Below are 397,925 nucleotides of genomic sequence, written 5' to 3' on the forward strand. Positions count from 1 at the left end.
TCAGACCGCTTCGCCCGACCGTCCGGCGTCTCGACATACATAATGCCGGTTTCCTGCACCAGATTTGGCTTATTCGGCGACTTGGAGAATACGCCATCCCATAGCAGCCTGTCATTAAGCCACCAGGAATGCACCGTCGTATAATCCACCGCCTCCTCGTAGAAGAAGGGCGATGGACGCTGAGCGCCCAGCGCTTCATCCTGACCTACTGTTACCATATGCTCCGGACAAATATCCTTAATGGAAGCGTACAACTGTCTTGCCCAGCGATTATGCATCTCCATGGAGAACAGCACATAGTCCAGCCATCGGCCGCCCTTCTTGGCCTGATGCATATCCTGCACGTCAAAGTTGATCTCCTCCGGCTCCGGCGGCAGCGCAGCCTCGAAGCTTGGAAGCTGGCCAGGCGTCATATTCCACCGCTCCTGCAGCTTCTCGATGCTGCCATGCCTCTCGCGCAGCCACTCGATGAAAGCCTCCTTCTCGAAGCGATCCCGCGAGGAGCGGGGACCGTCCGAGAATATGCGCGGAGGATCGAACATGGACGGTTCGTTGATGAGATCCCAATCGACCCCTGTGGTACTCTTATGCCGGCTGACAATAGAGCGGATAAACCGCTTCTGCGCCTCCACGCTTCGGGGGTCGAGATAAGGATTAAGCCCCTCCCATGTCTCCGGCGTGAAGGAGAAGAAGGTGAAGGTCACCTGAAGACCATGCCGCTTCGCCGTCAACAGGAAGGCGTCAATGGCGCGCAGCGCTGCTTCAGAGGCATGCCCGTCCACCTCCATAATATGGCGATAGGCGGTCCAAATGCCTGTGCGTATCCAGTTAATGCCTGCTCTCCGCATCTGCGCCATATCCCTGTCCCATACGGATACGTTAGGCAACGACAGAAATTTGCGGGCAACATCGCTTGTCATATAAGTCATGCCCACTACCGGCATCGGACGGCCATCACGCTGGAAATAGTCCCTACCTGCCGTAACATTGGACCCTTCAGCAAGCAGCCCCTCGTCCCTGCACCAGAAGCCTTGGCGCAGCCCGCGCTGTTCGCCGCTTCGAGTTACAGCGACCGCGCTGATTCGGTAGTAACCCGCCTCCAGGGCGATGGGAATAGGCATTCTTACCATATTGAGCTCGCTTCCGGCATCCATCACGACAGTGTGCTCCCACAAGGTATCACTCTGGCCCTTCTGGCCGATCTTCCAGATCGCAATGGTCACCTGCCACTGATCCACAGTCCCAGGATCAGTCTTGCTCAGGCGCTGTGCCTGGAGCGTCAGCTGCGGGCGCTCGCCCGGCTCGTAGCTGGCATAATCCGGCTTCAGCCACCACTCCGTCACACCGTCTGCCACAAAGCGGCTCCACTCTGCAAGAGCCTCTGCGCCACCGCCCTGCCAGAACGAGGCCTTGAGCGGCTGGCCAATGAACAGCCAGCGCGCGCCGGCGAATTCACCCAGTACCCGCTCCCACAAGACAACCGGCGCAGACCGCTCTCTGCCGTCTACGCTAGTTCCCTTGAGAAGGGGATAAATCCGGGCGTCCATGGGACCTGCCGAGCCCATCTGATGGGGCAGATCGCTGCTTTTTGTCACATGCGGCACCAGATTCCATGTCGGTTCCCCGGCATGGAATAACCCTTCCCTGCCGGCCAGCAGCGGGATCGCGTCTGAAGCGACAAGAGAATACCCCTCGCCTGCAACGACGCGCAGAGCCTCGTGAATGCCAAGCTCCTGATGATAAGCGGTTTGCTCCGCCTCTGTCTGCCAGACGCCGTCTTCATCCCGGCGTACGGGATGCTTGAACGGTGCGCCGCCCGCTGACAGCAGCCCGCCTCCCCGTCTCAGGAAGGACAGGAGGTCACCCCATGCAGCCTTAGGGAAATACGGAGCGTGCAGATTGACCAAGGCGCCCTGCTGGGACGCCTGAAGCGCAGCCGCCAGCTCTTCCGCTCCAACAATCGTACCTGTCCCGGCCAATTGATGCAGCGAAGCCTCTGGAGGTGCGTCGCCGCTATATGGGAAGGATGGGTCATAGAAGTAGAGAATACTCATAGCAGATTATCCTTCATTGCTTTATAGACAAGCTGTGAGAACAGGCTGTTCGACCATGCGAACCAGCTGCGCGTGAACTGGGATGGATCATCTGCGTTGAAGCCCTCGTGCATATAACCCGTATCGGCATCGGTCGCTTCCAGCAAGGACAGCATCTCCAGCTTCTCCTCCGTCGTCTCGGCGGTCAGGCCCTGCATGGACAGCGCCATATGCCACACATACCCGTCCGGCGTATGAGGACTGCCAATACCGCGAGCAGCCTTGCCTTCAAAGTAAAAAGGGTTCTCCTTGCTCAGCGCGAACCTTCTCGTATTGCGGTAGATGGGATCATCCGCGGATACATAGCCAAGATAAGGAATCGACAGCAGTCCAGGCGTGCCGGCGTCGTCCATGAGACAATAATTGCCGAAGCCGTCTGTTTCGTACGCATAGATGGGACCAAATTCCGGATGGCGATAGATGCCATAGAGTTGAATGCCATGGTTAACCTCTTCCTCCAGCTCCTTCAGCTCAGTCAGCAGCGCCATATCGCGGAAGATCCACTCCGCGAACTCCTGCATCTGGCGCAGCGACACTACAGCGAACATATTGGCAGGAATATTGTAGTGGAAGTCGCAAGCGTCGTCGCTGGAGCGGAAGCCGGACCAGATCATGCCGGTATAGTTGACCGGCATCCCCATGCCGCTGTTCCGCATAGAATCCGTCGCAATGCCGTTATTGCGCGTGAAGCGGTACGGAGACAGCTCTCCATGGCGCTGCTCTGTCTTCCATAGGTCTAGAATGGTGCGCAGCATCGACTTAAACCCGCTGTCGAAGATATCCGTCAGTCCTGTTGCCTTCCAGTACGTATAGGCCAGCCGGATCGTGAAGCAAGCGGAATCCAGCTCGAACTTGCGCTCCCAAACCCACGGTCCCATATCTGTAACGTCTGTGGTGTTCCAATGCCAGTCGTTGGCGGATTCGTTGAACGCATTGGCATAAGGATCTATGGCTATATATTGCACATGGCGCTTAATCAGACCGCCAATGATGCGCTGAAGCTCCGGATCTCTCTCCGCCAAAGGCACATAATGAATGACCTGCTCCACGGAGTCTCGCAGCCAGCACGCCGGGATATCGCCCGTAATGACGAAGGTCGTGCCGTCGTCCAGCAGCTTTGTGGTTGTCTCCAGCGTATTGGGGAAGCAATTGAGGAATTGATTCAACAGCTTCGGCCGGTGGGCAAGCTTCTCGCGAGCCTCCTCCAGCACGGCCTGAACCGCTTCTGGCAGCGGCAAATGCGGCATCTGAATTTTTGGTAATCGGAATTGTTCCATATCTACGTATACCTCCAGTTGTTCATGTTCGCTCTGTTGGCGGTTATCCCGCAGGCTCTTATTCCTTCACCGCGCCAATCGTCAAGCCTTGAATAAAATAGCGCTGGAAGAACGGATAGGCGAATACAATGGGCCCCGTCGCCAGCACAACCATAGCCATGCGGGACGTATCCTGCGGCATGTCCTGCAGAACGCCCATGTTGATGTTTGTGTTCTGCGAATTCTGCAGAATGAATTGCATACTGTTCTCGATCCGCATCAGCATGGACTGCAGCGGCACCAGATTGGGATCATCGATATATAGCAAGGCATTAAACCAGTCATTCCAATAGCCAAGTGTATTGAACAAAGCAATGGTAGCAATGCCTGGGAGCGACAGCGGAAGCACCAGGCGGAAGAATATGCCGAACTCGCCTGCTCCGTCTATTTTGCCTGATTCGATAATGGCTCCAGGGACCATCGTTGCGAAGAAGGTACGCATAATCATAATGTAGAACGCATTGACGAGCAGCGGCATGACAAGAGCCCATACCGAATTTTTTAGCCCCAAGAGCTGTGTTGCAACAATGTAGGTCGGCACTAGGCCGCCGTTGAACAGCATCGTGAAAAACGCGTAGAACGCAAAAACATTACGGTATTTGAACGACCTGCGAGAGATCGCGTAGGCGAACAGCGTCGTCATAACGAGGCTGAGCAGCGTGCCGACAACCGTCACAAAAATCGTAACGCCATAGGAGCGCAACAGCTGGTCGCCCGTCTCGAACACATATCGATAAGCCTCCAGGCTCAGCTTCTCCGGGAACACACTGTACCCATTCAGCGCCAGCGTGCTTTCGTCCGTGAAGGAAATGATGGTCACGAACAGGAAGGGGAAGACGCATAGGAAGGCGACAATGGCGGCAATGACGTTGAACACAATGTTCCATCCGGAGGACAGCCTCTGGAAATCGCGGGATTGCTTATTTGTTTTGATCACGTGGATGGCTCCTCTCCTTCTAGAATAATGCGTTGTCCTTGTCATATCGTCTGACAATGTAATTGGACGTAATGACGAGTATGAAGCCGATGAGCGACTGATATAGGCCTGCAGCGGTGCTCATTCCAATCTCGCCCGTTGCTTTAAGGCCGCGATAGACATATGTGTCGATAACGTTCGTCACGGAATAGAGCGGTCCGGAGTCGCGAGGCACCTGATAGAACAACCCGAAGTCGGCATAGAATATTTTACCAATTGCCAGCAGGGTAAGAATAATAATTAGCGGCTTCAGCATCGGCAAGGTAACGTTCCGGATTTGCTGCCACTTGTTCGCGCCGTCGATCATCGCCGCTTCATACAGGGAGCGGTCAATACCCATAATGGCAGCCAGGTAGACGACGCTGTTGTAGCCAACGGCCTTCCACAGGAATACAACCACGATAATAACCGGCCACCAGGTTGGATCGGTATACCAGTTAATGGGATCGATCCCGAAGTTCGCCAGCACACGGTTCAGTACACCGCGGTCAAGGCTCAGGAAGCTGAATACAAAATAACCGACGATGATCCACGACAGGAAATACGGGAGGAACATGCCCGTTTGATAAATTTTGGCCAGCCGCTTGTTCGCTATTTCAGACAATACGATAGCCAGCGCCACGGACAATATGAGTCCCAGAATAATAAAAAATGCGTTGTAGAGCACGGTATTCCTCGTAATGAGATACGCGTCGTTGGTGCTGAACAGGAACTTAAAGTTGGAGAGACCTACCCAGTCGCTGTTCACGATACTGGCCCAGAAGCCGTCGCGGCTCACCCGGTATTGCTTGAAGGCAATGACAAGACCCGCCATGGGCAGGTACGAAAAAAAGAGAAACCAGAGCGACGCCGGCAGCACCATCAGCAGCATGGCCTTGTTGCGATTCAAATCCTTGAAGAACCGTCCGATAGCTCCCATGTTCATTCACTCCTAATCTATTTGGATTTTGGTTCATAAAATAGGCATACACTGGCCATACAGAAGAAGGACGAATGATGACCATCCGTCCCTCCCTCCTCTGAACTTCGGATTATTGAGCTGCTTTCCACTCGTCAATCTGACGCTGAATCTCAGCCATGACCTTATCCAAACCGGCTGCTTTGAATTTCTCAATCGCTTTAGGCAGATGCTCATCCGGATTTACCGTTCCCGTCAGCAGCGCAGCCCAGTACTCTTCTTTCACATTGCTGACCGCAGCTAGCTCAGCAGTGACAGCTGTGGGATCGAAGTTAAAGCCAAGCAGCGGAGCTTCCGTGCCGTTCTGGTTGAAGGACTTGAATTCCTCCCATTTGTTGTCTGGGTCGGATGGGTTCAGATACGTCAGCATGACATTGCCAAGCGAGAAGGTTGGCATATCATAGTTTTTGGACTCCTCCAGGTTCTCCATACGGTTATCACCTGTTACCTTGTAGTGCACGCCTTCAATGCCGGAATCCACCATATTGCGAAGGACAGGGTCCGTATTCAGCAGGTTCAGGAATTCCATAGCCTTCTCCGGATGCTCGGAGTTAGCGGAGATCGCCTGCATGGAGCCCATGACCGACCAGTTGTAGATCAGCGATTCACTCTGAGGAGTGGATACAACGGGATAGCCGTAGCTTTGGGACCAAAGATTGTCTGCGAACGGCTGAGTTGTTGCTTTGTCAGCGAACCATTTGCCCGTTGTCTGGAGATCCGTTAACGAATCCAGAGTAGAGGCTTCTGTCGGGACATAACCAGCCTTGTAATATTTGTGCATAGTCGCCAGCGCTTGCTGCATCTCAGGCATCTCCAGCACGTTGACTACCTTGTAGTCTGTCGTATCCAGACTTACTGCAAACGGCATATTCTCGATAATGAAGTCATATGGAACGTAAGGCTTGTAGGTTTTGTCTACTGCAAGCGGTGTAACGCCCGGCTCATTTTCCTTAATGGTCTGCAGCAATGGCTCCAGGCTCTCCAGGCTGTAGATGCCGTCCAGGCTCAGGCCGTGTTTGTCCAGCAGCCCTTGGTTGAAGCGCCAAACCTCCTGTGCAGGAAGCTCTTTGTTGGCAGGAATGCCGTAGTTTTTGCCATCGACCTTGGAGCCCTCCAGGAAGGCTGGGTCCAGCGTTTCCTTGATGCCTTGGCCGTGCGAGTCGAGCAGCTCGCCGATTTCCAGGAATGCGCCCTTCCGCGCGTTCTGAACATAATCGAATGCCCACGAGGACGTAAACATAATGTCCATCGGCTCACCGGACGCTGTCATCACCTGAAGCTTCTGCGTGTAATCGCCCCAGTCAATCATATTCATCTGAACCGTCACGCCGATTTTTTCCTTCGTGTAGGCGCTGACTTCCTCCATCACGCGGTTAACATCCTTCTGAGGAGTGCCAATCGTATACCAGATCAGCTCAACCGGCTCCTCGCCGCCGTTATTGCTTTCATTGCTTTCAGAATTGCCGCATGCGCTTACGATTAACGATACCGCAAGAATCAGCGCTGCAATCGGCATAAAGCCTTTTTTCTTTTTCCCCATTTTCTTTTTCCTCCCTCATTTTGTTCGAGTTCGTTCAGCCGCTTGGCCTACCTTTACAGTACCGTATGAAAACAGTTACAAATAGGCGACTTATTAAACCTATCGTCTCCAAACTAAACCTGAATACTCACGCGTGGACCGCTTTGACCCTTTTGCCACAAAAAAAGCCCCAAACCATCAGGTCTGGAGCAAGCTTTTATAATCTGTAGGCGACACTCCTACATACTTTTTGAACTGCTTGTAGAAGTAGCCCATCTCCCAGTAGCCCACCATTCTGGCAATTTCATTCACCTTCAGGCCAGGCTCCGCCAGCAGCTCCTTCGCCTTCTGGATCCGGAACCGATTCACATATTCCGAGAATGTCTCGCCGGCCTCCCGTTGGAACAAACGCCCCAGATAGACGGGATGTATATTGAACTGCGCGCTCAAGGATTTCAGCGACAGCTCCTCCGCGCAGTTCTCGTGAATTCTGGCCAAAATTTGACCGATGACTGGGCTTTTGGTATCGCTGACAAGCGACTCCACGGCAGCCTTGGCCACCTCCTCCACAAGCGCCGTCACATCAGCCAAGGTGTCTGCATCCATTACTCGGCGAGCGGCATCCTCCGGGATCAGCTCCGGCACGGGCGTTTTCTTAATGGCGCCCAGCTCCAGCTTCAGATGAAGCATCAGCTCCAGCGCTGCGTTCTGAAGCCGTGCAGGCGTCATCCCTGGAGCTTCGGCCAGCCTGCTCAAGTCGCTGTGAATGCGTGTCAGCAAGGCTTCCTTCTCCTTCGCTGCAAGCAGCCTCGCATAATCGCTCCAATCCATGGAGGGCAGAGGAGTACCGTCTGCCGAGGTTGAGGGACTGGCAAGCTTGCCGAAGTCCAGCACCTCCAGCTGGGGATGAATAAAGGCGTATTCCATCGCCTTCTTCGCTTCGTCATAGCTTCGTCCCGCTTCCTCTTCTCCAAGCGCGACGCTGCCAAGGGAAATCGTTATTCCTTCAACGGACAAAGCTTCCGTCAGATGCTGCAGCAGGCGGCGTCCTTCCCGTTCGGCATCCCCCTGTCGCTCAGGGAACATCACGATGCCCAGCGCCCCCTCCTTATCGCGGAATGGAATACCGAGGCCATGCCGCTCCGCCTGCCGGAGCAGCTCGCTGCGAAGCTGCTCCTCTCCCGTGCCGGCTTTAAGCATGACAACGAGCATAAATTCCTTATCCAGGTCCATGCCCAGCATCTCCGCCCGCTCATGGAGCTCGCCCGGTGCAATATCGCCTGCAAGCCAGCGATTGACGATATTATCCCGCAAGACATCCATATCCTCCGCCTGCCAATCCCCTCTGTCTCGGCCCCGTGCGTCAAGCTTCTCAATAATGCCCTCCAGCGTAGACTTCAGCTCCGCGAGATTGATGGGCTTCAGCAGATAGTTTTCGATTCCCAGTCGCAGCCCTTGCTTCAAATAGTCGAAGTCGTTGAACCCGCTGAGAATGACGACGTGCAGATGGGGATACAGCCTCCTCGCCTCTTGAATCAGGTCAAGACCGTTCATGGCAGGCATGGAAATATCGGTGATTAAGATGTGGACCGGAGCCAGCCGCAGCTGCTCCAGCGCGCGCACGCCATTTTCAGCTGTCCCCACAATCTCCAGCTCATAGCTGGACCAGTCGAGAGCATCGCGCAGCCCCTCCAATATAAACGGTTCATCATCCGCCAGGAATACTTTATACATGCAGCCCCTGCTCTCCCTTCTTGACTGGAAATTCTAATGTCACGCAGACGCCCCCTTCCGGACGATTCAACACCTGCAGTCCGCCCTCATTGCCATAAATCAGCCGCAGCCGTTCATGCACGCTCCGCAAGCCGAAGGAGGATGCTCCCTCCTCCTGCCCGTTACGATCCCCCGTCGCATCGAGGGCTTGCAGCCTATCGGCTGGAATGCCTGTTCCGTTATCGCGAATCTCGATACGCACAAGCTCACCATCCTTGGCGCCCTCGATTTCAATGCGATTGTCCCGATCATCCTGACGCAGTCCGTGCACAATATAATTTTCGATAATGGGCTGCAGCAGCAGCTTCATCGTCTCTACCCCGCCTGTACCGGGCTTCAGACGAATCTCATACGCAAACTTGTCCTTGTAGCGTATGCGGAACAGCTCCAGATACAGACGGCACATCTCGATCTCGTCCTTCAGCGTATACACCGGCTTATCGCGGACAACGTTGCGGAACAAGGCTGACAGGCTGTAGATCATCTCCGCTACATCGTCAGCTCCCTGTGACAGGGCGCGCATCCGAATAACCTCCAAGGTGTTGTACAGGAAATGCGGATTCACGCGTGCTTGAAGCGCCGCATATTCCGTTCGCTTCTCTCTAATTTCCGCCTTATAGACACGATCAATATAACGCGTCAGCTCGTCGAGCATCTCGTTGAAGCTGCGTCCGATCTGTCCCAGCTCATCATCCTTGTCATCCGGAATGCGAGGCGTCAGCTCTCCCTGCTCCACCTTGCGCATGAAACGAATAATGTTGCTCGTTCGTTTGGCATAGTTCATGACCAGCGCTCCTGGAATAATGACGACACAAATAATACTAACCGCAGCAGCCGCAATAATCGCGAGCCGGTAGCCCTCGTACGCCGCCGCCACCTCCGCCTTGGGCGCTATTCCTACAACCGTATAGCCAGCCTGGCTATTCGTCAGCTTATTGATATAGGCGGTCTCTCTCAGACGCTCCTCGGCATCCAGCGATTCCAGTATATCCGCATGGGGATGCCGTTCACCGTTATATTGACCCGTGGAATCATACAACACAAAGCCATCGGCCGACAGCACCAATATGGCGCCCATGCCTTCCTCGGCAATCCGTCTGACAGCACGGTCGATCCCATCAGTCCGGAAGAAGGCGATCATCTGGCCGACATTCTTGTAGGTATCCTGATCGTTAATCGGCTCCCGGAAGGAGATGAGCCCGCTTCCTTGCTGACGCTTGCCCAGCGCCTTCAGGAGCCAGGCATTAGGCGTGCCAACAGGCTGCAAATTGAGTGCCATTGCGTCGGGGATATAGGAGTGGCCTGCGTGAGTGCCAATCAGCTTGGATTGTCCGTTCTGATTATAGGCGTACAGGAACTGCCTCTCCGCGCTGTACAGGAGCACATGCTCCGCGCTGGGATGATCCTCTATCCAATTATCGAAGTAGGACAAGGCGTTCACCCCAAGGCCGCTCTCTTGATAGAAGCTGTCCAGCTTCAGCCGAATATAATCGTCAAAGGAGTGCTGAAGCAGATAGGAGGTATGGTCTGCCAGAACGCGATTGCGGTACAGATTGCTCACCGCCGCTTGCACATCTTCATGGATGCTGGCCATCTCCTCGCCAACGGCATCAATGGTTTGTTTCTGCTTGTCGAGCACATCCTCCACGATTGTGCTGGCCAGGTAGGTATAAACAGCGAGGGCCAGCGTCACAATCAGGACGACGGCGATGGCCGCGAACAGCAGGATCCACTTGGCGAACAAGCTATTGCGAATGCGATTGCGATAAAAGCTTACAAGCATATATGTTCTCTCCTTGATGTAGCCGATCCCATGATTGTTTTCATCTTAGCATATCTCGAACTGTCTGTCGCAACACAGACGAAAGAGCGGTACAGGTGAGCTCCTGTACCGCCTCTTGATCGTTATTGTACCGCTGAAGCTGCAGGGGGATCGATGTCGTGACTGCTCCTAGCCGCCTCTCCTGTCGCCTCCTGCGCTCCCTTCCTTTCGAATCGTACATTATCGATATAGATTTGATGCGGAGAGACGCCATCCTCCGGCATTTTACCCAATAGCAGCTTGAGGCTTGCGGCATCATCCTGCGTCATTGTGAAGTCGAAGCTATAGGTCTGAACATAATCCTCCAGCCGCACTCTTTCATTCAAGTATCGGAAGTAGCTGCTATTCTCCACAGATAAATCAACGGAACGCGGCGTTGTCGCTCTGGCAGTGAACGAAACGGTATACGTTATCCCCTTCTTGAGTGTCACCGCATTCTGGAACAGGACAATATCCCAAGGGTTAAGGCCAGGATGATGGATCGCAGCTGCGGCTGCTCCATTCTCTGCTGTTACAACGGCACTGGAGGGCCCGTCATAGACACCCTGCACATGAGTGAACCAGCCCGCCATCCCGTTGTCGAAGCCGCCGTTAACGGCTAGAAAAGCCTGGGTACGGGCATCCTTCAGCTCCACACGTACATTGTCAACCATAACGGTATGTGATCCCAGCGGGGCTGCATTCTGCAGCTTGCCCAGGAGCAGCTTGAAGGATGCTGTTACATCCGCGTTCACCGGCAGCTCGTAGCTGAAGCTCCTCCAATCCGTCGTCAGCTGCTCTCGATTCGATAACAGGCGAGCCCCTGGAATGTCAATAACAATTTCTGTTTCCCGATCAATGGAGGACTTTGCGTCCAATGTCACGATATAGGTCCCATTCCTTCTCAGGGGGAAGTCGGTCTGCATCAGCATGACATCCCACGGATTATTCCCCACACTGGATATGCTGCCAACTGCAGCACCGTTCTCCACGCTGAATCGTGTTACGGAATCCCAGCCGTCGTATCGTCCCTGCACATGCTCGCTCCAGCGGTTCATGCCGTTAGAGAAGTCGCCGTTCTTAAGCGGGAACTGCTCCTCAAGCGGCAGGCCTACATTGTTGTCGGTCAGTCGAGTGAGGACGACATCATCGATGTAGACATCTCCGCTGCCGCTGCCGAGAAGGAAGGCGAGCTGACTCGATTTGCCCTCTCCTCCTTCCATCCAGAAGCTAAGCTCATACGCCTCCATAGCTGTGCTCAGCGCAACTGTCTGAGAAGACGCATAGACGGAGCCATCCGGCTTCTGCAATTGAGCGGCAATGGTTCTGCTCAGAGAGGCTCTAGCCTTGAACGTCAGCTTATATTCATTGCCGTCAATCAAGGTTAGTCCCTTCTGCACTAGCGCAACGTCCTCTGCGCGGGCTCCTGGCTCCGGAAGAGAAACCATCAGCTCACGGGCAGCCGCATCCACGGATGCATGCGCCTCCGCAGCTCCTTGTTTTACAAGCTGCCAATAGGTGAGACGGTCCATCCGGCCCAGCTCAAAGCTTCCATTGTAAATATGATTGCCATTCTCCAGAGGCTCCTTCTCCCCATTTTCGGCATAGGGATCAGGCGCGGTTGTCTCTTCCAGGCGCACATTGCCAATCCATACCGGCGAAGTGCCAACACCCATGTTGAACTCAAGACGCGCCAGTTGATCGGTATCGCTCGTCATCTGGAATGTCATCGAGTAGCTGCTCACCGTGCCAGTCAGCTTTGTCTCCAGACTGTCGGAGTAGACGGACCAGCCTCTGCTTGCTCCGCCGCCCAGCTTCACCGCCATGGTCCGATTCGCATCCGACTTGGCGTCGAAGCTTAACTGATACCATCGACCCTTGCCCAGGGTCACATTCTGAATGAGCTGTACGGCATGAGCCGCATTGCCTCCGGAGGTGATGTTCACCTTCGCGAATCGATCGCCAGCAAGCGTATCGACGCTGACCGCCCCGGCTCCTCCGAATGTATCCACCGTTACAAAATTCCAATAGCGGGTGTTCAATGAATCCCCTGATGTTGTTACATTGGTGAAGGCTTCCTCATAGCCAGCATCATATACAAAATTCCCCGCGATGGGCTCTTTGTAGGAGGATGGATAAGGCTCTGCCTCTATAACCGGCTCCACAGGTGTCCGATAAGGACGGCCGTCCAGCTCATACACGCGCACATAGTCGACTTGCATCTCGGCAGGCATATCAGAAGCAGCCGGGACTCTGCCCCCATCATAATTGCCGCCGACAGCCAGATTCAGAATCATGTAGAAGGGCTTGTCGAACGGAGCAGGGTAGGCATATTTGGCAGGCTCTCCCGCTCCCCAGCTATCCCAGCTATTGATGGTTTGATACAGCTTGCCGTCTACATACCAGCGGAGCTCGCCTGGCTCCCATTCCAGTCCGTATACATGGAAGCCTGTAATATCCTCCTCGCCCTCGAAGTGATATTCGGCTCCGGTTGATTTGTTATTGGGCCAGTTGCGACCATAGTGGATGGTGCCTCCCACTTCCTTCAGCAGCCGGCCGCGCGCCTCCATAATGTCAATCTCCCCTGAGGCTGCCCATCCGCCGTATTCCTTGTCCTGCGGCATCATCCAGAATGCGGGCCACAAGCCCTCGCCGGCAGGCAGCTTCATCCGGGCTTCAAATTTCCCATAGGCCTGCGAGAAGGTTGGCTCCGTGAACAATCGCCCGGACGTATATGGCTTGCCTTCATAGGACTCTTGCTTGGCAGTAATAGTCAGCAAGCCATTGTTGACCGAAATATTATCCTGCCTGTAATATTGCTGCTCATTATTGCCCCAGCCATCCAGACCATATTGCGAGCCTGTTCCAAGCTGGTAGCCCCATTTGTCCAGATCAATGCCGTTTGTGTCGAGATTGCTTCCACTGCGATCGAATTCATCGCGCCACACGATTCTCCAATCCGCTTCCTGCGGAACGTCCGTTGGCACAGGGCTGGCTGACGGGCTGCTTGTCGGAGAAGCGGTTGGCGTCGGTGCAGGAGTGCTTATCGGCGTGCTGACGGAAGATGTAGGTTTTGGACTCGGCACCTTTACTTCTGCACCAGCCTTGTTCGTCAGCTCGCCAATCCTGCCGCTTGACTGCAGCGTACTGCCCTTGGCTTCTTCTCGGAACGTAAGCTGTTGAACGGAAGCTCCCTCCTCTACCTCGATATAGGCCCCGCTCTCTACATTCATCTGTGCAACTGCTGTCTGCCCTTCCAGTACAACTCGCACCGGGCCTGCTTGTCTGGATACGATGATGGATTCGACATTGGAATCCTGGATATGAATACTATTGGCGCCACCCCCATCGATATGAAGATTGCCGCGAATAGCCGAACCGGAGATCGTCACATCCCCTTCGCCAACACCCTCCGTCACATAAACATTTCCTTTAACCTCGGCTCCTTGGAGGGTAACCTGGTCAGTGCGAATGACAACATGGCCATTCGTTTCGATGTTTTTGTAGATGCCGGCCGTGGAATACACCTCTCCAGACAAGGTATAAAGCAGGGCAACGGCTTCTGCTCGAGTGACTGTGCGCTTCGGTCTGAATGTTCCGTCCGAATATCCCTTAATCACACCATCCGCTGTCAGCCTGGCAATGGAGGCTGCTGCATAAGTGTCGATGTCCCGGCTGTCTGTGAACACTGCCAAGCTTGCCTGAAGCTTCTCTTGATCGGGCAGCTCCAGCTTAAAGGCTGCTGCCAGCAGCTTCGCGGCATCCTGTCTGCTTACGGGGGAGGCTGGCCTGAAGGTGCCATCGGGGTAACCCGTTATGACACCGGCAGCGGCTGCGCCAGCTACATCCTCAGCATACCATTCGTCGCCGAATACATCCGCGAAGACGGGGTCGACGCTCCCTTTATAGTGGAATACGCTGCTCAGCAGCCTTGCGAACTGCGCTCGTGTGACCGGAGCATCTGGGCGAAGGGTGCCATCCGGATAACCGGACAGCAGTCCCTGGTCCTCCCACTCCTTCATTGCCGAAAACCCCCAATGCTTCTCCTCCAGCACCGTTTGCTCCTTTGCTTGCGCGCTGTGTGCCTGGCTCGTCGGCAGCATCGTGACAGCCATGGCCGCCACAAGCAGCAAGGATAATCCCTTTTTCCTCATTGTAGCTTGCTCCTTCCTCCAAATAAGGTTTCGTACACTTATTACTCTCGATATGTAATCGCTTACATTGACATGAGAAAAGCAGCCCGCCGCTAAGAGTTCAATGGTGACACTTCAGATGGCAGGCTGCTCATGATGAGTTAGTCTTGGTCTATTGCCTTGTTCGTGCAGAGCTTGTTGTAGATCTTATTTGGCTTTGTCGTACCACTCGTTAACTTCCTTCGTAATTTGCTCCCCGCCGGATTTCATCCAGTTGTCGACCATCGTGTCGAAGGAGTCGAGCGGTTGCTGGCCATATACAATCTTGCTGTACGTTTCGTTCAACAGCTTGTTCAGCAGCTCGTTTTTGCTTTGCATCGTTTCAGTCAGAGGTCCCATATAGTAGTTCTTCATACGGATGTCCTTCTGATCCACCACAACCTTCATGGCTTCAATGTTCTCAATCTTACGGCCATTAAATTCTTGCTTCTCGTATGGCGTCTCCGGCTCTGCGCCGCTCGCAAGCTTCACATGCGTGTCGGCATACAGGGTCGGAATACGCGCGCCCTCGTAAGTCAGGGAGTAGAAGAGCGGAGGAGCCGCTTTATCCTTCAGACCCGGGAACAGCTCCGGATACTTCGCGATATCCGTTGTCACGGTTCCATCTTGCAGTACAGCGTAGTCGTAGCCTTCCGCGAAGCCGTTCGCAAATTCGCTGTCCGGCTGCGGGTTCGCCGTATTCTCGAAGAACCAGTTGTAGTAATGAAGCACCGCCTCCGGATGCTTGGCGTCCTTGTTAATGAAGAGGTAGCCGTTGGACGGAGGATTGCCGCCTGCCGAGCCGATCTTGCCATCATTGCCACCAGGAACCGGGTAAGCTTTGAAGCTTGCGCCTGGCACATTGGATACCAGATCCGGGAACGGCCATGCCGGCAGCCAGTTCGGGCCGAACATAATGCCCGCTTCGCCCTTCGTGAACAGTTCGGAGCCGCCAACCTCATCGAACAGCGCCGCGTCCTCCGAGATGTAGCCTTTGTCCATCCATTCCTTCAGCTTGGCTAGCGCTTCCTTGGCTGCAGGATTCACCGAGCCGTGCTCCAGCTTGCCCTCTGCGTTCAGATTCCATTGGCCCGGCATCGTGCCGTGAGCGCCGAATACAAAGCCGATGTCAGTCATCCAGTTGTTGAAGCCGTTCTTGAACGCAGTCGCAAGTCCAATCGTGTCCGCCGCGCCGTTGCCGTCTGGATCCTTATTCACGAAGGCGTCCATTACAGCCTCCAGCTCGGCAATATTCGTAGGCGCCTGCAAGCCCAGCTTGTCGAGCCAGTCTTGTCTAATCCACATGACGTGATCGCCGTTGTAAGCGTAATCGAGGATCGGCAGGGCCATCTTCTCGCCATCGCGAGTAATCGGGAGCCAGATGGAAGAATCTAATGCAAGACCTTCCTTATACGTGTCATTGGCGTATTGTTCAACCAAATCCCCTACAGGCATGAATTGATCGGAGTCAATCAGCATGTTCACCGTTTCCAGATCGCCGCGGTAAGCGACAACATCCGGCATTTGCTCACCCGAGGAGAGCATGAGGCGAAGCTTTGTTTTGTAAGCGTCATTCGTATTGGTGACAACCCAGTTATATTTGATCTCAATGCCAAGGCGTTCCTTGATCATGCGAGTAAGCACGTTATTCTCAATGCTTTCGCCCTCTTTGAAGATGGCCGCATTGTCATTCAGACCCCATACTGTTGTCAGCGTAATCGGAGTTGTGTATTTACCGTTTACAAAGCCTTCGTCACCGCTGGAGCTTGCGCCATTCGTGCTCGCATTGCTGCTAGGAGCCGATGTGTTGTTGCCGTTATTGCCGCCGGAGCATGCCGCGATCGTAACCGCAAAGGATAAGGTCAGCAGCAGAGACAGCCACTTTTTCATTTCTAAATACCCCCTGTAAGTTAAATAATGTTATACATAACGAATTATGTTATTCGTTACTACTTCATCTTACTTGGTCCTCTTATCGCTTTGAAAGACCACTTTTTTGTGTTTGATGCCATTTTGTCGCCTATTCCTTCACCGCGCCAAGAATGATGCCTTTGACGAAATACCGTTGCAGGAACGGATACACCAGCAGAATGGGCAGCGTCCCAATAAAGATCTGAGCCGCCTTTACCGTACGCTGGGAGATGTTCTTCAGCTCGTTAACGTCGGGATTAATTTTGTTGAAATCCTGCTGAACAATAACCGTTTGCAGGAAGGTGGATAACGGATATTTGCGATAATCGGTAATATACAACAATCCGTCAAACCAGGAGTTCCAGTGCATTACCATTGTGAACAACGAGATGGTTGCGATTGCAGGCATGGATACCGGCAAATAAATGCTGACGAGCGTGCGGAACTGCCCGGCGCCGTCGATCAGCGAAGCCTCCTCCAGCTCCTTCGGCACGGCGCGGAAGAAGTTCATCATAAGCACCATATTGAAGACGTTAATCGCAAGCGGCAGCACGAGCGCCCATATGGAATTCATTAAGTCCAGATTGCGGATCAGCATATAAGAAGGTACAATGCCTCCGCTGAACAGCATCGTGAACAGGAAGTACCACATATAGATGGATCGGCTGCGGAAGCCCGCGTTATCCTTGGACAACGCATAGCCTGCCAGCGTCATAAGTCCCATGCCCACGGCTGTGCCCAGCAGGGTGCGCTCAATACCAACCAGCAGCGCATTATGAAAGTTATCGTTGTTTAGCGTCTTCGTATAGGCCTCGAAGTTGAAGCCAATGGGGACAAGTCCAACAAGATTGGAGTTAGCCGGCGCGCTGGCGCTGAAGCTGACCGCGAGAATATGAATCAGCGGCAGCACGCAGGTTAAGCAGATCAGACCTAGCAGCACATAGTTGATGGTCGAAAATATTTTGTAGCCTGTCGTTTTATAATACATCTGTTCCCACCCTTTTTCTCATCCGTCTCTGGCGTGACCTTAAAATATGCGATAGCCGGCGTATTTGTAGGCAAGTCTATAAGCAAATACGATCATAATAAGACCGATCACGGATTTGAACAGCCCTACTGCCGTACCGAAGCTGTACTGCCCATTCAGAATCGCCGTCCGATACACGAACGTATCGATAATATCGCCTTTGTCGTACACAAGAGAGTTGTAGAGATTAAAGATCTGATCGAAGCCTCCGTTTAGTATGTTGCCGAGCGACAGTGTGCCGACTACAACCGCAATTGGAATCATGGCTGGAATGGTAATATGAATCGTCTGCTTCCAGCGATTGGCCCCATCCACCTCCGCCGCTTCGTACAAGGAGGGGTTGACGCCCGCAAGCGCGGCCAGGAATACGATCGTGTTGAAGCCGAAGTTTTGCCAAATATCGCTGACAACTACCGTGAATCGGAACCAATCGCCGTCTGTCAGCCATGGAATTGAGGTCATGCCCAGCGACATCAGCGTTGTATTCACAATGCCCTTGCTTCCCAGCATATCGGTCAGAATCGCTCCGAGTATGACCCAGGAAATAAAGTGGGGCAAGTACACCAGCGTCTGTACAACACGCTTGAAGAACACTCTTCTGATCTCATTCAGCAGAATCGCAAAAACAAAGGGCACGATCAAGCCAAACACAATCTTCAAGCCCGATATGATTAACGTGTTCCAGATAACCTCCTTGCTATCCGGATATTCGAACATAAATCGGAAATGCTCCAGGCCGATAAATTCGGAATGAAACAGGCCATGCTTTGGCTTAAAATCCTGGAATGCCATCACAAGGCCGCCCATCGGCACATAGGCGAATATAAACGTAACAATCGCTGCCGGAAGCAGCATGAGATGCAAGGGCCAAGTACGACTCCACTTCTCTCTCATCCGCTCTGGCTTTTTTTTCATCTCTGGTTGCTGCGGCTGGTTGATCACACTCTCCACCGTGTGTCTGCCCCCTTTCGAAAATTGGAGTTGTCTTTTAACCTCTCCCTGTATCATAATCTTATCAGCACTCTCCCCTGTGCTTATAGACCACGATTTTTGGAAGCATGCCACTTTTTTTGTTTCCTGTGCTCCAACATTGCGCCAAAGGTGAGGTAAAGGATGCGACTAAGAGAAAATACATTTGCCAAAATTATGACTCTGATAGTTTTGTTATTAATTCCCATTATTTTATTGTACACACTATCCATAAGAACAAGCATTCAGGTCATCAAGGACGAGATGCGCTCGCTTAAGCAGAAGGACATTACGTATCTAGCCAGTGAAATCGACAGAAGCGTTACCACGTTATCCTCACTTGGCTTTCTTCTCAGCGAGGATATTCATATTCAGCAGCTGCAGACGCTTCACCTTATTGAAAGCGCTTATGATCGCAACGACGAGCGGCTGCGCATCATGGAGAGGCTGCGCCTTCTCAACGTGTCCCAGAGATGGGATACGCAATACAGCATACTAGCGCCGGAGAATGAGGAGTTTGTATCCACGAACAAATATCTCTCCTATGATCTAGAGCGTGTCCAAGCATCGCTGGCGCCGAATTGGCGTTATTTGGAGATGACAACTCAAAATATGAAGCAGCAGCGCTTTGTCCGTCATATCGTGAAGCCCCGCAGCAAGCTGACAGATCTGAAGAACGCGGGTATCATTGTCGAAATATCGTTTCCGGAGGAGCATATTATCAAGGACCTGGATGCCTTCAAGCAAACAGGCAAAGGCGATCCTTTCCTAATGGACGCCAATGGCAGCACGATTCGGAACAAAAGCTCCAACGACGGCATGATTGCCTTAATTGGCGGCCTTATACAAGCCAACGAGCTGCATCCTGCCGCCAGCAACCAAATCGTCAAGCTGGAAGGCAGCGATTATCTGATTACATTCGCTTATATTGGAACGCTGAATTGGTATTTGGTGGATTACGTGCCCATTGAGGAAGTGCTGCAGCCTATCGTGAAAAGCCAGATGCTGTTCTACGGCTCCGTAGCGCTGCTCCTCATCATGAGCCTTCTCGCGGGGTACCTGCTCTACCGCAATGTGCAGCGCCCCATCGGTCTGCTGATCCGCAACGTCAAGCGGCTGCAGGAAGGGAATTATTCGGCTCGGATTAATGTTAATCCGAAGAACGAGTTCAGCTACCTGTTCGAGCGGTTCAACGACATGGCCGCGGAAATCGAGAGGCTGATCGGCAAGGTGTACGTGGAGGAGCTCAGGCGCCGCGAGGCCAACGTCAAGCAGCTGCAGTCCCAGATCAACCCGCATTTCCTGTACAACTGCTTTGCGCTGATTCGCAGCCTGGCGAGGCTCGACAAGAAGGAATCTGTTATGACGATGAGCCTGCACCTGTCCAAATATTATCGTTATACAACAAGGGTAGAGAAGCTGACGGCTACACTGAAGGAAGAGCTCCAGCTGCTGGAGAGCTATCTGGAAATCCAACGCTTCCATATTCAGCATTTGAATTATCGCATACAGGTGCCGGAGACCATGCTAACGTTGGAAATTCCGCGTTTGCTGCTTCAGCCGATCGTCGAAAATGCTGTTCTGCACGGCATTGAGCGGTTCGACGGCGACGGGGTCATTGCCATTACGGGAGCTCAATCGGGTGGCTGGAACACCCTTCTTGTGGAAGACAACGGTGTCGGCATGACGGACGAAGCACTCCAAAAGCTGGAGCGCGATCTGCTGAATATGCCTGACGACAACACGGGCTGCGCGCTATGGAATATTCGGCAGCGCATGCTGTTCCAGTTCGGACCGAACGCCTCCATACAATTCAAGCTTCGCCCGGAGGGCGGCGTAAGCGTGCGACTGGAATGGCCGGACCAAGCTGCAGAGCATTAAGAAGCGTAACGAACTTGACCTAGACTTAGACTTAGAGAGGCTGATTATCTATGTATCAATTGTTAATTGTGGACGACCAGCCGGATCTGGTGACGGATCTGGCGACCAACCTGCCTTGGCGCAGCATCGGAATCGGTGAAGTGCATCAAGCAGGCTCCGGAGCGGAAGCGCTGGACATTATGCGTTCAACGCCGATCGACGTCGTGATATCCGACATCCGAATGCCGGGCATATCTGGTTTGGATCTGATCGAGACGATCCGGAGAACATGGAGCCATGTGCGTTGCATACTGCTCTCCGGCTACAACGATTTCGAATATGCGCAGCGTGCGCTGAAGAGCCAGGCAACCGACTATCTGCTGAAGCCTGTTGAGGACGAGGAGCTGCTGACTGCCGTGGGGCGGGCGATCGAGGAGCTGGAGAGCCGATGGCGGGAGGTGAGCTCCCATCAAAGCGCAATGGCCTCCATTCGGGAGAATTATCCCATTCTGCGTTCCCATCTTCTCTTGTCTCTGCTGCAGGGCGAAGTAATCGCCCGCGTCCAGCTGGAAGAGAAGCTGGCCATGGTGGAGCTGCCCTTTGCTTACGAAAGTCCATACTGTATGATGCTGCTTCGTATGGAAGACTACTTCTACGAGCAGAATGAACGCGATGCTTCGCTGCTGGAATTTGCGGTATGCAATATGGCGGAGGAAATATTCGCGGAGGAGCATCAGCTGTGGTACGCGAAGGACAGCTTCGGCTACCATGTATTTCTTATTTTCCAGAAGCGGGCTGGCTCCCAGTCTCTTCGCATGGAGTCGATTGAACAGAGGGCTGCGCATCTGCAGCATTACGTCAAGCTTTATTTGAAAGGGACTATATCGCTGGTGCTGGGCGGTCAAAGCACTTTCACCGAGGGGCTGTCCCGGCATTACGAGACGCTGCTTGGCAGCTTTCGCCAGCGCATTGGGGTCGAGCGCGATTTCCTGCTTACGCTGAACGAACAGTCGCAAACTAGTGAGGGAGAAGCCCATTCATTGTCCCACCTGTACCAGCCGCCGCAAATGAGCCACCTGCTGGAAGCCGGACAATGGGAGGCGGCGGAGCAGAAGCTGGAGCAAATCATAGAGGAGCTTGAAGGGAAGCGCGGAGACTCCTATGAGCATATATTGGAAGCCTACTTCGCACTTGTCAGCGCGCTCAGCTATGCCATTCACAAAAACAAGCTGTGGCTGGCGGATTGTCTGGGGGTAGAATACAACCACCTGATGAGCGGCCCCCACTTCCATACGATTGCCCAGCTGAAGTCATGGGTCGAGGATGCAATCAAAAGCTATAGAGGATGTATGGAGGGCCGCGTTCAGGACTCTCGTACGGGGCTTATTCAGAAGGTGCAGGAGTATGCCGCCGGCCGCTTGGCCGACGCCTCCCTGCAGACGATCGCGGATCATGTCTATCTGAACCCCTCCTATCTCTCCAAGGTATACAAGCTGGAGACGGGAGAAGGCATTAGCGAATATTTGTCCCGTCTGAAGATGGAAGCCGCCGCGCATCTGCTTCGTTCATCCTCTCAGAAGATTTATGAGATTGCTGCCGGGGTCGGCTACCAGAAAACCAGTTATTTCATCAAGGTGTTCAAGGACCGATATGGCATGACGCCTCAGGAGTTCCGGGACAAATAATGCGGGCTGGCCGAATAGATCACTACGCCCTCCATGGACAAGCTGGCTCGCACCTTGCCCTCCTGTTCCAGATAGAAGAGGTGAGCTAATGTCTCAGACATGGCAAACCTTAAATTGTGCGGATTCGTGCGCAGCCTCGTCCCGAACAGCGTCTCGCATAAAGCGAATGCGGTTCGGGGCTCCTCTGCGAGCAGGTCTGTCATCCCCTGCAGCCTTCTGGCATGATGGCTTTGCAGCTCGACAATCCGCTCCCGAAAGCCGTTGAACGGATCCCTGTGCCCAGGCAGCGCATAGTCGACGTCATATCGCTTCAGTTCCTCCAGGCTTTGGAGGAAATCCGCCAGCGGGTTCGGCTCCTCGCCGGGAACGGCGCTGACATTCGGCGTAATATGCGGCAGCACCTGATCGCCGCATATCATCCATCTAATGTCGCGCTGGTAGAGGCAAACCGCGCCATAGGCGTGGCCAGGAGCGGCGATCAGCTCCCAGCTCCGCCCGCCCAGCAACATTGTGCCACCCGGCTCCATATACCGGACCTCAGGCTGCGGCGACACAAGCGCATGAAAGCTGTCCAGATTAGCCGCAATGGCATCCATCTCTTCCTGCGGCATGCCATGAGCCGAATATAATTCGCGAAGATCATTCCGGAACCGGCTCTCCGCACCCCATAGCCTTACAGCGTAAGCATGAGACCGTCTCGTTATCCACACAGGCGCCCCGCTTTTCTCCTGCACATAGCCCGCCAGTCCATAATGATCGGGGTGCTGATGAGTCAGAACGACACGCCGAATATCGCTCCAAGCAAGCCCATTCTGCGCCAGCACCTCCTCCCACAGCGCTTTTGCTTCCTCCGTGCCTAAGCCGGGATCGATGATCGTATAGCCATTCTCCTCCGGTATCACATAGCTGTTGACCCACTTGAGGGAGAACGGAAGCGGCACCTTCACCTGCAGCCAATTATGGCTTAATGTTATGCACTCGTTCATCCTATCACCCTTTTTTGATTAGCCTGCTGGTCGAACGGAGAGCCGATATATCCGCTGCTCCAATGCCGAACATGGCGGCACGCAGCTCGAACTCAATCCGTTCAAACTGCTCCAGCAGCTGTTCCACGGACAATGCGGCATCTGCGACGGCCGCTCTTGGAAGCAGTGTTCGTCCGAAGCCCGCAAGCTCCGCGCCAAGCGCAAGAGCCTTGGCAGCGTCAACCCCGTTCTTCAGACCGCCGCTTGCAAGAACAGACAGCTGAGGCAATCTTGCTCGAATGGCAGCAACGCTGGCCGCCGTCGGTATCCCCCAGTCCATAAAGGCTTCCGCCGCCTCGCGCTGAATGGGGTTGTGCGTACGGTATCTCTCCACCTGGCTCCATGACGTTCCGCCGGCACCTGCCGCATCGATAAACGATACTCCCGCCTCGCTCAGTCTCATAGCGGTCTCGCCGTCGATCCCCCAGCCAACCTCCTTCACTCCTACCGGCACAGAGAGGCTGGCGCATACCTCCTCCACTCGCTTCAGCAAGCCGGCGAAGTTCGTATCGCCTTCCGGCTGGAATACCTCCTGCATCCCGTTCAGGTGCAGCACCAGCGCATTGGCCTCTGCCAGATCGACAGCCCTCCTGCAGGCGTCCGGACCAAAGCCGTAATTCAGCTGAACCGCGCCGATATTGGCAATAACGGGTATGGTCGGCGCCTCCTTCCTGATGCGGAAGGTTGCGGCAAGCTCCTCATGCTCAATCGCCGCACGCATGGAGCCCAGTCCCAGAACCCAGCCCCTCTCCTCAGCCGCGGTGCCGAGCCGACGATTAATGGCTCCGGCTTCGTCTGTGCCGCCCGTCATCGAGCTGACGAGCAGAGGAGTGCGTACGGATAGCCCGAGCCATTCCGTATCCAGTCGAATATCCCGGAACGACAGCTCCGGTAGCGCGTTGTGGACGAAACGGTACTCCTCGAAGCCCGTGGACACATCCCTGCCGCTCACGTTCTCCTCCAAGCAGATCCGAATATGCTCGCCTTTGCGCTTGGCTGTTTCCCCTATATGTTCAAGCTGTTCGCTCATTTGTGTGACCTCCTGCTCCCCGTCCCAGAACGGTTGCTCCTTAACGAAACAAGCATAACATAATTTACCGCAAAATGCTCTTGTACGCATGGCGGCCAGACAAAAGCAGCATGCTATGAAGGACAACCATTTTATGATTGTAATATTCATTAATATGATTTTATCAATCAAAAATATTGTGTAATTCGACGTAATCAAGTACACTTAATGCATAGGAATGAACATCTTATCGTAGCAATCGATTCCGATTATCCGCCAATAGGGCAACCAGGAGGAAGCTTATGGAACTCAAAATATTTGATACATCAGATCAGCTTGATCAATACGCCGCAGAGCTGTTCACCAAGCTCATTAACGAAAAACCTAAAGCCGTGCTGGGTCTCGCCACAGGATCGACACCGATCGGCATCTATGACAAAATAGTAGATAACTACAATCTCAACAAATTGAGCTTCAGCGGCGTCACGACCTATAATCTTGACGAATATGTCGGCCTGACGCCTGACAACGATCAAAGCTACGCCTACTATATGAACCGCCATCTGTTCTCTCGCGTCGATATTCCAGCCAGCCAGACACATTTGCCAAATGGCATGGCCCCGGATCCCCAAGCGGAATGCGCCCGTTATGACGCCCTGCTGAACGAGCATCCCGCGGATATCCAATTGCTCGGCCTCGGCCATAACGGCCACATCGGCTTCAACGAGCCGGATGGCGAGCTGTCTGCCGGCACTCATGTCGTCAAGCTCAAGGAGGAGACGCGCGAGGCGAATGCCCGCTTCTTCGCTTCCATGGATGAGGTGCCGACAGAAGCCTATACGATGGGAGTAGGCTCCATATTGAAGGCGAATACGATTCTGCTGGTTGTGCGCGGCTCCGACAAAGCGAGTATCGTCAAGGAGGCGTTGACGGGACCTGTGACAACTCAGATTCCCGCATCGCTGCTGCAGACCCATCCGCGTGTCATCGTATTGCTTGATCGGGAAGCGGGAAGGATGCTGGATTAGATGACAGAGCAGGCTACGGCCACATGGACGATTCATAACGTGAATATCGTGCTGGAGGATCGAGTGATCCAGGGCAGCGTAACCGTGTCGAACGGCCGCATTGACAGCATTCTGGAGGATAGCGGGGAGCCCGCCGCTGACCCGCAGGCGAAGGAAGGCTGGCTGGACGGCAACGGAGGCTGGCTGCTGCCGGGATTTATCGACCTTCATGTACATGGCGGCTTCGGCGGGGACTTTATGTATGCGAACCGTGAAAGCTACGACCGAATAACAGGCTTCCATGCCTCCCAAGGCACAACAGCTATGCTGGCTACGACGATGACAGCTTCACGGGAAGCCATAGAAGCCGTGCTGGAGGCCGTCTCCGCTTATCAGCGGGATGGCATGCCTTACGCGCAATTGCTTGGCGTTCATCTGGAGGGTCCGTTCATTAGCGAGAAGTGGCCTGGCGCTCAAAATCCTGACTTTATTCGTGATCCCCAGCTGGAATGGCTGAAGAGCTGGCATAAGCAATATCCCGGGCTTCTCCGCTTGCTGACGCTTGCTCCAGAGAAGAACGGCTCCATCGAGACCATTCAATGGCTGAAGGAGCAAGGCATAATAGCGGCTGCCGGCCATACAGACGCCCTGTATGAGGATATGCGGGCTGCCGCGGACGCTGGGCTGACCCATGCCGTTCACACGTACAATGCGATGCGCGGGCTGCACCACAGAGAGCCTGGCACACTAGGCGCTGTCTTGACGGACGACCGGATCTACGCAGAGATCATTGCCGACGGCGAGCATGTGCATCCGGCAGCCATTGCGCTCCTGCTGGCGGCCAAGCCGCAGGACCGGGTCCTCATTATAACGGACGCTATAGAGGCGGCCGGTATGCCGGATGGCGAATATGAGCTGGGCGGACTCGCCGTTGTCGTGAAGAATGGCACAGCGAGACTTCGCGAGGGCAACGCGCTGGCAGGCAGCAGCCTGACTATGATTCGCGCAATTCGATACCTGCTTGCGAACACAGGACTGTCGATCGTAGACGTCAGCCGAATGGCCAGCGGCAATCCGGCAAGAGCGCTGGGCGTGATGGAGCATCGCGGCTCAATCGCTGTCGGCAAGGCTGCCGATCTTGTCCTGACGGATACGGAGCTCCAAGTGGAGCGCACCTGGTCAGGCGGAAGAAGCATTTTTAGCCGCTCATAGGCTATAGAGATAACTTATACTTTCTTATAATTGAACAAGAACCTCCCTTGCAGATGCAAGGGAGGTTCTTGTTCGTCATGTACAACGCACTGCTTACTCATTCGCAGCTTCTTAATCCGTAACAAACACCGATACATTGTGATGGTCCAGCTCCTCCGCGAGCTCACCCGACAATACGGAATCCGTAATGACAGCCTTGAGCTCAGACAGAGCAGCTATAGAAAACAAGGAGGTTCGATTCAGCTTGGTATGATCAAAAACCGCATACGTCTCATGCGAGCGCTTGATCAGCGCTTTGGCGATTTGCGCCTCTTGCTCGGAATAGCTGGATATGCCGCCCGTAGCCGAGATCCCGTCCACGCCGATGAACATCTTGCCGATATGGAGCTGCGCAACCATTCCTTCGCCCAGCGGACCGCAAAGCTCAAAGCTGTTGTGGCGCATAATGCCGCCCGTAACGACAACCTGAATCTGGCTGCCTGCCAGCTCCATGGCTATATTAACCGCGTTGGTGACGACGGTAATGCCCTTACGGGATTTCAGCAGCTTCGCCAGCAGAAAGTTGGTGGTGCCCCCGGACAGCCCGATGACATCTCCTTCGTGAATGAGCGTCGCCGCAAGCTGGGCGATTCTCTCCTTCTCCAGAATGGACAGGCCTTCTCTCTCGGCAAAGTGCAGCTCGCGCATCGTGCTCATTCCGTCATACATGGCGCCGCCTATCGTTCGAATAACGGGATAGACGCCCTCCATCTGCTCCAGATCCCTGCGCGCAGTCGCCTCAGAGCAGCCGAAGCGCTCTACCATCTCCGATATTGTAATTCGTCCCTGCTGCTTCAGCAGCTGCATAATCGCTTCCCGCCGGCGCTGTCCTTTGGACCCGCTCCCGTCGTTCATTAGCGCTCCACCCACGCTTTGGCCGACATGCGCTGCTCGACAACTTCCCAGTCTGGGAGAGCTTCCCAATCTCCACGCATCTGCACGACCAGCGAGCCGTTAATGCTGGCGAGGCGAACCGCCTCCACAGGCGTCATCCCCTTCATAATCCCCGCCAAGAAGCCTGCTCCAAAGCCGTCTCCAGCGCCCACCGTATCGACAACCTGCTCTGCAGGATAGAACGGCACGGACGTCTCCTGATCCCCGTCCAGAACAACCGTGGCGTCTCCCATACCCTTGACAACCGTAACCGCCTTAAGCTCGTTCAGGCGGCTCTTGACCGTCTCGTAATCATCGGTATCGTACAGCAGCTTCAGCTCGTCCCAGCCCGGCAGGAAATAGTCCGCGTCGGCTGCCAATGGAAGCAGCGTCTCCCGCGCTTCCTCGATCGACCATAGCTTCAGGCGAAGATTGGGATCGAAGCTGATCTTTACGCCGGCTTCCTTGGCAATGTCCATAGCGCGGCGGACTGTTCTCCGTCCATCCTCGCTGATGGCGCAGGTAATGCCCGTTACATGCAGGAGCTTCGCCCCTCTTATGTAATCCTCATCAAGCTCCTCCGCCTTCATGCGGCTTGCGGCCGAGCCCTTGCGGAAATAATGTACGGCGAGTCTGCCCGCCACATGCTCGCGGAACATCATGCCCGTAGGCGCTTCGCCGCTAAGCTTGACGCGCGATACGTCTACGCCCTCTCCTCGCAGCGCTTTCAAGATCAGCTTGCCGAATGGATCATTGCCAAGCGCGCCGAACCAGCCGACCGAGACGCCAAGTCTGGCAAGGCCTATGGCCACATTGCTTTCGGCTCCGCCGAAGCTTTGCTCCAGCTTGGATGCCCGTTCGATCGCTTTGTGCTCCTCCGGCATAAACAGAGCCATCGTCTCTCCGAACGTTATAATATGAGGTGATACGTCACGCACAACTTCGTCCCCCTAATATGATCTCTTATACTTCTACCTTATAAATAGGATTTACCATCAAATAAATAACCACCACAAACAGCACCATAATGATCATGCTCATGATCTTCGCTTTGTTAATGTGCGCCGTTGCGCTTTGTCCCGCTTCAATCGACTGGACGACCAGCTTGAGCGGCTTCGTCATAATGCCGCCCAGCGCGGCAATACCCAGGAACAGCAGCGTCACGATAATCATCCATACAACCGCATATTCGCCTTGCGCCATCAAGTAGCCGCCAGTCAGCAGCTGCACCACAAGAAAGTATTGCGCGATCCGGTTCGCAGACAGCAAGCCCTTGGCCAGCCCTGCCTGTCCCGTCCCGTCAGCCTTGCTGGCTCCAGCGAGCATAATGGGCAGCACAATATAGAATCCCATCCCCGCAGCTCCTAGCACGTGCAACAATAGCATAGCTTCAAACATCGTTAAATTCCTCCCGTTTACAAATGCCATATGGTTACTATATTCAGTAGTTTATCAGAAACCGAGCTATTTTCAAATGAACAAAAAAGGAACAAGCTTCCGCGCACCCGTGCTTAGGCAATCAGCCCTGCATGCCATGCTTGGCCATAACGCCATGAATGGCAAAATAAGACACCTCGGAGGGCAGCTCGTCCTTAATGGGCCGAAGCTTCTCCGCGCCCACCTTCTCAATGGCCGCAAGGATGAGCGCCTCTTGACCGCTTGGAATGATTCGGTCCCAATCCACCTCGTTGCCTTCTCCTGCGGCCCGGATAATATGCCCTTCGACCGTCACCTGGCCAACTCCTCTGTGACTGGCAATCTCCGCCGGCTCCATGCCTTGTTGAAAGAGCTCCAGCGACTGCAAGTGGCTGGGCAGCTCCGACTGCTCTGCGCCCAGCTTCGTGGAGGAAGGTGGTGCTGGCTTGGGGACAGAAGCGGAGTAGCCGCCCCCAGTGCCTCTGTCATCCTGGGACGCATGCTCCGACACAATAGCGGCAATGGTCTCTCCGTATTTCTGCGCCTTCGCGGTTCCGATTCCCTTCACGGACAGGAGCTCGTCCACCGTAACCGGCTTCGCATTCGCAATATCTCTTAACGTCGCATCGAAAAAAATCATAAACGGCGGCACGCCTTCCGCCGCCGCAGCCTCTCTCCGCCATAGCTTCAGCGCTTCGAACAGCGGAGAAGCATGAGACGCCGCCTCGCTTCCCGACTGTCTGACGGCGGCTCTTACTCGCTGGGATATGGCCGTCTTCCCTTCAAGGACAGGCAGCGCGTTAGCTGTCAGCGATACGGTTGGATATTGACCTTCGCTCAGGCGCATGTACCCTTCCGCCACGAGCCAATACAGCCAGTCGGCAATTTCCTTTTCCGGCAAATTCCGCATCAGACCGTAGGTAGAGAGCCGGTCCAGCCCAAATTCAAGCAGGCGCTTGTCTCTGGAGCCCTTAAGCACCTTAGCAACCATTGTCACGCCGAATCTGCCCTTCATGCGACCTACGCACGACAGGGCCATCTTGGCTTCCTGCGTACGGTCCACGGCTTCGCTTTTGTCCAGACAGCTGCTGCATTTGCCGCAGGCCGCCACATCGGATTCGCCAAAATAATCGACGATGAATTGCTGCAGGCATCGCTGGGTCCGGCTGTAGTTCATCATCATATGCAGCTTGGACATGCCAATGGACTTGCGCTCAGCATCACCGGCCCCTTGCTCAATCAGAAACCGCTGCACCTGCATATCAGCCGGCTCGAAGAGCAGCACGCAGTCGCTCTCCTCTCCATCGCGGCCAGCCCTGCCCGCCTCCTGGTAATACGACTCCAGATCCCCGGGCATCTGCCAATGCAGGACGAATCGAACATTCGGTTTATCGATCCCCATGCCGAAGGCATTGGTGGCGACCATGACCCGGATATGGTCGAAGCGGAATTTCTCCTGGGTCTCCGCCCGCTCCGTGTCCGATAAGCCGCCATGATATTTGCCCGCCTCGATGCCCATCTGCTGCAGCATCCCGCATACCTGCTCGACCTCCTTGCGAGTCGCCGCGTACACGATACCGGACTGCTGCTCTCTCTCCTTCAGGAATCGCTGCAGGAACCTCTTTTTGTCCACTCCGCTCACAACGGCTAACGAAAGATTGGGACGGGCAAACCCCGTCACAAAGCGGCGCGGCTCGTTCAGCTTCAGCATGGCCTCAATGTCGTCGGCCACCTCCTCCGTCGCTGTCGCTGTAAAGGCCGCCACCAGCGGCCGGTTCGGCATTCTGCCGATCCAGCCTGCCAGCTGGCGGTAGCTCGGCCGGAAATCATGTCCCCATTGCGATACGCAGTGAGCCTCGTCTATCGCAATTAGCGGAATATGCAGCTGCTCTGACAACGACTGGAACATGGGGGCGTCAAGCCGCTCAGGCGCTATATACAGCAGCTTGTATTCGCCTTGCATCGCCCCGCGAAGCACCTCGCGATATTCTCCCGCGCTAAGCGAGCTGTTCAGGAAGGCGGCGGACACGCCTACACGCCTCAGGCTGTCCACCTGATCCTTCATAAGCGAGATGAGCGGGGATATGACCAGCGTCGTGCCCGGCAGCAGCAGCGCCGGAATTTGATAGCATATCGACTTGCCGCCGCCAGTGGGCAGAATAGCAAGCGTATCATGTCCTTCCACGATGCCCTCGATAATAGCCTCCTGGCCTTTGCGGAAGGAATCGTATCCGTATATCTCCTTCAGCAGCCGTCTAGCTTTCTCCATATGGGGAGCTGCCTCCTTTGTATGAGAAAGGACCCTGGCAGTATGTCTGTCAGGGTCCTCCTGTCTATCTATCTACTATAAAATATAGTCGTCAGACCGGCATTAGCTGCCAGCTGTTACGACTTGGATAACGTTGCGCACGGACTGTGCCGACTTGTCGAGTGCCGCTTGCTCATCGGCTGTCAGCTCCAGCTCGATTACCTTCTCGATGCCGTCTCCGCCGATAATGGCAGGGACGCCCATAAACAGATGCTCGTAACCGTATTCGCCTTCCAAATAAGCGATGACTGGCAGTATTCTCTTCTTGTCCTTCAGCACCGCCTCGGTCATCTGAACCAGAGAAGCTGCCGGAGCGTAATAAGCGCTGCCGTTGCCCAACAGGTTGACGATTTCGCCGCCGCCAACTCTGGCGCGCTGCACGATCGCTTCGATGCGGTCAGCTGGAATCAGCTTCTCGACCGGAATGCCCGCTACATTGGAATACCGTACGAGCGGCACCATATCATCCCCATGGCCGCCCAGCACAAACCCTCGAACATCCTCTACCGATACGTTCAGCTCCTGCGCGATAAAGGTGCAGTAGCGTGCCGTATCCAATACGCCGGATTGGCCGATGACACGATGTTTCGGGAAGCCTAGCGCCTGGAAAGCGACATAGGTCATGGCGTCTACCGGATTGCTCAGAATGATGACATAAGCGTCCGGACTGGTTGCTTTGATGCTCTCGCAGACGGAGCGAACAATTCCCGCGTTGGTGTTCACCAGATCATCCCGGCTCATGCCCGGCTTTCTGGCAACCCCGGCTGTAATGATGACAACGTCAGAAGCCCTGGTGTCCTCGTAGCTCGATGTGCCGGTTATTCGGGCATCCACGCCCATCACTGGAGTCGCCTCCAGCATATCAAGCGCTTTACCTTTTGTGGGATTCTCCAGCGGCGCAATATCGACAAGCACAATGTCGCCAAGCTCCTTCTGAGCCAGCATCAGCGCCGTAGTCGCCCCGGTAAAGCCCGCCCCAACAACCGTAATCTTCTTACGCGTAATAGCCATCCCAATTGCCTCCCATCGATTCATTGATTCAATCGCGATGAAGCCAATCCTTCCGCCATGCCTACACGTCCGTGTTTTCTCCGTTCTTTATGCCCATGTTTTTTCACCTAAAATCTAAGAAGCCACGCTCCTCTGTTACTCCGACGTTCTTCAGGCGGGTGTCCAGAGGGGCGCAGCCCCTTGGGGCCCTCCCTTGGAAGGGAGGATTTGGGTGGGTTCGAATAAAGGATGTTCAAAAAGCCCACTTTTGATCACGAAGCTTCACAGGAAGCCGTCTCGACATCGAATATCGAATTCAGCCGGAAAAAGCGTATGCTTACGAAGTGTGTTTCCTCCGGAAACACTGGAGGTGCTCACGTAGCTTCCACTACGCTCCGCTCCTCACTTCCTAGCTTCATCCGATCTTCTCGGTGCTGAAAACTGACCTTTTTGAACTCGCATTTCTAACTGTATGTGGGTACTACATGTTTTTAATGATTTCGTCAGCGAACGCCGAGCACTTCACTTCTGTTGCGCCTTCCATCAGACGGGCGAAGTCGTACGTTACTGTTTTGTTGTTGATCGATGCTTCCATACCTTTGTAGATCAGGTCAGCCGCTTCTTGCCAGCCCAGGTGCTCCAGCATCATTACGCCGGACAGGATCACGGAGCCAGGATTTACAACGTCTTTGTCCGCATACTTCGGCGCAGTGCCGTGAGTGGCTTCGAAGATCGCGTGGCCAGTCAGGTAGTTAATGTTAGCGCCTGGAGCAATGCCGATGCCGCCTACTTGCGCAGCCAGAGCGTCGGACAGGTAGTCGCCGTTCAGGTTCAGCGTAGCGATAACGTCAAAGTCAGTTGGACGAGTCAGAACCTGCTGCAGCGCGATATCCGCAATTGCGTCCTTCACGATGATTTTGCCAGCAGCTTCAGCTTCAGCCTGAGCTTTGTTCGCAGCGTCCACGCCTTCTGCTTCTTTGATGCGGTCATATTGACCCCAAGTGAACGTTTGCTCCGCAAATTCCTGCTCAGCCACTTCGTAGCCCCAGTTTTTGAACGCGCCTTCTGTAAATTTCATGATGTTGCCTTTGTGTACCAGTGTAACCGATTTTCTGCCGTGCTTGATCGCGTATTCGATCGCAGCGCGAGCCAGACGCTTCGAGCCCTCGGAGGATACTGGCTTGATGCCGATACCAGACGTTTCAGGGAAACGAATCTTTTTAACGCCCATCTCGTTCTGCAGGAACTCGATAACCTTCTTCACTTCCGCGGAGCCTTCCGCGTATTCGATGCCGGCATAGATGTCTTCCGTGTTCTCGCGGAAGATAACCATGTTCACAAGCTCAGGGCGTTTAACCGGGGAAGGCACGCCGTCGAAGTAACGAACAGGACGCAGGCAAGTGTACAGATCCAGCTCTTGGCGAAGTGCAACGTTCAGGGAACGGATGCCGCCGCCGATAGGCGTAGTCAGTGGGCCTTTGATCGCAACGATATATTCGCGGATAGCAGTCAGCGTATCGTTAGGCAGCCACTCGCCGTAAGCGTTGAACGCCTTTTCGCCGGCGAACACTTCATACCAAGCGATTTTTTTGGTGCCGTTGTAAGCTTTCTCAACAGCCGCATCAAGCACGCGTACGGATGCGCGCCAGATGTCGCGACCTGTTCCGTCGCCCTCGATGAAAGGAATGATCGGGTTGTTAGGTACTTGCAGCACCCCGTTGTCGATTGTAATTTGCTCGCCTTCTGTTGGAAGCGCGTATTTTTCGAATTGTGCCATGATAAATCCTCCTAAAGTTTTTTGTAGTGCAGCGTTTAGCTGCATGAGAAAAACTGCTTCGTAAGCGTTACTTTTTGTAGTGCAGCGTTCAGCTGCATGAGAAAAACTGCTTCGTAAGCGTTACTTTTTTGTAGTTGCAACGACTAGTTGCAAAAAAAAAACTGCTTCGTAAGCGTTGCACGCGACACCGATTCTATGTATCGCCGGACAGGGAAAGGAGAACAAGCTCGTCACTTGCCCTCTCCGTCATGCCTTGCAGTTGTTGTTAGCGTTGCTCGATTGGAATGTACTTGGCGTTTGCCGGACCTACATAATCCGCACGAGGGCGAATCAGGCGGTTGTCCTGGTATTGCTCCAGGATATGAGCGCTCCAGCCGGATACGCGGCTGATCGCGAAGATCGGCGTGAACAGGTCACGCGGAATTTCCAGAGCTGTGTACACCGAAGCGGAGTAGAAATCGACGTTCGGCTTGAGGCCCTTCTGGCCCGTTACAAGCTCCTCGATTTTCACCGACATCTCGTACAGCTCCATGTTGCCTGTCAGCTTGCCCAGCTCGCGGGACATCTTCTGAAGATGCTTCGCGCGAGGGTCGCCGTTTTTGTAGACGCGGTGGCCGAAGCCCATAATTTTCACTTTGTTCGCCAGCGCGTTGCTGATATAGCTCTCGACATTGGCGGAGGAGCCAATCTCCTCAAGCATCACCATAACGGCTTCGTTGGCGCCGCCATGCAGCGGGCCCTTGAGGGCACCGATTGCAGAGGTTACGCCGGAATAAATATCGGACAGCGTCGCTACCGTTACGCGAGCAGCGAACGTGGAAGCGTTCAGCTCGTGGTCCGCGTGCAGCACCAGCGCTTGGTCCAGCGCTTTCACCGCGACATCGGCAGGCTCTTTGCCCGTCAGCATATACAAGAAATTGTAGGCGATGGATACGCCTTTCTTCGGAGCTACCGGCTCTTTGCCTTCACGGATACGCGCGAAAGCAGCGATAACCGTTGGCAGCTGCGCTTGCAGCTTAATCGCTTTCAGCTGATTCGCTTCAGCAGTCATCTCGTTAGCCGACTCGTCGTACAAAGCCAGGCTGGATACTGCCGTACGGAGAGCCGCCATGGAATTTGTGCCTTTTGGATACAGCTTGATGCCGTCAAGCACTTGCTGCGGAACCTCAGCGTACTGATCCAGCTGCTTCTGAAGCCCGTCCAGCTCGGAACGATTAGGTAGCTTGCCGTACCACAGCAGATATGCAACTTCTTCGAAGGAAGCGTGCTCTGCAAGATCGTCAATGTTAATGCCGCGGTATGTCAAGACACCGTCGATGATAGAGCTGATGGAAGACGTAGCCGCAACAATTCCTTCCAGACCTTTAGTTGCTGTCATCGTTCTCTCTCCTTTATACTCGAAATAGTTCATGGATTGCTAATGGAAACGTTTTTGTAGCACTGTCTTTAATCATAAATGATTTTCCCAATGAAGCCAACAAATTCGGACATAAAAATGCTTTATCGGCATCATTGATTATTTGAATCGCTTATGTACGGCAAGCCTTATTCCCCCCTGAGAAATCGGCTAGCCCGACAGCTAATTATTCCACGCATATTGAGCGATTATACTTCGATTCAGAGCCATGATTATGGTAAAATGACGGGAAGACTACCGGCATCCACGGATCGCCGCACGGAGGTAACACATGACTGGACAACGCATAGGCATTATTGACATAGGCTCTAACTCCGTCAGGCTCGTCGTGTACGAAAGAACCGAGAACGGAGCCCATCGCGTAGTCGATGCCAGCAAGCGCTCCGCCAGGCTAAGCGGTCAAATTGACGACAGCGGCGCGCTTGCTGAGGGCGCCTTGGCGGAGCTCATAGACACATTGCGGCATTTCATGCGCATCTGCTCTCACCACGGTATTGTGCAGATCCGCGCGGTCGCGACGGCGGCCATCCGCAATGCGACGAACCGCGATGACATCCTGCAGCGGATCAAGGGAGACACCGGGCTTGTCATCGAGCTGCTATCCGGCACAGAAGAAGCCTCCTTCGGCTTCCTCGGCATGATTAACTCGCTGAACGTCACGGAAGGCTTCCTGATCGATATCGGCGGCGGCAGCACGGAGCTGTCCCTCTTCCGCGATCGCGAGCTCATACATTCCGTTTCGTTCCCGTTCGGCTGCGTCAGCCTGAACAAGAAATTTGATTCCCGAGAGCAGCTGTCGGACGACGCTCTGCGAGCAATTGAGAACATCGTGGCGGAAGCCGTTCGCTCCCATGCCTGGATCCGGGAAGCGCCAGGCCTGCCGCTAGTGGGAGTGGGCGGAACGGTCCGGGCGCTGGGCAAGGTGCATCAAGGCGTGCACCAGTATCCGTTCGCTCAGGCCCATAATTATGAAATCACGGAGGCCAGCGTCGACGAGCTGTTCCAGACGCTTCGCAGGCAGCCGCTGGACCGCAGACGCAAGACGCCGGGCTTGTCCAAGGACCGAGCGGACGTCATCGTCCCCGGCATCGCCGTTCTCCGCGCCATATACCGCACCGTACGAGCGAGCCATTATCTCGTATGCGGCGCAGGCCTGAGGGATGGGCTGTTCCATGCTACGCGGTTTCCGAACCGGCCGAAGCTGGACGATCCGCTTGCCTTCAGCCTCAAAAACATTGGCGCCTTGCATACGGAAGCGCCCCGCCAGCACGTCATGCAGGTGAACCGGCTCGCTCTGGAAATATTCGACGATCTGCAGCCCGTTCATCGGTTCGATGAACGCGCGAGAACGCTCCTGGACTGCGCCTCGCAGCTGCACCGTATTGGGGCCTCGATCGAATATTACGATTATGCCCGGCATACCTTCTATCTGATCCTCCACTCCCATTTGAACGGGCTGACGCATAAGGAGATCATATTGACGGCGTGCATCGCGTCCTTCAAGAGCAAAAGCAAGGTGAAAAATCAGCTTGCCGAATTCCGCACTCTTGTCAGCGACAACGATATCGAGCTGATCTGCAAGCTTGGACTGCTTCTGCAGCTGGCGGCGTCTCTGGACCGGAGCGAGACGCAGGCCATTGGCCAGCTGACCGTCCGCACCACCGAAACGCAGATGCTGATTCGTCCGCTTCAAACAAGAGGCTCCCTGGCGGTAGAGCGCAGGGAGCTCGAAGAAATTGCGCCCGATTTCAAGAAGCAGTGGGAGCTTGAGCCTGTGCTGCTATAGCTGCTTCCAACGGGGCACACATATCGTTAGGCATGGCCTTTCCACAGCTGGATCTTCTTCGCCTCGAACTGGCTGCGGAAGGGCGTTTCACTGCGGCTCGCAACCCGCTCATACAAGCCGCTGGGCTTCAGCTCGCGAGCCTTCACGTCATCCTCCAGATTCAGACGAAGCATATTGATCAGGATCATGCGCAGCCCCGGATCGAAGACCGGACACATCAGCTCAATCCGCTTCATCAGATTGCGCGTCATCCAGTCCGCGCTGGACAGATATACCTCTTCGTCTCCTCCGTTATAGAAGTACATCACTCTCGCATGCTCCAGATATCGGTCGACTATGCTGTAGACCTTAATATTCTCGCTGCGTCCCGGCACGCCCGGTCTCAGGCAGCAGACGCCTCTGACGATCAGATCAATCTTGACGCCCGACTGGGAAGCCTCATACAGCTTGTCGATCATGTCCTGATTGGACAATGAATTCATCTTCGCGATGATATGGGCCGTCCTGCCGGCAAGCGCATTCTCTCGTTCGCGATCGATCAATCGGAACAGCTTCTCCCGAAGGTCGGTCGGCGCCACGCCGAACGCTTTCCATTCATAGGGAGATGAATAGCCCGTCACCTCGTTAAATAATGCCGAGGCGTCGCCGCCGATAACGGGATGCGACGTGAACAAGCCGATATCCGTATACAACGTTGCCGTGTTGTCGTTGTAATTGCCTGTGCCCACATGAACGTACCGGCGCAGAGTGCCTTGCTCTCTTCTGACAACAAGCAATATCTTCGCGTGCGTCTTCAGACCAACCAGACCATAGACGACATGACAGCCCGCCTTCTCCAGCTGTCTCGCCCAGGCGATGTTACGCTCCTCGTCGAATCGAGCCTTCAGCTCTACAACAACCGTCACCTGCTTGCCGGCCTCCGCCGCCTTCGCAAGCGCCTGAACAAGCGCGGATTGACCGCTTACCCGGTACAGCGTCATTTTGATAGCGAGCACATCGGGATCGTAGGCGGCCTGCAGCACAAAGTCATTCACCGCATCAAAGGACTCATAAGGATGATACATCAGAACGTCTCTTTGCCTAATAACCTCGAACATGTCGTCACTGTCGTCGAATTCTCTCGGATATACCGGCTCCATCTTCTCATAGCGCAAATTGTCGTAGCCTGGCAGACTCCCGACAAACCGCATCAGAAAGCTGAGATCCAGAGGCCCGTCGATCTCGAACAAGTTGTCCTCAATTTCGAGCTCCTCGCGAAGCGTCTCCAGCGCAAAGGGATGCATCCCCTTGGCTACCTCCAGCCGGACCGGAATGCCCCATCTCCGTCTGCGAAGCTCTTTCTCGATCTCCTCCAGCAAATCCTCCGCGCCTTCTTCATTCAGCGTCAAGTCTGCGTTGCGGGTCAATCGGAAGGGATTAACCGCGAACGGTGTATAGCCATTAAATAATGTATCAATAAATTGCTCAATCACATCTTCCAGCAGCACAAACTCCTGCTTCTTGCTGTTTATTCGTCCCTGCACGGGCACGAACCGGGATAAAATCGAAGGGACCTGCACAATGGCGAACAGCGGCTCCTCTTCCTCAATAGCCTCATCGCGCTTCAGCAGCACCGCAAGGTACAGCTCCTTCGTATGGACGAGCGGGAATGGACGGCTCTGGTCCACCGCCATTGGCGTCAGCACCGGAAACACAATTTCGTGAAAATAATCCGAAATCGCCTTCTTCTGAGTGAGGTTCAGCTCTTCAACGGTACGAATGCAGATGCCTTCCTTGGCGAGGCATCTCACTACATCACGGTAGGAGCGGTACTGCTCGAACACCATGCCAGTCGCTCTTTTGATCAAACGTTTCCATAATCCCGCAGGCGTATAGCCGGTAAAATCCGTTTTGGTCAGGCCTGCCCGCATCTGATCCTGAATGCCCGCTACGCGAACGCTCATAAATTCATCCATGTTGCTTGATACGATGGACAAAAACTTTGCCCGTTCAAGCAGCGGATTCCGAGCATCCTGCGCTTCCTCAAGCACTCTGCGATTGAATTCAATCCAGCTTAAATCTCGATTCACATAAGGGGACAAGTACTTGGTCATTGGGGGTGCTCCTCCTACAGGGTAACGGGTCGTCCTTATTATGACAGCTTACTATTATTGCCATATTAACGAAATGTAAACACTGAGTAAATTTGTCTAAAATCGGCGAATGGTGAAGCTGCCATTTCTTATCCGTTTCTCAAGCCACTGTAACACCATATGTCGAAAAAAAGGGCGTGTGATGGGCAGCAGCAGCAGCAGGCCCAATATATCGCTGAAAAAACCCGGGGTCAGCAGCAGCAGGCCCCCCGCAAATACGATAACGCCGTCAATGATCGCTCTTCCAGGCATTTGGCCCGATTGAAGCTGAAGCTGCGCCTCCCGCCAAACTTTCCGGCCTTCGGCCCGGGCGAAATATGCGCCAAGCGCGCCCATCGCCACAATAATAAAAAACGTATTCCAGCCTCCAAGCCAATCTCCGATCTGGAGAATGCTCCACAGCTCAACGACAGGCACAATCAGAAACGCTGCCAGTAACCACTTATACATCCTATTCCTCCCTCCTCGTTCCACATGTCTGGAATTCCAAAGCGCCCGTCATCCCTCTCCGCATAGCACGGCATACAGCTCCGGCATGACCTTGTTCAGCCTGGCCGGCTGCCAGTCTGTATTCACCCACACATGCCGAGTACCGCCTTCCACCAAGGGCTCTCCCGGCAGGTCCTCGCCGAAGGCCACCTCTGTCTCCGCTGGAAGCTCCGTCACTCTTCTGACCTGTGACTGGAACGCGATTCGGAGCGGCGAACAGGACTCTATTCTTGTGCATACCACAACCAGATCGTCATACCTGGCGGGCGCGATATACTTGCAAGCCAGATCCACCACGGGAAGCAGCAAGCCCTTGCTTTCGATCGTTTTATAGTCATAGCCCGCTGCCCTTATCCATTCTGTACGTCCAATTTCGAACCACGTTACATAATTGCCATGAAAGACGACACCCATCTGATCCGTTTCCTGATATCTGACCCGAAGCGGATGCAGCCGCCAAGCTCCGTTCACCGTCATGCTACGCCTCCGCCTCCTTCTCTATTCGGTGAAATGGAATAAAAAGCGACGGTGACAATCACCATCGCTTTCCATTGTTAAGCCATCTGCTTATATATTAAAAAACTTTCGATTGTCCGGAGTAGATGAAGCCTGTCTCCGCATAAATCGTAACTTCCATGCCATCCTTCAGCTTGTCCGTCGCACCGGATACGCCAAGGATTACCGGAATGCTAAGGTTCAGGCCGCATACAGCCGCATGGCTCGTAATGCCGCCTTGCTCCGTAATGACCGCTCCCGCCTTCTCGAATGCAGGCATATATTCCCTGTCCGTCGATACAGCGACCAGAATGTCGCCTTGCTCCAGCTTAGCGATGGCTTCCTCCGGATTAAGGGCAACAACCAGCTTGCCTGTTACCGTCTGGCTGCCAATGCCTTGGCCCTTAGCGAGCAGCTCGCCAATATGGTGAATCTTGATCAGGTTAGTTGTGCCTGCTCGTCCCACCGGAACGCCAGCCGTGATAACGATTGTATCGCCAAGCGTAAGCAGGCCTGTGCTCATCGCGCCTTTGACGGCAATCTCGAACATCTCGTCTGTCGTATCCGCGTCAGTGCCTTGTACCGGGAATACGCCCCAGCCCAGCGCCAGGCGCTTCATAACCTTTGGATCCGTGGTTACGGCAATAATTGGAGCCTTCGGACGGTACTTAGACACCATACGCGCAGTGAAGCCGCTTTGAGTGGACGTCACGATCGCCTTCGCATTCAGATCCAGAGCGGAGTTCGCAACCGATTGGCTGACCGCTTCCGTAACGGAGGTCTGCTGGGCGTTGGCCTGCTTTGTGAAAATTTCACGATATTCCAGGGCGCTTTCGGCACGCTGAGCGATGCGGGACATCGTCTGCACGGATTCCACCGGGTATTTGCCGGCAGCCGTCTCACCGGAAAGCATGATCGCGTCAGTGCCGTCGAAGATCGCATTCGCCACGTCGCTCGCTTCCGCGCGAGTCGGACGAGGGTTGCGCTGCATGGAATCAAGCATTTGCGTAGCCGTAATAACCGGCTTGCCTGCACGATTACATTTCTTGATCATCATCTTCTGAACAAGCGGAACCTCTTCCGCTGGAATTTCCACGCCCAGGTCGCCGCGGGCAACCATGAGGCCGTCGGACACCTCCAGGATCTCATCCAGATTGTCTACGCCCTCCTGATTCTCGATCTTGGAGATAATCTGGATATGGCTGGCGTTATGCTTCTCCAGCAGCTCGCGAATTTCGAGAACGTCGCTCGCCTTGCGAACGAACGATGCCGCGATAAAGTCGACGCCTTGCTGAATGCCGAACACGATGTCGTTGGCATCCTTCTCCGTAATGCCAGGCAAAGAAATTTTGACTCCGGGCACATTGACGCCCTTCTTGCTTTTGATTGGACCGCTGTTGACGATGCGGCAGTGAATTTCCGTTCCTTCGATCGCTTCAACTGTCAATCCAATCAAGCCGTCGTCGATCAGGACGGTGGAGCCAACAGTCAGATCGTTAGGCAGATTGCTGTACGTGACTGGAATGCGCGTGCGGTCGCCCAGGATTTCTTCTGTGGTGAGCGTAATCGCGTCGCCTTGCACCAGCTCGATCGGCTCTTCCTTCAGCTTGCCAAGACGAATCTCTGGTCCCTTGGTATCGAGCAGAATCGCTACGGACGTGCCGAGCTCGGCGTTAGCCAGCCCGATATTCTTAATCCGGTTGCCGTGCTCCTCGAAATCTCCGTGGGAGAAGTTCAGACGTGCTACGTTCATTCCGGCCTGGATCAACTTCTTTGTGTTCTCCAGTGATTCGCTGGAAGGGCCGATTGTACAGACGATCTTTGTTTTGCGCATGATCAATATTCCTCCGTTTATTGCCTGAAATGTCTTCATTCATACTTATTTGAGAAAACCTGCAGCCTGTTGTCTTGCAAGCAAGGACGCAAAGGCAGGTCTTGTCGCCTGGTGAAACACGTCTTGTGACAGTCCTACAAGGAATGCAGCGTTGGCGCAGCCTCTTGGCCTTGGCTCTCCGCTTCAGCCGGGAGCGCACTGCCCTCTCCGTTCTCTGCCGCTTCGGCTTCGGCCATCTGGAAATAGCCGACCTTGCGGAACTTGCTATAGCGGTCTTCAATGAGCTGCTGGGGACTTAGCCCCTTCAGTTCCTGAAGATGCTTCCACAAGCCGTCCTTGATCTTCTCCGCTTGGAATTCCAGATCCCGATGCGCGCCGCCTTGCGGCTCCTCGATGATCTCCTCGATAATGCCGAATTCCAGCAGATCCTTCGCTGTAATCTTCATCGCCTCCGCAGCCTGATCGGCGCGGGAAGCGTCCTTCCACAGGATGGAGGCCGCGCCATTCGGAGAGATAGCCGAATAGATCGCATTCTCCAGCATAAGCACGCGGTTGCCAACGCCAAGCGCAAGCGCTCCGCCGCTGCCCCCTTCACCGATAACCACACAAATGATCGGCACGCCGAATGCGGCCATCTCCCTCAGGTTTCGCGCAATCGCTTCGGATTGTCCGCGCTCCTCGGCTGTATTGCCGGGATAGGCGCCCTTCGTGTCGATAAAGGTAATGATCGGCCGGCCAAACTTGTTGGCCTGCTGCATAAGCCGCAGCGCCTTGCGGAACCCCTCAGGGTGAGGGCTTCCGAAGAAGCGCGCGATATTGTCGCGCGTGTCCTTCCCGCGCTGATGGCCGATAACCGTCACCGGCACGCCATTCAGCTTGGCAAGTCCGCCTACAATAGCCAGATCGTCGGCGAACAGCCGATCGCCGTGAAGCTCCATAAAGTCCGTGAAGATCGTGCCTATGAAATCCAGCGACGTTGGACGCTGATGGTGACGGGCAAGATGCATCTTCTGGGCGGCAGTGAGCTCGTTGTAGAGCTCCTCCTCCAGCTGCCTGCAGCGCTCCTCCAGCCGGAGGATCTCCTCGGAGAAGTCGATGCCCTTGCCGACGCTCAGGCTTTTCAATTCCTTGATTTTCTGCCGAAGCTCAATAATGGGCTTCTCGAAAGGCAATTCATTCCCCATGGAGCTCATCCTCCTTCACGGCATGCATGTCCAGCAGCTTCGTGAGTGTAGCCTTCATATCCTTGCGGTGCACAACTTTGTCAAGCTGGCCATGCTGAAGGTTGAACTCCGCCGTCTGGAAGTTATCCGGAAGCTTCTGGCGAATCGTCTGCTCGATAACAATTCGGCCGGCGAACCCGATCAGTGCGCCAGGCTCGGCCAAATTGTAGTCGCCAAGACTCGCGAAGCTGGCGGATACGCCGCCTGTAGTAGGATCCGTGAATACGGATATGTACAAGCCGCCGGCACCCTGGAACTTTGCAAGCGCCGCGCTGGTCTTGGCCATCTGCATCAGGCTGAGAATGCTCTCCTGCATACGGGCGCCGCTGGAGGTGGAGAAGATAATCAGCGGAAGCTTCTTCTCATGAGCCGCCTCAATCGCTCTCGTAATCTTCTCTCCCGCGACAGAGCCCATGCTGCCCGTGAAGAAGTCGAAGCTCATGACCGCGACAACAACAGGGAAGCCTCCAATTCTGCCTTCGCCGGTCACGACGGAATCGCGAAGATTGGACTTCGCCTTCTGCCCCTCCAGCTTGCTGGCGTAGCCTGGGAAGTTCAACGGGTCGACGGACTCCATCGTAGCGTCGTACTCATGCAAATGCCCGTCATCAAGCGTCATCCCGATCCGTTCCCATGCGCTCAGCCGGTAATGATGCCCGCATGACGAGCATACCTTCAGGTTTTTCTCCAGCTCTTTGGAGTACTGAATGGTGCCGCACTTGGAGCACTTATTCATCAAGCCTTCGGGAATATCTCGCTTAGGGCGCTCCGAAGGGATGGTTGCATATTTTTTCTTCGAAAATAAGTCCTTAATTTGCACGTATGTGACACCTCTCAAGGCGCAATAGTGAATAGACGGCCGTCACGGACGGATGATGGAGTTGAATACTTCCTGCACTTCTTCCAACTCGCCTGACGGAACCAGAATTTCATATTGCTGTTTGGACAGATTGACGGGCCGGATCTTAACGAAAAAGCCTTCTTCAGTAAGCCGTTTCTTGATGTTCTCTGCCATTTTTGCTGTTGGTGCGATATAGATGACCGTCCACATCCTGGTACCTCCTGAAAAACCGCTTAAGCAAAGTGAACTCGCGCCGCGCAACATAAGCCGCTATGTATGAACCGATGCAGCGAATCCTCGCAGCCCGGTCCCTTGCCTAACGGGTACTCCCGCCAAAAGGCCATATGATGCAATATGATAACACAGCTAAGGCAATTCGGGCAAATGATATTGGATCGCCTTGGGGTCTCCATGCGCGATCCGGGCAGAAGCGGCGGCCGCCAGCCCCGCCACCAGATCGTCAAGAAAAACATGAATTTTTTCGCCCTTCACATTCAGCTGTCGAATAATGCCGGGCTTCATCTTGTCCAGATAGCCGAAGCTGGTAAGCCCGATCATGCCGTAGACGTTCGTTATGCCCAGCGCAAGCGTCTCGTCCACGCCGTACAAGGATTCATCACTCTCCATAATCGCCTGCAGCGGCTCCGGCAGCAGCTTCCTCTCCGCCAGCTCGTCTAACGCGATTCCCGTATACAGCACGTATTGCACTTCCCGCTTCTCCAGCACAGCCCGTACGCTGTCCCTGCACGCCTCCATCTCAAGATCCGCATTGTAAGGCCGCTGCAGGCTGTAGACGATTTCTGCGACATCCTCTATGGTTACGCCTCGCTTCTCCAGCCATTTCTCTATTCCGTTCACGGGCATCCTTCCTCTCGTGGGCTGCTTGTATCTCTATGCATATGCTCGTACAAGCCAATATGTGCATGGAATACTGTAATACCCGCGATCACACCGCTATTTCACAACAGCTGTCCCCGCTCCCAGCAGCCCCTCGATGCCCTGCCGCAGCGCCTCTGATCCATTCACACGATGACTGTCGCTCAGCGCAATCAGCTTGTTCTCCCGTTCATAGAACAGCACCGTATCAAGCGGCCCCGGCTGCGACAGCAGCAGACTCTTGAGCCGGCTGAGCACCTCCGGCTGCTCCTTGTCGGCCCTGATCTTGACGAACATGCGGCCTCTGGGCGGCACGCCGTCACGCGAAGCGGCAGGAGCCCGTTCAGGGGGCCGGGAAGCCTGCCTCGGGGGCGCTGCTCGATCCGCCCCGCCCTGCGGCGGCCTGCTGTAGGCTGTTCGGCTTCGTGCGCTTTGCCGCAGGCGCTTGACCTGGGCGGCCAAGGCTTCATCCGTCCCCTCAACCGGAACAGCATCCTCCACGAGCAGCTTGTAATCCTCGTCGCCATGCTGAACGGTGGCCTGGATGACAACAAGAGCATCCTTCTGGAGCCTTGCCTGCACCCTCTTCCAGACATTCGGGAAGACAACGGCTTCGACGCGCATGACGCGATCCTCCACCTCAAGGAAGGCCATCGCGTTGCCCTTCTTGTTCGTAAAAGGCTTCAGCCCCGCTATCATCACGCCGGCAACGGCAGCCGCCCCTTCCTCCGCGTCGCCCAGGTCAACCAGCCGGTCAAGTCCCAGCTGATCCAGCTGGTCTGCCGCCGCGTCGAGGGGATGGCCGGACAAATACATGCCGAGCAGCTCCCGCTCGAACTCCAGCTTCTGAGTCGTAGTGAACGGGCGAATGTCCGGCAGCTCGACATCCCAGTTCTGAACCTCCTCGAAGCCGAACATCTCGATCTGCAGCTCCTCCTTCTCCTTGCGCCATTTCACCGCGGCCTCAACCGTCTCCTCCAGGACGGCGAGCAGCTGCGCGCGATGGCCCGGCAAGGAGTCGAACGCTCCCGCCTGGATCAGCGATTCCAGCACCCGCTTGTTCACAACGCGGAGATCGACGCGCTTGCACAAGTCGAGCAGGCTCTCGTAGGGTCCTTGCTCCCGCTCCCGCAATATAGCGTCAATCGCCTGTGTGCCGACGTTCTTCACGGAGGCGAGCCCGAAGCGAACGGCACCCTCCACGGGGGTGAACGACACGCTGCTGCCGTTAATGTCCGGCGGCAGCACCTCGATGCCCATTCTGCGGCATTCATCGGCGTATTCCGCCGTCTTGCGCATATTGCCCGTTACGGAAGCCAGCATGGAGGCCATAAACGGAACGGGATAATGCGCCTTCAGCCAAGCCGTCTGGAACGCCAGCACGCCGTATGCCGCGGCATGCGCGCGCGGGAAGCCGTAATCGGCGAATCGAACGATCATATCGTAGACGCGGTTCGCCTCCGCTTCGCTGTAGCCCTGAGAGAGGCTCCCCCTGACGAAGTGCGCGCGCTCCTCGTCCAGCACCTCGCGCTTCTTCTTGGATACCGCCCTGCGCAGAAGATCGGCCTCGCCAAGAGAGAACCCCGCCATCAAGGAGGCGATCTGCATAATCTGCTCCTGGTAGACAATGATCCCATAGGTATCCTTCAGAATCGGCTCCAGCGATGGATGAGGATATTCCACGGCAAGCACGCCGTGCTTGCCCCCGATATATTTTGGAATAAATTCCATCGGCCCGGGGCGGTACAACGCCAGAACAGATACGATGTCCTCGAAGGTCGAAGGCTTCATCTCGCGGAGCACACGCCTGACGCCCGCCGACTCCAGCTGGAATATGCCGGTTGTCTCGCCTCTTCCCAGCATTGCGTACGTCTCGGAATCGGAATCGCTGACGCCGCGGAAATCGATGGCCTCGCCCGTCAGCTCCTTCACCCAAGCGATGGACCGCTCCAGTATAGAGAGTGTACGCAAGCCAAGGAAGTCCATCTTCAGCAGACCGACCGCCTCCAAGCTTTCCATGGCGTATTGCGTCAGCGGTATGGCTTCGCTCCCTCCCTGCAGCGGCACATAATGCGTAAGCGGCTCTTGCGAGATGACGACGCCCGCCGCATGAGTGGAGGCATGGCGCGGCATACCCTCCACCTTCAAGGCCATCTTCAGCATGGCGTCGGTCTTCGGCTGGCGCTCGCATGCCTCGCGCAGCTCGCCGCTTACCCGCAGCGCCTCCTCCAGCGTAATGCCGAGCTGGTTCGGAATGAGCTTGGCGGCGCGGTCCACCTCCTGGAAGGGCACATTCAGCGCTCTGCCTACATCTCTGACGGCAGCCTTCGCCGCCATCGTCCCGAAGGTGATAATCTGTGCGACATGCTCTTCGCCGTACTTGGCCGATACATACGCGATCACCTCGTCCCGTCGCTCGTCGTTGAAATCGATATCGATATCGGGCATCGACACGCGCTCCGGATTAAGGAAGCGCTCGAAGAGGAGCTTGTACTTCAGCGGATCGACATCTGTAATCCTCAGCGTATAAGCGACGAGGCTGCCTGCCGAGGAGCCCCTGCCAGGACCTGTCCGAATGCCCCGATCGTGGGCGAATGAAATGAAATCCCATACAATCAGGAAATAATCGCTGAACCCCATGCTTTCGATGACGGACAGCTCATAAGCGAGACGCTCCTCCGCGCGCGTACGGAAGCCGGCGTCCTCCCGCCATTCCGGGAGCGCCGCATATCTCTTCTGCAGGCCGTCCCGGCACAGCTCAGCTAGATATTGAGCGGAGCTTGCGCCTTGCGGCACGGGCCGGAATACCGGCAGCGCGGCGCGTCCCAGCGTCAGCTCCAGCTCGCATTTGTCCGCAATTTCGACCGTATTGGCGATCGCCTCCGGGGCATGGCGGAACAAAGCGGCCATCTCTTCCCCGCTTTTCAGATACAGCTGATCCGTGCTCATCCGCAGCCGATCCCCGTCCTCAACCGTTTTCCCCGTTCCGATACAGATGAGCACATCCTGCACCGCCGCGTCCTCCGGACGCAAATAATGTACATCATTGGTTGCGGCAAGCTTGATGCCGGTGCTGCCAGCCAGCTCAATCATGGCAGCGGACACCTTCTTCTGCTCCAGCATGCCATGGTCCTGCAGCTCCAGATAGAAATCGTCGCCGAATATGGCCCGATAGCGCAGCGCGGCTGCGAGGGCTTGATCGGGACGATCATACAGAAGATGCTGCGACACCTCGCCCTTCAGGCAGGAGCTTAGGCAGATCAAGCCTTCGGCGTGGGCGGCGAGCGATTCCATATCGATTCGCGGCTTGTAGTGATGCCCCTCCAGATGGCCGATGGAGACCAGCTTCATGAGATTGCGGTAGCCTGTCAGGCTTTTGGCCAGCAGGATCAGGTGATAGGTTGGATTGTCCTTGCGGGAGCCCTTCTCGAACCGGGAGCCCGCTGTCAAATAGAGCTCGCAGCCGATAATCGGCTTGATGCCCTGCGCCTGGCAAGCTCGATAGAACGGAATCGCGCCATACATGACGCCGTGATCCGTCAGCGCCAACGCGTTCATGCCCAGCTCTGCGGCTCTCGCTGCCAAATCCTTAATGCGAGCCGCTCCGTCCAGAAGACTGTATTCACTATGGGCATGCAAGTGAACGAATGGAATTGCTGGTCTGGCTGCAGCGTTCATGTCCTACACTCCCTTCCCTCGCTATCGTTACGGTCAAATGTAAAGTTAACGCTATTTTATCATAATCGGGAGGGACACGCCCATAGAATGGTACAAAGCGCTGGGGGGAACGAAGGTGGAGACAAGCGGGATGACTTATTTTTTGTCCAAGGCGGGTATGGATTTTTTTATCGCGTTCGGGGTCGTGATCGGGGGCTCCATGCTGGCGGGCATCGGCTCCGTGTTTATGCTCATGCCGCCGGCTACAGCTATGCTGGATACGGCGCTGCGGCTGAAGATATGGGCGATCGTGGCCGCCATCGGCGGCTCCATTGATCCCGTCAAGGTCATCGAAAGCAATCTGATGGTGGGGCAGCTGTCGCCGGTCGCGCAGCAGATCTGCTTCATCCTGTTCGCATTTCTCGGCGCCCACATGGGAACCGAGCTTGTCCGGCTAGTGACCAAGGGGGCGCTGTAGCCCATGAGAGTGCCTCCATTCGAGCGTTATGCCCGCGGCATGCAAGCCTTCGGCGTTTTTCTGCTGGGGATGATCGTTGGCGCAATTGCCCTTCATACCTTGTTCGTTGCGCAGTTTCAGGCGCTCTATGAGACTCAGCAGGATCTGGAGGCCAAGCTGGAGGAATACGAGCAGGATCTGGACAAGCTGAACACCTACAGGAACGAGCATACCGTTATCAAGTCCATCCAGCTTCGCTTCGGGAGCGACGACGAGAAGCGCGCGCTGCTGGACAAGGCGACCGAGGACGAGCTGATCAAGCGGCTGAAGGCGGATCTGGGCGCTTTTATCGGGAGAAGCATCTACGAGATCGACTCCGATGCCAAGCTTGCCAGGAAGCTGCTTGGCACGAAGGTGTATACGGACGTGTACGGCAAAGATTATGCCGTGCAATTAAGAACGGTGCTGCTGGCGGAATACAAGCTTCAAATTTGGATGTCTGCGGAGCAGGTCGCCAAGCGCCCCACTTCGTAGCACGGAAACACAAATATCTGTTACAATAGAGGGCGATTCCCACATAGACAAGCAACAGGACCGTATCCCGGACGGGAACGGCCCTTATCGCACTCGAAGGAGCTGTATTAACAAGATGGATCAATTGCTGCAATACGTGCTGTACCCGGCGATCTTGATTACGCTGGCACTCTCCGTTTTCTTCAGCTTCCGGTCGCGGCGAGCGGCTGGCATGCGTGCCAAAGGCATGCATACGGCCAGGTTGAACATTAGCATGGGCTTCCTGCTCATCTTCATTGCGCTCGTCCAGCTGTTCCTGTCCGAGGACTCTACGCTGCGCATCGTAATCGGAGGCATCTTCATCGCGATCGGCGTATTCAATCTGTTCGCCGGACTCCGCAATCTGAGCGTCTACCGCTCCATGAAGCAAACGTCGGAGGGCTAGCAGGACGCCCCGCCGCTAGACGCGACGCCTCTAATAAGGATCGATCATTTGGGCTGTCAGCATCGCTTTCGCTGCAAGCCCCTGACGATCCAGCACCTCAATCTCCAGCTTCGAGAACTTCCGGCTGAGCTCCAGCGGCCTTGGCTTAATGGTAATTTCGCTGTCGATCTGCACCGGCCTCACGTAATAAGACGTCATACTCTCCAGCAGGAAGTCCCTTTTGCCCGTTTCACGAATGAGCCTTCTGGCCGCCTGTGCCATAAGCGTCGACAGCAGTCCCTCCGACGCCATGCCCAGCGCTCCCGACATCTGCGGCGTAATAGAACCCTTGTAGCTGATACCCGCGTCGTCGGGCGCCTTCTCCTCCGACTGCATGAAGCCCGTCCACATGAGATCCTCGAACGTCTCGCCGGATTCCGGCTGCTTGCCGGCGAAGCGCATGGCGTCCAGCACCTCCTGGCGGGTGACAACGCCAAGCAGCTTGCGATGGCGGTCGACGATGGGCAGCAGGTCAATCCCTTCTGCCGCCATTGTGTGTGCGGCGGAGGTAACCGTTATGTTTGGTGCGGCCGTAATGGGCTGCCTCGTCATCACCTTCTCGACGGCCATCTCAGGCGTTAAACCTACGGCATCCTTCGCTGTCATCATTCCGACGACCCGACCCCGCTCATCTACAACCGGGAATCGGGAATAGCCCGTTTCAACGGATAGTCTTGCGAAATCAGCCACCGTTGCGCCGCTCCTCAGCACATCCGCTGGACGGCTAAACGTGACGATATCCTCGATCAGCATGATTTTGCGCTTGATCAGCCGGTCGTACATCGCCCTGTTAATCATGGATGCAACCGTAAACGTATCATGCCTGGACGATAGAATAGGCAGCGACAGCTCATCCGCCAGCTGAATAACCTCAAGACTGGGCTCGAAGCCGCCGGTAATGAGCACACCCGCGCCTTGCTCCAGCGCGCAGCGATGCGCGGATACCCGGTTGCCTACAATAAGCAGGCTGCCCTCATCGATATAGCGCAGCATGGCGTCGAGCTCCATCGCTCCAATAACAAATTTATGCAAGGATTTGTCCAGGCCCTCGACACCGCCGAACAGCCGTCCGTCCACGATCTGGGCCACCTCGCCGAACGTCAGCTGATCAATCGCACCCCTTCGCTTGCGGTCGATCCGCACGGTCCCGATCCGCTCCTTCGTGCTGACCAGACCGGAGGCCTCCGCCTCCTTGAATGCCTTGTAGACGGTTCCTTCACTTACGCCAAGCGACTTCGCAATCGCTCGCACCGAAATTTTGGTCCCGATCTTGAGGCTTTGGATATGCTGCAGAATCTGCTCATGCTTCGTGCCACTCTCATTATCCTGGCTGTGATTGGACGCCAACCTGCTCCTCCTCCTTCTCTATATGTACAGTATAGAGCAAGGCCGTACTTTCCGGAAATCATTATAGAGCAAGGCCGTACTTTCCGGAAATCATTTCCCCCATTGCACTGACTACCAATGATATTCGACCGACTCTATCTTCAGCTCGGCATCCACGGCCTCACCGCTTCTCCCTATGAGCTTCTGCTTCCTGAGCAGCTGCGTAAGTGTGCCAGGGTTGATGCCTGTCTCAGCTCCGCGTACAATAAACTGCTGCCAGTCGTAGTCGATCGGCACTCGGTATTTGACCTTGTGAATCGGATATTCCACAATAACAATTTGTTGCCGGGGAATCGCTTCGTAAACACTCGAGAACAACAAAAATCCGCTTTCGCTGAATGGCCGCTCGATTGGTTCTGTCTCCAGCTGCAAGAAGTATTCTACCGTCTGCGACCGTACATTGACCGTGCAGTTGAACGAGCCGCTGGCTATCGCTCTCTTCACATGCCGATGCGAGAAGCGGTAAGTGAAGGATACCGTAACCTTAACATGGCAATAATAGGATCTAACATTGCGATAAAACTCGAATTCTTCTACCATTTCCCCTCACTCACCTCCTCCCACTTTACCCATTCCACTAGTCTATCACAATTGCATATTTATGTAATTATAATCATGAACACCCTTTTTCGTCAATGACTATAGTCACTATTTTATAACGTTTCTATATAACGTTGTTGCTATAGCGGGAACACTCTATCTTTAGGCTGAGGTGAAAAAATGAGCGACATCGTACAAAGAGTAGGCGAAAATATCCGCATTCTGCGCAAAGCCAAGGGGCTGAGCCAGGAGCAGCTGGCGCTCCGGTCGGATATTAACGCTTCTTATATGGGGCAGATCGAGCGAGGAGATAAAAATCCGACCATCGACGTGCTGGGCAAGGTCGCCGCCGCTCTGAACACCCCTCTTGAGGAGCTCGTGAACCTGCGCGACCTTTCGCCTGTGGACGACAAGGCCAAGGACGACGGGGAGGCAACGCGGTACGCGGAGAAAATCGCTATCCAGCTGCAAGGCTTGAACGTCAGGGAGCAGGAAGCCGTCTACAAATTGGTCAAGCAATTTGTGCAATTTAAGGAATTGCAATAAGAAATCCACTATTGAAGCCTCTCGGTGATGAGCAACCACGCTTATATAGTCAGGATATATCGCCTTAACGAAAATCTAATGTGGCAATTAAAACTTGCTAGAGATGCCTGCCAGACGTACGGAGTCCTGCAAGCTGCATGCGGTAATTGCCAGACTTTATACGCTGGAGCAATCGGAGCTTGCCACTACAGGGGCAGGATACTGGATACTGGATACTTGAGAAGTAATATACTTTTTTACGAGGTAGATAAAAGGGGAGTCAGCCGAAGTGCCACTTTGAACGATATTTCGTTCAAGTTCGGCACTTGGGGCACGCTACTGCGTCACTTTGAACGATATTTCGTTCAAGTTCAGCGCTCGGGGTACGCTACTGCGTCACTTTGAACGATATTTCGTTCAAGTAAAACTCCAACGACTTCTCTAACGGAATTGTCTCAAAATCTAGACTGCGTGGGAATACATCTTCTTGTTTGACGCTTACTTTTGAGATATGATGAGGCCGGGGATACATGGACATGTGCGGCGGGTCGAAACTGCTGTTTCGTTGAATCCAAGAAGTGACGGAAAAAGAACTACCGAGGATTCCAGCGCATTCTGCTTCGAGACCTGACGACGGTAAGTCTACTGATCGGTTGACTTTCGCACGCCCACAATCTACTTAAGAAGGCGGCTACAGGCCAAAAACCAAAAATAGCGGTGCAGGATAGCCCCTCAAGCACAGCTATTTTTCACTTTGATACATTTTCATTGGCTGTCTATTGTGTAATTGTGTCTGATAACCTACTTTTGGGACAGCCTCTTTGGAGAAATAGTTACATCATTCATGCAAGATTTTTTTTGCGACTTCTCGGCAGTCTTCAATAGAATTTGTGAACTCTTTACCGAATGAATATTTAAAAATTTTATAAATCACTTCTGCAATGTAATCCACTGAATCACTAACAGATATTTCCTTCGAAATTTTTTTACACTCTTCTTGATATTCATCATTTAATAAAGGATAAATCTCTACTGGATTCCAATCATTTATTATTTCCAGGATTTTTCTATTCATAATATTTCCTCACTTTAGACCCAAATAAGGATTTAGAAAGTGCCTTGTTTGCATCATCATACTTTTTCTTAGGAATAACAGTAACAGGAGTCCAATCTTAAGCAACAACAGCTGCTCCGTTTTTAGTGAAGAATAAGTGTTTGCTACCTTCAGCCATTTTTTAGTCACTCCCCGTTCTCCCATTCTTTCAAGACCATGAACAGAAACCTTTGACCAATCTATTTTAGTTCCTGGATGTTTTCCAATCATGACGCTGCCACATATCCAATCCCCTCTTGATAACAGCCTTCTTCTTCTTTTGTCCAAAATTCCAAAAATTTCACTTCATTAAAGTCAGTTCTGATTGGTTCATAAAGCCCCATTTTTTCAGGGAGATAACCATATTTCTTAAGAAGATTAAGAATTTCCAGGCCTTTTTGCATTAACGGCTTTAAAATTGTAGTGTGATTACGAAATTAATATTGAATACACTTATTTTACAGTCTTTATTTTCAATAAATCCACTCCAGAAACATTATTCTTACCAAAAAGATCTTTCATTGATTCAGAAATAAAGGTTGATAGCTCATGATCTTTCACTTTAAAAACATCATAACTTTCGATATTTTCCTCATTTAATGCAAACTTTATTACTGAAAGTATTGTTTCTCCATCTATTTTCATTTCACTTACCGTGGATTGATTTATATTCAAAGCATCGACTACTGTCAGTATATTGGCAACAAAGTAGTCCTCTATAATTTTATTTGAATTTTTTTCAATAATACTTGTGCATAAGAATTGAATGTCAGTAACTGATCTCTCAAATATTTTTTTCACTTTTTTTGACACTAACACCCATCCAAGATTATTTGCAATAAAGTCTGTGAGTATATTCCCCTCATTCTCATCAAAATAAAATAAAAATTCAGGTTCTGATCTAATTAATTCCCCTGACATCGGATCATAAACATCGAAATTAAAATTTTCATCTGAATAGCACATCACGTGATTTTCACAATGCTCGAATTCAGTCAACAACTTATAGTACATGAAAATCAACTCCAGTGCTTTTTGGACAACATATCAAGATTTTCTTTGGATACGTTTAGTGTTGATTATTTCCAGTTTCCAAGTGTAAAATTGTCATTGATCTGTTCAATTAGCAACGTATCATTCCAAGTTCCCCATGGAGAGTACTGTACCTCCACATCATCTAAAACTTCCACAGTTTTCCGCATCCAAATTTTATAATCGACAATGTGCCAATAAAGAGTTTTACCTTCATCGTCAGTAATTGGCTCCCTGAATTTAGTAGGTAATTTGAAATGACTGGGTAATTCTGCATTCCAAACAAGTGTTACAATACCAAGCCTTTTAGCAGCTGCTAGTGGGAAGTGAATGAAAAAAGCTTCCTTTTGATTGTTTATTACATCCTCATTAGGATATGAATCCTCTTGATATACGCCAGGCAAGATTCGAATCAATTCGCCGATGATTTCATGTTTGTATACGTACTGAAAAAAAAGCTACACCATCATTAACTGCTATGCTGAATATTTGCCCTATTTGTAATTTGCTCATAACTTCTCCTTCAAGCAATTTGTTTTATTTTTGCATTTTGGCATAAAGGATATGAATCGATGAAGTCGGATAAAGAGCTCTCCATAGCTTTACTGTCCCTTCAAGAACTCGTGTGCCACAACCATCGTAATTAAAGGTAAACTGTTTCTAGATTTCAGCTCCATCAGATTTGAAAGACTGCCGTGCATTTCAAACCAACCAAGCGGTTGTCTTCGTTTTCTTGAAATGTTGATCTTTAAGAACTGGCTTTAACCGCTCAATTAATTCGTCTTTGGATATTTTATTCAATTCATGTCGGACCCCTTTGAAAGTCAATTGTATGAGCATTGTGACATCTAGAGGTTCAAATTAGGCAAAAAAAAATTCCAGTTGACTCTTCCCCATCTCCAGTCAAATACTTTGTTGTTCAACCCAGCGCGTGAGGGACTGCTTTCAACTATCGTTATCAATGTCTCCTTATTTAATAAGTTAGATTCAATTATTTGCAAAATGTCCTAGCTGCTCGCCATCTCGTCAATTTCATTCTGGAGTTAATGGGTACGCGGGCAAGCGCAACCGGAAACGGAATTATCCTCATTTTTTTGCTGCAGCCCAAGCAGAAGAACCTGCCTCCGGCGAGCGGAAGCAGGTTCTTGCTCTTATGCGCGAGCGCCATGCCCTATTGCCGACCGCGAACGATCCGCTTCGCCTTCTCGCCTCCGGCCAGTCTTCGCTCCAGACTGCGCTCTAGGTTCAGCCTCTTCGCGCGCTTGATGCGCGCAAGCTCCCGCCGTTTCTCTTCGCTGACGAACAGCAGCATATTGACGTTAGCCGCAACAATGACCGCCGCGAAGCCCAGCCAGGAATACCAGAACAGGCGGAAATAGGCTCCGGCTCCGCCTTCCTCAAGCCGCATCAGCGCATAGAATACCATGCCCAGAGCTGCCATCAAATAGAGCAAATGCTTCCCCCTTGCCGTCCACCAGCTTGTTTTTGCCATCCAACCTTCTCCTCCTCGCTAAGCCTTGTCCTTCTCTCTATTCAATCTATGAAAGGCGAGTGTCCGCTATGCCAACGGGGGGCTTGCCGAATACAATCACAAACACCTATAGGCATTCATATAATACATTATTTCGTGCATACACCCGACCGCAGGACCTCCTCTTGTTTCGGAAGGAGAATTAAAAGAAATGCTCAAAACGAAAGTAGCCGTACAGGTCATCAGCGCAGATAAGCTGCCGGAGGATACGATCATGTTAGGCGAGAGCTATATCCGATATTGGAAAATACCCCGGGGCCAGCATGTGCGGCTGAAATTCGGCGCATTCCGCCAGTCTGTCAAAATTATACCCGTCGCCAAATTGTTGGGCATGCGAATCAGCCAGTCGCTTGCGGCTAAGATGGGTCTGCCGCATAGCGGAGCCGATCGTCTTCACCTGCGCCTTCACTATAAGCCGGGAACGGGCGTGCTGGCGTTCGGACCTCTGATCGGCGTGCTGGTCAGCCGGGATTTCCCCATGACGCCGGATAAGCCTTTTGGCAACATTACCATGTTCTGCAAGGAGCTGTCTGAGGCTTGCAAAGCGCAGGGAGCCCATGTCTTCTTCTTCACGCCGAATCACATCAGCGCGGATACCAGCTGCGTGCAGGGCTGGATTCACGCGGGAGGCTGGAAGCAGACGACGCTGCCGGCACCCGATGTCGTCAACAATCGTCTAACCACCCGCAAGCTGGAGAACAGCGAGCCGGTTCAGCGCTTCATAAGGGAAACCAAGCAAGCCTATTCCACGATTGTCTTCAACGAAAAGTTTCTGGACAAGACGGAGGTTTTCGACGCGCTGAAGTCCGATGACAGCCTGACCCGGTACCTGCCGGAGTCGCATTCGCTCCGCAGCTACGCCACCCTTCGCACAATGTGCGGGCGATATGCCAGCGTCTTCCTCAAGCCCGTGCGAGGCAGCCTTGGCAAAGGTATTATACGGGTGTCGCGCTTGGAGGGCGAAAGCTACCAGGCGCTGCACGCGACGCCCGCCGGCACACGCAAGACGACCTATGCCAATCTTGCCAAGCTGTACGCGTCGATCTCGGTGAAGATGAAGTCCGTCCGCTACCAAATTCAGCAGGGCTTGCATCTGATCGAAATTCAGAAGCGCCCCGTAGACTTTCGCGCCCTTGTACAGAAAAACGCCAGCGGTAATTGGGTGATCACCTCCATCGTTGCACGTACCGCGGGCAGCCAGCACTTTGTGTCCAACTTGGCCAAGGGCGGCACGCTCAGCACGGTCAGCGCCGCCGTCGCCAAAAGCAATCTCAGCTCCAGCGTGAGCCGAGCCGATACCCCTGGACGGCTGCGCAACGCGGCACTGCAGATTGCGAAGGGCATCGATCAGCATATCCCGGCGCATTTCGGAGAGCTCGGCATCGACCTCGCACTGGATACAAGCGGCAAGGTGTGGCTGCTTGAGGTGAACTCCAAGCCGTCCAAAAACGACAACACACCGCTGACTGAAGGCAAGATACGGCCGTCTGTCCGCATGATGATCCAATACGCCCGCTTCCTGGCGGGCTTCTAAAAGGAGGCTCGCGCCGATGAAGCCGTCCACCCCGCTTGTCTTCGGCATTCTCGCTTCAAGCCATGGGAAGCCAAGTGACGCCGTTTGGCTTCCGGAGCCGCGGCTTTGCCGCGAGCTCAGCTTAGCCTCGGTCGCAGCCGGCGTAGAGACGTATGTGTTCTCCGCCGCTGATTACAAGCCAGGGGCAAGCTCGATTCTTGGCTTGCAATACGTTGGCGGTGAATGGGTGCGCCGGCTCGTCCCGCTGCCCGATATTGTATACGACCGCAGCTTCTACAGAAGCGCGGAAGCGCGCAGAGCCGCGGCTCACGCGCTGGCGAAGCTGAAGGAGCAGCGCCGCTTCCAGCTGCTGAACAGCAAGCTCCCCGGCAAGCTGAGCGTCCATCATGCTCTCGCCGGGGACGCGGCGCTGGCTCCCTATCTGCCGCGAACAGTCCTCTATTCGGAACGCGGACTGAGGGAGCTTCTCCATGCCGCCGGTGGAGATGGGCTTGTGCTCAAGCCCGCTGCCGGCATGCAAGGCCGCGGCATTGTGCGGATAATGCTCGGAGCTTGCGATGACAAGCCCGTGGCGAACGGTCGGACGAGGAGCAATCGTCCATTCCAGCAGACCTTTGCGGGAACAGCGGAGCTGACCCATTGGCTGCGGCGATTCATGGGACGATCGGCATACCTGGTGCAGCCCTGTCTCCGGCTTCGCGACGGCTTCCATCGTCCATTCGACATTCGAGTGCTGATGCAGAAGGATGGCAGCGGGGAATGGAAGCTGACAGGCATGGCGGCCAGAAGAGGCGGCGAGGAATCCCTCACCTCCAATTTGCATGGCGGCGGCGAAGCGCTTCCAGCCCACACCCTCCTGACCGAGAACTTTGGCAAGCTCGAAGCCGAACGTTTAAGGAAGGAAATCCATACAATAAGTGGGCATACAGCGAAACGACTGGAGACCAGCTTCGGCAGATTCGGCGAGCTTGCCTTTGACTGCGGCATCGAGCCATCTGGCAAGCTATGGCTGCTGGAAGCCAACTCCAAGCCTGGCCGGGACGCGTTCCGCCAGATCGGAGATGAGACCGCTCAGAGACTGTCGATTCAACGTCCGCTTCGCTACGCCCGTTATATCATGCACCGTGCAGCGCCAACCTTTGTATCCGCTGAATTCGCATATGACCTCGTACAGCCCGAGCGCCCGGTTGCTATAACCGCAGGGCAGAGGTCCTCAAACGTTCAGGAGGTTCATCGATGAGTTTGACAACTTGTAACGTCCACTTCTCCCAGCAGTCCGATAAAGTGGTTTATTTGTCCCGTTCGTTATACAAGCAATTCAAGCTGGCCGGCCAAAAATCGGTTCGCCTCAAGCTGGGCAATGTCGCCATTACGGCTCCAGTAAAGCTGCTGCGGCGAGCCGGCAATCATCTGTATTTGTCCGCTGGCGTCCGCAATATCATCAAGGTTCCAAAGTCAGGCCTCGTGCATCTGATGAGCACTGGCGAGAACGAGATCCAGCTGGGCCCACTCGTTGGCATTCTGACCGACAACATCCATTCGACAGAAAGCTACCCCTTCGGCTCCCGTTCAGGCTTCATCAAGGAAATCATTCGTACTGGGGCTCGCAAAGCCTATATTTTCGGATTTACGCCAAGCGATATCAATTGGCAGCAAGAGACGGTCAACGGCTATTTCCTCAACCCCCAGGGTGGATGGTACCGCAAGATCGTGCCGCTTCCCGACGTTGTCTACAATCGCCTGCCCAACCGGAAGGCGGAGACGATGCCCTATATCAGCTCCGTCAGGGAACGGTTCGTCAAGCGCAAGATTCCGCTGTTCAACTGGAGCTTCCTGAACAAGGCGGATGTCTACAAGCTGCTCGACAACGACCCCGAGGCGCTTGCCCATCTCCCGGAATCCGTCTCCAATCCGCCAGCAGCCAAGATCAAGGAGATGCTGGAGAAATATCAGTTTGTTTACTTCAAGCCGGGGGGCGGCAGCCTGGGCGTCGGCATCTATAGACTGACGTATCATCCCGTCCGGGGATATTTTGTCAGGTACCGCAGAGGCTCCCAGAATGTGCTGGTTCGTTATTCAAGCTTCAACTCCATGATGAGAATGCTTCAGGCAAGGCTAGGCAGCCGTATCAGCCAATACGTTGCCCAGCAGGGTATCCGCTTGGTCGAGATCGACAAGTGCCAGCTCGACTTCCGCTTCCACATGCACAAGAACGGCCACAACCAATGGGTGCCTGCCGGGATCGGAGCCAAGAAGGCAGGACGCGGCAGCGTAACGACACATGTCAAGAACGGCGGCTCGCTCATGACGCCGGACCAGGCGCTGGGCCGAACGTTCGGCAGTGACGCGCACGCCATTCTGGAGAAAGCGAAGCGGGTAGCCGTGAAGCTGTCCGAGGCGATCGAGCGCAACTACCCTCATCGGCTGGGCGAGCTTGGACTTGACATCGGTATCGATAAATCCGGCGACGTATGGATGTTCGAAGCGAACGCCAAACCCGGACGCTCCATCTTCAAGCATCCCGCTCTGCGTTCGGAAGGGAAGGCTTCCGTCTCTTATCTATTCGATCATTGTCTGTATTTGAGCCGGTTCCAGGGAGGAAACGCTCAATGAATGAGCCTGTTCAAGAAATTAAGCAGCTCAAGGAGCCGACGAAGAAGCCAACCATTCTCGCCATACTCACAACCGACGATCCGAACGGCGACTTTCGCGGCAACCGCCATAACTTTGCCGATCTGATTCGCACCGGTCAATCCATGGGCTTTCTAGTGTATGTGCTAACCGCAGGCAACTTGCTGTTCCGCCGCAAAATGCTGCGCGGGTACGTGTACCACACAGAATCAAAAAAGTGGCAGAAGCAGCTCATGCCATTTCCAGATATTATTTATAACCGCATTCCGCACCGCGAGGACGAGATGCAGCCATTCGTCAGGCAGAAGATTCAAGCCTGTCGCAAGCATACACGCGTCATGCTGTTTAATCCGTCCTTCTTCAATAAATGGGACCTGTTCGAATGGCTGCGCAGATCAAGAACGACTCAGCCTTATATCCCCACAACCAGACGGCTGATGAGCGTCAGCAGCCTGGGCAGGCTGATCCGCAAGCATCCGTACCTCTACTTGAAGCCCGTCAGCGGCAAGGCCGGCAAAGGCATCATGACCGTACGGCTGCATGGCGGCAAAAGCTTGCCGTATCGCTTGAAGATTCAAGAGAACCGGAGCAGCTCCACCTATAATTGCTCCACGCTGGAGAAGCTGTGGGCGCGCATTCAGAAGGAAAGCGGCGGCGAAGCCTATATTGCCCAGCAGGGCATTCCGCTGGCCTCCTATAACGAGAGACGGTTCGATCTGCGCGCGCTTGTGCAGAAGAACCGGAGAGGGCTCTGGGAACTGACAGGTCTGGGGGCCAGAATGGCCGGAGCGTCCAGCATTACGACCCATGTGCCTCGCGGAGGCAAGATCGAGGATCCCGAGAAGCTGCTTACGTATTCCTTCGGCGCCGAGCAGGCTCATAAGCTGCTGCAGAAAACCTCGTCGGCTGTGCTGCTGATCGCCAAGCAGATTGAACGAGCCTCGCGCCAGCGGCTAGGTGAAATGTCGATGGATCTTGGCGTAGACGATAACGGGAATATATGGTTCTTCGAAGCCAACTCCAAGCCTATGAAATTCGATGAACCGCATATCCGCCAGAAATCGCTGGAGCGAATATTCCATTATGGGTCGTATCTCGCCCGCAAAAAAAAGAAAAAAGCAGGAGGCGTCTGACATGGAGCTGCTGCGGCTGACACCTGATAGTTGGATAAAAGAGAAGCGAAGACTGCTCGGATTTATTATTCGGTTCGGAGAGAAGCGCATTACGATCGCCGCTCTCCACGCGCTTCGCAGCCTGGACCCCGCCTGGCTGACGCCGGATGAGGACGGACTTTCCAAAGCGGTTGTCATCGTCGCCAAGCAGCACGGTCGGGTTGCGGGAATCGGCTTCGCCGCGGACGGGGGGGACGGGGGCTGCCTCCTCGTCGTCCACCCCTCCGCGCGCAGGAGCGGCGCTGGGAGCCGGCTGATGAGGGCGATGATGCACGCGCTGGGGCATCTGGCCTGCCATGTTGCGGCCGATAATATTCCTAGCATGGCGCTTTGCTTCGCCTTGGGTATGAAAGCCGTGTCGATTCACAAGGGGCCCACCGGCAAATCGACGCTTCGGTTCGAAGGAGGATTACAGCATGACACAGCCCGTCCTGGGCATATTGACGCTATATCTCAATGACGCCGGTGTTCTTGAGGAGAGAGACTACTACCGCAAGATGACGGTCGAGGGCCGCAAGCTTGGCCTACACATCATCGTCTTCACGCCTCAGGATGTGCATGACAAAACCAATCTCGTCCGCGCCCAATATTACGATCCCGAATCCAAGCTTTGGCGCCGCAAGTGGACCAAATTCCCCGATATGATCTTCGACCGCTGCCGCATCCAGCGCTCTGCAAGATTCAATCAGCTGCTCAAATTCAGGAGCAAATACGCGGGACGCGTATTCCTGAACCGTCCGCTTCGCAACAAATGGGCGATCCACTCCATCTTGTCGAAGGACAGCCGATTCAAAGTGTATTTGCCCAAAACCCGCTATCTCGACAGCCTTCAGGACGTGCATGATATGCTCAAGGCCCACACCCTGCTCTACCTCAAGCCCATTAATGGCACAGGCGGGCGCGGTATTCTACGCATCGAACGAACCAAAAGCGGTATGCTGCTCGTGCAGGGCAGGGACCCCAATCGCCGAATCGTAGAGCCCGTCCGGATGAATGCGTCGCGGCTGAACGGCTACCTGGCGGACTGGAACCTGAAGGATTCGCAATACATCGTGCAGCAGGGCATTCAGCTCAAGCTTGCAAGCGGGCGCGTGCACGATTATCGGCTGCTCGTCCAGAAGGACGGAACGGGCGAGTGGACCGTCACCGGCTGCGCCGGCCGTATCGGCGCATTCGGCAGCATTACGGCCAATCTTCATGGCGGCGGCAAAGCGGTCAAGATGGATCAGCTGCTGCGGGTATGGATCAAGGATGAGGAGCGTATCGCACGCGTCAAGGAGGAGGTCGAGCGGTTCGGCATCGGCGTAGCCCAATATTTGGAGCTGTGCTATGACGCTTTGTGCGAGCTCGCAATCGACATCGCCATTGACCGGAACGGCCGAATCTGGATGATAGAGGTGAATCCGAAGCCGGCCCGGGAAGTGTTCATTCGCGCGGGAGAGAAGGACGTCTACCACAAGGCGATCGTGAAGCCGCTGGAATACGCGTTATGGAAGTACAAACGGATCAAGCTGGCCAAAAACAAACGATCTGAAGAGGAAGAACAGACCGGGCGATAATACCGCCCGGTCTGTTCGTTCTACATATGTCTTCGTTCTGAGCGCCTAAACACGAGGCAGCAGCTCGCGGAAGTCGGCAATCCTCTCGTCCGCATCCTCCAGCTCGGAGGCTCGGCCATACTTGGCGTAAGCGCAGCCGATTGTCCGAAGTCCATTGCCTCGCCCCGCCTCCACATCGGAGGAGCGGTCTCCCACCATCCATACGGTGTGACCGGCCAGCTCATGATCGGCAAGCAGCCGGGCCACCAGCTCCACCTTGCTGGAGGTGCGGTATTGTCCCGCGCTGTAGATGCCGTCGAACAGGTCTGCGATGCCCTGATGCTCCGCGACACCCTTGACGTATGCCTCAAGGCCATTGCTGGCCACATACAGCCTGGCCCCGTCCTCCTTCAGCTTGCGCAGCGTATCCGCCACATGGGGATACAGCCGTCCTTCCCCCGCAGCGAGGCCCTCCAGCTCATACTGGAGCAGAAGCTCGTCGGCTCTCTTGCGGGCTTCCATGCTGGCATCCGGCATCACCTTCCGCCACAGATCATCCAGCAGCATCCCGAGACAGCCAAGGAGACGCTCAACAGGAGGCGTGTCCTGCATGTACAGCCCTTCCTCCCTCAGCGTCCGGAACACTCTCTGGTGCACGGACACAAGCAGCGTATCCGTCTCGAACAGCGTGCCGTCCATATCGAATATTAGCGCATCTGGGCGCCGTTCCGTTGTCATGATAACGCCATCCCTTCCCGAATATGCTCCCATCATAACGAAAGCCCCACTCGTCCCGCAACTATGAATCGGAGGATTCAAATGCGGACAACAGGTATATACATGTAATAAGACACTTATAGGTAAAGCTAAAGAATAGAAAGCAGGTGGTTGTATGAATCATGTATATCGTATCCTCAATACGCTGGGTCTCGCGCTTGTGCTTGTGATGAACGGGCTGGCGAACTCCCTTCCGCTGAACGGCCAGACGACGGGCGAGCTGTCGGCCAAATATCCCGTAATGATAACGCCCGCTCCATACGCCTTCTCGATCTGGCTCTTGATCTATGCTCTGCTGACGCTGTTCGTCATCTATCAATGGCTGCCCTCGCAGTGGAACAATCCCGTCATTCGGGCTGTTAATCCATGGTTTGTGATTAGCTGCCTGCTCAACGCATCCTGGATCGTGCTCTGGCATTACGAATATATCGCCGCCAGCGTGTTCGTCATGTTCGCTCTGCTGCTCACACTTATTGCGATTTATCTGGGAGTCAGAAATCCCTCGCTCCAGCCAAGCGCCCGCGACAAGCTGCTGGTGCGCCTGCCCTTCTCCATCTATCTAGGCTGGATCAGCGTCGCCTCCATTGTCAACGTCGCAGTTGCCCTATATGATGCCGGATGGCAAGGCTTCGGCTTGTCCGAGACGACATGGACGCTAATCATGATCGGCTTCGCCATTGCTCTTGCCATGCATATGGCCATCAAGTACCGGGACGTCGCGTTTGTGCTCACTATTCTGTGGGCCTTGATCGCAATTGCCGTTGCCAACTATTGATTATATAAAGCGGTTATGGCAAACTGTTGGTTGCAAGCTTCAACAGCTGCCGCGCCGCGCTTCAGTGAATCGGTACCGCAGCCGTTGATGCATTGGTCTCAAGTCGAGAAAGGACGTGACGGTTCGGTAATGATATGGCTGCTACGTGCCATGACGGAGCTCAGCTCCCGCAAATGGATTTCCCGCATGACCGGCAGGTTCGCACAATCCGGCCCCAGCCGGCACATGATCCCGCGCTTCGCCAAGCTGTACGGTATCGCTATAGATGAAGCGGAGAAGCACCCCCATGAGTACAGGAGCTTAAATGAATTTTTTACCAGAAGATTAAAACCAGGCATGCGCACGATTGACTCCGGAGCGTCGTCGGTGGCCAGCCCCGTGGACGCTGTTATTACGGGAATTGGGGAGATCAGCTCAGGAACGCTGCTGAATGTCAAAGGCCAGGATTATACGCTTGAAGAGCTGCTAGGGGGCTCGCCCAGGGGTGAGGTCTACAAGCACGGATTTTATATGGTATTGTACTTAAGTCCAACGGATTATCATCGCATCCACACTCCTGTCACCGGACATGTCGTAGAGCGCAAGCATTGGCCAGGCAAGGTATACCCTGTCAACGAGTTCGGCCTTCGGCATATGAAGCGCGTGCTTAGCCGGAATGAGCGCCTGATTACATACATCCGGCATAAAAGCGGCGAAGCGGCGGTCGTCAAGGTTGGCGCCATGAACGTCAGCAGCATTCAATATGTGCTTCCGCTGCGGGAGCATGTGAATAAGGGTGACGAGCTTGCGTATTTCGAGTTCGGCTCCACCGTTGTGCTGCTGCTGGAGAACCGCACCTTTGCGCCTAGACCCGACTTGCGCCTCGGCTCCAGAGTACGAATGGGCGAGTCGCTTGGCGAGCTGATTGGGCAATCCCAGCACTAGCGAAAAAAAAAGACTGTCCGAGCTCATCCCCGACGCGGGACGACATTTCGGCCAGTCTTTTTGGCGTATGCTAACGTATTTCGGACGGGCTTCTTCCCGTATATTGCTTGAACTGCCGGCTGAAAAAAAATATATCCCGGTAGCCGAGCGCGTCAGCCACCTCCGTTACGTTCATTCCCGCATGCATCAGCAGATGCTGCGCTCGCTCGATTCGGGTTCGGATCATATAGGTCTGAACGGACATCCCGATCAGCTCCTTGAACTTCATGGAGAAATAACGGGGCGAGAGCTGCGCTCGCGTAGCCAGATCCTCAACGCGATGGGCGATGCCTGGATTTTGCCGAATAAAGTTGGCAATCTCATGGATCGCTTCCGTCAGCTGATTGCTGCCCTTTCGCTCCACCGGCGTCTGATTATCCGCGCGCAGCAGCTGAATCAGCAGCGCCTTCAGCACAAGCCGCGCCTCTTCCTCCGCCGCATAGGTCTGCACCAGGAACAGACGGACGTATCTGGACAGCATATATTCGAAATCAACGGTATCGTCCAGCTGTCTGTATCGATCCGGCACCTGCTCAACGGCTTCGTCCACGCCAAAATGAATATACGTCAGCACAAGCGGCTTCTGCGGATTATGGGTGGCGCTTGTGTAGTCGCCGGGGCGGAACAGAAAGCAGCTGCCCTTGCCTACCTGATAATGAACACCGTTCACCTCAACCTCTCCTTCGCCGCTCCATACGTAGAACAGATCGAAGTTGGCCATGGGCTTCTCCCGCCTGGCCCATCTCCAGCCCGGCTCGCATACAATCTTGGCGAAAGCGGGCAGCAGAATGAAGGAATTCGGCGATACATGAAGCATATTAACGCCCCCCCTTGCAACATGCGGCAGCGTTCGTCATATGCTGACAAAGCCGCTGTTCTCATCTTATAATAGCGCCAGTCCGCAAGCAACAGGGATTGTCCGCATATCAGCAACAATTGACCAAAAAAAATTCTCATACGAGAATGGTTTGCAGGGGCTAGAAATGATATAATATCACGAACATATGCCGTATTTTAAAGAAATGATTTTCGGAAGGATGGAATGAAGTCCATGAACCCACTAGCACAACAGTTAAACGAGACGTTGCAGAAGGAGAGCCCTAACGTCTACGCCATGTTGTCTAACCTTGGCAAAGCGATTTATTTCCCCAAAGAAGGCATTCTAAGTCAATCCGCTGAAGCGAAGACCAAAGCGAACAAATATAACGCGACTATCGGCATTGCTACCGAAGGCGGAGGGCCGATGCATCTGAAGCTTATTCAAGATACGCTGAGCGCCTATGAGCCCAAGGATCTGTACGAATACGCGCCTCCCGGCGGCAAGCCGGAGCTTCGGACCGCATGGCGCTCCAAGATGGTGAAGGACAATCCGTCGCTGGAAGGCCTCCCATTCGGCAATCCCATCGTGACGAACGCGCTCACGCACGGCCTCAGCATCGTGGCCGACCTGTTCGCGGATGTCGGGGACGCCATCGTCATTCCGGACAAAAACTGGGAGAACTACGAGCTGACCTTCGGCATCCGCCGCGGAGCCGTTATCGTGGAATACCCGCTGTACAATGAGCATACCCGCTTCAACAGCGCGGGACTGCGGGAAGCGCTGCTCGCCCAGAAGGACAAGGGCAAAGCGATCGTGGTGCTCAACTTCCCGAATAACCCGACGGGCTATACGCCTGACGCGCATGAAGGCGAGGAGATTGTCTCCGCGATCCGCGATGCGGCAGAAGCGGGCGTGAACATTGTAGCGGTGACGGACGATGCTTACTTCGGTCTCTTCTTCGAGGATTCGCTGCAGGAATCCTTATTCTCGAAGCTTGCGACTCTGCATCCGCGTGTGCTCGCGGTCAAGGTGGACGGCGCAACCAAAGAGGAATACGTATGGGGCTTCCGCGTAGGCTTTATCACTTATGCTTCTCCATCACAAGCAACGCTGGCGGCGCTGGAGCAGAAGACGCTTGGCATCATCCGCTCGACGATTTCCAGCGGTCCGCATCCGTCGCAGACCTTCGTTCTGCACGCGCTGCAATCGCCCCAGTTCGACGCTCAGAAGGCGGAGAAGTTCGATATTATGAAGGGCCGCGCAAGCCGCGTCAAGGAGCTTCTTGACAGCGGTCGTTATGGAGATGACCTTCCCTATTACCCGTTCAACTCCGGGTACTTCATGTGCCTGAAGCTGACGAAGGTGTCCGCAGAGTCCGTTCGCCGGCATCTGCTGGACCAATACGGAATCGGCACAATCGCCCTTGGTGAAACCGATCTTCGTGTCGCTTTCTCCTGTATCGAAGAGGATAACCTGGAAGAGCTGTTCGACACTATCCACAAAGCCGTCACAGAGGTAGCGGCCCCATAATACAGCAACCGCCCCGGACTGTTTAACACAGTCCGGGGCGGTTCTATTGTTCAGTCCTCGTCCGCCTCGGCGCGAAGCTTCCTCCGAAGGCGGCCTGGACGGATTAAGACGTATGCGAAGGCGCCCACAAGAGCGGCAAACGGCGCCGCATAGTCGCCTCCGGCAAGCAGCGGCGCCGCTGTCGGCAGCCAGAGCAGCAGCGCCCCCGCCAGGAGCGCCGATCGGTCGACGAGGAGCAGCTGCTCCACCTGCTGCTCCTCCGGGAGCGGATACACATGCTGCCATACCGAGTGGCGGTGGACGCCGCGCAGCCCGCTAAGCTGCAGGCCATATACAAGCAGCGCAAGCAGATACACCAGCGCCGCGCCCCAGCCGCTCCAGCCCCCCGCATCGGCAGCCATGTAGCACACGAGCCCTCCCAATAGCAGAATGCGGACCAATATGCCTCCCAGCTCAGATCGAACAAGCGATGCCCCGTACAAATAGACAAACGTCCGGTCATGCCTAAAGGAAATCCGAGGGAGCACCCAATCCAGATATGGCCTGCGAGCCACTGCCGCTGACATGGCGGGCACATCAATAAACATGCCAAAAAACGTATAATACCGGCGCCTGGTTACGGCTTCCTCACGAATGAGACGCTCCCAATTCAAGCGGTGCTTGCTGGGCAATTTGCACACAAGCCAGGCCACTAGCGCGCACAGCAGCGTGAAGGCGGCAGCCTGCCACCAAAGGGCTGTTAACCAGCCCGCTGCAGCCAGCGCAGTCAGCGCCCAGCGCAGCACTCCCGCCATGCGCCTGGCTCCGTCCCAGGCCATTCGTCGCTCCTCCCAAGAGGCGGCCATGTTGCCCAGCTTGACCAGGAGCAGCGCCGCTGCCAGAAGCCATGCCGGCACAAGCGCCTCGCCCTGCAAGTAGATAGGCATATAGAGCAGGAATACAGCCGCCGCTATCCAACCCGAAGCCACCAACGCCGCTCGATGAGAGAGCTTCAGGTATGCGCCCATATCCGCCTCCCGCGGCATAAGATAGACGATATCGGCAGGTGCCGCATAGGTTCTGAGCGGGCTCCAAGCGAGCAGAGGCGTCAGCGCCAGCACTCCTGCCAGCGCAATGGGAAAGTCCGGCGGCAAATCGCGAATAAGCCGGAAATAGCCGAGAGCCGCGGCGATAAAAACGAGGGACAGGAATGACGGGAAGCCGCTTTGCCCCATATAGCGCACATAGGGCAGCGCCTCCTTGCGGAACGCTCTGGCCCGAGACGCCCGCAGAGCCGCAAGCTCGTTGCCCTCCGCCATCATTGCTCGCCACCGGCCACAAGTCGATAGAACGCATCCTCCAGCGTGCCGCCTCCCTGGCTTAGCCCAGCCGCCTTACGTATCGCATCCAGATCGCCTTGCGCCGCAATCCTTCCTTGATGAATTACAATAAAGCGGTCGCAATAGGTCTCTACGGTGGACAAGATATGGGAGCTCATCAGAATGGCGGCTCCCCCCTTCTTCACCGCAACCAGCTGCTCCAGCAGCGACCGTATGCCCAGCGGGTCCAGCCCCAGGAAAGGCTCGTCGATAATGTACAGCCGCGGCGATGCCAGCAGAGCGCTCATAATCATAACCTTCTGCTTCATGCCTTTGGACAGATGCGACGCGAACGCCTTGCGCTTCGGCGTCATCTGGTATTGCTCCAGCAGCCTGGCCGCCTCAAGCTGGAACCGCTCCTCCGGCACCTGATAGGCCATTGCGCTCAGCCGAAGATGTTCTTCTACGGTCAGCTCGTCGAACAAGAGGGGCGTCTCCGGCACATAGGCGAACGATGAGCGGTATTGCTGCGGCGCTTCTTCTAACGTGACGCCCGCCACCTTCACCTCCCCTTGATGCGGATGCATGAGGCCTAATATATGCTTAATCGTTGTGCTTTTGCCCGCTCCGTTCAAGCCGATCAGTCCCACCATCTCGCCCGCGCGCAGCTCGAAATCGATATCGTGCAGCACAGACCTGCGAGGCGTATAACCGCCTGTTAATCCAGTAACATTTAGAATCGTATCCATTCCAATTCCCCTCTTACTGCCAATATGTACCTGCTATTCTTTCAGCATACCGAATCCGGCGCGCAATTTCAAAAAAAAGAGGCACTCCCCGCCATAACAGCAGGGAATGCCTCTTTCTGCAGAGCATAAGCTTATTTAATCGTAATCGTCTTCACGATGTTGTTCTCGCCTTTCACTTCCACCAGCTGATTCGTCGTCAGCTTCGATACGTCGCCAACGATTTGGGCGTTAGCGTCCACATTATAGATCAGCACAGTTGTCTGGCCATTCACTTCCTTGGTAATGGAGATCGTAGAAAGCTTCGCCTGCGAATTGAACGTCATGGTGTTCACCGTGCCCGTCTCGGCAAATGCGAGTTGAACCGGCGCCTTCTCCGTCACCTCGATGAAGACCACCTTGTTCTGATAGGTGCGAAGGAACAGCTTGTCGCCGGCCTGCAGCTCGCTGACGGAAGCCTTTTTGCCATCTCGGAAAATAAATACAGTCGGATCAATCGCCAGCGTCAGCTCTGTGCTGTCGCTCTTCACTACAGTCAACTGGCCGTTGGCCGGAGCCGCCTTCAGCGAGCCGGCAATAGCCTGCGCGTCGTGGTCCGGCATCTCGTTGTCCGTTCGGTCGAGCAGCGCCGCAAGCTCAGCGCGTGTTACCGGCTGGTTCGGTCGGAACGTTTTGTTGCCATGCTTGTCCTCATAGCCTGTAATAATGCCCTTCTGAAGCGCCAGAGCTACGTAGCCGACGGAGCCGGCAGGAATTTGGTTTGCGTCCTTGAAGTCCAGCTTCGTATTGTTCAGAGCTTTCGCTTCGCCTTCCAGCTTCAGAGCCTTAATCAACAGAATAGTGGACCACAGCCGTGTCGCATTCTGCTCCGGCTTAATTTCCGTCTCCGTCTCGGCGAACAGATCGTTTTCCAGCGCTACCGCAACATAGCCAACCGCCCATGGATATTTTTTCTCCAGCTTGTCAACGTCCTTGAACTGAAGCTCCGTGCTCATCTCGGCAGCCGACTCCGCCTGCGCGCGCAGTCCCATCAAGCGTACTGCCGCAGTCAGCGTCTCGATACGGGAGATGTTCTGCTTCGGCTTGAAGGTGCCGTCCTCATAACCAGTGAACACGCCTTTGGCCGCCAGGCGCATGATGTATTCCAGCGCCCACTCCAGCTGCGCTTCATCCTTGAAGTTCCATCTCACTTTGATTTTGCTGTCATCATCATCGTCGTCGTCATCATCGTCATCGTCGCGATCCCGATCGTTATCATGCCAGCCATTGCCCTTTTTATAATCATTGCCATGATCCTTGCCTCTTCCATCCGCGAATGCGGAAGCCGCTCCAGTCGTAAGCATAATCATTGCCATTGCCGTTATTGCTGTTTTTTTCCACATGTTCGATTTCATAAAAAAGCCACTCTCCTTTAATACGATTTACGGAATATGCTCCGCTTGTTGCCTTCGCCCATAGCTTTCGGGACGTGAGGCTCGTTTAAAGGGGGTGGCTCATCAAAATTTTAATTTAATTTTCAGTTTGGCCCGACTGGCGCTTCTCCTTCAGCCATTTTGGAGCGCCTTTATCCTTTATGCTCTTGGCCGTCTTGGATTTCGCTTTTGCCGACTGCGGCTTGTCCGTCTTGCCGGGACGGGTGGCTGGCTTGGCTGCGGATGGCTTCGCATGAGTTGGCTTCGAGGAGGCTGACCTGGCAGTAGCGGGCCTCGCAGTGATTGGCTTGGCATCAGCCGCCTTGCCCCGCGACTCTTCGCCCTTCACGCTCCGCTGAGACGAGCGGAACCCCGTCTCCGCAGGCTTAACTTCCGCATCAACGCCCGGTGAAGCCGCAGTCTTCGGCGCGGCAGCATCCGTTCTCGGACGAGGACTGCTCTGCTTCGCCTGCTCCTTGGCCAGTCGCTCCAGCTTCGGACGCGTCGCCTCACGGAGCTCCTCCTCCGACAGCAGCTCCCCTCGGTACATCGCTCGCTCCTCCAGCTCGATGCCAAGCTGCTTGCGGAACTTGTCCATAATAAAAATTTCATGCGGCGTAACGATCGTAATGACAACTCCGCTCCGTCCCATTCGGCCCGTACGGCCGGCGCGGTGCACGTAATGATCCGCGTCTACGGCGGGATCAAGCTGAAGCACCAGCGGCAAGCCTTCGATATCCAGTCCGCGGGCAGCAACATCCGTCGCGAGGAGAAGCTGGCAGCGGCCGTCACGGAAGCGCTCCAGCGTCGCCGCTCTGCGCTGCTTGTCGGCGTCTCCATACAGCATTTCAACCGTAAAGCCCTCGTAGGACAGCTTGGATTCCCAGTTGGCAATTTCGTTCGTATCGTTCAGGAACAGCAGAGCGGACTTCGGCTTCAGCAGCCGGATCAGTCTTCTGGCTGTATCCGTCTTATCCCGTTTGTCGCTAATAATATAATAGTTCTCCACGGTCTGGGAGACTCGGTGCTCCGGCGTCAATTGCACACGTGTCGCCGATTTCATCCAGCGCCCCTCAAATCTAGCCATTTGCTCCGGATAGGTAGCGGAGAAGAACGCCATCTGGCGCTCCTTGCCCAGCGCGAACAGCACTGCCTCCAGGTCCTTGGTGGAGCCCAGCTGGAACACCTGATCCGCTTCGTCGATAACGACTTGCCGCACCTCATTCAGCTTCAGCTTGCGCAGCTTCAGCAGCTCGTGCAGCCGGCCCGGTGTGCCAATGACGAGCTGCGGCCGAAGCTTCATCTTCTCGACCTGCCGCTTCAAGGCTGCTCCGCCGATCAGCTGCTGAACGCGAACGCCAAGCGGCTCGGCATAGGTCTGCGCCACTCGTACAATCTGCATCGCCAGCTCCTGCGTCGGCGATATGATAACTGCCTGAATCGCTCCCGACTGGGTGTCGATTCTCTGCAGGAGCGGCAGCAGGAAGGCGAGCGTCTTGCCCGTGCCCGTCTGCGACCGCGCCGTTACGTCATGCCCTTCCAGCAGCGCCGGGATCGTCTCCGCCTGTACGCCTGTAGGCTGCTTAATGCCATTCTGAAGCAGCGCCTCGATTAATCTCTCCTCGATTCCGAGCTCGCTCCATGTTTTGTTGCTCATCGAATTCCCTCTCTTATCTCAAGCCTATTTTCGATTAAATAATCCTCCAAACATCCGGTCCGCGACTCTCGGGAACAAGCCGTACAGCTTAATGCCGACGGATGCCGCTCTTGGCAAATCCAGCTCCTGCGTCCTGCGCTCCATCACCCGCACAATCGCTCTGGCGACGTAATGGGGCTTCATCATAAACCAGCTGACGTTCTTCACATAGGAGCCGGACGGATCCGCAATGGCAAAAAACTCCGTGTCAATCGGTCCCGGATTGATGGACGATACATGAATGCCAAGCGGCTTCAGCTCCATCCGAAGCGAATTCGTAAAGCCAAGCACCGCATGCTTAGTCGCCGTGTAGCTGGTCGACTTGGCGGAGCCAATCTTGCCGGCCATGGATGCGACATTCACAATATGGCCTTCTCCCTGCTGCTCCATATACGGCAGCACCGCCTTCGTGCATCGAACAATGCCCATATAATTCGTATTCATCATGGCTTCGTAGCTCTCAACCGGCATCTTCGCAATCGACTCGAATTGCCCATATCCTGCATTATTGAGCAAAATATCAATTCGTCCATACCGCTTCACAACCTGCTCTACCGTCTGCTGAACCTGCTCCATATCGGTCACGTCCATAACGTAATAGGCGCACTCACCACGGATAGAGTCCGCCTGCTTCTTAAGCCGCTCCTCATTACGTCCGGTTAGAACGGGCACCGCGCCTCGCTCAGCCAGGAGCGACGCTGCAATGGCGCCGATTCCGCTGGAAGCACCGGATATGAATACAACCTTCCCTTTCAGCATCCCACATCACCCACTATTAAGTGTACTTCATCCCTCGCCTCATAAGCAAAAAAAGCTCCTCCCGGGAGCTTCTTTCGTTTATGAGGCGATCAATACCTGAATATCCAGCTCGCCGATTCCTTCCATAATGAGCGGAATCGTCAGCGCTTGGGATGCATTGAACCCCGCTGACTGAGCGGATTGAATCAGCTTCGGAGGCGTAATGTCTACGCGAACCCCCTGATTGAACAGAATCGTGCTGGCGTTGCCGCTGATCATGTTGCCAAGCTCGGAAATCGCGCTTCGGCCAATCTCGTCGATTTCTGTAATTACATAGCCGCCCATCATCGCGGAAACCATCTTGAGCGCAACCTGTTCGCTAAGTCCGAATACAATATCACCATTCATTTGGCCGTTGAGTCCGATTTGAATCCAAATATAGTTCTCAACAAACTTAATGTCCTTGATCCCCAGTTGTCCAGTAGCAGGCCGAATCTGTACGACTTGCTCGATCACGATTTTTGCTGATTCAAGAAACGGATTTATATATTCTGCCTTCATAAAGAGGATGCGCTCCTTTTTTCGACAAAATTCGCAATTTGTCTGTTTGCAACTATTATACTTGAATTCATAGGACAAGTATACTATTAAAGTCATATATATGACTTTGGACCTATGTGTCATTAAAACCCAGCCTTTGCTTAAACTGCTTTTTCTTGCTTTTTCCTGCGATAGCTCATCCGCATAAGCCGCAGCCTCTCGTACAATTGCTCCACCTGGCGATCGGTCCCCGCCTGCGGATCTTCCCCATATACGTGAGTCAGGACTGGCTTCAGGTAGCGATCGCCCATTGTCGACATCGCCTGCCAAATTTGGTCACGCTCGCTCTCCGGCACATGGCTGAGCTCCCGCTCCAGCAGTCCCTCGATATCGTAGCCCTCCTGCTCCAGCTGCTCGATGCGAAGCAGCAGCTCTCTGCGCGACAGCGACAGCTCCTTCTGCAGCTGGTCCAGCCCGCCCGCTTGCTGCATAATAAGCAATATTTGCTTCTTCTCCTGCTGGCGATCCATCATGCCCTTATATTTGTTCTCCTTCTGCTTATACAGCCAAGTCGTATATTGCTCGCCATCCAGCGCGCCAGCCACCCAGTCCAGCGGGAAATCGGTAGTCCTCTCCGCCCCGGACGTGATCTTCAGCACCGACTCGCCGTATGCCGCCAGCTTCGCCTTGCCCCAGCCCGGAATTTGAGAGAGCTCGTCCTGCGTTCGCGGGACAAATGCGCTAATCATCCAAAGCATACGATTCGTCGCCACCAAATAAGCGGATTTCTTCTCCTCCGCCGCCGCCTTGCGCCGCCAATCTCTAAGCTGCTGGAATAGCTCTTCATTGGCGTTAAGCTCCCCATAGCATTGCAGCATCGTCACAAAGCCGCCCGAGCCGTTTCGCTCGCTGTCCAGCATGCCATCCACAATTGGCGAATATCCCAGTCCCATCATTCTGGCGATTCCATAACGGAAAGCCGTCATCATCTCCTCCCACGAAGTGCCCTGGAACCAGCGGTCCTGCTCGCTGCCGTCCCGTTCCTCCAGCCAATCAACGCCCCATACGCCGTGCTCCTCGCTGATGGTCAACTGAGCGCTGACAACGGAGCCATCCTCCCCTTGCTTCTCGAACGTGTTCAGAAATACGATTTGCATACTTTCACTCACCCTTCATCGGTTACGAATGACCCCCCAAACGCAAAAAAAGCACCTCTTCCGCCGCAGCAGAAGAGGTGCTTCCTCATGTCCGTTCCTTCATTCGATTGCTTCCATGCTACCATATTGCGGGACAGGTTTCAATCCTTTAATATATAATGCATCCCAATATATGATTCGGAGGTTCATACGACTATGCAGCTGCCTAACTACGACTTTATGTCGGATTCCACAGAGGACACGTCGACAAGATTTACAACCTTCATTACGCCAAGCCTGGCTCGGTTCGACCTCGCCATCACCACGACCAACCGATTTTACGGCAAGAAGCTTGTAACAGACCTGCAATCCGGCAAGACGGCCATTATCGGGCCCGACGATCTGGAGGAGGAGGGATATCTGGAGCATACGTTCAAGCTGACGGAGGAAGAAGCAGGAGAGCTTGCTCAATTTCTTTATTTTGTGGTAGGAACAGTGAATTTTACAGACTGATGCGGGCAACCCTATGGTGGCAGCCTACTACATGAACAGGAGGAGCTTGCCCATGGACCGGTATGAGTCAGAGGATCGGGATAGCTATATGGATGTATCGACAGTAGAATCTCAGCGTAACGATCTTGCTCTCGAGGAATTTCCCGAAGGCCCTTACGGCGCAACGCTGCTTAGCGAATCGCTCGGCAAGAGCTCGCCTTGGCGAATGAATCGGAAAGCCTCCGAGCGCTTCGGCTATGAGAATCGTACGCTTCATCGCGGAATCGGACGGGATTATCCCGGAGAAGACGATTACGCGAACACCTCGGTTCCGGACGTGCAGGACGAACCTTAATCCGTTAATCCATTCACCCGTACAGAACGCCCTTGGCGATCCGCGGCAATCATCCATTGCCGGATCGCACAAGGGCGTTCTTTGGTTCCATGGCCTATGCGATAATTCTGTCCCTTAGCCTTAGGCCGGATTCAGCTCCAGCTCATCCTCTTCCCCGCGATTGAACGACTCTCGGTCGAATTCACCCTCCGAATTCGCCACGAGCAGCGCCGTAACCGTCGTGCCTGTCGCGTTCACAGCTGTACGTCCCATGTCGATAATGGATTCTACCGCCACGACCAGAGCAATACCTTCGAGCGGCAGTCCGATTGCCGTAAGCACCACCGTCGTCGAGATCGACGCAGGTCCCGGAACACCCGCCACGCCAATCGACGATATGACGCTAACCAGTACAATCAGCACATAATCCGTCATGCTTAACGAGATGCCGAACACCTCCGCCACGAACACGGATACAACCGCCGGCCACACGCCGCCGCAGCCGTTGAAGTTCATCGAAGCGCCCAGAGGCGCCACGAAGCTCGCGATTTTGGGAGAGATGCGCAGGCGCTTCGTAATCACCTCCAGATTAATAGGCAGCGTGGCGAACGAGCTGCGCGTGGTGAATGCGACGGCAACCGTCGGATAAGCCTTCTTGAAGAAGGTGATGGGATTCACCTTGGCTACGAAGGATACCAGCCCGCCGAATACAAGCACGAAATGCAGCAGCAATGCGATATAGGATACCGCAATAAGCATCGCAAGCGGCTCCAGCGTCTCCCACCCGTACCTGGCAGCCATAACCGCGATTAGCGCATAGACGCCATACGGCGTAAATCGCAGGACGTATTTGACAACCTGGTGCATAATCTCTGTAGCTGAGCCGATAAATGCCTTGAATGGAGCCACCGCCTCCGGCTTCTTGCTCCCCACCTTAACAACAGCGATGGCAATAAACAACGCGAAGATAAGAATGGGAACGACCTTGCCCTGCGCTGCGTCATTAATGGGGTTGGACGGCATCTGGTCCAGAATAACCTGGAAGAAGGTTGGGATTTCCCTTGCCTCAAAGCCCTCCGGCGGCGAAGCCTGGAAGCCTGCTCCTGGATTGATTGCGACCGCCACGAGCAAGCCGATAATAGCGGCAATGCCGGTTGTGCCCAGGAACCAGCCGATCGTCTTCACGCTTAGCTTGCGAAGATAGCTCATATTCGTTATCGAGATGATGCTGTTGATAACCAGCACGAATACAAGCGGAATGACGATCATCCGGATGAAGTTGATATAGATGGAGCCGATCGTGCCGACGCCTTCTGTAGCCAGCTCTAGATTATTGAAGAGCAGACCGGCCCCCAGACCAAGACCAAGAGCAAGCAGCACGCGCGTTCCGAAGCCCACCCGCCTCCGCGCGAGATAATACAGCAAGCCAAGCAATACGGCCGAGATCAGCAGCGAGATGCCGTTGGTCTCCAGCGCGGTTAACAAATTATTTTCCATAACGTCGAGATCACTCCTTCTTATGTTCATTCCTTATCTTAACCAAAGCGCCACAGAATGAAAAAGAGATTTCCTCAGGTGGAAATCTCCAATAAACTGGCAACAAGTATGAAAAATAATATCAATCCAGCGGCAGGTAGTCAATCCTTTTGTGTCATTCTTTACTTAGAGTATCTGTATCTTCATAAAAAGTGGCATTACAGCGCCATCGGCAGCTTGCCTCCAAGCAAGCTTCGGAACAAGCCGTCGTCCTCCTCTGACAATTCGTTGAACTCCCCTGATTGTACGACTCTACCGTTATCCATTACAATGACTTGATCCGCATTCTGAATCGTCGTATAGCGGTGTGCGATCACGATAATAGTCAGCTTGCCCTTAAGCTTGTCTAGAGCATTTTGGATTTTGGCTTCGTTCAGGGAATCCAGCGCACTAGTTGCTTCATCCAGAATAAGAAGAGCAGGGCGTCTGAGAATCGCTCTTGCCAGCACGAGACGCTGTCGTTCCCCCCCAGATAATAAGACGCCGCGATCACCGATTATCGTATCCAGCCCTTGTGGCAGCTTCCTAACGAACTCAGCGGCTGATGAAAACTCCATCGCTTCCCATAGTTGCTCCTCCGTAGCCTCTGGATCAATAGTCATAAGATTCTCCCGAATCGTAGCATGGCAGAGGAACGAATCCTGGGGAACATAACTGATTGAGCGCCTCAGCCGTACCCAATCCTCATGAGTGACAGGCTTTTGATCGACCAGCACTTGACCAGACTCTGGCTGGATCAGTCCAAGCATCACATCCACCAGTGTGCTCTTCCCTGCGCCGGATCGTCCAATAATAGCTGTCATCCCATTCACAGGAATATCAATCTGAATATTTCGAAGCGTCATTTCCTGATTCTGGTCATATCGGAAGCAGACATTCCGCAAAGACAATGAATGATCAATCTTTAGTCTATCTGTCTGATTATCCCGCAGGATGCTCTCAGCAAGCGCAGGCTCAGACTGCGCCATACACTCCTGCTGCAACTCCATTAAAGCCTTGAAGGCCGGAATACTCGAAGCCAGCATTTCCATATTGGACTGTATACCGGTAAAACGGGGCCATAAACGAGCAAACAATAACGTTATAAGCAGCAGCTCTCCCCCATGGGTGCGGAACAAGATCGTTGTCGCAAAGATAAATAATGCAATTAATACAGCAGAAGCTATCTTGTAATAGAGCTGGGATTGAGTCCTCACTCTAGTGATTTCATATCTCTCGCGCTCAGCTTGAACAGACCATTCCTGAAGCCATCTGTACCGAGCGTTCTCCAGCGAGTTGCTCTTAATATCCTTCATCCCGTTAAAGTGATCAGTAATGCCAGCCATGTAGCTCTGGCCAAGCTCGACAGATACAGCACCGAGCTGCTTGGATTTGCGAATATAGCTTCGAGATAGGATTGCAATAACAAGGCCGCAGCCAAGTACGAATAAAGTCAGACTTAAGGACAGCCACAAGGCAAGCCCGATCTGAATCAGTGTAAATACCGCCGAAGCGATCAGCTGTAAGAATAGGAACGAACCATTCGTCACTCGGGCCAGCTCACCCGTCAAAGCATTAATTAAATCCGACTTTCTCTGCCGAATAAAAAAGCCCCAGTTCGTCTGAAGCAGCAGTCTATAAGTCTCCAATCTGAGATGATTAATATAACCTGTATGGATTCGAACTTCCCGCAGGGACAAGTTCCTATGAATCAAGCTTTGGAGTGTAACGAGCAGTACATAGATGACAAGTATGACAGCGAGACTCTGAACCACTGGCCATTCCTGCAGGAAGGACAACCGTTCAAGACCGGGAATCCCCATATCTTGGACTTGTACGATTCCGATAACGCTGAGTAGAGGAAGCAACAGGAAAACTCCGACGCCATCCAGCAGTCCAACGAGCAGCATTCCAAATAAATTGACATATAGAATCTTGCCTGAATAACGATGCAGCTTGCGTGCGAAATACAGTAATTGACTCATAGTACCATCACTTTCCGGTGCTCCGTATTCAATCGGGCAAATGTCCCCGTCACCGTAAATCTCGCCATTTCTTCGGCTCCAGTAATATACCATGGACCGCTTCGCAGCCATGCATGAGCAATCAATTTACCTTCCTCGTTCTTGGCCGTCCCCAAATACAACGTGCTTTCGATCCCGCGACGCTCCAGCATCTTCATACCGGCCAGCGCTCTGACCAAGCATTTGCTCTCCCACAGCGTATATTTGCTCATTATGTTTATTGCATAATGGATCCGCACCAGCTCGCTCCGAGGGAGCTCTTCTCCTGAGAAGCTGGATTGCTGCATAGCGCTGCCTAAGCTTGCAGCAATTACTGCGAATGGCGTGTGCAGCATCCGATACCGGGCCCACCCCATATATACTGCCGCCTCCAGCATCATGCGAATGGTTTTACTGTCCCACGTTAGCACCAGCTTGGCTCTACGCCAAAGCTCAACCCTTCTCTTCACGATCATACGCCGAACTGAACTAATCGTTCTTCAGACAAGTGAGCCAGGTAACCGAATACTTGTGCTTCACAGATGGAGCGCTCTACGTCATATTCGTCGAGAAGCGTATTCACGATGAATCCAATTGGCTCAGGACGTTCGATTAAATCCCAAATCCGGCCTCCAATGGTGCCAAGGTTGTAATACTTGCCATTCTGAATACTTAGAAGAACACGTTCGCCATTCATATCGCTGCCGATATTGTTATCATTACGTACGACAACCAGCTCCAGCGACAAGGATTGTTTCGTGGACGGTGATATGACTTCGTGATTAACGATCATATGCTATTCCTCCGCAGCTATTGTATTAAGAATGAGGTCAGCCAGCTCTTGAGCTGTGAATACTGCTTCTGATCTTCTAAGCTGATAAATCATCATGCTTGATGCCAGCATTGCCGTGCGTTCGAAATGCCATCTCATCATATTCATTCTTTCGATCAACTGGTAACGGTATGTATGCTGCAGCAGCAACGGCAATCGTTGCAGCTTACTCACAGGAGCGACTGAGATTAACGCTTCTTGTGTCTGCACCTTCGTCAGTTCGAACACCCCGGCCAGCGGCAATGGAGCGTCATGGAAGCTATCGGTAATGGGGATACAATATTTGTCCTCTCTCCCGTATATGGAACGTAAGGCTTCATGACTTCGTCCGAAGGCGGTCAAACTGTTCTGCCAGAGCTTCTGCTGAGGGTACGAAGGATACACATACGGGCGGGATTGCTCTTCATCCATCCTTACCGCGATTACATCATCACTTAATATCCTGAACCCACGCTCAATAAACACGGAAGCCAGCGTAGATTTACCCGCTCCAGAATGACCCACGATCGCATATGCTTTGCCGTTAATCGCAATCGCGCTGCCATGGAGAGGATAAATTAAGCGTTGTAGAAGAATGATACCGAAGCATGTGCCAAGTACATAGAGTCGGATTAAATCCTCATCCGCACCGGAATAAGGCGATACGATTATTCTATTGCCGTCCTGTATGCGGAACACGCCAGCATCTGGCAGCTTAACAGTAATAGTCGAACCGTCGGCCAAAAAATCGTATGGCTGCGCATCAAAGCCATTTTTCAAAAAACGATCCATCCGAATCTGAACATCACACAGCCTATTCGATTCTAACGATGGCGTTAATTCTGGCAGCGGAATATCGCTTTCAATCGATAGTCCAAACGCGAAATATTGCAGCTTAACTTGCGTACTAATCAAATCATTCACCTCGACTGAGCATACTTGTGACGGATCAGCAGAGTATTTTGCAATTCATGCGCAATACTCTGCTCAACCGCGTCAGCACCATAATTAGCTAGTAAAGCGAGGGTCGTTGCTATACTGACCCGGAACGTATGCTTCATCTGTCAAAGGGCCGGTTCTTGTCGAAGCCTCTGTCATTTGAACGGACAGAACTTCCAATTCTGGCTTGCTCCACTCTTTTTTCATCGTCATTGTCATTGTCACCTCCTTTCAAGCGTTTTTCTGCAGAAATCGATAAACAATGAGCGCATACATCGCGGAACGCAGATTGTTGCCGATCGCGTCGTCAGGTTTGACTCCGCCCCGCAGCCTAATTAACAACGATTCCAGCAGCTTGCCATCAATGAGACTAAGCAATCGACGATCTCGGCTCATCTGCTCCAGCTCCGAATAGAATGAATTCCAGCTCGGTGTAATCCGATGAAGCCAATCCACACCTTGAGCGCCGCGCACTCGTTCATTCAGCCTGATCTCATCTGGCAGGATGTTCGCTGTTGCCCGGCGAACCATCGCTCTGGACATTCCGTCACGAACATATTGTTCTTCGGGAAGCGACAGGCAGAATTGAATGACGCGCCAATCATTGGTGGGATCCCTCTTCCACACGTTGTGCTTGTAAGAGAGCTTCGAGGCAAGCGTATTGCTGGCATTCCAGTGAAACAACTCTTGGAAGTGATTATGCCTGTTCCGGTATACATCCCCATCGGCGAACCAGCCCGATTGGTCTATGCCATGCTCCCGCAATTTCTCATATACTCGCTTCCGCTTCGCAAATTCAGGGTTGATCAACCGCTCAGTGGTCTGATGGCTATAGGCAGTAAACCGCTTGAGCAGAGGAAAGGCTTCATTACTGACCGCGCGCAATAGAAATCCTCTTCCAGAGCCTATCGCATAGCTGTGCAGCCTCAACTCTCGCATAAGCTTGAACCATCTCATTCTTTTCAACAATTGGGCATAGTAAGGAACGGCATCCCCCCAGGAAATCGTTAGATTGCCTCTTCCTCCGTTGAGCAGAATACCGATATCCCTCTTCTGAGCCTCTTCGTAGATGCCCTTAAGCCAGAACGAATTGCTAAAGAACTTATAGGGCATCTCCATAATGCTCAGCATCTCATCGATATCGGAATAAGAATCCTTGCCCCTGAAGTCCAGATAGTGTGCTTCCATCCCGCCTACATGCTGAACGGTTTTCTCGATAAATGGCCGCTCATTCGGCATAATTCTTGAGGACGTGAAGTCCTTAAAATCATTGACAGGCACATAGCTGAAGGTTTGAAGAGGTAATGCCTTCTCCCGCAAGCTTCTTAGCGCAAAGCCAACAATTGCTCCAGAATCCAACCCTCCGCTGAGTTGAGCGCCTATTCCTCTATGCGTTCGCAGCCTAGCATTAACCGCCTGCTGGAACACCTCTTGGAACGCCTCAACATACTCCTCATCGGAACGAAGCTTCAATCGCTTATCGCTCTGCTCCAACTTGCAGTACTGGGTAAGCTGGAGGCTGTCATCCTTAAGAACGAAGTAATGAGAGGGGGGCACTTGCTTGATTCGATCATACACCGTTTCATGTGCATCAACGGCATCCACCATAGATGAGATCGCAAGAAATTCAGCGAGCCATTCTTCATTTAATGTACAGCCTATATCCGAAAGCTGCAGAAGCGGCTTAATCAAGGAGCTGAACGCGAATTGTCCCTCCATCCAGCAGTAATACAATGTGCGACCGCCCGAGAAATCACGAGCCCCGTACCAGAGCCGCTCCCTGCGATTCCAGATGACGAAGGCGAAATCGCCGATTAATCGTGATGCAGTATGTACGCCCCACTTTCCATAACACATGAGTATTAACTCATGATCACTGATTGCCGTCCGTAGTCGTCTATCCACATCGAGCAACTCGAATAGCTCTTCTCTGTTATCAATAATCGCATCTGCTACGATAACTGCATCTTGTTCCTCATCATGAAGAGGATGAAGTGCGTTGACGGATTCCGGAGTAATCCATTGGGTGTGCCCGCATAGGTAGGCATGATCATCCTGCCAGGCCAACACATGATCCGCAGGCAAATCCGCCAACGCATTCATAAGTCTACTGCCCTGCTGCTTCAGATAATCGATCCCTCTGGCTGAATATAACCCCGTGATTATGCTCATATTGCCCTCCGTCAGTTCGCAACGTTCTTTCAATCCTGCTTATTGATCGAACAAGTAGTTCTTTATAAAGAACACACTCTCATAATAATCTCTAATTTAGGCACTGTCAATTGATTTTTTCGTCATAATTCCTTATAAAACAAGAAAAGCGTTGTTCGTTATTAAAAACGATTCCATTCCTATTTATTGCTTTTGCATTTCCCCGTTTTTCGATATAATAGATGAAAACCATGCATCCAGCAGTAACGGAGGAGTCATCTATGATCGGACAACGTATACAGATGCTTCGCAAGAGTAAAGGCTTATCCTTAACCGAGTTGTCCCAGCGTGCTGGAGTCGCCAAATCGTATCTAAGCTCGATTGAACGCGGACTCCAGCAAAATCCTTCTATTCAGTTTCTTGAGAAAATAGGTGAGGTGCTTCATGTACCTGTCGAGGAATTTGTGAATAGCGACCAATCCGAGCGAGTCACAGCAGGCCTTGATCGGGATTGGGAGGAGTTAGTACGCGAAGCGATGGCTTCTGGCGTAAGTAAGGAACAATTCAAGGAGTTCCTGGAATTTAATAAGTGGAAATTTAACCGCGAGTAGCGCTGTATGATTTATACAGCGCTCTCCTGTATAATGGCTTGCCCTTCCTCTTGAAGGATACGCAGTACCTTGCTCACTTCCGTTGTCGTGAGTCCTTTCGCGCGTGCGCACAACATAAGCTCCACCCACTCCGCGTCCAATTCCTGCAGGTTGTCCGATTCCACTCGATTCATCCCGTATATCCCCCATTTCGTCGGGGCCGGTTGCACCACTGACTCCATGCGTTTAAGGTGCCCAGATATAAAACGCATTTCAACGTCTCCCTTATCCATTTTTGTCCCACAACATGTATAGTATCCTATCTCCTTTGCATATGCTGTCGATTTATGCACCCAAATTTTGAGATATTCATTCTCAATTTGTCGAATCTACTAAATTTGAAGTAATTTAAGCATTTTCAATATCATTCTTCTTGTAAACAGCTTTGTGTAGTTCCATTTCCCTAACTCATATAACGCCGAGCTGTCCGATTGTCTAATAAAACGAACAACGTCTTGGTCGATGAATGCAGCGACGGCCTCGTCATTCACACATTCACAAACCTCTGGTTGAACGCAATATTGCTGTATGGCCACCAGCTTCTCTTCTCTAGATAGCTTACTCAAGAAAAGATAATGAATACAGGTCATTAACGTGTTGAGAAGCATCACCCGAGCACCAGTCTGATGCTTAGCTTGCTCTTGTTCGTAATAGGTGGCGATTACTTCCTTCTGGATCTGATATCCCCGAACCGCATCCTGGAACAAACAAGGCATGTACCGGCTGGTCATTCCTCCAATCCGGTAATAATAGAGACAGTCTGGGATCAGATAAACCGATTTTGCATGAAGGAACAACTCCAGATTATAGTAGAGATCATCACCAAAAAAACAGATACGTGAGGAATAAGTGCCATTATGCTGGAGCAACTCTCGCCGATACAGCTTGCCATGGAACTGGACTGGGAACGGATGGCCGTGCAGGAAGGCGGGCACGAGCTCGCTGCGAATCTGCTCAGCACTGAATAACTTCTCTTCTTGGCAATATGGACTTGGGTTACTCTTGCGAATAAGACCGCCGCCCCCCGTCACCCTCGTCATATCACCTACGACGATATCCGCTCCAGATCTGACAGCCCTGTCATAAAGCCGCCCTAGAGCATGTCGTGCCATCCAATCATCCGCATCGACCCATGCCACAAAAGGGGAACAAGAATGCTCAATCCCCCTCTTGCGAGCTACCGTACTTCCCGCTTGTTGCTGGCTAATCACCTGTATTCGCTCGTCCTGCGCAGCATACGACTTGCACAGCTCAAGACTACCGTCAGATGAACCGTCATCGATCAGCAGCAGGCTCCAATCCGAGAACGACTGATCAAGTATAGACCTAATGCATCGGCGGAGCTTGCGGCCGGGATTATGGACTGGTACTATAACGCTTATCTGGCTCATGGCAGCAACTCCATTCAAAGTCTCTTACGAATGTTGAGCCACAGGCACAGGTACCTTGTAGCCTCTCGGATTCATCGACTGCCAGCGCCAGGTATCACGGCACATCTCATCAATCCCTCTCTCTGCTCGCCAATTGAGCTCCACAGCCGCCTTGGACGTATCGGCATAACAGATTGCAATATCACCCGGCCTCCGTGCTGTCATTCGGTAAGGCACCTGTCTGCCTGAAGCCACCTGGAATGCTGAGATCATCTCGAGCACGCTATAACCGCGACCGGTTCCGAGATTATACGTATGAACCCCTCTGACGTCTGTGAGCTTCACAAGCGCCTTCAGATGGCCTAAGGCGAGATCGACGACATGAATATAGTCCCTCACTCCCGTGCCATCTATCGTATCATAATCATGACCGAATACAGACACCTCAGCAAGTCTGCCTACAGCTACTTGCGAAATATAGGGAACAAGGTTGTTCGGAATGCCGTTCGGATCTTCTCCGATTCGGCCGCTCTCATGAGCGCCAACCGGATTGAAGTAGCGCAAAATGCCTAAGCTCCACTCCGGATTCGCGGCAGCCAGATCGCTGAGCATTTGCTCAATCATTTGCTTGGTACGTCCATATGGATTAACGGCACCTATTGGAGCGTTCTCATCGATGGGAACTTGCTCCGGCAAGCCGTACACCGTCGCAGAAGAGCTGAACAGCAAACGGCGTACGCCGTTCTGCTCCATGACCTCGCACAGCGTTGTCGTGCTCATCAGGTTCGTATGGTAATATTTCAGCGGATTCTGCACTGATTCCCCAACGGCCTTCAGCCCTGCAAAATGAATAACTGCCTGGATCTGATGCTCCTTGAATACATGATCAAGCGAATCACGATCTGCCACGTCAATGAAGTACGATGGAAAGCTCTTGTTCGTTATTTCGGACACACGCTTCAACGCCTCCGGATGACTGTTCGATAAATTGTCCACCACGACAATGTCGAAGCCCGCATTCAGCAATTCCACACATGTGTGACTGCCTATGTACCCAGCACCGCCCGTAACGAGAATAGCCATTACAATCCCTCCACTACCTTTAATAAGAACAATAAAGATTAATAATGTTCTTTTTAAAGAACATTATAGCAGAGGATTGGTTTTTTGTCTCTAATAACGAACAATAAATGGGCAGTCGTTTATTCTTGACTATTTATGTTGACATACACATCGCAATTGAAGCAGTAGGGACTAGGTTACTGCACTTACATATATATTTGAAATGTCATACCTTATAGAAGGTTGATATTAATAGAATAAGAGGTGAACAGAGAATGGCGACCAATCCAAATGGGTATATCACCTTGAACGGCCAGCAGATTCAGATATTCGATGATAGTCAGTTACGTTCAGCTATTGAACAAATCTATGATCCGGCAACAAACAAAATTAAAGTCGATGCGTTGCCAGAAGCGTTGAGCACAACTCCCGGACCAGCAGGACCTGCGGGTCCAGCGGGGCAGCCAGGTCCACAAGGACCGGCAGGAGCACAGGGTCCTTCAGGACCGGCTGGACCGGCCGGGCCTCAAGGTCCAGCCGGACCGCAAGGCCCCAAAGGCGAGACTGGTCCACAAGGACCTGCTGGACCAATAGGACCACAAGGGCCAGCTGGTTCAGGCAGCGTTACATCTAGCCAAATATATACAATCGAATTGTCCCGTTGGGGAATCCGAGCAGGCTTGCCGAACAAGCCTTACTCCGATGCTGACTTTCAAATGGCCAATTCCAATGTGCTCGGAATAAACAACGCGATGAACTGGGCTGTGGAGAACGGATATTCCTATATCATTCTGCCCAAAGGGCAATATGCTGTGTGTTATCCAAATTCTATCCTTATTAAGTACGATTATCTTACTTTTGATTTTAAAGGCTCAACATTAAAAGTTATTTACGATTCAAATAGGAAATCTCCGTTTGATCCACGTTCAAATGTAACGGACTATTATAACTTTCCCGCCTCTTCCTCCAATCAAGGGATATGCATTTCCCTTCAAGCAACTAAGAACTCTCATGTAAAAAATTTGATCTTGATTGGTGATAAGGCAGATAGATCCTTCATAAACCCTGAAGAAGCAAGAGTCGAATGGACGTATGGCATTCAAATAACGAACGGGTCCCAATATTGTTCTGTATCACATTGCAGTATTAGCAGCTTTATGGGAGATGCTATAACAGTAAGTAATTTTGGGTATTTCGATTTTGCTGAGTTCGCATTAGGACTCTCCCCCAATGATGTTGATTCCACTACAGGCGCACTTACTTCTTCTACAGGAAAAACTCTAGTTTCTCAACTTATAAATTTACCTACTACGCGTTACGATCATTTTCTCGTAGCGGGCGCTGGCTATAACCGCCTTACTGCCCTAGTTCAAACGGAAATAGATGTCATCTTCTATAGCAAAGACAATACCTTATTAACTCGTTATTCTAATAAGAAGATTTATACGCCAATATCGATTCCAGAGAATGCAGCCAAATTTCGGTTACTATTTCGCAGCGAAACAAATACGAGCAAAAATATGCAGATTACGTTGAAATACGGTCTTACTCCACATCACAATACAATAGAATACAATGAATTATTTAACATGCACCGCGGCGGGATTTCCCTTGGAGGCAACTATAACGTCGTCCATAATAATGTAATTCATAATGGAACCGGCTTACTTGATCTCAAACCTTTATTTCCCGACTCTACTCGATATGGAATTAACCAGGAAGATTCTTATGGAGACCGGACAATTATACGAGATAACCTCCTTTATAACGTTCATCATGGTATACTATTGGGCTGCTGGTCAGCTGAAATTGCGAATAATTTGTTTTACAATTTAACAGGCATTTCAATTAATTTATATGTTGTTCATTCCGTTCATGTTCGGCAAAATTATATATTTCGCTGCCCAACAGGTATTGGTTTTATGACAAATAACCTGCTCGGTGCACATGTATATATTGATAGCAATACTTTCGTGAATGTCTCTAGCCAGTCCATGAATGGAGTGGGGTATGAGACTTCTTTCGAAAACAATACCATAATCGATATCACCTCCTTTTACATGCAGGATGACGTGAAGCAGGCATGTCGCGACAATTACTTTTATTGGACAGATCTTTATAACGGAATTCCGGTTATAACGGCAAATCGTTTGGACTTCTGCCAATTCATTAGTTTTAAAGCACAACGAGATGTTATTCTAAGAGTTTATGAGCATAAAGACTGCATATATCAGAGTATAAACTTAAGGTTAGAAACAAGAAATCAACAAACAAAAATGGAAACCGTCTCTCTAAAGGATTGTACTTTTAAACAATGTGTTTTTATGAACAATTTGTATTTAATGAAGCAGCGTACCGTAATGGCGGAATCATGTTTATTTGATGATACGATTATTAGACTTGTTAATATCAATACACTGGATCAGTCAGCAATTATTCGTATTTTAAATAGCACACTTTTATCAACTAGTCTTCAATATCTTATTCAGAATGAATCGAATACAGGGTATGGCTGGGTAGAAGTCGCCAATAGCAGAATTGAGCTTAATAATAGCTCATTTAGTTATTTCCTTCATAACATTCACTTAGTTGCAAACACAGTCAGCCTGTTCTTAAAAAATAATCAGATAGTGTTTACAGGCACCAAACCGCTGAACCTCCTTAACTTCTACGAGCAAAGTCGAAAATTAGCAATTAAAAATTTCGTAAACGCTCGCAATCGTTATATCAACATCCAATTGCCAGCAGGTGAGGCTGGACGATATCTAGATTACGATCCTGCTAAAGAAGGACTTGCTCCGCCCGATAGTGGCTACTGGTTTAGAGGCGATACCTACGGCAACGCTGCACCTGTCGCTGGCAGCTTTGCAGGCTGGATATGTACCTCAACAGGATTCGCCAATGCAACGCCATGGAAAGCGTCTACAGCCATACGATTTGGAGATCAGATAAATGTTGGCGGAAGAGTGTTCGAGGCCAGAACTTCCGGAACAACCGGAACTACCCAGCCGCCGTGGCCAACAACATCTGCAGCAACTATTGTTGATAATGGGGTCACTTGGCAGGAATCTGGCAATGCAGCACAGTTTAGGCCGTATGGTCCCATTAGCTAGCGATAATGGAAAAGGCTGCCACTCATCATGTTTCGAGTGCAGCCTTTTTTCCCCTTTTGTTAACTTTCATCCATAGCTTATGAATAAGCCCTAAAGCAATTCGGAATAGGTATTGGAACTCCGCAGTCCGATGGAATATGACAGCAATTATGATATTAGGCAGCAGAATACCGATCAATAACTTGCCTAACAGAGGTAGAATTCCAGAACCAGGAAGCCAAATACATATCACATGAATAATGACTAATACTCCAAGACCGACTGCTCCATAAAGCAAGTATTGTTGAAAATACCGATAAAGAGGCAGCTTGAAAACTTTCCTAAAAACAAGATACGGCGAGACCCAGAAAGGTACGGCAAGAGTGCTAAACAAAGTGCCCAGAAAGACGCCTCCTATCCCGTACTGCTTAACCAATAAAATGGATAGCACTAGGTTGATGGCTGCTTCCACTAGTGGGGCAAATCGATCCTCATGGAAAATACCGGCTGTGGACTTTACCATGTTAACCGACCGTCGCATTCCCGTTACATAAAAGTTAACTAATAAGATCATCAGAACCACATTGCTGAGCAGAAAGGTAGAGCCTAGCCATACTAAAATAAGATGATCCAACACCGCATATAGAATCGAAACGAAGAGAATATAAACCCAAAAATTAAAAAACATCGTAGTGCGAAACACCTCATACACACGATCTTTACTTTCTTTAGCAATTAAATTACCAAGGCTGTGCAATACATTATCAAATATTTGATTAATGAAAGTTCGACATATATTTATAAACATGTAGTAGTTAGAATATATACCTACTGCTACAACGCTGACAAAACTGGCAATAATCAAATTATCCGAGCCGAATACAATATAACTTGCTACATGATGCATAATGGCCGCTTTTATGTTCCGAACGATCGTTGCTTTGGTCTCCGTATCCAGCTTCTGAATATTGTTCTCTCGCAGGAAAGGATACATTCGATCAACTTTATAGGCCAGATACATGGAAGTAGCTATTGTTGTAAGCACTTCGATCAGTAAATATAATATGAAGTTCTCGGTAAGATAAAGAATGCCGACCTTAATACAGGTGCTGATTATTGTTGATATGGAGTAGGTGATGGTATGAATATACGATTTTTGATGAACATTTAACATCGATATTTTGTACGTGAACAAATAGGATACAGCAGCATTCAACACAAATATAAGATAGATTGTCGTAACATGTTCAACGTTCGTCTCTCCTGTAATGGAAGGTAGAAAGGGCAGCAAGGTCAAGCCTAACAGCAGAACAACAACGGCAATAATCCGAAATGAATTCCGATATAACCGCATGAGGGATTTAACCTTCTCCTGATCACCGTCAGCAACAGGCTTGTACAAGGCATATATAATACTTGTTCCAATACCTGCTTCGGCTAAAGCAAGCATGCCCAGAATATTCGTGAATAGGCCATTTATGCCGAGATACTCTACTCCAAGAATAGCAATAAAAACAGTCCTCGACACAAAGCTAAGCAGCGTAATAAGCATTTGGCTGCCTATACCTGTAGTAACGTTAATAATGGAATGTTTAACTCTCATATCATGCTCTCTCTTTCAAAGACTAGATTGACTTAGACAATAAAACCTGATTTCTCTGTGAGCTTGGTAATCATCTCTTCCTTCTTCTCAGCAGATAAATTTTGAGTAAGTAAATATGAGTAATCGAATGTTGGAGAATCTAGCATTTGAAGCAATAGCTTTTCTGTATAGTCTTTTGTATTACTTATTTGTGTTGCAGGGTTACCTGCAACGATTGAACCAGGTGATACGGATTTTGTAACTATGCTGCCAGCTGCTACAATAGCGCCTTTTCCTACCGTAACACCAGGCATAATTATAGCTCTAGCTCCAATGAATACATCATTATCCAAGATTACCCTTCCTATCTTTGTATGGCCTACCGCAAATTTACTACTTGCATCATGAGCTAGTATATAAGCCTCAGGAGCTATAGTCACCCGATGTCCTATTTCGATTAACCAACAATGAGAATAATCAAATATGACACCAGGTTGTATAGAGCATCCTTCTCCAACTTTCATGCCCAACTTGATGTAATCATCTAGCCACTTTTCCTCTAACAGCCACTTCCTGAATCTTGCCCGAATGAAGCTCCACATCTTCCTTCCCATTTCGCGACACCTCATGCTTTCTATTTGCGTTTGCCAGCCGAATGGCAAATCCCTGCGTGAATGGCAATATGCTGAAATGCATAGAGTAGACACCTAAATCCTTGGTATCCCCTTGGGAGAAATCAACCGCTCCGTTGCGACGCGTCACTTTGAGCAGATAATCCTTTGCTTTTTGTACGCCTTCCCTGCAGACTTTATGCAGTTCAGGAATATTCGATGCCTGCTCAAGAAACCAGGCAAGCGTTGCCGTTGTAGATGAATCGGCTCTGGATTCGTAACGGCTGACTGACCAGGTCCAATAGCCAGAAGGATGCTGGTACTGTATAACCGTCTTCGAAAACTTACGCACCATAGTTTCCAAGGTGTGCTTATATTCATGATGATCAGGCAACTCCATCCAAGAATCAATCAGCCCTATTGCATACCATCCAAGACCTCTTCCCCACCCGTACAGACCCGCTGGAGCACCTGTGTCGATATGATACGCATGTCCTGGCAGGTAGAGCTTCTCAAGCATGCCAAACTTTTCGTATTGCTCAAGCTGTTTAACAGCCAGTGCGACACATTCCTTCTTGCCGAACCTCAGTCCATATCGAATCAGAAAAGGACAAATAAATCCGATTGTATCCACATATCGATAATGCTCCATATGCTTACGATAAGCTACCGTTCCATCCTTGCCAATATGAGATTGAATCAGGCTCCAAACCTCGTCAAGCGCTGGTTTATAACGTGATTCTTCAATGACAGGCAGCTTCATAAGGCTGAAGGCCAGAATACCCACATCAATGAACTGCGGTTTTTGTTTCCAAGCGCCATTTGTATGAAAGTGCTTTTGCATGTACTTTTGAATTTCATTGACCATAGATGGGTTGTCATTATATCTCAGATATTCAGACAGCCCTAACAGCAGTGCCGCTTCCTGCCAGTGCTGTATTGCGTTTCTCTTATAATTACCCCTAAGCATATCAATGACGACCAGTCTGGATTGATCGGTTAACTTAATTGTAGGAGTATGATTCAACCATTTGATTCCCGCTACCGTAATGGCCTCGTTCCACTCCAGCGTTTGATGGAATCTGCCGATTCGAATACGGCCGAACCACTCCCGGGAAACCAATCCTATATCAATAGCCACTACGCTAAGCATCGCAATTATTAATAAACCTGCTATCCAGATCAGCATCTCGTTCCCCCCGTAATTAAGCCAATAGCTCGTACAGCTTCTCTATTTCCTGCTCTGTTCCGAGAGGCTCCTCTTGAAGTGCGTTCATACATTTCAATCTCAGAGAGTGATCCAGAACGAATCTCTCAATCCCGGCCGATATGCCTTCAGCATTCATCTCTACCACTAGCCCGTTAATCTCGTGGAAAATTTGGTCCGCAGCTGTACTAAAGTTAGTGACTACAATAGGCTTGCCTAATATTTTAGCCTCATCAACGGCTATTGATTTCCCTTCAAAGCGTGATGGTTGCACATAGATGTCCGCTTGTCTCACGTAAGGATAGGGGTTTTCCTTTATCCCTAATAGAATAAAACGATCCTTTAAACCAAACTGTTCAATCATACTTTCCAGCCGCGAACGTTCCTCCCCTTCTCCAATTACGTACCATGCAATATCCATTCCTTTGTTCAATAAGTCTCTACAAGCTGGAATTGCCATGTCAAAGCCCTTCTGTGGGGTTAATCTGCCGACTGATATGATTGCAATCCGGGGACGATTCGGAAGCGTAGGACTTGTTTGGAGGGATAATTCTGTAATGGTTGAGGGTGATACAATATTGTGCATAATTTTTACTTTGTCAAGGTATTCTGGAAATGTTCTCTCCAATACGATCCCACATTCCTTGGAGACGGTCATCAAATAGTTCAGTTTATCAAAATGCTTCCGATCCAATTGTTGATCCATGCCTAATTGAACATAATCATTATGTATAAACCCCAATTTCAGTCGAGAATTCACTTTATCAATACAGAAATAAACGGGATTTTTCTCCAGATAGCCTATCGCTGCATCATAGCTTTCGGTAAGCTTAGGCATGCCATACCCCAAATATCTCCATACCCTCTGTTCTCGCCTCGCAGCGTTTTTCTCAAGCCGGCTAATTAGCCCTGCTCCTATTCTAGCAATCGCTATTCCAATTTTCTTTTCTCTGAGGCACTCCAACAAAGCATTCATAATTGGCATGTCGAAGTAACGATATACCTTTGGCGCTTCTAATAGGTTAACTTGTTGAGGGATCTGATCATAGAAAATCCCCCCTCTCTCAAATAGTAGGAGGTCCACTTCATAACGGGAATAATCAATGGTCTGGAGAAGAGAGATTAGTGCTTTCTCGGCTCCCCCGCAGTGCAAATGATTCATTACAAAAAGCAACTTCTTCATCCTTACATTTCCCCTAACCAATTAATTGGTAAAGTTTATTAATTTCCGATTCAGTTCCAAACTCCATAGTTGACAAGTGTTCTCTAAAACGCTCTCTGAGCTGATGATTTTCTATTATTTTGCCGATTGCTCCAGCCACTTCTGATGGCGTCATATTTGCAATGATGCCTTCTATTCCATCCGCAATGTGATCCTGAGCTGTGCTAAAGTTCGTGATTACGATAGGCTTATTTAATATCTTGGCTTCATCAATCGCTATCGATTTCCCTTCAAAGCGGGAGGTTTGAACATAAATATCTGCCTGCTGCAGATAAGGATAAGGATTTGATTTAAGGCCTAATAAGTGAAAGCAATGATTAATCTCCAGCTCATTTATTTGCTTTTGCAATTTGTCCCGGTCTTCACCTTCGCCAATGATGTGCCACTGAACTTTAAAGCCTCTGTCCACCAATTCTTTACAAGCAGAGATGGCTAACTCAAAGTTTTTGTCTGAGTGTAATCTACCGATAGATAGAATCATAATCTCATCGGTCTTTCTATTATAAATATCATGCTTCTCTAAGCTCGCCATTTCTCGGATCAAAAATGGCGAAACAATATTATGAATAATTTGCACTTTTGATGTTTGCTCTGGGAAGCGCACCTTCAGGACATTCGCACACTCGTCTGAAACCGTTACAATATGATCCAGCTGTTGAAAATACTTGCGATCATATTCAGGATCCATTCCCATTTTGTCATAATCTGTATGAACCCATCCTATTTTCTTTTTTGCTGTGACCTTATCGATACAGAAATAGATAGATGTCTTCTCTAAGTAACCAATAGCAACATCATAGGTTTCAGGAATTGGATCAATTGAAGGTGCAAGATAACGCCAGCTTGCTTGCTCACTCCTCGCAACATTCTGATAGGAACGGTTACTTATTGCATACAATAAGCGATTCAAGGCAAGAACAGGCTTTCCTTCCGCAATAAAACTCCCAATAGATACGGGCAATAGGTTACTGAACATCACATAATGAGGGGGAAGGGGCAGTACATTTACTTGCTGAGGAAGAAGTTCATAGAACAGCCCCCTGTGACTGAATAAGAATAAATCCACGTTATACTTCTCATAATCGATATGAGAAAGCAGATTAATAAGACTTCTCTCCCCGCCCCCGGCAGACAAGCTTGGCATCACGAACAACAAGTTTTTCCTCATAGTCACCTCAACCCAACTCTTTAATGTACTGGGCCGCTTGGCGTGACATGGATTGAATAGATGGTATTACTTCACGTAAGCGTTGGCGAATGCTGTCTTCCTCGCTTACCATTTCACGGAATGCACTCAGCATCACCTTGGAATCAGATAATTGATTGATATCCAGTACCAGCTTCACTTCACCGAACAAGTCTTTGGCAATGCCTTTGGATTTGACGCTGTATCCTAGTACCATCGTTGGCACACAGTTGGAATATGCGGCAATCGTTGCATGCGTCCTCGCTCCGATGAAGAATCGCATTCTTGCAATATAGCCTTTATATTGTGTAGCCGTGAGATTGTCGGGCAGCAATAGGACTCTGCCGGTATGTCGGAATGTATCAAATAATTCTTTCAAGGTTTCATAATCGTTATTGCCATGATCGATAACATGTGGTGTCATCGCGATTGTCATATCCGTTGAATCGATAATATATTGAATAAGGCGAATGACCGCTAATTTTGAATCAGGATTTTTTTTCCACACAAGAGGACTATAGTTCAGACCAATTGTATTCCCTTCCTGCCATCCTTCTGGAAGAGGCAACTCTTCCTTCTCCATTGTGAAAGCGGGGTCAGCCACTAACTTAACATTATTAAGTCCTTTTCTAACCAACATGTCATAAGTCAGAGTCTCGCGAGTTAAGATGAGATTGAAGCTCCGCAAATCTTCCAGCTTCTGCTCCGACATATCCTCCTCGCCAATGGAGCAGCCCCACAGCACCAGCTTCTTACCTTTCGCCTTCACTCTGCGATCAATCTCATACCAGCCCGGCTGCTCGCCGTAACAATAGTTGTCTCCTCCGATGGACAAGCATACGTCCACATCATCAATATGTTTAATAATGTTCTGATGAATACGCCCTAATGCATAAGATTCATCGCGGAACAGCTTAACTCGCAGAGAGGAAATGAACCAATCCATGGAGAAACGATGGATTGGCATAGCTGAGCCATCGTAGATAGCATCCAGTAGAGGAATTACTTTATCCGTCTCTGGCTTCCCAGAGGCTAAGTATACTTGGGTTTCTTCTATTTTCTCTTTTAAGAGTGAGGCAGAAGAACGTACGATAGCCTCACATCCTCGATTCAAACTGCCATCATGGGCGAACATTAATATTTTCATGCCGTAATCCTCCGATTCATTCTATTTCTTAATCTACTGTAGCCTGTTACCAGATAGAGACCCCACACAATCCTGTACTGAATAAACAGCAAAATAGTTTTGTCATAATGGCTACGGCTCGATCTATGCTCCTTCATATAATACGGCAATGCTCGTTGAACCTCTGGATGATTAACCATTCTCTTGACATAACATAATCTCGTTTCCCTATCCAATCCATTGCTGGGGTCCAAGTAGATATGGATATTAGACATGACGCTATGTATCAACTTATGACTCTTCAGCCTATCAATCTCTTCTCTGCTTAAGAGCTCGGAATAGATGGAGGGGGGTTCGAGTCTATATACCTCTAGAGATCGTGCGAAGTAGTCCTTGCCTGACGCGTTGCGGGTTGCACTCCCTATTGCTTCACAATAAAGATATCCGCTGTAATCCAGGTACTGGATGCGCTGCGCAAGGCTCAAAAACTGCATATTAAACATCCCGTCTTCACCCAGTGCGACACCTTGAGGGAAATTGATATTATTTTCAAATAGTAATGAGCTGCGGTAGAGCTTATTACATACCGAATTCAGCTCCTCCGTTTTTAAGAATAAAGGCAAGACAGTATGGAGAATGTCCTCTCTGTTAAGATCTACTCCTGTTGGCAGTGGTGACTTGGTTATAACAAGATTACCCTCAAGCTCACTAAGCAAATGAGACCATACCGCATCACAGTCTCGCTCAGAGGCTGTCTGGTACAATCTCTCATACATGTCCCGCTCCACATAATCGTCTGCATCAACAAAGCCAATATATTCTCCAATAGCCAAGCGGAGCCCCGAATTTCTAGCTATACTTACACCCTGATTAGGCTGAGTGATAAGCTTGATACGGTGATCTATCCGTTGATACTTCTGAACAATAGTTGCACTATGATCAAGGGAGCCGTCATTTACAAATATGAACTCACAATCCGGAAGAGTTTGAGCGATCAGTGACTCAATACATCTGGGCAAATACGTTGCAGCATTGTAGACCGGTATAATTACACTCACTTTGATCACGACGCATACGTCCTTCCGTCTGAGCCTAAGAGCCTATATAGCTTCTTGAGCTCATCTTGATTGTGAAAGGGCCGGCTGCCGCAATATCTCTCCAATTGTCGCCTGATGTCTTCATTGATATAGAGCGTTTCAATCCCGGCAGCAATGCCTTCAATCGACAGCTCTGCAATATAGCCATCAACTCTGTGCTGGACTTGGCTGGCAGCCGTCGTATAGTTCGTAATCATGACAGGTTTCCCTAAAATTTGCGCTTCAGTGACGGTAACCGCCTTACCCTCATAGCGGGAGGGCTGCACGTAAAGATCACATGCCTTCATAAATGGATATGGATTCGTTTGTTTGCCAAGCAGCACGAATTGCGACTGCAAGCCGTTCTCCGCAATCAATCTTCGAATCTCTGTCTCGTCGCCTCCATAGCCCACCACATACCATACCATCTCATCATATCCTCGCTCCTTCAGGAGCTTCATAGCATGAACAGCTTGATCAATGCCTTTGGCATGCGACAATCTAGCGACTGTTAGCAACTTGAATCGATTGTCCTTTAGCATAGGATTATCTCCATCAGTGATCGCAGCTTGTGCTTGAATGCTCTCTGGAGATAGTATATTTTCAATAACCAGCACACGGTCTGCTAGAGCTCCATACTTGGCGAGGAATGAGTCTCTGCATGCATCTGACACAGCAATAATGGTATCGAATGACTCCCACATACGAAGGTCCATCGGCACATCCGTTTCCACCGTAGAATAATCCGTATGGATCCAAGCTATTTTACGCTTTGCCGTTACTTTCTCTGCGACCAGGTAATGAGGCCACAAATAACTGATTGCGACGTCATATTCGTGTTCGATCTTGGGGAGAAAGGGCAACGCATATTTCCACATCAGCTGCTGTTGTATATATCCCGTTTCGAGGACTCCTCTCTGCCTACCATAGACGATTGAAGCCAGCTTGGAGAGCAATCTGATTATTCCCATGGCATAAAATCCTCGCCTAATCACCTCTCTAATCGAATAGCGGAAGGTAGCATACTCCGGCACTTCTTGAAGCAAGCGGGCACGCTTAGGCAGTAAGGATAAGAAATCCCCTTGTTGACGGTAAAGTAAGAGATCTACCGAATAATTGTTGTAATCGAACTCATTCAGCATACCTGCCAGACTTCTTTCAACGCCCCCTACCTCCATATCGAAGGAGGCAATAAATAACTTTTTCATTCCGATCTCCCTTATAAGTCTGCTTTCAAGCAGGAATTCTTTTAGTTTTGCGCCACGCCCATAACAACGGCCTAAGCGGAAAATAAAGAAAATGAAGCCGTTTGGGAAGCGGAAGCGTCTTAGCATCCTCCGGATAGGGATAGAGGAAGCTGGCAATATGCTGCAGCTTCTGCCGTTTCGACATCAGGGCGAACAGATACTGGCGATGATAACGCTCGACATCCTTCGGCAATGGCGGCGAATGAAGATTAACCATTCTCTGGATGTAGAACATTGTGTCTTCGGCAAGCCATTCCGCCTTTCTCGAAGCCAGGAGCGGACGCATCTCCTCCTTGAGTGGAGCGGCCAGCAGCTTCGCCGCTAGGAACAAGGCCTGCCCTCCGATATTGTGGTAGTGATGCTTCTTCAGCAGCTGCGTGAGCCTAGTCCAGTCTATCCGCTGATTCATCAGCTTCTTAATATCGAGAAGCCAGCGAAGTCTGGACCAGCCGTGCCTAGCACCATGGGAGACCAGGAACATAAACAAATCCTCTCTGCCCAAGTAGTAGATGGGACGGCTGATCAGTGAGCTCTTGCGTTTGCGGCTCCACAGCTCATCGAAGGTTGGCTCCTTGGATGGCGCGGGATTAAGCCGCCAATGCACCTCCACTTTGATACCCTTGGCGGGATGATGGAACGTGATATGATGATGCCGCCACTTCCAATCATTGAGTACAGTCGCAATATATTCATCCTTCATATAGCCTAGGCTGACAAGCAGCTCCTCCGCCTTGTTCAGCTGCTCCATGGGAACAAGCAGATCCAGATCACAGGAGGTGCGCAGAGAAACATCGCCGTACAGGTCGGCTGCAATAACCGGTCCCTTCAGGAATAAAGCCCGAATATCCTCATTCGCGAAACGGCTCGACAGCTGCTCCATCTCTCCGCTTAATGCCAGCATCTGCAGCGTATTCCGATAATAGTCCCTCTGGAACATCCCGGACACAAACAATGGGATATGTGGGGTCTTCAGCTCCTGGAGCTTGAGATGAATGGTTGGGAACACACGATGATGTCTCGTCAAGTCGATAAAAGTATGCCAGTCAATCTCTTGCAGTAATTCCCATTGCTCGAAGGTGAGCTCCGCTCCATCCTCCATCTCCAGCATGGCAAGCATCAGGCGCAGTTCCTGCGAGAATTCTCCAATATGGAAGCTTACATCACTCATGACGATCTCCTTTATTCGCATTAGCAAATAACGAACAAAAATGATTTTTCGTTCTATAAAACGAACACAACTCAAGAGTATCATCCCGATTTTGTTCTGTCAAGACTGTATGCTAGAATAGAAGCTGTTCCTTATTCCGAACAGAGGGGGCCACACGAGGTTGAAATCAATTATTGTATTCGGAGCAGGCGGCCATGCCAAGTGCTTAATCGATACGGTGGAGAAGCAAGGCGAATACCAAATTGTTGGACTACTGGACGGAGGCAAGCCGGCAGGCTCTCATGTATATGGATATGAAATATTAGGCAGTGAGCAGTGGCTGGCTGAGCATGCGGCGCATGTAGAAGGAATGATCATTGCGATCGGCGATAACTGGCTAAGAGGCAGAATAGCGGAGAAGATACAAGCCATTGCTCCGCGAATTCCCTTCATTAGCGCCATACATCCTGCCGCCTGCATAGCAAGAGGAGCCCGCATAGGCGCAGGCTCCGTCATCATGGCGAATGCCGTATTAGGCAGTGACGCCCTAATCGGTGAACACGGCATCCTCTATCCCGGCGCTTCTATCGATCACGACAGCCAGGTTGGCCAGTTCGTCAGCTGGGCTCCAAGGGCGGTGTGCGGCGGTAACGTAACGGTTGGCGACTTTTCCGCTATTGCAATCGGCGCTTCCCTCATACACGGAATTACGATTGGCGAGCATTCTGTCATTGGAGCCGGCTCTGTCGTGATTCGCTCCATTCCCTCCCGCACGGTAGCATTCGGCGCGCCTGCCAAGGCAATTAGGTCGAGGATACCCGGCGAACGCTACTTGTAGGACGGAATCAAGCTCCGTTTATGATACGATCAGGGATTGCGGCGAGTAGGCAGCAGCATCTATGACCGATTGAATAACCTCAATCACCCTTTGCTGATCTTCCACCTTCAGCGCTGAACCCGATGGCAGACATAGTCCTCTGTGGAACAAGTCCTCGCATACTGCTCTGCCATCGAGCGAATGCGAATAGAACTTGGTGCCTTGGAACAGAGGCTGCAGATGCAGCGGCTTCCATAACGGCCTGGCTTCTATGTTAGCCAGCTCCAGCTCTATAAGCAGACTGTCGCGCAGCTGTTCAGCCTCAGCACATTGGATCGTCAAGGCCGTCAGCCAACGATTCGAGCTTGTTCCTGGAAGCTCTGGCATGAACGCAAGCTCTGCGTAACCGCCCAGGGTCTCCTCATAACGGCGGAATACGCTCCTTCTTGCCGCTACTCTCTCATTTAATACCTCCAACTGCGCTCTGCCAACACCTGCCAGCAGATTGCTCATCCGATAATTGTAGCCCATTTGGCTATGCTGATAATGTCTGGCATTATCTCTGCCCTGCGTCGCCAGAAATCTTGCTCTGCCAAGAGCTTCTGTATCATCGGATATAAGCATGCCTCCACCGGAGGTCGTAATGATCTTGTTGCCATTAAAGGAGAAAATTCCGAATTGCCCGAAGGTGCCGCTCTGCCGCCCCCGATAGGTAGAGCCGAGAGATTCTGCGGCATCCTCAATGAGTGGAACACCATATTGGTTACAGACCGCCATTATTTCCTCCATGTCAGCCATTCCGCCATACAGATGTACAACAAGAACAGCCTTTGGCAGCGAATGAGCAGCGGCTGCTTCAGCTAGCGCACGTCGCAGCGCTAGTGGCGACATATTCCAAGTGCCAGGCTCAGAATCAATGAAGACGGGGTCCGCGCCCAGATAGCGAATAGGATTGGCTGTCGCAACAAAGGTGAAGCTTTGGCAGAATACCGTGTCTCCTTCACCCACACCCAGAAGCTGCAGCGCCAGATGAATGGCTGCCGTTCCAGAGCTCACCGCTGCTGCGCCCTTTGCCCCTGTATAAGCCGCAAGCTCACTTTCAAAGGCGTCTACATGCGGTCCAACCGGAGCGATCCAATTACTGTGGAATGCCTCATTCAGATAGTGCTGCTCGTTGCCGCTCATGTGAGGCGGGGATAAATAGATTTTGTGCAATTGGGCTTGTTGTGCAGTCGCTTGTTGTGCAGTCATTACGAACCAACCCCTTCCTGGTTGCGGGCCGAACCTTCGAACACGGGCATTGTTAGATGTGCTCCGTTGCTTACACCGTCCGAGGTGACCACTTTTTTAATCGTCATAAACAATATTTTCAAATCCAACAGGAAGCTTTGATTCTCCACATACCAGACGTCCCTCAGGAATCGATCCTCCCAGGACACGGCATTCCTGCCATTAACCTGCGCCCAGCCCGTGATGCCGGGTCTTACCTGATGCCGCTTCGCTTGCTCTTCTGTGTAGAGCCGCAGATAATCCATTAATAGAGGACGAGGGCCGACAAGACTAATATCGCCTCGAATGACATTGAACAGCTGTGGAAGCTCATCGAGACTGGTCTTGCGAAGCCACATACCGAAGGGAGTAAGCCGAAGCTGATCAGACAGCAGCTCCCCGCTTGCGTCGCGCTCATCGGTCATCGTACGGAATTTGTACAAGTAGAAGGGGACCCCATGAAGGCCAGGCCTCTGCTGCTTGAAGAGAACGGGAGTTCCCAGCTTAAGACTCACCAGGAGATACACAATGATGATAATCGGAGATGTCAGAATAAGCAGAAGTAATGCGACAGTTACATCAAACAAACGTTTCAGCATAATTTCCTCTCCCATATCCTCTATTTATCTATAAATGGCTTAAGAATGTGGTGCAAGCAGCTTGCGCATGGTGGCAATCACCTTCGGTCCAACGACTCTGCTGGCCGCTCTCTTCACATTGCTTTTCATTCGCACATGCAGAGGCAGCCACGACTGGGCAAAGTGATGGATCGTATAGCTTTCGCTCGTAATATAATTGCCGCCGTTAATGTAATCGTATGGACTAAAATATTGCCTTGGATAAAACATGACCCCGCTGCTGAGCATCTGCTGCTGGCCATTTAATACAAGCCCCTCGCTCTCGCACAATCGGGATATCACGGCCGTATTGGTTGTTGTATCATATGTGCCATCCAGCCTCTTGAATGCCCGGCCCTCGTAATCCTTCAACAGCATAGCGATCCATGGATGCTGGGGCATCGCTCCCATCGTCCCGGATTGAAGAAACTGTTCGTCCTCGAACCCTGTGAATGCCTCATGCTGCAGCAAAGGATTTAACGATCTCAGCACCTCTACATCGGTATCCATATAGATTCCACCGTGATGATACAACGCATGAAGCCTGACATAATCGCTGACGAAAGCAAATTTGCGCGCTGCATAGGCCTCGCTGACATACCTGCTGCAGCTAATATCGAAGTTATCCTCGTTCCATTCCATGAGCTCATAATCCGGCAGATGCCTGCTCCAGCTCTTGATGCAATTCACCATCAGCTTCGGCTTCTCTCCCCTGCCGAACCAGCAATAGTGGATGATCCTTGGAATCTTATCCTGCGACATCCATGCTCTCCCCCTCAATACATGTCATGCTTAGAATGGCCATTTGATGTAATCGCTGCTGTAGCGAATATCTAAAATAATGACGTTTTCGTAAAAGAAATATAGAAAGTAAAAGCAAATAAATATTAAGTAAACAAATCGCTGATCCTTTTCCCGAAATAACTTCACAATCCAGCCCATGAGAACAAGCTGATAAAGAGTAAAATAAATGCCCAGTCTTGCAAAAATCCAATTTTGTGTTGAAATGATCATAATAATGGCTCCGACTATCGATAGATTTACAAATACATCGCTTTGTGGGAATATCGCCTGCAGTTTCACTCGTCCCAAATAAGCGATTAGAATGGGGAGTGCATAGATGAGTACACGTAAAATATTTGCTCCGCCTTCTTGAAAGTTCTGGTATTCAGCATATTGTGTGTTCTCAATAACGCTGAAAAGCATCGTAGAGAAGTAATTGAATCCCACAACTATTAATATAGAAATGCCTAACAGTATGGTTGATGTTAAGGTCCATGCTTTCCGCCGTACCATAAAATAAATAGGTAGCAATATAAGTGCACTTTGATGGAAGAAAGAAGCGAAAATAACGACTGGAAAATATATTTTCCACTTACCTTCGACTAGCGCTTTTGTTGCTGCAAATACTATGGCAGCTGCTAAATATTGACGAATTCCGTTCATGGATACAATGAATGCGCCTGTCGTAATATATGCGAATAAGCTTAACTCTACCAACCTAGAGTATTGATAGAACACAATAATAATCAGTAAGTTGGTAAGAAATGCAGTTATGAAGATCATGATTTGAGGATCATCACTCACTTGCTTCAACAGCATCTGGAACAAATTAAATCCAATATCGTCCTTCTGCAGAACTGCTGCCCAAGAAAAATCGTCTACAACATAACTATGCATATATAGATAGGTGTCTCCGATGTTATTCCGCAAACCTGCCACAAGGACCAGACACAATGCCGCAAACGCAATATATATTTTGTTAGGAATTATCGGAAGTGGACCTCTCTCCGTTGCAATTGAAAAATATCTTGCCAATGCAGCATTCATAAAAACAACCAAAAGGGTGAACCATATCATCTCCATCATTAAAGTCCTTTCCATCAAGTCCTCTTAGTTATCCGGACTTCATGACGGTATTTCTCTTGGTACGATTAATGTAAATATATAACAAGAGGCCAAGCGGCAATGCTGCCAATGTCGTCCATTTCCGAGGTGACTCCTGGATGAGTCTGCGGTTGCGAAGCATCAAGCTGCTTGAAACGTAATGAATAGCTTCACGATAACGTTCTTTAAAGGTAGGAGCGTATTTCATGGCTGTCTTCCGGAAGAAGGAGAAACCTCTTGGATTACGAAGGTATTGCTTGACAATATTGAGACTCGATCCGTCTTCCCTGTACTCTACGTGACACAACACTTCGTTCATAAGCAATAACGGGTATTGCTGATCAATTAATATGTATTTGTACGACAGAGGACAATATTTCTCTCCGTCATATACAGGATAGGGGGGACAACCACTAGTAAGCTCTGTACGGTAGACCAGCTTTTTGTCTCCTGTTACTCGATGCTTGGCATACAGATCCGTCAGGGTCGAGCTCATTACGCCGCCAGGAAGCTGTGTACCGATAATACGGCCATCAGGAGCAGCATCCAGCCCCACAATGCCGGCATATTGACTACTTCCGTGAGCCTGCCAGAAAGAAATGATCTTTTCAACTGCCTCATCTGCCATATAGTCGTCGGAATCGATACAAACATTCAGTTCAGTGTTAATCCGTTCGTATGCCGTGTTATGTGCGCCATGCATGCCTTGGTTATTTTGGTATATATATTCAATGGCGAAGTCAGCTTCCGCGATCCAAGCTCGTACCATTTCTTCTGTTCCATCACTTGAGCCATCATCAATAATCAGCCATTTAAAGGATTTGCAACTCTGCCTCTTCAAGCTTTCATAACATAGATGAAGCGTATAAGCGCGATTGAACGTAGGTGTAAATACCGTTAGTACTGGTTTATTTGGGTTCATCATTCAATCCCTCAATTCGACGTAGCTATTGCAATGCGTTCGGAATAAAAATGTCCTAGCCATTCTGCCATTGCAGCAGAATCATAGCCATGCTCTCGCAGAAGCTGGCTCGTATCTGCATGCTCATAGGAAACGCCTAGAATAGCCCTGCTCCAGTACTTAGGGGGTTGTTGTAAGGATACAAACGATACTCTGCCCGTTATATCCGCTTCTCTCGTAATCGTGTCCGACACGACACATCTTAAGCCTGCAGCTTGCGCTTCAATGAGAACGACAGGCAAGCCCTCAAACAATGAAGGAAATAAGAATAAATCCATTCCCTGAAGCAAACGCGATATGTCAGCTCTCACACCCAGGAATCGAATGGAGTCCGATAATCCCATTTCATCTGCTTGCTTCTCGATCGAGGCTCGCAAGTAACCATCACCGGCAAGCACCAACAAAGCATCCTCTTTATCCTGCTTCAAGGAATGAAATACCTGCAGCAAGAACTTATGATTTTTCTGCTCGTTAAACCTGCCAATATGTCCAACTACAAGCCTATCCCCCGCTTCAAGCTCCGCTCTCACTTCGGTTCTTACAGCAGGATTGAATGCAAACTCTTCGGTATTCACAGCATTCTGAAGGACAATCACTTCCCTGCTGTTCTCTCGCTTTCTGCCAAATAACCATTCTCCCGCTCTCGCTGAGCATGCGAAATAATCGCTGGGATTATCCTTAATCGCGAGTCTAGCGTAAATACGGAAGGGAAATTTGTAATCCAGCTTTAAGTCACTGAGATGGCTATGTATAATTCTGCAGGGAACACCTGCTTTTTTTGCAGCCCTAAGCACGAAACCGCTGTTCTCATTCATGTGTGAATGCACAACCCGATAATCACGGCGCTCCTCAAAGAAACGATCCAACATCCTAAAGTAACGCCGATAATTGCCAGGCCGTATATTCGGCATTCGATAAATACGTCCGCCCAGCGATTCGATTTCTTTGTCATAGTGCCCTTCTTCTTGCCGGTGCACAAGGAAATCAAACTGAAAGCCGTTTTTGTTCATTTGCCGATAATAGTTCATTAGCATCGTCTCGAGTCCGCCGCGATTCATGATAGTCACGACCTGCAGGATACGAATAGATTCCACTTCGATTCCTCCTAATCGATTTGGTACGCATCATGTCTATTACCATGAGCAGAAGGTATACAGGCCATGCAAGCCGCCACTTTGCAGCGGTATAGAACAGCCTCCAAACCGATGTACAATTTCGAATTTCAAACTTGGCAAGTGCATCGCCGAATACACGTTGGGATAAAAGCTGCTTAATCTGCGACACTTTACCGAAAACGGAAGCCGGATTAGACGTGCTGACAATATTTAATCCAAGCCCCAACACGTTAAGTGCAATCCGGTTATTGAGTGCCTGCCTATACTCCACAGAACGTCCTTTCGCAAAAAGTTCCATACACTGATATAAGGTTTGAAACTGTTGATCCAGCAGCGGTTTATAGCAAGTCGTAATGGATTCTGTATTAGCTCGCCAGTAATGATATAGTGGACGATTCAAAAATATAAAGGATTCCGCATGTGAAAAAGCTTCTATATTAAACAAGGTATCTTCATTGCTGCCGATTTCCTTCAAATCAATGAAAGAACACCCCGCCTTTCGAATTAGGCTTCTCTTGTACAGCTTCGACCAGACGGTCCCCCATGCGTCCAACTGCTCCGGAGACGCAACCTCGACACCAAGTGGCCCGATCAGCCTTCGCGTCAACTGCCACTGAACCTCTTCGCCATGGTAGATGCTTTTGTCTGGCAGCGAGTAGTGCTTCGGCTTCGTATGCGTGCCGAATTCTCTTGTATAAGCACACATGACGATGTCGATATCCTGGTCAAGGGCAGCATCCAGCATCTGTTCATACATTGTGCTCGATACCCAGTCATCAGGATCCACGAATCCGATATACTGTCCGGTGCAATAGGATAAGCCAAGGTTGCGAGCACCAGACACTCCCTGATTGTCGCTGTCTATTATTTTTAACCGCGAGTCCCTCTCCGAATAGCTCTCCAGCACCTTCAAGCTCCCATCCGTTGACCCATCATTCACCGCGATGATCTCGATATCGCGGAACGTTTGGTGAAGCAGGCTGTCCAGGCATCTTGGGAGATATGCCTCCATGTTAAATATAGGAACGACTATACTGATAGCTGGGCTCATCCTTAACCTCCATCAAAGGCTTATACAGCTCTCTCAATTCCTCCTGCACGCGCTCGAGCGAGTAGCCCTTCACCCGCTCCAGGGCGGAAGCGCCCATGCGGGCGCGCGTCTCGCGGAAGCGGTGGAGCAGCAGCAGGCGGCTGGCGAAGGAATCGACGTCGCCCGGCTCCACGAGGAAGCCGGTGGCGCCCTCGGCGATGAGCTCCTCGTGGCCGCGGTTGCGCGTCGCGACGACCGGCAGGCCGCTGGCCATCGCCTCCATAATGTTGAGCGGCAGCCCTTCGCGCAGGCTTGCCGAGACGGAGACGTCGCACATCGGGATCAGCTCCTTCAGATCATCCCGATAGCCCAGGAAATCAATCTGCGACTCGACACCAAGCTGGATCGCCAGCTCGCGGCACTGCTCCTGCAGTGATCCACGGCCCGCCAGCAGCAGCTTCGCCTCCGGCATCTTGTCCTTCAGCTTCGCCAATGCCCGAATGAGCAGCTCGTGATTTTTGTTGGCGTTGAATTCAGCCGCATAAATCATCAGGAACTGCTGAGCCGTATAGTTGAACGCGCTCCGCGCCTTCCGTTTCTCTTCAGCGGACAATGGAGCGAACAGCTCCGTGCGTACCCCTACTCCATGCACATGGTGAACCGCTCCGGCGCGGAATCCGCCTGCGATCGCGCGGCGGTAATCCTCGCCGTTAATAGTTATGAGACTATCGGTGACGCCGGCCAGCAGCTTCTCGACGGGATAATACATCAGCCAGTTGGCCAACGGCGCTCCCTTGTAGAAGTGGAAGCCATGCGCGGTGTAGATAACCTTTGTGCCCAGCCTTCTTGCGCCCCTCGCCGCAAGCCTGGCCAGCACGCCGCCCATTGGGGTGTGGCAGTGCACGATGTTATATTGCTCCTCCCGGATGATCGCCTTCAGCATCCGATACGCCTTCACATTGTCCGCTCTGATCGGACTTCTCTGTATGGGCAGATTGAATTTGCGATCCACGTAAGGAAGCTCCAGCTCCCCGTGAGCCGCGACGTGAACCTCCCACCCCTGCTTTCTGAACCATTCCATAACCGGCAGGTGGAACGCCTTGAAATGATAGTCGACGGTTGCGCAGAACAGGATTTTACGCTTCATGGCCGACATTTTCCCTTTGCAGCATTCGGGTCAAATATTCCAGCAGCTCGAATCGAAGATCGTCCCGCTGCAGGGCGAATTCGATCGTCGTCTGGATGAAGCCCATCTTCTCGCCCACATCGTACCGCTTGCCGTCGAACTCGTACGCGAATACAGCGCGGGAAAGGTTCAACGTCGCGATTGCGTCCGTCAATTGAATCTCGCCTCCGGAGCCCGGCTGCTGGCTGCCCAGAATATCGAATATTTCCGGCGTCAGAATGTAGCGGCCCATAATGGCCATATTGGACGGCGCTTCATCAAGGCTGGGCTTCTCCACCAGCGTGTTGATCCGGTGGAACGACGGCTCCATAATCATGCCGTCCACGATGCCGTAGCGCGACACCGCTTCCTCCGCTACCCGCTGAACGCCAATGATGGATGATCCATATTGCGCGTATTTGTCGATCATCTGCTTCAGGCAAGGCTTCTCTGCGGCAATAATGTCATCGCCAAGCAGAACGGCGAACGGCTCGTCGCCGATAAATTTCCTGGCGCACCAGATCGCATGGCCCAGTCCGCGCGGCTCCTTCTGTCGAATGTAGTGGATGTCGACCATATCCGACGACTTCCGCACCTCCTGAAGCAGCTCGAACTTGCTCTTCGAGGCGAGAACATGCTCCAGCTCCATCGAATTGTCGAAGTGATCCTCAATCGCCCGCTTGCCCTTGCCCGTCACGATAATAATATCCTCGATGCCGGATTCAATGGCTTCTTCCACTATGTATTGGATGGTAGGCTTGTCGACGATGGGCAGCATCTCCTTCGGCATCGCCTTGGTTGCCGGCAGAAACCTTGTGCCGAGTCCCGCTGCTGGAATAATCGCTTTTCTTACCTTCATGCTCATCCGCTCCTTTTCTTTATCCCGTAACCATCGACAGCTCCGGTCTTGCGCTAGGCACAATATGGTTGCCAAGATCCAGCAGCCTAACCTTAAGCTCCGCTTGATTCATGCCGGGGAAATCCGCGATTAACGCCTCGATCTCCTCGTAGAAGATGGAGGAGGCTTTGCCGATGTAGATTTTTGGATATACCTGCTTCTCCGTCACCTCGTCGGCCTTGAGCATCTCCTCGAACAGCTTCTCTCCGGGACGAATGCCCGTATATTCAATGCCAATCTCATCCACGCTATATCCCGACATGCGGATCACATTTTGCGCCAGCTCCGTAATGTTGACGGGTTCACCCATATCCAGCACGAATATCTCTCCGCCCCTGGCGAGCGCGCCGGCTTGAATTACCAGTCTGGAAGCCTCCGGAATCGTCATAAAATAGCGCACCATCTCGGGATGGGTAACCGTTACAGGGCCGCCCTTGGCAATCTGCTTCTTGAACAGCGGGATGACGCTCCCTCTGCTCCCCAGCACGTTGCCGAACCGTACCGCAACAAACTTGGTATGGCTGCTAACCCGGTCCATATGCTGGATAACCATCTCGGCGATCCGCTTCGTTGCGCCCATGACGCTGGTGGGATTGACCGCTTTGTCTGTCGAGATCATGACGAAGGTTTCGACACGGCTTTTGCTCGCCGCTCGTGCCGCGTTCAGCGTGCCCAGCACGTTGTTCTTGAACGCCTCCTCCGGGTTGCGCTCCATAAGCGGCACATGCTTGTGCGCCGCAGCGTGGTAAACAACATGCGGCCGATGCTGCAGCATAACCGCCATCATTTTATCCGCATCCTGAAGATCCGCAATTTCCGTAAAAAATTTAATATTGGAGTCGCGGAACGTTTCCTTCAGCTCCATCTCAATAGCATAGATGCTGTTCTCGCCATGCCCCAGGAGCACCAGCTTCTCCGGCAGAAAGCGCGAAATTTGGCGGCATACCTCCGAGCCGATCGACCCTCCTGCCCCCGTCACCAGCACCACCTTCTGCGTGACATATTCCGAGATGCTCTCAATATCCAGCTCCACAGGCTCCCGCCCCAGCAAATCCTCGACCTGCACATCGCGGAACTGCGTAACGGAGATTCTGCCCGTCGCCAAATCCTCCAGCATAGGAATAATTTGCGTCTTGGCGTTCGTGCGGGCACATTCCGTATAGATGCCGTATAAGCCTTTTTTACTAAGGGAAGGAATGGCAATGACAATATTGTCGATGTCCAGCTCGCGCGTAATGCGGACGATATCGGCTACGCGGCCCGCTACCGGAATGCCCATAATGTCCAGCATTTGCTTGGCGTGATCATCATCGATGAACGCGACGGGATACAGCTCCGTATCGGAGTTGCTCATCAGCTGTCTCGCCAGCATGATGCCAGCCGAACCCGCCCCGACAATCAACGTCCGCTTGCGCTTGCCGCTGTATCTGCTGAACCTGCCTCTCACAACGCGCCAGCACAGCCGGCTTCCACCAATCAACAAAATGTGCAGCATGCAGGTCACAACAAGCAGCTTCAGCTCCGCCTTGCCCATAATGGCCCATTGCGATAGTCCCGCCAGCAGGAAGGACAAGCCGACAGCCTTCGCGATAATAAGCAGCTCGCCGACACTGGCGTATTCCCACGCTTTTTTGTACAGCTTGAAATAGAGGAAGAAGCCATGATGGAGGAGCAGCAGCGCTGCCGCAAGGACATAGAACGATACGCTGTCTCCTGGTGAAGCCCCCAGCAGCCAGCTGCCTGCGGTAATAGCGGTTAATACAATGGCCGAATCCAGCATCGCGAGAAGTGCAAGCCTGCTTCGGTAAGTCATACAATCTCATCCTTTCTCCTGATACGCCTTGCGTTGTGCTTTATAAAGAACGTTTTGGCCGAAAAAAAGACGTTATCCGATGAGCCATCATCTAACGTTCTTTTTGTTCAGAATAGCGCCTATAATGTTCGCTCCCGCAAAGGATAACGCTTGCTTCGCCTCCAGAGCCTTGCTTTGAGACGTCTTGCCGCAGCGAAGCAGCAGGACGACGCCGTCACATTTGTTCACGAGCGCATTCGTGTCAGGTGCCGTCAGAACGGCCGGACAATCGAAGACGATACGGTCATATCTGGCATACAGCATGGACAGAAGCTCCTTCATCGTGTGGGAATCCAGCATGTCTGCGGAATTGGCGTGCGATACGCCGCTTGTGAGCAGGTCCAGGCCTTCCACCTCGGTCGTTTGCGCTGCATCCTCGAATTCCAGCTGGCGAGTCAGCACATTCGACAAGCCGGGCGAGACTGGCGAATGAAAGACCTTGTGCAGCGTCGGCTGACGGAAGTTGGCGTCGATCAGCAGCACGCGGTCTCCCCGCTGCGCCATGCTGACGGCCAAGTTAACGGCAGCGGTCGATTTGCCATCGCCTGGCGCGGGGGAAGTCACGATAAGCGAGCGAATGGACTTTCCGTCCGATGCGTATTGAATGTTGTTGCGAATCGTCCTGTATTGCTCCGCAATTCGATGCGATGGATTGATGTATGCGATCAAGCTTCGGTTTACGATCTTTTTGGCTACTTTCGCCTTCTCACGAACCAATCGTCTCACTCCTCATTAAGCCTGGTTTGATCTTCTTCGCCGGCGCCGCAGTATGCCTGTTCCTGATCCGAGATACCTGACCCAGCATATTCAAGCCCAGCAGCGCTTCGACCTCATGCTCCGTCCGAATGGAGTCATCCAGTGATTCCAGCAGAAACGCCAGACTGAAGCTTAAGATCAATCCCACAATAAACGCGACATACACGATGGTGTTGCTCTTGACGTTAATGGGATACGGCTCCGGCTCCGCGGCCGTCAGCAGCCTGATGCCGCCCACCCCAAGCGTCTCGGCGGCGACGTTCTTATAGACATCTACGATAGCATTGGCAATCTGCGCGGCTCGCTCCGGATCGGAATCCAGAACCGAAATAACGGTAATCAAGGACCCTTCTACACTATCTACCCGCACCTGGGAGCGCAGCTGGCCAGGCGATGCGTTCAGCTCCAGCCTCTGAATAACCTGGTCGAGCACGATCGGCTCCCGCACCAGCGCTCTGACCGTCGTCATCATATCGTTGGAGGCTGCGATAATCACTCGCGAGGAGGAAGCGTAGATATCCGGCTCAGACTGCGAATTGTATAGGAGGCCCAGCCCTGTAAATAAGCCGGTAATGCCAACAATGAGCCACAGCTTGCTGCGCAGTGTATGAAACAATTGGCGCAAATCAATTTCCTTGTTTTTGGTTAAAGCTTCTTTCCTGCTCATTTCCATGCAAACACCCGCTAACTTGTTAGTTATTAAGAACACTAACACAAGTGTAGTTCTTTATATAGAACATGTCAATACAATTTCATCAGCTTTTTTGTAAAGAGTCAGTTATCAATGTGCAAAATAATAATGTTCGGCCTCTGTTGATTGCGTTCATCTCGCCACTTGTTGGACCGCACCAGCTCCTTGAGCGCCCGGAAATCCCCTTTGCTCATGCCTTCGTCCACCGCGTTGCGAATAATCGAATGCCATTCCTCGTCCAGCACCTCATCCACTCTCACCTTCGGCGAAAGCTCTTCTCCTAACAAATATTCTATATTCGTATCCAGATGAAACGCGATTTTCGCCAGCACCTGAAGGGATGGGTTGTTCTGAACATTGCGTTCGATATAGCTGAGATAAGATTTCGATACGCCAGCCAGGTCCGCCAGCTTCGTAATGGAGTAGCCCTTGTATTCTCTTAATTGTTTGATCCGTTCCCCAATCATAATATTCTCCTTACACCAGATTAGATCCGTCGGCTGATCAGTCGGGTAACAATATAACGGACAATAACTTTATTGTAGTTCTTTAAAGAGAACAGGTCAATACTAAGAACGGCGGCTTGTCATGAAAAAACGTTCATAAATCATTCGTTATAGTGAACAAGGGGCTATTGCACCCGGCAACAGCCCCTTTCCACCCCCATACGTATTAATCGTTCACTATAGTGATTGGATATTCACAGCCCGCGCTGGCGTGAAACCGGATGCCGCCCTCCACTTCCTCGGCTTCGACTCCATCGACCCGCAGCACTCCGCTGCCCGAGAAGCGCACAACGCAAGCGCCGTCTTGCGACGCGGCAATACGAGCCTCACTGAGACTGCCCGCTTTCCAGAACACATCCACCCTGTAGCCGCCCCTCGCGCGCAAACCTCGTACGCTTCCGGAGGGCCATGCCGAAGGCAATGCAGGCAGCAGATCAAGCCCGCCCCTATGGCTCTGCAGCAGCATCTCCGCGATGCCCGCAGCGCCGCCGAAGTTGCCGTCAATCTGGAACGGCGGATGATCGTCGAACAAATTGGGATATGTCGAGCGAGACAGCAGCGTTTGGAGGAAGCGGTACGCAGACTCTCCATCGCCCAGCCTTGCGTACAGGTTAATGAGCCAAGCGCAGCTCCAGCCCGTATGGCCGCCGCCCTGCTTGATCCGCGCCTCCAGCGACCTGCGGGCCGCTTCGGCCAGCTCCGGCGTCTCCTGCGGCGTAATCGCCTGGCCTGGATACAGGCCGTACAGATGCGACACATGGCGATGCCCAGGCTCGGCCTCGGCGAAGTCTACGCTCCACTCCCGCAGTCTGCCGTCCGGCCCAATGCCGGGATCAATGAGACGGCTCATCGCTTCCGCGACCTGCTGCTTCCACTCCGAATCAACGCCCAACAGACCAGCAGCCTGTATACAATGACCGAACAGCTCTCTAATCATTGCCATATCCATCGCCGAGCCGGCAGATACGCTGCAGGCTTCCCCTTCAGCCGTTAGAAATTTATTCTCCGGCGATGTCGAAGGAGACGTCACTAGCTTGCCATCCGGCGTCTCCACGAGAAAGTCCAGACAGAACTGGGCGGCACCCTTGAGCAGCGGATAAGCCATATCCCTTAGAAATGCCTCATTCATCGTGAACGCGTAATGCTCCCATAGATGCCGGCTTAGCCACACGCCGCCCATGGGCCAGAACGCCCAGCTCGCATCCCCGGCGCTTGGTCCCGACATTCGCCACAGATCGACATTGTGATGCGCCGTCCAGCCATCGCAGCCATAATGAATACGGGCCGTTCTTGCTCCATGCTGGCTGAGCTCCCGGATCAGGTCGAACAACGGCTCATGGCATTCGCTTAAATTCGCGACCTCTGCATGCCAATAGTTCATTTCGGTATTAATATTGGTCGTATAGTTGCTGTTCCATGGGGGCTGCATATGCGGATTCCATATCCCTTGCAAGTGGGCCGGCTGCGTACCGGGTCTTGAGCTGCCCATGAGCAAGTAGCGTCCATATTGAAAATATAAGGCCTCCAGCTGCGGATCGCTCCCGCCGGCTTGGTAGGCGGCAAGCCGAGCATCCGTCGGCTGGGCAGAGAGCTCCCTATCGCCAAGCTCCAGCTCAACTCGGCCGAACAGCCGGGCATGCTCCGCTATATGCCGCTCCCGCAGCTCCATGTAAGAGAAGGCTGACGCCGCCGCAAGCGCTGCAGCGCATGCGGCTCGAACCGCCCCCTGACCGCCGCCCGGCATAATGTCATAACCTTCGAAGTCGGTAGCAGCCGCCAGCAGCACCGTTACGGCCGACGCTCCGGATAAGATGACGCGGTCCGATTCCCGGCGAAGGGCTCCGCCCTCCGGCCTTAAGCGCAGCATTGTCCCGAACGTCAGACCGCGGTCCTCCTCGTACAAGATCGATTGGGGATGATCTCCGCGGTAATTGTCGGCGATATGGCTTGGCGCGCTGCCCAGCATGATCAGATCCCCCCCTGCTTCGTCACCGTTCGCGCTGTACAGCTGATGACGAAGCTGCGAGTCGAGCGTAATCGACAGATGAGGCAGCAGACCACCCTCCGCTTCATAACGGACAGCGATGACCTGATCAACGGCGCTTGCGAATACCTCCCGTGTAATGGATACATCTCTTCTATTATAAATAACCGATGCCACACCGGTATGGAGGTCCAATGCCCGCACGAAAGCGCCGGCGTTATCCGCTCCCAGCTCCTCTACCAGCAGATCCCCAAGCGGCTGATACGATTCCGTATTCCGCCCCAGCATACCGGCATTAACGACCCCCTCGGCTTCCGCGTATTTGCCCTGCTGGATCAGCTCCCGCGATTTCTGCAAGTAACGCAGCGCGTTATAATTAGGCGTGTCACGCGGAAAGCCCGACCACAGCGTGTCCTCGTTCAGCGCGATTCGCTCCAGCCGATCGCCTCCGTATACCATGCCGCCCAGCCGTCCATTACCCACGGGCAATGCTTCCTCCCACCGTCCGGCGGGCTGCTTGTACCACAGCTTCCATTCCATGCCGTTCATTGCGAATCAGCTCCCCTCAACTGAAGAGAAGGCCCGGACAGTAGTCGGGGCCTCTCATTCATATTATTTAACCTCTTTGCCTGTGAAGAGCGCTACGCGAGCTTTAACAAGCTCTGTATATTCCGCTTCCATTTCTTTCGCGCCGGCTTTGTCCAGCTCAGCCAGGAAGTCGTCATAAACTTTGTCGAAGTTTTCCGGCTTCGTCAGGACAGCTTCCGGAATACGCTTGCGGATAATGTCCTGCGTTTTCTGGAACGTAACCTGGTAGTCGCCATCCGTTGGAACCGGCATGTTGTACAGCGCGCCCCAATCCTTGGCAGGAAGCTCAGCTTCAGATGGGAACAGGTCCTTCCAGGTAGTTGCGTTATAAGCGGCAAGCGTTTCTTTCTCCGCTTCTGTATAGCCGGCAACGATCTGCTCAGGGAAGTTCGTTGTGTAATAGTTGCCTGTGGAATCCTTCACGCCGTCGCCGTAATGAGCGCTGAAGGTCCGGTATTGGCCGATGCCTGTTTCCTTGGCAAAGTTGGAAGCGTCATTTACCTTGCGGTCTTGGATTTCTGCCGGGATGACACGCTGGCCATTCGCATCTACCGTGTAATGCTTGCCTTCAATACCCCAGTTGCGAAGCACTTGGCCCTCTTCGGAAGCAAGCCAGTCCAGGAATTTAATCAAACGAACGGGATCTTTGGCAGCCGTTGTAATCGCGATGCCATAGCCGTCAACGCCAGCCGGCTGGAACGATTTGTCCTGATACTCTTCTGTCAATGTGACCGGGAAGTGAGCGTACGTGTACTCGTCTTTGCCAGCGGACTTGAGTGCATTCTCCGCGTCTTGGTAGCCCCACTCCTGATCGATCAGCCCCAGCACGCGTCCACTTGCGATTTTTGCCTTGTATTGGTCATCCTTCTGCACGAAGGTGTCCTTATCCAGAAGGCCTTCATTATACATTTTGTTCAGCCAGCGGAAGTATTCCTTCTCCTTTGGACGTTTGTAGTGAAGCATCGCTTCATACGTCTCAGGATTCACGTAATATTCGCCGTCGTCAGGCGCGCCAGTCGCAAGGAACGCAGGGTTCGTTACGCTGATCATAATTCTCCAGTCATCCGCGTTCAACGTCAAGGGAATCGTTGGCTGTCCATCGGTTTCGGGATACTTCGCCACATATTGCTTCAGCACGTTCTCGAAATCTTCAACCGTACGCACTTCCGGATAGCCCAGCTCCTTCAGCACGCGCTGCTGAATTTCGAAGCCGCCGCCAGCGTCGAAATATTGCTGATCAACGCCCATGTTAGTCACAATTTGATAGATAGACTGGTCATCATTGCTGTATTTGAGACGATTCATGTTTTCGCTGAAAATTTTCTTGATGTTCGGAGCATGCTCCTCGATAAGCGGAGCAAGGTCGATAATCAGGCCCGCGTCCACCAGGCTGCTCAGGCTGCCTTTGGCGAAGATGAAGTCAGGCACGTCGCCGCTTGCCGCCATCAGAGCCAGCTTGTTTTCGCCGCCGCCTGCGCCTACATCATATTCGGCTTCAATCGTAACGCCTGTTTTTTCCGTAATGTATTGCCCCACTTCGTCCCGCATATTGTTCCAGTTCGGGCTTGCGTCAGCGCCGAAGAATGTGAACGTAACCGGGCTTGTGTCTGTACCCGTCTGCTCATTGCCGCTGTTGCTTCCTGTGCTGTTTTCTGGCGCATTGTTATTGTTGCCGCAGCCGCCAATCAGCACCGTCGTAGCAAGCAGCAATGTAGCCAGCGTTTTAGGATTTCTCCACTTCATTTGTCTTTCCCCCTCAACAGAATAATAAGCTTTATTGTATAACAGGAATTACCTGCCAATACCGGGATCAATAATGCGAATGACTTCCAACAAGCTTGGAGTAAGGGCTTACATTCTTTGTTGAAAAAGAAATGCCAGTGCTCCTGTTCTTTGCCTTTGCAGCGGAGCCTGCTTGCTCCGCTGGGCAAAGGGACGTTCCATGCTGTTACAGGTTTGAATTAAGCCTTCACCGCGCCCAGCGTCATGCCGGAGATAAAGTATCTTTGCAGGAAAGGATAGATGAACAGAATCGGCAGCGTGACAACAATGGTAATCGCCATCTTGATGGATTCAGGCGACACCTGCGCCATCTGGTTCGCCATGTCGTTGGCATTGATCATACGAGCGCCTTGATTCGTGCTCTGTAGCACCTTCATCAATTCAAATTGCAGGGTTGTCAATTCCGGATGTCGACCGTTGTAGAGATACGTGTCAAACCATGCATTCCATTGCCCGACGGCCAGGAACAACGCAATCGTTGCAAGCACCGGCTTACATAGTGGCAGAATGACTCGGTAGAAGATTGTAAAGTCATTAGCGCCGTCCAGCTTGGCGGATTCCTGCAGCGCATACGGCAAGTTATCGATAAAGGATCGGATAACGAAGACGTTAAAGGCGCTGACGAGTCCCGGTAAAATATAAATCCAGAACGTGCCGATTAGATCCAGATGACGCATCAGCATATAAGTGGGCACCAGCCCGCCGGAGAAGTACATCGTCAAGGCAAGAAAGGTAGAAAACATCTTGCGCGACTTGAAATCCGGGCGGCTTAGCACATAAGCCAGCATGGATGCGCTCAGCAAGCCGAGCAGCGTACCCGACACGGTGCGCAGCACCGAAATCTTGAAGCCTTGAAGCAGACCCGTGTAGCTAAAGATTGTTGCGTAGTTCTCCCAGGTTAGCTCTCGCGGCCATATATAAATGCCGCCTCGCACCGTATCCTGGGAATCATTCAGCGATATAGCCAGCACGTTCAGGAAGGGATACAACGTGACGCACATGATCAGCAGCATGACGATCACATTGACGATGTCGAAAACCTTCTCGGACTTGGTTGCGTTAAATGCTTTTCCTGCCATATGGTTCCCCTCCCTACATAATGCTTTCTTTGGTTAGCTTCTTCATAATGCCATTGGCTGTAAGCAGCAGGAAGATACTGATGACCGAGGTGAATATACTGATTGCCGTACCGTAGGAGAAGCGCCCGATGCCTATACCATAGTTCAGCGCATACAAGTCCAGTACTTCCGAGTAGTCGGTAACCAGTGAATTGCTAAGCTGGAATTGCTTCTCAAAGCCAATCCCGATCAAGTGGCCGATCGACATGATCAGCAGAACCGAAATGGTTGTGCGAATGCCTGGCAGCGTAATATTCCACATCTGCCTGAAGCGGCCCGCGCCGTCCACTCTTGCGGCCTCGTACAGCTCCTTGTCAATGCCTGCTATGGCGGCGAGATATATAATCGCGTTCCAGCCGGTTTCCTTCCAGACGTCCGACGCCGTGACGATGCCCCAGAACCACTCGCCCTTGGCCATAAATTGAATCGGCTCGTTAATGATGCCTAGCCCCACCAGCAGCTCATTCACGATACCGCCTTCAATTGAAAGCATCTTCGTAATAATGCCCGCAACGACGACCCATGATACAAAGTGGGGCAAATAAGAAACCGTTTGCACCGTCCGTTTAAAAAACTTGCCCCGCAGCTCGTTCAAGAAAATCGCAAACGCGATTGGCACCACGAAGCCGGCGATAATGCCCATAAAGCTCATGGCCAGCGTGTTCCTGAGCACAAGATAGAAGCGCTCATCCTGGAACAAGTCAATAAAGTTATCCAAGCCTACCCATTTCTGATCCGTAAATGACTTGGCAGGCTTGTAGTTCTGGAAGGCCATAATCCAGCCCGCTACCGGCAGGTAATTGAAGACGAACAGCCAAATAATAAATGGCAGCGACATCAAATAGAGATACTTTTGCTGCACGACTGTCTTCCAGGCTCCTCTATCCCGTTTTTTCGGCGGTGTCGGGTCAACGCTTTTATGGTTGTTATGATTTGTTGGCAGCGTTTCCATCGATCCAATCCCCCTCTGCTCTATAGCTATATGATAAATCAGAGCGATCGACTGAAATACCCAACATATTTTGCACAAAACCATATAAAAATTAGTCATGGCATCACAAATTTATCGATTTTAGCGTAAATGAAAACGTCGTCCCTTGTCCGTATTCGCTTGCGATCCGAAGTCCGTGCGCTTCTCCGTACGTCATGACCAGACGCTGATGCACATTGCGCAGCCCAATTCGGCTGCGGCTGCTCTCATCCGGACTGGACAAGGTAGCCAGCACCTCCTCCAGCCGTTCCGGCTGCATGCCAAGCCCGTTATCCCGTACGGTGACAAGCACCTCGTCTCCACTCCTGCTAATGACAAGCTCCACCTTGACGCCCTGCTCCTTGCCTTCTACGCCGTGCACAACCGCATTTTCAATAAGCGGCTGGATAATGAGAGGCGGCACCAGCACGTCCGAGGCCCCTGGATCAACAGACAGCTCATATTGCAGCCGGTCCTCGTATCGGAACTTTTGAATATCCAGGTAGGAGCGCACCATCTCGACTTCCTCCGACAGCGGTATATGCTCGCGGCCCACCTCCAGATTTTTGCGCATCAGCTTGGCCAGGAGGCGGACAACCTTGGCGATTTCACGCTCCCCCTTGAGCACCGCGTTCATCCGAATCGACTCCAGCGCGTTGAACAGAAAATGGGGATTAATCTGGCTTGCCATCATCTTCAGCTTGATCTCTCTTTGCGCAAGCTCCAGAGAGCTCATCTGCTCCGTCTTCTCCACAACCTGCTGAAGGAGTGTTCGGATGCTCTCCACCATGTAGTTGAATTGACGGGACAGCTGGCCGATCTCGTCATTGCCGTCGATGCTGGAGACAACGTTCAAATCGCCAAGGGCCAGCCTGTTGAGATGTCGGCTTAGACGGAGCAGCCGGTTGGTCGTCAGCAGCGACACCGTGTAGACGAAGAACATCGCAATGAGCAGGACAAGCAGAATAAGACTTAATCCAATTACACTTACCGTATTGGCATCCTTCACGATGGATTGGGTGCTGAACAAGGACACCACTCGAAGGCTGCTGGCGCTGAGCTCCGGGGTTAATTCATCGATAATCATATAGGAGGGCTCACCCTTGATGTCGACCTTGTGGCTGCCAGAGGGCATGTCGCTCAGATTGACGCCATAATCCAGCTCGCTGAGCGTCCTGCCGACCAGTGACGTATTCTGGGCCGCCACCACATAACCCCGTTCATCTGCAATAAGCGTCTCGAACGGCTCTTGGGCAAGTATGCCATTCAGCTCCGACTGATTCAGCGAAACGACCAGCACACCGGAGGATTGGCGATCAGGGAACGGCACCTGGCGAATTAAGCTGAGCATGCGAATCGGGATATTTTCTTTATCGTCAATGAAATACCAGTTCACGCTTTTGGAGGCCTTGGCCTTCTGGTACCAATACCTGCTCTTGATCTCCTCGTCCACAGGAATCAGCTCCAGATTATTGATGAGCGTCGGATTCTCATAATAGAAGCGAATGCCGCCAATTTCGCGGTACAGCTTGAAGAACGTCTTGAAGCCGTCGTAGGAGCGGTAAGCCTTGGTCAGCTCGAGAACGCTTTCATATCTTGTTGTCGCCATTGCTTCCATCGTTTTGTCCAGCAGCAGCGTGTCCGTAACATCTAGCGGTATGCGCAGCATATTGTCGAGCTGCGACTTGATTTTGTCCACGTTGTTCGTCGCCTGCTGGATTGCCCGGTCCATGGCCTGCTCCCGGAAGTAGCCCACAACAACTCCCCCGACCATCATAACGGGAATAAGAACAATCAGAATGTAGGAAGCAATCAACTTGTGCTTCAGCTTCAGGTTATTTGTCATGCGAATCCAACTATGTAACATGGCAGCCCGACCTCTCATGCGAAAATGGAATATCCCCTCTTATCGCAAGAGGGGATATCGTGTCAATATAGCTACATCTTAATGGATACAGGCTGCCGGTATCAACTTCGCTGCGGACTACAACGAGATCACAAGCTCCGTTGAGCCGGAGAAGGCTTCCACCTCTACGAGGCCCTCCTCCGTCAGCTTGCCGCCCTGCGCGCCCGACGCCTGGCCCATGCCATGCAGCGATACGCGGAACGGCTTGCCTGCTCCTTCCGCCCTCACAATAACACGTGAGCCTTCCCGTACGGCTGTAACCGTCAGCTCCGTCTCGCCCTTCACATTCCGGACCGTACGCAGCGCTGGCTGGCCTTCCGCCAGCTGGTACAACGCAAGCTCTACGCCGCTGGCAAAGTCGTAATCTGGACGGTTGTCCACCGCTCCGCGAGGCAATATCGTGTTGGGACGAACGAACAGCGGCAGGCTGAAGAAGTCATAGCTTTCCTGCTTCCACTTGCCGCCCTCCACCGTCTCTCCCGTCAAGAGATGGGTCCAGGCGCCTTCCGGCAAGTAATAGGTCACTTCTCCACGCTCGCTGAATACAGGAGCAACAAGCAGCGAGTCGCCCAGCATATATTGACGGTCGAGCATCTCGGCGCCCGGATCCTGCGGGAATTCAAGGAACATCGCGCGCATCGTCGGAACACCCTTCTGCGTCGCATAGACGGCCGTGTCGAACAGGTACGGCATTAGGGAGCATTTCAGCTTCGTGTAGAAGCGTGTCACATCAACAGCTTCATCGTCATAAGCCCATGGCACGCGGTACGAGCTGCTGCCGTGCAGGCGGCTATGGCTGGACAGAAGGCCGAAGGCCAGCCAGCGCTTGAATACATGCGATGGCGCTGTATTCTCGAAGCCGCCGATGTCATGGCTCCAGAAGCCGAAGCCCGACAAGCCAAGCGACAAGCCGCCGCGAAGGCTCTCCGCCATCGACTCGTAATCGGCGTAGCAGTCGCCGCCCCAGTGAACCGGGAATTTCTGCCCCCCAACGGTAGCCGAACGCGCGAACAGCGCCGCCTCGTTCCTGCCCAGCTTCTCCTCAAGCACCTCGAATACAACCTTGTTGTACAGCTGCGTATAATAGTTGTGCATCTTCACCGGATTGGAGCCGTCGTGATAGACGACATCCGTCGGAATTCTTTCGCCGAAATCCGTTTTGAAGCTGTCGACGCCCATATCCACCAGCTCGCGAAGATAGCCTGCGAACCATTCGCATGCCTCCGGGTTGGTGAAGTCGACCAGTGCCATGCCTGGCTGCCACAGATTCCATTGCCATACGTCGCCATTAGGCTTCTTCACCAAATATCCGTTGCGCTTGCCCTCCTCGAACAGACGGGAGCGCTGTCCGATATAGGGATTGATCCAGACGCAAATCTTCAGCCCCTTCTCCTTCAGACGCTTCAGCATGCCGACAGGGTCCGGGAATACGCGCTCATCCCATTTGAAGTCCGTCCAGTGGAACTCGCGCATCCAGAAGCAATCGAAGTGGAATACGTGCAGGGGCAGATCTCGCTCCGCCATGCCGTCCACGAAGGAGTTCACTGTCGCCTCGTCGTAATTCGTTGTGAAGGACGTCGTCAGCCACAAGCCGAACGTCCATGCAGGCGGAAGCGCAGGCTTGCCAGTCAGCGCAGTATATTTATCCAGTACAGCCTTCGGCTCCGGTCCGTCAATGACAAAGTATTCAATCGTTTCGCCAGGAACGCTGAACTGCACCTTCTTCACCTTCTCCGAAGCAACCTCGAAGGATACGCCCGTAGGGTCGTTAACGAATACACCGTAGCCTTTGTTCGTCACGTAGAACGGTATGTTCTTGTAGGCTTGCTCCGAGCTTGTGCCGCCGTCCTTGTTCCAGATATCTACGACCTGGCCGTTTTTCACGAAGGAAGTAAACCGTTCGCCAAGGCCATATACCCACTCGCCAACGGTCAGATCCAGCTCCTCGCGCATAAATACCTCGCCCGCAGGATCCGTCACATGAGCCATCGACTTGAAGCCGCTGCCTGTGATGCGCTGCTCGCCGCGGAAGAAGTCAACCGTCCATTGCGCACCCTTGGAGACGCGAACGCTCAGATCGCCGCTTCTCAGCTCCGCATATGCTTCATTCTGTGTAATAACCGCGTGGCCGGCGGAGGTTGACAGCTCGAAGGCTGGACCATGATCCACCGTGCCTGCGAAGTGAGTCAGCTTCACGCCGATTACGCCAGGCATCGGAGAATGAAGCTGCACGGTAAGCAGGGTTGTATTGATCATATTGCCGCGTCCTTGAATTGGCGTCGTAGACACCGCTACGTTCAGCGTGCCGTCCTGCTCCCACATCTCATGAGCCTGAACGGCCATTGAGAGCGAATACCCTTCTCTAATCATCCAGTTGCCATCCGTAAATTTCATAAGCTATGCAACCGCCTTCCCATTATTTTGGTCACTATTCAAACCTTGATTACTTGCATTATACTGATAATATTGATACCAAACTAACATTATCCGATGTATTTATAACACGATCTTGATGAGGTGATGAGATTGGAGACCAGTGCAAGGCATTTGCTCAAGGAAAGCCGCACGCATGGCGATGAGCAGCATCCATTCGGCATGTATTGGCTGAATTACGGGCCCGGCGAGCATGTCATCGACTGCCATTGGCATGAGGAAGCGGAAATTTTCTACTGCATGCAGGGTGAAACCCTGTTCCAGGTCGATACCGACTACTTCCTCGTGCGCGCGGGGGAAGCCGTATTTGTGGATGGAGGCGATATACACGCCGCTCATGCCCACGGACGGGACGGCTGCTCGTTTTTCTCGCTGGTCTTCGACACCAATCTGCTTGCGAGCGCCAATTATGACGCCGTTCAAGAGAAGCTTGTCTTGCCGCTGGTGGAGCGGCGCGGCACCTTCCCGAGACATATAGCCGGAAGAGAGCCTTATGAATCCCAGCTGCTCCAGCACATTGCCGCTATGATGGAGAGCTGCAGGCAGCAGCCGGAAGGCTTCGAAGGCGCCGTCAAAGGCCGGCTGTATCTGATGCTGGCCGATCTTGCGGCCAGCGGCAAGCGAAGCAGCCGTATGGACAGCAGTCGAAGCGAGTCCTCCAAGATTGAACGGCTCAAGGCCGTCATCGCATATATCCAGCACAATTACGAGCGTCAGCTTCGATTATCCGAGCTGGCAGCCCTTATTCCCATGAGCGAGGGCCACTTCTCCCGCTTCTTCAAGTCTATGACCCGCCAAAGTCCGATGGATTACATCAACTCCTATCGGATTAGACAGGCGGCGGAGCTGCTGCGGGAGCAGGAACGCAAAATATCGGATATCGCGATGGAGGTCGGCTATGACAACATCAGCTATTTTATCCGGGTATTCCGCAAGGTCATGCACTGCTCCCCATCGGACTTCCGCAAGCGTCTGCCATCGCACGATCAGTGAATGCGGAGCCAGCTGATTGCCGTCTCGCCCTTCATGCTTACGTACACATCATGGCGCCCTGTTAGGGCTATCGCCTCTGCGGTAACCGTCGTCCATGCCTGGCGGCCGCCTGTTGGCGTTACCTTGCAAGTGAAGACTGGCGGACCGTCCGGCTGCTTCAAGGCTACGATCAGCTCGCCGCCCTGGATATGGCCGGACACTCTCGCCTCCAGACGCTTGGCTCCTTCCCCTTCTCCGAATTCCACGTCACGGAACACGATCCAGCCGCTGTCGCCCTTCAGCCGGACACTCTCGCCGCCCTCGCGGCATTCATCCACGAACACACCGGCATAGTCATCATAATTTACAGCTCTAACGGGCTCCCGAAGCGATCTAGGCGGTATAAGCTCGCCGTCGACCTGCAGCGTTTCCTCTAACAGAATCATGCTTGAGGACGAGCCGAGCATGAGTGTATAAGCTCCGCTTTCGACGCAATAACGATCCCGAGTCACATCCCAGATAGCAAGCTGGGATGCCTTCAGCGTGAGCTCCACCACCGCCTCGGCGCCCGCGGCAAGCTCTATTCGCTTAAAGCCGAGCAAAGTCTTGATGGGACGGGCAACTCGGGACGCGTTAGCCTTCACATAGAGCTGCGGAACCTCTCCGCCAGCCATAGCGCCGGTATTCCGAATCGTCACGGATACCGTCACCGAATCGCCTGCGCCGATCCGGCTTTGGCTGAGAGTCAGCCCTTCATAAGCGAAGGATGTATAGCTCAGTCCGTGGCCGAACGGATACAGCGCCTCACCGTCGAAATACTGATACGTCCGCTTGCCTTTTATAATGTCGTAATCCATCAGCTCCGGCAGCTGCCCGGCCGATTTGTACCAGGTCATGTTCAATCGCCCGGCGGGGCTGTAATCGCCGAACAGGGCATCCGCTATAGCATGGCCAAGCTCTTGGCCAGCATGGGAGGTGTACACAATCGCCGGCACATGCTCGTTCTCCCAGTTAACGGCGAAGGGATAACCGCCCACTATAACGACCACTGTATTGGGGTTTGCTTCATATACAGCGCGAATGAGCGCATGCTGCTCCGGCGGCAGCGTGATGTCGGGGCGGTCGACCGTCTCCTTGCCGTTAATGAACGGGCTGTTGCCTACGAGGACGATTGCCGTCTCCGCCGACCGAGCAGCATTGACCGCTGCCCCGATGCCGCTCTCAACAGTCTCGATGACCAGCTGAGCTGCGCTTGTCTCCGGCAGCTCATGCGGCACAACAAGCTGCTGACCACTGTTAAGCGCTACCGGCTTGCCTTCCCATGACCGCAACTCTACGCTGCCGTCCGCCAGCTCGGCGAACGCAAACGCCTCCTTCACGAACCAGCCGCGCGCTTCGTCGGATAAGGCGCGAAGCCCCGTGTCGCTTTCAGTCACATATTTCCCGCTGGCGACATCCCGAAGCGTGACGCTTCCCCAGCCCCAGTCGTTGCGCTCGAACAGCGATGCCTGGGCGGCGTCCATTGTGTCCGCCAGAAGCGCGGCGTCCTCCGATGCCGAAACGCGCACATATTGTCCCGTCGCAGCGGAACGAATACGGATCAGGTCCAGCCCCGAATGGAATGCCGCTCGGCCTCCCTCCAGCTTCTCCTTCACGCCCTGCAGAGGAGTTACGCGATACGGAGGCGTTCCGCTGTACCAATCCGTATAAGCAAAGTCCGCCAGCGGACCAACAACGGCAACGGAGCCGCTTTTGCCGCTAAGCGGCAGCAAGCCGTTGTTCTTGAGCAGAACAACGCCTTCGCGCGCTGCCCGCAGCGACAGAGCCGCATGCTCAGGCGCGCACAGCTTGGATTCCGGGACATCGCTGTAGGGGTTCCGCTCTGCGGGATCCCATTCGCCAAGCCGGATCCGAACCCGGAACGTATTGCGAAGCGCACGATCCAGATCCGCTTCCGCCAGCAGTCCTTGCTCCAAGGCGTCTCTTATCGCGCGTAAGGAGATGTCCTGATCATCGGTGATGCTGTCAATGCCGGCTTTAATAGAGCCAGCCACAGCTTCCGCGTAGGAATCCACATAATGATGATCCATGACGGTGCCAAGCACGTCTCCAGCATCTCCGACTACGAATCCGTCCATGCCCCATTCGTCCTTCACGATTCGCTGAACCTCTTGATTCAGATTGCACGGTATGCCGTTAACCCCGTTGTATGCTGTCATCATCGAGCCCGCTTTTCCTTCGCGGAACGGCATCTCGAACGCTTTCAAATAATATTCCCGCTGGTTTCTGGGATCAATGCTGACAGAAGCGCTGCCGCGATCGACCTCGTTGTTGTTGCCGTAGAAGTGCTTCAGCGTTGCGACCGACTTGTAATAGAACGGATGCTCGCCCTGCATGCCCTTGACCAGCTCAGTGGACAATCTTCCCGTTAGATACGGGTCCTCGCCATAGGCCTCCTCCGTTCTACCCCAGCGCGGATCGCGCTCCAGATCGACCGTCGGCGCCCAGATCGTCAAGCCGTTTATCTCGCGGTTGCGCTGATAATAGACGCGAGCCTCCTCGGCGATCACCGAGCCGATCTCACGCATCAGCTCCGGATTCCAGGTGCAAGCAAGCCCCGTATTCTGCGGGAATACGGTCGCCTCGCCCAGCCAGGCCACACCGTGAGCGCCCTCTGTTCCATGCTTATATTTCTGAATGCCAAGCCGAGGAATATCGGCCTGATATTGGCACATTAATTGAATTTTCTCGTCCAGCGTCAATCTCCCGATCAGATCGCTGACCCGCTCCTCAAGCGGCAAATCCGGGTTTTGAAATGGATGGTTCATCTCCCGCTCCCCCTGTCTATTTTTCCAAGATGATGCTTTCTGTTAGGCCCTACCTTATCATACTGTGTACTGGAAGCGCTTAAACACATACATAATTAGCCCTCTTTTCATATAAAAATCTGACAAAAAAGCGCGCGGCTTCTTAGAAGAAACCTCGCGCTTTCACTTTGTTAAGCATGGCTTGCCGTCTTGCGGTAGGCGGATGGCGATGTGCCTACATACTTCCTGAATTTGGTGTGAAAATAATCAACGTTCGTATAGCCGACCTTCTCCGCGACCTGATACACCTTCATACCTTCCTCCAGCAGCGTCTTGGCGTTTTCAATCCGGACCTTGTCCAGATACGTATTGAAATATTCGCCGGTCACGTTCTTGAACAGCTTGCCCAGATAAGCGCTGTTGTAGTTGAAGATGCCAGACAGCGTCTCCAGCTTCAGATTGTCGCTGAAATTGCGATGGATCAAATCCAGCATCATCTTCACCTCGCGGTGATTGCCGCCTTCGCCCAGCTGATTCATCATCTGCTCCAGGAAATGGCCCGCCTTCTCATAGACGCCCTTAACCGTATGCACCTTGTAAATTTCCGCGATATAATCCGCATACTCTTCGCTGCGGCTCTGCAGCTGAGGCGATTGCTTAAGCCCCTTGCCCAGAGTCGAGGTAAGCAGCTCCACGAAGCGGCGCTTCAGCTCCCCTTCATTCAGACCTTGGGCGATGAGGCTCTGGCCTGTCTGGCGAAGCAGCTGGAGCATCGTTTCCTTATTGCCTACCTCAAGCGCATAATAGAGCTGCTCCTTGCACAATTCTGCGTTTTTATGATCATCCGCTGCAGCCTGCTCCAGCGCCTTCTCGAGCTCCGGGCACAGAAGCTGGCCGTTACCGATAAAAAAATGCTTTCTGCTCAAGCTCCTTGCCGCCCCATAGGACTCCGCAATTTCCCCAAGCGTATGCACCTTCGGCCCCAGTGAAGCGGAGAACTCGATGTCCCATCGCTGCAGCTCGCGCTGAAGCTCCCGGTAGACCTCATCCTTCTCCACGCTCAGTATCGGCTCCTTCAGCAGTACGCCAATCTTGGCCTGATTACTGAATACGAAGCCCCGACCAGACTGCTCGAACATTTCCGCCAGCAGCCGCTGAAGCCCCTTCTGCGCGTCTATGTCCAGCTCCTCGCCCTCCTCCTTAGGCAGAAGCGTCAGCAATAGCACCTGGTAGCTGCTCCATAACAGCCCAAGCTGCTCCGCTTCCCTCTCCAGGCCTGAGCGGTCCTCTGCTGTTCCATTCAGCAGCGTGCGAATGAAGGTTTCCCTGCTCCATTCGCTGGTTGCCCGCTGCCAGCGCTCCGCGGCGCGATCCCGATCGATCTGCTCCTTGATCTTGGTCAGGTAGTCGATCAGCTCATCCTCGTCCACCGGCTTCATCAAATAGCCGTCCACACGGTGCGCCATCGCTTTCTTGGCGTAATCGAAATCCGCGTAGCCGCTTAAGATAAGCATATGCAGCCTTTCGTCGAGCGCGCGGAGCTGCCCTGCCAGCTGCAAGCCATCCATTCCGGGCATGCGAATGTCCGCGATGACCAGCTCGGGCCGGATCGTTTTATATTTGTCCAGCGCCTCGTTACCGTTCGCTGCCGTATCCATTACGGTGAATCCGTAAGAAGGCCAATCAATCACAGCGCGCAAGCCTTCCCTCTGCTTCGGCTCGTCGTCGACAATTAGCACTTTAATCATACTGATTCCTCCCGCTTACTATAAGCTAAAATATGCGCATATGAAGCGATTTCAAGCTATTATACTGAAATGAACCGCTTTCAAGCAAACATTATCTTGTTCATTTATTGCACTATTTTGATGCAACTAACGCCTATTCGTTTTCAAAGCAGCCTATGCTCATACAAAAACGGCAATCCGTCACCCAACCGCAGCGAGGATTGCCATTGCTTGCACCATCTACTATTTAGGAGCCCGTTCAAATCGGAACCAGCCAAAGTCAAAGCAGCTGCCCGGCAGGAAGAGGAAGGTTGCCTTCTGCTCCCCGGTTACCCGCTCCAGCTGGAATGTCCGTTCCTCGTACGCGTTCGATTGTCCGAACTCCACCAGCTGGCTGGACTCGCCATCAGGGCCGGCAAATCGGATTTGAATGGTATTTTTATCAATAGGCGATCTGCCGCATATGACCAGCTTAGAGGCACCATCACTTTCAAAATCCAAATACTGAAATTCCAGCGAGACATTGTTCCCGACGCTCCTCAGCAACAGTAAACGTGTCGCCATAGATTCGGTCGCACGATGCGGCGGCATTCCGTTGGAAGGCGCGATTCTGCCTTTCAAACGCAAAGCCCTTCAAATGCACCTTCTGGCGCAGCACAAAGCAGATGGATGTTATCCCCCTCAGCCGTTTGGCCAAGCGATACGTCTCCTCCTGGTATACATTCCATCTCGAGGGCTTCTGATACACAACATCGGCGACCATACTGCTGCCCTCCTCGTCCGGCATCCCTTCCCATATCTGCAGCGAATAAGGCTCGTCCGACAAGGCGAAGATCGGTATCGTTATTGTATCGGAGCCGTACGGACCGAAGTCGATATCGCGGTATCCGACCTGCGTCTCGCCGTCCCTGCTGGTCGCTACGCCGCGCTCGTTGCCGTTGCCGATCTCTCCCTTGCCATAATCGTATAATCCGGCCGATATGAAGCCATAGGGATCCTTGTAGGCGGTCCCCAGCCCCGATGCCTGAAATTCCAGCTGCGAGATAAGCTTTGTCTTCTCCGTTCCGTTCCGGCTTGTGCAGCGGAGGCGGAAGGAGCCGTCGCCAATTGCCGTAACCTTGGCGGCAAGACCGTTCGCTTCGACCTTTGCTAGATTGGAATCGATACCCTCGTCCGTTACAACCCGCCATTCCACATCGCGATAGGATGTGTTGGCCGGCCATAGCCTCGCCTCCACAGTCAGCTCTCTTATGGTCTCGTCGAACCTCTGGCCCTGGCGGCTTATCAATTCAATTTTGCGCAGCGGCATCTCCTCCGCGTGTCCCGTTAAAAGCGGCAGCGCAGCATGCACAGCGTCCGCGGATACCCCCGCCTGCACATGCAAGGCTTGACGGGAGAGAAAAGTTGCCGTAACGGAGGACATCCCCTCCGAGTGGACCGTCACGCCGATTGTGCCGGGCTGAAGCGTCGATCCGATAATGGCCATGAGCTTACCGCTGAATAGACGCCTGCTTACTCCTTTGTATGGATCATAGTCCGTGCTGTCGCCATTGTCCAGACCAAGAAGCCGCCCTGGACCCGACACCTCTACACGAACGCGGTTGTTGGCGTTGTCAACGGAATTGCCCTCCCTGTCCAGCATGCCAATTTCGACAAAAAGCAAATCTTGCCCGTCGGCAGCCAGCTCCTCCTTGTCCGCGAGCAGACAGATTGAAGCTGCGTCGCCGAAGGAGCATCTGGCATCCGTTGCAATGACAACGCCGTTCTCGTCGTAAGCGATCGCACGCAGCTCTCCAGCTCTGTAAGGCACCTTCCACCAGCCAACAATTTGTGTGCCATGCTTATGATGGGTGTGGAACACTCCCTCGCTGCTGCCATTCACAAGCAGCTCCACCTTAGGCGCATTGGAGCAGACGCGGACGTCGATCAGTTGACCGTCATTGAAATCCCAATAAGGGAAAATATGCACCATGGGCGCTTCCCGATAATCGGTCCATGCCGATTGATAGATGTAATAGGAATCCTTCGGGAAGGTAGCGGTATCGATTTGGCCGAAATAGCTGTTCTTCGTATGATAGGGAGTCGGCTCTCCGATATAGTCGAAGCCCGTCCATAGAAATTGGCCCAGGGAGAACGATGTGTCCCGCTCCGCAATAATGCAGGCTTCCGCGGATTTCGCGCCCCAGCTGGTGGAGCTGTTGCCAAGCGCCGAGCACTGCTCGTCGTCGTCAGCGAGAATAGACTTGTCGAAAGGAAAATGATAAACGCCGCGGCTCTGCACGACGGAAGCCGTCTCGCTGCCGTAGATGATCCAGTCGGGATGCTCCTCGTGATGCCGGCGATAATATTTCTCCGCATAGTTATAGCCTGCCAGCTTGACGATATCCGCGCACTTCCTCGCGTTCTCCCATGGCATATAATTGGAGCCAATCGTCGGCCTTGCGTTTTCCTTCATATCGAACTCCCGAACATACCCGGCCAGCAGGCGAGTCAGCTCCTGGCCTCGCTCGTCAGCATGTGTGTCGTAGATTTTATTACCAATGCTCCACATCAGCAAGCTTGGATGATTGCGGTCGCGCAGCACCCAGCTTCTTGCGTCGCGGTATGCCCAATCCGCGAAAAACCTTGCAAAATCATAAGGCGTCTTCGGACGCTCCCACATGTCGTACAATTCGGAGACAACGAACAGCCCCATCTCATCCGCCAGCTCCATCAGCTCCGGCGCAGGCACATTATGCGCCGTGCGGATCGCGTTAACGCCCATCCTCTTCAGGATATCGAATCTTCTTCGCAGCGCCTGCTTGTTGAACGCGGCTCCAAGCGAGCCGAGGTCGTGATGCTCGCAGACCCCGTTCAGCTTCATGCGTACTCCGTTCACTCGAAGTCCGAGCTCGGGATTCATATCGATGAAGCGGAAGCCGATATGCTGCGTAATCGTCTCCAAGAGCGCGCCTTTGGAGCCGGCTGCGCTCAGCGTCGTCACAAGCTGATATAAGCTTGGAGAAGCCGGACTCCAGAGCTGTGGAGCGTGCACCGTCAGCGTCTGAATGTCGCGTTGGTGGGGGCTTTCGCCTCTGTCGACCCTCTGCTCGCTCTTCGCGACCGGCTGACCATTGTACAGGATGCGATGCTCCAGGATCGCTCCCATCTCGGCTCTCACATCCGTCTCGACCTCAACACTCCAGGCCTCATCCCGCTGCTGGATGGAGACGTATATGCCGTCTGTCTCGATATAGTGGCTGCCTCTAGTCTTCAGCCAGACATTGCGATAAATGCCCGCTCCCGAATACCAGCGGCTGTTCGGACTTTGATACGTGACTTTGACAAGTATTTCGTTCTCGCCCTGAACAAGGGCGTCTGTGATGTCGTGCTCGAAGGAGGTATAGCCATTCTTCCACTCGCCGACAAAGCCTCCGTTCACATACACCGCCGAATCCATATATACCCCGTCAAAATAGAGCAGCAGCCTCTGCCCTTCCATCTCCGGATTCAGGACAAAAGATTTACAATACCAGCCGATGCCGTTTTCGTACAACGCCGTCGTCTGATAGATCAGCCAATCATGCGGCAGATCGACCGGCTTGAAGCTGAGGCCGCCGCTATCCAAGGTGTCCAACCCGCTCTTGGCGAACTTCCATCCATCATTAAATAACGTCTTCGTATTCATCGGGCTTGCCCCCTTCTAAACACTTCCATGTATAACCTCTATAGTAGCACGTAATATGACCCGCAAGAAAAAAATAAAAAAGCCGCTCATCCGATACATAATCGGATAAGCGGCTTCTCTCGCTTCAAGCCGGGCGATCGATACGGCCCAGCGCTTCGTCTGTAATGCGCCGGATATCAACCGTGGATACAATTTCATCATTCACCATGTCCGGCAAAATATGATTCAAAAAGTAGCGAACGCAATGCAAATCGATATGATTGATTTTGATGAGCGCATCGCGGTACATTTTGATAAATTCCTTCTCCGTATTGCCCCGCCGGAGCTCGGCGAACGCCTCGTACACCTGGTCCAGCTTATCGGCGACCTCCAGAATAAGCCCCTCTACGGAATCGTCCTTGCCCTCCCGAAGCTGGTTATGGAAGATGGACTTGAACTCGTCCGGTATATGCTCCTCGATGAAGTTGTATACCATACCCTCTTCAACCTGCTGGATCAGCTTCCGCAATTCGGGGGACGAATGCTTGACTGGCGTCTTGATATCGCCGATGAAGATTTCCCCGTAGTCATGGCTGCTCGTAATTTCATACAGCTTCTTCCAATCAATCGTGACGCCGTTTCGTTCCTCAATATCGGCCAGCGTCTTGGCATACTGCACGACCTTCCATGAATGGGCGGCAACGCTATGCTCTTCAAATTTGAATTTGCCGGGACAGCGAATGATCCGTTCCAATTCATTTAAAGAGCGAAAGTAATAATGAATACCCATGAACCATTCCTCCTCCGTTCTCCGGTGCAGGAATAGCATACGACACAATTGTAAAGTTCAATTGAAAGAATTGATAAGCTTACGTTAAAACTTTAGCTGATCAAAGAGACCAGGCTTCTGAACTCCAGCTCCTCGAACTTGCTGAGCACCATTTCCCGTTCGTAGCACCAGCCGCAAGCTGCGAGCTCCGCCGCAAGGGGAGCATCTCTGCGGATGGTGGCCAGGTCGCGGGACAAATGCAGCATGTCCAGATCCGCTTCGATCTTTGCGCGAATCGTCTTGGAGACCGCATCGAGGTTCGCCAGCAATCCTTCAATGGAGCCATGCTCCAGAATGAGCTTCAGCGCTGTTTTTTCGCCGATGCCCTTCACGCCGGGATAGTTGTCGCTTGTATCGCCCATCAGCCCTTTGAGGTCGATAATTTGCAGAGGCGTAAGCTGACGCTCCTCCAGAAGGACAGCCGGCGTATACACCATATAGTTGCCGATGCCTTTTTTCATAATGGCTACAGACACCCGGTCATCCACAAGCTGCAGCATATCATGGTCTCCCGTTACGATCACGATGTCAGCCTGATCCTTGAACATCATGGACAGCGTACCGATACAATCATCCGCTTCGTAGCCCTCGATGCCGAGATTAGGCACATTGAAGCTGGCGACAACCTCCTTCACCAGCTCGAACTGCGGTATAAGATCCTCCGGCGCATCGGGACGATTCGACTTGTACCCGTCGTATTGCTCCGTCCGGAATGTCTTGCTTCCCATATCCCAGCAGCATATCACATGCGTTGGATCAAATTTGCTAATGGCATCCATGAAATACCGGACAAAACCATGCACCGCGTTGACGGGCACTCCCGCGCTTGTCCTTCTGATGCTGCCTGTGAACGAGGTTGCAAAGTATGCCCGGAACAATATAGCCATTCCGTCCACTAATAACAGCCTTTGTTGGCTCATTGTGCTGATCCGCCCCCTTCTATCTTTGCGCTCATTATATCACATGCTCGCCTCTGATGAAGCGTCCAATTCGTGCCGCCGCTTCCAGCAGCCTCTCCTCCGATTCCACAAGCGCGATGCGCACGTAGCCCTCTCCCTCTTGGCCAAAGGCTTCGCCAGGCACAACAACAACACCTGTCGCCTTGAGCATTTCCTGGGAAATGGTTCTCGAGGTCCATGGCGTCCCTAAGTCCCAGGACATGGACGGCAGCTTCGCCCATACGAACATCGTGGCGGCTGGCATATCCACAGCCCACCCCTCCGATCGCAGCGCATGCACAAAGCTGTTGCGCCGACGCTCGTACAGGGCTCCAGCTTTGACGTAAGCTGGATTCGACATCGCCTACTGCAAAGCGACGACAGCCGCCTCCTGCACGGGATCAAAAGCGCCATAATCAATATTCGCCTTAAGCTCTCTGAGCGCGCCTACCGCCTCAGCGTTGCCGACCAGGAAGCCGAGGCGGCAGCCCGCCATGTTGAAGCTCTTCGACATGGAATGGAACTCCACGGCCTGCGCCATGGCTCCCGGCACCTGCAAGACGCTGGGCGGCTCCATGCCGTCAAAGCCCATTTCGGAATAGGCCAGATCGTGTACAACCAGCACTCCATGCTCCCGCGCCTTATTCACCAGCTCCTCGAAAAAGCTGAGGCTGGCAACCGCGGACAGCGGATTGTTGGGATAATTGAGCAAAATAAATTTGGCCCGCTTCCAGGCCTCATCGGTGATCGCGTCCAGGTCGGGCATGAAGCCCTTGTCCGCCCGCAGCGGCATCGAAATCGGCTCCACACCAGCCAGCGCAAGCGAGGCGGCGTATATCGGATACCCGGGATCCGGAAGCAACGCCGCATCGCCGGGATCACACAAAGCCATAGCCAGATGAGCTAGTCCGTCCTGTGAACCAAGCAGCGTGAGAATTTCACTTTCTGGATCAGCATCAACCCCGAACCGATGCTTCATCCAGGCAGCGGCTGCTTCCTTAAACGGCATGCCGGCTTTGGTAGCGGGATAGGCGTACATATCCGTCCGCAGCGCGGCGTCGGCTAGCGCTCGCCGAACCGCCTCCGACGGCGGCTGATCCGGGCTTCCAATGCCGAGATCAATCATATCGGTGCCATTGGCGGCAGCTGCCCGCTTCCAGGCCGCCACCTCCGAGAAGATGGAGGAGCCGAGCTGCGACAGCCTGTGTGATCTCCACGTTTTACCCGATGGCTCATCCTCGCAGAAGCCTTTATTCCCTCTGTTATTCATGACCGCCCCATTGCTGCTCGAACAGCTCCTCCTTGTACCCAACCGTAACCTTCTTGCCGTCAGTAACGATTGGACGCTTAATCAGCATGCCATGCTGTGACAGCAAATCCAGCTTCTCCTCCTCCGACATGGCAGGCAGCTTGTCCTTCAGTCCCAGCTCGCGATAGACCTCGCCAGACGTGTTGAACAGCTTTTTAATATCCATACCGCTGATCGCAAGCAGCTCCTTCAGCTCCTTTGCAGAAGGCGTATCGTTAACGATATCCCTCGTGGTCACCTCATTGCCTTTGGCCTTCAGCGATTTCACCGCCGCTCTGCATGTACTGCATTTCGGATATTCAATAATGGTCACTTTATTCCCCATAATAGCTCCCAATAACCCCTTTCTATGCTCCAGCTTCCAGCGAAGCTGGAGGCTGGCGCCTGACTGCGCATGTCGATTAAACTTGCGAAAGCAGCTGCTCCAGATGAGCAAGCTCCGCAGGAAGCGCCGCCGTCCACTCCATTCTAACCCTCAGCATAGGATGCGTTAGACCCAGCGTCTCCGCATGGAGCGCCTGGCGCCCGACGGCTGACTCCCATTCCGCCACGCCATTCTCGCCGGGACCATACAACTTGTCGCCGATGAGCGGACAGCCAACGTGCTTCATATGAACGCGGATCTGATGCGTTCGCCCCGTCTCAAGCTTCAGCCTGACAGAAGACGCAGCTAGCCCGCTGTCGCCCTTGTAGCTTCTCATTACCTCATACCGTGTAAGGGAAGGATAACCTTCCGGAGTGACCACGCGCAGATGCGGCTGCTCCTTGTCGCGGTCAATCGGCTCGTCCACAACGCCCGATTGCTCGGGAGGGACACCATATACATAAGCGCGATACAGCTTCGTCATTTCGCCCGCTTGCAGCTGCTCGGACAGCTGCTGGTGCACGTAGCCCGTTTTGGCTATGGCGACCAGCCCCGACGTTTCTTCATCGAGTCTGTGGATGGGCCTGAATCGGACCTTCTCCCCCTTGTCCAGCCAATGCCTGACCACGCCGTTCGCCAGCGTGCCGGTATAATGGCCATGCGTCGGATGCACGATCATGCCTGCCGGCTTGTTCACGATCAGCAGGTACTCATCCTCATACACAATATCCAGCGGTATGGGCTGAGGGAGAATGTCGTCGGACTGCTCCCGCTCCATCCGAAGCCGAATGATGTCGCCGGCCGCCACTTTGGCATTCGTGTAGACTCGCTGCTCGTTAACGGTCAGTCCATGCTCCGTCAGCTTGACCTGAGAGAGCAGCTTCCTTGATACGCCGAGCCTGCGCTCCAGCACCTTCCGGACTTCCTTGCCCGCGTCTTCGGCAGCCACTTTCACGACAAGCGGCGCGTAATACTGTTCGTTGATGTCCAATTCCGCCGCCACCTTACGATTGCTTTTTCCGCTTGCGGAACACTTCCGCGCTTCTAACATATTCCGTATCCGGCACGTTCAGCTTTGCGTTGGCGACACGAGCCGCCGCAAAGAAGAAATCAGACAGCCGATTGATATAGATCAGCACCTCTTCGTTAATGGCATGCTGCCGCGAGAGGGTGACGATCCGGCGTTCCGCCCTGCGGCATACGGTACGGCATACATGCAGCGCCGATGACACAGCGCTCCCTCCGGGCAGAATGAAGCGTGTAACCTCAGGCGCTTCCTCTATGTACCGATCAATCCATCCTTCCAGCCGCGCGGACGGTTCTCCATCCATCTTGTAAGGCGTGCCTTCCTTCGCATACGCCAGATCGGAGCCGCAGTCGAACAGCTCCTGCTGGATGTCTACGAGCCAGCCTGCCAGCTCCTCCAGCCCCTTATGCTTCGCCGCTTCAGCCTGCGCGACGCCGACGAAGCAGTTCAGCTCGTCGATCGTTCCATACGCCTCCACTCTCGCGTCATCCTTGCTCACTCTCCCGCCAATTAACGAGGTTTCGCCCTTGTCGCCTGTTTTGGTATATAGTCGCATATGTCTCCTCCTTCATCTTATGATCCGCATAGCACAACAGCAGGCAGGAATCGATCCCGGCCTGCTGCTGTTCAACTTAGCCTTGCTTCAATTTGTAGACGAACTGTCCAATTCTCTCCAGCGCCTCAGTCAGCTGAGTGACGGAGGTCGCATAAGAGCAGCGAAGATGCCCTTCGCCGCCAAGGCCGAATACATCGCCAGGAACGGCGGCGACACCGCCCTCCTCCAGCAGACGCTGGGCGAACTGCTCGCTCGTCAGCCCAGTCGATGCAATCGACGGGAACGCGTAGAACGCTCCTTGCGGCTCATGGCATTCCAGCCCGATATCCCGGAAGCCCTTCACCACGAGACGTCGTCTCTGGTTGTAGGACTCCACCATCCTGTCCTTCTCCTCCAGACCATTCTGCAGCGCTTCAAGAGCAGCGTATTGTGCCATGATCGGTGCGCACATCACGGTGTACTGGTGAATTTTGAGCATTGCTCCGATCAGATCGGTATGGCCGCATGCATAGCCCATACGCCAGCCTGTCATTGCGAACGCCTTGGAGAAGCCGCTGACGAGAATGGTGCGATCCTTCATCCCCGGCATTGCGGCAAAGCTGACATGCTTGGAGCCATAAGTCAGCTCCGCGTAGATTTCATCGGAAATGACGATCAGATCGTTCTCCTCGACGACCTTCGCAATAGGCAGCCAATCCTCGTAGGTCATAGTGCCGCCTGTCGGATTGCTTGGATAACAGAGGATAAGCACCTTGGACTTCGGTGTAATCGCTGCCTTAAGCTGGTCGGCCCGCAGCTTGAAGTTATCCGCCGCGAACGTCTCGATTCCTACCGCCACGCCTCCGCTAAGTGAAGTAATGGGGGAGTACGAGATATAACAAGGCTCCGGAATAAGAATTTCATCTCCCGGAGTAATGAGTGCCCGAAGCGCCAGGTCGATAGCTTCGCTGCCGCCGACCGTGACGATAATCTCATTCGCGGGATTGTATTCCACCTCGAATGAATCGTTCAGATATTGCCCGATAGCCCCGCGCAGCTCCGGCATTCCTGCGTTGGACGTATATTGTGTCTTGCCCGTCTCCAGCGCGTAGACAGCCGCTTCCCTCACATGCCACGGCGTTACGAAGTCAGGCTCCCCGACGCCTAATGTAATGATGTCCTTGCGGGAGCTGACCAAATCAAAAAACCGACGGATTCCCGACGGTTTGATGCCTCGAACGAGAGGAGACAAGTAGTCGGCCATCGATTCTCGCCGCACAGGGACGGATTGTTCCGAATCCTCTTTGATCATCGCCATCACCCTTTATTACGGCGATACCATCAGCCGATGGTCACCTTCATGCTCCTCGAAGATGATGCCGTCCTGTTTGTATTTTTTCAATATAAAAAACGTCTTCGTCGACAATACCGCATCGATCGGAGAAAGCTTATTGGATACGAACGAGGCCACTTCCTTCAGGTTCTTGCCCTCGATCTCCACCAGCAAATCGTATGCTCCGGACATGAGGTACACCGACTTCACTTCCGGGTACAGGTAGATGCGCTCCGCAATCCCCTCGAAGCCGCGTCCGCGCTCAGGTGTAATCTGAACCTCGATCAAGGCCGTCACCTTCTCATCGTCCACCTTGCTCCAGTTCACAACTGTCGCGTATTTCACGATGACATGGTCCTGCTCCATCGCGGCAATCGCTTGCTTCACTGCCTCTACCGGTTCGTCCAGCATGGTCGCGATCAGCTCCGCGTCCCTGCGGGCGTCTTCCTTCAGCAGCTCCAAAACCTTCAACTGTAGTTCGTTCATGCGAAAACTCCTTCCAGCTCGCCTGCGGTTATAAAGGCTATTTTACAACGAATCAACCCGCTCTGCAAAGAGAATTTGAAACCTCTTCTTAACGACTTTCAGGAGCAAGTTTAATTTTCTTACATGGTTTTCACATATTCACAGCATGTATTTAACAATTCCTTGCTACAGTTAGGACAAACAGCCTATCCAAAAGGAGCCACAATGATGACATCCACGCCGATAATCACCTATACGCCCCGATTTTGCGATAACGAAACGATCGCCAACAAGCTTATTTTCCAGGTTCGCACCGGACAGCTTACGCCAGACGATATGGACGGTCTGCAGGACCGCTGCCGGACAGAGCTGCACGAGCTTCGCCAGGAGCTGAACACACTGCTTGGCGAGCTTCGCGCTTGGCTTGCTCCCAAGCAGCTCCCTCACGAGAACGTGGAACAAGCCTCCGCCGCCTAGGGCACCAGGCTAATAGAGCCATGCCTAGCCGTTACACGGCCGCTGCAGGAGCGCGCACCGCCTCAGCGCCGGCGGCCTGAGCCGAAGCTTCAAGCTTCCCTTCCCGCTCAAGCACACGCAGGAACGCACCTGCCACTGCCGGGTCGAATTGCGTGCCGCTATGCCTGCGAAGCTCCTCTGCTGCCGTCTCAATCGCAAGCTTCGCTCGATAAGAACGGTTCGTGGTCATGGCATCAAATGCGTCCGCCGCCGCCAGTATGCGCGCTCCAAGAGGAATGGCTTCACCCTTCAGTCCATGGGGGTATCCACGCCCATCGAACCTCTCATGATGATGGCGCACCATATCCGTTATGCCAAGCTCCGACAGCCTTGCTATATTTTTAATAATGTCGTAGCCGGCTTCCGGATGCTGCTTCATGATGGCGTATTCTTCCTCCGTTAGACGCGACTCCTTACCCAGAATGGCCTCCGGTGTGCCGATCTTGCCGATATCGTGAATGAGTCCTGCAAGATACACCGCCTCAGCCTGCTGCTCCGAGTGCCCCAGCTCCAGCGAGATGGACTTGCCGTACTCCGCTACATTGCGGGAATGGAACGCCGTGTAGGGATCTCGAGTATCAATGCTCTTCGCAAAGGAAAGCATTGTATCCATGAACAGCTCCTCATATTGCTCCTTCTGTTGGAAATGACGGCGCGACACCGTAACGATACGCCGGGTAATAAGCATCAGCGCAAAAAAAGCTCCCACCGGCAGCACCGTCATCCACATCCAGCCGCACACCGCAGCAATGAGCCCGGACAGCGCCGCAGCCCCGGCAAGAAATGCCGTTACCGGCATTCGCATCAATCCTATGTAAATCGCCGGGATAGCGAACAGCGCAAGCAAATAAGGGTTAGGGATGAATACATTCACAGCTACGCTTGCTGCCGCAATAGCGATATAACCTGACCAGAACATGGTATAGTGCAGGGGCGACACCGGACAAAACTTAGTCCCTTCCGAAGTCGTACAATTACGCAAAGCTTCCTTGCCGGATATTTCCACTCCGTTCACCTGCCATTCTATGACTTAAGACTCATTATAAAAGATTTTCCCGCAATAGCAACATTATCCTTTGGACAAGCCAAATGAGAAAAAGACCCCGAAGGGTCTTAATCAGGCATGCTGGCAGCCTTACATATACATTGGCTGCTGATGGCCCTGCTGGTTCTGATTGCCATTCATCATGGCGCCATGCGGCATCATGCCGCCCAGCTTCTGCTGCAGCTGCTGCTGCGTCTTCTGTGCAGTCTGCTGGTAATGCTGCGCCTGCTTGTCCAGCTCTTGGCGAAGAGCCGGGGACGCCGCGTTGTACATATTGCTTTGCTGCATCGCTTGGAACAGCTGTCCTTGCGCTCTCAGCGTGTTGTCCAGCAGCTTGGTGAACAGTTGCCGAATGTCGGGACATGTTGACTCTGTTGCGGCCGTTGCATATTCGCGAACAACGCGTTTTAGATCTGCAAGCACGGTTGACGCCAAATCCTCTTCATTCATGAGATGCTGCGGTTGTTGAGCTTGTTGGTGCTGCATCGTAATTCCTCCTTCAGTTGTTATTGGGGCTGTGTAGGCGCAATTTGCTGATGGTGCTGAATAGCATGCATAAGCGAATCATAATGCTGCTGATGCTGCTGGATCATTTGGGTGCAGCAGTCGCGAATCGCAGGCGATGTTGCTATGGACACAACAGCAGCGCATTGCTTCATGAGCAAATCCTCGTTGGACATGGAATCGGCAATATACTCCAGCTCTTTGGCCGTCATAGGCTGAATCATCGGTTTTCCCTCCTGTACATGAATAGATGCTTTTTAGTGCCTTTTGTATTATGATCCGAAATTTGTTTTTTATGAGCCGCTTCCCGATAATTCGAATTTCCCGGAATCGCTCAGCGCCATCTTTACCTTTACTTCTAGCTGACTGGACTCAGGCTTCCATTCCGTATCCTTTACCTTCTGCTTCCAATATCCATTATGGTATCGGTACAAATGATGCTCCAATCCAAACAGATCCAGCTTGCGGCTTACGCCATACCTGTAGGTCGATTCGATCTCTTGGGTAACGTCACTTTGGATGCTGCTCTCGATCTCCAGCTTGCTCATTTCTCCGTCCATCTCGGCGACATAGCCTTGAATTTGGAGCGTCAGCTCGAATCGCTCCGGCTTCTCGAGGCTTGCGGCGCGCAGCTTCAGATGAGATTGAGTAATCACAATCGTTGCGGAAGTCCCGTTTCGCTCAGCTGTCATGAACACACGCTCGAAGGATTGGCTTGCCCATCTAATCCCCCTTATTTCCTCTTCCGGCGCATATCCCTTGTAGTCATAATCATGCACCACATATACGCCGCCAATAAGCTGTGTATTCATGGGCTTCTTGCCATGCCTCCAATAGGCTTCGCTTGCCGTCATGGCAGGCAGCATGGCGCATTCTGCCGGCTCCTTCAGCTGCCGCACGAAGCTTTGCATCGTTTGGGCTTTAATGAATGTGTAGTCCTCCTCATGGGGGCTCGGCAAATACATCAAGCTGTTCAAGGGCGATTGAAAAAAGAAGCTTTCTGTATTAAACAGCTCCTCAAACGGCACCTTGGTGCCGTAAATAAACGTTGTGTATCTGGAAGCTCTATGACGGTTAAGACCGTCTAATATATCCGTAAGCTGGCTCATCGCCCTCTCCTGAACAACAATCGTTTTGAGATGCTCCAAGTTCAAAGTTAAGTAGCTGCTTCGGCTTAAAGCATGGACAGCCATCAGCACCGAATTGCCCGTGGCCTTGCCTATCCATACCTGATTGCCGTCCCCTGGCGGAGAGTCCGTCTTGGCAATAGACGAGAAATTGAGCATTTGCGCATAAATGGTATATTGGCCGTCCTTGTAATCAATGCCGATAGCCGAGACATAGCTTACATCCTGCAGGTTGACCTCGTCCCAGCAGCCTGGCATAAGCAAGACAATCAGTACCAAGCCGATCCAGGCCATCCACCTCCGCCGCGAGATCATGTTTTTTTCCTTCTTGAAGAGGAGGTATCGGCAAACTTCCATGGCAGCTGGATCAACGCGGCCAACCCCTTATAACGGAAGGGTGCCAGCGGCGTCAAATAAGATTGGCCAAACGACTCCAGCGTACAGATATACAGCAGCAGGCCGAACAAGCCGACAAAAAAACCGAACATGCCAAACATGGAGGCAAGTATCAGAATGACGATTCGCATCAGTGTGACAGAGCCTGCAAGCGATTGGTTAACCAGCGTGAAGGTGGATACGGCTGCTACGGCTGCTACGACGAGCATGGTAGGAGAGGTCATGCCAGCTCGAATTGCAGCATCCCCAATGATTAGCCCGCCCACCACGGATACCGTCTGGCCTACGGGCCGCGGCAGCCGAACACCCGCTTCTCGGAACACCTCGAACAAGGTCAGCATCAGGAACATTTCCATCGTGGCGGACATAGGCAGTCCAATCCGAGCCATCGTAACGGTTGCCAATAAGGTGAATGGAATTTGATCCGTATTGTAGGAGGACAACGCAATCCAGAAGCCCGGCAGCAGCAGCGCCAGTATAAGCCCCAGCAGTCGGAGCAGCCTCTCCAGAGTAACGAAATAAAAAGGCAGATGCGCGTCCTCCGGAGATTTGATGAGCAGCATTAAATTGCCGGGACCGATCAGTGAAGCCGGCGTACCATCGACAATGATCGCGAATCTCCCCTTCATAAGTGATTGGACGACAAAATCAGGTCTGCCTATGTAATCCAGCAGCGGGAACAAGGCAAGCGGCCTGTCGGACAGCAGCTCCTCCAGCTCGCCTGCTCCGTTCAATGATGGAATATCGATGAGCCGCAGACGTCTTCTGGCTTCATCCACCAAGCCTTCCGGCGTATAATTCGGCATATGAAGCAGCGCGATCTCCGTCTGGGATTCCCTTCCCAGCTTCATATATTCGATATGCAGGTTCGGCGTCCGCAGCCGCTTGCGGATCAGCGCTACGTTGGTAGATAGCTGTTCGACGAAGCCGTCTCTCGGGCCCTTGACCGACAGCTCCATCGTTGATTCCTCGAGACTTCTGGACGGCTGATTCGAAATGTTGTATTCATAGAAGCTGTTGTCGTCGGAGAACGTGATGATCACACTCCCGGCGAACAGCCTGGCGAATAAATGAGCGGACTGCTCTGATTCCAGCCTCATAAACGCCTTCCGAGGATGATCAACGAAAGTCGTGGATGGCTTGTCAGAAGGATATGGCCAGTTCTCCAGCAAGGGGAGCAGGCTCATATGGTACAGCTTGCTGTCAATTAAGCCGTCGCAATAAAACAACCTTGCCCGCAGCCCCTCGCTGCCGCCCACCGCAATCGTATGCTCAAATACATCCTCGCATGGCTCCAATTGCCGACGAAACGCTTCTGGATCCAGGATTTCATCATGCAGGCTGCTCTTCAGCGCCTCCTGGTCGATGTTGTGGCTGTCCATCATGATCCCCCCTCTTCCTCAAGAAGCTTGCCGCATACAGCAGCAGCACAAGGCTTATTGTAAGAATGCCATACCACTTATAGACGTGGAATATAACATTGGTATACAGGATCATATGATGAATACCAAGGTAGGCTAGACCTGCGAGACCTATGCCAAGCAGCATGTAGCCTATCCATGGTCTCTTCATTCGCTTGATCGAGCTGTATTCCACAATCAGATAAAGAGCCAGGGATATTCGAATCAAGGCGCCGGAGAGCCATTGATAGATGGCAAAAAAATCAACATGCTCAAAATATTTGCCGATCGAGACCAGCCTCCACTGCGCAAAAGCCGGATATCTCATCTTCTCCGCCTCCACAGGACCAAATTCTGAGATGGCCCCCATGACGGGACCTACAGCCAGCAGAGTCAGAAACAGCACAAGAAGGATCAGATGCTTTCGCTTGTAGGAGCCTGTCACATGATGCTGGAACAGCAGCACATAAACAAATTCACTGAACGACGTCAAGCCATATACCACAGCTTGCATAACAGGCGCCGGTCCATTCTCCAGGATAGGAAGCAGGTACAAATAATCCTTGTGCGGAATATTGGCTGCCATAACGAATAGCCCCAGACCGGAAACAATGAGAAGGAGAATACAGCTCAGATACGCGATGGAGCGCAGCCCCTTATGTGCCGCGTACAGGCATAGGGTTAAAAAAACAACGCTGATAATAACCGTTGGCGTTCTAGGCAAATAAGTAGTGCCAGCCCAGGAGGAGCTGATGATGAGCGTCTCCGAACACGCCCAAATAAGCAGAATCATGAAATAAATCATGATGATTCGCACAACCCATGGAGGAAGATGCTCCTTCAGCCACACATCGAACCTCTTGCGCTTCAGCTTGCTCAGGAGCGATGTGAAGGGAACCAGAAGCCACGGCAGGATGATAAGAAGTGAGATGGGCACAACCATCCAGGCGTCTCGTTTGGCGCTGTCCAGCAATAGGGGGCCTAACAGAACATGATTGATGAGGCCAACCGACAATGCGATCATCGCTATTGAAGGGAAAATTCCGAATTTTTTGATTGAAGACATAACAGGCATTCACTTCCTTCCAACCAAAGGTTGCCCAGAAATGAATGCCTGAATGCATAATAGAGGAAATAGAGAATGGCTTGTGGTTTGTGGAAAATAATTAAAAGATGTCCATGCTCAAATACCGCTCTCCGGTATCTGGAGCGATGCAAAGCACGCGTCTGCCAGGGCCCAGCCGTCTCGCGACCAGCATGGCCGCCCATACCGACGCTCCGGAGGACGGACCAAGCAGCAGGCCTTCTTCCCTTGCCAGCCTTCGCATCGTGCCCAGCGCGTCATCATCGCTAACCCGTATAATTTCGTCATAGACCGACGTATTCAGGATCGCGGGCACGAAGCCTGGACTAGTGCCAACCAGCTTATGAGGACCTGGCTTGCCGCCGGACAGAACAGGAGAGCCCTCCGGCTCTACGACGGCGATATGAATGCCGGGCAGCAGCTCCTTCAGCGTCTCGCCGGTGCCTGTTACCGTGCCGCCGGTGCCTGCCGTAGCGATAAACGCGTCAAGCCTGCCATCTGTTTGGTCCATGATTTCGAGCGCCGTGGTCCGGCGATGAATATCCGGATTGGCTGCATTCTCGAATTGATTCGGGATGAAGCTGCCCGGCTTCTGCGCCCGAAGCTCCTCTGCCTTGCGAATGGCGCCCGGCATACGTTCAGCAGCCGGCGTCAGCACCACCTCAGCGCCATAAGCCTTCAGCAGCTTGATCCGCTCCGAGGACATATTGTCCGGCATGACAAGAATCAGTCTGTAGCCCTTGGCTGCGGCATTCATGGCCAGACCAATGCCGGTATTGCCGCTTGTCGGCTCGATAATGGTATCTCCAGGACGAATCAGCCCGTTACGCTCCGCCGTATCGATCAGGGAGAAGGCGGCTCGGTCTTTGACGCTGCCGCTTGGATTGAACCTCTCCAGCTTAACGCACACGTCCGCGGCGCCCGGCTCCGCCATTCTGTTGAGTTGAACGACCGGCGTCGCGCCGATCAGCTCCGAAATAATGGATGCTACTTTTCCCATAATGACTACCTGCTTCCGTACTTACTTTTGCTACGCTAACATGTGCTGCTGCATCGGCTCCGACTACAGCTTCGCCATGCGGCGCCTCGTCCCTTAGGAAGGAACGCATGAACCACCAGCCCGCGATCGGGACAACCCCGACTCCCAGCATAAGCCAAGTAATCGCGAGCGGAGAGTCCGTGCGGGGCAGCACAATCAAATATGCGATCAAACCAATGATTCTTCCCGTTGTGAGCGCTGCCTCGCGCAGCACGATAAATTCTTCCCTGTTCCTTGCGCTTTCCTGGGACTGGCCGATCACATCGAATACGCGAGTGGTCATTGGAATAATATACAGCGGGATAAACAGGGACGTCCCGATACCGAACAACAGCAAGGTCAAATACGACACCTGCCAGAACAACGGCAATATGACAGCCGCAATCATAATAACGCCAGCCAGCATGGCCCATCGCCGCTTCATCTTGGCCATCAGCTTGCCCACCAGCCAGAAGCTGACCAGGGATACCAGCGATACAATAAGCGAATAGGTGCCAAGCCTGCTCTCATCACGGGTTGCCACATAGACCAGCAAGCCGACGAGGAACATAAATACACCCTCGCGAATACCTTGAGCTGCAATAGCAGGAAACAGCTTTCTCCATGGATTGCCTGGCTCCATCAGCTTGCGGAAGCCCATCATCCAGTGATACCTGCCTTCTCCGTGGCGCTTCTTGAGCCAGAAGCTCAGAATGACGCTGACCGAATAGATGGCAAGCGACAAGCCGAAGATGAAGCGATACCCTCTCTCCCCTTGCATGGAGGTAATGAGCAGGCCGGATATCCAGGGCGCCAATATGCCGGCGCCCGCGCCGAGCAGGCCCGCCCAGCCATTGTATCGGTCTCTAGTGTCGGGCTCCGTCACCTCGAAATAAACGACGTTAAACGCAAGCCAGAAAAAGCCCGATGCCAGGCCGTTCAGAATGCCGAGCGGCACAGACCATCGAATCGCTCCTTCGCCAAGCAGCAGCACCATACAATAGAAGAGGCCGGACAAGGCAATGCCAAGACGCAGGCTGTGCATCTTGTTGAACTCCTTCACCCACTTGCCTGCAAACCAGAAGGTTAATCCGCCCACCAGGTAATGAGCAAAGGTAAACCAGCCAATAAGCGAATACGAGCCGCTTGCCTTCCACAGATAGACGGGCAGGAACGTGCCGGACAAGGCGCTTGCAATGCCGAACAGCGCTTGAACAATCAACAGCAGAACCGCTTGCTTCTCCAATGCTTTTGCCACAACGAAACCTCCTTCGCGCCATACAGCTAAGCAGCTGCGCTAGAAACATTCGTTTTGTAACATACCCTGAAGAAGCATCGCCGATGCCCGTCCAAATATGGAAGGCAGCCTCCCGAGCTGGCCGCTGCCGTGATGGATTAGGAGCGCTCCGCCAGGCGGTTCAGCATTTCCTCCCGATCGTTCAAGCTAAGGAACGAGGACGTATGATAGCAGGCCGGACATACATACCATACGATTCGGAACGGATTAGGCACAATCGGAATACCGATCGCCTTCGATTCTGTTGGACGGAAGCCGGAATCGATCGTCTGCAAGCCGGCATCCAGCATATATTCCCTGCACGCCGGACATTCCGGCGCTTCCAGCTGCTCATCCAATATGCGTTGTATGACGCCTTCTGCCGCAAGTCTGCTGCGGCTGCCGCCCCGGAAGCCTTCTTCCTCCGAATAACGCTCGTCCTGCTCCTCATCCTCATCGAGCCAGTCCTCATCATCCTCCGAAGCATCCTGGTGTTGGGATGCGGATGAATCATCATCGCCTTCATCCCCATTCATACCGATCTGGAGGGAGCGATAACCTCCAAGCTCATTCTCGCAATGCGGGCAATGCGTCTCCGGCCCAATCTCCTCGTCCCATATAATTTCCGTTAAGCACCATTGGCAAATTTGCTTATCCTGCCCTTGTTCTGTTGACTCCGTTGGCCCCATAATCCTTATCTCTCCCTTATCCTTTGAGTTCCACTAATTCAACATTAAATAAATAATACCGCTCACAAAAAAAAGCACGGCGCACACAAGCAGCGTGACCCACAAATATTTCATATCCTTCAGAGTCCTCCAGCATTAGATAATAACAGTCGCTCCGATCACGTAGGACAACGCCACAGAGATAACCATCGCGATGAAGCCCACCGCTCGATTATCTCTTGCGATTTCCTCGTCAATACGGAATACAGGCGTCAGAAATTCAAACAGGAAATAAGCGATCAGCAGGATGACGAAGCCATAAGCTCCCCAGAGCAGGCTCTGGTAGATGGAGTCATTAGCTTCAATGGAAAAGCGGAAAATATTGCAAATGCCAAAAATTTTGCCGCCGGTAGCCATCGCAACGGACAAATTCCCTTTCTTAATCTCATCCCAGCACTTGTATTTGGTCACCAGCTCGAACACTGACAGAAACACAATCAGCGACAGCACCGTCACCGATACAAAAACCAAAGACGCGGCATAAGGATTGTCAAGCAGTCTGTCGATATCCGCTTCCATAGGATCCTCTCCCCACCGTTCGTTATTTCAATTCCGCTACGGTCACGCCGATGCCGCCTTCATTGTAGTCGCCGTTGCGGAAGCTCTTGACATGAGAATGCTTGCGCAAATATTGCTGTATGCCCGTACGAAGCACGCCTGTGCCTTTGCCATGAATAATGTAGACCTGGCCGAAGCCAGACAGGAACGATTCGTCCAGGAACCGGTCCACCTCCATGATGGCCTCCTCCAGATTTTCTCCGCGCAGGTCCAGCTCCATTCGAACATTGTCGTCGCGTGTTCGCTTCAGACTGGATGAGGCCTTTGGCTGTGGTGGCGCCTTCTCTTGAGGCTTCGCTTTCACCAGCTCCATATCGTCCAGGCTTACCTTCATCTTCAGAATGCCAAGCTGCACGGTCGCGTCGGAGCTGTGCATATCCACTACAATGCCTTTCTGATTCAGGCTGTAGACGATAACCTCGTCGCCAGGTCCAATCTTCTGCGGCTTCGCCGATCCCGCGCTTGGCTTCGATTTCTTCGGTCCTTTGGCTGCGGGCTCAGCCTCATCAAGCTTGCGCCTGGCTTCGATCAGCTTATGCTCCTTCACCGAAGCGCCTTCCTCCATCGCAAGCTTGCGCAGCTCCGCAATGATTTCCTCCGCTTCACGCTTCGCCTTGGCTACGGCTTGCCGCGCTTCCTCGTGCGCCTTCTCCAGCAGCTTTTCCTTCTGCTCCTCGAACCTCAGACGCTCCGCCTCGTGCTTTGCCCGAAGACGCTCCATCTCCAGTCGCAGCGTCTCCGCGCTCTGCCTCTCCGATTCCGCAGTCAGACGATTCTCTTCCAGAGAAGCGATCATGCTCTCCACACGCTGATCCTCTTCGCTGACTTCGCCCCGCGCCGTATCGATGATGGAGCGCTGCAGCCCAAGCCGCTCCGCAATGGCGAACGCGTTGCTCCGCCCAGGCACACCAACGAGCAGCCGGTAGGTTGGGCTTAACGTCGCGATATCAAATTCCATGCTGGCGTTAATGACGCCCTTCCGGTTGTAAGCGTACGCTTTGAGCTCGCTGTAATGCGTCGTTGCCACGATGCGGCTGCCGCGTGCGTGAATGTGCTCCAGAATCGCAATCGCCAGGGCAGAGCCCTCCGCGGGGTCCGTTCCGGCGCCAAGCTCGTCTAGCAGCACCAGACTTTTGGAAGTCATGGCATTCAGAATCCGGATAATATTGGTCAGATGGCTGGAGAAGGTGCTCAAGCTCTGTTCAATGCTCTGCTCATCCCCGATGTCTGCATAGATGGCGTCGAACACGCACAGCTGGCTGCCTTCCTCGGCAGGCACGAACAGCCCGGACATCGCCATCAGGCTGAGTAGGCCAATCGTCTTGAGGGACACCGTTTTGCCCCCTGTATTGGGTCCTGTCACGATGATCGCCGTGAACTGGTTGCCCAGCTCCACATCCAGCGGCACCACCTGATCCTTGTCGATAAGGGGATGTCTGCCTCGCTTCAGCTTCAGGAAGCCCCTGTCGTTCATGCGCGGCTGAGTCGCCTTCATCTCGTGCGCCAGTCTGGCTTTGGCGAACGCAAAGTCAAGCTGCGCCAGCAAATCCTGGTTGACGAGCAGCTCATCCACATGCTCCGAGGCCAGAGCGGTCAGCTTCTGCAATATTTTTTCGATTTCGCGCTGCTCCGCCGCTTTGGTCTCCCGCAGCTTATTGTTCATCGCTACAATGGCTTCCGGTTCGATAAACAATGTCGCGCCGGAGCCGGACTGATCATGCACCAATCCGCCGAAGCTTCCGCGGTACTCCTGCTTGACCGGGATGACGTAGCGGTCATTGCGCAGCGTGATGATGGCATCCTGCAGCATCTTCTGCACAGAGCTGGAGCGGATCATGGACTCCAGCTTTTCGCGGATGCGAGATTCCCCGGTGCGCAGCTCGCGGCGGATAGAGGCAAGCTCCGTACTCGCGCTGTCCATAACCTCCGCTTGCTCATCTATACAGCCGAAGATGGCATCCTCCAGCTCCTTCCTCTCGCCAATGCCTTCCGCAAGTGCGCTGAGCATTGGAATAGGATGATCCTCATGTATAAGCTCGATATGCTTCTTGATTCGCCGTCCGCCGCGCGAGCTGAAGGCAATCTCAAGAAGCTCCGCCGGATTAAGCGTGCCCCCAATTCGGGCGCGATGCAGCGGCGCACGAATATCGGCAATGCCGCCGAACGGCGCGCTGCCCTTGAGACGATCCGCTGCATAAGCCTCGTCTGTCGCCTGCAGCAGCAGCTTCACATCCTCCAGCCCCGTTACGGGCCGGAGCTCCTCCGCTCTGGCTTTGCCGAGCGTTGTGCTGGCGTGTCCGATCAATCTATTGATAATTTTAGGATATTCAAGCGTAGTCAATATTTTGGCGTCCAACAAATAACACTCCTCTCGCCTTTCTATTATATCCGAACCTTGAACCCGATGCACGAGGCGAGAACGCCTATAGCCGATCTGGCACCTGCATACATATTTTTTGCATGAGGGGCAACACTAATTCCGAATCAGCCCAGACTATCTTCACCTGATCCAGCTGGCATACCAATAAGATTAGGAGGAATTTGGCATATGACTTTTCTAGGACATGTTATTCGATTTATTGTAGCGGCGCTCGTGCTGATGCTCGTTGGCTTTATTGTTCCGCAATTCAGTATAGGGGGCTTCTGGAGCGCGGTGTTCCTTGCTCTTGTCATCTCTGCTCTTGCTTGGATTGTTGAAGGCATATTCGGCAAGCGTGTTACGCCGTTTGGACGCGGGATTGTCGGTTTTCTGGCCAGCGCAGCCGTGATCTGGATTGCGCAATTTATCGTCGGCGATGTCACCGTCACGTGGCTGGGAGCCATTCTGGCGGCGCTTGCGATCGGGATTATCGACCTGTTTATTCCGGTCAGCACCCCATATGAAGCCGGCAGACGGAACGGCGGGCATCACGACCGCTAACGGCAAGCTTGTATGGGACCGAGCAACTGACGAACAGCCCTCCTCTGTCCACTGCGGGCAGACGAGGGTTTTTTACTCCGATTTCGGTTGCCCGTTCGATATTCATTCAACATTTTGTCAAACTGTTGTCACGATGGGTTAGACTGTGTTTGTCTTTTTTCGGTTATGATGAGAATATAGTCAACAGAAGGGGGATACCGTTATGAACAAATGGATCGCTTACATCGCTGTGCTCGCGCTGACAGTCATGCTTGCAGCCGCTTGCGGCTCTAACAGTGTCAATACGACAACTACAGCTGCCGAAGACCTGGGGCCGCCAACCTCCGAGGTGGTCATTACGGCCAAGAACTGGGAGTTTGACCAGAGTGAATATACGATCAAAGCAGGCGAAACGGTCGGCTTGAAGCTGAACTCCGTGGACGGCGTGCATGGCGTCAGTATATTAAAAACGAATTACCGCATTGGCAACAACGAAACCGTGCCCGTCAAATTCGACAAACCTGGCACGTATAACATCATTTGCTCCATACCTTGCGGCAATGGACATGCACTTATGAAAGCAAAGCTCGTTGTGCAATAATAATACGAATCGAAGCCTCATCCCAGCGGACGAGGCTTCTTCGTTATGGCTAACCCTATATATCTGATGAATGGAGGAACGCACATGGCAGCACTTGAAGGACGAGTAGCGATAATCAGCGGCGGCGGCAGCGGCCTTGGCCGCGCTTGCGCTATTGCATTTGCCGAAGCCGGAGCTGAGGTCGTGCTGCTGGGCAGAAGGCTGGAGCGGCTGGAGCAGACGGCGGCCGTTGTCAGCGAACAGACCGGGCGGGAGTCTATGTTCATTCAAGCGGATGTTACGCAGGAGCGCCAAGTGGCCGACGCCGTAGCAGCCGCGCTAGCCGAGCATGGCCGTATCGACATCCTTCTGAATAATGCTGCCATTCTGGAGCCAGGCTCCGTCATGGAGCTTAGCGCCGAGGAATGGCAGAAGCAAATCGCCACCAATTTGACCGGTCCCTTCCTGCTAACCAAAGCGGTGCTGCCCAGCATGAGAAAACAGCAGTACGGCCGCATTATCAATATTACGTCTAGCTTGTCCCATAACGGCGCAGGAGGGTTCGCGGCTTACAGCGCGGCCAAGGCTGGCCTTGAATCCCTGACCCGCACCGTAGCGGATGAGGAGCATGAACATGGCATCCTCGTCAATCTCTACAATCCCGGCAGCCTCCGCAGCGAGATGCACGCTACCGGCAAGGACCCTGCAGTCGTCACACCGGATATTGTCAGGCTCGCAAGCCTGTCCCATGGCGGTCCGACGGGCACGATCCACTCCTATGGCTAGCAGCTAGAACGCGATTTACACACTGGCTGCAAGCAAAGGAACCAGCCGCTACTTGGCTGGTTCCTTTGCTTGCATTTCAATACTGCTGCTCCAAACCACGCTTCCAAGCACATTTAGACGTTTCTGGCACGTCTATTTGCTCCAAACCACGCTTCCGCACACATTTAGACGTTCCTGGCACGTCTATTTGCTCCAAACCACGCTACCGAGCACATTTAGACGTTTCTGGCACGTCTATTTGCTCCAAACCACGCTTCCGCACACATTTAAACGTTTCTGGCACGTCTATTTGCTTCAAACCACGCTACCGAGCACATTTAGACGTTTCTGGCACGTCTATTTGCTCCAAACCACGCTTCCGCACTCATTTAGACGTTTCTGGCACGTCTATTTGCTCCAAACCACGCTTCCGCACACATTTAGACGTTCCTGGCACGTCTATTTGCTTCAAACCACGCTACCGAGCACATTTAGACGTTTCTGGCACGTCTATTTGCACCAAGAGGTGAGCTACTAGCTGCTAGTTCAGCTCTGTTCAATCAGCTCGATCCACTCATTAAACTCCGTCTGCAGCTTGGAGTATTCAATCTTCAGCTTGCGATGCTCCTCGGAGAGCGCGTCGTGCTGAGCGGATAGACGCTCTACGCCCATCGCTGCCTCGTCGCGTTCGCGCTGGAGCTCGGCCAGCTGCTCCTCCCAATCGCCCTGCACGTCTGTAGCGGCAGCCGCTTCACTCATAGCAAGCTCCATCCGTTCCCGAAGAGCCTCCTCGTTCGATTCCAGCTCCTCCTTCAGGCGTCTCATACTGGAAGCTTCTTCCTCTAGCTTCGCCAGCTGCTCCTGGACATCCTCCAGCCGACGGCTGAGCGCTTCCGCTCGATCATTAGCTTCCTCCAGCATACCGCTGGCAATCCGTTCTCTTGCGGCGGTCAGCTCAAGCTGCTCGATCAGCTCCCCTTGCTTCGCACGTTCCTGCTCCACCTGTTGTGCCAGCTCCACAAGCTTCGCTTGTTCCCGCTCCACCTGCTGCGCTAGCTCTCCTTGCTTCGTGCGTTCCCGCTCTAACTGCTGCGTCAGCTCCCCTTGCTTCGCGCGTTCCTGCTCCACCTGCTGAGTCAGCTCCTGAGCGGTGACTTTCCACTCCGCGATCTTAGCTTCCGTCTCCTCATCCGCCAGCTGCAGCAGCTCGGCTTGTTCTTGCAGCTCTCGCCTTGCCGCCTCCAGCTTCTCATGGGCATCGCTTGCTGCGCGTTGAAGCTGTTCAATGCGCGCCTGCCATTCCCGCTCTACTGCTTCCTGCAGCGCCAGCTGCTCCAGACGTTCCCGCAGCTCCTCCTGGGATTGCTGCAGCTGCTCCCTCAGCGCCTGCTCCGCCGACAAGGACACCTCCAGCTTCTCATACAGCTCCAGCTCATCAGCCTTTATTTGCTCCAGCTTCGCGCTCAGCTCCTCTGCCTCAACGCCAAGCTTGGCGGCTGCTGCGCTTTGCTCCTGCGCGTGTGCCCGCGCTTGCTCCAGCTCCTCCAACAGCTCGCGCTCTCTGCCGCTAAGCAACTCCAGCCGCTCCTTCAGCCGCTGCTCGGCTTCAGATTGCGCCGCAAGCTTCGATCGGAGCTCTTCCTCCGCCAGTTGGCTCAGCTCTGACATTTCGTGCAGATCCTGCTCGGCCTTCCGGAGCTTCTCCGACCATTCCCGCTCCGCCTGAGCCCCAGCTTCCAGCTGATTGCGCAGCTCGCGAGCTTCATCCTCCTGCTGCTGGAGCTGCCGTTTCAGCTCGCCCTGTGCCGATTCCGCAAGCTCAAGCTTGGCAGACAGCTCTGTACGAAGCTCCGTATTCGCAGCCTCCATACCAGCCAGCCGCTCACGGAGCTCGCCGTCCGCCTGCTGGAGCAGCTCCAGCAGCTCCTGGGCCTCGCGCGCAGAAGACTCCTGCCGCTCCAGCTGCTCACGCAGTGCCCGCTCATTCGCCTCGCGCTCCGCCAGCTGCAATTTCCACTGCTGCTCGGCGGCCTTCTGCTGCTCCAGCAGCTCCGTCAGCTCCAGCTCCTTGAACGCCAGCTGATCAAGCTGCTCCGTGTAGCTTCTCTCCGCTTCTTCGGCAAGCGCAACACGCTCGGCTAAAGTGCGCTCTGCCTCCTGCTGGCGCTGAGACCAGCGGCCCCGTTCCTCAGCGAACTGCTCCGCCTGCTCGGCGGCATCGTTCAGCTGCTCTTGATAGGCCTGCGCTTCCTGCTGCAGCTGAGCCACGGACGTTCGCAGCGACTCCTCCTGTTCCAACGCCTGCGCAATTTGATCATCGGCTATAGCCAGCCGGTTCTCGAACGACTCCTTCTCAGATGCAGCAGCCCGCTTCTGCTCCTCCAGCTGTGCGAGAAGCGAGCGGCGCTCCTTGTCCCACTCCTCCGCCTCGGACCTGCCGGACTGCTCCAGCAGCTCCAGTTCCCGCTTCAGCTGTTCTTCCCGCTCCAATGAAGCAAGCTCCAGCTCCGATCGTGCTGCCGTTTTCTCCTCCTGCCATGCTTGCTCCCGGGCATGCCACTTCTCCTGCCATACCCGCTCTCGCTGCTCCCATCTGGCTTGCCATTCGCTCTCCAGCGTGCTCCTGGCTTCGTCCATCTCGCTTGCCAGCTTCTCAACCGCTTCCTTCTGCTGGGCTGCGTGCTCCTCCTGCAAGGCTTCCTTGCCTGCAGCATATTCCGCAGCCAGACCTTCAAGCTCGGCAGCATGCTCCGCCACCAGCTGCTCCATCTCTGCCATGTAGTGCAGAGAAAGCTTCTCCTTCTCTTCCGAGATGGCGGCGTTAAATCGCTTACGCTCCTCCTCCGCATGGGACGCCAGCTGATCACGCTCGAATTCCAGTGCCTTGATAGCGGCGTCATGCTGCTCCACCAGCTCCGCAATGGCCTTGTCCCGCTCCTGCTCCAGCTTGGCCAGCTCCGTCTCCAGCCGGCTCTTGAGCTGGATAAGCTCCGTCTTCTTCTCCTCCGTCAGCTGGTCTCTCAGGCGCGCCAGCTCCTGCTCATGCTCCGCCTGAGCCTGCAGCAGCCCTTGCTCAGCGGCTTTCACCTTGTCCTCTGCAGCTCCCAGCAGCGATGAATAATGTCCATCCGCCTGAGCCAGTCTCTCCTTCAGCTGCTTGTCGGCGCGCTCGCGAAGCTCGTTCAGGCTGTTCTCCGCCTCCAGCTTCGTCTGCTGCAGCTTCTCCGTCAGCTCATCATAACGGCGCTTCTCCGCCTCCAGCTGCTGCTTTACCTCAATCGCGCGCGCCTCTTCCTCCTGCAGGCGGGCTAGATCCCGGCGAAGACGGAACACATCCTCCGTCGTCTGCATCGCGCACAGCACGGCCAGCTTCTGATTGTCCAGCCTGGGATTTGACTTGGCGAGCTTCTTCATGCTTTCATCTATCGAGCTGGCTACGCGCCTCATATAATCGATATTGGAATGACCTTTAATTTTATATTGAATGCCATATATATCAACGGTTACAACGGTTTGCTCGTTATCCATGCTGGTCATATCCTCCAATCGTCCAAATCGCGGCCGTCTCATGGGGTTGTATAGCTTCTTTACACAAAAAAAACCGCATCGACGTTCGCTAGGAACTAATTCGATGCGGCTCCTTTTGTTTCCTGCCTACTTGCGCAATTCCGCGCCAAAAGATTGTTCGAATTTCTGTACGACTTGCCCGTGTACAGCCGTAACCTCTTCGTCGGTCAGCGTGCGCTCCGCATGACGGTATACGAGGGAGATTGCGACGCTCTTTTTGTCCGCTCCCAGACGCTCGCCCGTATACACATCGAATACGCGAACCGATTCCAGCAGCTCTCCGGCAGTCGCCCATGCAGCGTCTGTCAGGCTTCCCGCGGCAACTGCCGCATCAACCACAACGGCGATGTCACGCTCCATAGCGGGATATTTCGGCAGCGCCTTGTAAGCAATGTCACTGCTGGCTGCTTCGTAGAGCGCGTTCAGCTCCAGCTCCACCAGATAGGTGTCGGCCATATCCCATTCCACCTGCAGCGCCGGATGAAGCTGGCCCACATAGCCGATCACAACCTCGCCTGCTGGCGTATGAAGCGTTACCGATGCCGTTCTTCCAGGGTGAAAATGCTCCGGCTGCGCCGCCGCGTATGAGATGCTGCCGGACAAGCCCAGCGTCTCAGCGATTGTCTCCACAATACCCTTGGCATCATAGAAATCATAAGCCTCCGCCTTCGTATTCCACGAGGCCGCCGTCTTGTTGCCCGTCAGCAGCGCAGCGAAGCGATGCTTCTCCTGCGGAAGGCGCGTCAGCTGCTCCTCATCGGTATGGAAGACGCTGCCGATCTCGAACAGCGCGGCAGACTCGTTCTTGCGATTGCGATTGTAGACGGCCGTCTCCGTCAGCTGCGCAATCAGCGTCGTCCGGAGCACGCTCCGCTCCTCGCTCATCGGCATCGCAAGCCGAACCGCCTTCGCCTCGCTCGTCAGAGCCGGGAACAGCGATGTCCTGGCCGGGCTCGTGAAGGAATAGCATATCACTTCATGCAGGCCGGAGTCCGTAAGCCGCTTCCGCAGCTCGCGGCGAATCGACTGCTCCTTCGTAAGCGAGCCTGGAATGGCGTCGCCATGAATGAGCGTCGTCGGGATGTTGTCATAGCCATGCAGCCGCGCAACCTCCTCGATCAGATCCACCGCCCGTGTAATATCGCCTCTGCGGGTTGGCACTTCCACCACAAATACGTCATTGTCATGCAGCGTATAGGGGAACTGCAGGCGACCGAAGATGGAACGCACCTCCAGGCTTGTCAGCTCTGTGCCGAGATAGCTGTTAATCCGCTCCAGCGCAACCGTCACTTGCTTCGGCTCAGCCGCAGCAGCAATAGCTTCCACAATGCCTTGCGTGACAAACCCTTCGCCCAATTCCGCGATCAGCTTCGCCGCGCGGTTAAGCGCAGGAATGACGTTGGAAGGGTCCACTTCCTTCTCGAAGCGAATGCTGGATTCCGAACGCAGGCCAAGCTGACGGGATGTCTTGCGAATGGTGCCGCCATCGAATTTAGCGGACTCCAGCAGAATATTAACGGTTGAAGCGGTCACCTCCGTGCTTGCGCCTCCCATAACGCCAGCCAGCGCGATCGGCTCGCTGCCGTCTGTAATAACAAGCATATGCGGCTCCAGCTTGCGCTCTTGATCGTCAAGCGTGACGATCGTCTCGCCCTCGCGCGCCATCCGCACCAGAATGCGGCCGCCCGGCACCTTGTCAGCGTCGAACGCGTGAAGGGGCTGTCCGTATTCCAGCATGACGAAGTTGGTGACGTCGACTACATTGTTAATGGGGCGAACGCCCGCCGCCATCAGGCGATTCTGCAGCCATTGCGGAGACGGTCCAATCTGTACGCCTTTAATATAACGGGCAGCGTAATGCGAGCATTGCTCCCGCGCTTCAATACTCACCGATACATAGTCTGCGGTATCCGCTGCCGCATGATGAACGGACTCGCTTGGACGCTTCGCCTCGCGTCCAGTCAGCGCGCCGACTTCATACGCGACGCCCAGCATGCTGAGGCAGTCGGAACGATTCGGCGTCAGGTCCAGCTCCAGCACCTCGTCATCGATGCCCAGTACGTCGCCGATTGGCGTGCCCACCGGCGTTGCTTCCGGCAAGACGAGGATGCCCTCCTGCTGCTCCTTCGGCAGCAGCTTATCGTTCAAGCCCAGCTCCTTCGCGGAGCAGATCATGCCCTGCGACTCTACGCCGCGCAGCTTTGCGCGTTTAATTTTGAAATCGTCAGGCAATACGGCTCCGATAACCGCAACGGGAACCTTCTGGCCCGCGTCCACGTTTTTGGCTCCACACACAATTTGAAGCTCCTCGCCCGTGCCGACGTCCACCTTGCATACATTCAGCTTGTCGGCGTCCGGATGCTTCTCCTTGGACACAACATGACCCACTACGACGCCTGTGACGCCTTTGTTCCGCGATTCCACGCCATCAATCTCGATGCCGCCGCGTGTCATAAGCTCCGCAAGCTCCTCCGCCGCAATGCCGTCAAGCTCGATATATTCATTCAACCATTGGTAAGATACCTTCATTTGTTCTCGTCCCTTCTCTCTATCGTCACATTCTCGCGAATTGGCCCAGGAAACGCAGATCGTTGGTGTAGAAATGGCGGATATCGTCAATGCCGTATTTCAGCAGCGCGATTCTCTCTACGCCCATGCCGAACGCAAAGCCCGACACTTCCTCAGGGTCATAGCCGCCCATCTCAAGCACACGAGGATGCACCATACCGCACCCGAGAATTTCCAGCCAGCCCGTTCCCTTGCACATCCGGCAGCCATGGCCGCCGCATTGCACACAGGTCACATCAACCTCGGCGCTTGGCTCTGTGAACGGGAAGAAGCTGGGACGAAGGCGGATTTGCGCCTGCGCTCCGAACATTTGCTGCACGAATTGCAGCAGCGTGCCCTTCAGGTCGCTCATCCGAATGCCTTTCCCAATCACAAGACCTTCAATCTGATTGAATTGGAAGGAATGGGTCGCATCGTCGTCATCCCGACGATACACCTTGCCGGGGCAAATCACCTTCACCGGCGTCATGCCTTCCTTCGCCTTCATCGTCCGGACTTGAACAGGCGAGGTGTGGGTGCGCATCAGAATTTCGTCCGTCACATAGAACGAATCCTGCATATCGCGAGCGGGATGGTTCTTCGGCAGATTAAGTGCTTCGAAGTTGTAATAATCCGTCTCCACCTCGGGGCCCTCCGCAATGGAATAGCCAAGTCCCACGAATACATCTTCAATCTCTTGTGCGACCTTGTTCAGCGGATGGATCGCGCCTGTCGGCAGCTTCTTGCCCGGCAGCGTCACATCGATGGTCTCTGCAAGCAGACGGTTGTTCGTCTCTGCCTGCTGGAATGCCGCCGCTTTCTCTTCAATAACAGCCTCAATCGCGCCGCGCACATCGTTCGCAACCTGCCCGATGACGGGACGCTCCTCTGCGCTGAGCGCTCCCATGCCTCGGAGAATTTCCGTCAACGCGCCTTTTTTGCCCAAATATTTGACCCGCAGATCATTCAGCGCCTGCTGCGATTGTACCCCCTGCAGCTCCTGCAGCGCCTCGCCCCGCAGCTCCTCCAGTCTTTCCTTCACCTTCATCGCCTCCACAATAGTGTTCATCCACCACTCTATTCAAACAAAAAGGTCCCTCCTCCCCGAAGGGACGGAAGAACCGTGGTACCACCCTAATTCGAACCGCTTGAACAATAACGCGTTCACGGTTCCTTAAGTCCCGGTAACGGCGGGAACCGCCACTCCCTAACGCTGTTGCGCCTCAGGAGCATGCTCCGGAGTGAATTCAGCAGCTGAACCTTAGCAAGAACGCTCTCAATCCGCGGCGCTCTCTCCCTGTGCCATTCAATCTGCTTACTGCTCTCCATCGTAGCTTGTAGCCATATGTCCAAAATATTCATTACTATTATATGCAATGATGCCCAAGGATGCAATACAAGCAAGCTCTGCTACGAATCAATCCGCATCAACATCTCTTCCAGCAAGCGGATCCGCGCGAAGGATGCGCGCAGCAGCCCCATGCCGATCTCTGGATAGAGACGAATCAGCCTCGACACATCGTCGCCCGACAGCTTCAGCACCTTCGCGTCCCCAAGCAGCGATTGCGCCGTCACAGTTGACGGCGTCCCGTCGAGGGCGGAGGTAACGCCGCATACATCGCCCGGGCCCAGCACGCCGATTGTGCCCTCCCAGCCGGCCGCGGACACACTGGTCAGCTCTATATTGCCGTCCACGATCACATACATGGCGGAATGGGACTCTCCTCTGCGAAGCAGCGTTTCTTCGTCGGACACGGTCTCTTCAATGGCCACATTAGCGATAAGGCCCAGCTCCTCCAGAGACAAATCTCCAAAATAAGGCACCTGCTTCAGAAACACGACCTTGTTCAATCGACTCATCATAAGCCCTTCGCTTGTCATGCCGCCACCTCCACTATTATCATTCAGAGCGGCTGCGGCCATCTCGCGCCACCATTCATCGTTGCCTCGCTTCGCCCCCTCCAATATCGAGGCGGCGTTCTCGGCGATCACACTTCCCGCTTCCGGAGCGCGCAGCTCCATCAAGGCGGCCATCGCCTGCGACAGCCTCCGCTCGCCAAACCCTTCCGCGAGCACCTCCTGCGCGTTGCTTCTCGTCTCCTCGTCGTCCGACTCCAGTGCCGTGCGGATATGCGACACCGCAGCCTCGTCCCCTAGACGGGACAGCACGCTCCACAGGCCGACGAACAAAAACTTGCGCGCCTCCTGCCACCGCATCGCTGCCAGCACCGCCAGATCATCCCGGCCTATCGCGCGCAGCGAGCCGGAATAGGCCGCCGCATGCTGGAGCTCCGCCAATCGGCCTACGCCCCGCTCCGCAAGCGTCCCGCGCACCTCGTCCTCGTCCATCAGCGCCGACAGGGCGCGGACCGCCGCTCCCCAATGCTTGGGAGATGCCGCAGGAAGGCTCTCCAGCAACGGCTCGACGGAGGCAGGCCCGATCGCGATGAAGGCTTGCACGGAAGCAGCCAGCATCTCCTCGTCCATAAACGGCAGGCTGTCGATCAGAATCGGCGCCAGCTCCGCGTGACCAAGCTTGCCGAGGCTCTCGGCTGCCGCGACTCGCGCCGCGGGATGCATATCGCCAAGCATGTTCAGCAGCTGCGGAATATAAGCATCCAGCTTCAGCTCCGCTACCGCGCGGCACATATAGACGGCGGCTTCGCCCCCGGCGGTTAGAATCCGTTCAATCACCTCGGCGCAAGCCTCGTAGCTCTGCGCGCGATTGAAGGAGTACATCGCCTTGACCGATTCCGCGACAACGCCGGGATGGCGGTCAAGCAGCTTTTGCCGCAAGAAGAAAAACGCCTGCTCCTCCATATGCTTCATTCTGGCGATCGCTTTGACCCCTTCGATACGCAGCTCATCGTCGGGGTCCTCCAGAAAGCTCGCGATTTTGACCAGCGCCTGCAGGTCGGCTTGCTCCAGATTCATCGCCCGAAGCGCTTCAATCCGAATGCGATAATGATCATCGTTCAGCAGAGGCAGCAGCTCCGGCAGATCCTTGGGGTTCTGAAGACGGCCGATAATTTGCAGCGCGATTTCCTTGGCGGACGCCAGCGGGTGCTTCAGCAGCTTCTTCACCTCCGCCAAAGCCTCGCTGCTCCGGCTGATCTCCTCTACGGACTCCGCCATGTCCGCCGCGCTCATCGTGCTAACGCTGCGCACCAGCTCGCGCATGTACAGCCTTCGTCCATACCAGGCCAGCAACAGCAGGAGCACGGCGCCAATGAGGCCGACTATCGACAACATCGTCCATGATACGCCTAACCCGGCATGCATAAATTGCAGGGCCGCGCCTATCAGTATGCCCGCGGAGGCCGCAATGCCCTGCGCCGCATAGCGGTAGCTGTCGCGCTGCGCAAGCGGCAGCGTCTTGAAGAACAATTGATAGGAAGGCTCTGCCGTATAGTAGAGCAGCAGATAGAGCAGCATGTAGCCAAGCGAGATGACCGGCAGCGCCGCTGCGCTGTCAATGAACAAGGCCGCTCCCCCAAAAGACAGCACATAGATCGCCGATATCACCGTCAGCATATGGCTGGCCCCCAGCTTCGCCATCAGCTTGCCGGAGATGAGCTGCAGCAGAAACGCCAGGATGAACAGCACCGTTGTAACCAGGCCGAAATACCGGCTGAACTGCTGCTCGCTGCCGGTGCTTTCCCTGGCTACATTCAGAAACTCGTATTCCATGAGGAAATAGAGCCCCGGCATAAACGTCATCAGCAGAATGACCGTCAGCAGAAACGGCGATCTGAGCGCTTGCTTGAACACCGCTCCGGCGGATATCGTCTCCTCCTGCGCGTTATCCCCGCCTGAGGCCGCAAGCTTTAACGATAACGGCACCAGGTAGGTGGCAATCACCCTGCGGTAGTTCGGCCACGCGATCAGAAGCAGAGCCAGTCCTGCCGCATAGATCGCTTCAGGTCCCCATACAAGACTGATCAACTGCGCGAGCAGACCGGCCGCCACGCCGCCAAGCGTCGCCGCTCCGACGAACAACGGCATCAGGCGCTTCGCCTGCTGCGTCGGACATAGATCAACGGCAAGGCTCCACAGCAATATCGTCTGCTGCCGAACAACAAAGCTGGAAGCGATGAACAGCACGGGATAGAACCACCGCGCGTCTGCTTTCAGCATAGCGAGAACGATCAGCAGCGCGGTGCATGCCGCGACGATGCCGAGCAGCATGCCGAACATGACGCGCATCAGCTTCGGCTTCGGCAGCTTGGCGGCGAGCCACGCCAGCAGCCATGCCTCCAGCGGCAGAATAACTGCCTCCGCCGCGTAGACATAGGGCAAATATTCGCTTCCGAACCGTTGGTTAAACAACGTCATGAAGCTGTTGTAATTGAGCATCTCCGCGATGCCGCATACAAAAAAAACAGGCGCCATCAGGAAGAGCTTGCGCTGATCCTCCATTCGGGCACCAACTAAACGTAACAAGGCATTCATCAATGTGATTAAACCAGCTTACGATAATAGATCAACCGGTCTTCTCCTTCATAATAATAGTCGGGGCATCTGCCGATCAGGGTAAAGCCGTTCCGCAGGAACATGCGCTGGATCGTCGCGTACTCCGGCAGATCACATGTGTAGGTGACAATATACCTGGCTCGGACGTCGGCCAAATAACGATACATTTGATCCAGAAAACCCGCCGCGACCCCAACCTTGCGGTAATCCTGATGCACCACAAGATAATCCCAGTTGTACCCGCCCGTCTGCTGCTCATTCTCGGCTATGACATTAATGCCGATGATGGCATGCTCATCGTTCCGGGCATACCAGATGATGCAATCGCCGGCGAGCGCCCGGACGGGGAGCTCGCGGAAGTGCTTGAGCTCCCCTGGCGTATACCTGGTATCGTCGAAGGAGCGGTCCGACAGCATAAACGCGGACACCTCCTCCGCTTCCTGGCGAGTCGACAATCGCTGGATCTGAAATTGCGTAACCAGCATGCGCCCATCCCCCTTCTCTCCGTTACACGGCAAGCGTTCCATTCCAGCCCTCCGAGGAACCTCTCTGATAATATTCATCGCACAAGTAGAAATAGAGCTTTGCCGCCTTATCGAAACGATTGATCTTGATCACCTCAATGAAGGTCTCCCTGGCGTCGAAGAAGCGTCCCTCCTGGCACAGCTGAATGCCTCGCTCAAACATCGCCTTGGTCCGGTCCTTCAGCTGGCGCTCCTTGTCGGTATCGCCTTCGTACACGTCGATGAGCTCCAGCGATTGCTCTTTGTCACCGAAGCCGATTCTCCCTAGATATCGATGGCGAATCCGCTCAGGCGTGCGAAGCTGGTCAAAAAACGATTTGGTGACGAGAATGGATGCCCCCACCGTCTCGGACAGCCGCTCCAGCGCTGCGGTCACATTGACATCGTCTGAGATGACATTGCCCTCCATACGCTGCTCCTCGCCCACGATACCCAGCATCAGCGGGCCTTTGTGAAGCGCGATGCCCAGCTCGACGGGCGCATAGCCGGAAGCTCTCAGACTGTCATTGTAGCTGATCAGCTCCCTGCGGATGCCAATTGCGGCGCGAATGGCGTCATCCGCTCTTCGCGGGAACAAGGCCATGAACCCGGCGCCCAAATATTTGGAGATGAGTCCCTCTTCCGTCCGGACGTAAGGGCTGAATCGCTTCAGGAAGCCGTTCATAAAGTCAAAGTTCTGCTTCGGCGACAGCTGCTTGGACAGCTGGTTGAACGAGCGGATATTGGACACCATGACGGACATATTGCCCTGCACCTGATCGCCCAGATGCACTTCAGTGATGCCTTTTTTGCCGAGATACTTGAAGATTTGCTGCGGCACGAACCGATGCGACGCCTCGCTGAAGGTTGTAATATCCTGAATGTACGTTCGGATGTGCTTAGCCATCAGGTTAAACTGCTCGCCTAAATCTCCGACCTCATCCTGTGAACGGATGTGTACGCGAACATCCCAATTGCCGCTCGCCATCTCCATCACGCTTCGGCGAAGCTTGCGCAAGGAATGAAGCAGCCAGTAGGTCACGCCCAGCACCAGAGCCAGAATAACGAGACTGATCAGCCCGATATTGCGGAGGATGCTGCTGTATATCGTTTGATTGGATTGGTAGAGCACATTCAGATCCCGTCCGGTCTCGTATACGCCAACAACCTTGCCTTCGGAATCGTAGATTGGACCAATCGCGTATACCCATTTGCCAGTGGCGTCCTCCCAGCGGTCCGAATACACTTCGCCGTGCTCCGTTACCCGCACGCTTCCTTCATTAGGCGGGAAAGGCTTGAACATATTGACGCCATCATCATCATCCATCAATATGTAAATTTGGCCATTCTCGTATTTGTACAGCGTGCTGTACAAGCCCTTTCGTATGGAGGGATCCTCATTCTCATACAGGAAATTCATCTTGGCTTGAATAGCCTGATAATCCTCGTTCATATAATCGGCGGGAGACTCCAGTCTCTTCAGCTGATCGCCGTCTATCAGCGCCTCCCCGGTACGCGCGAGCAGCGTAAGCTGCCTCTGCATCTCATCCTCCATTCGCGAGGAGAAGCTGTCATAGATGAAGTTGGACAGCATGAACATAGAGATGACCAGAATCGGGACAATCGCAACTATTTGTTTGAAAAATAACGATATCCGCCTGTTCAGCACATGCACATAGATCAGGCGAAGCATAACGGCCGCCGCCCCAACGAAGAGCGCCGCCGCCGACCATACCAGCCAGCCCATCCGGTATTGGGATGAGCCGTAGGTCAGCTTACTCGCAACGCGGATGCCTTCGCCGTGCTCGCTTACGATCCTGTCGTCGAGCACATAATGAATGCCGCCGTCGGGGCCAAGCGACACATCCATAAGCTCCAAATATTCAGCGCCTCCCGACTGCACCGACAGCTCTTCCTCCGACAACTCCGTCCTCAGCTCGCTGTAGCCCTCCGCCTTGAAGCTGACCACCTCGTTGACGAGTCGATCAATGAAATAGAGTCGACCGTCATGCAGGCTCAGCGCTTCGGGGAAGTTCCGATTCGTCCGCTCCATGCCCTCCAGCGGATAAGCCTTTTCGCTGGTGCCGTCCTGCAGGACGCGATAGATGGAGCCTCTTTTGGTAGAATAATAGATTTGGCCCGGCTCATAACCCGTAATTTCCGACAAGTAGCGATTGTCAGGCAGCGTGAACCGATAGAGCTCCTCCGGCTGGCCTCCGCTCAACGGAATTCTGTACAGGCCCACGCTGGACTGTTCGTCTATATAGAAGTAAGCATGCTCTCCGTTCGCCTGGACCCCTCTCATCTGGCCCACTCGCAGCTTGCTTCCATTCCCTTGGAAGGCATAGAGGAGAGCCCCTTCTCGATCGCCCGAAGCATAACGATAGAGCCGCTCTTCCAGAACGTAGAGTCCGTAATCGTCCAGCACGGTATCCAGAGCGACAACCGAGCCGTCAGGCGCCGCAGCTACATCCGTAAAGCCATGGCTGCTTCCAGCCTCGGCGGGCGCTTGCCACCGGTTGATCTCCACGCTGCCCTCGTCGAACTGCAGGAGCTCACCCCTGGAGTCAGCGATCGCGAACAGCCCTCCATCACCGTTGGCCGCCGCCTTGGACAAATAGCTAAGCGCACGCTCCTTCTCGTAGGGCGGAGTGGACAGCGCCTCCTTATTGGCATAGTCAAACCATCCCAGCAGGACGGAGACGGCCAGAAGGAGCAATACTAACGGGAACTTTCGCATGAACACCATCGCTTTCCGGATTGCTTAAATTTTCTATTTCTATAGTACTACATGTTCGTGCCGATTAGCACCCTTTCTCTTACAATTTTCATCGAAAATAGCCTGAATTTGCAGGTTTTTGTTGAAGCCTCGAAGATGCGTATAGTACTATTAATAATAGTAAATATAACTAGACTTGGGAGAGGCGGATATAGAAGCCTGCTCACGGAAAGGATCGTTATGGGACAACTTGTATGCGGCGGGGCTTCCATGCAGTGCTCGTTCGGCGTTGCGCCAAGCACCTTGAACGTGCTGCCGGCGAATGCCGTCATGACCTCGCTTCCGATTGCCAATATTATGGACAATAAGCCTATGGTCAATATTTTGCCCTTCGGCATGTGCAACTCCATGGCCAACCCCGTTGTTGCAGCCGCTACCGCAGCCAAGCTTGGCGTGTTCACGCCACAGCCCTGCATTCCACTCACAGTAGCGCCATGGGCGCCGGGCTCTCCAACTGTGCTTGTCGGGAACATGCCTGCATTGAACAATTCCTCCAAGTGCATGTGCAACTGGGGCGGCGTCATCAGCATTGTGAGCCCAGGTCAAGTAACGATACAGGTGCCTTAAGATGATCGAACAACTGCTCAAGCCTATTTTCAAGCCTATCCAGCGAATGATCATCAGGCCGATCAAACGCGCCAAGACGCTGCCGAAGCGGCTGCTTGCCATGCTGCGAAAGTTTCTGGTCAGCGCCATCTTCAGTCCGCTCCGATCGCTTGACAACTATGTTCGGCTCGGCTCCTACTATATTGCGAAGAAGCTGATCGCGCTCGTTGTCGTGCTGACGCTCATCATCGTTTATTTCGGCTTCATTAATCCCCCCTCCTTTATCGACAAGCTGTTTGGACGAACACCTCAGCTCGCGGCGTCCGCAGCGGCGGCAAGCGGCTTTACCGGCATCGCAGATGTACGAAATCCAGATGGCAGCCTACTCTACGAGGGCGATATGGCGGACGGCCAATATTCGGGCCAAGGCAAGCTGTATTATCCCAGCGGCAAGCTGAAGTACAAGGGTGCTTTCGATACTGGCTTAATGGCTGGCTCCGGGGAGCTGTGGAATGAGGAAGGCCTTCTGGTGTATCGCGGAGAATTTGCGAACGATGCTTACAACGGCGCGGGTATTCTGTTCCATTCCGACGGCGTCTCGAAGAAGTACGAGGGCGCGTTCCTCGCTGGCCAATTCGAAGGAGCGGGCATGTTGTATGACGAGAATGGCAACATCCTTTATGCCGGGACCTTCGCTCAGGGGCTGTATGAAGGTCAAGGCAAGCTGTCGGACAGCGCCGGCAAGCCGGTCTACGAGGGGATGTTCATCACTGGCGTCTATGAGGGCTCCGGCAAACTGTACCATTCTGACGGGAGCGTCAGCTATGAAGGCGGCTTCGCCTCAGGGAAGAGATCCGGCACAGGCAAAGAGCTGTATCCCAACGGCTTCATTCGGTACGAGGGCAGCTTCCTGCTGGATCGCTATCATGGCGCCGGGTCCTTGTTCACCGAAGACGGCAAGCTGACTTACGCGGGCTCCTTCCTGAGCGGTGCGAAGAGCGGAATGGGCGAAGATTATACAGCCTCCGGCTCCGTTCGATATGCGGGGCAATTCGAGAATGGCGCATACAGCGGCATCGGCACCCTTCATGATGCCGACGGAGCGACGGCTTACAGGGGATTTTTCCGTGATGGGGCGGTCTATGCGGAAGGGTTCATCAATCTCTCACTGGCCAAGCTTCAGGAGACGCTGGGCGCTGCTGATCCCCCTGCCGTACAGGCGGAGCCGGTCATGCCAGCACCCGTCGCGCCAGAAGCAGAAGCGCCGCTTGAAGGTGACCCTGCGGCTGAGGCGTCAGAGGTATCCGAAGTATCCGAGGCGACGAATAACGCTGCCTCCACATCGAACGAAGCGAACAGCCAGGAAGCAGCGAACAGCAACAAATCCGAGGTCCAGACCTTGTCTGACTCGCCGGCCGTTACGGATCCAGGCTCAGCCTTGGACTCGGGAGATGCCAGCGCGGCAAGTGACAGTGCAGCACCGCCAAGCTCAGCTGCCGGCCAGCCTGCTAACGGGCTGAACCAGGACACGGTTGATGCTGTGGAAGAGCTGCCTGCTGACTCGTCCATAACGCCAGCCACGTTGGCAATGACCTACAGCTCGCTCCAATTGTCGTTCAGCCTGACCGTTGACCCTGACAATCCGGAGACCTACAACGTCGATAAGCTTGCAACCTGGAATTCCGTTGTCATGGAGCAGACGTACAAGCGGCTGACCGACGCCAAGACCGTGTTCGTCACCGAAAAGCTCGATAACGGCAGAACCAAGATCATGTTCAAGGTCGGCAGCACACTCCTCACCTTCCTCTTCAACAAGGACCAGCCCGTTCGTCTGGAGATGAGCCTTGTACAGGAGGAGCTGACTTCGGTAAGGTAGGGGCTAATATATGATCTTGATTTACTGGAAGCAGTTGCTATAATACTCTTTAACGTCATTGAACGGGACAGTACATCGTCTAACATGCGTTGCCAAGCGAGCCGGGGTGGTGAGAGCCGGTCGACGCAGACGATCGAAGAGGACCCGGGAGATGGCCTTCCGATGGGCTTGATTGCCCCTAGGAAGGTCCGATTCGGCCACGTTAAGGCTATGATAAGATCCGGCTCCTATTTGAACCGGATAACGAGAGTGGTACCACGGGCAAATCCCCGTCTCTAGCTGAGACGGGGATTTTTTGTGCATATAAACCGAATTGAGGAGGACTCAATATGAAACAAGACTTGTTAACTGAATGCCTGGCTCTCCATCTTCCACTTCCAAAGGGTGAGATCGCAGCTCTATTGGAGCATCCCCCTAACGATAGCATGGGTGATGTGGCTTTGCCTTGTTTTGTCCTGGCAAAGAAGTTAAAGATAAGCCCTGGTGACATTGCGAAGCAACTGGCCGAGCAACTGGTCCATCCCGGCTTCATTGCAGAGGCGGCCGGCCCTTATTTGAATTTCAAGCTTAACCGTCAGTTATTCGGAGAAGCACTTCTAACGAGTTCAATAGGCGATGACAGCTTCTGGCGGCCGAATATTGGTAAAGGAACAAGGGTCATCCTTGACATGTCGTCTCCGAACATCGCCAAGCCGTTTGGTATCGGGCATTTACGCTCGACGATGATCGGGAATGCGATAAGCCGCATTCTTCAGGAGACAGGCTTCGATACAGTTAACGTTAATCATCTGGGGGATTGGGGCACGCAATTCGGCAAAATGATTACTGCATATGTCAAGTGGGGCGACCCCGTCGCCATGGCTCAAAGCAACAACATTACCAAGGATTATTTGGCCCTGTACGTGAAATTCCATGAGGAGGCCGAACATCATCCGGAGCTGGAGTTGGAAGCGAGAGAATGGTTCCGCAAGCTTGAAAACGGGGACTCGCAAGCTTTACAGCTTTGGAAGGAGATGATCGGCGAGAGCCTGAAGCAGTTCGATAAGCTTTACAAACGACTTGGCGTCACGTTTGACCATGTACTGGGAGAAAGCTTCTACAATGACAAGATGGGGGCTGTTATTGAGGAGCTGCGTAAGCTGGAACTGCTGGAGGAGAGTGAAGGTGCGTTAGTAGTCCGACTGGATGAAGCCGACATGCCCCCGTGCTTGCTCGTCAAATCGGACGGCACCTCCATATATGCCACGCGGGATTTGGCAACTGCGATCTACCGCCGTAAGCAGATGAACGGAGATTTACTGCTGTACGTCGTAGGAGGCGAGCAGTCCCTTCATTTCCAACAGGTGTTCCGCGTGCTGGAGAAAATGGACGACTCGTGGCAGGGTCGCTGCCAGCACATTCCTTTCGGGCTGATGAGGATGGATGGGCAGAAAATGTCCACGCGCCGAGGCAAGGTCATGTTCCTAGAGGAAGTGCTGAATGAAGCGATAAGTCAGGCGAAAAAAATTATTGAAGCCAAAAACCCATCGCTTGCGAATAAGGAAGCTGTTGCAGAAGAGGTCGGCATTGGAGCTGTTGTATTCGGCGATCTGAAAAACACTCGTACATTGGACGTCGACTTTTCCCTCAAGGATATTCTCCAATTTGATGGCGAGACTGGACCCTATCTGCAGTACACGCATGCAAGAACCTGCAGCATACTTCGCAAGGCGGACGGGGCGGATCAAACGGAGGAATTAAACTTTTCCCTAGCGGAACATGATCATGTGTGGCCGCTACTAAAGTTAATTTCGAACTACCCTCAACGACTTCAGCAAGCAGCAGGGCGTTACGAACCGTCCATCATGGCGCGTTACCTGCTGGAGCTCGCACAGGCTTTTAATCGTTTCTACCATCATGTGAAGGTGCTGGACGGCAGCGCTCCCGAGCAAGCGTTCAAGCTGCGACTGGTACGCGCATCGTCTGAAGCCATTCGAAAGGGACTTTCGCTGCTAGGCATCAGCGCACCGGAAGAGCTGTAGAACCTATAAGTCATTTCCCGCAATGCTGCCTGTCTAGTTTAGACTTAGCCAGCGATGCGGGGAATGATTTTTGTGATTAGAATGTTAGAATAGGTCAACTACCATCCCATACGCTCTCGTAATGATTGTATTTGTGCAATATGATGACGTGCATGCCATGAATACCTTTGAACAGCTACATCTAAACTCATGTTACCGTGCGTAGGACTTTCTACCTTCCTTTTAAAATCACTTGGATTTAGTTGGATAAGCAGAGCCACAAATCTGCTATGGAGGGCTTCCAAAAGCAATATGGATGTTTCGATTGATAGGCATTCATTTCATCATCGGCTAAGTGATGAACAATTTGTTGCAAACTCCAACCTGCGTGTCGGTAAGGCGTTTTCAATTGTTCAATCTTCAAACCTTCAATCGCTTGACGAAGTTTAATGGGCATTTCAGCAATTGAATAAATAAACTGTTTACGTTGTACTTCAGTAGGTTCCTCAATCGCTGTGAATTCTCCAATTGGATAACGCATCGCATCCATTCCAACTCTCTCCTTTGTTCAAGAAATTCAAAAAAAAGCCTTGTAAAAATGTGCAACAAGCCGTTGGTTTTGAACGTTGGTATTAAAAAGCAAAAGGAGACACGATTCCAATGAAAAGCTGCCTTATTGCTATGCTCACCCTGCTTCTTTTAACCGCATGCTCAGAGGTCATAACCACTCGCTCCTATTCACCTGCCGCAGCAAGCCCGACAGCCGTAATTGAATATTCCAATTCCATATCAGCCCCTGATTCCAACATCTCCAACAATGTGGAGGATTGGACAGTCAGTCCCCTGTTTGAGTCAGGCTCCTATACCATGATTGGTGAAGAAGGCAAGCTTGGCTTCATCTATGATGACGGAGCAGCCAACCGCTTCTACGCAAATCAAACACAAAAATATATGTGGCATTTTTGGGGGACTTCCGAGAGCCTTAGCGGTTCATTAACTGTTGAGGGGACCCACAAAGAAACCGGCGAAACCATCACCGTTTTATATTCCAATGCGATTGGGGGGGCCCATAATGGAGCGGATGCTCATTTACCTTCGTTGATGTCATTGCCTTCTCCGGGACTTTGGCGACTAGACGCTTATATAGGGGACAATTTTTTTGGCCGTATTGTTGTTGAGGTAGTTAATATGGAAGCAGCCTCTTAGCAATAGAGCCAGACTGAGAGGTGTCCCCTCGCCTGCGGCGGTAAGGAAAGCTTATTCTTATTTTCCTTCCTGAAATCTCTTTTTTTTCATAATCGTAAGCGTCATTGATCTCTTTAGTGATATTGTTCTGCCCGACATAAAACCTGATTTTCGGTTCATTCACGGTAGTTGCATTGGAATGATAGGTTCTGTGCATGATATCGAAGCTAATGTTGCCTACAACAAACTTTTGATCGTATTTATCTTCTAAAAATTTCTTGAAATCTCCCTTTAATGTATAGTACTTGAGGGGATTTCCAAAAGTGAAAAAAATAAAAAAACATAAGATAAGAATGAGTGAACTGGACCCTATAACCTTTTTTGTCTTATCCATCATAATTCCCCTTTCCATTTAAATGGGATTTGAATAATTTCATCAAAGGGGTGCAGGAGGGGCTATATGTCTAACGTCTATCTGGCTGTATTGGGTTTCTTAACTTCCTTCATCACGGTTGTCCTTTTTCTGATTCTATGTATCCGTATAATAATTTCTTTAGTTAAAAAAAGCGCTTTTCCAAAAAAATTATTGATTGCAACGTTGTTAGGCGTTGTATTGACATCCTCAACCTCCTTATATAAATCGCTGTTCTTTACATTTGATCATTTGGATCGTGAATATGCCCAAAGAGGGCCGGGACCTCTAGCCTCCCCTGCTGAACAATATTCGGCTAGTGCATACTTTGAGTATTATGGCGGAGCAGCAGGCGGTGTAAATGTATGGGTCGAAGTCGTTAACAACAGTGAGAAGGATAAACCGCGGATCGTTTATTACAGCGATGCAAAAAGTGTATTTTCTATGGAGTGGGTAGATGAGGATACGCTGTCCATTATAAATCACAATCCATATAATCCTGATTCAAATAGAAGTACTCAATTAAAAATTGGTACAGAGATTTATGACGAACGTGGTTTGGCTTGTAAAAGCTTATTATTAAAAGACGAATATGAAACTTGCTATCACGATTGACCGTAATGGGTGCGAAAGTCTATCAGCGTAAACCTTCTGGAGGTGTTCAGTGAAATGGAGAAAAAGTACAATCCCTATGACGATCATACGCTTCATATTACTCAGCCAAACGACGTCCCTATGAATCCTTCCGACAGACAAGGCTTTAACGATGTCATCAAACATTATGACACTGTGAATGGATTCCAATATCCGAAGCAATTAGATCAAACGCCACGCCCGCTTAGGCAATTGATTAAATGGTTTATTATATTTAATGTCTCCGCCTTTGTGGGCTTTATGATTTATGACCTTTTCAAGCTATTGTAGTAAAAGCGCCCGCCCACCTCTGTAAATAATAGACGTTCCTGGCACAACTATTTACTCCAAAACCACGCTCCGAGCATATTTAGACGTAAGCGTCTGGACTCCCGCTCAGCTGATCGGCCTTTGAGATGTCCACCGACCATACTGCAGGATGTGAAGCGTCTGTTCGAGAAGAGCGGTAGACGCATGCGGATGAATTTCAATCGTAACGACATCCGTAAAGATGAAGGGAATGGTACGAGAGATGGTTCATTCTCATGAATTTTCTTCAGCCAGTAGTAATAGCTTTTCACGCTGACTTCGTGATCGGCACACCAACGAACAACGGTCTGGCCACTGGAACGGCAATCACGAATGAGCTCCGTCCACTGCTGAAGTCGGTAGCGATTCCTCATCTCTAAAGTTTGCAATTGGACAAGTTGCAAGTCTAAGCTCCATAAAGCGTAAAATCCGATTCTAGACGCGCCTACAACCACAAGTTAATGATTGAGAGCTATCTTGCTAATTTCAATTATCCTACGGCAAGCAAAGTCCTCCTTGTTATCCCCAAATCTATCAAACTGGTTTGCATATTATGAAGTATTAATAGAGCCTTGGTGAACAAGATGCCTAGGGTCTTTATTTTAGGCTCTTTTGGCACATCTTGTTGCTATCGAGCTTCAGTCCAACCATAAGTTTTTTTCTTATATGACAACAAAAAAAGACCAGTTCGAAGACTAGTCCATTTCTTGTACTTTTTATATTCATTACCTCGTAGTTGCAACTTCGCGACGGGCGTTAATCATTTCCTTCCGAGCGGCGGCTTTCCGAAGTTGTGCATTGTGTTGCTTGCGTTCGTTTGCCATATGAGCCTTCATTCCAGCTTTCGCTTCCTTATGGGCTTGTGCAAATAACATGGCTCATTCCTCCTTTAATTACTACGATAACTTCCGCGGCAATTACCTTACCTCTACACTAGTAGATTACCATATTTTTCTCTAAATGAATAGAGTTCGGCGTTTATTGCTTCTTTCGCTTATCTCTCGCCTTCTGAAGTTGAGCCTCATGTTCAATCCGCTCACGCTCCTTATGCCCTTTCATTCCTTTTTTTGCTTCCTCGTGCGCTTTTTGAAACAATAATGGCTTAGGTCGTTTAGACTTGTCCATCTCCTGCACCTCCGATAGAAAAACCTTTCTACCATTCTATTGCAGAATATAGCCAATATTCCTACCGTACATAGAATTCAGTATACTTTGTCCAATCATAGACTTCGCTCTCTTCCATCCCAGGGAGGAACTCTTCAATTACCATAAATGATTCCCTTACCAGCCGGTGGGATTTGATAATGTCTTCTCTTGGGACATGACGCTCCATTTTCTCTGCACGGACCGCCTCACGCTCAATAGCAACTTCCAATGGCGCGTGTACGATGATGGCAATAGTTGCATACCCCTCTTCCTTAATACTACCCACAAGTCCCTCGTACCAATCAGCATCCTTCATCGTTGCATCGAATACGATGTGCATCCGGGCGTCCAATGCTAATCGAAGCGCGAACATAGCAATGTCTCCACTTTCTTTATGAACCAAATCAGCCGCCGTCTGAACATTCTCCTTTTTCAAGTCTTTATATTCGGGGATGAATTCTTTGATGTCATCACAGTCAATAACAGCAATTCCTCCATGAGGAGCGTAAGTCTTGATGTACTTTTTCCGAACTGTAGACTTTCCCACTGCGGTTCCTCCGCCCATGAATATAATTTCCGGAGCCTCTTGGCTCTTTTTCCCTCTGAGCAGTTTGGCTGCAATTTTTCTATGAAGAGCTTGCCGCATCTCTGTGTATTGACCCCGATTATCGACATTCAATTCCTTCGTTGACCTTTGCGTCACAGCATCCACTCCTGGTGTTGTTTACATTAGTAGAATGATTAATTAGAATCTTATGTTGGAATATGTTTCTACTATACCATCTTCTTTTTTTACGCTGTTTTTGTAAATACTTTTGCTATTGGTATAAGAAAAAACCTCTTTTGATTTAAATAGCCTCTCGGCATTCGCCCAGGCAGGTGGGACAAGGGTTTCCCTTTACCACCAACTTGCTCTCCTCCTACTTCGTAGGGGGAGTTTTTCATTTAATTCCTTTTTGCGATATGGGAAATATTCTAGGAATATTTGGTCCGATGCGAAGCGTCTGTTCGAGTAGTGCGGTAGACGCATGCGGATGGATTTCAATCGTAATGGCATCCGTACGCAGGATGATCGCCGCTTGTTCGTGTCTTGCTTCGGAACGAGGGCCGTTCGTTCGCAAAGATGAAGGGACCGGTACGAGAGTTGGTTCATTCGAGGTGGAGCAAGCAGGAAGGAATTCGATAGCAGCTTCACGGATTTTCTTAAGCCAGTAGCAATAGCTTTTCACTCTGACTTCGTGATCGGTACACCAACGAGCCACGGTCTGACCACTTGAACGGCAATCACGAATGTTCTCAGTCCACTGCTGGAGTCGATAGCGATTCCTCATCTCTAAAGTTTGCAATTAGACACTCTTCCATTAGAGTTTTTCGAGTAGAGTCGAAAAACTCCAACGACTACTCTAACGGAATTGTCTCAAAATCTAGACTGTGTTGGAATACACCTTCTTTTTTGACGCTTACATTTAGACGCTCCAGACACAGCCACACGCCGTGACACTAACGGACAGACGACAAACAGCGGCAGATCCGGACGTCCTCTCTCGTCCGATACTGCCGCTGTTCCTACAGGAGCTATACAGCCTGCCCGTCTACTATTCCGATGAAGGCGCGGCCTCGAAGAGTCCGCCCTCGTAGTCGTCATCGGCTGCAGCCATCTGCGGGGCGGTGCCCAGGCTTTTGAACGCCCACCAGCGGACTGCGATGACGGAGGCGGATGACTCGCCGTCGTCCCGCAGCTTCATGCCGATCCGGAACGTGCCCTTCTCCGGGTAGACAATGGTGCCCAGCGTCACGTTCGGAATATCCGGCTCGAACTCCGTCCCTGTGAAGACGTCGATTTGACCGTAGTATACCTTCTTTTTCGTGCCCGTTCCGGCGGAAGCGCCAGATTCGTCAGCCTCCTCCAGACCAACAACGATTGACACCTGTCCCTCGCCAAGACCATGCGAAATTTCGTCGGACACATAATTTTTTTTGCCGCGGGAGAAGAAGAAGCCTCCCGACTTCCCGATGGACTCCAGCGCGACCTCCATCGTTCCCGTCGCAATCTCGTCATACAAATGCTGCGGTTTCGGAATACCCAGCTTGAAATCGAATTCGTTGCGCTCAGGGTGATACTTCACATCCAGCGTCGGCTTCGCGTCGTATTCCAGATCATGCGCCTCCGAGGATGCGTAGAACTGCTGGGAGGACCCTTGGCCGCCATTTCGGAACAACCGCTGCAGCAGAGAAGTGTTTTCGATATATTCATCGAATGGCATCCGGTCGACCTTCTCGATCATATACGTCGGCCCCATCTGGAGCAGACTGATCTTGGCCAGACAAATGCTCTGATCCGCCGAGCCCTCCACGGCCTGCTCCAGGCTGCGGTTATGCCAGTCCTCGAGAATTCGCTCGGCAACCGGCACCTCCACCACTTCAATCTTATGCTTCGCGCTATAATCAATTGGAATCGCCGTGTCCCCAATGACCAGCTTAGCGTCACGGGCCGGTATGCCTAGCTCGGCATAACCGCCGGCTGCAAGCGGCGCCTTCAGCTGATAGGTCAGCTCGTATTCCGTATCCTGCGAATTTCCTGGCTCCGCGAAGGAGACCGTCTCGTCGGTATCGCCAACAAAGGTGAAGCCTTTCGTGTCGATGCTGTAATCAAAAGCGATGCGAGGCGTCTGCAGCGTCTTCTCTACAACAAGCTTCACATCCACAACCTCGCCGGGATTAACGTATTTGGGCATACGCTGGGTAATTCGAACATTGTCATTTTCAAAGATGGTGACGACGCTTTCCATAAGCCGAACAAATTCGAAGGACGAAGGCGCAGGCGCCTTTTCGTTCACGAACAGCCGGTACGACTCCAGCATCCGGTTGTATTCGCTGACCTCGTCCGAACGCACCGACGAATTGCCTACAGAGTGCACGGGCTCTTTGCCCTTTTCATCGTATGCGACGCAAAGGTATACATTTTTTTTGTATTCATTGTTGGTGAACCCTTCAATCATGGACAGCTTCATCGTCACCGGCGCAGGTATCACGATCTCTCGGCCGATGTAATCAATGGCGACACCCATCTCCACCGATACCGTCTTATCGTCAACCGCAACAACCGACATGCCAGACAAGACGCCGCTGCCATACAGAAGACGATTCAGAAGCCTTCTTTTATCATTAAAATATTTTTGCTCGGATTCGAAATCCCGGACTGTCAACAGCTTGCCGTAAAAATAACGGTTTCTCTCGAACGGGTAAAGCCTCGATTTTTTCACAACTACCACCCCTAATCTCGTAATGGAGCAAGCGTTGCTCCTTAACCATCTTCGGTATGCTGCCCGGCTACTCCAGCTCGGAATCCAGCTCCAGGCGCGTATGGACGTCCATACGCTTCTCCATGCCTATATCGACGATCAGCGTATCATTCGGCATGCTTCGATCCAGACTGAGCGTCAGAACCGACGGCTCCGTCAATACGGTGTTAATGCCCAGATACGTGTGCAGGTCCAAATACATCCAAGGCTGCAGCTGGACCAGCCTCGCTTCCGTATAGGCAGGCTTCTGCTCCTCCAGCAGCTCCTCGATCACCACTCGCTGCTTCTCGGTCGTCGCTTGCTCCGGCCGAAGCAGCACGGTGAAGGAATAAGGATTGTCGCCGTACAGCTGCTCCATCAGCGTTCGGAGCTCCGCGTTGTCACGCATGTCCTTCGTCTGAAATTGCTCAACAATCAGCGGCTCCATCCCCGTATAGGTTTCGATGGTTCGATGCAGCCCCCGCTTCGTGCCACGATAGGTGTACAACTCATGCGCCGCGTCGATGAAAGCCCGAATTTGCCCGTCCGTCCACGAATCGTCCGCCGACAGTCCAAGCCATGTCGCCAGCCACCTGAGATGCTCGCCCTCGGCACGGTGCGGATCGATAAATCGGGACAAGTCGCCGATCTCCGTCTCCAGCTCGGAGAATAATGTACCGAACATGGCAAGATAACGCTCCAGGAAGTCCCTGCTTTCTTCATCCTCCTTGAATACCGCCGGCAAGTAGTCCAGATACGTTTCTCTTGGAAAATAAAGCCTGAGCTTCTCCGCAAAGGGACTATGCCGCTCCGTGCCTATCCACTCCATCATGAGCCATAGATAACGGCCCTTGGCGCCTATGAACAAAGCATCCTTCGGGTTCAGCATGGGCGGGGACCAGAAATTCGTTAATCCGGCAAGCTTCCGCTTCAGCGGAATGCTTTCGTCCTCGATCCAATCATTTATGCTTCGATAGCTTCCTTCGATGACCGCATGCTCGTGATCGCTGCAGTGGAAGGAGATGCGAAGCTGCGTGCCTTCAGGCATGAACCCATCCAGCGTCAGCTTGTGCCACACCGTGCCGATCTCAGCGCTGTCGAAAGCGCGAGACAGCCATATGCCTTCCGGCATGCCCGTCTCCTGCATTCGAACGGTTTGCGGCTGAAGATTCAGCAGAGTAATCGTCCCCCGGTCGCTGCTCAGAATGTAGAGGCGATCGGCTTCATCCGCGAGGAGCTGATCGCAGCCGCCCCTGTAGCTTGTAATTTCGCCGGCTGGCTGCCCATCACGGTCCAGCATGAGGATGAATCGGTCATCTTCTCCATCGGGATCCAGCTCGGTGGCATCGCCCAAATAGAGAGCTCCCGCACTGTCCAGGCATAGCCCGGCGTAGGGCTTGGCCGGCAAGCCTTCCGTCTGATGCGCTTCTCCCGTTTCCGGCAGCACAATGAGCCGTGCAAATATGGAATCGAACAGGTATAGACCTCGCGCTTCCGACACAGCCAGGAAGTAGGTTCGGTTCAGATGCCTCAGCTTCACTCGGACTGGCTGACGCAATAGTGGATGCCGGATGACGCGAGACAGCATGCCTCCCGCCGTGAACTCAAGCACGGCGAGACTGCCTCCTTCCGGAATGACAGCATCGCCGTCCGCCGACTCCGTTGCAAGAGGCGTAAGCACATACACGGATCTATCGTCAGCCGCAATGGCAAGCGGATGGAAGGGCAAGCCTTCCACCGTCTCTCCTTGCCTGGACCACATCGTCTGTCCGTTCTCGGCATGGAAGGCCGACAATGAGCCGCTGGGGTCTGCGGCGTACAGAATGGACTCCGAAGCAGACAACCGAGCACCTTCACCGAACATGCCGTGCCCCTGCGGGAACATCCTCTTGTAGTCCCCGCTCCGCCAATCGTAGCGCCATAGATCGGCTCTGTCGTCCAGGAGATAGATGCGTTCGCGTCCGGCGATTGCCATCTCCTTCACTGACGAAATGCCCTCTAGCTGGCCAAGCCGAAGCGTTGCCGCAATGCCGTACCTGCGTTCTCGCCGAATGCCGAAGCCACCAGGCTCCGAGGTAAGATTGTAGGCTGCTCCCTTGCTCCATCCCCTCTCGCCGAAGATGGAGAAATAAGTTTGTTGATCGCTCAGGCGGATACCTCCTTTCTCATTACGGAATGGCGATGCCCTTACAGCCTTGTTTTGCTCATTAACTCTATCTCATGCTTGCCCGAGTAGACCAGCCCGTGGGGCGGCAGCTGAATATCGCCACCAGCGGTTTTCCGGGCTTCCAGACCGTCCGCGTTCAGCCACAAATCCTGAACGAACACCACTCCGTTCGCTTTGGTAAGCGTGTTGTAGATGTCTCCCTTGTACACGGTCCTGCCGAACTCCCAGCCTCCGTTGCCATCGCTGATTGGACGGAGCAGCTCTCTGAGCAGCTGGACAAGCTTATCGCTTTCGTCAGCGAATTGAGGCTCAACGACAATGACCGCATGCACCGTAATCTCAACGTAGGCAGGACCTATCACATGAAGCTCTGTCCCGATGAGCCTGCGAGAATCCAGATGCGCCTTCACGGTTCGAAGAAATCCCGCGCTGGGAGCCGGCGTCTCTGTCAGGCCATGCGGCACAACCACCACCGAGATTTGTCCATGGGCTTGCTCCCTGGGATAATCCGAGAGCCCGGGCTTGTAGAGCGGAATAGCCTTGGCTCTGGCAACCTCAAGACCTGGCGTCTCCTTCGCCAGCCCCTCGTAATCCTTCTCCGTGACAGCGCGGAAAGTCCGCTTCAGCTCCAGCTGCGCTCGAACAAGCGACTGCTGCAGCGTCTCCGCTTCCGCTCCTCCCGCAGCGTAGAACTGATTGGAGACGGCAATGTGAGCCGCCGGCCCCGATCGATCCGCCCATTCCCGGATCAGCCCCGGCTTCACATTGCCTCTCTCGCCGCCGCCAAGCTCACATGCGGCCAAAGCAATGTTGCCGTCCGCGCTGGCTTCCGGTATGGCTCCCCTTTCGCCATTGCCGAATTGCACAAGCCGCTTGTCCGGGCGGTAGACATAATGCCGGTCATAGGGACCAGAGCGGTCGAAATGCTCAACCGGCGTCCAGTCCTCCCAGATAAGCGCTCCGCCCTTCTCTCGGCGGGCAACCTGCAGACCAAGAGCCGTCCGCTTCCGGCAAGGAAGCTCGAACACCTCTACCACCTGATTGGGCAGGCCAGTGCCGCTGCCCAGGGTGCTGTAGCGCTGAAAGCCTGGAACGCCGGCAATCAGTCTCACGCGGCTTCCAGACACTCCTACCCAGCCATGGGCCGCATCCAAAAGCCTAACAACAGCTCCGCCGCCGTCAGGTCGCCGTTCAACCGCAAACTGTGATGGCTCCAGCTCCTGCCAGCCCCGCTCAGCATCACCGACCTGCACCCTTATCTCTCCAATAGAGCCCAGATACGTGGCCAAGGTGAAGGTCTCTCCTTCAGCTCCTGTCGCCTCGAAATCCTCATATTCGCATAAAGTGTCCCGCTGGCAGGCCATTACCGTATGCAGCATAAGTCCGCTTATGCGCGGCGGCAGCTCAAAGCCGCCCTCCTCGACCGTACAGCTGATCCAGTATCTAGGCTTGTCAGCGGCAGGATGAACGACAACACTGCGCATTGGCGCGGCTGTCCTGAACACGATGGAGCCGCTTGACGAGAATTGCAGGGTCTCGTCCCGAAGGACCTCGATAGGCATCCACGCCGCTCTTCCCGCTTGCTCATCCCAGCAATACGCTCGCCATGCCAGCTTCGCGGAAGGGACCAGCGTCGTCAGCACTTCCTCGTCCAGCGCATCATACAGATCCCGAATGGACTCATCATGCTTCAGCAGCTTGATCGTCAGCGTCGTCGTCTCCCCGGGCTCAAGCTCTCTGTCGAATGAAATGTACAGGCGCGCGCCGCGCCGCGCATCCTTCCCGAACGGCTGGAAGGCAACGTGAAGATGATCGCTCCAGGCGGTTACGTCATTCGCCTCCAGCTCTGTCCGGCATATAATCCGGTCCAGCGAGAGCGGACGCAGACTAATCGTTGATAACGTCTCGAACGTTTGGTCCTCCGCTAGCAGCTTAGTGCCCTTTGGTATGCTGACGGGCTCCGTCACGCCTGAGAATTGAACAAGCGTACGTGCGGATTCCGTGTCTCGCGGAGTGACGCCGAGCAGATCCAGAAACTTGCGCTTGTTGCGATCAGGCACGCGGCTGATGAAGTACCGCTGCATTTCCGTAAGCCAGGCAAGCATCTCCAGCATGGTCATACCAGGATCATGCGCGTTCTCGTCTGTCCACTCAGGCATACGCTTCGGAATCAGCTTGCGGGATTGCTGGACAATCTCCGCATAGGTACGATCGTCAAGAGGCAGCTTAGGCAGCATAATGTCCCTCCTTCCTTCTAGCCCTATTATGACGGCGCAGGCACGGCCGTAATATGATGCTCGCCGCTAATGACGAGACCATTGAGCACCTCTCCCATACGAGACGGGTCCCATTCCGTGCGGATGCCATTTTCGATTTTGACAACATGCACATACAGTCTTTCGATATACAGCAATCCCCGGACGGCATGCAGCTGGGAATGCAGCAGCGACAAGTGAAGCGCCTCTCCAATCTCCCATCCCTGCCCATCCGTATTGCCGTTTAAGAAGCTCAGGAATTGATGCAGCCTCAGCTCGCACGCCTTCTCCAACGGCACCAGGCCTAACGCCGATTCGGCGGCGACCGTCGCGTGCACGGACACCTCCAGATAAGCCGGCTCGATGACTCGAAGCGTCCCGCCAATCGTTAACAGGCTCGACGCGCGGCTATGCAGCGCATCCTCGACCGTTCGCCGCACCTCGGGGAACTCTGCCGAATGGGCAAGACCTCCATCGGTGCATGCGACAATCGTCATGGAGCCCGGCGCTCTCTCCAGCAGCGCGTTCCGATTGCTCAAGCATTTGACCTTCGCAATGCCGGGATGAGACTCGCGAGCGATCCATTCCGCGTCTCTGGCCGTTACTGCTCGGCCGCGATGCTTCAGCTGCTGCGGTCCTCTGCGAAGCACCGCCTCCAACGTCTCCGTATGGCTCCCGCCAATGGAAGGCTTCGGATTGCTTACGCCGCTTACGAACGCGACCGGGCGCTGCATGCCGGTAATGCTGTTCGCTTCGACGCGTCCGGAGGAGCCCTCAGTCAGCTTATATGCGATTCTCGCCATAACGTCACGTTCACCGGATGGCGCGCGGCCCTGCGAGCCGTCGCCGAATTGCAGAAGGCCCCCGGCATGATCGGGACGATAATGCCGGTCATCCGGCCCGGATTCCAGCAGCGACGCCACCGGAGTCCACTTGACCCAGAAGCGAACGATGTTCCCTTCCACGTCTTGAACAGCCTCGTAAGAGGACGGATCCAGCTCAGCGAGCTCCAGGCATTCCGCTGCCGTGTGCGTATCCTTCTCGTCAATCCAGACGCTCTCCTCGGTGAATGCCTTCTGTGCGATAGCCAGCAGCCCATTCTCAGGGATGACTCTCTCCATCTCCACGCTTGCCTGCTGGCTGACCGCTACAGCGTTCATATATAAGCTTTCAGCTATGGGATGATTCGGGTATGCCTCGCTTAGACGCCTGTCTCTGTTCGAGACCCGAATCCAGTACCGCTCATGTCCGAACAGCCGGACAGACACCATCGAAGGAGGACCTGACCATTGCCACTCGCCGCTGGCAGCCAGCCCGTTCGTACCGTCGGCCACCTTCAGCGGCAGCCAGACGAATCGCCCGCTCTCCCTGCATAGTGCCTCCCACTCCAGCCAAGCGCCGTCCTGGCTCGCGGCGTAACGCTGAAGAAGGTCAATGTGCAATCGGATTGGCCCCTTCTGCGGCGCGCTGTCAAAGCCCAAATATAAGGCGGGATCATCCGACGGTATCGGCTCGAATGGCGGGAACGCGGATACGCCCTGTGACGCTGACAAGCTTCGGTCCCGATTATCCGCATTATTCCTCGTGAAGACGTTCTGCGGCTCGAACACCGTCTGCGAGCCCGTGGCGTAGGACAGTCTGGGATTCCCAAGCCACGGCGACATGTATTGAACGACGGGCGCGATAATGGGGTCCGTCTGGATAACGCGAGCTCGAATCCAATATTGAAAGGAGCCGTTCACAAAGGTTTGGGTTATATCGTCCGGACACTGAAAACGGAGGACAAATGGCCTTGCCGATTCCTCGGGCAAATCTGCAAAAAACTCTCCGTATTGCTCACCGCCAGGCAGCGCGTTCCAATTGCTGCCGTTCCAGTACTCCCATAACACCTGTCTAATGCGGACGCGCGGCGGATCCTTTTCCTCAAATTCGTAGGTTCGCATCATCATCTTCCACTTGATCTCGGGATCCGGCGCCATCCGCAGCCGATTGCTCTTGGCAATCGCGGAGAATGTCAGCTCCAGCTTGCTCTGCCGCTTGCTGAGCGCTTCCTCGCAGGACAGGTAGAAGACGGAATAGGGGACAAAATTCTCGCCGAAGGGATAAAATCCGTCAGGCATCAATTCAAGATCATTGTAATATAGGGCATCCGGCCTGATCCGCTCGCCGTCACCAGCAACGTCATGCGATACGCGGAGCCGAATCTTGTCCATCTCCAGATGGCGCTGAAGCAGCGGCGATGCTGCCCCTGGCTGACTTCTGAGCACGCATTTGATCCATCTTCCTTCAATGCCCTCATGCTGGGTCATCTCCATCTTGCCAGGAACGCTTTTATGCAAAATAATCGTATGCCCGGCAGCCGTCACAGTCTGGAACGGCAGCCAGCGTCCTCCTGAGCTATACGACCATGTGACTGCCTCCGACGCAAGCGCCGCTGCGAGCTCGGGCTCGGAATATTGCTTGCCCGTGTGATGAACGTTCAGATAGATGCGGCAAGGCCTGTCCGTCAGCAGCTGATCGTCATGGCGAACAAACAGCGCATGCTCCTGCTCGTTCGGCAGCGACGAGGTATCGAACAGCGGAATTGGAGACGCTGTTCCCGCCTCCAGCCGTTCGGCGTATGAGCGAGCGGCCGTTATAATCTCGTCCGTGACAGGATTGGCGTTGACAATCTCCATCAGCCGGGCAGGAGTCGCTGCAAGCGGAGCCTCCGTCTCGAATAGAAGCGGATCGCCGCCATTCGGGTTCGCTGCTGTCAGCGTCATGCCCTGCGGCAGGTGCACCGTCTCCCTTGCTCCTTCACTCAGCTTGAATACAACTGTCGCTCTTGAGGGACGCGGCGGCTTCAGCTTGACCTCGATGAGATCCAGGAAGGACAAGAAGTGATTCATAGGCGCGCCGTTCAACCGCTGCACCGTATCCTCGAGCATCTCGCCCGCGATGTAGGCCAGGCTGGCTCCAGCGTCCGGCTGCTCCAGGGAGAACCGCCACTCCGGCGTATAGTGCGGCGCCATCTGTTTGAACCTGTCCATATAAGTGGACAAGCTGTTTGTATTGATCTTCGGAGGCCTCACGTCGCCCCTGCCACTTCCTGCTTGCTTCATGATCGCTGCTCGCTCCCGTTATTTCGTGCCTTCCTCCAGATAGAAAGGATAGACCTGGTTAAACAAGTTATTCGTCGAACGGACCACATACGTGACATGGAGCCACACCTTGCCGTTCATGGAAGGGTCCGGCTTCGCCGTCACCTCGACATCCTTGACCCGAGGCTCCCAATTACGGATCGCGGCCTTCACTTCGGTGGCCATCAGACGGAGCGACATGTCGTCCATCGTGCCGAACACGAAGTCCCGCAGATCGCAGCCGAAGTCCGGTCTCATTAGCCGCTCGCCCTTCGGCGTTCGAATAATGATGCGAATGGCCTCCTCTATATCCTCTTCGCCCTCCGACATCCGAATCCGGCCCGTCGTTTTGTCTACTTCGACAGGGAACTTCCAGCCCCTGCCCAGGAATGGAGCCGACATCGCGGCCACGCCCCTCTCGCGTTAATTGATTTTGACCATAGTGCCCTTCAGCGTGATCAAGCCGTTCGCCTTCAGCTCCATCATCCCGTTCGACTGCAGCGACATGGAAGCGGACGCTTCGACCTTAACCTGTGTTCCCTTGATGGCGATCGACTTCTGTCCAGAAATGTTGACTTCCCCCGTTTTGGTAAGCTCGATAGACGCTCCGGAGCCCGCTTTGACGGTAATCTTGCCCCCCGTCTCGTCCAGCGTCAAGGCATGCAGTTTGTCGGACGTCGCCAGCTTGATGGATTTGTCCTTGTCCGAAATCGTCATGGAATGCCCCTTGGACGTCTTCACTGTTATGCTGCTGTCGCCGTCCTTATCGTCAAAGGTAATTTCATGGCCGCTTCTCGTTTTAATTTTTCGAATGTCGTTTTTGTCGTTTCCCTCAGGCGGCATCTCCTTGGCGTTCCACAGGGAGCCGATGACAACGGGTTGATCGAATCGGCCCATCAGGAAGGCGACCAGCACCTCGTCATTCACCTCGGGTATGAACAGCGTGCCCATGTCTTTGCCGCTCATCAGCGTCGCGACCCGGATCCAGTCCGTCTGCAGCGTATCGTCGCGCTGCAGGAACTTCACCTTCACTCTGCCCTTCTTATCGGGGTCCTTGTTATCCGTGACGACCGCGTTCCATACTCCCGAGAGCTGCTCGGATTGCATGGAGCGCTGCCTGTTATCGAAGAAGCCGGGATAATTTGGTCTCATATGCTATTGCCCTCCGCTTCGAAATACGTGATGTAGCCCTCATCCGCATCCAGACGATGCGTAGTCTTGACCAACAGGAGCGTCTGATCCCAGGATGCTTCGCCAATTCCCGTTATTTTGATCATTTTGCCTGCCTGAAGCTCAGGTACACCGGTGCATGAGCCGCTGCCGCGAACCAAATCTCTCGCCGACCGGGACAGCATCGCTTTGGCCAAGCCTTTGGCTTCGTCGAGCGAATCCGCTTGCGTGTACACGATTTCCGTCTTCTTCTTCGACAATGCCGCCGCATAGCTTGGACCTGACTTGCTGCCTCCTCCGATAGCTTCCACCGAAGCGGATTCGCCAACGATGGCTTCCTTCTTGTCAATATCGTAGCCCATCACCTTGACTGTTCCAATCTGCCCCGATATATCCGCCTGCAGGCTGAAATGACGAAGGCTCTGACCATAGAGCAGCTCAAGCACAGGCTCCCCGGAGGCGGTAATCTTCTGAAAATAAAGCTTGGACCCTCTCACATAAAACAGATAGTCATGATCATTCGCCAAAGACTGCACGAAATGATAGTCGCTGACGCCTATCTGCTCAACAACCTTCTTGCTCAGGCCTGTATCGTCTACGGCTGCGCTCAGCGAATAATCGCCCGCGATCTCCCTGACGACGTCGCTGACCTTCGATTCCGTCCAAACCTTGGAATGGGCGGATTTCATCATCAGAATGGATTTGTCCATGGCCGTCACGATAATATAGGGGCTTTCGTCGGACGGATACTCTATCGTGTAGCCAGTGATGATCCCTTCGAATACCAAGCCCTTTTTGTCGGCATACCCCATCTTCACCTGAAGACTGCCGCCAAGCTTGATCTTGGACTTGATCCACTTCACCTCTGGCGGATTCCATGTGAAGATGTCTATCAGCTTGAATCTGGCGATATCCGCCTCCGAATACGTGGATTGCTCCACTTCTATCCAGCCGATCGCCATCTGGCCTGCAGAGGATGACCCGTCGAACAGAAGCTCGCATTCCGGGGCATTAAAGCCGCTATATTTGGTTTCCAGATCGGAATATTTGTATTGCATGCCACTCACTCCAATCTAGGAATCGTCAAGCTTCTTCCCGCTGCAAGCATTCTGGGATTGTCGATGCCGTTCGCCTCTGCAATGGCTCGCCAAGCGCCCGGGTCCTCATATTCCTCCGCAGCGATGGTCCACAGCTGATCCCCTTGCTTCACCGTCTTGCGTTTCGTCCGGTCGGCAGACTGCCTTGGTATAGCCTGGTATTGCTCCTTCATCGTTTGCGTGCTTTTCAGCTCGATGGCGAGCGTCGCGCGGACAGGCTCTCCCGTCTCCAGGAACATCGTAAATTTTTGGCTGACGCTGGTCATGACGCCCTTGAAATCCAGAGATCCCCATATAAATCGGCAAGGCGGCGGCGCATGCAGATCGGAATCGACGTCGATAATGCTGACAACCTTCGAGGTGTATTTGCGCACGTCGGCTCCTTCCTCATAGGAATCGAAGAATAGGGTAAGCGACAATGAAGTCGTTTCGCCCCGCACGAACTGGAATATTGGCGTCTGCAGGCCGGGAACCTCATTCTCGGCGTACTGATTGCCAACCTTAAGCTCGTAATCCGAAGGATTAAACAGCACATCGAATTTCTCCGTCTCGGCGCTCCTATACACCCAAAACTGCGCTTTGCTTAATGCCATATGTCAGACCTCCGCTCGTAATGGACGGCCGTGCCGTCATCAAAACCCTCTTCTTCTCTGCTCCAGCTTCATCTTCCGTTCCAGCGACCTGTATACCTTGTCGGCGATAGCGTCGGGATTCAGCTGCGGCAGCTTGGCGATCATCCTCTGCAGCTGCTCCGGATCAAGCTCGCGCGGCGCTTCGACCTTCACCTCTCGCGTCTCTTGCGGCTGAGCAGATCCCTGCGTTCGATGCAGTATGAAGCCCGGAGCGGCGGAGCGCTTCCAGGAGGAGTCCCCTGGAGCATCCCCAGCCTGCGCCTGTGCCATGATTGCAGCGATGGCATTATCGACATTTCCGGTAGCGGACGAGCTTGCGCCGTAATGCAGCTGCGCCGGTAACGCCGACTGACCAGCAAGTCCCGCTTGAGCGGCTTGCATAGCTCCGGCAGCTTGCAATCGTGCCGCCCAAGCGCCTTGCCTGACGCCAGCAGCCTGCGCCGCTTGGGCGACTCGCATGATTCGGGCAGCTTGCACCGCTTGGGGCGATTGAGGAACTCGCATTACCCCGGCGGCTTGCGCCGCTTGCTTGACTCCAGCAGCTTGTGCCTCTTGAACCATCAATCGGCCTGCAGCTCCGCTTGCCCGTTGGACTGGGGCAGCCGTTAGACGCTGCTCCTGTATGGTACGGGGACTGGCCAGCCGCTGCCTCATACCCACCGTGATGAATGAGCTCGGTATAGCCAGGTGTTGTCTGGCTGCTACGGCCGCGCTGGACTTCGCCACAGTAAGGTGATCATCCTGTGTTGCCCTTCCTTGATGGAGCCCAGCCATACTGCTCATGCTGCCGTCAAGCCTCGGGAGCGCGGCTGACTCCCCCTTGTTAGAATGCGCAGACTCCCTGCGCTGCTCCAGCGGCGCAGGACTTGAAGCCTGCGTTGCGCGAAGCTGGCCTGCGCTCTGCTGAAGGGGGGGCTGCTCGCTGCTTCCAGCTGCTTCGTCCAGCCTCCTGCCTGTGCGCCTCAGCTGCCCGACCATTCGCTCCGGCAGCCTTCTCCTAATCAGGCTTGGCATAGTTCGTATGCTCCAAGACCTGCCGGTAATATTCGCAGCTTCACCAGGAGTGACGAGGCGTGCCAATCTAGCACCCTTCAACACAGGAAGCTGCGGTAGACTGTCTCGCTTTGTGCTTGCGACTTCGTTGGCCAAAGTCACATTAGCGCTTGGAGCGCTTGGGACACTGCGCATCGCCAACCCCTCGCTTACGCGAGAGGCTGTCGGCTCAGACACCAGCTCCCCGCTCCGCTGCTGGGCATCGCCTGAGTTAACACGCTGCTCACGGTGGGTCATGGATTTAGCCTGCAAGGAGCCGGGACGCGCAGCCTTCAGCTGCTCTTCCACCTTAACGTCAGGCGCTCCCTGCTGCTTAGCCATAAGGGACGATTGACGTCTATCAGGTGTCGCTTGCTGCGTGCCGCCTTCAGCATTCCCTTCAGCCCTGCCGCCGGTCTCCCCCTTAGTCCATATCATCCGCGCTGCTCGCAGTGCACCCTCACGGCGAGCTGGGAGCAAAGATGAAGGCTCCGAGCTTCTCCTAACAAAACTTTCTAATTCCACTTGCCGCAGTCGTTCCGGAAGCCCCCTTTGACCTAGCTTGCTCTGCTCGCTAGAGGTGGGCGAGGCAGCGTCCACACGATTTGGCCTGCCAGCACTCTGATGAATGAGGCGTCTGGCTACAAGAGCCGGAAGCTGGGACGAATAGACAGAAGCAGCGGGCGCAAGAAAGGCTCCCTCCGCCATGCTTGTCCGCCAAGACCGCAGCCTGCTTGCGGGACCCGGTCTTTCCTTCATTGCTTGTTCTTCGGTCGGTCTCTCTAACTCGTGCTTGGGCAGACGGGATTCATTGGTTTGCCCTCTCTGTTCCGAGCGCGCGCGACCTGCAGCGGGTTTGTCATTGACTGCACGACTCTCCGTCAGTGCGGACGCTGCAGCTGCCTGCGGCGATACGGTTGACGGCTTGCGTGAAGCGGCTTGGGACAAGCCGGCTTCTGTGCCGGATGAATGGGATGTCGCTTCCTTCCGGCGGAGAACAAGCTTGCCGTAATGTCTGGCGATCGGCTTCCTCTGCATGACAGACAAGCCTGCTCTATGTATTGCACGTTCAGCTGCTTCTGTCGCGGCAAGGTGACGTTCCTCCTCGCCAGTCCCGTTGCCTGTGTCACCAGACTGCACCTGAGACTTGCCAGCCCTACCTAGTCCAGCAGGCTTGCCCCCTTGCGTTTCTTCTGACAGCCGCTGAGCAGAAGACATTTCACGCTGTCGCAAGCTGGCCGGCGGAATTAATGCCTCATTTCGAGCTTCTCTTGTCTTCCTTTTTTCGTTCGTATCCATCCCCTGGATTCTATTAATCAGCTGAAGCTTATCGGGCTTGCCGACATTTTCGTTGGCCTGGGACTTCTCTTGATGCCTATGTAAAGCTCTGTTCCCACTATTGTCCGACTCCAGTGGCGAGGACTGATTCGCTGCGGAGCCGCTACGTGCTTGCTTTGCCCCAGCACCATCCAATTTCATAGCGTCCCCGCTTGCCGAACGCTGGACTGTGTTGCTGGTCTTGTTTTTAACGTTGTTCGCTGAGTGTACGGTACGGGTCAGCTTCTCTACAGCGGAAGCAGAATTTGCGGCTGCCTGTGCGGCTGCCTGTGCCGCTGCCTCGGCCCCAGCTTGTGCGGCGGCTTGCGAGGCTGCTTGTGCGGCTGCCTGAGCGTCAGCTTTGACCCCTGCCTGTGCGGCTGCTTGCGAAGTTGCTTGTGCAGGCCCCTGAGCACCAGCCTTGGACCCTGCCTGTGCGGCAGCTTGCGAGGCTGCTTGTACAGGCGCCTGAGCACCAGCCTTGGACCCTGCCTGTGCGGCAGCTTGCGAGGCTGCTTGCCCCTGATCGCCCCTGCGTGTCGCAACGCCTGCAGAATGCTCCAGCACTAGCGGCTTCAGACGAATGCCGCTCGCCTGTTTCCTCAGTGGCGAAGCTCCATCTATGATATGATCCTCAACTCCTGCGGACCGCTTGACCGCGGGCTCCGCTTGGGATATTGAAGCTTTGTGTCGTTGTTCAATCGGGCCTTGACGGCCGTTAATCCGGTTATACCATTCCATGAAACGCGAGCTCCTGGATACCCACTGCTGGATCCCTTCCATGGACGATCCCTCTAGGGGATCCTTCACCTGTCCGACTCCATGCCCGGCGCGTTCACGGCTCCTGTTGAAATCGGAATCCGATGGCTGCCGAACCACGCTTTTATTTTGTTCCATCGCTTCCGCGACAATGATCGGCTCCTTGACGGCATGCTCGATCCATCTTCTCTGCGCGTCCATAATATGTATGACATCTCGCAGCACAATCTTCTCTACCGTAACCTTTTCCTTGATCACAACTTGCTCTTTATTAGGCTTCTTTCGATCGGACTGAGTCCTAACGAGCTTCTGGCTTGGGAGCGGCTCCCTTGGCGCCGTCACTTGGACATTCACGCGCTGATGCACAACAGAAGGAGCGGACTGCCGATTCGTATGAATCATGGAGGCGGCCCCCATCATCATGCGGCCCTTGCCGGACTTATATTTGTTCCAAATCCCTCCGGCGAACGACTGCACAGAGACGGGCTCCCGTCCAGATGCTCGGCCGGGCGGCGCACCACGCTTCTCCACGCGCGTTTCCTCCCTTGCTTGCCCTTGTTATTTGGTATACCAGCTAAGGCCGGTATGGGCGATTTCGACAGCTTCCACCGCTACCTCATTCGACTGAGCCTGCAGATGAGGCCCTGTCCATTTGACCGGATACGCATTATAGAAGTTCCAGCGGCCCAGCTCCTTGCCATCTGTCTGCTGCAGCACAATCGCCCCTGACTTTCGGGCAATGGGGCCATCCATGGTGCTGGCGTACCAATTCCACAGCACAGGCGACTTCACCATGCCTCGTCTCAGCTGCAGATTGGGGTAACGGATGCCTTTGGGAAGCTTATGCACGTAGCCGTTCAAGCCGCCCTCGCGAAACTCCTCGACGTCCGTCTGGGCTTCAATCCCCGACACCTCGGAGAAGCCCGCCACATAGATGCCGTCCAGCTCCACCCAGAAGTGAAACGAGCTGGCCAGCCTGTGATGGGGTGCCGGTCCTTGTCCACCAATGACTACCATTGTGATGCGTCACCTCTTCCCGAACACGTCAAACACATTATGCGCTTTATCCGTGTCATCGTTCATCTTGCGATTGATCCTGGAAATTTCGTCACACCAGCGCCTGCGCTCTCCATGCTCCATATTCATGATGTCATCATGATCCCAGTGGAAATAATAGGCGATGAAGCCTGCCTCCTCGTACAGCCGATCGACGGGGTACGTTAGTAGCGGGCCTCCGTTAAGGACAAAAAATCAACAGCCACCTCATGCTCATGATCGCACTTCGGACATATGGCGGCGACCTTCGGCGCATCCAGGTCGTTGATTTGCCGATACAGATTTTGCAGATAAGCCAAATCTGCCGTGAACAGCCTCTCGATCAGCCGGGTGTCGATATGCTTCAAATCGCCAAGCCTCGTCACGACCCGCGCCATCAATATAACGGTCAGATAGCTGGGGTTCGATTGCACGCGGGGATCCTTCATTGGCAATATTTCGTCAGCAGCCGTCGCCAGTCTCATCGTGCCGCGCCGGTGCAAATTTCCGTGCTCGTCCACATAGCCCCGCGGCAGCTCAAAGTCGTATTCCGTCTGGAACGCCATCTCTCCATCACTCCTTCTAAAAATACGGAAAACAAGAGCTGTGCCGACCTGAGCCGTCGGCATGCTGCCCTTGTTTCACCGTTCGAATACCGGAGCATCCGCCCGTGCGGATATGCTCCGGTACTCATTCTCCTTCAATTATGCCGTCCTTGTCAGACCTTCATGGGCGAACTCCAGCAGCTCCAGCGCTACCTCGTTACCCACACCGTTGAAGGAAGGCGCGGAATAACGAACCGGCCAAGCTTCAATGACTTGCCAGGTGGCCACGTCGTTGCCTTCCTCATCCAGCGCGATAATGGTAATCGTCTTGCGCTCGATTGTGCCCTCCACGCATTCCAGCAGCCATTCGTACAGCTCCATGGATTCCGTGGTGCCCCATTTCAGCGTAATGTTGCCGTACTTGGTTAAGCCCGGCAGCTTGCGAGGCGTTGTCAGCTCATTGCCTTCCCGGTATTCAATCACATTAATCGAGGCTTCGAAACCCGTTACCTCGCTGAATCCGGCTTGCTCTAGACCTTCCACTTCAACGCGGAACCTATAATTGCGATATGGATCGTTACGTTCTCCAGCCATGGGTATCCCCTTCCCTTATCGGTGATCAGTCGTTATTCCGAGCCTGTCTTCTGCGTAATTCTGAAGATGACGAACTCCGCCGGCTTCACGGGCGCGACGCCGATCTCACAGATCAGACGGCCGTTATCGATATCGTCCTGCGTCATGGTGGAGCGGCCGATGTTAATATAGAAAGCTTCCGACGGGCTGCTGCCCGCAAGCGCGCCGTCGCGCCATACGCGAGTCAGGAAGGCGTCAATGGTGCGTTGAACGCGCGCCCACAACTGCTCCGTATTCGGCTCGAACACTACCCAGTTGGAGCCGTTCTTGATGGAGCCCTCCAGGAAGATGAACAGTCGGCGTACGTTAATGTATTTCCACAGGGTGTTGGAAGAGCACGTGCGCGCTCCCCATACGCGGATGCCTTGACCGGTGAATGCGCGGATGAGGTTGACGCCTGCCGGATTCAGAATGTCTTGTTCCCCGTTGTTGTATTGCACATCCAGTCCCACTACGCCGCGAAGCGTTTCGTTGGCCGGCGCCTTCTGCACGCCTCTTGTCGAATCCGAACGCGAGTAGATGCCCGCGATGGTGCCGGATGGAGGGATAAAGATATTGCGCTTGTCCAGCGGATCAAATACTTGCAGCCACGGATTGTACAGCGCGCAATAGCTGGAATCGAACAGCTCGCGATGCGCAAGCACATCCTGCACCTTAGTTGCCTCGCGCGGCAAATCCAGAATCGCGAAGCGGCTGCCGAGCGACTCGCAATGCGCGACCAGCGACAGCTGTACATTGGGGTCTGTTACGCCCGGAATAGCCATAATGCTGACAACATCGTTGTCGATGAAGGACTGAATGCCCGTTCTTTGGCCAGGGCCCTCGTCAACGCCGATGAAGTCTCCTGGGGACAAGCTGGATGCCGAACCGTCGCTTCCGCCCGACAACGAGAAGGACGCGCCGTTAGCCGCAATCCGGCTGAACGGAGTTTCCGCTTCCGCAGCCACAGCCTGAACGGACAGATTCACGAGATTGGACTTGCCTGTCAGCTTCTCGACAAAGTTAGGAGCTTCAGGATTCAAGGATGCCTTCTCGTAGGTTTCCACCTCTGTTCCATAAGCGACCTGCAGCGTAAATTCACTGGTTTGAAGCACCTTCGCGGGAACCAGCGATGTATCCACTGTCTCTCCCGTCAATGCGTCTGTCAGCTCGATTACGCCGTCATGCACGGACACGACTGTGCTGATCTGCTCGGAGGAGCCGTCTGTGAAGACCACAACATCGCCTGGATAGAAGCCTGCCGCATTCTTGACGCGGTAGCGATTGCCCTCCAGCGCCTCATAGATCGGAGTTTTGGCTTTGCTGGCAGGCGCGGAGGTCAGTCTGATCTGATTGCCCCATGCCCCCGGGTTTTTGGCCGTGACGGACAGCACCTGCTGATCGTCGCCGCTTGCCGCAGCTTTGGCGTCTGATGGCGCTACGCGCATAATAAAGCAGCGCGAGCCTCCATTTGCAAAAAATTGATTCACCGCATAAGCAAGATAACGGTACGTTCCGAACGCATTTTCGGACAAATACGATCCGAATACCCTCCCGAAATCAGCCGGGTTCGTAATCAGAACGGGCAGCCCCGCTACCGGCCCCCTCGCGGCAAGGCCAATAAATCCGGCTGTGCTCGTGCTTACTCCCTCAAGCGGCTTGGCGCCGCTCTCAAACTCTTCCACGTAGACGCCCGGCGATAAATACTCAGCCATGTGTGATCTCCTCTCTGGAACTAAATATGTATTAGGTGACAACGGGCATGCTACACTCCGCGTCAGCCCCAAGACCATTACCGTGCGATTGCTGGCTGCTGTCTGCCCGTCTTCTCCGCGAACAAGCGTCTCTATGCCCATTCTCTAGCAATCTAGACTCCTAATTATAGCTCGAAATATGGAAATAGACTACGAAACTTAGACAAAAATTTTCAAAAGTTCGACTTTTTTCTACCTGGCGGCAAATGCGCCTCTAGCGCCTCATCAGACAAAGCACCGCAATATCGTCAGATTGCGGCGCGCCGTCCGCGAACATGAACACGTCCATGAGCAGGGCATCGATAATTTCTGCGCTGGAATAGCCTTTGGTCTGCGCCAGGAAAGCCTGCAGACGCTCCGTGGAATACTGCTCCTGCAGCGCGTTCTCCGCCTCCGTAATGCCGTCCGTATAGAGGACGAGCCGATCGCCCTTCTCCAGCAGCACCGTCTGGTCCGGATACGTGAATTCAGGGAACGACCCCAGCGGAATACCCTTCTTCAGCTTGATGGGCTGTACGCTTCCATCGGCCTTGGCGATATACGGCGTGCAGTGCCCGCCGTCGCTGAGCACCACTTCCCCGCTATCAATATCCAGCACGCCGCAGACGATTGTGGCGAACAACTGGGCGTTGTCGGAGCACAGCTCGTCGTTGACCTTCTCCAGCAGCTCGCCGGGCGATATTCCCGGTCCCATCTTTCCTTTGATCAGCGACAGCGTCATTGCCATAAATAACGCAGCGGGAATGCCTTTGTCAGAAACGTCGCCAAGCGTAAAAAAGAGATGTTTGTCATCTATTTTGAAAAAATTATAAAAATCGCCGCCAACTTCCTTCGCCGACTTGAGCAGCGCGCATACGTCAAACGGCTCGTTCGCCGAGGGCATTGTCGTGGGCAGAAAGCTCAGCTGGATGCTCCCCGCGATCTGAAGCTCGCTCTCCAGCCGCTCCTTCAGCGCTGTCGCCGACTGCAGCTCGCCAACGGACTGCTCAAGCGCCTCGAACAGCATCGCATTGTCCATGGCCAGCGCCAGCGGTCCGGCGAACCGCGCCAGCAGCTCGCGCTCCGGCTCTCCGAAGACCGCCGAATCGCGGTCCCCCTCGACCTGCAGCACGCCGAGCCGCCTGCCTCTCGCTTCGATAGGAAGCGCAACTAATGACCCGGCGTTTCCGACCAGGCTCCTGTCGCGATCGCGCATAAGGTCCGGCTCCAGACGAATCTCCGCTCTTCTGGCTTGCACAAGCTCCTTCGCCGATGCTTCGGCCGACCGAAGCAGCTCATCCTGCTTCAGCGTAGCGTGCACCCTCGTTCCATGCTCGAACAATTGCTCTGCGCGCCGCAATCTGGCAGTCAGCCTGCGGTTGCGAAGAGCGGTATAGACCGCCAAGCCCAGGCCCGCCGCTCCTACTATAAACCCGATATCCGACAAGTGGGGTCAGCCCTTTCCGATTGATGGACGAGAGTCCGATTATGCCTTCGCTTGCAGCTTCGCAAGCGCCTCTTCCTTGGTGGATGCTAGATCCAGGATGTTCGTGAAGCCGGACATCTCGAACACATCGTACACCTGCTCAGACAAGGCTGCGCATACCATGCTGCCTTTGGACGCGCGCAGCTTTTTGGCCGCCACAAGAATGACTCTGAGCCCTGCGCTGCTTATGTATTGAAGATTGCTGAAATCAAATACAAACCTCTCTCTGCCCTCGGACAGCAGCTGCAGGAATGCAGCCTCCGCAACAGTCGCGTTGCTTCCGTCCAGCCGGCCCTCAAGCGGTATAATCGTCACTCCGTCCTGCTCCGTCGCCTGAATGTTCAATTACGGATACCTCCCGCCAATTCCATAGTTTGGTGCTCCTCCGAATTGCTAGAAGCGCTTGCTCATGCGCACGCTGTTCATGCCGCCGGCATGCTCATACTGCACCTCATCCATCATTTGCTGCACAAAAAAAATGCCGAGCCCTCCGATGGGCCGATCCTCCACATCCATTGTCAGCAGAGACTCCAGATCCCCGTCCCGCTCCAGCGGATTAAAGGGCGCTCCGCCGTCCTTAATAGCAATTTCTACGCTGTCCGCAGCAGCCAGCATATGAATCTCAATCGTATGCTCGCCGCCTTGGGGGAAGGCGTAATGAACAATATTGACGACAAGCTCTTCGCAAGCCAGCATCAGATTCATTACAGTGCGATGGGACCAGCCAAGCACAGCCCCAAGCGACTCCAGCTCCTCGTTCAGTCGCTGAAGCTCATCGATGCGATTGCAAAGCTTGATCGTCCGCACAATGGAAGCCGGCGAATCATTCGACATGGGTTACCCTCCGATATAAGAGCTAACGGCCTATCACCTATTGTAAGCGCCAATCTACTAGTTCTACACCAAACGACTCCATCCTGCCTGTTTTGTCGAATTAACCATTATTTTTCACTTTTATTGGAAGGCCAGAGGAAGGGCGGCAGCGATAAGACTTTACCTTCCTCCATAGGCCACTCAGCTTCTACCGTTTCCTTGCCGTTGCGCAAGCAGACACGAAGCTTCCCTGCGCCAAGCATTCGCCCGCGGAACGGCAACACAATCCAGCCATCCGCATCGCTGATCGTCTCTGCACCAGGCAGCAGCAGAGCATGGCGCTTCCAGCGTCCTGCCAGGGGTCTGTCCAGACGAAGGCAGGGCTTGGCATCAAGCTCGCAGGGCTGAACCCGGAACCATTCGGCTTCCGGGTTTTCTTTGCTGCGGATGGCAAGCAGGTCCCCGTTCATAAGCGCTGGACCGCTTGGCAGAGGGCGCAGCTCAGCGCTCCCCGGGAGAACCTCCTCATCCAGCAGGCGACCTCTCGCGCACCGTTCATCGTCAGCGTAAGCGTTTACCTTGACGCCTGCGAGCGCGCCTCCCTTCTCGTCCGTCAATCTGCGCATCAGGCCTGTTGCGGCAGGCGGCGCCGAATAACGCCGACCCGGAAGCAGATAAATGTCAATAACGGGATTGCCGGCAGGCAAGGAGGCCAGGTTAACCTCGCGCTCACAAGGCAAATAAACATCGGACACCACAGACACCACGCATGTCTCGCTTGTCACATCCATGAAAATCCAGGTGCCGTCCGAGCTGCGCAGAGGCCGTCTGCGGACATCGCCAGCCAGCCTCACTTGCAGCAGCGGGCTCGCCGCAGGTCTGCCCGTCCATACATCCAGCGTCCTGACGGCCAGCGATACTCGCGATACTGAGATCGATTCAGGCATCGGCTAGCTCCCCCGTTCCTTCTCGCGCAACGAGATCCGCTTCTCCACCACGCGCGAAGCAGGCTTAACCCGGTTCGACTCCAGCTGCAAGGGACCAATGCGATAAGCCAGCGACAGCTTGTACGGCGCGTCTCCGAACTGCCATAGCCGGAGCATATCCTCCATGCTGTAGCTGAGCGGAACAACCTTAAGCTCGCCGCCCTCAGCCAGCGTCCCTTCCAGATAGCTCCCTCGAATGACGCTGTTGTCATATAGAATTTGCGCCGCTTTGCCCAGCAGGCGATGCTCATCCAATGCCCGGGTCAGAACATCCGCATTGGAATGAGCCGTAATAAGAATTTCCAGGTCAATTGCCCGCGGCGGATACCGAAGCATGTCGCCTTCCATTCGCATGTCGGTGCGCCGCGACTCGGCATTGTCCCGAACGGAGCATACATAGACGGAGAGAACAAGATCTCCCTTATCTGCCGGGCTTGCCATGCCGATCAGCTCAGGACGCAGCACAGGATCCGGCGTCATCTGCTCCCGAAGCAGCTTCAGCAGACTGGCGCCCGCGTCCGCAATTATCGTATAGCCACTCATATCCTATCTCCTCCACCCCGCCGAAGCCCCGCTCTATGAAGCTAGCTGTTGGAATCGTCGGAATCGTTTGTATTTGACTCTATTCGCTGTAAGGAGCGAAGGTTTCCCTCATGGGAAGCTTGCCAAGCTTCTGAAGCTCCGCTTTGGCAGCGCGCACCATATGGGGCATGCCGATCGGCTTCTGCTCGCCGGCCGCCAGGAAGGCGGCGGCGAGCACGATATTTTTGATATGGCCGCCAGATACCTCTACCCGCTCCGCAAGGAACGGGATGTCAAGATCCTCATCAAGCGGCGCGCCTGGGGGCAGCAGCGACCGGAAGATGCGGCTCCGGTCCTCAGCGCCAGGGAACGGAAACTTCACAATTACACTCATTCGCCGCAGGAGGGCCTCGTCCAGATTCTGCATCAGATTGGTGGCCAGAATCGTAACGCCATCATAGGACTCTATCAATTGGAGCAAATAGGCGGCCTCCATATTCGCGAACCGATCCTGTGCGTCCTTGACCTCCGTCCGCTTGCCGAACAACGCGTCCCCTTCGTCGAAGAAGAGAATGGCGCCGCTCTGCCGCGCCTCCTCGAACAGCTCGCGCAGCCTCTGCTCCGTCTCGCCGATATACTTGCTTACAATACGGGACAAATCTACCCGATAGAGCTCCAGTCCAAGCTCGCTCGCCACGACCTCCGCAGCCATGGTCTTGCCAGTCCCCGGCGGACCCGCGAACAGCATATGAACTCCGATACCATACGACAGCTTGCCGCCGAAGCCCCAATCGCCGAGCACAGTCTCCCGGTGCGTATATCGGTCGCACGCTTCACGAATTAGCAGCAGCGATTCCGTCGGAATAATAAGGTCGGACCACCCTCTGCGGGGCTCGATCGCAATGGCGTGCTGCGACAAGCGATGGCGGAATTGGCTTCGCGCCGCCGCCGCAAGCTCCTCGCGCTTAGGCCATGAACGCCCCCGTCCCGCCGCAAGCACAAGCGACTGCCGCCATGCGTCACCAATCTGGCCGGGAGTGAACGGGAAGCGGTCCGCCAGCTCTCCAGCAAGACTATCGTATAGGGGGGCCTCGCTGTCGTCAGGCAGCTCTGCGGCATGCCTGCGCCACAGCTCGGCTCGGACCGCAGCCGGCGGCGGCGGCACCTCGCCGCACCAATATGCGGCCTGATCCGGCAGCGGAAGCTCGCCTCTGCTCCTCCGCTCCGGCCCCATCCAGCATACGAGGGGACGCTGCGCGGCTTCCGCGTACGCCTGGAGCGCATCTGCAAGCAATCTTCTAGGCAGCCGATCCATCCAGAGCCGGTCCTGCTCCGCAAAACCGATTGCAGCATCCGTCAGCAGCGCTTCCCGCACTATGTCATCCAGCAGCCTTCGCAGAGTGGCTTCCTCGGCTGGAAGCGCGGACAGCGGCACAACGAGCAGTCTCTGTCCTCGGCGCGCGGCCACGCGATGCAGACAAGCCCGCTTGCCGCCGCCCCGCGGTCCCCATAAGCCGATGACCGGCAGGCTCGCCTCCGGCCAATGAGCCAATAGCTGCTCCAGATCGGCGTCGGCCTTAGCGGCTCCCACCCAGGCTGGCTCTGTTGATTCCTGCGGCTCCCATGCCTCTACCAGCTCTGCCAGTCTGCCATCCAACGTCTCCGTCTCCAGCAGAAAGCTGACCACCCGCTCGTCAAGACGGAGAGCCGCTCCGAGACCGCTGGCCTCCTTCCCTTCCGACCGAGGCTGGAGCAGCCATCGGCGCAGAGCTCTCCCTTCAGCCAGCAGCCTGCGGCCCTGATGGCGATCCTCAGGCGTGTCGCCAAGCAGCCGCAAGGCCAGATCAACTGTCGGAGCCTTCACCGTGGCATCGTCATTCAGATAGGCGTACCACTTCTCATACGTTCGATCCCATTCCGCCGCCAGGCACATCACGACACACCGGTATTCCCATACCGTGAGCCTGAATGACGCGGCAAGCCTTGCCAGAGGCAGACCTTCTACAAGCGCGGATCGTTTGCTGATCTGGGTCTCCAGCTCCCTGCGGAGCTCGGTATAAGACAGCCAGGAGCGTGCCAGCTGCTCATCCTGTCCCGCCTCGCGGGCATCTAACAGCTCCTGCTTGTCGATGACCAGCCCTCGGAACGCGGCCAGCGGATCAGCCAGCGGATTGTCGCCGCTATCCTCTAGAAGCGTCCCCAATCCGGCATCCAGCCAGCTCAATTCATCCTGTAAATGCTCGACAGCTCCATATGTCTGAAGCTTACCGCCTGTTGCGACCATCCATCACGCTTCCCCCGTCTTCAGCGCATCTGCCGCACTGTCGCAATTTCTACTATTTTGATGACTGCATTATAGCACACGAACGCCATCTGCTGAGCAAAAAACACTTTTTTTGACAACATCCGCCCCGCTTGGTTCTCTGAATGAGAGATTCGCCTTAACGCATAGGAGGCTTCTCAGAGGCTAAGCCTCGCTCCAGCGCGTAACGCGCAAGCTGTACTCGATTGTCCAAATGGAGCTTCTGCAGAATGTTTTTCAAATGATTTTTGACCGTATGCTCCGATAGAACCAGCGCCGCGGCAATCTCCCGGTTGGACGCCCCTGTCGCCACCCGCCGCAGGACCTCCTTCTCCCGCTCAGTGAGCGGAGTAGCTGGAGCCGACGCTTTCCCTGCCGCGCTAGGCTTGGCAGCCGCATGAGCCGACTCTCCCCTATCCGAGCCCGAAGTGAACTCCTGCAGCAGCCGGAACGCCAGCTCCTTGGACATGGGCGCCTCGTCGTCCGCCACCTCGCGCAAATATTGCAGCCACGCGGAGGGATCCAGGTTTTTGAGCAGATAGCCTTGCGCCCCCCTCTTGATCGCCTCGAAGAGATGCGTTATATCGTCTGAGGTCGTAACCATCACAATCTTGAGCTCAGGCAGCAGCAGCTTCAAGCGATACGTCGCTTCCAGCCCTCCCATGCCAGGCATTCGAATATCCATCAGCACAAGATCGGGACGCAGCTCGGACACTCTCGCGATGGCATCCTCGCCGTCCACCGCCTCCCCTACCACAACAAACAAGGGATCCATGGACATAATCTCCCTGATCCCTTCCCTGCCGTGTGGATGATCGTCTACAATTAACACCTTCACCTGCTTCGTCTGCTCGCCCATGCCCCATCAACCCTTTCCGATCAGCTCAATTGTTAGTCCGCCCAGCTCTCCGCGCCGGACAGTGAAGCTCCATCCCATCGAAGCTGCGCGGTCCCGCATCATCTTCATCCCGTATTTGCCGTCTTTCCACAGCACTTCCTCCGATGCCCCTGCTCCGTTGTCTTCAATCGTACAGCGGAAGGAGGGCGGAGCCTCCCCCTCCTCGTGAACCGCCCGCAAGACGATCTGGCTTGCGCCCGCATGCTTCTGCACGTTCATAAAGGCCTCACGGATTATAGCAAGCAGCTCCACCTTCTGGCGGCTCGTCATGGCGCTCTCATTCAGCCTGGCATCTATAGCCACCGCAATACCGGAGCCCTCCTCAAGCTCTCTGGACAGCTCCAGCACGCTTTGAAGCCATGGGGAGCGGCTTGCGGGCGGCGGACTCTGAAGCGCGGCGATAGACTGGCGCACATCCTCATAGACATGACGTACCGTATGCCGAACGCCGTCCATCACCTTGCTCACGTCCTCGGGCGATTGGGCCCTGTTCAGCTTGTCCAGCTTGACAGACAGCATAAACAGCGATTGCGAAATGCCATCATGCAGCTCTCTGGCGAGCTGCGCCCTCTCCTCGAAAGCCGCTTCCGCCACCTGCTTGCTCTTCAGCGCATCCTGCAGCGATTCCAATCTGGCGAACAAGCTTCGAACAAGCGTGAACGTTACGGCAAACACAAGTGCCGGAGCCAGCCAGTTGCCCAGCTCCATCGACACGTAGGGCAGCAGGAAGGCATGCCGCACATATTCCCACACCCCAATAACGACAGTCGGTATCCACAAGATGAGTGTCTTCAGCCACTTGTAAGACAACGTCAAGCCTCCTTCTAGTTCGAGAACGTGATTTCTCTAACGAGCGTTGTGCCATCCGATTGCGTAACAGCCAGTCTGGCGGTCCATTCACCCGTCTTCTTAAACCATAGGTTCTCCGCGCCAAAAAAATATGACAGGTAGCCCGGAAACTCGAAATCCTTCTCTGGCTGAACAACGGCAAGCGGCACATGAATCGGTGCTTCCTCCGGTCTGTCAGCTGAAACAATCTCAAGCGAAACGCTCTGCGGCTCGCCCAGCTTCTCCGGCAGCCAAAGCGTAAGGGACAATTCGTTCGGACCCGGCGCATTAGGCGACACGCGCAGCGTATAATGCAGCTCTTCACCCATTCGATGCTGATTAAACGGCTTGCCGTCAGGCATAGGACTAATCGACGTAAGAATGCCGGCTGCTGAGATAATGGCCGCCATAAGCAGGCCATCCAGCTTCAGCAAGCGACCCTTGGGCAGCTCCCTCCTCTTCGCCCGCAGCCGAAGCGCGTAGCCGGCTGCGGCGACAAGCAGCACCAGCCCTGTTTTGACAAGCAGCAGTCTGCCCCAAACCGTATGCAGGAGATAAAGCGGTGTAGGAAGGAGCAGCCAGGTCATCAGAACGCCGCTCAACGTTAAGATGGCGATCGTCAGCCAAGCCACTCCCGCGAACTGCTCCGCGAAGCGGCCCGCCTCCTTGCGATCCGCTCGCCAGAACAACAGCAGCAGCATAACGCCGCTTGCCCAGACCGCCGCGCAGGCGAGATGGACGAAATCGAACACAATCGCCAGCGAAGCGTAATCGACTGCCGCGACATGGCCTCCGAAGCTTTCGGCCGCCAGCAGCAAGCTCGCCCATACCAGCCTCACCCGTTCATTCAGCCGAATGACGCCGAACCCTGCGACCGCCAATACAAGAAGCGCCAGCCAGCCCTGTCCCGCCCTCGTCTCCACGAACAAACGAAGCCATTCCTCGCCGCCGCCGCTAATTTCGCTCACCATATGATTGGAATGAATAAAGACATACAGCAGCACAGCTACCAAAAGCGTCTTGAGAATAGGCCCCTCCCACTTCCTCAGGAGCTCCCTTTGACCGGAACCGCTGTCTCCGGCAGGTATTCTGCCTTGCAGCAGCATCGCTCCCGCAGCCAGCAGCATGGCGAAATAATACACGATCTTAACAGCTGCCAGCAGCACGCTGCGCAGGTTATCCTTCAGCGCCTCCTGCCCCGCTCCCGTCGAAGCGTGATCATGCGCGACATATATGATGTCCGGCCCCGCCGCTCCAGCGATGCCCGCATACAGGAAGAGCGCTCCTATGCCCAGCAGTGCGGCTGCCGCTCCAATTGTCCGCTTAGTCCTTGCTCGTATCATCATTATTCGTTCCTTTCCTTCCCTGCCATATAATCAGGCCAATATGACCCCTTAATCCAGGGATACCCCCGGTCGGATTCCCACATATAGGTCCAGCCCTGAACGTCAGGCTTGCTCCTGTCGCTCCTCCAGACGCGCTCGTAATCGTTGAGCTCTTCTATTCCCGCAAATTCCTCCAAAGCATCCATAGCCGCAAGCCCCTCCCGGCTTACGGTTATCCACAATCCCTGAATCGTACTGGCTTCGCCAGTCCCCGCACCGTCTCTAACGGCTGCAGGATAGGGTCCGCAATCGACCATACGTCCTGCAATCTCTCCCGGCTCCCAGCTCGTTATGAACGAGGATACCACGCTGTGATTGCATTGTCCCGGCAGCAAGGTGCCATAGATAAATACACGAATGTTCGGCATGCCCGTCCTCCCATCCCCAATGAATAGCCCTCAGACACGCGCTAGACGCTGGCCTGCTCATCATTATCCCAAATTTCAAAGATGCAGACAATATATGTTACAATCGTACGGAACAAGCTTGAATCGACAAGGAGGTTGTTAATCCATGGCAAGTCAAACCGGAGCTATCGTTCAGCATTCCTTGAACGCGCTTATGGACGATCCTTCATTCCTGCCCCAGGTGCGGGATGAGCGCCGCGCACAGGCATTCCAATCGCTTGCAGCCATTCTCTCGACTCCCAATAAGGTGCACAAAGCATTTCTGCGGATCGCGCTCGACAATGGAAACGTCGTTCGTATTCCCGCATTCCGCATCCAGCATAACGACGCGCTGGGTCCCTACAAGGGCGGAATCCGGTTCCACGAAACCGTGAACGAGGAAGAGGTCACGAATCTGGCCGCGTTGATGACATTAAAAAATGCGCTTCACGAGGTGCCCTTCGGCGGCGGCAAAGGCGGCGTCGTTATTAATCCCCGCAACTATGCCGAGAAGGAGCTTTATCAAATATGCAAGAAGTATGTGCAATACTTTGCCGACGTGCTTGGACCCGACAAGGACATCCCGGCCCCTGATATGGGTACAGGCGAAAGAGAAATGGACTGGATGATGGCGGAATACAAGAGCATCCATCCAGGCTCCCCATACCTGGGCAGCTTCACAGGCAAAAGCATCGTTAGCGGCGGCTCCCTGGGACGCCGTGAAGCGACGGGCAAAGGCGTCTACTTCTCGTTCCGTTATCTCATGCACGACTTCCTCCGCGATAACAAAGGCTGGCTGGCCGGCAGCTCCAATGTATTCGCGGCGACCGCGATCGAGCTGGCTGACAAGCCGTTGTCCATCGCTGTGCAGGGCTTCGGCAACGTAGGCTCCGTTACCGCGATGGAGGCTTACAAGTGTACAGCCCTCAGGGGCAAGGTAGTCGCCGTCAGCGATCGCAACGTGACGCTGTACAATGAGGAGGGACTCGATATTCCGGCGCTTGTCGCATACGCGGGCTTGAACCGGGGCGATCTCCCCGCCTCCGAAGCCGCGTTGCAGGAGTGCGGCGTGCGCGCGGAAATTTTGGACCGGGAAGCCGTGCTCTACTTGAACGTAAATGTGCTGTTCCTTGCCGCGCTGGAGGATCAGATCCGTCAGGATAACGTCAAGGACATTAAGGCGCGAATCATTATCGAGGGAGCGAACGCGCCCATTACCGGCGAAGCGGATGCGCAGCTGGCTGCAGGAGGCACCGTCATTATTCCCGATATACTCGCCAATGCCGGCGGCGTTATCGTCTCCTATTTCGAATGGCTGCAGGGCAGAGAAACACAGTTCTTTTCGGAAGAGGAGATTTACAAGCAGCTCTATTCCAAAATGCAAAAAACGATGAACAGCATATTGCCCGCGTATTTCGGCGACCCTAACCCGCTGCGGCAGAACTGCTACATTCATGCGGTGATGAAGCTGTCCTCCGTCCTATACAGACAAGGCAAGCTGTACTAAAGCACAAAGCGCGAGCTGCAACGCTCGCGCCTGGAACGGGGGTGGAACAACATGGACATGGAGACGATCGAGCTTCGCAGCATTACGATTCACAACGAGGCGCATTCCTTCCGCAAGCTTGGCTTCCGCAAGGCGGACCTGGTTATCGTCACGCAATATGGCGACAGGCTGTGGTACATTGACGCGGAAGGCGTTGATGACGACGCGCTGCTGGCGGCCTTCGGGCAGAGCGACAATATTAAGATCGACCTCGTCGCAACCGCTGAATCCGGAGAAATGTGGACCGGCACCGGCTATCTGCATCCCAACGAGCGCAATCGCGCGGCGGCGATTCGCGGCGAAGGCGTGCTGACTCGGCAATAGGGAACACATGCATGAAGAAAGGCGCTTGCCCTTCCGCAGCTGAGCTGCAGACGCGGCAAGCGCCTCTTGTCATTAGGATCTTGAAATTTCCGGCGTGGTCAGCCGATCGTAGAAATCAACGGCTTTGTCCTTGTCCTCCGAAGCGCGAAGTGCCATAGCGGAGCGTGGATGCTCGTCGAGAATGCCTGTAATCATGTAAGGAATGATATAGCCCCACTCCTCCTTCTCGCGAAGCGGAATCATAAATTTCTCGATCATATCGAGAACGGGACGCACATTGTATTTCGGATTCTTCAGCTCCGATACCAGCAGCTCCGTGTTGCAGTTGCCGGCAGCGCGGCCCATGCCGTATACGGACGAATCCAGCAGCTCGACGCCTTTGTTAGCCGCAACCAGCGTGTTGGCGAACGCCAGCTGAAGATTGTTGTGCGCATGAATGCCCAGACGCTTGTTCGGCAGATGCTGCTGGAACTTGTCTACCAGATAGCTGAAGTCTTCCGGCTTCAGGCTGCCGTAGGAATCCACGATGTAGACAACGTCAACGACGCTATCGTTGATTTGCTGGAACGCTTCCACCAGCTGATTCTCCATGACGTTCGACAGTGCCATAATATTCAGTGTTGTCTCGTAGCCGCGGTCATGGAATACCTGCACAAGCTCAAGCGCCTTGTCCACATCCTGAATATAGCAGGCGACGCGAATGAGATCCAGAAGGCTCTCGCTGCGCGGCAGAATGTCGTTCTCGTCCACACGCCCGATATCAACCAGCGCCGATAGCTTGGTGTTGCCTTTGTTAGGGATTACCTTGCGCAGGAAATCGTCGTTCAGGAACCGCCAAGGACCCGCGCTGTCTGCGCCCTTGAGCAGCTTCGGCGAGTTCTTGTATCCGATCTCCATATAATCCACGCCAGCTTCATTCAAGCTATTATAAAGGTGCTGGACAAACTCGACGCTGAAATCCCAGTTATTGACGAGTCCGCCATCACGAATTGTACAATCGACTATCTTGCAATGACTAGTTTTCGAATGCATGTTTGCTGCTCCTTTGATTTGAACCTAAGTTCATTTTATCTACCATCATACTTGAAAAAGCGCGGGAACGCAAAGCAATATTGTCGCTTTTTGGATATTATCGTCAGCACCTTGTCCATCTGCCTATATAGCCATTTACAAACCGTTGCTTTAGAGCTAAAATATTATGTAAACATTATCGCTTAATTTTTCCTTTTGGAAAAAGCGGGGGAACCAAAGCGAGCTCGGGGCCGCAGTCGCGTCGGCCGATACGCTCGCAAGGGGTGAATCCGGGGATTTGTACCCCCGGTAGGGTCTACTCTCTAGCCCGAATCCGACAGCTAACCTCGTATGCGGACAAAGGAGAGATGTCTTATGTTGTCAGTATCCCTGCAAGATTCCTCGTTCCCTTCGGATCAGCCCCAGTTCGTCAGCGTTTCCCGCATCGAGGTTTTTGTCATTCCCGCACTTGCCGTTGATTCAGCCGGTTACCGCGTCTGTCTGCGATTAAGCAGCGACCTGGGCTACGGGTGGAGCGAGCATTTTGTGAGCGAGTGCGAGCCCAGCCTGCAGTTGGACCGGTGGAGTCCGCTGCTGCGCGGGTTTATCGGACGATTCCCGTTCGCGGCCTTGACGTCGCAGCTGACGGGGCACCTATCGCAATCCATGAATCCGGAGAATCGTGCTTACCGTCTTGTAACGGATGCCGTTCAGCAGCTGCAGAACGCAGCAGCACTGATTCGGGCAGCTGTATCTGCCGATGCTTCCCATTCCGAAGAATCCGTCCTCCAGCAGAGAGCCGTCGCTTACCTGTCTGTGGACTAGACATCTACGACCTATACGCGCAAGGAGACAAAAACCGCCTCGAAGGAGGCGGTTTTATTCGTCTTGCTAGCCATTGGTGCAGATATTAGCCCATCGCCGCCTCCGACAGCCGCGCTTCCAGCTCCCTCTCGCATGAGACACGGAAGGCCTCGGAGTAGCCCAGCAGCTCCGACATCGCTCCGATGACGGCATCCTTCCACATCCGTACCTGCTCGATGTCGAAGAAGAGGGCGCCCGTGCGGCGTATGAAGAAGTCAGCAGGGCGCAGAGCCATCTCTTCATCAATCGCATAGAGGAGAGTCGCATACAGAGCTGGCGGCAGCCCATGCCGTTCCGCGGCTGCTGCGTCTTCCCGGGCCAGCCGGAAAATCCGATCCGCATTGGCGCCATAACGCTGAGCGATAATCCGCGCCTCCTGCTTCGGAACACCGGCCTTCACTCCGGCTTCCGCGCTGCGGCTGAGGAATGCCGGCCACTTGGCCGAGCCTCCCACCTCGCCCCCGGATATAGGCAGATGCTTAGTCGCGCATGGCTTGAAGGTGCCCGAGCCCTCGGCCTGAAGCTCCTTCGCGAGCATGTTCACGACATTCTCCGCCATCTTGCGGTAGCCCGTCAGCTTGCCCCCGGCGATTGTGAACAGTCCCGAAGGGGAGCGGAATATTTCGTCCTTCCGAGATACCTCAGACGCCGATTTGCCTTCCTCATAAATAAGCGGTCGAAGTCCTGCCCAGCTGGACTCTACGTCCTCCGGCTTCAGCTGTAGACCGGGGAACATACCATTCACAGCATGAAGCACGTAGTCACGATCCGAAGCCTCCATAGCCGGATTCACGAGATCCTGATCGTAATCGGTATCCGTCGTGCCCGCATACGTCTTCCCGTCGCGAGGTATCGCGAATATCATTCGGCCGTCAGGCGTATCGAAATAAACAGCCTGTTGCAGCGGAAACCGCGTTCCATCGAACACCAAGTGAACGCCTTTGGTAAGCCTCAGCGTCTTCCCTTTCCGCGAACGGTCGAGCTCCCGCAAGGAATCCACCCAGGGACCTGCGGCATTTACGATTTTTTTGGCGCGAATAATCACTTCTTCTCCTGTGACAGCATCCAGCGCGGTAACGCCCGACAGCCGGCCGTTCTCGTAGTGGAACTGCTCCGCCTTCATATAATTAGTCGCAACCGCCCCGTGCTCAACCGCCTTCTTCAGCACCTCTAGCGTCAATCGCGCATCGTCAGTGCGATACTCGACATAATAACCGCCGCCAATCAGGCCATCCCGCTTCAGCAGCGGCTCCTTCGCCAAGGCTTCATTCGCGCTAAGCATGCTGCGGCGCTCACCCCGCTTCACGCCCGCAAGATAGTCGTACAGCTTCAGTCCAAACGACGTGGACAACGGTCCGAACGTTCCTCCCTTGTACAGTGGAAGCAGCATCCACTCCGGCGTCGTGACATGAGGGCCGTTCTCGTATACAACAGCGCGCTCCTTGCCTACCTCAGCAACCATCTTCACCTCATATTGCTTGAGATAACGCAGTCCGCCATGCACCAGCTTCGTTGAACGGCTGGATGTACCGCCGGCGAAATCCTGCATCTCGATCAGCGCCGCGCGCAGGCCTCTTGTACTGGCATCGAGGGCAATGCCTGCTCCCGTAATGCCTCCTCCTATAATAAGCACATCATATGTTTCCGCGGACAGCCTCTTTAACACCTCTGCTCTGCGATCTGGTCTGGATGAAAATGTTATGGTCATGGTCTAGTTTACCCTCCATATGGGATACGCTATCCGAAAAAAATCCTCATTAGCCCGGCGCTGTTCAGCGCCGGGCTAATGAGGATTCTCCGAATCTCCGTCCCTTTATTAACTTGTTGTTAGTATAGCATAATGAATGGGATAAGGAAACAGGCAACCATCTCCTTATTTGAACGCAATAGCTGCGTGAACAGCCTTTTGCCAGCCCTTGTAGAGCGCATCCCGCTCCTCTGTCGGCATCTTTGGAGCATATTGCTGATTCGACTTCCAGCGCTGTCTGATGTCATCCTTGTTCTTCCAGAAGCTTACGGCTAGTCCCGCCAAATAGGCGGCTCCCAGAGCGGTAGTCTCGTTCACAACCGGTCGCTCCACCACTGCGCCAAGCAGATCGCTCTGGAATTGCATGAGGAAATCATTGAATACCGCTCCACCGTCCACACGAAGCGACTGAAGCTGCAATCCCGCGTCCTCCTCCATGGCATGAAGCACATCCTTGCTCTGATACGCCAACGATTCCAGAGTCGCTCTAATCATATGCTCCTTCTGTGTGCCTCGCGTCAAACCGAAGATAGCGCCCCTAACCTCGCTGTCCCAATAAGGCGTGCCGAGTCCCACAAAGGCAGGCACCACATAGACACCCTCCGATGAAGCGACCTTCGTGGCATAAGCCTCACTGTCCGCTGCAGACTTGATCATACGCAGACCATCCCGCAGCCATTGAACCGCGGAGCCTGCCACGAATACGCTGCCCTCCAGCGCGTACTCCACCTTGCCGTCAAGCCCCCATGCAATTGTCGTTAACAAGCCATGCTTGGAGGCGATCGCTTGCGAGCCGGTGTTCATCAGCATGAAGCAGCCTGTGCCATACGTGTTTTTGGCCATTCCTTCCTGGAAGCAAGCCTGTCCGAATAGGGCAGCCTGCTGATCCCCCGCTATGCCAGCAATGGGAACTTGCTTGTTGAAGAAATGATGAGGTACCGTTTGCCCGTAAATTTCCGAGGACGATTTCACCTGGGGCAGCATCGTCGCGGGAACGTCCAGCATGGCCAGCAGCTCTTCATCCCAGCAAAGCTCGTGTATGTTGTACATCAGGGTTCGGGAAGCATTGGAGTAGTCCGTCACATGCGCCGCGCCGCCGGTAAGCTTCCAGACCAGCCAGCTGTCAATCGTGCCGAACAGCAGGTCCCCCTGAGCCGCGCTCTCCCTTGCCCCCTCCACATGGTTTAAGATCCACTTCACCTTAGTGCCGGAGAAATAAGGATCAATAAGCAGTCCCGTCTTGCTCCGCACGAGATCCTCATAGCCCTCCTGACGAAGCTGCTCGCAAATGTCTGCCGTCTGACGCGATTGCCATACAATTGCATTGTAAATCGGCCTTCCAGTATGACGATCCCAGACGACAGCTGTCTCCCTTTGATTCGTAATGCCTATTGCCGCAACCTGCTCCGGGCGCACGCCATTTTCATTCAGAACAGAAGCGATTACGCCTAATACCGAAACCCAAATTTCATTGGGGTTATGCTCTACCCATCCCGGCTTCGGGAAGTGCTGGCTAATCTCCTGCTGGGCCTTGCCTCTCGCTTCTCCTTCACGATCGAACAGAATAGCTCTGGTGCTGGTTGTGCCCTGATCAATAGCTAGAATAAACGTGTCTTCCATTGGTGATTACCTCCTGTTCTCCCCTTCATATTGGCGCCATAGCTCCCGATTTGAAGTTGTCACAGCCGAGGCGCCTGCAGCGAGTGCGCTCTCGACATCCTCTCCTGTGCGTATGAGGCCTCCAGCGAATACAGGAATACCTGTGCGCTGCAGCACCTCATTAATCATATGTGGAATGACGCCAGGCATCACTTCAATCAAATCCGGCTTCGTGCGCTCAAGCAGCACATAGCTTTTCTCCACAGCGTTGGTGTCCAGCAGGAACAGCCGCTGAATGGCGATCAGCCCGTTCTGCTTGGTCGTCTGAACGACGCTCGTTCTGGTGGAGATGACCCCGGCCGGCCTAATGACCTGGCATAAATATTGCGCCGCTGCCTCGTCGTTCTTCAGGCCTTCGATCAGGTCGGCATGAAGCAGCAGCTTTTTGCCATGAGCCCTGGCCAAATCCGCAAGCGCCTTCAATGAGCCGATATGGCTGTCAAGTAGCACAATATACTCATACGACATGTCCATCAGCTTCTCCAGATCCTTCATCTTGCGCGCAGCCGGCAGTATGGATTGCCCAAACATTGACAAGAGAGTCCCTCCCATAGACAGAAAAGAACACAACAATCCTATTCTCAATAGGTGCCGTGTTCTCCTAATCTCCACACTTTATTAACTTGTTACGAATATAATGGGATTGCTCCCGATTGTCAAGGTTTAGTTCCAGCGCTTGAACAGATAATAAAACATCAGCGCCACGGGATGCTGCAGGAGCATCGCCAGAAGGACGGGCACTCCGGCTGCCGGAGTGAAAAATGAAGCCGCCAGGACAACACCCACCGTATAATTGCGAATGCCCCCTGCGTAAGCTGCAGCTATTCGAATATCCCTCGATTTAGTCAACGAGTGCGCCAGAAGACTGCTCAGCGCATAGCCTAACAGCATGACAGCGAATACAGCCAGCAACAGGGCAGCAAGGCTCTCTTGAATGGAGACTAGCTGCTCACTTACAGAAGCTGCATTCAGCAGCACAATCATGTAGAGCAACAGCTTGGAAGCAAATGAGGCGCCCTGCTGCGCCTTAGCCAGAGCGTCCCTGCGTCTCAGCCAACTTCCAAAAAAGATGCCCAGAATGGTCGGGACCAATACCAGCTTCATCAGGCTTATGATAAGGGCTCCCGCGGACAGCTGCACCTCGGCTCCAATGACCCATAAGAAGGTAAGCGGCACCAGGAGCGGACTTAGAAGGGTATTCATCGTCACAAAGGACAATACGGTCTCCATATTAGCCCGGCTGTAGGATACCCAGAAGATCGAGGTTACACCGAGCGGCAGCAGCGTAATTAATGTGATGCCCAGTGCCAGCTGCTCCTGTTCGGGAAATAATTGCTGCGCTGCAGGGTAGACAGCCAGAGGCATGAGAAGGTGGAGCACCAGCATCAGACAGATGAATAACCAAGGACGTTTGCCGATATGAAGGATTCGATTGAAATCGGCGTGGATGGAGGACAGGAACGTTAACAGCATAAAGAGAATTCCTGTCCATCCTGTCCAATCCAATAGCAGATGTCCTGTCGACATGCCAAGCAGCATAATAAGCGGCATGATAATGGCAATCCACTTCTCCAAAAAGCCATTCGTTCTTCGTAAAGTATCCATTAGCAGATCGACGCCTTATAAATTGATGACGACAAGCTTTAATTCCGTCATCTCTTCAAGAGCATAAGCTGGACCTTCCTTGCCGGTGCCGCTGTTCTTGACACCTCCGTAAGGCATCGCGTCCACACGATAAGCAGAGGCGTCGTTAATAATGAGTCCCCCCACCTCAATCTCGCGTGCAGCCTTCATCGCTAGATTCAAATCCTTCGTGAACAAGCCGGCTTGAAGACCATAGTCCGAATCATTCACCTTGGCGATTACTTCGTCGAAATCGCTATAGACTTCTACAGCGACCACAGGTCCGAATACCTCTTGTCTGCACACCTTCATATCCGCTGTAACATCCGACAAAATGGTTGGGGTGAAGTATGGGCCCCTGCGTTCCCCGCCAGTCACTAGCGTTGCGCCTTGCTCCACCGCTTCCTTGACCCAGCCTTCCACTCGTTCCGCTTCCTTTACGGAAATCATCGGACCAACATCCGTTGTCAGCTCCAAGGGATGGCCCACGATGAACCTTTCCGTTCGCTCCTTCAGCTTCGCCAAAAATAACTCCGAAATATCGGAATGGACATATACACGTTGAACAGAGATACATACCTGCCCAGCGTTATTGAAGCCTTTGGTCGCTACCATCTCTACGGCTTGATCCAGATTGCAATCAGAGTGCACGATGTTCGCGGAGTTATTCCCCAGCTCCAGCGCTACCTTGCGGATACCCGCTCTCTGACGAAGCCATTGGCCGACACGCATGCTGCCAGTGAAGGAGAACATTTGAACTCGGGCATCCTCCGTCAGCCACTCTCCGATCTGCGGACCATGGCCTGTGATGACGTTCAAGCGGCCAGCAGGCAATCCAGCTTCAGCAAGCGCTTCGGCGAGCAGTAAGGAAACAATTGGCGTTACCTCGGAAGGCTTCAGCACAACGCTGTTGCCCCCTGCCAGCGCCGGACCAATCTTGTGGCATACGAGGTTAAGCGGAACGTTGAAGGGTGTAATGGCGGCAATTACGCCAACAGGCACCCGAATGGAGAAGGCCATCCGATTCTCGGAGCCTGGCGCCGCTTCAACAGGAATCCCCTCTCCGTGGATACGCTTGGCTTCCTCCGCACAAATGATGAGCGTCTGAGTGGCGCGATCCACCTCTCCGTACGAGTCGCGGATAGGCTTACCTACCTCCATTGCCAGTGTTCTGGCAAATAAGTCGCGACGCTCCTTGATCAGCTCGGCAGCCCGCATCAATACGGTGTACCTCTCATATGGAGCGAAGGCTTGCTTCAATGCCTGCTGTGCGCTTGACACGGCCTGGTGAACATGTTGGCGATTGGCGACAGAGATAGAAGCTGCTTTCTGCGAAGTGCTCTTATCAAGAATATCGATTTGATCCTCTGTGTGTTGCCAAGCGCCATTGATGAACAGACCGTATGGAGAATGCAGCGATGTCTGATCCTTCACTTTCATCACCTCAAATTTGTTGTAATGTTACGACCTTTGAACTTATGATTGGACATAATCTTGTGCCTTGCCAGCGCTTCCGAACAAACGGATCTTCTCTTGAACCTTGGCTTGCATCACTTCCCTGCCTCGTCCCAGAGATACAGCAAGATGATATTCCTCTCTATTATGCTCCAGCACCTCCAGCATGCCTTTGGTGAACGCTTGGCGAAGCTCCGTATCCACGTTTATCTTGGCAACTCCCAGGCTAATGGCCCGTACAATTTGATCATCCGGCACATCCGAGCCGCCGTGCAGCACGATTGGCCGTTTAACCGCTTCACTGATCTGTTGAAGACGCTCGAATGCCAGCTTCGGTGTAGTCTTGTATATCCCATGCGCTGTTCCAATCGAGACGGCCAAATAATCAACATCCGTAGCCTCCGTAAATTGTACGGCCTCTTGTACGGTCGTAATCATCGCATCCTCTTCCTCAACGGTGATATCGTCCTCCGTACCGCCAATTTTCCCAATCTCGCCCTCCGAGCCAATGCCGAGCACACGCGCCGCTTCCACTACTTTGCGTGTTGTCTTCGCATTCTCCTCGAAGGAAAGCGCCGAGCCGTCGAACATAACGGATTGAAATCCAAGCTGAATCGCGCTCATGGTCTGTCCGTATTGACGGCTGTGGTCCAGATGAATGCATATCGGAATCTGAACCTGTTTCGCAAAGCTGTCGATCAAAGTCTTCATCGGCTCCATGCCTATAGAATGGATAACTCTCTGGCCGATCTGAATCATGACTGGGGACTGCTCAGCCTCTGCCGCCATCAGAATAGCTTGAATCGTCTCGGCATTATGCGCACTGAAGGCGCCAACCGCATATTTCCCCTCCAAAGCCTTATCGAGCATTGTTTTTCCTGAGACAAACGCCATCTTCTGCTCCACTCCTATCGGTTAAGTTCAATGTCATAGCTGTATTGATCGCTTCTAAACTTCGTTCTTGTGAACTCCAGTGGACGGTCGTCCAATCCAAGACTAAGTCGATTCATCTCCAGCAAAGCTTCTCCGGCGCGGATGCCCAATAAATCTGCCTCATGCAATGTGGCATTAATGGCTGAGATCTTCTCCCTCGCCTGCTTAAGATGAATATTATGGCTTTCCAATATCTCATAATACTTGGCTGAGTTTAGATCATACATCATCAGAATCTTCCCGATCTTCTCAGGCCAGCAGCTCCGCTCAATGGCAATTGGAGTGTCGTTGGCAAAGCGAATGCGCTCAACCAGCAGAACGGATTCCTTCTCAGGCACCTCAAGCATGTTTTTCTCATAGCTCAGCATGGAAGCAAATTCAGCGCGGATTAATTGGGAGCGCGGCACCATCCCCCGCTCAACAACCTCCTCCGCGAAGCCGCGTAATCGTCCAAGATTCCCTACTAGCTTCATCGGGAGCACGATGGTGCCTTTTCCTTGACGGCGTTCAAGCAAGCCCTCCTGCACCAGCATCGCAATAGCTTGACGAATAGTCGTTCTGCTGACCTGGAACATGTCCATCAGCTCTTGCTCTGTAGGAATCAGGGAATTCGTTCTCCATGTCTGATTTTGAATATTTTTAAGAAGCGCATTTTTGACCTGCAAGTATAAAGATACATTTTTGTTAGGGTCGACGGCGTCTGGCTGGAACGTATTATGGCTCAACAGACATTGCTCCTTTTCCTCATGGAAGGATAGTCTACTATGGGATCACCAATAATAGGAGCCAACCATGTATAGAATTGAGCTGGATTGGAGATAAAGGAATCCGGAAGCGACCTTTCGCCATATTCCGCAATATCACCAAGCATCCGCTCTTCTAATACATAAGTATATCCTTTTCCTAGCAATCTTTGAATACTAACCATCACATTGGATTTGCCGCTAAGCAAAAAGGTGGCAGCCTTTTGACCCGTTTCATAAGCTTCTATACGATCCTGGGCAGAAACTGCGCAATTCGCGCTCCTTTGGTGCATGCCCATATTCTCTGATCTAACCGTATAACCCAGTCGTTCCCTGGTCAGCTGCTCCATCTGAGCCGCAATACCGCCCAGCACAGATCTCCCATTGACGACCTCTCTCTCCACAAGGTCCTCACCTATAAAGGTGAAACCTTCACTGACAACAATCGTTGCCATCCCGACAGCTTGCACGCTTTGCTGAACATCCATCAGAAATGTTCCAGCCTCAATCGGTCGCTCCGGCAAATAGATATGATGTGGACCCATGTCCTCTGACGCTTTCAAGAAGCCGCTGCTTAAGGCGAGCCAGCCTGTATGCCTTCCCATTGTCTCTATAATGCGGACCTGCTCGAAATTTCTCATCGCTTCCAGATCCTTGCTAATATCTCTTGCTGTCAGCGCTACATACCTAGCTGCGGAGGCAAAGCCCGGAGCGTGATCTGTACACGCCAGATCATTATCCACGGTCTTCGGTATGCCAATGACTTGAAGCTCATATTGCATCGCATTCGCCATTTCACTCATCAGATGCAGAGCGGTCATCGTACCATTGCCGCCTATAAATATAAGAGAATGAATATCTCTTTGCTTAAGCTGCAGCACGGCTCGCTCCATCAGCTCTGGCGTGAATGGGTATCTACCGGAGCCCAAGCACGCGCCTGGCACATGCTCATGCTTTTTGATCCAGTCAAACAAGGATTCATCGAGCAGCTCCATATCGTTATCCACAAGACCTTGATAACCATTCCACACCGTATAAATGTCTACTTGTCCATACAACGCGTCTATCAGTCCCACAAGGCTGGTGTTTATGACAGCGGTAGGTCCTCCGGCTTGCCCCACGGCGATTCTGCGCATCTCCAATCATCCCTTCAATCAAACATATACAATCGTCTCAATGCCAAGGCGTCTCCCCAATTCTTGAAGTGCAGCTGTCGCATCGGCATAAACTATGGCATAATGCGGCTCGAAGCCATCCAGCATCAGCTTGCTCACCGTATCTGCTGCTTGCCCCGCCAGCCTTACTTCAACGGATGTGCCATGGAAAGCCTGGGGAGCATCAAGCGCCTGGCCTTTCATAATCAGCATTCGATAGCCCGTAGGTCCAAAGCCCACTCGGAAGATGGTAACCTCCCCTGCCTTGAGTCCGAAATCCATGGCAAAGCCCAGCTTACGATTCGGATGCAAGCCAGCTCTGGCTCCAGTGGAAGGATGGGCCAAAGAGTAAGCGCCTGCTCCGCAATGCCAGAATACGACGGAATTTCGCTCTTCATCCACATGAACAAGATCACCCAGATATGGAGCTTGGCCGCCGCTCAGCTCGTGCAGAATATACATGGATAACGCGCCATGTATATCAGATTCGCATGAGGACATGACCCCGTCCTCTGTGAACTGCGACAGAGTGGAGCATGCTGCTGCGCCCAGCTCTGTGAAAAACTCCGGCCAGCATCTCACCGCAATAGCCTGAATGCTCTCTTTTTGAATATAGCTCCTTATATAGGTGTAGAATTGCGCGAACTTGGTCACTGTCTCGTCCCCGCGCTGCAGACCAACAACCTGCCTCTCCGCCCGCTCAACAGCTGGGATCCATTCGGCCTCCTCCAGCTTGACGCATTCACGGAAGGCTTCGGCGAGATCCATCTTGTGCACGCGTACACCGAAGGTCTCATGCAGAAGATTCTCATCAGAATCTGAGAAAAAGAACCCTGGAGGATGATCGCCTACCACGCCGATTGTAAATTGTTGAAGCTTGCCTATAAGACGATTAATCAACAGCATTTGATACAGATTGTTCCTTGTTTTGTCCTCGGTCGGATTGCCTAGAACAAAGGAAAATGGATGTCCCATATTATGAAGGACATTGGCGGTGCTATTGCCTCCGGTGAGGGAGTTCAGACGCAGTCTTCCACCAACACTCGGCTCTCTGACAGACCATACAATGACGGGAGCAAACGAATGCTGCAGCGCCGCGCGCACAAACTCGCCATCAGCGAAAGTAACGCTTTGATAGACAATAGAGTCCAGCTTAAGCCTTCTCAACGGCTCCATAAATGCAAGCAGTTCTTCCACAGAGGTTAGGATGCTGTCGGGCTGAAGCAGCTCCGAGCATTGACTCTCCAGCCATGCTGAGGATTCCTTCCGAATCCCCTCAGCTGCCTCTAAATCGAATGTCTTGCGGCCAATAGGTAAGTAAAGAACGGTGGACTTAAGCAATAGGTTCACTTCCTTTATTTTGCTTTATTGAAACTCTCGAACAAGGCAGCATGAGGGGATTGGCTTCGATAGAAGACAGGCGGGTTACCCAGAGGCGCCTCCACCTCTACAAAGTCTCCGCCAGTAAAGAGCCCTCCGCTCCACAGGTGAACCCATTCATCCTTAGGCAAATACAGCTTCCAGACTTGGACGTCGGGCGAGTAGACAGGCGCTACTACAAGATCTGGCCCGTACATATATTGATACTGCAGCTCATAGCAGAGCAAATCTTCTTCATAATGCATAAACATAGGGCGTTGCACAGGGATTCCCCGCTCCGCATTTTCCTGCACGAGGAGCTTGGTATAAGGAGCTAGCTCTACATACACATCCGTCATTGCCACCAAATGATCGATCGTCTCATCATCGCTGTCGAATTGCCAGCAATCATAGGGACGATTGCCTTCATGTGTACGCATAACGGGAGTAAATGCTGCCATCTCCGCCCATCGCATGAACAGCTCCTTGCTGCGCTTGTTGCCATGCAGACTCGTATATCCGCCGATATCGCTGTGATGAAGACCGTTGCCAACGATACCAGAGGACAACGCAGCAGGAATAACGGAGGCAAGGCCATCATCCAGCGTCCAGTCCACACTTTGATCGCCTGCCCAGAGAAGCGTACAATACTTCTGTATCCCCGAGTACCCCGCTCTCATGAAATAGACAATCTCTCCGAGCTTCCCAGCTTCGCTGATGGCTTCATAGTTCACTCTTCCCCAGATGACCGGCCAAGCATTATGCATCAGCTTCGCCGATACGCCATTGTGAAGCACAACATCTGTTGGCAAGTATTCACCAAAATCTGCCATCCACCCGTCCAAGCCGAAATCAATCATATTGTTTCGAATAACGGATTTGTACCATTCATTGGCTTCAGGATTTGTGAAGTCCACAATACCGCAATAAAATTCACCAAAATCTACATTATATATATCGCCGGATTCATTAAGGGCCAAATAATTCTTTTCCTTAGCCGTTTGATACAAGTCCCCCTCCACCGCAACGTATGGATTAATGTAGCCAAGGAATCGTATCCCTTGCTCCTTCCACTCACGAATACGGGTGTCCAGAGCCGGGTATTCCTCAGGATTCCATCTCCAATTCCACATCAAGCGTTTGCCGAAGGAAGTTATTCGCTTGCCTTGCCAATCCTGACACCATAGCCCTCCTACCTTCAAGCCTCGTGACAGCACATGCTCAAGCTTGCTCTGCACAACTTCCGTACCGCCTTGCATACCAAGCCAGATGCCGTTATAGGTCCACTCAGGAAGCTCAGGCTGGCGTCCGAACAGGTCGCCGATCTTCCCAGCAAGCTCCAAGAATGAAGGGGCGGAGTCGATGAGCACAAATTCCGGTACAGCCCATATGTGCAGCTCGTGATAACATGTATGGCGGAAATCGAAATCAGCGTAGGCTGTTGTCTCTACATGGCAATAATATTTGCGGCTGGATACGTAAGTTGGCTGCGGGTAATTGGTGGTGTAATAATCTCCGCCTGCATGATCCAGCGTATCAGCCATCCATGTCGTATACGTTTTTTTGTTTCGCCCTACTCCTGGCTCCGAGGTCCACAGTGGGAAATGTTTGCCCCGCATGTTGAAGTGCGACATTTGTTCGCCGCAGCCGTATACCTTCTCCTCGGACTCTGCCGCCATACGCAGCCACACTCGATTAATGAATGAGGAAGATGTATGAAAGCTGATTTTAAGACGGCCCTGCTCCTCCGCGAACGTTAAGGTCATAACGGGTTCTCCGCCGCGGCAGCTAGAGAAAAATGCCTGTGTCTCTCCCGCATCAGACTTCAGCTGAGCATATCGAAGCGGAGAACGCTCAATCACATAATCCTGAATATTAAAATTGCCCCGATACATATCCATTTGTTCCTCGCCGCAGCCTGTAAAGAGCATAGGTTCAGACTCGCTATGCCTGCATAACAGCAGACCATTGTGCTCTACCGTAAAACCATCATGATGCTCTCTAATACGAATCGCAGACATTTGCTCACCTCTGACTTATTTATTAGGTTTTAGGCATATTGCAGGTACGTATTTTCCCCCGCAATTCCAGCATAAGCGCCTCGCTCGATGAGAATCCTGCGCTCTGGGTGAGCCAGCAGCCACTTATTGCGCATGAAGAGCAGCTCATCCTCTTCTGTACATTTCGCAGGCATTGACTCAAGAGGCTCATTCGTTCCCTTCGTCAGCACGACAATGCATTTGAAGCCCTCGTCGCTTATTTTACAAGGAGCGAAGTGCAAGGTTGTCTGATAAAGCTCCACAGCCGTGCCCTTCGGTACAAAAAAAGCGTGGATTTGCTCTGAAGAGAACATATTGTTTTGAACATCCTGAACGCGTCCCAGCAATAATACAAGATCTGTCACAGCTATATTAATCTCGCTGCACTTGTGATATTCCAGCCCGTTCAGATTGGAATTTTTACCGTTACAATAGCCGATTTGAATAGCCATGGACCCGTATACACTTTCTTGAATAGGCGCAAATACGTGCGAGCTCTCAAGCTCAGCGTCCGACGCTACATAGACATTCCCCTCCTCTGGTATAGAGCGGCTATTCATCGTGAGCAGCAGATCTGATACATCAAAGCCCTGCAGCACCCTTCCATAAGGACGAAAAGATTTATCATTTACTGCATCCATTCTAAGCCTTGGATTTAGGGAACGAATTCGTTCCAGTACAGTATCCATTACGTTCACACCCTTTTCAGGAATCCATTTGATTGGCTAGCCTTTGACAGATCCAGCCGTAACCCCCTCAACGAAAAAGCGCTGCAGCAGCACATATGCAAACACCATTGGAGCGGAAGCAATAATAACGCCAGCGAAGATCATCGGGAAGTTGGTCATAAATTCACCTTGGAACTGCAGCAGAGCAAGCGGCAGCGTCTTGATTTCGTTCGAATTGATAAGCAGCAATGGGAACAGCAAGTCATTCCATACCATGACGCTTAAGAAGATAGCAGAAGCTGAGATGGAAGGCATCGAAATCGGAAGTATGATTCGCAAATAGGTTCGCCACTCGCTCGCCCCGTCAATTGCCGCAGCTTCTACCATTTCCCTGGAGAGAGAGTTCATAAATCCAGCCAAAATAAATACCGATACAGGCATAAAGATCGAAATCGATACAGCGATCAGCCCCGTAAGGGAGTTCGTCAAATTCAAATCCGACACTACCGAATAGATCGGAATCATATTCACTTGAGGTGGAACCATCATGCCCGCTGCGAACAACCCATACAACACGGCCGACTTCCAGCCAGAGAAACGGAAAATAGCATATGCGAGCAGGCTTGAGAAAAACAAAATGCCGACAATCGTAGTGGATGTCACAATTACGCTATTCATGAAGTACTTGCCGATGGATTGCTCAAAAAACATCTCCTGATAGTTGCTCCAGGAAAACGTTTTGGGCCACCCGAGCGGGTTCATAAACAACTCCGTCATTTGCTTGAAGGATGCGAGCACCACAATCGATACAGGCACAAGAATAAGCAGGGCGAACAAGACAATTGCCAATTTCCTTGTTAGCTTTAATGCCGCTGGTTCTTGCTTAAGCTGATTCATTCCTATTCATCCTTTCGCAGACAGATCAGAGAGCTCGATTCCCTCTCAGTAGCTTGAATTGGGCTAATGTAATAAGAGCTATGATAACCATAAAGCCCATGGATTGAGCTGCTGCGTAACCAAACTCCGAGCTTTGGAACGCTGTATGATAAATGTAGGTGGATAAAATTTCTGTAGAATATACAGGTCCACCGCCGGTCAATGCAAAAATGAGATCAAACGCTTTGAAGGATTGGATAGTCGTGTATGCCACAACAATTGTTGCTGCCGGCGCTACCAACGGCCACGTCACATTCTTGAACGCTTGCCATCTGTTAGCGCCATCCAGGTGCGCAGCTTCATAGAGCTCCTCTGGAATGGATTGAAGTCCGGCTACAAAGATAACAACCATCTGACCGGTATGTGCCCATACTTGCACGAAAGCAATGGAATAAATAGCGAGATGGGGATTACCCAGCCAATTTTGCGCCAGCACCTCAAGACCCATGCTGCCAAGCGCAGTATTAATGACACCTAGATTCGGGTTGTACATGAAGCCCCATATGAAGGCTACAGATATAGAAGATAGAATGGTCGGGAAAAAGAACAGCGCCCGAAAAAAAATGTTCGACTTCGAATTTTTAACGAGCAGAATAGAGAAAACGAGAGATAATCCAGTCTGAAATACGACAACGTATAGCATGAACTTAAGATTGTTCGTCAAAGCCTTAAAGAAAATATCATCCTCTAATAGCATTTTCTTATAGTTGTCGAGCCCCACCCAATGTTTCGCCGAGAAGCCGTTCCATTCAGTGAAGGACAATATTAAGCCATTTATCGTTGGATAAACGAAGAACAGCAGGTAGAAGAATAGTCCAGGAATAATAAACAAATAGAGTGATTTGCTCTGTCTCATATGTTGCCTCCGGAATAAGGCGGAGGGGAAGGCGTGCCGTCCCCTCTGGCCCTATGCAGTTTATTTCTTCAAGTTCTGGTCCACGATCTTCTGCGCTTCGGCGGCAGCTTCCTCAGGCGACTTGCCAGCGATAACATTCTGAATGGATGTCACAACCGCCTTCTCAATTGCTGGCACGGTGATGAGGTAACGAGGATGGAATCTCGTTTTCTTCTCAAGCCAGGTTGCAGATTCCTGAAGCTCCGGCGATGAGTAGGTCAAGTCCTTCAGCGTCAGAAGCTGGCCTGTTGCTGCCGCATATTTCTCCGCATTTTCCTTCTCTGTGAGGAACTTAATGAACAGCTTGGCTTCCTCTTTCACCGTTGAATTCCTGTTGACAGCCATCATAAATGTGGTAGTATGAATGCCTTCGAATACGGCTTGATCGGCTGCCACTGTAATGGGAGCAAGCAAGCCCTGCTCCAGCTCAGGATTCAACGCTTTGTTGGATGACATCATATACGACCCTGTGGCAAGCATTGCGGCCTTGCCTTGAGCAAACAGCGCCCCGGCAATATCCTTTGCGGTTCCCAGCGAATCGGATTGGAAGTAGCCCTTGTCATTCAATTCTTTGAACTGGGCAAGTGTCTTAACGAACCATTCTTCTGTGATTTTGGCTTGGCCTGTCTCGACCTTGGCCCAGATTTCTTCATCTGTGTTGTTATTCATCATCATGGAGTTCAAGAATTGGCCTGGTCCAATATCCGCGCCTGGGAATGCGATTGGAATATAGCCGTTCTGCTTCAATGTTTCATTAAGCGCAAGGAAGCCTTCCCAATCTGTCGGCGGCGTTAGGCCCAGCTCATTAAATATTTTTTTGTTATACACAGGCTGGTTGAACACAAGCTGATACGGATAAGCCAGCTGTTTGCCGTCCTTCTGGCCAGCCTTGATTAAGTTTTCGCTGTAGCGATCCTTGAAATCAACATCCGATATGTCCTCGAACAGATCGGAGCTCGCAAGCGTCTCGAATTGAGCGCCCGGAAACGATGTGAATACATCGCCGAAGCCACCGTCAATCAGCTTTGCTTGCAATGTAGACAAGTACTGCTCAGAAGGGAATACGTTCATTTCCACATCGATGTATGAATGTTTACTTTCAAAGTCCGCAATAAGCTCATCGAATATTTCCTTATCCTCACCACGCCAGTGAATAAAGCTGAGCTTCACGTTCTTTTTATCCGCAGCAGGGGTTGCCGCCGCTGTACTCGTTGCAGTACCATCATTTTTGCCTGAACCTGCATTCGTATTGTTGGTATTCCCTGCGCAACCTGTAATAAACATTACCGTCAATAACATTCCAACAATCGGCTTGAACCAACTCTTCATACATACACCCCTTCAATTTTTGTAAGCGTGTGCTAAACATAGTATTCTTTCTGTTGATGCTGCGCAAACATCATAACATCACTATGTTTAATGCTATTGTAACTACCTTTGTATGCGTTTGCAATACTTTTTTTAAGAATCTTTTTTGAGGCAACAGATAGACAACTCGCTTGATGCACGAAATCGCTTGGACTGCACATCAAGCGTTGCCTTTTCTACAACGGTCCTAAGAACCCGTCGAACGGTAATGCCGGACGCCGAATTGCCAGATGAACAAGCATGGAATAAGGAACAGCGCACCGCCAAAGGTGAAAAGCATCGGCAGCAGCTCGCTGCCCTCCCTTTTGTCAAGCAGATACATAAGCGGCAAGTAGCTGACGGCGCCAAACGGAATGATGAATGTAAAAAAACGCGTCACCCACTTCTCGTAAATGCTCAAAGGATATTGCGCCATCTCCCGTCCTCCGTCCGTGAACACGTTCGCAACCTCAAGCGCCTGAATCGTCCAGAAGCAGAACGTCGCGGCCAGGATGAATATGCCCGTAAATATAAACACGCCGTTTGCTATCATAAGTCCAAGCGTCAGCAGCTTGGGGATAGTCCAGATCGCAGGCAAGCTCGCCACCGACCAGACCAGCACAAACATGCTTTGGAGCAGCCTGCCGATTCTTGTGAACTCGAACTTGGAGCCCAGCACCTGCAGCGCCGTGCTTCGCGGCCTGACCAGCAGCCGGTCGAAGTCGCCTTTGCCCACAAGCGAGGAGAACGCGTCGAACCCTCGGGCGAAGCATTCGCTAAGCGAGAAGGACAGATGGATGATCGCGAAGCATAACGCCACCTCGAAGAAGCTCCAGCCCTTCAGCTGACCGAACCGGTCGAACATGAGGTACAGCCCGGCGAATACCATAAACGGAATAAAAAACTGCCCAATGCTCATGAGCCAGAACGAGGTGCGGTACTGCATCTGCGATTTTAGATGGATGTTCAAATATTTGAAATAAAGTCGCATGTCCTCTTACCCTCCTTGCACAACAACTGCCCGAAGCGCCTTGCGCATCAGCAATCGTCCCATGATGACGAGAGCAGCCAGCCATAACAGCTGAACAGCTACACCCCATGCCGCTTCCGATACGGGAATATGTCCGGAATACACGCGGAACGGGAAGTCCGCCGTCCACCGAAACGGCAAGATGTAAGCGATGGTCTGCAGCCAATCCGGCATTAGCGGCACGGGAATAACCATCCCCGCCAGAAATTCGCCCGCAACCGAGATCATGAGGATGGAGCCAATGGGTGACATTGTCCAGAATACCGAGATATATATGAGCATAGAGATGGCCACAATGACGAGCAGTCCTAGCACCAGCGTGACCACAAACAGAAGAAACGACGCCAAGGATGGCGGCACGCCCATTCGGTACGGCTCCGGAAGCAGGAGCGTGATGAGCAGGATCGGAAAGCAGCGCAGAAGCGCGCTCGCCACCCGCTGCGCCATCAGCTTCGAATACCAATGGGGATACAAGTCCATTGGTCTGCACAGCTCGTAAGCAATATTGCCGCTCGTAATAAGCTCGAACAGCTCCTGATCGCGAAACCATAACATAATAAAGGATAAAAAAATCTGCTGCAGCCACACATATGTAATCAAATCCTCCATAGAGATAGGGACGCTGCCGGAGCTGCCCGCGTAGAATGCCGCGAAGATCATAATGAATACAAATCCGAAGAACAGCTGGGTAGCCATGCCTGCCAGAGCAGCCGCCCTGTACTGCATTCCGTTGATGAACCGAAGCCGCCAGATCGAGACATAAGCCTTCATATCCCATGCTCCTCGTACAGCTCGACGATCATCTCCTCGATGTCCTTGGACGCCACCGCTATGTCGACAATCTCGACCGAACGGGACAGCGCAGCCACAATGTCCGCCAGCACGATCCCCTCCGTGTCGAAGCTATAGACCGCTCGCTCCTGGGACCATTCCTGCAGCGTTGCACCGGGTATGCCGATCGGGTCAGACGATCCTCTGTAATCAACCGTCACCGTTCTGCCGGTGCCGAACCGTTCGCGGAGCTCCTCCAGCGAGCCGTCATAGAGCAGAGAGCCTTTGCCGATCATGAGCAGGCGGCTTGCCAGCGCTTCAATATCGTTCATGTCATGTGTGGTCAAAATAACGGTGACGCCCTGCTCCTTATTCAGCGTCTTGATGAAGCTGCGCACCGCCAGCTTGCTGACGGCGTCGAGTCCGATCGTCGGCTCGTCGAGGAACAGGAGCTTGGGGCTGTGCAGCAGCGACGCCGCGATCTCGCAACGCATCCGCTGCCCCAGGCTTAGCTGCCTGACCGGCATCTGAAGGATTGATGCGAGATCTAGCATATCGGTCAGCATCGCAACATTTTGCCTATACTTGGGCTCCGGAATCCTGTAAATATCCCTTAGCAGCTCGAAGGAGTCGAGAACTGGCACATCCCACCATAGCTGCGAGCGCTGTCCGAATACAACGCCGATGTGTTTGACATATTCCGTCCGGTCCTTCCAGGGCGTATAGCCCATAACCGAGCAGCTGCCGCCGTCCGGCACTAGAATGCCGCTCATCACTTTGATCGTAGTGGATTTGCCTGCGCCGTTCGGTCCGATATACCCTACAATCTCTCCTTCGCCGATGGTGAACGAAATATCCTTCAGCGCTTCCACAACCGTATGCCTCCGAACGAACAGCGCCTTAGCCGCTTCCTTCAGACCCGCCGTCCTTGTCGCTACCTTAAAGCTTTTGCCGATCCCTTCCAGCCGAATCCATTCCTTGTTCCGACTCATTTCCTGTATATCCTCCTGTACGTATTCCGCCCGATTCGCAGCGTGCAGAGCGACATCACCGGCCTCTTACCGTCCATTGCCAAAAATAGCGGGAAAAAGAATATACACGATTTTACAGGAAATGTATAGTGTTTTTTTGCAGAGCAAGAAGGACAGCCTTCGTCGAAGTCGAGGCTGTCCTATCTTTTTTACATATCATATTCTAGCAGTCGGGTAATAGCGTCGTCATGACTCTATTGCTTGTATGAAAATCGAGAGTAGTGTAAAGAAAAAAAGCAAAACATACGATACGATGTAATATTTGTCCCGCTCGCCTTTTTTCGATGCAACGATGTTAAATATAATCAAAATCAGTGTAATGATACTAAGTATGATATGTATTCATATACTAAAAATCTAACCATTGCACCTAATGCTAAGATCGACAAAAAATATATTCTTAAGTTTGAAAATTTAAATCTCATGCTTGGCACCTCTCCGATTTTAGAAGCTTCATCATTCCTTATATCCAACGTATCTATTTTAATCGCTGTATTTAATTGGTAACACGCAAAGTTGATTAGTATTTTCCGAAATGGCATTTGCGTGAGCATTTTGTCGCTTGAAACAATTGTCGATCTCCGTTAGGCGACCAGTTACCTATCGTGCGGGGCGGGGCAGGGCAGGGCAGCTAGAAATTGATGTAAATGTACAGTATTTTTTATAGTCTATTGCTCAAATGTAGAAATTACTGCGATTGTGCATCATTTTGAAGGCTATCAAAGACATATACGGTTAAAGGCACCTAAATCCTGCACATTTGCATCAATTTGAGCCTAATTGGACCAAACGAGCATAAATTGCTGCAGATACGCCGGATTTAATCAGCGTGAGCATTATTGTGTACTCAACTAAACAATCTGGAGGATGGTGTAATTTATGATATACGGGTTGCGTTGGTGGCATCATTTGCGATGAATGAACAAACTACTCCTGTATATTTGCGGGGTAATTGGATTGGGATTAGCTAGTTGAGGATTGGTCCATTCGTTACAACGAAACGAGCAAATCGTTTTAGATTGTTTAAGCATTATATTACGGGTAATTGTCATAAAATAATACGAATCCATGCAACACAAAGAGGCACAGTCTCCTCCATGATCTTGGAGGTCTGTGCCTCTTTTTTGCAAGCCTATCTATCTCTTACCCTATCGGACGAGCCAGCCGCCGTCCACGGCCAGAATGTGGCCGTTCATGTAATCGGAAGCCGCCGACGCGAGGAATACCGCTGGACCGACCAGGTCCTCGGACGTTCCCCAGCGTCCTGCCGGGATGCGCTGGAGGATCTGAACGCTGCGAACCGGATCTTCGCGAAGCGCCTCGGTGTTGTCCGTGCTCATGTAGCCCGGCGCAATTGCATTGACCTGCAGCCCCTTCGCAGCCCATTCGTTCGCCAGCGCCTTCGTCAGGCCGGCGACCGCGTGCTTGCTGGAGGTATAGCCCGGCACGGTGATGCCGCCTTGGTAGCTCAGCATCGACGCAACGTTGATAATTTTGCCCGAGCCTTGCTCGATCATATGTCTGCCTGCCAGCTGGGAGAGGACGAAGACGGAATTGAGATTCACGTCCAGCACCTCCTGCCAGTCCTCAAAGCTGTGATCGGCTGCTGGCGTACGGCGAATAATGCCTGCATTGTTGACCAGAATGTCAAGACCGCCGAGGCCTTCAATCGTTTTCTCCACGATGGCCTGAAGCTGCGTACGATCGCCTACGTCCGCTTGAATCGCAATAGCCTTGCGTCCCATAGCCTGGATACGGGCAACCGCCTTGTCCGCTGGCGTGCGATTCGTGACCAGCGCTACGTCGGCGCCCGCCTCCGCCAAACCGATGGCAATCGCCTCGCCGAGCCCTCTGCCTGCTCCCGTCACGATGGCGCGTTTGCCCGTCAGATCAAATAACCCCATCTCTACACCTTACCTTTCCCTCGTTTGCCGCCTCTTGGCAGCTCAGCTTTCAATATTCGCAGCCCGCTTGCCGCATATTTGGCTTCCACCTCTGGCGCGATGCCTTCATCCGTAATAATGCTGTACGTTTCATCCAGACTGCCGTACGTAATAAGCGCGCCCTTATCGAACTTGCTGTGATCCGCAAGAATATATACCTGCTTGGCATTGTCCAGATACAGCCGCTTCAGCTTGGCCAGCTCCTCGGTGAATATGGTTAGTCCATATTCCAGATGAATGCCGGTCGTCGACAGGAACAGCTTGTGAATGTTCAAGCGGTTAATCCACTCCTGCGATTCGCCGCCGATAAGCATATTATGATGACGGTAACCGCCAGGCACCACCAGACGGACGGCCTCCTTCATTGTCAGCTCGCGGATAATGAGCAAATCGTTGGTCAGCACCGTCAGCGGCATGTTCGGCAGAAGCTTGGCCAGCTCCAGTGTTGAGCTTCCGGCATCCAGCGCAATAATATCATTCGGCTCGATGCAGCTTAGCGCCAGCTCAGCAATAGCCGCCTTCTCTTGCTGGTGCTTCGCATTCGGAATTTGAAGAGGGAGCAGGCTGTCCTCGTTGCCCTGCTCCATAACGGCTCCGCCGTGTGTACGCCGGAGCAGCCCCTTCTCCTCCAGCTTCTCCAGATCCTCGCGCACCGTCTTTTCGGTTACCTGGAACAGCTCGCTCAGCTCCGATACCTTGACGGCGCCGCTCTGCTCCAGCCTCTCCAATATGATGCGATGTCTCTCAGCCGCAAGCATCCGGCTTCCCCCTCCGTGAATGGTTCATGGAGCCATTCTACTTCAGTTCGCTAGCCTGAACAACATCCATATCGGTAAATGTATAATTTTCGCCGGCCATCGACCAGCAGAAGGTGTAATTGCTTGTGCCTACGCCGGAGTGGATGGACCATGGCGGCGAAATAATAGCCTGATCATTCGCTACAACCAGATGTCTCGTCTCCGAAGGCTCGCCCATCATATGGAAGACGCGCGTCTCTTCAGCCATATCGAAGTACAGATACGCTTCCATACGGCGGTCATGCACATGGGAAGGCATTGTGTTCCATACGCTTCCGGCCTGCAGGCTTGTCACGCCCAGCATCAGCTGGCAGCTTTGAATCCCGTCTGCGTGAATATATTTGTACAAGACACGTTCGTTCGACGTTTCCTGGGAGCCGAGGTTCAGCGGATTTGCTTCCTCTCTCGTCATCTTGCGAGTTGGCAGCTCAGCATGCGCCAGTGCGGAGCAGAAGTACAGCTTGGCCGGGTTGGCGGAGTCCTTGCTCGCCAGCTTCACGTCGCGCTTGCCTTTACCAACGTACAATACATCAAGCTTGTCCAGCTCGTAAGCTTCTCCGTCGACAGTAATAACGGCCGGACCTCCGATGCTCAGGAAGCCGATCTCGCGGCGCTCAAGGAAATATTCCGTTTTCAGCGTAGCAGCCGCTTCCAGAACCAGCTCTTCACCAATCGGCTGGGCGCCTCCCACTACCATACGATCATAATGTGTATAGACCATCTTGATCTGGCCTTCCTCGAACAGCGTTGGGATCAAAAACTCCTGACGCAGACGCGTCGTATCGTATTGCTTAACATCCGTTGGATTAGTTGTGTGACGAACTTCCATTCTTTATTACCTCCTCATAATTGAGAAACTCATGTAACTGTATGAGTTCGTTTGTTTGTGTTCGAATACAATATAACACACATTTTCAAACTTAAAAAGAACAAAATAATACATCCAACCCCTCAGTATCACAATGTCATTCGAAACTTGCATACAAATTCATGTTGTTGTATATTTATACATTATAATCCCAAGGATCGGAGTGATTCATAGTGAACGCAAGCGTCTCCCTCAGCCATCACACACTGGACATAGAGCAGCCATCCCTTCAGCCAACGGACGAATTGCTGGCAGCGGCCAAACAACATATCCTCTTCACCGCGAACCGCCCGGATATCGTCATGGCGAGAGGCGAAGGCATGATGATCTACGATACAGAAGGCAAAGGCTATCTCGACTTTATTGGAGGCTGGGCGGTGAATAGCCTTGGCCATTCCCCGGCAGTGCTTCAGGAAGCGCTCGCCCGGCAAGCGTCCCAGCTAGTGCACGCCAGTCCCGGGTTCTATAATGAGCCCCAGGTGAAATTCGCCGAGCTGCTATGCCAAGTCAGCGGTATGGACAAAGTTTTCTTCGCCAGCACGGGGGCAGAGGCGAACGAAAGCGCCGTGAAGCTGGCCCGCAAGCACGGCGCGCTTCATCTGGACGGCGCCTGCGAGATCATTACGCTGACGAACAGCTTCCATGGACGCACGCTTGCCATGATGTCGGCTACGGGCAAGCCGCAGTGGGGACCGCTGTTCGCGCCTAAGGTTGACGGCTTCATTCATGTGCCGATCAACGATCTCGACGCTTGCTTCGCCGCGGTCACGAACCGGACCTGCGCTATTATGGTGGAGCTTGTGCAGGGCGAAGGAGGCGTACATGCGTTAAGCGAGGCCTACCTCTACGGCTTGCGCAAAATATGTGATATGTACGGCATCCTTCTAATCTTCGACGAGGTGCAGACCGGCCTGGGCCGAACCGGCAAGCTGTTCGCCTACGAGCATTACGGAATTCAACCCGACATTCTTACGCTGGGCAAGGGAATTGGTGCAGGCTTTCCGCTCTCCGCGATGCTGACCAAGGCCAGATTCGATCTGTTCCAGCCTGGCGATCAAGGAGGCACGTATACAGGACAGCCGCTCGGTATGGCAGCCGGACTGGCGGTGCTGCAGGAGCTGCTGGAGCGGGATTTGGCTGCCAGTGCCGACAAGCATGGCCATGAGCTGATCAGCAGGCTGGAGGAGCTGACTGCGACTTATCCCATCACAGACGTGCGCGGCAAAGGCCTGCTCATTGCGTTCGATGTGCCGGAAGGTATGGCGCCGAAGCTCGCCTCGGCATGTATGGAGCGAGGGCTGCTTATTAACGCGACGAGAGCGTCCACAATCAGGCTGATGCCCGCCCTCATCGTGCAGACCCAGCATATCGAAGCAATGGTCTCGATATTACGTCTTGCCTTCGACCACCTATTATCCAGTCATGATGGATAAGCCGCTCCGCATACGATATTTTGAATCGTAACGCGTGTGCGCCAGGAGGGCTTTGTCTTGTTGAACCGATGGAATAAGGCCGGAAGAAGGGACTGCTTTACGGTCTATATTATACCCGCATGGAAGTGGAAGGAATTTATCGCGTTCGAATTAATTGGAGGAACCGCCTTCTATCTCATTGGCAAGCTGATGACCCACTCCGAATGGTTCAGCATTGCCTTCAATATGGCGGGACCGCAGATGCTGAAGCATACGTTCGCGGCTTTCCGCGCTTAAATCACAAACGCCTGCAAGGGAGGCTTCCTCTCCATGCAGGCGTCAATCGGACTTTGCTATAGAATGGCGTCTCCTGCCGTCCAGCATATGGACGCCCTCAGCAGACCCAGGAACCGGCTGTCGGACAGCCCTTCCTTACGGTGAGCAGGCGTCAAACAGCATACGCGACCAGCCCCAGCCCGATGTCTCCAGCCCGCAACCGAGCTGCCGTCCACGGAAGAGGAGCTGAGGAACACCTCTGTCTCATTCTCCCTGCACGCTACAAAATAATGCTCGTCAAGCAGCTCCATCGTCTCCAGAGCTAGGCGGGAGCTGCCTGCAGGCTCGTACCGGACGAGCTGATGCTCTGCCGGATGCGACACAAAATAACCTTTGAGCAGTGCCGTGTAGAGACCATCAGGCGGATAGGACGCCAGGCCCGAATGCCAAGCCAGCCAGCCTCCGCCCTCCTCTACATATTGTACAATGGCCGCAGCATGCTGCTCGTTCATCCACAGCTTCTCCGCATCGTTCTCCGGGTCAAGCCGATTCTCGGCGAACAGGACGGCCGCATCTGGCCTCCCTGCCAGCCCCTCGACAAACTGCTCAGGCGTGTCGGCTAGACGCAGCTGGACGCTTCCCGCCCCTAGACCTTCAGCGAACGCTCCTTGGAGCGCGGCTCTTGCAAGCTCCCCGCGATGATAGAAATCGCCGACGTAAGCCCATAGGTTCATTCCGCACCACCTCCGCTGTCTTTTACTGTACTAAAGCTCCATGGATGCTCCATGCCGATCAATAAACCAAGCGCCCTCTGCCGGCAACTGCTTCCGCTCCGCTAAATCCATTATGCTGGCTGCCGCCTCGGCGGCGTCGCCGGTCGCCTGCTGGCCGCCCATATCCGTGCGAATCCATCCAGGATGTACCGCGTAGACGGCATAATCCAGCTTGGCAAGCTCAGAACGAAGCTGCGCGGTGAACATGTTTAACGCCGCTTTGGTTATGCCATAGGCATAATCTCCGGCATAAGCATGCGTCATACTGCCCGCTTCAGAGCTGATATTGATAATCGCCTGCTGCCGGCCTTTGCGGAGCAGCGGCAGGAAATGCTTCAGGACCATGAGGGGACCGTACAGATTGGTCTGCACCGACATCTCCATCTGATCCATATCAAGCTCCTCCAGCTTCTGCTCCCGCCCAAGCAGAACCGCCGCATTATTAATGATCCCGTCCAGAGCGCCCGCCTGGCGCTCAAGGACGCTTCTGGCTTGGGCGATGCTGGCCTCCTCCGTTACGTCAAGCGCCAGCGCGATAACCTGCTGCGGATACAGCGTCCGCAAGGCTGACAACGACTCCGATAACGATTCTGGATTACGGACTCCCGCCCAGACGCGGTGGCCTCTTCTTGCCGCCTCGGCCGCAAGCTCGCAGCCCAGCCCCCGGTTGGCACCGGTAATCAGCAGCTCCATATGATCTCCTCCCCTGCTTGTCACTCTTCGCCTATCGTATATCCGCCCCTATACTAACACTGCCCCATGGCACCGCGCAACCGGTTCCATGGGGCAGTCTCACCTGCTATTAGCCTTCAATACGTAACGCGTCTCGCTGGGCGATCAGCGATAATTCCGCGGCTTTGAAAGCATGCTCCTGTGTCATCGCATGCTCCGTGCCGTTCAAGCAGTCCAGAATGAGTCCACCGAAGAAAGGAAAGCCTACCTTGCCGCTTAATTGCATATGCTTCTCGCCTTCTCCGTTGACCAAATACAGCTGATCGCCTTCCCGATCTCTTGCGATGTCAATGTATTTGCGAAGCTCGATGTACCCTTCCGTGCCCATAATAAGCATACGCCCGTCGCCCCATGTGCCAAGACCATTCGGTGTCAGCCAATCGACGCGGAAGTAGCCTGTTGCGCCGTTCTCGCCAACCAGCGTCATATCGCCGAAGTCTTCCAGCTCCGGATAATCCTTATTCGCGTAGTTGGCGACTTTGCTGTTCAGCACCTTAGCTTCCTTATTCCCTGTAAAATAAAGGAACTGCTCAACCTGATGCGAGCCAATGTCGCATAGAATGCCGCCGTACTTCTCCTTCTCAAAAAACCAGCCCGGGCGTGAAGGCGCATTGAGGCGATGCGGTCCAAGACCCAGCACCTGCACGACGCGTCCGATAGCGCCCGCTTGAATCAGCTCTCCGGCGTATACGGCGCTTTCAACATGCAGGCGCTCGCTGTAATACACCGCATACTTTTTGCCGGTTTGCTCTGCAGCCTCTCTGGCCTCCGCAAGCTGCTCCAGCGTGGTGAACGGCGCCTTATCGGTAAAATAATGCTTCCCGCTCCGCATCGTCTTGACGCCTAGCGGACCACGCTCGGAAGGAATGGCTGCCGCGGCCACAAGCTGCACCTCGGCATCCTCCCATATTTGCTCCTGCGAGGCAGCGGCTTTAACGCCAGGATATTTGCTTACAAAGTCTTCCACCTTGGCGGGATCGGCGTCATACACCCACTTCAGCTCCGCACCCGCCTCGATCAGCCCATTGCACATGCCATAGATATGGCCATGATCCAAATTCATAGCGGCGAAGACGAACTCGCCCTTCTCCACAACGCGCCGTACTGTTCCTTCCGGCGCATAATTCATGCCATCAGACTTGCTCATGCCAGTGTCTCCTCCTTCTTGAAGGAGGAATTTGCAATTCTCTCCTGCAATTTCTCATAATAGAGATCCTCGTCGATCGGCAGCTCCACCCAATCATCCTTCCAGGTGGACAGCAGCATCGCGTTGGACAGCATTAAACCCTTGATACCCTCTTCCCCGGGAGCAATCAGCTTCTCGCCGTGGAGAATCGCGTTGACCCAGTTTTGCGTAATGCCTTTATGATCAGGATTTGTGCCTTTCACAGGGATTTCGCATTTCCAGCATTCAGGCTGTCCGAAGCCGCCCTTGTATGTCGCGTTGAACTCCCGTTCGGACACTCGGTTTCTCCAGAATACGAGCTTATTGTCTTCAATCACAACCTTGCCGCGGTCGCCGCTGATCTCCAGACGATTCGTGCCTGGCGCTTCCCCGGTAGATGTGACGAATACGCCAGTCGCTCCGTTCTCATATTCTACGAAAGCCGTCACATCGTCCTCCACCTCAATGTTGCGGTGCTTGCCGAAGTAACAGAAAGCGCGCACTCGCTTCGGCATCATATTAATTGTCCATTGCCACAAATCCAGCTGATGCGGGTCCTGGTTCAGCAGAACGCCGCCGCCCTCGCCAGCCCAGGTTGCGCGCCATGTACCGGAGTCATAATAGCTTTGGGAGCGATACCAATTCGTAATAATCCAGTTCGTTCTTCTGATCTCGCCCAGTTCTCCGCTGTCCACCAGATCCTTCAGCTTCTGATACAGCGGATTGGTCCGCTGGTTGTACATCATGCTGAACACCACACTCGTGCGAGCGGCCGCTTCGTTCATCTCCCTAACCTGCTTCGTATAGACACCAGCCGGCTTCTCCACCAGAACATGCAGCCCTCTCTCGAAGCATGCGATCGCCAGCTCTGGATGGGAATAATGTGGTGTTGCGATCAATACGCCATCCACAAGACCGGAATCCATCAGCTCATGCGGATCGGAGAACAAAGCAACGCCCTCTCCCGCATGCTCCGTTGCCCAATCCAGTCCAGCCTGAGCGCTGTCGCTCACAGCCGTCAGCTTGACGCCTTTAACCTCGCCCCTGTTCAAATAGCCGATATGTCCCTTGCCCATATTGCCCAGTCCAATAATACCTAATCGTACGACGCTCATATTTGCCTCTTCCTCTCGCAATTGGAATGCTAGCTGTAGCCCGAATTCATATACGTATCGTAGCATGTACCTTGCTCCCCCCGCTTTTTCCGCATTAGCCGAATTCATCTTTTATTTGACTCTGGTTGGTGTATAATGAGGGTAGTGATGAGGGGGCGTACCGATGAATTCCATCCATCAAATTAAAACTCCATTTACAATAGGAACAACTTCCAGCTTCAATTATAATCTTCCATATCATTCCCATTCTCATTACGAAATTTATTATTTCCGAGGCGGCAAAGCCAATTATTTAATTAATGACCGCATCTACGTATTGGAGCCTGGAGATATGCTGCTTATGCACGGGATGACGCTGCACAAGGCGCATGCGGATCCCGATGTAGCCTACCACAGAACAATTGTGCACTTCGATCCCCATTACTTCAGACAGCAGATTCAGCCTGCCTATTGCGACGATCTGATGACGCCGTTCCGCAGGCTGCACAACGTTCGGCTGCAGCTGAGAGGCGAAGCCAAGGAGGAGATCGAAGCCTCCTTGGATAAATTGGAAGCGCTTTTCAATGACTCGTCCCCAAACGCCCTTCATCGCTTCCATGCGCTGTTTCTGGACCTCATGCTGCAGATCCGCGAGCTGTGCGAGCAGCCGCTTCAAGCCATACCCGCTTTTCCTTCCTCCAAGGAACGCCATGTGCAGTCCCTGATCTCTGACCTGGACGCACATTTCGCCGAGGAGGTTACGCTGGAGCTGCTTCAAGCAAGGCTTCACCTCAGCAAATATTATTTGGCCAAAACCTTTAAGGAAATTACCGGGATGACCATCTTTCAATTTCTGATGCATCGTCGCATATATGAAGCGAAGCTTCAGCTTATTCAATCCGATAAAAGCATTACCGAAATCGGGTATGATGTTGGCTTTAAGCATCCGTCACACTTCAGCCGCGTATTCAAGGATCAGACGGAGCTTACGCCGGAGCAGTATCGGAAGCGCCATCAGCTGGCACAGCCTCAGCGTGGGACAGCAAGGGAAGAGTAATCTCGACGATCGTGCCTCTTTCTCTCCCGCGGCGGATGTGAAGCGTTCCTTGATGCGCCTCAATAATGCGAGTGCAGACCATCAAGCCTAAGCCGGTTCCCTTTTCTTTGGTCGTGACGAACGGCTCTCCGAGCCTGCGGATCAGCTCCTCCGGCATGCCGGAGCCTTCGTCCTGAATGCATATTTGCAATTGAGGGCCGACGATATAAGCAACCTCTCTCGCCATGATGACCACTCGGCCGCCATCCGGCATCGCTTCAATCGCATTTTTGATAACATTCAGGAATACCTGCTTCAGCTGATTTTCATTGCAGTATATGGCCGGGAGCCCGTTGGCGAGCTGACAATCAATTTCGACATCCAGCAGGATTGCCTGGGTATCCAGAACGGAAAGCACGCTTTGAATAATTCCTTCCACATCGCAATGCCGGTAAGGCGTCCAATGCGGATTGGCAAGCGTCATAAACTCGTTAACAATCAGATTAATGCGATCCAGCTCGTCGGCCATAATATCGAAATAAGCGGATTCATCCCTATACCTGGCGCGTAGCAGCTGTGTAAAGCCTTTGAGCGCGGTCAAGGGGTTTCGGATCTCATGAGCGACGCCAGCCGCCAGCTGGCCGATAACCGAGAGCTTCTCAGAGCGCAGCAGGCGCTCCTCTGCCCGCTTCCGATCCGTCAAATCCCGGATTACGCTCAGCACAACGCTTTTGCCCATATAATGATCAATCCGCACATTGGATCCCTCTACCTCCATCAGAAGCTCTCCGTTCCATACCATCCGGGCTTCCTTGAAGAAGGATGGCTCGTCCGTCGTGTAAGTGCGGTTAATCTCCGCCTTCACCATCTCCCGATCGCTCTCATGAACGAAATCATACAAATTACGCCCGATCATTCGCAACTCGTCGGAAATGCCCAGCATATCCATCGCATTGCGGTTGACATACAGCACCTGTCCCGCATAGGTGATGAATATCGGCTCCGGAATGTATCGCAGCATGCGCTGGTACAGCTTAGCGTTCTGAAGCAGCAGCATCTCCTTCTCGTGCTTCTGCGTCACCTCCTGGATGGTCCCCAGCAGCGCTTGCTCACCGTTGAACATAATGGAGGAGCAATTACCCTCCATATGAATCACCGCGCCGTCCTTCCGCCTGCCCTTCACCTTGAAAGGAAATGGCCTGCGGTCCGTCCCATTCAAAAAAAACTCGCGATGATCAAATACAACCAGCTCTTCCTCATCAACAAAATCACTTAATTTCATATGGCTCAGCTCTTCCATACGATAGCCAAACATATTCAGAAGATAGGGGTTGGCGTAGACGATTGCCTGATTCTGCTCTACGAACACACCAGCCATCACGCTCTCCACCAGCGTCTTGTACAAATCATCCTTCTCCGACAGCTTCTCCTCGACATGAATCCATGGGGATAAATCGCGAATAATAAGCTGGATCGCATGGCTGCCATCGTATTCGATAGCCATAGAGCAAATATCCGCCGTCAGGCTCTCTCCGTCGCAGCGGATCAATTGACGGTAAGCTGGCTTGGATGCTGTCCCCTGCGGAAGCTCTTGATCAGCCCTGTCATTTGTCACCGACTGGAGCTCCTCCTCCTGGATAAAAAGCAGAATCGGCTTCCCCTCGACATCCCTGCGATCCCTTGCTCCAAGCAGCTTCATGGCCGCATCATTTGCGAACAGAATCTGATCATCCGAATACACAATTACGCCATCCGGCAAGCCATGAACGAAACCTTCAAATCTTTTTTTGCTTTCAAGCATGATTTGCTCCTGTATCGTCCCAGCCATCACATTCCCTCCCACAAGCGTTGATAAGGTGTCATTCTTCTCTCATATCTTCCACGAATATCCTGCAACTTCCTGCACCATGGGGGAAATTAACAAATCGTTATGGATATGAGTATGCCAAAAAAGCCACTGTCTACCCATGGGATAGTCAGTGGCTTAGGAGATGAATGTGATTGGATTAGCCTTGAAGCAGCAGCTGCTCCGGATCCTCCAGCATTTCCTTGATGGCTACGAGGAAGCGAACCGCTTCGCTGCCATCTACGATACGATGATCGTAGGAAAGCGCAATGTACATCATTGGACGATTCTCCATACGAGTCTCGTCAATGGCAACTGGACGAAGCTGAATCTTATGCATGCCCAGAATGCCGACTTGCGGCGTGTTCAGGATCGGAGTGGACAGCAGGGAGCCGAATACGCCGCCATTTGTAATCGTGAAGCTGCCGCCTTGAAGATCGCTGAGCGACAAGGTGTTCGCGCGCGCTTTTTTCGCCAGATCAACGATGTTCTTCTCAATCTCGGCGAAGCCAAGGCGATCCGCGTCACGTACGACTGGCACGACAAGGCCTTCTTTGGCGGATACCGCAATGCCGATATCGTAGAACTTCTTCACGACGATATCTTCGCCGTCGATTTCCGCGTTCAGCAGCGGGAACTGCTTCAACGCGCCTACAACAGCCTTGGTGAAGAAGGACATAAAGCCAAGATTCACTTCGTTTTTGTCGAAGAAGGATTGCTTGCGACGCTTGCGAAGATCCAGAATCGCCGTCATGTCCACTTCGTTGAACGTTGTCAGCATCGCTGCCGTCCGCTGCGCTTCTACCAGACGATTCGCGATTGTCGCGCGGCGACGAGACATGCGCTTGCGCTCAACCGGCTTGCCGCCGTTCGCGCTGGCTGCTGGCGCCGCTGGAGCTGGTGCCGCCGCTTGCGCAGGCGCCGCTGCCGGTGCAGCAGGAGCTGGAGCTTGTACGCCATGGGAGCGAACGTCATCCGGATAGATGCGTCCGATACCGTCTTTGCCATTAACCTGCGTCAGGTCAATCCCTTGCTCACGCGCAAGCTTGCGCGCCGCAGGGGATGCATTAACCGATGCCGCGGAGGAAGCAACCGCTGCGGCTGCAGGCGCAGCTGCTGGAGCGGATACTGCCGCCGCAGGCGCTTCAGCCGCCTTAGGAGCTTCCGCAGCCGGCGCTGGTGCCGCTGCTGGAGCGCCGGAGGAGGCGCCGATGGAACCGATCGCCTCGCCTACAAGCACAACCTCGCCGTCCGATTTTGCGATTTTGGATACAACGCCGCTGCTGTCCGCGCTGATCTCGATGTTTACTTTATCCGTCTCAAGCTCCAGAAGAACGTCGCCTTGATTGACAGAGTCGCCTTCCTTCACATACCACTTCGTAATCGTTCCTTCGGAGATAGATTCTCCCAGCTCCGGTACAATAATATCTGCCATTTGTTGCTACCCCCTCACCAAACTCGATTCGAATGGCTGCCCATTCAAAGCGGAAGAAATAATTGCATTCTGTTCTAATGCGTGAATCTCCTGATGGCCCGTCGCTGTACTTGCGCGGTCCGGACGACCGATGTAGCGAACCTTCACTTTGCCCGGCGCCAGCTCACGCAGACGTGGTTCCATGTAGAACCAGGAGCCTTGATTTTTTGGTTCCTCTTGCACCCAAACAATTTCTTCGAGCTTAGGGAACTGGCTGATTACGCGCTCAAGCTCGGCCGCAGGCAGCGGATACAGCTGCTCGACGTGAGCGACACGCAGCCAGTCGTAATCGCCTTCGTTGGCGGAAGACATAGCTTCGGCCACGTCGACCATCACCTTGCCGGAGCCCAGAAGCAGGCGTTTGACCTTTTCCTTGGCCGCTTTTGTCTCTGTGAAGCTGAATTGCGGCAGTACCGGCTTGAAGGAGCCTTCGCTGAATTCCACGCCGTGCGACGCGACACGCGGGTTCCGCAGCAAGCTCTTCGGCGCCATCAGCACAAGCGGACGTACGTTGTCGCCTTTCAGCATAGCCGCCTGCTTGCGCAGCAGATGGAAGTATTGCGCCGAAGTCGTCAGGTTCGCGACCGTCCAGTTGTTGTCAGCCGAGAGCTGCAGGAAGCGCTCCAGGCGAGCGCTGGAATGCTCCGGACCTTGGCCTTCATAACCATGCGGCAGCAGAATAACGATGCCTGACTTCTGCGACCACTTCGCACGGCCTGCAGCCATAAACTGGTCGAAGATCACCTGCGCAACGTTGGCGAAATCGCCGAATTGCGCTTCCCAGATGACGAACGTCTCTGGAGCAAATACATTGTAGCCGTATTCGAACGCCAGAACCGCTGTTTCAGACAATGGGCTGTTATGCACGGCGAAGGAAGCCTTCGCCTGCGGGAACATATGAAGCGGTGAGAACTTCTCTCCCGTCGCGTTGTCGTTCAGCATGATATGGCGATGAGCGAAGGTGCCGCGTTCGGAGTCCTGTCCGCTAAGGCGAATCGGCGTTCCATCCGCAAGGATGGTCGCGAACGCCAGCGCCTCCGCATGGGCCCAATCCAGCTTCTCTCCGTCGTTCAGGCTGGTTGCGCGGCGCTGCAGAATACGCTGGAGCTTCGAATACTCCGTGAAGCCTTCCGGACGGTTCAGCAGCTCCAGGTTAATTTCCTTCAGCGTTTCCATCGGCACCGCTGTTGCTACATCCTCAGGCACGATTAAGCCGGACTCGTGCGCCACTTGCACATGAGGCTTGCCTTCGCATGCCTTCATGGCGTCGTAGCCGGCTTGCAGAGCGTTTGCCGTCTTCTCGCGAAGCTGCTCCACTTGCTCCTCCGTTACTTCCTTTGCATCCTTCAGCATGTTGGCGTACAGCGTCGCAACAGTTGGATGATTGCGAACCTTCGGATACACAAGCGGCTGCGTTGCATCGGGATCGTCCATCTCGTTATGGCCGTAGCGGCGATAGCCGATCAAGTCGATAACGAAGCCCTTCTGGAAGCGCAGACGATATTCGCTGGCGAGTCTAACCGCCGCCAGACAGGCTTCCGGGTCATCCGCATTGACGTGGACGATCGGAATATCGAAGCCTTTGGCCAAATCGCTGGCGTAGTAGGTGGAGCGGGAATCCACGCTGTTAGTCGTGAAGCCTACTCGGTTATTCGCGATAATATGAAGCGTACCGCCGTTGCGGTAGCCTTGCAGATTGTTGAAGTTCAACGTCTCGGCAACAATGCCTTCGCCGATAAACGCAGCATCGCCATGCACACACACCGTAACCGCGTTGTGCAGATCCTGCTCAGGGAAGCCAGGCTTCGAGCGGTCTTCCTGTGCGGCGCGCGTGAAGCCCTCCACGACCGGATTTACAAATTCAAGATGGCTCGGGTTGTTCGCGAGCGTTACTCTTGCGCGAACCGTCTCGCCTTCTGTGAACGCGCGATCAGCGCCCAAATGATATTTGACGTCGCCGGACCAGCCGTAATTAATGCCCATCGAGCCTTCGGAAGGCACATGCTCCTTATTCGGAGAATGATGGAACTCGGAGAAAATTTTGTCGTACGGCTTGCCAAGCACATGCGTAAGCACGTTCAAGCGTCCGCGATGCGCCATGCCGATCAGAATTTCATGGGCCCCGTCATGGGCAACTGCGCGGATGATCTCGTCCAGAATAGGCACGAGCATGTCAACGCCTTCGATCGAGAACCGTTTTTGACCTACAAACGTCTTGTGAATGAAGGCCTCGAACTGCTCCACCTGCATCAGGCGTTCCAGCAGCGCTTCCTTCTCTCTGGCGGACAATGGCGCTGGGAAGGAACCGGACTCCGCCTGCTTGTGAAGCCATGTGCGCTCATTCTCGTCGTGAATGTGCGTAAATTCGTATGCGGCCGAACGGGTGTAAATCTCTCTGAGACGCAGAATCGCTTCCCAGCCGTTTGCGACATCCGCAGGGGCGTTATCCCAGATCAGAGCTGCTGGAATAGAAGCCAGATCGTCCTGCGTCAAGCCGAACGTCGCCGGCTCAAGCAGCTTCGTATCCGCTCTCTGGCTGATGCCAAGCGGATTAATGTCCGCGCCCAAATGGCCGTATCTGCGAATGTTCAGCATGAGCTGATGCGCGGCAACGACCTTCTTAAGCATATTGCTGTCAATTGGACCGCTGGCTGCTGCCGATACCCCTGCCGGAGCTGCCGCAACAGCAGGCGCTGCGGACTTAGGCGAAGCGTCGTTCGCGGCGGGCGGCGCTCCCCACAGTTGAAACAATTCGCGAACCGATGCTTCAACGGCATTCGGATCGTTCAGGAACAGCTCGTATTGCTCCTGCACATAACCAAGATTGGGACCATAGTAGCTTCTCCAAGGCGAAGAGTTGCGCTCATCATGGATGCTCATTGCAGAAAATTCCACCCTCTCTATTCATAACCATCCTAGTGTTTTACATGGCGGACCATTCCATTCATCGCCGCCGCTGCTCCTGTCTTTCAAAAAGAGAAAAGAAGAAGCCTACACGCTATTTTCCTTCCTTAGCGTAGCTTCTTCATATTTTAGTACAATAAACGCCAGCCATCCATAATCATATTGGCATCGGTTTCATGCATTTCTAGCATTAATAATCAATCTCGACAGCAACGAGCCAGGCTATTCCCCCGTCGTCAGCTCGACGAGTGTGCGCACCATCACGCCCGTCGCGCCTTTGGGCTCGTAGCCGCGGCTTGCTTCCAGCCAGGAAGTGCCTGCAATATCCAGATGCACCCAAGGCAGACCTTCAGCAAAGTGTCCAATGAACATCCCCGCCTTGCTGGCCGCTCCGTACCGGCTGCCGCTATTCTTCAGATCCGCCGCGTCGCTGCGCAGATCCTTCATGTATTCCGGGTAGGCCGGAAGCTGCCAGATTCGCTCGCCCGCACGCTCCGACGCGCGCAGCACGTCCGTCATCAAGGAATCATTGTTTGTGATGGCTCCCGTTGCCTCGAAGCCAAGCGCAGACATGACGGCGCCCGTCAGCGTCGCCACATCAATCAGCTTGGTCGCCCCTCTGCGTATCGCCGAAGTCATCCCGTCGGCAAGCACAACCCTGCCCTCCGCGTCGCAATTGACAATCTCGACGGTATAGCCGCTCAAGGTGCGAATGACATCGCCAGGCTTGAACGCGCGATCCGACGGCATGTTCTCCGCAGCGGGTATAACTGCGACAATATTAACTGCCGCCTGCAGCTCAGCAATAGCGCGCAGCGCGCCCAGCACCGCCGCAGCTCCTGCCATATCGGATATCATATCCTCCATGCCAAGTCCACGCTTCAGCGAGATGCCGCCCGTATCGAATGTAATGCCTTTGCCGATCAAGCCCCAGGTTGTCTGGGAATCTGGAGCTCCCTTATAATGCAGAATGATCATGCGAGGCGGATTGACGCTGCCCTGCCCCACAGCCAGCAAGCCGCCCATTCCCTGCTCAGCGGCCGTCCACTCGTCAATGACCTCGATGTCCAGTTCGTATGCCGCTGCGAGGTCTTCCGCCAGGAACGCAAGCCGTTCAGGCGTCAGATCGTTGCCTGGAAGATTCGTTAAATCTCTGGCATATGCTACCGAGCCTGCCAGCACCTTGCCTCTTGCCGTTCCTCTGTCCCATGCCGCACGATCATCGGCTGAAGCCAGGAAGCCCTCCTCCGGGCGGAACACAACTTCGCTTAGAGCGAATCGCTCCTTCTCCTCCCGTCTTAGCGGCTGACGGTCGTGGAGCGCCAGAAGCAGGCCTTCCGTCATCGCCTGAGCGACGCTTTCGATGCCATGCCGCTCCAACTCCTCTCCGAATACGGATGCGCAGAGTACAAGCTCGGCGCTGGCCGCCTTCACGCCTCTGGCAGCCTTGGCCGCTGCCGCGGCCGCGAGCCGCAGCTCGCCCAGCCCTCCGCCAGAAGAGCAGCCGACGAATAATACGGAAGGCGCCTCTATTAAGCCAAGCGTTGAATAGACCTCCGTCTGTCCAGGCTTAGCCATGAACAAGCCCTTCTCGCAGGAGCGGCGAAGCTGCTTGTCGATGCTCGGCTCCACAAGAGCGCCGCTTCCCTTCAGCTCTTCCTCCGTTATAAGTCGGATGACCGCTTCTGGAGCTTCGCCCACCCGGTTCGATGACCATACAAATGATGTTTCCATTGGAGTTCCCCCGATTTCCGAATATGAAAAAAAGGGACGCAAGGTCCCGATTCGATTCTAAAGGTTTATTCCGCCAAAGGCAAATAGATGCTGAATTCCGTTCCATCGCCGACCTGGCTGTCCACGCGGATCGCGCCGCCATGATTTCGGATAATCCGATAGCTGACCGACAAGCCCAAGCCCGTGCCCTCTTCCTTGGTTGTGAAGAAGGGATCGAACAGCCTGCTCATCGTCGCCTTGTCCATACCATTGCCGTTATCCTTAATGATAACGCGTACATATTGCCCGTCGCTGCTTAGCAAAATATCGATTTTTCCTCTGCGGTTGTGCCGCACCTCTTCCACGGCATCAAGGGCGTTTTTGAGCAGATTCAGAATGACCTGCTTCACCTGCTTGATATCAATGGAGACCATAGCGTCAGACAATTGGGATTCTACCGTAATTTCACAATTTCGCAGAAGCGATTCACTTTCCGTCAGCATCACCACTTCTCGAATAAGATGCTCGATCGAGGTGGCCTGCTTCATAGGAGCGGAAGGCTTGGAGGAATTCAAAAACTCATAAATAATATTGTTCGCCCTGTCAATCTCCGTCAGAATAATGCGAGCGTATTCCTCCTTGCCCACCTCCAGCAGATACGGCCGCAGCAGCTGAATAAAACCTCTGATGCTTGTCAGCGGATTACGAATCTCATGCGCGATGGCCGCGGCGATCTTGCCCAGCATGGCCAGCTTGTCGTTCTGCAGGGCGCTTTGTTCAATTTGCTTATATTCCGATACGTCCTTGACGCTGATTAGGAAATCCCCATCCAGCTGATCGCCGTAGGTGACGGTCGCCAGCAAGTGCTTCCCGTCCTTGTGCTGAAATTCATAATAGCGGCTTCTCTTCATGAACATTTCCCGGTATAGCCGAAGGATGGTTCTTTTTGTGCTGATCTTAAGCTCTCGATGAAGAAAGATTTCTCGAATATTACAGCCTACAAGCATTTTTCGCGGAATATCCAGCAGCTTCGCCATTTGAACGTTAATAAATGACAAAAGCCCGTCGCTGTCGAACAGCGCGATCCCGCTATCCATGTGCTGAAGCACATTTTCGTACTTGTTCTTCACTCGTTCAAAGGACCGGTCGGACTTCGGCATCAGCTCCCGCAGTCTTATCGCCTTCTCTTCCAGCGCCGATTGCTCCCTATTCTCCATGCATCCTGATTCGAAACGGCTAATTACCATCAACTCCGTCAGAAAGATATAAGAGCGATGGTAGATCTTCGCCGCTTCCTTCGAATCGACAGCTGCGGCAAGCTCCTGCACACACTCCTCGTGAACAGCCAGCACTTCCTCCTGGTTGTACCCAAAGAGCTGTTTGCCCAGCTCATTCGCTTGATGAAGAGACGCGTCCTTACCACCTCGGATATATTCGGCAAGCGCCGGGAAATAACGCTTTCGAATGGCTTGCATCTGTTACTCCTCCCCGGCATTGCAATCCATCATACACATGAACTGCCTGTACACTTACCACTTATCATAGGATTAGCTGACAAAGACTGTCAATCGGAAATACTGTCGAATTATGCGTGTCCGAAGACCGATTTTTTGCGAAAATAAGGCGGGCTAATCGCGATTTCTATCGTTCCCTCTCCGATCATTATCGTCCCTGTCGTCATCATCATCCTTGTCCTCGTCCCTGTCTGACCTTTTATCATCCTTCTTGCGGTCACCATCATTGCTGCTCTTTCCCTTGCCGGAATCGCGATCGTCGTCGTCATCCTCGTCCCGATCATCATCGTCGTCCTTCTCGCGATTCTTAGTGTCATCCCTGTTGTTCTTGTTGTTTTTGTCGTCCTTGTTATTCTTGTCGCTATCTCTGTCATTGTCATTTTTGCTGTTTTTGTCGTTTTTGCTGTTTTTATCGTTGTTATCGCGGCTACCATTATCTCGGTTATTCCCGTCTCGATCGTCGTCCTCATCCTCATCGTCGTCATCGCCTTTTTTCCCATTGGCCGGGGAGGGCTTTACCGAAGCAACAGGCTTGGAAGCAGGCTTAGTCGACGGCTTGACAGCTGCAGGAGCCGCCGGTACCGTCGACGGGCGAGAAGTCGCCTTCGCGGCCTCCGCCGCCTTTTTACCCTCGGCCTCCTGCCGCTCCTTGACGAGCAGCTCTTGAAGCCTCTGCTTGGTAGAGACATCGCTGCTGGACTCCGGCTTCACAAGCGTATCTACTCCACCCACCGGCTCCGTCCATACATCGATCGGCTTCTCCTTCAGCTCTGCCAGGTCCCCCTCATAGCCCTCCTCCTTGGCCATCAGGTAGACGGCCATCTTGCCCGTGGACAAGCCATTCGCGTCAGCTTCGGCCCTCAGCTCCTCCGGCGCGGACAAGGTCGTAATCGTTACATCCGGCAGCTGGCTGCCATGCTCGGCCAGCCATTGCTTCAGCCTCTCGTCCAGCTTGTCTGTCAGCAGCTGCTCGAATTCCGTTCCGAACGTTTGCTTGCCGGTTAACAGAATACTGGTGATTAGAATCTCCTTGCGCGGGGTATCCAAATAATGAGCTAAGCGCGCCCTCTCCAGAATAGCGGCAGCGACGCTCTCCAAGCTTTCGCCCTTATAATCGATATTTTCAATAATTCGCGCTCCATCCTCATTCAAAGCCCGGACATTCCGCACGCGCTCCTTGCCGTCAACGCCAATCTCGATACTGGGGTTAATATCCATCGTCAGATAGGCTACAACCGGATTGGAAGCCTGGAAGGCGTAGAACAGTCCGGAGACCAGCAGCACACAGAGCATAGCTGCCGCTCCAGCATACGAATACAGGCGGCTGCGAGCCGCTCGGCGCGACGGCCTGGAGGCTTCCTCCTCGAAGACAAGCTCTTCTCCGATTCGAGGCGAGCCTTGAAGCGGCGCGCGCAGAAACTGGCCGTCCGATGTCATCACAACGGCATGACTCTCATGAATGCTCATAACGATTCCCCGCTTCATCTGCTCACCTCCTTCTCCAGTGTGTCATGCTCCCGGGCAGTACCCAAATAATCCTGCATAAACGGATAAACGCCCGATCGAATAATAGCTATGGCGATAATATATTTACGATTGCGCTCAAGCGTCTTGCGCGACACGCCGCACGCTTCCATCAGCTCCTTGATGGGAAGCTTTTGCGTTAGCCTGAGGCCCTCCATCCATCGATTGTCTCCAGCCAGAACAGCGGATATATGGAGCAGCATCGCCCTTGAGTCGGCATGCTTCGGGGATAGCTCCACCAGCTCCATAAACGTAATTCCGTACAGCTCCAGCTCGTGATTCAGCTCTTCAATTTCCATGCGGCGCTCCGCCTCGCTGCTCGCAGCGTCATAGGCCTGCAGCGACTGTTTGTTTTCGAGCGCATTGTACGTCGATCCATCTTCTGCATCGGAGTCGAAAGCGCTATATGGAACGGTCTGAAGATGCCGCTTCTCTTTTCGGGCATGGTCAATAAGCCGACGTTGAATGACGGTTTTGGCAAATCCAAGGAACGATGAGCCTGCCGCGCTGTCGAATTGATTGATCGCTTCGTTAAAGGCGACCAGCGCGACGCTGAATTCATCATCCGCGGAGGGATCGATATACCGTTTGCAAAATCTGCTTGTCACTTTGGCTATGTATGGTGAATACTGGGCGATGAACTGCTCTCTTAACGCTTCTTCGCCTTGTCTTATTTTTGCAATATACTGCTCCGGTCCCAGCTTGAGCTCCGAGCTCGAGGGAACCGATTTCCGCAGGAACCGCTTCAACAGGATCAGCAACAACCGCTCCACCTCGCTAATATATGTGTTCGTCTCCCCGATGAGCGTTTGTGGGGGTATCATGAAAATTTTTTAATTTGAACGCTGCCGCAAAAAGAAAGCCTCCGCGAGGGAGGCGCCATAACTTTCAATAGCTTAGACCGATGACCGGCGCATGAACAGCTTGTTGCGGCGGCTGTTCAAGGCGATCAGCCGTTTCTTGAGCATCACTTGCCAATCCGCATCGCCAATGCTTTGCGCGAAGCTGAGCAGATCCAGCGAAATGTCAATCTGGCTGCGCACAACTTCAATGGGCTCCTCGTCCTCGTGATTGACGCAATTCTCCAGCAGCTCCAGCTCGTCTTGGTCCACATAATCCTCGTAATCGACCTCAGCCGCTCCGTCGCCGTGCGCGTATTCGGCGAGAATCTCATATTCCTGCTGAGCTAGATAATGTACATCCACGCGATGACACACCGGACAGAAGGTTATCGGAACATTGTGAATATGAGTGCGATAATATTTTAATGTTCCTTTGGTACCGATCATGCTGGCTCCGCAGCAAAAGCTCATCTCGACACGCTCCTTGGACAGGCGGCAAAGCCTCCGGTTTAATGAAGCCCTTAAGACGCAGACGGTCTCAGATATTATGTATTCGGTCCCTTGGTCTGAAATTCCTGCCTTGTATGCTCAATTATGCGTTTCCTCATGTTGACAGAAGCAAGCAAAAAAATAGGCATGTCCGCCATATAGGGAGCGGGCATGCCTATTCACTATTGTAATTGCTATTTCACCATTGCAGCGACAATCAGATCGCCCATAGCGGTTGTGCCGATCGCTTTGCTCTTGTCTACCGCGATATCGCCTGTACGGTGACCTGCATCCAGCACGTTCTTCACAGCGTCCTCAATGGATTTGGCCGCATCATGATAGCCGAACGTCAAGCGGAACATAAGCGCAACGGACAGGATCGTAGCAATCGGGTTCGAGATGCCTTGACCCGCGATATCAGGCGCCGAGCCGTGCACCGGCTCGTAGAGGCCGAAGCTGCCTTCGCCCAGGGAAGCGGAGGACAACATGCCGATAGAGCCTGTCAGCATAGCTGCTTCGTCGCTCAGAATGTCGCCGAACATGTTCTCCGTCACGATAACGTCGAAGCTGGAAGGACGGCGCAGCAATTGCATCGCGCAGTTGTCTACAAGCACGTGCTCAAGCTCAACTTCCGGATATTCCACAGCGATCCGGTTCACAACCTCGCGCCACAGACGGGAGGTTTCCAGCACGTTTGCCTTGTCCACGGAAGCAAGGCGCTTGCTGCGCGTCATCGCGATATCGAACGCTTGGCGCACGATACGCTCAACCTCTTGCACGTTGTATACGCAAGTGTCGACGGCTTCTTCGCCGTTCGCGCCTTCGCGGCGGAATTTCTCGCCGAAGTAGATGCCGCCCGTCAGCTCGCGGACAACGATAAGATCCGTGCCTTCCAATACTTCAGGCTTGAGCGTCGACGCTTCCTTCAGGCAATCGAATACGTTAGCTGGACGAATGTTGGAGAACAGCCCCAGCGCTTTGCGAATACCCAGCAGCCCAGTCTCCGGACGAAGCTCCTTGGAGTTGTTGTCCCACTTCGGACCGCCTACGGCGCCCAGCAGAACCGCGTCTGCGGATTTGCACAGCTCCAGCGTTTCTTGCGGAAGCGGCGTGCCTTTCTCGTCAATTGCAATGCCTCCGAATAATCCATGCTCCGTCTCGAATTGATATCCGAACAGCTCCTCGGTTTTTTTCAGAACCTTGAGCGCTTCTCCTACAACCTCAGGGCCGATCCCGTCGCCGCCAAGCACGGCGATTTTTTTCACATCTGCCATCTTATTTCAACTCTCCTCTATGTCATTCTCAGTCTTTTATCATTTAAGCACAAATAGGGGACGAATACAAAGATATAAAATCTATGAGCTTTATAACTGCTGCCTATAGAGCCCTCTTCTTGCCCTCCAGCAGCTTGATGAGCAATTGCGTCCGATTGGCAGCTCCCAGCTTAACGAGCATGGACTTCATATGTTTTTTGACCGTTGCTTCGCTGATGAACAGCTTGGCCGCGATCTCCATATTGGTAAGACCCTGCTCCAGCAGCTTGGCCACCTCCTTCTCGCGGTCGGTAATATCCCCTCTGGCCATAATGGGATCACCTGCAGGTCCAGCAGCGGCACGCCCTTCATCCCTGGCATGGCTCTCCTCATTCTCCTCTTGAAGCTCACGAAGCAGATCGGCATAGCCCGTCTGTCGCATCATGCGATGGATGTAGGCCAAGAGCTTCTCCCCCCGAAGATCAAGCACGAAGGTGGAGGCTGGCGTAACGCCGTCATATTCATAGTGAGTGACTTGGGGAGCGGTCTCGAAGCCAAGACTCCTGTGCGTATCAATAAAATACGGAAGCGGTACCGGCGATTCGATAATCAGCTCACCGCTGAAGATCAACGCATGCAGCAGATGGCCAATTGCCGTCTGCTGCGAGGCGTCCGAGAATTGCTCCGCATCGATGGTTTCGATGAACCAGCCGGCACGCTGGGACGCGGGTACAGCAAGCTTCTCAAGCTCTTCCGCTGTCAACGAGCCGAAGTAGGCTTTGGAGCGGTGGGCCTGAAGCAAATAAGGAAGGGTCCCCTCATGGATGGGAATGACAACAGCCAGGCCGATGATTCGTCCCTCTTCATTCCTCATCACGCGAACGGCTTCACAATCCAGGTCCAGCAGCGCTTCGAAATCAAGCTTAACCAGCGTCAAGCAGCCTTGCTCCGGTGTCAGACTGAAATCAAAGGTCGTGCCGGAATGGGGATCATGAAGCAGCATAACCTGCTCCTGCGCTTCCTCGCGCCGTCGTATCACATACCCCTCCAGCTCCGAAAGCGCCTCGTGTCCGACCTTGCTGTAATGGCGAGGGACCAGGTCAAAGGCTTCCATAAAGGCCCGGACCAGCGCATCCCCCATATAATACATGAGCTCAATAGCTTCTCTCGAGCTGGCAGCAATAGGCTGACACGCCAGCAGCCGCTGATAATACAGACGAAGCCCGCTTTCCCTCAGCCTGGCATACCGCTGCGGAGCACGCAGCAGCAAATCCCTGCAGACCGCTTCTCTCATAAGGAAGTACACCGTATATCCATCATCCACTCTTCTTACGAAGGAATACTTTATTAATCTATGGAATTCGGAGCCGGTTACATCGAAGCCAAGCACGCGGCTTAAGCTGTCTTGATTGAAATGCCGAAGAATAGCCGCTGCCTCAATCAAAGCGCGCATAGCCTCATCCGGCACCTCCCTCATCCATTGCTCCACCAAATAGGGAACACTGTCGTCATCTCGGAAGCCTTCCCCCTCCGGAAGCCCTTGCTGAGCAATAAAGGTTGCAAGAGACAACATCATGGGGTGTCCTTTGGAGAACGTATATAGACGCTGAATCATCTCTGAATCAGCAATGCCATTGCTTCTAGCGTATAAGCCCACCTCGTTTCTATCCAGCTCCTGAAGGGGCATTCGGACAAGCATTTGCCGCCATAGAGGGGATAGAAGCCATCTCTCGGACAACGATGTGCGCCCCGCAATAACGAGCAGGAAGCTTGAGAGCAGCAGTCCCTTGAGGAGGCTGTCCCTAAGCCATGAATCCATAATATCCAGCCGCTCATAGGCATCAATCAGGATGACCAGCCTCTTCGCCATTGCGGCATCTCGAAGCGCTGCGAGGCAACCCTCCAGCATCTCCTCTTCGTCCGCTCCAGCGTACAAGGGCAGCTTCAATTCTCTATAGATCTGGTCGCACAAGCCCCGTGGCGTTGGCTGCACTCTCTCCCCATCGAGATGAATAACGATTGCGCCTGCGTTAACTGCAGAGTCACGATAGAAATCCAGCAATGCCGTTTTCCCGATGCCTGCTATTCCATACATATTGATTAGCTTGGGCGAGGATGGGGATTGTTCCAGCAGCTCAAGAAAGAGGGCCTTCTCTCGAGCTCGTCCAACCATGTACGCATCCTCTTCTCCCATCCAGCTGCTTTCCGGCATATATCGACACCTGCTTTGCATTTTGGGTCATAATAGCTCTATTTTACATGAATACGGGCCTTGAGGCATGATTTTTTTGTTAAAAGGTATACCAAAGGATACCTCCTCTTCACTCAGATGTAGCCATAGTGATAATAGGCCAAAAGCCTCTAAAGCCGTAAAATGGAATTAACCATTAAAGGAATGCGAACATGAGCAAGAAAGGAGTTATGAGCATGTTTGAATGTACAATTAGAGAGCTGGCGGAAGGAGATATTCTCGCTCAGCCCATCATCAATCGGAGCGGCATGACTATTCTGGAGAAGGGCTCCCAGTTGAACTCCCGTTATATCCAGCGGCTGCATGAGCTTGGTATTGCCAGTGTTTACGTGATGAAGGCTCCCTCTGAAAGAAGGCTTGCCAAGGATTGGAAGCCTCTGCCGAATGAGGGGAGTATATTCCAGAAGCCGTTCCTATATAACGAAATAATGAGAAGAGTCGATAAGAACAAAACCCGAGTCTTCGGAGCGGAGGACGCTGCCTGCAAGCAGTTCATTCGCAGGTATAGGAAGCATGTGTCTGACATACTGGAGCATCCCGCAGTTGCGACTTTACTGGGCAGGCTGTATCAATTCGACTCTCATTTGTTTGAGCACTCCACCCAAGTCTCTATCTTCTCCTCCATCATTGGAGAAGAATGCGACTTCGATGGCTCGAGGATGGCGGAGCTTGTTCTAGGCTCGCTGCTATCGGATATTGGCATGTTATGTATGCCAGGAGCACTAACGAGGAGCAGCGGTCAGGTAAGCGCCGAGCATAAAGAGCAGTTTCATCGGCATACGGTTGCCGGGTACAACATTCTAAGCAGCATCGAAGGTATACCAGCATCAGCCCCGCATGTAGCGCTTGCCCATCATGAGCGCTTTGATGGATCGGGCTATCCCCTTGCCAGACAAGGAAGCGCTATTCCGGAGCTTGCCAGAATGGTCGCGATAGCCGACAGCTATAATACGCTTGTTTCCCCCAGCCGCACCACCCCTTCCTATCGGGCAGACGAAGCAGTTGAGATGCTTTTTGCCTCAGGCAACTATTATTTCGATGCCCAGCTCGTGCAAGTCTTCCTGAAGCGAATGAAGGCGTTCCCTGTATCCAGTATTTTGACGCTAAGCAACGGTCAGACGGGAATTGTCAAATGCTACAGCTCCTCCATTGTGCATAGACCCGTTGTTCAAATCATTAAGGAAGCGAACGGCGCAGACGTGTCCGCGCCCTATGAGCTCGATTTAGCCACCAGCAGCACGATTACGGTCATGCATGCAGCGATCTGAGCGTTCAGCTTTCGCAATATGCAAAAATAGCGGTGCAAGGAAAACTTCCTTGCACCGCTATTTGTATAGCCAGCGATATGATGCTTCTAGATCAGGCTCATCTTATCCCGGCGGCCTGGCGATTTGCGTTTGTCGATCAGACGGTTCACCGCGTCGATATACGCCCGTGCGCTCGCTTCCAGAATGTCCGTGCTCAGGCCGCGGCCTTGGGCCGACACCTCATCCTGCTTCAGGACGACATGTACCTCGCCAAGAGCGTCCTTGCCCTGGGAGACGGACTTGATGGAATAATCCTCAAGCTCTACCGTTTCTTTTGTAGCGAGATCAATCGCATTGTAGATGGCGTCCACGGATCCATTGCCCTCTGCCGTCTCTTCACGCGTCTCTCCCTCCGCCGTGCGTACGCGAACCGTCGCGTTCGGCGTCGATTGATTGCCATAGCTCACCTGAATCGTCTCCAGCGTGAACACCTCCGGCGTATCGATCAGCTTCTCCTCCAGCAATGCGCGAATATCCTCGTCATTCACTGCTTTCTTGCGATCGGCTAAATCCTTGAACTTGGCGAAAGCCGCGTTCACCGCTTCCTCCTCCAGCTCATAGCCGAGGTCAATCAGCTTCTCGCGGAAGGCGTGGCGGCCGGAATGCTTGCCCAGCACCAGCTTGGATTCCTTGAGACCAATCGTATCCGGAGAAATAATCTCGTACGTCGTTTTCTCCTTCAGCATGCCATCCTGGTGAATGCCGGACTCGTGAGCGAAGGCATTGGCGCCGACAATCGCTTTGTTGCCTGGAACAACCATACCCGTCAGCTTGCTGACAAGTCGGCTCGTCTTTGCGATTTCCTTCAGGTTCAGCGTCGTCTGCGCGCCGAAGAAGTCTGGACGTGTCGCAAGCGCCATCGCCACCTCTTCGATCGCGGTATTGCCCGCGCGCTCGCCGATGCCGTTGATGGTGCCCTCGACCTGGTCCGCCCCATTTAGGATTGCAGCCAGCGCGTTAGCCGTTGCCATGCCAAGATCGTCATGGCAGTGCGCGCTGAGCTGGATTTTTTCGATGTTCGGCACGTTTTCCTTCAGCGTCTTGAAGATATTGCCGAACTCCTGAGGATTCATGTAGCCCACCGTATCGGGAATGTTGACAACGGTAGCGCCAGCCTTGATCGCCATATCCGTCACCTGGCAGAGGAAGTCCAGCTCTGTACGGCCCGCGTCCTCCGGAGAAAACTCGATCTTGTCGAAGTACTGCTTGGCATATCGGATCGCGCGGTCCGCCGCCTCCAGCACCTGCTCCTTCTCCATCCGCAGCTTGTGCTTGCGGTGAATTGGGCTTGTTGCAAGGAAGAGGTGGATACAGGGATCCTGCGCGCCCTTCAGCGCTTCGCGAACGGCGTCTATATCCTGCTCGCGAGAACGGGACAGACCGATAATCGTCGCGTTCTTCACCGCGCGGGCAACGGCGTTCACCGCCGCGAGGTCGCCAGGCGAAGCGGCAGGAAAACCCGCTTCGATACGGTCAACGCCCAGCTTCTCGAGCTGAAGCGCTATCTCGACCTTCTCCTTCGTATTCAGGTTCACGCCCGGCGATTGCTCGCCGTCACGAAGCGTCGTATCGAAAATATAAATTTTCCGCATGTTGCTCTATACCTCCCTGAACAGAATCATCCCGATACCGCGCGGAGCTTTGCATGCCGACGGATTTCACTTGCCGGCATGCGCTCCGGTGGACCGGGATTGGTTGATCCTTCTGACTTATTTTAACGGGGGACCGTTATTACTTCTTGATCCAGTGCATCAGCTCGCGAAGCTGTTTGCCTGTTTCCTCGATCGGATGGGCAGCCTCGTTGCGGCGTGTAGCCGTCAGCATAGCGCGGCCGGATTTGTTCTCCAGGATGAAGTCGCGCGCGAAACGTCCGGATTGGATGTCTTCAAGAACGCGTTTCATTTCCTTTTTGGTCTCTTCAGTTACGATACGAGGACCTGTTACATAGTCGCCGTACTCCGCTGTGTTGGAGATGGAGTCGCGCATAGTAGCCAGACCGCCTTCGTACATCAGGTCAACGATCAGCTTCAGCTCGTGCAAGCACTCGAAGTAAGCCATCTCTGGAGCGTAGCCCGCTTCAACCAGCGTCTCGAAGCCCGCTTTCACAAGAGCGGAAGCGCCGCCGCACAATACGGCTTGCTCGCCGAACAGGTCTGTTTCCGTCTCTTCTTTGAACGTTGTTTCGATAACGCCTGCACGCGTGCAGCCGATACCTTTGGCGTAAGCAAGGCCGATTGCCTTAGCATTGCCAGTTGCGTCCTGATGGATCGCGATCAGGCCAGGAACGCCGAAGCCTTCTTGGTACGTACGACGAACCATGTGGCCCGGCGATTTCGGAGCGACCAGGAATACGTCCTTGTCCGCGCTTGGCACGATTTGACCGAAATGTACGTTGAAGCCATGGGAGAACATGATCGCCGCGCCTTGCTTCAGGTTCGGTTCGATTTCATCATGGTATACCTGAGCTTGCGTCTCGTCCGGAAGCAGGATCTGAACAACGTCAGCCAGCTTCGTCGCTTCCGCAACCGTCAATACTTCGAAACCGTCCTTCTTGGCAACGTCAGCGGATTTGCCCGGACGAAGACCGATAATAACCTTCAGGCCACTGTCGCGAAGGTTTTGCGCTTGCGCGTGACCTTGGCTGCCGTAACCGATAACTGCGATTGTTTTGCCTGCCAGAACGCCTTGGTCGGCGTCTTTTTCGTAATACAATGTAACTGCCATGAGATAATTGCCTCCTTTTATTTAACCCTTTTGAGCGGGTGTTTAAGCGGAGAGCCGGCGGTATCGGCCAAGTTCTTCCCCTCTTAAACTCCCGCTCAAAGCGGGATTTGAAACCTGTTGTGAAATCTCTGCTATTATTGCTTCACGTTACCGCGGTTAAGCGCGGTAACACCAGTGCGCGAAAGCTCACGGATGCCATAAGGCTTCAGAAGCTCGATCATCGCGTCGATCTTTTCTGTGTCTCCTACTACCTGCACCATCAGCGACTGTGTGCCGATGTCGACAACAGCCGCGCGGAAGGTCTCCACGACGCCCAGAATTTCCGGACGGGATGCCGGCTCCGCATGCACCTTGATCAGCGCGAGCTCCCTTGCCACCATCGCATTAGCGCTCAGGTCGACAACCTTGATTACATCGATCAGCTTGTACAGCTGCTTCGTAATCTGCTCCAGCGTATGGTCATCGCCTGTCGTGACGATGACCATACGCGAGAGGCCTTGCTCCTCGCTCGTGCCTACGGTTATGCTCTCGATATTGAAGCCGCGGCGTCCGAACAAGCCGGATACGCGCTGCAGAACGCCGGGCTGGTCATTCACAATAACTGCGATTGTATGCTTCTTCATTCCGCATCCCCCATGATCATTTGATCGATGGTGCGGCCCTGCGCCACCATCGGATACACGTTCTCGTCACGGCGCACGACAAACTCGACGACGGCCGGACCAGGATGGCGGAGCGCTTCTTCCCATGCGGTGCGTGCTTCTTCTTTGTTGGAAGCGCGGAAGCCTTTTACGCCGTACGCCTCCGCCAGCTTGACGAAGTCCGGGCTGCCCGCAAGGTCGATGTGGCTGAACCGGTTCTCGTGAATCAGCTCCTGCCATTGTCTAACCATGCCAAGCACCTGGTTGTTCAGAATGACAACCTTTACCGGAATGTTGTTGATGGCGCAGATCGCAAGCTCCTGCGCGCACATTTGCATGCCGCCGTCTCCGTTGATGGATACAACGACGCGATCCGGATTGGCCATCTGCGCTCCGATTGCCGATGGGAAGCCGAAGCCCATCGTGCCAAGGCCGCCGGACGTTACCCATGAACGCGGCTTGTTGAACGGATAATATTGCGCCGCCCACATCTGATGCTGGCCAACGTCCGTCGTCACAATGGCGTCGCCGCCCGTCGTCTCGTGAATCATCTCTACGACCCATTGCGGCTTCAGCTCAACGTCGGAGTCGATATACTTGAACGGATATTGAGCCTTGGACTGTTGGACGCTTGCTCTCCACTCGTCCGCTTGATCCGCCCGGACAGCCAGCTTGTTGGCCAGCGTCAGCACTGTTTTCACGTCGCCGACGATTGGAATGTCCGTCGGCACGTTTTTGCCGATTTCCGCTGGGTCAATATCGATATGAACAATCTTGGCGTTAGGAGCGAAGCCGGACAGCTTGCCCGTCACCCGGTCATCGAAGCGGGCGCCAATATTAATGAGCAAATCCGCCGTTTGGATGGACATGTTCGCGGTGTACGTGCCATGCATGCCCGGCATGCCGATCCACAGATCGTTGCCGCTCGGGAAGCCCCCAAGCCCCAGCAGTGTTGTCGTAATCGGGATTTGCGTCTTCGTTACGAACTCCAAGAGCTCCTCGTGAGCGCCGGAATATACAACGCCTCCGCCTGCAAGGATAAGCGGCTGCTTCGCTTCCGCGATGGCCTTGATCATTTTGTCCACTTGCAGCTTGTTCGGGTTGACGGTCGGATTGTAGCCTCTCAGGCTCACTTCCTTCACCGGCTTGAACAGCGTCTTCGCGGCCGAGACATCCTTCGGGATGTCGATGAGCACGGGACCCTTGCGGCCCGTATTGGCGATATGGAACGCTTCGTGAATAATGCGCGGCAAATCCTCTACCTGGCGCACAAGATAGCTGTGCTTCGTAATCGGCATAGTAATGCCGGTAATATCGGCCTCCTGGAAGGCGTCCGTACCGATCAGCGTCGACATGACATTGCCTGTAATGACGACCATCGGCACGGAATCCATATAAGCTGTGGCGATGCCTGTCACCAGGTTGGTTGCTCCCGGACCCGACGTCGCGATGCATACGCCTACCTTGCCGCTGGCGCGCGCATAGCCGTCGGCCGCATGAATCGCGCCTTGCTCATGCCTTGTCAGCAAGTGGTTGAAGTCTGGATTCCCGTGCATGGCATCGTAAATATACAATACTGCTCCGCCCGGATATCCGAATACGCAATCCACGTCCTCCAGCAGCAGGCTGCGGAGCAAAATCTCCGAACCCGATATGACCTCAGGCTTCGAGAGCCTCTCGATGAGTTCCTCTTTCGACTTTAATGTTGCGCTTTGCGTTGCCATCAGTAATCCTCCTCTCAAGAAAAACAAAAAAACCTTCCATCCCTCAGCCATAAAAGCTGATAGGGACGAAAGGTTACGCTTCCGTGGTACCACCCAAATTCGCTGCACATCTCCCGATATGCAACCTCCATAGGTTAGAACGCTGTGCACATACCGACGTTCAACCATGGCACTTTAACGCTTGCCCTGCGATGCTCCCTAATACGCAATGGATATTGCTTTTCAGGAGGATAGCTCCGAGGTGAGCTCGTAGAAAAGGGGTTTTGGCGTCGGTTGCAGCTGATCCGCACGCTCTCTGAACAAAAGAGCCCTTAACACTTCGTCCTCATCATTGCCGATTGATATGACTTTTCATTATTATATGCCGATTCTGGCAGTTCGTCAAGAACCATAAATGATGCCTTTCCGGCTTCCAACGGAATATCTGCACCCCAAAGGGGCACCGTCATATACTATTGTAGCCTATACCGGGCAATCTCATGCAGAGCGCTCCGCCGCCAGCGGCGCGCAGAAACGGGTGAATGCCATGATTCGCGCACGCAAGCACTCCGACGACAACGAGCTCGTCCGGCTCATTCGGACAGAGCTGATTCCTCTGTCGCATACGGCAAGGCAGCTGGACGCCCATATGATTCGCGAGCTGCCCAAGCGGTTCCGGAGCGGCATCACTTATGTCGCAATCCGAACCAAGCAAGGACCTCCCGTCGCATTTGTCCACTTCTACGTACTGGCCGAGCAGCTGTATATCGATATGCTCGTCACCCATCCCCAGCATCGCGGACAAAGCTTAGGGAAAACCCTGATGGCGTACGCCGAGGCTTACGGCAGGGCGAATCATTGTCAGTTCGCCCGGCTGTTTGTGGATCGGATTAACGTCTGGGGCCGCCGCTTCTACAATAAATTAGGCTATTCCACCATACGATTCGTGCCGGAGCTGCAATGCTACGAGCTTGTTAAACCGCTGGCTTGGCCGCCCTTAACCGTCAGCTCCCAATAAGCAAGTTAACATAACGGAAGCCCTGTCTCCAACCGATAAATCGGCTGTAGACAGGGCTTCTAAAAACGCGATTAAGCGTTAATTTTTTGTTTGGCAACGCCAGCCAGGGAGTTGAACGAAGCGATGTCGTTCACAGCCAGGTCAGCAAGCATCTTGCGGTTTACTTCAACGCCCGCAAGCTTCAGACCGTGCATGAATTTGCTGTAGGACAGGCCGTTTACGCGAGCAGCCGCGTTGATACGAACGATCCACAGTCTGCGAATGTCGCGTTTCTTGTTGCGACGGTCGCGGTAAGCGTACATCAGAGACTTGCCTACTTGCTCCTTCGCGGTTTTAAACAGACGGTGTTTCGAACCGAAATAACCTTTAGCCAGCTTTAGAATTCTTTTACGACGACGAGCGCGGACAAAGCCGCCTTTAACTCTTGCCATGAGTGGAAACCTCCTGTAGGTTGAATTTTATCGGATGCAATGCTTATTATTTCAGGTTGGAAAGACCTTGCTGCAAACGGCGAACGTCGCCAGCTGCCATAAGCGGCTGACCCGCGAGTACGCGTTTTTGGCGGCCGGATTTGTGCGAGAGCAAGTGGTTTCTGTAAGCTTTGTAGCGTTTCACTTTACCCGTACCGGTAATTTTGAAGCGGTCCTTCAGACTGCTGTGCGTTTTCATCTTAGGCATGTCAGTTTATCCTCCTTAATGGTGTTCCAGCTGTTAGCTGTTAGTTTTCGGTGCCAAAATCATAATCATGCTCCGGCCTTCCAGCTTGGGAGCGCGTTCGACATTGCATATTTCGGCAACCTCTTTGGATAGACGTTCCAGAATCCGTTGGCCGATCGCCGCGTGAGTGATCTCACGGCCGCGGAAACGAACGGATGCTTTCACTTTGTCGCCTTCATTCAGGAATTTCACGACGTTGCGGAATTTCACCTGATAGTCATGCTCCTCGATGTTGGCGCGGAACCACACTTCCTTCAGATCAACGATCTTCTGGTTCTTGCGCGCTTCCTTTTCTTTCTTCTGCTGCTCGTAGCGGAACTTGCCGTAGTCCATGATGCGGCAAACCGGCGGTTTGGCCGTTGGAGCAACGTTCACCAGATCCATGTTAGCCTCAGTTGCAAGCTGCAGCGCCTCGCGCAGCGGCTTAATGCCAATCTGCTCTCCTTCCGCGCCTACCAAACGAACTTCCCTGGCCCGGATTTCATCGTTAATTTGATGTTCTCTGCTAATAACGTGCCACCTCCATAATGGTTTACGAACTTACACAAAACAAAAAAATGCGGGTTCGCTCGAACCCGCATCTCATAACCGTATCTCGATATCGCCTCTGCCTGCTTCAACTTCAATAAAGCCGGCTGCATACCATTCGATTACCGCGAACCAGTCAGCATAGCCGAAAGGTGAGAAGCGGGCGCTTCTGCTTGTGCGAATATGTTCATTACTAAGCTACTATAGCACAGCGACTGAGACCATGTCAACTGCGGAGCAAGCTGTTATTTGCTCTGCACTTCCTCGATCCGAACGACTCTTGTATGCTGCGTGTGGCTCCACGTTTTGTTGTTCTGGGTGAAGAACGCATAGAACGTAATCGGCAGCCAGGATATGAGGAACAGGGGCAGCGTCAGCAGGTGGGCGTACATCTTCCAGTTCCTTACCTTCTCCAGCGCCATAGCTGCAGGGAACTGCAGCACCGAAGCGGCTATCGCGATCCCAATCAGCCACCATGGCAGGAAGCTGTAGACGGAGTGAATGATGTCCGGTGCCGGCAGCGCCATGTCAACCCACAGGACAGCCGTCAGTAAGAGGCTGATCAGCGTATTGTATACGCCTACCGCATAGATCGCCGCGTCGAACTTCACGATATTGCGCTCCTTGATGCTCGCCCAGAGCAGCGGGAAGAAGTAATTGCGGGCTACGTTGAAGTGACCTTGCATCCAGCGAAGGCGCTGTCTGGCGGAGGCGCGGAAGGATACCGGCTTCTCGTCATACACCTTGGCGTCGTAATTCAGAACGGGATAGACGTCACGCTTCACGCAGCGCATGGAGAACTCCAGGTCCTCCACCAGGCTCGTCGCTCCCCAGCCCATTTCCTTCAGCAGATTGGTCTCGAAGCACATGCCGGTGCCGCCCAGGAAGTTGCTCATCTTCAGATTGGTGCGGGACAGCTGCCACAGACGGTTACAGTACCAATACGTGATGGCATAAGCGGCCGTAATCCAGGAATCGTTCGGATTTTTGGTGTCCAGGTAGCCCTGAATCACTTGGTGGCCCTCGCACAGATCATCGTTCATCAGCTGCAGGAAATCCGGATTGACCAGATTGTCAGCATCGAACATGACCACCGCGTCGTATTGCCGCGGCATGCCCCACAGCTCCTTCAGCATCCACTCGATCGCGTAGCCTTTGCCGCGCAGGTGATAGTTCTGGCGCTCGCAGGCGTGCACGCCCATGCTTCTTGCGATTTCCGCGGTGCCATCGGTGCAATTGTCGCAAATGACAAACACATCATACAGCTCTTTTGGATAATCAAGCTTTTTCAAATTTTCGATTAGTGCCCCAACAACCTTCTCCTCGTTGTGCGCGGCGACCAGCACGGCGAACGATTTGGTTGGCTTATGCCGCTTTCTGCTCTTATTTTTCAGGAAACCGAACATAGACAACGAAAACTGATACACCGCGACAGATGCCAGCACAACCTGAACAACTAGAAACAATACGGTAAAAAACATTCGGCATTACCCCCTAAAACCCCTAATTTTGTGTGTCTGCTCATGTTCTCTTTTTTTGGTTGATGGCAGACTTTTTTCTTTAACAACGCATGTAATATTTGACTTACTGATTTTCCACTGAACCTGCCTCTTTTGTCAAAATGGGAATACCGCTTATTTAGACTCAATTCAGTCAGAAAAACGCTTGCATAGGAATACAAAGCTCACTTCCCCTCGCTTTGCTCTGCTTCCTTCTTATTCTCAACCAATTTCTTCTTTTTTAGCACAAATGTCCTCCTTTTGCTGGGGACTATTAAATTTAATTAATGTGCCACCCCGACAATCGGGGATATTCGCGCCCTGATGCCAAGGCAATATACCTGCACTGATCCAGCAGCTTGTCGAAGATGGCATCCCAGGAGCGGGACAAGGCGTATTCATGAGCATTCCGGCCCATGGTCTGACGCCATTCGCCATCTCTGTACATCAGATCCAGAGCGGAAGCGAAAGCGGCTGTATCGCCGGGCGTTCGCTTGAAGCCCGTCAAGCCCTCCCGGATGGTATCCTGTACGCCTCCTGCGTCTGCGCCGATGACAGGCGTGCCGCAGGCCATAGCCTCCAGCACCACATTGCCGAAGGTTTCCGTTGGCGACGGAAACAGCATAACGTCAGCCGAGGCGTACCAGCGCTGCAGCTCCTGCGGCGTCTGGAAGCCGATGAACCGCGCTTCTACTCCCTCACGCGCGCACATCGCCTGCAACGCTTCGGCAGAAGGGCCGTCCCCTGCAATAACGAACTTTGCCTCCGGGCAGCTATTCCGCTGAAAGGCAGCAAAGGCTTCGATAGCGGTATCGACGCTTTTCTCCGGCGCAAGACGACCGGCGAATAATACGAGAAAGGAAGCCGGATCAATCCCGGCCCGCAGCAGATGCTCCCTGCGATCGACCAGCGGATGGAACACGCTCGCGTCCACTCCCCTGCTCCATATGTGCAGCTTTTGTTCATCCCAGCCCCGCTGGGCCAAATCCGACAGCGTACTTGCGGATGGAACAAATATGGATCTGCAGTCGCGATGGAACCACTCCATATATCTCCATAACAGCTTTTCCATCCATTGCAAATTGTAAAACGGCAAATATTGATCGAAGTTAGTGTGATAGGAAGCAATAAGCGGTATTTTGAATTTCCGTGCGGCGCGGATGCCGCTCAGGCCAAGGTTGAATGGGGTAGCTACGTGGATCAGATGAGGATTGAAGGCAGCGATTGAATTTCGAATATGAATGGGGCTTGGAAAGGCCAGCCGGCATTCCGGATAGAGGAAGAAGGGCAGGCTTGCGAATCGTTCTACGGAATTCGGCAGCGCGGGGGAATCCTCCGCACCCGGCGGCTCCGGCGCGAACACCAGGCACTCGATTCCACGCTTCTCCAAGTAGTTCGTCCACCGTTTCAGCGTTCGGGCAACCCCATTGACGTCCGGAACAAATGTGTCCGTAAATATAGCCACTCTCATCTCTTCTCGCCTCCGTCTTGCTCCCGCCGCCTCCGGCGAGCGAAAGCATGTATTCTTTCTGAGATTGTAGAATGGTTATGTTTTCTTCGGATTAAGAGGGTATGAATGTATCGTTAATATGAAATTCGCACGACGTTAACGTTCCGACAATATTACTCTGCTATAATGGGATTAGAAGATGCAAAACAACAGCTGAGGACAGAGAGGATGAACGCGAGTGGAGAGAGTGATCGGTTGGATAGGATGGATGAGATTAAGAGAGCGGAGGATGCTCATTTGGGCGAATCGCCGGCCATCCGGCAACAGGCTGTTCATCGCGCTCGATCGGTGGCTCAGCACCGTTACGCATATGGGGGGCGCCACGTTTACGCTGGCAACAGCGCTGCTCTGCGCCTTGCTTGCCCCCGCGCCCTGGAGCACCGCAGGCTGGCAAAGCTTGGCCGCGGTTGTCATTAGCCATATTCCCGTCGCGATCGTCAAGAGGAAGCTGAAGCGGCTTCGTCCCTATCAGGCGCTGCCGGATGTGAATACTTGCCCGAAGCCGCTGTCGGATTCTTCCTTCCCTTCAGGGCATACGACGGCAATCTTCGCGTGGATCGTGCCGCTGCTCCTTATAGGCGGTCTATGGACAATCGCTATTGCTCCCGTCGCTGCGCTAGTCGCGCTGTCGGTAGCGTGGTCGAGAATGTATCTTGGCCTTCATTATCCTTCAGATGTAGCCGCCGGAGCGATGATTGGCATCGGAACCGCATTGGCCGTCAACGCTCTGTGGCTTGAACAATCCCCATTCCTATAACACGATGAAGACAGAGTGGAGGAGCGCGTTGCCGCTACTCCTCCCCCTCGTCGTCCACCTCAACGCCTGCGGCAGCCTCTGCGCGCAGGCTTTCTTGTCTGCGCTCGCGGTGCTGTCTCAGCGCCTCTTCCCCAATCACAACCTCCACGCGATGGATGGGCTGGCCCTTCTCCGCGAACTTGGTCTCATATTCCGTGAACACCAGATCCTCCCTTGGTCCATCCTTATGCAGGTTCAGCGAGATATTGCGCATAACAAGCTCCATATCGGCAAAGCTGTTCAAGGAAAATTCGAATAGCGACTGTGAATCCGTTTTGAAATGAATTTCGCCCTTCTCGTTCAAAATATCGATATATTTGGTTACGAACCGTTCATGCGTCAATCTCCGGCGAGCATGCTTGCTCTTCGGCCACGGATCGCTGAAGTTCAGATAGATTCGCTCTAGCTCACCAGGCGCGAACATCGTTTCGATACCTTCAATATTAGCACGAAGCAGCGCCAGATTAGGGGGCTCGCTCTCGCCCTTCTCCTCCCAGGCGATGCGAGCCTTCTCGCTTGCCCTTCTGAGCAGCTCATCGTACATATCCACACCGATAAAGTTAATATGGGGATTGCGAACGCTCATTTGGCTGATGAAGCGTCCTTTGCCCATCCCCAGCTCCACGTGAATCGGATTGTCGTTGCCGAAGAACGCCTTCCAGTTGCCTCGATGCGGCGCCGCGTCCAGCACAACCAGCTCTGGCTGGCTCTCCAGGCTTTCCCTTATACCTTTTCTGCCTCTCAAACGCATATACGAATTCTCCTTCGTCATCATTCACGAAATTATAGTCAGTCCTTATTGTGCCCAACTCCGCCATCATTGTAAAGGGGTACCTTCACCGCAGACAAAAAAGGCATCCCCTGCGGCCTGCGATAGACCTTGGAATGCCTCTCATCGTTTCCGATGGGTTATATGGATATTGTGAAGCTCTAATTCAGGAACTGGTACGAAATGGAGGTGTTCTCCCTGCCATCCTGCGCGCTTGTACCCGCCAGAGCCATGTTCAGCTTCTTGCGCGCGGAAACCTTGACGTCATGGTTCGAGTGGAAGTTCAGTCCGGCGAGAGCCATAAGCTCCTTCACCGTCAGCTCAACTGTTACTTTCTCATCGCCATTTGGAATTTTTGTCAAATTCATCTCACATCACCTCGTCGGTTTATGTTTTAAAAATTACCAATTCGTCGACTTTTCATGTGTGCGGTTACAAATAGGCTATGTCAGGTTTTTTTATTGATTTGTCGCACTTTTAATATAACACATCATGTTAGGTTTATCAAGCCCAAACTTCACTTTTTATTTTGATGTTACCAGTTTTCCCAGAATCCGAACATTCATGCGCCGCACCTTGGACAAAGCATGGCTTTTCGTGAAAATTTCCGATAAAATGTAGGATGAATGACTTGATGGAAAGGAAAAATGATGAGTCTAGTACATAACGCTGCCCAGCAGCCCATGCTGTGGGGGGATAAAAGATTTCATACCTGGAACTACGAGATGAGGGAGCAATTCGGAGGCAAAGTGTTCAAGGTGTCGCTTGACGCCGGCTTCACCTGTCCCAATCGGGACGGCTCCATCGCCAAGGGCGGCTGTACGTTCTGCAGCGCCAGGGGCTCCGGAGATTTCGCCGGAAGCAGAAGAGACGACCTCGTCACGCAATTTCATAAGATCCGGGACCGCCAGCATAAGAAATGGCCAACAGCGTCCTATATCGGTTATTTCCAGGCGTACACCAATACGTATGCCCCTGTGGATGAGCTGCGCGACTACTACGAGACCATACTGGAGCTGCCAGGCGTTGTGGGGCTGTCGATCGCGACTCGCCCGGATTGTCTGCCAGACGATGTCGTAGATTATTTGGCGGAGCTGAACGAACGAACTTATCTCTGGGTAGAGATGGGGCTGCAGACCGTGCACGAGTCGACTTCTGAGCTGATCAATCGGGCCCATGATACCGCTTGCTATCTGGATGCCGTCAAGAGGCTGCGAGAGCGCGGCATCCGCGTATGCGCCCATATCATCTATGGCTTGCCGCAGGAAACCCATGAGATGATGATGGACACCTGCAGGGCTGTAGCGGGCATGGATGTGCAAGGTATCAAGCTCCATCTCCTCCACTTGATGCGCAAAACCCCGATGGTGAAGCAATATGAAGCCGGCTTGCTGCGCTTTCTGGAGCGGGATGAATATATCCAACTGGTCGTCGATTCGCTTGAGCTTCTGCCTCCTGGCATGATCGTGCATCGAGTGACCGGCGACGCGCCGAAGGAGCTTCTGATTGGACCGATGTGGAGTATGGATAAGTGGCCGGTGCTGAACGGCATCGACCAGGAGCTGCGGCGGCGGGATACATGGCAGGGCAAGCTCTGGAGGGAGGAGGCGCAGCATGGGATTTCTATCCGTTCTTAGCCAGGCACACAAATGGATTGGCGAACGGGCTGGCCTGGGCGACGTCGTCATCGACGCCACTGCGGGCGGCGGCGTTGATACCCTCGCCCTCGCCGAGCTCGTCGGCCGGAATGGGCTGGTGCATGCGCTGGATATACAGCAGGAAGCGCTCTATCGCACGCGTGAGCGGCTGTCGGCAGCCGGCTCGCTGGAGCAAGTCCGCCTTCATCTGCTGGATCACGCGAGAATGGCGGAGGCGGTGTCCCCCCAGCATCAGGGCTGCGTCTCCGCGGTCATGTTCAATCTAGGTTATTTGCCAGGAGGAGACACCTCCGTGATCACAACCCCATCTACGACCATAGAGGCGCTCGCTTCAGCGCTTAACCTGCTGAAGCCCGGCGGCATTGTGACATGCGTGCTGTACCCGGGGCACTCCGGCGGAGATACGGAAGCGCTAGCGGTCGAGGCGTGGGCTGCAGGACTGCCCCCAGCTGAGGGGCATGCCGTATTATACCGGCAGCCACAACGAAACACGGCCCCTTATTTGGTCGCCGTTGAGAAGCGTAAGAGATAATTCCATACAGAAGGGAAGCGGGACTATGGCAGTGAAGAAGCTGGAGCATTTAGGCATTATGGTAAGGGATATCGCTACATCTATTGCGTTTTATACAGAGGTGCTTGGACTGGAGCACAAATATACGATGACGCATACCAACGGCGTCATTCAGCTCGCGTTTCTGGCTTTTGCCGGGCACGAGGATACAGAGCTGGAGCTCATTCAAGGCTATAACGCAGAGCTTCCAGCCGAAGGCAAAGTGCATCACGCCGCATTTACGGTTGATGATATTGAAGCCGAATTCGAAAGATTGAAGGGACTGGAGCAGGTAGAGCTGCGTGACACTGAGATCACTACGCTGCCGAACGGCGCCCGTTATTTCTTCTTCTACGGACCTGACGGCGAGCTGCTGGAGCTGTTCCAGCCGGGAACGCCGGGCGGCGCCAACCAAGCGTAGACGGCTGCGCCGTCCTTGGACGGCGCAGCATACGTTTCGCGTTGAATATAAGCCCAGTATGGAGACAGCTTACTTCTATTTGAAAACAGAAAGCTATTCCGAGCGCCGCTTTGGCTGACTTGGAATAGCTTTTTTCGTGCGTATGCAACCCCTCACCCCTTTAAAGGGATGCCCCCTCAGGCGTAAGCGTCAGATAATAGGTTCGCGGCTTCGGCTTTTTAGTTCCCTGCTCTACCGCATACAGCATAATAAGAAGCGTATGCCGGCTCTTCTCGAGAACGCCTGTCTCCAGGTATAGCCCCAGGTCAAACGGCAGCTTCTCGAGAACGGCATGCTTCGGAAGCTCCCGCTCCCCTAAGCCCAGCTCGGCGAATTCCCGCGACACTTCCTCAGGGGAATCCACAAGCTTTTTCATCCAGCTCATCCACTCCGCTTTGTCCATGCCCTTGTCCCACCAGATTTTGCGCGGCTTGTAATGATGATTCAGGTAAAAATCATATTGCATCAGCCCGAGCGCAACCTCGAGGTCCAGACCTGGAGCGTCGCTTCCCTCGGACGCCTCCAGAAGATACGCCCAAAGCCTGGAGAACAGATCCTCCAGCTGATGGCCGATCTTCTGCCAGCCGCGCGCCTCCCAGTAATCGCCGAACCGTTGGAAGAAATCGAAGGGCGACGGGAAGACAGCATCGACCAGGTAGAGGAGCGTATGGTCCATTCGATGCGCGTTCCAATATTTCTCCAGCACATCCTCCACGCGTTTGATGCGCACGATATCGCTGAACGGCATCAGATCGTTGCCCAGCATTTCGTACGGCGCCCGGTCCATATAGATATAGCCCCACTTGTCCGCGTCGCGCCGCAGCCCCGTTCCCCGCAGCATCTTCAGGAAGCCGAGCTGCAGCTCCTCGGGACGCAGGGCAAACACATCGTTGAACGTGCCTCGGAAGGTATCGTAATTCTCAAGCGGAAGCCCCGCAATCAAATCCAGATGCTGGTCGATCTTGCCGGAATCCTTCACCTTGGTCACCGTACGAACTAGCTTATTCCAATTCTGGCGGCGCTGTACGGCAAGGTTGGTGGGATCATTGGTCGACTGCACGCCGATTTCGAAACGGAAGATGCCGGGAGGAGCGTGCTCAGCCAAGTAATCCAGCACCTCCGGACGCATAATATCCGCCGTAATCTCAAACTGGAAGACACAGCCCTGGTGATTGTCAATCAGAAACTGAAAAATCTCCAGCGCATAGTCCCTTTTTATATTAAAGGTACGGTCGACGAATTTGATCAGCTTGGCCCCGTTAGCGATCAGATACAGAATATCGGATTTGGTCCGCTCCATATCGTAATACCGCACACCCACCTCGATGCTGGAGAGACAGAACTGACAGCTGAAGGGGCAGCCACGGCTTGTCTCGAAATAGACAACGCGGCTTCCAAGCTGCGGAATATCCTCCTTAAAGCGGTGCGGCGAAGGCAGCTCGTTCAAATTCAGCTTCGGTCTTGGCGGATTGACCAGCGTCTCGCGTCTCCCCTCTCTCTCCTTACGGTAAGCCACTCCGAATACCATATGGTATTTGCCGTCTCCTTCGATTTCGGACAGCAGATGATGGAACGTCTCCTCCCCTTCGCCCACCACAATAAAATCGACTTCCGGGAGTCTCTCCATCCAATATTCGGTATCATAGCTCACCTCGGGACCGCCAAGCACAATCTTCAGGTCGGGCTTGATCTTGCGAAGCATATTGACAACCGTAATCGTCTCTTCGATATTCCAAATATAGCAGGAGAAGCCTATGACATCGGGATTGCGGGAGAACAGATCAGAGGCAATATTCATAGCCGGATCCTTGATCGTATATTCGGCGATCTCTATATCAAATTGATGCTCGCTATAGGCTTTCAAGCAACGCAATGCTAACGACATATGAATAAACTTGGCGTTCAGCGTGGACAACACAACTCTCATAAAGAGCTAACCTCTCTCTTGTACTGGCATAATGGACTGCACCTTATTGTACCTAACTTCCCGCGCAAAAAAAAGCAGCGTTCTGTCCGCCTAAGCATCCAGAGCGCTGCCTTCTCTTAAAGCACGTGATGTATAAGTCCAGTTTTCAACAGGCGGGTCTTAAAATCTGGTTTCCATGTATAGCTGATTTTTTAGCTGCATGTTAATAACAGGGTAACGAACTCGCCACCTGCCGTCGCCGAGCGACGTCACCTCGCTCGCCTTCAGATCGCGCGGACGGAATTCATAATCCCTCTCGAACGAAATGACGACTTGAATGTGATCATCCGGCAGCATCCGGTTAAGCTCCATTGCGAGATTAACCGCCCACAGCCGCAGCTCGCCCGCCGTCGCCTCGCCATAATACAGGTAATACAGCGGGTCGATGTTGGCCGTCAGCATGAGCCAGCCCTCCGCGTCGCGCCGCGCCTCCCAATTGGTGAACGATGCAACGCCCTCCAATGTCTGCACAGAGCCGAACTCCTTCTCCATGAGCTTTCGAATATCCTCCAGCGGCGCGCCGACCAATGTATCTGGCAGCGATGGCGTCAGGAAGGCCGCTTTCCTGACCATATCGGGCGTAACCGTGTCATACAGCATTGCGGCTTGGAACGCCGAGATGGCAAAGTTCAAATCCGCATACGAGCCGTCGATGCCCGCATAGATAATGCCGATCAGCTCGCCGTATTCATTAAACAACGCGCCTCCGGAGCTGCCATGATCCGTCTGGGCATTTGTCTGGATATAGCTCATGTCGCCATCGTAGCCGAGGTTGCTGATCAGCCCTGTGGATACCGTGTTTTGAATGCCGAGCGGGCTGCCGATTGCATATACGCGGTCGCCTTTACGAGCCTGGTAGCCGTAGCTCAGCTCGATCGGCTCAAGCTCCAGCGGCTCCTCTGTGCGGATAATCGCCAGATCGGCGTCCTTGTCTGTCGCGACAACACCCTTCACCGCATATTCATCCTCATAGATGGACTGCACGGTTGCAGAAGTCGCGTCCTCCATAACATGATAATTGGTCAGCACCAGGTCCTCGCCAATCACAATGCCGCTGCCCAGCGCACGATTGGTCGATATCATCACTACGCTGCGGTCATACAGATCAACGATATCCGTCGCCGTCAGCTTCGCCTTTGAGGTTCCTTCCTCCATTGCCTCCGTATACAGCTCATACTCCTGATACAGCCAGCTCTTCACATGAATTTTCGGCGCGGCTGCATCCCATTCCACGGCGGCGTCGAGCTGCTCAGCTACGAACCGGACAGGAATATACGGAAGCTTGTTATAGAGGGCTGCCGAGGCCTCCAGCGCCAGCGTCTTGCCGTTGACGATTGCCTCCTTCTTGCCGATTGCCATCGTGAGAGTCGTGCTCCCGTCTCGAATAATAATCGTATTCGTCTTGCTCTCAAGCACATAAGCGACATCCAGCGAATTCAGCAAATCCGCCATCGGCGCAAGCGCAACTCCGTTCTCCTTAACAATCGGGCCGGACAACGAGACCGCCTCTCCGTCTATCCACAGTTGAATGTCCTCCTTCTTCGCCGTCGACGACGCTGCAGCTGCAGCCCCCGAGCCGACTAAGCTTGAGAACGGCGAAAGCAGCAGACTCGCGGCAAGCATAGAGACCGCCAAAGCTTTGTAGCAACTACCCTTCATCATGAAGACTCCTCCACTTTTCCCCAAAATAACCAATGTATTAATTCCTCTACAATCCTATCATCCGAATCTAGCTTTGTCTATGAATACGGCGTGACTTGCACGCCAAAAAGCCCGGAGACTTAACCTTTAAGTCTCGCGGGCTTGAAGGGATCCGTTATTCTCCAGCAGGCGGTGTAAACGATCTGCCGGCAAATTCCGTGTCCAGCATGTAGAAGGCATTGCTGTCTTTATCAATACGCTTCAGCTTGTTAATGATGCTGTCGAACAGCGCTTCCTCTTCAACCTGCTCGTCAATGAACCATTTCAGGAAGTTGATGGTTGCATGCTCGCGATCGTTCATCGCCAGATCGGACAGGTGATAGAAGCGTTCCGTATTCTGCTGCTCATGCTTGTAGCCTTGCTCGAAGGCGTGCAGAATGGAATTATAATCGTTCTGAGGCTCGCCCAGCGCTTGCAGCGTTGCCCGGCGTCCGCGGTCATTCAGAAATTTATATATCTTCATTGCGTGGAACCGTTCCTCTTCCGCCTGCACGATAAAGAAATTGGCGAAGCCATCCAGGCTGTCTGCGGAGCAATAAGCCGCCATGGCAAGATACACATGCGCAGAATAGAACTCGAAGTTCATTTGTTCGTTCAATGCTTGGGCCAATGCATCATTCATCTATGTGCACCTCACTTTGTAGTTTGGATTTATTCTAACATAAAAACAAGAGACGGCAAATGCCGCCTCTCCTATATTTACCAAAATTTCGTTATCCAATCATCTTCTTCAGCTGCTTGTAGAGCAAGTCCGAGGATGGGGCGCTGATGCATTTGGATTTGACAACGACGAAGCATTCATGTCTGCACGTTCTGCAATTGCCGAGACAGTCGCTTTTCTTTCTCTTAATATCCGGATATTGCTCCTTCATCGCCTTATACAGCGACTTAGAGCCGTTCTTGAAGTTTTTCTTGCAATATTTGATCTTCTTCATCATGTCACCCCGTGCTCCACCAAGCTGAGTATGTTTCTCAATATGATGATAATAATTATCATTCACAATGTCAACACTTATTTAGCAAAAAAGCCGCCCGAAGGGCGGCTCATGTCATTCATCCCACTATGGCGTTGTTAGAAGCAGCTCCATTCCCTTCTGCAGCTGTGTATCCTCCCGATCCAGCTTCTCCTTCAGCAGCTGGAGCAAGCGATAGCCCGTCTTGTCGTCGAGCTCCCCGGTCGCCTCCAGCTTCTCTGCAGTCTGGAAAGCCTTCAGCGCCGCTTCCGTCTCTTCATCGAAGATGCCCTCAGAGGACAGCTCCCCATAGCCCAGCTCTCTCAGCATGATCTGCAGCGTCACCACGTTGTCCCCGTAGCTGCCCCGCTTCAGCTCTGAGCCGGTAGCGAGAGGGCGTATAGACGCATACTCCGGCAGCGCCACCTCATAATCGGGCGCTACGCCAACCTCGTTGATCCATGTGCCTCCAGGCGTCTTCCACTGCGCTTCGGTAATGCTCAGCACGGAGCCATCCGGGAATGCGCGGAACGCCTGCACAACGCCTTTGCCATAGGTGGTCTCGCCAACCACCTCTGCACCCGCTGATTCCTTCAGGGCGGCAGCCATCACCTCGCTTGCGCTGGCGGATTGGCCATTAACGAGAACGACGATGGGAATGCTCCACTCTTCCTTCTGCTTGGAGACAAAGCTGACGGTCTGCCGTTCGTTTTTGTAGACGACATCGAGTACCTTGCGCCCCTTGGGCACTAGAATATTCGCGATTTCCAACGTGGAATTCAGCAATCCACCGGGATTGGAGCGCATATCCAGCAGCAGGCCTTGCAGCGGACCTTCCTTCTGCAGCTTCTCCAGCTCCGCCTTGAACTCCTCGTCCGTATTGTGGGCGAACCGGCTGATCGTCACATGGCCGATGCCCCCCTCCAGTCGTTCGGACGTCACGGTATAGACCGGAATCGCAGCACGCTGCATCGTCATTTCCAGCGGCTCGTCCTCGCTTGCCCGCTGAATGCGGAGCGTGACGGAGGAGCCCTCTTCGCCGCGCACAAGACCAAGCAGCTCGTTGAACGGTTTCCCGGTCACCTCGACCCCATCCACCGCAAGCAGCTTATCCCCCTCAAGCAGCCCTGCGCGTTCGGCCGGCGTATCCTTAATAACGGAAGTAATCAGGAACGCGCCGTCCTCCTGTCGCATATTCGCTCCAATGCCAAAAAATTCAGCCTCATACGACTGGGTGTACGCTTTACCCTCTTCTCCGACCAAATAATGAGAATAAGGGTCCTTCAGTGAAGCGACCATACCCTGCGCCGCACCGTTAATCAAGTCCGCCGGCTCGGCTCCTTCCAGGTAGTCACTCAGAATTTTGGCATATGTGGTGTTCAGCTGCTTGAATTCGGGCTCCTTCAGAATGGGGTATCGCATGCCGGAGGACATCATGCCCAGCACGTACCCTACTCCAAGCAGCAGAAACACCGCGATAACATAAACGAATCCGGACTTTTGCTTTGCTGGGGGTTCATAATAATCGTTCATCTCATAATCTCCTTGTACGAAAGCCAAGTTTTCGCTACAATCAACCTAATTGTGAAGCACCGCAACCAGCGAGAGGAGCTGTACCGTAAGGATGTACAAACTGATTGCCATTGATGTAGACGATACTTTGCTTAATGATGAATTAACCGTAACAGAAGGCACCAAGCAGGCGATGGCCGCGGCGATCGAGAGAGGCGTAACCGTCACACTTGCGACGGGGCGCATGTTCGCTTCCGCGCAGCAAATTGCCAGAGGCATCAATCTTAATGTTCCTATTATTACGTATCAGGGAGCTCTCGTCAAAACGCTGCTGGAGGGAGAAGTGCTGTACGAGCGCTCCGTGCCTACTGACGCCGCCAAAGCCGTCTACGCCTATTGCGAGGCGAACGGCCTACATCTCCAGCTGTACGTCGACGACGAGCTGTACGGTACAGAGGATAATGACCGTATACGCGCTTACTCCAGGCAATCCAATATCCCCTACCGCATTGAACCAGACTTCTCCAAGCTAATCCATCTGCCAATGAACAAGCTGCTGATGATTGACGAGCCGGATCGTCTCGATCAGGTAGCGGAGGAGCTGAAGACGCTTGTGGGCGATCGAGTGCACATTACGAAGTCGAAGGCGCATTATCTTGAGGTGATGCACAAGGAAGGAACGAAGGGCCACGCCCTGCAATATTTGGCCGGACATATTGGCTGCACGATGGCGGAGACGATTGCGATTGGAGATGCGTGGAACGACCGTGAGATGATACAAGCAGCCGGTCTTGGCGTTGCGATGGACAACGCTGTGCCTGCGCTGAAGGAGCTTGCCGATTACATCACGCTCTCGAACAATGAGGACGGGGTCAAGCATGTTATCGAGAAATTTGTGCTGAGCCGCTAGAAGCAACCCCTAGATACAAGTGAAATCAGCCCTGCGAGTCCGCAGGGCTGATCTCATACAAGGAGAAGATGGAATGTGAACAATACGAGTTGCCCGCTATGCGGACAATCCAACAGCTGCGAGGCTGAGCGTTCCGATGCCGTATCGGACTGCTGGTGCTTCCACCTACCGATCCCCGCGGAACTAAGAAGCCGTATTCCGGATGCGCATAGGGGAGCCTGCATCTGCCAAAACTGTGTTCAGCAATATTGGAATAATAAGGAATAATTCCCTTCAGACTAGGCTTAGCTCCGGCATACATACAATGCGGTCGCAGACCACTTCCGCATCTTCGATATCATGCGTCACCAGAATGGACGTCATTCCCGCCGATAGAAGCAGCGCTCTAAGCTCCAGTCGAATGCTCCCTTTCAGCTCCGCGTCAAGATTGCTGAACGGCTCATCCATAAGCAGCAGCTGCGGCTTGGGCGCCAGCGCCCTCGCGAACGCCACTCTCTGCTGCTGGCCTCCGCTAAGCTCATGGGGATAACGATTCCCGTACCCTGCCAGCTTCACAAGCTCCAGCATCTCCGTCACTCGGCTCGCTCGCTCGTGACGGGACTTGCCGTGAAGCCCGAAGCTAATATTTTGAGCGACGGTCATATGGGGGAACAAGGCATAATCCTGGAAGACCATGCCCACGTTGCGGCGTTCCGGCTGAACGAACTGATAACCGCCCGCCATCGTCCGTCCGTTAATCGCTATCTCCCCGCTCTTCGGATTCTCGAATCCCGCGATCAGCCTCAGAAGTGTGCTTTTCCCGCTGCCGCTGCCGCCGAGAAGGCCAATGGTCTCCCCTTGCTCCAGCGAAAGCGAGAACCGGGACAGCACCTCTTGCCTGGAGCCGGGATAGGCGTAGCTGACCTGGTTCACATGTACATAGCTCATTCGTGTCCTCTCCTTCCCAGCAAGTGAAACAGGCTGACGGATATGATCCCAAGGGCAATAATCAACAGTGACGGAAGCGCCGCGTAATGAATCTGCTCGTCGCTCGCGTATTGATACGCCTTGGTCGATAATGTGTTGAAGTTGAAGGGACGAAGGAGAAGCGTAAGCGGCAATTCCTTCACAACCTCCATAAAAGATAATATTGCTCCCGTCAGCAGAGCCCCTCTGAGCAGAGGCAGCTCCGCCTTGAAGAATGTCCTTGTCATGCTGTAGCCGAGCATGCGCGACGCTTCCGACAATCGTGTGCCAAGCTTCTCGCGCCCAGCGTCGACAGCATTGAAGCCGACGGACAGGAAGCGGACCACATAGGCGAACAGGAGCATGGCGATAGACATGCTCAGCACCAGTCGTCCAGCGCCCAGCCCCAGCCATTCGTATATGCCCGCCAGCGAATGATCAAGCGAGAGGAACACGGCCAGCACGCCGATCGACAATACCGCGCCAGGCATGGAGTAGCCCATAGACAGCAGCTTGCTTGCCACAAGCGTAAAGCCGCTTCGCCAGGTGTGCAAAGCGTTTGCTGCAATAACGGCAATAAGCATAATAAGCAGCACGGCAGCAAGGCATATCGCCAGCGTATTCCCAATCAGCTCCGGGAAGCTGTCGTTCCATACATCTGCATAGGTCCATACGGCCCACGCGGTGAGCTGGGCGACAGGAATAACGAATGAAGCCAGCACAACGACAGAGCCGAAGAGAACAGCGGCGACCGCAGGGAAGCCTGTTAATTTTCTTCTCTGCAACGGCGCGCTTCGATTGGCGGCAGCATGGTACCGTTTCCTCCTGCGAAGCAGCCTCTCCAGGATGAACAGCCCTACAATTACGCTCATAAGCATCGCGGCAAGGCGAATCGCCGACTCGATGTCGTACATGCCGAACCAGGTTTTGAATATGCCCACTGTGAAGGTCTGAATGCCGAAGTGCTTGGATACCCCGTAATCGTTTAATACCTCGAACGCCACGAGACTGGCTCCTCCGACAATAGCTCCTTGAGAGATGGGCAGCACCACCCGGACAAATATATACAAGGGATGCTGGCCAAGCAGCCTCGCATTCTCAATATAGGAGGCGCTGTGTCTCTCCAGGAACGATTTGGCCATCAAGTAGACGTAAGGAAACAAAAACATCGTAAAAATAAAAACAGCGCCTTGCATCGACATCACATCAAAGTAGGCCTGGTTCAGCTTCAGCCCAAGCCCGTTCCTGAGCAGCCTCTGCACCGTCCCGGTATAGCTCAGCATGTCGCCGTACGTATATGCCGCAATGTGAGGAGGAATCGCAAGCGGAAGGATAAATGCAAATGATAGAATACGCCGCAGCGGGAACTCATAGGCCGCCGTCAGCCACGCCAGCGAGACGCCGACAGCAACCGTCAATGCCACAACACAGACTACGAGCAGCAGCGATTGCAAGGCGTAATCGATCAGCATGTAATCGCGAATATGCCCCCAGTTCTCACCCGGCTTGCCCCATATGCCCGTAAAAATATAAAGAGACGGAAGAAGGGCTATTGCAGCCCCTATTCCGCTAATGGCAATCCAGCCGTTCCATCTCTGTCTAAACCCGCGAAGCAACCAGGCAAGCATATTACTTCCAGCCAGCCTTGTTCATCAGCTCCGTAGCTTTCTTGTTATATTCGCCCAGCTTGGCGAAATCCAGAGTCTGGGTTGTGAACGCGCCCCACTCCTTCAGCAGCTCAGGAAGCTCCGCCGCTTCGTTGACCGGGAATTCGAAGCTGCCGTTCGTCAGCATTTCCTGGCCTTCCTTGCCAGTCATAAATTCAACAAGCTTCAACGCGTTGTCCTTGTTTTTGGCATGCTTCGTCAATCCGATGCCGCTAATATTCAGATGCGTGCCAGTCGTGGCTTGATTCGGGAAAAATACGCCCAGACCTTCCGCAACCTTCACTTCCTCCGCATCCTTGGAATGCAGCATTTGGCCGACATAATAGGTGTTCATGATGGCTACATCGCCCGTGCCAGCCGCGATCGCCTTCGCCTGGTCGCGATCTCCGCCTTCCGGGTCACGGGCAAAGTTCGCAACGACACCGCTTGCCCATTGCTCCGCAGCTTCCTCACCGTTCAGCTCGATCAGCGAAGCGACGAGCGACTGATTGTAGAGATTGCTGGACGAACGAACCAGCAGCTTGCCCTTCCACTGCTCCTCAGCCAGCGCCTCATAGGTAGACAGCTGCTCCGGCGTTACACGATCCTTCGCATATGCGATGACGCGGGCGCGCGTAGCGAGACCGATCCATTGATTGTCCGTATCGCGATATTTCTCCGGCACGTTCGCGAAGATAGCCTCCGATTCGATTGGCTGCAGCACGCCGCTTTCTTTGGCGTAGTTCAGCACGCCTCCGTCCACCGTAATGAACAGGTCGGCTTCCGTGCTTTCGCCTTCTCTCTTCATCCGCTCGACCAGCTCTTCCGCCGTTCCCTTAATTTCATTGACAGTAATGCCTGTCTCCGTCTCAAACTTATCGAACATGGCAAAATCGATATCGTAATGGCGTGCCGTAAACACATTTACGACGCCCTTGTCGCCGGAACCGCCGTTTCCTTCTTCTCCGCCCTTGCTGGAATTATTGTCTCCGCATCCGGACAATACCATCGAAGCCCCCATCATAATTGCCGCTATGCCTGCTACATACTTTCTTTTCATTTGTGCCGCTCCTTCTCATCTCTATGTTTATCGGTGATAATGAATATCATTACCACGTTATTGTAACGAATAAAAATGAGAAAACACTGTGAAAACCAAAAAATTATTCGCCTGGCAGCACAACTGCGACTTTCGTGCCTTGCCCCTGTACGCTTGCAATGGCAATCTCGCCCCCATTATTCTCCACAAGCGATTTCGCGATAGACAGTCCCAGCCCATAGCCTCCGGCGCCCCCTGTTCGGGCCTTGTCTACTCTGTAGAAGCGATCGAAAAGTCGGGGCAGCTCCTCCTCCGGTATGCCAATTCCCTCATCCTCCACCGATAGAAGAGCGCTGTCGCCTTCCCAGTTGTACCGGACTTTAATGAGTCGGCCGTCCCCGGAATACTTCACCGCGTTATCCAGCAGTATGCGTATGACCTGAGACAGCTCCTGAGCCGGCATTCGCAGTCCCTGCCCTGGCGAATCGTCCTCCTCCGTTCGGAATTCAAACTGGGGGAACAGCAAGGACATGGCCTTCACGGCATCCCTTACGACTTCCAGCGGCCTCTCGCAGCCTTCCACTGCCTCCTTGGGGGTACCGTCTTGTCCCGCTCTAGACAGCAGCAGCAAATCATCTACCAGCTTCTTCAGCCGCTCAAGCTCCTCCATCGCGATCCCAAGGGACTGCTCCGTTACATTCGGATCGTGCCTCCCCCATCGGCTCAGCATACGCAAATGCCCCTCCACTATGGCCAGCGGGGTTCGCAGCTCATGCGACGCATCCTCTACGAACCGCTGCTGCTTGTGGAACGACTCCTCCACCTGATCCATCATTTCGTTAAACATAAGCTGCAGCGACGCGATTTCATCCCTAGCGCGTGACACGGGCATCCGCTGGTGCAGCCCCTGCTGCTTCACACGGCGCATAGCGGCATTCATGGAACGGAGAGGCCGGATCATCCCCCTGGCCAGAATACTCCCTCCTACACCGCTTAAGAGGAGCGCAGCAGCGCAGCAGACAAACATAATCCTGTAATAAGCCGCAACCAAACGCTCCACTTCTTCCATGCTGCGGGCCATCTCTATCGTGCCCTGAAAGCTGAAGATTGTAATCGGACTCCTCATCACAAGCATGCCGCCTTCATGAGCTGCCCGTCCCTTTACAAGGCCCGAATCCGCTATAGCTCCAATCCGCTGCGCAGGCACATTATCTGCCACAGTCATGATGGGGTCTCCGGAAGCTGACAGCAGCCGAATCATGCCATTGCGCACATTGGCACGCTCCATGTATAGACGAAGCTCCGTTTCATTGCCCGGCTTCACCTCGACTTCCTTGGCGAGGAGCACGTTCAGCAGCTCCTTCATATCGCGCTGAATGCGCTGCTCCTCCTGTCTGGTCATCCAGCCGTCAACGAACATGTATTGCGTCACATTGCTGAACAGCACAAGGGCGCTTAACAGCAGCGCCGAATAGATGGTCTGTTTCCAATGAAACGGCAGCGCCGTCCAACAGCGAAGCAGCGTCCTCATCGGCGCATCACGTAACCGATACCTCGAACCGCTTCAATTCGGCTTGGCTTATCGGGATCATCGATCTTATGCCTCAGGTATCGAACGTAGACATCCACAACATTGGCGTCTACGATAGCCTCATAGCCCCATACCGTATTCAATAGCGTTTCCCTCGACAACACCCTGTTTACGTTTTTGAGAAACGTCTCGAGCAAAGCGAATTCCCTTTTCGTCAGCTCGATGCGCTCATGATGCCTGGTGACGATGCGGGATTCCAGCTCCATCACCAGTCCGTCGCTCTCCAGAACGGCGCTGGGCTCCTGCTTGTCCTGCAAGCGGCGGAAAATCACCCTGATTCGAGCCAGAAGCTCTTCAATGGCGAAGGGCTTTGGAAGATAATCATCCGCGCCGCCATCTAAGCCCGACACCCGGTCAGACACACTGTCTCTCGCCGTAATCATAATCATTGGCGTTTGCTTCGCCTTCCGAATCTCACGGCATACCTCAAAGCCGTCCATCCCGGGCAGCATCAAGTCCAGCAGAATCAAATCCCAATGCCCCGACAGCGCAAACATCAGGCCAGACTTGCCGTCTCCAGCCACCGTAACAGAGAAGCCCTCATGCGCGAGCTCCATCTCTATAAATTTAGCGAAATTCGTTTCGTCCTCAATTAACAAAATACGTTTCATGCTTTCAATCACCTTCCGAATAGGTAAACATTTCGCCGCAGCTATCCTTTATGATAATCGTTCTCATATTCGATGCGCAACTGTATCTTGGAAACAACAAAAGAAGCTGCCGGACGGCTCCGACAGCTTCTAGACTAGCTTCAGCGATGACAAGTCAGGATACCGCTTTGCCAGTTCTTTTGCATACTCCATTATCACATTCCTTATAGTTCCCGATAAAATCCAGTCTGTGGTCCAGCACCCTGAAGCCAAACTCCTTCTCCAGACGCTCCTCCAGCTCCGTCAGCCAATCTTCCTTGATCTCCTCAAGCGCTCCGCATTTCTGGCAGATCAGGTGATGATGCATGTGCTCATGATCCTCGCCGCGAAGGTCGAAACGGGCTACCCCGTCGCCGAAATTCATCTTGGCTACAATCTGCAGCTCCGCCAGCAGCTCCAGCGTTCGATATACCGTAGCCAGTCCGATCTCAGGAAATTTCTCCTTCACGAGCATATATACGTCCTCGGCGCTCAGGTGATCCTTTTCATTCTCCAGCAGCACCCGCACGATAATTTCCCGCTGCGTGGTCAGCTTATATCCGTTCTCCATCAAGCTGCGTTTGATTTTATCAATTTCCGTTGATACGTTCATATTCAGGCACCTCCGTGTCCATGGATGCTGGCTCTATGTGGGGTTTACGAATGCTTAGTTCATAATTTAGAATAATTCTAATCCAATGGTAGTCGATTTGGACTCATAATGCAACACCGTAATCCGCTTTCATACAATTCGCCTTCCGGCCCGAATTCCCTCTTTTCTGCAAAAAAAAAGAAGCTTTCGCAAAAAAGCAACCCGCGAATCCGCTTCTTTTTCCTTATCTTATAAACCTGCGAGCACCTGATACCAGACGCCCTTCTTGCTGTACAAATATTTGCGCACCTCAGGCCAGCCGCCCAGATAAGCGATATCGAACAGTCCCTCCGGCTGCGCGAAGGAACCACTTGTCTCGGCTGCCACATCAGCGTCCACGGCGCGGAAGCCGTGCTTGGTGAATAATAACTGGGCGTCGGAATGGTGCAAATAATCGATAAACGCCTCGGCCACCTCGCGCGTGCCATGACGATCCACATTTTTGTCTACCACCGCCGCCGGGTTCTCAATCAATATCGTATGCTTCGGCACAATGATGTCATAATCCACGCCCTTCTTGATACGAGCGAGCAGCTCGTTTTCGTAGGTGACGATGACATCGCCAACTCCGTATTCGAAGGCCGCCATAGATGCTCTGCCGCTCTTGTCGAGAGACTCCACATTCGCATGAACAGCTTGAAGGAACGACTTCGCGAATGCATGCGATTTCTCGCCTGTCTCCTCTTCAGACCGCTTCAATCCGGCTCCATAGATCGCATTAATATCCCATTGCGCGCCTCCGGAGGTTTTGGGGTTGGGATACAGCACCTTGACGCCCTCGCGCGTCAGATCGTCCCAATCCCGGATCCCAAGGGGATTGCCCGAACGGGTTCCCAGCACAACGATCGAACGAGTGATCATGCCTCTCTCGCCCTTCTCGCGCCAGTCATGCGTAATAAAGCCGGCATCCGCGATCTTATCGAGATCGCCCTCCATCGCAAGCACGGCGACATCTGCCTCGAAGCCTCCCGCAATCGCTCTGGCCTGTGTGCCTGACGCCTCATAGGACTCCTGGAAGGTGACGCGCTGGCCCGTCTTCTCCAGCCAATATTGCTGGAACTGGGGCAGCAGCTCGCCGAAAGCGTCTTTCACAACGGAGTAAGCGCCAATGACAAGCGTTACATCCCCTTCCGGTACGGATTGATCGCCGTCTACGGCTTCCTTGTCGCTGCAGCCCGTCGCGCTGATCAGAAGCAGAACGGCAAGCGCGAGGAGCATCGTACGTTGGGCTATGGCTGGAATAGATCGTATCATAACAACACTCTTTCTGCTTATTGATCCGTTAAATATGAATCGGCATAGGATCGACCTTCAGCGGATTCTCCATAATCCAGCTATCCGTGTCGTTGAACAAATACGCCCTGTGCAGCAGTACACTGACGGCTTCACCAGGCTGAAGAACATCCTTTTCGAGCGAGCGGTAGGTGATCAGCTTGGTATCGCCGACCAACAGCTCCACCATCCATTCGCTGCCGCGGAAGTGGACATGCTTGACGGTCGCAGGCATTGTTGCAGACGCCAGCTTAATCTCGCCCGGCTTGCCGAGCTCGATATATTCAGGCCGAATAAGCGCCTTGGTGCCGGGATGAACGGACGCGCTTTCGAAGCCCTTAAGCGACGAAATATTATCAATAAAGGAGGATTCGCCAATAAAGCTGGCGACAAAAGGCGTCTCCGGATTTTTGTAGATGTCCCATGGACTGCCCTTCTGCTCAAGCCGTCCTTTGCTAATAATCATAATCTCGTCCGCTACCTCAATCGCTTCATCCTGATCATGAGTGACGAAGATGGACGTAATGCCCACTCGCTCAATCATTTCCTTCAGCCAGGTGCGAAGCTCCGTACGAATCTTTGCGTCAATCGCCGCGAACGGCTCGTCGAGCAGCAGAAGCTGAGGCTCCGGCGCCAGTGCCCGCGCAAACGCCACACGCTGACGCTGCCCGCCTGAGAGCTGATGCGGATAACGGTGCTCGAAGCCTTTGAGCCCGGTCAATTCGATCAGGTACATCACCCGCTCGCGAATTTGCTCCTTCGACTGCTTCTTCACCTTTAAGCCGAACGCCACATTATCGAATACCGTCATATGCTTGAACAGCGCATAGTTCTGGAATACGAAGCCGATGCCCCGTTCTTGGGGAGGCAGATCGTTGACTCGTTTCCCATGAAACACGATATCGCCGGAGGTTGGCACCTCAAGACCCGCCAGCATGCGCAGAATGGATGTCTTGCCGCCGCCGCTGGGACCAAGCAGACCGATGAGCTTCCCCTTCTCTATATCGAAGCTGACATCCTTGACGGCGTGAAAGTCGCCAAAGCTTTTGTTTAAGTTGCGGACCTCGATATGCATCCTAATGCACTTCCTTTCGTTTCTTCGCCCACTCCATCAGCAATAGCAGGCCTACGGAGAATGCCGCCAGAACAAGCGCGATGCCGTTCGCGGCAACGACGTTGAAGTTCTCAACGTCCTGATAGACGAGCGTAGTAGCCGTCTGCGTCTTGTTCATAATATTGCCCGATACGACAAGAACCGCACCAAACTCTCCAAGCGAACGCGCTACGGTAAGCACGACGCCGTATATAACGCCCCACCGGATGGATGGCCATGTGACCTTCCAGAAGGTATACCAGGAGTACGCGCCCAAAGTGGATGCCGCCTCCTCCTGCTGGGCCCCGATTTCCTGCAGCACCGGCATGACCTCCCGCACCATAATGGGGAATGTCACGAACAGCGTGGCCAGAATCATGCCAGGCAGCGCATACACAATCTTGATCCCTGCATCCTCGAACAAAGCGCCAATGACGGTGTTCGGTCCCAGAATCAATACAATCATCAAACCGCCGATAACCGGGGAAACGGCAAACGGCAGATCGACGACACTGTTCAGCAGCCGCTTCAGCTTCGGTCCGAGCCATTGGGCCCGCACCAGATAAAGGGCCAGCATGACCCCGAACACCGTATTAATCAACGTGACAACAATAACGATAATGCCCGTCATCATAAGCGCATGCAGCGATTCTGGACGCAGGAGCGCATCGGAGAAGCCTTGAATGCCCTCCTTCCACGCTCCGGTAAAAATTTTGATCAGCGGCGCAATCAGCAGCAGGCCAAATACGATATACGTCAATGTAATCCATAATTTTCTCATCATTAGGCGCCAGTCCTCCTCGCTTGCAGGAGGTTGACGATCCACAGGATCAGGAAGGACAACGTCAGCAGCATAACAGAGACGGCCGCTGCTCCTTGCGGGTTGTTGCTTTCAATTTCTCCGAAAATAAAAACCGACGCCACCAGCGTCTTGCCTGGAATGTTGCCCGCAACGAGCACGACCGCTCCAAACTCAGCAAGCCCTCGGGAGAATGCGAGCATCGCTCCGCTTAGAATGCCGGGAAGCATCGTCGGGAAGATGACGACCAAGAAGGTTTTTGCCTTGGATGCCCCTAAGGTATAAGCAGCCTCCTCCTCCGATTTGTCCAGCTCCTCCAGAAGCGGCTGTATCGCCCGAATGACGAACGGGAACGTGACGAACAGCATAGCGACAACAATAGCCGGCTCATGGAATACGATCTCGATGCCAGCCGATTGCGCCAGGGACCCTACCAGGCTGTTAGGGCCAAGCAGCAACAGGATCAGAAGGCCGCCTACTGCAGTCGGCAGCGCGAAGGGCAGATCAACCAAGCTGTTCAGAAAGCTTCGGCCGGGAAACCTGTAGCGTATAAGCACCCATCCGATCATCGTCCCAAGCAATATATTCAGAACGGTAGCAATTGCGGCCAGCTTCAGCGTCAGCAGTACGGCCTTCCAAGCGAGCGGATCCGTTACACTTCCCCAGAACGGGGTCCAGCCCAGGGAGAATGACTGCGTATAAATGCCTAATATCGGCAGTACAATTAAACAAATAAAATAGAGCATAATCGTCGTACGAAAACCGAAGCTCCAGCTCTTCCCCCGAAACCATGCATTCACAGTGACTTAACCTCCAGATCCTCGGCTCATGCCGCAGGTGTTGCATCTCATTTAACTTCATAATTCCTATTAACTTACTGGGTATTAATAATGTAGCATCCTCCCCTGAAGGAAGTCAATGGTTAAATAACAAAATCATTTGAGGCTGAAAACAGAGGAAGAGCCGAGTATGCACTCGGCCCTTCTCCCTATTCGCCTTCTATATAGAAGCGCGGTTCGCCTATGGCAATCTGCGCTTGTCCCTGCGTCACGTCCGTCATCCAGGCGACGAACGCTTCCTGTTCCCGCTCCTCCGGCAGACAGAGCACCGTTACGTAATCCGTAAAGGCCGTGCCGCCGAGTCTTGTGCCGCGCCCGCGCCACTCATTCTCCAGCTTGCCGTACCACGTATAATCAACCGTCACGCTTACCTCGCGATGGAGCACCATCTCGATCTCTCCGGCTGCTTCGATGCCGGCAACAGCGCCGTCCGTATAAGCCCGGACCAGCCCTCCAGCGCCAAGCATAATGCCTCCGAAATAGCGTGTGACCACGACGGCAACATTCTTGAGGCCCTTGTTCTTGATCACCTCAAGAATCGGCTTGCCGGCCGTGCCGCTGGGTTCTCCGTCGTCAGAGGCCTTCTGGAACTGATCACGCTCGCCGATGACGTAAGCTGAGCAATTATGCGTCGCCGTTCTGTGCAGCCGCTTAATCTCATCGATAAAGGCGATGGCCTCCTCCTCCGATGCAACGGGCTTGGCATAGCCGATGAAACGAGATTTTCGAATGACGATTTCTTGACCCGCTTCTGCTCTAACCGTCCTATATCTATTCAAGTTTAACATGACGTGTGAAGGCTTCTATTAGCGAATCGCCGACTACAGACGCGCTTCCAGCTCCGCCTTCTCTTTCTCAAAGCCTGGCTTGCCAAGCAGGGCGAACATATTTTTTTTGTAAGCCTCGACGCCCGGCTGGTCGAACGGATTCACGCCAAGCAGGTAGCCGCTGATTCCGCAAGCCTTCTCGAAGAAGTAGACGAGGTAGCCGAATGTGTAAGGCGTCATGTCTGTAATGTTGACGATCAGGTTCGGCACTTGGCCGTCCGTATGAGCCAGAAGCGTGCCCTCGAACGCCTTTTTGTTCACGAAGTCCATTGTCTTGCCAGTCAAGAAATTCAGGCCGTCCAGATTGTCCTCGTCATGGCCGATAGTAATGTGCTCCGCCACTTCCTTCACCTGAATGACGGTTTCGAAGATGTTGCGGTTACCCTCCTGAATGAATTGGCCCATGGAGTGCAGGTCCGTCGAGAAGTCGACCGAAGCGGGATAAATGCCCTTGTAGTCTTTGCCTTCGCTTTCGCCGAACAGCTGCTTCCACCACTCCGATACAAAGTGCAGGTTAGGCTCGTAGTTCACGAGAATTTCCGTTACCTTCCCTTTGCGGTACAGCGCGTTGCGGGCAGCGGCGTATTGATAAGCTTCATTCTCCGCAAGATTCGGATTCGCGTATTCCTGGGAAGCGTCGGCAGCGCCTTGCATCATAGCGTCGATGTCGATACCCGCAACAGCGATTGGCAGCAAGCCGACAGCCGTCAGCACGGAATAACGTCCGCCTACGTCATCCGGAATGACAAAGGATTCGTAGCCTTCCTCGTTGGACAGCTTCTTCAGTGCGCCCTTCGCTTGGTCAGTCGTCGCGTAAATCCGTTTGCGAGCCTCTTCCTTGCCGTATTTCTTCTCCAGCTCCGCACGGAATACGCGGAATGCGATGGCCGGCTCCGTCGTCGTGCCGGACTTGGAGATTACGTTGATCGACCAATCTCTTCCCTCCAGCAGCTGAAGCAGGTGCGTTACATAAGTGGAGCTGATATTGTTGCCCGCGAACAGCACCTGAGGCGTCTTGCGCTGCTCCTTGGACTGAATGTTATAGAACGAGTTCGACAGCATCTCGATTGCCGCGCGAGCGCCCAGGTAGGAGCCGCCGATGCCAATGACAATCAGCACCTCGGAATCGGATTTGATCTTCTCTGCCGCCTGCTTGATGCGCGCAAATTCTTCCTTGTCATAATTCGTTGGCAGGTCGATCCAGCCCAGGTAATCGGAGCCTGCGCCCGTGCCGTTATGTAATTGGCCATGCGCTGCCTTCACTTGCTCGGACAGATTGTCGATTTCGTGTTGGCCGAGGAATGTCAGCGCTTTGCTGTAGTCGAAATGTACCGTTTTGCTCATGGTTTCGTCTCTCCTTCATATACCTACTATTTTATTTAAAAGAATATCGGATTTAATGGGCGAACACAAGCAATCCGGCTATAGGAAATTGCGCTTCAGGACATAGACCCGGTCTATACCCTTGACGCTTTGCAATCGACAAAACCATTGGCTAATCACGAATAATAAGGCGAAATCATCAGGTACACGATAACGCCCGTCAAGCTGACGTACAGCCAGATCGGCATGGTCCAGCGAGCGATCCTTCTGTGCTTGTCGACCTGATTCGCAAGCCCTCTCGCAAGCGACATCAGCGCCAGCGGCACGACGACAATCGCAAGCACAATATGGGTCAGCAGCACAAACAGATAGATGCCCTTGAGGAGGCCTTCCCCGCCATACGGCGTCGATTCCGTCAAATAATGGTACGTGACGTAGGACACCAGGAACAGGGTCGTTGTCACAAACGCCATCAGAATAAACGCGCGATGCATTCGCACATTTTTTTTCATAATGGCAATAAGGGCGATCAGCAGAGAGACAAAGGTGAAGCTGTTGAATATCGCGTTAAGCAGAGGAAGCAGCAGCACATCGAAGCCGACCTCGCCGTTATACGCCGGCAGAAAAAACAAAATCGCGACGAGCGCCACAATCACAACCGTCAGAACGGCGACGATTGGCGTATAGTTTTTTTCCTTCAATTGGAGAACCTCCTGGAGCTTGGAATGACCTGCGAGCTTCGCACGGCCTAAACCTACTGTATCCGATTTCTCTCCGTTAATTCAATGCGCGCCGCATGGCGAATGTCACAAAAAAACGACTTTTTGCAGAGTACGGCTCACTGACATGCGAGAAGGGCCGCATCGCCGAAGCGATACGACCCTTCTCTTGCACTTGCTTATTCGTAAATGTACGAGCAGCAGTAGTCCGTCACTTCCGCTACCTGAAGCTTGAACTTCGTGTTAGCTGGAACCTTGAACTCGCCTTCGCCCTTGATATGAAGCCATTCCGTTTCGCCAGGAAGCAGCACCTTCAGGTCGCCGCCCAGGATTTCCATAATTTCAAGGCAGTCTGTACCGAACTCATAATCGCCCGGCAGCATAATGCCAAGCGTTTTTTTGGTTCCGTCGGCGAACAGCACCGCGCGGCTGGTGACTTTTCCGTCGAAGTAGACGTTGGCTTTCTTGACGATTGTTACATTTTCAAATTGCGACATTGGGGGTAACGCTCCTTTGTTAGGTGTTAGATAGGATCCAGATGCCGCAATTACAGCAGAGCTTTCACTTTGCTGACGACATTCTCGACTGTGAAGCCATACTCCTTGATTACGCGGTCGCCTGGAGCGGACGCGCCGAAGCGATCAATGGCCAGAATGTCGCCATGATCTCCCGTGTAACGCTCCCATCCGAAGGGATGAGCCATCTCAATCGCCAAGCGCGCCTTCACGTCAGGGAGTATAACGGATTGCTTGTACGCTTTGGACTGCTTCTCGAACAAATCCATGCTTGGCATGCTGATAACGCGAACGTGGATGCCCTCCTCAGCAAGCGCCCTCTGCGCCGCTACCGCCAGCTGCACCTCGGAGCCTGTTGCGATAATTTGCGCCTGCGGCTTGCCGTTAGCTGCATCGGACAACACATAAGCACCTTTGCTGATGTTCTCGCGAGCCCCTGTTACGGTGCCTTCAAGAATCGGCAGGTTCTGGCGGGTCAGCACAAGCGCAACGGGGTTGGCTTTGTTCTCCGCCGCATAGGCCCATGCCGCTGACGTCTCGTTGCCGTCTGCCGGGCGGATAACGGTCAGTCCTGGAATGATGCGAATCGAAGCCAGCTGCTCGATCGGCTCGTGAGTCGGACCGTCCTCACCTACGGCGATGCTGTCATGTGTCAGCACGTAGACAACCGGCTGCCCCATCAGAGCCGCAAGACGAATCGCCGGACGCAGGTAGTCCGTGAACACGAAGAACGTGCCGCCGAACACCTTGATGCCTCCATGCAGGCTGATGCCGTTCATCGCAGCGGCCATACCGAATTCGCGTACGCCGAAATAAATGTTGCGGCCGTCATAGCTGCCTGGCTTGAACTGGGCAATGCCCTTCAAATGCGTCATGGTGGAGCTCTCCAGATCCGCGGATCCGCCAGCCAGGTTAGGCATCTTCTTCGCCAGTCCGTTCAGAGCGTTGCCGGAAGCGACGCGCGTAGACAACGGCTTGTCTTCCGTTGTATATGTCGGAAGCTCCGAATCCCAGCCCTCAGGCAATTCGCCGGCGATCGCCAGCTCGAATTGCTTCGCCAGCTCGGGATGAGCCTCCTTGTATGCTGCGAAGAGCGAGTTCCACTCCGCGTTGACGCTTTCGCCATGGCTTTTCACTTCCGCGAAATGCGCGCGAACCTCGTCCGGGACATGGAATTGATGCTCCTCGGACCAGCCGTAGAACTGCTTCGTCAGCTTGGTCTCCTCAGCGCCCAGCGGCGATCCGTGCGGACCGGCATGGCCGCCCTTGCCGCCTTTGTTGGGGCTGCCGTAGCCGATGACCGTCTTCACCTCGATCAATGTCGGCTTAGCCAGCTCCGCCTGCGCTTCGCTGATGGCTTGGGACAACGCGTCCAGATCGTTGCCGTCCTCTACGCGCAGCACCTGCCAGCCATAGCCTTCGAAGCGGCTTTGCACCGACTCCGAGTAGGAGAGGCTCAGCTCGCCGTCAAGGGAAATATCATTGGAATCGTACAGCACAACCAGCTTGCCAAGGCCCAGATGACCAGCCAGCGAAGCCGCTTCATGGGAGATGCCCTCCATCAAGTCGCCGTCGCCGCAGATGGAGTATGTAAAGTGGTTCATAATGTCGAACCCTTCCTTGTTGTAGACAGCCGCCAGATGCGCTTCAGCCATCGCCATGCCTACTGCCATCGCTACGCCTTGGCCAAGCGGGCCCGTTGTCGCGTCAACGCCAGCCGTATGTCCGAACTCCGGATGGCCCGGTGTGAGGGAGCCCCACTGACGGAAGTTCTGCAGCTCCTCGATCGGCAGATCGTAGCCGGACAGATGCAGCAAGCTGTACAGCAGCATGGAGCCATGGCCGGCGGACAGCACAAAGCGGTCGCGGTTAATCCATTCCGGATTGGCCGGATTATGCTTCATGCTTTTGGCGAACAGCTGATAGCCCATTGGCGCCGCGCCCATCGGCATGCCGGGATGGCCGGACTTCGCCTTCTCGATCGCGTCGATCGCAAGCGTGCGAATTGTGTCTATGGAGAGCTGGTCAATCGTTTTTTGCGGTACAGTCATTTCTTCTCCTCCTGCAATCTTCTGTATTGGTCATACTATGACTCGGTAAAGCGATGAAATAGCTGCGATTATTGTATCATTCGGCCTTAATTGAACACAACCGTCTTGTTCTGATGCACCAGGACGCGGTCTTCAATATGCCACTTAACCGCTCTCGCCAGCACGACGCGCTCGATTGTCCGGCCGATGCGCTTCAGATCGTCCACATCGTCCCGGTGGCTGACGCGCTGAACGTCCTGCTCGATGATGGGACCGCCGTCCAGCTCTTCCGTGACATAGTGAGCCGTCGCGCCGATAATTTTGACCCCGCGATTATAAGCCTGGGCGTACGGCTTGCCGCCGACGAATGCCGGAAGGAACGAATGGTGGATATTGATAATACGGTTCGGGAACTGCTCGATGAACTTCGGCGAAATAATCTGCATGTAGCGTGCCAGCACGATCAGGTCCGCCTTGTCGGACACCAGCTCAAGCTGCTTGCGCTCCGCCTCGGCCTTCGTGTCTGCTGTCACCGGAATGTGGTGGTACGGAATGCCGAACGACTCCACGAGCTGGCGCATGTCATTGTGATTGCTGACAACCATAGCAATATCGGCATCCAGATCGCCGGCCTGCCACTGCCATAGCAGCTCCAGCAGGCAATGGTCCTCCTTCGACACGAAGATGGCAAGACGCTTCTTGCGGCTCGCGCGGAAGATATGCCACTTCATCTCGAAGCGGTCCGATACCCTGGAGAAGTCTTCAACGATGACGGGAAGCTCCTTGTCCAGATCATTCAGGACAAATTCGAAGCGAATGAAGAACATGCCGCCTTCCGGATTCATCGTATATTGATCGGATTGCACAATATTAGCGCCATGCTCGTACAGGAAATGCGACACCGCCGCTACAATGCCGGAGCGGTCAGGGCAGGAGATCAGAATGCGCGCGCGGCCGCTCTTGCCCGCTGCTTCGCCTGCCTGATGGGATTGATTCGATTGGGATGACATGAGAGTTCTCTTCCTTTTCCGTAAAATATAGTCCTCTCGCGCGGAGCCGTTCCCGGCTTACACTACACTTGCGCGAACAATTCCTTGCCGGCGAACCACGCCGTCAGACGCTGATTCACCTGCTCCTCCGTCAGCTCTGCCGATAACACGCTGTCAGCGATAATCTGATCGTACAAGCGCTCCATCGGCTCGCGAGGGTCCGCCTTTTTGGCTTTGGCGTCGTTCTTCAGCAGCGTCCAGGTGTCAATGACAAAGCCGCGCGGGTCCACGCCTTGTTTGGCGAAGTAGGACTGAAGACGGTCTACATCCTCCAGGAAGCTCTCGCCGAATCGGCCCCTCACATCGCCGCGCAGCAGCGCAATTTCCACCTCGTACATCGGCCTTTGCGTCTTGTCCTCCTTGCCGATCCACGGCGTCTCGAGAATAAACGGGCGGCCCTGGAGCGCCTCGTGGTTCACGATTCTCGAAATCGCGGCTTGTCCCAGCCAGCCCGCTCCGATTGGAGCATGGCGGTCCTTGCCCGCACCGCGCGGATTCTTGGTGTCGTTAATATGCACGACGGCAACACGGCTCAGGCCAACGATGCGGTCGAACTGCTCCAGCACACCATCCAGATCGTGGATCAGATCATAGCCGGAGTCATGCATATGGCACGTATCCATACAAACCGTCAGCCGCTCGTTATGCTGCACCTTGTCGATAATGGCCGCAATTTCCTCGAAGCTGCGTCCGATCTCCGTGCCTTTGCCGGCCATCGTCTCCAGCGCGATGCTGACATTCGTGCCGCTGGTGCCTGCCAGCACCTCGTTCAAGCCTTCCGCGATCCGCGCGATGCCGAACTCCGCGTCCTTATCGGTATAGGCGCCTGGATGCAGCACGATATTGCGGACGCCTATGTAGTCGGTCCGGCGAATCTCCTCCTGCAGGAAGCTAACTGCCAGCTCGAATGTGTCCGGCTTGTAGGAGCCCAGGTTAATAATATAGGGGGCGTGCACAACAATTTCGCCGATGCCGGCCTGCTCCATCAGCGCTTTGCCTTCTTCAATATATAAGGTTTCGATCGGCTTGCGACGCGTATTCTGCGGCGCGCCGGTGTAAATCATAAACGTGCTGGAGCCGTAGGAAATAGCTTCCTGAGCGGCCGTCTGAAGACCCTTGTCCGAAAATGATACATGGGAACCTATTTTCAACATCCTCATATTACGCCCCTTTCGGTTGATCAAACCTTATTTTACAAGGAATGTCGAAATAAATCTAGGAATACGGTATAATTCATCTAGTGAGGTGACAGACAGTTATGAGCTCAGCGCCGAATTGGTTTATGTATTTTATCGTATTCTGGGCCATCGTAATGGTGGTGGCCATGTCGATCGGCGGCTTCTTTATGTTCCGGAAGTTTCTGAAGGTGCTCCCCATGAGAGACGGCAAGTCCAAGCTCGACTGGCAGAACTATTGGGTTGAGCGCAGCCGCAGCATGTGGGGCGAGGAGGCCAAGGCATTTCTGGACGAGCTGGTATCCCCGGTCCCGACCGCATTCAGGGATATCGCCAAGCATTCCATAGCAGCCAAGATCGGGCAGGTTGCCATTGAATATGGCGCGACTACGGTCACGAGAGAGCATTGCATCGAAGGCTACATTCGGGCCACGCCCAAACGGGATTACCGCAGCCTGGTAACCTTCCTGGATAAGAAGGGAATCGATTACGCTCCCTATCAGCATCTGCTGAACAAATAGACAGAGCTGTCCTATGGCAGCTCTGTCTGCGTTTTTTTTTGCAACCTGGCCGCTGCGGATTCCGTTTTACACTACAGGAGGTGCATCATCTATGAAAAAACATATCAAGCATAACCGCAAAGCCGCTGCCGCCGGAGCCTTGCTCCTGGCCATTATGATGACAACGTCCGCTTGCGGAGGGAACGCCGGGCCAATCGGCGACGAGGAAAACCCAGGCAGCTCGGCGCCTGTTGCGGAGTCTGGCAATCAGCTGCCCGAGGAGAGCGGCGTCATTGATCCAGCGGCGCCTGTCGCTGAGAATGACAGCGTCGCTTCGCCAGAGCCGGAGACGGATACATCCGCAGATGAGGACGCAGCTGTTAATGTCAGCGAGCCCATCAGCGCGGAAGGCGTATACACGGGTCAAATCGACTCCCATTCTATTGAGATTACCATTAACGGAATTGCGGCCGCTTATCAATTCCCGGGGGACATGACGGCGGCCATTGAAGCTTTGCCAGCCGATTCGCCTGTGACATTCCAATATACCGAAAAAATTATAGAAGGCGAAGACAAGCTGAAGCAGCTATGGCTCGTCAAGGTTGAAGCGATTCAATAACTTGAGTTGAAGGAGCGTATAGGCCATGAGGATTGCCATTGCCGGTGGAAGTGGGTTTATCGGGGGAGCGTTAACGGAGGCGCTTCTGGCCAGAGGAGATGAGGTATGGATCATTTCGCGGCGCGCTGCGGGGGCCGATGGGACCAGGCAGCATGCCAAGCGGAGCTCGGTCACCTGGGATCAGCTGGAACGAGAGCCAAGCCTTCTGGAAGGCTTCGACGGCATTGTGAATCTAGCCGGCGAAAGCATTAACCAGCGATGGACAGACGCCGCCAAGCGCCGCATTCTGGAGTCCAGAGTGACGGCGGCGGAGCGAATGGCTTCCTTGGTTGCCGCGCTGAAGAGCAAGCCCCCCGTCGTCGTCAACGCGTCAGGCATATCCGCTTACGGCCATTCGGAGACAGAGTTGTTCGACGAGGACAGCAGAACGGTACAGAGCGACTTCCTGTCGAGGGTCGTTCGAGAGTGGGAGTCCGCAGCGGACAAGATCCCGGTCGAACGTCTCGTTAAGCTTCGTGTCGGGCTGGTGCTGGACCGGAAGGGCGGTGCGTTCCCGCTTATGCTGCTGCCCTATCGGCTCTTCGGAGGCGGCCGGGTCGGCTCTGGCAAGCAGGGGCTGTCCTGGATTCATATCGACGATATGGTCGGCCTTATTCTGTTCAGTCTGGATCATCATAACGTTCGTGGAGTGCTGAACGCATCCGCACCCGAGCCAGTGACAAACGATGCCTTCGGCAGAGCGGTGGGCCGGGCCTTCGGGCGCCCGCACTGGTTCCCCGTGCCCGCTCCTCTCCTGCGGCTCGCATTGGGCGAGATGTCGTCCCTGGTGCTGGAGGGGCAGCGCGCTTGGCCGAAGCGGGCGCTGGAGCTCGGCTACAAATATCGCTACCCCAAGCTGGAAGCCGCTCTGAGCCAGCTGGCCGGCCGCTCCCTTTAGCCAGCTCTTAGCTCATACAATGGTCCCTTATCGCCCGCAAGATGGATTCGGTCCCCGAGCTCCAGCTTGTAGGCTTTGTAAGGGACCATTAATTTGCCGTTGAGCAGGCTGCCGTTTCGGGAGCCAAGATCCTTGGCGTGATGCTCGTCGCCGATTTGCTCAATCTCCAGGTGCAGCCTGGATATGCCTTCGGCAGGATCCGAATAGCTGACGCCGTCGCCGGAGCGTCCGATTTTGAACACCTCCGCGTCCAGCGTTATCTTCTCCTCCTGGCCATTCCACATTCTCGAGAGCCACCGTGCTTCACTTAATAAAATCGTGGATGCTTCCCCGGCCTGCTCCTTCGCTTCCAATACAGCGGTTTCGGCCGCATGTCTCGAACGTTCCCCTCCAGCTCCAGCCGGCGGGGACAGCGCATAATTTCCCATCGAGGTGGTTGTACCCGGCGTTATGAACGATGACAATGATCGCTCGCCGCCATATTCCGCCCTCCAAGCCTTCTTGGCTGCGGGAAGCGGCCCTGAATATAGCTCCATATCATCCTCATGGGCCGCCATTATACTTTTATTGTCCAGAAAGAGGGCTGACGACCGCCGACTAAGCATGAGCAGCCCGGCTGCAACAAGCAGGGTAAGAGCTGCGCTGAGCAACAAGTTGGTTTGGCTTGGATCCGAGACGTACAGGAAACGCCATACGCAAGCGACGACCAAAGCCCCGGCGGCTATCATGCCCCATCGTCCCGACAAACGGCGCTTGTCGCTTGGCACGCTCGGCTCCGCTTCATGCCCGTCATATACGTCTTCCGCTGTGACGCTTACCATGGACAGCGCATCAAGGCGGGAGCCCCTTATGCCGGATTGGACAACGTCCCCATCGGCTTCGCGATGAGCCTCCTCTTGAGGCAACACGGCGGGGCAGGCGCCCGCTATAAGCTCCAACAACGTCTCCCGCAAATCTGCTAGAGGCGAACGGCTGTGACTCAGCCGCTGAAGTAGCCGCTTCAACCCGACTCCGTCAATCGTCTCGATATACGTCGTCCAACGCACCGCCAGTGACAGCAGGCTGTCGGGCAAGGACTGGTCATGACTCCAAGGCTGCTTCAGAGGCATGTATGCCATTCGAATGTCGGTGAGCCGATCTCCGATAAAGAGAAACTGCTCGTTAAGCAGGCAGGTCTCCGGTCTCAGCATATAATCCTTGCACTCCAGAATGGCGTCCGTCACTGCCAGAAGGAGGCCATAATACTGCTCCATCGTAAGAGGCTCCTGCTGCAGCCTGTGGGCAAGCATCTTCATGCCGGCCAACGAATATCGGAACGAGACCTTACCGTCCACCTCGTACCAGTCCATCGGCAGCAAGTACGGGACTTGCTGCGCCCGCAATATTTGCAGCTCCAGCTCATCCAGCTCGCTCCTGGCTATGCCTCCTTCTTTGTCGATCATCATCTCATGCCCGCGATTCATCGCGAAGTCGATGCGAAGCTGCCCCATAATCCCTTCTCCTCCCAAACATTAAATGAATGGCTACATAAGCCATAAGGTCAAGGCTGCGGGCGCGACGGCCAGCATAAACGGAAAGCTCGTACCGGATTCCGCCCAGCTGAACCAGCGCCGCTTCAGAGAATCGCCTTCCCGAATGAATGCGAAGCGCAAGCCAAGGAATAGCTTGAGGGCAAACGATCGCCGAAGCAGCAGCAGGACGACGCCTATTGCCCCCGCATACAGAATCGCATAGGCCAGCAGCTGCAGAACCGCCGCCGCTCCCAGCCATGCGCCCAGGCCGCCGAACAGCTTCACGTCGCCGGCGCCGATGCCTCCCAGCACGTACAGCAGAAGCAACGGTACAAAGCCCGCCGCCGCTCCTCCAATCGATCCTAGCCAGCTCGCCGCATCCTCGCCTGCAAAGAGCCCCTGATACAGCAGTCCCGTTACAAATGCGCAGCCCGTCAGCCAATTGGGAATGATACCCCTGCTGACGTCTGACACAAATGAAAGCATAATGAGCACGGCCGAGGCTGTTACAGCAACCATCCCAATTCCTCGCCTTCAATTCGATTTTTTCTCCACGGCAAAATGCTTGGACACACTGCCCTCGCGTCCATGCCCCTGGACCGTCAGCTCCCATATGCCGGGCGTCGTATTGCCCGAAACATGCCACGTCCACTGTACATACCCATCTCCGTCAGCTGCCGCCAAACCAAGATGCTTCGCTTTGCTGGCCCCGCTCTTGTAGGTAACGCCGAGCGAGACGCTGGCCCCGGGCTCCGTCTTCACGATGACAGTCGCCTTCTGGCCCGGTCTAAGCGGATTTGGCGAAATGGATACGATCTGCAGCGGCAGAGCTTCCCCTTCGGATTCCCCGCTGTATGCGGCCGGCGCCGCGTCGCTCACCCATACCCGCTCCATCGCTTGCTCACGCAGCACGATCGGCTCCTCCAGAAACGGCAAACGGAAGGGGTATTCGTATTCCAGCGTGATGGCAATATAAGCCTCTTCCTTATTAGCAAGATCAGGCAATGCGATGTATCCCAGCCGAATGCGCTCAGGCTTCAATAGGTATGCGTTGGCGTATTGGCGCACATAGGGCTCAATAACGCCTCCCCCCAGCTCGGTCGCCGCCATATTCTGAAGCGGCCGCCAATCTCCGCGAAGGGCAGAAGAGACAAGCTCCCCGGCAGGGTCGGGAAGCCACTCCGCGGCATCGGCGGCAACCTCGCTCCATTCGGGCAGCGGAACGGGCAAAGCCGCCGCGCTGCTCGCCGCTCCATGCAGCTGCTGATGTGCAAGCTCTGCGGGGTACATATGAGCCGCGAGCTGGCGGACGCTGTGCGAGGCCGCCGTATGGAGCGCCATCTGAGCCCCGCACAACGAGATCAGCATGGCAAAGGCGGCCAGCAGAAACAAGAGAAACGGCATCACGAGCGCTGCCTCCAACACAATGGAGCCGCGGCGATCCTCCGCCCAGCCGCCCAATAATGCCTTTCCTCTAATAGGACCAGCCCACAGTTTGCGTCGTTTCATATCGGCTGCCGACTACCTTTCCCTGAAGCAAATCCAATCGTCCCAGCATGCTCATCACTCCCGGCAGGAACCATAGCTGCATGGAGACCCTTGCTTCCCCGGTGACGCTTGCCGGGACGGCGGACAGCAACAGATCGGTATTTTGTTCAATTACAGCAATCATTCGACCCAGTCTCCGCTCCCTCTCGCCCCCATGCATCATCATAAATAGCCGCAAATAATCCAGATAGGCCAGCTCAACCTTCACATATTTTGAGAGGGGCGCCGACCCCTTCTCCGCGAATGCGAGCATATCCTCCATTGTCCGCTCAAGCCCATATATCAGGGCTCCTGACAAGACGAGAAGCGGATGGCCCAGCGCCCTGCATTCCAGAAGCCCCTCCATCGTGCGGATCGCCAGTCTCACGGTGAACAGCTCCGCATAAGCAGCAATCAGGTTGCCGACGGGATCGTGAAAGCCATACAGCACATACTCCATCTCCTGATTATGGAAAGAGGCAGCCGCCATAACGCCATCCGGGTCGCCATTGACGAGCAATGCGCGGAGCTGCTGCGGTTCAAAATAAGAAAAGCGATGAGCCGCGTATTCTCCGAAATAAAAGCTGTCTCGTCCATGAGCCAGCATGTCGGACAGGCCGGCAAACAAGCCGTCCATCCTCGCTGCTGACGCCTCGGCCGCCGCTCCCGCATCCGCAGGTTGCTCCAGCTTGTATGCAGCAGTCTCGGAAGCCCCCTGCTGATTAAACAATAGATTCTGGTCGTAGCGCTCGCGCACGCTATTGAATATTTCCTGGTAATCTGGCCGGACCGGCACCCCCGCCAAGCCATGAAGCATCCGGCTCGCTTCCCTCCACTTGGAGTCAGCCTGCAGCTTCTGCTCGTCCAGCTTCGCTTGCAGCGAAGCATCCAGCACGCTTGCCCTTCGCTCCTTCAGCACCTGGCCCGGCTGCGAATACAGGGCCTCGTAGGCCTGAAGCGCCGAGCCGATTTCTGCGACAGATAGAAGCAGAGAGGCCTGAGCGATGGGGTTCAACGGCTTCGACATTGCGCCGGACCATCGCCCCAGCAGTTGATCCATTTCGCTTGTCAGAGAGGAGCTGCGGGTACCTTGCTGGAGCAGCTCCGCTCTGTACGCGGCGAACCATTCGCCTGTCCGCAGCAGCTTATCGCTGCTGCTCCTTATTTCCTCCAGCTGCCTCTCCAAATCCCCCTGCACCGGATTGTCGGCTGCGCCCGGTACCTTCTGATTCGCGACATGGCTGTATCCCGCTCCAGCAGCCGAGTCTGAGGCGGCGATCAGGCGCTGCATCTGGCCGTTGATCCGTTCCGCCTCCTCCACCTTGCCTGCGGCGTCCGTCAACAGCTCCGCATGCTTCAGCTTCAATCGGCTGCTGCTGCTTCGAAGCTCCATGGTCAACGCTGCCACTTCTTGCTCGTAAGCCGCAATGGAATCGCTGTACAGGGTCTCCTCGCCTTCCCCTGCAGCGGCGTCGAGCTCGACTTGTCCAACATAAGCACCGTAAGCCTCAGCAAGCGAAGCCGATGTGAAGCCCCCGCCCCCACCACCAACAAGCCCCGATCGTCCAGCAGGAATCAAAGCAAGCGCTTCGCTGTCGCTCACCAATTGAGCCGCGGCCTCCTGCAGTCGAACCGCCTTCTCCAGCAAATCCTCTCTCCGCTCATACAGCCTGCGAAGCTGCTCCAGCGTTTGAATGGCGTTGGAGCTTTGCTGCAGCGTTGTTGCCATTGGCGCAAGCTTGGCGATCAATTCCAGCGTGAAATCAACAGGCGCCTTGTACTTCATGTCCTCCAGCACCTGCCTGGCGAACACGTCATGCTCTCCAAGCGTCGACGCCGTCAGAAGCTTGGAGGATTCAAGCGTCGAAGCGACAATGCCGAAGCCATCGTCCGGGCCCAGCGGCCTGGTGCCAAGCCCCGCCTCCAGTACCTCCCTGAAGATTAGGCCGCCATCGGTTCCGCCTCGCCCGAATAAGCCATATCGCTCAAACAGCCAGGAGTCATAAGCGGACAATACGGAGCGCACGCCTGAGCGCGCCGCATTCTCCGACATCAGCTGGAAGGCAGCGATTCGGGCATAATCGATCAGAACGGCGAAAAACAACAGCAGTGAGGACAAAATGAGCACTGCCGCAATTGTTACCGCTCCATCCTCCTTGAATAGCCATTTCGGCGCTTGAATCATCATGCCCTCGCTCCCTCCATTTACGGCGTTGCCTGTCCATAGGACGACAGCACCTCGCCCGCTCTGCTTCTTGCGGTTGTTCTGCCATTGGGGTAATCCGCAAATTTCCTCCAATAATAGCGGGCCAGGTCCACGCTACGAACAAACTCAACGGGATCAACTACGATCCCTTGGCCAGCAGCGGCCGCCTCTCCCCTGGTCCAGCCCTTCTCCCAAGACGATAGCGACAGCGGATGGCGCAGCTTCACTTCAACGGATCGGCGCAAGCCGCCGCTCTTATAGGAGACCGTGCCCCTGTAAGGCAGCTGGGCAACAGCCATCCATTCAGAAGCCGCCAGCAGCTTCCCGGCTGGTCCACCCCCTTGCCCTCGTTCAGCCGAAGCTGTGCCATCTCCGCCTTCTGCCGGCCATTCGACGCTATGGTTCGCGCTGTCCGCTCGGAGACCGAATACGCTAGCCAAAGCGCCATCCGATCCCAGATTACGGTACAGGCTGTCATAGCTGGGGCTCAGCAGCATGCCGGTCTCCGGCTCTCTGTTGCTGTTGTCCCAGCTGAACGCGGCCCTCTCGGCAGTGACCGAGGCGGCATAAAGCACGATGGTCTGCTGATACAAATACATGCCGAGGAACAGAAAAGCGAGCACCATCGCGAGCAGCACGGGGAACACCGTCACCGCCTCAAGCGTAAAGCTGCCTCTCTGGTCCTCGCGCCAGCTTTGAAGGCTATTCAAATATTTTCCTTGCATCGTTATCCGCCTTGTCCAGCGCGTCCTGCACCAGAGCTACGATCCAATCCTTGAACAACAGGGCAATAATGATGACAACGGCAACGATAAGAATAACCTCAAGCGTGCCGATCCCATCCTCCTTCCGCATAAAACGTTTAACGTGATTCATCATTTTGTTCATCTGCAGCCCTCTCCCTACTCTAAAATTATAGTTAAGACAACATCAGAACGGCCGGTGCCGCTACCAGAATCATTAATATAAACAGAATGCCAACAAGAGGAAACACAAGCTTCGACGATGCCTCCTCTCCTTTAAGGCGGGCTGCTTCCTTACGCTTCTCCCATAAGGAATACGACAGCTCTCGCACGGACAATACAAACTGCTCGCCGCCCTTGCGATAATTAAGCAGCATGACAGTCGTGAATAGAGACGCCTCCTGCACCGCACAGCTGCGATTGAACCGCTCCAGCGCCTCATTGAACGGCTGGCCATTCCGAATACCCGCAACCGCCGCTCTCCACTCACGATCAAGCGGATGCTGGGAGCTTTCTTTGCCCTCCAGACAACGAAGGAAGGCCCCCTGAACCGTCTCGCCGGCACCGACAAGAAGCATCAGCTTGCTCATCCGATCAGGCAAGGCAACCATTATGGCATGCTTCCGTTCCTTCACCGCCTTGCCCGCGTCCGCATAACCGCGGAGCGCCAGGCCGACGGAGGCCAGCGCGCCTGCCGCTAGCAGGGCCTCTTCGCCGCTCATGGCCGCCAGCCATGCACAGCACACCATGGCAAGGTAGCCCATGCCGACACCGGCTGCCGCTTCTAGCTTCGTGCGATCCATCGTCCAGCTTGCGCCGCGAAGAATCACTAGCCTTGTATGATAGCCGTTCAGCAGCAAGCCGGCCGTCTCCCATTGCGCCGCATATTCGACTGCCTTCAGGAATGGCGCCTCCATCATGTGGACTCTCCACGAGACTGGGCTGGCCTTCCGATTCTTCATTAGCTCCGGCAGCAGCCTGCGAACGCCAGATCCGCCAATGAGACAGCCCCAGCCTGCGGTTAATCCCATGGCGACGATAAAGCTGATCATAGCTCCTCTCCTCTCGTCATTTCACGGCTTACATGCGGATGCGCATAATTCGGTCCATCAGCCAGAAGCATCCCATGAGCAGGATGAACAGCAATGTCAGAAGCGCATACCCCAAGCCGTTATATAGCGGTGCCATATAGTCAGGCGCCGCAAAGCCGAGAAAGCCGAGAAATACGAACGGAACGCCCATCATGATGCGAGCCTCTAACCGCTTCTGGGCAAGCAGCACCTTCACTTCCGCTTCGACCGTCAGCTTGTCTCCGATAATGGTTGTCGTCCGCTTCATGACCTCCAGAAGATCCCCGCCCGACCGCTTGCAGGTCGTCAGCGCATCCACGAATTGACCCATCTCTTCTATGCGTGTGCGATCGTCCAGATCTCGAAGCGCCAGCTCAAGCGGGTCGAAATTATCAAGCCGATGGCAAATAATTTGGAATTCCTTCAGCATATCCGCGCCGGAGTCCGCATACAGAAGCTTCATATCGTCCAACGCGCCGCGGAACGCGTTCTCCATGGAGCGACCTGCTGCAAGTGATGAGGCAAGAGAATACAACGCTTCCTTGAACTGCAGCTTCAGCCTGCTTCTTCGGCGCTCCAGCAGCGCTTGGCGTCTCCATCTGGGGGCAGCAAGTCCAAGAATGGATGCCGCCAGCGACAATGAAACGGAATGATAGAATAAATAGAAGCCCAAGTACACGGCTCCCGAAGCCATTGCTACAGCGAACAACAGCTCCTTCTTATTAAGGGTATATTCCGTATAACGCGTCAGGCCTGCGCCAGCGCCCCGCGAGTCCAGCACCCCCTCCCAGCCGCACCAGACGATAGCTCTCCGCCATAAACCGCCAGACATGCTCATAAGCTGCCCCCCTCGGGTGTGCCAGCCGCCTTCCCGGCCAGCCCCAGCTTTTCCGTACTTCGCAGGACAACGTCCGTTTTTCTCAGCATCCCCATGACTCGTCCATTCCGCTCTCCTTCCTCTTGATAGAGGAATAACGGAGACAGCTTGACCTCGCCGTCCTCCACGCCCAGCACCTCCGATATTTCGAAGACCTTGCGTGTACCATCGCGGAATCTGGCCAGATGAATCATAATGTCGATGGCCGAGCTGATTTGCTTCCGGATCACCTGCAGCGGCAGCTCCGCCCCGCTCAGCACCATCGTCTCCAGGCGACTGACCATATCCAGGCAGCTGTTTGCGTGTCCCGTAGACAGCGAGCCGTCATGCCCGGTGTTCAGCGCTTGGAGCATGTCGAGCGCTTCGGCGCCGCGCACCTCGCCTACAATAATGCGATTGGGCCGCATGCGGAGAGAAGCGCGGATAAGATCGCGAATCGTCATTTCGCCCTTGCCTTCCGTGTTGGCGTTTCTTGTCTCCATAGCTACCAGGTTGGACACGCCTTCAATCCGCAGCTCAGCTGAATCCTCTATCGTGACAATTCGTTCGTCCGAGGGGATGTATCTGGACAACGCGTTCAAGAATGTTGTCTTGCCTGTCCCTGTCCCCCCGCTAATAAAAATATTGTATTTGGCCTCCACCAGCTCGCCCAGGAATTGCACAGCCTCAGGAGATACGGCATGCCGTCGGATCAGCTCTTCCATTGTCATTGGCTCGCCCGGAAATTTACGGATGGTCATGCATGGGCCCTTCAGCGCAACGGGAGGAAGCACTACATGAACCCGGGAGCCATCCTTCAGCCTGGCATCCACTATGGGAGTCGATTCGTTCACGACCCGGTTCACACTCGCGACAATCGACTGAATGAGATCCTCCAGCTTCTCTCTGCTCTCGAATGCCGCAGGGTATCGCGTCATGACGCCATGCCGCTCGATAAACAGCTCCGTATGGCTGTTGATCATAATCTCGCTAATATCGGGATCCTCCATGAGAGGCTGCAGAATGTCCAATCCACGGAAGGAGTAGAATAGGCGCTTCACCAGCTTCACCTTGTCAGACACAGTAACGGGATGGGCTTGGCACCACTGGAACACCACTCGCTCCGTTTTCTCCATCAGCTCTTCATCCGACAGCGCGCCTCCAAAGTCAATGCCTGAGCGAATCTTGCTTCGAAGCTCGTACACCAGCTCCTCAGACAGCATGGACAATTTCCTTCTCTCTCATGGCATAAGACAGCAGCTGATCCGCCGCCGCTCGATAAGAGGAAGAGGACAGCAGGGGAGGCAGCTCCACTCCTCGCCACTCCGTGACCTCGGGCAGTTGAATGGGCGATTGTGTTACGTCAAAGCTATTGTGGCCTCTTGCTCGAATGCCTTGCGAGCGATTAAGTACAATAAGCGATTTTGCAGCGATAGAGGCGAAGCGTTCTCCCCACTTCTGCCCTCCGTACTGCTGCATACAAGACTGCTTGGCGGCGGACGGGAGGCTATCCGCGATCAGCCACAGGTTGCGGTCCGCGCGACCAAGCAGCGAAGCCTGCATATCGTCCATGCCGGCATCCATATCCACAATGATGATGTCATAACCAGCACTGGCCCCAACCGCCTCTACGATAGCGAGGGCATCCTCCGCTTCCAGCAATATACGATCCTCCACATTGCGGAAGCCTGACATATAATCGCATTTGAGCAAGGGATGATATTTGCGATGCTTCGCGATCCACTGGGAGCTCTCCGACGATCCCGTCTTGATCTCATAGAGCAGCTCCGACAAGCCTGAGCCTGCGTCAACGCTCGCTGATTGCCCGTGCAGCCATAATCCGGATGTGTCCCAGCGTTCCATATTCAAATAAAACACCTTTCGGCCTCTGGCAGCAGCCGCATTCGCCAGATGTAGAGCCAGCGTCGTTTTGCCGACGCCACCTGAGGCCGAATGAATGGTCAGCACCTTTGTGTCGCCCCGGTCCTGCTGCGAAGGGGAATAATGAACCGAGCGGCCGATCATGGCGCTGTACCCTTCCGCAAGCCCCTTCAGAAGCAAAGGAAGCGCCTGGAACTGAAGCACCTCAGCCTCACCGCCGCTCTCACCGGACTTGGCCACCAGCGCTACCGACGGAATAGCGCATAGCTCTGGCCTTAGCTCCCTCAACAGCTCCGGCTCCGCCGCGATTAGATCAATCGAATAGCCCTGCTTGGCATACTGCTTGCACGCGCCTGGATGCGTAAATGCCGAGACCTGCCACTGCTCCCCGAAGGAGCTGCCGCGAATATAATCCGCCAATCTCCTCGTATACTCCTTCTCTTTCGCTACGATTGCCAATTGAAGCCTCTTCAGACCCCATCCTCCTCTCTCTCCCAAACACGCAAAAAAAGCACCGTACAAGCGCAGCGATAGGCTGCCTTATACGGTGCTTCCGTGGTCAGGTATGAACTTGGTAATGAATTTACCATAATTCGGAGAAGTTCGTCAACTCCCCTTAGTGAAAATACAAGCCGATTTCGCGAGCCGCATTTTCGTCCGAATCCGAGCCGTGAATAATATTGCTCGCCACATCCGTTGCGTAATCGCCTCGAATCGTACCCGATGCGGCATCCGTCGGATTCGTAGCGCCGATTAGCGTGCGGGCGTTCTGGACGGCATCCTTCCCCTCCAGCACCATCGCGAATACCGGTCCCGAGGTAATGAAGTCAACCAGCTCTCCGAAAAACGGCTTGCTGTTCAAGTGCTCGTAATGTACCTCCGCCAGCTTGCGATCCAGCTGCGTCAGCTTCGCGTCGACAATGGTGAAGCCCTTCTCTTCAAATCTAGCAACAATTTTCCCAATTAAACCTCTTGATACGCCATCTGGCTTAATCATAACAAAAGTTTTGTCCATGTTTATAACCCCCCATTTATGGTATTGCCAATTATTTACTTAACCATTCCATAATGATGCCTGCCGTTTCTTCGATAGCCCGGTTTGTTACGTCGATGACCGGACAATTCAGCGCTTCCATGACACCTGCCGCGTATTCGAGCTCTTCCCTTATGCGCTCCTGATTGGCGTATTGCGCAGAAGCGGGCAATCCGAGCGCCTTCAGCCGCTCCGTTCTGATTTCCAGCAGATGCTCCGGCTGCATCGTCAGTCCGACGATAAGCCGTCCAGGCTCTCCCTTCAGCTCCTCCGGTGGATTCACCTCCGGCATTAATGGCAAATTAGCCGTCTTGATGCCCTTGTGGGAAAGAAAGACGCTCAGCGGAGTCTTGGACGTACGGGAGACGCCAATAAGCACCACCTGCGCCTGTGTCAGGCCGCGGGCATCCTTGCCGTCATCGTATTTCACCGCAAACTCAATCGCCTCAATGCGGCGGTGATAAGCCTCGTCGATGGAATGAAGCAAGCCAGGCTCCCTTCTCGGGAACGAGCCGAATGTATCGACAAAAGCTTGCATCATGGGACCCATGACATCAACCGCGCGTACGCCGTATTTGACCGCTTCCTCGCGCATAAGCTCTCGTAGCTCAGGCTGTACCAAGGTATAGCTGATAAAACCGCCGGTCCGAGCGGCTTCCTTGACAATTCTGACCACCTCGTCCTCCGTACGCAGATGGCCATAACGCTTAATCTTCACCTGCTGGGACGAGAACTGCCTAAGCGTCGCTTTCGCTACCGCCTCCGCCGTCTCGCCTACCGCATCGGAGCAGACGTAAATCGTTTGTTCTGTCTTCATTATTCCGGTTCCCCCAATTCCCGCTCTGTCGCAATATCCGATAAGATGGCGATAAGATTCGACTTGGATACCCAGCCCGACACTACGGGGTTTTGCAGAGGGTCCATGGACGGCATAATAACCGGTAGGCAGTCGACCTGATGCTGCGACATCTTGCGCACGGCTTCCATCACCGTGTCGTCTGGAGACAAGGTGACAATGTTGGGATACCGTGTCATAACCATACTTACGGGGATGGAGCCCGCGCCGGTGTTGCCTAACGTAATTTTGAGCAAATCCTTAGGTGTCACAATGCCCGCAAATCGCTTGTCCTCATTCACAACAAGCAGCGTATCCGCATTCTCCATGAACAAAGTGATCACCGCATCATGAACAGATAACGAATCCGGAATATTGACAGGAACCCCCTGCACCTCGCGAACCTTCATGCTGTGGAAGCGTTGAAGCGGCTCATGGCTCGCCCGAAACGTATTTCCGAGGAAATACCCCACCTTCGGCTTGGCGTCTAGCATGCCCAGCATGACCAGAAGCGACAAGTCGGAACGAAGCGTCGGCCGGCTGACGCCCAAATATTCGGCAAGCTGCTCACCCGTTACCGGAGCATGCTTCTTCACCAGCTCGATAAGCTCCAATTGTCTGGATGAAAGCTGAATGGTTGCCCCCTCATTTCGTATATGAGTCATAAATCTCGTAATATAGGAAAAATACCCTTTAAATAAAATATCATATTTATAATTAATGTACAATATATTAGATGTCGATCCTTGCGGAGAACACAAAAAAACGCCTATAGTCGACTAATGTCGCTACAAGCGCACCTCTATATTTCCGCTATGTCCCAAGTTCAGCCCGGCCCATTCGCACAAAATTTGCGCAGCTCCGGTCTGGCAGTGTATAACTACAGTATATCTATTCAGGAGGTATTGCATAATGTCCAAGCCCTTGCAAATTTCGCCCGAAACAGCCATCAAGCTGTCGGAGCAGTTGAATATTCCGCTGGAGCATCTGATGCATATGCCGAAGCACATCTTGTTGCAGAAGCTTGCTTCGCTTGCCAACAAAGAAGCGGAAGTCGCCCCGGAGAAACCGGAATGATGCTTCCATTCCAGAACACCTGGCCTTATGAAGTCATTATGGGGGATATCTATGTCGCAAGCTGTCCGTTCTGCAGTGAGGAGAACGTGCTGCTCAATCTGAGGCCAACGGAGCTCGATGATATCCGCGACGGCAAGAAACGACTGCTTGTCTTCCCTTGCTGTCATGGCAGAGTGACCGTTATTGACGCGGATCAGGATTATCTGCTGACGGACGGACCGTTAGCCAAAAGACAGCAGCAGTAGACTCGGCCCGATGCCGCAAGGCATCCGGCGGAGCCCCTGCCTTAGCTTGCTTCCGTGGCGGAATGCTCCCGCCGCTTCTCCTCAGCCTCTTCGCGAATAAGCTGCCATTGCTCCCGGCATGCACGAATCATTGCCGCATCCATAATACGTTTGTCGTTCACGACGCGGGAGAACCACTTGACGGCATCATTATTTTCACCGATTCTGCGGTGCAGCTCTCCGATCAGGAACATCAGCTTCGCGTTGTTCAACGACCCGCCTTCCGTCTCGAACACCCTTATGTATGCGTCAAGCGCATATTTCAAGAAGCGCTGCTCCTCCGCCACATTGTCCTCGTAGCGGTAGAGCCACGCGATATGATGCAGAAGACCCGCTATAACGCGCTCCGACGCCCCTGTAGCCTGCGCGGTCAGAAGCGCCAGCTTGTAGGTAGCCATCGCCTGCTTGGCCGTTCTGGGACCGCCGAAGTCCTGTCCCTTCCAATTCACGCCGATTCGCTCAAAGTAGCTCTGTCTCTGCTTGTCGTTCAGTCTTTCAAGACCGTTCTCAGTAGTCGCGAAGCCGCAGCTCGGGCAAACGCGCACGACATAGAAGTCCGGATTAATGCCATTGCTATAGTGTCCGCAGAAGTCGGAATCGACGGTAGAGGCTCTCTTGAAACTTGGGCGAACTCTGGTTGTGGGATAAATAGTTTCACAGCAGATGCATTCAATCTTCGATTCGTACAGCGGATCCATAACATTCACATCTCCTATTCGGTCGTATTCACGAAATGGTGAGCGGGCCCTGACAATCGGTTCAGTACGATTGCACGAAGCTCCTCCTCCAGACCTACTTCCTCAAGCGCTCTCGACATGCAATCGAGCCAAGCCTCAGCACGCTCCGGCGTAATGGGGAAAGGCAGATGCCTAGCCCTCATCATTGGATGTCCGTACTGGTCGGAATACAGGCTGGGACCGCCAAAGAACTGGGTCAAGAACTGATATTGCTTCTCCATGACTGGATCGATATCGGCAGGAAACAACGGTCCTAATAGCGGATGCCGCTGAACCTTGGGGTAGAAAGCCTCGACTATAGACCTAAGCCCTTCTCCTCCGCCGATCGCTTCATAAAGGCTTATATTCCTATTTAACATGATTACATCTCCACCTTTGTAGGTCATTTGTATTATATCATATCCTTGTCCCGAATGGGACTTTCAGGCGAAAAAAAACACCCGTGCGCGCTGCACACGGGCGTTGCTGATAACGAGAAATCTCGCGACATGATTAAGCTTCGTATTCTTCCTCGCTGGGAGTCGAGATGGACTCCTTGATGACGTAGACAAAAGCGCAGACCAGAATGCCGGCGATAATACTCATACTCATCACTCCAACCGTTTAAGAATGATTCTATTGTACCATAAACCAAACGGAATTACAGCCATTTTTGCAACCGTTTTCTTTGTAAATATTTTCATGCTGGACAAAATTGAAGTGTTGCACGGCCGCCGCTTGTCATATGGTAGAAATAGAGCCTGTACGCACCCGCGGGCTGCAAAACCAAAGGAGGCGGCTCCATGCTCCGCACATTCATCCATCCCTTGTCCATTACAGCGCTTGTCGCTTTCATTATTGCCGTTCTGATGGCTGTATATCCTACAGAGACGCTTCATTCTTCGCTCCGTGGGCTGTCTATTTGGTGGGAGGTGCTTTTTCCCGCGCTATTCCCTTTTTTTGTTATTTCAGAGCTACTGCTTGGCTTCGGCATCGTTCATTTTTTTGGCAAGCTTCTCGATCCGCTGATGCGCCCGTTATTCCGCTTGCCTGGGATCGGAGGTTTTGTGGTCACCATGGGCTACATATCGGGCTATCCCGTAGGAGCCAGGCTGACTGCCCAATTATATGCCCAGAGACTGATTAATCGAACGGAAGGCGAGCGGCTGGTCGCGTTCACAACGACCTCCGATCCCATCTTCCTCATTGGCGCAGTAGCCGTCGGCTTCTTCCATAACGCGGCCGTTGCACCTGTGCTGGCCGCCGCTCATTATGGAGGAGGCTTCCTTGTGGGGCTGCTCATGCGTTATCACGAGCGAGGCTCCGATTCAGCATTAGCCGGCACCGCGTCACTCCCCCGGCCGCAAAAGCTTATTAGGCGCAGCCGGATAACGATTGCGCTTAAAGCGATGCACGAGGCCCGTCTGCTTGACGGACGCGGTCTAGGACAACTGCTCCAAGACTCCGTTCAATCAGCGCTCCGCCTTATGATCGTTGTGGGCGGACTCGTCGTGTTCTTCTCCGTCGTCATGGAGATGCTCACTCACGCTGGCCTCGTTGCAGCGCTGTCTGAGGCGTTGAGGCTCCTCTTCAGCCTGCTTGGCCTGCCCGCTCCGCTCGCTGATGCCGGCATCAATGGGCTGTTTGAGGTTACGTTGGGCGCCAAAGCAGCGGGAGCGGCGGGAACCGGGCTTATGCATCAGGTTGCCATCGCCGCGTGGGTGCTTTCCTGGGGCGGCTTGTCCGTACATGCGCAAATCGCCAGCCTGCTCAGCCGGACCGATCTCAGATACAAGCCTTTCCTGCTGGCGAGGCTGGTGCACGGCCTTCTGGCTGCAGGACTGGTCTACGCGCTATGGGGTTGGCTGGCTCCCATTCATTGAATTCAACGCCATTTTCCGATATGATCAAAGGTATGATCGCATGAACGGAAGGAGAATGTTGACATTGAAGTACGCCGTGATCGACCGTGGCGACGAGCGTTCCAAAGCGCTGGCCCAGCAATTCCATGACCTAGCCGCAGACCGGGGGTTCGAGCGTCATGACTCCCGTCCCGACATGGTCATTTCCATAGGCGGCGACGGCACGCTTCTGCAAGCCTTTCACCAATATGTCGACTGTATTAACGATGTTTCGTTTGTTGGCATTCATACGGGACATCTCGGATTTTACGCCGACTGGAATGCTGACGAGCTGGAGGAGCTGGTCCGGCATATGGCCGAGGAGACGCCGCGAATGGTCCGATACCCGCTTGCTCAGATCGAGGTGGAAACAACCAGTGAGACCCTGCATTACTTGGCCTTGAACGAATTTACGCTAAAGGGCGTCGACGGCACGCTGGTCGCCCAGATTAATATTAATGACGAAATGTTCGAGATGTTCCGAGGGGACGGCATCGTCATCTCTACCCCTTCAGGCAGCACGGCTTATAACAAAAGCTTGGGGGGCGCAATCGTACACCCGTCCATTGAATCCCTGCAGCTTGCGGAGATTGCGTCCATCAATAACCGAGTGTATCGTACGCTTGGATCGTCCGTGCTGCTGCCCAAGCACCATCATTGCGACATTATATCCAAGAAGGAGCAGCGCATTCAGCTAAGTATCGATCACGTCAGCATCATGTACAGCGATATTGTGTCCATTCGATGCAGCGTTGCCTCCCGCAAGGTCAGTTTTGCGAGACATCGACCGTTCCCGTTCTGGGAGCGTGTCCGTGAAGCGTTCCTTGGTTATGATGTTCGATAATACGAAAGGACGCCGGTCCGCTCCCATCAAGAGCGTCCGGCGTCTTTGTTATTGGTATGCTGGCCTTTGCCGCGATGCTGCTGCTCCGATGTAGCCGCCGCCTCTTGGCTGGCAAGCTTCATCGGCCTTTTGCCTCGGTGGTCGCCCCCGCGGTGCTGCTTGTGCTTGAACGGCTGCTCCTTGCGTTTGCCGCCCTGACCTTGGCCTGGGCTCTGGGCCTGCCCTTGGCCTTGCGAAGGGTCGTTCCCGGCTCCATGCTGCTGGCCTTGTCTCTGGCCTTGTCCGGTCTGTGATTGACCTTCGGCGCGAGCGCCATCGCCCCTGCCGCCTGAGCGCCCTCTATGCTCGCTGCGCTGATGCTGACGATAGCGATGCTGCGGACGCTGCTCCTTCGCAGGGGCTTTCGGCGCCTCCGCTGCCGAAGCCGTCTCTGCGGCGCTTACGACGGCAGCCGACTCCGCCGCCGCTCTAAGATCGAATCCTTCCAGACGCACGGTATCTTCCCCGATCTCCTCGTCCAGATCGATATCCTCGGCGTTCACTTCTACACGCCCGTCGCTTTTCTTCTCCAGGATGAAGTAAGCGCAGCCGAAGTTGCAGTACTCATTAATATAATCTGAAGCTGACGAGAACAAGCTGTCTTTGCTGGCCTTATGATGATTGTCGCGAAAAAAGCCCTTCAGCCGCAGCTGATTATAGCCCCAATCGCCGATGATGTAATCGTACCGCTCCAGCACCTCGCTGTACCGGCTGCGGAAGGCTTCGGGATTCCAGCCGTTTCTATTCTCGTGAATAAGCTCGTACGATTTGCCCCCAATATGGATCAAAGCCATGAATACACCTCATTTTTTGCTTCGGCTTGTTATTTGGCGCTTGCACAGGAGCCGGACGATTCCGCGTCGTAATAGTCCGGCGCAATCGCGATCTCCTCAGCGGCCATAGCGGCGTGAGCGGAGTCCGTCTGCTCATACGCATGATAAGAGCTGCGAACGAGCGGACCCGATTCCACATGTCGGAAGCCGCGCTTCTTGCCCTCTTCCTTAAGCGATTTGAATTCGTCCGGGTGAACATAACGAACGATAGGAAGATGCTTCGGCGTAGGCTGCAAATATTGGCCAAGGGTTAGAATGTTGCAGTCAACCGCGCGCAGATCATCCATGGCTTGCAGGATTTCCTCGCGCTCCTCGCCGACACCAAGCATAATGCTGGATTTGGTCGGGATCTTGGGCTTCATCTCTTTGGCACGGCGCAGAAGCTCCAGGGAGCGCTTGTATTTCGCTTTGGCACGCACGCGGTCGGACAGCCGCTCCACGGTTTCAATATTGTGATTCAGAATGTCGGGATTGGCGTCCATAACGACCTGCAGGGCATCCCAGTTGCCCATGAAATCCGGAATGAGCACCTCGACGCGGCAGAAAGGCAGGCGCTGGCGAATCGCCCGGATCGTTGCGGCGAATATCGAAGCTCCTCCGTCCTTCAGGTCATCCCGCGCGACGGAGGTGACCACGCAGTGCTGCAGTCCCATCTGCTCCGCAGCTTCTGCCACACGCTCCGGCTCCGCTGTGTCAAGCTCAGTCGGCATTCCGGTCTTGACCGCGCAGAACCGGCAGGCGCGCGTGCATATATCCCCCAGAATCATAAAGGTCGCGGTGCGGTTCGACCAGCATTCATATATGTTGGGACAGCGTGCTTCCTCGCATACCGTATGCAGCGTCTTGCCGCGCATCATTTCCTTTATTTCGGCATAGTTGCCGTCAGTCGTTAATTTTATACGAAGCCAGTCCGGCTTTTGAAGCTTCTCGCGTTGTTTCATTGCTATTCCCTGCTTTCACGTTCAGTTATAAGTTACGCATTGCCAACATTATAACACGACTATTAGCGAAAAAGTAATGACAAGGCTGAAGCGGAAGTCTCTTAATCCATAGTTTATCGGAATACGATCTATCGAAATTTGATATATGTTTATTCGTCACGCTTCCCATTGATTCCCCGCCCGTAAGTCTCCTGATAGGAGCTGGGTGTGCAGCCAGCGTATTTTTTGAAAATGGCGATAAAATATTTATAATCCTTGAAGCCAACATCAACCGCGATCGCATAAACCTTTTCATCGCTTTGCTGGAGCATCTCCATGGCTTTCTGAATACGATAACGATTCAGGAAATCATTGAAAGTGTAAGACGTTTCACTTTTAAACTTCTGGTTCAGGTACGTCGCGCTTACCTCCAGCTTCTCCACTAGATCCTTGATGCTGATCTTCTCTGCATAATGCTCCTGCACATATTGAAGCATCTTTGTTACATAACGGGTCGACTTGCCCGGCAACTTCATGACTGAAGCCCGCAGAGCTTCTCCGCCCCCCGCCTCGGAGGTCTTCAATACAGCGTATTGACGCTTCATCTCGACCTGCCTTTTGGCACGCTCCAGTGCGGCCAGAAGCTGTTCCTGTTCCAATGGCTTAAGCAGATACTCTGTGACGCCAAGCCGGATGGCATCCTTAGCAAGACGGAATTCATCGTAGCCCGACAGGATGATGTAGCTGCAAGTGGCTTCCTCTACGCTATGCTCGATCATCGAGATGCCGTCCATCAGCGGCATGTTGACGTCGACAATAACGATGTCTGGACGGAGCGCAGCTATCTGTCGCAGGCCTTCTTCTCCATTCTCCGCTTCCCCGACCACCACACAGCCCGCTCTCATCCAGTCAAAGGTAAAGCGAAGCCCCTTCCGTATCATTTCTTCATCTTCCACCAGCAGTACCTTGAACATCCCCATCCTCCTTCCGATACGGCAGCACGAATGTTACGATCGTACCCACCCCTGGGGTGCTGTCTATCTGAATACCGTAACGATCCCCGTACATCAGCACTAATCTTCTGTGCAGGTTATGCAGTCCGATATGCGGCGCACGGTTGTTCTGAGACAGCATGATCTCACGTACCTCTTGCAGCCGATCACTGTTCATGCCTCCTCCATTATCCTTCACCTCGAGGACAAGATCTTCATCCATTACGTAACCCGCCACCTCGATCGAGACGAATTGACGCTGGCGATAGCCGTATTTGATTGCATTCTCAATAACGGGCTGCAGCATCAGCCTCGGCACAAGTGCCAACTTAGCAGACTCTTCGACATGCTCCTGATAGCTAAGCCTATCCTTGAACCGCATCTGCTGAAGCTTCATATAGCCTGCTATATATTCCAAATCGGTGCCAAGCACCACTTGATCGTGTTCATTGCCAATACTATAGCGCAAGTGACGGGACAGCGTAAGTACAATATCCTGAGCCAGCTTGTCATCGACAACGATTGCATATCTAAGCATCTCCAGCACGTTGAATATAAAATGGGGGTGGAACTGCGACTGAAGATGCTTCACTTCAATGACCCGTCGCAAATCCGACAGCTCCTCGTTTTGGGCTATCAGCTCATTGAGCCGTCTCAGCATCAAATTATATTGATTCGCAAGTGTATCGAATTCATCTCCGGTTCCGATATAGACATACGCAGCCATATTGCCAGCTTGCAGCTCCCTGACCGCGTACGTCAGCTTATCGATTGCGCGCGATTGGCGAGTGGAGATCAATCGGGCGGAATAGCGGATAAGCAGCCATAGCAACACGCTTGCCAGGGCAAAGAAAACCGCCAATGACAAATAGGCAGCATAATTCCATGGGGCCGCACTGAGTGTGTAGATTTGCCATCCCGAGTTAGTCACTTGCGTCAGCTTGCTGTAATACCGCCCTTTGTCGACCCAAACAAAGCCCTGAGGCTCATCTGCCAGGCTGTATTTGTTCATTAGCCCCCGTGTCACATGGCTCGTGGTTGCAATAATATTATGATAGGAGTCAGTTACGACGGCAATTTCGTTATTTTGCACAAAAACAAGCTTCTGAAAGTCTTCCTCATACAGTTGATAAATCAAATAACCGGCGATCCCATTTTCACTCTGGATTGCTCTGGCAAAGGTATAGACGGTATAACGGTCTTGGGTGAAGCGGATTTGATTGCTCTCTGCAAGCGAGGTCACTCCCTGTCGCTCCATTCGAAGGATGATAGCCTGCAGAGCCTGATCCGTCGATTCCGAGCCGTAGTTGGCGGAGGCTGCCAGAATAGTGCCCTCTGGGCTAAGGATGTGCATGATGCTTTTCACCTACTGGCGGCTGTTGAAGGTATAGAAACGTTCAAATAATTCCGGACCACCTCGGCCCGATTCTGCAAAGGAAATAAAGACTCCTTGCTGGGCCGCTTCATGCATCTCCTTAATATAGGATGCGTACACATTCTCCATCGCTGATTCGATTTTTTTGCCGGCATTAGACGTCTGGTTTACTAATAGCAGCTTTGAATTAATCATCATGAACAGCAGGAAGAGGACGAACAATATCGAGATCGGTACAAGCGTATGCAGCAGGAACATCCGGCGCAACGAATCCTTGAAGCTCCTTTTAACCATTGCCCCTCCCCTTTCATGTGCACAGCATAATACGGAGAATACCCAATAAGTCTCTGAATGGACAAAAGGCCGGAACTCGCTTTCGCGAGCCCGGTCCAGACTACATGGTCACTTCTTTTTTGCCCGACAGCTTGAAGAACAAGAGCAGCGAAATAACTGTGATGAACGTCAGCATCGTGGACAAAGCGGCTGCTACGCCGTAATTGCCCCGGACGACCTCTGTATAGACAGCAACAGTCATCGTTCTCGTGTTCCCCGTGTAGAGAATGATCGAAGTACTAAGTTCAGTTATAATACTGATCCAGCTTATAATAGCGCCGGCGAATACGCCGGATATCATCATTGGAACCGTAATCTTAAAGAAGGTTCTCATCGTGGAGGACCCTAGGCTGATTGCCGCTTCTTCAATGCTGTCGCTTACTTGGTGCAGTACGGCTGCACTGGAGCGAATTGTGTAAGGCAAGCGCCGGATGGCGAAAGCGGCAATAAGAATGATCATCGTTCCGCTGAGTACAAGCGGCGGCTTGTTAAAGGTGACGAGCAACGCAATACCCAGAATCGAGCCTGGCACGATATACGGCAGCATCGTGAAGGTATCCAGCAGGTTTGCGACTGCGCCCTTACGCTTCACCGTTACATAGGCAATCAGCATAGCAGCAAGAGTAATAATCACTATCGTAATGCCCGCCATTATAAAGGTATTATATATGGAATCCCCTACCTTCGAGAAGGCAGCTCTGTAGCTATCAAGTGAATATCCATCTACAAAAATTTTACCCGACGTCTTCTGGAAGGACGTGTACGCGACATATGCTTGCGGCATCATCGCCAGAACCGTGAACAGGTAGACATAGATATGAGCCGCAACATTCGCCGCTCCCTTCAGCTTCTTAGGCTCAATGGGATTAAGCGCGCTCATGCTGTAGGATTTCCGGTTCGCTACGAATTTCTGCAGCAAGAATACAGCTGTCGCGAATACGACCACAATAACGCTAATTGCCGCGGCGAATCCGTCGTCGCCTCCGACTTCACTAATAAACTCATTAAAGATGAGGACCGGTACCGTACGGAAGCCCTCGCCGATCAGCATCGGCGTACCGAAATCCGCAAAGGCTCGCATGAAGACGAGCAAGCCGCCCGCAAGCAGTGTTGGCGTAATGAGCGGTACGAGAATCTTCCACATCTTCCGAAGGCCAGTGCAGTTCATACTTTCCGCTGCTTCCATAAGTGAATTATCGACATTCTTCAGCGCCCCGGATACATACATAAATATAAGCGGAGACAATTGCAGAGTGAGTACAAGCAGAATGCCGGAGAACCCATAGATATCAGGCATGCGGAAGCCAAATACATCATAGAAAAAGTTCGTCAAAACGCCATTTCGTCCCAGCAGCAGAATCCAGGCGTACGCTCCAATGAACGGAGCGGACATCGACGAGATCAAAATCAGAATACGAATGGTGCCGCTTCCTTTGATCTTGGCTATTGTCATCATATAAGCGAGTGGACCCGCTACTATAATGGATAGCAAAGTAACGCATACCGTCACCTTTATACTGTTCCAAACGGCGTTCATATAATAGGCTTTACTGAAAAACTTCGTAAAATAAGCCAAGGAAAACTCGCCTGTCGTGCCGTCGAAAAAGCTCTTGATCAGCAGCATGAACAGCGGCAACGCCAGAAAGATCAAATATCCTGCAAAAATAACAAACGTGATGAGCGACCAAATGTCCCACCGTTTCATGCGGTTCATTGTCCTGTCCCCCGATTGAGGTTGCGCTCACCTGTAGCATCATACACATTAATCGTATCGGACAGTATCGCAAGGCGTACCGTTTGGCCAATCTCTGCTGATTCGGCTGAAGTCGATTGTTGGATAACCTCGACCTCTTGTCCGTTGTCGAGCAATACGATCAAGTGCGTATTCAGACCAAGGAAAACATTGTTGATGACTTTGCCCGCAAGCCCTCTTCCGTCTTTGGACACGACAAGCTCCTCTGGCCTTACGGAAAGTCGGATAGAGATGGATTCTCCAGATTTCGCTTCTATCCCAAGCTCCGGCATGAACAGCGAATAATCGCGTCCTACGCGAACCGCTGCGCTTCCGCTTTCGTCTATCTCCAGCTTGGCGTCGATGACGTTCGTACGACCGATAAACGTTGCGACGAACAGATTCGCCGGACGTTGATAAATGTCTCTTGGCGTTCCAATTTGCTGAATTACACCTGAATTCATAACTGCAATACGATCGGAAACCGCCATTGCCTCTTCCTGGTCATGGGTCACATAAACCGTCGTAATGCCAACTTCCCGCTGAATGGATTTGATGGCATTACGCATGTCTACGCGCAGCTTGGCATCCAGGTTAGACAGCGGCTCATCCATTAGCAGTACGTCCGGATTAATCACGATCGCTCTGGCTAGCGCCACACGTTGCTGTTGTCCGCCCGACAAATTTTTGGGCATTCTATCCCTGTATTGATCGATTTGCACCGTGTACAGCATCTCACTAACTCGGCGCTGCTGCTCCGATTTCGCAACTTTGCGGTTTTGCAGGCCGAAAGCCACGTTCTCCGACACGCTGAGATGAGGGAAAATTGCATAATTCTGAAATACCATTCCAATGTTCCTTTTTCCCGGGGGAACATCATTCATAATGCTGTCATTGAAAGCAAGCGCTCCGCCTTCTATGCTGTTGAAGCCCGCCACCATGCGAAGCAATGTTGTTTTCCCGCAGCCCGAAGGACCCAGAAGGGTGAAGAACTCACCCTTCTGTATATCCAGATTCAGCTCGGGGATAACGGTGGTGTCGCCATATTTTTTCACGATGTCCTTAAACGATATCGCAACGCTCATGTTATGCACCCGCTTCCCTTCTATTCTGTGTACTTAACTCTCTTATTTCGTAATTTCGGTGAACAGGTCTGTGTAGCGTTCTACAATCAATGATTTATTTTCTGCAACATAAGCCACATCTTCTTCAATCACTTTAATTTGATCAATGGGCGTCATGAATTCACTGATTGCAGCATTGGCGCGAAGCGGACGATTTGTTGTTTGTTGTCCAAGCGCATCTTGGCCTTCCTTGGAGATCAGATAATCAATGAATTTTTTCGCATTTTCCTGATTGGCGGAGCCTTTCACGAGTCCTGCGCCTGCATCGAGGAACACCGCGCCTTCCTTAGGAAACACAACCTTCACAGGAGCGCCGTCCTTCACATAGCTGACAGCGGGATCTTCATAAGTCAGAGCAACAACATATTCACCGTCGGCAACGCTCTTATGAGCCTTGCTTGAGCTGCCTGCAATTTTACCGTCAATGTTCTCCAGCAGCTTGGCTACGTAATCCCAGCCCGCGTCGGATGTGTAGTCGCCGCCGATTGCTTTCAGCATGTTAGTCAGCTGTGCAAAGGCCGAGCTGGAGTTAGCAGGGTCCGCCATCGCAATCTTGCCCTTCAGGGCCGGATTCAACAGATCTTCATAGCCGTTGATTTCAAGGTCGCCCGCCAGGTTGGTGTTCACCAGCAATACGCTGCCGTCCGATACGACGGGTGTCATGACTCCCCATTTGTTCTGATGGCCCTCCATCAAATCCTTATCGTTCGGCGAAATGTATTCCTCGAACAGATCTGCATTGTCCCTGTATAACGCGTAAGCGCCTCCAAATAAAACGTCGGCATAAGGATTTGCTTTCTCCGACTGAATTCGCTTGATCAGCTCGCCGCTGCCGGCGGATACCAACTCCACCGTAATGCCTGTCTGTTTCTCGAACGATGGAATTAGCGCATTCAGCATCGCTTCACTATTCGGCGTATAGATCACCAGTTTGTTCGAACCGCTCGATTCGCCGTTGTTCGAGCCTGCGCCACATGCCGCGAGCACTGCAATCAACATTGTTAGAATAATTGACGTACTCAACCACTTTTTCATTATTCCTTCACCCCTTGTTTGAATGTAGATTCATTCTAATCTCAATGTAAGCGCATTAAAATCCTATAATTCAACACAATCATCTAAGATTCACAACCATTTGTAGTATGGCGTCACTATACATTTGTTCAGGCAGCTTATCAAATCGCAAACAACAAATCATTTTTATGGATAAAAATCACACTCCTGCAAATGATATTTCTATGTCCGTCCATGCTTTTGAAAGGGTGAGAGTAGTGAAGGGTAAGGGTTATTTCTCAATGACAGCCGCAGTAACGTCATTATCACTTCTATTCAGTCCTGCTGGTCACACCGCAGCGGCGTCAAAGCCCATGGCCATCAGCCAAAAGGGTGCTTTCGTTAGTACCAATAGGCAAGTCCAAGACCAAATCGACATTCGGCGTGAGCTGTATGACAATCTGAGCACCGTCACTGGCGTGGATTGGTACTGGATTGCAGCCGTTGACCAATACGAGAGGACCATATCCAAAGCGCGCCCCAAGGCGCGCCCTCAGCTAGGCCAGACGGTCGGCGTCTTCATTGAGCCCGAGCGCTGGGCTGGGGAGCTGAACCCCGATACGGAGGATATGCTGCCGGTCTCCATCTCATGGTTCCAAGGCATAGGAAGGGATGGAGACGGCAATGGCCTTGCGGAGCGCTCAAGCGACTTCGACCTGCTCTATTCGCTGATTACTTACGCTTCCGCGCAAGGCACGAACGACGAGAGATTCCCGATCGGGCTGTGGGAATATTACCGGAACGGCCGCTCCGTCAAGCGCATCTCGCAGTTCGCCAAGCTGTACAAGCATTACGGCAAGCTTGATTTGTTCGAGCATGCGTTCCCGTTGCCTCTTCGGTCCTCTTATTCGTACAGGGACACCTGGGGAGACAAGCGGGGCTGGGGCGGCCGGCGCGTTCATGAAGGCACCGACATATTCGCCGGCCATGGCACGCCCGTTAGAAGCACCTGCTACGGCGTCATTGAAATTAAGGGGTGGAATAAATACGGCGGCTGGCGTATTGGCATTCGCGACTTAAACAATCATTACCATTACTACGCTCATCTATCCGGCTTCGACAAGGGGCTGAACGTCGGCGATATCGTCGAACCCGGCCAGGTCGTGGGCTGGGTAGGCTCCTCCGGCTACGGCAAGCCGGGGACAAGCGGCAAATTTCCGCCGCATCTGCATTACGGCATTTACATCGATCGCGGTCTTCTGGAATGGGCCTTCGATCCCTATCCTCAGCTTCGCAGATGGGAGCAGCAGGAGCGCAAACGTCTTCGCTCCAAGCGTTAATAATGTAACTAGAAAAAAACCGCAGCTTTATATTCAAGCATCTACGCCTGAATAAAAGCTGCGGGATTTTTCTGTATGGGGTATTCGCTTACTCCGACTCCATCCGAAACACCGTATCGTCAGACCCTTCCGACAGATTGGCATCCTGGGCGGACTTGCCGACCCCCTGCGACGTTTCGTTCGGGTTGGTGGACACGCCGGCTCCAGGCGCGAGCGGCACCGAGATATTGGGCGCTGCCGGCGCGTTTTCTCCTACCGGCTTGCCCGAGCTGTCGTAATAATACATGGGCACATCGCCGACAACAAGCAAATACGATATCGGAATTTCGGTTTCCACCAGCTCCGGCTCGGAGTCGAACGGAATAATGATGGATACCTCCGCTACCACTTTAATATAGACCTCGACGAGTACCATATTAATGGCGGCGTTGCGTTCCCGAGTGCTGAGCTCGACCTTCACCGCGCCAACAGGCTCGAATCTCACAGGCACCTTAGGGCCGAAGGAGGAAATAATCGCGCTGTTCAGCGCGTGGCCAATTGGAATATTTTCCGGGATGTCCTTAATTTCGCTGAACGTATTCTGAACCGTGTTGATCGTCTCCGAAGTGATGCTCATATGCTCGGCGTAATTAAGCATGAACCCGGATATTTTGCCATCGCCGTTCATCTTCCAATCAATCAGCTTCTCCGATTCGGACTTCCGGGCCACCTGCTCTGTAATCGCTTTGTTGATGGCTTGGGTAGCAACCTGCTTAACCCTGACTTTGGCAATATTCATAAGGGGCGGCCTCAGATTGCGTTCAACAAATATGAAAGAAGGCACGGAAAACAGGAGCATGCAGACGAGCATAAGCAAAAGCAGCGTGCGCTTCCGGAGCCTTCTCTTCGGCCTGATGTCGCTTGGCTTCGCGCCCCAGGAGGAAACCTTCGCCTGCGAGCCGCTGCCTAGCTTGATGGAGATCAGCGGCCCTCGCTTGCCCCAGCCGCCGCCCGATCTCGCTCCCGATGGCCGCACTCCCCACCCGCCCGGCATTACGCTTCTCCCAGAACCGGAGCCCCACCTCGCGCCAGAGCCCCCCGAGCTGGATGGTCTTGCGCCGGAGCTCCCCCAGCTCATTTTTTTCACCCTCCGGAAGGAGCCCCAGCTTCTTCCTGCCCGAAAGCCCCAGCCCTTCTTCCCCCATTTGGCCATACGTCATCCCTCCATCCGCTCGTCCTTCGTTGTATCATTCATATGAAGGAGGGGAACAAAAAAGAAGGCCTGCCTTCGACCTTCGAGGCAAGCCTTCCTATTATCCGACTAATGATTTGATATAAGCGATATTGTCGCGCAGCAGCGTCTCCGTATCGGCCGAACCGCTGAAATCCTCGAAGCTGAGCCAGCCGTCATAGCCAATAGCCTTCAGCGCGTTAATAACCGTTGGCCAATGAACGGCTCCTTCTCTGAGAGCGCCCCACTGCGAACGCCACAGAGGATCGTGCTCGCCGCTCTCCGTCGACGGCACAGGAGCGTCGGTACGGTGCCAAACCGCATTTTTTACATGCACATGTCCCAGATAAGGTCCCAATATTTCCAGCCCCATCTTGTACTGTTCGTAGCCTTCGTGCACCATGTTGCCCGGGTCGTAGATGACGCCGATTCGGTTCGGGTCGAAGCCGTCGACGAGTCGGCGAGCGGCGGATGCGCTGCACGCGATATTGCCGTGATGCACCTCGATCATCGCCTTGACGCCGTAGACTGCGCTCAGCTTATCGGCCTCCTCAAGATAGGCTCTTGCTTCCGAAAATAGATCAATATAGGAGCGGCTCCGGTCATAGCCCGGTACGCCGACGCGAATGGACGGCGCGCCCAGCTGCTTCGCCGCCTTCATGGCACGCTCCGTCGCGGCGATATCTCCGCTTGCGATATAGGAAGCAAGGTTAGGCGCGCCAAGTCCCGCCCCATCCATCAATGCGCGAACTGCAGCCAGCTCATCCTCCGTCGAGTCTGCCGCTACCGTGGACAGATTGTTGCCCCAGAAGGAAGGCTGCTCGTCTTTTTTTGCGGGATTATTATTCGTAAAGCGCCATTCCACGCCATCATATCCATATTCCTTAAGCAACTGCGCTGTTCGCTCCAGCGAGCAGTCCGGTGTCATCACTGTAAAAACTGCGTATTTCATTGTTCCATCTCCTTTGCCCGTTTGTTCTCATCTTAACATGCGCGCGGGCGGATAGCTTGGTTGCGCTTTGCCTGATGTCCACTGTCATTTGACTGTGGTTGTTCAATACGCGTATTTGCGCTAGACTAGAGGGCAGCAACGGCAGGCAGCTCGCCAGCCGTCATCTACAGAAACGAGAGGGGCTTACCAATGTCGTTGAACCGCAAGCTGCTGACCGACGCTGACTTTCAGGAAGCGCTGGACAAGGGAACCCGCATCCGCGTGTTCCGGGATAATCAGATCGTTGACGCCAGCTCCGTCCTCGTACGCTTCGACGAGAATACGGTCGTCACGCAATCCAGCGTAAGCGACCTTATGTACCATACGCGCGCGGCATGTGAGTTTTTTGATCTGAGGAAGAGATAGCGGCAAGCAAGAATGGTTGTTATCCGCTACTCCTCCGGCAGCTGTCGGATGCGCATGTCGCTCGTCATCAGCAGCTTGGGATACAGCATGCTGAGCAGCATGCTCGTCATCGCCGCTGATGCGGTATGTGAGAACAGGATGAGAATCTGATACCGAACCGCTTCAACAGGGTCCGCTCCAGCGATAATCATGCCCGTCATCATACCCGGCAGCTGAACAAGTCCCACTGTCTTCAGACTGTCGATTGTTGGAATCATGCTGAACCGCACGGCCCGCTTCATCGCGCCCTGCAGCGCTTGACCCGTGGATGCGCCAAGCGCCAGCAGCGTTTCAATCTCCCCTCTAGAGCTGACAAGCTCGCGCTTGACCGATGTGGTGAAGAGGCCCGCTACAATCATAGCGTTGCCGATGGTCATACCGCTGAGTGGAATGATATATTGCGGCTTCGGCTCAATGATGCCGAGTCCCAGTAGGAACAACATCATAAATGCTTCCATCGCCGCAATGGTTAACGCGATCCGCCAGAATACCCCCTCCATGCCAGCTCCCCGCTTCGCTGCGTTCCACGAAGCGACAGCGATCATGATCACAATAATGACCACTAGCATGCCGAAATGATCGGTCCCAAACACATAATGCAGCACATAACCAATAGCCAGAAGCTGGACGGCTGCCCGGATGCAGCCTACGGCGATGCTTTTCTCCAATCCAAGCTTCTTCCAGAAGGACACAAACATGGTGATTAACACAAATACAAGAGTGAAGCTGAGCGCCATTAAAGTCATCGGGCTACCTCCGACACCGTTAAGTGCCCATTAGCCAGCGTCCAATGCAACGTGGCTGCCCGCTGCGCCTGCTCCGGTTGATGAGTCACCCAGATCAGCGTCAAGCCTTCGGAACGCTGGCGCTCCAGCAGCAGCTCCTCCACACGCCTGCCGTTTTCTTCATCGAGTGAAGCCGTCACCTCGTCAAGCAGCAGCATCAGAGGACGCAGCAGCAATGACCGCACCAATGCGAGTCGCTGCTTCTCCCCTCCCGATAGCTCCGAGGCTGGCTTTGACAGCTGCCCTCCCTCAAGGCCGCAGCGCTCAAGCAAGCCATAAGCAAAGCTCTCATCGAACGGCTTGCCATGCAGCTTGCTGACGATTCGCAAATTATCGTCTACTGTTCCAGGCAGCATGACAGGCTGCTGCGCCACGTAACATACCTTTTGCCGCCATTGCCTCAGATCCCATTGCCGGAACGTCTTCCCCTGCAGCCGCAAATCGCCTTCCTCCACAGCTTCCATACAGGCGAGCATACGAAGCAGCGTGCTTTTCCCTTGTCCGGAAGCACCCGTAATCGCGATACTGACGGGCTCATGGATTACCGCGGTCAGGCCGCTGAACAAGATGCGCTCTCTCCCCTCTGCATCGGGAGGCAGGCGCTTGCTCAAGCTGTCGATTTCAAATAACGATCCCATTTCCGTCACCACCTGTTATTTCCTGTTTTTCTCTTTCTGAACATACCGCTTCTTAAGTAGATTTGCAAAAAAAGGCAATTACCCGCGAGCGACAAGGCATAAAGCTCTCACCTGTGGTAGAATGGAATGAAGTCTTGATACAGGCTATACATTGTTTGGCAAGGAGAGTTCAAATTAGTATGACTAAGATGTTGAAATCGGATGAAGAACAAATACTGAAAGTGTTCGATAACTTGCAGGAGGATATCGATAAATCGGCAGCGAAGTGGGCAGAAAAGCGATTCAAGCCCATTTCGCCGTCCATTTCACTGACGCAAGGCTTGTCCCGGCTGACAAAAGACGACCTGAACGTCATCCGTACGAATTTGGAGATAAAAGGGGTCAGCAGCCTGAAGAAGGATGAGCTGGTCGAGGTGCTCGCTAAAGGCATTGTGGAGCAAGCCCCCTATTATTTCGATCGGCTGGAGGAGCGGCGTTATGCTTTTACATCGAGCCTGGTTAACAGTAACGGGGTTGTGTCCCTGGAGGAGAAGGAATTTAACCCTTATCTCTTCAGTGACTTCGTTGATCTAGGGTTCATCTATACGGGCAGTATAAATGGAGCGAAGTCGCTTGTTATGCCGGCAGAGCTGCAGCAAGCGTTCAAGGCTATTGATACGCCAGCCTATCGTTCTATCGTGGCACGCAATACGGAATGGTGCAAGCTGACGCAAGGCTTGCTCTATTATTACGGGGCGCTGACCCCGGAGGATTTCGCCAAGCTTATTAAGAAGTATATCGGCGAGCAGGACAGCTCTGATATGGCATCCATTGTGTTGATGTATTCCGATCTTTATGACTATTATGTCGAGGACGGTATCTTCCGCTACATTTCGGTCTCTGATGAGGGGCATATCTGGGACGAGCAGAAGCTTAGACCAACCCTGGATTATTATCCGTTCACGAAGGAACAGCTGCTTCAAGCAGGCGAGGTTGATTTCGTGGACCGCACTCCTGCTCATCAAGCGTTCGCCGCATTCCTGTCGACCCATTTCGATATGTCACCTGAAGAAGCAGGCGAGGTTGCGGACGAGTGTGTCTCAAGCATTCAAGCCGGCTTCTCCATGCAAGACGTAATAGATGAGCTGGGGCTCATTATTGAATTTGAAAAACGAATCATGGAACGGTTCATGGGAGCCTTGATTCCACTTATGAATCAGACGCGCAAGTGGCATCTGAAGGGATATTCCCCAGACGAGTTTGCCGCCTCAAATGGGGTTGGACCTTTGGCGTCTCCTCCAGTCCGCAAGGCTGCTCCATCCAATGTCGTCAACTTCCCTACGGGCAATAAGGTTGGACGGAACGAGCCCTGCCCATGCGGCAGCGGCAAGAAGTATAAGAAATGCTGCGGCGGGTGAGAAATCCTCTATCGAGGCCTTTCAAAGATGAGCGACCGCGTTTAGATGTAGGATTTATCGCCAAATAGAATTTCCGTTTTCGAATGCTCGAAAACTTATACATTCTATTGTGAAAAAAAAAACGAAAAGGGGCTGTCCTCCAGTCATCTCGTGATGACTTTGGGGGACAGCCCCTTCTTTCGATTCCCATGCGATTTGGCGCTTAACAATTGGAATAGGACTGAACATCTGCGGTTATTTCAAGCTTAATCAGGCAGGAATTGCTTCAGCTAAGGCGAACATTACTCATGGACTGAACTTAAAGGGGTGCGCCATGGAACTGTTGTTATTATCCGAGGAGGTAACCGAGCATTACTGCAGGAAAATTCTAATGCCAGAGGGTGCGACTGCCATACTGGTGCAAATCGCGGGTGCTATTAACCAGGATCAGAAGCTTTATGACATTTATGAAGCCTTCTATCGCCATGAAATAGAGAGCGGCCATTGGACGACGGTCTGGGAGCCTTTAACGATAGATCCTTACGTGACGGAAGTGTTCGGAGATGAAGCTTCCTTGTTCTATTTGCATGCGGCGCTGCAGCGGCTGCCTCTCGCGGAGCAGAGGTATGCCGAACGAGGACTCAGCGACGCTCTATTTGTGGAGACAATGCGGGATATCGGGGTATGGGTGCAGAACGCCTATCATCTGGTCGGCTACTATGCCATACGTAATTTCAGCTGGATATGGCGGCATCTGGAAGCAAGAATGTTCCGTCTCGGCAGCATGCAATATATAGAAACGAAGTTTTCAGGGATCGTCAAAGGCTTTTACAACGCTGAGCAAGACGCCTTCCTGCTCTTATGCGGCCCCGGCATGGAGCTAAGAGCCAACGGCGATATGCAGGGCGTCTGCCAGAAGGAGAAGACGACCGACGGGTTCGTGACGGTATACGAGGAGACCGAGGATTATTATCGGGGGCATCCTGTAACCCCTATTGGCAAGGGCCTGCGTGAGCAGGTTACGCTGAGGAAAGACGAATGGGCGAAGGTGCTGGACAAGGATGACAGCTTGCTCGAAATTCATATCCCAAGAGATGCCGCCTTCGATATGGAGAGCGTCAAAGCCTCCTACGCGGAGGCCAAGCATTTTTTTGCAGCTTACTTTCCAGAGATCAAGTGTAAGGGGATGGTATGCCATACGTGGCTATTTACGCCTCAGCTGCGGGATATGCTTTCTTCATCAAGCAATATTATCCGGTTTCAGAAGCAATTCTATCTGTATCCGACCGCAGGCTCGGTTCGTTTCTTATGGAACTTCGTATTTAATGAGTTGACCGAGGTCAAGGATGCGGTCGCTGATACGTCATTAAGAAAAAAAGTATTGGATTATGTGCAAGAAGAGAGAGAGATATTTGATATGAACGGCGTATTTCTTGACCTATGCGGCGAATTCGGCGATGTAAGCTATAAGGAATGAGAAAAACGAGAAGAGGCCGGCGGGGAACCCATCCCGACCGGCCTCTTTATTGCTTCGCTGCTTAGCCCCGCTCAGCCAAATAAGCGAGCCACTGCTTCTTATACGCCTCTTGCACCTTGTCGAGTCCCGCCTGTTTCGCCTTCTCCATGAAGGTAGCGAGGCCTGCCTCAACGTCGGCGACCTGACCGGCCATCAGCGGGAACAGGTATTGCTTCTCCACCTGCTCCAGTGCGGCTCTCTCCGCCTGGTACTCCGTATAATCCTCCGCAAAGCCTGTAAAAATATCAGGCTGCTGCACTTTATCAAGCTCGGCAAAAATCTTCTCAACGTTGTCATAGCTTGGTTCAAACAGCATAAATTCTGGATTGCGCCATGCCCATCCGTTCATCGCTTCGCGTCCGAAGCCGTTGGTATTGGCATCGCCGACCATCTTGTAATAGCCGTTCTCTACTGTATAGTTCACGCCTTCAAAGCCATATTGCGTCAGCAGATTATAACGTTTGTCCGTAACCATCTTCTCGTAGAAGGCCAGCGCGCGCTCCGCGTTTTTGCTGTTCTTCGGAACGGCGAAGCCGTTGTGGATCGGATGCACCGGCGTCGCATAGCCGTTCGTCAGACCAAACGGGTGATAGCCGAGATCCCACTCCGGATGCACCGACTTCATCTTGTTCAGCGTGCTGTTGTAGCGAGTCGGGTTATCGCCAAGCATCGCCGCCGCCGTGCCGTTCGCCAGCTTATCCTGGCTGCCTTCCGTTTCGTTCAGCTCGTTTTTGGAGAAGTAACCGTTGTCCGCCCAACGCTTGAACGTCTGCAGATCCTCCAGATGCTCCGGGGAACCCCAGTAGGACGTAATGTTGGCCGGATCGGCGTAAGGCGCGATCATACCATACGACATGGCGCCAACCCACTTGCGATAGAACTCCAGATATACGTCAGATAATGCCCCGTCAATGCCCGCGCCGATCGCGATCGGTTGGATGCCGGGTTCATTTTTTTTGATGCCGTCCAAATACGCTTCCAGCGTCGGGATATCGACCGGCTTCGGCAGATTATGTTTGGCGCGCAGATCCTCCCGCCAGACAAAGCCATTTGTCACGTATTCCTTGTATGTTGCAGGCACAGTGTAGATGTGGCCGTCGATCTTAACCGCGTCCCACATATCCTGCGGTACAAATTCATACAGCGTCGGCGCAGCCTTGGGCAATAGATCCTCAAGCGGCAGGAACGCGCCTTTCTTCGAATATTGCTGGTACTGCGTCCACTCCGCGGTGAAGATCAGGTCAACAGCCTGCCCGGTGGAGAGCAGCAGCTTATATTTCTGATCCCAATCCGTCCATGTGGTGTAGTTGAACTTGACGGTTGCGTTAAGATCCTCCAGAGCCATCTTGTTAATCTCCGCTTCGATCTTGGGCAGATCCTTCGGCGCATTGCCAAGCATGTAGAATTGCAGCTCCACCTTCTTCGACGTATCAAGGCCTGCTGGCTCTTCTTTGGCCGCAGAGCTGGCCGAAGGAGAAGCAGACTCGCTTGGCTTCGCCGAGCTGTTGCCGCCATTGCCACCGTTGTTGTTGCTGGAGCATGCAGCCAGAACAGATAGCAGCAGCACGAACGCCAGCATGAGACATGTCATTTTTTTCGATTTCCCCAACATGTGAATCCTCCCTTTTCTTCCCGCATATTTATGTTAGCATGCCGCAGGGGCAAGTTCTAACCTTTTACCGCGCCAATCGTAAGCCCTTTCACAAAATAACGCTGGATAAACGGATACAGCAGCAGAATCGGCCCCGTTACGACGATAGCCATCGCCATCTTCATGGACTCGGACGGAACGCCCTCCGACAAAACGACGCCGGCGCCCGCTCCGATGCTGTTCAGGAACATCGAGGTGTTGATGATATTGTAGAGATAGAATTGCAGCTGATACTTGGCCGCGTCATTAATGAACAGCGCGGACGAGAACCAGTCATTCCAATAATGCAGCGCCAGGAACAAACCAACAGTCGCAAGACCGGGTATCGCCAGCGGCAGCACCACGCGGTAATAAATAGTGAAGTCATTGGCTCCGTCTATCTTCGCGGATTCGATGACCTCATCCGGTATAGCGGAGTTAATGAAGCTCCTCATCAATATAATAAGGAACGGCGACATGAGCGAAGGCCAGATCAAAGCGTACATCGTGTCCGTAAACTTCATGTAGTTCGTAATCAGCATATAATAAGGAACAAGTCCGCCCCCGAACAGCGTCGTGAAATAGATCAGGAACGAAAACAGGTTGCGGTACTTGAAGTCCTTGCGCTGCAATACGTATCCCGCCATTGTCATAAGCAGGAGTCCAATCGTCGTGCCGACAATCGTCGTGAACGTAGTGACGCCATAAGCGCGCAGCACGTCTCCGGGAATACGGAAGATGATCTCGTAGCCTTCCAATGAGAACTTGGGCGGGATTAGCCCATAGCCCTCCTGAAGAATGGATTCGTTGCTGGTGAAGGAAGCCGATAAGATTAAGACGAATGGCAGGATGCAGGCGATACTTCCCGCCAGCACAACGGTGTAGGCCAGCAGTCGAAACCATTTGGTGGCGCTGTCTTCCCTAATTTTCACAATGGATGCCCTCCTAGAATAACGCGTAGTCCTTGTTGATTCTGCGAATAACGGCGTTTACGATCATAATAAGCGTGAAGCCGAAGATCGACTGATACACGCCGGCGGCTGTCGCCATCCCCATATCGAAGGTCACCCTCATCGAGCGGTACACATACGTATCGAGAATGTCCGTCGTGCTGTAGAGGAGGCCATTGTTGCCAACCATCTGATAGAACAGATCGAACTGCCCCTTCATGATGCTGCCGAGCGCGAACAGCAGCAGAATGACGAACGTTGTCTTCAGCATCGGTACCGTGATATGCCAGGATCTTTGGAAGATATTCGCGCCATCAATCTTGGCGGCCTCGTAATACTCCTCGCTGATCCCTGTTATAGCCGCCAGATAGATGACCATGCTGTAACCAAAGTTCTTCCATAGATAGAAGAGGATAATGAACAGAATCCACAGCTTCGGCTTGCTGTAGACGTCGACTGGTTCCGCGCCGAATTGCTGCAGCACCGTATTCAGGACGCCCTGCTCGTAGTTGAACAAATTGAATACGATGACGCTTAAGATAACAAAGGATACGAAGTACGGCAGGAACAGCACGGACTGCGTCACCTTCTTGAACCATTTGCCTCTAATCTCGCTGAGCAGCACGGCTACCGTTATCGATAGAACATTGACGAGGACGAGGAACGCGATGTTGTAGCCGATCGTATTGAGCGTCAGCTCCATCAGCTTGCCCGACTTCCATAAGAATTCGAAGTTCTGCAGTCCGACGAAATCCATCTTGAACAGATTGAAATTAAAGTCAAACTGCACAAACGCGTAATAGATGCCGATCATGGGAAGGTAGTTGTTAATTAGGAAGTACAGCAGCGTGGGCAGGAGCATCAGCAGCAGGATGCGGTTCCTGTAAAGCTCTCTGATTACTCCTTTTGTGCGTAGCATAGTGAGGTTCCCTCCTCCGGATTGGATTAAGCCTGAGCTTGTTGAGGCTAACTATAGAGGACGGCCAATCTGCTGAATAGTGAAAATCCCGTTCACCTCTGAAGTATTCGGACATTCGTGAAGTGAACGATCATGACTTTGCTGGACAGTGACAACAAGCGGTAGGACTGGCCTTCAATCGCATATTTGTACAGCAATCTCAGCATTGTTCACTGCAAAAATCGCAAATTTGTACATTCAAACAACTATGCTCCTATTTTGCAATCGCTTACGCGAGGCTATAATGGAGATCAACAGTTTGAACGGCAGAAGGCATGCAAGCGGGGAGGCGATTGAAATTGCGTTTTTTTTCATTTAAAAGAAACGGCAGACTGTACATTCGTTTATTGCTTGGCATCACCGTCAGCATCTCTTTGTTTCTCATGGCAAGCTCCTTTGTGTACTTTTTTGCGTTCTCGCGTATTCTCCAGGAGAAGGCATTCGAATCGGACCTGCGGAATCTGCAGCAGACCAGTCGAACGGTTGCCAAGACAACGGAAAGCGCGCAGACCGTATCCTTTCAGATCTACCGCAACAGCTCCATTGCCAAAATTCTGTACTACAGCGACCCGAACGCCTTCGACGTGCAGGCCGCCATGATCGATCTCGGCAATTATTTGTCGTCGATGCCCTTCATTCATTCCATCTACGTATACAATCCGGCGCAGGAGCGCTATTATATTGCCGCACAGAATGGACAACGGGGCATCATCGGCGAAGACGAGCTGATGGATGAATCCATTGCCTCGGTACTCGCGGATTACCAGCAGTATCGGCCCTTCGCCCCCATTCCCAGAACCATCCTGCCATCGACTCGATTTCCGGAGCAAACGGCTGTCTATACCTATCTCTGCTATGATGCCATTGGTTTGGAGCAGAAGATCAATTCTGCCGTCATCGTGAATGTATCGGCGGAGTGGGTCAACCGTGAGCTTGGAAGCAGCGCCAGCGGGCGAACCTTCCTGATCGACGATCAGGACACGATTCGATCCGTCAACGATCTTCAGGCCTCTGCTCTCGATGCGAACGACGCGTCATGGATTCAAGCCTCCATCCAAAAGGAGGAGGCCGGCTTCCGTATTACACAGCTGCAGGGAACCAAGATGCTCCTCTCCCATACATCCTCGGATCTGTATGGCTGGCAATACGTCCGTATGACGCCTTATGAGGAGGTCGTGAAGGAGATGACGGAGCTGCGCTCCAAAACGCTCCAGCTTGCTTCGCTTATTCTGATAACCGGTCTCCTGCTCTCATGGGTGGTATCGCGCTACCTGTACGCGCCGATCAATCAGATGGAATCGAGAGTTGCCGATCTTGAATCGGAGAGGCGGAATACCAGCTATGCGATCCGGCAGAATGCGCTGATTAAGCTTATTCAAATTCAGGATTTCAACCCGCAGGTGCAGCTGGAGAAGCTGAAAAGAATCGGAATAGCCTTCGATTTCACGAAGCCGTACAGGCTTGCCTATATGAGACTGGATGGATACAAAGAGAGCGAATCGCTGCAATCGAAGGATCTGGTCACCTACAAATTCGCCATAATGAACATCGCGACCGAGATCAGTTCCAGGCAATATGGCGTGGATGCTGTGGATTTGGGCGAGGACGGCATTCTGCTGCTAATGAACCTCCCCGAGCACAGCGGCTCGGAGATGGAGCCCGTCAGAGATATGCTGCTCGAAATCCAGAACGCTTGTATGGAGTTTATTCGAATGGGATTGACGATTGCCGTCACTCCTTCTACTAGCCGTCCGGAGGAGCTGCACGACGCATACAAGCTAGCCAAGGAAGCAACGCTGCACCGCTTCTTCCGCGGTCGCGCATGTATCTTGGAGACGAGTGAGCTGCGGCTTGAGCCTGTTGCCAAATACGCGTTCCCCGTTGCCAAAGAAAAACGGATGCTGGATGCGCTGCTGGCCAGCAAAATCGATGAGGCCAAGAGCCACCTTGAGGATATCCTGAGCGGAACGGCCTCTTATCCCATTTCGGTTGTACAATCCGCATCCGCGCATATATCCGTTTCCCTGGGCAATATGCTTGCCGAAATTGAGCGGAACGGGCTGACCCGCTTTGGCGCTCCGCTGCAGCTGTCTCCGCCCAGATTTGAGCAATTCGAGACGCTTGCGGAGATGATTCAGGGTTATCACTGTTTTTTTGAGGAGCTGAGGGAGACGATTGTCGCCAAGCGAAGCAGCAAGCAGGAGGATTTAATATTGCGTATTACGGGCATGATTGAAACCCGTTATGCCGATCCCAATCTCAGCCTGAACTTTATCGCGGAGCAGCTTGACATGTCGACCTATCACATTAGCCGCATCTACCGCCAACAGACGATGACGACGATCGTCGATATGATCAACCAGGTTCGGATCAGCAAGGCGAAGGAGCTTCTCGGCAGCACCGATCTATCCATATCGGATATCGCAGAGCAGGTGGGCTACACCAGCAGCTCATACCTTCATCGCCTCTTCAAAAAAGGGAATGGGGTTACGCCAGCCGAATACCGAAGCGCCCATTCTGACAGGCAGCAGGGCAGCTAGCCGCCTGGCAAATGCCGAATAGGCCTGCGCGAGTCCGCGCAGGCCTATTCGTATATGGAAATACCTAATTGCTGAATTAGCCAATAATTTCTTGAATGGCGACACCTGTCGAGGTGCTTAAGTTAATAAATTCATCCCCCCGAAGGGCAACAAGCGGCTTGGTGGGATAATTGACGTTCGTCAGCATAATTTTCCCTTGACGGCCATCCGACAGCAGCACGTCGCAGCCAATCTGCGAGGTCAGAAGGGAATCCAGGAAGGTCAAGGCGGTGGCGGAGTCGAACATTCCTTGTACCGTTTGCTGGTGAATCTCATCCATGACCTCGAAGAAGGCGACAGCAGGCCTGTAAGGACGCTCGGATATCATAGCGATGTATACGTCAGCCAGAGCAACGATCTTGCTTAATGGATCGATCTGATCTCCCTTGAGACCATTAGGATAACCGCTGCCGTCCTCGCGCTCATGATGCTGCAGAGCAACCAATGCGACTCGCTCGTCGACGCCGGATTGCTTCAGCAGCTCGTAGCCAAGACGGGGATGCTGTCTCATGATAGCGGTCTCATGAATATCGAGCTTGGACGCCTTGTTGACCAAATAAGAAGGAAGCTTCAGCGATCCGATATCATATAGGCTTGAGGCCGTTGCGAGCAGCTTGAGCTCAGCTTCGCCCAGCCGCAGCCGCCTGCCTAATGCGGTGGCGACAACGGCGGTGCCGATGCATTGTCTGTACCGGTAATCACCATGCTCCTTCAGCTCGTTCAGAAGCTGAAACAAGTTATGCTTTTGGGCCGCCTCTTGCACCATAGGCAGCAAATTTTCTTCCACCTCCGCCATGGGAACGGTGCCGTTCTGAGCGACGCAGCTGTCGATCCCCTGCAGATGCTTCTCCGCTCGCTTCACCATATCTTCCAGCTGGATGTTTCGATTTTTGGCCGGAGCCTCGGCACTCTTGATTTCTTCCGTTCGAATTTTGAATTTCTCCAGCTTCTCGAGGTGGCTTCGCAGCAGTACGCTTCCTTTTGCTATAAGCAAAGTGCCCAACGCATCATAGATGTTGACCTCTAGCTGACGACCTATAAATATCTCGTATTTGCTCGTCCTCATAGCCCCTGATCCTTTCAACAGCTTATTGGAATACCGCCTATGCGGATAATGACCTACTCCTATGTCGGAAGAAAGGATGGAATAATTTAGTGAATGTGGAAGAATTGATTCCTAGGTCACTCTCAGGTAGGTCTATTCGCATAGCATAATAGCGAAGGAAGGCCTGTCGATATGAATCGACAGGCCTAAACACCTTATTGTTTAGCGAACGTAGCGTCGTTTCTTTCAGCTACCGTACTGATGGGGTCAATTCGCAGATTATAGCTGGAATGCCGGATATAGCGGCTCGGGAAATTGTACGATCGGAACGATATTTTGCTGCTATCCGCCAGACCGGCAACCTGGTAGAAGGTCGCGTCAGCTGCGAACGTCGTTCCGGAGCCGGATTGCGCCTGGAGCACGTAATTGTAATGCCGCAAGTAAATCGACGGATTGCTTTTCAGTACAAACGAGACGCCTGCCGGATCTGCAAGTCCCGGCACCATAATCCACTCGGAATTGGCGGCTGTTGGATTGTCCACAATTCGGCCTGCTCCCCCATCGTTCGCGATATACCGGGTTGGGTAATTATGGGACTGCCACTTGGTTGCCGCCGCCGCCTGCCCGTATACCTTGACCTCCCACAATCTCGGGGTATACCAGTTGCCCGGATTGTTCCACAAATCGGCATTCACCATATTGATTCGCACATAACGCGCATGAGCCGACAATGTATCCGAGGTGAAGCCATATGTTGTGTTGCCGGTGCGATCCAGCGCCACCGACCAGTTCACATTGTCCGTGCTCGTCTCAATCTTGTATTGATAGAAGCCTTCAGAGCCCTTCATCATCCACCAGGAAATTTGAACGTTGTTGATCTGCTGGACGGAGCCGAGATCAACCTTCCACCAATGCGGCCAACTCACGCTTGTGGCCACCCACTCCGATTGATAGCTTCCGTCGTTCGCGTAGCTTGCCGGATTAGCGACTAACGCGGACTGTGCCGTTGCCGTCTTGCCTTGCGACAGCAGCGTGCCGTTCGTTACGCCCGATACCGCTCCCGTAGCCGCGTCGATGCTGATCTGATCGTAATAATCCAGCGACGCCGTTGTGCCGTTTAGTGTAAGCGGCAGCCAGACGTACCGTGAATCGCCGAGCGCGCCAGGATTCCAGCGATCGCCTACGTAGATGTAATTGGTGGAGCTGCTCCCTTGAACCGTGAGAATAAAGGCCGGCTGCGTATAGAAGGTTGACGAGTTGCCGAGCGGCTGCAGCGCCGACCAAGGCCCGTTCAAGCTCGTAGCGGTAGAATACATCCCTTGGTTCGGATACCAGCCGGAGGCACCCGATGTGATCAAATAATAAACGGAGCCCTTCTTCACGATGGCGGGCGCCTCGCGATGATCCCCCTCGTAGATCATGTTCATCTCCGTGTCGATGCCCAGGTAATCGGAGGTTAGCCGATACATTCGCAGATTGTAGTTGTTGTTGGAGGAGGAGATCAGATACGCGGTCCCGTCCGTGTCCTTGAATAGGGTCATATCTCGCGATTCATTGTTATTGGGTCGGAAGCTGCCGTGATAGGTGAACGGGCCAGTCGGCGTCGACGCTGTCGCGACGGCAACTCTGGCAAGCGTATAGTCGCTGCCGTTCTCGTAATGTCCCCACAGCACGTATTTGCCCGTGGACTCGTTATAGATAACCTTTGGTCTTTCGATCTTGGCGCTCTGCAGCTCAGAGTGCGAGGACTGCGTCAGAGCATAGCTCTGCCATGTCCAGTTCTTCAGATCGGTCGAGGAGTAGACGGTGACCGATTTGAAGTTGGCGCTGTTGTGGATTTTGTCCTCACCGTACCAATAATACGTCGAACCTACTTTGAGAATGGAGCCTGCGTGCGCTTGCAAGGACGCGTTATTGACATCCTTCCACGGCGTGCCGTTTGTTATGGTCTGGGGAGCAGCCTCGGCAGGCGCGGTGAAGCCGGTAACGCTAATCGCCATCACAAGCATGCAAACGAGCATCGACTTAAAAATACTGTACATCATTCAACCTCACTTTCGCTTATTGGATTGAAAGCGCTTGCTTTCTGTTCAACGATTAACATAGCTGCAGGCTGCGGTAAAGTGAACAATGCTAGCTTATGTGAACTATTCCTTGATTTCTGGCCAAAATGAGAAAAAGGAACCCTGAGCGGGCTCCTTATGCATTGCCTAGCTTTTGGCTGATTTGGCGTTCGTCTTGCGGACCATGTACACCTTCTTGGAGGCTTCACCTTCACTTCGCCGACCAACATTTTGCACAAAATCGATAATGATGGATGAAACAACGACTGCGACCAGTGAATAGGCCATGCGGTGAATAGGAATATAGGATAGCGACAGCAGGAGCACCGTCAAGTCGGTTGCTAGATACGCAAGCGACAATCTGACCCGCCATGCCTTGGAGATCACGAGTGCCAAAGCGTCGTCGCCTCCGCTGGACCCACCTTGTCTGACGACGAGACCAACGCCTATGCCTATGAACAGGCCTCCCGCTAGCGCGGCGATCCACGGATAATCGGATATATTCGCAAGCAAAGGGGGACACAGCTCCCACAATTGGAGGAAGGCGGCGAGACAAAGCGAAGCCAGGATGGAAATTTGAAGAAAGACCTTGCCCAAAAGCCGGAAAGCGAGCACATAACATAGACTATCCAGCAAAAAGGAAGCAAGCGAGGGCGAGATGCCCAGCCAGTGATGCAGCAGCAGCGTAAGTCCAAGCACGCCGCCTTCTGTCAGGCTGGCTTGCTGATGAATGTTAGACAGACCAAACGAGATAAGAGCGGCGCCTAGCATAATGCTGGCAAGCTTAGCAAACATTGTATCCAACCTCTCATGATGTACGGTTCAATGACTCCTGTCTTTATAGGCTAAACCTTGGTACAATGCTAAGGTCAAGAGCTATTTTATGCCTCGAAAGCAGAATGGAGGATACGTTATGAAAAATTTTTTTAAAATAAATGAAATTTCCAAGCTCTACGGGATCGGTCCCGATTCCTTGCGATACTACGAGAAGCTGGGCATCCTCACGCCGAAACGCGACACGAACGGATACCGGCTGTACGGCCTGCAGGACCTGTATAAGCTGAATATCATACGTGACCTGCGCAGCCTGGATTTCTCTATGGGGCAGATTAAGGAATATTTGGACAACCAGAGCGTTGATAATACCATAGAACGCCTTCGCGAGGAACAGCAAGCGATTAAGGAACAGCTGGAAAGGCTGGAGGCCAAGAAGAACATAATAGAGGGGCGAATTCGGGTATTATCAGAGGCCGCCCGTATTGAAGCGGGGATACTGGCTATTAAGACCATGCCAGATCGTCCTTGCCTTCAGCTTAAGACGCTCATTACGAAGGATGAAGAGATGGACTGGGCCATTAAGCGTCTGCACCGGAAGCATGAGCATCGCATTCCCGATTTCGGCAATCAGCCCTTTGGCGCCTATGTATCGGTGGACGACCTTCGCAACGGAGTCACGGATGTGTATCACTCCGTTTTTTTTCTGATGGAGAAAGGAACCAAGGAATGGGATTTTATGCTGCCAGCGGGTCAATACCTCTCACTTTATTACCGAGGCGACTATAGCCAAAGCTCAGAAAAAATCCAGCAGGTGCTCAGCTACGCGCAAGAAAAAGGACTCCCCACGGTGGGAGAGCCCTTCGAGATCTACGAGGTGGATAATCGCGACACGATTCGAAGCGAGGAGTTTCTGACGGAAATTCAGATTCGAGTGCATGGCGATTCTGCTAATGTATTATTATAAGACGGTGATAACCGCTTTGGCGGTGTTCCCCGCCGTCTCCAAACGAGATCCCGGCGATCCGAAATATGGTGTGCCGTCTGGCTTCCACAGCAGCCTCTGAACGCGGGCATGACGGTTCGGATCGTACAGCGGCTCGCCTGCAATCTCCTTGTATGGGCGCGAATGATAGACAAGCAAGTCGGCGGAGCCATCCTCCGACACCGTGAAGCTGTTATGGCCTGGACCGTATTCGGAAGCATCGACGTTGCTTGCGAAGACCGGCTGCTTCGATTTGGTCCATGACGCCGGATCAAGCAAATCGCTTGCTTCATCGGCCGTTAATAATCCCATGCAGTATCGATGAACCGTTCCGCTGGCGGAATACGCCATGAACACCTTCCCGTTCCGTATGAGCACGGCAGGACCTTCGTTCACCCGATGCAGCTGGATCTCCCAATCGTATTCCGGGGACGAGATTTTCACCGGCTCACCGATTATCGACCAGGGCGTGTCCATCCTCGCGATGTATAGACAGGATTCCTTAATGATCTGAGCCCAAGCCAAGTAGCGCTGCCCGCGATGCTCGAACGTTGTAGCGTCCAACGAGAAGCTCTCTACCGGCAGCTTTATTCTCCCCTTCTCTACCCACTTGCCTGTCAGTGGATTCTCGTCCTCGCATTCCAGCACGTACGGCCGGATCGCCCACTTGTCCTCCGCGGTCCCCGCCGCAAAGTAGATGTACCACTTGCCTTCAATATAGTGAAGCTCCGGAGCCCATATATGATTGCCCATCTCGCCCTTATCGTGTTTGGTCCAAATAACGGTCTCCTCCGCATCGGCCAGCCCTGCGATCGTAAGCGAACACCGAAGCGCCAGCCGGTCGTATTCCGGAACGGAGCCGGTGAAATAATAATAGCCGTCCGTATGTTTATAGACATGAGGGTCGGCACGGTTAGGAATAAGCGGATTAGGATATCGATCCTCCCGTATCGCCCCCTCCACCAAGAAGCTTCCCGACTTCTCCAGTAGCGAAGGATCGACCGGCTGCCAATCGACTGGGAACTCCTCCATAAGCCCGCCCTCCAGCTCGATCTGAACGGTCGGCGGCAAGCTTAAGGCTTGGCCGGCCTCTATCGAAATTTGACATGTCTTGATATCCGTTATTCTCACGCCGTACCCGCTCCTCCACCTAGTAATTTATCTCTATTTAACAACAATAATATGATTAATTCAACAATTAATTTATCTTCAATGAATTAATATTATTACGAATCTAATTATAAAAATATCGAACCACCAAATCCTGATCATAATGCCCGAACCCTTTGCCAAACAGCGTCAGGCCTCCCCTGCCCGGCGCTGAATCTTCCGGATGGATGCTGAAGGTCCAATAAGTCGTATCCAGCTGCAGATCGCGCAAAGCAACGTCCGATATCCGCTCTCCGTCGACGAAGGTTCCCTTTTGGTTAATGCGCAGCACCTTCAGCACGCCATATTGATTGACGTCCGCATACCACCACTCCGGCGTCAGCCTCCCTTTCTTATCTCCGAAATCCCCCGGGCTTGTCCACATGCCCAACTTCTTGCCATTCAAGATGAACCCTATATCCGAAGGCCAATTCTCGTTCACCCGCGGGGCCTCCGAGCTCAGCTCCATCGAAACCTCGATTTCTATCAACTTCTGATCCTTATTCAGGTAATTGGGCACTTTATATTCGACGAAGCCGCGGGCAAACCACAGAATGCCGGCATTTACTCTCTCCGGATCCATGAAGCAAGCGGGATTATCGAAGCTGCCGATCATCTTCGTCGTGGTCGCGATGCCGCAGGTTGGCCAAGCCTCGTAATCCGTGTATTGGCCGACGGGCACGGCGATCTCGTGATAGGGTCTTGCCGCGCCGCCGTCCGGACACAGCCTAATCTGCGCGAATTCTTGTTTGACATAACAAAACTTGTAGGTGCCTCCGTTCATCCGCTTCATGCGGCTACCGACGATCCCGGCTTGCTCCAGCTTGGACACATGGCTGCTGACGATCGCGTTGCTCAGGTAAAGCTCGCTCGCCAGCTCCTTGATATGCATTTCTTTGCGGAATAACAGCTCGATGATTTTCAATCGAGCTTCGCTGGCCAATGCTTCATACACTCTCAGCGAGGAAGCGTCTGTCGTTAAAAGGATAGGATCACCTTCTAAAGAATTTAGTTTTTTGCGAATTCAAAAATATTAACTTGTGTATACAATCCCATTATGTTACATATGAATTAAGATTTCAACAATAAGAATTCGTTTTTTAATTAATCCATTACAATTGGAGGCTTTCCCATGACCTTAAAATCCAGCATGCTCGTCGACAAAAACTTCGCCGTGTCCGAGGTCGATCCCCGTCTCTACGGCTCCTTCATCGAGCATCTCGGCCGCGCCGTGTATGGCGGCATCTATGAGCCCGGGCATCCTACGGCCGACGAGAACGGCTTCCGGCAGGACGCCATCGAGGCGATCAGGGCGCTTAACGTGCCAATCATCCGTTATCCGGGCGGAAACTTCATATCAGGCTACAATTGGGAGGACGGCGTTGGGCCGCAATCCGAGAGGAAGCGCCAGCTGGAGCTTGCCTGGTGGACGACGGAGCCCAATCTGGTCGGCACAAACGAATTCGCGGACTGGGCCAAGCTTGTTGGCACGGAGGTGATGATGGCCGTCAATCTGGGAACGCGGGGCATTGATGCGGCAAGAAACCTGGTGGAATATTGCAATCATCCATCAGGCTCGTACTGGAGCGATCTACGCATCTCCCATGGCTACAGGGAGCCGCACCGCTTCAAAACCTGGTGCCTCGGCAACGAAATGGACGGTCCTTGGCAGATCGGCGCCAAAACCGCGGTGGAATACGGAAGACTGGCGAACGAGACGGCCAAGGCGATGAAATGGGTTGATCCATCCATCGAGCTGGTCGCTTGCGGCAGCTCCAGCAGCGGCATGAGCACCTTCGCCGAATGGGAAGCGACCGTGCTGGATCTCTGTTACGACAACGTCGACTATCTGTCCCTGCATACCTATTACAACAATAATAACAATGACACGCCGAACTTCCTTGCCAAATCGCTGGATATGGACCAGTTCATCCAGAGCGTGGCTGCCATCTGCGACTATGTGAAAGCGAAGAAGCGCAGCAAGAAGAAGCTGATGCTGTCGCTCGACGAATGGAATGTATGGAACTCCATCGGGACAAGCCGCGCCGAGGAGCGCTGGGGGGTTGCACCGCCGGAATTCGAGGACGTCTATACGCATGAGGACGCGCTTGCTGTGGGCTGCTTCCTCATTACGCTGCTGAAGCATGCCGACCGGGTGAAGATGGGTTGCATCGCCCAGCTCATTAACGTCATCGCGCCGATCATGACTGAGGATAACGGCTCTCTATGGCTGCAGACGACCTACTATCCGTTCTTGCATGCTTCCAATTACGGCAGGGGAACGGTGCTTCAATCCATCGTTTCTTCGGACAAATACGACTCCAAGGATTTCACGGACGTTCCGTATCTCGAGGCGATCAGCGTCTATAATGAGGAGCAAGGCACCGTTACGATTTTTGCCGTCAACCGCCACCTTGAAGATAGGATGGAGCTGAACGTCGATCTCCGCTCCTTCGGCAATGCGGAGCTGATCGAGCATATCGTACTGGAAAGCGACGACCTGAAGGCCGTCAATACAAAGTTGAATCCGCGCAACGTCGTTCCGCATGACGGAGGACAGACAACTGTGGACAACGGCAAGGTGCACGCCATGTTGGGCAAGGCATCTTGGAATGTGATACGCCTGCGGACGAGCTAAATCTTCAGGAAATAAGAAAAAAGAGGGACACTTCTCAAGGAAGCTGTCCCTCTTGGCGTTCAGATATGCTTGTAAGATGCGGCGACTCAAAACGTTCGAGCACCTCTGCTATAGCATGTCTGCTGATCGGCTTGCTTATATATGCGTCCAAGCCTTGCGCGATATACTTCTCACTGTCGCCTTTCATGGCATGAGCCGTAACGGCAACGATGAATGGCCTTTTCTTGTCCTTCAGCATGTCATGAATGATTTTGGTCGCCGATAAACCATCCATCCAGGGCATTTGAATATCCATAAAAATAACATCATAGTCATGCTGCTTGACAGCCTCGACAGCTTCTTGCCCGTTTTTCGCCAGGGAGGTTTTGTGCCCTAGCTTCTGGATCATTTTTTGCAGCACAAGCTGGTTCACTTCATTATCTTCAGCAATTAATATGTTCAAGGAAGGCTCGTAGCCGTATTCCGCCATGCTGGCTGGCTGAGGCCAATGGTGTTCATTAATGATGTCCAGCCTGTTAGCCCTGAGCATGAATCGCGCCGTGAACAAGAAGGTGGAGCCTGAAGGCTCCTGAGAAGGCTCATGCCAGATTCGGCCGCCCATGAGCTCAACCAGCTTCTTGCAGATAGCCAAGCCGAGACCAGTGCCTTCCGTCTTCCTTGTCATAAAGTGATCCACCTGGTAGAAGGGCTCGAACAACTGGCCCGCCTGCTTCTTCGGCACGCCGATGCCCGTATCCCTGACCGCGAATTGAAGCTCCACCTCATTCGGCTCCTGCGACACGGTGTCTACAACAATGGAGATGTAGCCGCTGGACGTAAATTTGACAGCGTTGCTCAGCAAATTCATAAGCACCTGCCGGAGCTTCGTTATATCGCCATGCACGACGTTAGGCACTGATTCGCCAACTGATGTCGTCAATTCCAGGTTTTTTTCGAGCGCCTTGGGCATAACCAAATATAACGTTTCCGATAGAATCGATCTAATATTCATAGGCTCTACAACCAATTCCGACTTACCGGATTCTATCTTGGAGAAGTCCAATATATCGTTTATAATCGTCAGCAGCGTATCGCCGCTCTTCTTAATAATTTGCACATATTCCAGCTGCTCTTCATCCAAATTGGTCTCCAGCAGCACATCCGTCATCCCGATCACCCCATTCATAGGGGTACGGATTTCATGACTCATCATGGCCAGAAAATCGCTTTTTGCCTTGTTGGTCTTCTCAGCGGCTTCCTTCTCAATAATGAGCTTTTTCTGCTCCGTCATATCCTTCGCGATAATATAGAAGCCCATCGTCTGCGACTGAATAATGATAGGAGCCAGCGTCGCCAGCACCTCAACGGAATGGCCATCCTTATGCTGTATAAAGGTGATGTCCTTTTCGACTCTTTCAATATCGGAGTGATTGTTTAAGGCTGCCAGCAGATGCCTTGCTTTATGCTTGCCGATTAATATGGACAGCTCGCTGTCAATCAGCTCCTCAATAGGGTAGCCGGTCATCTCCTGCACCACTTTGTTGCCGTTCATAATAATGCCATCCAGCCCAAATGAAATGATGGCGTCGTGATTGTATTTTTTAAGCGACGTATAACGTTCAATGCTCTCCTGCAGCTTAAGCTCAGCTAGCTTGTTTTTGGTTATATCGATGAAATGGGCCATATAATACAGGGGCTTCCCGTCGTTATCATCGCGGATGATTGAGACATGAACGGAAGTCCATACGATGCCACCGGTTTTGTTATAATAGCGATTCTCCAATTCCAAGGATGGGATGCGCCCCTCCAGCAATTCCGTCAGCAAGCCGCAAATATTGGTGCTGTCTTCAGGATGGCGGATGTTTTCTATACAGATCGTTTTGAACTCTTCTTCTGTATACCCAAAAATATGGCACACCGCCGGATTAACATGCAGCCATCTTCGGTCCAGTGATATTAAAGCAATCCCTATGGGAGCATTGACGTATAGATGCTCGAATAGCGCCTGAGGGTCGATTCTATTAAAATCCTGCATCAAGGTTGCCTCCTGTTCATTGTCCGATATTCCTATCTTACCACAAAATATGCCAACTATCGGACCAGGAATGCAATTGTTGTCTATTTATGCAGGAAACTCTACTCAGTCTATCTCTTGCATAGCCCGCTACAGCTCCACTATCGCCTTCATCACTTGTGACTCCGGCTTGATCCATTCCTCGAACGATGGAATCATGTGATGGAAGGCTGCTCGATGCGTAATAAATTTGTCGACAGCCAACTCCCCGTCGGCCAGCACCTTCATCACATGGCGGCAATCTTCAAGCGTGGCGTTGCGGCTTCCCATAAGCGTCAATTCCCGTTTGTGGAATTCAGGATCTGAGAACGTAATATCCCCTTTAACCAGGCCTACAAAAACCAGTCTGCCCCCGTGCCCCACCCATTGGAATGACCTCGTCATGGAAGCCGCGTTGCCTGTAGCGTCGAATACAGCCACAGGATAATCGCCATTCGTCCATTCCGCAAGCTTCTCCGTCGCATCCACAGCAAGCGAGCTCAACGTCCGATCCGCCTTCGCCCAGCTCTTGCAGAAGGCTAGTCGCTCCTCATTGATATCCATCGCAATGACCTTCGCTCCTGCCTGCTTGGCGAACGCCATCACGCCAAGCCCGATCGGTCCCGAGCCGATAACAAGCACCGTATCGGGAGAACCCACCTCCGCTCTGCGAACCGCATGCGCCCCGATCGCCAGCGGCTCCACCATGGCCGCCTCGTCGAAGGTCAGCCCTTCCGCTTTCAGCAAATGTGAGACAGGGACGGCGATCCGCTCCCGCATCCCCCCATCCTGGTGAACGCCAAGCACCTTCATGCTGGTGCAGCAATTCGTGCGTCCCCTGCGGCAAGCGAGACACTCTCCGCAATGCAAATAAGGAATAATCGCTACGAGATCTCCCCTTTCCAAGCCTTGATCGTTATCTCCGATTTGCTCGACAACGCCGGACAGCTCATGTCCAAGTATTCTTGGATATTGGAAGAACGGCTGATTGCCCTTAAACGCGTGATAGTCCGTGCCGCAGATGCCGATTCGCCGGATTGTAATAATCGCATGTCCCTCGATTAGCCTCGGCTCAGGCAGATCGTCGACATCATGTAATTGGCCGATGCCCTGGCACACGATTCCTCTCATAAGCTCACCTCCTATATAGATCCATTATTGTACATCGGAATGCCGCTCGCCCAGGTTCGGTTATGAATCGGTCCCAGAATCTCCTTAACCTCCTGAAGCAGCACCTCATCCATCGCTTCCTCCGTCCAAGCCGCATTCCGTCGTATATTGTCCGGGTTCGCCGTGCTGACAAGCGTAGTTGGTATACCGGCATAGCTCGTCGAGAATTGCACGGCCAGCTTGGCGATATCCGAGCCTCGCTCGGCCGCATGCGTTGCTGCGCGCAAGCACAGCTCCTTCGTCTCCGCGTCAGCGGGATGCCAGTCCGGCGTTCCGCGCGTGCTGAGCAGCCCCATGGAGAGCGGCGATGCATTGATAAGACCTACGCCCTGCTTCTCCAGCAGAGGCAGCAGTCGGATCAAGGACGTATCATTCAGCGAATAGTGGCAATAGGAAATGATGACATCGACCTGAGCCTTGGGCAGCAGCTGCTCGAACAGGGACAGAGGCAGGCCGCAGATGCCGAAGAACCGTATTTTTCCTTGCTGCTTCAATCGCTCCAGAGCGGGGATTGCTTCCTCCAAAATGATGTCCGGCTCCGCAAATTCGATATCGTGCAGGAACAGCATGTCCACATAATCCGTCCTTAGCCTGCGCAGGCTTTCCTCCAAGCTTGACTCTATTCGCGGTCCCGAGAAGTCGAATGTATCGGTTCCGTATCGGCCCGCTTTGGTGCTTAGATAGAATCGATCCCGCGAGGTCTGGCTAATAGCTTGGCCTAATACAGTCTCGGCCTTCGTCGCGCCATAATAGGGAGAGACGTCAATTAGATTGATGCCAGCATCAAGCGCAGCGTGTACAGCACGAATACCCTCTGCATCGTCTGTCTGCCGGAAGACGGAGCCCAGCGAAGAGGCTCCGAAGCTGAGGCTGGAGACGTCCAGGCCCGTTTTGCCCAAACGGCGATAATTCATAAGCTCACTCCCCTAATTTGTAAAATGTTCTGGCGTTTTCTCCATACAGCTTAGCCCGCTCCTGCTCGCCCCATTCCGCCGGCAATGCCGCTTCCAGAACCTCCACCACTTCATCATAGCCTGCGGCAAGCAAGCAAACCGGCCAATCCGTTCCGAACATTAATCGATCTGGACCAAATATACGCACCACATGCTCGATATAAGGCCTAAGCTGCTCTGGTGTCCAGGTATCATGATCCGCCTCCGTCACCATGCCAGACAGCTTGCAATAGATATTGGAATGCCCGGCTGCCCGCTCCAGGTCCGATCGCCATGGCTCGAAGGCTTGCTGCCCAATAGGCGGCTTGGCGATATGGTCAATTACGCCGCGCAGGCCTGGCACCACGTCAAGCAGCTCACACAATACACCAAGCTGATCCGCTGTCACGAGCAAGTCAACGGGAATGTCCAGCTCTGCATAGCCGCGAAGCGCCTCAATGAAGGCCGGCTCCAGAACAGCGCTGGCATCGGGCATATCCTGAAGCATGATGCGAAAGCCTACCAGCTTCTGATGCTGCCGAAGCCTATTGAACTGCTCCCGGTGCTCGGGATGGAACAGGTCGAGCCAGCCGACAACGCCGAATATCGATTCCCATTGGTCGGCCAGTCCCAGCAGATATTCCGTTTCCTCTATTGTCGGAGCTGCTTGAACAAGAATCGTTCCGTCGATATGGTGCTTGCGCAAATGGCCTTCGAGGTGCTGGGGCAAATAATCGCGATACAGCACCGGGAGCTCCTCTGTAATCCAGCCATAATCCGAGCGCGACATGGTCCAGTAATGCTGATGGGCATCTATCTTCATCATGAGCCTCCCCTATGGTTTTCTTCTTCTCATTGTACAATTATAATAAGGAATAGAAATGTCAAATTTAAACCCTTTTATGTCCGATTGTGATATCAAGGGAAGTATTAGCATAGGAGGCATACGGCATGGCGCCTATTCGCAAGCCGTTTCGGCTGGATCCCTCATTTCCATTGGAGGTGGTGTACCGAGGCGTTCGCTATTCGGACAACGAGCTGCCCGATCATGTGCACGACCTGTTCGAGTTAGTGTACATTCACGAGGGCAGAGGAACGTTTTTTATCCATGATACCGTATACGACAAAGAAGCCGGGGATCTGTTCCTCATCCCCGGCAATACTGTACATCGCGCCTTCCCGTCCGCTGACGAGCCTGTTGTGTCCACGGCTGTATTTTTTGCGCCTGCTCTCCTGCAGAGCAGCTACGCAAGCGATCATTATAACCCGCTCCAAAGCTTCGATACGGCCCGGAAGAAAAAACAATACAAAATCTCTCTGCCGGAACATGTCAAAGAGAGAATAGAAGCTGCCATTCATGCAATGGTCAACGAGCTGGCAACGCAAGAAGCCGGTTATCAGCAAGCTATAGCCCTGCATCTTCAGCAGCTCCTGCTCCAGCTGTTTCGGCTGCCCGCCACACGTAACAGCGCCAATGCCGCTACCGGCATTGCTCCCCTATGGATGCTGGCAGCCCTTCGCGAGATCAATCGCGATCCCGTTCAATGCGGCAGTCTCGCCTCCATATCGGCCAGAGCTAACGTCAGCCCAGGCCACTTCTCGCGTGTATTTAAGGAACTGACGGGCATGAACGTAACAGAATACGTCAACACCCAAAAACTCATCCGCGCCAAGGAGCAGCTTCTTGCGTCGGATGACACGATTGAAGCCATTGCGATCAGCTGCGGCTTCCAGGGCATGCGGCATTTCTACCAAAACTTCAAACGGTTGACCGGCGTCACGCCGAGACAATATCGAGTGCTTCATCATGCAGCAACCTGAGGGGGAGGCGACTTAATTATTTGCATCAAAAACGCAAGAGCTGGCAATCACCAGCCCTTGCGTTTCTAACATCAGCTTGTATGCTATTAAAGCCGCTGCCGCATCGCCTCGAACAGCAGCACCGTAGTCGCCATCGCAACGTTCAACGACTCCGAGCGCCCCGCCATGGGGATGATGACGGATTCGTCGACCAAGCTGCGAACCTCCGTGGACAACCCCTCCGATTCGCCCCCCATCACAAGCCACGTTGACTGCTTCCAGTCATAGTCGTAGCAGCTGTAATGGGCCTGCAGGCTTGTCCCGACGACCTTAGCTCCTCCAGCCTTCACCTTGGGAAGCAGCTCCGTCAAGTCCGCCTGCACGATTGGCAAGTGGAATAATGAGCCCATCGTCGATCGGACTGTCTTGGGATTGTAGAGGTCGACGCAGCCCTTGCCCAGCACAACCGCATCAGCGCCTGCCGCATCGGCGGAACGGATAATTGTGCCGAGATTGCCTGGATCGCGAACGCCATCAAGCGCCACGACCAGACGGACGCCAGAGGGCAAGGCTTCAGCCGTCAACTCCGGCTTGCGGACGACTGCGAACACCGGCGGCGGCGTGTCCGTACCCGTGCATTTGCCCATCACTGCCTTGGAGGCGGATATCCATTCCGTTTTGTGACGGCTCTGTACCTTGGCCTCCGACAGCTCGTTCGGAACGCCCCGCTCCGCATCATACACGACCTGAATGAGCCTCGCCTCCGCCTGGAACGCCTCCAGAATGAGATGAACGCCCTCGATCACATACTTTCCTTCGCGATCCCGATGCTTCTTCTCCAGCAGCGCCGACCAGCCCTTCACCTTGTCATTCTGCGGAGAACCTATATACAAATCGTTAAACTCCATATTCATATGCTTTGCTGACCGACCTTCCGTTATTCATCTTCTCCACCCAGTATAGCATATTGTTCCATGAGGATGAGCGTCTGCGTTATTGGGCATAGTAATGAAGCAAAATTCCGACTTGGCAGGAGGGACCGTCATTGCAAACGATCGATCTTAGACAAGCGATTATTCAACGGGTAGAGGGCAGTTCGAAGGAAGAACTGAAGGATGTCATCGCCGATTCCATCGACAGCGACGAGCGGGCATTGCCTGGACTCGGCGTTCTGTTCGAGATGATCTGGAAGGAAGCCGGCCAGAATGAGCAGCTTTATATGGTGGACTCGCTCTACCGCCATCTACATCAGGAGGAAGGCAGCATCGCCAACCCTTCACCCTCATAAGTATGCCAAAAAACCGCAGGCCTCCGCCTGCGGCATCCCTTCCATCCCAGCTACTCTTCCTTGGGCAAAAAGGTGAAAATCTCGCCTGTCTCAAAGGAATCAATCAGACGGTCAAGCCAGCGATAGTACTTCAGAGCATCCTCGATTTTGGCTTGATCGCTATCCAGCAGCCGCAGGAAATCCTCGGTCTCTGCACTTCCCGCTTTCATAACCTCGATCTCTCGCAGGCTGCGCTCCAGCGCGCTCATATTCTGCTCCACCGCTTTTCTCCATTTGATGGAGAAGAAATCGGAGAAGTTCTGATGCCAGTCCGGCACAACCTCGTACAGATCCTTCCGAGAGCCCTTCCCCCACACCTTGTTGATCATCTTCAAGTCGTGCAGCGTCCGCATGCCGGTGCTCATCGAAGTCTTGCTCATGCCCATCGTCTGGCTCATCTCGTCCAGCGTAACGGGCTCCTGATTGAAATACATATTGCCATATAAGTGTCCTATGGACAGCGTAATCCCATAGAGATCCATGTTCTTCCCAATGGATTCAATAACACGTCTTCTCGTCTTCTGAAGCTGCGTCCGCTGCTCCTCCGTCAATCCTGCCAGCTCGTCCATCATGTCCCTCCCATCCGCAAAACCCAAGTCCTGTCGGACGTAATATCGTTATTGAAGCATACGCACTCTGAAATGTAAAGAAATCAAATCCAATGAAAAAGGGAGCTATCCAGAGTATTCAGTATATAAAGTTCGTAAAGTTAAAACTGTACGTACTATACAAGCTGTCAGTGTCTTTGACCATTCCAAAGGTATCCATTTACACTAGGTGAGTCGATTTTTTGCGCTGGAAGGCACGAGAGGGGGAACACCTATGGCCATTATAGAGGCGAAAAAACTAACAAAAATATTCGGCCATGATCCGAAAAAGGCGATCCCTTTATTAGATAAGGGGTGGTCCAAAGAAAAGATTCACACCGAAACGAAGCTGACGGTAGGCGTCAATCAAGCCAGCTTCACCATCGAGGAAGGACAAATCTTCGTCATTATGGGTCTGTCGGGCAGCGGCAAATCTACGCTTGTCAGACTGCTTAACCGGCTGATTGAGCCAACCGCCGGGCAGCTCCTGTTCAGCGGACAGGATGTCATGAAGATGTCGCAGGAGGAGCTCAGACAGTTCCGTCGCCGCAACATTGGCATGGTATTCCAGAAGTTCGCTCTGTTCCCGCACCGCACCGTTATTCAGAATGTGGAATACGGGCTGGAGGTGCAGGGCGTGGACAAGAAGAAGCGTCGCGAGATGGCGATGCAGTCGCTGGAGCTCGTTGGGCTCAAGGGCTGGGAGAACAGCTACCCTGACCAGCTGAGCGGCGGGATGCAGCAGCGTGTCGGATTGGCGCGCGGACTGGCCAATGATCCCGATATTCTGCTGATGGACGAAGCGTTCAGCGCCTTGGACCCGCTCATTCGCAAGGATATGCAGGATGAGCTGCTGGAGCTGCAGACGAAGATGAAGAAGACGATCGTCTTCATCACACACGATCTTGACGAGGCGCTGCGCATTGGCGACCAGATTGCGCTCATGAAGGATGGCAGCATTGTGCAGAGCGGCTCGCCGGAGGAAATCCTCATGCAGCCAGCCAACAAGTACGTAGAACGGTTCGTCGAGGACGTCGATCTGTCCAAGGTTTTGACGGCCGCTCATGCGATGGACAAGGCGGAGACCATTACGCTGGACAAGGGTCCGCGCGTCGCGCTTCAGTTCATGAGAGAACGAGGCGTATCAAGCCTGTACGTAGTTGATAAGGCGATGAAGCTGCTTGGGCTTGTATCGGCGGAAGACGCGTCGGTCGCCGTGAAGGACGGCAGCAAGCTGGAGGACATTATGCAGCGCGAGGTGCCGACAACCATGCCGGAGGCCATGCTGCACGAATTGTTCGAATTAATGAGCAGCTCTCGCCTTCCGCTTGCCGTGACGGACGAGAACGGACGGCTGAAGGGCGTCGTCATCAAAGGCGCTGTACTTGCCGCGCTGGCCGGCAACTCGGGTCCCCCATTAGGAGGTGACACCATTGAATCTGCCTAAAATACCGCTCGCAGAATGGATTGAAGCTGGCGAGGACTGGCTGACCGACAATTTCGCGCCGTTGTTCGATTTCATCAGTCTATTGATAGGCGGCACCGTTAACGGCATCCACTTCGTGCTGGAGCTGCTGCCGCCCCTGGCGGTCATCCTTCTGTTCTCCGCAATCGCATGGCTGATCGGCAAATGGAAGATGGGCGTGTTCACTGCTGCCGGCTTGCTGCTGATCGATAATCTTGAGCTATGGGACAAGACGATGCAGACCCTGGCGCTCGTTCTGACGGCAGCTCTGATCTCCATTATTATCGGCATACCGCTGGGCATCCTGTGCGCGCGCCACAACCGTCTGCGCAATGTGATCACTCCGGTGCTCGACTTCATGCAGACGATGCCGGCCTTCGTCTATCTGCTGCCGGCAATATCCTTTTTCAGTCTTGGCGTTGTGCCAGGCGTCATATCGTCCATTATTTTTGCCATACCGCCGACGATTCGCCTGACCAATCTGGGTATCCGTCAAGTACCGGCCGAGCTGGTCGAAGCGGCGGACGCCTTCGGCTCTACGCCGGGGCAGAAGCTGTTCAAGCTGCAGCTGCCGATCGCTATGCCTACCATTATGGCAGGAGTGAACCAGACGATTATGCTTTCCCTGTCGATGGTCGTTATCGCATCGATGGTTGGCGCGCAGGGCGTAGGCGCTACCGTCTATCGAGCCGTGACTCAAGTGAAGACGGGCACAGGCTTCGAGGCTGGCCTTGCCATCGTGATCCTCGCTATCATTTTGGATCGTTTGACTCAGCAGATTACCAAACGCTCCAAAACGCAATCATAACTATTTATCATAACTATTCTATTTAGGAGAGTGACAAGTACCATGAAGAAGTTTAGTTTGTATCTATCTGCCATTATGATTCTAACCCTGCTCGCGGGCTGCGCGTCGAACAACAGCAGCAACGAAGAGAACAATAAGTCCGACGCCAAAAAGGAAATTAAGCTTGCTTATGTCGCATGGGACTCCGAAATTGCAAGCACACATGTCGTGAAGGAAGTGCTGGAGACGAAGCTGGGTTATACGGTGGAGATGCTTCAGGTTGACGCGGGTCCAATGTGGGCCGGCATCGCCGACGGAAGCGCGGATGCCATGGTTGCCGCTTGGCTGCCGACGACACATGAGACTTATTTGACAGAAAATGAAGGCAAGCTGGAGGATCTGGGTCCGAACCTGATCGGTACAAAGCTTGGTCTAGTTGTTCCGTCTTATATGTCGATTAACAGTATTGAAGACCTGGCTGGCGACGTGGGCGAAAGCTTGAAGCACACCATAACCGGTATCGAGCCGGGCGCCGGTCTTATGATGAAGACAGAAACCGTCTTTGAAGAGTACGGACTGAAGGACAACTGGACACTGCTGGAGAGCTCCTCCGCCGCAATGGCGCAAGCGCTGCAGAAGGCTTATGACAATCAGGAACCCATTATCGTAACGGGCTGGACGCCGCACTGGAAATTCGCGAAGATGGATCTGAAATATCTAGAGGATCCTAAGGGGATCTACGGTGAAGACGAGGAGATTCATACGATTGTCCGCACGGGACTGAAGGAGGCGCAGCCTGAAGCTTATGCCTTCCTTGACACATTCAACTGGACGCCGGACGACATGGCTGCCGTTATGATTGAAATCGTCGAGGGCGCCGAACCTGAGGACGCTGCCAAGGCATGGGTGGAAGCGAATGCCGACAAGGTCGACGCTTGGCTGAAATCTTAAATCGAAACGGCACGGGATAAAGTCCTGTGCCGTTTGTTTTTTTATGGGCGGATATCCCGTATTTATGTCGTGCTGGAGTACAATTCCTGCTTCTCCCGAAGCTGATGACGGTACACAAATTTGGATATCGTAATGCTGATTTCATATAAGAGGAACAAGGGTACAATGACGATAATGTCGGACAAAATATCTGGCGGCGTAATCGTAACGGCGATGATAACAAGCAGAAAATAAGCAAGCTTGCGCGCCTTGGCCAGACGATTTGGATTAAGCACCCCCAGCTTCGTCAAGAACATTACGATTGCCGGCATTTCGAACAGCAGGCCAAACGGTACAGTCATATGAATCATAAATGTAAAATATTTTTGCGCCGTATACATCGTTTCAAAGGAACCCGACGCCATCTGATTCATGAAATGCAGCACCATCGGGAATAGGATGAAGTAACCAAAGCAGATGCCGGCTGCAAACAAGACGCTGATGCCGGGAATGAACAGCAGCGTAGCCCGCTTCGTAGCGATCGGCAGAGCGGGGGTAACAAACTTCCAAATCTGGTACGCAGCTACGGGAAGCGAAATGGCGATGGCCACCACTCCAGCGATCATCATATAGACCCAGATGACGTCTGAAGGGCCCAGCAGCACCAGCTTCTGCTCCATGTCCCTCACCAGCCACGCGTAAATCTCTTCCACGTACAGGAACGCCGCCGCCATGGCTACCAGAAAGGAGATCAGCGTTCGAATCAGCCTTGTCCGCATTTCCTCCAGATGGCCGATTAAGTTTTGATCATTCGGATTTTTCATCTTACTTTCCAGCCGCAGTTGCCGTTTTTGTTGCCGTTTCTTCTTCTCCTTGCTTGCTTTCGTCTTCGCCGTTCACGAGACCGCGAGTAGCCCCCTTGAATTCACTAAGCGTTCTGCCGAAAGCGCGCCCCAGCTCGGGCAGCTTGGAAGGTCCGAATATAATAAGCGCGATAATGAGAATAAGCACTAAACCACCGATTCCGATATTGCCGAATGGCATTGCTAACACTCCTTCATAATAGGTTGGCAGCCGCGAACACGAGGTTCCCGGCTGCTTGAAATGTTCCGTTGTGAATCAATTAACCCAATTTAAAGCCGCTGATGGCTACGACTGCGCAGCGCGCCTTGCTGTCGCCTGGACGGTGCGGCCATCTGCTCGTTGGCTTGCTCAGGTCTGTCGTCGTCTCGCCCGGATGCTGAACCGAGAGGAACAGCGTTCCCTCGTCCGGCGTGAAGTACGGTCCCGTCAGCTCGCTGTCCACCGGTCCAGAGGCGAACTGCAGGGCAATAGCCTTATCCGGTCCGCTTGTCGGGATAACGAATAGACCATTGTTCATAAACGATTTGTGAACGCCTTTATTTTGGCTGCTGGTCGAAATGTCCGTAACGACCCACAGATGTCCGTTCGAGTCGAACGCTAGGTTATCCGGAGAGCTGAAGCCCGATTGACGGCCGCCTGCTGCAAAAATTTCGAAATCGAATTCAAGCGCGCCCAAATCGTCTTTCAATTCGAAGAAGCGTGTAATATGGCCGTGAATGTTGCCATGGCTGTCATTGTTCGTATGGCAGATGAACACCGTATTGTCGAACGGCGAGATTTCGATATCCTCCGGACGGTCGGTCGGCGTTCCGCCAATGAGTATAGCTGCTTCCTGGCAATAAGTGACGACGTCGCCCTGCGTTTTGAATTTCTTCTGCAGCTCAGGCTTGTCCTTAATCGCCTTCGACACTTCCTCCAGCGTAACCGGGATCCATTTGCCAGTCTTCAGATTGGCCACATATAGCGTACCGTCCTCAAGCAGCGCGGAGTTGCCGCGGCCCTTCAGCTTGTCGTATTTGCCATTGCTGATGAACTTGTAGACGCATGCGTCCTTCTTGTCGTCACCCATATAGACCACAACGCGGCCGTCTTTGGCAAGTCCCATCGCCGTATTCTCGTGATTGAAGCGGCCCAGCGCCGTATGCTTCTTCAAATACGATTTGTCGAACGGATCTACCTCGATGACCCAGCCGTAATGCGTGTCCGGAAGCTTGGAAGCGGCTGCCGTATGCGCGAAGTTTTCTTCACAGGATAGAACCGTGTTCCACAGCGTCACGCCGCCCGAGCAGTTCGCGAACGTGCCCTGCACCGTTGTGGCGCCGCCAAGCGCAGAACCGCCTTTAGCAGGACCTGTCACTTCGAATTTGGTATAGCCGTTGATGCGGCGTGCATATGGAGAAGTCGTGTCCATCTTCCATACGCCATCCTCATCTCTGTACACCTCAATGACAGACATACCTTGGTAGTACAGGTTCTTGTGGAGCTGATCCTCCGTCATCTTGTCATCCTTCACAGGACCAATGGAGAAAATGGTGCTGTATTCGTGATTATTGACAAGAAGTCCCCGTGTGTTAGATCCCTTGATTGGGAAATATGCGTTGTAATCGCAGCCTGAGCCGAATTTCTCTCCTGCTTGGTTAATCACATCGTCGAATGCCGCAATAACGTCGTATTTAAAGTTTTTGGGCAATACCAGCTTGTCTGCTTTGGTAGGCTCAATCGGCTCGAAATAGCCGCTGACCCGGTTTGTGCCGAAGCCGAATAAATGATCAGCCGTCCCCGATGCAGCGGAAGCTTTACCGGTCAGTGCACCAAGACCTGCCGAAGCCGTAGCCAAGGCAGCAGCTCCTGTACCCAAATAGGATAAAAACGTTTTACGATCCATCGATTTATTCAACTTTTTCACTCCTCGATCGAATTTGCTCTACAAGGACAAGCATAAGGAGTTAATGTTAATTCTCTGTTATCCTCAAATGGAAAATTTGTGAAGGCGAGAGCTATTATCAATTGAATAATTTGTGATAATTATGCAAAAAAAGACCTCCTTTAGGGATATATCCCGAAAAGAGGTCTTCTACTCAAGTATTGTTATCCTTCACTGCTAGTCCAGGCAGAACGGGCGGAGCCCCAGCGGCAATGGAGCCGGACGCTCGCAAGTGCTCTTCATGATGTAATGGACGCCCCCCTCGGACGCGTCATGGATGCCGTGCATCGCCTCCAGCACATGGTAGGCGAGCTCGCCGTTCGCCCGGTGCTTACGCCCCGTCTGAATCGCCTTCGCCATATCTGCCGCACCAACGCCCCTCGCATTCTCCGTATAGCCGTGGGTAAACGGAATCGTCGACCATTCCTTCTGTCCAGCACGGCATACACGAATTTCTCCGCCGAAGGTGTTGGGATCCGGCACTTGCAGCGTGCCGTGGCTGCCATACACCTCAATGCGCGGCAGCACAGTGCCGCCCTTCGCATCGAAGCTTGTCAGAATGGTGCCGATGACGCCGGAAGCAAAGTCCATCACCCCTGCGATGTGCGTCGGAACTTCAACCTGGATCTTCTGGCCGGCCTTCGGCTGGCTTGTAATGGTGCGCTCAGGGTAGGAGATTCGCGCAGAGCCCGTCACGCGAGTCATCGGCCCCAGCATCGCCACAAGCGCAGTCAAGTAATAAGGTCCCATGTCGAACATCGGTCCGCCGCCCACTTGATAATAAAATTCCGGCGCCGGATGCCAGCTCTCATGTCCGCCGCCCAGCATGAATGACGTCGCGCCAATTGGCGTGCCGATCCAGCCGTCCTCAATCAGCTTGATACACGTCTGAATGCCGCCGCCCAGGAACGTATCCGGGGCGCTGCCTACATAGAGCCCTTTCTGGGCCGCCAGCGCCAGCACCTCCTGCGCTTCCTCGCGAGTCACCGCAAACGGCTTCTCGACATACACGTGCTTCCCGGCCTCCAGCGCGCGCAGGTTCACCGACGCATGCGCTTGCGGAATCGTCAGGTTAATAATCATGTCAATGTCCGGATCAGCCAGCAACTCGTCGACCGAGCAGCCCTTCACGCCATATTGCTCGCCGCGCGCCTTTGCCCGTTCTACATCGAGATCGGCGCATGCCACAACCTGCATCGCGTCGAATTTGCTGCCGTTATCGAAATAAATACCGCTAATATTGCCCGTCCCGATAATACCCGCTTTAATTTTGTCCACGTTCCGCCAACTCTCCTCGCTAATGAATACCGCTAAAAAATACGTACAAATTTACAACTGATTGTCCTGCATGCCTGTATATGCAGCCTCACTGCCTGCGCTCGCTTTGGCAGCGGCAATTGCTTTGCCTTCCGCGCACCAGAGGAAGCCGCGAAGCGAAAGCTCCTTGACAACCGGAATATCCATCACGTTCGCTTGATGGCCCAGCGACGTGTAATAGACCCGCCCCAGTCCCCATCGCTTGGTATAGATAACGGGCATGTCAACCGGCTTATTGGCGGAATGTGGTCCAGGCGCAACCGGGAAGCGAGTCGTCGCCAGCACCTCAACCGCTGGATCGACATGCAGATAATATTGCTCCGTGCTTACGTCGAAATCCTGGATGCCTTCCGTCAGCGGGCTGGAGGTATTGCTGATGTTCACGGTATAGTTAACGCCGTCATTGCCAGGATGGGCTACCCACTGGCTGCCCGTCATGAACTGCCAGTCCACATTTTCACGGAATGCGTCACACATGCCGCCATGGCTGCCGAATAAGCCAACACCGCTCTGAACGGCTGCCGATACGTTATTCACCAAGCGCTGCTCAATCTTGCCCATTGTCCATAGCGGGATGATCAGATCCAGCGCTCTCAGCTTCTCCTCGTCAGCGAATGCTTCAAGCGTGTCCGACACCTCTACCTCGAAGCCAGCCGCCTCCAGCTGACCGCGGAAGATACCTGCTACCTCCTCCGGCTGGTGGCCGAGCCAGCCGCCCCATACGATTAATGCTTTTTTCATACCCATCACACCCCTCTATAATTTACAACTCGCTTATTGCGACCCATCTCCGCTCCTCAATGGAGCGATCTACAGCTTCCAGCACCTCCTGGCACTTCACGCCGTCCACGAAGTTAGGCACCGGCTGGCGGTCCTCCTGGAACGCCCGCATCAGCTCCAGCACCTCATGCGTGAACGTATGCTCATAGCCGATCGTATGTCCAGCCGGCCACCAGGCGTCCATATAAGCATGCGAAGCGTCCGTAGCCAGCACGCGGCGGAAGCCCTGCACATCCTCAGCATCATCGGCAAAATAAACCTGAAGCTCATTCATCCGCTCAAAGTCGAACTTGATGCTGCCCTTGCTGCCGTTAATCTCAAAGCCGTTCGTGCAGCGATGGCCCGCCGCGAACCGCGTCGCCTCGATCGTGCCCATCGCTCCATTCTCGAAGCGCGCCAGGAAAGCCGTCGCATCGTCGACGGTTACGTCGCCCATCTCCTCGCTGGCGCCGCCCTTCGCGCTAAGTCCTGTCATGGCAGAAGCCACCGGACGACGCTTGACAAACGTTTCACTCATGCCGATGACCTCGTGGAATTCGCCCACCAGGAATCGAGCCATGTCAATGACATGCGCGCCAAGGTCGCCGTGCGAGCCGGAGCCCGCGATTTCCTTCTGCAGGCGCCAGACGAGCGGGAAGGAGGGATCCAGAATCCAATCCTGCAGGAATACGCCGCGGAAGTGATGGATCTCGCCGATTCTGCCCTCCGCTATCAGCTTCTTCGCCAGCTGAACCGCCGGCGCAAACCGGTAGTTGAAGCCAACCATATGCTTGACTCCCGCCTTCTCGGCTTCCTCCAGCATCTCGCGGGAATCCTCAAGCGTCAGCGCGAGCGGCTTCTCGCAGAATAGATGCTTGCCCGCGCGGGCTGCGGCGATCGCAATCTCCTTGTGGGCATCGCTCGGCGCATTAATGTCGACAACGTCGACGTCCTCGCGCTGCACGAGCTCGCGCCAATCTGTTACAGAGCTTTCCCACCCGAACTGGGCCCGAGCTTGCTCCAGCCCTACGGGATCGCGCCCGCAGATAACCTTCATCTCCGGCTTTACGGCCTCAGGGAAGAACATGGGAAGCGCCCGGTAAGCATTGCTGTGCGCCTTCCCCATAAATTTATAGCCAACCATGCCGACATTGATTTTTTTCATGTCTCTTACCGCCTCTCAATTAGAATGTGGATGTCTCCCTCGGCAGGAGACGTATGGGAAGCAAGCTCTGCTCGGGCCGCTCAACCGCCAGTCTGCCCTCTTCGTTCAAGAGCTTCTCTGCAGCCAGCTTGCCCATCTCGTAGAATGGGACCTCTACCGTCGAGAGCGCCGGACTTGTTATTCGCGAGCCGTCAGAATTATCGTACCCGACCAGCGCATAACGTTCGCCGGGCTCGATGCCCCGCTCCCTTAAGCCCTGCATGAGGCCGATCGCCATTCGGTCATTAGCCGCGAACACCGCATCCACCTCGCCTCTCTCAATGCCAGAAGCGATTGCAGTCGCTTGCTCATAGCCGCTCTTCCGACTGTAATTGCCGACGAACACAAGCTCCTCTCGAAGCGTATAGCCGCTCTCACGCAGCGCCGCCTCATAGCCAGCCAACCGATCACGGCTGCTGGAGAATTCAGGCGGACCGTTCAAGAACGCAATACGCTGCCGGCCGCCGGCGATCAGATGCAGGACCGCTTGCCGGCTTCCTTCCGCATGATCGGCGTCAACCGTTAAGAAGGGCGTTCCGTCGAAGCGCTGATTCACCAGGCAGAACGGGTAGCCTTCCGCCTGCAGCTGCTCCAGCGCCGCCCTCTCCTCCGGCACATCTCTAGCGCCAAGCACAATACATGCGTCGATTCTCTGCGTGCGGAACAGCATCGCGTAATCCTTGGCGTCGCTTGGCTCGCGGAAGATGAGCAAGAGATTGTAGCCGGCCTGATTGGCGGCTTCCCCGATCCCGCTTAGAATTTCGGAGAAATAGTAGGTCGAGAACAAATGAACCTTCGGCACGAAGGGCAGAATAACCCCAATGTTCCCGCTCCTCTTGCGGGCAAGCTGCTGCGCCAGCGCGTTCGGCACATAACCCACCTGCTCGGCTGCTTGCAGCACGCGATCCCGCGTCTCCTCCTTCATAGGACCAACGTTGTTGAATACGCGAGACACGGTTGCCTCCGACACGCCGGCCAGTCTTGCAACCTCTTTCCTGCTAATAACGGTGGCCTCCTATTCAAGCTGATAAGCCATAATGAAAGGATCTCTAAATAATGTACACGCGTACATTATGGCATGAAACCGTTTTAGAGTCAATGCACAAATTGTTCTTTGCCTATTCACATCTCGCCGCTCCGCTCGTTAATGGCAGAAGCCCCAGCGCATAAGCACTGGAGCTCCCTGGTTACTTTTTAATCAAACGGCTTAAGCCGCCTCATCCTGAGCCGAGCCCTGAGCGAGCGAAGCATAGATGATGTCCGTAGGCGTAGTCAAGCTGGTGAAGTGAATAGCCGCTTCTTCAGCACGGGTCAGCAGCGCCTTGGAACGGTAGTCCACGGATCCATCCCCCTTGGGCTGCACCTCCGGTCCGATCAGCTGCAGCGCGATCATCATCTGTACAGCCTGGACGGCCCACACATCCGTCTCGCCGGCCAGCACGATGTCCTTGTACGCTTCCGCCGGATATTGAGCGGCAAGGAGTCGATAGATCATAACGGCCGCTTCCTGGCGAGTGATCGGCTTATCGGGGTGGAAGCTGCCTTTGCCGTTGCCCTTCACCATACCGAGCATATGCGCCAGCTGAATATAAGAAGCAGCGGGGTGGCCCTTCAAATCTGCGAAGGCTGGTTGCTGCTCCGCGTCAATTCCCGTCAAGTTAAGCAGCTTCAGCAGGTTCGCTACATATTCGCCTCTCGTTACCGCCTGATCCGGCTTGAAGAAGGCTGACGCGTCATTATCCAGAAGTCCTAACGATTGCAGCGAATAAATATAAGGCGCATAAGGATGCTGCTCCGGAACGTCTGCGAAGCCCTCCGCCTCCACGCCCTTCATGGAATAACTCAATGGATTCAGGTAAGGCTCCTTCATATAGAGCACTTTGCCCTCTTCATCCAGCTTGAAGCCGGTGAATTGGCCCGTAAGACTGTCGACAAACAGGTTGTCGTCTACTTGCGTCAAGGCTCGTTGTCCGATGAAGGAATCCGAGATGACCAGATCGCCTTCGCCTTGCGTTCCCAGCAGCGATACGAGCAGGTCGAGACGGAGATCGGAGTAGACACCCGCAAATTTCGTAAGCTCCTTCTCAAGCTGCGGCTTGAAAGGCTTCAGCTCGGCTGGCGCCGCGTATTGCGGGAAGAAGGTTGAGATAAATTGGGCATAGAAGCCGTTGTGGATTACACCTGGTTTGTTGGATGTCAGGAACACGCCGGTGTTCTGCTCGGGAATAAGAAACAGATAAGAGCTGGTGCCTGGAAGATTGCCGCCTTTGGTTATAATTTTGTCGCTCGCACCCGCGCCCGGCATCTGATTCGGCGCTTCGAAGCCATACGTAGTGTTCGGCATCAGAGGGTGAATGCTGGATCTGTATACCTCCATGGAGTCGACGGATTGCTGGGACAAAATACGGCTTGACCCCGAATTGCCGCCATTCAGGAACGCGATCATAAATTTCCCGATATCCTCAGCCGTGCTCAGCATACCGCCTTGCGGCATGATGGTCGGCGTCACAGCGTAACGCTCCATTCTCTGATTGTCAGCCGTATATTCCTGGGCCAATTGGGACTTCAGTCTTCCTGTCAGCAAGAAGTCGCTGTTGTTCATGCCAAGCGGCGCAAATACATGCTCCTCCATATAAGTCTCGTAAGACTGTCCGCTTACATTCTGAACAATGAGGCCAAGCAGCATGGAGGCGAAGTTGTCATACATATAGACACTGCCCGGCTCGCGCACAACAGGCGGCATATTGGCCTTGACGTATTCCTCAATGCCTACAACCTTCGTCAAATCCGTGCCCAGGTCCTCCGGCTTGGGATCCCGAATGTCGAAGCCAGTGGTATGCGTCAGCAGATGCTCGATCGTTACGGGCTGATCGAACGGATTGTGGAAGCTCACCTCTCCTATGTAGGGGGTAATATCATCCTGCAAGCGGAGCTTCCCTTGCTCCGCCAGCTGCATGATAGCGGCAGCCGCGAAGGTCTTGGATATGGAAGCGATTCGGAATACAGTAGAGGAGGGATCAACGGCAAGCTTCTTCTCCAGGTCCGCATAGCCGTAGCCCTTTTGCGCCAGCACCCTGCCGTCCTTTACAACAACCACAGAAGCGCCCACATACTGAGGCTTGACTTCTTCCGCTGTGAAAAAGCTGTCCAGGAAGGCCGAAGCGCTGGCGGCATCCAACGCCTTGCCCTTCGCCGCGTCGGCAGTTGTCGCAGCTGAGGCGTGGAACGCCGGGGAAAGCAGACTGAGCGCTAATACGGCAGCAGTTATGGTCTTGCTCCATCTTGCCCCTTGCAATCGAACAAATAACGATTTCAAACGGTTTCACTCCAATTCCTCTTATTTTTTGTGACCCTACCTATTACGTATTCAGAGAAAGGAGCGTTTCAATAATCATGCAAAAAAAGAAGCATATGGAAGCTCGATCAATCGATCGCTGCTTCCACTGCTTCTTCGTTTCGTTTAAGAGTTTAATACGTCTTGCCGGCCGCCTTCGCGACAGTATCCTTGATCAGCATATAGACGTCGCCATTCGTCAGCTTCTGCTCATTCTTAATCGTCCCCAGGGAGGCCTCCGTCCACATGCCTTCCGACTTCAGCCTAGCAAGCGCATCCTCCGGCTTCGCCTCATCCTCTCCGTACAACGCGAGAGCAACGGTATACGCCGCTTGGGCAAGCGTCAGCGGCATCGTCTTCGCCTCATCCTCGTTCATGCCTTCAGTCGCTTTGGCCGCGGAGTAAGGGATGGCCGCCTTATGCACCTTCGCCACGCCAGCCATATTCTGCACCAGACGCTGAGGGTTGGAATCCAGATCCAGGCCAAAATCATTGCTGTAGCCGCCCTGCGCAATAGCCATGCTTGCTGCGGCCTTCATTCCTTCATATTGCGGATGGCTCATGAACGCGTACGGCTCAGTTGCCGGCGGGTTCAGATCCATTCCCTGCTCCGTCAGCAGCTCCTGCAGCCTCTTCACAAGCTCCTCCGATGCGCCGAGCTCGCGGAAGGTCACCTGCTCATCCAGCGCAAGCTTAACCGCTGCGCCAGCCGCCTGTCCCGTCGCCATGCCGAGCGGCACAACGCGCGCGCTGCCGTGAGGCAGCGTGTCGAAGCTGGCCGCGCGTCCCACAACGAGCAGGCCGTCGACGGATTGCGGCACCAGTGCGCGGAACGGCACGCCGTATTTCACGGGATCCATCAGCACAGCGCCTGTATTGGATGGAGATGTGCTCTGAATGTCGACAGGGTAGGAGCCGTATGCGATATCGTCATAATGCGGCGTCTGCTCCAGCAGGTCGACAACCGACAAGCGGTATTCTCCGATCAGATGGCGTGTCTCGCGGACATACAGCTCTGTCGCAAGCTCCCCGAGCTCAACAGGCTCCATCTCCGGATAATGCTCCTTCATAAAGTCGAGCATAAGCGGAATTTCCTTACGGGCAATGTCGTACGCTTCTTCGACCGAAGCCTGATCGAAGGGATCGACGCCGAAGATTTGAACGGCATTCACAAGCATGGATTCGTCGTTCAGCCTTCCCAGGTTCGGTCCTCTAGTACGGATGCGCTCCGGATTGGTTGCGACGTATTGCCACATTTTTTTGTAGCCCCAGGCGCTGTGCGCATTGGCGCCCGTGCCTGAATCATCGTCCTTATTCAGTGCGTCAGCTATAGCCTGCCATACCTCCGGCGTTACTCCCGTCAGCTTATAGACCGGTGTGACAGCCATCAGCGTCTCGTGATCTCCGATGTCCTCGCGGCCGAATGTAAAGCCCGCTCCCGCCGCTGCCCCGAAGTCAGCGTCCTGCGTCGCGTCAATGACAGCGCTGGCAGCTACTTCTGCCGTTGTGCCGTCGCCCATCGACAGCTTGGCGCCTTGAACCACAATCGTGCCGTCCGCCCCTTGCTCTACAAGGGGATCAATACGGTCGAGGCCCAGTCTAACCTCCAGGTTCTCCTCTGCCTCCACCATTCGGTGGAAGGCGTTGGCGGCCGTCGTGATATCGAAGGAATCGCCTTCAATCTCCTCGAACCATTCCTGGAACAGTCCTTTGTTGTAATAGCTCTTGCTGTCCGGCGTCCAATTCATATCCAGACTGTTCAGCCAGCCAATCGTAAACAAGCCGCCCAATATCTCACGATCTCTGCTGTCCACGAGCAGCGTCTTCAGGCCATTGCGGGAGGCGGACACAGCCGCCATCACACCCTCGGGATCGGTGCCCACAACGATAACGTCATACTTCTCCTTCGGCGCCTCAATCTGAGTCACCTCCGTTATAGTGGCAGGCGCAGGGAGCGGATTGCCGCCCGCGGGTTGACCTATTCTCCCCTGCACATACACGATAGCCAGCGCGATAAGCGCAATGACGATAATCCCCGTCGGAACAAACAGCTTCCAAGTCCAATTTTTCATAAGCCTCTTCCATGCGCTCCTTTTCGTAACCCATTCTCTAGCCAAGCAATGAATCAATGCCTCTACTAGTCTACCAAAAGAAACGACTAATTTCGTTATGAAGTTGCTATTTTCCTCAAAAAAGTTTTTGCCAATCGTAAAATATATACGCGTGGTCAGAAAAAAAACCTCCAGCGGCATCAATGCTGCCGCTGGAGGCTGTCGTGAGCGAAATCGTTATCGTTAAGCCATTAAGGAGCCGTCTCCAGAAACTTGGAGGTTGGATTTTTTTCCATTGCCGTACGCATCGCATATTCGTTCTCGAACAAGGCGACATAATTGTCCTTCTTGTCCTTCACAAGCGTGGAGTTGATGCGGAACTTGGATGGATCAATCTTGTCATCCACAATCCAGCGGGCGAATTGGAACGACATCCGATGGAGCTGAATGTCGACGCCATATTCGGCCTTCATCCGATGCTCGAACACCTCGAATTGCAGATGGCCGACAACGCCGAGAATCGTCTCATCGAAGCTGCCAGTGGAATAGAACACCTGAATCGTGCCCTCCTCCGTGAGCTGATCCAGACCTTTCTGATACTGCTTGTGCTTTAATGCGTTTTTCACCGTTACCTTGGAGAAAATTTCCGGCGAGAACGTCGGCAGCTCGTCGAATTCGACCTCTGCCCCCTGCGACAGGGAATCGCCGATGCGGAAGATGCCGGGATCGAACAGGCCAATAATGTCGCCTGGATAAGCCATTTGGACGATATCCCGGTCCTGCGCGAGAAATTGCTGCGGCTGAGACAGCTTGATTTCCTTTTTGTTGCGCACATGCTTAACGGCCATCCCGCGCTCGAACCGGCCGGAGCAAATGCGTAGAAACGCGATGCGATCCCGATGCGCCGGATTCATGTTGGCCTGAATTTTGAACACATAGCCGCTGAATTTCTCGCTGGTAGGATCTATCGGACCTGTAGTGCTGTTGCGCGACGTCGGCTTGGGCGCCAGCTGAAGGAAGTTCTCCAGAAACGTCTGCACGCCGAAGTTGTTGACGGCGCTGCCGAAGAAGATCGGCGTCAGCTCGCCCGCGCGCACCTTGTCGTAGTCGAACGGATCGCCTGCCACGTCCAGCAGCTCCAGCTCCGATATAAGCTGATCCGTCAAGAAGTCACCCGCCATCTCGCGGATGATGCCGTCGTTGTAATCGTCCACCTTGCGAACCTCAATAGTAGAATGATCGTTGCCCTGGAACAGCTCCACTTGATTCTTCATCCGGTCGTACACGCCGCACAGCTCGCGGCCCATGCCGATCGGCCAGTTCATAGGAACGGAGCGGATGCCAAGCACCTGCTCCAGCTCCTCCATCAGCTCGAATGGGCTTTTGCCTTCACGGTCCAGCTTGTTGATGAAGGTGAAGATGGGAATGCCGCGCTTGCGGCACACCTGGAACAGCTTGATTGTCTGCGCCTCGACGCCCTTCGCGACGTCGATAAGCATGACCGCGCTGTCTGCGGCGGTCAGCGTGCGATACGTATCCTCGGAGAAGTCCTGGTGACCCGGTGTATCCAGAATGTTGACGCGATGCCCTGCATAATCAAACTGCATAACGGAGGAAGTGACGGAGATGCCCCGCTGCTTCTCAATCTCCATCCAGTCCGAGGTCGCGTGGCGGCTTGCCTTGCGCGCCTTGACGGAGCCGGCTTCCCGAATAGCGCCCCCGAACAGGAGGAGCTTCTCGGTCAATGTGGTTTTACCGGCATCGGGATGGGAAATAATTGCGAACGTGCGTCGCTTATCCACTTCTTGTTTAATTTCTTCGCTTAAACTCATGTAGGCCTTCCCTTCATTTCACACATTTCACATAGAAATCTTATTTTCCACTATTCGTAATCCATATTACGTTATCTTCCTCTTGGCCGTTCACCGGCCACCAATGGAAGCCCTCTTCATGGAGCAATCTCCCCGCTTCCTCCGGTCCCCAAGAGCCAGCCGGATAGAACGCCAGATCGCTCTTATCCTCGCGCCATGCCTGGGCGATGCGATCCACGAACTCCCAAGCGTGGGACACCTCATCCCAGCGGGTGAAATACGTGGAGTCGCCCCGTGCCGCATCGTGGATCAGGCGCTCATACGCCTCCGGCGTATTGATGCCGATCTGGCAGCTTTGGCAGAACTCCATGGATACCGGCTGCACCGCATTGTCCGCTCCCGGCTTCTTGGCGTTGATCTTGATATAGATGCCTTCCATGGGATTGACGCGAATAACGAGCAGGTTCGGCGCCAGATCATGCTTCTGGGCGAACAGGACGTTCTGCGGCATCGCCTTGAATTCCACGACGACCTCTGTCGTCTTCACGGGCAGCCGCTTGCCTGTCCGAATATAGAATGGCACTCCGGCCCAGCGGAAGTTGTCCACAAACACCTTAGCGGCAAAATAAGTCTCCGTTACCGATTCCGAATCAACGGAATCCTCCTGACGATACCCCGGAAGCTCCTTGCTCCCCAGGGAGCCGGCCGTATATTGGCCTCGTACGACGTTCCTGCGAACGTCCTCGCTGGAAGCATATCCTCGCAGCGAACGGAGCACCTTCACCTTCTCGTCGCGAATATCCTCGCCATGCAGACGGCTTGGCGGCTCCATCGCAATCATCGTGAGCATCTGAAGCATATGGTTCTGTCCCATGTCGCGCAGCGCGCCGGATTTGTCGTAATAGCCGCCGCGCTCCTCCACGCCTACCGTCTCCGACAGCGTAATCTGCACATTGGCGATATGGTTATTGTTCCACAACGGCTCGAAGAAGGCGTTCGCGAAGCGAATCACCTGGATATTCTGCACCATTTCCTTGCCGAGATAATGGTCGATTCGGAAAATTTCCTCTTCCTTGAACACCTGGTTCAGCTGCTGGTTTAGCTGCTGTGCCGATGGCAGATCGTAGCCGAACGGCTTCTCAATAACAAGGCGGTGCCAGCCCTCCGACTCCAGCATCCCGCCGTCCCTCAGGTTGAACGATACCGGACCGAACAGGGATGGAGCAAGCGCTAGGTAGAACAACCGGTTGCCGGGAATATGGAACCTCTTGTCCAGCTCCGAGGACAGCTTGTTCAATTCGCGGAACCCATTCACGTCATTAATATCCAGCGACATATATTCGAAGTGCTGGGCGAATCGATTCCACAGATCCGCGTCGCTGGGCTTGTAGCGGCAGAACTCGTTAATGGACTCATACAGATCCGCGCGGAATTGCTCGTTAGTCCGAGGGCGGCGGGCAAGGCCCACGACGGCAAAGCTCTCGGACAGCTTGCCTTCTTTATATAAACTGAATAATGCCGGGAACAGCTTGCGGCGGGCAAGGTCGCCTGTCGCTCCGAACAAATAATAGACGGCGCCTTCCGGCGAAATGGATTCAATTGGGTTATTGTAAGTCATACGCCTCACTCATTCTTTCTCTGGAATTTTTTCACCATTTACATGTTATGTAGTGTAGCATATTCATTGTTAATAAGCCATTCAGCGCCTCATAAAAAATACTGATTAATGCTGCAACTTCTGCTGATTTCATGCCCCTGCGCCCGGTTGCGGAGCCTATTCAAACAGGGAGCCGAATTCTCCTGTCAGCAGCGGAATGCCGATGGTGAGCTCAGCCTCCTCCCGCTCCGTGTTGGCGTGCAAGGCAAGCTGCATGTTCGCGTCATGCCCCTGTCCCGGTCCCATCGCCTGCGTCAGCCGCAGCGTGGAGCTCTTCATCGTGACGCTGCTCGTACCGCCATCCTCATAGCGGTCAATCTCCTTGGCCTGTGCCAGCCGCTTGAGCTGCTGCAGCACATCCCTGTCAGCCGTATAGCCATGCGTTTTGATACTGGGTACCACGGTTGGCGACACGGCAGCCACCTTCTCGGATATGGCGGTTGCCCAGCGGTCCAGCTCACTGAGCGTCAGCCCTCCGCCGCCCTTTCGATCAAGGCCGACAAGCAGAACGACGCCTTGCACAGATACCTCCGCCCGATGAATGGACAGGGTCGCCCCGCCATATACCGGGGACTGCCCCTGAATGGAGCTTCCGTCATTCGTGACGATTTTGGCAAGCTCGCCTCCCTGCCCATCCCTGAACAGCCCAGCGGCCAATTCGTCGAACGCGTCTTCATCCTCCGTCTCCAGCCGCCATCTCAAGTGCCAGTCCGACTCCGCCGCTCCTCCCAGCATCGCGGCATCCGTCCACTCCCATAGCTTGCCCAGATCATGCGACAAGCCGCTCGGCGCCCCCTCTCCCTGCCGCTCGTTCATCACCAGCGCAGCTATGATAAGCAGCAGCAGCAAGACGAGCGCGCCCCCTATGCTGAAGAGCGGCTGCCTGCGCCGTCTGCTCCCCTTCCGCTCCGTCCTGTCCATCCCCAGCAAGCCTTTGTTCCCCGGCATATACAATGGATTTCCCCTCCCTCGGATTTCGGCTCATACAAGTCCGCCCGCCAATTGGAATAGTCTGATTGCAATACGATGGATGCGGGTAAATAACCTTATAGAACTTAATAGAACTTACGCTGCCGTCATGCAGAATCCTGCTTGCCGACGATATAGCATGGCATTTGTGGAAATTCGAGTGGAATCGCCAAGGTTTGCAGCAGGTTTCGCCAGTCTTTTTGCGGCGAATCGGCTATTCTTTACATTTAAAGGGGGGCGAAGAGGATGATTGCATATTCACGCTCAATCCGCGGCATCGAGCGAACGGAGGCATACGCCAGAACACATCCTGTCAACCGCTATGCCGCTTATCCGCTGACCGCGTTCGAGCAGACGCCAATCGCTGGGACGCAAGGAAATAGGAAGAAGAAGGAGGAAGCTGCATCTCAGGGGGTATATTCATGGCTGCGTGAAGCCGGGCAAGGACAGAAGCTGCTTGGAGAGCTGCTGGAGAAGCTAGGCCGACATAATGGAGTCGCCAGCAAGGAGCAGCTTGAGAACAGCGTTCATACACTGGTCGATGCGATGAATAGATGGGAGAGCGCTTATCAGAGCCGCGAGCAGCTGCTGCGTCCGGAAATATGGGAGGCCATGACGCTTGCGATGAGGCATCCTGCCATGGAGCTGCTTGGGATCAAGCGAGGAGGCCAGGAGGTTGGCCGCAGGCTGGTATGGGACCCCGCCATATTGCCGCAGAACCCGAATATGGAAGAGGTGAACACGCTGCGCAGGGTGCTGCTGGGCTCGGAAGGCCTGCTGATGGATTTGAAGCGAGCGTTATCATACGCCGAGCAGTATACGCCCATGCAGCTGCTCCGCCAGCCGTTCATTCATATGTATCCCTATGTGCTGTATTACGGCGCGGCGCAGGCGTACCACCCCCTTCCTCCAAGAGGACTAATTATGAATAAAACCGTTTGAGCAGCAGCACCTGCACCAGCTCGCCAGCCGCCGCTCCCCGCGAGCCAGACGGTATAACGGCAAATCCGTCGGATTCCGCAAGAGAAGCCATCATGCTGGATTTGCCGAATCTGGCGGCATCCGCGTAGACGCGGCCATCCTCTCCAAATCGCAGCTTGGCTCGCACATAACGTGTATGAGGGCTGCCCTTGCTGTAGTCCTCCCCAAGCACCGCCTTAATGGAAGGGAGATCAGGCGAAGCCGCTCCCTGCATAGCGCGAAGCGCGGGTCCCGCGAACAGCTCGAAGCCGACGAAGCAAGCGCCGGGATTGCCTGACAGGGCCAGGACAAGCCTACCGTTCAGCAAAGCGGCGGACGTAGGACTGCCTGGACGCATAGAGACGCGGTTGAACAGCAGCATGGACCCTTGTCCCCCTCGCCCTGACGCTTCGGCTACTCCAGTTGAATCCGTATGTACCTCTTCCAATCCTTCATCAGCGCTGTAAGAACTGCCCGCTTCCTCCCAAGCCTCAAGCTCCCGCAGCAGCTCCGCCATCGCGTCGTAATCGCCAACGGACACGCCTCCCGTCGTCACGATCAGCTCCGCCCTCTCCGACGCTTCCGCGAGCGCCGCGCGCAAGGCAACCGGGTCGTCGGGCAGCGTCCCGCACATCAGCGGCTCCGCTCCGCACTCGCGGACAAGCGCGTCCACCATCGCGCTGTTGCTGTCGCGAATCCGCCCCGGCACAAGCGGCGCCTCGACGGGCAGCAGCTCGCTCCCCGTCGCGAATATCGCCACGCGCGGGCGCTTGTACACCGGCACGGCGGCATAGCCGAACGTGCCGAGCAGCGCAACATGGCCCGGCGCAAGGAGCTCGCCGGCCTCCACAATAGGGCTCCCCAGGCGGAATTCCTCGCCTCGGGGCGCCACATGCTGGCCGGGGCTCGCGGCGGCTGCGATCCGCACCATCCGCGCCGCCGGCTCGCCCCCGGCCGCGGCCTCCGCGGTCTGCTCCAGCATCACGACCGCGTCGGCCCCCTCGGGCACGGCCGCGCCGGTCATAATGCGCGCGGCCGTGCCCGGCGTGATGGTCGCGCTGGCGAGCCCGCCCGCCGCGACCGAATCCACGACGCGCAGCGTCGCCGGGGCCTGCGGCGACGCCAGCGCCGTATCCGCCGCGCGCACGGCGTAGCCGTCGAGCCCCGCGCGCGCGAAGGGCGGCCAGTCGCTCGTGGCGCGCAGCGACTCCGCGAGGCGGCGGCCGCCGCATGCCGCAAGCGGCGTCAGCTCGCTTGCGGTCCTTCTGGCAGCGGCAAGCAGCAGGACGCGCCGCTGCGCTTCAGCCACTGGCAGGACGCGCCGCTTCCAGCGTCCGTCCTTCTTATACTCCCCCGAACCCGAACTGTAATCCACAATCCTTCTCCTCACCCGCTAACTGCCATATTGTGACTCATTGTATCACAGCCGCACTGGTCGACGAAGGCATTTTTCATTTAGGAAGCATACAAGGGAAGAAGCTATTGTGCTACACTAGCTTACAATATCTTAGATTTTCCCCAGGAGGCTCCCTTATGCGCGCGAAGCTTATCGTTCAATTTGTTGGATACAAAAACACCGGCAAAACCACATGGGTTTGCCGGATGACGGAGCTGTTCAAGCAAGCTGGTTATGGAGTGGGAACCATTAAGCATGATGCCCATGAGTTTCAAATGGATACGCCCGGTACAGACACCTGGCAGCATCAAGCGGCCGGAGCTGACATGACTGCCATCACCTCCGCAAGCCGCACTGCGATGCTCATACATAAGCCGCAGCCGCTCGACGCGCTTATCGACGCGATGGCTGACAGCGTCGATGTGATACTAGTCGAGGGCTTCAAGACTGCCCCTTACCCCAAGCTCGTTTGCGCCAGAGAGGCCAGCCAGCTTAGTCTGCTGGAGACGGCTGCCCATCCCTTGGCTCTAATTTGCTGGCCAGCGCTGCTGGAGGACTCCAGCAGCATGAAGCGCTTGCCCTCCCAGCTTCCCGTATATCCTTTTGATGATTATGATGCCGTATTTCGCCTGCTTCGCGGCATGGCAGACGCCCGTTAAGAGACGAGGCTGTCACTATTCTGCGATCCCTTGGCGATGCGCGTAGATGGCTGCTTGCGTACGGTCCTCCACATGAAGCTTGTTGAAAATATTAGTCACATGGAACTTTACCGTCTTCACGCCGATATAGAGCTCATCGGCAATTTCCTGATTGGATTTGCCTTGGGCGACACGCTTCAGCACATCCATCTCCCGCTCCGTCAGATCATCATGGAGCCGGGTCTGCTCCTGCTGCTTCGGCGCTCGGAAGCGGTTCATCATCTTGGCCGCAACCTGCGACTCCAGCACGGACTGGCCGCGCGAAGCCGCCCGTATCGCCTCCGCGATTTCGCTGGCGCGGGATGTCTTGAGCAAATAGCTGAAGGCTCCCGCTTCAATGACGGGATATATTTTGCTGTCGTCGATGAAGCTCGTCAGCACAATGACCTTGCAGTCAGGGTGCGTCTCCAGCAGCTTGGCAGTCGTCTCCACGCCGTCCATGCCGTCCATGACCAGATCCATCAGCACGACGTCCGGCTTATAGGATTGAGCAAGGCGGATGCCGTCGGCTCCATTACTGGCTTCCCCAACCACCTCGATGCCCTCCTCGGTATCGAGCACGGCGGCAAGACCGATTCTTACCATTTCGTGATCGTCCACCAGCAGCACTTTAATCGAATTGTCCACTCTTTACGCCTACTTTCCATTTTCTATATAATGAGACACCCTCTATCGAGGCCTTTAGAGATGAGCGACTTGAGCCGTTCTCCTTATACGGAATGCCCGCCATCCATGGGGACCCACAAGTGAATCGTGGTGCCGTCGCCCGGCTGCGACAGCATTCGGAGCGAACCGCCCAGCTCGTTCACACGCTCCTCCATGGTCAGAAGACCGTAGGAGGTGGCCTTCTTCGATTCCAGATCGAAGCCGATACCGCTATCCTGCAGGGTCATATGCACGTTGTTGTCCAATCGATACAGACGAATGCGCATACTGTCGGCTTTGGAATGCCGGAGCGTATTGGACAGCGCCTCTTGGGCGATCCGGAACAGATGGTCCTCCGCCTTGGGCAGCAGCACAATCGATTCATCTACCTCAAGCGCAATATTCATCGGCACCTTCTGCTTCAGCTCCTCCACAAGCGCGGCAAGCGCCTGCCCCAGGCTTTTCCCCTCCAGGTGCACCGGTCTCAAATGCAGCAGCAGCGCCCGCATCTCCGACTGCGCAACGGCTGCCATCTCCTCAATCAGCTGAACCTGCCGCTTCGCCCGCTCCCAGTCCCGTTCAATCGTACGGCTCACAGCCGTTGCCGTCATGGAGATGGCGAACAGCTGCTGGCTGACAGCATCGTGCAGCTCGCGGGCAAGCCGCTGGCGCTCCTCGATGACCGCTGTGAACTTCACCTTCTCCGTCCAGCCCGGATCATCCTGACGGCTGGCCAGCCCAGCTTCTTCATCCTCCCCAGCAAGATCCAGCGTGACGGGATAACTTCTTTTTCGCTGTTGCTGCTCGCTTAACCTTCTAATTGCCGCCTTCAGCTTTGAATTTTGCAGATAGCCATTGATGGCCGCAGCCGCCAGCCCGGCTCCCACAACCCCCAGACCGATGACAGCCCACTTGCCCTGCAGCAGGAACAGCTCAATAACATCCAGCCCCTGCAGCAGGATGATAACCAGACAAATAATGATGAGCAGCCAGAGAAACGTCTCGATCATGTGGCGTCTTCTGGCCGCCTTGGCTTGCGCCGCTTTCAGCTGCTCTGCGTTCTTGCTCTCTTGCTCCGCTTGCATCGGTTGCATCTATGAACGGCTCCCTTATGTAGGTGCTAATATTCCTTCATTTCACCGCAAAACGCATGAAAGAGCAGACCGTTCCCCGGCCCGCCTCTTCCATGCTTGCGCATAAGTCTTACTCTTGATCCGCCCCTGCTCTCGACGCGCCGTTCAGCTTGCTCTTCATCGCCTCCAGCTGCTCATCCACCTTCATACGCTTTTCGATATCAGCCGCGCCGATGGGTGCTGCGCCGCCTGCGTTATAGGAGTAAGGACCGCGAGCCACCTGCGCCTCCGCCTCCAGCTGCATAATCTTCTCTTCCATGCGGGAGAAGCCGCGGGAAGCGGTGCCGCTGTCGATCGTGTGGTTAGCGCCTAGCTGCGCCATTTGCTTCTGGGCTTTCGCCACCTGCGCTCGGGAGGCCAGCTCGTTGCGCTTGTTGCGCAGCTGGTAGAACTCCTCCTTCATGCCATGAAGCTGCTGCATCAGTTCATCCGCATGCGCTTTCGCTTGGGCATGCAGATCTGTATATTCGACAACCTTCTGGTCAAAATAAAGCTTCTCCTCCAGCAGCTTGCGCGCCAGCTCCTCTTGTCCGGCGCGAAGCGCAGCTTCCGCTTTGGATTCCCGATCAGCCGCGTGACGAGTGGAGTCCTCGAGACGCTGCTTCATACGACGCTCGTTCGCCATCTGCTTCGCAACCGTTACCTCTGCGGCATGAATTTCCGACTCCATATCGCGCAAATATTGATTCAGCATCACAACCGGATCCTCCAGCTTGTCGAGCACCTCGTTCATCGATGCTTTTGTCATATCCTTCATTCTTTTGAAGATTCCCATACTATTATTCTCCCTTCTCTTGCTTCGCTAATTTGGCTTTCAATTCCTCGATTTCACGTCTCAGCGCTTTTTTCTCCAGGTCGTCCATCATGCTGTCGAATTGCGATCCAGCAGGCTCCGATTTGTGGTAGCCCGGGTCCCAACCGTTCCCCTTAGGAGGAAACGGCTGGAACGGGCCCTGATGACCCGATTGGTGTCCATAGCTGCTCCCATAGCCGCTTCCTGGTCCGTCGCCATAGCCATACGGTCCGAATGCGCCGTATACCGGAGGCTCCTTCGGCACAACCAATCCAGCGATAATATAGATGAAGATGACCGTGCCGCTCGTCAATACAGTAATGACGATCAGCAGAATGCGGAGCAGCGTGGCGTCGACATTTAGCATATCGCTTAAGCCGCCGCATAAACCTAATATTTTTTTGTCCCGTCTAGAGCGATACAGCTTTCTCAAGAGGACCAGCCCTCCTTCTGCAACTTACGTTTTAGCTCCTCCAGCTCGCGCTCCACAGCCGATTTGACCGTGCTCCCGACCTGCTCTCCAAGCTCTCTGCCCATACGGCGAACATCGCGCAAGCTTTTGGCTTCCTGCTCCATATCGTGAATGCGGTCTTCCATCTGGCGGAACATCGAGCCGGGATGAGGGCCGCCTGCACCGCCGTGGTATCTGTTGTTCAGACGCTGCTGCAGTCGAATCGATTCCATGCGAGCCGCATAATATTCGCGTTTGTCATAGACCGTCTGATATTCGCTTCTAAGCTCCCTTAGCTGCTCTTCCAGCTCCAGCGTGTTCCCCTTGCTCTGCTCGTACAGCTCGCGATATTGCGCGGACCGTTCTTCACAGCTTGCCTTCTCGTGCAGCGCGATTCGAGCCAGGCTCTCTTCGCCAGCCTTAAGCGCCGTCATAGCTTGCTGCTCGCGGCGCTCCTTCTGGGCCTCCGCCTGCAGCCATTGCGCTCTCAGGTGATTGCTGTGTGCCGCGTATTGCTGATGAAGCTTCTCCGCCCCAATAATCTCTTCCCGTGTCGACCACAGAAACTGATCGATCATGCGTACGGGATCCTCCGCTTTCTCCAGCCGCTCATTCAAGGTTGCGACCGTAATGTCGCGAATACGTTTGGCAATGCTCATCTATATGTCCTCCCATCATTAATAGGTGCTTCTGCCCTTCTTGAACATCGATACTCCGAATACGATCAGCCCCACTGCCAGCAGCAGCATGATGATGCCTCCCAGCTTGCCCAGCAGCGCGATGGAGCCCACCGCAATCAATATGCCCCCGATCGTTTTTTTGCCGTTCCTCCAGCCCATTACCCCGAAGCCAATCAGAATCAGCGGGAACAGCAAGCCGAAGATCCAGCCCAGGTTAATATTGAATATGTTCAGTACGGCCAGCGCGCCTATCACGATAAGCAGTGCGCCTAATGCTGATTTTCCATTCATATCCCATTTTCACTCCCTTCTTCTATTAGAAAATGCTCATTTTGTTTATTTTCCGTTCGGTGACGGCTCTTGCTTATGTACTTAGTATAGATCGTTCAAACCCTTGTTAAAACGGACCTTCGGCGGTTTTTGAACTAGACCTTGGTCGAGTCGGCGCTCCGTCCCAGGCTACCAAATTGGGTATGTGCCCAGTTTTTGTGGGTTCTATCCGCCATATGCCCATGTTAAGGTATAGCTATCAACCGGGAGGTGCTTACACAACATGAAAACAAACATCCTCAAGAAAACAATCGTGGCTGGTATCGTAACATCCGCATTATTGACAACAGGACTCGTTCCTTCTTATATGCATCACGATGGACAAGCCTACGCGGCGGCAGCAACCTCGAAGGCATCCAAGATCGAAGCGACCATTAAGCTCGGAGCCAAATACAGAGGCACGCCTTATGAATTCGGCTCCAACCGCAGCACGACCAAAACCTTTGACTGCTCTGACTTCGTTAAGCATATCTACAAGCAAGCAGCGGGAGTGACAATCCCTGGCTCGTCCGCTACCCAGGCGGCATGGGTGAAGAAATATAAAGGCTCCACGGTCAAAACAAGCTGGTCCAGCCTGAAGCGCGGCGATCTCGTCTTCTTTATGTCCTATAGAGGCTCGAAGGCTTCCAGCTACAAGAACATTACCAAGTCCAAGCAGAAGGTGACGCATGTTGGCTTGTATCTGGGCAACGGCAAAATCCTGCACACGTACTCCAAGGCTAGCGGCGGCGTACGCGTGGACAGCGTCAAAGGCACGCAATGGGAGTACCGTATGATTTTCGGCGGAAGCGTTCTCTAGATTGGCAAATACGGACAAACGCCGCGGCAACAGCGAATCATTCGCTTGGCCGCGGCGTTTTTTTTGTCTTCACCGGCTATGGAGGTAAGCGTCGAATTGACGCTGCTTCTCTTCAATGATTCGTTCGATGCCCGCGGCCTTCAGCTTCTCTACATATTGCGGCAGCACATGGTCGATGTCAACTGAACCCGTATCCAGCGCGTTTAAGTATTGGCGATCCACGCTCACGACGGCAGCCACCTCCGATTTGACGGGCGTGCTGTCGAAGACAAAGCCAAGTCCGGGCGACACGTGGGCGCCTTCGTTAAAGGCTTGGAAGCTGTCCCATTTGTCCGGATTTTCCGTATCCCACACCGCATTCAGAAATTGATTGCCGAACATCCAATTGGCCGCAGGATGATAGTCGGAAGTGCGCGCCGTCTGGCGAATAATGCCTTCCTCTACCTTCTCGTAATGAACGCCTTCTATTCCGTAATTCAGCATATTATTGAGATAAGCATCCGTGTGCAGCATATTGATGAAGGCCATCGCCAAGTCCGGCCGCTGGGACGTCGAGGAGATGCCCAGCATCGCGCCCGCTGTCTCGGACGTGGAGATCGTCTTGGCATTAAGCTCCTTCTGGGCCAGCTTGCCGACAAGTCCGGTATAAATGGCGATTTCTTCAGCTTTGCCAGGCTTCAGCGATGCCGTAATCGCGAATACATTGCCTGCTCTCAGCGCATCCATATTCATCGTTTGGTTCGTCACGGCGTCTTGATTCATATATCCCTTCAAGAAATAGTCCCGCGTAATGCGCAGCGTCTCCACATACCGCTCCGTCTCATAATTGGGAAGCACCGTGGTGTGCTTCCCATCCTTCAGAATCATGCCGGGGATAGAGGTGTCGCCAAGCGCGTCGTAATTGCCAATATAGTGCGCGTTGAAGGTCTCCCCTTGCTTCATATAGAGGGGAATCATGTCCGGCTTGGCTTGCTTGATGCGGGCAAAGATGTCGCCTAAATCCGCTATCGTATGCACAGCCGCCATATCAAGGCCAAGCTCCCTGGCCACATCGGCCCGATATATAATGCCGCCTTGCGCAGCAAGCTCCTTGTTCGTCGGCACTCCATAGTTGCCGCCGTTGATCTTCGAGCCTGCCAGGAAGAGGGGGTCAAGCGTCTCCAGAATGCCTCTGCCGTGAGCTTCCAGCAGCTGAGACAGCTCCAGGAACGCGCCTTTGGACACATTCACCGCATGCTTGTTCCAATGCGCCGTGAAGATGATATCCATCCGCTCTCTTGAAGCGATCATCAAATTCAATCGGTCCTCCCATTGCCCCCAATCGATGGGAACCATGTCGATTCGGGCTTCAAGCTTCCCTTGCAAATAGTCGTTCATAGCCGCTTCGACTTCCAGCTCATCCTTCTGCGCAGCTCCCGTATAGATCAATTTAAGCGTGTAAGCTGAATCCGCATTGCCGACTTGCTCGGTCCCTTCCCGAGAAGCGCTTTCATTTGTGTTCGAAGAAGCGCAGCCGCCCATTATAAGAAGAATGGCCAGCAGCACCCATGGATAACCGCGCGTCAAGCGGAACAATTGCCACTGAGCCACAAGCCACTCCTCCATCCTATTGGGGATTATCCAGATACTTCTATTCTAAAGGCTGCCGATCAAATTGCAAGATTAATTACCGGCCGCCTGCCGATGAAGAAGACCCTGAGCATGTGCCGCTCAGGGTCTCTCCATCCTTCTTAAGCTTTCCTTTTCATAGCTTATTTGCTGGCCAGAAACGCGTCGAATTGCTTCTGTTTCTCTGCAATGACCTTGTCAATGCCCGCATCCTTGAGCGCCTGGCGATACTCCTTCAGCCCTTGCTCCGGATCCACGCTGCCTGTTTCCACTGCCTTCTGGAATTGACGGATCACGTTGGCCAGCGCGCCGACCTCGGATTTAACCGGTTCGCTGTCGAACACAAAGCCAAGCGCGGGCGAGGAAATCGCGCCTTCGTTGAACTGCTTGAACTGCTCCCATTTGTCCGGCGCTTCCGTGTTCCACACGTAATTCAAGAACTGGCTGCCGAACATCCAGGCGGAGCCTGGGGAATAATCGCCAGTCTTCTCTGTTGGCGATATGATTTCGCCGTTTCTCGTATAATGTGTGCCCTCGATGCCGAAGTTCAGCAGGTTGTTAATGGCTTTGTCCGTATGCAGCAGATTGATAAACATCATGGCCCGCTCAGGGTTAGTGGACGTAGAGGATATACCCAGCATGGAGCCGGCCGTCTCGGAAGTCGCCACCGTTTTCTCCGTCATAATAATTTGCGCCGTCTTGCCCGGTATGCCTGCAGCGCTGGCGATTTCGGCATCCTTGCCCGGCTTCATCGGCTCAACGGTGGAGAATACCTTGCCCGCGTTCCAAGCGTCCGCCGAAGCGACTTGTGTGGTAGCTGCATCCGCGTTGATATAACCTTTGTTGTAGAAACCGCGCGCCAGCTGGAGAAATGCCTTATAACGCTCCGAATCCTCGACAGGCATAACCGTGGTGCCGCTTTCGTCCTTCAGAATGGCGCCGGGAATGGTGGAATCGCCCAAGAAGTCATAGTTGCCAAAGTAATGTGCGTTGAAGACAGCGCCTGTTGTATAGAGGGGCACCAGATCCGGCCGCTTCTCCTTGACAACAGCGTATACAGCGTCGAGATCCTTCGGCTCCTTCACCTTGCTCATATCGATGCCAAGCTCATCCGCAACATCCTTGCGGTATACGATACCGCCCGCCGAAGCCAGCTCCTTGTTGGTCGGCACGCCGTAGTTTTTGCCGTTGATCTTAGCTCCTTCCAGGAACGCGGGATCAAGCCCTTCCTTGATGCCTTGGCCGTATTGCTCCAGCAAGTCACCCAGCGGGATAAATGCGCCTTTGGCCACGTTGTTGGCATGCCCGTTCCATTGCGCTGTGAATATGATGTCAACCACGTCGCGTCCCGCGATCATCAGGTTGATCTTATCATCCCACGCGCCCCAGTCGATTGGCATAAGGTCGATCGTGGCATTGATTTTTTCCGTCAGCAGCTTGTTCAGCGCTTCCTCGACAACGGCTTCATCCTTTTGCGGCGAGCCTGGGTACACCAGCGTCAGCTTGTGAGGCTTAAGCTCGCTTGTGGACTTGCCATCCGATGCCGATGCCGGCTTCTTTGTGGCCGAGCCTTTATTACCGCCTCCCCCATTGCCGGAGCAAGCGGTTACCAACAAAGCCGCGATCATGGTGAAGACAAGCAGAGCTACCCATTTCGATTTGTTCTGTTTTGTCATGGAATGACCTCCCGATATTAGATTAGACACACTATGCTTATCCGGCGCTGTGCCGGCTCAAGCCTTCGCAAGGATCAGCCCTTTACCGCGCCGACCGTCAGCCCTTTGACAAAATACTTCTGGAAGAAGGGATAGGCAAATATGATTGGCCCGATCCCGACGATAACCATCGCCATCCGCACCGTCTCGCTTGGAAATTTGAAGGTGCCTCCAGCAGCTGCAATGGCGGCGGCAGCGGTGCTGTTGTTGGCAAGAAACTGAATGTTGAGCATGGTTTTGTACATGAGATATTGCACCGTTATATTAGCGTCCTTTGTAATGAACACCAGACTGAGGAACCAGTCGTTCCAATAAGTCAGCGTCTGGAACAGCGCCACTGTGGCCAGCACCGGCAACGATAGGGGAAGGACAATTCGCGCAAATATGACGAGCTCGCCCGCGCCGTCGATCTTGGCCGACTCCAGCACCGCGGTTGGAATGGTAGTGATGAAGAAGGTGCGCATAATAAGTACAAAAAACGCGGAAATCATCAATGGAAGAATGAGGGACCATATGTTGTCCTTCAGCCCCAGCATTTGAACATAAACCAGATACCAGGGAACCAGCCCGCCGCCGAACAGCATGGTGAAGAACACAAAAAACGTAAACGGCTTGGCATGCGGGAAGTCGCTCCTTGAGATGGGATATGCGTACAAAGCCATAATGATCAAGCTGAGCAGCGTACCCGTAACCGTAACAAAAATCGATATGCCATATGATCGAACAATTTGCCGCGCATCCTCGAACAGAAAGGCGTAAGCGTCCACACTGAACGCGGAAGGGAAGAACTGATAGCCCTCCCTGACAACCGTCGCTTCATCGCTGATGGACACCATCACAATCAGGAGGACGGGGATGATACATAGCAAGGAATACATCGCAAAAAATAAATGGATAGCGAGCGCCGCCGGCCTCGACAGCTTGTTCTTCGGATTGGATGCGCTTGGCGCCATGGGTGCTTCCACTGACTCCACCTCCCGGGATGTTAGAATAAAGCGTTGTCCTTATTGATCCGCCGCACGACCCAATTCGACAGGAACACCAGCGCGAACCCGACAACGGATTGCAGCAGGCCGGCTGCTGAGGACAGCCCGATATCGCCAACTGTCAGGAAGGTGCGGTATACATACGTATCAATGACATTGGTGACAGGGAACAGCACACCGGATTCGCGAGGCACCTGGAAGAACAGGCCGAAATCGGCATTGAAGATGCGGCCGATCTGCAGAAGCGTCATAATGACGATAACCGGCATAATAAGTGGAATGGTGATGGATGTGATTTGCTTCCACTTGCTCGCACCATCGATGGTTGCCGCTTCGTAATACTCCTCGTCAATGCCAATAATCGCGGCCATATAGATGACGGTGTAATAACCGACCCACTTCCAGGTATTCACAAGCGGCAGCACGTACGGCCACACTTCTTTGGTGAAATACCATTTGATTTGCTCCATGCCCAGCATCGGCAATACCGTCTTGTTCAGAAATCCGTGCTCATCGCTCATGAAGGCAAACGCCAGATAGCTGATGACCACCATCGACAAGAAATACGGCAAAAACATAATGGTCTGATGCAGCTTCGCCATGAAGCGGCTGCGCATCTCATTCAGCATGATGGCGAACGCCAGCGGGACAATGAGGTTGAGCGCAATGAAGCCCGCGTTGTAGAGCAGCGTATTTCTCGTAATGATCCAAGCGTCCTTTGTTTTGAACAGGTATTCGAAGTTCCGCAGCCCGGACCATGGGCTCCCCAGGAAACCGTCCGCGTAATTAATATTTTTGAACGCGATCAGGATGCCGAACATCGGAATATAGTTGTTGACGAGCAGGATGACGATAGCCGGCAGCATCATGACGTAGAACATCCAATACTTCCGAAGAATCTGTAGCGTCGCCATATCTCTCCCCCTTTCTGCAGCTGATTCCATCTTAAAATAAAAAAACGCCGAGCTCTGTCGGCGTAGTGACCGACTTGTCGGCGTCGTGACATATTTGGGTGTTTCAGGCGACACTTACATCGTTAAACGCTGGTGCTGCTTCCGGTATTCCTGCGGGGTCAAGCCTGTTAATCGCTTGAAGGCATGGGAGAAGTGAGAGAAGTTGGCGTAACCGACAGCTCCAGCGATGTCGCTGATCCTTTCGTTCGTTGACGCCAGCTCCTCCCTGGCTTTGGCCATTCGCAGCTCCGTCAAGTAGTCCGTCAGCGTAGCTCCCGTCTCCTTCCTGAATAGCCGGGATAGATACGCTGGGTTCAGATACACATGCTCCGCCGCTTTTTCCCGGCTGAAATCCTCGTGCAGATGCTCCTTCATATATCGCTGCACCTTCTCTATCGTCCGAGAGACGCCTTTCCCCTTATCCAGGGAATAAGCGGCTGTCATGGCGCAGATGCGATGTGTCCACGCCCGCAGCTTGGCCACAGACCGCAGCGCCGGCTGGCCCTCCTCCCATTCACCCTTGGGGTATACATCCGTTACATGGAGCGAGCGCTCCTGCAGCCATTCGAACAGCATATGCATAAAGCCGAAATAGAAGGAAGCCAGCGCTGTATAATCCGTTTGCTGCTCCGTCATTCGGTCAAAGCATTCGTCAATGCGATAAGCCAGCTCCGTGCGTTTGCCCAGAGTCAGCAGCAGGCTCCAGTCCGACACTTGGAAGGAGGTGCGGCTGGATGAGCTTGCGTCGGCCTTACTCTCCTTGTCATCCGTCCATACGGAGCCGCAGCGGCTGACATTGTTTTTCTCCAGCTCCATCAAGGTATGCAGCCGGCTTCGCAGCTCCTGCAGTGTAGATGGGCTTGCGATATAGCAGGACAGCTGGCAGTGAAGCACAGCCTGGCATTGCTGTATAAACGTCTTGCAGCGTGTGTTCATCGCCTCCTGGCAGGCTGCTGTTGGATTGTAAAGCAATACGTAAAGCATGCCATTAGGCTCCTGTACAACAGCCCCCTCGCCGCCGTCCAGCAGCAGCTCCTCCGCCGCATTTTTGACCGCATACGTCATAATTTCCTCATCCCGCGCCGACCATTGCTCCCGCCATTGCTCGATGCTCACCAGCACCGCCTGAACGGAGCCGCTGGCTGCCAGCGGCAGCTCATACATATCCAGAATAGGCTGCAGCCGCTCAGGGCTTGCAGGCAAGCGATAATGCATGTAATCCTGCCAGAACCTCTCCACCAGCACAGGGCGCTGACACCGCCATTGCTGGGCATATTGGCTGTAGGTATCCTCAATAAGCCGCGTCTGCCTTTGGGCCTTGATCTTCCCGATTGCCTTGGCGATGCAGCTCTTCAGCTCTGCATGGTCAATAGGCTTGAGCAAATAATCAAAGCAATCCAAATGCACAGCCTGCTGCGCATAAGAGAAATCGGCATGTCCGGTAAGAAACAGCGTCACCGTATCCGGACGATGCTCGTTGACCCATCGCAGCAGCTGGATCCCGTTCTCGCTGGGCATATCAATATCCGACAGCACGATATCGATGCGTTCCCGCAGCATAATTTCCTTGGCCTCTTCGGCATCGTATGCTTCGAACAGCTCCGCAATTTCAGTATCCGACCAATCGATCCCATGGCGGATGCCGCGAATCGCAATATCTTCGTCATCTACAATAAGCAGATGGTACATCATCAGCTCAACTCCTTGGCCAATTGCTGCTGATGCAGCGGAATAAGCAGCTCCACTCTCGCTCCGGCCTCCTCCACATTGGAGAAGACGATGGAAACGGCGTCTCCGTATAGAATGGACAGTCGGTCGACGACATTCATTATGCCGAGACCGGAGCTCCCCTCTTGCGGCTTGAATTGCTTCCGTCGAAGCCCATCCAGCACCTCCTCCGGATAACCTGTGCCATTATCCGTAACGGTCAGGGCAAGCGTGGAGCTGCCACCCGGATCCTCCATCCTATGGGCGGCAATATGGATATGCAGCGGCTTTCTTCGGTTCTTGAAGCCATGAATAATGGCATTTTCCACAAAAGGCTGCAGGGTCAAGGCCGGAATCGCTATCTGCTGCACCTCTGCATCCGCCTCCACCTCGCATATAAGCCGTCCTGGAAACCGCATATGCTGAATCGTTATATAGTTGCTGATATGGGCAAGCTCCTCGCCAAGCGTAATCGTATCGCGATTCGTACGCATAATGAAGCGGAAGTAATCCGCGAGGTGCAGCGACATTTTTTTGACGGATTCCGTATCATTCAGCGCCGCCAGGTTATATATAATATTCAGGCTGTTCATATAAAAATGAGGATTGATCTGCGCCTGCAGCTGTCTGAGCTCGCCTTGCTTCACACGCAGCTGCTCCTCGTAAACGTCAATCTTGAGCGTTTTGATTTGCTCCGCCATCTTATTAAACGTATCGCCAAGAAATTCGAATTCGATGGTTTTGCCTCGCTTCAGCCTTACATCCAGCAAGCCGTGCGAAATTTTCCTCATACCTGCAATAAGCTCCTGCAGCGGTTTGAACAATGTCCTTCGAATGATGATCAGATACATGGACAAGATAAGCACGAGACCAATCGGGGCGAACAACGCCACATTGCGGAAAAACATCAGCTCCTTAAGCAGCGCCTCCTCCGGTACTATCACCTGGAAGGCGAATTCCACCAGCCGGCTGGGACGGTTCATCACAAGAAAGGACTGGCCGTTCCGCTCGTTCTTCAACGTCTGAAAGGCGGCATTCGTTATCGCCATTCCTTTGGTCTGAACCGGAGGATCGACCTCAGTGAGGAGCTCCTTCAGCTCCTCGCCCTCCCTCAGCCAAATGCCCGCATAGCCGATATCCCCATCATTCCACTGGGTCGTCAGCCTTTCATTCACGTCGATTACGCGAATAACCGCTCCCACGTGCATGCCGTTTGATACCTCGATGCTGTTCAGCAGAAAAAACTGCCCCGGCATACGCTGATCGAAGCGAACCTCCCATTTGCGATACCGATCTCCCGTGAAGTCGTTTTTTTCAACCGTTCGGTCCTTCATATGCGTCTCAATTATCGCTTTTGCATCGCTGTAATCGCTATTTGTGCCCAAGATGATGTCATGCTGATGATAAACAAATACGCTGTCGATTACACTGTATACATCTACGTCTCGCTTCAGCTTCGTATCAATACGAATTTTTGTAAGCGTATACAAATCGCTGTTGATGGGGAATGACATTAGCATGCCGACATCAACGTCCAGAATCGCCATATTAGTCAAGTAATTCGTAATCTCATCGAGATTATCATCGGTCTGTCCTACAAACAAATCCAGCGTGTTACGATAAGTCTCGGCCACCTTCACGCGAACAATGTCCCTGGAATAGAAGTGGTTCAGCATCATAAATACAAAGGTGGGCACAATGACGGATAGAAAACCAACGATCAGAATGGTTCGAATCGAAAACTGAAATTTCATGATGCACCTCCATTCTTGCAGTAGAACCTCATTAGACATTCCACGTTATGATGAAATATCCTCTTTGCTGGCAGGTTATCATACCTGCATCCTGTAAGCGGACGGGGAGAGGCCCGTCTCTTTCTTGAACTTCCGATAGAAGTAAGACGCGTCACAGTAGCCGAGTCGAGCGGCGATGGCTTCAACAGTGAGGGTAGAGTTCTGCAGCAGCTCCTCCCCCTTTGATATACGAATTTTGTGCATATGCTCCAGAGGTGTATACCCATACTTTTTTTTGTACGCTGTAATGAGATATGATTTGTTTTTTTTCACCTGTTCAGCGAGCTCCTCGATAGATAGAGATGAACGGTAATTTTCTTTAATGTAATGGAAAGTCTGTTGCAAGTACCCCCATTTTCCAGCCTCGGCTGATCTACCCTCGAATATGATTTCCCTGTTGGCAAGCGCCAGCATTTCTACTGCAATTGCCTGGCACAAGGTTTCAAAGCAAGGATCTTTTTCATTCCAATATCGGTTGAGCTTTGAGAACAATTGCTCCATTTCATAGTAACGACCTGTACGAAGAACAATAGTCTCCTGTCCAGCCAGCATGCTCAGCTCATCCTCCACCCCTTGACATATAAATCGCAGCACCCACTTTTCATGGGCCATACCGTTATGGATTCCAATACGGCTTGTTCCTTTGGGGATATATACAATTTGTCCTTTTTCAAGTGGATAAATGTCGTCATTACATTGATAGACAAGCTTGCCGGCAGTAATCAGAAGCAGCAGGTCATAGGGTTGAACCATAACTCGATGCGACCAAGTTGAATGACCTTGCAGCTGCATAACACCGTGAACTTTAAGCATATTTCTGCGTCTCCTTCATAGAAAGCAAAATGGGGAGTTTATCGTTATTTTAATTGAAAAACAAAATATTGTTAAGATAAAACGATAAATCGTCAATCGACCTTTAAATAAAGAGAATGTTAAACTAAACAAAATCCATATATTATTCATCTCATAGGAGGAATCAAGGTATGATCTCGACTGGCATTACGAAGGAAACGTATTTGGATATGATGGAAATGAGCTTTGATGCTTACAGCTTGGAGCGTATCCAACAGAGAGATAAGTTAGATCTACAAGTTTACTCCCGGCTAATGACAGTTCTAAGCTGTCTAATCGCTGCAGGCAGAAAACAAGAGCTTCTTTCATTATGGAACGATATGATGACAGAATGCTGCCAAGAGATAATTACATTACGGGAGAATATGATCGCTGACTTCTCGATCAAGGAAATCATGTTTTCGTTAAAGCTCATGAAGGGGAATTATTCAAGCCAGCAGGAGAAAGCGTGGTTTTCTTATCTTCGTCAAGTAGATCCATATGTCCACTTTGGCTCCGTGCTGAGGCGCACAGAGGACACAAATAAGCTGCACAATATTAATGTTTACAATATGGTTGGAGAATTTTTGAGAGAAACGGAAGGCTTAACGGATACAACTGCATATTTCTCCAAGCACTGGCCCCTGCAGCTGCTCCGCTTCAACATGGATGGCATGTACATGGATCCGGGCTGTCCCATTCTTTATGATCTGACAACACGCTGCCAGCTGCAGCTCATGATGGGGTTCGCATATGAAGGCGAATACGCAGACAGATTGGATGATCATCTGCGCAATGCCGGAATCATGAGCTTATATACACAATCCGCTGCCTTCCAACTTCCTTATGGAGGCAGAAGTAATCAATTCCTGTTTAATGAGATACTGATTGCAGCCAACGCTGAGTATGAAGCATCGCGTTATAAGCAGCTAGGTGAGCTGGAGCTTGCCGGAGCCTTTAAACGGAGTGCGCATTTGGCGGTACAATCCGTTATGCGGTGGCTGTATGCAACTCCCCCGCGGCATATTAAGAATATGTATCCTATCGAGCTGAATTACGGAACGGAGAGCTATGGATTTTACGAAAAATATATGATAACGCTCGGCGCCTTTCTCTGTATCGGTTACTGGTTCGCCGATGATTCGATCCCCGAGTGCGTCTGTCCTGCGGAAACAGGCGGTTATATAAAGAAAGTAGACAATCATTTTGGGTTCATATACGCCAATGCCGGTGGCTATTCGTTACAAATCGATACTTCTGGCAATCCCACTTATGATTCAACAGGACTGGGACGACTGCATAGAGCCGGGGTTCCAACAGAGCTGGCCTTGTCCGTGCCGCTATCTGCTGGCGCTGGATGCCTCCTTAAGGATGGCGTTGCAAGAATAGCCGCTTCTATATCAGCCGGCTGGAAGACTGATCAGGGAGATATTCGTTATCTATCCCAATGTGGGGATGATCTCGCTCATGAACTGATTGTACATGAAGAGCGAACCGACTTGGTGCGATTTACCTTGAAATACGAAGGATCCGCATTAGGATTTGACGGAAAGCTTGTCGAGGATTATGAGTTATGCCATCAGGGACTCAAATGGACGTCGCGCCTGGACACCCCATCGGAGCAAGATATTTACGTTCGTTTCCCTGTACTGCTGACTAATGGACAGGAGATTACGACCATTAGCCACAATGAGCATTCCATTAGCGTAAGGCTGGGCGCTTATGAATATCGAGTAGCATTCTGCGGCAATCTGGAGCTGGATCTTACTCCATACGGCAATCGCAACGGGGAATACGGATTGGCAATCGTACGGGCCAGCGGGTCGATGGCCCAATTACATTTTCAGCTGCAGGAGCTGCGGTAACCAAGAAGCATGGACTAGATAACAGACACAATACAAATTAAAAGACACAAAACAAAAGCTCTTAGGATAGGAATCCCAAGAGCTTGATTTCATAGTTGGTGCCGGTGAGAGGACTCGAACCTCCACGGTTTCCCTCACGATTTTGAGTCGCGCGCGTCTGCCATTCCGCCACACCGGCAATTATTCAAAAAGATGGCGCGGCCTAAGAGATTCGAACTCCTGACCTTTTGATTCGTAGTCAAACGCTCTATCCAGCTGAGCTAAGGCCGCACACTATGGAATTGTGGAGGCGCCACCCAGACTCGAACTGGGGGTAAAGCTTTTGCAGAGCTCTGCCTTACCACTTGGCTATGGCGCCGTAAATAAATGGAGCGGAAGACGGGAATCGAACCCGCGACCCTCGCCTTGGCAAGGCGATGCTCTACCGCTGAGCCACTTCCGCGAATAATGGCTGGGGATCTAGGATTCGAACCTAGGCGTGACGGAGTCAAAGTCCGTTGCCTTACCGCTTGGCTAATCCCCAACAATATGTTTCAATTTGTGTGTTGTAATGGGGCGATCGATGGGACTTGAACCCACGAGTGCCGGAGCCACAATCCGGTGCGTTAACCCCTTCGCCACGACCGCCATATGACACACTTTAGAGATTATCTGGCAGGGGCAGCAGGAATCGAACCCACACCAAAGGTTTTGGAGACCTTTGTTCTACCTTTAAACTATGCCCCTAAATGGTGGAGGATGATGGATTCGAACCACCGAACCCGAAGGAAGAGATTTACAGTCTCCCGCGTTTGGCCACTTCGCTAATCCTCCAAATGGTGCCGCCGAGAGGACTTGAACCCCCAACCTACTGATTACAAGTCAGTTGCTCTACCAGTTGAGCTACAGCGGCATATTAACTTGAATGGTGGCTCGGGACGGAATCGAACCGCCGACACGAGGATTTTCAGTCCTCTGCTCTACCAACTGAGCTACCGAGCCTAATGACGTAATAATGGCGGAGCTGACGGGATTCGAACCCGCGGTCTCCTGCGTGACAGGCAGGCATGTTAGGCCTCTACACCACAGCTCCACATTATAACTACCCGGATGACTCCGAAGGTAATTGGTTGCGGGGGCAGGATTTGAACCTGCGGCCTTCGGGTTATGAGCCCGACGAGCTACCGAGCTGCTCCACCCCGCGTCGTTATTTGAATGGTGGAGGATGACGGGATCGAACCGCCGACCCTCTGCTTGTAAGGCAGATGCTCTCCCAGCTGAGCTAATCCTCCATGAGCGACTTTTATATCATAACACACTAGGTTATATGAATGCAAGTCATTTTTTAATAAAGTTGGTGACCCGTAGGGGATTCGAACCCCTGTTACCTCCGTGAAAGGGAGGTGTCTTAACCCCTTGACCAACGGGCCTTACTGGCAGAGAGGAAGGGATTCGAACCCTCGATACGCGGTTAACGTATACACGATTTCCAATCGTGCTCCTTCGACCACTCGGACACCTCTCTGTATGGCTCCCCGAACAGGACTCGAACCTGTGACAACTCGATTAACAGTCGAGTGCTCTACCAACTGAGCTATCAGGGAATATCGCGTTTTTCGATGAACAGCTTCAAGAGCTGCTCCTGAACATACGCTTCAATGCTTCTCAAGGCTTGCGCCCTGAAAACTGGATACGAAAGTTTGCTGAACTTTTTTAGCTGAAGCCTTTTTGGGGCCCCCGCAAAGTAATCGGATTACTCCTCGAAGCCTACGCTTCACTTTGTGGGGTACTTTTAGGATAAGCCCTCGACCGATTAGTATTCGTCAGCTGCACACGTTGCCGTGCTTCCACCCCGAACCTATCAACCTCGTCGTCTTCAAGGGGTCTTACTAAATTGGGAAATCTCATCTTGAGGGGGGCTTCACGCTTAGATGCTTTCAGCGCTTATCCCGTCCGTACTTGGCTACCCAGCGGTGCTCCTGGCGGAACAACTGGTACACCAGCGGTACGTCCATCCCGGTCCTCTCGTACTAAGGACAGCTCCTCTCAAATTTCCTACGCCCGCGACAGATAGGGACCGAACTGTCTCACGACGTTCTGAACCCAGCTCGCGTACCGCTTTAATGGGCGAACAGCCCAACCCTTGGGACCTACTTCAGCCCCAGGATGCGATGAGCCGACATCGAGGTGCCAAACCTCCCCGTCGATGTGGACTCTTGGGGGAGATAAGCCTGTTATCCCCAGGGTAGCTTTTATCCGTTGAGCGATGGCCCTTCCATGCGGTACCACCGGATCACTAAGCCCGACTTTCGTCCCTGCTCGACTTGTAGGTCTCGCAGTCAAGCTCCCTTATGCCTTTGCACTCTTCGAATGATTTCCAACCATTCTGAGGGAACCTTTGGGCGCCTCCGTTACATTTTAGGAGGCGACCGCCCCAGTCAAACTGCCCGCCTGACACGGTCCCTGTACCGGCTTCACGGTACCAGGTTAGAACTCCGATACGATCAGGGTGGTATCCCAAGGACGCCTCCACCGAAGCTGGCGCTCCGGCTTCATAGGCTCCCACCTATCCTGTACAGATCGTACCAAAGTCCAATATCAAGCTGCAGTAAAGCTCCATGGGGTCTTTCCGTCTTGTCGCGGGTAACCTGCATCTTCACAGGTATTAAAATTTCACCGGATCTCTCGTTGAGACAGCGCCCAAGTCGTTACGCCATTCGTGCGGGTCAGAATTTACCTGACAAGGAATTTCGCTACCTTAGGACCGTTATAGTTACGGCCGCCGTTTACTGGGGCTTCGGTTCACAGCTTCGGGTTACCCCTAACCGCTCCCCTTAACCTTCCAGCACCGGGCAGGCGTCAGCCCGTATACTTCGCCTTACGGCTTCGCACAGACCTGTGTTTTTGCTAAACAGTCGCTTGGGCCTTTTCACTGCGGCCCCCTCGGGCTATTCACCCTACCGAGGCACCCCTTCTCCCGAAGTTACGGGGTCATTTTGCCGAGTTCCTTAACGAGAGTTCTTCCGCGCGCCTTAGCATGCTCTGCTCGCCTACCTGTGTCGGTTTGCGGTACGGGCACCTTGATCTCACTAGAGGCTTTTCTTGACAGCCGGAGTACATGACCTTCGCTACTGCAATTTTCGCTCCCCATCACAGCCCAGCCTTATAGTTGGCGGATTTGCCTACCAACTAGCCTCACTGCTTGGACGGACTATTCCATCAGTCCGCGTCACTGCCCTTCTGTGTCACCCCATCGCTCAAACGATTTTCGGTGGTACAGGAATATCAACCTGTTGTCCTTCCACTACGCCTTTCGGCCTCGCGTTAGGTCCCGACTTACCCTGAGTGGACGAGCCTTCCTCAGGAACCCTTAGGCTTTCGGCGGACAAGATTCTCACTTGTCTTTTCGTTACTCATACCGGCATTCTCACTTGAATGCTGTCCACCAGTCCTTACGGTCTGACTTCAACCTACATTCAACGCTCCCCTACCCAAGTCGCAGCCTTCACTTCAATCTGGTGTGGTTTAGCCTGGGGCATTTGGTCAGAATCTTGAACAACCTAAGCGGTTGATTCTGACTAATGTCCCGTCTCTAACCAGAACAAAGTGAAAGCTGCGACATGCCATAGCTTCGGTGGTGTGTTTAGCCCCGTTACATTTTCGGCGCAGAGTCACTCGACCAGTGAGCTATTACGCACTCTTTAAATGGTGGCTGCTTCTAAGCCAACATCCTGGTTGTCTGTGCAACTCCACATCCTTTCCCACTTAACACACACTTGGGGACCTTAGCTGATGATCTGGGCTGTTTCCCTCTTGACAATGGATCTTAGCACTCACTGTCTGACTCCCGGTAAGCATGTCTATGGCATTCGGAGTTTGACTAGACTTGGTAACCCTTGGCGGGCCCCGCACCCAATCAGTGCTCTACCTCCACGACACTCATCACCGAGGCTAGCCCTAAAGCTATTTCGGGGAGAACCAGCTATCTCCGAGTTCGATTGGAATTTCTCCGCTACCCCCACCTCATCCCCGAATTTTTCAACATTCGTGGGTTCGGGCCTCCAGTGCGTGTTACCGCACCTTCACCCTGGACAGGGGTAGATCACACGGTTTCGGGTCTACGACCACGTACTATGGCGCCCTATTCAGACTCGCTTTCGCTGCGGCTCCGGCTTTCCACCTTAACCTTGCACGTGATCGTAACTCGCCGGTTCATTCTACAAAAGGCACGCCATCACCCATTAATCGGGCTCTGACTTCTTGTAAGCGCACGGTTTCAGGTTCTTTTTCACTCCGCTCCCGCGGTGCTTTTCACCTTTCCCTCACGGTACTGCTTCACTATCGGTCACCAGGGAGTATTTAGCCTTGGCAGATGGTCCTGCCGGATTCCGACGGGGTTTCACGTGTCCCGCCGTACTCAGGATCCGTCTCGGAGGGTGCTGGCTTTTGGTTACAGGGCTTTTACCTCTTTTAGCGGGCCTTTCCAGACCTCTTCGCCTAACCAACACCTTTGTAACTCCATGTGAGACGTCCTACAACCCCAAGGAGCAAGCTCCTTGGTTTGGGCTAATCCGCGTTCGCTCGCCGCTACTGACGGAATCACTTTTGTTTTCTCTTCCTCGGGGTACTTAGATGTTTCAGTTCCCCCGGTATGCCTCTACCTGACCTATGTATTCAGTCAAGAGTAACTGGGCATTACCCCAGCTGGGTTTCCCCATTCGGAAATCCCCGGATCAAAGCCTGCTTACGGCTCCCCGAGGCGGTATCGTTGTTCGCCACGTCCTTCTTCGGCTCCTGGTGCCTAGGCATCCTCCGTGCGCTCTTATTAGCTTAACCTGCGCTACAGTTGATTTCGGTTGAGTCGCCGTTCCGGCATTATTTCGTCCCCGCCCCGCTTGGGAATGAGGGAAATAACGTCCGCAAAAGTCGCCTTCAACTCGAAACAACTTTCGCTAACGCAACGGCTTGGCTCGCTT

346 protein-coding genes, 16 tRNA genes, 1 rRNA gene, 2 pseudogenes, 2 riboswitches and 2 other annotated features (1 of these 369 only partly in view) are annotated in these 397,925 nt (G+C 53.6%); of the genes and pseudogenes, 72 read left to right on the forward strand and 293 right to left on the reverse strand.

The genetic code is table 11. The annotated features are described in order from the left end of the window. From AB1S56_RS16800 to AB1S56_RS16850, 11 genes are all read right to left on the reverse strand, one after another. Positions 1 to 2,054: the 5' portion of a beta-galactosidase gene (locus tag AB1S56_RS16800; protein WP_340868031.1), read on the reverse strand. Its footprint begins 1,078 nt before the window's first position; 2,054 of the gene's 3,132 nt are visible here — the first part of the coding sequence; it begins with the start codon at positions 2,052 to 2,054; its stop codon lies off the left edge, out of view. Further along, on the reverse strand, positions 2,051 to 3,370 hold the full coding sequence (locus tag AB1S56_RS16805) for a glycoside hydrolase family 125 protein (RefSeq protein ID WP_340868033.1): 1,320 nt from the start codon (positions 3,368 to 3,370) through the stop codon (positions 2,051 to 2,053). Before AB1S56_RS16805 ends, AB1S56_RS16800 begins: the two co-directional genes overlap by 4 nt. A gap of 58 nt (positions 3,371 to 3,428) precedes the next feature. Beyond that, positions 3,429 to 4,346, reverse strand: a complete 918-nt coding sequence (locus AB1S56_RS16810) for a carbohydrate ABC transporter permease (RefSeq protein WP_340868035.1) — start codon at positions 4,344 to 4,346, stop codon at positions 3,429 to 3,431. A 19-nt stretch (positions 4,347 to 4,365) separates the two neighbouring features. Then, positions 4,366 to 5,304, reverse strand: coding sequence for an ABC transporter permease subunit (locus tag AB1S56_RS16815; protein ID WP_340868037.1), 939 nt, complete (start codon positions 5,302 to 5,304; stop codon positions 4,366 to 4,368). Between the two features lie 112 nt (positions 5,305 to 5,416). Continuing rightward, positions 5,417 to 6,883 (reverse strand): ABC transporter substrate-binding protein, encoded by a 1,467-nt coding sequence (locus AB1S56_RS16820; RefSeq protein WP_340868038.1) that lies wholly within the window; start codon positions 6,881 to 6,883, stop codon positions 5,417 to 5,419. A gap of 177 nt (positions 6,884 to 7,060) precedes the next feature. Next, complete coding sequence (locus AB1S56_RS16825) at positions 7,061 to 8,596, reverse strand: response regulator transcription factor (protein ID WP_340868040.1); 1,536 nt, start codon at positions 8,594 to 8,596, stop codon at positions 7,061 to 7,063. Further along, positions 8,589 to 10,418 (reverse strand): sensor histidine kinase, encoded by a 1,830-nt coding sequence (locus tag AB1S56_RS16830; protein WP_340868042.1) that lies wholly within the window; start codon positions 10,416 to 10,418, stop codon positions 8,589 to 8,591. The genes AB1S56_RS16825 and AB1S56_RS16830 overlap by 8 nt, the downstream gene beginning before the upstream one ends. A gap of 122 nt (positions 10,419 to 10,540) precedes the next feature. Beyond that, positions 10,541 to 14,590, reverse strand: coding sequence for a carbohydrate binding domain-containing protein (locus tag AB1S56_RS16835; protein ID WP_340868043.1), 4,050 nt, complete (start codon positions 14,588 to 14,590; stop codon positions 10,541 to 10,543). 186 nt (positions 14,591 to 14,776) lie between these two features. Next, on the reverse strand, positions 14,777 to 16,498 hold the full coding sequence (locus tag AB1S56_RS16840; protein WP_340868044.1) for an extracellular solute-binding protein: 1,722 nt from the start codon (positions 16,496 to 16,498) through the stop codon (positions 14,777 to 14,779). A gap of 130 nt (positions 16,499 to 16,628) precedes the next feature. After that, positions 16,629 to 17,507 (reverse strand): carbohydrate ABC transporter permease, encoded by an 879-nt coding sequence (locus tag AB1S56_RS16845; protein ID WP_340868047.1) that lies wholly within the window; start codon positions 17,505 to 17,507, stop codon positions 16,629 to 16,631. A 39-nt stretch (positions 17,508 to 17,546) separates the two neighbouring features. After that, on the reverse strand, positions 17,547 to 18,461 hold the full coding sequence (locus AB1S56_RS16850) for an ABC transporter permease subunit (RefSeq protein WP_340868507.1): 915 nt from the start codon (positions 18,459 to 18,461) through the stop codon (positions 17,547 to 17,549). A gap of 198 nt (positions 18,462 to 18,659) precedes the next feature. Between AB1S56_RS16850 and AB1S56_RS16855 the strand changes: the two genes are divergently transcribed. Together AB1S56_RS16855 and AB1S56_RS16860 are read left to right on the forward strand one after the other, a co-directional pair. Beyond that, a complete protein-coding gene (locus AB1S56_RS16855) occupies positions 18,660 to 20,396 on the forward strand; it encodes a histidine kinase (protein ID WP_340868049.1) in 1,737 nt (578 codons plus the stop codon). Between the two features lie 50 nt (positions 20,397 to 20,446). Continuing rightward, entirely contained in the window at positions 20,447 to 22,060 is a 1,614-nt protein-coding gene (locus AB1S56_RS16860; RefSeq protein ID WP_340868050.1) for a response regulator, read from the forward strand. Here AB1S56_RS16860 and AB1S56_RS16865 read toward each other — a convergent pair. Next, complete coding sequence (locus AB1S56_RS16865; protein ID WP_340868051.1) at positions 22,039 to 23,046, reverse strand: MBL fold metallo-hydrolase; 1,008 nt, start codon at positions 23,044 to 23,046, stop codon at positions 22,039 to 22,041. The two genes, AB1S56_RS16860 and AB1S56_RS16865, sit on opposite strands and share 22 nt — an antisense overlap. 4 nt (positions 23,047 to 23,050) lie before the next feature. After that, positions 23,051 to 24,115, reverse strand: coding sequence for a type 2 isopentenyl-diphosphate Delta-isomerase (gene fni, locus AB1S56_RS16870; protein WP_340868053.1), 1,065 nt, complete (start codon positions 24,113 to 24,115; stop codon positions 23,051 to 23,053). A 281-nt stretch (positions 24,116 to 24,396) separates the two neighbouring features. Between fni and nagB the strand changes: the two genes are divergently transcribed. Together nagB and nagA are read left to right on the forward strand one after the other, a co-directional pair. After that, positions 24,397 to 25,122: a glucosamine-6-phosphate deaminase gene (nagB, locus tag AB1S56_RS16875; protein ID WP_340868055.1), complete on the forward strand. Its 726-nt coding sequence runs from the start codon at positions 24,397 to 24,399 to the stop codon at positions 25,120 to 25,122. Then, positions 25,123 to 26,313: an N-acetylglucosamine-6-phosphate deacetylase gene (gene nagA / locus AB1S56_RS16880; RefSeq protein WP_340868058.1), complete on the forward strand. Its 1,191-nt coding sequence runs from the start codon at positions 25,123 to 25,125 to the stop codon at positions 26,311 to 26,313. A gap of 111 nt (positions 26,314 to 26,424) precedes the next feature. On the opposite strand, the gene AB1S56_RS16885 is transcribed toward nagA, so the two are convergent. The 7 genes from AB1S56_RS16885 to citZ form a co-directional block, all read right to left on the reverse strand. Further along, positions 26,425 to 27,207 carry a DeoR/GlpR family DNA-binding transcription regulator gene (locus AB1S56_RS16885; RefSeq protein WP_340868060.1) on the reverse strand — a complete coding sequence of 261 codons (783 nt, stop codon included), beginning with the start codon at positions 27,205 to 27,207 and terminating at the stop codon, positions 26,425 to 26,427. Beyond that, positions 27,207 to 28,163 carry a sugar kinase gene (locus tag AB1S56_RS16890; protein ID WP_340868061.1) on the reverse strand — a complete coding sequence of 319 codons (957 nt, stop codon included), beginning with the start codon at positions 28,161 to 28,163 and terminating at the stop codon, positions 27,207 to 27,209. The genes AB1S56_RS16885 and AB1S56_RS16890 overlap by 1 nt, the downstream gene beginning before the upstream one ends. 25 nt (positions 28,164 to 28,188) lie before the next feature. Further along, positions 28,189 to 28,578, reverse strand: coding sequence for a hypothetical protein (locus AB1S56_RS16895; protein ID WP_340868063.1), 390 nt, complete (start codon positions 28,576 to 28,578; stop codon positions 28,189 to 28,191). A gap of 166 nt (positions 28,579 to 28,744) precedes the next feature. After that, a complete protein-coding gene (gene recQ, locus AB1S56_RS16900; protein WP_340868064.1) occupies positions 28,745 to 30,910 on the reverse strand; it encodes a DNA helicase RecQ in 2,166 nt (721 codons plus the stop codon). A 102-nt stretch (positions 30,911 to 31,012) separates the two neighbouring features. After that, positions 31,013 to 31,960 carry a malate dehydrogenase gene (mdh, locus tag AB1S56_RS16905; protein ID WP_340868065.1) on the reverse strand — a complete coding sequence of 316 codons (948 nt, stop codon included), beginning with the start codon at positions 31,958 to 31,960 and terminating at the stop codon, positions 31,013 to 31,015. Between the two features lie 460 nt (positions 31,961 to 32,420). Continuing rightward, on the reverse strand, positions 32,421 to 33,716 hold the full coding sequence (icd, locus tag AB1S56_RS16910) for an NADP-dependent isocitrate dehydrogenase (RefSeq protein WP_340868066.1): 1,296 nt from the start codon (positions 33,714 to 33,716) through the stop codon (positions 32,421 to 32,423). Positions 33,717 to 33,981: 265 nt separating this feature from the next. Further along, the gene (gene citZ / locus AB1S56_RS16915) at positions 33,982 to 35,094 is read right to left on the reverse strand and encodes a citrate synthase (RefSeq protein WP_340868067.1); all 1,113 of its coding nucleotides are present in this window, start codon (positions 35,092 to 35,094) and stop codon (positions 33,982 to 33,984) included. A 310-nt stretch (positions 35,095 to 35,404) separates the two neighbouring features. On the opposite strand from citZ, the gene AB1S56_RS16920 reads away from it, so the two are divergent. Further along, positions 35,405 to 36,919, forward strand: a complete 1,515-nt coding sequence (locus AB1S56_RS16920) for a Ppx/GppA phosphatase family protein (RefSeq protein WP_340868068.1) — start codon at positions 35,405 to 35,407, stop codon at positions 36,917 to 36,919. A gap of 26 nt (positions 36,920 to 36,945) precedes the next feature. Here the strand turns inward: AB1S56_RS16920 and ppk1 are convergent, their stop codons facing one another. From ppk1 to AB1S56_RS16965, 9 genes are all read right to left on the reverse strand, one after another. Beyond that, positions 36,946 to 39,012, reverse strand: coding sequence for a polyphosphate kinase 1 (ppk1, locus tag AB1S56_RS16925; protein ID WP_340868069.1), 2,067 nt, complete (start codon positions 39,010 to 39,012; stop codon positions 36,946 to 36,948). Positions 39,013 to 39,108: 96 nt separating this feature from the next. Continuing rightward, positions 39,109 to 39,501: an FxsA family protein gene (locus tag AB1S56_RS16930; protein ID WP_340868070.1), complete on the reverse strand. Its 393-nt coding sequence runs from the start codon at positions 39,499 to 39,501 to the stop codon at positions 39,109 to 39,111. Positions 39,502 to 39,549: 48 nt separating this feature from the next. Then, positions 39,550 to 40,017, reverse strand: a complete 468-nt coding sequence (locus AB1S56_RS16935) for a thioesterase family protein (RefSeq protein WP_340868072.1) — start codon at positions 40,015 to 40,017, stop codon at positions 39,550 to 39,552. Positions 40,018 to 40,114: 97 nt separating this feature from the next. After that, positions 40,115 to 41,869 carry a pyruvate kinase gene (pyk, locus tag AB1S56_RS16940; RefSeq protein WP_340868073.1) on the reverse strand — a complete coding sequence of 585 codons (1,755 nt, stop codon included), beginning with the start codon at positions 41,867 to 41,869 and terminating at the stop codon, positions 40,115 to 40,117. A 134-nt stretch (positions 41,870 to 42,003) separates the two neighbouring features. Continuing rightward, positions 42,004 to 43,053 (reverse strand): acetyl-CoA carboxylase carboxyltransferase subunit alpha, encoded by a 1,050-nt coding sequence (locus AB1S56_RS16945; RefSeq protein WP_340868075.1) that lies wholly within the window; start codon positions 43,051 to 43,053, stop codon positions 42,004 to 42,006. Then, positions 43,043 to 43,912: an acetyl-CoA carboxylase, carboxyltransferase subunit beta gene (gene accD, locus AB1S56_RS16950; RefSeq protein WP_340868076.1), complete on the reverse strand. Its 870-nt coding sequence runs from the start codon at positions 43,910 to 43,912 to the stop codon at positions 43,043 to 43,045. The genes AB1S56_RS16945 and accD overlap by 11 nt, the downstream gene beginning before the upstream one ends. A 42-nt stretch (positions 43,913 to 43,954) precedes the next feature. Further along, entirely contained in the window at positions 43,955 to 44,143 is a 189-nt protein-coding gene (locus tag AB1S56_RS16955) for a glutamate decarboxylase (protein ID WP_340868079.1), read from the reverse strand. A 156-nt stretch (positions 44,144 to 44,299) separates the two neighbouring features. Continuing rightward, a complete protein-coding gene (locus AB1S56_RS16960) occupies positions 44,300 to 44,797 on the reverse strand; it encodes a phosphatidylglycerophosphatase A (protein ID WP_340868080.1) in 498 nt (165 codons plus the stop codon). A 90-nt stretch (positions 44,798 to 44,887) separates the two neighbouring features. Beyond that, positions 44,888 to 48,487, reverse strand: coding sequence for a DNA polymerase III subunit alpha (locus AB1S56_RS16965; RefSeq protein ID WP_340868083.1), 3,600 nt, complete (start codon positions 48,485 to 48,487; stop codon positions 44,888 to 44,890). A gap of 130 nt (positions 48,488 to 48,617) precedes the next feature. On the opposite strand from AB1S56_RS16965, the gene AB1S56_RS16970 reads away from it, so the two are divergent. From AB1S56_RS16970 to AB1S56_RS16980, 3 genes are all read left to right on the forward strand, one after another. Next, a complete protein-coding gene (locus AB1S56_RS16970; protein ID WP_340868509.1) occupies positions 48,618 to 48,944 on the forward strand; it encodes a YtrH family sporulation protein in 327 nt (108 codons plus the stop codon). 3 nt (positions 48,945 to 48,947) lie between these two features. After that, positions 48,948 to 49,457: a hypothetical protein gene (locus tag AB1S56_RS16975; RefSeq protein ID WP_340868085.1), complete on the forward strand. Its 510-nt coding sequence runs from the start codon at positions 48,948 to 48,950 to the stop codon at positions 49,455 to 49,457. Between the two features lie 115 nt (positions 49,458 to 49,572). Beyond that, positions 49,573 to 49,881 (forward strand): YtpI family protein, encoded by a 309-nt coding sequence (locus AB1S56_RS16980; RefSeq protein ID WP_340868087.1) that lies wholly within the window; start codon positions 49,573 to 49,575, stop codon positions 49,879 to 49,881. A 30-nt stretch (positions 49,882 to 49,911) separates the two neighbouring features. Here AB1S56_RS16980 and AB1S56_RS16985 read toward each other — a convergent pair whose 3' ends face one another. Both AB1S56_RS16985 and AB1S56_RS16990 read right to left on the reverse strand, forming a co-directional pair. After that, positions 49,912 to 51,267 carry a DRTGG domain-containing protein gene (locus AB1S56_RS16985; RefSeq protein ID WP_340868089.1) on the reverse strand — a complete coding sequence of 452 codons (1,356 nt, stop codon included), beginning with the start codon at positions 51,265 to 51,267 and terminating at the stop codon, positions 49,912 to 49,914. 111 nt (positions 51,268 to 51,378) lie between these two features. Then, positions 51,379 to 51,846, reverse strand: coding sequence for a hypothetical protein (locus tag AB1S56_RS16990; protein WP_340868091.1), 468 nt, complete (start codon positions 51,844 to 51,846; stop codon positions 51,379 to 51,381). A gap of 180 nt (positions 51,847 to 52,026) precedes the next feature. Here AB1S56_RS16990 and AB1S56_RS16995 point away from each other — a divergent pair, with 180 nt between their 5' ends. Further along, the gene (locus tag AB1S56_RS16995; protein ID WP_340868093.1) at positions 52,027 to 52,392 is read left to right on the forward strand and encodes a helix-turn-helix transcriptional regulator; all 366 of its coding nucleotides are present in this window, start codon (positions 52,027 to 52,029) and stop codon (positions 52,390 to 52,392) included. An 817-nt stretch (positions 52,393 to 53,209) separates the two neighbouring features. On the opposite strand, the gene AB1S56_RS17000 is transcribed toward AB1S56_RS16995, so the two are convergent. The 5 genes from AB1S56_RS17000 to AB1S56_RS17020 all read right to left on the reverse strand — a co-directional run bounded on the left by AB1S56_RS17000 (position 53,210) and on the right by AB1S56_RS17020 (position 55,988). After that, on the reverse strand, positions 53,210 to 53,446 hold the full coding sequence (locus AB1S56_RS17000) for a DUF1871 family protein (RefSeq protein WP_340868094.1): 237 nt from the start codon (positions 53,444 to 53,446) through the stop codon (positions 53,210 to 53,212). Between the two features lie 245 nt (positions 53,447 to 53,691). After that, a complete protein-coding gene (locus AB1S56_RS17005) occupies positions 53,692 to 53,868 on the reverse strand; it encodes a hypothetical protein (protein WP_340868095.1) in 177 nt (58 codons plus the stop codon). Between the two features lie 49 nt (positions 53,869 to 53,917). After that, entirely contained in the window at positions 53,918 to 54,478 is a 561-nt protein-coding gene (locus tag AB1S56_RS17010) for a DUF1629 domain-containing protein (protein WP_340868096.1), read from the reverse strand. Positions 54,479 to 54,543: 65 nt separating this feature from the next. Further along, positions 54,544 to 54,912 (reverse strand): hypothetical protein, encoded by a 369-nt coding sequence (locus tag AB1S56_RS17015; protein WP_340868097.1) that lies wholly within the window; start codon positions 54,910 to 54,912, stop codon positions 54,544 to 54,546. 755 nt (positions 54,913 to 55,667) lie between these two features. Then, positions 55,668 to 55,988 (reverse strand): hypothetical protein, encoded by a 321-nt coding sequence (locus tag AB1S56_RS17020; RefSeq protein WP_340868098.1) that lies wholly within the window; start codon positions 55,986 to 55,988, stop codon positions 55,668 to 55,670. A 190-nt stretch (positions 55,989 to 56,178) separates the two neighbouring features. Here AB1S56_RS17020 and AB1S56_RS17025 point away from each other — a divergent pair, with 190 nt between their 5' ends. Genes AB1S56_RS17025 through AB1S56_RS17050 form a run of 6 tightly spaced genes read left to right on the forward strand, consistent with a single transcriptional unit; the run spans position 56,179 to position 62,923 of the window. Further along, entirely contained in the window at positions 56,179 to 57,561 is a 1,383-nt protein-coding gene (locus AB1S56_RS17025) for a YheC/YheD family protein (RefSeq protein WP_340868100.1), read from the forward strand. Between the two features lie 16 nt (positions 57,562 to 57,577). Beyond that, positions 57,578 to 58,801 carry a YheC/YheD family protein gene (locus AB1S56_RS17030; RefSeq protein WP_340868101.1) on the forward strand — a complete coding sequence of 408 codons (1,224 nt, stop codon included), beginning with the start codon at positions 57,578 to 57,580 and terminating at the stop codon, positions 58,799 to 58,801. Beyond that, positions 58,798 to 60,174 (forward strand): YheC/YheD family protein, encoded by a 1,377-nt coding sequence (locus AB1S56_RS17035; RefSeq protein WP_340868102.1) that lies wholly within the window; start codon positions 58,798 to 58,800, stop codon positions 60,172 to 60,174. Before AB1S56_RS17030 ends, AB1S56_RS17035 begins: the two co-directional genes overlap by 4 nt. Further along, positions 60,171 to 61,325 carry a YheC/YheD family protein gene (locus tag AB1S56_RS17040; protein WP_340868103.1) on the forward strand — a complete coding sequence of 385 codons (1,155 nt, stop codon included), beginning with the start codon at positions 60,171 to 60,173 and terminating at the stop codon, positions 61,323 to 61,325. Before AB1S56_RS17035 ends, AB1S56_RS17040 begins: the two co-directional genes overlap by 4 nt. Position 61,326: 1 nt before the next feature. Then, on the forward strand, positions 61,327 to 61,824 hold the full coding sequence (locus tag AB1S56_RS17045) for a GNAT family N-acetyltransferase (protein WP_340868104.1): 498 nt from the start codon (positions 61,327 to 61,329) through the stop codon (positions 61,822 to 61,824). Then, positions 61,781 to 62,923 (forward strand): YheC/YheD family protein, encoded by a 1,143-nt coding sequence (locus AB1S56_RS17050; RefSeq protein ID WP_340868106.1) that lies wholly within the window; start codon positions 61,781 to 61,783, stop codon positions 62,921 to 62,923. The genes AB1S56_RS17045 and AB1S56_RS17050 overlap by 44 nt, the downstream gene beginning before the upstream one ends. A 45-nt stretch (positions 62,924 to 62,968) precedes the next feature. On the opposite strand, the gene AB1S56_RS17055 is transcribed toward AB1S56_RS17050, so the two are convergent. Further along, on the reverse strand, positions 62,969 to 63,640 hold the full coding sequence (locus AB1S56_RS17055; RefSeq protein WP_340868107.1) for an HAD hydrolase-like protein: 672 nt from the start codon (positions 63,638 to 63,640) through the stop codon (positions 62,969 to 62,971). A gap of 154 nt (positions 63,641 to 63,794) precedes the next feature. Here AB1S56_RS17055 and AB1S56_RS17060 point away from each other — a divergent pair, with 154 nt between their 5' ends. Further along, entirely contained in the window at positions 63,795 to 64,454 is a 660-nt protein-coding gene (locus AB1S56_RS17060) for a tryptophan-rich sensory protein (protein WP_340868110.1), read from the forward strand. 129 nt (positions 64,455 to 64,583) lie between these two features. Then, positions 64,584 to 65,378, forward strand: coding sequence for an archaetidylserine decarboxylase (gene asd / locus AB1S56_RS17065; RefSeq protein ID WP_340868112.1), 795 nt, complete (start codon positions 64,584 to 64,586; stop codon positions 65,376 to 65,378). A gap of 70 nt (positions 65,379 to 65,448) precedes the next feature. On the opposite strand, the gene AB1S56_RS17070 is transcribed toward asd, so the two are convergent. Further along, positions 65,449 to 66,234 carry an AraC family transcriptional regulator gene (locus AB1S56_RS17070; RefSeq protein ID WP_340868113.1) on the reverse strand — a complete coding sequence of 262 codons (786 nt, stop codon included), beginning with the start codon at positions 66,232 to 66,234 and terminating at the stop codon, positions 65,449 to 65,451. Between the two features lie 234 nt (positions 66,235 to 66,468). On the opposite strand from AB1S56_RS17070, the gene AB1S56_RS17075 reads away from it, so the two are divergent. Next, positions 66,469 to 67,767 (forward strand): aminotransferase class I/II-fold pyridoxal phosphate-dependent enzyme, encoded by a 1,299-nt coding sequence (locus AB1S56_RS17075; protein ID WP_340868114.1) that lies wholly within the window; start codon positions 66,469 to 66,471, stop codon positions 67,765 to 67,767. A gap of 50 nt (positions 67,768 to 67,817) precedes the next feature. Here the strand turns inward: AB1S56_RS17075 and AB1S56_RS17080 are convergent, their stop codons facing one another. From AB1S56_RS17080 to AB1S56_RS17110, 7 genes are all read right to left on the reverse strand, one after another. After that, a complete protein-coding gene (locus tag AB1S56_RS17080; RefSeq protein WP_340868116.1) occupies positions 67,818 to 69,068 on the reverse strand; it encodes an ABC transporter permease in 1,251 nt (416 codons plus the stop codon). Next, complete coding sequence (locus AB1S56_RS17085) at positions 69,065 to 69,814, reverse strand: ABC transporter ATP-binding protein (protein ID WP_340868118.1); 750 nt, start codon at positions 69,812 to 69,814, stop codon at positions 69,065 to 69,067. The genes AB1S56_RS17080 and AB1S56_RS17085 overlap by 4 nt, the downstream gene beginning before the upstream one ends. A gap of 131 nt (positions 69,815 to 69,945) precedes the next feature. Next, positions 69,946 to 71,205 carry an S-layer homology domain-containing protein gene (locus AB1S56_RS17090; protein WP_340868119.1) on the reverse strand — a complete coding sequence of 420 codons (1,260 nt, stop codon included), beginning with the start codon at positions 71,203 to 71,205 and terminating at the stop codon, positions 69,946 to 69,948. 115 nt (positions 71,206 to 71,320) lie between these two features. Beyond that, positions 71,321 to 72,880, reverse strand: a complete 1,560-nt coding sequence (locus AB1S56_RS17095) for a DEAD/DEAH box helicase (RefSeq protein WP_340868121.1) — start codon at positions 72,878 to 72,880, stop codon at positions 71,321 to 71,323. A 24-nt stretch (positions 72,881 to 72,904) separates the two neighbouring features. Then, positions 72,905 to 73,678 (reverse strand): SDR family oxidoreductase, encoded by a 774-nt coding sequence (locus tag AB1S56_RS17100; RefSeq protein ID WP_340868123.1) that lies wholly within the window; start codon positions 73,676 to 73,678, stop codon positions 72,905 to 72,907. A gap of 78 nt (positions 73,679 to 73,756) precedes the next feature. Continuing rightward, complete coding sequence (locus AB1S56_RS17105; RefSeq protein WP_340868125.1) at positions 73,757 to 74,218, reverse strand: chemotaxis protein CheX; 462 nt, start codon at positions 74,216 to 74,218, stop codon at positions 73,757 to 73,759. 140 nt (positions 74,219 to 74,358) lie between these two features. Then, positions 74,359 to 75,354, reverse strand: coding sequence for an HRDC domain-containing protein (locus AB1S56_RS17110; protein WP_340868126.1), 996 nt, complete (start codon positions 75,352 to 75,354; stop codon positions 74,359 to 74,361). Positions 75,355 to 75,549: 195 nt separating this feature from the next. On the opposite strand from AB1S56_RS17110, the gene AB1S56_RS17115 reads away from it, so the two are divergent. Then, positions 75,550 to 75,846: a DUF3055 domain-containing protein gene (locus AB1S56_RS17115; RefSeq protein ID WP_340868128.1), complete on the forward strand. Its 297-nt coding sequence runs from the start codon at positions 75,550 to 75,552 to the stop codon at positions 75,844 to 75,846. 52 nt (positions 75,847 to 75,898) lie between these two features. Next, positions 75,899 to 76,180, forward strand: coding sequence for a hypothetical protein (locus AB1S56_RS17120; protein WP_340868129.1), 282 nt, complete (start codon positions 75,899 to 75,901; stop codon positions 76,178 to 76,180). Between the two features lie 120 nt (positions 76,181 to 76,300). Here AB1S56_RS17120 and AB1S56_RS17125 read toward each other — a convergent pair whose 3' ends face one another. From AB1S56_RS17125 to AB1S56_RS17155, 7 genes are all read right to left on the reverse strand, one after another. Then, the gene (locus AB1S56_RS17125) at positions 76,301 to 77,656 is read right to left on the reverse strand and encodes a dicarboxylate/amino acid:cation symporter (protein ID WP_340868130.1); all 1,356 of its coding nucleotides are present in this window, start codon (positions 77,654 to 77,656) and stop codon (positions 76,301 to 76,303) included. A 197-nt stretch (positions 77,657 to 77,853) separates the two neighbouring features. Then, positions 77,854 to 79,659, reverse strand: a complete 1,806-nt coding sequence (locus tag AB1S56_RS17130) for an ABC transporter ATP-binding protein (protein WP_340868131.1) — start codon at positions 79,657 to 79,659, stop codon at positions 77,854 to 77,856. Next, positions 79,656 to 80,078 carry a lasso peptide biosynthesis B2 protein gene (locus AB1S56_RS17135; RefSeq protein ID WP_340868510.1) on the reverse strand — a complete coding sequence of 141 codons (423 nt, stop codon included), beginning with the start codon at positions 80,076 to 80,078 and terminating at the stop codon, positions 79,656 to 79,658. The genes AB1S56_RS17130 and AB1S56_RS17135 overlap by 4 nt, the downstream gene beginning before the upstream one ends. Before the next feature lie 71 nt (positions 80,079 to 80,149). Then, positions 80,150 to 80,470, reverse strand: a complete 321-nt coding sequence (locus AB1S56_RS17140; RefSeq protein WP_340868132.1) for a lasso peptide biosynthesis PqqD family chaperone — start codon at positions 80,468 to 80,470, stop codon at positions 80,150 to 80,152. A gap of 3 nt (positions 80,471 to 80,473) precedes the next feature. Then, the gene (locus AB1S56_RS17145) at positions 80,474 to 81,412 is read right to left on the reverse strand and encodes an aldolase (RefSeq protein ID WP_340868133.1); all 939 of its coding nucleotides are present in this window, start codon (positions 81,410 to 81,412) and stop codon (positions 80,474 to 80,476) included. A gap of 84 nt (positions 81,413 to 81,496) precedes the next feature. Then, on the reverse strand, positions 81,497 to 81,640 hold the full coding sequence (locus AB1S56_RS17150; RefSeq protein ID WP_340868134.1) for a paeninodin family lasso peptide: 144 nt from the start codon (positions 81,638 to 81,640) through the stop codon (positions 81,497 to 81,499). An 18-nt stretch (positions 81,641 to 81,658) separates the two neighbouring features. Further along, complete coding sequence (locus tag AB1S56_RS17155) at positions 81,659 to 83,599, reverse strand: asparagine synthase-related protein (RefSeq protein ID WP_340868136.1); 1,941 nt, start codon at positions 83,597 to 83,599, stop codon at positions 81,659 to 81,661. Between the two features lie 260 nt (positions 83,600 to 83,859). On the opposite strand from AB1S56_RS17155, the gene AB1S56_RS17160 reads away from it, so the two are divergent. Next, the gene (locus AB1S56_RS17160) at positions 83,860 to 84,189 is read left to right on the forward strand and encodes a helix-turn-helix domain-containing protein (protein WP_340868137.1); all 330 of its coding nucleotides are present in this window, start codon (positions 83,860 to 83,862) and stop codon (positions 84,187 to 84,189) included. Positions 84,190 to 84,200: 11 nt separating this feature from the next. Here AB1S56_RS17160 and AB1S56_RS17165 read toward each other — a convergent pair whose 3' ends face one another. From AB1S56_RS17165 to galE, 3 genes are all read right to left on the reverse strand, one after another. Continuing rightward, on the reverse strand, positions 84,201 to 84,362 hold the full coding sequence (locus tag AB1S56_RS17165; RefSeq protein WP_340868138.1) for a hypothetical protein: 162 nt from the start codon (positions 84,360 to 84,362) through the stop codon (positions 84,201 to 84,203). Between the two features lie 15 nt (positions 84,363 to 84,377). Further along, a riboswitch (cyclic di-GMP riboswitch) is annotated at positions 84,378 to 84,461 on the reverse strand. Positions 84,462 to 84,560: 99 nt separating this feature from the next. After that, the gene (locus AB1S56_RS17170) at positions 84,561 to 85,619 is read right to left on the reverse strand and encodes a glycosyltransferase family 2 protein (RefSeq protein ID WP_340868140.1); all 1,059 of its coding nucleotides are present in this window, start codon (positions 85,617 to 85,619) and stop codon (positions 84,561 to 84,563) included. 24 nt (positions 85,620 to 85,643) lie between these two features. Further along, the gene (gene galE, locus AB1S56_RS17175) at positions 85,644 to 86,681 is read right to left on the reverse strand and encodes a UDP-glucose 4-epimerase GalE (protein ID WP_340868142.1); all 1,038 of its coding nucleotides are present in this window, start codon (positions 86,679 to 86,681) and stop codon (positions 85,644 to 85,646) included. Between the two features lie 254 nt (positions 86,682 to 86,935). Between galE and AB1S56_RS17180 the strand changes: the two genes are divergently transcribed. Further along, positions 86,936 to 89,773, forward strand: coding sequence for a right-handed parallel beta-helix repeat-containing protein (locus AB1S56_RS17180; RefSeq protein ID WP_340868143.1), 2,838 nt, complete (start codon positions 86,936 to 86,938; stop codon positions 89,771 to 89,773). A gap of 25 nt (positions 89,774 to 89,798) precedes the next feature. On the opposite strand, the gene AB1S56_RS17185 is transcribed toward AB1S56_RS17180, so the two are convergent. Genes AB1S56_RS17185 through AB1S56_RS17225 form a run of 9 tightly spaced genes read right to left on the reverse strand, consistent with a single transcriptional unit; the run spans position 89,799 to position 100,177 of the window. Continuing rightward, positions 89,799 to 91,355 (reverse strand): oligosaccharide flippase family protein, encoded by a 1,557-nt coding sequence (locus AB1S56_RS17185; protein ID WP_340868144.1) that lies wholly within the window; start codon positions 91,353 to 91,355, stop codon positions 89,799 to 89,801. A 32-nt stretch (positions 91,356 to 91,387) separates the two neighbouring features. Next, entirely contained in the window at positions 91,388 to 91,948 is a 561-nt protein-coding gene (locus AB1S56_RS17190) for an acyltransferase (RefSeq protein ID WP_340868146.1), read from the reverse strand. Next, entirely contained in the window at positions 91,875 to 93,134 is a 1,260-nt protein-coding gene (locus tag AB1S56_RS17195) for a glycoside hydrolase family 88 protein (RefSeq protein ID WP_340868147.1), read from the reverse strand. The genes AB1S56_RS17190 and AB1S56_RS17195 overlap by 74 nt, the downstream gene beginning before the upstream one ends. Before the next feature lie 16 nt (positions 93,135 to 93,150). Beyond that, positions 93,151 to 94,335 carry a glycosyltransferase gene (locus AB1S56_RS17200; protein WP_340868148.1) on the reverse strand — a complete coding sequence of 395 codons (1,185 nt, stop codon included), beginning with the start codon at positions 94,333 to 94,335 and terminating at the stop codon, positions 93,151 to 93,153. Positions 94,336 to 94,348: 13 nt separating this feature from the next. After that, entirely contained in the window at positions 94,349 to 95,542 is a 1,194-nt protein-coding gene (locus AB1S56_RS17205) for a glycosyltransferase (RefSeq protein ID WP_340868149.1), read from the reverse strand. A 7-nt stretch (positions 95,543 to 95,549) separates the two neighbouring features. Further along, complete coding sequence (locus AB1S56_RS17210; RefSeq protein WP_340868151.1) at positions 95,550 to 96,707, reverse strand: polysaccharide pyruvyl transferase family protein; 1,158 nt, start codon at positions 96,705 to 96,707, stop codon at positions 95,550 to 95,552. After that, positions 96,704 to 97,753 (reverse strand): glycosyltransferase, encoded by a 1,050-nt coding sequence (locus tag AB1S56_RS17215; RefSeq protein WP_340868152.1) that lies wholly within the window; start codon positions 97,751 to 97,753, stop codon positions 96,704 to 96,706. Before AB1S56_RS17215 ends, AB1S56_RS17210 begins: the two co-directional genes overlap by 4 nt. Continuing rightward, a complete protein-coding gene (locus AB1S56_RS17220; protein ID WP_340868512.1) occupies positions 97,750 to 98,970 on the reverse strand; it encodes a glycosyltransferase in 1,221 nt (406 codons plus the stop codon). Before AB1S56_RS17220 ends, AB1S56_RS17215 begins: the two co-directional genes overlap by 4 nt. A gap of 25 nt (positions 98,971 to 98,995) precedes the next feature. Further along, positions 98,996 to 100,177 carry a nucleotidyltransferase family protein gene (locus AB1S56_RS17225; protein WP_340868153.1) on the reverse strand — a complete coding sequence of 394 codons (1,182 nt, stop codon included), beginning with the start codon at positions 100,175 to 100,177 and terminating at the stop codon, positions 98,996 to 98,998. Between the two features lie 160 nt (positions 100,178 to 100,337). On the opposite strand from AB1S56_RS17225, the gene AB1S56_RS17230 reads away from it, so the two are divergent. Further along, positions 100,338 to 100,994, forward strand: a complete 657-nt coding sequence (locus tag AB1S56_RS17230) for an acetyltransferase (protein ID WP_340868154.1) — start codon at positions 100,338 to 100,340, stop codon at positions 100,992 to 100,994. An 18-nt stretch (positions 100,995 to 101,012) separates the two neighbouring features. Here the strand turns inward: AB1S56_RS17230 and AB1S56_RS17235 are convergent, their stop codons facing one another. The 19 genes from AB1S56_RS17235 to yicI all read right to left on the reverse strand — a co-directional run bounded on the left by AB1S56_RS17235 (position 101,013) and on the right by yicI (position 124,462). Beyond that, complete coding sequence (locus tag AB1S56_RS17235) at positions 101,013 to 102,224, reverse strand: aminotransferase class I/II-fold pyridoxal phosphate-dependent enzyme (protein ID WP_340868156.1); 1,212 nt, start codon at positions 102,222 to 102,224, stop codon at positions 101,013 to 101,015. Beyond that, positions 102,224 to 102,838, reverse strand: coding sequence for a sugar transferase (locus tag AB1S56_RS17240; RefSeq protein WP_340868514.1), 615 nt, complete (start codon positions 102,836 to 102,838; stop codon positions 102,224 to 102,226). Before AB1S56_RS17240 ends, AB1S56_RS17235 begins: the two co-directional genes overlap by 1 nt. A gap of 42 nt (positions 102,839 to 102,880) precedes the next feature. Continuing rightward, on the reverse strand, positions 102,881 to 103,621 hold the full coding sequence (locus AB1S56_RS17245; protein ID WP_340868157.1) for a glycosyltransferase: 741 nt from the start codon (positions 103,619 to 103,621) through the stop codon (positions 102,881 to 102,883). A 30-nt stretch (positions 103,622 to 103,651) separates the two neighbouring features. Further along, entirely contained in the window at positions 103,652 to 104,725 is a 1,074-nt protein-coding gene (locus AB1S56_RS17250) for an EpsG family protein (RefSeq protein ID WP_340868515.1), read from the reverse strand. 31 nt (positions 104,726 to 104,756) lie between these two features. Then, positions 104,757 to 105,668, reverse strand: a complete 912-nt coding sequence (locus tag AB1S56_RS17255; RefSeq protein ID WP_340868516.1) for a glycosyltransferase family 2 protein — start codon at positions 105,666 to 105,668, stop codon at positions 104,757 to 104,759. 11 nt (positions 105,669 to 105,679) lie between these two features. Continuing rightward, the gene (locus tag AB1S56_RS17260; RefSeq protein ID WP_340868158.1) at positions 105,680 to 106,717 is read right to left on the reverse strand and encodes a glycosyltransferase family 1 protein; all 1,038 of its coding nucleotides are present in this window, start codon (positions 106,715 to 106,717) and stop codon (positions 105,680 to 105,682) included. After that, complete coding sequence (locus tag AB1S56_RS17265; RefSeq protein WP_340868161.1) at positions 106,692 to 107,873, reverse strand: glycosyltransferase; 1,182 nt, start codon at positions 107,871 to 107,873, stop codon at positions 106,692 to 106,694. Before AB1S56_RS17265 ends, AB1S56_RS17260 begins: the two co-directional genes overlap by 26 nt. Next, entirely contained in the window at positions 107,836 to 108,999 is a 1,164-nt protein-coding gene (locus AB1S56_RS17270; protein ID WP_340868162.1) for a glycosyltransferase family 4 protein, read from the reverse strand. Before AB1S56_RS17270 ends, AB1S56_RS17265 begins: the two co-directional genes overlap by 38 nt. Continuing rightward, positions 108,989 to 109,876, reverse strand: coding sequence for a UTP--glucose-1-phosphate uridylyltransferase GalU (gene galU, locus AB1S56_RS17275; RefSeq protein ID WP_340868163.1), 888 nt, complete (start codon positions 109,874 to 109,876; stop codon positions 108,989 to 108,991). Before galU ends, AB1S56_RS17270 begins: the two co-directional genes overlap by 11 nt. A 19-nt stretch (positions 109,877 to 109,895) precedes the next feature. After that, a complete protein-coding gene (locus tag AB1S56_RS17280) occupies positions 109,896 to 111,728 on the reverse strand; it encodes a nucleoside-diphosphate sugar epimerase/dehydratase (protein ID WP_340868164.1) in 1,833 nt (610 codons plus the stop codon). A gap of 87 nt (positions 111,729 to 111,815) precedes the next feature. Next, positions 111,816 to 112,484, reverse strand: a complete 669-nt coding sequence (locus AB1S56_RS17285; RefSeq protein WP_340868165.1) for a CpsD/CapB family tyrosine-protein kinase — start codon at positions 112,482 to 112,484, stop codon at positions 111,816 to 111,818. Next, positions 112,474 to 113,190, reverse strand: coding sequence for a Wzz/FepE/Etk N-terminal domain-containing protein (locus AB1S56_RS17290; protein WP_340868166.1), 717 nt, complete (start codon positions 113,188 to 113,190; stop codon positions 112,474 to 112,476). The genes AB1S56_RS17285 and AB1S56_RS17290 overlap by 11 nt, the downstream gene beginning before the upstream one ends. A gap of 107 nt (positions 113,191 to 113,297) precedes the next feature. Beyond that, positions 113,298 to 113,681, reverse strand: coding sequence for a helix-turn-helix domain-containing protein (locus AB1S56_RS17295; RefSeq protein ID WP_340868167.1), 384 nt, complete (start codon positions 113,679 to 113,681; stop codon positions 113,298 to 113,300). A 205-nt stretch (positions 113,682 to 113,886) separates the two neighbouring features. Next, a complete protein-coding gene (locus AB1S56_RS17300) occupies positions 113,887 to 116,253 on the reverse strand; it encodes a glycoside hydrolase family 95 protein (RefSeq protein WP_340868169.1) in 2,367 nt (788 codons plus the stop codon). Between the two features lie 63 nt (positions 116,254 to 116,316). Then, positions 116,317 to 118,035 (reverse strand): ABC transporter substrate-binding protein, encoded by a 1,719-nt coding sequence (locus AB1S56_RS17305; protein ID WP_340868170.1) that lies wholly within the window; start codon positions 118,033 to 118,035, stop codon positions 116,317 to 116,319. Positions 118,036 to 118,253: 218 nt separating this feature from the next. After that, positions 118,254 to 119,153 carry a carbohydrate ABC transporter permease gene (locus AB1S56_RS17310; protein ID WP_340868171.1) on the reverse strand — a complete coding sequence of 300 codons (900 nt, stop codon included), beginning with the start codon at positions 119,151 to 119,153 and terminating at the stop codon, positions 118,254 to 118,256. Between the two features lie 13 nt (positions 119,154 to 119,166). Next, positions 119,167 to 120,144, reverse strand: a complete 978-nt coding sequence (locus AB1S56_RS17315) for a sugar ABC transporter permease (protein WP_340868173.1) — start codon at positions 120,142 to 120,144, stop codon at positions 119,167 to 119,169. Positions 120,145 to 120,247: 103 nt separating this feature from the next. Further along, positions 120,248 to 122,029 carry a histidine kinase gene (locus AB1S56_RS17320; RefSeq protein ID WP_340868175.1) on the reverse strand — a complete coding sequence of 594 codons (1,782 nt, stop codon included), beginning with the start codon at positions 122,027 to 122,029 and terminating at the stop codon, positions 120,248 to 120,250. A 117-nt stretch (positions 122,030 to 122,146) separates the two neighbouring features. Then, complete coding sequence (gene yicI / locus AB1S56_RS17325) at positions 122,147 to 124,462, reverse strand: alpha-xylosidase (protein ID WP_340868176.1); 2,316 nt, start codon at positions 124,460 to 124,462, stop codon at positions 122,147 to 122,149. Positions 124,463 to 124,594: 132 nt separating this feature from the next. Between yicI and AB1S56_RS17330 the strand changes: the two genes are divergently transcribed. Then, positions 124,595 to 125,494 (forward strand): AraC family transcriptional regulator, encoded by a 900-nt coding sequence (locus tag AB1S56_RS17330; protein WP_340868178.1) that lies wholly within the window; start codon positions 124,595 to 124,597, stop codon positions 125,492 to 125,494. Here AB1S56_RS17330 and AB1S56_RS17335 read toward each other — a convergent pair. From AB1S56_RS17335 to AB1S56_RS17385, 11 genes and pseudogenes are all read right to left on the reverse strand, one after another. Then, a complete protein-coding gene (locus tag AB1S56_RS17335; protein ID WP_340868180.1) occupies positions 125,488 to 128,301 on the reverse strand; it encodes a glycoside hydrolase family 3 C-terminal domain-containing protein in 2,814 nt (937 codons plus the stop codon). The genes AB1S56_RS17330 and AB1S56_RS17335 overlap by 7 nt on opposite strands. Positions 128,302 to 128,471: 170 nt before the next feature. Then, the gene (locus tag AB1S56_RS17340; protein WP_340868181.1) at positions 128,472 to 130,028 is read right to left on the reverse strand and encodes a response regulator transcription factor; all 1,557 of its coding nucleotides are present in this window, start codon (positions 130,026 to 130,028) and stop codon (positions 128,472 to 128,474) included. 222 nt (positions 130,029 to 130,250) lie between these two features. After that, positions 130,251 to 133,674 (reverse strand): annotated as a pseudogene (locus tag AB1S56_RS17345) (sugar-binding domain-containing protein). Between the two features lie 124 nt (positions 133,675 to 133,798). Then, the gene (locus tag AB1S56_RS17350) at positions 133,799 to 134,443 is read right to left on the reverse strand and encodes a YfbR-like 5'-deoxynucleotidase (protein WP_340868182.1); all 645 of its coding nucleotides are present in this window, start codon (positions 134,441 to 134,443) and stop codon (positions 133,799 to 133,801) included. A 92-nt stretch (positions 134,444 to 134,535) separates the two neighbouring features. Further along, on the reverse strand, positions 134,536 to 135,402 hold the full coding sequence (locus AB1S56_RS17355; protein ID WP_340868183.1) for a 5'-3' exonuclease H3TH domain-containing protein: 867 nt from the start codon (positions 135,400 to 135,402) through the stop codon (positions 134,536 to 134,538). Positions 135,403 to 135,436: 34 nt separating this feature from the next. Then, positions 135,437 to 136,690 (reverse strand): annotated as a pseudogene (locus tag AB1S56_RS17360) (aminotransferase class I/II-fold pyridoxal phosphate-dependent enzyme). Beyond that, complete coding sequence (locus tag AB1S56_RS17365) at positions 136,683 to 137,054, reverse strand: arsenate reductase family protein (RefSeq protein WP_340868184.1); 372 nt, start codon at positions 137,052 to 137,054, stop codon at positions 136,683 to 136,685. The pseudogene AB1S56_RS17360 and the gene AB1S56_RS17365 overlap by 8 nt, the downstream one beginning before the upstream one ends. A gap of 76 nt (positions 137,055 to 137,130) precedes the next feature. Next, positions 137,131 to 138,078 (reverse strand): RluA family pseudouridine synthase, encoded by a 948-nt coding sequence (locus AB1S56_RS17370; RefSeq protein ID WP_340868517.1) that lies wholly within the window; start codon positions 138,076 to 138,078, stop codon positions 137,131 to 137,133. Positions 138,079 to 138,097: 19 nt separating this feature from the next. Next, entirely contained in the window at positions 138,098 to 138,676 is a 579-nt protein-coding gene (locus AB1S56_RS17375) for a cob(I)yrinic acid a,c-diamide adenosyltransferase (protein ID WP_340868186.1), read from the reverse strand. Between the two features lie 76 nt (positions 138,677 to 138,752). Continuing rightward, positions 138,753 to 139,967: an aminotransferase class I/II-fold pyridoxal phosphate-dependent enzyme gene (locus tag AB1S56_RS17380; protein WP_340868187.1), complete on the reverse strand. Its 1,215-nt coding sequence runs from the start codon at positions 139,965 to 139,967 to the stop codon at positions 138,753 to 138,755. Positions 139,968 to 139,982: 15 nt separating this feature from the next. Continuing rightward, positions 139,983 to 140,474 carry an Lrp/AsnC family transcriptional regulator gene (locus AB1S56_RS17385; RefSeq protein WP_340868189.1) on the reverse strand — a complete coding sequence of 164 codons (492 nt, stop codon included), beginning with the start codon at positions 140,472 to 140,474 and terminating at the stop codon, positions 139,983 to 139,985. A 204-nt stretch (positions 140,475 to 140,678) separates the two neighbouring features. On the opposite strand from AB1S56_RS17385, the gene AB1S56_RS17390 reads away from it, so the two are divergent. Next, positions 140,679 to 140,930 carry a hypothetical protein gene (locus AB1S56_RS17390; RefSeq protein WP_340868191.1) on the forward strand — a complete coding sequence of 84 codons (252 nt, stop codon included), beginning with the start codon at positions 140,679 to 140,681 and terminating at the stop codon, positions 140,928 to 140,930. A 31-nt stretch (positions 140,931 to 140,961) separates the two neighbouring features. Here AB1S56_RS17390 and AB1S56_RS17395 read toward each other — a convergent pair whose 3' ends face one another. The 11 genes from AB1S56_RS17395 to AB1S56_RS17445 form a co-directional block, all read right to left on the reverse strand. Then, complete coding sequence (locus AB1S56_RS17395) at positions 140,962 to 141,975, reverse strand: HD-GYP domain-containing protein (protein WP_340868192.1); 1,014 nt, start codon at positions 141,973 to 141,975, stop codon at positions 140,962 to 140,964. Positions 141,976 to 142,104: 129 nt separating this feature from the next. After that, positions 142,105 to 142,500 carry a spore coat protein gene (locus AB1S56_RS17400; RefSeq protein WP_340868194.1) on the reverse strand — a complete coding sequence of 132 codons (396 nt, stop codon included), beginning with the start codon at positions 142,498 to 142,500 and terminating at the stop codon, positions 142,105 to 142,107. Positions 142,501 to 142,520: 20 nt separating this feature from the next. Next, positions 142,521 to 142,742: a hypothetical protein gene (locus AB1S56_RS17405; protein WP_340868196.1), complete on the reverse strand. Its 222-nt coding sequence runs from the start codon at positions 142,740 to 142,742 to the stop codon at positions 142,521 to 142,523. 69 nt (positions 142,743 to 142,811) lie between these two features. Beyond that, positions 142,812 to 143,960 carry a Ger(x)C family spore germination protein gene (locus AB1S56_RS17410; RefSeq protein ID WP_340868198.1) on the reverse strand — a complete coding sequence of 383 codons (1,149 nt, stop codon included), beginning with the start codon at positions 143,958 to 143,960 and terminating at the stop codon, positions 142,812 to 142,814. Continuing rightward, positions 143,957 to 145,426 (reverse strand): spore germination protein, encoded by a 1,470-nt coding sequence (locus AB1S56_RS17415; RefSeq protein ID WP_340868200.1) that lies wholly within the window; start codon positions 145,424 to 145,426, stop codon positions 143,957 to 143,959. The genes AB1S56_RS17410 and AB1S56_RS17415 overlap by 4 nt, the downstream gene beginning before the upstream one ends. Next, complete coding sequence (locus AB1S56_RS17420) at positions 145,374 to 146,507, reverse strand: endospore germination permease (protein ID WP_340868203.1); 1,134 nt, start codon at positions 146,505 to 146,507, stop codon at positions 145,374 to 145,376. The genes AB1S56_RS17415 and AB1S56_RS17420 overlap by 53 nt, the downstream gene beginning before the upstream one ends. 100 nt (positions 146,508 to 146,607) lie before the next feature. After that, complete coding sequence (gene cysK / locus AB1S56_RS17425; RefSeq protein WP_340868205.1) at positions 146,608 to 147,525, reverse strand: cysteine synthase A; 918 nt, start codon at positions 147,523 to 147,525, stop codon at positions 146,608 to 146,610. Next, positions 147,425 to 148,801: an MFS transporter gene (locus AB1S56_RS17430; protein ID WP_340868206.1), complete on the reverse strand. Its 1,377-nt coding sequence runs from the start codon at positions 148,799 to 148,801 to the stop codon at positions 147,425 to 147,427. The genes cysK and AB1S56_RS17430 overlap by 101 nt, the downstream gene beginning before the upstream one ends. A gap of 137 nt (positions 148,802 to 148,938) precedes the next feature. Continuing rightward, complete coding sequence (locus AB1S56_RS17435) at positions 148,939 to 149,508, reverse strand: hypothetical protein (protein ID WP_340868208.1); 570 nt, start codon at positions 149,506 to 149,508, stop codon at positions 148,939 to 148,941. A gap of 135 nt (positions 149,509 to 149,643) precedes the next feature. Next, positions 149,644 to 150,066 (reverse strand): DUF350 domain-containing protein, encoded by a 423-nt coding sequence (locus tag AB1S56_RS17440; RefSeq protein ID WP_340868210.1) that lies wholly within the window; start codon positions 150,064 to 150,066, stop codon positions 149,644 to 149,646. Positions 150,067 to 150,088: 22 nt separating this feature from the next. Further along, entirely contained in the window at positions 150,089 to 152,461 is a 2,373-nt protein-coding gene (locus AB1S56_RS17445) for an endonuclease MutS2 (protein WP_340868215.1), read from the reverse strand. Positions 152,462 to 152,653: 192 nt separating this feature from the next. On the opposite strand from AB1S56_RS17445, the gene AB1S56_RS17450 reads away from it, so the two are divergent. The 3 genes from AB1S56_RS17450 to AB1S56_RS17460 all read left to right on the forward strand — a co-directional run bounded on the left by AB1S56_RS17450 (position 152,654) and on the right by AB1S56_RS17460 (position 154,370). Then, entirely contained in the window at positions 152,654 to 153,025 is a 372-nt protein-coding gene (locus AB1S56_RS17450) for a phage holin family protein (RefSeq protein ID WP_340868216.1), read from the forward strand. A 202-nt stretch (positions 153,026 to 153,227) separates the two neighbouring features. Then, entirely contained in the window at positions 153,228 to 153,605 is a 378-nt protein-coding gene (locus AB1S56_RS17455) for a cytochrome C oxidase subunit II (RefSeq protein ID WP_340868218.1), read from the forward strand. Between the two features lie 84 nt (positions 153,606 to 153,689). Further along, positions 153,690 to 154,370, forward strand: a complete 681-nt coding sequence (locus AB1S56_RS17460) for an SDR family oxidoreductase (protein ID WP_340868220.1) — start codon at positions 153,690 to 153,692, stop codon at positions 154,368 to 154,370. A gap of 525 nt (positions 154,371 to 154,895) precedes the next feature. Here AB1S56_RS17460 and zapA read toward each other — a convergent pair. The 6 genes from zapA to AB1S56_RS17490 all read right to left on the reverse strand — a co-directional run bounded on the left by zapA (position 154,896) and on the right by AB1S56_RS17490 (position 168,179). Then, positions 154,896 to 157,877, reverse strand: a complete 2,982-nt coding sequence (zapA, locus tag AB1S56_RS17465; protein WP_340868221.1) for a cell division protein ZapA — start codon at positions 157,875 to 157,877, stop codon at positions 154,896 to 154,898. Positions 157,878 to 158,003: 126 nt separating this feature from the next. Then, positions 158,004 to 160,445 (reverse strand): phenylalanine--tRNA ligase subunit beta, encoded by a 2,442-nt coding sequence (gene pheT / locus AB1S56_RS17470; protein ID WP_340868222.1) that lies wholly within the window; start codon positions 160,443 to 160,445, stop codon positions 158,004 to 158,006. Between the two features lie 25 nt (positions 160,446 to 160,470). Further along, the gene (gene pheS, locus AB1S56_RS17475; RefSeq protein ID WP_340868519.1) at positions 160,471 to 161,505 is read right to left on the reverse strand and encodes a phenylalanine--tRNA ligase subunit alpha; all 1,035 of its coding nucleotides are present in this window, start codon (positions 161,503 to 161,505) and stop codon (positions 160,471 to 160,473) included. A gap of 368 nt (positions 161,506 to 161,873) precedes the next feature. After that, positions 161,874 to 164,915 carry a HEAT repeat domain-containing protein gene (locus AB1S56_RS17480; RefSeq protein ID WP_367903372.1) on the reverse strand — a complete coding sequence of 1,014 codons (3,042 nt, stop codon included), beginning with the start codon at positions 164,913 to 164,915 and terminating at the stop codon, positions 161,874 to 161,876. Between the two features lie 8 nt (positions 164,916 to 164,923). After that, entirely contained in the window at positions 164,924 to 165,463 is a 540-nt protein-coding gene (locus AB1S56_RS17485; protein ID WP_367903479.1) for a GNAT family N-acetyltransferase, read from the reverse strand. Beyond that, the gene (locus tag AB1S56_RS17490; protein WP_340868226.1) at positions 165,444 to 168,179 is read right to left on the reverse strand and encodes an adenylate/guanylate cyclase domain-containing protein; all 2,736 of its coding nucleotides are present in this window, start codon (positions 168,177 to 168,179) and stop codon (positions 165,444 to 165,446) included. The genes AB1S56_RS17485 and AB1S56_RS17490 overlap by 20 nt, the downstream gene beginning before the upstream one ends. A 219-nt stretch (positions 168,180 to 168,398) precedes the next feature. Here AB1S56_RS17490 and AB1S56_RS17495 point away from each other — a divergent pair, with 219 nt between their 5' ends. The 3 genes from AB1S56_RS17495 (at position 168,399) to argS (ending at position 172,661) form a co-directional block, all read left to right on the forward strand. Then, positions 168,399 to 168,785, forward strand: coding sequence for a DUF4280 domain-containing protein (locus AB1S56_RS17495; RefSeq protein WP_340868228.1), 387 nt, complete (start codon positions 168,399 to 168,401; stop codon positions 168,783 to 168,785). A 1-nt stretch (position 168,786) separates the two neighbouring features. Further along, positions 168,787 to 170,640 (forward strand): hypothetical protein, encoded by a 1,854-nt coding sequence (locus AB1S56_RS17500; protein WP_340868230.1) that lies wholly within the window; start codon positions 168,787 to 168,789, stop codon positions 170,638 to 170,640. Between the two features lie 49 nt (positions 170,641 to 170,689). Then, positions 170,690 to 170,920 (forward strand) — a binding site (T-box leader). 49 nt (positions 170,921 to 170,969) lie between these two features. Further along, positions 170,970 to 172,661 carry an arginine--tRNA ligase gene (argS, locus tag AB1S56_RS17505; protein ID WP_340868231.1) on the forward strand — a complete coding sequence of 564 codons (1,692 nt, stop codon included), beginning with the start codon at positions 170,970 to 170,972 and terminating at the stop codon, positions 172,659 to 172,661. Between the two features lie 98 nt (positions 172,662 to 172,759). Here the strand turns inward: argS and AB1S56_RS17510 are convergent, their stop codons facing one another. Next, a complete protein-coding gene (locus AB1S56_RS17510) occupies positions 172,760 to 172,921 on the reverse strand; it encodes a hypothetical protein (protein WP_340868232.1) in 162 nt (53 codons plus the stop codon). After that, positions 172,900 to 173,190 (reverse strand): hypothetical protein, encoded by a 291-nt coding sequence (locus AB1S56_RS17515; protein ID WP_340868233.1) that lies wholly within the window; start codon positions 173,188 to 173,190, stop codon positions 172,900 to 172,902. Before AB1S56_RS17515 ends, AB1S56_RS17510 begins: the two co-directional genes overlap by 22 nt. 110 nt (positions 173,191 to 173,300) lie before the next feature. On the opposite strand from AB1S56_RS17515, the gene AB1S56_RS17520 reads away from it, so the two are divergent. Continuing rightward, entirely contained in the window at positions 173,301 to 173,846 is a 546-nt protein-coding gene (locus tag AB1S56_RS17520; protein WP_340868234.1) for a hypothetical protein, read from the forward strand. On the opposite strand, the gene AB1S56_RS17525 is transcribed toward AB1S56_RS17520, so the two are convergent. Continuing rightward, entirely contained in the window at positions 173,824 to 174,222 is a 399-nt protein-coding gene (locus AB1S56_RS17525) for a hypothetical protein (protein WP_340868235.1), read from the reverse strand. The genes AB1S56_RS17520 and AB1S56_RS17525 overlap by 23 nt on opposite strands. Before the next feature lie 63 nt (positions 174,223 to 174,285). On the opposite strand from AB1S56_RS17525, the gene AB1S56_RS17530 reads away from it, so the two are divergent. The 3 genes from AB1S56_RS17530 (at position 174,286) to AB1S56_RS17540 (ending at position 175,559) form a co-directional block, all read left to right on the forward strand. Beyond that, complete coding sequence (locus AB1S56_RS17530; RefSeq protein ID WP_340868236.1) at positions 174,286 to 174,852, forward strand: DUF5412 family protein; 567 nt, start codon at positions 174,286 to 174,288, stop codon at positions 174,850 to 174,852. A 54-nt stretch (positions 174,853 to 174,906) separates the two neighbouring features. Then, entirely contained in the window at positions 174,907 to 175,161 is a 255-nt protein-coding gene (locus AB1S56_RS17535) for a hypothetical protein (protein WP_340868237.1), read from the forward strand. 254 nt (positions 175,162 to 175,415) lie between these two features. Continuing rightward, on the forward strand, positions 175,416 to 175,559 hold the full coding sequence (locus AB1S56_RS17540; protein WP_340868238.1) for a hypothetical protein: 144 nt from the start codon (positions 175,416 to 175,418) through the stop codon (positions 175,557 to 175,559). A 345-nt stretch (positions 175,560 to 175,904) separates the two neighbouring features. Here AB1S56_RS17540 and AB1S56_RS17545 read toward each other — a convergent pair whose 3' ends face one another. From AB1S56_RS17545 to AB1S56_RS17675, 27 genes are all read right to left on the reverse strand, one after another. Next, positions 175,905 to 176,054 (reverse strand): hypothetical protein, encoded by a 150-nt coding sequence (locus tag AB1S56_RS17545; protein ID WP_340868239.1) that lies wholly within the window; start codon positions 176,052 to 176,054, stop codon positions 175,905 to 175,907. 103 nt (positions 176,055 to 176,157) lie between these two features. Next, on the reverse strand, positions 176,158 to 176,304 hold the full coding sequence (locus AB1S56_RS17550) for a hypothetical protein (RefSeq protein ID WP_340868240.1): 147 nt from the start codon (positions 176,302 to 176,304) through the stop codon (positions 176,158 to 176,160). 61 nt (positions 176,305 to 176,365) lie between these two features. Further along, entirely contained in the window at positions 176,366 to 177,028 is a 663-nt protein-coding gene (locus AB1S56_RS17555) for a zeta toxin family protein (protein ID WP_340868242.1), read from the reverse strand. Positions 177,029 to 177,920: 892 nt separating this feature from the next. Continuing rightward, positions 177,921 to 179,588 (reverse strand): hypothetical protein, encoded by a 1,668-nt coding sequence (locus AB1S56_RS17560; protein ID WP_340868244.1) that lies wholly within the window; start codon positions 179,586 to 179,588, stop codon positions 177,921 to 177,923. A gap of 67 nt (positions 179,589 to 179,655) precedes the next feature. Beyond that, complete coding sequence (locus tag AB1S56_RS17565) at positions 179,656 to 181,581, reverse strand: phage tail protein (RefSeq protein WP_340868521.1); 1,926 nt, start codon at positions 181,579 to 181,581, stop codon at positions 179,656 to 179,658. Positions 181,582 to 181,793: 212 nt separating this feature from the next. Further along, on the reverse strand, positions 181,794 to 184,010 hold the full coding sequence (locus tag AB1S56_RS17570; RefSeq protein WP_340868246.1) for a putative baseplate assembly protein: 2,217 nt from the start codon (positions 184,008 to 184,010) through the stop codon (positions 181,794 to 181,796). A 26-nt stretch (positions 184,011 to 184,036) separates the two neighbouring features. Then, positions 184,037 to 187,132, reverse strand: a complete 3,096-nt coding sequence (locus AB1S56_RS17575) for a hypothetical protein (protein WP_340868247.1) — start codon at positions 187,130 to 187,132, stop codon at positions 184,037 to 184,039. An 18-nt stretch (positions 187,133 to 187,150) separates the two neighbouring features. Then, positions 187,151 to 187,552 carry a GPW/gp25 family protein gene (locus AB1S56_RS17580; RefSeq protein ID WP_340868248.1) on the reverse strand — a complete coding sequence of 134 codons (402 nt, stop codon included), beginning with the start codon at positions 187,550 to 187,552 and terminating at the stop codon, positions 187,151 to 187,153. Between the two features lie 21 nt (positions 187,553 to 187,573). Further along, positions 187,574 to 188,302, reverse strand: a complete 729-nt coding sequence (locus AB1S56_RS17585; RefSeq protein WP_340868250.1) for a phage baseplate assembly protein V — start codon at positions 188,300 to 188,302, stop codon at positions 187,574 to 187,576. Next, positions 188,299 to 189,378 carry a contractile injection system protein, VgrG/Pvc8 family gene (locus AB1S56_RS17590; protein WP_340868252.1) on the reverse strand — a complete coding sequence of 360 codons (1,080 nt, stop codon included), beginning with the start codon at positions 189,376 to 189,378 and terminating at the stop codon, positions 188,299 to 188,301. The genes AB1S56_RS17585 and AB1S56_RS17590 overlap by 4 nt, the downstream gene beginning before the upstream one ends. 5 nt (positions 189,379 to 189,383) lie before the next feature. Then, positions 189,384 to 190,010 carry a LysM peptidoglycan-binding domain-containing protein gene (locus AB1S56_RS17595; protein ID WP_340868253.1) on the reverse strand — a complete coding sequence of 209 codons (627 nt, stop codon included), beginning with the start codon at positions 190,008 to 190,010 and terminating at the stop codon, positions 189,384 to 189,386. A gap of 39 nt (positions 190,011 to 190,049) precedes the next feature. After that, on the reverse strand, positions 190,050 to 193,688 hold the full coding sequence (locus tag AB1S56_RS17600; RefSeq protein ID WP_340868254.1) for a hypothetical protein: 3,639 nt from the start codon (positions 193,686 to 193,688) through the stop codon (positions 190,050 to 190,052). A 27-nt stretch (positions 193,689 to 193,715) separates the two neighbouring features. Beyond that, positions 193,716 to 194,174, reverse strand: a complete 459-nt coding sequence (locus tag AB1S56_RS17605) for a phage tail protein (protein WP_340868255.1) — start codon at positions 194,172 to 194,174, stop codon at positions 193,716 to 193,718. 9 nt (positions 194,175 to 194,183) lie between these two features. Next, entirely contained in the window at positions 194,184 to 194,360 is a 177-nt protein-coding gene (locus AB1S56_RS17610) for a DUF6760 family protein (RefSeq protein WP_340868522.1), read from the reverse strand. A 17-nt stretch (positions 194,361 to 194,377) separates the two neighbouring features. Beyond that, complete coding sequence (locus AB1S56_RS17615; RefSeq protein ID WP_340868256.1) at positions 194,378 to 194,758, reverse strand: phage tail assembly protein; 381 nt, start codon at positions 194,756 to 194,758, stop codon at positions 194,378 to 194,380. Positions 194,759 to 194,896: 138 nt separating this feature from the next. Next, complete coding sequence (locus tag AB1S56_RS17620) at positions 194,897 to 195,331, reverse strand: phage tail protein (protein WP_340868257.1); 435 nt, start codon at positions 195,329 to 195,331, stop codon at positions 194,897 to 194,899. A gap of 32 nt (positions 195,332 to 195,363) precedes the next feature. Continuing rightward, entirely contained in the window at positions 195,364 to 197,064 is a 1,701-nt protein-coding gene (locus AB1S56_RS17625; RefSeq protein WP_340868259.1) for a phage tail sheath family protein, read from the reverse strand. Positions 197,065 to 197,317: 253 nt separating this feature from the next. Continuing rightward, a complete protein-coding gene (locus AB1S56_RS17630) occupies positions 197,318 to 198,529 on the reverse strand; it encodes a SpoIIE family protein phosphatase (RefSeq protein ID WP_340868261.1) in 1,212 nt (403 codons plus the stop codon). Between the two features lie 39 nt (positions 198,530 to 198,568). Beyond that, positions 198,569 to 198,913: an STAS domain-containing protein gene (locus AB1S56_RS17635; protein WP_340868263.1), complete on the reverse strand. Its 345-nt coding sequence runs from the start codon at positions 198,911 to 198,913 to the stop codon at positions 198,569 to 198,571. Positions 198,914 to 198,961: 48 nt separating this feature from the next. Beyond that, a complete protein-coding gene (locus tag AB1S56_RS17640; RefSeq protein ID WP_340868264.1) occupies positions 198,962 to 199,402 on the reverse strand; it encodes an ATP-binding protein in 441 nt (146 codons plus the stop codon). A 107-nt stretch (positions 199,403 to 199,509) separates the two neighbouring features. Next, positions 199,510 to 200,328 (reverse strand): hypothetical protein, encoded by an 819-nt coding sequence (locus tag AB1S56_RS17645; protein ID WP_340868265.1) that lies wholly within the window; start codon positions 200,326 to 200,328, stop codon positions 199,510 to 199,512. Positions 200,329 to 200,331: 3 nt separating this feature from the next. Then, positions 200,332 to 200,910 carry a DUF4255 domain-containing protein gene (locus AB1S56_RS17650; protein ID WP_340868266.1) on the reverse strand — a complete coding sequence of 193 codons (579 nt, stop codon included), beginning with the start codon at positions 200,908 to 200,910 and terminating at the stop codon, positions 200,332 to 200,334. 79 nt (positions 200,911 to 200,989) lie between these two features. Then, positions 200,990 to 203,173 (reverse strand): ATP-binding protein, encoded by a 2,184-nt coding sequence (locus tag AB1S56_RS17655; RefSeq protein WP_340868267.1) that lies wholly within the window; start codon positions 203,171 to 203,173, stop codon positions 200,990 to 200,992. Positions 203,174 to 203,330: 157 nt separating this feature from the next. Then, positions 203,331 to 204,050 carry a response regulator transcription factor gene (locus tag AB1S56_RS17660; RefSeq protein WP_340868268.1) on the reverse strand — a complete coding sequence of 240 codons (720 nt, stop codon included), beginning with the start codon at positions 204,048 to 204,050 and terminating at the stop codon, positions 203,331 to 203,333. Between the two features lie 6 nt (positions 204,051 to 204,056). Further along, positions 204,057 to 204,899 (reverse strand): histidine kinase, encoded by an 843-nt coding sequence (locus AB1S56_RS17665; RefSeq protein WP_340868270.1) that lies wholly within the window; start codon positions 204,897 to 204,899, stop codon positions 204,057 to 204,059. Between the two features lie 14 nt (positions 204,900 to 204,913). Then, complete coding sequence (locus AB1S56_RS17670; RefSeq protein WP_340868272.1) at positions 204,914 to 206,263, reverse strand: CopD family protein; 1,350 nt, start codon at positions 206,261 to 206,263, stop codon at positions 204,914 to 204,916. After that, positions 206,263 to 206,670, reverse strand: coding sequence for a gamma-glutamylcyclotransferase family protein (locus AB1S56_RS17675; protein WP_340868273.1), 408 nt, complete (start codon positions 206,668 to 206,670; stop codon positions 206,263 to 206,265). The genes AB1S56_RS17670 and AB1S56_RS17675 overlap by 1 nt, the downstream gene beginning before the upstream one ends. A gap of 145 nt (positions 206,671 to 206,815) precedes the next feature. On the opposite strand from AB1S56_RS17675, the gene AB1S56_RS17680 reads away from it, so the two are divergent. Together AB1S56_RS17680 and AB1S56_RS17685 are read left to right on the forward strand one after the other, a co-directional pair. Then, positions 206,816 to 208,195, forward strand: coding sequence for a Glu/Leu/Phe/Val dehydrogenase (locus AB1S56_RS17680; RefSeq protein ID WP_340868275.1), 1,380 nt, complete (start codon positions 206,816 to 206,818; stop codon positions 208,193 to 208,195). Positions 208,196 to 208,246: 51 nt separating this feature from the next. Continuing rightward, entirely contained in the window at positions 208,247 to 208,558 is a 312-nt protein-coding gene (locus AB1S56_RS17685; protein ID WP_340868276.1) for a hypothetical protein, read from the forward strand. Between the two features lie 72 nt (positions 208,559 to 208,630). On the opposite strand, the gene AB1S56_RS17690 is transcribed toward AB1S56_RS17685, so the two are convergent. After that, positions 208,631 to 209,590 carry an aldolase catalytic domain-containing protein gene (locus AB1S56_RS17690; RefSeq protein ID WP_340868278.1) on the reverse strand — a complete coding sequence of 320 codons (960 nt, stop codon included), beginning with the start codon at positions 209,588 to 209,590 and terminating at the stop codon, positions 208,631 to 208,633. Between the two features lie 169 nt (positions 209,591 to 209,759). Beyond that, positions 209,760 to 209,940, forward strand: a riboswitch (cyclic di-AMP (ydaO/yuaA leader). Between the two features lie 4 nt (positions 209,941 to 209,944). Here AB1S56_RS17690 and AB1S56_RS17695 point away from each other — a divergent pair. Then, a complete protein-coding gene (locus tag AB1S56_RS17695) occupies positions 209,945 to 210,394 on the forward strand; it encodes a hypothetical protein (protein ID WP_340868279.1) in 450 nt (149 codons plus the stop codon). Between the two features lie 85 nt (positions 210,395 to 210,479). On the opposite strand, the gene AB1S56_RS17700 is transcribed toward AB1S56_RS17695, so the two are convergent. From AB1S56_RS17700 to kduI, 20 genes are all read right to left on the reverse strand, one after another. Beyond that, on the reverse strand, positions 210,480 to 212,141 hold the full coding sequence (locus tag AB1S56_RS17700) for an FAD-dependent oxidoreductase (protein ID WP_340868281.1): 1,662 nt from the start codon (positions 212,139 to 212,141) through the stop codon (positions 210,480 to 210,482). Positions 212,142 to 212,306: 165 nt separating this feature from the next. Further along, positions 212,307 to 213,800 (reverse strand): glycerol kinase GlpK, encoded by a 1,494-nt coding sequence (gene glpK / locus AB1S56_RS17705; protein ID WP_340868282.1) that lies wholly within the window; start codon positions 213,798 to 213,800, stop codon positions 212,307 to 212,309. A gap of 6 nt (positions 213,801 to 213,806) precedes the next feature. Then, a complete protein-coding gene (locus AB1S56_RS17710) occupies positions 213,807 to 214,376 on the reverse strand; it encodes a glycerol-3-phosphate responsive antiterminator (protein ID WP_340868283.1) in 570 nt (189 codons plus the stop codon). A gap of 126 nt (positions 214,377 to 214,502) precedes the next feature. Then, the gene (locus AB1S56_RS17715; protein ID WP_340868284.1) at positions 214,503 to 215,444 is read right to left on the reverse strand and encodes a hypothetical protein; all 942 of its coding nucleotides are present in this window, start codon (positions 215,442 to 215,444) and stop codon (positions 214,503 to 214,505) included. Positions 215,445 to 215,459: 15 nt separating this feature from the next. Beyond that, a complete protein-coding gene (locus AB1S56_RS17720; RefSeq protein ID WP_340868286.1) occupies positions 215,460 to 216,896 on the reverse strand; it encodes an aldehyde dehydrogenase family protein in 1,437 nt (478 codons plus the stop codon). 42 nt (positions 216,897 to 216,938) lie between these two features. Beyond that, positions 216,939 to 217,811 carry a class II fructose-bisphosphate aldolase gene (locus tag AB1S56_RS17725; RefSeq protein ID WP_340868288.1) on the reverse strand — a complete coding sequence of 291 codons (873 nt, stop codon included), beginning with the start codon at positions 217,809 to 217,811 and terminating at the stop codon, positions 216,939 to 216,941. A gap of 14 nt (positions 217,812 to 217,825) precedes the next feature. After that, positions 217,826 to 218,575 (reverse strand): GntR family transcriptional regulator, encoded by a 750-nt coding sequence (locus AB1S56_RS17730; protein WP_340868289.1) that lies wholly within the window; start codon positions 218,573 to 218,575, stop codon positions 217,826 to 217,828. Beyond that, positions 218,572 to 219,729: a diphosphate--fructose-6-phosphate 1-phosphotransferase gene (locus tag AB1S56_RS17735; protein ID WP_340868290.1), complete on the reverse strand. Its 1,158-nt coding sequence runs from the start codon at positions 219,727 to 219,729 to the stop codon at positions 218,572 to 218,574. Before AB1S56_RS17735 ends, AB1S56_RS17730 begins: the two co-directional genes overlap by 4 nt. Before the next feature lie 18 nt (positions 219,730 to 219,747). Further along, the gene (locus AB1S56_RS17740; RefSeq protein ID WP_340868291.1) at positions 219,748 to 221,097 is read right to left on the reverse strand and encodes a hypothetical protein; all 1,350 of its coding nucleotides are present in this window, start codon (positions 221,095 to 221,097) and stop codon (positions 219,748 to 219,750) included. A 5-nt stretch (positions 221,098 to 221,102) separates the two neighbouring features. Next, positions 221,103 to 223,127, reverse strand: coding sequence for an alpha-glucosidase (locus AB1S56_RS17745; RefSeq protein ID WP_340868292.1), 2,025 nt, complete (start codon positions 223,125 to 223,127; stop codon positions 221,103 to 221,105). A gap of 29 nt (positions 223,128 to 223,156) precedes the next feature. Further along, on the reverse strand, positions 223,157 to 223,834 hold the full coding sequence (locus AB1S56_RS17750; protein ID WP_340868294.1) for a DUF4867 family protein: 678 nt from the start codon (positions 223,832 to 223,834) through the stop codon (positions 223,157 to 223,159). Between the two features lie 36 nt (positions 223,835 to 223,870). Beyond that, the gene (locus AB1S56_RS17755; RefSeq protein WP_340868296.1) at positions 223,871 to 224,710 is read right to left on the reverse strand and encodes a carbohydrate ABC transporter permease; all 840 of its coding nucleotides are present in this window, start codon (positions 224,708 to 224,710) and stop codon (positions 223,871 to 223,873) included. A 25-nt stretch (positions 224,711 to 224,735) separates the two neighbouring features. Then, positions 224,736 to 225,605 carry a sugar ABC transporter permease gene (locus AB1S56_RS17760; protein WP_340868298.1) on the reverse strand — a complete coding sequence of 290 codons (870 nt, stop codon included), beginning with the start codon at positions 225,603 to 225,605 and terminating at the stop codon, positions 224,736 to 224,738. Between the two features lie 60 nt (positions 225,606 to 225,665). Then, positions 225,666 to 226,973: an extracellular solute-binding protein gene (locus AB1S56_RS17765; protein WP_340868299.1), complete on the reverse strand. Its 1,308-nt coding sequence runs from the start codon at positions 226,971 to 226,973 to the stop codon at positions 225,666 to 225,668. A gap of 226 nt (positions 226,974 to 227,199) precedes the next feature. Continuing rightward, positions 227,200 to 227,982, reverse strand: coding sequence for an ABC-2 family transporter protein (locus tag AB1S56_RS17770; protein ID WP_340868300.1), 783 nt, complete (start codon positions 227,980 to 227,982; stop codon positions 227,200 to 227,202). Between the two features lie 6 nt (positions 227,983 to 227,988). Beyond that, positions 227,989 to 228,792 (reverse strand): ABC transporter permease, encoded by an 804-nt coding sequence (locus AB1S56_RS17775; RefSeq protein WP_340868302.1) that lies wholly within the window; start codon positions 228,790 to 228,792, stop codon positions 227,989 to 227,991. Further along, entirely contained in the window at positions 228,789 to 229,784 is a 996-nt protein-coding gene (locus AB1S56_RS17780; RefSeq protein ID WP_340868304.1) for an ABC transporter ATP-binding protein, read from the reverse strand. Before AB1S56_RS17780 ends, AB1S56_RS17775 begins: the two co-directional genes overlap by 4 nt. A gap of 1,187 nt (positions 229,785 to 230,971) precedes the next feature. Continuing rightward, positions 230,972 to 231,727 carry a 2-dehydro-3-deoxy-D-gluconate 5-dehydrogenase KduD gene (gene kduD / locus AB1S56_RS17785; protein WP_340868306.1) on the reverse strand — a complete coding sequence of 252 codons (756 nt, stop codon included), beginning with the start codon at positions 231,725 to 231,727 and terminating at the stop codon, positions 230,972 to 230,974. A 2-nt stretch (positions 231,728 to 231,729) separates the two neighbouring features. After that, positions 231,730 to 232,524 (reverse strand): DeoR/GlpR family DNA-binding transcription regulator, encoded by a 795-nt coding sequence (locus AB1S56_RS17790; protein ID WP_340868307.1) that lies wholly within the window; start codon positions 232,522 to 232,524, stop codon positions 231,730 to 231,732. A gap of 37 nt (positions 232,525 to 232,561) precedes the next feature. After that, the gene (kduI, locus tag AB1S56_RS17795; RefSeq protein ID WP_340868308.1) at positions 232,562 to 233,392 is read right to left on the reverse strand and encodes a 5-dehydro-4-deoxy-D-glucuronate isomerase; all 831 of its coding nucleotides are present in this window, start codon (positions 233,390 to 233,392) and stop codon (positions 232,562 to 232,564) included. 212 nt (positions 233,393 to 233,604) lie between these two features. Between kduI and AB1S56_RS17800 the strand changes: the two genes are divergently transcribed. After that, positions 233,605 to 234,864 (forward strand): acetylornithine/succinylornithine family transaminase, encoded by a 1,260-nt coding sequence (locus AB1S56_RS17800; protein WP_340868309.1) that lies wholly within the window; start codon positions 233,605 to 233,607, stop codon positions 234,862 to 234,864. 57 nt (positions 234,865 to 234,921) lie between these two features. Then, positions 234,922 to 235,140: a hypothetical protein gene (locus tag AB1S56_RS17805; protein ID WP_340868310.1), complete on the forward strand. Its 219-nt coding sequence runs from the start codon at positions 234,922 to 234,924 to the stop codon at positions 235,138 to 235,140. Between the two features lie 56 nt (positions 235,141 to 235,196). Here the strand turns inward: AB1S56_RS17805 and AB1S56_RS17810 are convergent, their stop codons facing one another. The 4 genes from AB1S56_RS17810 to AB1S56_RS17825 form a co-directional block, all read right to left on the reverse strand. Beyond that, positions 235,197 to 235,853 (reverse strand): ThuA domain-containing protein, encoded by a 657-nt coding sequence (locus AB1S56_RS17810; RefSeq protein ID WP_340868311.1) that lies wholly within the window; start codon positions 235,851 to 235,853, stop codon positions 235,197 to 235,199. Between the two features lie 30 nt (positions 235,854 to 235,883). Continuing rightward, positions 235,884 to 236,585: an SDR family NAD(P)-dependent oxidoreductase gene (locus AB1S56_RS17815; protein WP_340868312.1), complete on the reverse strand. Its 702-nt coding sequence runs from the start codon at positions 236,583 to 236,585 to the stop codon at positions 235,884 to 235,886. 109 nt (positions 236,586 to 236,694) lie between these two features. Beyond that, positions 236,695 to 237,771 (reverse strand): Gfo/Idh/MocA family oxidoreductase, encoded by a 1,077-nt coding sequence (locus AB1S56_RS17820; protein ID WP_340868315.1) that lies wholly within the window; start codon positions 237,769 to 237,771, stop codon positions 236,695 to 236,697. Next, the gene (locus AB1S56_RS17825) at positions 237,768 to 238,904 is read right to left on the reverse strand and encodes a Gfo/Idh/MocA family oxidoreductase (RefSeq protein WP_340868316.1); all 1,137 of its coding nucleotides are present in this window, start codon (positions 238,902 to 238,904) and stop codon (positions 237,768 to 237,770) included. Before AB1S56_RS17825 ends, AB1S56_RS17820 begins: the two co-directional genes overlap by 4 nt. A 163-nt stretch (positions 238,905 to 239,067) precedes the next feature. Here AB1S56_RS17825 and AB1S56_RS17830 point away from each other — a divergent pair, with 163 nt between their 5' ends. Continuing rightward, positions 239,068 to 239,940 (forward strand): AraC family transcriptional regulator, encoded by an 873-nt coding sequence (locus AB1S56_RS17830; protein WP_340868317.1) that lies wholly within the window; start codon positions 239,068 to 239,070, stop codon positions 239,938 to 239,940. On the opposite strand, the gene AB1S56_RS17835 is transcribed toward AB1S56_RS17830, so the two are convergent. The 10 genes from AB1S56_RS17835 to AB1S56_RS17880 all read right to left on the reverse strand — a co-directional run bounded on the left by AB1S56_RS17835 (position 239,870) and on the right by AB1S56_RS17880 (position 255,651). Further along, positions 239,870 to 241,747 carry a PAS domain S-box protein gene (locus AB1S56_RS17835; protein ID WP_340868318.1) on the reverse strand — a complete coding sequence of 626 codons (1,878 nt, stop codon included), beginning with the start codon at positions 241,745 to 241,747 and terminating at the stop codon, positions 239,870 to 239,872. The genes AB1S56_RS17830 and AB1S56_RS17835 overlap by 71 nt on opposite strands. Before the next feature lie 178 nt (positions 241,748 to 241,925). After that, on the reverse strand, positions 241,926 to 243,200 hold the full coding sequence (gene odhB, locus AB1S56_RS17840) for a 2-oxoglutarate dehydrogenase complex dihydrolipoyllysine-residue succinyltransferase (protein WP_340868320.1): 1,275 nt from the start codon (positions 243,198 to 243,200) through the stop codon (positions 241,926 to 241,928). A gap of 6 nt (positions 243,201 to 243,206) precedes the next feature. Then, positions 243,207 to 246,119 (reverse strand): 2-oxoglutarate dehydrogenase E1 component, encoded by a 2,913-nt coding sequence (locus AB1S56_RS17845; protein ID WP_340868321.1) that lies wholly within the window; start codon positions 246,117 to 246,119, stop codon positions 243,207 to 243,209. Positions 246,120 to 246,365: 246 nt separating this feature from the next. Continuing rightward, positions 246,366 to 247,877, reverse strand: a complete 1,512-nt coding sequence (locus AB1S56_RS17850; RefSeq protein WP_340868323.1) for a leucyl aminopeptidase — start codon at positions 247,875 to 247,877, stop codon at positions 246,366 to 246,368. A gap of 65 nt (positions 247,878 to 247,942) precedes the next feature. Further along, positions 247,943 to 249,331, reverse strand: coding sequence for an ATP-binding protein (locus AB1S56_RS17855; RefSeq protein WP_340868325.1), 1,389 nt, complete (start codon positions 249,329 to 249,331; stop codon positions 247,943 to 247,945). Between the two features lie 153 nt (positions 249,332 to 249,484). Next, complete coding sequence (locus tag AB1S56_RS17860; protein ID WP_340868329.1) at positions 249,485 to 250,855, reverse strand: anti-sigma factor domain-containing protein; 1,371 nt, start codon at positions 250,853 to 250,855, stop codon at positions 249,485 to 249,487. Further along, complete coding sequence (sigI, locus tag AB1S56_RS17865) at positions 250,852 to 251,655, reverse strand: RNA polymerase sigma factor SigI (protein ID WP_340868332.1); 804 nt, start codon at positions 251,653 to 251,655, stop codon at positions 250,852 to 250,854. Before sigI ends, AB1S56_RS17860 begins: the two co-directional genes overlap by 4 nt. 135 nt (positions 251,656 to 251,790) lie before the next feature. Then, entirely contained in the window at positions 251,791 to 252,207 is a 417-nt protein-coding gene (locus tag AB1S56_RS17870; RefSeq protein WP_340868334.1) for a hypothetical protein, read from the reverse strand. Positions 252,208 to 252,419: 212 nt separating this feature from the next. Continuing rightward, positions 252,420 to 253,499: a 3-isopropylmalate dehydrogenase gene (leuB, locus tag AB1S56_RS17875; protein WP_340868335.1), complete on the reverse strand. Its 1,080-nt coding sequence runs from the start codon at positions 253,497 to 253,499 to the stop codon at positions 252,420 to 252,422. A gap of 103 nt (positions 253,500 to 253,602) precedes the next feature. Then, on the reverse strand, positions 253,603 to 255,651 hold the full coding sequence (locus AB1S56_RS17880) for a LuxR C-terminal-related transcriptional regulator (RefSeq protein ID WP_340868336.1): 2,049 nt from the start codon (positions 255,649 to 255,651) through the stop codon (positions 253,603 to 253,605). A gap of 254 nt (positions 255,652 to 255,905) precedes the next feature. Here AB1S56_RS17880 and AB1S56_RS17885 point away from each other — a divergent pair, with 254 nt between their 5' ends. Beyond that, positions 255,906 to 256,997: an HD domain-containing phosphohydrolase gene (locus AB1S56_RS17885; RefSeq protein WP_340868338.1), complete on the forward strand. Its 1,092-nt coding sequence runs from the start codon at positions 255,906 to 255,908 to the stop codon at positions 256,995 to 256,997. Positions 256,998 to 257,083: 86 nt separating this feature from the next. Here the strand turns inward: AB1S56_RS17885 and AB1S56_RS17890 are convergent, their stop codons facing one another. The 4 genes from AB1S56_RS17890 to ilvB form a co-directional block, all read right to left on the reverse strand. Next, entirely contained in the window at positions 257,084 to 258,628 is a 1,545-nt protein-coding gene (locus AB1S56_RS17890) for a 2-isopropylmalate synthase (RefSeq protein WP_340868340.1), read from the reverse strand. 139 nt (positions 258,629 to 258,767) lie between these two features. Further along, a complete protein-coding gene (gene ilvC / locus AB1S56_RS17895) occupies positions 258,768 to 259,760 on the reverse strand; it encodes a ketol-acid reductoisomerase (RefSeq protein WP_340868341.1) in 993 nt (330 codons plus the stop codon). Between the two features lie 134 nt (positions 259,761 to 259,894). Continuing rightward, on the reverse strand, positions 259,895 to 260,383 hold the full coding sequence (gene ilvN / locus AB1S56_RS17900) for an acetolactate synthase small subunit (protein ID WP_340868342.1): 489 nt from the start codon (positions 260,381 to 260,383) through the stop codon (positions 259,895 to 259,897). Further along, on the reverse strand, positions 260,380 to 262,125 hold the full coding sequence (ilvB, locus tag AB1S56_RS17905; protein WP_340868343.1) for a biosynthetic-type acetolactate synthase large subunit: 1,746 nt from the start codon (positions 262,123 to 262,125) through the stop codon (positions 260,380 to 260,382). The genes ilvN and ilvB overlap by 4 nt, the downstream gene beginning before the upstream one ends. Before the next feature lie 394 nt (positions 262,126 to 262,519). Here ilvB and AB1S56_RS17910 point away from each other — a divergent pair, with 394 nt between their 5' ends. Further along, on the forward strand, positions 262,520 to 263,122 hold the full coding sequence (locus tag AB1S56_RS17910) for a GNAT family N-acetyltransferase (protein ID WP_340868345.1): 603 nt from the start codon (positions 262,520 to 262,522) through the stop codon (positions 263,120 to 263,122). 71 nt (positions 263,123 to 263,193) lie between these two features. Here AB1S56_RS17910 and rplT read toward each other — a convergent pair whose 3' ends face one another. The 5 genes from rplT to AB1S56_RS17935 all read right to left on the reverse strand — a co-directional run bounded on the left by rplT (position 263,194) and on the right by AB1S56_RS17935 (position 267,337). After that, complete coding sequence (gene rplT / locus AB1S56_RS17915; protein ID WP_120108152.1) at positions 263,194 to 263,553, reverse strand: 50S ribosomal protein L20; 360 nt, start codon at positions 263,551 to 263,553, stop codon at positions 263,194 to 263,196. A 46-nt stretch (positions 263,554 to 263,599) separates the two neighbouring features. Beyond that, on the reverse strand, positions 263,600 to 263,800 hold the full coding sequence (gene rpmI / locus AB1S56_RS17920; RefSeq protein WP_068682086.1) for a 50S ribosomal protein L35: 201 nt from the start codon (positions 263,798 to 263,800) through the stop codon (positions 263,600 to 263,602). 33 nt (positions 263,801 to 263,833) lie between these two features. Beyond that, on the reverse strand, positions 263,834 to 264,331 hold the full coding sequence (gene infC, locus AB1S56_RS17925) for a translation initiation factor IF-3 (RefSeq protein WP_340868524.1): 498 nt from the start codon (positions 264,329 to 264,331) through the stop codon (positions 263,834 to 263,836). A 53-nt stretch (positions 264,332 to 264,384) separates the two neighbouring features. Next, positions 264,385 to 264,548: a sequence feature (ribosomal protein L20 leader region), on the reverse strand. A gap of 64 nt (positions 264,549 to 264,612) precedes the next feature. Further along, positions 264,613 to 265,848, reverse strand: a complete 1,236-nt coding sequence (locus tag AB1S56_RS17930; RefSeq protein ID WP_340868348.1) for a glycosyltransferase family 2 protein — start codon at positions 265,846 to 265,848, stop codon at positions 264,613 to 264,615. 298 nt (positions 265,849 to 266,146) lie between these two features. Next, on the reverse strand, positions 266,147 to 267,337 hold the full coding sequence (locus tag AB1S56_RS17935) for a glycosyltransferase family 1 protein (protein WP_340868350.1): 1,191 nt from the start codon (positions 267,335 to 267,337) through the stop codon (positions 266,147 to 266,149). Between the two features lie 217 nt (positions 267,338 to 267,554). Between AB1S56_RS17935 and AB1S56_RS17940 the strand changes: the two genes are divergently transcribed. After that, complete coding sequence (locus AB1S56_RS17940) at positions 267,555 to 268,133, forward strand: phosphatase PAP2 family protein (RefSeq protein WP_340868351.1); 579 nt, start codon at positions 267,555 to 267,557, stop codon at positions 268,131 to 268,133. Positions 268,134 to 268,167: 34 nt separating this feature from the next. Here AB1S56_RS17940 and trmB read toward each other — a convergent pair whose 3' ends face one another. Beyond that, positions 268,168 to 268,923 carry a tRNA (guanosine(46)-N7)-methyltransferase TrmB gene (gene trmB, locus AB1S56_RS17945; protein ID WP_340868352.1) on the reverse strand — a complete coding sequence of 252 codons (756 nt, stop codon included), beginning with the start codon at positions 268,921 to 268,923 and terminating at the stop codon, positions 268,168 to 268,170. A gap of 179 nt (positions 268,924 to 269,102) precedes the next feature. Further along, complete coding sequence (locus tag AB1S56_RS17950) at positions 269,103 to 269,309, reverse strand: hypothetical protein (RefSeq protein ID WP_340868353.1); 207 nt, start codon at positions 269,307 to 269,309, stop codon at positions 269,103 to 269,105. A 282-nt stretch (positions 269,310 to 269,591) separates the two neighbouring features. Here AB1S56_RS17950 and AB1S56_RS17955 point away from each other — a divergent pair, with 282 nt between their 5' ends. The 3 genes from AB1S56_RS17955 to AB1S56_RS17965 are packed head-to-tail and all read left to right on the forward strand — an operon-like array spanning position 269,592 to position 271,570. Continuing rightward, positions 269,592 to 270,578, forward strand: coding sequence for a TIGR01212 family radical SAM protein (locus AB1S56_RS17955; protein WP_340868526.1), 987 nt, complete (start codon positions 269,592 to 269,594; stop codon positions 270,576 to 270,578). Next, positions 270,556 to 271,131: a class I SAM-dependent methyltransferase gene (locus tag AB1S56_RS17960; RefSeq protein WP_340868354.1), complete on the forward strand. Its 576-nt coding sequence runs from the start codon at positions 270,556 to 270,558 to the stop codon at positions 271,129 to 271,131. The genes AB1S56_RS17955 and AB1S56_RS17960 overlap by 23 nt, the downstream gene beginning before the upstream one ends. Before the next feature lie 25 nt (positions 271,132 to 271,156). After that, entirely contained in the window at positions 271,157 to 271,570 is a 414-nt protein-coding gene (locus AB1S56_RS17965; RefSeq protein ID WP_340868355.1) for a VOC family protein, read from the forward strand. Positions 271,571 to 271,730: 160 nt separating this feature from the next. Here the strand turns inward: AB1S56_RS17965 and AB1S56_RS17970 are convergent, their stop codons facing one another. The 5 genes from AB1S56_RS17970 to AB1S56_RS17990 form a co-directional block, all read right to left on the reverse strand. After that, positions 271,731 to 273,536, reverse strand: a complete 1,806-nt coding sequence (locus AB1S56_RS17970; RefSeq protein WP_340868357.1) for a B12-binding domain-containing radical SAM protein — start codon at positions 273,534 to 273,536, stop codon at positions 271,731 to 271,733. A 159-nt stretch (positions 273,537 to 273,695) separates the two neighbouring features. After that, entirely contained in the window at positions 273,696 to 275,237 is a 1,542-nt protein-coding gene (locus AB1S56_RS17975; RefSeq protein WP_340868359.1) for a trypsin-like peptidase domain-containing protein, read from the reverse strand. Positions 275,238 to 275,391: 154 nt separating this feature from the next. Next, a complete protein-coding gene (locus AB1S56_RS17980; RefSeq protein WP_340868360.1) occupies positions 275,392 to 275,898 on the reverse strand; it encodes a ferritin in 507 nt (168 codons plus the stop codon). 91 nt (positions 275,899 to 275,989) lie between these two features. Further along, positions 275,990 to 276,214 carry a DUF1450 domain-containing protein gene (locus AB1S56_RS17985; protein WP_340868362.1) on the reverse strand — a complete coding sequence of 75 codons (225 nt, stop codon included), beginning with the start codon at positions 276,212 to 276,214 and terminating at the stop codon, positions 275,990 to 275,992. A 123-nt stretch (positions 276,215 to 276,337) separates the two neighbouring features. Continuing rightward, a complete protein-coding gene (locus AB1S56_RS17990) occupies positions 276,338 to 277,762 on the reverse strand; it encodes a S41 family peptidase (RefSeq protein WP_340868364.1) in 1,425 nt (474 codons plus the stop codon). Between the two features lie 91 nt (positions 277,763 to 277,853). Here AB1S56_RS17990 and AB1S56_RS17995 point away from each other — a divergent pair, with 91 nt between their 5' ends. Together AB1S56_RS17995 and AB1S56_RS18000 are read left to right on the forward strand one after the other, a co-directional pair. After that, positions 277,854 to 278,651, forward strand: a complete 798-nt coding sequence (locus AB1S56_RS17995; RefSeq protein WP_340868365.1) for a Cof-type HAD-IIB family hydrolase — start codon at positions 277,854 to 277,856, stop codon at positions 278,649 to 278,651. A gap of 75 nt (positions 278,652 to 278,726) precedes the next feature. Beyond that, complete coding sequence (locus AB1S56_RS18000) at positions 278,727 to 278,918, forward strand: cysteine-rich CWC family protein (protein WP_367903373.1); 192 nt, start codon at positions 278,727 to 278,729, stop codon at positions 278,916 to 278,918. Positions 278,919 to 278,924: 6 nt separating this feature from the next. Here the strand turns inward: AB1S56_RS18000 and AB1S56_RS18005 are convergent, their stop codons facing one another. From AB1S56_RS18005 to AB1S56_RS18085, 17 genes are all read right to left on the reverse strand, one after another. Further along, positions 278,925 to 279,578 carry an ABC transporter ATP-binding protein gene (locus tag AB1S56_RS18005; protein WP_340868366.1) on the reverse strand — a complete coding sequence of 218 codons (654 nt, stop codon included), beginning with the start codon at positions 279,576 to 279,578 and terminating at the stop codon, positions 278,925 to 278,927. Beyond that, the gene (locus AB1S56_RS18010; protein ID WP_340868367.1) at positions 279,575 to 281,224 is read right to left on the reverse strand and encodes an iron ABC transporter permease; all 1,650 of its coding nucleotides are present in this window, start codon (positions 281,222 to 281,224) and stop codon (positions 279,575 to 279,577) included. The genes AB1S56_RS18005 and AB1S56_RS18010 overlap by 4 nt, the downstream gene beginning before the upstream one ends. Position 281,225: 1 nt before the next feature. After that, entirely contained in the window at positions 281,226 to 282,302 is a 1,077-nt protein-coding gene (locus AB1S56_RS18015) for a Fe(3+) ABC transporter substrate-binding protein (protein WP_340868368.1), read from the reverse strand. Positions 282,303 to 282,405: 103 nt separating this feature from the next. After that, a complete protein-coding gene (locus tag AB1S56_RS18020; RefSeq protein ID WP_340868371.1) occupies positions 282,406 to 283,812 on the reverse strand; it encodes a HAMP domain-containing histidine kinase in 1,407 nt (468 codons plus the stop codon). Further along, complete coding sequence (locus AB1S56_RS18025; RefSeq protein WP_340868373.1) at positions 283,809 to 284,483, reverse strand: response regulator transcription factor; 675 nt, start codon at positions 284,481 to 284,483, stop codon at positions 283,809 to 283,811. Before AB1S56_RS18025 ends, AB1S56_RS18020 begins: the two co-directional genes overlap by 4 nt. 154 nt (positions 284,484 to 284,637) lie before the next feature. Further along, positions 284,638 to 285,114: a transcriptional repressor gene (locus AB1S56_RS18030; protein WP_340868374.1), complete on the reverse strand. Its 477-nt coding sequence runs from the start codon at positions 285,112 to 285,114 to the stop codon at positions 284,638 to 284,640. Between the two features lie 228 nt (positions 285,115 to 285,342). Continuing rightward, positions 285,343 to 286,407 carry a sulfate ABC transporter substrate-binding protein gene (locus tag AB1S56_RS18035; RefSeq protein ID WP_340868376.1) on the reverse strand — a complete coding sequence of 355 codons (1,065 nt, stop codon included), beginning with the start codon at positions 286,405 to 286,407 and terminating at the stop codon, positions 285,343 to 285,345. A gap of 28 nt (positions 286,408 to 286,435) precedes the next feature. Further along, entirely contained in the window at positions 286,436 to 287,500 is a 1,065-nt protein-coding gene (locus AB1S56_RS18040) for an ABC transporter ATP-binding protein (RefSeq protein ID WP_340868378.1), read from the reverse strand. A gap of 1 nt (position 287,501) precedes the next feature. Continuing rightward, a complete protein-coding gene (locus tag AB1S56_RS18045; protein WP_340868528.1) occupies positions 287,502 to 288,299 on the reverse strand; it encodes a sulfate ABC transporter permease subunit in 798 nt (265 codons plus the stop codon). Positions 288,300 to 288,301: 2 nt separating this feature from the next. Continuing rightward, a complete protein-coding gene (cysT, locus tag AB1S56_RS18050) occupies positions 288,302 to 289,117 on the reverse strand; it encodes a sulfate ABC transporter permease subunit CysT (RefSeq protein WP_340868380.1) in 816 nt (271 codons plus the stop codon). Between the two features lie 188 nt (positions 289,118 to 289,305). After that, on the reverse strand, positions 289,306 to 289,944 hold the full coding sequence (locus tag AB1S56_RS18055; RefSeq protein ID WP_340868382.1) for a YigZ family protein: 639 nt from the start codon (positions 289,942 to 289,944) through the stop codon (positions 289,306 to 289,308). Between the two features lie 33 nt (positions 289,945 to 289,977). Continuing rightward, the gene (locus AB1S56_RS18060) at positions 289,978 to 291,327 is read right to left on the reverse strand and encodes a glucose-6-phosphate isomerase (protein ID WP_340868383.1); all 1,350 of its coding nucleotides are present in this window, start codon (positions 291,325 to 291,327) and stop codon (positions 289,978 to 289,980) included. Positions 291,328 to 291,482: 155 nt separating this feature from the next. Further along, positions 291,483 to 292,007, reverse strand: a complete 525-nt coding sequence (locus AB1S56_RS18065; RefSeq protein WP_340868384.1) for a DUF420 domain-containing protein — start codon at positions 292,005 to 292,007, stop codon at positions 291,483 to 291,485. A 197-nt stretch (positions 292,008 to 292,204) separates the two neighbouring features. Next, positions 292,205 to 292,522 (reverse strand): pyrimidine/purine nucleoside phosphorylase, encoded by a 318-nt coding sequence (locus tag AB1S56_RS18070; RefSeq protein WP_340868386.1) that lies wholly within the window; start codon positions 292,520 to 292,522, stop codon positions 292,205 to 292,207. 50 nt (positions 292,523 to 292,572) lie between these two features. After that, positions 292,573 to 294,591: a transketolase gene (tkt, locus tag AB1S56_RS18075; protein WP_340868387.1), complete on the reverse strand. Its 2,019-nt coding sequence runs from the start codon at positions 294,589 to 294,591 to the stop codon at positions 292,573 to 292,575. An 86-nt stretch (positions 294,592 to 294,677) separates the two neighbouring features. After that, complete coding sequence (gene purU, locus AB1S56_RS18080; protein ID WP_340868389.1) at positions 294,678 to 295,580, reverse strand: formyltetrahydrofolate deformylase; 903 nt, start codon at positions 295,578 to 295,580, stop codon at positions 294,678 to 294,680. A 62-nt stretch (positions 295,581 to 295,642) separates the two neighbouring features. Further along, positions 295,643 to 296,773 (reverse strand): deoxyribonuclease IV, encoded by a 1,131-nt coding sequence (locus AB1S56_RS18085; RefSeq protein WP_340868390.1) that lies wholly within the window; start codon positions 296,771 to 296,773, stop codon positions 295,643 to 295,645. 104 nt (positions 296,774 to 296,877) lie between these two features. On the opposite strand from AB1S56_RS18085, the gene AB1S56_RS18090 reads away from it, so the two are divergent. The 3 genes from AB1S56_RS18090 (at position 296,878) to AB1S56_RS18100 (ending at position 298,850) form a co-directional block, all read left to right on the forward strand. Continuing rightward, on the forward strand, positions 296,878 to 297,315 hold the full coding sequence (locus tag AB1S56_RS18090) for a DUF2621 domain-containing protein (protein ID WP_340868391.1): 438 nt from the start codon (positions 296,878 to 296,880) through the stop codon (positions 297,313 to 297,315). A gap of 91 nt (positions 297,316 to 297,406) precedes the next feature. Beyond that, a complete protein-coding gene (locus tag AB1S56_RS18095) occupies positions 297,407 to 297,913 on the forward strand; it encodes a hypothetical protein (protein ID WP_340868392.1) in 507 nt (168 codons plus the stop codon). Between the two features lie 25 nt (positions 297,914 to 297,938). After that, on the forward strand, positions 297,939 to 298,850 hold the full coding sequence (locus AB1S56_RS18100) for a TIGR01777 family oxidoreductase (RefSeq protein ID WP_340868393.1): 912 nt from the start codon (positions 297,939 to 297,941) through the stop codon (positions 298,848 to 298,850). Here the strand turns inward: AB1S56_RS18100 and AB1S56_RS18105 are convergent. The 13 genes from AB1S56_RS18105 to AB1S56_RS18165 form a co-directional block, all read right to left on the reverse strand. Further along, positions 298,847 to 300,340: a DUF6382 domain-containing protein gene (locus AB1S56_RS18105; protein WP_340868395.1), complete on the reverse strand. Its 1,494-nt coding sequence runs from the start codon at positions 300,338 to 300,340 to the stop codon at positions 298,847 to 298,849. The two genes, AB1S56_RS18100 and AB1S56_RS18105, sit on opposite strands and share 4 nt — an antisense overlap. Positions 300,341 to 300,373: 33 nt before the next feature. Continuing rightward, positions 300,374 to 300,880, reverse strand: a complete 507-nt coding sequence (locus AB1S56_RS18110) for a prepilin peptidase (RefSeq protein ID WP_340868397.1) — start codon at positions 300,878 to 300,880, stop codon at positions 300,374 to 300,376. Positions 300,881 to 300,895: 15 nt separating this feature from the next. Next, positions 300,896 to 301,870: an AAA family ATPase gene (locus AB1S56_RS18115; protein ID WP_340868398.1), complete on the reverse strand. Its 975-nt coding sequence runs from the start codon at positions 301,868 to 301,870 to the stop codon at positions 300,896 to 300,898. Continuing rightward, positions 301,836 to 304,076 carry a hypothetical protein gene (locus AB1S56_RS18120; protein WP_340868399.1) on the reverse strand — a complete coding sequence of 747 codons (2,241 nt, stop codon included), beginning with the start codon at positions 304,074 to 304,076 and terminating at the stop codon, positions 301,836 to 301,838. The genes AB1S56_RS18115 and AB1S56_RS18120 overlap by 35 nt, the downstream gene beginning before the upstream one ends. A gap of 17 nt (positions 304,077 to 304,093) precedes the next feature. Next, entirely contained in the window at positions 304,094 to 304,819 is a 726-nt protein-coding gene (locus AB1S56_RS18125) for a TadE family protein (protein WP_340868400.1), read from the reverse strand. Continuing rightward, on the reverse strand, positions 304,797 to 304,982 hold the full coding sequence (locus tag AB1S56_RS18130; protein WP_340868401.1) for a Flp1 family type IVb pilin: 186 nt from the start codon (positions 304,980 to 304,982) through the stop codon (positions 304,797 to 304,799). Before AB1S56_RS18130 ends, AB1S56_RS18125 begins: the two co-directional genes overlap by 23 nt. 31 nt (positions 304,983 to 305,013) lie before the next feature. Continuing rightward, positions 305,014 to 305,889, reverse strand: a complete 876-nt coding sequence (locus AB1S56_RS18135; RefSeq protein WP_340868403.1) for a type II secretion system F family protein — start codon at positions 305,887 to 305,889, stop codon at positions 305,014 to 305,016. Positions 305,890 to 305,917: 28 nt separating this feature from the next. Further along, positions 305,918 to 306,745 carry a type II secretion system F family protein gene (locus tag AB1S56_RS18140; protein WP_340868405.1) on the reverse strand — a complete coding sequence of 276 codons (828 nt, stop codon included), beginning with the start codon at positions 306,743 to 306,745 and terminating at the stop codon, positions 305,918 to 305,920. After that, positions 306,742 to 307,986 (reverse strand): CpaF family protein, encoded by a 1,245-nt coding sequence (locus AB1S56_RS18145; protein ID WP_340868407.1) that lies wholly within the window; start codon positions 307,984 to 307,986, stop codon positions 306,742 to 306,744. The genes AB1S56_RS18140 and AB1S56_RS18145 overlap by 4 nt, the downstream gene beginning before the upstream one ends. After that, positions 307,976 to 309,103, reverse strand: coding sequence for an AAA family ATPase (locus AB1S56_RS18150; RefSeq protein ID WP_340868409.1), 1,128 nt, complete (start codon positions 309,101 to 309,103; stop codon positions 307,976 to 307,978). The genes AB1S56_RS18145 and AB1S56_RS18150 overlap by 11 nt, the downstream gene beginning before the upstream one ends. Before the next feature lie 157 nt (positions 309,104 to 309,260). Then, positions 309,261 to 309,659, reverse strand: a complete 399-nt coding sequence (gene ndk, locus AB1S56_RS18155) for a nucleoside-diphosphate kinase (protein WP_340868410.1) — start codon at positions 309,657 to 309,659, stop codon at positions 309,261 to 309,263. Positions 309,660 to 309,690: 31 nt separating this feature from the next. Continuing rightward, on the reverse strand, positions 309,691 to 310,494 hold the full coding sequence (locus AB1S56_RS18160; RefSeq protein WP_340868411.1) for a pyruvate, water dikinase regulatory protein: 804 nt from the start codon (positions 310,492 to 310,494) through the stop codon (positions 309,691 to 309,693). After that, on the reverse strand, positions 310,494 to 311,177 hold the full coding sequence (locus AB1S56_RS18165) for a helix-turn-helix transcriptional regulator (protein ID WP_340868412.1): 684 nt from the start codon (positions 311,175 to 311,177) through the stop codon (positions 310,494 to 310,496). The genes AB1S56_RS18160 and AB1S56_RS18165 overlap by 1 nt, the downstream gene beginning before the upstream one ends. A gap of 247 nt (positions 311,178 to 311,424) precedes the next feature. Between AB1S56_RS18165 and AB1S56_RS18170 the strand changes: the two genes are divergently transcribed. Together AB1S56_RS18170 and AB1S56_RS18175 are read left to right on the forward strand one after the other, a co-directional pair. After that, positions 311,425 to 311,589, forward strand: a complete 165-nt coding sequence (locus AB1S56_RS18170) for a YycC family protein (RefSeq protein ID WP_340868413.1) — start codon at positions 311,425 to 311,427, stop codon at positions 311,587 to 311,589. Next, positions 311,589 to 311,834: a hypothetical protein gene (locus tag AB1S56_RS18175; protein WP_340868529.1), complete on the forward strand. Its 246-nt coding sequence runs from the start codon at positions 311,589 to 311,591 to the stop codon at positions 311,832 to 311,834. The genes AB1S56_RS18170 and AB1S56_RS18175 overlap by 1 nt, the downstream gene beginning before the upstream one ends. Before the next feature lie 41 nt (positions 311,835 to 311,875). Here the strand turns inward: AB1S56_RS18175 and AB1S56_RS18180 are convergent, their stop codons facing one another. Further along, entirely contained in the window at positions 311,876 to 312,571 is a 696-nt protein-coding gene (locus AB1S56_RS18180; protein WP_340868415.1) for a DUF2225 domain-containing protein, read from the reverse strand. Positions 312,572 to 312,585: 14 nt separating this feature from the next. Further along, positions 312,586 to 312,969 carry a globin gene (locus AB1S56_RS18185; protein ID WP_340868417.1) on the reverse strand — a complete coding sequence of 128 codons (384 nt, stop codon included), beginning with the start codon at positions 312,967 to 312,969 and terminating at the stop codon, positions 312,586 to 312,588. 423 nt (positions 312,970 to 313,392) lie between these two features. Between AB1S56_RS18185 and ylbJ the strand changes: the two genes are divergently transcribed. Then, on the forward strand, positions 313,393 to 314,472 hold the full coding sequence (gene ylbJ / locus AB1S56_RS18190) for a sporulation integral membrane protein YlbJ (protein ID WP_340868418.1): 1,080 nt from the start codon (positions 313,393 to 313,395) through the stop codon (positions 314,470 to 314,472). 64 nt (positions 314,473 to 314,536) lie between these two features. Continuing rightward, positions 314,537 to 315,334, forward strand: a complete 798-nt coding sequence (locus AB1S56_RS18195; RefSeq protein ID WP_340868419.1) for an NAD kinase — start codon at positions 314,537 to 314,539, stop codon at positions 315,332 to 315,334. A 26-nt stretch (positions 315,335 to 315,360) separates the two neighbouring features. Here AB1S56_RS18195 and AB1S56_RS18200 read toward each other — a convergent pair whose 3' ends face one another. The 8 genes from AB1S56_RS18200 to AB1S56_RS18235 all read right to left on the reverse strand — a co-directional run bounded on the left by AB1S56_RS18200 (position 315,361) and on the right by AB1S56_RS18235 (position 323,717). After that, on the reverse strand, positions 315,361 to 316,167 hold the full coding sequence (locus AB1S56_RS18200; protein WP_340868420.1) for a YutD family protein: 807 nt from the start codon (positions 316,165 to 316,167) through the stop codon (positions 315,361 to 315,363). Between the two features lie 29 nt (positions 316,168 to 316,196). Further along, a complete protein-coding gene (lipA, locus tag AB1S56_RS18205) occupies positions 316,197 to 317,147 on the reverse strand; it encodes a lipoyl synthase (RefSeq protein WP_340868421.1) in 951 nt (316 codons plus the stop codon). Between the two features lie 149 nt (positions 317,148 to 317,296). Beyond that, the gene (locus tag AB1S56_RS18210) at positions 317,297 to 318,100 is read right to left on the reverse strand and encodes a response regulator (RefSeq protein ID WP_340868423.1); all 804 of its coding nucleotides are present in this window, start codon (positions 318,098 to 318,100) and stop codon (positions 317,297 to 317,299) included. Then, positions 318,072 to 319,472: a sensor histidine kinase gene (locus AB1S56_RS18215; RefSeq protein WP_340868425.1), complete on the reverse strand. Its 1,401-nt coding sequence runs from the start codon at positions 319,470 to 319,472 to the stop codon at positions 318,072 to 318,074. The genes AB1S56_RS18210 and AB1S56_RS18215 overlap by 29 nt, the downstream gene beginning before the upstream one ends. A 12-nt stretch (positions 319,473 to 319,484) precedes the next feature. Beyond that, positions 319,485 to 319,787 (reverse strand): hypothetical protein, encoded by a 303-nt coding sequence (locus AB1S56_RS18220; RefSeq protein WP_340868427.1) that lies wholly within the window; start codon positions 319,785 to 319,787, stop codon positions 319,485 to 319,487. A 100-nt stretch (positions 319,788 to 319,887) separates the two neighbouring features. Continuing rightward, a complete protein-coding gene (locus AB1S56_RS18225; protein WP_340868429.1) occupies positions 319,888 to 321,540 on the reverse strand; it encodes an iron ABC transporter permease in 1,653 nt (550 codons plus the stop codon). Beyond that, the gene (locus tag AB1S56_RS18230; protein WP_340868430.1) at positions 321,537 to 322,643 is read right to left on the reverse strand and encodes an ABC transporter ATP-binding protein; all 1,107 of its coding nucleotides are present in this window, start codon (positions 322,641 to 322,643) and stop codon (positions 321,537 to 321,539) included. Before AB1S56_RS18230 ends, AB1S56_RS18225 begins: the two co-directional genes overlap by 4 nt. Before the next feature lie 42 nt (positions 322,644 to 322,685). Continuing rightward, positions 322,686 to 323,717, reverse strand: coding sequence for an ABC transporter substrate-binding protein (locus AB1S56_RS18235; protein WP_340868432.1), 1,032 nt, complete (start codon positions 323,715 to 323,717; stop codon positions 322,686 to 322,688). A 332-nt stretch (positions 323,718 to 324,049) separates the two neighbouring features. Between AB1S56_RS18235 and AB1S56_RS18240 the strand changes: the two genes are divergently transcribed. Then, complete coding sequence (locus AB1S56_RS18240) at positions 324,050 to 325,015, forward strand: M23 family metallopeptidase (protein WP_340868434.1); 966 nt, start codon at positions 324,050 to 324,052, stop codon at positions 325,013 to 325,015. Positions 325,016 to 325,103: 88 nt separating this feature from the next. On the opposite strand, the gene yunB is transcribed toward AB1S56_RS18240, so the two are convergent. Beyond that, positions 325,104 to 326,207: a sporulation protein YunB gene (gene yunB, locus AB1S56_RS18245; RefSeq protein ID WP_340868436.1), complete on the reverse strand. Its 1,104-nt coding sequence runs from the start codon at positions 326,205 to 326,207 to the stop codon at positions 325,104 to 325,106. A 100-nt stretch (positions 326,208 to 326,307) separates the two neighbouring features. Then, positions 326,308 to 327,177, reverse strand: a complete 870-nt coding sequence (locus AB1S56_RS18250; protein WP_340868437.1) for a sugar phosphate isomerase/epimerase family protein — start codon at positions 327,175 to 327,177, stop codon at positions 326,308 to 326,310. A 189-nt stretch (positions 327,178 to 327,366) separates the two neighbouring features. Here AB1S56_RS18250 and AB1S56_RS18255 point away from each other — a divergent pair, with 189 nt between their 5' ends. Continuing rightward, complete coding sequence (locus AB1S56_RS18255; RefSeq protein ID WP_340868438.1) at positions 327,367 to 327,582, forward strand: hypothetical protein; 216 nt, start codon at positions 327,367 to 327,369, stop codon at positions 327,580 to 327,582. Positions 327,583 to 327,608: 26 nt separating this feature from the next. Here the strand turns inward: AB1S56_RS18255 and fetB are convergent, their stop codons facing one another. Beyond that, the gene (gene fetB, locus AB1S56_RS18260) at positions 327,609 to 328,367 is read right to left on the reverse strand and encodes an iron export ABC transporter permease subunit FetB (RefSeq protein ID WP_340868440.1); all 759 of its coding nucleotides are present in this window, start codon (positions 328,365 to 328,367) and stop codon (positions 327,609 to 327,611) included. Further along, a complete protein-coding gene (locus AB1S56_RS18265; protein WP_340868442.1) occupies positions 328,364 to 329,044 on the reverse strand; it encodes an ATP-binding cassette domain-containing protein in 681 nt (226 codons plus the stop codon). Before AB1S56_RS18265 ends, fetB begins: the two co-directional genes overlap by 4 nt. Before the next feature lie 179 nt (positions 329,045 to 329,223). Between AB1S56_RS18265 and AB1S56_RS18270 the strand changes: the two genes are divergently transcribed. Further along, positions 329,224 to 330,441: an SEC-C metal-binding domain-containing protein gene (locus tag AB1S56_RS18270; RefSeq protein ID WP_340868443.1), complete on the forward strand. Its 1,218-nt coding sequence runs from the start codon at positions 329,224 to 329,226 to the stop codon at positions 330,439 to 330,441. Between the two features lie 313 nt (positions 330,442 to 330,754). Beyond that, entirely contained in the window at positions 330,755 to 331,897 is a 1,143-nt protein-coding gene (locus AB1S56_RS18275) for an acyltransferase domain-containing protein (RefSeq protein WP_340868444.1), read from the forward strand. 61 nt (positions 331,898 to 331,958) lie between these two features. Here the strand turns inward: AB1S56_RS18275 and AB1S56_RS18280 are convergent, their stop codons facing one another. The 3 genes from AB1S56_RS18280 to AB1S56_RS18290 are packed head-to-tail and all read right to left on the reverse strand — an operon-like array spanning position 331,959 to position 335,435. Next, positions 331,959 to 333,548, reverse strand: coding sequence for an extracellular solute-binding protein (locus tag AB1S56_RS18280; RefSeq protein WP_340868445.1), 1,590 nt, complete (start codon positions 333,546 to 333,548; stop codon positions 331,959 to 331,961). A gap of 56 nt (positions 333,549 to 333,604) precedes the next feature. Continuing rightward, positions 333,605 to 334,498, reverse strand: a complete 894-nt coding sequence (locus AB1S56_RS18285) for a carbohydrate ABC transporter permease (protein WP_340868447.1) — start codon at positions 334,496 to 334,498, stop codon at positions 333,605 to 333,607. Positions 334,499 to 334,511: 13 nt separating this feature from the next. After that, a complete protein-coding gene (locus tag AB1S56_RS18290) occupies positions 334,512 to 335,435 on the reverse strand; it encodes an ABC transporter permease subunit (RefSeq protein WP_340868449.1) in 924 nt (307 codons plus the stop codon). Positions 335,436 to 335,773: 338 nt separating this feature from the next. On the opposite strand from AB1S56_RS18290, the gene AB1S56_RS18295 reads away from it, so the two are divergent. After that, positions 335,774 to 338,014 carry an AraC family transcriptional regulator gene (locus AB1S56_RS18295; RefSeq protein ID WP_340868451.1) on the forward strand — a complete coding sequence of 747 codons (2,241 nt, stop codon included), beginning with the start codon at positions 335,774 to 335,776 and terminating at the stop codon, positions 338,012 to 338,014. Positions 338,015 to 338,090: 76 nt separating this feature from the next. Here AB1S56_RS18295 and AB1S56_RS18300 read toward each other — a convergent pair whose 3' ends face one another. The 3 genes from AB1S56_RS18300 to AB1S56_RS18310 all read right to left on the reverse strand — a co-directional run bounded on the left by AB1S56_RS18300 (position 338,091) and on the right by AB1S56_RS18310 (position 341,956). Beyond that, a complete protein-coding gene (locus AB1S56_RS18300; RefSeq protein WP_340868453.1) occupies positions 338,091 to 339,119 on the reverse strand; it encodes an HD-GYP domain-containing protein in 1,029 nt (342 codons plus the stop codon). A gap of 194 nt (positions 339,120 to 339,313) precedes the next feature. Then, positions 339,314 to 341,143, reverse strand: coding sequence for an AbfB domain-containing protein (locus AB1S56_RS18305; RefSeq protein WP_340868455.1), 1,830 nt, complete (start codon positions 341,141 to 341,143; stop codon positions 339,314 to 339,316). A gap of 165 nt (positions 341,144 to 341,308) precedes the next feature. Further along, entirely contained in the window at positions 341,309 to 341,956 is a 648-nt protein-coding gene (locus AB1S56_RS18310; protein WP_340868456.1) for a YitT family protein, read from the reverse strand. Positions 341,957 to 342,074: 118 nt separating this feature from the next. Here AB1S56_RS18310 and AB1S56_RS18315 point away from each other — a divergent pair, with 118 nt between their 5' ends. After that, positions 342,075 to 342,902, forward strand: coding sequence for a MerR family transcriptional regulator (locus AB1S56_RS18315; RefSeq protein WP_340868458.1), 828 nt, complete (start codon positions 342,075 to 342,077; stop codon positions 342,900 to 342,902). Here the strand turns inward: AB1S56_RS18315 and AB1S56_RS18320 are convergent. Then, the gene (locus tag AB1S56_RS18320) at positions 342,897 to 344,051 is read right to left on the reverse strand and encodes a family 43 glycosylhydrolase (RefSeq protein WP_340868459.1); all 1,155 of its coding nucleotides are present in this window, start codon (positions 344,049 to 344,051) and stop codon (positions 342,897 to 342,899) included. The two genes, AB1S56_RS18315 and AB1S56_RS18320, sit on opposite strands and share 6 nt — an antisense overlap. Before the next feature lie 103 nt (positions 344,052 to 344,154). Further along, the gene (locus tag AB1S56_RS18325; protein ID WP_340868460.1) at positions 344,155 to 345,012 is read right to left on the reverse strand and encodes an ArsR family transcriptional regulator; all 858 of its coding nucleotides are present in this window, start codon (positions 345,010 to 345,012) and stop codon (positions 344,155 to 344,157) included. Between the two features lie 189 nt (positions 345,013 to 345,201). Here AB1S56_RS18325 and AB1S56_RS18330 point away from each other — a divergent pair, with 189 nt between their 5' ends. Further along, on the forward strand, positions 345,202 to 346,707 hold the full coding sequence (locus AB1S56_RS18330) for an alpha-N-arabinofuranosidase (protein ID WP_340868461.1): 1,506 nt from the start codon (positions 345,202 to 345,204) through the stop codon (positions 346,705 to 346,707). A 34-nt stretch (positions 346,708 to 346,741) separates the two neighbouring features. On the opposite strand, the gene AB1S56_RS18335 is transcribed toward AB1S56_RS18330, so the two are convergent. From AB1S56_RS18335 to AB1S56_RS18350, 4 genes are all read right to left on the reverse strand, one after another. After that, complete coding sequence (locus AB1S56_RS18335) at positions 346,742 to 348,721, reverse strand: PAS domain S-box protein (protein WP_340868462.1); 1,980 nt, start codon at positions 348,719 to 348,721, stop codon at positions 346,742 to 346,744. Positions 348,722 to 348,850: 129 nt separating this feature from the next. Beyond that, positions 348,851 to 349,870: a zinc-binding alcohol dehydrogenase family protein gene (locus AB1S56_RS18340; RefSeq protein ID WP_340868463.1), complete on the reverse strand. Its 1,020-nt coding sequence runs from the start codon at positions 349,868 to 349,870 to the stop codon at positions 348,851 to 348,853. Positions 349,871 to 349,881: 11 nt separating this feature from the next. Further along, positions 349,882 to 350,823: an aldo/keto reductase gene (locus AB1S56_RS18345; protein WP_340868464.1), complete on the reverse strand. Its 942-nt coding sequence runs from the start codon at positions 350,821 to 350,823 to the stop codon at positions 349,882 to 349,884. Between the two features lie 4 nt (positions 350,824 to 350,827). Further along, positions 350,828 to 351,664 carry an amidohydrolase family protein gene (locus tag AB1S56_RS18350; protein ID WP_340868531.1) on the reverse strand — a complete coding sequence of 279 codons (837 nt, stop codon included), beginning with the start codon at positions 351,662 to 351,664 and terminating at the stop codon, positions 350,828 to 350,830. A 128-nt stretch (positions 351,665 to 351,792) separates the two neighbouring features. On the opposite strand from AB1S56_RS18350, the gene AB1S56_RS18355 reads away from it, so the two are divergent. Beyond that, positions 351,793 to 352,662 (forward strand): AraC family transcriptional regulator, encoded by an 870-nt coding sequence (locus tag AB1S56_RS18355; protein ID WP_340868465.1) that lies wholly within the window; start codon positions 351,793 to 351,795, stop codon positions 352,660 to 352,662. Positions 352,663 to 352,748: 86 nt separating this feature from the next. Here the strand turns inward: AB1S56_RS18355 and AB1S56_RS18360 are convergent, their stop codons facing one another. Next, positions 352,749 to 353,534: an RNA methyltransferase gene (locus AB1S56_RS18360; protein ID WP_340868466.1), complete on the reverse strand. Its 786-nt coding sequence runs from the start codon at positions 353,532 to 353,534 to the stop codon at positions 352,749 to 352,751. Positions 353,535 to 353,686: 152 nt separating this feature from the next. Here AB1S56_RS18360 and sspI point away from each other — a divergent pair, with 152 nt between their 5' ends. Further along, a complete protein-coding gene (gene sspI / locus AB1S56_RS18365; protein ID WP_340868467.1) occupies positions 353,687 to 353,929 on the forward strand; it encodes a small acid-soluble spore protein SspI in 243 nt (80 codons plus the stop codon). 50 nt (positions 353,930 to 353,979) lie between these two features. On the opposite strand, the gene AB1S56_RS18370 is transcribed toward sspI, so the two are convergent. Next, entirely contained in the window at positions 353,980 to 354,537 is a 558-nt protein-coding gene (locus AB1S56_RS18370; RefSeq protein WP_340868533.1) for a GbsR/MarR family transcriptional regulator, read from the reverse strand. A 253-nt stretch (positions 354,538 to 354,790) separates the two neighbouring features. Here AB1S56_RS18370 and AB1S56_RS18375 point away from each other — a divergent pair, with 253 nt between their 5' ends. Genes AB1S56_RS18375 through AB1S56_RS18385 form a run of 3 tightly spaced genes read left to right on the forward strand, consistent with a single transcriptional unit; the run spans position 354,791 to position 357,758 of the window. Beyond that, a complete protein-coding gene (locus AB1S56_RS18375) occupies positions 354,791 to 356,002 on the forward strand; it encodes a glycine betaine/L-proline ABC transporter ATP-binding protein (RefSeq protein ID WP_340868469.1) in 1,212 nt (403 codons plus the stop codon). Then, on the forward strand, positions 355,989 to 356,828 hold the full coding sequence (locus AB1S56_RS18380; RefSeq protein WP_340868470.1) for a proline/glycine betaine ABC transporter permease: 840 nt from the start codon (positions 355,989 to 355,991) through the stop codon (positions 356,826 to 356,828). Before AB1S56_RS18375 ends, AB1S56_RS18380 begins: the two co-directional genes overlap by 14 nt. A 42-nt stretch (positions 356,829 to 356,870) precedes the next feature. Next, on the forward strand, positions 356,871 to 357,758 hold the full coding sequence (locus tag AB1S56_RS18385) for a glycine betaine ABC transporter substrate-binding protein (protein WP_340868471.1): 888 nt from the start codon (positions 356,871 to 356,873) through the stop codon (positions 357,756 to 357,758). A 62-nt stretch (positions 357,759 to 357,820) separates the two neighbouring features. On the opposite strand, the gene tatC is transcribed toward AB1S56_RS18385, so the two are convergent. From tatC to AB1S56_RS18445, 12 genes are all read right to left on the reverse strand, one after another. Further along, positions 357,821 to 358,561 (reverse strand): twin-arginine translocase subunit TatC, encoded by a 741-nt coding sequence (gene tatC, locus AB1S56_RS18390; protein ID WP_340868472.1) that lies wholly within the window; start codon positions 358,559 to 358,561, stop codon positions 357,821 to 357,823. Between the two features lies 1 nt (position 358,562). After that, positions 358,563 to 358,781, reverse strand: coding sequence for a twin-arginine translocase TatA/TatE family subunit (gene tatA, locus AB1S56_RS18395; RefSeq protein WP_340868473.1), 219 nt, complete (start codon positions 358,779 to 358,781; stop codon positions 358,563 to 358,565). Between the two features lie 79 nt (positions 358,782 to 358,860). Next, a complete protein-coding gene (locus tag AB1S56_RS18400; RefSeq protein WP_340868535.1) occupies positions 358,861 to 360,486 on the reverse strand; it encodes an alkaline phosphatase PhoX in 1,626 nt (541 codons plus the stop codon). Between the two features lie 216 nt (positions 360,487 to 360,702). Next, positions 360,703 to 361,803, reverse strand: a complete 1,101-nt coding sequence (locus AB1S56_RS18405; protein ID WP_340868474.1) for a Gfo/Idh/MocA family oxidoreductase — start codon at positions 361,801 to 361,803, stop codon at positions 360,703 to 360,705. A gap of 51 nt (positions 361,804 to 361,854) precedes the next feature. Continuing rightward, a complete protein-coding gene (locus AB1S56_RS18410; RefSeq protein ID WP_340868476.1) occupies positions 361,855 to 362,583 on the reverse strand; it encodes a ThuA domain-containing protein in 729 nt (242 codons plus the stop codon). Between the two features lie 22 nt (positions 362,584 to 362,605). Then, the gene (locus AB1S56_RS18415) at positions 362,606 to 363,766 is read right to left on the reverse strand and encodes a Gfo/Idh/MocA family oxidoreductase (protein WP_340868477.1); all 1,161 of its coding nucleotides are present in this window, start codon (positions 363,764 to 363,766) and stop codon (positions 362,606 to 362,608) included. A 19-nt stretch (positions 363,767 to 363,785) separates the two neighbouring features. Then, on the reverse strand, positions 363,786 to 364,808 hold the full coding sequence (locus AB1S56_RS18420) for a LacI family DNA-binding transcriptional regulator (RefSeq protein WP_340868536.1): 1,023 nt from the start codon (positions 364,806 to 364,808) through the stop codon (positions 363,786 to 363,788). Between the two features lie 204 nt (positions 364,809 to 365,012). Beyond that, the gene (locus AB1S56_RS18425; protein ID WP_340868478.1) at positions 365,013 to 367,121 is read right to left on the reverse strand and encodes a serine hydrolase; all 2,109 of its coding nucleotides are present in this window, start codon (positions 367,119 to 367,121) and stop codon (positions 365,013 to 365,015) included. 152 nt (positions 367,122 to 367,273) lie between these two features. Continuing rightward, positions 367,274 to 369,211, reverse strand: a complete 1,938-nt coding sequence (locus AB1S56_RS18430; RefSeq protein ID WP_340868480.1) for an FAD-dependent oxidoreductase — start codon at positions 369,209 to 369,211, stop codon at positions 367,274 to 367,276. 230 nt (positions 369,212 to 369,441) lie between these two features. Further along, positions 369,442 to 371,022 carry a peptide chain release factor 3 gene (locus AB1S56_RS18435; RefSeq protein WP_340868481.1) on the reverse strand — a complete coding sequence of 527 codons (1,581 nt, stop codon included), beginning with the start codon at positions 371,020 to 371,022 and terminating at the stop codon, positions 369,442 to 369,444. Between the two features lie 40 nt (positions 371,023 to 371,062). Further along, entirely contained in the window at positions 371,063 to 372,619 is a 1,557-nt protein-coding gene (gene zwf / locus AB1S56_RS18440) for a glucose-6-phosphate dehydrogenase (RefSeq protein ID WP_340868482.1), read from the reverse strand. A gap of 156 nt (positions 372,620 to 372,775) precedes the next feature. Beyond that, the gene (locus tag AB1S56_RS18445) at positions 372,776 to 373,612 is read right to left on the reverse strand and encodes a hypothetical protein (RefSeq protein WP_340868483.1); all 837 of its coding nucleotides are present in this window, start codon (positions 373,610 to 373,612) and stop codon (positions 372,776 to 372,778) included. Positions 373,613 to 373,873: 261 nt separating this feature from the next. Here AB1S56_RS18445 and AB1S56_RS18450 point away from each other — a divergent pair, with 261 nt between their 5' ends. After that, on the forward strand, positions 373,874 to 374,569 hold the full coding sequence (locus tag AB1S56_RS18450; protein ID WP_340868484.1) for a hypothetical protein: 696 nt from the start codon (positions 373,874 to 373,876) through the stop codon (positions 374,567 to 374,569). Here the strand turns inward: AB1S56_RS18450 and glp are convergent. Then, complete coding sequence (gene glp, locus AB1S56_RS18455) at positions 374,550 to 375,962, reverse strand: gephyrin-like molybdotransferase Glp (protein ID WP_340868485.1); 1,413 nt, start codon at positions 375,960 to 375,962, stop codon at positions 374,550 to 374,552. The genes AB1S56_RS18450 and glp overlap by 20 nt on opposite strands. A 158-nt stretch (positions 375,963 to 376,120) precedes the next feature. On the opposite strand from glp, the gene mobB reads away from it, so the two are divergent. Beyond that, the gene (mobB, locus tag AB1S56_RS18460; protein ID WP_340868487.1) at positions 376,121 to 376,642 is read left to right on the forward strand and encodes a molybdopterin-guanine dinucleotide biosynthesis protein B; all 522 of its coding nucleotides are present in this window, start codon (positions 376,121 to 376,123) and stop codon (positions 376,640 to 376,642) included. Positions 376,643 to 376,657: 15 nt separating this feature from the next. Here the strand turns inward: mobB and AB1S56_RS18465 are convergent, their stop codons facing one another. From AB1S56_RS18465 to AB1S56_RS18490, 6 genes are all read right to left on the reverse strand, one after another. Continuing rightward, positions 376,658 to 377,308 (reverse strand): response regulator transcription factor, encoded by a 651-nt coding sequence (locus AB1S56_RS18465; protein ID WP_340868488.1) that lies wholly within the window; start codon positions 377,306 to 377,308, stop codon positions 376,658 to 376,660. A gap of 83 nt (positions 377,309 to 377,391) precedes the next feature. Beyond that, positions 377,392 to 378,411: a sensor histidine kinase gene (locus tag AB1S56_RS18470; RefSeq protein WP_340868537.1), complete on the reverse strand. Its 1,020-nt coding sequence runs from the start codon at positions 378,409 to 378,411 to the stop codon at positions 377,392 to 377,394. Between the two features lie 118 nt (positions 378,412 to 378,529). Further along, positions 378,530 to 379,234, reverse strand: a complete 705-nt coding sequence (locus AB1S56_RS18475) for a PspA/IM30 family protein (RefSeq protein WP_340868489.1) — start codon at positions 379,232 to 379,234, stop codon at positions 378,530 to 378,532. Positions 379,235 to 379,238: 4 nt separating this feature from the next. Beyond that, positions 379,239 to 379,685 carry a PspC domain-containing protein gene (locus AB1S56_RS18480; RefSeq protein WP_340868490.1) on the reverse strand — a complete coding sequence of 149 codons (447 nt, stop codon included), beginning with the start codon at positions 379,683 to 379,685 and terminating at the stop codon, positions 379,239 to 379,241. Further along, positions 379,682 to 380,362 carry a PspA/IM30 family protein gene (locus tag AB1S56_RS18485; protein ID WP_340868491.1) on the reverse strand — a complete coding sequence of 227 codons (681 nt, stop codon included), beginning with the start codon at positions 380,360 to 380,362 and terminating at the stop codon, positions 379,682 to 379,684. The genes AB1S56_RS18480 and AB1S56_RS18485 overlap by 4 nt, the downstream gene beginning before the upstream one ends. 18 nt (positions 380,363 to 380,380) lie before the next feature. Continuing rightward, entirely contained in the window at positions 380,381 to 380,674 is a 294-nt protein-coding gene (locus AB1S56_RS18490; protein ID WP_340868492.1) for a hypothetical protein, read from the reverse strand. Positions 380,675 to 380,936: 262 nt separating this feature from the next. On the opposite strand from AB1S56_RS18490, the gene AB1S56_RS18495 reads away from it, so the two are divergent. Further along, positions 380,937 to 381,512, forward strand: coding sequence for a C40 family peptidase (locus AB1S56_RS18495; RefSeq protein ID WP_340868494.1), 576 nt, complete (start codon positions 380,937 to 380,939; stop codon positions 381,510 to 381,512). A 69-nt stretch (positions 381,513 to 381,581) separates the two neighbouring features. Here the strand turns inward: AB1S56_RS18495 and AB1S56_RS18500 are convergent, their stop codons facing one another. From AB1S56_RS18500 to AB1S56_RS18530, 7 genes are all read right to left on the reverse strand, one after another. Further along, positions 381,582 to 383,102: an ABC transporter substrate-binding protein gene (locus AB1S56_RS18500; protein WP_340868496.1), complete on the reverse strand. Its 1,521-nt coding sequence runs from the start codon at positions 383,100 to 383,102 to the stop codon at positions 381,582 to 381,584. Between the two features lie 161 nt (positions 383,103 to 383,263). Continuing rightward, positions 383,264 to 384,796, reverse strand: coding sequence for an ABC transporter substrate-binding protein (locus AB1S56_RS18505; protein ID WP_340868497.1), 1,533 nt, complete (start codon positions 384,794 to 384,796; stop codon positions 383,264 to 383,266). A 74-nt stretch (positions 384,797 to 384,870) separates the two neighbouring features. Then, on the reverse strand, positions 384,871 to 385,800 hold the full coding sequence (locus tag AB1S56_RS18510) for a carbohydrate ABC transporter permease (protein ID WP_340868499.1): 930 nt from the start codon (positions 385,798 to 385,800) through the stop codon (positions 384,871 to 384,873). 20 nt (positions 385,801 to 385,820) lie between these two features. Continuing rightward, positions 385,821 to 386,735, reverse strand: a complete 915-nt coding sequence (locus AB1S56_RS18515; protein WP_340868500.1) for an ABC transporter permease subunit — start codon at positions 386,733 to 386,735, stop codon at positions 385,821 to 385,823. Between the two features lie 114 nt (positions 386,736 to 386,849). Continuing rightward, complete coding sequence (locus AB1S56_RS18520; protein ID WP_340868501.1) at positions 386,850 to 388,466, reverse strand: helix-turn-helix domain-containing protein; 1,617 nt, start codon at positions 388,464 to 388,466, stop codon at positions 386,850 to 386,852. Next, complete coding sequence (locus AB1S56_RS18525; protein ID WP_340868502.1) at positions 388,466 to 390,235, reverse strand: histidine kinase; 1,770 nt, start codon at positions 390,233 to 390,235, stop codon at positions 388,466 to 388,468. The genes AB1S56_RS18520 and AB1S56_RS18525 overlap by 1 nt, the downstream gene beginning before the upstream one ends. Positions 390,236 to 390,313: 78 nt before the next feature. Beyond that, positions 390,314 to 391,087, reverse strand: a complete 774-nt coding sequence (locus AB1S56_RS18530; protein WP_340868504.1) for an AraC family transcriptional regulator — start codon at positions 391,085 to 391,087, stop codon at positions 390,314 to 390,316. A gap of 170 nt (positions 391,088 to 391,257) precedes the next feature. Between AB1S56_RS18530 and AB1S56_RS18535 the strand changes: the two genes are divergently transcribed. After that, a complete protein-coding gene (locus tag AB1S56_RS18535) occupies positions 391,258 to 392,970 on the forward strand; it encodes a hypothetical protein (protein ID WP_340868506.1) in 1,713 nt (570 codons plus the stop codon). A gap of 96 nt (positions 392,971 to 393,066) precedes the next feature. Here AB1S56_RS18535 and AB1S56_RS18540 read toward each other — a convergent pair. The 17 genes from AB1S56_RS18540 to AB1S56_RS18620 form a co-directional block, all read right to left on the reverse strand. Next, a tRNA-Leu gene (locus AB1S56_RS18540) sits at positions 393,067 to 393,148 on the reverse strand. 15 nt (positions 393,149 to 393,163) lie between these two features. Continuing rightward, positions 393,164 to 393,240, reverse strand: a tRNA-Arg gene (locus tag AB1S56_RS18545). Between the two features lie 14 nt (positions 393,241 to 393,254). Then, positions 393,255 to 393,328: transfer RNA gene (locus AB1S56_RS18550), tRNA-Cys, on the reverse strand. 9 nt (positions 393,329 to 393,337) lie between these two features. Next, a tRNA-Gly gene (locus tag AB1S56_RS18555) sits at positions 393,338 to 393,412 on the reverse strand. 6 nt (positions 393,413 to 393,418) lie between these two features. Continuing rightward, a tRNA-Gln gene (locus AB1S56_RS18560) sits at positions 393,419 to 393,493 on the reverse strand. A gap of 28 nt (positions 393,494 to 393,521) precedes the next feature. Continuing rightward, a tRNA-His gene (locus AB1S56_RS18565) sits at positions 393,522 to 393,597 on the reverse strand. A 25-nt stretch (positions 393,598 to 393,622) separates the two neighbouring features. Then, positions 393,623 to 393,696 (reverse strand) — tRNA-Trp (locus tag AB1S56_RS18570). Between the two features lie 3 nt (positions 393,697 to 393,699). After that, positions 393,700 to 393,783 (reverse strand) — tRNA-Tyr (locus tag AB1S56_RS18575). A gap of 3 nt (positions 393,784 to 393,786) precedes the next feature. Continuing rightward, positions 393,787 to 393,862 (reverse strand) — tRNA-Thr (locus AB1S56_RS18580). 13 nt (positions 393,863 to 393,875) lie between these two features. Next, positions 393,876 to 393,951: transfer RNA gene (locus tag AB1S56_RS18585), tRNA-Phe, on the reverse strand. A gap of 14 nt (positions 393,952 to 393,965) precedes the next feature. After that, positions 393,966 to 394,042, reverse strand: a tRNA-Asp gene (locus AB1S56_RS18590). A gap of 34 nt (positions 394,043 to 394,076) precedes the next feature. Then, positions 394,077 to 394,153 (reverse strand) — tRNA-Met (locus AB1S56_RS18595). Positions 394,154 to 394,165: 12 nt separating this feature from the next. After that, positions 394,166 to 394,241, reverse strand: a tRNA-Val gene (locus AB1S56_RS18600). A 63-nt stretch (positions 394,242 to 394,304) separates the two neighbouring features. Beyond that, positions 394,305 to 394,379 (reverse strand) — tRNA-Glu (locus AB1S56_RS18605). A gap of 4 nt (positions 394,380 to 394,383) precedes the next feature. Continuing rightward, positions 394,384 to 394,474, reverse strand: a tRNA-Ser gene (locus AB1S56_RS18610). A 3-nt stretch (positions 394,475 to 394,477) separates the two neighbouring features. After that, a tRNA-Asn gene (locus AB1S56_RS18615) sits at positions 394,478 to 394,553 on the reverse strand. A 189-nt stretch (positions 394,554 to 394,742) separates the two neighbouring features. After that, positions 394,743 to 397,785, reverse strand: a 23S ribosomal RNA gene (locus AB1S56_RS18620). Positions 397,786 to 397,925: the final 140 nt, after the last annotated feature.

This window comes from Paenibacillus sp. PL2-23 (genome assembly GCF_040834005.1).
Classification (GTDB): Bacteria; Bacillota; Bacilli; order Paenibacillales; family Paenibacillaceae; genus Pristimantibacillus.

Bases quoted from the DNA above. Each gene is read 5' to 3' on its own strand.
- AB1S56_RS16805 (WP_340868033.1), bottom strand. From the start codon at position 3,370: ATGGAACAATTCCGATTACCAAAAATTCAGATGCCGCATTTGCCGCTG.
- AB1S56_RS16815 (WP_340868037.1), bottom strand. From the start codon at position 5,304: ATGGGAGCTATCGGACGGTTCTTCAAGGATTTGAATCGCAACAAGGCC.
- AB1S56_RS16820 (WP_340868038.1), bottom strand. From the start codon at position 6,883: ATGGGGAAAAAGAAAAAAGGCTTTATGCCGATTGCAGCGCTGATTCTT.
- AB1S56_RS16825 (WP_340868040.1), bottom strand. From the start codon at position 8,596: ATGTATAAAGTATTCCTGGCGGATGATGAACCGTTTATATTGGAGGGG.
- AB1S56_RS16830 (WP_340868042.1), bottom strand. From the start codon at position 10,418: ATGCTTGTAAGCTTTTATCGCAATCGCATTCGCAATAGCTTGTTCGCC.
- AB1S56_RS16835 (WP_340868043.1), bottom strand. From the start codon at position 14,590: ATGAGGAAAAAGGGATTATCCTTGCTGCTTGTGGCGGCCATGGCTGTC.
- AB1S56_RS16840 (WP_340868044.1), bottom strand. From the start codon at position 16,498: ATGAAAAAGTGGCTGTCTCTGCTGCTGACCTTATCCTTTGCGGTTACG.
- AB1S56_RS16845 (WP_340868047.1), bottom strand. From the start codon at position 17,507: ATGTATTATAAAACGACAGGCTACAAAATATTTTCGACCATCAACTAT.
- AB1S56_RS16850 (WP_340868507.1), bottom strand. From the start codon at position 18,461: ATGAAAAAAAAGCCAGAGCGGATGAGAGAGAAGTGGAGTCGTACTTGG.
- AB1S56_RS16855 (WP_340868049.1), top strand. From the start codon at position 18,660: ATGCGACTAAGAGAAAATACATTTGCCAAAATTATGACTCTGATAGTT.
- AB1S56_RS16860 (WP_340868050.1), top strand. From the start codon at position 20,447: ATGTATCAATTGTTAATTGTGGACGACCAGCCGGATCTGGTGACGGAT.
- AB1S56_RS16865 (WP_340868051.1), bottom strand. From the start codon at position 23,046: ATGAACGAGTGCATAACATTAAGCCATAATTGGCTGCAGGTGAAGGTG.
- fni (WP_340868053.1), bottom strand. From the start codon at position 24,115: ATGAGCGAACAGCTTGAACATATAGGGGAAACAGCCAAGCGCAAAGGC.
- nagB (WP_340868055.1), top strand. From the start codon at position 24,397: ATGGAACTCAAAATATTTGATACATCAGATCAGCTTGATCAATACGCC.
- nagA (WP_340868058.1), top strand. From the start codon at position 25,123: ATGACAGAGCAGGCTACGGCCACATGGACGATTCATAACGTGAATATC.
- AB1S56_RS16885 (WP_340868060.1), bottom strand. From the start codon at position 27,207: ATGAACGACGGGAGCGGGTCCAAAGGACAGCGCCGGCGGGAAGCGATT.
- AB1S56_RS16895 (WP_340868063.1), bottom strand. From the start codon at position 28,578: ATGGGATTCTATATTGTGCTGCCCATTATGCTCGCTGGAGCCAGCAAG.
- recQ (WP_340868064.1), bottom strand. From the start codon at position 30,910: ATGGAGAAAGCTAGACGGCTGCTGAAGGAGATATACGGATACGATTCC.
- mdh (WP_340868065.1), bottom strand. From the start codon at position 31,960: ATGGCTATTACGCGTAAGAAGATTACGGTTGTTGGGGCGGGCTTTACC.
- icd (WP_340868066.1), bottom strand. From the start codon at position 33,716: ATGGCACAATTCGAAAAATACGCGCTTCCAACAGAAGGCGAGCAAATT.
- citZ (WP_340868067.1), bottom strand. From the start codon at position 35,094: ATGACAGCAACTAAAGGTCTGGAAGGAATTGTTGCGGCTACGTCTTCC.
- AB1S56_RS16920 (WP_340868068.1), top strand. From the start codon at position 35,405: ATGACTGGACAACGCATAGGCATTATTGACATAGGCTCTAACTCCGTC.
- ppk1 (WP_340868069.1), bottom strand. From the start codon at position 39,012: ATGACCAAGTACTTGTCCCCTTATGTGAATCGAGATTTAAGCTGGATT.
- AB1S56_RS16930 (WP_340868070.1), bottom strand. From the start codon at position 39,501: ATGTATAAGTGGTTACTGGCAGCGTTTCTGATTGTGCCTGTCGTTGAG.
- AB1S56_RS16935 (WP_340868072.1), bottom strand. From the start codon at position 40,017: ATGACGGTGAACGGAGCTTGGCGGCTGCATCCGCTTCGGGTCAGATAT.
- pyk (WP_340868073.1), bottom strand. From the start codon at position 41,869: ATGCGCAAAACAAAGATCGTCTGTACAATCGGCCCTTCCAGCGAATCA.
- AB1S56_RS16945 (WP_340868075.1), bottom strand. From the start codon at position 43,053: ATGGGGAATGAATTGCCTTTCGAGAAGCCCATTATTGAGCTTCGGCAG.
- AB1S56_RS16955 (WP_340868079.1), bottom strand. From the start codon at position 44,143: ATGTGGACGGTCATCTATATCGCACCAACAGCAAAAATGGCAGAGAAC.
- AB1S56_RS16960 (WP_340868080.1), bottom strand. From the start codon at position 44,797: ATGCCCGTGAACGGAATAGAGAAATGGCTGGAGAAGCGAGGCGTAACC.
- AB1S56_RS16965 (WP_340868083.1), bottom strand. From the start codon at position 48,487: ATGAACGCTGCAGCCAGACCAGCAATTCCATTCGTTCACTTGCATGCC.
- AB1S56_RS16970 (WP_340868509.1), top strand. From the start codon at position 48,618: ATGACTTATTTTTTGTCCAAGGCGGGTATGGATTTTTTTATCGCGTTC.
- AB1S56_RS16975 (WP_340868085.1), top strand. From the start codon at position 48,948: ATGAGAGTGCCTCCATTCGAGCGTTATGCCCGCGGCATGCAAGCCTTC.
- AB1S56_RS16980 (WP_340868087.1), top strand. From the start codon at position 49,573: ATGGATCAATTGCTGCAATACGTGCTGTACCCGGCGATCTTGATTACG.
- AB1S56_RS16990 (WP_340868091.1), bottom strand. From the start codon at position 51,846: ATGGTAGAAGAATTCGAGTTTTATCGCAATGTTAGATCCTATTATTGC.
- AB1S56_RS16995 (WP_340868093.1), top strand. From the start codon at position 52,027: ATGAGCGACATCGTACAAAGAGTAGGCGAAAATATCCGCATTCTGCGC.
- AB1S56_RS17000 (WP_340868094.1), bottom strand. From the start codon at position 53,446: ATGAATAGAAAAATCCTGGAAATAATAAATGATTGGAATCCAGTAGAG.
- AB1S56_RS17005 (WP_340868095.1), bottom strand. From the start codon at position 53,868: ATGCAAAAAGGCCTGGAAATTCTTAATCTTCTTAAGAAATATGGTTAT.
- AB1S56_RS17010 (WP_340868096.1), bottom strand. From the start codon at position 54,478: ATGTACTATAAGTTGTTGACTGAATTCGAGCATTGTGAAAATCACGTG.
- AB1S56_RS17020 (WP_340868098.1), bottom strand. From the start codon at position 55,988: ATGGCAAAAACAAGCTGGTGGACGGCAAGGGGGAAGCATTTGCTCTAT.
- AB1S56_RS17025 (WP_340868100.1), top strand. From the start codon at position 56,179: ATGCTCAAAACGAAAGTAGCCGTACAGGTCATCAGCGCAGATAAGCTG.
- AB1S56_RS17030 (WP_340868101.1), top strand. From the start codon at position 57,578: ATGAAGCCGTCCACCCCGCTTGTCTTCGGCATTCTCGCTTCAAGCCAT.
- AB1S56_RS17035 (WP_340868102.1), top strand. From the start codon at position 58,798: ATGAGTTTGACAACTTGTAACGTCCACTTCTCCCAGCAGTCCGATAAA.
- AB1S56_RS17040 (WP_340868103.1), top strand. From the start codon at position 60,171: ATGAATGAGCCTGTTCAAGAAATTAAGCAGCTCAAGGAGCCGACGAAG.
- AB1S56_RS17045 (WP_340868104.1), top strand. From the start codon at position 61,327: ATGGAGCTGCTGCGGCTGACACCTGATAGTTGGATAAAAGAGAAGCGA.
- AB1S56_RS17050 (WP_340868106.1), top strand. From the start codon at position 61,781: ATGACACAGCCCGTCCTGGGCATATTGACGCTATATCTCAATGACGCC.
- AB1S56_RS17055 (WP_340868107.1), bottom strand. From the start codon at position 63,640: ATGACAACGGAACGGCGCCCAGATGCGCTAATATTCGATATGGACGGC.
- AB1S56_RS17060 (WP_340868110.1), top strand. From the start codon at position 63,795: ATGAATCATGTATATCGTATCCTCAATACGCTGGGTCTCGCGCTTGTG.
- asd (WP_340868112.1), top strand. From the start codon at position 64,584: ATGATATGGCTGCTACGTGCCATGACGGAGCTCAGCTCCCGCAAATGG.
- AB1S56_RS17070 (WP_340868113.1), bottom strand. From the start codon at position 66,234: ATGCTTCATGTATCGCCGAATTCCTTCATTCTGCTGCCCGCTTTCGCC.
- AB1S56_RS17075 (WP_340868114.1), top strand. From the start codon at position 66,469: ATGAACCCACTAGCACAACAGTTAAACGAGACGTTGCAGAAGGAGAGC.
- AB1S56_RS17080 (WP_340868116.1), bottom strand. From the start codon at position 69,068: ATGATGGCGGAGGGCAACGAGCTTGCGGCTCTGCGGGCGTCTCGGGCC.
- AB1S56_RS17085 (WP_340868118.1), bottom strand. From the start codon at position 69,814: ATGGATACGATTCTAAATGTTACTGGATTAACAGGCGGTTATACGCCT.
- AB1S56_RS17090 (WP_340868119.1), bottom strand. From the start codon at position 71,205: ATGAAATCGAACATGTGGAAAAAAACAGCAATAACGGCAATGGCAATG.
- AB1S56_RS17095 (WP_340868121.1), bottom strand. From the start codon at position 72,880: ATGAGCAACAAAACATGGAGCGAGCTCGGAATCGAGGAGAGATTAATC.
- AB1S56_RS17100 (WP_340868123.1), bottom strand. From the start codon at position 73,678: ATGCTGAAAGGGAAGGTTGTATTCATATCCGGTGCTTCCAGCGGAATC.
- AB1S56_RS17105 (WP_340868125.1), bottom strand. From the start codon at position 74,218: ATGAAGGCAGAATATATAAATCCGTTTCTTGAATCAGCAAAAATCGTG.
- AB1S56_RS17110 (WP_340868126.1), bottom strand. From the start codon at position 75,354: ATGCAAATCGTATTTCTGAACACGTTCGAGAAGCAAGGGGAGGATGGC.
- AB1S56_RS17115 (WP_340868128.1), top strand. From the start codon at position 75,550: ATGCAGCTGCCTAACTACGACTTTATGTCGGATTCCACAGAGGACACG.
- AB1S56_RS17120 (WP_340868129.1), top strand. From the start codon at position 75,899: ATGGACCGGTATGAGTCAGAGGATCGGGATAGCTATATGGATGTATCG.
- AB1S56_RS17125 (WP_340868130.1), bottom strand. From the start codon at position 77,656: ATGGAAAATAATTTGTTAACCGCGCTGGAGACCAACGGCATCTCGCTG.
- AB1S56_RS17130 (WP_340868131.1), bottom strand. From the start codon at position 79,659: ATGAGTCAATTACTGTATTTCGCACGCAAGCTGCATCGTTATTCAGGC.
- AB1S56_RS17135 (WP_340868510.1), bottom strand. From the start codon at position 80,078: ATGATGCTGGAGGCGGCAGTATATATGGGGTGGGCCCGGTATCGGATG.
- AB1S56_RS17140 (WP_340868132.1), bottom strand. From the start codon at position 80,470: ATGATCGTTAATCACGAAGTCATATCACCGTCCACGAAACAATCCTTG.
- AB1S56_RS17150 (WP_340868134.1), bottom strand. From the start codon at position 81,640: ATGACGATGAAAAAAGAGTGGAGCAAGCCAGAATTGGAAGTTCTGTCC.
- AB1S56_RS17155 (WP_340868136.1), bottom strand. From the start codon at position 83,599: ATGAGCATAATCACGGGGTTATATTCAGCCAGAGGGATCGATTATCTG.
- AB1S56_RS17160 (WP_340868137.1), top strand. From the start codon at position 83,860: ATGATCGGACAACGTATACAGATGCTTCGCAAGAGTAAAGGCTTATCC.
- AB1S56_RS17165 (WP_340868138.1), bottom strand. From the start codon at position 84,362: ATGAATCGAGTGGAATCGGACAACCTGCAGGAATTGGACGCGGAGTGG.
- AB1S56_RS17170 (WP_340868140.1), bottom strand. From the start codon at position 85,619: ATGAGCCAGATAAGCGTTATAGTACCAGTCCATAATCCCGGCCGCAAG.
- galE (WP_340868142.1), bottom strand. From the start codon at position 86,681: ATGGCTATTCTCGTTACGGGCGGTGCTGGGTACATAGGCAGTCACACA.
- AB1S56_RS17180 (WP_340868143.1), top strand. From the start codon at position 86,936: ATGGCGACCAATCCAAATGGGTATATCACCTTGAACGGCCAGCAGATT.
- AB1S56_RS17185 (WP_340868144.1), bottom strand. From the start codon at position 91,355: ATGAGAGTTAAACATTCCATTATTAACGTTACTACAGGTATAGGCAGC.
- AB1S56_RS17190 (WP_340868146.1), bottom strand. From the start codon at position 91,948: ATGGGAAGGAAGATGTGGAGCTTCATTCGGGCAAGATTCAGGAAGTGG.
- AB1S56_RS17195 (WP_340868147.1), bottom strand. From the start codon at position 93,134: ATGCTGATCTGGATAGCAGGTTTATTAATAATTGCGATGCTTAGCGTA.
- AB1S56_RS17200 (WP_340868148.1), bottom strand. From the start codon at position 94,335: ATGAAGAAGTTGCTTTTTGTAATGAATCATTTGCACTGCGGGGGAGCC.
- AB1S56_RS17205 (WP_340868149.1), bottom strand. From the start codon at position 95,542: ATGAGGAAAAACTTGTTGTTCGTGATGCCAAGCTTGTCTGCCGGGGGC.
- AB1S56_RS17210 (WP_340868151.1), bottom strand. From the start codon at position 96,707: ATGAAAATATTAATGTTCGCCCATGATGGCAGTTTGAATCGAGGATGT.
- AB1S56_RS17220 (WP_340868512.1), bottom strand. From the start codon at position 98,970: ATGAAAAAGTTATTTATTGCCTCCTTCGATATGGAGGTAGGGGGCGTT.
- AB1S56_RS17225 (WP_340868153.1), bottom strand. From the start codon at position 100,177: ATGAGTGATGTAAGCTTCCATATTGGAGAATTCTCGCAGGAACTGCGC.
- AB1S56_RS17235 (WP_340868156.1), bottom strand. From the start codon at position 102,224: ATGACTGCACAACAAGCGACTGCACAACAAGCCCAATTGCACAAAATC.
- AB1S56_RS17245 (WP_340868157.1), bottom strand. From the start codon at position 103,621: ATGTCGCAGGATAAGATTCCAAGGATCATCCACTATTGCTGGTTCGGC.
- AB1S56_RS17250 (WP_340868515.1), bottom strand. From the start codon at position 104,725: ATGGAGATGATATGGTTCACCCTTTTGGTTGTTTTTATGAATGCTGCA.
- AB1S56_RS17255 (WP_340868516.1), bottom strand. From the start codon at position 105,668: ATGAACCCAAATAAACCAGTACTAACGGTATTTACACCTACGTTCAAT.
- AB1S56_RS17260 (WP_340868158.1), bottom strand. From the start codon at position 106,717: ATGAACAAAAACGGCTTTCAGTTTGATTTCCTTGTGCACCGGCAAGAA.
- AB1S56_RS17265 (WP_340868161.1), bottom strand. From the start codon at position 107,873: ATGAGCCCAGCTATCAGTATAGTCGTTCCTATATTTAACATGGAGGCA.
- AB1S56_RS17270 (WP_340868162.1), bottom strand. From the start codon at position 108,999: ATGAAGCGTAAAATCCTGTTCTGCGCAACCGTCGACTATCATTTCAAG.
- galU (WP_340868163.1), bottom strand. From the start codon at position 109,876: ATGAAGGTAAGAAAAGCGATTATTCCAGCAGCGGGACTCGGCACAAGG.
- AB1S56_RS17280 (WP_340868164.1), bottom strand. From the start codon at position 111,728: ATGACTTACCGAAGCAGGCTTGCACTTCTCGCGATGCTGGATTCGGCC.
- AB1S56_RS17290 (WP_340868166.1), bottom strand. From the start codon at position 113,190: ATGAGCAGGAAAGAAGCTTTAACCAAAAACAAGGAAATTGATTTGCGC.
- AB1S56_RS17295 (WP_340868167.1), bottom strand. From the start codon at position 113,681: ATGATTGGGGAACGGATCAAACAATTAAGAGAATACAAGGGCTACTCC.
- AB1S56_RS17300 (WP_340868169.1), bottom strand. From the start codon at position 116,253: ATGAACGGCATGGAATGGAAGCTGTGGTACAAGCAGCCCGCCGGACGG.
- AB1S56_RS17305 (WP_340868170.1), bottom strand. From the start codon at position 118,035: ATGAAGTGGAGAAATCCTAAAACGCTGGCTACATTGCTGCTTGCTACG.
- AB1S56_RS17310 (WP_340868171.1), bottom strand. From the start codon at position 119,153: ATGGCAGGAAAAGCATTTAACGCAACCAAGTCCGAGAAGGTTTTCGAC.
- AB1S56_RS17315 (WP_340868173.1), bottom strand. From the start codon at position 120,144: ATGGAAACGCTGCCAACAAATCATAACAACCATAAAAGCGTTGACCCG.
- AB1S56_RS17320 (WP_340868175.1), bottom strand. From the start codon at position 122,029: ATGTTACATAGTTGGATTCGCATGACAAATAACCTGAAGCTGAAGCAC.
- yicI (WP_340868176.1), bottom strand. From the start codon at position 124,462: ATGAAATTTACGGATGGCAACTGGATGATTAGAGAAGGGTATTCGCTC.
- AB1S56_RS17335 (WP_340868180.1), bottom strand. From the start codon at position 128,301: ATGAACCATCCATTTCAAAACCCGGATTTGCCGCTTGAGGAGCGGGTC.
- AB1S56_RS17340 (WP_340868181.1), bottom strand. From the start codon at position 130,028: ATGATTAAAGTGCTAATTGTCGACGACGAGCCGAAGCAGAGGGAAGGC.
- AB1S56_RS17350 (WP_340868182.1), bottom strand. From the start codon at position 134,443: ATGGGTATTCATTATTACTTTCGCTCTTTAAATGAATTGGAACGGATC.
- AB1S56_RS17355 (WP_340868183.1), bottom strand. From the start codon at position 135,402: ATGAGCCAACAAAGGCTGTTATTAGTGGACGGAATGGCTATATTGTTC.
- AB1S56_RS17365 (WP_340868184.1), bottom strand. From the start codon at position 137,054: ATGGGGAATAAAGTGACCATTATTGAATATCCGAAATGCAGTACATGC.
- AB1S56_RS17375 (WP_340868186.1), bottom strand. From the start codon at position 138,676: ATGCGACTATATACCAAAACAGGCGACAAGGGCGAAACCTCGTTAATT.
- AB1S56_RS17380 (WP_340868187.1), bottom strand. From the start codon at position 139,967: ATGATCAAAGAGGATTCGGAACAATCCGTCCCTGTGCGGCGAGAATCG.
- AB1S56_RS17385 (WP_340868189.1), bottom strand. From the start codon at position 140,474: ATGAACGAACTACAGTTGAAGGTTTTGGAGCTGCTGAAGGAAGACGCC.
- AB1S56_RS17390 (WP_340868191.1), top strand. From the start codon at position 140,679: ATGATGACATCCACGCCGATAATCACCTATACGCCCCGATTTTGCGAT.
- AB1S56_RS17400 (WP_340868194.1), bottom strand. From the start codon at position 142,500: ATGCAGCACCAACAAGCTCAACAACCGCAGCATCTCATGAATGAAGAG.
- AB1S56_RS17405 (WP_340868196.1), bottom strand. From the start codon at position 142,742: ATGATTCAGCCTATGACGGCCAAAGAGCTGGAGTATATTGCCGATTCC.
- AB1S56_RS17410 (WP_340868198.1), bottom strand. From the start codon at position 143,960: ATGATCTCGCGGCGGAGGTGGATGGCCTGGATCGGCTTGGTACTGATT.
- AB1S56_RS17415 (WP_340868200.1), bottom strand. From the start codon at position 145,426: ATGATGGACAGCCACAACATCGACCAGGAGGCGCTGAAGAGCAGCCTG.
- AB1S56_RS17420 (WP_340868203.1), bottom strand. From the start codon at position 146,507: ATGTCTTCAATCAAAAAATTCGGAATTTTCCCTTCAATAGCGATGATC.
- cysK (WP_340868205.1), bottom strand. From the start codon at position 147,525: ATGGGAAAAGTAGCATCCATTATTTCGGAGCTGATCGGCGCGACGCCG.
- AB1S56_RS17435 (WP_340868208.1), bottom strand. From the start codon at position 149,508: ATGGGGCCAACGGAGTCAACAGAACAAGGGCAGGATAAGCAAATTTGC.
- AB1S56_RS17440 (WP_340868210.1), bottom strand. From the start codon at position 150,066: ATGGAAGCGGATATCGACAGACTGCTTGACAATCCTTATGCCGCGTCT.
- AB1S56_RS17450 (WP_340868216.1), top strand. From the start codon at position 152,654: ATGACTTTTCTAGGACATGTTATTCGATTTATTGTAGCGGCGCTCGTG.
- AB1S56_RS17455 (WP_340868218.1), top strand. From the start codon at position 153,228: ATGAACAAATGGATCGCTTACATCGCTGTGCTCGCGCTGACAGTCATG.
- AB1S56_RS17460 (WP_340868220.1), top strand. From the start codon at position 153,690: ATGGCAGCACTTGAAGGACGAGTAGCGATAATCAGCGGCGGCGGCAGC.
- zapA (WP_340868221.1), bottom strand. From the start codon at position 157,877: ATGGATAACGAGCAAACCGTTGTAACCGTTGATATATATGGCATTCAA.
- pheT (WP_340868222.1), bottom strand. From the start codon at position 160,445: ATGAAGGTATCTTACCAATGGTTGAATGAATATATCGAGCTTGACGGC.
- AB1S56_RS17480 (WP_367903372.1), bottom strand. From the start codon at position 164,915: ATGAATGCCTTGTTACGTTTAGTTGGTGCCCGAATGGAGGATCAGCGC.
- AB1S56_RS17485 (WP_367903479.1), bottom strand. From the start codon at position 165,463: ATGGAACGCTTGCCGTGTAACGGAGAGAAGGGGGATGGGCGCATGCTG.
- AB1S56_RS17490 (WP_340868226.1), bottom strand. From the start codon at position 168,179: ATGCGAAAGTTCCCGTTAGTATTGCTCCTTCTGGCCGTCTCCGTCCTG.
- AB1S56_RS17495 (WP_340868228.1), top strand. From the start codon at position 168,399: ATGGGACAACTTGTATGCGGCGGGGCTTCCATGCAGTGCTCGTTCGGC.
- AB1S56_RS17500 (WP_340868230.1), top strand. From the start codon at position 168,787: ATGATCGAACAACTGCTCAAGCCTATTTTCAAGCCTATCCAGCGAATG.
- argS (WP_340868231.1), top strand. From the start codon at position 170,970: ATGAAACAAGACTTGTTAACTGAATGCCTGGCTCTCCATCTTCCACTT.
- AB1S56_RS17515 (WP_340868233.1), bottom strand. From the start codon at position 173,190: ATGGATGCGATGCGTTATCCAATTGGAGAATTCACAGCGATTGAGGAA.
- AB1S56_RS17520 (WP_340868234.1), top strand. From the start codon at position 173,301: ATGAAAAGCTGCCTTATTGCTATGCTCACCCTGCTTCTTTTAACCGCA.
- AB1S56_RS17525 (WP_340868235.1), bottom strand. From the start codon at position 174,222: ATGATGGATAAGACAAAAAAGGTTATAGGGTCCAGTTCACTCATTCTT.
- AB1S56_RS17530 (WP_340868236.1), top strand. From the start codon at position 174,286: ATGTCTAACGTCTATCTGGCTGTATTGGGTTTCTTAACTTCCTTCATC.
- AB1S56_RS17535 (WP_340868237.1), top strand. From the start codon at position 174,907: ATGGAGAAAAAGTACAATCCCTATGACGATCATACGCTTCATATTACT.
- AB1S56_RS17540 (WP_340868238.1), top strand. From the start codon at position 175,416: ATGAATTTTCTTCAGCCAGTAGTAATAGCTTTTCACGCTGACTTCGTG.
- AB1S56_RS17545 (WP_340868239.1), bottom strand. From the start codon at position 176,054: ATGTTATTTGCACAAGCCCATAAGGAAGCGAAAGCTGGAATGAAGGCT.
- AB1S56_RS17550 (WP_340868240.1), bottom strand. From the start codon at position 176,304: ATGGACAAGTCTAAACGACCTAAGCCATTATTGTTTCAAAAAGCGCAC.
- AB1S56_RS17565 (WP_340868521.1), bottom strand. From the start codon at position 181,581: ATGGCAATCGCCGGACGCGAACGCATCTATCTCCTGGACGACAGAGCC.
- AB1S56_RS17570 (WP_340868246.1), bottom strand. From the start codon at position 184,010: ATGCTGCCTAAGCTGCCTCTTGACGATCGTACCTATGCGGAGATTGTC.
- AB1S56_RS17575 (WP_340868247.1), bottom strand. From the start codon at position 187,132: ATGAAGCAAGCAGGAAGTGGCAGGGGCGACGTGAGGCCTCCGAAGATC.
- AB1S56_RS17580 (WP_340868248.1), bottom strand. From the start codon at position 187,552: ATGTCGGCTCCATTCCTGGGCAGGGGCTGGAAGTTCCCTGTCGAAGTA.
- AB1S56_RS17585 (WP_340868250.1), bottom strand. From the start codon at position 188,302: ATGAGACCAAATTATCCCGGCTTCTTCGATAACAGGCAGCGCTCCATG.
- AB1S56_RS17590 (WP_340868252.1), bottom strand. From the start codon at position 189,378: ATGCAATACAAATATTCCGATCTGGAAACCAAATATAGCGGCTTTAAT.
- AB1S56_RS17595 (WP_340868253.1), bottom strand. From the start codon at position 190,010: ATGGCATTAAGCAAAGCGCAGTTTTGGGTGTATAGGAGCGCCGAGACG.
- AB1S56_RS17605 (WP_340868255.1), bottom strand. From the start codon at position 194,174: ATGGTAGTCATTGGTGGACAAGGACCGGCACCCCATCACAGGCTGGCC.
- AB1S56_RS17615 (WP_340868256.1), bottom strand. From the start codon at position 194,758: ATGGCGTTCCAGACGGAATACGACTTTGAGCTGCCGCGGGGCTATGTG.
- AB1S56_RS17620 (WP_340868257.1), bottom strand. From the start codon at position 195,331: ATGGCTGGAGAACGTAACGATCCATATCGCAATTATAGGTTCCGCGTT.
- AB1S56_RS17625 (WP_340868259.1), bottom strand. From the start codon at position 197,064: ATGGCTGAGTATTTATCGCCGGGCGTCTACGTGGAAGAGTTTGAGAGC.
- AB1S56_RS17640 (WP_340868264.1), bottom strand. From the start codon at position 199,402: ATGTCGAATGATTCGCCGGCTTCCATTGTGCGGACGATCAAGCTTTGC.
- AB1S56_RS17645 (WP_340868265.1), bottom strand. From the start codon at position 200,328: ATGCCTGAATCGATCTCAGTATCGCGAGTATCGCTGGCCGTCAGGACG.
- AB1S56_RS17650 (WP_340868266.1), bottom strand. From the start codon at position 200,910: ATGAGTGGCTATACGATAATTGCGGACGCGGGCGCCAGTCTGCTGAAG.
- AB1S56_RS17655 (WP_340868267.1), bottom strand. From the start codon at position 203,173: ATGGTCGCAACAGGCGGTAAGCTTCAGACATATGGAGCTGTCGAGCAT.
- AB1S56_RS17660 (WP_340868268.1), bottom strand. From the start codon at position 204,050: ATGGGCGAGCAGACGAAGCAGGTGAAGGTGTTAATTGTAGACGATCAT.
- AB1S56_RS17670 (WP_340868272.1), bottom strand. From the start codon at position 206,263: ATGATGATACGAGCAAGGACTAAGCGGACAATTGGAGCGGCAGCCGCA.
- AB1S56_RS17675 (WP_340868273.1), bottom strand. From the start codon at position 206,670: ATGCCGAACATTCGTGTATTTATCTATGGCACCTTGCTGCCGGGACAA.
- AB1S56_RS17680 (WP_340868275.1), top strand. From the start codon at position 206,816: ATGGCAAGTCAAACCGGAGCTATCGTTCAGCATTCCTTGAACGCGCTT.
- AB1S56_RS17685 (WP_340868276.1), top strand. From the start codon at position 208,247: ATGGACATGGAGACGATCGAGCTTCGCAGCATTACGATTCACAACGAG.
- AB1S56_RS17690 (WP_340868278.1), bottom strand. From the start codon at position 209,590: ATGCATTCGAAAACTAGTCATTGCAAGATAGTCGATTGTACAATTCGT.
- AB1S56_RS17695 (WP_340868279.1), top strand. From the start codon at position 209,945: ATGTTGTCAGTATCCCTGCAAGATTCCTCGTTCCCTTCGGATCAGCCC.
- AB1S56_RS17700 (WP_340868281.1), bottom strand. From the start codon at position 212,141: ATGACCATAACATTTTCATCCAGACCAGATCGCAGAGCAGAGGTGTTA.
- glpK (WP_340868282.1), bottom strand. From the start codon at position 213,800: ATGGAAGACACGTTTATTCTAGCTATTGATCAGGGCACAACCAGCACC.
- AB1S56_RS17715 (WP_340868284.1), bottom strand. From the start codon at position 215,444: ATGGATACTTTACGAAGAACGAATGGCTTTTTGGAGAAGTGGATTGCC.
- AB1S56_RS17725 (WP_340868288.1), bottom strand. From the start codon at position 217,811: ATGGCGTTTGTCTCAGGAAAAACAATGCTCGATAAGGCTTTGGAGGGG.
- AB1S56_RS17735 (WP_340868290.1), bottom strand. From the start codon at position 219,729: ATGCGCAGAATCGCCGTGGGGCAAGCCGGAGGACCTACCGCTGTCATA.
- AB1S56_RS17745 (WP_340868292.1), bottom strand. From the start codon at position 223,127: ATGTCTGCGATTCGTATTAGAGAGCATCATGATGGTTTTACGGTAGAG.
- AB1S56_RS17750 (WP_340868294.1), bottom strand. From the start codon at position 223,834: ATGGATACTGTACTGGAACGAATTCGTTCCCTAAATCCAAGGCTTAGA.
- AB1S56_RS17755 (WP_340868296.1), bottom strand. From the start codon at position 224,710: ATGAATCAGCTTAAGCAAGAACCAGCGGCATTAAAGCTAACAAGGAAA.
- AB1S56_RS17760 (WP_340868298.1), bottom strand. From the start codon at position 225,605: ATGAGACAGAGCAAATCACTCTATTTGTTTATTATTCCTGGACTATTC.
- AB1S56_RS17765 (WP_340868299.1), bottom strand. From the start codon at position 226,973: ATGAAGAGTTGGTTCAAGCCGATTGTTGGAATGTTATTGACGGTAATG.
- AB1S56_RS17770 (WP_340868300.1), bottom strand. From the start codon at position 227,982: ATGCGACTTTATTTCAAATATTTGAACATCCATCTAAAATCGCAGATG.
- AB1S56_RS17775 (WP_340868302.1), bottom strand. From the start codon at position 228,792: ATGAAGGCTTATGTCTCGATCTGGCGGCTTCGGTTCATCAACGGAATG.
- AB1S56_RS17780 (WP_340868304.1), bottom strand. From the start codon at position 229,784: ATGAGTCGGAACAAGGAATGGATTCGGCTGGAAGGGATCGGCAAAAGC.
- kduD (WP_340868306.1), bottom strand. From the start codon at position 231,727: ATGGGGTTATTTGATCTGACGGGCAAACGCGCCATCGTGACGGGAGCA.
- AB1S56_RS17790 (WP_340868307.1), bottom strand. From the start codon at position 232,524: ATGCTTGCGGCTGAGAGACATCGCATCATATTGGAGAGGCTGGAGCAG.
- kduI (WP_340868308.1), bottom strand. From the start codon at position 233,392: ATGGAAGTTCGTCACACAACTAATCCAACGGATGTTAAGCAATACGAT.
- AB1S56_RS17810 (WP_340868311.1), bottom strand. From the start codon at position 235,853: ATGAACCTATGGGCTTACGTCGGCGATTTCTATCATCGCGGGGAGCTT.
- AB1S56_RS17815 (WP_340868312.1), bottom strand. From the start codon at position 236,585: ATGGAGCTGCTGATTACCGGTGCCAACCGGGGGCTGGGCTGCGAGCTT.
- AB1S56_RS17820 (WP_340868315.1), bottom strand. From the start codon at position 237,771: ATGAGCAAGTCTGATGGCATGAATTATGCGCCGGAAGGAACAGTACGG.
- AB1S56_RS17825 (WP_340868316.1), bottom strand. From the start codon at position 238,904: ATGAGCGTCGTACGATTAGGTATTATTGGACTGGGCAATATGGGCAAG.
- AB1S56_RS17830 (WP_340868317.1), top strand. From the start codon at position 239,068: ATGAATTCCATCCATCAAATTAAAACTCCATTTACAATAGGAACAACT.
- AB1S56_RS17835 (WP_340868318.1), bottom strand. From the start codon at position 241,747: ATGGCTGGGACGATACAGGAGCAAATCATGCTTGAAAGCAAAAAAAGA.
- odhB (WP_340868320.1), bottom strand. From the start codon at position 243,200: ATGGCAGATATTATTGTACCGGAGCTGGGAGAATCTATCTCCGAAGGA.
- AB1S56_RS17845 (WP_340868321.1), bottom strand. From the start codon at position 246,119: ATGAGCATCCATGATGAGCGCAACTCTTCGCCTTGGAGAAGCTACTAT.
- AB1S56_RS17850 (WP_340868323.1), bottom strand. From the start codon at position 247,877: ATGGAAACATCATTTGTATGGTCATCGAACCGGGTGGGCGAAGCTCCA.
- AB1S56_RS17855 (WP_340868325.1), bottom strand. From the start codon at position 249,331: ATGCAAGCCATTCGAAAGCGTTATTTCCCGGCGCTTGCCGAATATATC.
- AB1S56_RS17860 (WP_340868329.1), bottom strand. From the start codon at position 250,855: ATGAAGCGGGGAATCGTTATGAGCATTCATGAGAGTCATGCCGTTGTG.
- AB1S56_RS17870 (WP_340868334.1), bottom strand. From the start codon at position 252,207: ATGAGCTTTTGCTGCGGAGCCAGCATGATCGGTACCAAAGGAACATTA.
- leuB (WP_340868335.1), bottom strand. From the start codon at position 253,499: ATGGCAGATGTGAAAAAAATCGCCGTGCTTGGCGGCGACGGGATCGGC.
- AB1S56_RS17880 (WP_340868336.1), bottom strand. From the start codon at position 255,651: ATGGTTGGACGAGCTCGAGAGAAGGCCCTCTTTCTTGAGCTGCTGGAA.
- AB1S56_RS17885 (WP_340868338.1), top strand. From the start codon at position 255,906: ATGTTTGAATGTACAATTAGAGAGCTGGCGGAAGGAGATATTCTCGCT.
- AB1S56_RS17890 (WP_340868340.1), bottom strand. From the start codon at position 258,628: ATGCGGAAAATTTATATTTTCGATACGACGCTTCGTGACGGCGAGCAA.
- ilvC (WP_340868341.1), bottom strand. From the start codon at position 259,760: ATGGCAGTTACATTGTATTACGAAAAAGACGCCGACCAAGGCGTTCTG.
- ilvN (WP_340868342.1), bottom strand. From the start codon at position 260,383: ATGAAGAAGCATACAATCGCAGTTATTGTGAATGACCAGCCCGGCGTT.
- ilvB (WP_340868343.1), bottom strand. From the start codon at position 262,125: ATGGCAACGCAAAGCGCAACATTAAAGTCGAAAGAGGAACTCATCGAG.
- AB1S56_RS17910 (WP_340868345.1), top strand. From the start codon at position 262,520: ATGATGCCTTTCCGGCTTCCAACGGAATATCTGCACCCCAAAGGGGCA.
- rplT (WP_120108152.1), bottom strand. From the start codon at position 263,553: ATGGCAAGAGTTAAAGGCGGCTTTGTCCGCGCTCGTCGTCGTAAAAGA.
- rpmI (WP_068682086.1), bottom strand. From the start codon at position 263,800: ATGCCTAAGATGAAAACGCACAGCAGTCTGAAGGACCGCTTCAAAATT.
- AB1S56_RS17930 (WP_340868348.1), bottom strand. From the start codon at position 265,848: ATGTTTTTTACCGTATTGTTTCTAGTTGTTCAGGTTGTGCTGGCATCT.
- AB1S56_RS17935 (WP_340868350.1), bottom strand. From the start codon at position 267,337: ATGAGAGTGGCTATATTTACGGACACATTTGTTCCGGACGTCAATGGG.
- trmB (WP_340868352.1), bottom strand. From the start codon at position 268,923: ATGCGTTTGAGAGGCAGAAAAGGTATAAGGGAAAGCCTGGAGAGCCAG.
- AB1S56_RS17950 (WP_340868353.1), bottom strand. From the start codon at position 269,309: ATGAATTTGACAAAAATTCCAAATGGCGATGAGAAAGTAACAGTTGAG.
- AB1S56_RS17955 (WP_340868526.1), top strand. From the start codon at position 269,592: ATGAGTCTAGTACATAACGCTGCCCAGCAGCCCATGCTGTGGGGGGAT.
- AB1S56_RS17960 (WP_340868354.1), top strand. From the start codon at position 270,556: ATGGGATTTCTATCCGTTCTTAGCCAGGCACACAAATGGATTGGCGAA.
- AB1S56_RS17965 (WP_340868355.1), top strand. From the start codon at position 271,157: ATGGCAGTGAAGAAGCTGGAGCATTTAGGCATTATGGTAAGGGATATC.
- AB1S56_RS17970 (WP_340868357.1), bottom strand. From the start codon at position 273,536: ATGAGAGTTGTGTTGTCCACGCTGAACGCCAAGTTTATTCATATGTCG.
- AB1S56_RS17975 (WP_340868359.1), bottom strand. From the start codon at position 275,237: ATGATGAAGGGTAGTTGCTACAAAGCTTTGGCGGTCTCTATGCTTGCC.
- AB1S56_RS17980 (WP_340868360.1), bottom strand. From the start codon at position 275,898: ATGAATGATGCATTGGCCCAAGCATTGAACGAACAAATGAACTTCGAG.
- AB1S56_RS17985 (WP_340868362.1), bottom strand. From the start codon at position 276,214: ATGATGAAGAAGATCAAATATTGCAAGAAAAACTTCAAGAACGGCTCT.
- AB1S56_RS17990 (WP_340868364.1), bottom strand. From the start codon at position 277,762: ATGAACGATTATTATGAACCCCCAGCAAAGCAAAAGTCCGGATTCGTT.
- AB1S56_RS17995 (WP_340868365.1), top strand. From the start codon at position 277,854: ATGTACAAACTGATTGCCATTGATGTAGACGATACTTTGCTTAATGAT.
- AB1S56_RS18005 (WP_340868366.1), bottom strand. From the start codon at position 279,578: ATGAGCTATGTACATGTGAACCAGGTCAGCTACGCCTATCCCGGCTCC.
- AB1S56_RS18010 (WP_340868367.1), bottom strand. From the start codon at position 281,224: ATGCTTGCCTGGTTGCTTCGCGGGTTTAGACAGAGATGGAACGGCTGG.
- AB1S56_RS18015 (WP_340868368.1), bottom strand. From the start codon at position 282,302: ATGAAAAGAAAGTATGTAGCAGGCATAGCGGCAATTATGATGGGGGCT.
- AB1S56_RS18020 (WP_340868371.1), bottom strand. From the start codon at position 283,812: ATGAGGACGCTGCTTCGCTGTTGGACGGCGCTGCCGTTTCATTGGAAA.
- AB1S56_RS18025 (WP_340868373.1), bottom strand. From the start codon at position 284,483: ATGAAACGTATTTTGTTAATTGAGGACGAAACGAATTTCGCTAAATTT.
- AB1S56_RS18030 (WP_340868374.1), bottom strand. From the start codon at position 285,114: ATGAACGTATCAACGGAAATTGATAAAATCAAACGCAGCTTGATGGAG.
- AB1S56_RS18035 (WP_340868376.1), bottom strand. From the start codon at position 286,407: ATGATACGATCTATTCCAGCCATAGCCCAACGTACGATGCTCCTCGCG.
- AB1S56_RS18040 (WP_340868378.1), bottom strand. From the start codon at position 287,500: ATGCATATCGAGGTCCGCAACTTAAACAAAAGCTTTGGCGACTTTCAC.
- AB1S56_RS18045 (WP_340868528.1), bottom strand. From the start codon at position 288,299: ATGAGAAAATTATGGATTACATTGACGTATATCGTATTTGGCCTGCTG.
- AB1S56_RS18055 (WP_340868382.1), bottom strand. From the start codon at position 289,944: ATGTTAAACTTGAATAGATATAGGACGGTTAGAGCAGAAGCGGGTCAA.
- AB1S56_RS18060 (WP_340868383.1), bottom strand. From the start codon at position 291,327: ATGAGCAAAACGGTACATTTCGACTACAGCAAAGCGCTGACATTCCTC.
- AB1S56_RS18070 (WP_340868386.1), bottom strand. From the start codon at position 292,522: ATGTCGCAATTTGAAAATGTAACAATCGTCAAGAAAGCCAACGTCTAC.
- tkt (WP_340868387.1), bottom strand. From the start codon at position 294,591: ATGACTGTACCGCAAAAAACGATTGACCAGCTCTCCATAGACACAATT.
- purU (WP_340868389.1), bottom strand. From the start codon at position 295,580: ATGTCATCCCAATCGAATCAATCCCATCAGGCAGGCGAAGCAGCGGGC.
- AB1S56_RS18085 (WP_340868390.1), bottom strand. From the start codon at position 296,773: ATGTTGAAAATAGGTTCCCATGTATCATTTTCGGACAAGGGTCTTCAG.
- AB1S56_RS18090 (WP_340868391.1), top strand. From the start codon at position 296,878: ATGAGCTCAGCGCCGAATTGGTTTATGTATTTTATCGTATTCTGGGCC.
- AB1S56_RS18095 (WP_340868392.1), top strand. From the start codon at position 297,407: ATGAAAAAACATATCAAGCATAACCGCAAAGCCGCTGCCGCCGGAGCC.
- AB1S56_RS18100 (WP_340868393.1), top strand. From the start codon at position 297,939: ATGAGGATTGCCATTGCCGGTGGAAGTGGGTTTATCGGGGGAGCGTTA.
- AB1S56_RS18105 (WP_340868395.1), bottom strand. From the start codon at position 300,340: ATGGGGCAGCTTCGCATCGACTTCGCGATGAATCGCGGGCATGAGATG.
- AB1S56_RS18110 (WP_340868397.1), bottom strand. From the start codon at position 300,880: ATGGTTGCTGTAACAGCCTCGGCCGTGCTCATTATGCTTTCATTTGTG.
- AB1S56_RS18115 (WP_340868398.1), bottom strand. From the start codon at position 301,870: ATGAAACGACGCAAACTGTGGGCTGGTCCTATTAGAGGAAAGGCATTA.
- AB1S56_RS18120 (WP_340868399.1), bottom strand. From the start codon at position 304,076: ATGATGATTCAAGCGCCGAAATGGCTATTCAAGGAGGATGGAGCGGTA.
- AB1S56_RS18125 (WP_340868400.1), bottom strand. From the start codon at position 304,819: ATGCAAGGAAAATATTTGAATAGCCTTCAAAGCTGGCGCGAGGACCAG.
- AB1S56_RS18130 (WP_340868401.1), bottom strand. From the start codon at position 304,982: ATGAACAAAATGATGAATCACGTTAAACGTTTTATGCGGAAGGAGGAT.
- AB1S56_RS18135 (WP_340868403.1), bottom strand. From the start codon at position 305,889: ATGATCAGCTTTATCGTCGCCATGGGATTAACCGCAGGCTGGGGCTGT.
- AB1S56_RS18140 (WP_340868405.1), bottom strand. From the start codon at position 306,745: ATGAGCATGTCTGGCGGTTTATGGCGGAGAGCTATCGTCTGGTGCGGC.
- AB1S56_RS18145 (WP_340868407.1), bottom strand. From the start codon at position 307,986: ATGCTGTCTGAGGAGCTGGTGTACGAGCTTCGAAGCAAGATTCGCTCA.
- ndk (WP_340868410.1), bottom strand. From the start codon at position 309,659: ATGGACAAAACTTTTGTTATGATTAAGCCAGATGGCGTATCAAGAGGT.
- AB1S56_RS18160 (WP_340868411.1), bottom strand. From the start codon at position 310,494: ATGAAGACAGAACAAACGATTTACGTCTGCTCCGATGCGGTAGGCGAG.
- AB1S56_RS18165 (WP_340868412.1), bottom strand. From the start codon at position 311,177: ATGACTCATATACGAAATGAGGGGGCAACCATTCAGCTTTCATCCAGA.
- AB1S56_RS18170 (WP_340868413.1), top strand. From the start codon at position 311,425: ATGTCCAAGCCCTTGCAAATTTCGCCCGAAACAGCCATCAAGCTGTCG.
- AB1S56_RS18175 (WP_340868529.1), top strand. From the start codon at position 311,589: ATGCTTCCATTCCAGAACACCTGGCCTTATGAAGTCATTATGGGGGAT.
- AB1S56_RS18180 (WP_340868415.1), bottom strand. From the start codon at position 312,571: ATGGATCCGCTGTACGAATCGAAGATTGAATGCATCTGCTGTGAAACT.
- AB1S56_RS18185 (WP_340868417.1), bottom strand. From the start codon at position 312,969: ATGTTAAATAGGAATATAAGCCTTTATGAAGCGATCGGCGGAGGAGAA.
- ylbJ (WP_340868418.1), top strand. From the start codon at position 313,393: ATGCTCCGCACATTCATCCATCCCTTGTCCATTACAGCGCTTGTCGCT.
- AB1S56_RS18200 (WP_340868420.1), bottom strand. From the start codon at position 316,167: ATGGCTTTGATCCATATTGGGGGCAAATCGTACGAGCTTATTCACGAG.
- lipA (WP_340868421.1), bottom strand. From the start codon at position 317,147: ATGAAACAACGCGAGAAGCTTCAAAAGCCGGACTGGCTTCGTATAAAA.
- AB1S56_RS18210 (WP_340868423.1), bottom strand. From the start codon at position 318,100: ATGTTCAAGGTACTGCTGGTGGAAGATGAAGAAATGATACGGAAGGGG.
- AB1S56_RS18215 (WP_340868425.1), bottom strand. From the start codon at position 319,472: ATGCACATCCTTAGCCCAGAGGGCACTATTCTGGCAGCCTCCGCCAAC.
- AB1S56_RS18220 (WP_340868427.1), bottom strand. From the start codon at position 319,787: ATGGTTAAAAGGAGCTTCAAGGATTCGTTGCGCCGGATGTTCCTGCTG.
- AB1S56_RS18225 (WP_340868429.1), bottom strand. From the start codon at position 321,540: ATGAACCGCATGAAACGGTGGGACATTTGGTCGCTCATCACGTTTGTT.
- AB1S56_RS18230 (WP_340868430.1), bottom strand. From the start codon at position 322,643: ATGAGCGTTGCGATATCGTTTAAGGACATCGTGAAAAAATATGGCGAC.
- AB1S56_RS18235 (WP_340868432.1), bottom strand. From the start codon at position 323,717: ATGAAAAAGTGGTTGAGTACGTCAATTATTCTAACAATGTTGATTGCA.
- AB1S56_RS18240 (WP_340868434.1), top strand. From the start codon at position 324,050: ATGGCCATCAGCCAAAAGGGTGCTTTCGTTAGTACCAATAGGCAAGTC.
- yunB (WP_340868436.1), bottom strand. From the start codon at position 326,207: ATGGCCAAATGGGGGAAGAAGGGCTGGGGCTTTCGGGCAGGAAGAAGC.
- AB1S56_RS18250 (WP_340868437.1), bottom strand. From the start codon at position 327,177: ATGAAATACGCAGTTTTTACAGTGATGACACCGGACTGCTCGCTGGAG.
- AB1S56_RS18255 (WP_340868438.1), top strand. From the start codon at position 327,367: ATGTCGTTGAACCGCAAGCTGCTGACCGACGCTGACTTTCAGGAAGCG.
- fetB (WP_340868440.1), bottom strand. From the start codon at position 328,367: ATGACTTTAATGGCGCTCAGCTTCACTCTTGTATTTGTGTTAATCACC.
- AB1S56_RS18265 (WP_340868442.1), bottom strand. From the start codon at position 329,044: ATGGGATCGTTATTTGAAATCGACAGCTTGAGCAAGCGCCTGCCTCCC.
- AB1S56_RS18270 (WP_340868443.1), top strand. From the start codon at position 329,224: ATGACTAAGATGTTGAAATCGGATGAAGAACAAATACTGAAAGTGTTC.
- AB1S56_RS18275 (WP_340868444.1), top strand. From the start codon at position 330,755: ATGGAACTGTTGTTATTATCCGAGGAGGTAACCGAGCATTACTGCAGG.
- AB1S56_RS18280 (WP_340868445.1), bottom strand. From the start codon at position 333,548: ATGTTGGGGAAATCGAAAAAAATGACATGTCTCATGCTGGCGTTCGTG.
- AB1S56_RS18290 (WP_340868449.1), bottom strand. From the start codon at position 335,435: ATGCTACGCACAAAAGGAGTAATCAGAGAGCTTTACAGGAACCGCATC.
- AB1S56_RS18300 (WP_340868453.1), bottom strand. From the start codon at position 339,119: ATGAGGACGAGCAAATACGAGATATTTATAGGTCGTCAGCTAGAGGTC.
- AB1S56_RS18305 (WP_340868455.1), bottom strand. From the start codon at position 341,143: ATGATGTACAGTATTTTTAAGTCGATGCTCGTTTGCATGCTTGTGATG.
- AB1S56_RS18310 (WP_340868456.1), bottom strand. From the start codon at position 341,956: ATGTTTGCTAAGCTTGCCAGCATTATGCTAGGCGCCGCTCTTATCTCG.
- AB1S56_RS18315 (WP_340868458.1), top strand. From the start codon at position 342,075: ATGAAAAATTTTTTTAAAATAAATGAAATTTCCAAGCTCTACGGGATC.
- AB1S56_RS18330 (WP_340868461.1), top strand. From the start codon at position 345,202: ATGACCTTAAAATCCAGCATGCTCGTCGACAAAAACTTCGCCGTGTCC.
- AB1S56_RS18335 (WP_340868462.1), bottom strand. From the start codon at position 348,721: ATGCAGGATTTTAATAGAATCGACCCTCAGGCGCTATTCGAGCATCTA.
- AB1S56_RS18340 (WP_340868463.1), bottom strand. From the start codon at position 349,870: ATGAGAGGAATCGTGTGCCAGGGCATCGGCCAATTACATGATGTCGAC.
- AB1S56_RS18345 (WP_340868464.1), bottom strand. From the start codon at position 350,823: ATGAATTATCGCCGTTTGGGCAAAACGGGCCTGGACGTCTCCAGCCTC.
- AB1S56_RS18350 (WP_340868531.1), bottom strand. From the start codon at position 351,664: ATGAAGATAGATGCCCATCAGCATTACTGGACCATGTCGCGCTCGGAT.
- AB1S56_RS18355 (WP_340868465.1), top strand. From the start codon at position 351,793: ATGGCGCCTATTCGCAAGCCGTTTCGGCTGGATCCCTCATTTCCATTG.
- AB1S56_RS18370 (WP_340868533.1), bottom strand. From the start codon at position 354,537: ATGGACGAGCTGGCAGGATTGACGGAGGAGCAGCGGACGCAGCTTCAG.
- AB1S56_RS18375 (WP_340868469.1), top strand. From the start codon at position 354,791: ATGGCCATTATAGAGGCGAAAAAACTAACAAAAATATTCGGCCATGAT.
- AB1S56_RS18385 (WP_340868471.1), top strand. From the start codon at position 356,871: ATGAAGAAGTTTAGTTTGTATCTATCTGCCATTATGATTCTAACCCTG.
- tatC (WP_340868472.1), bottom strand. From the start codon at position 358,561: ATGAAAAATCCGAATGATCAAAACTTAATCGGCCATCTGGAGGAAATG.
- tatA (WP_340868473.1), bottom strand. From the start codon at position 358,781: ATGCCATTCGGCAATATCGGAATCGGTGGTTTAGTGCTTATTCTCATT.
- AB1S56_RS18400 (WP_340868535.1), bottom strand. From the start codon at position 360,486: ATGGATCGTAAAACGTTTTTATCCTATTTGGGTACAGGAGCTGCTGCC.
- AB1S56_RS18410 (WP_340868476.1), bottom strand. From the start codon at position 362,583: ATGAAAAAAGCATTAATCGTATGGGGCGGCTGGCTCGGCCACCAGCCG.
- AB1S56_RS18415 (WP_340868477.1), bottom strand. From the start codon at position 363,766: ATGAAAAAAATCAATGTCGGCATGGTTGGCTATAAATTTATGGGGAAG.
- AB1S56_RS18430 (WP_340868480.1), bottom strand. From the start codon at position 369,211: ATGAAAAATTGGACTTGGAAGCTGTTTGTTCCGACGGGGATTATCGTC.
- AB1S56_RS18435 (WP_340868481.1), bottom strand. From the start codon at position 371,022: ATGAGTTTAAGCGAAGAAATTAAACAAGAAGTGGATAAGCGACGCACG.
- zwf (WP_340868482.1), bottom strand. From the start codon at position 372,619: ATGACTTACAATAACCCAATTGAATCCATTTCGCCGGAAGGCGCCGTC.
- AB1S56_RS18450 (WP_340868484.1), top strand. From the start codon at position 373,874: ATGATTGCATATTCACGCTCAATCCGCGGCATCGAGCGAACGGAGGCA.
- mobB (WP_340868487.1), top strand. From the start codon at position 376,121: ATGCGCGCGAAGCTTATCGTTCAATTTGTTGGATACAAAAACACCGGC.
- AB1S56_RS18470 (WP_340868537.1), bottom strand. From the start codon at position 378,411: ATGCAAGCGGAGCAAGAGAGCAAGAACGCAGAGCAGCTGAAAGCGGCG.
- AB1S56_RS18475 (WP_340868489.1), bottom strand. From the start codon at position 379,234: ATGGGAATCTTCAAAAGAATGAAGGATATGACAAAAGCATCGATGAAC.
- AB1S56_RS18485 (WP_340868491.1), bottom strand. From the start codon at position 380,362: ATGAGCATTGCCAAACGTATTCGCGACATTACGGTCGCAACCTTGAAT.
- AB1S56_RS18490 (WP_340868492.1), bottom strand. From the start codon at position 380,674: ATGAATGGAAAATCAGCATTAGGCGCACTGCTTATCGTGATAGGCGCG.
- AB1S56_RS18495 (WP_340868494.1), top strand. From the start codon at position 380,937: ATGAAAACAAACATCCTCAAGAAAACAATCGTGGCTGGTATCGTAACA.
- AB1S56_RS18505 (WP_340868497.1), bottom strand. From the start codon at position 384,796: ATGACAAAACAGAACAAATCGAAATGGGTAGCTCTGCTTGTCTTCACC.
- AB1S56_RS18515 (WP_340868500.1), bottom strand. From the start codon at position 386,735: ATGGCGACGCTACAGATTCTTCGGAAGTATTGGATGTTCTACGTCATG.
- AB1S56_RS18520 (WP_340868501.1), bottom strand. From the start codon at position 388,466: ATGATGTACCATCTGCTTATTGTAGATGACGAAGATATTGCGATTCGC.
- AB1S56_RS18525 (WP_340868502.1), bottom strand. From the start codon at position 390,235: ATGAAATTTCAGTTTTCGATTCGAACCATTCTGATCGTTGGTTTTCTA.
- AB1S56_RS18530 (WP_340868504.1), bottom strand. From the start codon at position 391,087: ATGCTTAAAGTTCACGGTGTTATGCAGCTGCAAGGTCATTCAACTTGG.
- AB1S56_RS18535 (WP_340868506.1), top strand. From the start codon at position 391,258: ATGATCTCGACTGGCATTACGAAGGAAACGTATTTGGATATGATGGAA.